The organism is Pseudorhodoferax sp. (assembly GCF_047601025.1).
Taxonomy (GTDB): Bacteria; Pseudomonadota; Gammaproteobacteria; order Burkholderiales; family Burkholderiaceae_C; genus Pseudorhodoferax.
The window spans coordinates 4,716,399-5,172,865 of sequence record NZ_JASGJZ010000001.1 but is presented as its reverse complement, the minus strand read 5'-3'; the positions used below and the strand labels follow the sequence as shown (position 1 = coordinate 5,172,865).

Here is a 456,467-nt window from a genome sequence, read left to right as displayed (position 1 = left end):
CATGAAGAACGAGCCATGCGCCAGATTCACGACGCCCAAGGCGCCCCACAGCAGCGTCAGCCCCGAGGCGACCAGGAAATACAGTGCGCCGTTGGCGATGCCGGCCAGCACCTGCGCGGAAAACAGCTGCCAGTTCATGCGCGCCCCTGCGGCCACGGGCCCGTGTCGAGTGATTCAATGGTCTTCATGCATGCCTCCTTGTCGTGTTCTGGTGATCCGGCTGCCGCTCAGGCGTCGGCCATGCAGGCGGAAACGATGTCGGCGGCGCTGTGCTGTTGCGCGTGCAGCGCCGTCCGGACCAGGCGCTCCAGCGCCTCGGCGCTCAGCGGCAGCTCGTCGCGCATGGCGCGCAGATTGGCCGCCACCTCTTCGCCGCTCCAGTCGAAGGGCTCGCCCTCGGCCTGGGATTCGCGCCGCAGCGTGCGGCCGTCCGCGCAATCGACCTCCAGCACGAAGCCGCGCGTGCGCAGCCCGGCGTCCGGCACCACGCTGCTGCGGTCGATCAGCGGTTGCAGTTCAGGGTCCTGCAGGCGCTGCAGGTCCGCGCCGCGCGCGCCGCGGCGCGTCAGCGCCATCGCCAGGCAGAACTGCGCGCTCATCAGCGTCGCACCCACGCCGGCATAGGGGCCGCGCGAATCGGTGCCCGGATAGGCGGCCTCCACCGGCGGCAGGCGCAGGCGCACCGCGCGGATGTCCTCCTGCCGCAGGTCGTGCTCCCGCGCCAGCGCGATCGCCTGTGTGACGGGCATCTGCAGGATCGCGCAGACCGCGAAGGGCTTGTAGGTCACCTGCAGCGAGCGCCAGTTCTGCCCCAGGTCGCGCCCGGCCTCGGCTGCACCCTCGGCGCCGCCGCAGAACGCCTGGTAGAAGCCCGCCTTGCCTTCCAGCGCATCGGGTGCACCGCGCACGCCGGCCGCGGCCAGGCGGGCCGCCGTCACGCCGTTGCGCGCGGCGAAGCCGATCTGCAGCTGCCATTCCTGCGTGCCGGCCACCCAGGCCTGGCCCGTGCCGCCGGCCAGGTTGGCGGCGATGCCGATGGCGTCGGTCGTGGCGGCCTCGTCCAGGCCCAGCAGGCGCGCCGCCGCCACGGTGGAAGCGAACACGCCGAAGACGCTGGTGGGCCGAAAGCCGCGCGGCGCGTTGCGCATCGCGAAGCCCTGGCTCAGCGCGCCCGCGGCCTCGTAGCCGGCCACCATGGCGGTCAGCAGGTCGCGCCCGGCCATGCCCCGCGACTCGGCCAGCGCCAGCGCGGCCGGCGTCATCACCGAGCCCGCGTGCGTCAGGCCGGGGAAGTAGACGTCGTCCTGCGCGCGCGCATGCATCAGCGCGCCGTTGACCAGCGCGGCGGTGTCCGGCGTGGCCGGCCGGCCGCTGATGAGCAGCCGCGCCGTAGCGCCCGGCCCGCCTTCCTGCAGCGCCTCGGCATAGCGCAGCGGCTCCACGGCCAGCGGGCCGCCGGCGATCGCGACGCCCAGGTTGTGCAGCAGGCTGGCCTTGCACTTGTCCTGCACGGCGGCCGGAATGTCTTCCCAGGTCAGCCGGGAGGTGAAGGCAGCGATCCTTCGCGACAAAGTGGTCATGGAAAATCTCCTTAGTTCAATGCGGCCCGGCTGCCGCCGTCCACGGGCAGCACGGCGCCGTTGACATAGCGGGCAGCGTCGCTGAGCAGGTAGAGGACGGCGCCGGCCACGTCGTCCGGCCGGGCGATGCGGCCCAGCGGCGAGGTGCCGTAGGTCTGGTAGCCCGAGGCCCGGCTGGCGCTCAGCACCTGATCGCGCATGGGGGTGTCCACGGTGCCGGGCGCGACCACGTTGACGGTGATGCCGGAGGGCGCCAGCTCCACGGCGAACACGCTGGCCAGCGCATGCAGCGCCGACTTGGTGGCGCCGTAGAAGCCGCTGCCGGCCTTGGGCATCATGCCGGTGACCGAGCCTACGAACACGATGCGCGCCGGGGCCTCGACGGACGCACCCAGCCGCAGCGCCGGCAGGGCCTCGCGCACGCACAGCCAGGGGCCCTTGACGTTGACCGCCAGCATCAGGTCCAGGTCGCCGGCCGAATGACTGGTCAGCGGCCCCGGCCGGATGGCGCCGGCACTGCAGACGAGCGCGTCGATGCCGCCGGTGGCGCTGCGTATGGCGGCAAATGCCCGCTGCACACCGGCCTCGTCGGTGACGTCGCAACCCAGCGTCCGCAGGTGCCCGCCAGCCCCCAGCTCCTGATCCATCCGGGCGAGCCGTTCTTGCGAAACGTCCAGTGCCCAGACCTGCCACTGCTCGGCCAGCAGCCTCTCGACCGTGCGCCGCCCGATGCCCGATGCGCCGCCGGTGACGACCGCCACTTTCGTCTTTTCCGGATGACTCATGGAAAGTACGGGGCTCGTGTGTCAGCGGCCGCTACGGATGGCACGCACCACTTCTTCGGAGGGGTGTGCCGCCGAGCCGGGAATGACTTCCTGGATCGCCAGCACCGGCTGGCCGAATTCCTTGCTGTGCTCCACCTTGCCTAGATAGGTCGGTACATCGGCCTGGTGGTCGTAGGCGGCGAAACGGTAGCTGCCGCGCGCGGATTCGAACGTCCCGTTCTCGACGGCTTTCATCACGGCATCGGGTTCGACGGTTTTGGCCGTGGTGGCCGCCTGCGCCCAGGTCATCACGCAGTCGTAGGTCATGATGGTCCAGTCCGATGGATAGGAGCCGTTCTTGGCCTTGAAGCCGTCGATGAAGTCCTTGGCCTGCGCGCTCTGCTTACTGAGATAGTTCGCCGGTGCGCGTTGCCAGCCTTCCGTGCCGACCGGTGCGTTGGCGCCCATGGCCTTCAGGGTGTTGAAGTCGTACAGCGCCAGGAACTTGTTGTCGATCTGCTTGAAGAAGCCGATGGAGCTGGCCTGCTTGGAGAAGGTCAGCAGGTCGGATGCGAACAGCACGGAAAACACGTAGTCGGGCTTGGCGGCCAGGATCTTGTTGATCGAGGCCGTGTAGTCGGTGGCGCCGAACTTCGGATATTCCTCGGCCACGATTTCCACCTGCGGGTTCATCTCCTTGAGAGAGTCGCGGAAGCGGGCCACCAGGGTGCGTCCGCCGGCATAGTCCGCGCTCATCACCGCATAGCGCTTGTAGGGCAGCTTGGCGAAATACGCCGCCATGGCGCGCCCTTCCATGAACGAATTGGGCGTGACCGAAATCACGTACGGATGGAAGTCCTTCATCGTGATCTCGTCCGCGGTGGAGACGGACACGCACATCGGCACCTTCTGCTTGGCGGCCACGGCCTTGCTGACGGCCATGGTGCTGCCCGACGACTGGGGCGACATCAGCAGCGCTGCGCCGCCCTGCAGCAGGGCGTTGGCCTGCGAGATCGAGCGCTGCGGGTTGCTGCCGCCGTCCTGGTGCTCGAACGTCAGTGGCCTGCCGAGCACGCCCCCCTTCTTGTTCAACTGCTCGATCGCGTACTGGATGCCCACCAGCGCGTCGCGCCCCACGTCGGCGGCACCGCCGCTCAGATCGAGCGAGCCGACGATGCGTATCGGCTGTCCCTGTGCCAGGGAGCCTGCGGATGCCATGCCCGCCAGGGCCAGCGCGATCATTTGCTTTCTCATGAATGTCTCCTCGATCTCCGGGGCGACCGGTTATCCGATCTGCAGCACGCCGGCAATGGCGAAGCCGCCATCGACCGACAGCGTCTGGCCGGTAATGTGCGCCGCGTCATCGCCGGTGAGCAGGCTGACACCGGCTGCGATTTCCTCGGGCGTGCTGAAGCGCCCCGAAGGAATGTTGCGGCAAAGATCCTGGCGGATCTGGTCGGTGTACAGGCCTGCCGTCAGCGGTGTGTGCACTGGCCCGGGCGCCACCGCGTTTGCGGTGATGCCAAAGGGCGCCAGTTCCACGGCCATCTGCCGCGTGAGGCCGATGACCGCAGCCTTGGATGTGCCGTAGCTGGTACGGCCCGGGCTGGCCTTCAGCCCGGAGGTCGATGCGATGTTGACGATGCGCCCCCAGCGCTGCTCCAGCATCATCCGCGCGGCGTGCTGGCCGCACAGCAAGGGGCCGGTCACGTTGACCGCCAGCGTGTCGTGCCAGTCGTCAAGAGGTGTATCCAGGAACGCAAGGGTGCGTGCGATGCCTGCGTTGTTCACCAGGACATCGCAACGGCCCCACTGCCGGGCGATCGCGGCGAAGGCCGCCGCGACCGAGGCCGGGTTCCGCACATCCAGTTCCTGCGCCGTGGCCAGGGCTCCCTGCTCGCGCAGGTGGCTGGCGGTTTGCGCCGCTGCATGGGTATCGATGTCTGCCACCACCACGGCCATGCCGTCGCGAGCCAGCCGCGCCGCAATGGCGGCGCCGATGCCCACGGCTGCGCCCGTGACGAGCGCGACCCGCTTGCCTGCTGCTTCTGGGGCCATGGTTGACACTCCTTGCGCCGGGTTCACTTGCCGCCGCGGGTGGCGAGCACCATGGCTTCGGTGGGGCGCGCCGCATCACCGGCGATGAAGTCCTGGATCGACAGCACGGCCTGGCCGAACTCCTTGCTCTGTTCCACCTTGCCGAAGTAGGTGGGCACGCTGGCCTGGTGGTCGTAGGCGGCGAAGCGGTAGCTGCCGCGCGCGGAATCGAACTGCCCGGTTTCGATGGCCTTCATCACTGCGGCGGGCTCGACCGACTTGGCTGCGCCGGCCGCCTGCGCCCAGGTCATCACGCAGTCGTAGGCCATGATGGTCCAGTCGGAGGGGTAGCCGCCGTTCTTGGCCTTGTAGCCGTCGATGAACTCCTTGGCCTGCGCACTCTGCTTGACCAGGTAGTTCGCCGGCGCGCGTTGCCAGCCTTCCGTGCCGACCGGCGCGTTGTCGCCCATGGCCTTCAGCGTGTTGAAGTCGTACAGCGCCATGAACTTGTTGTCCATCTGCTTGAAGAAGCCGACCGAATTCGCCTGCTTGGAGAAGGTCAGCAGATCGTTGCCGAACAGGATGGAGAACACGTAGTCGGGCTTGGCGGCCAGGATCTTGTTGATTGAGGCCGTGTAGTCGGTGGCACCGAACTTGGGATATTCCTCGACGACGATCTCCGCCTGCGGATTCATTTCCTTGAGGAACTCGCGGAAGCGGTTCACCCCCGCGCGCCCGCCGGCGTAGTCGGCGCTCAGCAAGGCGTAGCGCTTGTAGGGCAGCTTGGCGAAGCGCGCCGCCATGGCGCGGCCTTCCATGAAGGAGGTGGGCGTGACCGAGAAGATGTAGGGATTGAAGTCCTTCATCGTGATCTCGTCGGCCACGGACTGGGCCACGCAGGTCGGCACCTTCTGCTTGGCCGTCACGGCCTTGCTCACGGCGATGGTGCCGCCCGACGATTGCGGCGAGATCAGCAGTGCCGCGTTGCCTTGCAGCAGGGCATTGGCCTGCGAGATCGAGCGCTGCGGGTTGCTGCCGCCGTCCTGGTGCTCGAACGTCAGCGGCCTGCCGAGCACGCCGCCCTTCTTGTTGAGCTGCTCGATGGCGTACTGCGTGCCGGCCAGGGCGTCGCGTCCCACGTCGGCGGCACCGCCGCTCAGATCGAGCGAGCCGACGATGCGGATGGGTTGCCCCTGGGCCAGGACGGCGGTCGCTGCCGCACCCGCCAGGGCCAGGGTCATCAACTGCTTGTTCATGGGTGTTTCCTTGGAAATTGCATCTGCTGGGAGGATCAGGAGGCGGACATGCCGCCATCGATGGCGATCACCTGGCCCGTCACCGTCCTCGACTCGTCCGTGGCCAGCCACAGCGCCATCGCCGCGACCTCGTCGGGCTCGGTCAGGCCGAGCAACTGGCGCTCGCAGGTCTTGCTGAGCAGGTCGGGCTGCTTGTGCAGCAGCCCTTTGACGCGGTCCGTCAGCGTCACCGCCGGCGCCAGCGTATTGACGCGGATGCGGTGCGGCGCGTACTCCACGGCCATGGAGCGCGTGATGGCCGCGATGCCTCCCTTGGCCGCCGTGTAGGCATCCTTGCCGCGGGTGCCGACCAGCGCGAACACCGAGCAGCTGTTGATCACCGAACCGCCCCCGGTCTGCAGCATGGCCGCGATGCCGTACTTGCAGGTCACCCAGGTGCCGAACAGATCCACCCGCATCGCGCGCCAGAACTCGTCGACCGGGCAGTCGGTGACCTGTGCATCGACCGACGTGGAGCCGCCGGCGTTGTTGTAGAGCACATCGATGCGGCCCCAGTGCGCCACGGCGGCGGCGATCGAGTCCCGCACGCTGTCCTCGCTCGTGACGTCGGTGCGGACGTAGAACGCCTTGCCGCCGTCCGCGACGATGGCGTCGGCGCAGGCGCGGCCGAGTTCCTCGTTGAACTCGGCAATCACCAGCTGCGCTCCTTCGCGGGCGAACAGCCGTGCCGCCGCGCCGCCGATGCCGCCGCCGGCGCCCGTGATATAGGCCGTCTTGCCGGCCAGCCGTCCCGCGGTGCTCATACGCCACCTCCCGCAAGACCCGCGTCCGCCATCAGCGATGCCTCCCCGCGGGCAGGCGCCGCCGCGGTCTTGCCGCGCGCGAGCACGAAGCCTTCGTAGCCTGCCTCGGCCACGTCGTTGCACTTCTTGCGGTAGTTGCCGTGGCCACCGAGGTAGGGCAGGAAGATCTGCGGCTTGCCGGGCACGTTGGCGCCGCGGTACCAGGACTGGGCCTTGTCGTACAGCGTGCGCGACACGACTTCCTGCACGTGCTGCATCCAGGCCTCCTCGGATGCCTTGTCGGCATCGATGCGGTCGATGCCATGGGCACGCAGGTAGACCATGCAGTCGGCGATCCAGTCCACGTGCTGCTCGATGCTCATGGACATGTTCGCCAGCGGGCCGGGGCTGCCGGGGCCGGTGACGGTGAACAGGTTCGGAAAGCCTGCGGTCATCAGCCCCAGGTAGGTTTTGGCGCCTTCGGCCCATTTGTCGTTGAGCTTGCGGCCGCCGATGCCGTGCACGTCGATGTGCGTGAGCGCGCCGGTCAGCGCGTCGTAGCCGGTCGCGAAGATCAGCATGTCGAGCTCGATCAGCCCCTCGGTGGTCTCGATGCCTTCGGGCACGACGCGCACGATGGGGGTGGACTTCAGGTCGACCAGTGACACGTCGTCGCGGTTGTAGACGCTGTAGTAGGTGTCGCTCAGGCAGGGCCGCTTGGTGCCGAATGGAAAGCCATAGGGCAGGAGCTTCTTGGCCGTCTCGGGATCCTTGACGGTCTCGCGGATCTTGTCGCGGATGAATTCCGCGACCAGTTCATTGGCCTCGGTGTTGGACAGGATGTCGCCGAAGCACTGGCGGAAACCCAGCAGCTGGCTGTTGATCCAGGCGTTCTCGAACTTGGCCTTGCGCTCCTCGGGGGTGGCGTCCAGCGCAGAATCGTTCGGCATGGCCGCCGGAATACCGAAGCGTGTGATGCGGCTCAGGGCTCGGCGCTCTGCATAGGTGGCGCGGGCGCGCTGGCGCATCTCGGGCGTCAGCGGATGGTTCTTGCACGGTACGACGAACACCGCCGTGCGCTGGAACACCGTGAGGTGCTTGCACTTGCCGGCCAGCGTATGGATCACCTGCACGCCGGACGAGCCGGTGCCGATCACGCCGATGCGCTTGCCCTCGTACGTGGGCTCCTTGCGCGGCCAGCGGCCGGTGTGGTAGGCCTCGCCCTTGAAGGTCTCGATGCCCGGGATCTCCGGCGGCTTGGGCACCGACAGCCCGCCCGTGGCCGGTACCAGGAAGCGCGTCTTCAGGGTCTTGCCGTCCGACGTGCGCACCAGCCAGACGTTCTCCGCCTCGATGAATTCGGCGGCGTCCACGCGGGTGTTGAACTGGATCTGCTCGCGCAGCCTGAAGCGGTCGGCCACGTGCTCCAGATAGGCCATCAGCTCCTGCGCCGTGGGATAGCGGTGGCTCCACTCCCATTCGTCCTGCAGTTCGGGCGAGAAGGAGTACGAATAGTCCCAGCACTCCAGGTCGACGCGGGCGCCGGGGTAGTGGTTCCAGTACCACGTGCCGCCGATGCCGTCGCCAGCCTCGAAGGCCTGCACCGAAAAGCCCGCGTCGCGCAGGCGCTTGATGGCATACAGCCCGGCGAAGCCGGCGCCGACGACGACCGCGTCGATGACTTTGGGATCTTGACTCATGATGTCTCCTCGAAGTGAAAAGAGAGAGGGAAGGAGGAAGAGCGCGGGCTTCAGGCCCGAGCGGCGAGTTCGCGCAGTTGCGCGCAGACGAAGCGCAGGCCGTCGCGGCTGCCGGGCAGGACGCCCAGCATCATCAGGAAGCCATGCATCTGTCCCGGCGCGCGCCAGTGGTGCACGGGCACGCCGGCCGCCCGCAGGCGATCGGCGTATTCCTCGCCCTCGTCGCGCAGCACGTCATGCTCGGCGGTGAGGACGATGGCCTCGGGCAGGCCGTGCAGATCGGCCTCGCGGCAGGGCGACGCCAGGCTGGACAGCCGCTGCGAGGTCTCGGGCGCGTACAGCGACCAGTAGCGCAGCATCGCGTCGCGGTTGGTCAGCAGCTGGTTGTCCGGGGCCACGTAGGACGGGCGGTCGAATCGGCAATCGGTGACGGGGTAGACCAGCAACTGGCCGGCCAGCGCGGGGCCGCCGTTGTCCCGCGCCAGCAGCGTGACCGCGATCGCGAGGTTGGCGCCGGCGCTGTCGCCGCCGACGAGCAGCGGCAGCTCGGCGCCCAGCAGATCCCGGCGGGCGGTGTGCAGCCAGGCCACGGCCTCGCGGGCATCGTGCACCGGGCCGGGAAACGGATGCTCCGGCGCCTTGCGGTACTCGACCAGTGCCACCGCCACGTCGGCATCCAGGGCGATGGCGCGGCACAGCGCGTCGAACTCCTCCAGGCCGCCGACGACCCAGCCGCCGCCATGGAAATACACCAGCAGGGCCTTGGGCGCCGCACTCGGGACGAAGAGCCTGCAGGGCAGGGCCGCGCCATCCTCGACCGGGATGGCCAGTTCGCGCACTTCGCGCATCTCCGGGCCCTGGGCGAGGATGCCGCGCAGGCCGCTGAACGCCGTGCGCGCTTCCTGCGGCGTCATCAGGTGGCGCGGCTTGGTGGCGTTGGCGGCGATCTTGTCGAGGAACGCACGTGTCTCGGCGTCGAGGCCCATGGGCTTGTCTCCTGCAGTATTGGCTTGTGCTGCTATTAGCCGGCACATGGCATTGCAGGGCCAATGGGGTCGAACGCGCCGTCCCGTACTTTGAAGCAAATGCCGCTTTCACCAGCCAGGGCAGGCGGTACGCGCCCGAAGGCTGCTTCGGTGTACGGGACGGTTGGCCCGGCCCCATTGATGGGATCGCACGGTGGGGCTTGAATGGCAGGAGCCACCGCCTTCAGCGGTGCACCACAGGAGACATTTCAATGCCCCAGGAATTCGACATCGTCATACGCGGCGGACAGGTATTCGACGGGAGTGGCGCCCCGCCGCGAACGGCAGACGTGGCCGTGCACGGCGGCAGAATCGCCCGCATCGGGGAGGTGGCGGAAACGGGCCGCGAGCAGATCGACGCCCGCGGCCAGATCGTGACGCCGGGCTTCATCGACATCCATACCCACTACGACGGCCAGGTGACCTGGGAGCACCGGCTGTTGCCTTCGTCGAACCATGGCGTGACCACGGTGGTCACGGGCAACTGCGGCGTGGGGTTCGCTCCCTGCAAGCCGGACCAGCACGACATCCTGGTGCGTGTCATGGAGGGTGTGGAGGACATCCCGGAGATCGTCATGACCACGGGTATTCCCTGGAACTGGGAGACGTTCCCCGAGTATCTGGATTCGTTGCAGCACCGCCGCTACGACATCGACTTCGCGGCGCACGTGCCGCATAGCGCGATCCGCGTGTACGTGATGGGCGAGCGCGGCGAGCGCCGGGAGCCCGCCACGCCCGAGGAACTGCAGCGCATGACCGATATCGTGCGCGACGCGGTGCGGGCCGGCGCGGTGGGCGTGAGCAGTTCCCTGCATCTCGGCCACCGGACCGTCCAGGGCGATCCGGCCCCCACGGTGGGCGCGGCGCCCGGGGAGCTGCTGGCGTTGGCCCGCGGACTCAAGGAAGCCGGCGCCGGGGTGTTCCAGATCATCACCGACGGCTTCTACGGTGGCTCCGACGCGAAGGCGCAGATGGATCTGCTGCGCCAGCTGGCCCAGACCTCCGGCCGGCCCGTGAGCTACACGCTGGTGCAGAAGGAGCCCTACGAGAAGATGTACGAAGAGCTGCTCGCGCTGATGCGCGACGCCTGCGCGCAGGGGCTGCCGATCAAGGGGCAGGTGTTCCCGCGCCCGGTGGGCCTGCTGTACGGGCTGGAGCTGTCGGTGCATCCCTTCCGCTACCACCCGAGCTACGTCGACATCCACCATCTGCCGCTGCCCGAGCGCGTGGCCGCCATGCGCGATCCGCAGCGGCGCAGCAGAATCCTGTCCGAGCAGCCGCAGCACAGCAATCCGCTGTACATCCGGCTGGTCTCGGAATACGACCGCGCCTTCGAGTTGGGCGACCCGCCGAGCTACGAGCCCGCGCCGGGCATGACGCTGGTCGAGCGCGCGAGGCGGCAGGGCGTCAGCCCGGCCGAACTGGCCTACGACCTGCTGCTGCGCGACGAAGGCCAGGCCCTGCTGCTCAACCCCACCTCCAATTTCGTCGATGGCAACCTCGAGGCCGCGCGGCGGATGATGGTGGACGACAACACCCTGGTCGCCCTGGGCGACGGCGGTGCGCACTACGGGATGATCTGCGACTCCAGCTACCCGACCTCGATGCTGACCTACTGGACGCGTGACCGGGCCGACGGCCGCGTGCCGCTGGAATGGGCGGTGAACCGCCTCACGCACCGCAATGCGCAGGCCGTCGGACTGCACGACCGGGGCCTGCTCGCGGAGGGAATGAAGGCAGACATCAACGTCATCGACTACCGCAACCTGCGCCTGCATCCGCCCCGCCCGGTGTACGACCTGCCCGGCGGCGCGCGGCGGCTCACGCAGGCAGCCGACGGCTACACGGCGATCCTCGTCGACGGCCAGGTGACCTACCGCGGCGGCAAGCCCACCGGAGCCCTGCCGGGCCGGCTGGTGCGCGCGACGCGCCCGGCCGCTGCAGCGGCGCCGTGACCGGCTGCATGCCGCCGCTGCTTTTCGCAGGCTACGCGGCGGCCTGGTCGAGCACGACGGCCTTGGACTCCAGGAAGGCCTCCAGCCCGCCCTCGCCGCCCTCGCGGCCGATGCCGGACTGCTTGAATCCGCCGAAGCCGATGGAGAAGTCGTAGCGCGAGGCGTTGTGGCCCACGGTGCCCGAGCGCAGCTGGCGCGCCACCTGCATGGCACGCTCGGCATCGTGCGTGAACACGGCCGCGTTCAGGCCGTAGATGGTGTCGTTGGCCATGTCGATGGCGTGCTGCTCGCTGTCGGCGGCGATGACCGAGAGCACCGGGCCGAAGAACTCGTTGCGGGCCGCGAAGGAGCGGTTGTCGACATGGGCCAGCACCGTGGGCTCGAAGAAAAAGCCGCGCCCCGGTTGTTGGGGCCTGGCGCCGCCGGTGGCCAACTGCGCGCCGTCGGCCAGGCTCTTGGCCAGCAGCTGCTCCACGGTCTCGCGCTGGCGCGCCGTGGCCAGCGGCCCCATGGTGGTGGCGCCGTCCAGCGGATCGCCCAGCACCATGCCGCGCGCGGCCGCCACCAGCGCCTCCACCATCGCATCGTGCTTGGCGCGCGGCACGATGATGCGCGTCAGGCTGGCGCACACCTGCCCGGTCAGGTAGCTGAAGTACGGCGCGCCCAGCGCCTTGGCGGCCGTCTCGACGTCGTAGTCGTCCAGCACCACGGCCGGCGACTTGCCGCCTAGCTCCAGCGTGCAACGCGCCACGCGCTCGGCCGCCACCGCGCCGATGCGCCGGCCCGCGGCGGTCGAGCCGGTGAAGGTGATCTTGTCCACGCCCGGATTGCGCACCAGCGCCTCGGACACATCGCGGTCGGCCGTCAGCATGTTGACCACGCCCGGCGGCAGCCCCACCTCCTGGCAGATCTGCGCGAACAGATAGCCCGAGCAGGGCGCCTCGGGCGAGTTCTTGATGATCACCGTGCAGCCGGCCAGCAGCGCCGGCGCCACCTTGTAGGCGATCAGGCCGGCCGGCCCGTTCCACGGCACGATGGCCACCGCCACGCCCACCGGCTCCTGCACCCGGTAGCCGCGGTGGCCGGTGACGGAGGTGACCGGCTCGACGAACGGATAGGTCTGCGCCATCGCCGAGTAGCGGCGGAACGCCCCGCTCAGGTACTGGCCCACGCGCGGCTGGGCGATCTTGTAGAGCACGCCAGACTCCACGCTCCAGATGCGGGCGAAATCATCGTTGAGCGCCTCCACGCGCTCGGCGATCCGGTCCATGTAGACGGCGCGCTCGGCCGGCGTCATGCGCGGCCAGGGGCCGTGGTCGAAGGCCTGGCGGGCGGCCTGCACGGCGGCGGCCACGTCGGCCTCGCCGGCCTTGGCCACGTGCGCGACGACTTCCTCGGTGGCGCAGTTGAGCACCGCGAAGCTCTCGCCGGTGGAGGGCGCCACCCACTGGCCGCCGATGAAGAGGGATTCGGCGTGGGGAACGTTCAGGCTCTGGGTTGCAGTCGTCATGGCAGGTCTCCTTGAGGTGGTCGGTTGTCAGGCAGCGATGCTGCGCGGGGCGAGCGCATCGGCGCGGACCATGTCCGCGCCTTTCTCGCCGATCATGATGCACGGTGCGTTGGTGTTGCCGGTGGGAACGGTGGGCATGATGGATGCGTCGACCACGCGCAGGCGCTGTACGCCATGCACGCGCAGCTGCGCATCGACCACCGCCTGGCCGTCGCTGCCCATCTTGCAGGTGCCCACCATGTGCCAGCCCGTGCCGCCGGTGCGCTTGAGGTGGTCGAGCAGCTGCGCATCGCTCGCGCAGGCCGGGCCGGGCTTGACTTCCTCGACCACGCGCGGGCCCAGCGGCGGCGTCTGCACGATCTGGCGCAGCAGGCGTATGCCCGCGACGTGGCGGCGCACGTCGCTTTCCTCGCCGAGGTAGTTGGGGTGGAACAGGGGTGCCTGCAGCGGGTCGCTGCTCGCCAGCTCCATGTGGCCGCGCGATGCGGGCGTGAGCAGCACCACCGAGGCGGACATGCCCGGATAGCCGTCGGCCGCCACCTCGCCCGAGGGCGTGGCCGAGAAGCTCATGGGGTTGAACGAGAGCTGCAGGTCCACTCGCTCGCCCGGCGCGCTGTTTACGTAGGCCGTCACCGGTGCCGCGCCCAGGGCCAGGTAGCCGGTGTGCGTCAGCACGTAGCGTGCACCTTCCAGGTACTTGCGCAGGCCGCTCAGGCGGTGGTTGACCGAGCTGCCCGGCGTGCAGCGCCAGGCGAGCGAGGCGTACCAGTGGTCCTGCAGGTTGCTGCCCACGCCCGGCAGCGCGCGCCGCACGGCGATGCCGTGGCGCTGCAGCTGCGCCGCATCGCCGATGCCCGAGAGCATGAGGATCTGGGGCGAGGCGAGCGCGCCGGCGCTCAAGATCACTTCGCGTGCGGCCCCGATGGCGCGCCGCTGGCCGTCGTGCAGCACCTCCACACCCGTGGCTTCGGCACCTTCGCCTGCGTCCTGGAGCAGGACGCGCATGACGTGGGCACCGGTCAGGATCGTGAGGTTGCCGCGCTGGCGCACCGGTTCGATGAAGGCCGTGTACGCGGAGTGGCGCCGGCCGGCCTTGATGGTGTACTGGCGCCGCCCGACGGCGGGATAGGGCGAGGCATTCAGGTCGTTCGAGTGCGGGACGCCTGCGTTGACGCAGGCGGTGATGAAGTCCTCGGCCGCGGGGTGGACCTCCACCGGGTCGGTCACGCTGAGCGGTCCCTGGTTTCCGTGGAAGGCATTGGCGCCGCGCGCATTGTTCTCCGAGCGCTTGAAGTAGGGCAGCACGTCGTTCCAGCCCCAGCCCGCGTTGCCCTCGCGTGCCCACTGGTCGTAGTCCTCGGGCTGGCCACGCATGTAGATCATGCCGTTGATGGAACTGCTGCCGCCCAGGCCCTTGCCGCGGTCCCACTGCACCTGGCGCCCGCCCAGTGTGGGCACGGGGGCGGTTTTGAAGCGCCAGTTGAAGCGCTGGCTGCCGAACAGCTTGGCCATGCCCGCCGGCGTGCTGACCCAGAAGTCGTCCATGGCGCCGCCGGCCTCGATCAGCAGTACGCGCAGCGAGGGGTCTTCGCTCAGGCGGCTCGCCACCACGCAGCCCGACGAGCCGGCGCCGACGACGATGTAGTCATAGGTTTCCATGTGCACCTCTCCCGGAATGCAGCCGGCGTGCCCGGGCCACGGTAGGAGCCCGGCCCGGGCAGGGGCGGCGGCCGCGGTCACTCACCGCGGGCCTTCCTCACCAGGGCTTCCGAGGCGTGCACGCTGCTGCCAGGGACCACGGTGTGGATGGAAACGATGGGTTGCTTGCGCTCCTGGCTGTACTCTACCTTGCCGAGGAACACCGGCACGTCGGCCTGGTGGTCGTAGGCGCTGAAGGTGAACGAGCCGCGCGGGGATTGGAACGTCCCTTCGCGCAATGCCTGCATGACAGGGTCGGCATCCGTCGTCTTGGCCGCATTGGCCGCGGCGGCCCAGGTCATGACGCAGTCGTAGCCCAGCGTCGACCAGTCCGAGGGCGTGCTGCCGTATCGGGCCTTGAACTGGTCGACATAGCGCCGGGCCTCGGGGCTGCCCTTCATGAAGTAGCTCGCCGGCGCGCGCTGGGTGCCGTCGGTGCCGATGGCCGCGAATTCGCCGAGCGCCTTGAGCGTGTTCTCGTCGTAGAGCGCGCCGAAGTGGTTGTCGATCTGCTTGAAGAAGCCGACGCCGCTGGCCTGCTTCGAGAACGTGATCAGGTCCGCGCCGAAGAGGATGGAGTAGACGTAGTCCGGCTTGGCCGCGAGCAGCTTGTTGATGGACGCGGTGTAGTCCATGGCACCGAACTTCGGATACTCCTCGATGACGATCGAGGCCTGGGGATTCGCCACCTTCAGGAATTCCTTGAACCGCTCCACGTAGTTGCGGCCGCCGGCATAGTCCGCGCTCAGGATCGCGTAGCGCCTGTACGGCTGCTTGCCCAGCAAGGTGGCCAGGGCCTGCGACTCCATGTAGTTGTTCGCGGTCACCGAGAAGATGTAGGGCTGGAAGTCCCGCATCGTGATTTCGTCGGCCGCGGACGCCGCGGCGCAGGTCGGCACCTTCAGCTTGGCCGAGACCGCCTTGCTGACGGCCAGCGTGCTGGACGACGACTGGGGCGTCAGCAGCAACACGGCACCGCCTTGCGCAAGGCCGTTCGCCTGGTTGATGGCGCGCTGCGGGTTGGTGCCGTTGTCCTGGTACTCCAGCACGATCTGCCGGCCCAGCACGCCACCGCTGCGGTTGACCACCTCGACCGCGTACTGCGTGCCGACGAGGACGTCCTTGCCGACTTCGGCAGCTGCGCCGCTGAGGTCGAATGATCCAACGATCTTCAAGGGAGCGGGGGCCTGTGCCTGTGCTTGCGCACTGGCGGCGATCAATCCTCCGAGCACGACGGGAAGGTGAGATTTCATTTCTGTCTCCTGATGCAAGCTGTGTGTGTGGTATTCGCGCGCTGCGACCGCTGTCGCCAGGTTGCCGAACCTCTTCAGTACCGACGGTGTCTTTTCCTCAGGACAGCACCACGGCCATTCTTTCCTGCAGGAGCTGCGCGGTGAGAACCAGCCGCGGCCCCAGTTCACGCTCCATGCGAATGCGCGACATGTACGCGGTGCGTCCCGTGCACGACAGCACCCAGGGGGGGCGCTTCCTGATGTAGATCGGCGTACTGATCGACGAAAGCTCCGGCACCCATTCGCCGGGGGACATGCAGAACCCCAGTTCCCGGATCTGGGAGATCTTCTCCGCGATCCGCCGACGCTGCGCCGGCCATTCACGGCCGACTTTGTGCTCCAAGGCGCCCTGCAGATAGCTGCGCTCCTGTTCGGGCAGGGCGGACAGCAGTGCGGCGCCTGCCAGGGACGCGACGATGCTCATGCGTGTACCGGGCGTCAGATCCAGTGCCAGCATCGCCTGGCTGCCGAGATAGCTGTCGACCACGATCACGTCGAGTTGGTCGCGCGTGCCCAGCGTCACATAGGTGTCGGTGGATTCGGCGAATTTGCGCATTTCCTCGCCGGCCGCACGCCGTATCGCACCATCGGCGGTGGCTGCATAGCCCAGGCCGAGTGCGGCAGCCGCCAGGCGGTACTTGCGCTGCGTTGCGTCGTAGCGCACATAGCCGAGCGTGACGAGCGAATGCAGCAGGCGCGACACGGTCGGCACCGGCAAGCCGGTTTCCAGCGCGATCTGCTTGTTGCTCATCCAGACCTGTTCGGTGCCGAAGCATTCCAGCACGGCCAGGCCCCGCGCAAGAGGCATGACCATGACGTTGCTTTCCACCCGTTGACGCGGCGGTGGCCGCGGCCCGGTCTTGCTGCCCTTGAACTGGTTGGGGTGGCCGCGTGGCCGGACGGCGAACGATGGCTGTGCCATGGCAGTCCTCAGCCTTTGCGGTCGCGGACGAGAGTGCCGTTCTGCTGCTCGACGTACTGCAGGATCGTCGTGAAATCCAGGTCGCCCAGGCCCGCCTCGTAGGCGGCATGCCACTGGTCGCGGGCTTGGGTGATCACCGGCAGGCTGGCCTGCAGCGCCAGCGCCTCCTGCAAGCCCAGCGCCATGTCCTTGTCCAGGATCGTGAGCGAGGCGCCGTAGTCGAACGTGCCGGCCAGGGCGCGTGGCAGGATGGTGCCCGCGGCAAAGCTCTGCGCCGTGCCGGCCTGCAATGCCTGGCACATGACGGTGGGGTTCAGGCCCGCCTTCGCGCCCAGGCTCATACCTTCGCTGGCCACCACGACGTTGGCGCCCATGATGATGTTGTTGACCACCTTCATGATCTGGCCCATGCCGGGCTTGTCGCCGAGCACGAAGACGTTCCTGCCCATCATCTGCAGCAGCGGTCGCACGTCCGCGACCACGGCATCGGGGCCCGAGACCAGCAGGGTCAGCTGGCCCGCCCGGGCGACCGGGGCGCCGCCGGTGACGGGGCTGTCCAGCATCTGGATGCCATGGCCGGCCAGTTGTTCGGCGAGGTCCTCGATGGCCTCGCGTCCGATGGTGGACATCTCGGCATAGACCTGGATGGCGCTGCCGTGTGCCACGCCGTCGTCGCCCAGCGCCACCTGCCGCGAGACCTGCACGTTGGGCAGGCAGGCGAACACCACGCTGGCATGGTCGGCGACCTCCCTGGGCGATGCATGCGTGACCGCGCCCAGGGAGCGGAAGCGCTCCATGACCGATGCCGCCGGGTCATAGACATGCAGGCGCAACGACTGGCCCAGCAACCGCTCGGCAATGGCCGAGCCCATCTGGCCCAGCCCCAGGAAACCCACGTCGGTGTGTTCGTTCATCTCGTGCTCCTTGTTCGTTCAAGCCATGGCTTGCCGGATCCACTGCGCGGTGTCTTCCACGGCGCTTCTGGCCCTGTCGGACAGCGCGGACATGCGGAAGAAGCCATGGATCAGGCCGTTCTGCCGGCGCAGCGTGACGGGCACTCCCGCATCGAGGAGCCGGTGCGCGAAGCGTTCGCCCTCGTCACGCAGGGGATCGAACTCCGCCGTGAGCACCAGCGCGGGAGGCAGGCCGGAGAGATCGGGTGCGCGCAGGGGGGAGGCATGGGGGTGCGAGGCGTCCTCCTCGCGGGGCAGGTACTCCTTCCAGAAGCGGACCATCGCGGCGCGGGTCAGGAAATAGCCGCTCTCGTACTGCAGGTACGAGGGCGTGGGCGGCGTGTGGTAGTCGGTCATGGGATAGACCAGCACCTGGCCGGCCGCCCGGGGGCCGCCTTCGTCGCGCAGCCGCAGCGCCGTCACCGCGGCCAGCGCGCCACCGGCGCTGTCGCCCGCCAGCACCAGTCGCCCAGCGTCCAGGCCCCAGGCCGGGGCCTGCCGGGCCGCCCAGCGCGCGGCCTGCAGGGCATCGTCCGGCGCAGCGGGAAACCGGTGCTCGGGCGCCAGCCGGTACCCGACGGACAGGACGGCCGCCCCCGTCAAGTTGCACAGCCGCCGGCAGGCCGCGTCGTGCGATTCGATGCTGCCGATCACGAAGCCGCCGCCATGGAAGAACACCGTCAGGCCGGTGCGCTCCATGGTCCGCGGGCGATACAGCCGCGCTGGAATGCCGCCCTGCGCGGACGGAATCAGCAGCTCCTGCTCCTCCCCCACGGGCTCGCGCTCGGTGGGTGGCGGGTAGACGTTGCGCAGTTCCTCCAGCGTCATGGTTTCCATCGGAGGCATGGCCTGGAGTGCTTGCAGCACTTGCGCAATCTGCGGATCCAGAGGCATCGGGTTTCCTTTCCGAGGTATGGATGGTTCAGATCGCGGTCTGCCCCGTGACAGGCAGGGCCACGCCGTGGATGGCCCGGGCCAGGTCGGAACAGAGGAACGCGATCACGTCCGCCAGCGCTTCTGGCGTCACCCAGCGCGCCGGATCGGCGTCGGGCATGCCCGCGCGGTTGTCCGGCGTGTCGATGATGCTCGGGAGCACGCAGTTGACGTTGATGTTCTTGTCCAGCAACTCGGCGGACAGGGACTCCGTCAGGCGGATCAGGCTGCTCTTGGACGCGCAATATGCGCCCATGAGCGCCTTGCCGCGCATGGCCGCGCCGGCACCCACCGTCACGATGCGGCCAGCGGATTGCGCGAGCATGTACGGCACCACGGCATGCGCGATGTTGATCAGGCTCGTGGCATTGAGATCCGTCAGGAACTGCCAGTCGGCGAGGGGCGTTTCATGCACCGCGGGCCCCATGCGGAAACCGCCTGCGATATGGCACAGCAGATCCACGCGCCCCCATGGAGCGATGGTCTCCTGGATCGCCGGAAGCAATTGATCCCGGTCCAGAAGATCGGCCTGGCAGGCGACCACGTTGCCGTGCGTGCCTTCCAGTTCCGTGGTCGAGGGCCGCTGCTTGTCGAGCAGTACCAGATGCGCGCCGTGCTGGCCGAGCTTCGCGGCAACGGCGCGGCCGAGCTGGCCGGCCGCGCCGGTGACGATGGCGACTTTGCCGTGCAAGCTCATGCGACGCTCGGATTTCTGACCAGGCGGCCCGGGCGCGCCCCGGTGGAGACGCCGTCCCGGTAGGTGATGCGGCCGCTCACGATGGTGGCCGCATAGCCTTCGGACTTCTGCATGATGCGCCGTCCACCGCCGGGAAGATCGTAGACGGGCTGCGGCCGATGGAGCTGGAGACGGTCGAAGTCGATGACGTTGATGTCCGCCTTCATGCCCTCCGCGATCAGTCCGCGGTCGGTCAGCCCCACCGCCAGCGCGTTGTTCCTGGACAGGCGATTGACGGCCCGCTCCAGCGGCAGCCGCTCGCCCTGGCGATCGCGCACCCAATGCGTCAGCACGGTGGTGGGATAGCTGGCGTCGCAGATCATGCCGTAGTGCGCACCGCCGTCGCCCAGGGCGATCAGGGTGTTGTCGTCCTTCAGCATGGTCTCGATCGCGCCGAAGGTGCCGTCCGCAAAATTGGACTGCGGCGCCATGAGAACGGCATGCCCGTCATTCTCGAGTAGCCAGTCGTAGGCGAGTTCCGCCGTGCTGACGCCTCTCTTCTTCGCGCGGGCCACCAGCAGATCTTCGGCCGACGGCTCGTAGTTGGGCGGGTCGCCCAAGGGGAACGCGTTTTCGTAGTCCGACACGATATTGATGAATGTCGGATTCGAGTGCACGGGTTTCTCCGCCAAGATGGCGGCCCGCACTTCGGGCTTGCGCATCTCGGCCACGCGCTGGGCCAGCGGCAGGTCGTGGATGGCCAGGTAGCTCGGATGGAAGCGGAACGGGTGGAACGACAGCGCGAGGCCGTACAGCAGGCCGGTGGGACGCGGAAATATCTGCGCCTTGATGTCCAGGCCCTGTTCGCGTGCCTGCCGCATCAGTTCCAGCATGTTTTCATGCAGATGCACATCGGTGGCCTTCTGCATCAGGGAATAGCTGACGGGGCGGCCCGAGGTTTGCGCAATGCTGCGCAGCAGGCCGATTTGCGCGTCGGCATTGGAGTCGCCGCAGTAGCCTTGCGTGATCATCTGGAAAACACCGGCGCCCGCTTCGCGCAAGCCCTTGGCCAGGGCCAGCAGCTCCTCGTTGGCGCTGCCGACCGAAGGGGCCAGTTCGCCCGCCACGGTGCGGTGGGCCAGGTGGTGCGAGCTGCTGACGCCCAGGGCTCCGGCCTTGATCGCTTCGCGGACGAGGTCCGTCATCTGGCGCAATTCCTGCTCGGTGGCCGGCTCGCGGTGTTCGCCGCGCTCGCCCATCACGTAGACGCGGATCGCGCTGTGCGGGACTTGCGATGCGAAATCGATGTCGTATTCACGCTTCGACAGCGAATCCAGATACTCGGGGTAGGTCTCCCAATTCCACGGCAGACCTTCGGTCATCACGATTTCAGGAATGTCTTCCACGCCCTCCATGACGCGCACCAGGGCATCGCGCTGTTCCGGCCGGCACGGAGCGAAGCCGACACCGCAGTTCCCGAGGACCACGGTCGTCACCCCATGGTTGGAGGAGGGCTTGAGCGTGTTCTCCCAGGTGACCTGGCCGTCGTAGTGGGTATGGATGTCCACGAACCCCGGGGTGACCAGCTTGCCGGTGGCATCGATCTCCTCCACGCCCTGTTCCGCGACCGTGCCAATCTTGGCGATCTTTCCGTCGGCAATGGCGACGTCGGCCTTTCTCGGCGGCCCGCCGCTGCCGTCGACGACGGTTCCGTTTCTGATGACGATATCAAATGCGTTCGACATGACGTCTCCTTGTGGCGATGTTGATCAAGATGGATGAATGCGCTAGGCGACCGAGCGCTTGGAAGAGATCCCGCCGTCGACGGTGATGATGGTGCCGCTGGTGTAGGCGGACCGGTCCGATGCCAGGTAGACGAACAGGTCGGCCACCTCCTGTACCGTGGCGGCGCGGCCCAGCGGGTAGCGGGCAAGCAGTTCGGAGGAGCGCTCGGCGCTGCCCAGCAGGCGTTCGGCATGGCTTTTGAGCACCTTGGCGATGCGCTCGGTGGCGACCGGCCCGGGGTTCACACCGACCACCCGGATGCCGTCTTCCAGGCTGCGGCCGCCCAAGGCGCAGGTGAAGGCCATCAGCGCCGCATTGCCGGTGCTGCCGGCGATGTAGTTGAAGTCGAAGTTCTGCCCGCCGTTGCCGATGTTGTTCAGGATCACGCCACCGCCTCGCGCTTTCATCAGCGGGTAGAAGGCGCGCGTGAGGTTGATGTAACCGAACACCTTCAGTTCCCAGCCCTGGCGCCAGGCGGCCTCGTCCACATCCCACAGCGTGCCGCCGGGAATGGCGCCGGCGTTGTTCACCAGCACGTCGACCTGGCCGCCGAACTCCACCACCCGCTGCGTGGCGCCGGGCTGCGCCATGTCCACGGCCAGCGTGCGGGCCTCGACACCGTGCGCGGCGCGCAGCTCGCGGGCCAGCGCCTCCAGCTTGTCTGTCGAGCGCGCCACCAGCAGCACATCGCAGCCCTCCTGCGCAAAAGCCTGCGCCAGCCCGGCCCCGATGCCTTGCGACGCGCCGGTGACCAGTACGCGCCGTCCCTTCAGTCCCATGTCCATGTGTCGCTCCTCGGTCGTTTGCCTGCCCGGATGGTCCGCTGCCTTTCGAATTCCATGGGATTGGCGCGCTCCATCTCGAGTGCGGTACTTTCGCAGTGGCCGCGCCAGTTCGCGTTCCGCATCTCCGTCAAGCCTGGGCGCTGCGGGCTTTGGCCAATTCCCAGCGCCTCATGAAGCGATACGCCGCCGCACTGCATTCCTCCCAATGCGACATGATGATTCCGTGTCGGCTGTCCGGGATGACGAGGTGCTCCACCTGCTTGATGAGCGTCGGCAGTTTCTGCGGATTGCGCGCATCGACGAAGGGGCTGCCGCCAATCATGTTCAACACCGGGCAGGTGATATTGGGCATGATCCCTTCGAGATTGACGTGCAATGCCGTCCCGAAGAGCGTCCATATGGCATCGGGGGGAAGGCTGCGGCGCACCGATCGGAGCCATTCGATGAAGTCCGGCTGCTGCCTGCGGAAATCATCGGTGAAGAAGCCCACGAGCGATTCCTCGCACCATGCGTCGAGGCCACCGCTTTGGGAGAGGACATCCCGCCAGCGCGAGACATTGTTGACCCAGTCGCCACGGTAGGGCGCCGAACAAGTCGTCAGCGTCGCGATTCGCTCCTGATGGGTCGCCGCGAGATAGAACCCGAGCATTCCGCCGAACGACGAGCCGACGTAGTGGACGGAATCGAGTCCGAGCATGTCCAGAACACCGAGGACATCCTTGGCTGACTGCTCGATCGTGAACTGGTCCACGCTGGCACCGGAGGAACTGCCATGTGCGCGAAGGTCGATGGCGACGACTGGGCGCGATTGCAGCGCACGAGGCCACCAATGGGCCCATGTGGACAGGTTGTCGCTGATGCCATGCTGGAAAACGACGGGCACGCCGCCTTTCTTCCAGGGTGGCGCGGGATTGATGTACTCGAAACCAATGCCGTCACTGGTATGGGATTTCACGTATTCCATTGGAAAATCCGTTTTCTGAGATCTGAGATGTGCTTCCGGTATGTTCCTGCGCATGCGGCCCAAAACGTGCGCCGGGCGGCACGCACACGGCGAGGCTTTGGGGAGCCGGGCCGCGTCAGGGGTTCATCTGCGCATACGTGGTATGGCCTTTCTGGGGCATCTTCACGCGAAGGATGCTTCCGCTTGCCGATTCCGTGATGTAGAGATGGTGGGGATCCTTGATGCCGAACGCCACGTTGGTGGTCATCAAGCCTTCGGGTGAAACGATGCGCAGCTTGGGCTCGCCTTTGGCATCCGTGAGCCACACGCTGCCGAATGCAGCATGCGCGATGACCAGTCCACCGTCCGCATCCAAGGCAAGCCCGTCGGGCCCCATGCCTCCGCTGGTCTGAACGAAAACGCCCACCTTCAAGGTCGACCCATCTTCCAGGATCGGGACGCGCCAGACGGCGTTCGCCCGCGTCACGGCCAGATACAGAAGATCCTCCGACAGGTTCATCACGAGTCCGTTGGGGCTCGGAATCCCTTCCAGCACGCACTCCAATGCGCCGGACTTGCGGATCCTGTACAGCCGCCCGGTGGGGTCCTGAAGGCCGGTCAGTCCCTGGTCCGTGAAATAGATGTCGCCGTTGGACGCAAAGATGAGGTCGTTCGGCCCTTTGAAGCGCTCCGTCGAACGCCGCGTGACGAACGGCTCGACTTTTCCGGTCTTCGGATCGAAGACCATGATGCCGTTCTTGACGTCGGTCACGAAGATCCGTCCATCCGGATGGGCCGCAAGTCCCGCCGGCTCGCCGTCGTACTGCACGGCCAGATCGAACTCCCCGTTCTGGTCGATCCTGAAGATGCGCCCGCCCGGAACATCGACGCAGTAGAAGTCTCCCTCCCTGGTGAAACAAGGTCCTTCCAGAAAAGCGCCCGTGAACCCCTTGAAATGCGTTTTCGCAAATGTGTCCTGGCCGCCCCGGTTGCGATAGCGATCCGGCAAGCGGGCGAAAACCTCGGCGGTTACCTTGGGTGGAGCATCAAACATTCTGTTGTCCTTTCTATTTCCACATTCATCGCTTGAATGTCATCGGCGATACAAGTCGCAAGAAGGGTCCGGTGGCGTCGATTCGGTTTTTTTGCTCTTCAGAACCATCCGGACGATCCATCTCGAAGTCGGCCATCTCTTCAGTGGGAGCAGGCTGCGAAAGCGTTTGCCAGGTGGTTGAATTCCATGGGTGAAGTCAGACCAGACGCAGCGGCTTTCCTGCCAGGTCTTTCATGGCGGCAATGGGAATCAGCGAAACCAGGCAGCCGCCAACGATCAGATAGGCGGGTACGAGTGCATTGCCCGTCAGTCCGACCAGGTAGGTCGCCAGGAAGGGCGTGCCGCCACCAAACACGATCGAGGCCAGGTTGTGCCCGATCGACAGTCCGCCGGAGCGGTTGCGCGTGGCGAAGATTTCCGCCACGGCGGCACCGCAGAAGCCGGTGAAGCAGCCGTGCATGAAGCCGAAGATCCCCATCGCGATAAAAGCCCCCGTGCCACCGCCCTGGATCATGTGGAACAAAGGTACCGTCGCGACCACGAACCCAAGGGCCGTGATCAGCATGCCGGGCTTGCGCCCGATCTTGTCGGACAGTATCGCCGCAGGCGGGATGACCAGAAAACCGACCAGGATCGCAGTCGCCGCGGCGAAATAGACGGTGCTGGCGTCGTAATGAAGAACCGAACGCAAATAGCTCGGGACGTAGATCAGGATCATGAAATAACCCAGGTGCAGCGGAATTCCCACGCCGGCGACCAGCAGCATGCTGCGCCAGCTGCGCGTGAAGACTTCCTTGACGGGGCTTTCCGCGACTTGGCCTGCCTGGTCGAGCTTCCTGAACTCTTCGGTTTCCTCGATCTGTAGGCGAATGTAGAGCCCGATCAGCCCGATCGGACCGGCAATGAGGAAGGGGACACGCCACACCCATGCATGGAGCGCATCGGTGGAGGTCAATGCGGTGAGCAGCATGGGCGTGGACAATCCCAGGAAGAAGCCGATCATGGCCGAGGCATGGATCCAACTGGCATAGAAGCCCCGCTTCGACATCGGTGCGGACTCGACGATGTAGGTAATGGCTCCGCCAACTTCGCCACCGGCGCAGAAGCCTTGCACCAGGCGCAGCAGCACCAGAAGAATCGGTGCAGCGACACCAAGGGATGCATAGGTCGGCAGCAGGCCGATGCAGAAAGTGGCCGCCGAGATCCCCAGCACCGCGATACTGAGGACATTGCGGCGGCCGATCTTGTCGCCCAGCGGGCCAAGGATCACGGCGCCGAGCGGACGCACGACGAATGCTGCGCCGAAAGTCGCGAATGAGAACAGCAGCGACGTGCCCGGATTGCCACTCGGGAAAAATAAAGTCCCCAGCACGGCCGCCATATAGCCATAGACGGCAAAGTCGTACCACTCCATCAGGTTTCCGATGGAAGACGCGACCAGCGCTCGCGGCGCTTCGCGCTCCGACCGGGAGGCCCTGGATTCCACTGCTCCAATTGCAGTATGCATGTTGTCTGTCTCCTTGTGTCTTTCTGATCATTCAAAGCTTCATGGTCAAAGCATGCTGACCGGTCGGCCTCGATGACTGATGGCCCAGCCAGCCCGCGCTTGCGCTTTGCCTGAACGCGCCGCGTGCGCGAAGTGCTGGCCAGCAATTCAAATCATGGGTACTCTGCAGTGAGCGGTGGCGCGTCTGGCGTCAAGAATGGGGCCATTTTTCTTTTCAGCAGCGCCAGATGCGTACCATGTGGTGCGAATAGAGCGGCAACGGGTTTCCGGTATCCGCCGGCCTCGCTGGAGGAGATCCTATTGCCGTGCGAAGCTCATGCGACGCTCTGACTTCTTCTGACCAATCGGCCCGGACGCGTCCCGGTGGGAACGCCATCCTTGTAGGTGATGCGGCCACTGACGATGGTGGCGACATAACCTTCGGATTTCTGCATGATGCGCCGCCCACCGCCGGGTAGGTCGTAAACAGGCTGCGGCGGATGGAGCTGGAGACGATCGAAATCGATGATATTGATGTCTGCCTTGTAACCCTCGGCGACCAACCCGCGGTCTGAAAGCCCGACGGCCAGTGCGTTGTTCCTGGACAGGCGCTGGATGGCCTGCTCCAGCGGCAGACGTTCTCCCTTGCGGTCGCGCACCCAGTGCGTCAGCACGGTGGTGGGGTAGCTGGAATCGCAGATCATGCCGTAATGTGCGCCGCCGTCGCCGAGCGCGATCAGCGTGTTTTCGTCCATCAGCATTTTCTGGATGGCATTGAAATTACCTTCCATGAAGTTGGACGAGGGGTTCATGATGGCGGCGTTCCCGTCGTCTTCGAGCAGCAGGTCGTACGCCAGCTCCGCTACGCTGACGCCTTTCCTCTTGGCTTGCACGTGCAGCAGATCCTCGGGAGAGGGCTCGTAGTTGGGCGGGTCGCCCAGCAGGAATGCATTGTCGTAACCCGATACGATATTGAGGAAGACCGGGTTCGAATGCACGGGTTTTTCCGAAAGGATGGCGGCACGCACTTCGGGCTTGCGCATTTCGGCCACGCGCTGGGCCAGCGGCAGGTCGTGGATGGCCAGGTAGCTCGGATGGAAGCGGAACGGGTGGAACGACAGCGTGAGCCCGAACAGCAAACCCACGGGGCGCGGAAAGATCTGCGCCTTGATGGGTAATCCCTGCGCCTGCACCTCTTTCGTCAGTTCCAGCATGTCTTCGTGCAGACGAATGTAGGGGGGCTTTTGCACCAGGGAATAGCTGACCGGCCGGCCGGAGGCCTGCGCAATGCTGCGCAGCAGATCCATCTGCGCGCGGGCATCGGAGCCGCCGTAGAAGCCGTCGGTGATCATCTGGAAAACGCCGGCGCCCGCGTCGCGCAGTCCGCGGGCCAGGGACAGCACCTCTTCGCTGGCGCTGCCGACCGAGGGCGCGAGTTCGCCTGCCACCGTACGGTGTCCCAGGTGGTGCGAGCTGCTGACGCCCACGGCGCCGGCTTGTATCGCCTCGCGGACGATTTCCCTCATCTGCCGCAGTTCCTGCTCCGTCGCCGGCTCGCGGTGCTCGCCGCGCTCGCCCATCACGTAGACGCGGATCGCACTGTGCGGGATTTGCGTCGCGAAATCGATGTCGTATTCACGCTGCGACAGCGAGTCCAGATATTCAGGAAAGGTTTCCCAGTTCCATGGCAGACCTTCGGTCATCACGATTTCAGGAACGTCTTCCACGCCCTCCATGACGCGCACCAGGGTGTCGCGCTGCTCCGGCTTGCACGGGGCGAAGCCAACACCGCAGTTCCCGGTGACTACGGTCGTCACGCCATGGTTGGAGGAGGGCTTGAGCGTGTTCTCCCAGGTGACCTGGCCGTCGTAGTGGGTATGGATGTCCACGAATCCCGGGGTGACCAGCTTGCCGGTGGCATCAATCTCCTCCGCGCCCTTTTCCGCGACCATGCCGATCTTGGCGATCTTTCCGTCGGCAATGGCGACGTCGGCCTTTCTCGGCGGCCCGCCGCTGCCGTCGACGAGGGTGCCGTTTCTGATGACGATGTCAAACACGTGGGCCATGGATGTCTCCTTTGGATTGAAAATCAATGATGAATGTCATCCTATTGATTTCTTTACGTGGATCTGGCTTCCGCGATGGAGATGAGGTTCTTCCACTTCAGGAAGTCCTTGGGTGCCGACGCCGCGAGTTGTGCAGCTGTTTCCCGGTATTCCGTTTCGAAGCCCTGGCTCTTGCAGAAGTCCTGGTAGGAGGGTTCGTGCGTGGCGGCGATGAAGCCCTTCTCCATTTTCTCGATGATGCTGGACGGTGTTCCCTTGGGCACCCAGGCAAAGAAGGGTGATTCGATGTCGTAGCCGTCGAATCCCGCTTCGCGAATGGCCGGAATGCGCGGGAAGTGAATGGACCGGTTCTTCCCGGTGACGGCGATGATCTTCAGCTTTCCACCGTGCACCAGGGGCAGCGCGCCTGCCACGCCCAGGAATCCGATGGTCACCACGCCGGTGGACACATCCAGCAGGCCTTGCGAGGCCGACTTGTACGGCACGTGCCGCATTTTGAGGTCGGCCATGGTATTGAGCAGTGCCCCGGCGATATGCGACAGCGTGCCGCTGCCTGCGGAGGAATAGCTCAGGCTGGTATTTCCGTTCCGCGCATCCTTGATGATGTCCTGCACCGTGAAGTAGGGGGAATCCGGGGAGACGACCATCAGCAGCGTGGAGGAGCCGAAACCCGCGACGGGGACGAAATCTTCCTGGGCCTTGTAGGGCATCTTTTCATAGATCCACGGCAGGGCGTAGTGGTTCGCGGTGGTCACCAGGAAGGTGTTGCCGTCCGGCAATGACTTGGCCACGAAGTCCGTGCCGATGATGCCGCCGGCACCGGGCTTGTTGTCCACCACGATGGGGATTTCGAGGCTTTTCTCCAGGGACCTTGCCATGTACCTGGCCATGGTGTCCCCGCCCGTGCCGGCAGAGCCAGGCACGACGAATTTCCTGGCGTTGGGGGCCTGGGCGTGCGCGTAGGGAATGGACGCGCTTCCCAGGCCCGTGAGAATCGTGCTGGCGCCGATGAATTGGCGACGGTTCATGTTTGTCTCCTGGTTGTCCGTGTGAATCAGTGGATGGCTGGGGCTCAATCCCACATCAGTCCGTTGTCCACGTTGAGGGATTGGCCGGTGATGCTGGAAGCGAGGTCGGATGCCAGGAACAGCACGGCATCGGCGATGTCGCGCGGCGTGGCGAAGCGGCCCAGCGCCGTGTCGTCGAGCATGGCCTTGAAGCCGGTGGGGTTGGCGCGCTCCAGTGCGTCGAGCAGCACCGTCCTCGTGGCGCCGGGGCAGACCGAATTGACGCGGATGCCGTGGCGCCCCAGTTCGTTGGCCGCGATGCGCGACATGACGATCGCCGCCGCCTTGGAGGCCGCATAGCTGGCGTTGGAAGTCGCCTTGGCGCCCTTGCCCGCGATCGACGCGATGTTGACGATCGCGCCTCCCTGCATTTCCTTCATGTGCCTGGCGAAGCCCTGCATGCAGAAGAACAGGCCCCGGGTGTTGATGCCCTGGATCCAGTCCCAGTCGGCGGGCGTCAGGTCGAGGATGGGAATCTTGCGGGTCACGCCGGCGTTGTTGACCAGCACGTCGATGCGGCCGTGGGCCGCGATCGCCTGCGCCGTCATGGCGGCGACGGAATCGAGGTCGCCGACGTCGCACCGGATGAAGCTGGCGTCGAGCCCACGGGCGCCGAGCCGGGCCGCCAGCGCTTCGCCCTGATCCGCGTTCACGTCGGTGAGCACGACCTTGGCGCCTGCTTCGGCCAATCGCTCGGCGATGGCGGCTCCGATGCCGGCTGCGGCGCCGGTGACCACCGCGGTCTTGTCGACCAACAACGTCATGCTCTGTCTCCTTGTGCTGCGTTCTACGGGCGCAAGGTTCTGGCCAATGGGGCAGGAGCAACAATGGGGTCGATCTCTCCATCCCGTACTCTGAAACAATCGACGCGCGAACGGCCGTGGGCGGAAGACCCGCCGGCCGGCGGACGGCGCACTGCGGCGCGCAGTCCGCTATGCTTTTTCGTTCAAAGCCAGGGAGCGCTGTCGGTCGTCCTCATCCTGAGACACCAGGGAGCCGAAACGCCATGTCTTCTTCTTCAACTGTCACCACGACGCTGGCGCGCGGACTGCAGGTGCTGCGCGCATTCCGCGCGACCCGCCTGCCGCTGACCAATGCCGAGCTGGTGCGGCGCACCGGCCTGTCGCGCTCCAGCGTGTCGCGCTTCACGAACACGCTGGTCAACCTGGGGTACCTGCGCCGGGCTTCAGGAGGGCCCGAGTTCGAACTGGCCTGGGGCGGTTTTGCCCTGGGCTATGCCTACGCCAAAACCAACCCGGTCACGCAGCTCGCGCATCCGCTCATGCAGCGCCTGGCCGACCGGCTCGACGTCACGGTCGCCCTCGCGGTGCCCGATCGGCTGGACATGCTGTACATCGGGTACTGCAGCAGCCAGCGGATCGCGACGCTGCGGCTGGATGTGGGCTCGCTGCTGCCGATGGGGCGGACTTCCGTCGGCAGGGCCTGGCTGGGAGCATCGCCGCTGCGGCAGCGCAAGCGCTATCTTGTCGAGATTCTCCAGGCCGCAGGACCCGAGGCGGAGGCCCTGAAGCAGCGCATCGAAGCCGCGTTCGACGATCTGCGGGCCACGGGCGTGTGCATGGTCGTCAACGAGTACCAGCGCAACACCTATGGCATTGCGTTGCCGGTTCGCGTCGGACGTTCACGCGTGCTGATGGCCTTGAGCTGTGGCGCCGCCGACCCGGCGCCGGACGTCGCCGCCATTCGCAGCCGCGTCGTGCCCGAGCTCAAGAGCGCGGCCCAGGAACTGAAGGCCTTGCTGCGCCGCGTCGATGCCGAGCCGTGACGCCGGGTCCGGCCGCGGCCGCGCTCACCGTGCGGCGACCGGTGGGAACGCCGCACCGCAGCGGCGCAGCGCCTCGTGCGCCTGGCGTTCCAGCTCGGCGCGATGCGCGGGCGCGGCGACGTCGATCATGCGCTGCACGCGGCGCGACAGCGGCTGGCCGCGCAGGTCGGCCACGCCGTGTTCGGTGACGACCAGGCCGGCGTCGCAGCGCGGCGTGCTCACGGGGCCCGACAGTTGCGCGACGATGCGCGTCGCACCCCTGGCGGTGGCCGGCAAGGCCACGATGGGCAGGCCGCCCTTGCTGCGCGCGGCGCCGCGCAGGAAGTCCACCGAGCCACCCACGCCGCCGACGTACATGCCACCGGCGACTTCGGTATTGACCTGGCCGGTCAGGTCCACCTCGATGGCGCCGTTGATGGCGACCAACTGGTGCAGGCTGGCGAGCACCTCAGGATCGTGGGTGTATTCGGTGCCGCGCAGTTCCAGGGCGGGGTTGTGGTGCGCCCAGCGCCGCAGGCGCTCGGTGCCCATCAGGATGCCGGCCACGTTCACGCCCTCGTCCCGCCCCTTGCGCGTATTGGTCAGCACGCCGGCTTCGGCCAGCGGCACCACGCCGTCGCCCGCCGCTCCGCTGTGCAGGCCCAGGTGGCGCCGGTCGTGCAGCAGTGCCAGCACGGCCTCGGGCACCTTGCCGATGCCCACCTGCAGGGTCGCGCCGTCCTGGATCCGGGCGGCGATGTGGCCGGCGATGGCCTGTTCGGCGGCGCCGGGGTCGGCGCGCTCGGCATCGAGCGGCGGGTGCTCGGCATCGATGAGCAGGTCGAAGTCGCCGGCACCCAGGTGCACGCCGCCATGCGTCCAGGGGATGGCCGGGTTGACCTCGCCGATCACCACGCGCGCCACGTCGAGCACGGCGGGAAGGTATTCCTGGATCAGCCCCAGGCTGTAGCGGCCCTGTGCGTCGGGCGGCGAGACCTGGACCAGCGCCACGTCGGCGGACAAGGTGCCGGCGCGCAGCAGGCCCGGCACCTGCGAGTAGTGGCCGGGGTAGATGTCGAACACGCCCGCGGCCGCCAGCTTGCGGTGCGTGCCGCCGGCGATGCAGCCGCCGAAGTCGAACACGTCGGCCTGTTCGGGCCGCAGCGTGTCCGAGCCGCCGTAGCTGGCGAAGATCCGCAGCCGACCGCCCTGCGCGAGCGCGTGCCGGTGCTGCGCCAGGGCGCGCGTGAGGGTCAGCGGCTCGGCCATGGCCTGGCCCCACCAGAGGGTGTCGCCAGGCCGCAGCAGGGCTTGCAGCCGCGTCGCCAGTTCATGGTCTGTCATCGCTGTCCCGGCCTTGGCGGATCAGCGGCCGTATCCGGCAGCGATCAGCCGGTAGACCACGTCGATGGCTTCCTTGCCGGGCGAGACGGTGAAGTCGCCCGAGATCTCACCGGCCAGGGACACGACGGACGTCATCACGACGCCGGCCGCCTCGAAGCGGCGCAATGCCGCCTCTTCGGAACGGGTGCTCAGCCCGCCGCAGGCATCGACGACGAGGTACACCCGGTAGCCGTTGGCGATGCCGGACAGGGCCAGCCACTGCACCACGATTTCAGTGGCGATGCCGCTGACGATCAGCGTCTTGCGGCCGGTGGCCTCGACGGCCTTGCGGAATTCCTCGTTCTCGAAGGAGTCGGGCCGGGTCCTGCGGATCTGCCGCAGCTTGCTGCGTGCGCCGGTGATCTCCGGGGCGATGGTGGGATTGGTGTCCTCGCCCTTGGGAATGCACAGCGCGATGGTGGGCATGTCGTAGATCTCTGCGAGCTGCGCCAGCGCTCCCGCGGACCGCTTGAGGCTTTGTTCCGGGACCGTGAGCGGCATGTTGGTGATGCCGTTCTGGATGTCGCCGAACACCATGATGGCCTCGTCGGCCCGGAGTTTCGAGGGCATGGGATGCTCCTTGGTTGGATGGATGGCAGGTGGATAGAGAAGTGGGGAAGGCCTGAGCGGGGAGGGGTGCCGGCACCGTCGCGTTCATTTCTTCTTGCGCAGCATGACCTTCGTGGCCAGCTGCATGAACCGGCCCGAGCCGCTGAGCTTCAGCACCGCCTGCTCGCGCGAAGAAGCGAGCAGGCGGTGCAGCGGCGAGGCCTGGCTGCGCTGCTGGCTCTCGTTGCCGAACTCGGGGTTGAGCGGGCATTGCGCGGGCAGATTCAGCATGGTGCGGTGCAGGCAGTGGTTGTCGCGGTTGCAGACCACGATCTCGCCGGCCAGGCCGTCGCGCACCTTGCGCGGCCAGTTCGGGTCGGCCAGCAGCGGCCGGCCCAGGATGACCATGTCGCCATGGCCATCCGCGATGGCCCGGGTGGCCTGGGCGGGATCGTGCAGGCCCTGCAGCAGCACGGGCACCGGCAGGGACTGCTTGAACACCCGCGCCGCGCCGCTGTCGACCATGCCGCCATCGTGGGCCGAGAAGATGCGGTCCAGGCGCTCGGAACAGCCATCGAGCAGCGCCACGTAGTCGGCGCCTGCGTCCACGACCAGCCGGGCGATGCGCGCGAACTCCGCCGGGCTCTGGCCGCCGTCGACCGGCTCGTCGCAGCTGATCCGCAGGCCGATGGGGAAGTCCGGGCCGGCCTGCGCGCGGATGCCGCGCACGAGATCGGTCACGATGCGCGCCCGGTTCTCGGGCGTGCCGCCGTACTCGTCCGTGCGCCAGTTGCTCCACGGCGAAAGAAAGGACGCGAGGAAATAGCTGCCGTGCGCGGGGATCTCCACGCCGTCCCAGCCTGCGCGCTGCGCCCGCAGGGCTGCGGCGATGCAGGACTGGCCGAGTTCGCGGATCTCCTCGGCGCTCGCCTCCTGGGGCTGCGGCAGGCTCAGCCCTCCCGGCACGACCAGCCCCTTGGGCAGCGCATCCTGGGGGATCACGATGTTCCTGGGGCTGGCCGAGATCAGCGGCCGCGGACTCTTGGGCGAGCCCATGCGGCCAAAGGCCGTCGTGAGCTGCGCGATGATCGGCACGCCATGCGCGTGCACGGCATCGGCGACGGCCTTGAGCCGGGGCACGTGCGCCTCGATGTCGAAGCGCAGCATGGGGCTGCCGTATTCGTCGGCGCAGCGCTGGGAGGCGCAGCCGGAGGCGATGATCATGCCGACGCCGCCCTGGGCCCGCGCCGCCAGGAAGGCGATGGTCTGGTCGCTGGCCCGGCCGTCGGCCTCGGGGCACAGCACGGCCATGGGCGCCAGCACCAGGCGGTTCCTGAGCGTGAGGCGGTTGATGGTGATCGGCGCGAACAGCGGGCCGGGGGTGTTTTCGACGTCGTCCATGGCTAAGTCTCGTGGGGCAAGAGGCACGTGCCTGGCTCTGCGGCCATTGGGTCACCTTCCGGCATCCAGTGGCCGGCGTCAATAGCCGACGGTGAAGCGCTTGCGGCTGTGGGCGGGCCGCTCCAGCTCGTCGATCATCGCCAGCGCGAAGTCCTGCACCGAGATCCGGCTTTCTCCGGCTTCGTCGACCAGCAGCTGGTCGGTGCCGAGGCGGAACTTGCCGGTGCGCTCGCCGGGCTCGATCACGGCGCCGGGGCACAGCATGGTCCAATCCAGCACGGTTTCCGTGCGCAGCAGCTTCAGCGCTTCGCGCGGGCCTTCCGCCGGGCCGCGGTACTCCTCGGGGAAGTTGGGGGCGTCGAGCAGTTCCAGGCCGGGCGCCACCTCCAGCGAACCGCCGCCGCCCACGACGAGCAGGCGCTTCACATTGGCGTCGCGTGCCGCCTGGAGGATGGCGCGGAAGCCCTGCATGTAGTGCTCGCCCACGTCGTTGGCACCCTGGCCGCGCAGCGAGACGAGCACGGCGTCGTAGCCGCGCAGCTGCGCAGCCAGGTCCTTGGCGTCGTACACGTCGCACCGTCGCGCGGTCAGCTGGGGATGGGCGGCCAGGCGCTCGGGGTTGCGGACCAGGCCGGTGACGCGGTGGCCGCGCGCCAGGGCTTCGGCCAGCAGGGCGGAACCGATGAAGCCGCTGGCTCCGATGATGGCGATGTTCATGAGAATCTCCTTAGGGATGGACGGGGGAGGTCATGGCGCGGAAGGGCTGCGCCGGACTTCAGCGCGGAGCCGGCCGGCCGCGCAGCAACTGCTGCAGCTGCGCGTTGTGCTGTCCGACGTCTGGGGCGGGTTCCAGAGGCGCAGGGCGCAGGCGGTCGAAGGACAGGGGCATGCCCACCAGGTCGATCTCCTCCTCGCAGGTCTTGCCCAGGATGCCCAGGGCCTTGGTCTGCGCGTGCTCGTACAGCTCTGCCGTGGTCTGCACCGAGGCGCAGGGCAGGCCGAAGCCGTCGAAGTGCTTTTGCCAGTGGGCGCGCGTGTGCTGCTGCATGACCTGGCCGATCAGCGCATCGATCTCCTTGCGGTTCTCCAGGCGCGCCGCATTGGTGGCGAACTTGGGATCGGCGGCCCATTCGGGATGACCCAGGGCCTCGGCCAGGCGGGCGAACAGCCGGTCGTTGGCGGCGCTGATGATGGCGTAGCCGTCGGCCGCCTCGTAGGCGCGGTGCGGCACGATGAAGGCCACGCCCGAGCCGTGGCGTCCGCCGGGCTCGCCGTCGGCGGCGTAGTTGGCGATGCCGATGGACATCCAGGCGATGGCCGTCTCCAGCAGCGAGCTGTTGACGGTGGCGCCGATCTTCCTGCGCTCGCGGCGCAGCAGCGCCGAGACGACGCCGATCACGGCCCACATGCCGGTGCCAAAGTCCACGATGGACACGCCGGCGCGCACGGGGGCCTGGCCGTCCTCGCCGGTGAGCATCATGATGCCGGAGAAGGCCTGCATCAGCGGGTCGTAGCCCGGCAGCTGGTTCAGCGGGCCGACGTGGCCGTAGGCGCCGACCTCGCAGACCACCAGCGCGGGCTTGCGCGCGCGCAGGCTTTCCGGATCGAGCCGGTACTGGCCGCAGCTGCCCGGGCGCAGGTTGTGCAGGAAGACATCGGCGTGGCGCTCGATCAGGTCGTGCAGCGTGGCCAGCTGCACCGGATCCTTGATGTCCAGGCAGATCGAGCGCTTGCCGCGGTTGAGCGCGTGGAAGGCCGCGCCGCTGCCCCTCCACTGGCTGGGGCCCCAGCTGCGCGAGGAGTCGCCGCCGGCGCGCTCGACCTTCCAGACCTCGGCACCCAGGCCGGCGAGCACGTGGCCGGCGAAGGGGGCCGAGGCGCTGTCGCCCAGCTCCACCACCGTGATGCCGGCCAGCGGCAGCGACGAGTGCGGATCGGCATTCTGCATTGAGGTTCTCCTTGCGTTTGATGTCGAAAATGGCCAAAGCGCTTGTGGGACGCGCGCTGGCAGCGATCGTTTCAGGACTTCGACAGGGTGTTCCCGGCACTCATTCGGGCTGGATGTTCAGGCTCTTGAACAAGTCTTGCCACAGCGCCGTCTCTTCCTGGATATCCTTGGTGAAGGACGTGGGCGATGCCGGGGTGACGAAGGACGCGGCGAGCGATGTCTCCACCTGCTTGCGGAAGGCTGCGTCCGCGAAGATGGTTTCCACGTCCTGGTAGATGCGGCCCGTCACCGCGGCCGGCGTTTCCTTGGGCATGAAGACGCCGTGCCACAGCTGGGGCAGGTAGCCGGTGTAGCCCGCGGCTTCCTGCAGGGTCGGAACGTCGGGCAGGGTGGGATAGCGCGTCGCATTGACCGCGCCCAGCGCGACGAGGGCGCCCGTGTCCATGTGGCCCTTGAGCGAGGCCGGGGTGTTCACGACGAACTGCGCATCGCCGCGCAGCACGGCCATGTTCATCGCTGGCACGCTGTTGAAGTTCACGGCCTCGTAGCGGATTCCCAACTGCTTGTTGAGGATGGCGAACGACAGGTTGAAGATCGAGGTCGGCCCGGTGCCGGCCAGGAATACGCCCTTGTCCGTCGTCTTGCTGAGGGCGATGAGTTCGCGCAGCGTCGTGGCTTTCCTGGCGGTTTCCTCGTTGGTGGCGATCAGGAGCTGGTAGTGCAGCACCTTGCGCACGGCGATCAGGTCTGTCAGCGGGTCGAAGCGCAGCCCCTTCTGGGTGTACTTGGGCAGGATGGAGCTTTGCGTGCCCAGCAGCAGCGTGTGGCCATCGGTGGCGCGCACCACGTATTCGGTGCCCACCACGCCGCCCGCGCCGGGTTTGTTCTCGACGATGACGGGCTGCTTCCAGAGCGCCTCCAGCTTGGGCGCCATCATGCGGGCCAGCGTGTCGCCCGTGGAGCCGGGCGCGATGGCCAGCACGATGCGCACCGGCTTGTTCGGCCAGTCCTGCGCGAGGGCGTGGCCCGCCGCGAGCAGGCCGGTCAGGCCCAGTGCCGCGGAGGCGATACCCGCCCGCAGGCACTGGCGGCGGGAGGAGGGCGGAGTGCGAGCGGATGCGTTCATTGATATCTCCTGTTGACGATGTTCATCGAGGCAGCACACCTGCCGCAGCCTGTTTTGCCAGTTCGGAATCGGCCCGGCCCTGGTGCACCAGCATCACGGCGACGGCGCCGACGATGCCCGCCAGCCCGATGGCCATGAAGTTCTGCTCCAGCGGCAGCTGCAGCGACACCAGCCAGCCGATCAGCATCGGCGCCAGCACCGCGCCGATGCGCCCGAAGCCGGCGGCGAAGCCCACGCCGGTCGAGCGGATCGCGGCGGGGTAGAAGTCGCTCGCGTAGGCGATGGCGAGCAGGGTCGTGCCCAGCGTCGATGCGCCGACGACCAGTACGGCGACGAACAGCAGCGCGGTGGCCTTGGTGTAGGCCAGCGCCGTCAGCGACACCGCGCCCAGCACGTAGAAGCCGACCAGCACGTACTTGATGTTGAGCTTGTCGCCGAGCCAGCCGCCCACCGCCGCGCCCAGGATGGAGCCCACGTTGAAGACGATCAGGAAGTTCAGCGCCGAGCCCAGGCTGTAGCCCGCCATGGCCATCAGCTTGGTGAGCCAGGCGTTGAGCGCATAGACCATGAACATGCCGGTGATGAAGGCCAGCCAGATCATCACCGTGCTCCAGCCGCGCCCCTCCCGGAACAGGCTGCCGACCGGTGCATTCTGCTTCCCGCCATCGGCCGGGCCGACGGCGATCTCGGCGCCGTCGCCGATGTGCTGCTGCGGCGCGATGCGGCGCAGGATCGCCAGCAGGTCCTGCCTGCGGCCCTGCCGGGCCAGGAAGGCCATCGACTCGGGCATGCCCTTCAGGATGAAGGGCAGGAGCAGCACTGGCAGGCCCGCCGCGTAGAACACCGACGGCCAGCCGTAGGCCTGGATGAACTGCTTGGCCAGCAGGGCCACCAGGATGCCGCCGATCGAGAAGCCCGCGAACACCATGCTCACCAGGCGCGTGCGCAGCCTGAGCGGGAAGAACTCGCCCATCTGCGCCGCCATGATCGGCATGACGCCGCCGATGCCCAGCCCGGCGACGAAGCGCAGGACGCTGAAGGACACGGGATCGCGTGTCAGCCCCGCCGCCGCGGTGAAGATGCTGAACAGCGCGATGCACATGACCGTCACCTTCGTGCGGCCGACGCGGTCGGCCAGCGTGCCGAGGAAGACCGCGCCGAACATCGAGCCGATCAGGGCCGAGCCGGCCATGATCCCCGCCTTGGCGGGGTCGATCTGCATGTCGTCCATGATGGCGGGCAGTGCCGCACCCACGACGGCGAGGTCGTAGCCGTCGAAGATCACGATCAGCGCGCACCAGAACAGGATCAGGCCGTGGAAGCGGTTGAACTCCGCTTCGTTGGCCACCTTTTCGATGGAGATGGGCTGCATGTTGCTGTCCCCCAGTGCCGAAGCCGTCCGGGACTCAGGGCGCGGCGACGAACCTGCCGTCCTTGACGGTGAGGACGATGGCGCCGTAGGCCGGGATGCGATCCTTGTGGTTCCACAGCCCGGAGCCGACGACGATGGGCACGTCGCGCAACTTGTGGAAGCCCTCGCGCACGGCCTCGCGCGTGGGGTCGGGGCCGGCGGCCTGGAGGGCGGCCAGCCCGACCTGGGCGAGCGAGTAGGCCGATGCGGCCCAGTTGTCCGGCTCCACGCCCCAGCGCGCCTTGAAGCCGGCCTCGAACGCCTTGTTCATCGGGCGGTCCATGCCGGCGACGTAGTCCGACACGGCGATGGCGCCTTCGGCACCCGCGCCCGCCATGCTCAGGAACTTCTGCGTCACCATGGCGATGGTGCCGATGTAGCGCACCTTCTCGGGCATGCCCGCCTGGCGCAGCTGCACGATGATGTTGGCCGCCTGCTCGCCGTAGGTGGAGATGTACACCGCATCCACGTCCAGGGCCTTGAGCTTGGTCGCCAGGGGCAGGAAGTTGGCGTCGCTGCCGACGACGGCCTCTTCGGCCACGACGGTGCCGCCGCCGGCCTTGAAGGGATCGCGGAAGAAGTTCTTGTACTCGATCAGCCCCTCGTTCGTGCGGTCGTACACGAAGGCCACCTTGCGGATGGAGGTCTTCTCCAGCGCGTACCGGGCCGACAGCGGGGCGATGGCCGAGGGCGCCTGCTGGAACTTCATCATCCACGGGCCGGGCTTGAGGACGGCATCGGAGGTGGCGAAGCTCAGGCTGGGCGTCTTCTTGTCGTTGAACACCGGGGCTACGGCCACGCCGTCGGTGGTGGTGGAAGGGCCCAGCACCAGCAGCGCGCGGTCGCGGTCGATGGCCTGGCTGACGAGGTGGATCGCCTGGCCCTTGTCGCTGCCGCTGTCGCGCTCGACGAGGTTGATCTTGCGGCCATGGATGCCGCCCCTGGCGTTGGCCTCCTCGACCGCCAGGCGGATGCCCCTCTGGTAGCCCACACCCGCGAAGGCCACCGGGCCGGTCGAGGACTGGATCGATACCACGGGGAGGTCCTGCGCCTGGGCCAGCGCGGCCGCGCCGGCGGCCAGTGCGCCCGCCGCGAGGACGTGCGCGAAGCTACGAAAGGTCTGCATGTGCTTGTCTCTTGTCTGTGGTCGTTGCATGTGCCGTCACGCGTTGTCAGGCGGCGAGGTTGAGCATCACGGTCTTGAGTTCGGTGAACTCTTCCACCGTCGACCAGCCGCCTTCGCGGCCGATGCCGGAACGCTTGACACCGCCCGCCGGCGAGTTCGGCATCACCGTGTAGCCGTTGATGCCGACCGAGCCGGTGTGCATCTCCCGTGCGACGCGGAAGGCGCGCGACAGGTCGGTGGTGTAGATGCCGCCGGAGAGCCCGTATTCGCTGTCGTTGGCGATGGCGACGGCCTCCTCCTCGGTGTCGAAGGCGATCACACTCAGCACCGGGCCGAAGATCTCCTCGCGGGCGATGCGCATCCGGTTGTCCACGTCGACGAACAGCGTCGGGTTGACCCAGTTGCCGCGGGCCAGGTCGCCGCCCGGGCGGTCGCCGCCGAACACCAGGCGCGCGCCTTGTTCCCTGCCGCTTGCGATGTAGCCGCACACGCGCTCGACCTGGCGCTTGGAAATGATCGGCGCGGACGTCGTCGCCGGGTCGAACGGGTCGCCAAAGCGCACCTCCTTGACCTGCTCCTGCGCGTGGTGCACGAACTCGTCGAGGATGGATCGGTGCACCAGTGCGCGCGTGGGCGTGGAGCAGACCTGGCCGGAGAGGAAGGTCGAGCACAGGCCCATGAGGTTGCGCGCGGCGGTGCGCACGTCGCGCGTGTCGGGGAACACCAGCGCCGCGCTCTTGCCGCCCAGCTCCAGCGACAGGCGCTTCATGTTGCGCCCGCCGGTGGAGTAGATCTTCTCGCCCACCACGGGGCTGCCGGTGAACGAGACCTTGTCCACGCCCGGGTGCGTGGACAGCGCCTCGCCGGTGACCGGCCCGCCGGTGACCAGGTTGAACACGCCGGGCGGCAGGTCGGACTCGGCCAGGATGTCGGCCAGCTTGAGCGCCGCCAGGCTCGCCAGCTCCGAGGGCTTGAGCACCACGGTGTTGCCGCAGGCCAGCGCCGGCGCCACCTTCATCGCGAACGTCATCACCGGGCCGTTCCAGGGCGTGATGGCGGCGACGACGCCCACCGGGTCGCGGAACGTCATGAAGTGCATGTCGTTCGCGTCGGTGTAGTGCGGGAAGGTCTCGCCGGTGATCTTGTCGATCCAGCCGGCATAGTGGTCGAACATGTCGCCGGCGACCTTGGCGGACACGCGGCCGCCGCGGCTGAACGTGATCGGCATGCCGTTGTCCAGCGTTTGCAGGTAGGCGATTTCTTCTTCGGCCGCGTAGATGCGCTCGACCACGGGCTGCAGCAGGCGCTTGCGTTCGCGCGCGCCCATCTTGCGCCAGGGGCCCTTGTCGAAGGCGCGGCGCGCCGCCGCGACGGCGGCGTCGACGCCGCTGACGCCGGCTTCGGCCAGCTGGGTCACGACCTCGTTGGTCGCGGGGTGGATCTGGTCGAAGCGCGATTCGCCGCCGTCGCGCCAAGCGCCGTCGATGAACAGGCGACCCGGCTTGACGCCGAAGCGGTCGCGGATGGGCAGGACACTGAATGACATGGGAGGTCTCCTGGAGGTGGTGTGGTCTTCAGCGGGGCGTGGCGATCGCGTCCGCGAGCTTTTCCGCGGCCATGACGACCGGCAGGTTCAGGTTGGCACGGGGCACGGTGGGAAAGATGGAGGCGTCGACGACGCGCAGCCCTTGGACGCCGTGCACGCGGGCGTCGGGCGCGGTGACGGCCGTGGCATCGGTGGAGGCGCCCATGCGGCAGCTCGACGACGCATGCCAGCCGCCGATGACCGCCTCGCGGATGAAGGCGCGCAGCAGGGCCGGGTCGTCCATCACCGCCCGCAGGTCGTACTTGCCGATCACGTACTTGCGCATGAGCCAGCGCCGCAGCGGGGCCGGGCCGTCCAGCAGCCGCGCCGCCAGCGCGGTGTAGGCGCGGTTGCGCGCGGTCATCGCGCCCACCTGGCGCACCTTCTCGCCCCATACGGCGGGAAAGGGATGGCTGGCCGCGGCGCGCATGTCGGCATGCTCGTGCAGGCTGGCCAGGCGGCGGAAGCCATCCATCAGCCGCTCCATGTCGCGCTCGTCCGACAGCAGGCGGAAGTCCACGCGCGGCGGCACGCGCCAGTCGGCCGATTGCAGCGCGACCGCGCCGGTCTGCGAGAAGGTCTTGTTGACGATGAGCAGCAGCGAGCCGATCTGCGCCCCCACGTCGTGCCAGGCGGTGCGCGTGGCGGCGAAGCAGTTCATGTCGCCCGGCGCGCCGGCGATGCCCGAGGTGTAGCGCCAGCCCATGACGATGTGCCGGCGCGTGCAGTCGTTGACGCGCGCCTCGGGCGCGAGGAAGGACGCCAGAGCGATCATCGGGTGGTCCATCAGGCCCTGGCCCACGCCCGGCACGTCGGCCACGACGGGAATGTCCAGCTTGCGTGCCGCATCGGCCGGGCCGACGCCGGAGCGCAGCAAGATCGCGGGCGAGTGGATGGCCCCGCCCGACAGGATCACCTCGCCGGCGTGAAAGCGCGTCGGCACGCCGTCGGCCAGCGCCTCCACGCCGGTGCAGCGCGTCCCCTCGAACAGCAGGCGGCAGACCTCGGTGCCCGTGCGGATGTCGAGGTTGGGCCGCTGGCGCGTGACCGGGTCGAGGTAGGCCGTCGAGGCGGAGACGCGCCGCTCGTAGGCGTTGTTCATCGTCGTCGGGTAGTAGCCGTCGTCGAAGGCGCCGTTCTGGTCGGGCAGGTAGGGCAGGCCGCTGGCTTCGAGCGCGCGGGCCAGGGCCCGGGCCTGGCCGGGCCACAGGTCGGGGAAGATGCGGCGGATGGGCAGCCGGCCTTCGTTGCCGTGGTACGGGCCGCCGAAGTCCATGTCGCGCTCGAGCTTGCGGAAGTACGGCAGCACCTCCTGCCAGCCCCAGCCGGCGGCGCCGCGCGCGGCCCATTCGTCGTAGTCCAGCGGCGAGCCGCGGTTGGCCAGCTGGCCGTTGATGCTGGAGCCGCCGCCCATCACGCGGGCCTGCTCGTAGGGGCGCAGCCGTGGCGCGGGGCCGGAGGCGTCGGTCGTGACCTTGAGCTGGCGCCAGGTATAGGCCGGGTCGATGTATGCGGCGCCCGGGTAGGAGTCGAGCAGGGCCTCGGGGATCCGGCCGTGCGGCATGTCCGGCCCGGCCTCGAGCACCAGCACGCGGCAATCGGGCAGGGCCGAGAGCCGGTGGGCGAGCACGCTGCCCGCCGAGCCGGCGCCGACGATGATGTAGTCGTACCGCATGGACGCTTGGTTCAGCCCGCCATGTAGCCGCCATCGACGACGAACGAGCCGCCGGTGGCATAGGCCGCCCGGTCCGACAGCAGCCAGACCGCCATCTCCGCGATGTTCTGCGGCTCGGCGAGCGCGTTGAACGGAATGCGCGAGAGGATGGCCGCGCCGCTGCGCGCGAACGCGTCCTTCAGCAGGTCCGTGTTGGTATAGCCGGGACAGACCGCATTCACGCGTACCGCGGGCGCGTACTCGATGGCGGCCGTCTTCGTCAGGCCGATGACGCCGTGCTTGGCGGCGGCGTATCCGGCCGTGCTCCTGAATCCGGTCAGTCCGGCCAGCGAGGCCGTGTTCACGATCGCGCCGGCGCCTTGCGCGGCCATCTGCCTGAGTTCGGCGCGCATGCACAGCCAGACCGCCTTCAGGTTCACGGCGACGACCTGGTCGAACGCTGCCTCGTCCCAGTCCGCGACGCGCCGGCCGCCCTGGCCGGCCTGGCCGCCGCTCAGCCCCGCGTTGTTGAAGGCGCCGTCCAGGCGGCCCCACTGCTCGACGGCCGAGGCCACCAGCGCGTCGGCCGCGGCGGCCTGGGTGAGATCGCCGCCGAAGGCCCGTGCTTCACCGCCCGCCGCGCGGACCTGTGCCACCGTTTCGTTCGCGCCCTGCAGCGACAGGTCGGCGACCAGGACGCGCGCACCTTCCTGCGCGGCCAGCAGGGACGCCGCCCGGCCGATGCCGCCCGCGCCACCCGTGATGGCAATCACTTTCCCGGTCAGCATTCCCATGCTTCTGTCTCCTCGTCGTGAACATCGTTGCCGGCTGGATGCTCCGGGCCTGGCTGCCGCAGTCTAGGTTTGGCCGGGCTGCCGGGCCATTGGCGAATTTCGAAGGGAGCTTTGATGGGCGCCGAAACGCGGAAGGCGCGGTCGGGCGGTGGCCTATGATCGAAGGCCAACGAACCGTGCCATGCCCTTCAACCGTCTGCATCTCATCCGGCGATGTGATCTGTTCACGCTGCGCCTGTTCCTATCGGCGGTGGAAGAGAAGCAGATCAGCCGCGCGGCCGTCCGGGAGCACATCGCCATTTCCACGGCGACCAAGCGCATCCAGGATCTGGAGGAGATCGCGGGCGCCCGGCTGCTGGAGCGCACGTCGAGAGGGGTGGTGCCCAGCCCCGCGGGCGAGGTGCTGGCGCGCTACGTGCGCCAGCTGTTTTCCAGCCTGAACGAACTGCGCGACGAGATCAACGCCTTCACGGACGGCGTGCGCGGCGAGGTCAAGGTGGCGGCGGGGCGCTCGATCATCATTCCCTTCCTGGCGCGGGAACTGGCCGAGTACGCGCGCGACTATCCGCACGTCGAGGTGATCGTGCACGAACTGGAGAGCGCCCAGGCCGTGCAGGCCGTGGTGCAGGGCGAGGCGGACCTGGGGATCTTCGAGAGAACGCCTGAGCTCGACCTGAGCGGTGCGGACGTCGTGCCCTACCGGGAGGATCGCCTGGTCGTTCTCGTGCACCGGGACCATGCCCTGGCCGAGCGGGGCCAGGTCACGATCGAGGAGCTGCTGTCGCAGGAAACCCTCATCGTCTCCGGGCCGATGCTCGAGGAATTCCGCATGCACGTGCGCAGGGTGGGGCAGGAGTTCAAGCCCACGTCCCAGGTCAAGAGCGCCGGCGTGGCGATCAGCCTGGCCCAGGCGGGCTTCGGCGTCACGATCCAGCCCGAGGGCCTGCTGCGCGTCGCCATGTTCGACGAAGTGGCGGTCGTGCAACTGGCCGAGCCATGGGCCGTTCGCTCGGTGTGCGTGGCCACCCTGCGCGGCAGGCCGCCCAGCGCGGCCGCGAGCGCCTTGCTCGACGTCATGCTGGCCACGCCCGGCGCGGCGCAATTGCAGCCGCACATCCGCCAGTCGCTGGGCTGACCAGCCGCGCATGAAAGACCGGCCTGCTTGCCGGCCGGCGCGGAGCCGGGCCGACGGCCGATGGCATGCCGCTGCACGGCCTGCGAACGACGGCCCGTGCGCCGACGGAAGGACTCATCTCGCGGCAATCGGCAGCCGCGCGCGCAGCAGCCAGTGGACCGCGCCCGTCGAGATGGCGAGCGCCAGCAGCGATGCGCGCACGCCAGCCAGGTCCGCCAGGGCCCCGAACACCGCGGCGCCCATGGCGCTGCCGGCCATGACCGCCATCAGGAAGATGGCCATGCCGCGCGCCCGCAGGCGATCCGCCAGCACGAGCTGGGCCCGGACGGTCAGCGTGTTCCCGACGAGCAGCCAGGTGCCGCCGGCCACGAACAGGGCCGGTGCCGTGGACCAGGCGCTGGGGGACACGGCGGCGACGAGGACGGCCCCCGCGAGAACGAAGGGGCCCCTGGTGACCATCACCTGCAGCGGGGTGCGTGCGCGCAGGCCGTGCAGCGCGAACGCGGCAAACACCGCTCCCAGCCCAAGGCAGGCGAACAGCGTCGAGTACAAGGTCGCGTCGGTGGAGCCGAGGAGCTTCGCCAGGGGAGCCAGCAGGCCCATCAGGCCGGCCAGGGCCGTGAACAGCAGCCATACGCGCACCATGGCGGCCCGCAAGGCCTTGTTCCGGTACGCATAGCGCAAGCCGGATCGCATGGCCCGCAGCAGCGGGGTGCGTCGGCGCGGCATGGGCTGGGCGTGCTGCGGGCGCCAGCATGCCAGGACGATGGAGGAGGTGACCCAGAGCGCGGCGGCGAGCGTGAACACGCCGGCGCCGCCCCAGGCGGCCAGCAGCACGCCTGCCATCAGCGGGCCCGCCACGCGCGAGGCGTTCATGGCCACCGCATTGAGGGCCATGGCCTGGGCCAGGTCGGCCGGCGGCACGGCTCTCGGCACCAGCGCCGCGGCGACCGGCCAGCGCATGGCGAAACCCATGCCGCCGCAGAACACCAGCGCCAGCAGGGTGCCGGGGGTGAGCGCCTGGAAGAACGCCGCCGATGCCAGGGTGACGGCGGTCAGCATCATCCAGAACTGGCTCAGCAGCAGTGCGCGCCGCTTGTCCACGAAGTCGGCGAGCGCGCCGGCCGGCAGCGCCAGCAGAAAGGCCGGCAGGGCGGATGCTGTCTGCACCAGCGCGACCAGCGTCTTGCTGGAGGTCAGCGTGGTCATGAGCCAGGCCGCCGCGACGTCGGTCATCCACATGCAGATGCAGCCCAGCAGCCACGCGGACCACAGCATGGCGAAGCCGGAGTGGCGCAATGGGGCCAGCGCCGCGGGCATCGCCGCGCCGGGCGCCTCGGCCATGCGCTACAGCACGGCGCCCGCCGCGCGCATGGCCTGCTGTTCCTGCGCCGAGAAGCCCCAGTCGCCCAGCACGGCGTCGCTGTCCTGGCCGGGATGGGGCGGCGGGTTCTGGATGGCGCCGGGCGTGCGGCTGAAGCGCGGCGCAGGCGCGGGCTGGATCACGCCGTCCACCTCGACGAAGCTGCCGCGCTGCTGGATGTGGGCATGGCGCGGCGCTTCGGCCAGCGACAGCACAGGCACGATGCACGACTGCGTGCCGGCAGCCAGCGCCGCCCATTCGTCGCGCGTGCGGGTCTTGAAGGCCTCGGCGAAGCGCTGCTTCATCAGCGGCCAGCCGGCCTGGTCGTGCTGTTCGGGCAGATCCTGCGCGTTCAGGCCCAGTACGCGCAGGGCTTCCTGGTAGAAGCGCGTTTCGTTGGCGCCGATGCTGACGTGCTTGCCGTCCTTGGTTTCGTAGACGTTGTACCAGGGCGCGCCGGTGTCCAGGCGGTTCGTGCCGCGCTCGTCCTTCCAGTAGCCGGCCGCGTGGAAGCCGTAGATCAGCGTCATCAGCGATGTCGCGCCGTCGACCATGGCCGCGTCCACCACTTGGCCCTGGCCCGAACTGCGGGCTTCGAGCAGCGCGCTGAGCACGCCCAAGGCCAGGTAGAGCGAGCCGCCGCCGAAGTCGCCCACCAGGTTCAGCGGGATCGCGGGCGCCTCGCCCGCGCGGCCCATGGCGTGCAGGGCGCCGGTCAGCGAGATGTAGTTGACATCGTGACCCGGCGCCTGGGCCAGCGGTCCGTCCTGGCCCCAGCCCGTCATGCGGCCGTAGACCAGGCGCGGATTGGCCTTCAGGCAGGCGTCGGGCCCCAGGCCCAGGCGCTCCATCACGCCGGGGCGAAAGCCTTCCATCAGTATGTCGGCCTGTTCCACCATGCGCAGCACTGCGGCCACGGCCTCGGGCTTCTTGAGGTTCATCTGCACGCTGCGGCGGCTGCGGTTGAGCAGGTCGAAGCGTGCGTCGATCGGCGCGCCGCCATCGTGCCCGGCCGGCCGGTCGATGCGCACTATCTCGGCGCCCAGGTCGGCCAGCAGCATGCAGCAGAACGGCGCGGGGCCGATGCTGCCGATTTCGACGATCTTGACGCCCTTCAGCGGGCCTTGTGCCGGGTTCTTCATGAGTGTTCCGTTCTCGAGTGGAGTTGTCGATCGACGCCTGCCGGTCCATCGCTGCTCGCGATGGCGGCAGGCGCATCGTGCGATTGTCCGGATGGCGCGTGGGCCAGCAGGAAATCCGGTACGCGCGTCGCGCGGCGGCTGGCCATGTCCACGGCCACCAGGCACAGCTCGATCAAGGCGATGGGGGCGCCTTCCAGTGTTTCCAGGTAGTGCGCAGTGGCGAAGGACTTGCTCTGGGCATGCATCAGCCATGAGTTCGACCGGAGACCCCTGCCCGCGGGCGCCTGTCCCAGCCAAGTGGCCCGCATCTCCACCACCATGCGTCCCACGCCGCTCTGCGCCGTGAACTGGGGCGAGTAGCTCAGGCTGACATGGTGGTCGTAGCTCGCGTAGCCGAGGTAGCGAAACAGTTCGTCGAACATCAGCGCGCCGGTGTGATCGTAGGCGCCGGGCCTCAGGATTCCGAGATTGGCACGCCGGCCGTCGATCGTGGTGCCTTGGGCCAGTGGCGCGTCATCCAGCAGCCCCCGCGGCAGCGCGTGGGCCAGGGCCTGTTCGTGTACCTGGGGCAGGTGCTGGCTGGCGCAGCCAGGCATGTCCAGCGCCGTGGCCGACAAGGTGCCATCGCTCTCCAGCAGATGCACGACGGCTCCGTTCCACCGCCCGCCCTGGACCGCCACCGAGCGCACGAGCACCGGATCGCCCGAGAGCAGTTCGCGGTGGAAGCGGATGTGCCGCGAACGGATGGTCGCGGTGCCGGGATTGCCTTTGCCGTCGAGCAGGGCGACGGTTTCGGAGGCGTACTGGAACGCGCGCGTGTAGAAGCGGGTATTCCAGTGCCCGTTGTAGTCGCACTCCCAAGTTTCCGCGCGCGTGATGTTGCTGACATAGCCAGCGTCGGTCGGGCCCATGCTGTCCGTCTCCCTGAAAGATCGCGGTTCAGGAACCACCGCGCATCCACGGTGATCCGCAGTTCCCGCGCCGGCTCGCGGTTGCGGGCGATCTCATTGGCCACCTGCCGCGCGAACCATGCCTGTGCAAGCAGGCCGGCCAGGCGTGGGCCGGGCCACGGCTTCCTCGGCGATCAGGCCACGGGCGCCTGGCTTGAAGGCCGGTACCACGGCGGGCCCCACGTTTCCTGCCGGCGGATCACTGGCCGCGCAGCAACTGCTGCAGCTGCGCGTTGTGCTGTCCGACGTCTGGGGCGGGTTCCAGAGGCGCAGGGCGCAGGCGGTCGAAGGACAGGGGCATGCCCACCAGGTCGATCTCCTCCTCGCAGGTCTTGCCCAGGATGCCCAGGGCCTTGGTCTGCGCGTGCTCGTACAGCTCTGCCGTGGTCTGCACCGAGGCGCAGGGCAGGCCGAAGCCGTCGAAGTGCTTTTGCCAGTGGGCGCGCGTGTGCTGCTGCATGACCTGGCCGATCAGCGCATCGATCTCCTTGCGGTTCTCCAGGCGCGCCGCATTGGTGGCGAACTTGGGATCGGCGGCCCATTCGGGATGACCCAGGGCCTCGGCCAGGCGGGCGAACAGCCGGTCGTTGGCGGCGCTGATGATGGCGTAGCCGTCGGCCGCCTCGTAGGCGCGGTGCGGCACGATGAAGGCCACGCCCGAGCCGTGGCGTCCGCCGGGCTCGCCGTCGGCGGCGTAGTTGGCGATGCCGATGGACATCCAGGCGATGGCCGTCTCCAGCAGCGAGCTGTTGACGGTGGCGCCGATCTTCCTGCGCTCGCGGCGCAGCAGCGCCGAGACGACGCCGATCACGGCCCACATGCCGGTGCCAAAGTCCACGATGGACACGCCGGCGCGCACGGGGGCCTGGCCGTCCTCGCCGGTGAGCATCATGATGCCGGAGAAGGCCTGCATCAGCGGGTCGTAGCCCGGCAGCTGGTTCAGCGGGCCGACGTGGCCGTAGGCGCCGACCTCGCAGACCACCAGCGCGGGCTTGCGCGCGCGCAGGCTTTCCGGATCGAGCCGGTACTGGCCGCAGCTGCCCGGGCGCAGGTTGTGCAGGAAGACATCGGCGTGGCGCTCGATCAGGTCGTGCAGCGTGGCCAGCTGCACCGGATCCTTGATGTCCAGGCAGATCGAGCGCTTGCCGCGGTTGAGCGCGTGGAAGGCCGCGCCGCTGCCCCTCCACTGGCTGGGTCCCCAACTGCGCGAGGAGTCGCCGCCGGCGCGCTCGACCTTCCAGACCTCGGCGCCCAGGCCGGCGAGCACGTGGCCGGCGAAGGGGGCCGAGGCGCTGTCGCCCAGCTCCACCACCGTGATGCCGGCCAGCGGCAGATCGGATTGCACATCATCCTGCATCTTCGTCTCCTGAATCCTTGAAAAACAGCTTCTGGAGCCTGTCCCGCAAACGCGGGCGGCCATCATGTTTCGATCACAGAGGGGGAGCTTGCATGGCGCCCCCCGATTCCACGACCTGCTGCGCCTCGTCCGCGCTCAGCCCGTATTCCTTCAGCAACTGCACCGTGTGCTCGCCCAGGCGCGGCGCGGGGTAGCGCTGCTCGGGCTGGCTTTCGCTCCAGGTCTGGGGGATGCCCATCATGCGCAGCAGGCCCTCGCTGGGGTGCTGCTGCAGCTGGAAGAAGTTCACCGCCTGCATGTGCGGATCGCGCAGCAGGGTCTCGGGCGTGTTCATCTCGATGACCGGAATGTCGGCCTCGGTCAGGATGCGCAGCCACTCCGCGGTGGTCTTGGTCTCGAAGGTATCGGCCAGGAACTTGTAGAGATAGCCGATGTTCTCGGTGCGGCCGAAGATCGTGCCGTAGCGCGGGTCGTCGGCCATGTCGGGGCGGCCCACGGCGAGGAAGAAGCGCTGCCAGTGGCGGTCGGTGTAGATGTTCACGCCCAGGTAGCCGTCCTGCGTCTGGTAGGGGCGGCGCTCGGCGCTCATCATGCGCGCGTAGCCCCAGTCGCCGATCGGCGGCTCGAAGGTGTGGCCGTACAAATGGTCGCCCAGCACGAAGTGCGCGAAGGTCTCGAACATCGGCACTTCCACCGACTGGCCGTGGCCGGTCTTCTCGCGGTAGTACAGGGCCATGGCGACGGCGTTGCAGGCGGCCATGCCGACCAGGCGGTCGGCGATGGCCGTGGCCACGTAGGAGGGCGGCCCCGACTTGCGCGCCTGCAGCACCGGCATGCCCACGGCGGCCTGGATCAGGTCGTCGTACGCCGGCCGGGCGGCATAGGGGCCGTTCTGGCCGAAGCCGAACGCGCCGCAGTAGATGATGCGCGGGTTGACGCGCTTCACGTCCTCGTAGGTGAGCCCGAGCTTGGCCATGGCCTGGGGGCGCAGGCTGTGCAGCACCACGTCGGCGCGGGCGAGCATGCGCTGCATCGCCTGCGCGGCCAGGGGCTTCTTCAGGTCCAGCGCCGCGCTGCGCTTGTTGCGGTTCAGGTGCAGGAAGATGACGCTCATGCCCTTGTTGCGGCAGGGGCCGACGCCGCGCGTCGGGTCGCCACCGGGCGCCTCCACCTTGCAGATGTCGGCGCCCATGTCGGCCAGCAGCAGCGACGCATACGGGCCCATGAAGTTCGAGGTCAAGTCGAGGACGCGCACGCCCTCCAGCGGTCCGGCCATGGCTGTCTTATTCCGGCTGGATGTTCAGGGTCTTGAACAGGTCCTGCCAGACCGTCGTTTCGTCGCGGATGTCCTTGGCGAAGGCGGCAGGAGAGGAGGTCGCCACCGAGGCGGTGAGCTTGGTCTCGACTTCCTTGCGGAACGCTTCGTCCTCGAAGATGGCCTGCACGTCGGCGTTGATGCGTCCGACCACGGCCTCGGGCGTGCCCTTGGGCACGAAGAAGCCCGTCCACAGCTGGGGGAGGTAGCCGCTGTAGCCGGTGGCTTCCTTCACCGTGGGCACGTCGGGCAGGCTCGCGTAGCGATGGTTGCTGATGGCCGCCAGCGGCACCATGGCGCCATTGGCGAAGTAGGGCCGGATCGACGCCGGGTTGTTGACGATGAACTGTGCGTCGCCCCGCATCACCGCCAGGTTGGCGTCGTTGACGTTGTTGAAGTTCACCGCCGTATAGCGGGCACCCAACTGCTGGTTCAGGATGGCGTAGGACAGGTTGAAGACGGACGTCGGCCCCAGTCCGGACAGGAAGATTCCCTGGCTGCCCTTCTTGCTGAGCGCGATCAGGTCCTTCAGCGTCTTCGCCTGCTTGGCCGTCTCGGCGTTGGTCGCGATGATGAACTGGTAGTCCAGCACCCTGCGCACCGGCACGATGTCGGTCAGCGGGTCGAAGCGCAGGCCCTTCTGGGTGTACTTGGGCAGGATGGAGCTTTGGGTGGCCAGCAGCAGCGTGTGGCCATCGGTGGCGCGCACCACGTACTCGGTACCCACCACGCCGCCGGCGCCGGGCTTGTTCTCGACGATGACCGGCTGCTTCCAGCGCTGTTCCAGCTTGGGCGCCATCAGCCGCGCCAGCGTATCGCCCGAAGAGCCCGGGCCGATGGCCAGCACGATGCGCACCGGCTTGGACGGCCAATCCTGCGCCTGCGCGCCGCCGGACCAGGCAAGACTGCCCATGGCGCAGGCGGCGAGGGCGGCCGACTGCATCCATGCCCGGCGGCCTAGGTGTTGTTTCATGATCGTCTCCTTGACTGCCTGGACCTGGCTGGCGTCATGCACGCCGGTACATGGTCACCACGCAGGCGCCGCCCAGGCCGATGTTGTGTTGCAGCGCAATGCGTGCGTTCTCGACCTGGCGCTGGCCCGCCGTGCCGCGCAGGTGCCACACCAGCTCGGTGCACTGGGCCAGGCCCGTCGCGCCCAGGGGGTGGCCCTTGGACATCAGCCCGCCCGAAGGGTTGACGACGTACTTGCCGCCGTAGGTGTTGTCGCCGTCGTTGATGAACTTCTCGGCGCCGCCCTCGGGGCACAGGCCCAGGCCCTCGTAGCTGATGACTTCGTTGGGCGTGAAGCAGTCGTGCAGCTCCACCACGTCTACGTCCTCGGGGCCGACGCCGGCCTGTTCATAGACCTGCTTGACCGCGCGGCGCGTCATGTCGGCGCCCACGAGGTTGATGAGGTCGGTCTTGCTGGCCTCGGTATCGGTGGTCATGGCCTGACCGGCGATCTCGATGGCGTTGGTGATGCCGTGCTTCTTGGCGAACGCCTCGCTGCACACGATGGTGGCCGCCGCGCCGCAGGTGGGCGGGCAGGCCATCAGGCGCGTGAGGTAGGGGTACATCTGCGTGGCACCCATGACTTCTTCCACCGTGAGGGGCTTGGTGAACAACGCATAGGGGTTGTTCATCGCGTGGTTGCGCGACTTCACGGCCACCTTGGCGAAGATGTCGGGGTTGGCGCCGTAGCGGTTGATGTAGGCCCAGCCCGCCGAGCCGAACGCCTTGATGGCGCGGGGCGCATCCTGGGGCAGTTCGGGGGCCAGCTTCTGTTGGCACTCGTAGATCCAGCCCACCGGGAGGGTACGGTCGCTCCAGGCGCTGGCCAGCGCGCCGGGCTTCATTTCCTCGAACCCGAAGGCCAGGGCGCATTCGACGACGCCCGCTTCCACGGCCTGGCGCGCCAGGAACAGCGCGGACGAACCCGAGGCGCAGTAGTTGGTCAGGTTGAAGACGGGAATGCCGCTCATGCCCACGTCGTACACCGTGCGCTGGCCGCAGGTGCTGTCGCCATAGACGTAGCCCGCGAACGCCTGCTGCACCTGGTCGTAGCCGATGCCCGCGTCTTCCAGCGCGCCCCGGATGGCCTTGGCCCCCATGACCTCATAGGGTTCGTGCGAGCCCGGCTTGGCGAACTTCACCATGTTGACGCCGATGATTCTGGCTTTGTTGCCCATGTCGGGTCTCCTTCAATGAATCAGGTGGAGGTCGCTTTCGTCGACCTCCAGGACGATGCGCAGGATGGCCTGGCACATGGTCTTGCCGGTGAAGTCGATGCGCAGGCTGCGCGTGGCGCCGCCGCCCAGGGAATTGCGCAGCACGAAGTTCATCGCGTGCAGCGTGCGCACCTCGTAGCGGTCCACGCGGCCCTTGACCATCTCGCCGAAGAACTCCTTGACGCGCTCGGCCGTCAGGTGCTTTTGCAGCAGCGGGTAGAAGCGCGGCTCCTTGGCGATGACGGCGATGTTGCTGATGTCGCCCTTGTCGCCCGAGCGGGCGTACACCAGATCTTTCAATTGCAGCTTGGCCATTTCACAGCTCCCGGATCTCGACGTTCTGCACGACTTCCTCGCGTGCGATCAGCGTGGGCCACAGCGCGAACACTTCGCGCGGGGCGGGCGTGTTCAGCTGGCCGGTGGAGCCGATCGGGCCGGTGCCCATCAGCATCACGCATTCGCGCGCCACCTTGCCGGCCTCGCTGCGGTCGGCGCACTTGGCGGCCACGCGGATGCGCACTTCGTTGATGTCCTCGTCCGGCTCGGGCGAAGCCGACCAGTGGCAGGAGTCGACGCCGATCATGTCGAAGCGCACCTCCTCGGCCTTGAGGTTGACCATCTCGAAGCGCTTCTTGATGATCTCGAACGAGCGGCGCGCCTTGGCCACCGCGTCGGGCCAGGTCACGGAGGACTCGACCTCGCCGATGTAGCCGTCGGTGTAGGCGATGCCCGCCTTGAGCGTGGCCGGCGCGGGCTTGCCCTTGGCGCCCCAGACCTTCACGCGGTCCTTGGCCACCACTTCCATCTCCACGTTGGTGAAGTCGGTGATGACTTCGGGCATCAGGTAGTTGCCGGGGTCGTGCACTTCGTACAGCAGGTGCTCGGTCAGCGTGATCTTGTTGACCAGGCCGCCGGTGCCGTCCACCTTGGTGATGAACAGCTCGCCCTTGTCGTTGACTTCGGCGATGGGGTAGCCGATGTTCCAGGGATCGGGAACTTCCTTCCACAACCCGGAGATGCCGCCGGTACAGGCCGCGCCGCATTCGATCAGGTGGCCGGCGGTGATGCCGACGGCCAGCTTGTCCCACTCGTCCCACTTCCAGCCGAATTCGTAGACCAGGGGCGCCAGGATCGCCGCGTCGTCGGTGGCGCGGTCGGAAATGATGATGTCGCAGCCTTGCTGGAGCGCTTCCACGTAGCCGTAGGCGCCGGAATAGACGTAGGAGCCGACGATGCGGTCGCGCACCCGGCCCAGGTCATCGTCGCCGTTGTCCAGGTTGGTGAACTTGACACCCTTGTCGAGCAGTTCCTCAACCTTCTGCTGGATGTCGTTGGTCGTGACGATGCCGACCTTGAGCTTGGTGATGCCCAGCTCCTTGGCCGATGCCAGGATGGTGTCGGCACAGGCCTGGGGATTGGCGGCGCCCGCGTTGGTCAGGATCTTGATGCCTTTTTCCAGGCAGATCGGCAGCACGCCGCGCACCACGGCGCGGATCGAAGGCACGAAGCCTTGCGCGGGATTCTTCTTCTGCATCTTCTGCAGCAGAGGAATCGTGGGCTCGCCCAGGAAGTCGTAGGCGAGGTACTGCACGTTGCCATGCTTGGCGATCTCGATCGCGGGATCGAGGTTGTCGCCCCAGAACCCGCTTCCAGAGCCTATTCTGACTGTCTTCATGATCTTTCGGTCCTATGGTTGCAGGGGCGTGGACCGCATGGTCCACGCCCCTGTGTCTCGCACCTCGTCAGGCCGGGGTCTTGGGAGCGGGCAGGGTCGAGGCGACCAGCGCATCCAGGTCTTCGCGGCGGCGCAGCATCAGCAGGCTCCATTCGCCTTGCTGCACGACGTCGCCATCCTGGTTCAGCACCTGCATCAGGAACTGGATGACGCCGTACTTGTCGTCCTTGACCTTCTTGCCGATCACGGTGGCGCGGGCGAACACGGTGTCGTCGATCAGCACGGGCTTCAGGAAGCGCATGTTGTCGATGCCGTAGTTGGCCTGGATGCCCAGGCCGAACTGGATCAGGCCGGTGGCGATCGAGTAGGTCAGCGCGCCCTGCACCAGGCGCTTGCCGAAGCGGGTCTTGGAGGCGTAGAGCGTGTTGGAGTGGATCGCGATCCAGTTGCCGGTGAGGGCGCAGTAGTTCACCACGTCGGTCTCGGTGATGGTGCGGCCGCCGGAATTGAAGACCTGGCCGTCTTCCAGTTCGTCGAAGGTCTGGTTGATCTGGTTGTTGATCAAGCTCATGTCTATCTCCTGTTGGTTTCGTTGATGCGGTATCGGCATTCCCCCGCGAACAGCTGTTCGCGGGGGAGCGCGGAGCGGGCGTGCCGGGTTACAGGCGCAGCGACCGGGCGATGATGGTGCGCTGGATCTGCGAGGTGCCGCCGCCGATCGTGCACTGGATGGATTCGCGCAGGTAGCGCTCCATGTCGGCCTCGGGCAGGTTGGCGAAGCCGCCGAGAATCTGCATGCCGTCGAGCGCGCACTGCTTGAGGGTTTCGGAGGCGAACAGCTTGGCCATGGAGGTTTCGGTCGGAGCAGCCTGGCCGTTGTTCTTGGCCACTGCCGCGCGGTAGACCAGCAGGCGAGCCGCATCGACGCGGGTCTGGTCTTCCGCCAGCATGTGCTTGAGCACCTGGAAGTTGAAGATCGGCTGGCCGAACTGGGTGCGCTGGTGCGCGTAGCGGTTGGCGTTGTTCACGGCCTCCTGGGCGTTGCCGGTGTAGGCGGCGGCGACGGCGCAGCGCTCCAGCTCCAGGTGGTTCAGGATGATCTCGTGGCCTTGGCCTTCGACGCCGAGGATCGCATCGCCGGGGATGACCACGTTGTCGAGGAAGATCTCGGTGGTGCCGGTGGCGTGGCGCGACAGCGTGGGCAGCTTGTTGATGACCATGCCCGGGGTGGTGTTCGGGATGAGCATCATGGACAGGCCGCCGTGCTTGTTGTTCATGTCGGTGCGCACCAGCATGGCGATGACGGTGTCCTTGGCATGCGCGCCCGAGCAGAACATCTTCGCGCCGTTGATGACCCAGTCGCCGTTCTCGTTCTTCTTGGCGTGGGTCTTCGTCGCGAACACGTCGGAGCCTGCGTCGGGCTCGGTCATCGACACCGAGAAGCGGATCTTGCCTTCGATGAAGGGCTTGACGTACATCTCCTTCTGCTTGGGCGAGCCGTACTTGGCGATGTTCATCGCGGTGAAGGTGGGCACCAGGATGGCGGCGGCGAAGTCGAAGCCGAACTTGCCCAGGCCTTCGGCCATCAGGATGTAGTCGAAAACGCTGCCGCCCGCGCCGCCTTCTTCTTCGGAGAACAGCAGGCCCAGCCAGCCCTGCTTGGCGATCTTGTCGTAGGCCTCGTAGGGGTAGTCACGGTTCTGGTCGCACTTGCGGATGTATTCGCAGGTGACCTCGTTGTCCATGAACTTGTTGACGCTGTCGAGCCACATCTGCTGCGAGTCGTCGAGGAAATTGGCCATGGTCGGTTGCTCCTGTGGTGTGTTGAAAGTGCCGGATGCACGTGCTGCTAGGCCTGCCTAGCGTAAGAAAAGCGGCTTGTGAAGCCAAGTTGCGAATTTCGAAACTTCGTTTCGAAGCGCCCGAATCGGGGTTCCCCGGCGGGAAAGCCGGATGGCGGTGCGCTCGGCGGTGCGCGCGCCGCGGGCGGCTTCGCGTTGCCGTGCATCGGCCGGGCCCTCAGGCGTTCCCGGCCGGGTCAGCCTTCGATCGATGCATGCGAGTTGCGGTGCAGCGTCAGCCCCCCGTCCACGGGCAGGATCACGCCCGTGACGAATTCCGACATGTCCGAGGCCAGGAACAGCGCGGCATCGGCGATGTAGCGCGGGTTGCCCTCGATGGGCAGCGGTTGCATCAGCGCGAACTTGTTCTCGGCCAGCATGCCGCTGCCCAGTGCGTGCTTGTCCCACAGCGCCGTGCGGAACGCGCCCGGCACGATGGTGTTGACGCGGATGCGGTGCTTGCCCAGCTTCAGTGCCGAGTGCTGGCCCAGCATCAGCACGGCGGATTTCGCGGTGCTGTAGGCCAGCGGGCCCGAGCCGCCCAGGCGTACGCCCGCGCCCGACGACGTCAGGATGATGGAGCCGCCGCCGCGCGCCTTCATCGGTTCCACCGATACCTTGACCGCCAGCATGCTGGCGGTCAGCAGCATGTCCATGGCGGCGTTCCACTGCTCGACCGCCATCTCCTCGATGCCGGCCGGCGTGCCCACCGTGCCCGCGTTGTGGTACATCACGTCCAGCCCGCCGAAGTGCGTCACGGCCGCATTCACCGCCTCGCGCAGGTCGCTTTCCTTGCGCACGTCCGTCTGCACGAAGCGCACCGCGTCGCCCAGCCGCTCTTGCGCGGTGCGGCCGGCCTCGGCATCGATGTCCGCGATCACGACCTTGGCGCCGTGGGCCACGAATTTCTCGGCCGAGACCAGGCCGAAGCCGGCCGCGCCTCCGGTGATGACGGCCACGCGGCCTTGCAGAAGCTGAGTCATGTCGTTCTCCGTTCAGGGGGCAGGGACGAACCGGCCATCTTTGAGCACCAGCACCATGGCGCCGAAATGGGGCCTGCGGTCCGTCTGGTTCCACAGGCCCGAGCCGCCGAGGATGGGCACGTCGCGCAGCGTCGCGTAGGCATCGCGCACCTTCTCGGGCGTCGGATTCGGGCCAGCCGCCTCGATGGCGGCCAGCCCCACTTGGGCGAACGAGTAGCCGATGGTGGCCCAGCTGTCCGCTTCCACGCCGTAGCGGGCCTTGTAGGCGGCGGCGAACGCCTGGTTCAGCGGCCGGTCGATGCCGGGCAGGTGGTCGGCCACCGCGATCGAGCCCTCGGCGGCCTTGCCCGTCATCTCCACGAACTTGAGGGATGCCATGGCGTTGGAGCCGATGAACTGCATCTTGCCGGACAGCCCGGACTGGTGCAGCTGCAGCAGCACATTGGCGGTCTGCTCCGTGAGCGCCGAGATGTAGACCGCGTCCGCGTCCATGGACTTGATCTTGGTCGCCAGCGGCTGGAAGTTGGAGTCGGTGCCGACGATGGCTTCCTCGCCCACCACCGTGCCGCCGCCGGCCTTGAAGGCATCGCGGAACGCGCTCTTCTGCTCGATCAGCGCTTCGTTGGTCCGGTCGAAGACGAGGACCACCTTCCTGGCCGGGGTTTTCTCCAGCACGTACTTGGCCACCTGCGGCGTGGTGGCGACCGCGGGCTGCTGGAACATCAGGCTCCAGGGGCCGAACTTGAGCACCGCGTCCGAGGTGGCGAAGCTCAGGACCGGCACGCGCCTGTCGTTGAAGATCGGCGCCACGGCCACGCTCTCGGCGGTGGTGGACGGGCCGAAGGCGAGCACCGCCCGATCGCGGCTGATGGCCTGGTTGGCGAGGTTGATGGCCTGGCCCTTGTCGGTGGCGGTGTCATGCTCGATCAGCCGGATCTTCTGCCCGTTCACGCCGCCCTTGCGGTTGAACTCCTCCACCGCCAGCCGGATGGAGTTCTGGTAGTTGGCGCCGGCAAACGCCGCCGCGCCCGTCATGGCCTGGAACGACGTCACCGGAATGTCCTGCGCCTGGGCTGCGGCGGCCAGCCAGGCCAGGGCGGCCGCGCCGGCCAGCTTCGAAGGGATGGAATGCAAGGTTCGTCTCCTCGGGTCGCCGTCGGGCTTCATGGGGCGACGGCGAACTTGCCGTCCTTGACGACCAGCACCGTGGCGCCGAAGTGGGGCTTGCGGTCCGTCTGGTTCCACAGGCCCGAGCCGCCCAGGATCGGCACGTCGCGCAGGCGCATGAAGGCGTCGCGCACCTTCTCGCGGGTCGGGTTCGGGCCGGCCTCCTTCAGGCTGGCCAGGCCCACCAGGGCGAGGGAATAGCCCACGGCCGCCCAGCTGTCGGGCTCGCCGCCGTACCGGGCCCGGTAGGCGGTTTCGAACGCCTTGTTGAGCGGGCGGTCCATGCCGATCACGTGGTCGGACACCGCCATCGCTCCTTCCGCGGCCTTGCCTGCGACGGCCAGGAACTTCGGCGAGACCATGGCCACGGCACCGATGAAGCGCACCGCATCGGGCAGGCCCGCCTGGCGCAGCTGCAGGATGATGTTGGCCGATTGCTCGGGATAGGTGGCCAGGTAGATGGCATCGATGTCCATGGCCTTGAGCTTGGTGGCCAGCGGCAGGAAGTTGGAATCGGCGGTGACCACTGCCTCCTCGGCCACCACGGTCCCGCCCCCGGCCTTGAACGGATCGCGGAAGTTGTTTTTGGAGTCGATCCACGCCTCGTTCGTGCGGTCGAAGACGAAGGCCACCTTGCGGATCGGCGTCTTCTCCAGCGTGTACTGCGCGACCAGGGCGCTGACCACGCCGGGCGACTGCTGGAACTTCATGCTCCAGGTGCCGGCCTTGAGTACGGCGTCCGAGGTGCCGAAGTGCAGGTCGGGCGTGCGCTTCTCGTTGAAGACCGGCGCCACCGCGAGGGAATCGGCGGTGGAGGTGGGGCCGAGCACGAGCAGCGCGCGGTCCCGGTCGATGGCCTGGTTGGCGAGGTTGATGGCCTGGCTCTTGTCGCTGCCGTTGTCGCGCTCGATGAGCTTGATCTTGGCGCCGTGGATGCCGCCCTTGGCGTTGGCCTCGTCGATGGCCATGCGGATGGAGTTCTGGAAGAACACCCCGCCATAGGCCAGCGCGCCCGTGGAGGCCTGGATCGACACCACGGTGAGCTCGTCCTGCGCATGGGCCGCCGTGGCGGAGAGGGCGGCCAGCGCGATGGCGCAAACCAGTTTCCCGAATGGATGGGGCATCGATGTCTCCTGCAGTGGGCTACGTGTGGGGCCGCGGCTCAGCGCGCGACATAGCCGCCGTCGACGGGCAGGGCGACGCCCGTCACGTACGAGGCGTCGTCCGACAGCAGCCACAGGGCCGCATGGGCGATTTCGTGGGGCTGGGCCAGGCGCCCCAGCGGCACGGCGGCCACGATGCGCGCCTGGTTGGCGGCCTGGCCGGCTTCGTCGACGTTGCGGCCCATGAACGCGGGCAGCATCGGCGTGTCGACGGGGCCGGGGCAGACGGCGTTGACGCGGATGCCGTCGGCCGCGAACCGCTGGGCCAGCGATTGCGTGAAGCCGACCAGGCCGAATTTCAGCGCCGAGTACACGGGGCTGAAGGTCGAGCCCACCAGCCCGGCCACCGACGAGGTGAACAGCATCGCGCCGCCGCCCGCCGTGCGCATGTGCGGGGCGGCCTCGCCCGCGCAGACCAGGGCCGAGGTCAGGTTCAGTGCCACGGCGGCGTCGAAATCCTGGATGTCGATGCCTTCGACGGCGACCGGGCCGGGGGAGCCCGCATGCGCCCACAGCACGTCGACGCCTTCCATCCAGGCGGCGGCCTCGGCCATGACGCGCCGGCATTCCCCGGGCTTGGACAGGTCGGCCACGAAGCCCTTGGCGCGGCCGCCGGCCCCGGTCACCTCGCCGACGACGGCGGCGGTGCGCTCGGCACTGATGTCCACCACGGCGACCGTGGCGCCTTGCTGCGCGAACAGCATGCAGCCCGCGCGGCCCATGCCTGACGCGCCGGCGGTCACGATGGCGCGCTTGCCCTGCATCCGCATGCCGGAAGTCATGTCCTGTCTCCGTTCTTGATTTCTGGAAGAGGCCGCACGTTAGGAATAGGCCGCTGGGCGGTCAATTGACGATGCGTGAACCGTCGATTCGACGTCGTCGAATCCGTGCGCAGCGGTTTCCCGGGCGTGAAGGTGCGCTTCGAGAATATCGAATTGAATTGGTCATTCGTTCTGGGTAGGCTGCGCCGTTCGCTTGGAGAACACTTTCGCCGCATACACGAAGGAGACTTTCACATGGCAAATCCGTCGTCTGATCTGGAAAAAAGGATGCAGCAGATCCTGGACAAGGAAGAGATCCGTGAACTGATGTCGAAGTACTGCCACGGCATCGACAAGAAGGACGAAGCGCTTTTCATGAGCATCTGGGCCGAGGATGGCAACTACGAGTTGCCTCGCGGCAATGGAACCGGCACGGAAGGCATTCGCCAGCTGGTGCAGAAGGTCTGGCGCGAAGTGCCGAAATGCCATCACCACATCACCAATCCGCTGATCGAGGTGAATGGCGACGGGGCAACGGCCAAAACCGACGTCACGTATTTCCGGGAAACCGCCGATGGCGTGCACTGCCTGCTTTCGGGCATGTACAGCTTCGAGTTCGCGAAGGTGAATGGCGCGTGGAAAACCAGGCATTTGAAGTTCTCCAGCTTCGTCAACGCCAGCCCGATCTTCAAGGAAAATCTCAAAGGCTGAGGTAGGTATTCAAGACCGCTTCGGTCCCAAAGCGCGCATGCAGCGAATGCATGCGCCTTTTCCTATCGGCGGGTGGGCGGTCCGGCCGAAGCGATGCACGCGGGCGCAGGTCAAGGGCCCACCTGATCGAGCAGCCTGCAAGGTGCGGCCTCGACCTGGCGGGCCGTCCGCCATCGGCTATTGGGCCGGCGCGCCCGCGTAGACGATGAACTCGAGGAGATTGCCGTCAGGGTCGCGGATGTAGATGCTGGTGCCATCGCCTCGCGCGCCCACGCGCTTCACCGGCCCTTCCTCGATGTGTGCGTTGGCGGACTTCAACGTCTCGATCAGCGCGTCCTGCGTGCCGTTCCAGACGAAGCAGAAATCGCCGCAGGCCGGAACCGCCGTGGGGCCGCGCAGCGTGAACGCGGGGTTTTCCCAGCGCAGGGGCATGTGGAAGTTGATCTTGTTGGCGCCGAAGTGCACGGCGAACGATTCCTCGTCGCGCGCCAGCCAGGCCTCCGGCTCCGGCGTGCGGAAACCGAGTGCGCGGTAGAAGTACATCATTTCGCGCGGGCGCCGGCAGGGGACTGCCACGTGGTCGAATGCTGCGATGGACATGTGAGGATTCCGGATTTCGATGGTCAGGCTGTGGAGAGGTCGAGCGCTGGAGCCTACGCCTGCATGGTCTCCGATACCAGCTGGTAGACCACTTCCACGGCATCGCGGCCGCGCGGCTGCGTCATGTCGCCGGCCAGTTCGCCGGCCAGCGAGACCACCGAGCTCATGACCGCGCCTGCGGCCTCGAACCGGCGGAAGGCCGCCGCCTCGGATCGCTCGCCCAGTCCGGCGCAGGCATCCACCACCACGTAGACGCGGTAGCCATTGGCGATGCCGGACAGCGTCAGCCAGTGCACCACGATCTCGGTCGCGATGCCGCAGACGATGAGCGTGCGCCGGCCGGTGGCGGACAGCGCGTCGCGGATCGCGGTGTTCTCGAAGGAGTCCGGCGTGGTGCGCTGCAGGTGCTGGTAGCGGCTGCGCACCTGCGTGATCTGCGGCACCACTTCGGGCTCGCCGCCGCCGCGCTTGGGAATGGTGAGCGCCAGCGTCGGCAGGTCGAACAGTTCGGCCAGCCTGGCCAGGCCCTGGACGGAGCGCAGCAGGCGCGCCGGCTCGACGGTGAGCGGCAGGTTGACGATGCCGGTCTGCACGTCGGCGAATACCACCACCGCGTCGGACGGCTGCAGCTTGGGGTTGACGACCATGGCGTGGATCTCCTTCATCGATGGCCTTGCGCTGGCCGCCCCTGGGCGGCCAGCATTTCCTCGGGGCCCAGGCCCAGCAGGCCGGACAGCACTTCCTCGTTGTGCTCGCCCAGCCGCGGGCCGGTCCAGCGGATCTGTCCGGGCGTACGGGTGAGCCGGGGCATCACGTTGGGCATGGCGAAGGTTCCGCCGCGCTCGCACGGCGCCTGCACGATCGCCTCGCGGGCCTGGAAATGCGGGTCCTGGAGCATGTCGGGCACGCGGTAGATCGCACCGAACACGATGCCGTGGCGGTCCAGGATCTCCTGCAGCTGGGCCGTCGGGAAGCGCCGCGTCCAGTCGGCGACGATGCCGTCGAGCAGTTCCTGGTGATCGGCCCGCGCGCGGTGGGTGGCGAAGCGCGGGTCGCCGGCCAGCTCTGGCTGGCCCATCGCTTCGCACAGGTGCGGGAACAGCGTGTCCTGGTTGGCCGCGATGATCAGCTCGCCGTCGGCCGTGGGATAGACGTTCGACGGCGCGATGCCCTTGAGCGTGCTGCCCATGCGCTGGCGCACCCGGCCTTCCACGGTGTACTCGGGGACCATCGCCTCGGTGCAGGCGAGCACCGATTCGTAGATGGCCGTGTCGACCACCTGGCCCCGGCCCGAGCGGTGGCGCTCCTGCAGCGCAGCCAGCGCGCCGACGATGGAGTACAGGCCCGCCAGCGAATCGCCGATGCTCAGGCCCAGGCGCGGCGGCGGCCGGTCGGGAAAGCCGACCACGTAGCGCAGCCCGCCCATGGCCTCGCCGGTGGAGGCGTAGGCGGCGCGGCGCGCATACGGCCCGGTCTGGCCGAAGCCGCTGGTGCGCAGCATGATGAGGCCGGGGTTGAGCGCCGACAGCTGCTCATAGCCCAGCCCCCAGGCTTCCAGCGTGCCGGGGCGGAAGTTCTCGATCAGGATGTCGGCCTCTTGCACCAGCCGCTTGAACGCCGCCTGGCCGGCCGCGCAGCGCAGGTCCAGCTCCACGGATTTCTTGTTGCGCGCCACGATGGGCCACCACAGCGCGTCGAACCACTGGCGCATGGGGTCGCCCTTCCCGGGCATCTCGATCTTGATGACCTCGGCCCCGAGGTCGCCCAGCACCTGTCCCGCGTAGGGGCCGGCCAGCAGGATGCCGGCCTCCACCACCTTCAGGCCCGCCAGCGGCGCGGCCGAGGTCTCTGCATGCAGCATCGGGTCCTGCCTTTCTCAATCCGCACGGATGTCGGCGTGCTCCACCACCCGGCGCAGCCGGCGCTCGTCCTGCGCGATGAATTGCCGGAGCTCCTCGCCCTGCATCAGCACGCCCTGGCCGACCTGCGCGTTCAGCTTGGCGACGATGGCCGGGTCGGACTGCGTGGCGCGGAAGGCCGCCGAGAGCCGGTCCACCACGGGCTGCGGGGTGCCCTTGGGCAGGAAGATGCCCATCCAGCCTTCGATGTGGAAGTCGGGCAGCACCTCGGAGATGGCTGGCACGTCGGGCAGCTCGGACACGCGGCGGGGCGTGGAGCCCAGCGCGCGCAGCCGGCCCGCCTTGATGTGCTCCAGGCTCGACGCCTTGTTGTCCAGCATGAAGTCGACGCGGCCGGAAATCAGGTCCACCAGCGCGGGCGCGCTGCCGCGGTAGGGAATGTGGTTGGCCTGCACGCCCGAGAGCATCTTGAACATCTCGCTGCCCACGTGGCTGGAGTTGCCCGTGCCCGTGCTGGCGTAGTTCAGCTTGCCGGGATGGGCCTTGCCGTAGGCGATCAGGTCCTGCAGCGACTGGAACGGCGAGTTCGCCGGCACCACCAGCAAGAAGCCCGCGGTTGCCACCATGGCCACCGGGATCAGCTCGTTCGGGTTGTAGTCGAGCCTGCGGTACACGCCGGAGAACAGGGTGCTGCCCGCGTTCATCAGCACCGTGTAGCCGTCCGGGTGCGACTTGGCGACGAAGGAATTGCCGATCTGGCCGCCGGCACCGGTCTTGTTGTCGATGACGACCGGCTGGCCGAGTTCCTGGGCCAGCCGGGGCTGGATGGTGCGGGCCGCCACGTCGACGGCGCCGCCTGCCAGCGAGGGGACGATCAACATGACCGCCTTGGCGGGGTAGTCCTGGGCCCAGCCGGGCGTGGACAGGATGGCCATGGCGATCGCGCACGTCCATGCGCACAGTTTTCCGAACATGTCGTCTCCTTGCGTAAGTGGTATCTGGAACATCCGTTGATGAGAAATCAAAGCGTTGACGCGCGTGCGTGCCAGGCTCTTGCCAGCGGCTCCCTGAACTGCGGCGCGGCGATGCCGATCAGGGCCGCGGCCCGCTCGTGCACGCTGGCGCGTCGCAGGTCGGCCACGCCGAACTCGGTCACCACCACGTCGACCTCCAGGCGCGACAGCGAAGTCATCGCCTGCGGTCCCAGCGTGGCCACGATGCGCGAGCACGTGCCGGCGCTGTGCGTGGCGTTGAGCGCCACCACGCTCAGGCCGCCGGGGATGGCGCGCGCGGCGCGCGCGAAGTCCGGCGCACCGCCGGCGCCGCTGACCGCCCGGCCGCCCTGGTGCTCCAGGTTGCATTGGCCGAACAGGTCCACTTCCAGCGCCGAGTTCACCGCGACGAAGCGCTGGAGCCGCGCCAGCGTCTGGGGCGCGTGGGTTTCGTCGACGCCGACGATGCGCAGCCCGCGCGCCTGCGGCAGCCAGTCGTACAGCGCCGCGCTGCCGGCCACCAGGGTGGTGCGGTGCGCGGCATCCTCGTCCAGCGCGCCGGCCAGCGCCAGCTCCATCAGGCCATCGGAGATCAGCCCGGAGTGGATGGTGATGCGCCGGTGCCCGCGCAGGCTCCTGGCGATGGCCGTCGGTACCTTGCCCAGGCCGGTCTGCAGCGTGCAGCCATCGTCCAGCAGCCCGGCCACCAGGTGGCCGATGGTTTCGGTGGCCTCGTCGGTGCCGGTGGCATAGCTGGGCAGCGGGCAGGGCGCCTCGCACACCGCCTCGATCCGGTCGGCCTCCACCCAGCTGCCAAAGGGCAGCGGCGCCATCAGCGGGTTGACCAGCGCCACCACCCGCTTGCAGCGGCGCAGCGCCGCGGGCAGGAACTCCACGCTGGGGCCCAGCGACCAGCGTCCGTGTGCATCGGCGGGGGCGACCTGGATCACGCCCAGATCGAAGGTCTGCTCGGCCAGGTGGCGCAGGAAGCCGATGAAGGTGAGCGGCAGCGCCCGGTAGCGGCCCTGGCGCTGGGCCTCGGACAGATCCGGGCGCATCATCGGCCCGGTCAGCACGCAGGACGGGTGCAAGCGGTCGACATCGAAAGGATTGGGGAAGGTCGGTGCCACCGTGGTCGTGATGTGCAGCCCGCGCGAGCGCTCGGGATCGTGCTGCAGCGCCTCGACCCAGGCGCTCGGCGGCGTCAGGCCGCCGGCCACGTAGACGGATTGGCCAGGCTCGACCAGGCCGACCAGGGACTGCAGCGGGCGGATCATGCCGGCCGCCTTGCGCGCACGCGCACTCGGCGCCATTCGATGGGGGGCATCACTTGTCTCCTGAGAATCGATCGGAGCCAAGGGTATGGAGCGGCGCTGCTGCCAACAACCGGGCTACAGGCCATTTGCTCCACAATGTGGAGCATGAAGGCGCCCGAGCCACCGGCCCGCACCGGCACGCAGAGCATCGAGCGCGCGGTGCATCTGTTGCGCGAATTGGCCGCGCGCGGTGCGCGGGGCTGGGGGCTGCGCGGCCTCGCCGGGCACTGCGGGCTGGAGGTCGCCACCGTGCACCGGATGCTGAAGTGCCTGGTCGACACGGGCCTGGTGCAACAGCGGGCGTCCGACCGGCGCTATCTGCTGGGGCCGCTGAACTTCGAGCTGGGCCTCTGCGTGCCCAACCGGATCGGCCTGCCGGAAGCGGCCCGGCAGGCCGTGCGCCAGCTGGCGCGCAAGTTTTCCAGGGTCACCAGTTCGGTGGTGGTGCGCAGCGGCGACGAGTGCATCTGCATCGCGCGGGCCGGCGCGGCATCGTTCGACAGCCAGGCCTCCGCCATCCGGGAAGGGCACAGCGCGCCGCTGTTGTCGCGGCTGAGCGGCATGGCCATCGTGGCGGCACTGCCGCCGCACGAGGCGGAACCCCTCGTCGCGCGCAGCCAGCTGCGGCTGGCGCATTTCGGTGGGGACTTCCTGGCGCACGCGCGCACCATCCTGCAGGACAGCCGCTGCAGGGGCCATGCCTTCAGCGCCGGCGCCGTGCTGTACCGGGTGCATTCGCTGGCAGTGGCGTTCGGGCCGGAAAACGCCCCCATCGGCTCCATCGCCGTGTCCGCCTGGAGCGATGACTACTCGGCCGATGCCCTGCAGGCAGTGCTGCCGCACCTGCAGGCCGCCGCCGTGGTGCTGGCGGCGCATGCGCCCCAGGCGTGAGCCGCGGGCATGCGGGACATGCCTCTGTGCCATGCTGCTCCGCGGCGATGGCGCGATGTCCACATTGCTTCGCGTCGAATCGCCGATTCGAGGATTCCCAATTGATGCTGTATCTCGCATTGCCTATGCTCGTCCCGCCGTGGATTCGGGCGGCGGCTTGCGGCGGACGCGTGCGGCACGCGTGAGCGTCCAGGCGAGACAGGTCGGCATGGGCCGAGGTTCCGGTGCGGACCGCCGGCTTCGCCCAGCCATCCGGGAATGGCAGGCATGCAACGAATGACGCAGTCGAGCAAAGGAGACATTGGCATGAAGAACCATGCATGCGCGCCGGCGCGGCGTTCATGGCTGCGCGCCGCGGGCACCGCGGCCGCCATCGGATGGGGCGTGCTCGCCCTGGCCCCCACGGCCAGCGCGCAGGCCTGGCCCACCAGGCCGGTGCGGATCGTGATCGCGTCGTCCGCAGGCTCCTCGGGCGACCTGCTGGCGCGCATGCTGGCGCCGCGGCTGGAAAGTCTCTGGAAGCAGCCGGTCGTCGTCGAGCCCAAGCCCGGCGCCAGCGGCATCGTGGGCACCGAATACGTCATCAACGTCAACGACGGCCATACGCTGCTGCTGGGCACGCAGACGGCGCTGATGTCCAAGTTCACGCAGAAGAACCTGCGCTTCGATCCGCTGGCCGACCTGCTGCCGGTCGCCAAGGTGATCCACTACCAGATGGTCATCGCGACCAATGCGCCGACGGCCAGGCAGGCCGGCACACTGGCGGCGCTGGTCGCCCTCAGCAAGTCCACGCCGGACGGCCTGTTCTTCGCGGGCAACGGGCCCACCTCCATCTTCAACCTGTCGATGGCGATCATGAACCGCGATCTCGGGCTGCGCATGGCCACGGTGGACTTTCCCAGCGTGAGCGCGATGAACCTCGCGCTGCTGCGCAACGACGCGCAGCTGATGGTGAACACGCCCAGCTCGGTGAAGGGCCAGATCGACAACGGCACGGTGGTGCCGCTGGCGGCGGTCAACCCGGAGCGCTACGCCAACCTGCCGCAGGTGCCCACGCTGAAGGAGGCGACCGGCTACGGCGGCTACCTCCCGCTGCTGTGGGCCGGCTTCTTCGCCCCCCGGGGCACGCCCGCCGCCGTCATCCAGAAGATCGACCAGGACCTGCGCGCCGCGCTCGACGACCAGCTGAAACAGCAGATCGAATCCACGCTCACCGGTAACGTCGTGGCGTCGTCGCCCGCCGTCTTCGCCAGGGAGATCCAGGCCGAGACCGCCGTGTGGCGCGACATCTTCAAGGCCATGGACTTCAAGCCGGAGTGAACGCCGTGAACGGACCGCTCGACGGCCTGCGCGTCCTCGACCTCACCTCCAACTTCATGGGGCCGTACGCCTCGCTGCTGCTGGCCGACATGGGCGCGGACGTGTGCAAGATCGAGGCGCCCGAGGGCGACACCACGCGCAACGTGGGCCCGTCGCGCCATCCCGGCATGGGCGCGATCTTCCTGCACCTGAACCGCAACAAGCGCAGCCTGGTGCTGGACCTGAAGAACCCGGCCGGGCAGGCCGCCATCCGGCGCATGCTGGCGCGGGCCGACGTGCTGCTGTACAGCCTGCGGCCGCAGGCCATGGCCCGGCTCAAGCTGTCGTACGAGCAGGTGCGCGAGGCCAATCCGCGCCTGGTCTACTGCGGCGCCTTCGGCTTCGGCCAGAACGGTCCGTACGCCGCGCGCCCGGCCTACGACAACCTGATCCAGGCCGCCGTGGGCCTGCCGATGACGCAGGCGCGCAAGACCGGCGGCCCGCCGACCTACGTGGGCACGGCCATCGTGGACCGCATGGTCGGCATGGCCACCAGCAACGCGATCCTGGCCGCGCTGCACCTGCGCAGCCACACCGGGCGCGGGCAGGCGGTGGAGGTGCCGATGTTCGAGACCTTCGCGCACTTCGCGATGGGCGACCACCTGTACGGCCACACCTTCGTGCCGCCCATCGGCGGCTGGGGCTACGAGCGCATGACCAGCCCGGAGCGCCAGCCCTACCGCACGGCCGACGGCTACATCAGCGTGGAGGTCTACACCGACCGGCACTGGCAGCGCCTGTTCGAGGCCGTGGGCCGGGCCGAGCTGGCGCAGGACCCGCGCTACGCCGACGTGCACGCGCGCGCACGGCACATGGGCGAGCTGTACGAGTTCCTGAACCGCACCTTCGCCACCCGCGGCTCGGACGACTGGGTGGCGCTGCTGACGCAGGTGGACATCCCGGCGATCCGCATGAACACGCCCGAGACGCTGCTGGACGATGCGCACATGCAGGCGGTGCGCTTCTTCGGCGTGCAGCAGCACCCGAGCGAGGGGGAGATCCGCACCATCGGCATCCCGCAGCAGTGGAGCGAGAGCCCGGCCACGCTGCGCCACCCGGCGCCGCGCCTGGGCGAGCACACGGAGGAACTGCTGCGCGAATACGGCTTCAGCGCGCCGGAGGTCGAGGCGCTGCTGCGCATGGGCGGCGCGCAGCGCGCACCGGCGGCCTGACCGTTCCGTCGCCGCGCGCCGGGGCGAGACCCAGCAGCGGCATGCCGGCGATCTCTTCCGGTCAAGGCCTCATGTTCTCGGCGAGCGTCCTGATGTCCTCGACGTTCTCGAGATCCATGACCAGTTCCCTGAGTCGGTCGACCTTCTGGCGGGGCAGGACCAGCGAGGCGTTGTCTTCGTACTTGCCGACGATCTCGGCGTCGCTTGCCGGATTGTTCTGTGCGCCGCGGTTGGCCAGCATTCGATGCTCGAGCAATCTGCCGCCTTGGAGCTTGATGCGCACCCAGCCAGGGAATGCACCGGGATAGCCCGTATCGTCCGATTCCGTGAACCTGAGCTTGCGGGCCAGCTTCAGGATGCCGGCATCGCCGATGACTTCGTCGCTGAATTCCCGCAGCCCCACCGTGCCCCGGTGGAGCATGGCAGACACCACGTAGGGCAGGCTGAACTTCGCGGTGTAGGCGGTCTTGGGCGCGTAGCGGTCCTCCAGCGGCTTGCACAGCAGTTCTGCCTGCATCGGCGAGATGATGCACTCGATCTCCTCGATCTCATCCAGCGAGAACTTGTTCTTGCCGACGAGCTCCTTGATGCAATCGAGAAAGGCCTGGGTGTGGTGGCAGCAGGGATAGAGCTTGTAGGCGATGTCGTTGACTTCCCATTTCTGTCCGAGGCCGGCCACCGCCTTCGTCAGATCGTAGTTCCCTTCCGGCAGGAAGGATGGGAAGAAGCCATAGCGCCCCTCGAACACGGTGTTGGGGCCGGTGACGCCTTCCTGCGCCAGCAGGGTCGCCACGATGCCGCTGTAGGCGGCCCAGCCCGGCTGGATCTGCTTGAGCGAGGACTTGGCGTTCAGGCATTCGAGGATGCCCGACGCCTGGCTGCCCGCGATGCCCAGCGCGTTGCACTGCACGTCCTCTGGAAGGCGCTGGAGCTTTCCGGCGATCAGGACGGTGCCAAAGATGCCGACCAGCGCCGTCGCATGGTAGCCGCGCATGTGAAAGATGCCAGGCGCGGCCATGCCCAGCCGGGTGGTCGTTTCGTAGCCGGTGGTCACCGCGGTGAGAAAGTCCTTGCCGCTGGCTCCGACGGCCTCGGCCATGGCCAGGCTGCTCGGCACGACGATCGAACTGATGTGGATGACCGACCCCTGGTGGGTGTCGTCGAAATCGGGGCCGTGGGCGGCCGTGGAATTGATCATCGCCGCGGCGGCGGCGGAGAACCTGTCGGCCTGGCCGATGATGCTGGATTCGGGGTTCGTGCCCAGCCGGGCCATGGATCGCTTGACCGCCTGGGTGGTCTCGTCACCCGATGCGGCAAGGCAGATGCCGATGGTATCGAGTACGTGGAACTTGGCATGGGTCAGCGCATCGGCCGGAATGTCGGAGAAGCCGAGCTGCGTCGAGAATCGGATGAGCTTCTGAGAAAGGGTCGGATCGGACATGGCTTGGTTTCCTTGCAGTGAATTCGGTGCGTTCAGAGCCGCACCTGTATGGATTGGCTCTCGGCATGGGCCAGCACCGATCCGGCGCCGGACTCGCGGCCAAACCCCGACTGCCTGAAGCCGCCGAAAGGCATCGCCGGATCGGTCTCGCCGAAGGTATCGACCCAGGTGCGGCCGGCCTTCGTGGCCTTGGCCACCTGGTGGGCGCGCGAGACGGCGCGGGTCCGGACGGCGGCGGCCGGACCGTCGGTGGAGTCGCTGGCCTGGGGGATGGCATCGCCCTCGTCCTTGAATGGGATGAGCGAGGCCACGGGGCCGGGGATTTCGTCGCGGGCGATCGTCATCGGTTGGGCCACGCCCGAGAACACGATGGGGCCGATGAAGAAACCCGGGCCTTCGACCGGCGTGCCGCCGGCCAGCAGCGTGGCGCCGCCTTCGCCGCCTGCGTCCACATGGGACGTGACGCGGTCCAGCGGCGTGCGCGAGATCACCGGGCCGCGCTTGGTGGCCGGCTCGAAGAGGTCGCCGACCTTCGGGTCGGCCGCGATCCGGGTGATGCGCTCGGCCACCTCGCCGTAGATGGCCTCCTGCACGAAGACACGGGCACCGGCCGCGCAGATCCGGCCGGAGTCGCCGGGGTGGCTGAGTGCAGCGGCCATGGTGGCCTGCTTCATGCTCGGATGCGTCAGCTCGACGCCCGGCGGGGCACGGCGTCCTCGCGGATCATGGCCGCGGCCTTCTCGCCGATCATGATGCAGGGGGCGTTGGTGTTGCCCGAGGTGATGGTGGGCATGACGGCGCCGTCGGCCACGCGCAGCCGGGCCACGCCATGCACCTGCAGGCGCGGGTCGACCACCGCCATCGCGTCCTTGCCGATCTTGCAGGTGCCCACCTGGTGCCAGCCGCAGTTGCCGTTGGTCTTGATGTGGTCCAGCAGCGCCTCGTCATCCTGTACCTGCCGGCCGGGCATTTTCTCGTTGACCACGCGCGCGGAAATCGGCGCCTGCGCCATGATCTCGCGCATCTTGCGCAGGCCGACGATGGTGCGGCGGCCATCGTCCGGATCCGACAGGTAGTTGGGCTGGAAGGCCGGGGCCGCCAGGGGATCAGGCGACTTGAGCGTGACGTGGCCGCGCGAGGCGGGGTTGAGCAGCACCACGCCGGCGCTGACGCCGGGGAAATCGTCCACCAGCACGATGCCTTTCTGCGGATGGAAGGTATAGGACACCGGGCGCAGCACCATCTGCAGGTCGGGGTGCGCCAGTTCGGGCGCGCTGCGCACGAACACCGCCGAGGCCGACACCGACAGGCCCAGCAGCCCCTTGCGGGTCAGCAGGTACTTGGCGCCCTCGAAGTACTTCTTCCACCCGGCCAGCGTGCTGTTGTAGGAGCTGCCCGGCGTCACCTCCCAGATCATGGGGCCGAACCAGTGGTCCTGCAGGTTCTGGCCCACCCCCGGCAGGTGCTGGTGCACGGCGATGCCGTGGGACTGGAGCATGGCGCCGTCGCCGACGCCCGAGAGCATCAGCAGGTGCGGCGAGTTCAGCGAGCCGCCCGACAGCACGATCTCGCGGCGGGCGGCGATGATGCGCTTGCGGCCGTCGTGCAGCACCTCCACGCCCGTGGCCTCGCCGTTCTCGATGACGACGCGCAGCACCTGGGTGCGATCCATCACCTTCAGGTTCCGGCGGTGCAGCACCGGCTCGATGAAGGCGTTGTAGCTGGTCTCGCGGCGGCCGTCGCGGATGGTGTGCTGGTGGTAGTCGGCGCCTTCGTAGGGCGGGGCGTTCAGGTCGTCCACGCGCGGGTAGCCCGCCCGGTCGGCCGAGCGCACGTAGTCCTCGATGGTGGGGTGCTTGAGGATGGGATCGCTCACGCGCAGCATCCCGTCGCCGTTGTGGAACGCGCTGGCGCCGCGCGTGTTGCTCTCGGACTTCAGGAAGTACGGCAGCACGCCCTCCCAGCCCCAGCCGTCGGCGCCGAGCTGTTCCCAGCCGTCGAAGTCCAGCGGGTGGCCACGCACGTAGACCATGCCGTTGACCGCGCTGGTGCCGCCCATGGTCTTGCCGCGCGGCCAGAAGATGGAACGGTCCTTGGCGCCGGGCACGGGCTCGGTGAAGTAGCTCCAGTTGTAGGCCGGCTCGCGGAACATCTGGCCCATGCCGGCCGGCGCGCGGATCCAGAAGTAGTCGGCCGAGCCGCCCGCCTCGATCAGCAAGACCTGGTTGTCGGGGTCTTCCGACAGCCGGCTGGCCACCGGGCAGCCGGCAGAGCCGGCGCCGATCACGATGTAGTCATAGCTCTCCATGGCGGCTCCGCGTCACTTGCCCTTGCGCGACTGCAGCACCACCTCGTCGGACGGGCGCGCCACGCTGCCGGGCACCACTTCCTGGATGTCCATCACGGGCTGGTCGTATTCCTTGCTCATCACCACCGGGCCCAGCGTGATGGGGGCCTCGCCCATGTGGTCGAGCTTGCCGAAGCGGAACTTGCCGCGCGTGGTGCTGAACTCCTGGGTCTTGATCTGGTTCATCACCGCGTCGGCGTCCGTGGACTTGGCCTTCTCGACGGCCGCGGCCCACGCCATGATGCAGTCGTAGGTCATCGTGGCGTCGTCGCTCGGATACTGGTTGTAGCGGGCCTTGAACCGATCGATGAATTCACGGCCCTCGGGCGAACGCGGCAGGTAGTTGAACGGCGCGCGCGCATAGCCGATGGTGCCCAGGACCGCCTCGTCGCCCAGCAGCTTGAGCGTGTTGGTGTCATACATCATGGCGAACTGGTTGTCGATCTGCTTGAAGAAATCGATCGCCTTGCCCTGCTTGCTGACGGTGATGATGTCGCTGCCGTAGATGATGGAGAACACGAAGTCGGGCTTGGCCGCCAGGATCTTGTTCAGCGCGGCCGTGAAATCCTGGGAGCCCGCCTTCACGTACTCCTCGACCACGAGCTGCGACTGCGGGTTGAGTTCCTTGTTGAACTCCTTGAACGCATCGATGCCCATGTGGCCGCCCACGGTGTCCACGGCGATGACGCCCACGCGCTTGAACTTCTGCTTGGCGGCATAGCCGGCCACGGCGCGGTACATCATGTACTGGCTGGGCGCGGTCGAGAAGACGTAGGGCTGGAACTGCTTCATCGTGAGGTCGTCGCCCGCCGCCGCGCCCACGCACATGGGCACCTTCTGCTTGGCCGAGACGGCGCTGCTCACGGCCAGCGCGGCACCGGTGGAGTTGGGGGCGACCAGCAGCACGCCGCCGTTGCGCACGATCTGCAGGGACTGGCTGACGGCGCGCTGCGGGTTGGTCCCGTTGTCCTGCGCGTCCAGCAGCACTTGGCGGCCCAGCACGCCGCCGCGCTTGTTCAGCACCTCGGTCGCATACTCGGCGCCGCGGTGCGACATCTGGCCGAGGCTGGCATTGGAGCCGCTCATCTCGAACGAGCTGCCGATCCTGATGGGTTCGCCCGACTGGGCGGATGCACCGGCCCACGACAGGGCCAGTACGGAAGCGAGCAGAGTGCGTTTCATGCTTGTTGTCTCCTGGGTTGAAAAAGAGCGGGCGGTTCAGATGGCGGCCGCGGGTGCGTCGAAGCCTTCGCGCTCCAGCGGCGCGATGTGGCCCTTGTCGATGGCGTACCAGCGCTGGCAGACGAGGTCGGTGAACTTCATGTTCTGCTCGGCCAGCACGATGCCCACCCCGGTGCCGCGCAGCGCCTTGATGGCCTCGGCCACGCGCAGCACCACGATGGGGGCGAGGCCCTCGCTCGGCTCGTCCATCAGCAGCAGGCGCGGGCGCAGCATCAGCGCGCGGCCGATGGCTACCATCTGCCGCTGGCCGCCCGACAGCTTGCCGGCGTAGCGGCCCAGCAGGGGCACCAGCTCGGGGAACAGTTCCAGCACCTGGCGCATCTGCTCCTGCTGCGGGCCCTCGGCGCCGATGGCCAGGTTCTCCTGCACCGTCAGGGAGCGGAACAGCCGGCCGCCGCTGGGGCAGATGGCCAGGCCCGCGGGCACGCGCTGGTGGGCGGGCAGGGCGGAAATGGAGCGGCCCTGCAGCACGATGCTGCCCGACACGTGGGGAATCAGGCCCGCGATGGCCGCGATGAAGGTGGTCTTGCCCGCGCCGTTGCGCCCGACCAGGCCGACCACTTCGCCAGGCTGCACGGTCAGATGGCCGTCGCGGATCACCCGCACCTGGCCGTAGCCTGCATCGAGCCCGGACACCTGCAGCAAGGCTTCAGAGTTCTTCGCCAAAGTAGGCCTCCTTCACGCGTTCGTCGCGCCGCACCTGCTCGGGCGTGCCATCCATCAGAAGCTTGCCGTTCACCAGCACGATCACGCGCGTGGCGAACGAGAACACGATGTGGGTGTCGTGCTCGACGAAGACGATGGGAATGCGCTCGCGCTGCGCGATGGTGCGGATGTGCGCCAGGCACTCGGCCGATTCGGCGCGGCCCATGCCTGCCGTGGGCTCGTCGAGCAGCAGGATCTTGGGGCTGGTGGACAGTGCCACGGCCAGCTCCAGCGAGCGCTGGTCGCCGTGGCCCAGGGTGCCGGCCAGCATGCCGCGCTTGGCCGCCAGGCCCACGCGCTCCAGCAGCTCGGCCGCCTCGGACTGCATCGTGGCGGCGGCGCTGCGCCACATGTTCCAGGCGCGCCCGCGCGCCATCATCAGCCCGAGCTGCACGTTCTGCTGCACGGTGTAGCTCGGAAAGACGCTGCTGACCTGGAAGGAGCGGCCCAGCCCCCGCCTGACGCGGTGCCACGGCGGCTGACGCGTCACCGTTTCGCCGAACAGGCGCACGTCGCCGGTGTCGGGCCGCTTGCGGCCCGTCAGCAGGTCGAACAGCGTGCTCTTGCCCGCGCCGTTGGGGCCGATGATGGCCAGCGATTCGCTCGCGTGCACGGCAAAGGAGACGTCGCTCACCGCGGTGAAGTCGCCGAAGGACTTGCTGAGGCTGGTGGCCTGCAGCACAGGTGCTGCCGTGCTCATGCTCCGGTCCCTTCCTGCGCGCCGGCGGTGCCGGTGTCGTGGTGCCGGCGCCAGGGCGCCAGCTGCGCGATGCGCGGCCCGATGCCTTCGCGGAACAGCAACGCGCACAGAATCACCAGCACGCCCACCATCAGGTCGGAGTGCGGCGAGAAGGACTGCACCCAGGCGCGCGACGCCTCCAGGACGATGGCGCCCACGACCGGCCCCAGGAAGCTGCGGCGGCCGCCGAGCGCCACCATCATCAGCAGCATCATGCTGGTCATCCAGGCCGTCAGCTGCGGCTCCACCGCGCCTTCGGTCCCGGCCCAGACCACGCCGAGCAGCGTGGTCAGAAAGCCCGCGATCACCATCGCCGTGATTTCGTACAGCTTGGGGTTCGCCCCGGTGGAGGCCACGCGGTCGGCGTTGTCCCGCACCGCGCCCAGCATGGCGCCGAACGGCGAGGCCAGCAGCCGCAGCAGCACCACGGCGACCAGCAGCATCGCGGCGACGGCCACGTAGTGCTGCACGACGTCGCTGTCCAGCCACTCGGGGATCGGGATGCCGACCAGGCCCTCGTCGCCGCCGGTCAGCCGGTAGTTGCGCGACACCAGCACGAAGGCCACCTGGCCGATGGCCATGGTCAGCAGGCCGAAGAACAGGTGCCGGGCGCGCAGCGAGATCACGGCGATCAGCAGGCCCAGCGGCAGCGAGATGGCGAGCGCCAGGCCCGCGGCCTGCCAGAAGCCGATGTCGAACTTCATCACGCCGATGGCCACCACGTAGGCGCCCAGGCCGAAGAACACCCCCATGCCCATGGAGATCAGGCCGGTGGCGCCCACCAGCAGGTTCAGTGCCATGGCGCCACCGGCCAGCAGCACGATGCGCGTGGCTTCCGGCAGCAGCGCCGGCGATACCACCAGGGGCAGCAGGCACATGGCGACGCCGAAGAGGGCGATGCCCAGCAGCCGGGAGAGGGAGAACAGTTCCATGGCCTCAGTCCCTTCCGGCGATGGTCTTGAACCCCGTGGGGCGGGCCAGCAGGACCAGCACCATGACCATGAAGATCACGATCTCGCCGCCGCGGTCGATGAACATCGTCGACACCGTCTCCGCCACGCCGATGAGCATGGCGGCGGCCAGCGCGCCCCAGACCGCGCCCAGGCCCCCGACCACGATGATGGCGAAGGCGATGACGACGATGCTCACGTCCATCTGCAGGTTGATGGCCCCGCGCGGCGCGGCGATCACGCCGGCGATGCCCGCCAGCAGCGCCGCGATGCCCATCACCCGGGTGCGCAGGCGGCGCACGTCCACGCCCACGGCCTCCAGCATCTTCGGATCGTCCACGGCAGCGCGGATCAGGCGCCCGGTGCGGCTTTTGCCGAGGATCACCCAGAGGTAGAGCGCCACCAGGGCGGCCGTCAGCACGACCGCGAGCTGGTAGCTCGGCAGGCGCAGGGGGCCAAGCGCGATGGCCCCGGACAGCAGGGGCGGCGGAGACACCGATTGCGGCTCCACGCCGAACGCCATGCGCGACAGGTTGTTGATGACCAGCACGAGGCCGAAGCTGATCAGCAGCTGCCCCCACACGCCGGCCACGTAGATGGGGCGGAACAGCGTCATCTCCAGCGCCATCGCCCCCAGGGCCACCGCGATGGGCACCACGATCAGGGCGATCGCCAATCCCGTGGTGGTTCCCCATTGCTGGATGCACAGGGCGGCGCCGAAGGCAGCCACCATGAAGAGCGAGCCATGGGCCAGGTTGACGACCCCGAGGGCCCCCCACAGCAAGGTGAGGCCGGAGGCCACCAGAAAATACAGGGCGCCGTTGGCGATGCCTGCCAGCACCTGCGCCCCTAGCAATTGCCAATCCATCTCGTCTCCTTGCGTTGCACTTGGCCGCGGCCTCTGGGTGCCGCTTGTTGGATGGTCCGGGGCCGCAGCGCCTTCGCTGAAGGCGCTGGCAGCGACCGCTCTGGCGGCCGGGAACTCAGGGGTGCGCGGCTTGCGCCAGGCTGCTGGCCAGCGCTCTGGCGCCCTGGGCGTCGTCCCAGATGCACGCCTGCAGCCGCGCGCCGATCTGCGCGCCCGTGCCTCCGGCCAATCCATCGCCCTTGGCCAGGACCTGCTCCTTGGTCAGCGGCTTGCGCGGCGTGCCCCGGCTGTCCACCACCATCGCGTAGCGCTCGCTGCCGTCCGTCAGGCGCAGGCGTACGCCGGTGGCGAAATGGTTGGGGTAGTACTTGCGCGCCAGCTCCTCGCTCAGCTCGAACCGCACCTTGCGCGCCACGCTGCGGATCGCGGGGTCCTCCAGGAACTCGTTGCCGTAGGCGTCGTAGCGCTGCGGGCCGTAGGCCAGCGTGGCCCCCACGATGTAGGGACAGGCGTATTGCGCCGCCATGCTGCCCTTCGGGTCCTGCAGCATGTGCTGGTCGGCGATGAGCTGCGGGCCGCTGACGGTGATGGACGCGATGCTGTCCGTCGGCGTGCTGAAGTCCTGCGTGACCTCGCGCAGCGCGTCGATGGTCGAATGGAACAGCCTGCAGCATGAATAGGGCTTGAAGCTGATGTTGTGGATCTGCAGCTTCTCCGCGGGCTCGACGTGGCGCAGCGGCCCGCCGAACAGCGCGGCGAGCCCGTACGTGCCTTCCACCGAGCGCCGCGGCGACGTGACCGACGGCATGCGCGCGAACTCGGCGGCCAGCACGCCGTTGCGCGCACCGAAGCCGGCATGCACGCGCTTGACCTCGCCGCCGCCGGCCTCGTCGGAAAACTGCATGGCGCCGCAGGCTTGCGAGAGGGCATGGCCCCAGGCCGAGACCAGCATGTCGGCCGTGACGGCTTCGCCGCTGCGGTAGGCGTGCAGGCAGATGCATGCCGTCGCGGCGCCGAAGGAGCCGAACACCGATGTCGGATGGAAACCCCGGTGCACGGTTTCCATGCCGCCCGCCGAGGCGCCCAGCAAGGCCATGGCCTCGTAGCCGGCGGTCAGCGCGCGCACCAGATCGGCCTGCGGGGCATCCATGTCGGCGGCCAGGGCGAGCGTGGCGGGGATGATGGCCGAGCCCGGGTGGCTCAGGGTTTCGTCGTGCGTGTCGTCCAGCTCGAAGCTGTGCGCGGCCGTGCCGTGCACCAGGGCCGCGACCGAGGGCTCGGCGGTCCAGGCGCCGGCCAGCACCGGGCTGGCGCCGGTGCCGGCGAAGCGCTTCGTCCACTGCGCGAGTTCGCGCGTCCAGGGGCGCGAGGCACCCCACAGCGAGACGATGCAGTTGTCCAGCAGCAGCGTGCGCACCGCCTCGGTGTCGGCGGCGGTGCGCGGCGCATTGGCCACCTGGGCGATGTAGTCCGCCAGTTCGGCAGTCATCGGGGCGCTGGTGGCGTCCTGGATGACGGCACCCCCAAGCTTGGAAAGCGTGCTCATGGTCGTTGTCCGTTGCGTTCGTTGACCAGCCGTGCTGGTGGGAAATTGCCGGCGCGCGTGCATGCGCGCGCTGCTGGCAGCGATCTTTTCCGGATCAGCTCTTGGTGAGTTGCACCAGGCGCCGCCAGTGGGCCGCCTCGTCCGCGGCGCGTGCCTTGGCCTGCGCCGCGTTCTGGAAGTCCACCTCCAGATACTGGGCGGCGCAGAAGGCCTTGAACTCCGGTGACTGCGTGATGGAGGCCAGCGCCTCCGACAGCTTGTTGCCGATGGCGGCCGGCGTGCCGCGTGGTCCCATGGTCCAGATCGGCGAGACCAGGTCGTAGCCCTGGATGCCGGCCGACTCGTTCATGGTGGGCGCGTCGGGCAGGTGCATCGAGCGCTTGGCCGAGGTGATGGCCAGCAGGCGCAGCCGGCCGCCTTTGACCAGCGGCAGGGCCGCGGCGCCCGAGAAGGCCACGTCGACCTGGCCGTTGCCGGTTTCGACCATGGCCTGCGATCCGTTTTTATAGGGGGCGTGCACCATTTCGATGCCGGCGATGGCGTCCAGCAGCGCGCCGCCCATGTGCGACGGCGTGCCTTGCCCCGCCGAGGCGTAGGTGACCGAGCGCGGTTTGCGCTTGGAGGCGGCGACCACGTCGGCCACGCTCTTGAAGGGCGAGTCCGGCGCGGTGACCATGAACAGCGGCGAACTGGCCAGGCGCGCGATGGGCTCGAAGTCGGCCACCGGGTCGTAGGGCGTCTTGTCGATCAGCGGCGTGGTGTAGTGGGCCGAGAAAGTGCACAGCAGCGTGTAGCCGTCGGGAGCCGACTTGGCGACGTAGTCCGTGCCCACGGCGCCCCCGGCACCGGGCTTGTTCTCGACGATGCTCGCGTTGTTCCAGAGCTTGCCCAGTGCCATGGAGACTTGGCGGGCGACCAGATCCGTGCCTGCGCCGGCCGCGACCGGAACGATGAAGCGGACAGGCCGTTCCGGCCAGGCCGACTGGGCCCATGAGGGCCTGGCCAGCAACGCGCTGGCGGCAGGCAAGCTGGCGAGAAGGGTACGGCGAGAAAGCATGGATGTTTCCTGGGTCGTGTTCGAAGTCCGGTCTCAGCGCTTGGAGCCCAAGGCCTTCTTCCAGAAGCGTTCCGTGGAGGCCACTTCGTCGCGGGCTTCTTCCAATGTGGTCGGTGCGGGCTGCAGCGACATGTTGTTCAGCTTTTCGAGCACGGCCGGATCGGCCAGCACCTTGCGCAGCGCGGTGTTGAACTCCTGCGCCATCTCCTTGGGCAGGTCCTTCGGGGCGAAGAAACCCAGGAAGGTGTGGAACTCCACTCCCTCGACGCCCAGTTCCTTGAACGTTGGCACGTCGGGCAGCATCTGCGAGCGCTGGGTGCCGGAGACGGCGATCACGTGCGCCTTGCCGGAGCGGTGCACCGCCATGGCTTCGGGCATGCCCGTGATGCCGGCGGCGATCTGGCCCGCCATCACGTTCTGGATGACCTGGCTCGAGCTGTTGTAGGGCACGGGCACCATCCGCACGCCCCAGTGGCGGGCCAGCGCCTCGCCGATGACGGTGGGCGCGCCGTCGACGAAAGGCACGCCATACGAACGCGCCGGCTCCTCCTGCTTGACCGCCGCGGCGTAGCCGGCGAAGTCCTGGTAGCTGGCGCGGGCAGGGATGCTCAACGTCCACACCGAGCGCGCCGCCTGGCCCAGTGCGGTGAAGTCCTTTTCGGCATCGTATTTGGCGCTGGGCATCGTCAGCGGCACGGTGATCATCGAGTGATCGACCGTGAACAGCAGCGTGGCGCCGTTCGGCGCCGCGGTCTGCACGAACTGGGTGCCGATCTGCCCGCTGGCGCCGGCCTTGTTCTCGACGAAGGCGGGTTGTCCCAGTTCCTGCGCCAGGCCCTGGGCGAGCAGCCGGGCGAGCACGTCGGTGCCGCCTCCCGCCGCGTAGGGCACGATGATCTTGATCGGAGCCTTGAAGGTCTGTGCTGCTGCGAACAGGGGCGTCAGGCCGCACAGGACGAAGACGGCCGCCGCCACGGCCGTGGAATGGGTGCGCATGCTCTTGTCTCCTGGACGGTTGCTTGTGCCCGCATGGTCTTGCAGGCACAAGAGTTTTCCAACTGGAGAATTCCGAAGCCGCGATTCGCCGCGGTCGAAGCGGTGCGCAGGTGTCGGGGGCGCCGTGCTACGGCGCTTTGTCGGCGGCCTCGTCCTGTGGCTGGTTCGCCAGCTGCACCAGCAGCGCTCGGGGAGCCGGGCCCAGGCTGCGTGCACGCGGCGTCGCGATCTGGACGACGCGGCGGGCCGGGGCATCGGTGATGTGGACGGCCACCACGCCGTCGAACTGCGCCAGGCTGACCTCGCATTCTGGCTGCACCGTCACGCCCAGCCGGGCCTGGGCCAGGCTCATCGCCGCGCCCGTGCTGCGCACGCTGTACTTGGGCTTGTACTCGAGGCCCAGCTTGCGCGCCCGGTTGGAGAATGCGGCCTCCATCGCGTGGACCACGATCAGGTCCTCGGACAGCAGTTCCTTGAAGCACACGCTCGTGCGCGCGGACAGCGGGTGCGATTGGGGCACGACGGCCACCAGCAGGTCCGTGCGGTAGGGCGCGACGTGGACGCCGCCGAGATCGAGGTCCGGCGCCACGGCGAACACGCCGATGTCGGCATCGCCTTGGGCGACCGCCTGCACGATGCCGGCGTTCTCCAGTTCGCGCACCACCAGCTCGACCTGCGGGAAGTCGCGCGCAAAGTTGCCCAGTTCCCGCGCCAGGAAGGGCACGAAGATCGAGCGCGCCGAGGCGACGACCACTTCGCCCCGCAGCCCGTCGCTGAAGGCGGCGATCTCCGCGCGCATGGTGTCCAGGTCCGCGAACAGCTTGCGGACGTAGCGCGCGACCACCTCGCCCGCCGCCGTGGCCACCACGCCCTTGGGGGTGCGTTCGAGCAGCTGGATGCCTGCGATCTCCTCGAAATCCTGGATGCGCTTGGTCGCGGTGGAGGCGGCGATGTTCTCGCGCAGCGCGGCGCGTCCGATCTGCTGCTCCTCCACGGCCGAGAGGTACAGGCGCAGCGTGAACAGATCCACCTGGCGGATCAGGTGCAGGCGGTTGAAAGTCATGGCGCGGGGAGCATAGCGCCGTTGGGCGCGCCATCCCATGCTGGGTTTCCTCAGGCTGAAGCGCCGCTTCGGAAATTCCCACTTGGATCGGTGCCCGGCTCCACCTATGCTGGTCGCTTGATTCATGGCTGCCGCCCGATGCGGCGGCAGCCCGACGAACGGGAGCGGCGCGGCATGGGCAAGGCATCGACCAACGTCACCCTGCACAAGGCAAGGTGGCCGATCGGCGCCACGGTCAGCCTGGCTGGCGGCCCGACGATCCACTGAACAACCGAGTCCCGCGCCATGCCGCCCACCATCCCGCCAACGACCGCAGCCGGCCACGTGACGGTGCACCGCCACGGCGCCGTGGGCGTGCTCGAGCTGTCGCGCCCCGACAAGTTCAATGCCATGAGCCGCACGGCATTCGAGGCCATGCGCGCCGCCGTCGACGACTTCGAGCAGCCCGGCTCCGGCGTGCGCGCCATCCTCGTGCGCGCCCAGGGCAAGCACTTCTGCACCGGCGGCGACCTGGAGGAAGCCCGGGCCATGATGCAGGACTCCGCGCTGCTGGACGATTTCCTGCGCTTCGTCAACGGTACCTTGCAGCGGCTGGAGGACTGTCCGCTGCCGGTGGTCGTGGCCTGCCATGGCCTGGTCCTGGCGGGCGGCCTGGAGATCGCGCTGTGCGGCGACGTGGTGTTCGCTTCCAGCGATGCCCGCTTCGGCGACCAGCACGTGCAGTACGGCCTGGTGCCCGCCTGGGGCGCATCGCAGCGCCTGCCGCGCCTGGTCGGGCTCAGCCGCAGCCTGGACCTGATGTATTCCGGCCGCTGGATCGACGCCGCGACGGCGCAGCAGTGGGGCATCGTCAGCTATGTGGCGGCGCCCGAGGCCTTGCACGACGAGGCCATGCGCTATTGCGAACGGCTGGCTGCGCGCAGCCGCCCTGGGCTGGCCGCCATGAAGCGCCTGGCCCGGCTGGCGCTGCAGCACGACCTGGCCACCGGACTGCGCCACGAGCGCGAGACCGTGGTCGACGCCATGCGCGGCCCCGATCCGGCCGAGGGCATCGCGGCGTTCGAGGCCCGCAGGGAGCCCCGGTTCCAGGGCCGCTGAGGGGGCTTGATCCGCAGGGCCCGGGGCAGGCTCGGCCGGGCGGGAAAATCGGCTCCAGAGCCTGCGACGCGACGGTTCGGACAACCCACTTGGAAAGCAACACGATGATGGAACACCCTGCAGGCGATGCCCGGGAAGATGCCGCGCCCGGCGGCGAGATCACGCGCGAGGAGCTGCACTGGCGGCGCATCGACTTCCGGGGCTACCGGCGCAGCGACGGGCTGCTGGAGGTCGAGGCCCGGCTGACCGACCGCAAGACGCACGACTTCGCGCCGCCGAGCGGCGGCCGGTATGTCGTGGCCGGGGACACCATCCACGACCACGGCCTGCGCGTGGTGTTCGGCGAGGACATGGTGATCCGCGAGATGGGTACCGCCATCCGCGCCTATCCCTACCGCGAATGTCCGGGCGGGGGCGAGGTCCTGCAGTCGCTGGTGGGCTTGCGCATCGGCCCCGGCTGGACCTCGGAGCTGCGCAAGCGCCTGCCCTCCGGCGACACCTGCACGCACCTGAAGGAAATGATGATCCCGCTGGCGAGCGCGGCCTTCCAGACGGTGTATTCGGTTCGCAAGGGCCACGTGGAAGACCACGACGCGAGCGGCCGCCCGCGCAAGATCGACAGCTGCTACGCCTATGGCGCCGCGCGCGAGCTGGTGGCGGTGCAGTGGCCCGACTTTCACCGGCCGCCCGTGGCGCGCGACGGCCAGGAAGACGCATGAGCGGAAAGAAGAGGCAGGGCCGCTGATGGATCTCCGGGTCGTGGAACGAGGGGGCCACCGGGGCCGCGCTTCCGCTGCCCGCCGGGCGTGATCCAGCGCCTGCCCGTGCGCCTGGCGCGGCACATGCGCGAGGTGCGGGGCGACCGGGGCTTCTCCGTGGCTGAATTGGAGGCCGCGCAGGCCGCTGGCGCGGCGCCCCGTTGCCGCGTGGTGCGGCCGGCGAAGGCGAGGCGGGTGAGGGGCCCTACAGCAGGCTGTCGTGCCCGGCCAGCTGTGTCTGCAGCTGTGCCGCCGTCTGCTTGAGCGCCGGTGCGATGCGCGCGCGCTCAGCTTCGAGGTCCATGTCCACGTCCGCCTTGCCGCAGCTCAGGCTCATCAATCCGCCCTGCCGGCCCGCGCGGATCGGCAGCGCCACGCCGTACGTGCCGCGCTGGTAGCCGCTGCGCACCATGCAGGTGCCGGTGGCGGACAGCTCTGCGAACGATGCGCGGATGGACCGCTCCAGCGCCTCGGCGTGTTCGCCGGCCCGCTGCAGGTGCTGGTCCAGCAGGTCGTGCTGCGTGTCGGCCGGCAATCCCCACAGATAGGCCCGGCCGATCGCCGTGGTCGCCATCGGCAGGGTCGAGCCCACGCCCAGGCGCAGCGTGGCCACCTGGCGGCTGACGCGGTAGGCGACGTAGAGCATGTTCAGCCCGTCCGGGATGGCCAGCGCGACGGAGACGTCCAGCGTGTCCGCCAGCGCCTGCATCAGCGGCTCGGCGGCCTGCAGCATCTGGTTGGTCGACAGATACGCCTGGCCGATGCCCAGGGCGCCGGCCGACAGCTCGAATTCGCGCCGGCCTGGGACCTGGCGCAGGAAGCCGACCTGTATCAGCGTGCTGGTCAGGCGCGAGACGGTGGCCTTGGGCAGGCCGGTGCGGCGCACCAGCTCGGCGTTGGACAGCGGCGTGCGGTCGGCGCGGAAGGCGCGCAGCACCTCCAGCCCGCGTTCCACCGTCATCAGCGTGGAACCGCCGGCCGTGCTCATGGCCGATCTTGTGTGCACTGGATTTCCTGGGCCATGCGCACCAGCGCCGGCCCCAGTTCGCGCACGCTGCGGGTGCGGCCGGTCAGCGTGGCCGGGCCCATGCAGCTGACGGCCAGCGGCGCGCGGCCCGGCAGGTGGATCGGCGCCGCGACCATGGTCATCGGCTGGCCGGTTTCGCCCAGCGCCACGCAGAAGCCGCCTTCGCGCACCTGGCCGATGGCTTCGCTGGAGCGGCGGCGCAGCATGCGCGGCTCACGGTTCCACTCGCACGGTGGATGGCGTTCGGCGCTGCGCAGCAGGTAGTCGCGCTCGGTGTCGGGCAGGCTGGCCAGCAGTGCCCAGCCGGCGGCCGTGGAGGCCAGGCTCAGCCGGGTGCCGACGCCCAGCTGCAGCGCCGCCGGCAGCGCGCTGGTGCGGCGGGCGTCGATGACCACGAGGTCCAGCCGGTCGCGCGAGCTCAGGTTCACATGCACCTGGTGGCGCTCGGCGAACTGGTGCATCTGCTCGCCGGCCGCGCGGTGGATCGCGGTGTCGGCCGCCGCCCGGTAGCCGAGCGTCAGCGTGGCCGGCGTGAGGCAGAACTGGCGCGTGTCGGCACTCGTGCGCAGGTAGCCCAGCGCCACCAGCGTGCGTGCCATGCGCGTGACGGTGGAGGCGGGCAGGCCGGTGCGATGCGCCAGTTCGCCGTTGCCGAGCCAGCGGTCCGCGGGCGTGAACGCCGCCAGCACCGACAGCGCGCGGGCGAACGGCGTGACGATGGGCCGGCGCGCACCTTCGGCGGATACGGCGTCGGCATCCGGACGGAGCGAATGCGGATGCAGCATGGCGAGTCTCCTGAATTGGTATTTCAAACTAACATTCATTAGAATACCAACGGTTGTCGCAGTCGATTAGGGTTTCTATTGATGGCTACCTGCTCAGATATTCCCAGCGCGTTTGGGCGGCAGATTCTGCCGGGTACGCCGCGTCCCATGCACATCTGGTCGGGTCGCCATGGCAATCGCCTGTGCGGGGACAGCTGGGGCGATCCGTCGGCGCCGCCCGTCGTGCTGCTGCATGGCGGTGGGCAGACGCGGCATTCCTGGCGGCGCACGGCTCGCAGCCTGGCGCAGGCGGGCTTCCACGCGGTGGCCTTCGACGCGCGGGGCCATGGCGATTCGGACTGGGTGGACGACGGCGACTATGGCGAGGCCGCAATGTCCGAGGACCTGGCCTGCGTGGTGCGCGCCCTGGGCGGTGCGCGCCCGGTGCTGATCGGCGCCTCGATGGGCGGCATCACCAGCCTGGCGGCGGTGGGCGGCGGCGTGGTGGATGCGGCCGCGCTGATCCTGGCGGACGTGGCCCATACGACCGCGGTCGATGGCTTCGAGCGCGTGCGAGCCTTCATGACGCGCCATGCGCAGGGCTTCGCCTCGCTGGAGGAGGCGGCCGCGGCCATCGGCGACTACCGCGGTGGCCGGCGGCCCCAGGGCGATCTTGCCGGGCTGGCGAAGAATCTGCGGCAGGCCGGCGACGGCCGCCTGTACTGGCATTGGGACCCGCGCTTTCTCGATGGCCGGGGCGAGGACATGGCGGCGCGCCGCTTGCGCCTGGCGCAGTGTGCGCGGCAGGTCGCGGTGCCCACGCTGCTGGTGCGCGGCGCGCATTCCGACGTGGTCACGCCCGAGGCCGTGCGCGAATTCATGGCGCTGTGTCCGCATGCCAGCCACATCGATGTGGCCGGGGCGGGCCACATGCTCACGGGCGATGACAACGACGCCTTCGGGCAGGTCGCGATCGGCTTCATCCGCCGGGAGGCCTAGCGGCGGGCCATCGGGCATCGCATGGATGGTGCGGTGGCGACGGTGAGCGAGCTCCGCGGAGCCTGCTCGGTGGCGAGGATCCGCGGGCGGGCCTGCCGGCTGCGCGACCGGTAGCGGCTGGTGGCGAGCGCGGCGGCGCCTGCCGCTGGATCCGCGGCCGCTCGGGAGGCGACGACCGTCCGCCGGAACGCCAGCCGTCTTCCGGCGAGGCGCCGGGCCCCATCGGATAGCGCCCGGGGCTCTGCACTTCTCAAAGCGCCTGGGCCGTGTTCTTCACGGCGCCGGGGATCAGCGTGTCCTCGCCGCGGGCGCGCCATTGGGCCAGGTCGCGCTTGCGCAAGGAGGCGACGGCGCCTTCCGACAGCTGGCAGGCGTCCTCGTCCAGCATCAGGCGCACCGGCGCGGTGTCGCTGTCCACCATGTCGATGACCATCTGCATGTCCTTGGCCGGGTCGCCCATCTGCTGGCCGTTCTGCGTGGCGTCGCACGCGTCCATGCCCGCGCGTCCAGCGGCGCGTAGTCGGCGACGCGGCCCTCGGCCTTCTGGCGGCGCTGCCCGCGAAGCCAATGTGCTGTCAGCCCGCCAGTGCCTGCGCCAGCCAGCCGCGGCACCAGGCGATCGCGGTGGCCTCGGGCTCCTCGTCGCTGCTGGCGTCCAGCGTCAGCACCTCGCCGATGCGGCGCGCGCCCAGGTCCTGCAGCGCGGCGTCGAATTTCAGGCCGCCTTCGGCGAAGGTGGCGGCGTGGGCGGCGGCGTCGCCCAGCGCGATCAGGCCGTAGCGCACGCCGCCCAGGTAGCGCGGCTCGCCCAGCAGCGAGGCGTACAGCGCCTGCGCGTTGCCGGGTACGTCGCCGGCGCCGGTGGTGGAGGTGCAGACCAGGAACAGCGCGTCTTGCGTGAACACGCCGATGTCCAGCCCGTCCATCGGCACGACGTCGATGCCGGGCACGAGGTCGCCGCAGTCCAGCGCGATGGCCTGGGCCACCAGCATGGCGGTGCCGGTCTCGGTGCCGACGAGGATCTTCAGTTGCATCGGGCGAGCATAGCGCCGCCGGATCAGCCCGCGCGCACCGTGCGGTGCAGCGCGCGGATCAGGTCGGACTGCGTGATCACGCCGACCACGCGGCGCTCCCCGTCCAGCACCGGGATGTGGTGGTGGCCGGCGTCGGAGAACAGCGGCAGCAGCTCGCTGATGAAGCGGTCGGCGCTGGCGATGCGCACCTCGCGCGTCATGATCTCGCCCACGGTCTCGGGCCGCTTGCCGCGGCCGGTGACGCGCAGCAGCCGGCGCAGCCGCTTGCCCAGGCCCTCGACGGTCGGGAAGTCGGCCTGCTTCATGAAGTCGGCCACGGTCACGATGCCGACGATGTGCTGTGACTTGTCGACCACCGGCAATGCCTTGATCCGGCGCTCGCGCATCAGCTGCCAGGCCTCGGCCAGCGGGCAGCCGAACGGCACGGTCAGCGGCGGCGCGGACATGATGTCGCGGCAGCGCAGCTCGCCGAACTTGCGCTCGTAGGCGGCCGCCTCGGCGAACTGCAGCAGTTGCTCCAGGTCGTGGCGGCTGATGTCCAGCACCTGGTCGTAGTGGGCCAGCGCGGCGTCCAGGTCGGCCGCGGTGAAGCGCGCCGGCGCCTGCGGCTCCGGCCGGGCCGGGTGCAGGGGCACGGCCTGCGGGTAGGCGCGGCCGGTCAGGCGGTTGTAAGCGATGCCCGCGAGCACGATGACCAGCGTGTCCAGCAGCACCGGCGAGAAGGCGAAGCCCGGCTGGGCGCCCGTCAGCACGGCCAGCAGCGCCGATGCGCCGCCGGGCGGGTGCAGGCAGCGCAGCGCGAACATGCAGGCGATCGCCAGCCCCACGGCCAGCGGCGCGGCCAGCGCGGGGTCGCCGACCAGGCGCAGGCACAGCGCGCCGACCAGCGCCGACACGGTGTTGCCCGCCAGCGCCGGCCACGGCTGCGCCAGCGGGCTGGCCGGCACCGCGAACACCAGCACGGCCGTCGCGCCCATCGGCGCGACCAGGCCGGCCGCCGGCAGGCCCGGCGCCAGCAGGTGCGCCATCAGTGCCGCGACGACGATGCCGACCGCGCTGCCCAGCGCGGCGCGGGCGATCTCGCGCCGGCTGACGCGGCTGCCCGCGCCCAGGCCGGCCCGGGCGAAGCGGCGGACGTGGGCCTCCAGGCGCGTGCGCAGGCCGGCGCTCGAGCCGTCCGTCATGCCAGCGTGGCGCCGTGCGCGGCCAGCAGTTCGCGCAGCAGCGAGCGGTGGCAGCGCGCCTCGTCCTCGCAGTAGCAGCCGACCGACAGGTCGGTGCCATGCGACAGCGCGGCCAGCAGCGCCAGGGCGTGGCGGGCCTGCGGCGCCTTCATCTCGCGCAGGTACTGGCGGCGGAACGCCGCCCAGTCGGCGGCGCGGCCCGAGGCCTGGGCATGGTGGGCCAGGTCCATGGCCTCGGTGCTGGGCGCGAGCGTGGGGTACCAGCAGTCGTACCAGTCCTGCCGGGCGTACTCGGACTTGGGCACGCCGCGCGGCGGCCGGCGCACGGTGCCGATGCGCAGCCCCTCGCCGGGCGCGCGCGGGGAGCCGAGGCGGACGATGCGGATGCTCATGGGACGGGTCTCCTGCTGGCGCGGCGTGGGCGATGGTGCATGGTTAGAATGCCGCGCTTCGGAGCGTAGCGCAGTCTGGTAGCGCATCTGGTTTGGGACCAGAGGGTCGAAGGTTCGAATCCTTTCGCTCCGACCATCTTCGGATCCGCCGGCCGCCCGCGGCGCGCGGCACCTTCCCGGCGGCTCAACCCTCGTCGCGCCGCCAGGCCAGCAGCCCCAGCCCTGCCAGTGCCTGCGGCAAGGCCATCAGCCCGTACAGCAGCGACACCGCCACCGCGGCCGGCGCGGCCACGCCGAAGGGCGACAGGCTCAGCGCCGCCGCCGCCTCGCGCGTGCCCCAGCCGCCGAAGCTCACCGGCAGCGCCGCCATCAGGAAGGTCGGGGCGGCGGCGATGGCATAGGCCCAGAACGCCAGGTCCACGCCCAGTGCCCGGCCCGCGCAGGCCAGCGCGCCGACCGACAGCGCCTGCACCAGCGTTGACTGCAGCAGCTGCCGCATGAATTCGGCGCCGGCGCCGGGCCGCTGCGCCAGGGCGGCGAGGCGGCCCCGGCGCGGCAGCTGCCGCGCTCCCGCCAGCAGGGCCGCCGGCGCCGCCAGCAGCAGGATGGCCACCGCGCCTGGCACGGCCGCGCCGAACGGCGGCAGGCCCCAGCGCGCGGCGGCGGCCTGCGCGCCGCCATGCCAGGCCCAGGCGGCCGCGCCCGCGGCCAGCACCCACAGCATCCACAGGCCGCTGAGCCGGTCCAGCAGCACCGACAGGCCGGCGGCCAGCGTGTCCATGCCGCCGCGGCGCAGCGCCACGGCGCGGAACACGTCGCCGCCGACCACGGCGCCGGGCAGCAGCACGCCCAGCGCCATGGCCTGGAAGTACAGGCGCAGCGCGCGCGCCAGCGCCAGGCCGTGGCCGAGCCAGCGCACCAGCGAGCGCCAGCGCCAGGCCGAGGCGACGTTGGACAGGACGGAGCAGGCCAGCGCCGCCGCCAGCCAGCCGGGCTGTGCCCGGTGCAGCTGGCGCAGCACGTCCTCCAGGTCGGCGAACCACAGCACCGCCAGCAGCAGCAGCGGTGCCAGGGCGATGCGCAGCCAGGTCATGGGGGCATGGTGTCGCGCAGCGGCCGGGCGGGGCGGGTCATGGTTCCCGCAGGTGGTACTGGTGGCCGCTGCCGCGCTCGTAGTAGATGCGCATCATGACCTCGCCGATCAGCCCCGCCACCACCAGCTGCAGGCCGACCAGCACCAGCATCACGCCGGCCATCAGCAGCGGCCGCCCGCCGACGGCCTCGCCCGTCAGCTTGAGCGCGAACAGGTAGGCCAGGATGGCGGCGCCTGGCGCGGCCAGCCACAGCCCCAGGCCGCCGAAGGCATGCAGCGGCCGCTGCCGGTAGCGCAAGAAGAACAGCACCAGCACCAGGTCGAGCACCACGCGGAAGGTGCGGTCGATGCCGTACTTGGACCGGCCCTTGGCGCGCGCATGGTGGCGCACCGGCACCTCGGCGATGCGCGCGCCCGCGTCGTGCGCCAGCAGCGGCAGAAAGCGGTGCAGCTCGCCGTACAGCCGGATGCGGTCGACGATGGGCCGGCGGTAGGCCTTGAGCGCGCAGCCGTAGTCGTGCAGCCTGAGCCCGGTGGTGTGCGAGATCAGCCGGTTGGCCAGCATGGAGGGCAGGCGGCGCGACAGCGCCTTGTCCTGGCGCTGCTGGCGCCAGCCGGACAGCGCGTCCAGCTCGGGTTCGGCGTCCAGCCGGTCCAGCAGCGCGGGGATGTCCAGCGGGTCGTTCTGCAGGTCGGCGTCCAGCGTCACCACGTAGCGGCCGCGCACGCGATCGAAGCCGGCCTGCAGCGCGCAGGACTGGCCGTAGTTGCGCGCCAGGCAGACCGGGCGCAGCCACGGCCGCTGCTGCGCCAGCGCGCGCAGCAGCGCCGGTGAGCCATCGCGCGAGCCGTCGTCCACGGCGATCAGCTCGAAGCTGCGCCCGCTGGCCAACATGGCCTGCGCCACGCGCTCGACCAGGTCTGGCAGGCTCTCGGCCTCGTTGAACATGGGCACGACGATAGACACCTCCGGCGGCGGTGCGGGCGGTGGGGGCAGGCGCGTGGGGTCAGGTTGCAGCATGGCGGACATGGCGGGCGCCGCATTCTGGAGCGCCGCCGCGCCCGGACGGGCCATCGCCGTCGGCGGTGCGGCCTCTTCAGAAAATCTTAAGAATTCGGTGCCACCGTCGCGCGCGATCCGTGACCGAGCCTTCCATGTCCGCCCATCCGCCCGCGCTCGCGCGCCCCCCGCTCGCCGCCGCGCCGGCCGTGCCCGACTGGTGCTGGCTGCTGGCGTACTTCGCGGCCCATGTGCTGGGCCGCACGCTGGTCTCGCCGGCGCTGGAACTCGACGAGGCCGAGCAGGCCCTGTGGACGCAGCAGCTGCAATGGGGCTATGGCGCCCAGCCGCCGCTGTACACCTGGCTGCAATGGGGCGTGTTCCAGGTGCTCGGCGTGTCGGTGTTCTCGCTGGCGCTGCTGAAGAACGCGCTGCTGGCATCGGCCTATGTCAGCGTGTGGCTGGCCGGCCGCATGCTGATGCCGGGCGCGCTGGCGGCCATGGCCGCCGCCAGCATGCTGCTGCTGCCGCAGATCGGCTGGGAGGCGTCGCGCGATCTCACGCATTCGGTGCTGCTGACCACCTCGTCGGCGGCCACGCTGGCGGTGGTGCTGGCGCTGCTGCGCCGGCCGCGGCCCGCGCTGTACCTGCTGGCGGGCGTGCTCGTGGGGCTGGGCGCGATGTCCAAGTACAGCTATGCGGCCTTCCTGGCCGTACTGCTGCTGGCCCTGCTGGCCGGGCGCGACACGCGCGCCGTGCTGCTCGACCGCTGGGCGTTCGCCGCTGCGGCGGTGGCGGGCCTGCTGGTGCTGCCGCACGCCTGGTGGCTGCTGCAGCATTGGTCGCTGGCCACCGGCAGCACGGCCGACAAGCTCGCCGGGGCCGTGCCGATGGGTCGCCTGGAAGGGCTGTGGCGCGGCGTCTGGACGCTGGTGCTGGCCCTGCTGGCGTTCGGCGGGCCCTGGGCCCTGGTGATGGCGCTGCTGTTCGGCCGCGGTGCGGTGCGGGCCTGGTCGCGCTGGTGGCGGCCGGCCGCGGCCGACGGCGCAGGCTGGAACGTGCAGGCGCTGTGGCGGCGCTACTTCCTGGCGCTGGGCCTGCTGTGCCTGGCCCTGGTGGTGTTCGGCGGGGTCACGCGCTTCAAGGACCGCTGGATGATGCCGTTCCTGTTCCTGCTGCCGCTGGCCTTCTTCAGCTGCGCGCCCGAACTGGCGCGGCACCCCGGCCTGGCGCGGCTGCGCCGCTGGCTGGCGGTGCTGGCCGTGGCGGTGCTGGTACTGCTGACGGCGCGCGTGCCCTGGCATGCGCTGCGCGAGCGGCCCGACGAGCTGAACCAGCCCGTGCGCGAACTGGCGCAGGCGTTGCGGGCGCGCGGCTATGCGGGCGCCGGCACCATCTTGGCGTCGGACCGCACGCTGGCCGGCGCGCTGCGGCTGCAGTTCCCGAAGGCGCGCATCGAAGTGGGCGACGCCCGCACGGGGCTGCCGTCGGCGCGCCCGCTGGTCGTGGTCGAGCAGTTGGAGGGCTTGTCGGCGCCGGCGCACGATGTCGCATTGCCCTACCGCTACGCGACCCGCACGGCCGCGCCTGCGCGCTACCGTTACGAGTTGCATCCCTGACACGCAACGCTTCCCAGTCTGCGCGCTTCGCCGACCCCCCTCGAAGGGTGCCGCCTGCGGTCCGGCAAAGCCGGACCAGCGTCGTCCGTTGGCATGGCCTGCTCCGCGGGCTTTCGAACTGCCGCTTGCAGCCCGGCTTCATGCGCCGCGGGTGGCGCACAGCGCTATGGACAACCGAGATGCTGAATTCGAGGGAAAGCTCGAGTCGCCGTGGAGCATCGGCGCATGAGGTAGCCGGTGGCCGGCTATGGCTGTGGAACGGCGACAGCTTGGCGCGCCAAAAGCTTCCACTGCGTGCCCCGCTTTTGCCAGACCTGCAGCGCCAGGAGATTCACCTTGATGGGCTTGCCGTCGACCAGAGCGTCCGCCGCCATCCGGTGCCGAACGATCGCCGCGTCGCGCACGATCTTGATCGTCTGGTCGGAAAACGTCAGGGAGGTGAATTTCACCGATCCGCTGATGAGGTCGCTTATCAAGCTGGCTTTCGTGTCGACCTTGGCTCCCGAGTGGCCGTAGCTCAGTTCATCCACGAGGAGATTCGACAGCCCAGCCTGGGTCGGCTGAATATTGGCCCGCCGGAATTGCTCCACGGCGTCGGTGACGGCAGCGACATCCGACTCAGATGCCACCGTTGGCGCGCTATGGCAACCCGCGAGCGCCCAAACCACGAAAGCGGCGCTCAACCATTTCTTCATCATTTCTGTCTCCTTGTCGTGCTTCCAGTATTCGGTTCCGAGGCCGCCATCCTTCACAGCCCGCTTGCGGGGGCACTCTTCATGGCGTCTCCCTTGGGGCCGGCGACTCGCCATCGATGAGCTCAGGTAGGCGGCGTGTCGAAAATGACTTACGAGTCATGAATCATTATGTTAGATGTTTTGGATGGAGATGGGCGCTAGGTGTTTTCCCAGGTGATGCGTCCTGGGATGGCGGGCGAGCGCAAGCGGCGGCGCGGGTTTCTGGGTGGGACGGAGCGCGTGGTGCCGTGGGGCGAGCCGGTGTCGCTGGTGTCGCCGTCTCCGCCTGAAGGCAACGTGGGCGTACGCGGGTTGCGCACGACCCGCCCCATCGAGAGCTCAACAGCTCGGCGGTCGGCTGCTGTCGCCGCAGCGTCGAGCGCTGGAGCGGTGGCCAGGCGGTCCTGCGCTGGAGGCGAGTGTGCTCAGCGACGCTGCCGCTCGCGTGCGCAAGCTGCTCGGCGACAGCCAGTGCGCAGCCTGCTCAAAGCCCTGGGTGCCCGCCGCGCCGACACCGAACCGGCGCCACCTTGAAGGCCGCGCGGCCTGTCCGTCCAGGAGCCGTCACTGCTCGCCGTTCAACAGCGAGCGGGACATCTGCTCGAAGATCTCCCTGAACATCGGCACGAGGCGCTTGTTGCCGTACTCGCTGAGATGGTCGTCATCGTGGTACAGCGGGCGGTCGTCGATGCTGCCGTAGCAGAAGTGCTCGTCGCACAGGTAGCGGGTCGGGTCCAGCGGAACGACACCGCATTGCGCCTGCGCCGTGTCGATGGCGGCGTTCACCCAGGCGTAGTCCTCGCGGTACTGTTCCAGCGGGATGGCGACCTCCCCATGCGCGACACCCCAGGCCATGCGCCGCGCCAGCGTGCGCGGCACGTCGGTGGAGTATTCGGGAATCGGCCGGAGCAGGTAGACGCGCCGGTGTTCGGCCACGGTGCAGGCGGCGTCGACGATCTGGCGGCCGATGGCCGCCTGGCGCTGCTGCTGTGCCTGCGGACCGCGCAGCAGCGACAACAGGCTGGGGCTGGCGTGCGCGGCGTCCTCGCCGTCCAGTTCGGCATAGCGGTTCACCAGGATCACCGGCACGGACGGCGGGACCTGCTCCAGCTGCGCCAGGGCCCAGGCCTTGAACGCATCGCAGTGGTAGCCCTGCGGCATGGCGGCTGTGGGCGCGGTGTCCGTCTCCAGCCCAGGGATGAAGGCGCAGCCGCTGTATGTCCATTGGACGACGCCGTCGTGCGGCGTCGGCAGCGCCTGTGCTGCCGCGGTCATGAGCGCATCGCCGTGGCTGTCGCCGAGGACGATGGCCCTCCAGCGCGGGCCGCCGTAGACGCAGGAGGGCGACACGACGCCGCGCGCGGGATGGCATTCGGTGCGCCGCGGATTGGCATTGTCCGATTCCGCCGCGACGGCGCGCAATTGCGGCGGAAAGCGGTCCGGGACGCCATCCGCCTGCCGGACCAGGACCGCTGCGGCGCAGGCGACCGCGGAGCCGGCGGCGAAGGCGAGCAGCGACTTGGACGGGCGCCTGCCCATCCGGATGTCGCGGCCCGGCGTCTCGATCCAGCGGTAGGAGGCATCGGCCAGCGCCAGCACGATCCCGAGCCCGAGGAGGACCGCCCAGGGGGTGGACAGCAGGTCCCAGTAGAACAGCGCGACGACGACCGGCCAGTGCCACAAGTAGAGCGAATACGAGCGGGTGCCGAGCCACTGCGCGAGCGCATGGCCCGTCCAGGCCGAGCGGCGCTGGGCCGTCAGCACCAGCATGGTCCCGGCGACCGGCAGCAGGGCGCGCCAGCCGGGCCAGGGCGTCGTCACGTCGAAGCCCAGCAGGGACCCGAGGATCATCGCCATGCCCAGCGTTTCGAGCCGCTTGCGCCAGGCGGCGCTGTCCGGCGTCCGCAGGAAAACGCACAGCCCGCCGCCGACCAGTTCCCAGGCGCGCGCATGCAGCAGGTAGAACGCGCGCGAGGGTGCGGCCTGCGTGTCCCAGACCGACAGGCCCAGGGAGGCCACGAAGACCAGCAGCAGCGCAGTCCACTGCGCGCGGCGTCCCGGCCAAAGCCGCCAGATCACCACCATCGCCAGCGGAAGCAGCAGATAGAACTGCCATTCGACGGCCAGCGACCAGGTGTGCAGCAGCCATTTCTCGTGCGATGCCGTGTCGAAGTAGCCGGCTTCTCCCCAGTACTTGAAGTTGGACAGGAAGGTCACGCTGGCGATCACGTGCGTGGCCAGCGTGCGGTAGTCCTGTGGCAGCAGCACGAACCACCCCGCCGCCAGCAGCACGGCGCACAGGGCCATCAGCGCGGGCAGGATGCGCCGTGCACGGGCGGCATAGAAGTCCGCCAGCGCGAAGCGCGCGCTCTCCAGGCCGCGCAGCGCGATGCCCGTCATCAGGAAGCCGGAGAGCACGAAGAACACGTCGACGCCGGCGAACCCGCCCGCGAACCCGGGCACCTGGAAGTGGTACAGCACCACGCCGATGACGGCCCACGCCCTCAGGCCGTTGATGTCGGCGCGGAAACTGGACCCGGGGGATGGCGGCATGGCGTTGGCAGGCAAGGGGAGCAGAAGGGAGAGGAAGTGTAGGCCGCGCGCACGGCGGCCCGGCCGCTGCGCCGGACCGCATAAGGTTCTGACGATTGGTTCGTTCCCTCCGCGTCCGGGCCTGCCCACAATCCGCGCGGTCCACGCAGTGCCCCGGCCGGCACTGCCCCACGCAGGAGTCTTCCGATGGCCCATGCCGCGCCCGTTTCTTCCGATGTTCCGCCGATCCCGGCCACGCCGCTGGCCTGGGCGGCCAGAGTGCTGCGCGTGACCGCCGGCGCCTGGCAACTGGGACCGCGATCGCCGCGGGCGCTGGCGCGCCGCGCGCCGGTGGGCTACGTGCCGCGCCGCGCACGGCGCCGCGCCGCGGCGCTGGCGCATTCCTGGTGAGGCCGCGCATGGACATCCAGGCCATCCACCGGGTGCAGCTGCCGTTCCCGCCCGCGCTGCGGCAGCAGGTCGCGCGCTTCTACGGCGAACTGCTGGGCCTGACGTCGATGCCGCCACCGGCCGGCGCGGTGCTGCGCTACGCCGCGCGCGGCCAGCGCGTCGACCTGGTCGCCACCGAGGCCGCGCCGCCGCCCCCGGCCGGCCTGACGCAGCTGTCGTTCGAGGTGCAGGGCCTGCCGCAGCTGCGCCGGCGCCTGCTCGCCGCCGCGCTGCAGATCGAGGAACATCAGGCCCTGCCGGGCTACCTGCGCTTTTTCGTGCACGATCCGGCCGGCAACCGGCTCGAATTCGTCGAGCCGGACGTGGACTGAAACCTCCGGAGACTCTGCAGATGAGCGACAACGACTGGAAATTCGAGACCCTCTCGGTGCACGCCGGCTACCGGCCCGACCCGACCACGCGCGCCGTGGCGCCGCCGATCTACCAGACCGTGGCCTACGCGTTCGACAGCGCGCAGCACGGCGCGGACCTGTTCGACCTGAAGGTGCCGGGCAACATCTACACCCGCATCATGAATCCCACCAACGATGTGCTGGAGCAGCGCATCGCCGCGCTGGAGGGGGGCATTGCCGCGCTGGCGCTGGCCTCGGGCCAGATGGCCGTGACCTACGCCATCCTGACGATCGCCGAGGCCGGCGACAACATCGTCAGCAGCACCGCGCTGTATGGCGGCACCTACAACCTGTTCGCGCACACGCTGCCGCAGTACGGCATCACCACGCGCTTCGCCGACCACCGCGACCCGGCCAGCTTCGAGCAGTTGATCGACGAGCGCACCAAGGCCGTGTTCGTCGAGTCGCTCGGCAACCCGGCCGGCAACGTGACCGACATCGCGGCCATCGCCGCCGTGGCGCACCGCCACGGCGTGCCGCTGATCGTGGACAACACCGTGCCCTCGCCGTACCTGTTGCGGCCGATCGAGCACGGCGCCGACATCGTGGTGCAGTCGCTGACCAAGTACCTGGGCGGCCACGGCACCAGCCTGGGCGGCGCCATCGTCGATTCCGGCAAGTTCCCCTGGGCTCAGCACAAGCAGCGCTTCCGGCGCCTGAACGAGCCCGACGTGAGCTACCACGGCGTGGTCTACACCGAGGCGCTGGGCCCGGCCGCCTACATCGGCCGCGCGCGCGTGGTGCCGCTGCGCAACACCGGCGGCGCGATCTCGCCGTTCAACGCCTTCCTGATCCTGCAGGGCATCGAGACGCTGGCGCTGCGCATGGACCGCATCTGCGCCAACACGCTGGCGCTGGCCCGGTACCTGCGGCAGCACCCCAAGGTGCGCTGGGTCAACTACGCCGGGCTGGAAGACCACCCGGACCACGCGCTGGCGCGCAAGTACATGGGCGGCCGCGCCTCGGGCCTGTTCACCTTCGGGGTGCAGGGCGGCGAGGGCGGTGGCCGCGAGGCCGGCGCGCGCTTCCTCGACGCGCTCCAGCTGTTCACGCGGCTGGTCAACATCGGCGATGTGCGCTCGCTGGCCACGCACCCGGCCTCCACCACGCACCGCCAGCTCTCGCCCGCGGAACTGGCCAAGGCCGGCGTGGGCGAGGACACGGTGCGCCTGTCCATCGGCATCGAGCACGTGGACGACCTGAAGGCCGACCTGGACCAGGCGCTGGCGGCGGTCTGAACCCGGCTGGCGGCAAGGCCGCACGCGGCTCCCGGGATGGGGGGCGGCGTGCGGCCTTTTTGCTGGGCGGCTCCAGCGCCCCTTATGCCGCCCGGTTCTTTGGAAACCAGAAAACATTCGTTGGGCCGGCGCGCGGCGCGGCCTACATTGCCTGCACCGTTCATTCCGCAGCCATTCCAAGGAGATCGCCGATGTCGTTCGAAGTTGCCGAAGCCGTCCTGCCTGCCGTGCTGCAGGAAGCCCGGGCGCGTGCCGCCGCGCAGGGCCTGCCGTATGCCGGCGGCGTCGCGCCGCGCCAGGCCTGGGAGCTGCTGCGCACCGGGCAGGCGCTGCTGGTGGACGTGCGCTCGGCCGAGGAGCTGAAGTTCGTCGGCCATGTGCCCGGCAGCCTGCACGTGGCCTGGGCCACCGGCACCGCGCTGACGCGCAACCCGCGCTTCGTGCGCGAACTCGAGGCCCGGCTGGCCCGGGACGGCGGCAAGGACGCCACGGTGCTGCTGCTGTGCCGCAGCGGCAAGCGCTCGGCGCTGGCGGCCGAGGCCGCGGCCAGGGCCGGCTTCGGCAACGTCTACAACGTGCTCGAAGGCTTCGAGGGCGAGATCGACGCCCACGGCCAGCGCGGCCACGGCGACGGCTGGCGCTTCCATGGCCTGCCCTGGGTGCAGGACTGACCCGCCCCTGCAGCGAAGGACACGCCTTGGCACAGTTCGACATCACGGGGATCGTGCGCGCGCTCGGCGGCGTGCGCGACGAATGGCGCTCGGCGCAGAAGCGCTCGCGCGAGCCGGGCGGGCGCGAGTTCCCCTCGCGCGAGGCGCTGGCGCAGATCGTCGAGGGCCTGAAGGGCGCGCTGTTCCCGATGCGCCTGGGCCCGCCGGACCTGCGCGTGGAGAGCGAGGACTACTACGTCGCGCACCAGCTCGACACCGCGCTGCACGCGCTGCTGGGCCAGGCCCGGCTGGAGCTGCAGTACGGCCACCGCCATGCGCCGCTGCCGGCCGAGCAGGTCGAGCGCCAAGCGCGCGAGGCCGTGCAGGCCTTCGCCGAGGCGCTGCCCGGCACGCGCCGGCTGCTGGACAGCGACGTGCTGGCGGCCTACCACGGCGACCCGGCCGCCGGCAGCGTGGACGAGGTGCTGCTGTGCTACCCCGGCGTGCTGTCGATGATCCACCACCGGCTGGCGCACGCGCTGTACCGGCTGGGGCTGCCGCTGTCGGCGCGCATCATCGCGGAGCTGGCGCACGGCCAGACCGGCATCGACATCCACCCCGGCGCGCGCATCGGCGCGGGCTTCTTCATCGACCACGGCACCGGCGTCGTGATCGGCGAGACGGCCGAGATCGGCGAGCGCGTGCGCATCTACCAGGCCGTCACGCTGGGCGCCAAGCGCTTTCCGGCCGACGCGGACGGCACGCTGAAGAAGGGGCTGCCGCGCCATCCCGTCGTCGAGGACGACGTGGTGATCTACGCCGGCGCCACCATCCTGGGCCGCGTGACCATCGGCGCCGGCGCCGTGGTCGGCGGCAACGTCTGGATCACCGACGACGTGCCGCGCGGCGCCAGCGTCACGCAGGCCAGCCTGCACGCGGCGCTGCCGCCGCGCTGACCGCAGGAGGGCAGGCATGAGTCCGCTGGTCGAGCACTTCGGCATCGCCGTGCGCCAGCTGCGCGAGCAGCGCGGCTGGTCGCAGGAGCACCTGGCCGCGCTGTCGGACCTGAACCGCAGCTATGTCGGCGAGGTCGAGCGCGGGCGCGTGATCGCGTCCATCGTCACCGTGCACAAGCTGGCCCGCGCGCTGCAGGTGGACGCGGCCGCGCTGCTGGCCCGCGGCGAGCAGGTGGCCTCGCAGCGGCGCCTGCGCCTGGAAGCCTTGGCGGCTATAGGCGGTTGAAGGCCGCGGCGGCCGGCTCGACACTGCCGGCGCTTTGTCTCACGAGGGAGTTCGAATGACTGCAACCGTCGGCGGCACCACCGCCCTGGGCGATGCTGGCGCACGCCAGCTAGCCAACGCCACCAAGACCGTTCCGCAACTGGCGACGATCACGCCGCGCTGGCTCACGCACCTGCTGCAGTGGGTGCCGGTGGAGGCCGGCATCTACCGCCTCAACAAGGTCAGGAACCCCGAGGCGATCAAGGTCACCTGCACCGCCAAGGAGAGCGAGAACCAGCTGCCGCGCACCTACGTGGACTACGAGGAGCACCCGCGCGAGTACTTCCTGAACGCCGTCAGCACCGTGCTGGACGTGCACACCCGCATCTCCGACCTCTACAGCAGCCCGCACGACCAGATCAAGGAGCAGCTGCGCCTGACGATCGAGACGATCAAGGAGAACCAGGAGAGCGAGCTGATCAACAACCCGGACTACGGCCTGCTGGCCCAGGTGACGGACGAGCAGCGCATCTTCCCGCTGTCGGGCCCGCCGACGCCGGACGACCTGGACGAGCTGCTGACCAAGGTCTGGAAGGAGCCGGCCTTCTTCCTCGCGCACCCGCTGGCCATCGCCGCCTTCGGCCGCGAGGCCACGCGCCGCGGCACGCCGCCGCCCACGGTGAGCCTGTTCGGCTCGCAGTTCATCACCTGGCGCGGCATTCCGCTGATCCCGTCGGACAAGGTGCCGGTGGCCGACGGCAGGAGCAAGATCCTGCTGCTGCGCGTGGGCGACAAGCGCCAGGGCGTGGTCGGCCTGTTCCAGCCCGGGCTGCCGGGCGAGCAGGGGCCGGGCCTGTCGGTGCGCTTCATGGGCATCAACAACCACGCCATCGCGTCCTACCTGATCTCGCTGTACTGCTCGCTGGCGGTGCTGGTTCCCGACGCGCTGGCCGTGCTGGACGACGTGGAGATCAACCGCTACCACGACTATGCGGCGCTGGACACCTACAAATGAGAAGCCGTGAACGCATCCCCCACGTCCACGCGAAGGCCCTCGATGAGGGGTCGCCTGCATCGCCAGCGCCATGCCCGGGGCTTCGCCCTCTGGGCCGGGGCGCACCGGCCCGCGTGCGGGCGTTGCAGTCCTTGCCCTGGCACCTGCCAGGGCGGTGGCCTGCGCCTGGGGCCCGGCGCACCCGGTCGTGGGCGCGACCGATCCGTTCACGGCGTTTGAGCAGCAGCGCGCCATGACGACTGCCGTCCTGCCCTCCGGCCCGCAGGCGCCGATCGATCCCGCGACGCTGGCGCGCATGGCGTCGGCGCTGTTCGCGGCGCTGCCGGACGCGGCACCCCGTCCCACGGGCCTGGGCCTGCCCGGCGGCACGCCCCCCCCGTCCACGCTGCCCGGTGTCGGGCAGGCCGAGCCGCTCGCCGACGTCCAGGCGCCGGTCAACATCGCGCCGCCGGGCTCGCCGCTGGCCAGCCCGGCCGGCTTCGGCCCCTCGGTGCCGGGCACGCCGATCCCGCAGGGCACGCTGCCGGGCGCCAACCTGCTGCCGGCATCGCCCACGCCCACCGCCTCGCTGGCGCACCGCGCGCCGGCGCTGCTGCCGCACGCGCAGGCCGGCAACGGCGTGCCCGACGCGGTACTCGGCCCGCTGCCGGCCTACGAGCCGCGTTTCGGCAGTGCCGTGCTGGGCGTGCCCGGGGCTGGCGGCGCCAGCGCCCAGCAGGCCGCCGCGCACCCGGCCACGGGCGCCGCGCCGTACTACTTCCTCGACCCGGCGCACGGCCAGCCCTCGGCCGGCGGTGCCGACCCGGCCCGCGCCGCCGACCCGGTCCGCGTCACCGACCCGGCCCGCGTCACCGACCCGGCCCGCGTCACCGATCCGCTGGACGCGCTGGCCGGCCAGCCGTTCGCGGCCGCCGCCACGCCGCCGCGCGCCGCCGGCGTGCCGAATGGCCCCGGCTCGCCCACGGCCACACCCCCGGCCGAGCCGAAGTTCTACTTCGTCGACGCCGTGGTGCTGCCCAGCGGCCAGGTGACGCCGGCCAAACCCGCGCCGCACGGCGCGGCCACGCCGCTGGCCGAGGCCGGCCGCCACCCGGCCTTCGACGTGCACGCGGTGCGGCGCGACTTCCCGATCCTGGCCGAGCGGGTGAACGGCCGGCCGCTGGCCTGGCTCGACAACGCCGCCACCACGCACAAGCCGCGGTCGGTGATCGAGCGGATCGCGTACTTCTACGCGCACGAGAACTCCAACATCCACCGTGCCGCGCACGAGCTGGCGGCGCGCGCCACCGACGCCTACGAGGGCGCGCGCGAGCGCGTCCGGGCCTTCCTGAACGCACCCGACGTGAACGAGGTGATCTTCATGCGCGGCACCACCGAAGCCATCAACCTGGTGGCCCAGAGCTGGGGCGGGCAGCACGTGGGCGAGGGCGACGAGATCGTGGTGAGCCACCTGGAGCACCACGCCAACATCGTGCCCTGGCAGCAGCTGGCCCGGGCCAAGGGCGCGCGGCTGCGCGTGATCCCGGTCGACGACGCGGGCCAGGTGCTGCTGGACGAGTACCGCAAGCTGCTGAACGACCGTACGAAGATCGTGGCCGTCACCCAGGTGTCGAACGCGCTCGGCACGGTCGTGCCGGTCAGGCAGATCGTGGAGCTGGCGCACCGCGCCGGCGCGAGGGCGCTGGTCGACGGCGCGCAGTCGGTCTCGCACATGCGCGTGGACGTGCAGGACATCGGCGCCGACTTCTTCGTGTTCTCCGGCCACAAGGTGTTCGGCCCGACCGGCATCGGCGCGCTGTGGGGCCGGCGCGAGGTGCTGGAGGACATGCCGCCGTGGCAGGGCGGCGGCAACATGATCGCCGACGTGACCTTCGAGAAGACCGTGTTCCAGCCGATCCCGAACACCTTCGAGGCCGGCACCGGCAACATCGCCGACGCCGTCGGCCTGGGCGCGGCGATCGACTACGTGAACCGCATCGGCCTGGACAACATCGCACGCTACGAGCACGAGCTGCTGGTCTACGGCATGGACTGCCTGCGCCGCATCCCCGGCGTGCGGCTGATCGGCACCGCGCCGAACAAGGCCAGCGTGATGTCCTTCGTGCTGGTCGGCCACGGCACCGACGAGGTCGGCCAGGCGCTGAACGCGGAGGGCATCGCCGTGCGCACCGGCCACCACTGCGCCCAGCCCATCCTGCGCCGCTTCGGCGTGGAGACGACCGTGCGCCCCTCGCTGGCGTTCTACAACACCTTCGAGGAGATCGACCGGCTGGCGGCCGTGGTGCGGCGGCTGGCGGGGCAGCGGCGGGTGGGGTAGGGCGGGGTTCACGCCGCGGCGCCTGGCGCCGCAACGGCGTTCAGTGGCGCGGTTCAGTCCGTACTGGTGGGCCGCTGGCCGGCTGGCGGCCGCGCCTCGCCAAGGCCTCGCGCAGCAGGCATTCGACCTGCGCGTTGACGCTGCGCAGTTCCTGCGCGGCCAGGCGTTCGACCTGTTCCCAGACGGCGGGGTCGATCCGCAGCGCGAAGGCCTTCTTGCCGGGGCTCGCCATCGGGACGGGCGCGGGCTGCGCTTCAGGTGTAGAGCGTGCCCGCGTTGACCACCGGCTGGGCGTCATTGTCCGAGCACAGCACGACCAGCAGGTTGGACACCATGGCGGCCTTGCGCTCGTCGTCCAGCGTGATCAGGTTGCGCTCGGACAAGCCGTTGAGCGCGGCCTCGACCATGCCAACCGCGCCGGCCACGATCTGGTGCCGCGCGCTCACGATGGCCGTGGCCTGTTGGCGGCGCAGCATTACCTGGGCGATCTCAGGCGCGTAGGCCAGGTGGGTCAACTTGGCGTCGATGACTTCCACGCCGGCATTGGCGAAGCGGCGGTTCAGGTCATCCCGCAGCGCATCGGCCACGACATCCAGGCCGGCGCGCAGCGTGGTCTCGTCGGCTGCGAGGTCCTCGCCGTTGTCGTAGGCGTACTGCGTGGCCAGGTGGCGGATGGCCGCCTCGGCCTGGATGCTCACGAACTTGTTGTAGTCGTCGATCTCGAAGACCGCGCGTGCGGTGTCGCGCACGCGCCAGACCACGGCAGCGCCGATCTCGACCGGATTGCCGCGCTTGTCGTTGACCTTGAGCGGCGCGGTGTTCAGATTGCGCGCGCGCAGCGAGATCTTGGGGCCGGTCTGCAGGGGATTGGTCCAGCGCAGGCCGTCCATTCGGTCGGTTCCGACGTAGCGGCCGAACAGCGTGAGCACCTTGGCCTCGTTCGGCTGCAGCATGTACAGGCCGGCCAGCAGCACCGCCGCGCCGATCAGCAGCGCCAGAGCCAGCGGTGTCGCAATGCGGTAAGGGGCCAGCGTGTCCCGCCGCATGAACAACAGCACCGCGGCAGCGACCAGCGCTGCAGCGATCGCCGCCATGCGGTAGCCGCTTTGCGAGCGGTAGCGCGATTCGTTGAGCACAGCGCGGGGTGGGGTGTCGGCCGAGGCAGTCATCGGTGTCTCCGGTCAAAAGTGATATCACTCTAGTATCCGACCGATGCGGCGTCAACCGAGGGCAGCCGGGAAAAAATTCCGCCACCGCTGAGAATGGCGGCCGTTCCACCTCCACCTCGGGGCTGCGCGCCGGATCGCGGAGCCCGTCTTGCCATGACACCGGGCCAACATTTCATCCATGCATGCCTCGCGCTGGTGCTGGCCATGCGGCTGGCCTCGGGCTGGGGCGTGCTGCCGGCCACGCTGTCGCTGTGGGTCGTGCTGTTGCTGCTGGCCGGGCTGGTCGATGCCCTGTTCCAGCGGCGGTTCGGGCCGCCACAGGTGCCGGCGGTCGACGTCCATCCCCCCACGGCGGCTCCCGCCCCGGTGTTCCGGCTGGAACCTCTGCCGCGCCTGCCGCCACGTGCCGATGCCGTGCGCCACACCGCGCCGGCGGGGCGCGAATGGCGCCGGCATGCCGCCGACATCGACGTGTACTGCAACGAGCGCTATCCGGCAGGTACGGGCTTCTGCGCCATCTACGAGCTGTTCCTGCGCGAAGGCGACGCGCTGCTGCTGCGCTTTCACCCCGATGCGCAGGCCGGGCGCGCGCATGCGCACTGGCGCTGCGACCTGTGGCGGCAGGAAGAGGAGGGAAGGCGCGCGGAGGAGTCGAAACAGATCGACGTCGGCAGCGGGGCCGAGGCCCGCATCCGGATCGAGCGGACCGGCGTGTACGCGCTGGGCGTCGGCCAGGGCATCGATCCGAGCACCTCCGAGGGCCGCATCGGCGTCTGGGTGGCGGTGCCCTCGGCGGATGCGCTCTCGCCGTCCCTGAAGCCGGCGACCATTTCCGGTTGCCGCTACGCGCGCACGGCGGACGGGGACCTGGTGGTGCGGATCGAACACGAGTGCGCCTGGCAGACGCATGCCCGCCTGCCGCAGCGCGAAATCCACCGCGTGCCGCAGGGCGCGCTCCTGCTGTTCGCCAACACCACCGACGCCTGGGACGCATCCGGCATCGCCGACCCGGCCAGCGACTGGCAGAGTTCGTTCCGGCACCTGCATCGCTGGTATTTCCAGCTGAGCCGTGGCGACGTGCTGGTGCTGGAACGGGCCTGGCAGGCCGGCCTGTTCGGCCAGAGATTGCCCGACGAGGACGGCTTTGTCGGCTTCACCAACCGAGACCTGCATCTGTACAAGTTCGTGCGCGGGCCGCATCTGTCGTACCGCGACAGCAGCACCGACGGCCGCCAGGTGATCACCTGTGATGCCGATGGCTTCTACTGCCTGGAACTGGCGCTGCATGGGCCGCCGCCGTGGCGCGGCCGGCCGTCGACGGATTTCGTCGACCTGCGCCTGTGGGGTGCCTTCCTGCAGCGCCCGCAGGCACTGCGCGACTTCGACCTGCGCGAGGGCCGTGTCGAGGACCGGTACCGGATGCTGATGCCGGTGCCGCGAGGGCTGGCTTAGGCGGCCGCCCTCGGCGAGCCTCGGCGTGTGGTGGTAGGTCGGCCTGCTTGCGGAGTGTGTGTTCCGCTCGCGGCGTCCCGGACGCTGTGAACGGGTCGATCACGCCCGCGACGCGGTGTGCCGGGCCGCGGGGCGAGGCCCCGGGTACGGCGATGGCGGTGCGCGTGGACGCCCACACCACGGGCCTTCTCGCGTGGGCGTGCGGGATGCGCGTTTGCGGCTGGTCAGTCGTCCAGCAGCGACAGGTCGCGCACCGCGCCCTTGTCGGCCGACATCACCAGCTTGGCGTAGGCCTTCAGCGCCGCGGACACCTTGCGTGCGCGCGGCCTGGCGGGCTTCCAGCCCTTGGCGTCCTGCGCTTCGCGGCGGCGCGCCAGTTCCTCGTCGGAGACCAGCACGTCGATCGTGCGGTTCGGGATGTCGATGCGGATGCGGTCGCCGTCGCGGACCAGGCCGATCGCGCCGCCGGCCGCCGCCTCGGGCGAGCAGTGGCCGATCGACAGGCCCGAGGTGCCGCCGGAGAAGCGGCCGTCGGTCAGCAGCGCGCAGGCCTTGCCCAGGCCCCTGGACTTGATGTAGCTCGTGGGGTAGAGCATCTCCTGCATGCCGGGGCCGCCCTTGGGGCCCTCGTAGCGCACCACCACCACGTCGCCGGCCTTCACCTGGTCGGCCAGGATGTGCTCGACCGCCTCGTCCTGGCTCTCGACCACGTGGGCCGGGCCCTCGAACACGAGGATGGATTCGTCCACGCCGGCCGTCTTGACCACGCAGCCGTCGCGCGCGATGTTGCCGGTCAGTACCGCCAGGCCGCCTTCCTGGCTGAAGGCGTGCTCGTGGGAGCGGATGCAGCCCTCGGCGCGGTCCGTGTCCAGGCTGGGCCAGCGCGTGTCCTGGCTGAACGCCACCTGGGTCGGGATGCCGGCCGGGCCGGCGCGGTAGAAGGTGCGGACGGCCTCGTCCTGCGTGCGCGTGATGTCCCACTGCTCCAGCGCCTCGCCCAGCGTGGGCGCGTGCACCGTGGGCACGTCGACGTGCAGCTTGCCGGCGCGCTGCAGCTCGCCCAGGATGGCCATGATGCCGCCGGCGCGGTGCACGTCCTCGATGTGGTACTTGTTGGTGTTGGGCGCGACCTTGCACAGCTGCGGCACGCTGCGCGAGAGGCGGTCGATGTCGGCCATCGTGAAGTCGACCTCGGCCTCCCGCGCGATCGCCAGCAGGTGCAGGATGGTGTTGGTCGAGCCGCCCATCGCGATGTCCAGCGTCATCGCGTTCTCGAACGCCTTGGCGCCGACCGAGCGCGGCAGCACGCGCGCGTCGTCCTGCTCGTAGTACTGGCGCGCCAGCTCGACAATGCGGCGGCCGGCGCGCTTGAACAGCTGCTCGCGGTCGGCGTGCGTGGCCACCACGGTGCCGTTGCCCGGCAGCGCCAGGCCCAGCGCCTCGGCCAGGCAATTCATGGAGTTGGCGGTGAACATGCCCGAGCACGAGCCGCAGGTCGGGCAGGCCGAGCGCTCGACCTCGGCCACCTCGGCGTCGCTGACCTTGCTGTCCGCGGCCATGACCATGGCGTCGATCAGGTCCAGCTTCCTGATCTGCACGGTCTGCGTGCCGGGCACGGCCAGGCGCACCTTGCCGGCTTCCATGGGCCCGCCGGAGACGAAGATCACCGGGATGTTCAGCCGCATCGCGGCCATCAGCATGCCGGGCGTGATCTTGTCGCAGTTGCTGATGCAGACCATGGCGTCGGCACAGTGCGCGTTGACCATGTACTCGACCGAGTCCGCGATGATGTCGCGGCTGGGCAGCGAGTACAGCATGCCGTCGTGGCCCATGGCGATGCCGTCGTCCACGGCGATGGTGTTGAACTCCTTGGCGACGCCGCCGGCGGCCTCGATCTCGCGCGCGACGAGCTGGCCCAGGTCCTTCAGGTGCACGTGGCCGGGCACGAACTGGGTGAACGAGTTGACCACCGCGACGATGGGCTTGGAGAAGTCGTCGTCCTTCATGCCGGTGGCGCGCCACAGCGAGCGTGCACCGGCCATGTTGCGGCCGGCGGTGGAGGTCTTGGAACGGTATGCGGGCATCGTGGTTGCTGGAAACGTGAAGCGAAAGGAGAAGCCGGCGGCCGGATCGTCCGTCGGCGGGCCCTGCGCCGGCCTGTACGGCGGCGCGGCCGGGCGGCGCGCGGCAAAGCCGGCCATTATCCTCCGGCCGCACCGGCGCGGCAGGCCCGCTGGCTAGAATCGCGGGTTGCACGCGCGCGCCGCGCCGCTGCGCGCCCCCGATTTCTTCATCCCTCGAAAAAGGACGTTCCAGCATGTACCAGGAAGACAACGACGACACCACGCGCGTGGGTCTGTGGATCACCTTCGGCGTCGTGGCCCTGGTGATCATCAGCACGGTCAGCGCCGTCGTGGTGCGCCAGCTGCGCGGCATCGAGGCCGTGCCGCCTGCGGCAGCCGCCCAGACCGTCCTGCTCGTCGAGGAAGAGGTCGTGCTGATCGAAGCCCCGCTGGTCGGCGACCTGGTCGGCACGCTGTACTTCGGCACGGCCGAGTCCGCGCTGCCGCCCGGGGCCGCTGCCGAGCTGGACAAGGTGGTCCAGGCCCTGGCGGCCGCACCCGGCCGCAAGGTCGTGCTGTCGGGCTTCCACGACGAGACTGGCGACCCCGCCAAGAATGCCGAGCTGGCCAAGCAGCGCGCGCTGTCGGTGCGCGCCGCCCTGGTCAAGGCCGGTGTCGACCGGTCGCGCATCATGCTGCGCAAGCCCGAGATCACGACGGGCAGCGGCAGCGACCAGGAAGCGCGCCGCGTGGAGATGCGGCTGGTGGATTGAGGGGAGCGCCTGCGGCCGCTGCCCCGGGCCGCGGGCGTCGCTCAGTCCGAGATCTTGTCCTTCAGCTTGTCGCCGCCGCGGCGGATCGCGTCGCCGGTCTTCTCCATGCCGGTGCCGATGGCGTGGCCGGCGCGCCGGGCGCCGTGCTTGATGGCCTCGCCGGTGCGGTGCGCACCGCGCTTGACGGCTGCGCCGGCATCGTGCGCACCTTCCTTGATGCTCTCCTCGGCGCGGGCCGCCGGGCCCGGTTGCGGATTGCGCGGGTCCGTGCCGCGGTAGTTCCGCAAGGCTTCTTCCATGCGCTGCTCGCGCGGCGGCGTGTCGGTGTAGTCGTAGGCCTGCGCGGGCAGGACGGCGGCCAGCCCGGCGGCCGTGGCGAGCAGGGCGAGAAAGCGATGGTGCATGGTGGGCTCCTTGGGCTCCTGATGGTCGGATGGCCGCCAGCCTACGCCCGGTGTCCGCCCCATGCTGCCGGACGCCGGCGCGAGTTCGCGTGCGCCGCCGCTGACGCGCTGGCGGCGGGCGGCCGCGGACCGGCGCGTGTCCAGCCGCGCGGCTAAGATCGCCGGCCCGCTGCCTGCCATGTCCGACTCCCTCGCGTCCTTTCCCCAGGTGTCCGTCGCGCCCATGCTCGACTGGACCGACCGCCATTGCCGCTACCTCCACCGGCTGCTGTCGCGCCGCGCGCGCCTGTACACCGAGATGGTGACCACCGGCGCGCTGCTGCACGGCGACGTGGCGCGCCACCTGCGCATGGACGCGGCCGAGCACCCGGTGGCGCTGCAGCTCGGCGGCAGCGAGCCGGCGGAGCTGGCGCAGTGCGCGCGGCTGGGCGAGCAGTGGGGCTACGACGAGATCAACCTGAACTGCGGCTGTCCGTCCGAGCGCGTGCAGCGCGGCGCCTTCGGCGCCTGCCTGATGGCCGAGCCGCAGCTGGTCGCCGACTGCGTGAAGGCCATGGTCGATGCCGTGCGCGTGCCGGTCACGGTCAAGCACCGCATCGGCGTCGACCGCCACGAGGACTACGGCTTCGTGCGCGACTTCGTCGGCACCGTGGCGCAGGCCGGCTGCGGGACCTTCATCGTCCACGCCCGCAACGCCTGGCTCAAGGGCCTGTCGCCCAAGCAGAACCGCGAGGTCCCGCCGCTGCGCTACGCGCTCGTGCACCGGCTCAAGCGGGACTTCCCGGCGCTGCGCATCGTGATCAACGGCGGGCTCACCACCAGCGCGCAGGTCGGCGAGCAGCTGGCGCTGCTGGACGGCGCCATGCTCGGCCGCGAGGCGTACCACAACCCCTGGTGGCTGGCCGAGTGGGACGGCCGCTTCTTCGGCCTGCCGGAGCAGCCCGGGCGCACGCGCGAGGCGGTGGAAGACGCCATGGTGCGCTACATGGAACGCGAGGCGCGCGCGCACGGCACGGGCTGGTACGCGATCGCGCGCCACATGCTGGGCCTGCGCCACGGCCTGCCGGGCGCGCGGCGCTGGCGCCAGGTCTGGAGCGACCACCGCCTCAAGGCGCTGGCGCCGGCCGAGGTCCGCGCCCTGGCGCATGCCGGCGCCGCCGCCGCGCCGGCGGCCTGAAGCCGCTAGCATCCGTCGCTCGCCCGCGCCGGGCGCCGGCCTTCGCGCGGCCGGTGGGCCCGCGCGGATCCGCCTCGACGACCAGCCAACGGAACGACATGACCAGACCGCGCATCCTGCAGATGGGCAAGCTGCTGCCCTCCCTCGAACAAGCCCTCGCCGCCGCGTACGACGTGCACCTGCTGGCCGGCGAAGCCGATCCCCGGGCCTTCCTCGCGCGCGAAGGCGCCAGCTTCGCCGGCGTCGTGACCAATGCCGCGCTGGGCGTGGACGCGGCCACGATCGCCGCGCTGCCCGGGCTGCAGGTCATCTCCAGCTTTGGCGTCGGCTTCGACAAGGTGGACGTGGCCGCGGCCCGGGCGCGGGGCATCCCGGTCGGCTACACGCCCGACGTGCTGAACGACTGCGTGGCCGACACCGCGTTCGGCCTGGTGATCGACGTGGCGCGCCGCTTCAGCGCGGCGGATCGCTTCCTGCGCCGCGGCAGCTGGCTCCAGGGGCCGTTTCCGCTGGCCACGCGCGTCAGCGGCAAGCGCCTGGGCATCCTGGGCATGGGCCGCATCGGCAGCGTGATCGCGCGCCGCGCCAGCGGCTTCGACATGCAGGTGCGCTACCACAACCGGCGGCCGGTCGAGGGCTCGCCCTACGGCTACGAGCCCACGCTGGAGAGCCTGGCGCGCTGGGCCGACTTCCTGGTCGTGGCCGCGGCCGGCGGCGCCGGCACGCAGCACCTGGTCTCGCGCGAGATCCTGGCCGCGCTGGGCCCGCAGGGCTTCCTCGTCAACATCGCGCGCGGCAGCGTGGTCGACGAGCAGGCGCTGGCCGAGGCCCTGGAGAGCGGGACCATCGCCGGCGCCGGGCTGGACGTCTACGCGGACGAGCCGCGCGTGCCGGCCCGCCTGATCGCCTGCGACAACGCCGTGCTGCTGCCGCACCTGGCCAGCGGCACGCACGAGACGCGCCGCGCCATGGCCGACCTGGTGCTGGAGAACCTGCGCAGCTTCTTCGCCACCGGGAAGGTCGCCGTCGCGGTTCCCTGAAAGGCCCGCTACGCTCCGGGGACCACCATCCCCAGGAGACCTCCATGACTTCCACCCCGCGCCGGCTGGCGCTCGCCGCCGTGGCCGCCCTGGCCCTGGCCGGCTGCGGCAGCCAGCCCCGCAGCGCCACCGGCGCGCCGTTGACCAAGCCCGACCTGGACCGCATCGCCGCGCGCCAGCACGGGCCGGTGCCGCCCGGTTTCGCCGACTTCCTCGACGGCGTCGCGCGCGACGAGCCGGCCGTCGCGCCGTTGGCCGCGCGCTACCGCGCCCAGGCGCCGCTGGACGGCGCCGGGCTGGACCAGGCCGCCCGCCTGCTCGGCCTGCACAACCGCCTGCTGAACCAGGCCGCCGTCATCGACGCGACGGCGCGCATGGTCGCGCTGCCGACCGTGCGCGGCACGCTGCCGCCGCACGAGGACCCGCAGATCCTCGCCTTCGGCCAGCTGGTCGCGGGCATGGCCGCGGACTTCGGCCTGCAGTACCGCAACGTGGACAACCGCATCTTCGAAGTCCGGCTGCCCGGCAGCGGCGCGGACGAGTTCGGCATCCTGACGCACGCCGACGTGGTGCCCGTGGTGGCTTCCGAGTGGGTGCTGGACGACGGCACCCGGCTGGACCCGTTCCGGCTCACGCGCGTGGGCGGCCTGCTGTACGGCCGCGGCAGCATCGACGACAAGGGCTCGATCGCCACCGTGCTGTACGCGATGAAGGCCGTCAGGGAGAGCGGGCTGCCGCTACAGCGCACGATCCGGCTGATGATCGAGACCACCGAGGAGACCGGCGGCGACGCCATGCGCTACTACGCCGAGCGCCATGCGCTGCCGGCCTACAACGTGGTGCTGGACAGCCGCTACCCGGCCGTCGTCGCCGAGAAGGGCACCGGTGCGCTGCGCGCCGGCTTCGCGCTGGCGCCGCGCGGGCCAGTGCCGGCCGGCGGCGCGACGATCACCGCGCTCACGGCCTCGGCCTCGGCCAACGCGATCGCGCAGACGGCCGTGGCCCGGCTGCGCGCCGACGACCCGGCCGCGCTGGCGGCGCGCCTGTCGGCGGCCGGCGCCGGCTTCGTGCGCCGCCACGAAGCCCAGGGCGGCAGGTTCGCGATCGACGTCGCGCGGCAGGCCGATGGCGTGGAGGTGAAGGTCACCGGCAGCTCCGCCCACGGCTCGCGGCCCGAGGAAGGCGTGAACCCGCTGCCGCGGCTGGCGCTGTTCCTGCAGCAAAGCGGCGTCGCGCTGGCCGACAACGGCTACGCGCAGGCCACGCGCTACATCGCCGACCTGTTCGGGCTGGACTACCTGGGCCATGCCATGGGCCTGGCCTGGCGCGACGACTTCATGGGCCCGCTGACCATGTCGCCCACGCTGGTGCGCGAGAACGCCGGCCGCGTCGAGGTCACGGCCAACGTGCGCATGCCGCGCGGCCGCACGCCCGAGGCGCTGGCCGCCGCGACGCAGGCCAAGGTGCGCGCCTGGGGTGCAGCCACCGGCATCCCGGTGGAGGTGGCGCACACCCAGGGCAACTGGATGGCGCGCGACCCGTCGGGCGCCTGGCTGGCCACGCTGTTGAACATCTTCGGCGACACCACGGGCCTGCCGGCCGCGCCGGTGTCCACGGCCGGCAGCACCACGGCCAAGCAGATGCCCAATGCGATCAACTTCGGCCCGGCCATGCCCGGCAAGAAGTACACGGCGCACAACGCCAAGGAGTACAAGGAGATCGACGATCTGGACGCCGACATGCAGATGTTCACCGAGATGCTGGTGCGCATCGGCAACCTGCCGCGGATGCAGTAGGCCGCCTCAGGCACCGGCTTCGAACACCGCGACGGCGGCGGCCAGGTCTTCCAGCGCGGTGCCGACGGCCTTGAACACCGTGCGCTCGGCCATGTCGCGGCGGCCCGCGGCCCGGCCGGCGACGAGGTCGGCCAGCGTGCCGCGCAGGTCGCCGGGGCGCAGCACGCCGCGCGCCAGCGGGCCCAGCAGGTCGCCGCTCTTCTGCAGGGCTTCCTCGGTGTCCACGTACAGCGCCGCGCCGGCGAAGCAGGCGTCGTCGGCCTCGCGCATCCCGGGCGCGAAGCTGCCGATCAGGTCCAGGTGGCTGCCCGGCGCCAGCCAGGCGCCCTCGACCACCGGCGCCGTCGCCAGCGTGGCGCAGCTGACGATGTCGGCCTGCGCGCAGGCGCGGGGCAGGTCGTCCGCGGCGGCCGCGGCGAAGCCCTCGCGCGCGAGCTGCGCGGCCAGCGCCGCGGCCTGGTCGGCGCGGCGCGCCCAGACTGTCACCTGCCGGATCGGCCGCACCGCCGCCATCGCCGCCGGCAGCAGCCGCGCCAGCCGGCCGGCGCCGACCACCAGCAGGTGGCCGGCCTGCGGGCGCGCGAGCCAGGACGCCGCCAGCGCCGAGGCCGCGGCGGTGCGGCGGGCGGTGATCGCGTCGCCGTCGATCAGCGCCAGCGGCACGCCGGTGGCCGCGTCGTGCAGCAGGTAGCTCGCATGCAGGCCCGGCAGCCCGCGGGCGGCGTTGCCGGGCGCGATGTTGATGAGCTTCACGCCGTAGTGCCGTTCGGTCCAGGCCGGCATGATCAGCGAGGCGAAGGCCGGCAGCTGGTGGGTGTGGCGCGGCGGCACGCTGCACGGCGCGGCGAAGGCGGCGCGCAGCGTCTCGACCAGGCGGGGAAAGGGCAGGGCGGCATGCACGGCCGCGGCGTCGAGGATGCGCACGGTGCCTTCAGCCTTCCGCGAGGTAGTGCTTCATCTCCACCGCTTCGCCCGGCAGCACGAAGGCGCGCACGCGCGCCTCCAGCTCGTGGTCGGCCAGCGTGTGCCGCGCCCGCTGGTGCAGGTAGTCGGCCCAGGAGGAGACGATGAAGCGCTCGACGAAGCGCGAGGGGTCGGCCAGGTCGCGGTAGACGCGCCAGAAGGTCGCGCCGTCGCGCCGCCGGTGCGCGCGCAGCAGGCTGGCGGCGTCGAGGAAGGCGGCGGTGTCCTCCGGCCGGATGCGGTAGCCGATCTCGATGGCGACGGGGCCGGCCTCGGGCGCCGGCTCCTGGGACACGTACAGCTCGTCCCAGGGCGTGGTCTGCGTGACCTCCTGCGCGTCGCCCATGCGCAGCGGGAAGGGCCGGCCCAGCAGCAGCCCGCCGGCCATGCACACGGCCGAGACGACCAGCGTGGACGTCAGCCCGGCCAGGTCGCCCATCGCCCCCCAGAACGCCGAGCCCAGCGCGAACGAGCCGAGCGCGCACAGCGTGTGCATGGCCAGCGCGCGGGCGCGCACCCACGGCGGCACGCTGGTCTGCGTGGCCGTGTTGAAGGTGGACATCACCGCCATCCAGGCCCCGCCGCCGGCCACCAGCGCCAGGTACACCACCAGCGGCCAGGGCGCGAACGCGGCGACCAGGCTGACCAGCGCATAGACCACGCAGCCCACCGCCACCAGCCGCTCCAGCCCGGCGCGCTGGCGCAGCCGGCCGATCACCAGGCCGACCAGCACCGCGCCGGCGCCCAGGCAGCCCATCAGCAGGCCGTAGCCGGCCGCGCCCAGGCCCAGCTTCTGCTGGCCGATCACCGGCAGCAGCGCCCACAGGGCGGAGCCGGCGCCGCTGTAGGCCACGGTGCGCACCAGCTGCGCCAGCACCGTCTGCGAATGCCAGGCGAAGCGCAGTGCCGCCACCATGCCGCCCCACAGCCGCTCGGCCGGCAGCCGCGAGCGCGGATGCGGCGCCGGCGGATAGCGCCGGATCGCCAGCGCCATCACCACCACGCTGACCACGGCCAGCACGAAGTTCCAGGCCCCGCCCAGGGCCGTGAACACCAGGCCCGCCAGGGCCGGGCCGACGGCGCGCGCCGCGTTGTAGGCGATGGACACGCAGGTGATGGCCTGCGGCAGTTCCTCGCGCGTGACCGAGTCGCCGACCGTGGAGTTCCAGGCCGGCGACAGCAGCGCCGTGCAGCAGCCGGCCACGAAGATCATGAACAGCAGCATGCCCGGGCCGCCGATGCCGGCCAGCAGCAGCACCGCCATCAGCGTGCCGGCGACCGCCTGCACCGCCAGCGAGGCCAGGATCAGCCGCCGCCGGTCCGCGATGTCGGCCAGCACGCCCGCCGGCAGCGAGAGCAGGAACATCGGCAGGAACACCGCCGTCTGCACCAGCGCGGCGAGGAAGGACGAGCCGGTCAGCTCCACCATCATCCAGGCCGCCGCCATGGTCTGCATGGCGTTGCCGACGAAGTAGATGCCGCCGCTGCTCCACAGCGCGCGGAACTGCCGGTAGCGCAGCGTGGCCCAGATCGAAGGGTTGTGGGGCAGGGGCGTGGCGCTCATGGCGCGCAATTGTCCATGTTGGGGCGCGCCCCTGCCCGGGGCCATCGCTTCAGTGCTGCGCCGCGGGCGCCAGGCCGGCGCGCGGCGGGCGCGTCGCGCGCAGGCCCATCCACTGCGCCTCGGCCAGCAGTACCACGGTCACGGCCTGGGCGGCCACCCAGGCCGTGCCCAGCGCCGTGACGGCGAACAGGCCGCTGGCCAGCAGCGCGACGCAGGCCGCGGCCCAGCCGAAGTTGCCGATGGCTACCAGGCCGATCAGCGTGCGGGGCGGCGTGGCGCGGCGGGCCATGGCGGCGGCGGCCGCGGCGTAGGCCAGCAGGAACAGGCCGGTGGCCAGCAGCAGGCCGCCGGGCAGGCCGGTCAGCCGGGCCAGCGCGTCGGTGAAGCCGAGCTGCAATGCGCCCGTGGCGGCGCAGGAGGCGGCGTCGACCCCCATCACGCGGGACAGGAAGCGGGGCGAGGCGAAGAGCGAGGACATCATGGCGGAACTCCTTGGATTGCACGCCCCGGGACCATCCCGTGGCGTTGGAGCGCATGGTTTGCGCGCCGGCGCCGCAAAGCCATGACCTCGCAGGTCATGGGCGCGCGGCGGGTGCCGCGCCAGAATCGGCGCCATGCCCAGCCCGTCCCATGCTCCGCGCCAGCCCGGCGCCCGCGATCCCTTCGGACTGCACCTGCGCCACTGGCGCCAGCGCCGGCGCATGAGCCAGCTGGACCTCGCGAACGAGGCCGAGATCTCCGCGCGGCACCTGAGCTGCGTGGAGACCGGCCGTGCCGCGCCCAGCCGCGAGATGGTGCTGCGCCTGGCCGAGCGGCTGGCGGTGCCGCTGCGCGAGCGCAATGCGCTGCTGGTGGCGGCCGGTTTCGCGCCGATGTACCGGCAGCGCGCGCTGGACGATCCGGCGCTGGCGGCCGCGCGGCGGGCGGTGGACCTCGTGCTCCAGGGCCACGCGCCCTATCCCGCGCTGGCGGTGGACCGGCACTGGCACCTGGTGGCGGCCAACGCCATCGTGCCGCTGCTGCTGGCCGGCGCCGCGCCCGAGCTGCTGCAGCCGCCCGTCAACGTGCTGCGGCTGTCGCTGCACCCGCGGGGCCTGGCGAGCCGCATCGCCAACCTCGCGCAGTGGCGCGGGCACCTGCTGGAGCGGCTGCAGCAGCAGGTCGCGGCCACGGGCGACGCGGTGCTGCAGGCCTTGCACGACGAGCTGATGGCCTATCCGGTGGGCGACGCCGGCCAGGCGGCCACGATGGGCGGCGGCGAGCTGGCGAGCGTGGTCGTGCCGTTCCAGCTGCGCACCGATGCGGGCGTGCTGAGCTTCATCAGCACGACGACCATCTTCGGCACGCCGGTGGACGTGACCTTGCAGGAGCTGGCGGTGGAGTCGTTCTTCCCGGCCGATGCGGCGACGGCCCAGGCGCTCGCGGCGCTGGCGCCCTGATCAGTCCAGGCTGGCCAGGTGCGCCTGCGCCGCGGCGCCGAGGGCGGCGTCGAAGGTGGCCAGCGGCGCCTTGATCTCCGCGGCCAGCCAGAGGTAGGCGGCGTCATGGGCGCTGAGCCGGTAGCGCAGCGCCAGTTCCAGCACGGGCCCGGGCTGCACGTCGTACGGCGCGATGCCCAGTTCCGCGAACGCGGCCAGGCCGTCGCGGGCGATCCCGGGCATGCCCCGCCCGTGCTTCTCGAGGGCCACGCTGGTGATTTCCGCGGCCAGCAGGTGGGGCGCGTGCAGTGTCCTGCCCTCCAGGGTGTCGCCGGCCTGCCCTCCCATGCCTCCTGGAACAGCAGGCCCGTCAGCATGCTGCAGTCGACCACCAGGGGCGGCTGCACCAGGTAGTGCGCCGGCGGCGGTTCGGCGACGTAGGGGGCCGGCGGCGGCGCGGTCACCTTCGGGCACGTCCTTGACGCAAAGGTCGGGCATTCCGGCTCCAGAATGGATGTGGTTCCATCCTGGAACCGGTGGGCCGGGCGTCAACTGCCGCCCGTGCCGACCCGGATCGGGGATCAGTATTCCCAGAACACGCGCTGCAGCTCGGCCGCGCTGAGCGGCTTGGTCAGCGCGACCATGGCCAGGATGCGGGCCTTCTGCGGGTTCAGGTCGTGCGCGACCACCCAGTCGTACTTGTCGTCGGGCTGCTCGGCGTTGCGCAGCACGAAGCCGCCGGTGTTCACGCGCGAGCTGCGGATCACCTGCACGCCGCCCTCGCGCAGCTTCTGCAGCGCCGGCACCACGCGGTTGGCCACCGAGCCGTTGCCGGTGCCGGCGTGGACGATGGCCTTGGCGCCCTTGCCGATGGCCTCGACGCTGGATGCCGGCACGTTGCCGTAGCCGTAGGCGATGTCGACCTGCGGCAGCGCCGTGATCTGGTCGATGTCGAACTCCGACTGCATGGTGTGGCGCTTGACCGGCGCGCGGAACCAGTAGTTGCGGCCTTCGACGATCATGCCCAGCGGGCCCCACTGGCTCTTGAAGGCCTCGGTCTTGATGTTGATGGCCTTGGCCACGTCGCGGCCGGTGTGGATCTCGTCGTTCATCGTGACCAGCACGCCCTTGCCCTTGGCATCCTGGCTGGCGGCCACGTTCACCGCGTCGTACAGGTTCAGCGCACCGTCGGCCGACAGGGCCGTGCCCGGGCGCATGGAGCCGACCACCACGATGGGCTTGTCGGTGTGCACCGTCAGGTGCAGGAAGTAGGCCGTCTCCTCCAGCGTGTCGGTGCCGTGGGTGACGACGATGCCGTCCACGTCGCCCTGCTTGGCCAGGGCCGACACGCGCTTGCCGAGCGTCAGCAGGTCCTCGTTCGTGAAGCTCTCCGAGGCGATCTGCAGCACCTGCTCGCCCTTGACGCTGGCGACCTTGGACAGCTCGGGCAGGCCGGCGATCAGCTTGTCCACCGGCACCTTGGCGGCGGCGTAGGTGGCGCTGTTGGCGGCCGAGGCGCCGGCGCCGGCGATCGTGCCGCCGGTGGCGAGGATGACGACGTTGGGCAGCGTCTGGGCCTGGGCGAGCACGCTGGCGGCCAGCAGGGCGGCGCCGGCGGCGAACGCGCGGAAGCGGGGGGAGAGGTACATGGGCAAGACTCCAGGGATTGGGGGAATCGCCCCCGGCGCCGTGCTGGTGCGTCGCACCGGCCGGCGGCCGGAAGGCGGCAGCCACGATACAGGAACCGTGCCGGCCTGTGGACGGATGGCGCGCCGGCCCGGCCAGAACTGTTCATTCGCCCCAAGCCAGCGCCGATGAGCCCGGCAAGACCAGATTGGACGTAGCGGACTAGGTCGCCCGGTGCTCGACGATCGCCCGCAGCACGGCGATGGCCAATTGGCGGTCGCGCAGCGACAAGGCCGCGAGGTCGTGGCGCAGCTCTTCCCATTCGTCTTCGATGCGCGGACTGGCGGTGCCTAACAGAGAGACGATGGTCACGTCGAGAGCTTCCGCGAGCGCTAGCAGGCGAATCAGCGAAGGCAGGGCTGCGCCTCGCTCGAAGCGGCTGATCGTCTCCGGATCGGTGTCGAGTTCTTCGGCAAGCTGCCCCTGCGTCAGCTGCCGCGCCAGACGGGCCTTGCGCAACGCTGCGCCGAGGCGCACGCGCAAATCATTCTCGGCGTCTTTGAACAAGCGGTTCGAGGAGGTGGCAGACATCGGCCGGAAGTGTTGACATTCAACGGCTTCTGCAGAATGATGTAAAAAGTTGACTAACTACAAATAATGTTGACTATGGTGTGAATCTGCCAATCGAATGCGCGGCTTTGATGGTGTGCGCGGCCAAAGGCAACTCAGGTGGCTGCAAGAGGAGTCAAGGCGCATCTCTTGGGCCGTGGATGACCACTGTCGGCGTGCCCGAGGTTTCTCCCATCAGTGGCAGGAGGAAGAAATGCTAAGAAGAACGGTACTGGCCGGCTCCTTGCTCGCAGGTGCGGCTTTGTTCTCGGTGGCCGCCTCGGCCGAGGAACTGAAGAACCAGATTGCCTCTGAAGTGAAGACTGGCACGACGAGGCCGGATGGACGCAGACGGTCCAAGGATTCGGATTGGACGGTTTGGAAAGTCCCGGAGAGCTACGTCATCAACAAGGACAAGACCACAGTTCAAGTCGTTTCCGCATACGGGTCGGAGCACAGTTACCAGATCGAGTACGGCGACGATGTGGAAATCATTCCCGATACCGGCATCAAACAGCCAACGACTATCCGCGTGAAGACGCATGCACGAAGCGCCAAAGGCCCCTATGGGGGCGCTGGGTCGATGAAGATTCTCGTGGACGTCTACTACGTCAAATACAAGTAGCCGTGGCACGGCGCGTGCGACCGACTTGGTCTCTGCGCTGACGGTCGCCCAGGCTGGCATGCAAATAAATGTTGTGCGGGCTACCGGCTCCGGCCGTGCCGGACGGGGCCGGCGCCCTACATCGACGCTTCGAGCATCGCGCGGTAGTCCTCGCGCGTGGCCAGGCGCGGGTTGGTCTGGTGGCAATGGTCGGCCAGGGCACCGTCGATGATGCGGTCGAACAGCGCGGGGGTCACGCCGACCTCGGCCAGGCCCTTGGGCAGGCCCAGCCGCGCGTTCATGTCGCGGATCGCCTCGCCGATGTCGCCGGGCTGGTCCAGGTGCATGGCGCGGGCCATGCGCTGCAGCCGCTGCTCGCGTTGCACCGAGTCGGCGCCGGCGTTGAAGGCCACGACGGCCGGCAGGAACAGCGCGTTCAGCGTGCCGTGGTGCAGCCGCGGGTCCACGCCGCCCAGGCTGTGCGACAGGCTGTGCACGCAGCCCAGGCCCTTCTGGAAGGCCATCGCGCCCTGCATCGAGGCGCTCATCATGTGCAGCCGCGCATCGCGGTCGCCGCCGTCCGCGGTGGCGCGCTCGATGTGGGCCCAGGCGCGCTCCAGCCCGTCCAGCGCGATGCCGTCGGCCGGCGGGTTGAAGGCGGCGGACATGAAGGTCTCCATGCAGTGCGCGATCGCGTCCATGCCGGTGGCGGCGGTCAGCCGCGGCGGCAGGCCGAGCGTCAGCTCGGGGTCGCAGATCGCGGCCTTGGGCAGCAGCGACCAGCTGTGGAAGCCGAGCTTGCGGCCGTCGTCCACGATGACGATGGCGCCGCGCGCCACCTCGCTGCCGGTGCCGCTGGTGGTGGGCACGGCGATCAGCGGCGCCACCGCGCCGGTGATGCGCGGCGAGCCGCCCTCGATGGTGGCGTAGCGCGCGAGCGGCCCCTCGTGCGTGGCGGCGATGGCCACGCCCTTGGCGCAGTCGATCGAGGAGCCGCCGCCGACGGCGACCAGGCCATCGCAGCCGCCCTCGCGGTACAGCGCCGCGGCCGCGCGCACCGCGGCCTCGGTCGGGTTCGGCGGGGTGGCGTCGAACACCTGCGCCGGCAGGCCGCCGAGTGCGTCCAGCGCCCGCTGCAGGATGCCGGCCGCGCGCACGCCGGCGTCGGTCACGACCAGCGGACGGGCGATGCCGATGCGCCGGCATTCGTCGGCCAGCAGGCCGATGGCGCCGAAGTCGAACTGGATCTGGGTCAGGTACTGGATCAGGGCCATGGGGGCGTTGGACGGGCGGATGGAACGGCCGGCCAATCTAGCAGAAGGCGGTGGCCAGAAGCGGTGAGGGCATCGATCGCGCCGACGGCGGGGTGTGCCGGGCCGCAGGCGTACGCGCAGGCCGCCGTCCTGGCTCGTGTGGTGCCGGGGCAAGGACTGCAACGCTCGCACGGGAGCCGTTCCCCGGCCCGAAGGGCGGGGCCCCGGGCATGGGCGTTGGCGACGCGCGTGAACGCTCGTCGAAAGCCTCGCGTGGCCGTGGGGGATGCGTTCGCGGCTTCTCAGGCGACGCGCTGGAACCACAGCAGCGACAGCAGCGCCGCGCCGGCGAGCAGCAGCAGGGCGGCCAGCGCCAGCGGGGCCGACAGCTCGGTCTCGCGCACCTGCACCCGCATGCGCGCGCCCATCTGCTCGTAGACCTGCACCAGGCTTTCGGCGCTGGCGGCGCGGAAGTATTCGCCGTGCGTCAGCGCCGTCACCTCGCGCAGCGTGTCTTCGTCCGGCTGCAGCAGGGCGGACCAGTTGTCCTCCCCGCCGGCGTCCGGCTGCCGGGTGCCCAGGCCCACCGCGTGGATGCGCACGCCGTGCCGCGCCGCCAGGCCGGCGGCATCGAGCGGGTGCACGCCGAAGTTGCTGCGGCCGTCGGTCAGCAGGACGATGGTCGCCTGGCTGTCCGTGTGCGGCTGCGGCGCCGCCGCCGTGGCGGCTGCGGCGGGGCGTGCGGTCGCGGGCCGGGCCGCCAGCGGCGTGTCCAGTGCGTCGCCCACGTCGATCGAGGCGCCGGGCAGCAGCTCGGCCAGCGCCACCGCGATGCCGCTGCCCACGGCCGTGCCGCGTTCCAGCTGCAGCCGGTCGATGGCGGCCAGCAGGTCCTCGCGGCTGTAGGTCGGCGGCTGCACCACCTCGGCGCTGGCGGAAAAGCCGACCACGCCCACGCGCACGCCGGCGGGCAGCCGGCGCACGAAGGCCTTGGCCGCCTCGCGCGCGGCGTCCAGCCGGCTGGGCTGGATGTCGTCGGCCTGCATGCTGAGCGAGACGTCCACCGCCAGCATCACGGTGGCCTGCTCGGTCGGCAGCGGCAGCGCCGCCTGCGGGCGCGCCGCCGCCAGCAGCAGCACCGCCAGCGCCGCCAGCAGCAGCGCCGGCGGCACGTGCCGCCGCCAGGCCGGATGGCGCGGCGCGGCCTGGCGCACCAGGGCCAGGCTGGCGTAGCGCAGTACCGGCTGGCGGCGCCGGCGCAGCAGCCACAGGTAGGCCAGCATCAGCAGCGGAATGGCCCACAGCAGCCACAACAGCTGCGGCCAGAGGAAATGCGGTGGCGTCGTCATGGCGGACTCCCTAGGGATTACCCGTAGAGCCAAGCAAAAATCCTGCCGAACGGCCCGAACGGCCCGCCGCCCGGTCACGCCGTTTCGCCCGGCATCCCATGGGCCGCCCGCGCGGCCGGCGCTACGATGCGTGCGCCAAAACCACCGGGAGACACCTGTGCGCCAATCCCTCACCCTTTCCGCCGCCGTGCTGGCCTGCTGCATGGCGGCAGGCGCCGCCGGCGCGGCCTGCCTGAGCGACGCCGAGGTCGCGGCGCTGGCCGACGCCATCGCCGCGAAAACGCCCGCCGCCACGCCCGAAGGCCTGGACGATGCCGACGCCGCCTGTACCCGCGCCAAGCTGAACCGGCGGCTGGCGGCGCACCACGGCGCCGTGGCCGGCTACAAGGCGGGCCTGACCAACCCGGCGGTGCAGAAGCGCTTCGGCACCGACAAGCCGGTCTGGGGCGTGCTGTACGCCGACATGCTGCTGGACAGCGGCGCCACGGTCGACCCGGCCTTCGGCGCCCGCCCGCTGTACGAGGCCGACCTGCTGGTGCGCGTGAAGAGCACGGCCGTCAACCGCGCCCGGACGCCGGCCGAGGTGCTGGCCGCCATCGACCAGATCATCCCGTTCATCGAGCTGCCCGACCTGGCCGTGCAGGCCCCGCCCAAGCTGAACGGCGCCGGCGTGGCGGCGATCAACGTCGGCGCGCGGCTGGGCGTGAAGGGCCAGCCGATCGCGGTGCCGGCCGACGCGGCGGCGCAGGCCGCGCTGCTGGACGCCCTGCGCGACATGACGGTGCGGCTGACCGCCCAGGACGGCGCGGAGCTCGCGCGCGGCAAGGGCGCGGACATCCTGGAGCATCCGCTGAATGCCGTGGTCTGGCTGGCCGGTGCGCTGGCGGCCGAGGGCCTGGCGCTGCAGCCGGGGCAGGTGGTCAGCCTGGGCTCGTTCTCGCCGCTGTTGCCGCCCAAGCCGGGTCTGGCTGTCACGCTGCACTACGACGGCCTGCCGGGCGCGCAGCCGGTGGTGCTGCGGTTCGCGGAGAAGTAGCGGGCGACGCCGATGCGCCGCGGCGCGCGATGCGCCACGCCCTGCAGTGCAGGGTGCTGACCTGGGCGGCTGCGTTCGCACGGGCAGGCAGCCGGCCAAGGCGTGGGGCAGCACCAGGGCTGTGCGGCCGTGTGGCCGGAGAGCCCGAGACAACGCGCAGGGTTTTCACAGCCTTCCGTGCCGGTGCGGCGGCTGCCGGCCGGAATCTGCCTGCCCGGTCGCGCGGCGCGCCACGCGTACAGTCGGAGGACATGCATCACGAGCTGACGACGTTCCGGCTGCTCCTTCGGCAATGGGTCGATGGCGATCTGGCGCCGTTTCGCGCGATGAGCGCCGACGCCGAGGTGATGCGCTACTTCCCTTCGACCTTGAGTCCGCAGGAGAGCGACGCCATGGCGGAACGATGCCGAGCGCTCATCGCGGAGCGCGGCTGGGGCTTCTGGGCGGCGGAGAAGGCCAGTACGGGCCAGTTCATCGGATTCATTGGTCTGCATGTTCCCGCCGCCAGGTTGCCCTGTTCGCCGTGCGTCGAAGTCGGCTGGCGGTTGGCGAAGGACCACTGGGGCCAAGGCCTGGCGACGGAAGGCGCCCGAGCCTGCCTCGGGTTCGCGTTTGCGGAACTGAAGCTCGCTGAAGTCGTGGCGTTCACATCAGTCGACAACCACCGTTCCGAGGCCGTCATGCGGCGCTTGGGAATGACGCGGGACGCCGCCACGTTTCGCCATCCCGCTCTCCCTGGGAATCACCGACTGTCCGAGCACTGCTTGTACAGGGTTCGCGCGGGACGCGCGAGCCAGGTTTGAAGCGCGTCCGCCCGGGGCGTGGCGGACGCTGGCCTTCGCCCGGGCCCCACAGCGCCAGCATGCCGATGGTGGAGCCCGCGGCGTGGCGGCGGTGCCGGCCGGCGTCGCAATGCCGGTCGCGGGCGGTCTGCGCGGGGCCGATGATCCGCGGTGCGCGGAGCAGCCGTCGCCCGGCCGGCGTCAGCCGGCGCGCAGCCGCCGCTCCAGCCACAGGCTGTAGCGCGACAGGCCGAAGCACATGCACCAGTAGAGCAGGGCGATGAACAGGTAGCCCTCCAGGTAGAACGGCCGCCAGGCCGGGTCGCCGCCCAGCGCCAGGCCGAGCGCGCCGGTCAGTTCGAACAGGCCGACCACGGTGACCAGCGAGGTGTCCTTCAGCGTGCCGACGACGTTGTTGGTCAGCGCCGGCACCACCATGCGCAGCGCCTGCGGCAGCACGATGTCGCGCTGCACCGCCCAGCGCCCGAAGCCCAGCGCCATGGCCGCCTCGACCTGCCCGCGCGGCACCGCCTGCAGGCCGCCGCGGATGATCTCCGCCAGGTAGGCCGCGACGAACAGCGCCAGTCCGGCCAGCACGCGCAGCAGCACGTCCGGCTTCCAGCCGGCCGGCCACAGCAGCGGCACCAGGTAGGAGGCCATGAACAGCACCGAGATCAGCGGCACGCCGCGCACCAGCTCCACGTAGCCGGCCGCCAATGCGCGCGCCACCGGCGACGACGAGCGGCGCGCCAGCGCCAGCAGCAGCGCCAGCGGGAAGGCCAGCGCCAGCCCGACCACCGCCAGCGCGATGGTCAGCGGCAGCCCGCCCCACTGGCCGGTGGGCACGAGGGCCAGGCCGGCCACGCCGCCGCGCATCAGCAGCACGCAGGCCGCCAGCGCCGCGGCCCACAGCGGCGCCAGCCACCAGCGCCAGCAGCGCGGCCAGGCGCTGGCCAGCGCGGCCGACGACAGCAGCGCGACCGCGACCGCCGGCCGCCACTGCTCGGCATACGGGTAGCGGCCGAACAGCAGCGGCCGCCATTTCTCGGCGACGACGCCCCAGCAGGCGCCGCCGATGGCGGCGCGGCAGGCCTCGGCATCCGGGCGGAACACGGCGCGCAGCAGCGCCCAGTCCAGCGCGTGCCACAGCGCCCAGCCCAGCCCGCCGAGCAGCGCCAGCGACAGCGCCGCGCGCAGCGGCGTGCCGAACAGCTCCGCGCGCCAGCCGCCCGCCGTCACCGCCAGCCCCGCAGCGCGACGCGCGCGTTGTAGACATTCATCGCGGCCGAGATCGCCAGCGACAGCAGCAGGTACACCGCCATGACGATGGCGATGCACTCGAAGGCCTTGCCGGTCGCGTTCAGCGAGGTGTTGGCGACCGAGACCAGCTCGGGGTAGCCCACCGCCACCGCCAGCGAGGAATTCTTGGTCAGGCTCAGCAGCTGGTTGGTCAGCGCCGGCACGATCACGCGCAGCGCCTGCGGCAGTACCACGAGCCGCAGCTGCTGCCCGCCGGTGAGGCCCAGCGCCTGCGCCGCCAGCTTCTGGCCCGCCGGCACCGACTGCACGCCGGCGCGCACGATCTCGGCCACGAAGGCCGCGCTGTACAGCCCCAGGCCGAACACGATGGCCAGGTACTCCGGGCTCAGCGCGGCACCGCCGGCGACGCCGAAGGCGGTCGTCTCGGGCCATTCCAGCCGCGCCGGCCACGCGCCGCCTTCCCACACCGGCCACGGCAGCGACAGCCCGTTCTTGCTGAGCCAGCAGCCGGGCAGCAGCTCGACCGGGGCGCTGGAGTCCGGCAGCAGGTGCGTCAGCGCGAAGTACAGCATCAGCAGCTGCACCAGCAGCGGCACGTTGCGCAGCGCCTCCACGTAGGCGGTGCACACGGCGCGCACCAGCAGGTGCGGCGCCAGCCGGCCGATGCCCAGCAGCGTGCCCAGGCCCACGGCCAGCAGCGCGGCCGGCACGGCGGCGCGCACGGTGTTGAGCACGCCCATGGCGAAGGCGCGCGCGTAGGACTGGCCGGAGTCGAAATCCAGCCAGCCCTCGGAGATGCCGAAGCCCGCCGGCTGCGCCAGGAAGCCGAACTGCGCCTGCAGCCAGCCCCACAGCGGCGACAGCGGCGCCGCACCGCGCAGCAGCCACAGCGCGGCGCCGGCCAGCGCGAGCGCCAGCAGCACCCACAGCGCGGCCGGCACGGCCGACCGGGGCTCCCTCATGCCGGCACCCGCCGTGCGATGGGACACGTGTTCCCGGTGGCCAAGGTCTACAGGCCGCGGCAGCCGGGGCCGCGGAGCAGGCCCGGCGAGGGCACCCGCGGAACCGGCTCCGCCGGACGGCAGGCGTGCCTTGCAGGCCGCAGCGGCCCCTGAGGGGGCGCCTCGTCGGGCCGTCCAGGCCTGCGCAGGCAGGCGTGGAGCCGCGGCCCTCCGCCCCCTGGAGGGGGGTGGCGCAGCGCGCGGCGCGCAGACCGGGGGTGCTTCATTTCACCGGCAGGGCGTAGAGCAGGCCGCCCTTGTTCCACAGGTTGTTGGCGCCGCGCGGCAGCTTCAGCGTCGACTTGGCGCCGACGTTGCGCTCGAACATCTCGCCGTAGTTGCCCACGGCCTTGATCGCGCGGTAGGACCAGTCCTTGTCCAGCCCCAGCAGCTTGCCCAGGTCGTCGCCGGTGCCGAGCAGGCGCTGCTGGGCCGGGTCCTTGCTGTCGGCCCGGAGCGGGTCGACGTTGGCCTGGGTGATGCCCAGTTCCTCGGCCTCGATCAGCGCGTTGGGCACCCACTTGGCGATGGCGAACCACTCGTCGTCGCCGCGCTTGACGGCCGGCGCCAGCGGTTCCTTGGAGATCAGCTCGGGCAGGATGACGTAGTCGTCGGGGTTCGGCGCCTCCTTGTTGCGCAGGCCGGCGAGCGCCGAGGTGTCGGTGGTGAAGGCCTGGCAGCGGCCGGAGAAGAAGGCCTTGAACGAGGCCTCGAAGCTCTCGAACACCACGGTCTTGACCGGCACGCCCTGGGCCTTGGACCACTCGGCCACGTTGCGCTCGTTGGTGGTGCCGGCCTGGGTGCAGACGGTCGCGCCCTTGAGCTGCTTCGCGCTCGTGACCTTGAGCTTCTTGGGCACCAGGAAGCCCTGGCCGTCGTAGTAGTTGATGGTGGTGAACGACAGGCCCAGCGAGGCGTCGCGCGTCAGGTTCCAGGTGGTGTTGCGCGCCAGGATGTCGACCTCGCCGGCCTGCAGCGCGGCGAAGCGCTGCTGCGCGTTCAGCGGCACGAACTCGACCTTCGCCGCGTCGCCCAGCACGGCGGCGGCGATGGCGCGGCAGCTGTCCACGTCCAGGCCGGACCAGTGGCCCTGGGTGTCGGGCGCGGAGAAGCCGGCCACGCCGTTGGTCACGCCGCACTTGACGCTGCCGCGCTGCTTCACCGCGTCCAGGGTCTTGCCGGCGTGGGCCGGGGCCGCGGCCAGGCCGGCCGCCAGGAGCAGGGCGCTGGCGGCCAGCGCCAGGGGAGGGTTCTTGCGCATGTGGATTCCTCGTCGGATGGAACAGGCCGGCGACGATGCCGGCCGCAGGCGCGGCAGTCTACGCGGCCTGTCCGTCCGATGCTGCAGGAGCCTCCTGCGCGCGCGGCGCCGCCGGCGTGGGCGGCCGCCGCGTCCGGGCGCCCGGCGGGCGCCGCAAGACCGTCAGCCCAGGCGGGGTTGCTTGGGGGCGGCCGTCAGGTAGCCGACGGCGGAACTGGCCTTGTCGTTGTAGCGCGCGTCGATGATGGCGTCGACCTCGGCCTTCAGCGCCGGGTCCAGCGCGGGGAAGCGGTTCCACTCGTCGCCGGCATGCTGGAAGTTGCTCATGATGTAGGTCCAGCCGTTGATCTCGTCGACGGCGTGCAGGCCGGTGGATTCGGCGCCCGCCGGGCACGACAGGATGCGCTCAAGCTTCTTCGTGTCGACGTTGTAGGCCCACAGGAAGTTGTTCAGGTGGTTGCCGCTGTCCTCGCCGATGAACAGCGTGCGCAGCTTCTCGGAGAACTTGAGGTTGTCGGGGCTGGCGATGTTGTCCGGGTCGGCGGTGTTGCCCAGGCCGTCGGCGCTGATGTCCCGGCCCCTGAGCAGCAGGCGCGACTGCGTCGGCACCCATTCGCTGTCGATCGCGCCGCCGTCGCTGTCCTTCTGGCCGGCGCCCAGGTCGTGGGCCACCACGCCGCCGGCGACGATCTTCGGGAACGTCACGTTGTTCGCCTCCACGTAGCCGGACGCGCCGGCGACCATGGAGTCCTGGATGTTGGCGAGCGCGGAGTAGGCGACCTTGTCCTTCGCGTTGACGGTCGTGCCTTCCATCTTGGTGAAGGCCATGCTGCCGCCCTTGAGCGCGGCGTAGCGGTGCGTCTCCAGGAACGCCGCGGCCTTCTCCTGGCCGGCCTTCACGCGCACCCAGGCCGCCGTCTTGTTCAGGGTGATCTTCGTGTAGCTGGCGTCGCCCGGATCGGTCTTGGTCGAGTCCATGATGTCCGTCGGCCTGATCTTCGCGACGTTCACCAGGTCGTCGATCTCCTGGCTGGTGGCGTGGCCCAGCCGGATCCACTGGATCCGCGCGGTCGAGGTGTCGGTCAGCCGGTCGACGTACTTGGCCACGTACAGCGCGCCGGCGGACAGGTCGTTCTTGCGGTCGGCCACGAACATGAACAGGCCGCCGTTGGTGTAGTCGTCGCCCATCAGCGCGGTGCGGCCGTCGGGCATCACCTGGATCAGCTCGTGCGAGATGCGGCCCAGGCAGTAGTGCTTCCTGATGCTGCCGGTGCCGTCGGCGTTCACCGTCACTTCCGGCAGGTGGCCGTAGTTGTAGGGGTTGGCCGTCGCTTCGTCGCCGAACATGCTCTTGCTGAAGGCCTTCAGCGTGGCCAGCGACTGGCCGCCCAGGCCCTGGTCGAAGGCGTCGGGCTCGTACTCCTCGCTCGACAGGTGCGTGCCCCAGGGCGACAGGCTGGCGCCGCAGGTGATCCACAGGCCGTGGACCCGGGAGGTATCGACGTTGTGGTACTTGATCAGCGACAGGTGGCCCGTCTCGGGATCCTGGTCCAGCGTCAGCACGGCGATCGGCGAGGGCAGCGTGCCGTAGGTGCTGGCGCCCGACTGGTCCGCCGTGTTGTATTCGAACTGCACCACGGCGAACACCGGCTTGCCCTTCACGCCGTCGACCTTGGCGTTGGGGACCGTCAGCAGCGAGCTGCCGTCCGGGCTGTCGGAGAAGAACTGGCGCTCCTTGCCCGGGACGCTGCGGTCGATGATGGGGTTGTTGGCGCTGTCGTAGTAGCCGCCGGCGATGACCGTGCCGCCGCGGCCGTCGGGCACCGCCTGGCCGGTCAGGAAGAAGGGCTGGTAGGCCAGCTGGTAGGTCTGGCTGCTGCCGTCGTCGAAGTTGACCTGGAGGCTGGAGCCGACCGTGGTGGTGGCCAGCGCCTCGGGATGGGCGGCGCCGGGCGCGGCCATGCCGATGAACGCGGCGGACACGAACGCCGGTTCGGCGTCGTCGCCACCGCCGCAGGCGGTCAGCGTGGAGGCGGCGAGCAGGCCGCCCGTACCGAGCGGCAGCATGGGAGCGCCGGCGATCATCTTGAGAAGGCGGCGGCGGGACGTGGTGGGCGAATTCGACATCGTGCGGGGAGGGCCTCGCGGGGCCTGCTGGTTGTTGCGGATCACGGACCGCTGCCGCACGGCTGCGGCAGGGCCCCGCGGCGATCCTAGGAAGCGCGCGTGACGGTTTCGTGTCGAAAGAGCCGTTCCCCGCTCCGTGGGGAACGCGCCAAGCGGTCGCGGCCGTTGGCAAGGTATGGCGATTCATCCCCACGGCCGTGGGGAACGTGACCCCGTGCCGGTTCTGGGCTACACGACCGTCGGTTCATCCCCGCGCCTGTGGGGAACGTGCCGTTGGAACGCTACGCCGAGCTGGTCCAGGCCGGTTCATCCCCACGCCTGTGGGGAATGCCCGCGACGTGATCGCGGCCGACTACGCCTACGTCGGTTCATTCCCACACTCGTGGGGAACGCCCATGTCCAGCCGTCTTCCCTGACTTCATCACCGGTTCATCCCCACGCCCGTGAGGGCGCCGTGCGCGCTCTCATCCCGCAAGCTATTCCGACGTCCCTCCGGGTCCGATGTCCCTCCGGGCCCGATGTTCGTCTCTCCGCGTCAGTGGTTGTCCCGCGGCACGCCGAAGGTCGCGTGGATCTTCTGGTACTTCACGGCCGGCTTGAGCACCATGCCGTTGGACAGTTCGTCGACCACGCCGCGCTGGATCTCCTGCCAGGGCGTCTGGCTCGGCGGGTAGCGGTAGCCGCCCTGGGCTTCCAGTTCGCGGCGGCGCTGCGCCAGCTCCTCGTCGGCGACCAGCATGTCGGCGCGCCGCTTCTTCAGGTCGATGCGCACGCGGTCGCCGGTGCGCAGCAGCGCCAGGTTGCCGCCGGTGGCGGCCTCGGGCGAGGCGTTCAGGATCGACGGCGAGCCCGAGGTGCCGGACTGGCGCCCGTCGCCGATGCAGGGCAGCGCCGTCACGCCTTGCTTGAGCAGGTAGTCCGGCGCGCGCATGTTCACGACCTCGGCCGCGCCCGGGTAGCCGACCGGGCCGACGCCGCGCATGAACAGCACGCTGTGCGCGGTGATGCCGAGGGCGGGGTCGTCGATGCGCGCGTGGTAGTCCTCCGGCCCGTCGAAGACCACGGCCGAGCCTTCGAAGGCCATCGGGTCGGCCGGGTTCTCCAGGTAGCGCTGGCGGAACTCGTCGCTGATCACGCTGGTCTTCATGATCGCCGAGTCGAACAGGTTGCCCTTGAAGTTCAGGAAGCCGGCGTTCTTCTTCAGCGGCTTGGCGTAGGGCAGGATCACGTCGCGGTCGCTGCTGAACCGGCCCTCGCAGTTCTCGACGATGGTCTTGCCGTTGACCGTCAGCGCCGGCTGGATCTTGCCCTTGGCGACCAGCTCGGCCACCACGGCCGGCAGGCCGCCGGCGCGGTAGTAGTCCTCGCCCAGGTAGGTGCCGGCCGGCTGCAGGTTCACCAGCAGCGGCACCTTGTAGCCCAGTTTTTCCCAGTCGTCGTTGTCCAGCGGCACGCCGATGTGCCGGGCGATCGCGTTCAAGTGGATGGGTGCGTTGGTCGAGCCGCCGATCGCCGAGTTGATGACGATGGCGTTCTCGAAGGCGGCGCGCGTCAGGATGTCCGAGGGCTTGAGGTCCTCGCGCACCATCTCGACGATGCGCCGGCCGGTCAGGTAGGCCATCTCCTGCCGGTCGCGGTAGGGCGCGGGGATGGCTGCGCTGCCCGGCAGCATCATGCCCAGGGCCTCGGCCAGCGCGTTCATCGTCGAGGCCGTGCCCATGGTGTTGCAGTGGCCGGTGGATGGCGCCGAGGAGGCCACGAGCTTGAGGAATTCCGGGTAGCCGATCTTGCCGGCCGCCATCAGCTCGCGCGCCTTCCAGACGATGGTGCCCGAGCCGGTGCGCTCGCCCTGGAACCAGCCGTTCAGCATGGGGCCGGCGTTCAGCGCGATGGCCGGGATGTCCACCGTGGCGGCGGCCATCAGCTGGGCCGGCGTGGTCTTGTCGCAGCCGGTGGTCAGCACCACGCCGTCGATCGGGTAGCCGTACAGGATCTCGACCAGCGACAGGTACTGCAGGTTGCGGTCCAGCGAGGCCGTGGGGCGCTTGCAGGTCTCCTGGATCGGGTGCAGCGGGAACTCGAAGGCGATGCCGCCGGCGTCGCGGATGCCTTCCTTGATGCGCTCGGCCAGCACCAGGTGGTGCCGGTTGCAGGGCGCGACGTCCGAGCCCGACTGGGCGATGCCGACCATGGGCCGGCCCGACTGCAGTTCGTCGAACGACAGGCCGAAGTTCATGACGCGTTCCAGGTACAGCGCGGTCATGTCGGCATTGGCCGGGTTGTCGAACCATTCCTGCGAGCGCAGGCGCCGCGGCGCCTGGCTCTTCTTGCTGCTGCGTTTCTTCATCGTGTCGTTGCCTTGCTTGTGCTTGCTCATTGGATGCCCTTCAGCGCCTGGGCCGCGTTCGGCGCGGCCCGGCAGTCGGCGATGTACTCGCGGATGATGTCCGCGAACTGCCGGCACGGCGCCAGGCCCAGCCGCGCGGCGCGCGCGGCCGTGGCGCCGGACGGCCAGTTGGCCACGATGCCGGCGATGCGCTCGTCGCGTTCGAAGCGCACCAGCGCGCGGACCTGGCTGCCGGCCACCTCCTCCAGCGCGTCCAGCATGTCGGCCACGCGCACGTTCAGCGCCGGCAGGTTCAGCGCCAGCCGGCCGCCGAGCTGCTCGCGCGTGGCCTCGTAGACGCGGATCAGCCCGTCCACGGTCTGCGACGGCGAGGACATCGGGTGCGACACGCCGGCGTCCACCGGGCAGGCCGACACGATGCCGGCCAGCGGCTCGCGGATGATGCCGCTGAAGAAGCCGGAGGCCGCGCCGTTCGGCCGGCCCGGTCGCACCGTGACCGTCATCAGCCGGGCCGAGCGGCCGTCCAGGAAGCCCTTGCGCGTGTAGTCGGCGATCAGGTATTCGCACATCAGCTTGTGCGTGCCGTAGGAGGTCTGCGGCGCCGGCAGCGTGTCGTCGGCCACGATGCCGGGCCAGGCGAACGCGGGGTCGGGGCCGAACACGGCGACCGAGCTGGAGAACACCAGCCTGGGCACCGGGCCGCCGGCGGCCGTGCGGGCGCGCAGCGCATCCAGCAGCGCGCGCGTGCTGTCCAGGTTGGAGCGCAGGCCCAGTTCGAAGTCCAGCTCGCATTCGCCCGAGACGGCCGAGGCCAGGTGGAACACGCCGTCGAAGTCCTCGCCCTGCAGCGCCGGCGCCTGCGACAGCAGCGTGCCGGTGCGGGCCTCCACGCGCGTGTCGGCCAGCAGGTCGGCCGGCGGCGGGGTGATGTCGGTCAGCACCAGGCGGTCGATCGTGCGGCCGGCCAGCTGGCCGCGCGCGAGCAGCGTGCGCGCCAGCCGCGCGCCGACGAAGCCGCCGCCGCCGGTGATCAGGAGTTTCATGGGGGTCTTTCCTTGTGACATGGGGAAATGGTTCAGGTCCTGCGCCGCCGTCCGGCCATCACGCCGCCCTCGACGAGCCGCTGCTCGGCGCGCTGGATGTGGTCCAGCGCGCAGCGCCGCGCGGCGGCCGGGTCGCGCGCGGCAATGGCTTGCACGATCGCGCGGTGCTCCAGCTGCACGGCCTGCATGAAGTCGGCGCGCCGCGCCTCGTTGCCGCGCGTGACGCGCATGCCCTCGCGCAGGTACTGGGACAGGAAGCCCAGCAGCAGCTGGAACTGCGGGTTGCCGGTGGCCTCGCCGACCAGGCGGTGGAAGGCCAGGTCCTCGTCCACGCCGTCACGGCCCTCGGCCACGGCCTGGTCGATGGCCTTGAGCTGGCGGCGCAGCGCGGCGACCTGGCTGCGCGTGGCGCGCTGCGCCGCCAGTGCGGCGATCTCGCCTTCGAGCACGCGCCGCACCTCGACCACGTGGACCACCGCGTCCACCGAGCCCGGCACCTGCGGATCGAATGCCAGCGGCTGGTGCGCCGGCGTCGGCGCGACGAACACGCCCGAGCCCTGGCGCGACACCACCAGCGCCAGCGACTTGAGCTGGTGCACCGCCTCGCGCACCACGGTGCGCGACACGCCGTGCACCCGGGCCAGTTGCTGCTCGGTCGGCAGCCGCGCGCCGGGTGGCAGCGCGCCGCCGCCGATCTGCCGCGCCAGCCGCTGCGCCAGCCGGTCCGACAGGCGATCGGCCTCGTGCCGCAGGGGGTCGGCCGCGGGCAGGTCGGTGGCGGCGAGGCGGGGCGTCACGGTCGGGCTGCGCAGGGAGATGCGCTGTACTGTAATCGGGTCATCATACAAATTTGCGGGTTTGCCAGTACCGGATTTCCCTGATGCAAAGCCGCCGCCGGCATGCCGATACTGGGTGCGTTCACGAGTGCCACTGTCGGCACGGCATCCCAACCTCGAACCAATATCCCCGCGCATGGCGAGTGTCACGATCCAGGGCGTCAAGAAGAACTTCGGCGAAGTGCCCATCCTGCACGGCGTGGACATCGCCATCGAGGACGGCTCGTTCACCGTGCTGGTTGGCCCTTCGGGCTGCGGCAAGTCCACGCTGCTGCGCATGATCGCCGGCCTGGAGCGGATCGACGGCGGCGACATCCGCATCGGCGACCGCCGCGTGAACGACCTGCCGCCCAAGGAACGGGACATCGCCATGGTGTTCCAGAACTACGCGCTGTACCCGCACATGACGGTGCGCGACAACATGGCCTTCTCGCTGACGCTGGCCAAGGCCGGCAAGGCCGCGATCGACGCCAAGGTGCGGCGTGCCGCCGAGATCCTGGCCCTGGTGCCGCTGCTGGACCGCTACCCGCGCCAGCTGTCCGGCGGCCAGCGCCAGCGCGTGGCCATGGGCCGCGCCATCGTGCGCGACCCGCAGGTGTTCCTGTTCGACGAGCCGCTGTCCAACCTCGACGCCAAGCTGCGCGTGGCCATGCGCAGCGAGATCAAGGAACTGCACCAGCGGCTCCGGACGACCTCGATCTACGTCACGCACGACCAGATCGAGGCCATGACCATGGGCGACCAGATCGTCGTGATGCGCGACGGCCGCGTCGAGCAGGCCGGCCGGCCGCTGGAGCTGTACGACTGCCCGGCCAACCAGTTCGTGGCCGGCTTCATCGGCTCGCCGGCGATGAACTTCCTGCCCGGCACGCTGCGCCGCTCGGGCCTCGCGGCCGAGGTGGAATTGCGCGACGGCACGCGGCTGCCGGCCCCGATGGGCAGCGGCGGGCAGGACGGCCAGGACGTGGTCTACGGCACCCGGCCCGAGCACCTGACGCTGGGAGACCGTGGCATCCCGGCCGAGGTCGCGGTGCTGGAGCCCACGGGCATGGACACCTTCGTCGCCTGCCGGCACGAGGGCGCGGAGCTGTCGGCCGTGTTCCGCGAGCGGCACGACTTCGCGCCCGGCACGCTGATCCATCTGCAGCCCGACATCGCGCGCGCGCACCTGTTCGACGCGGGCACGGGCCGGCGGCTCGCCGCCTGAGCGCTTTTCATCGACCCTTAGCGAAGGAGACTGGCATGAACGAGTTCCAAGGACGCAGGCGGAGCATCCTCAAAGGCGGCGCCGGCGCGGTGGCCGTGGCATCCATCGGCACCGGCAGCGCGCTGTTCACGCCCGGCGTGCTCGCGCAGAGCCTGAAGTTCACGCCCGAGAAGGGAGCCAAGCTGCGCGTGCTGCGCTGGAGCCGCTTCGTGCAGGGCGACATCGATGCCTACATGGCCAACGTCAAGAAGTTCACCGAGACCACCGGCGTGGAAGTGCGCGTGGACAGCGAGAACTGGGAGGACGTGCGCCCCAAGGCCGCCGTGGCCGCCAACACCGGCGCCGGGCCGGACATCATCCTCTCGACCAACGACGACGCCAACCTGTACCCGGACAAGCTGCTGGACGTGACCGACCTGGCCGAATACCTCGGCAAGAAGTACGGCGGCTGGTACCCGGCCGCGGAGACCTTCATGCGCCCGGACGGCAAGCGCTGGCTGGGCCTGGCGCTGGGTGCGTCGGGCTCGCTGATCGTTTACCGCGAGAGCATGGTCAAGGCCGCCGGCTTCGACACCTTTCCCACGACCACGGACGGCTTCCTGAAGCTGCTCCAGGCGCTCAAGGCCAAGGGCACGCCGGGCGGCATGGCGCTGGGCAACGCGACCGGCGACAGCACCTGGACCAACTGGCTGGTCTGGGCCTTCGGCGGCAAGCTGGTGGACAAGAGCAACAAGGTCGTGATCGACAGCCCCGAAACCATCAAGGCGCTGGAGTACGGCAAGGAGCTGTACGCGACCTTCATCCCGGGCACGCTGTCCTGGCTGGACCCGAACAACAACAAGGCCTTCCTGGACGGGCAGATCAGCGTGACCAACAACGGCATCTCGGTCTACTACGCGGCCAAGAACTCGCCCGACCCCAAGCTCAAGGAGATGGCGGCCGACATCCAGCACGCGGTGTTCCCGGTGGGGCCGGTCGGCGTGCCGACGGAGTCGCACCTGTTCTTCAACCAGATGATCATGAAGTACACCAAGTTCCCGAACGCCGCCAAGGAGTTCCTGCGCTTCATGATGGAGAAGGAACAGTTCGACCCCTGGCTGCAGGGCGGCGGCGGCTACGTGGCGCAGCCGCTGCGTGCCTACGAGGCCAACCCGATCTGGACCTCGGACCCGAAGAACACGCCGTACCGCGATTCGGTCAAGAACCTGCGGCCGGCCGGCTACGAGGGCACGCTGGGCTACGCGTCGGCCGGCGTGGCGGCGGACTTCATCATTCCGAACATGGTGGCCGAGGCCGCCAGCGGTGCCAGGACGCCCAAGGAAGCCGCCGAACGCGCGCAGAAGCGCGCCGAACGCTACTACAAGGTGTGATCCGGACATGCTCGCCCGCCTGCAGAACAGCCGCAACGCGCTCGGCCTGCTGTTCATGCTGCCGGCGGCGGTGCTGCTGCTGCTGTTCCTGACCTATCCGCTCGGCCTCGGCACCTGGCTCGGCTTCACCGACACCAAGGTGGGCCGGCCGGGCCAGTGGGTGGGGCTGGAGAACTACGCCTACCTGTGGAACGACTCGGTGACGCGGCTGGCGCTGTTCAACACGCTGGTCTACACCGTCGTCGCCAGCATCTTCAAGTTCGTGCTCGGGCTGTGGCTGGCGCTGCTGCTGAACAAGAACATCCGCTTCAAGACCTTCTGCCGCGCGGTGATCCTGCTGCCGTACATCGTGCCCACGGTGCTGTCGGCCATCGCGTTCTGGTGGATCTACGACTCGCAGTTCTCCATCATCAGCTGGGCGCTGGTCAAGCTCGGCCTGATCGACCACTACATCGACTTCCTCGGCGATCCGTGGAACGCGCGCATCGCCGTGATCATCGCCAACATCTGGCGCGGCGTGCCCTTCGTGGCGATCACGCTGCTGGCCGGGCTGCAGACCATCTCGCCCTCGTACTACGAGGCCTCGGCCATCGACGGCGCCACGCGCTGGCAGCAGTTCCGCCACGTTACGCTGCCGCTCCTGACGCCCATCATCGCGGTGGTGATGACCTTCTCGGTGCTGTTCACGTTCACCGACTTCCAGCTGATCTACGTGATCACCCGCGGCGGGCCGCTGAATGCCACGCACCTGATGGCCACGCTGTCGTTCCAGCGCGCGATCTCCGGCGGTGCGCTGGGCGAGGGCGCGGCCATCGCGATCGCGATGGTGCCGTTCCTGCTGGCCTGCGTGCTGTTCAGCTTCTTCGGCCTGCAGCGCCGGGCCTGGCAACAGGGAGGCAAGGACTGATGGCCCAACCGGACGTCGACACCGTCGGCATGTCGTACCTGGACTCGGTGCCGCGCAAGCTGGCCACGGTCTACCTGCCGCTCGCCGTGTTCCTGATCGTGCTGCTGTTCCCGTTCTACTGGATGGTCATCACCGCGGTCAAGCCGGACGCCGAGCTGCTTTCGCGCGAGGGCAATCCGTTCTGGGTCGTGGCGCCCACGCTGGGGCATTTCCGCAAGCTGCTGTTCGAGACCACCTACCCGCAGTGGCTGTGGAACACGGTGCTGGTGTCGGTGGTGTCCACCTTCCTGTCGCTGGCGGCCTCGGTGTTCGCGGCCTACGCGATCGAGCGGCTGCGCTTCAAGGGCTCGCGCCACGTCGGGCTGGGCATCTTCCTGGCCTACATGGTGCCGCCGTCCATCCTGTTCATCCCGCTGGCCAGCGTGGTGTTCAAGCTCGGCCTGTTCGACACGCGGCTGGCGCTGATCCTGACCTACCCGACCTTCCTGATCCCGTTCTGCACCTGGCTGCTGATGGGCTATTTCCGCTCGATCCCGATGGAGCTGGAGGAGTGCGCGCTGATCGACGGCGCCACGCGCTGGCAGATCCTCGTCAAGGTGGTGCTGCCGCTGGCCGTGCCGGGGCTGATCTCGGCCGGCATCTTCGCGTTCACGCTGTCGTGGAACGAGTTCATCTACGCGCTGACCTTCGTCTCCTCCTCCGAGGTCAAGACCGTGCCCGTCGGCGTGGTGACCGAACTGGTGCAGGGCGACGTGTACCAGTGGGGGCCGCTGATGGCCGGCGCCCTGCTGGGCTCGCTGCCGGTGGCCTTCATCTACTCGTTCTTCGTCGAGTACTACGTGTCCGGCATGACCGGTTCGGTCAAGGAATAGGCCGCGCTGGGCCGACCCTGCGGCGACCCTGTGGCTTCGCCGCAGCCACGGCAGCCCCGCACCGAGCGGCGACGCAACCTGGCGCGATCAATGCGGCGATCGTCGGTACGGCCCAGCCTTCGTTCGCAGCGCCGCACGAACGGGTCGCCCGCAGCGATGTGCGCCATACGGTCCAGTCGCTCAGGCTGTGGTGTACCCCGAGGAGATCGCGCGCTGTGCCTGGGCAAGGTCCGTCTGCCCTGCGGGCGCATCGAGGCGCTGGCCATCCTTCGGGCCCACGCGGGTGATGCGCTCGACCAATGCCTTGCCGATGGGATTGCGCCATTGGTCCTGCGGAGCGGTAGGCTTCGTCATCGTTTCGCGCGTGGCGATGTTCTCGGGCACGGTTTTCAGGTCGTGCAAGAGTTCCGGTCTCCCGTAATACGTACCACAGCACCGATCTCGGCCCAGCGGATGCGGCGCGGGATGTGCGCGGGCTCGACGCCACGAATCTTCAGAAAATCCAGGAATTGGTCACTGGGAAGTGGCGAGAGCCAGACGCGCATAGCTCGGCTGCCAACGTCCTGCCCGACCAGTGCCATTGATGCCTTGCGGATCCTGCCAAAGCAGGATCTGTCGACCATTGGGGTCGATCGTGCATCTGGCGGTGTAGGCCTCGGTACTGCGGAAGTACAGGCACGAGGTACTGCCGTTGCTCTGCTTGGCGACGGCATACCAACCGGGCGTGAAACTCGACATAAGGATGATTCCTGCAGTCAGTCGACCATGTCAATACGGAAAGCTGGCCGGCTTCTCCGGTGCCTTCGGACCGGGATAATTCGGGTGAGCGGCACTCGTGTTACTGATCACCAATCGTACTTCACCCTGTGGCAGGAAGTGAACATTCAGGACCGAGCCGGGTTCGTCGTACCGATCAATAGGGACGACCTTCTCATGCCACTTTTCAATGGTATCGTCGCCCGTGGCGTTCGGGTCGGAACTCGACGTCGTCCATCGAACCTGCGCAGTCAGTCCGGGACGCCACTGTTTCGGGTAAGCGATGCAGCAGACAAAGCTGCCACCGCCGCCATAGGCGCGTGAATTACCGCCCCCTTGACCATCCACGTAGAACTGATGGATGTAGTCTGGCGTATGGTTGTACGGGCTGATAGTGGCCACCATCTGATCGGGCTTGGTCTTTCCGTCCCCGGAGGAATTGGAACAGGCGACGAGCGGCAGGACTGCAAATGCAGCCATCACCAGCCAGAATTTGGATTTGGATTTCATGGTCGTGCTCAACGGGGCGGAATTTCGTGTCGGGACTGCAACCGATCCCACAGTGCGTCACTCCACCCCTTCATTGCCTTCACCAAGGTGGTTTCGCCGCGTTCGATATCGTGCCACGTTGCTTGAAGCTCGGGGGTCCGGTCAAAATCCGGCCCACAGGAAAGGGCGAGGATCGCGAACTGCAAACGATCGTTCGGCGACGTGACGCCGCGCGCATCAGCCCGGTCGAGCACGGCATCGAGGTGATCCCTGAACGGGCCGAAGCCGTCGGCGGGAACAAGTTCCGGCGTGCTTTCGTTCAGCAAGCCGAACAGCGTATCGGGTTCGCTGGCGCGCAGCAGCGCGGAAAACTGTATTTTGTCGAGTTCCAGATGGGGCGCCATGTCGGCGTGCTCGGCCATGTCGACGTGACTTTCCCTTGACCAGAATCGGGCGCTGGCGTGGTGGTCGAACCAGGCCCATGCATTGACTGCATGCGACACCCGGGTCCGTTGCGCGGGGGTCAGATTCGACAGCAATTCGGGCAACACGCGTGTGTCCGCGAATCGGCAGTGCGCCAGCATGTCGCCGTCGATCAGCACTCGCGACAGATACGCGCCCAGCGCCAGAAGATCGGCTTGCGGAGCTGCGGTTTGCACGAGGCTCAGCGCAGATGCCCGTGCATCGAGTGCGAGAAGGCGCATCAAACCCTGAGCGGCCCGATCCTCGTCTGTTGGCAACGCAATCCATAGCGGCGCATGCTCGCCGTACACCTCGAGCGGGCTGCCCTGAAGCGCATTGATTGCAGACCAACCCAACGACACCAGAATCGATCTCAGCCGTTTGCCGTCGAGCAGTGCTGGATCGACGAGGGCCCAGAGTGGGCGTTCGTCAGGCTCGCGCAAGCCTTTCTGCATTTCACGCAGTGCCTCGGGTGAAGCCGCGTCTCTGGCGAAATCCATGACAGCCGACTATTGCAGCGCGGCAAACGGCGCACCCGCCTTGGCGGCCTTGAGAAGGCAAGGCACGCACACGCTCGAAGGCATTAAGGGGAGGCCGTATAAAAGCCGCTCCGGTCCCTCAAACGATTTCTGGCTGGCATGGACGGTGATCGTGCCCGGGCACTCGACGGTGATGTTGCCGCCCTCGAGGGTGACGGACGCGCCACCGGCGGTGGAGATCACGATCCGCTTGGCCGCAGCCCAGTCGATGTGGGTGGACTGCGACTGGATGGTCACGTCCTGCTTGGCCGCCACCTGCATCCGGTCGGCCTGGGCCTGCAACTCTACATCCCCCCGTCCAGCGATGAGGGTGATGCCGGTGCCTGTCGCCTGCTCGCCGGGCTGGATCGCCCCGGCCAGGATGCCGATGGCCTGCCCGGTGTGGATGCGGCTGGCGCCGGCGCTGGCGAGGTGCGTGTCCTGCCCGCTGGCGATGACGATGCCTTCGCCGGCGCTCCACTGCAGGTCCTGCCCGGCCACGGTGGCCAGGCCGGCCTTGGCGGCCACCTCCACGACGGGTTGCGTGAAGTGCGGCAGCTTGCCTTGCTCTGTGGATGTGCTATCGGCTGCCGCGTCAGCCCGGGCGGCATCGAAGCCTGTCTCGTCCACCATCCCCTTGAGCACGGTGTGCAGCGCCTGGGCCGGCGGCTCGCGTTCGCTCAGGGTGCTGGCCTCGGCCTGCCGGCTGCCGATGGCCTGCGCCAGCTTGACCGTCTGGTGAATGCCCGCAGCCTGGCTGAAGGTCCGTGCCAGCGTAGCCAGTTGCCCCTGCAACGCCATGCCGGCCACGTTGTCCCCGGCCGGCTCCTGGGCGTGCGTGCCGTAGCTGCTCAGCAGCACGCCCTGGCCGGCGCGGATGGCGCCGTAGGCGTCGGTGCGCAATTCGAAGCCCAGGCCGCGCAAGCTGCCGCGGTGGTTGTCGGCCTGGTGGATGAGGTGCCCCAGGTTGAGCTGGGTGGCGTGCTGGGAGGTCGCCAGCTGGGTGCGCAGCTGGGCATCGGTGTCGTCGAAGACGAGCTGGTTGAAGCCTGACCCAGCGAACTCCTGAGTCTTGGTGCCGGACAGGGCGGCGGCGTTGGCCTGTCCGGCGGCCTGGAGGCTGGCGTGGCCGGCGCCGTGCCAGGCCGGGCCGTGGCCGCCGGGGCCGGCACCGATCAGGTTGCCCTGGGCGCCGGGGCGGTGGTCGCCCGAGGCGGCCAGTGCACTGGCATCGTCCTGGGCCGCCTGGCCGCCGGGCGTGGGAGCAAGCCCTGCCTCACCACGGCCGTTGTACAGCGCACCGACCACCAGGGGCCGCTCGACATTGCCGTCGACAAAATCCACCAGCACCTCCTGGCCGATGCGGGGGATGAACTGCGCGCCCATGCCGGCGCCGGCCCAGCGCTGCAGCACGCGCACCCAGGTGCTGGCCGCGCTGGTGCCGGGGCCCTGGGGCAGGGTTTGGAAGTCGAAGCGGATGCGCACGCGGCCCAGGCGGTCCATGTGGATCTCCTCGGGCCCGCTGGCGCGCTCCTGGCCGTCGGGGCCGACGACGGTGGCGGTGAGCAGGCCCGGGGCGCTGGGCACGGGGTGGCGGCGCGCGCCGGTGCCGTCGAGCAGCTGGGGACGCCAGGGCACGCTGGCGCGGATGGCCGTGAAGGCGTTGCCGTAGCCGGTGGCGGCGGCCTGCGCGCGCAGCTCGGCGTCCAGCGGGGGAGCGGCGTCCAGCGGCGGCGCGGTGTCCAGGGCGCCTGGCGCCTGCAGCGCTGGCGCGCCCAGCGCCTGGGCGATGGCGTCGCTCAGGTCCTTGGGCAGGTTGTTGATGCCGGCGTGGGTGACGGCGGTGAGCAGGAAGCGGCGGTGCTCGGAATCAGGTTGATCGGACAGGCCGGGCAGGGCGTCCAGTTCGCTGCCGGTGAGGCGGAACCACTGGCCGGCGGTGAAGCTGCGCACGGTGGCGCGGCCCAGCCAGGTCTTGTGGCGGGCCTCGTGGGCCTGCTGCATCAGGCGGGCGGCGCGTTCGGCGTCGGCGGTGTCGGCAAAGGCCTCGGCGCCGGCGTCGTCGAAGTCCTCCAGCGCCGGGGCGCCGGGGCCGGCGAAGGCGGCGGCGGTGGGCACGCTGGCGGCCACGGCGCGCTTGGCCTGGTGGTCCCAGGCCAGCACGGTGGTGGTGGCCACGGGCAACTGGCGCCGCCCGCCGAAGGCCTGCACCGCGTCCTGCATCTGCTGCGCGCCGCTGGCGTGGAAGCGCACGCCGGCGCCGTCCGTGCCACCCTGGGCGCTCACCGCGTCCTCGGGGCAGGCGGCGCGGGCGGGGCTGTCGGCCAGCAGCACCAGGGTGTGGTCCAGCGGGGCGTCGTCCTGGCGCTGCAGCCGCATGGCGATGCCCTCGCGCGCGAGCAGGCGCTGCACGAACGCCAGGTCGCTCTCGCGGTACTGCACGGTGTAGCTGCGCACGCCGGCATGGGCGCTGGCCTGCATGTGCGCGGCCACGCAGGGCGCGCCGCCGGTGGAGGTGAAGCACGGCCCCGACAGCAAAGGCTCAAACCGTGACGACAAAGCAGCATCAACGCGCGACGGGTCGTCCGGTCTTGGGATCGAGACCCTTGGCGCGGGCCATCTCGGCGATGCGCTCTGCGGACGGCAACGGCGGAGGAACGTTGGCCTCGTACTCCTGCAGCCACTGGAACTTGCCATCCCAGGCCGGCAGCGGCGCCGGGGGCAGCGGAACGATCTTGTCGATCTCGGGCACCGTGGCGTGGAGGTAGTCGTAGCCGTCCAGAAAGCTTGAGATCTGGCGATACCTACGTTCCCGTTCAGCGTCAATGGGTTGACCGAGCCCAAAATCGGGGTTGGCGTGATCTCTAACTGAAAAGGCGTTGGCGAGCGAGTACGCAGAGACGGATCGGCCCGCCGCTGCCGCGATCTGGTAATACCGCATGGCGTTGGCATATTGGCGCTCGGCCTGCAAGTAAATCGCGTGCCGTCCTGCAGCTTCGGCATGTCCCTGGTCCGCGGCGCAGCGCCGCATCATTAGGCCGATGTCGGTAATTGGACGTCCATTCTTTAGCACATCGATCAACAAGTTGCCCACTAGGAACTGCCCTTCCGGGCTTCCAAGATCGGCTGACTTGCGGTAGTACTTCAGCGCCAGTTCCGGATCGGCCTTGACACCGTAGCCGCGCTCCAAGTACCAGCCCATGGCGTAATAGCCCGAAGGAATGCCGCGCTCGATGAGCGATTCGGTCAGGTCGATCACCTCCTTGCGCCGGTCCGTGCTGACGGCTTTGCCGGACTGGATGAGCTGGCGCAACTCGATGTTGGCCTTGTCGTGGCCATAAGCGTTGGCAATGCGCACCAGCCGCTCGATCTTGAGGAACACCTCGTCCTTGGGCTGCAACCTATTGCCTTTGACCAGCCATCGTGCGTGCTTGTAGAGCTGGTCGGCCTCGGGGTCGCGCGGTGGAATGCGCTCGCTTTCGTGGGTGCACGTAAAAGCCAATTGCGCCTTGATGGTGGAAGGGATGTCCTTGACGTCGTCTATGTGAGGGTTCTTGGCCTGGCAGCCGGCCAGGGCGGCACCCAGCAGGCACAGCAGCGCCAGTCGAGTCGCTGAGAACTGCACGTTCAGCCCTTGTCGCCGTTCTCGGGTTGGGCGCGTCATTGGTGGACATGAAGCACGGTCCGACAGCAAAGGCTCAAACCGTGACGACAAAGCAGCATCAACGCGCGACGGGTCGTCCGGTCTTGGGATCGAGACCCTTGGCGCGGGCCATCTCGGCAATGCGCTCCTCGGACGGCAATGGTGGAGGAACGTTGGCCTCGTACTCCTGCAGCCACTGGAACTTGCCGTCCCAGGCCGGTAGCGGCGCTGGGGGCAGCGGAACGATCTTGTCGATCTCGGGCACCGTGGCGTGGAGGTAGTCGTAGCGGTGCAAGAACTTCCTGATCGCAGTGTATCGCTGCTCACGTTCTGCATCGATGGCTTGTCCAAGCCCGAAATCAGGGTTGGCGTGATTCCGGACCGAAAATGCGTCGGCGAGTGAAGACGCTGATGTGGAGTCACCGGATGCTGTCGAGATTTGGTAATAGCGCATAGCATCGGCATATTGGCGTTCTGCCTGGAGATGGATGGCGTACCGCCCTGCAGCTTCGGCATGCCCCTGGTCTGCGGCACAACGCCACATGGCCATGCCGATGTCGGCAATTTGCCGCCCATGCTCCAGGTCACCCAGCTTGTCCCCCACCAGGAACTGCCCTTCCGGGCTGCCGAGATCGGCCGACTTGCGGTAGTACTTCAGTGCCAGTTCCGGATCGGCCTTGACACCGTAGCCGCGCTCCAAGTACCAACCCATGGCGTAGTAGCCCGACGGAATGCCGCGCTCGATGAGCGATTCGGTCAGGTCGATTACCTCCTTGCGTCGATCGGAGCTGAGGGCCTTGCCGGATTGGATGAGTTGGCGCAACTCGATGTTGGCCTTGTCGTGGCCATAGGCACTGGCAATGCGCACCAGCCGCTCGATCTTGAGAAACACCTCGTCCTTGGACTGCAACCTATTGCCTTTGACCAGCCATCGTGCGTGCTTGTAGAGCTGGTCGGCCTCGGGGTCGCGCGGCGGAATGCGCTCGCTCTCGTGGGTGCACGTAAAAGCCAATTGCGCCTTGATGGTGGAAGGGATGTCCTTGACGTCATTCATGTGGGAATCCTTGGCTTGGCAGCCAGCCAGGGTGAAGCCCAGCAGGCATGACAGCGTCAGCCGAATCGTGGCGTGCAACATGTCAATCCTTGTTGTTGATCTCCGGGCTGGTGCGTAGAAACTCGCAGAGTTGGGCTAGCGGCAGGGAAGGACGCATAAGTCATCCGATTACCCAGAACTTGAGCCCTCCTCTCGTAATCTCTTGATTTGTTGAAGACGATGGATCGGTGGGGAGGCGAGATGAGTTGGGCGACAGAGGAGTTTGCGGATCTTGACCTGGGGGATGGGAGGCTGAACCGACGGCTGGTCCGGATGGCCGAGAATTTTGCCCGACAGCCCTCGCGGAGCATCCCGAGCGCCAGCGGGGGCTGGGCCGAATCGAAGGCGGCGTACCGGCTGTTCGCGTCGGACAAGGTTGGCTGGCGCGACATCCTGCAGCCGCACTGGGCCAGCAGCCAGCGGCGCATGAGCGAGCAGCCGGTGGTGCTGTGCCTGCAGGACACGACGGAGCTGGATTTCAACGGCCAGAACATCGTGGGCCTGGGGCGGCCGAGCTACGAGGCGCCGCGCGGGATGTACGTTCTCCGACCTACGCGGTGACGCCGCAGCGCGAGCCGCTGGGGGTGATCGACGCGTGGATGTGGGCACGCCGGCCGGTGGGGGACGACCCGGCGCCGGTGGAGAGCACGCGCTGGATCGAAGGCTACGAACGCGTGGCGGAGTGGGCCAAGGAGTTGCCGCGAACGCGGCTGGTGTATGTGGCCGACCGCGAGGCGGACATCGAGGCGCTGATGCAGCGCGCGCACGAACTGCAGCATCCGGCGGACTGGCTGATCGGCTGCCAGCATGACCGCCAGCTTGCGGGCCAGGACAAGCAGGCGCAGGGCCAGACCAAGCGGTGGGAGACGGCCACGGCGGCTCAGGCGCTGGGAACGATCCAGTTCACGCAACCCTCGCGACTGGTACCGGGCCCGCTGAGAGATCGAGCCGCTGTTCAACAGCGTCAAGAACGCCTGCCGGGTCGAGGCGCTGCAGTTGAGCACGATGGCCCGGCTGGAGAAGGCCATCGCGTTGTACCTGGTGGTGGCCTGGCGCATCGCACGGCTGATGCGCCTGGGGTGAACCTGCCCGGACCTGCCGGCCAAGCTGTTCTTCGAGCCCGACGAGTGCAAGGCCGCCTGCATCGTGCTGGACAACAAGCCGCCGCACGCGGCGCCCCGGCTCCATCAGGCGATCCGCCTGATCGCCACGCTGGGCGGCTTTCTTGGCCGCAAGAGCGACGGCCGGCCCGGCGTCAAGACCATGTGGATCGGCCTGCAACGCGTCGCAGGCGCAGACGCGTCAGCCAAAAAATCACTGGCGAAATCGGGCCCAAGGATCGACCACGGGCGCAGCCGGGTCGATGGCCTGCGGGCGCGGACGCAGCGACCTGGCCAGCGTCATCGCCAAATTGAAGGCCTCCTTCAACGGCGGAGGCTCCTTGCCGTGGAACGCCTTGTCGTCGGCCAGCTTGCCGATGCCCTCGGCCCTGACCACGATGCGCGGCTCGGTGACCGAACCCTTCTTGCCGGCCGTCTCGATGATCACCTCGTAGACGGTGTAGTTGTTGATCGAGCCCGGATAGGTGATGGCCATGGCGCGCGCCTCCTGGCCATTGGCAAGCTTCAGGTACTGCACGTCCCAGTGGTCGCTGATGCCGGTGGCACCGGCAAACGAGCAGCCGAACAGGTCACGGCTGGCCGTGCCCTGCTGCGCGCGGCAGCGCTTCTTGCTCTCACGGGCCATCTCCTCGGCCGCATCCCATGGCGTGATGGCCTGGCGGATGTCCTCGGTCGGGATCAGCGCGGTCTCCGTATGCGGCATGCGCGTCTTGATGTCCACGTGCAGCACGAGGTTGGCATAACGAGGGTCGACGAAGCTCACGCTCACGCGGCTGTCACGCTCGGTACCGCCGGCCGGGTCGGCAAAGAAACCATGCGGCGTGCAGATGCCCGGGCAGCCCGGCATCTGGCCGGGCTGCCGGATGCTGTAGCGCGGCACCAGCTTGGCCAACACCTCGCGCGCCAAGGGCTCCTGCGAAGGCGGCGGTGAACCTGAATCGGCCCGCTCGCCGTCCGCTGGCATCGTGGCGCGCTCCTGGGATTTGTCCTTCCAGTAGAAGCGGCCGCGCTGGTCTTCTGGAACGTGAATTCCTATCTGAAAGCGGCCAGGGCCAGCCCAGTTCGTAAACGAGTCCGTCTCTGGAGCAATTGGGCGAATCTGTTTGAATTCTTCGTTACCAGAAGTTGTGTAGTTGAACAGGCTCTGTGTGAGGAGCCCCGACATTCGGATGAACTTCGAAATAGGCTGACGGAAAGAGGGATCGTTGTCCATCCCCACCAGCGGATCACTCTCGCTGAACGCCACTGGCCCAATAGCGACGAACCCCTTGGATCTTCTGGATTGCCTAAGAGACTCTGCCGTATAGTTGAAAAACTTTGGATACGCTCCAAGAAGAAAGTATGACGCCCCAAGCTCGATAGGATCTGGAACATCTATCAGCCAGCGGCCAATACACTCGGCTTGCCAGCCATTTGGTTTAATGTAATTGAAATCATCAACCTTGATCTCGTCGCTCTTGGCGCTGCATCCGCCAATTGTCATCGACGCCATAAAAACACCTGGTATCAGGAACTGCTTTAGCTTCAAATCAATCATCAATTCACCTGTTCACACGAAACCATGCTGTTGACTCGCCGTGAGATTGCCTAGGTCGGTTGGCGACACCCCCCGGTCGGTTAGCAGGATCATGTTCATATTGGGGTGATTATTTTCCTCTTTTGTCCATGCAACAGGCAATGCGCATATATATCCCTTAAGCCCCTGCGGGGCCTTGCCCAAAAAAGCACGCTGCCAGAATTTTTCTCTGAATGGCATTTTGTCGGCATAAGGATGCAATTCCTTATTGACGTCGAAGTGACTGTTGCCTGAAGTTTTTTTGCCGTGAGGCCATACAGGCCAAATGGATGTACCCTCCCCAGGGTCAGCACTCGGCGTCCACGGAAAGGCCTGAGAATAGAGATTGGAATTGGCCGCAGCCACGGCTTGGATTGCCTTCTAGGTGGCCGGGTCGGCTGGTTTGTCGAGAAAACTCGTCAACTGATTGGCCGGCTTAACGAGATCGGTTCCACCACGAAGCCCGAAGTGCTTCGCCCACAATTCTTTCCGTAGGTTATGGGCAAAGGTGCGAACCACCAATTGGTTCTTGCCGTCGATCGGCGCTCGGCGTGTTTCAAGGTCGGTAATGCACAAGGCCAATTCTGAATCGCGGCCGCTATTTAGGCTGCGGTCGTTGATATTAGCGCTGCCGACAATCAAAGTGGTGTCGTCGACAATGAGCAACTTGGTGTGGACATAGATTTGTTCCGTACAGACGGCTCCATCGACCGTTTGGCAGCTTCGCAGATTTAATGGCGTTAAGTAGCTCTGCACTGCTTCGATAGAAATATCTCGTTCCGCTCTGGAAGTCAGATCGAGAATCGAAATATTTTCTGCACCGCGCCTTCTGGCATTCAGCCACTCTTCTTCTGATAAGGGATTTTTGCAATTTTTTCGAGCATACAAAGCGAGCCGAACTCGGTTAACCAGGCTCTCCCGAGCAAAAGCAAGGCTCTGCATTGTCCAATGAATCTGCCCGACGATAGCGATGTCGGCCAAACTGCCTTCGGGATGTACGGGCAGTACAAGATAAGCATGAAATGGCTGATCCCATCGAATGGCATCTTCGATGCGGTCGGCGATGGCTCGGGCAACATGGTTACGTGGTGATTGACCGGCATGAGCGGCTCCTACTTGCGTCACGGCGGCCTGTATGCGGTTGCTGGGCAATGACTGCAGGTAGCGCATCGGGCCGGACTCGAGTCTTCGGTTGGCCGAGTTAATGGATGGGTCGCCAAATCCACTCTGAAAAAATTGATTCTCGATGTAGATAAACCGCTCAGCATTCAAGATCGCCGAGACCATGGCATCATGAATTTCGCGCTGTGGTCCTTTGGGCACCGACAGGCCTGGGGTGCCCTTGGTCTCGTCCGACTGTAATTGCACAGGCGCGCTGCGCAGGACATCCACCTTCATCCCACGGCGGTCTCAAATCCGAAATGCAACACCCGGCCCATGAGGTAGGGTGTGAAGATGAGGAGAAGATTCCAGCAGTTGCAGCCTGAAGAGCGGGTGATGCTGCAGACGCTGAGGGCGCAAGGCCAGAGCCTGCGATGCATCGGACGGACGCTGGGGCGCAGCGCAGGCAGCCTGAGCCGAGAGTTGCGACGTAATCAGCAGGCCGGCGGCTATGCCTGGAAGACGGCACAGCAGACGTGCGCCGCACGCCGACAAGCCGCCAGACCTGCCGCCAAGCTCGATCCGCACGGGCGGCTGTGGCCGCTGGTGGCCCACATGCTGAGCTGGTATTGGTCGCCCCAGCAGATCGCGCGGACACTCAAGCGCATGTGGCCCCAAGACACCGAACTGCACGTCTGCCACGAGACGATCTACAACGCCATCTACGCGCATCCCAAGGGCGAGTTGCGCAAGGCCTTGCTGGCATGCCTGCGCCAAGGCCGCAGCACAGGCCGGCCGCGCTCTGCGGGCCAGGACCGGCGTGGCCGGATTGCCGAGATGGTCAGCATCCACGTGCGCCCGCCCGAGGTCGATGATCGGCTCATGCCTGGTCACTGGGAGGGCGACCTGATCGAGGGTGCTGGCAACAAGTCCTGTGTGGGCGTGCTGGTGGAGCGCACGACGCGCCTGGTGCTGCTGGCGCACATGCCGGATGCGACGGCCGAATCGGCGCTGGCCGGCTTCACCGCCAAGTTGCACCAGATCGCCGCGCCGCTGCGCAAGGCGCTGACCTACGACCAAGGTCGCCAGATGGCGCGCCATCGCGAACTGGCCCGCAACACCAACATGCGCGTGTACTTCTGCGATCCGCACAGCCCCTGGCAACGCGCCAGCTGCGAGAACACCAACGGACTGCTGCGCCAGTTCCTGCCCAAGGGCACGGATCTGTCGGTCTACTGCCAGGGCGAACTGGACTGCATTGCCGACCTGCTGAACAACCGGCCGCGCGCCACGCTGGACTGGCGCAGCCCCATCCAGGCCATGCGCGACCTCGTGCAAGGCATCGCCGAACACCGCGACGCGACAATCCATTGATCGATCAACAAATGCTCGGTGTTGCATTTCGGATTTGAGACCGCCCTTCCCAATTGATGGGCGAACCTACGAGTTGATTAACGGTGATCACTTAGTGCCTCACAGTGGTCCAGGCTTTCATAATTTGAGTCGAGGCGAATTTGATGCAATTGGAGTTTTTAACAAGTTTGGCGATACGCCACAAGCTCGAGAGATTGCCGCGCGGGTAGCCGGCTCCGAGGCCGAGAGAGCGTTGAAAATTTGGAGGCTAGGTCAATGATTTGGCAGGATCTTTTAATATCTCGTCGACTTACTGACGAACGCATTGCAGAGTCGCTTGCGATAGCGCTGGGAAAGCGTTTAGGGTCGGTGGTGGTTTCCCGCGCAATTGAGGAAATTTCGGATCAGGAGGTATTTTGCTTGCGATCGGATGTCGGTGATGGCTCGTTTGGGACCGTATTATCTATTTATGCCAAGGCACCTCCTGAGCAACCCGAGCGGGTGATACAGAAGTTCGCGGAGCAGCTTGGTGAATCGGTCCTTGTCTCCAATGATGAGGCAGTAGATCCATATGCAATGCGCTTGTTCGAGCCTAGGACAGATCCGCGGTCTATTCGACTAGTGGAGATGGATTTTGATGAGGGTCGTTACAAGATTTCTCAAGAGGCGATCTCGCAAACTTATAATGGACCGCCAGTGACCGTGACACAAAGAGTAATCGCTCCCGGCTTGTGTCCTGTGACTGGCTACTGGATCACACCCGCATGGCCGGGTGGCCGCCGCAGATTTGAAAGTGGGGAGTTGATGCCGGAGTTCCGTAGTGATTACGGCGCCACCATCTGGCAGTGGGACGACCGCCAGGGCGACTGGCCCAACTGACGCTGGGCGGCGTCAAGACGGCTGTGCCACCGCCGCGCTGCTGCCGCCGCTGCTTCGCCGCAGCATCCGCCTGGCGGCCGACCACGAGCCGCGACCACCTGGTGAGCATTCCGATCTGCCGACTGCGACGCAACGCGGCGGGTGCGTTCGAGCTGGACGAGCGTTTCGTAGCGCCGAGCCTGTCGGTGCAAGTGGCACCCGCGCCGGGGGAGTGTGTGGCAGCTGCTGGACGTGCTGCGGGCCAAGGTGGCGGCGCTAGACGCCATGCACCGGGAGTCGTCGGCACGTCATCGAGTTCGGCTCGGAAGACATCGCGTCGTTCTGGCTGCTGCGCACGGCGAGCGCGTCGCTGGGCCGTTGGGACTACAAGGCGCTGGCGGGTACGTCGGCCGAGACGGCCAGCGCACTGGAGCTGGGCGAGATCCCCGTTCTGGATGTCTACGACGGCACCGGCGCCTACCGCTACGAGAACGCCGAGCATGCCGAGCGCGCTGCGGCGCTGGCCCTGTCCGCTCTGGAGCTGGACTTCAAGCGCTTCGAGGGCCAGGGCAGCGCCCGCCACCTGATGCCGGGTACCGAGTTCACCCTGGTGGACCATCCGCTGTACGGGCCGAACACCAGCGCATGGAACTACGCCGGCGCCCTCATTGCGTCGCGCCAGCGGCCCGACAACGCCTTCGTCGTGCTGGCCGTGGAGCACCACGCCAGCAACAACCTGGGCGGCCAGCTCGGTGGCGGCATCGCGCTTCTGGGTGGCGCCAGCACGCCGCTGGAGGCGGGCACCTACAAATGCCACTTCCACTGCGCCCGGCGGCAGCCGCCCTGGTGCCGGCCTTCGTGCGCAAGCCCACCGCGCCGGGCCTGCAGACCGCGCTGGTGGTGGGCGTGGCCGGCGAGCCGATCACCACCGAGCGCGATCTGCGGGTGAAGCTGCAGTTTCCGTGGCAGCGCGGCGTGGCGCCCGTGGCGGGTGGGTTGTCGGCCCCGGGGGCCGGTGGACTGGCGCACGAGTCGGGCCCCGACACGCAAGGCAACGCCCCGGGCGACGAACGCAGCGGCACCTGGGTGCGGGTGGCAGTGCCCAGCGCCGGGGCCAACTGGGGCAGCGCCTTCGTACCGAGGGTGGGCACCGAAGTGGCGGTGCAGTTCATCGAAGGCGACATCGACCGCCCGCTGATCGTGGGCCAGCTGTACAACGGCGCCGACACCCCACCCTTTGCGGCAGGCGAAGACTCGGGCGTGAACCACCCCGGAGTGATCAGCGGCCTGCACAGCCACGCGCTGGACGGTGCCGGCTACAACCAATGGGTGCTGGACGACGCCACGGGCCAACTGCGCATGCGGCTGGCCAGCAGCCACGCCGGCGCGCAGCTGAACCTGGGCCACCTGATCCAGCAGCCGCCCGACACGGCGCAGCGCGGCGCATGGCGCGGGGCGGGCTTCGAAGCCAACACGCAGGGCTGGGCCAGCGTGCGCGCAGGCCACGGCCTGCTGGTCTCGACCACGGCGCGCGCGGGCAGCTACGGCAGCGCGCAATCCACGCAGATGGACGCGGCCGAAGCCGTGGCGCAGCTGAAGGCCGCGCGCGAGCTGGGCCAGCGGCTGGGCGAGGTGGCGGCCCAGGGCGGGGCGCAGCCCTTGACCAGCCACGACGCCAACCAGGCCACCGAACAATTCATCCACGCCATCGACCCGAAGGCCGAGGGCAAGCACGCCGGCGCGGTCAACGGCCAGCCGGCCCAGCAGGCCGGCGCCGACGGCCGCGCGCTGCAGGAAGGCGAGGCCGGTGCGGTGGCCGCCTTCGCCTGGCCGCAGGTGCTGCTGGAGACCCCCAGCACGGCAGCGCTGGCCAGCGAGGCAGGCATCACGGCCTTCGCCGGACAGGACACCAGCCTCGTCGCCCAGGGCGACCTGCACCAGGCCGCCGGCCACACCTACGCGCAGGTCTCCGGCCGCACCAGCAGCCTGTACACCCACCAGGGTGGGGTGAAGGCCTACGCCGCCAACGGGCCGGTGAGCCTGCGCGCGCACACCGAGGCACTGCAGATCTGGGCCGACCAGGACGTGACCGTCATCAGCGTCAACGACGAGATCCGCATCAGCGTGCGCAGCACGATCGAGCTCACCGGCGGGCAGAGCGCGATGGTGCTGGAGGGGGGGCAACATCACCTTCAGCTGCCCGGGCACCTTCGCGGTCAAGGGTGCGACTCATACCTTCCTGGATGGGGGGAGCAGGGCGGCTGAGTTGCCAGTGTTGCCCACCGGCTTGCAGCAGAGCACCAACTGGATTGCCGTCAATCACCGTGATCCCGAAGGTGAGCCGATGGCGGGCCAGCGATACAAAATATTCTTTGAAGGCGGTGCTGTTATTTCTGGAGCGCTGGATGCTGCGGGGCATGCCCGTCATGAGAATGTGCCGGATAAAGCGGTTCGTGTGGAGTACGAGCCGCGAAAACCCGAAAAGGACAAGCCTTGGGACCCGCTGGAAGAGCTGCTGAGCGAAGTGCAGGCGCATCTGTCTTGAGGGGAGCGAGATGGATGAACTGAAGAACGCGCTCGCTTGGTTCAGGGCTGCGCCTGGAAATATTTACAAGTCAGGTACGGAGAACCTGCAGGTGATGGCGCAGTGGATCTGGGAGGTGATCCAGGGCGACTTCAACAACGAGCAGACGACGGCGCAGGTGGTGACCGGTACCGTGATTTCCATGATCCCGCTCGTCGATCAGATTTGCGACGTTCGCGATCTGGTCGCCAATTGCAAGAAAATCAACGAAGACAGCAGCAACAAATGGGTATGGGTCGCACTGGTGCTAACACTCATCGGCCTGTTTCCCACGCTGGACAGTCTGGCCAAAGGTTGTTTGAAAATTCTGTTCGCATATGGGCGCAAGGGCGTATTCCGGGCCGGCTCGCGTGCCTTGGACAGCAGCATGTGGCAAGCAACTCGCCCTTTTGTGGAAGCAGGCATTGTCAAGCTCAATGAGTTCCTGGCTCGGCCAGCCGTGCGTCGCACGATTGCCGCGCTGAAGTGGGAAAACGTCTATCTTGAGCTGTCAAAAAAAGTGCGCGCATTGTCTTCCGAACTCAACATATCTTCGCTTTTGCGCGCCATGGACGAGGTCATTGCCATCCTGCGCAAACTCATTGATCTGGTTCAGCGATTCGGCACTGCAGCCATGTCTACCCGTGCAGGCCAATTGCTGCAAATGGTTACCACTGTTCGGAACAAGGCCGATCAAGGCTTGCGCCAAGCACTCGCTCCTATGCAAGACTGGCTCAATCGCCTGGCCCAGCGCCTTGAAGTCGAGCATCGGCTGAGTTACCAGGGCAGTACCAATGCCGTAAATCCGCACAATTTCAGCAGACCTTCTCTTGATGCCGAGATTCAGGCCATGTCAGAGAGTAAGCCTGAGTTGGTGGATGCCATAGAAGAAGCGATGAACCCCCAGATCAGGAAATCGCCAAGTGTCCCAGCTAGACACTCTGACATAAGCGATGCGGCACCCAGGCCACTCAAGTCAGCGTTTGATACATTTCACAACGTCCGCCCAGACATCCTCCCTCCAGGAACGAAAATTTATCGCGTTCTTGACCCCAGTTCCAATGACAGCAGCATCTGCTGGATGACCGCGCAAGAATTCAATCAATTGCGCAGCAAATCGGACTGGTGCCGCCGATTCGCAGTTTGGGGGAACTGGAACAGCAATGGTGAATTCGTCACCTACACCGTGCCAGCCGGCTCTGGGCTTCCTGTCTGGAGAGGCAAGACCGCCTCTCAACAATTGCGCGACAGCACAGGGCAAATCGTACGGGCAGACAAGAAGGGCAATAGCTTCTGGCTTGAAGGCGGGGCAGAAAAATTGGTCATCGACCCCAAACACCTGGACAAGAAACACCTCGGCCCCCGCCAATTCACCGGCTGGGGTTACGACGAGTTTGGCGAGGAGGCAGGCTTGATCGGCGTGCCCATCCTGCAACACAACTGGAGAGACTGAGACCGCCATGCCCACCCCCCTGATTCCGCAGGAAATCTACCTGCTTGAACGCTACACCTCGCTGGACTACTTCGGCCAGATGCGCGATGCTTGGGAGACGATGGTCAAGGTAGGCGACGACGCACTCAATGCCTTCATGCGCCAACTGCCGCCCGATTACCGCAGCCGCCCTCTGAACCGGCAACCCGACATCGTCTGGGGCGAACGTGTGCTGCCCAACCTGCGCTGGACGCTCACGGGATTGAATAATGGATTCATCCAGCTCTCTCATGGTGAGTGGGATGCGCTGCAATTCTCTGGGAACGTCATGACGGCTCGGGCGGGCATGTCTCGTGATTACGATAATGAATGGATGCCCGAGCCGTTCAAGACCATATTTGATGAGCAAGAAATTATTGCGGGTGTTTATGCTAGAAATATTAGCATCACCGTACAAAGAAATTGGCTCATCGGCGATCTGACTGATCTTTATACGGAAAGAGATCGTGGCCCATTGTGTCAGCCACAGACGTGGCCTGCATATCAGATAAATACCAATGTCCGGATACACACAGGCGCACAAATTCAGCAAAACGGAATTTATCTTCCCGACACTGAAAGCGGTTGCCCCCAAGCCTTGGTGAAAGGATATAAAGCGCCACAAGCTAGTATCGGACAGGACCCTATTACTACTCAGCGCCAAGGCAGGGCACCGGCCACTTGGACATTGGTTGAGCGCATCGCCAACGAAGGCGGCGGCGTTCCAGGGCAAGAAATGGGCAGCGCCTCTGCAATGGCGCGCCTGCGCTGTGAAGGCGGTCAGCCCTGTCCCCAGGCTGGTTGGTGGCTCACGCCTGCTAAGGCGGGCAGCCGGCGCTTTTTCAACGCGGGTGAGTTGATGCCGGTCATCCAGGGCAGCGATTACGGCGCCACCTTCTGGCAATGGGATGTGGATCAGAGCGCATCGAAAATTTGAGTTGAACTACGATGAATCTGGCGAGTAAGCAACCTGATTGACGAGTCCATCCGGTAAAGCGGTTGGAGAGACTGAGAGCTGACGACGTTGGAGGCATCCGATTACCCACAACTTGAGCGATCTCTCGTAATCTCTTGATTTGTTGAAGACGATGGATCGATGGCGAGGCGAGATGAGCTGGGCGACAGAGGAGTTTGGGGATTTGGACCTGGGGGATGCGAGGCTGAACCGGAGGCTGGTGCAGATGGCCGAGAGCTTCGCGCGGCAGCCCTCGCAGAGCATCCCGAGCGCCAGCGGGGGCTGGTCGGAATCGAAGGCGGCATACCGCTTGTGCGGATCGGACAAGGTTGACTGGCGCGACATCCTGCAGCCGCACTGGAGCAGCAGCCACCGGCGCATGAGCGAGCAGCCGGTGGTGCTGTGCCTGCAGGACACGACGGAGCTGGATTTCAATGGCCAGAACATCGTGGGCCTGGGGCGGCTGAGCTACGAGGCGCAGCGCGGGATGTACGTACATCCGACCTACGCGGTGACGCCGGACCGAGAGCCGCTGGGGGTGATTGACGTGTGGACGTGGGCGCGCCGGCCGGTGGGGACGACTCGGCGCCGGTGGAGAGCACGCGCTGGATCGAAGGCTACGAGCGCGTGGCGGAGTTGGCCGAAGAGTTGTCCGGAACGCGGCTGGTGTGCGTGGCCGATCGCGAAGGCGACATCAGGAAGTTGATGCAGCGCGCGCACGACCTGGGTCATCCGGCCGACTGGCTGATCCGCTCCCAGCACGATCGCAAGCTCGCGAGCGACGGCAAGGTGCTGGGCCAGGCCAAGCTGTGGGAGACGGTCACGGCCGGCCCGGCGCTGGGGACGATCCAGTTCACGCAGCCCTCGCGGCATGGCCAGAAGGCGCGTCAGGTACGCCAGACGATCCACGCGCAGCGGGTGAGCTTGAGCGACGGCTTGCAGCTCACCTGCATCGTGGCGCGCGAGATCGATGCGCCGGCCGGCGTCAAGCCGGTGCAGTAGCGGCTGCTGAGCAATCGCGACGCAGTGGACTTCACTTCGGCCGTGCAACTGATCGACTGGTACCGGGCCCGCTGGGAGATCGAGCTGCTGTTCAACATCGTCAAGAACGCCTGCCGGGTCGAGGGGCTGCAGTTGAGCACGATGGCTCGGCTGGAGAAGGCCATCGCGTTGTACTTGGTGGTGGCTTGGCGCATCGCACGGCTGATGCGCCTGGGGCGCAGTTGTCCGGATCTGCCGGCCGAGCTGTTCTTCGAGCCCGACGAGTGGCAGGCTGCCTACATCCTGCTGAAGAAAAAGCCGCCGCATGAGGCGCCCCGGCTCAATCAGGCGATCCGCCTGATCGCCACGCTGGGCGGCTTTCTCGGGCGCAAGAGCGACGGCGAGCCCGGCATCAAGACCCTATGGATCGGCCTGCAGCGCGTCGCCGACTTCGCCGTCGGCATGCACTACGCTCGTCTCGCCGGAGTGCTCTGATTTGTGGGTAATCGGATGCGCTCAGCGTCCCGACCTCGATTCCGACGTTTCACTAAACCTTGCTGGTCGCTCCTGCCCATCCATAACTCAGCATGACGATCAGCAGCGACGCATAGAGCCCGAATCCCAGTACCGTCATCACCCAGTGGCGCAGCTTGATGCGTTTGTATACCTCAGCCACCGGGTGTTCGGCATTGGCGCCGCTGTATGAATACTCGATCTTGTAGGGGTTGGGCTGCGAATCGTCCCAGCGGTTGACCGCCTCAAGCGCGGGTGGCAGCTGGATCTTGGGTGCGGTCTTCTCAATCCATAAGGTGGCCCACATGAAGGGATAAAGGAAGGTTCCTGCAATGGGCATGAAGATGCTGGCGAAAGTGCTGCGAAAGGAACCATCGGGGTTCATGCCGATCTGCATGCTTTCGATCTGGCAACGTACGGCCCATGTCTTGCTGTCGAACTCGAAGGGCGGAATGTAGGCCGCCGGCACACGCTCGGGCGGCTCGTTCATGTAGCGGCGCATGTACTCCCAGGCGGCAACCGCTGGCTGCATGGTGGCGACTGAGGTGTAAGCGCCGAAGCTGCGCAGGATTCTGTTGGTGCCCTTTTCCAGTTGCATCAGCACCAGCACGTACATCGTGGAGCGGCCGGCCGAGCTGTAGACGTGGACTTGGCGGATGGCTGGGGTGATGCTGGCCCAGTCCCAGACAAGCCATTCGGCTTTACGGCCAGGAGCCTTTTGGTATTGCATCACCTGTTGTAGGTTTCGATTGAAAAAAGTGGGCGGAGGAAGAGGGCGCTTGATGCATAAATAGCAAGTTATCAGAGATCCCGGCCCAAGAAGAATTAGTCCAGAAGTCACCGTCAGATAGACAAAAAATGGCACCCCATCTGGCTGCGGTTCAAATAGTACGTTAGGCGTCAACCATGCCCACCCGAGTAACCACGACAGGCCTACGAACAAAAGCGGCCCAAACAAGAAGCCCCTGGCTGCCACGTCTGGGTTCCAGTAAGCCAGGTACGTCGGATTGATCCGATAGACCAACGACCCCACCCGGGCGCCAAAGTCCCAGTGCCTCGATGTCGGCGGCGGCAACTCGACCCACGGCCCCTTGTTAGGCGTGTAGGTTTCATGAAGCACTGCGAATGCTCCAATCGTTGATGGTTTGCACAATCCCTGGCATGCTCTCTTGGTCGGGCCGATAGATCACTGTCATGCGCACATCCTTGATGAACGTCCGACGGTCTTTCTCGTCCGCCAGTCCCACCCACTCGAAGAAATCACCCAAGCCTTCGGCAATTCCTCCGGGCTGTGCGGTGGCGAAGTGGCCCTTCACGCGCATCGTACGCAGCTTGGCATCCAGTTCGGCTTTCGGATCCTCAGAAGTTCCGAACACGCGCGGCTCATAGTGCAGGGTCTGCGGCATGGCTTTGCCGGCTTGGTAGCGAAAGAAGGCAATGCGTGTCATGGTCGTGCCATCAGGTGTGCCTTCGAACGTCACTTCGAGCGTGCTGCCATCCACCCAGCGCGGCAGTCGTATCTCGTAGAAACTGATCATGCCGTTGTTGTTGCGGTCACGTACGCCAGAAATGCGGCCAGTTGCCGCGAACACGATACGCTGAAATTCGGTCAACTCTTCGATCAAACTGGAAAATGGTTTGGCCGCCGACTTGGTTCTCTTGTCGTAGTAAAGGTTTCCTTCCTTGCTGCGGTGGGCGCCGTTACCAAAGGTTCCGTTATCCAGCCAGTATTCCAGCGGCAGTAGGTTATCGTCGTCGGTACTGTAGGCGTTGACGAGGCTGTAGATCGACAGTCCCAGGAAGATGATGGTGGCCACTGCCCAGCCGATGATAGGAACTGTCAAAGCTGACGTGCCAGCGCCTATTGCTGTTGCCACGAGTCCGCCACCAACGATGGTAGTTACGCCTCCGGCAAAAAGAAAGACACCTGCGGACATCGTCCAGTAGGCGTTGTCTCTGTCAGTACCAGATTTACTCAGCCCTTTGCCGAATAACCATGCTCCTTCGATGATGTTTGCCCCGCCCGCGATCCTAGCAATCAGTCGTGTCCTCAGCGCTGTCTTTGCCGCCGCTTCCCCAGCCCCCAGTGCTACCACGGCAGTGTAGACCTCCATCCCTGCCGCAATCGCCGACATTACCGCAGTCGTCAACCCGACCCCGGCCTCGGCCTTGTCCATCGCCCCAGGCTTGGTGACCAAATCATTGGCCGCATTGCCCAGAGACACCACCTGCAAGAACACCGCAAAGCTGCTGAATACCACGTTGCTTTGGTTTGCCCGCTTTTCCAGCAGGTTTGCCAGCCACACGTTCTGCGCCGGCACCGTGCTGGGCACGGTGAGGTCAACATTCCTCAGCTGTAGCTTGCGCAGGTCAGAATCTCTGAGTTTGGCGCCGCCTTGCAACTTGGCAATAGCCCAGGCGCCCACCGACTTGACTTCGTTCTTGTCGCCGGGCAGATCCAGCAGTACAGCGCCTTCCACGCCCTGGCTCAATGCCAGTCCCTTGCCTCCGAGATTGCCCTTTTGCGCCATGTAGCTTCGGTCCACCGCGCCCGGGCGCACGCTTACCGGCGCGTATCCGGCAATGTGTGCATCGCCGGCGGCCACGCTTTGAATCATCTGCACGATCGCGTTGTAGCGACCCGTCACCACCACCGGTTGCGCAGCGATGTCGGCTCGCGTGATCAGCGCCACTGTCATGCTCCGCACCAGTTTCCGGAAGGCCTTGGGATCCTTCTCTCGCAGGTGCAGGAGCACGCCTGTCACCCCCTCGATCAAATCGGCTGTGGCCAGGTTGGCCGCCCGCTTGAGTCGGATGGTGGCGTGGATCTGGGCGATTTCCTTGGCTGACTCGAAGGCGATGTCGCGCGCCAGCGTGGCCATGGCCTTGGGAACGTCTGCGTACTCCTTGTTCCATTGCTTGTTGGCATCGAAGTAGGCCTGCAAGTCGGGGTGCAGCGCGGCCATGGCGCGATAGAACCAGTTGTTTTCGTCGGCGGCCTGCATGTCCACCAAGACGGGGTACCACACACGCTCCTTCTCTAGCTTGGTCCCGCCCGCGCCGCGGACGCTGTCGGCCACCATCTGCCCATGGTCGAGGGCGGAGGTGTCGTCCGTGGCGTCGAAGTCCCAGCGCTGCACATCTTTCCAGCGCGTCGACTCCTTCACCGCCACGTAGTCGGCGCTGAGCAGGTCCACGAGCTTGAGGTTGGCATTGAAGTCCTTGGAATCTTGCAGCGCCGTCTGCAGTTCTGCCTGCTTGACGTGTTTCATGAAGCGGTCAGGCCCGTAGTTGCGGTCGTACCAGGGCCCGGGGTTCTCCTCTGCGCTCTTGCGTACGGCCTCCACCGCCTCGGCGACGATGCGCGCGCGGGCGCGTTTGCCGTCCCGGTCGAACAGGCCCGTGGATTGCGCCACCTTCAAGGCCGTCTCATCGCGCGAGGCACCCAACTCGATGACGTTGTTCACCGGATCGTTGAGCACGATGAGGCAACCGGTCTTCCCTGGCGTGTGACGTGAGATGTGCGCCATCTTCTGGGCCAGCGCTGCGGCCTGGCCGGCACGGTTGCGCAGAGGAGTGACTTGGGTCTTGTTGATGGCAGTTTGCGTGGCAACGCTGGTGAAATCGGCGACGTAACTGGGCAGAGTCGTTGCGCCAGCAGCAGCGCCGTGAGGAACGGTCTTGCCGGCGCCGAGGTCGTTTTTGGCCGCGGCGGTGACATTCACGGGTGTCATGCGGGCTGTGCGTCGGCCATCCTTGTCGTTTCGATAGTCGTCCAGCACCTGCTGAGTCCAGCGGTAGCGGCTGTAGGCCAACCAGATCGTGGGGTGCTTTTCGGGATCGATCGCGATCAATTGCGCCGGAATGTTGTCGCCGGCGCGCACGCATTCCTGTTTCATCGGCTTCACATCTGTGGGTGAAGCGGGCTGCGCGCCGGTCGGCACCATTTTCAGCATGCCGTCGGCATCGACGACATAGGCGTCCCACGATTTGTCGCTTTCCTTGAAGACGTAGAGGTAGCCTGCCGGTAGCGTACGCAGCACGTACCAATGCTGGTTCAAATCTTCAGCCCGAAAACGCGAATCCAAAGCTGTGAGTTCGATGTTCTTGCCGCGCAGCTCGATGGGCAGGAGGGTTGGAACAACGGGCAAGATTGCCAGACCTTGCTTGACGCAGTCCTTGCAGCCATTTTCCGGCCTCGTGTCTGTGCCCTGCGCAGCGGCTTTTGCAATGGCGACAACTGGACTTGGTTTTGACAATGTGCTGCTCATGACGCGGCTCGCTTTGCTTCGCTATGCTCGGGTATTGCGTGGAGGGCATTCAGCCAACCGGTATCGGCGCGCAACCGATCCCAGAAATTGTCGTCGAAAGGCGCCAGGGCGCTCTGCAACGACAACCCGGCCGAAGCTGCCCGCTGCAAGGCAGCCCTTATCTGCGGGTGCTGGTCGAATTGCAGATGCCCCGTCAGGCCACAGGCCGCAAAGACCAATACGTCCTGTTCGCTGTCAAATCCCAGTTGAATGCTGCGCATCACGAGTTCGTCGGTCTGGCAGGCAAGGCTGTGCGTTGGCTGCAATCCCCAGTCCCAACTTAGCGCCAGTACCTTGTTCACTGGACCAACCCGCTCCAGCCGTTGCCAGGTTTGATCCTTTATCGCCAGCGGGTTCGTGATGTGAGCGGCCGATGTGGATGGAGGCACATCGCCGCTGGCAGGCAGTGCTGCAAGTTGGCGCATGGGGTCGAAGTACATCCACTGGCCCAGAGCTGCATGCAAGCTTGCCCAATGCGTGGCTGGCAAGCATCGTGGCAGGTGCCATATCACGCGCGGATCCCAAAACCGAAGAAAATGACTCCGACCATCCGGCTTGCGGATGCGCGCCGCCTGCGTCAGTGCACGAGCGCGCTGCGTTGGGTGTGCGTCGTGAACGATGAAGCCACACACTGTACGGCCCGTAAATTCTGGCGACTCCGAATCGAACGCTTCTGCCGTGGCAATCTGGATGGCCGCCGCGACCACACGCTCGGCGTCGGGCTCCGACCTGAGATGAATCAGAAACGGCTGCCGCTCAGGGAGGAAATCTTCGTGAATGGGCGACAATCTGTGTTGATGCGCTACGCCAGCGCCAGCGGCATCTGCCAAGGTTCTGGCCAGTAGCTCGTCATGCTGTGTGGGGTCGCGCAAAGTCGGATCTATAAAGATCGACAGCGGGGAGCCACCTGCCGCGCGCCGCACAGACAACAATGCACGATCGGCTGCCTCGGGCACCATTCGTTCAAACTGCCGCACCGGAACGGGCAGCAGACTCCATAGCCTTGGCGCACCCCTTCAACGCCACCGGTTTCTTCAAGCTGAGGCTGCTGGAAGCCCCGCCGGCGCTGGCGAGTTCCTTGGTTGCGGCCTTGAACTCGACCTTGCCAGGCGCCTTGAGGGTGATGTTGCCGCCCTCCAGATGGATGGCGGCCCCTGCGGCGGTGAGCAGCACGTGCTGCGGCGCGGCGATACGCACCATGCCAGTGGTACTGGCGACGTCGATGGCCTTGTCGGCGGTCAGGCGTGTGGCGCCGGTCTGGCTCTGGGAGTTGACGCTGCCGCTGGCGGCGTGCAGGGCGATGCCGGTCTCGGTGTTGGGCTTCTGCGGGTTGGCGGCCTTGCCGTAGGTGAAGAGGACGATGCCGTCCTTGGCGGCGAGGCTGTGGTGGGCCTGTGCGACGTGCTGGATGTCCTGGGCGGCGGCCAGGGCGGTGGAGGCGCCGGAGGAGGCGACGTGGGCGGCCGGGGTGTGCAGGGCGATGCCAGCGGGCGCGGCGATCACGAGGTCGGGCCGGCCCCAGGCGCTGACGGTGCCGGCGCCGCCGCCGATGGTGGCCGTCCCGTCGCCACCGTCCTGCGTCTCACCGCGTTGCTCCGTCCCGGCCAGGCTGTCGTCGCTGGCCCACAGGCCGTGCTCCACGGGCAGCTGCCGGGCCTTGTCCTCCTTCTTCGCGCCCACCACGTCGGGCTCGGCGCCGAGCTTGGCGTTGTGCTTGTGGGCGGTCTCGGCCAGGGCATGGAGCAACTCGCGGCCCTGGTCGAGCTGGGCGCGGGGCTCGCGCGGGTCGATGTGGCGGGCGCTGTCGGGGCGCCGGTGGGCGCTGATCAGGATGCCCTGGCCGGCGCGCACGGCGCCCCAGGCCTGGGTGGCCAGGTCGAAGCCGTGGCCGCGGGGCTGCAGGCGGCGGTTGTCCACCTGGTGCAGCAGGTGGCCCAGCTGCAGCCGGGTCTGGGCGCTGCTGGAGGCCAGCTCGATGCGGCCGGCGCCGGGCGAGTCGTCGAAGACGAGCTGGTTGTAGCCGCCGCTGCCGTGGCTGCTGGCGGCAAGCTCCTGGGTCTTGATGCCGGCGAGCACGGCCGGGTGCTGGTGGGCCTGCAGGCGGCCCTCGGCCCGGGCGCCGGGGAACCAGGCGGGGGCGTCGCCCACGGCCCCGGCCGCACCCGCACCGGCCTGGTTGCCCTGGGCATCGGGCAGGCCGCTGCCGTTGTAGACGCTGCCGACCACGACGGGCCGGTCGATGTCACCGCCGAGGAAGCCGACCAGCACCTCCTGGCCGACGCGGGGGATGAAGTTCTGGCCCCAGTTGGCGCCGGCCACCGATTCGGCCACGCGCACCCAGGTGCCGCTGTGGTCGTTGGCCGGGGCGTTGTCGTCGCCGGAGGGGGCTGGCAGGCGGTGGCTGCCGCTGGCGCCGCGCTGCCAGTGGAACTGCAGCTGGATGCGGTGGTCGCGGTCGGTGTGCACGGGCCCGCCGGAGCCCACGACCAGGGCGGTCTGCACGCCGTGGACGGTGGGGCGGGGGCACAGGCGCACGTCGGGCAGGCCGTGGGCGTCCAGCGCGGCCAGGCGCACCGGCAGCGCCAGGCGCTGCAGCTGCAGGTGGGTTTGGTAGACGGGCTCGTCGCCGGCATTGGCCGGGGCGGTGGACACATTGGCGCCGGCGCGGTCCAGCGCGATCGCGCCCAGCAGCGCGTGCACCTGGGCCTTGAGGTCGGCGCGCAGGTTTCAGGTCAGAGCCACACCAGCCATGCCAGCCAGATCCACACCGCGACGGCCGAGGCGATCCATATCCCGGCAATGAGCTTCTCGTGCGGCAGCATCGGCATGTCATTGGGTTCCGAGCCCGCCGGCGGTCGCATCGGCCCACCCGGGGCCGCCATCTCTTCATAGGCCTGTGGCCACTTCGGTACCCGCGTCGTGAACTTCACCGCCAGGCCCTGCGTCAGCTGCCACGGCCACAGGAAGAACGCCACCGGCGCCACGATCACCACACCAAAGACCATCCACCCCAGGCTGCGCTCCTCCTTGGGGCGGCTCGGATAGTCGCGCATGAAGCCGCCGATGAGCCCCATGATGTCGAAGAAATTGCGCCAGCCCCTTGGCCGGAAAACCAGGTGTCGTTTGACCGCAGGCAACACCTGCGGGCCGTGCTCCATGAACAGCCGGCAATATTCATAAGCGGCCAGCGGCGACTCGCGATCGAGCACGGCAGAGCCAATCTGCGCGATGCGCGGCAAATTGCCCTCGAAACGGACCTCGCCATCGGCGTCCTCGTCGACCAGCAGCACCGAGCGGAACCGGTTGACCTGGTACGGCGGCATGCCCACGCTCTGCGCCACCGGCTTGATGGCGTCCCAATCCAGAACGATCGGCCCCTGCTTGCGCGACGCCCAGACGTAGACCTTGCGGCTGGCCCTGTCAAAGCGCAGCGGGGCATCTGTGTAGCCGAACAGGTCGTTGATCAGGATCATCGCCAAGAAAAAACCACCTGCCGCAAGGAGAATCAGCATTACTGGGCCAAAAATAAAAGTGGCAATTCCTGCGTCAGCTGTCAATAACGGGATTCCGGCAATGAAAAATATGGCGTAAAATATAGAAATAACAGTCCCGGTTCCGAAGGCGGCCACCAGCCAGATCATTCCCTTGAGGTTTGATAAACCTTGTCCAATCTCCAAGGTCGTGCCATTGCTGCGATAAACCAGATCATCACCATTCGGTCGCTGACCTGTGCTGCGTCCAACCGACCCTAGGTATTGCCATGCCCGCGCGCGCTTGTCCAGTGACCCATAGGCGCTGAATACTCGCCGTTTTTTTTTGGACTGCGCCATTACTTGCTGTCTGTTAATGTGCGCTGATCCAATGTCTTGGGCAGGACAAATCCTGGCATGCTCCGTTGATCAGGCCAGTATTGGATGTCAATCTGTGCTTTCTGATATTGGTTATCGTCGATCTTCATACGGCCTCCATAACTGCGTCCACCGGTTTCGATTCGTGGTGGTGTTGTCCAAAGAAAGCTCGGATTCTGAACGATCTGGCTGGGATTGGATGGTGCTGAACTGATCACTGCCATGTGCGGATCCGTGACGCTTTTTCCTAGCATGCGTGGACGAATCGTCTCGTGGAATACTTCTTTCCGGCCGGCGCTGCCAATAAGTGTAACTTTGCAGTCAATCACACTATCTGCTCCTGCGCCCGGTAAACTTATATTAAATTTAAAACCGTCGTAAGCACTGTAAAAGTTGGCGCTGCCTGACGCCCGTGCGATTAAGCCGGAGTGGCTGATCCATTCCACTTCAATGCTCATGGCGTACATCACATCGTTAATGCCATCCATCTCGTCCTTGACCGATAATTTCTTGCTGCCTGTGCCATAGCTGCTGCCAAGTAGCCAAGTCTCCAATGGTGTATCCGTGTCCTTGATGGCTTGCCATAAAATCACCATGCCTGCACCAAGGAATAATATTGAAGCGGCGATCCATCCCCAAACTGGAATAACTGCAGCGGCAGAGCCCGCGCCTGCCAGAAAGGAGAGCGCTCCAGTGAGTGCTCCAGCGGCATTAGCTATCGCCAATGATCCTGCAACTGCGGCGATGCCTGAAAGAGCGAAAGCGACCGATGATCCAAAATAGTTTGTGGCTGCATCTCCATCCCCTTTTTTGATTCTTTGTACTCCCTTTATGAACAATTGGATGGCTTCAGCAAACGCAGATGCTCCCGCCAAGGCTCCACCTAGAAAGGCCACTTGCGCTATCCGCGTTGCTGCAAATCTTCCGGCCATTTTTTCCATGGCGCCTGCCGCGATCTCAACGGTCACTCCGGTAACACCAAGAATTCCAGAAGCGATGCCGAAATATGCATCGGTCTTATCACTAACTTTGGAATCTACCGCGTCTTTGGCACTGTTGGCCAGATTCATCGATTGCAATAGAAAGCCAGCCCATGCAAACCCGCCCGGTAAGGACTTAGAGAAGCTCACCAGTGCTTTGAAGGGATTGGCCGTTGGAGGAGGGAGCGTTGAAAACTTGGCTGAGATCGGAAATGCCGGTATGTCTTTTGCTAACTCTTCCGGCAGCCACAACTCCATCACTCGTACGCGCTCTGTGGTGGTCTGGGTTGCGGCAAAGGCGTAAGCATCAACGCCGTTGGTGCCGACCACATAGACTTTGCGACTGCTCTGTACTTCGAGATCTAACAATCGTTTTGCGCCGGCCTGTGGTGGACCAAAGGCCGCTTCGGCCAGCATCAAAGTTATTTGTTGCTGGTTTGCGGCGAGAAAAGCAGGGGCCACCGTGACCTGAGTGCGGGCGGTTACTATCGCCAGTACACGCCAACCAACTACGCGATACAGACTGGGATTGGCGAGCCGCACACGCGTTACTTGGCTGGCCATTGCCGTGCCGATGACGGCCATGGCCTCGTTCTCTGTGCGTTTCGCTAAATCATCCGCGAATCGAGTTTTAATTTCACGCAGATTCTTGGCGACATCTGTGAATTTGTCAATTTTCCCGACGTCAGGCAGCTCTTTGCCAAGAAGGTAGTCGGCCAGGCTGGGATTGAGGGCCGTGGCGGCACCCCACAACGTGGACGTTTTGTCACGCGGATCTTCTTGGAACCACGCATCCCACAATTGCTCTTCGGCAGCAGTCCTGACCGCGCCGTGCAGGCACGCTGCGGTGGCCATCTGTCGATCTTTGGCCGATTGGTCGTCTTGTGGGTCGAAGTCGTGCCACCAGGCAGACAGCATGGCTGGCGCATTGACGACCGCTACATCGTCCGACATGGTGTTGATCTTCTGCTTCCAGGGCTCGACTTTTTTGTCGTACGCCAGGCGATCAGCGGTGATCTGCTCCGCTTGATATTTTGGTTTGTAGCGCTTGTTCCATTCACCAGTCTGACCATTTTCGGTGAAAGATTTCTCAAAGCCCAATATGACTTCGCCGATGAAGCGCTTGCGCTGATTCTGCGCCAGATAGACTGCGAGCTTGCCGGTTTCGGCATTGCGCATGGCATTAATTTGCTGCGCCGTGCCGAGGTTGTCGTCAAGCAGGATGATGGCGCCTGTTTTGGTTTGAGTCTCTTTCGATATTTCGGCCATCTTTGCGGCAAGCGCCGCTCCCTGTCCGCCGCGTGCGGCCAGAGGTGTAGTGATCCGGTTATTAATCAGGCCGCGTGTCGTGCTGCTAACATAATCGGCCACCCAGTTTATGGCTTGCGCAGACATCGCCGTGCCGAATGCTACTTTGCTGCCCTTGCCGAGTGAGCCCGCAGCTGCGGCCATGACGTCGAGCTTGGTCATCCGCTTATCGCGACATCCATCCTTGTTTGTGGCATAGGCGCGAAGCACGGCAGGGGTCCACCGATAGCGGCTGAATGCCATCCAAACGGCAGCGTGTTTGGTGGGATCAATGGCAATGACTTGCGCAGGGATGTTGTCGCCATGGCGCTTGCATATTTCGCTCATGGGCGCTTGACTGGCGGCATTCGCGGGTAGCTCGCCAACAGGCATACGACGAAACAATCCGTCGCGATCTACAAGGTAAGCATCCCAACTCAGGTCGGGCCTCAAAACGTAGAGGAAGCCGGCAGGCAGAGATCTCATCGCATACCAATGAGCTTTCAGGTCATTGGCATTGAGGCCGCCGTCCAGTGCTCCAAATTCGGCATTGGCACCACGCAGATCATTTGGCAGCGGTAAGGGAATGACCGGAAGAATTGCTAAACCGCTCTTCACACAATCAGCGCAGCCGCCTCTAGCGGAGCCTGTAGGCGTCGTGCTGCTGGCGGCTTTTTGTATGGCAGTCTTGACGCTTGGCCTTTGCGCAGTCGTGCTCATGGTGCGACCTTTTTCCTTGTTCGCATTTCGTTGTTGTGCTGTGCAGGTTGTGCCCAGCGACCGTTACTCACTTCGGCCCAGAATGTGTCATCAAAATCCGCCAGTACTGTGCCGATAGATTTATTTTCTCGCGCCGCAGCCTGGAGAGCTGCGGCGACTAATGGATGTTCGTCGAACCGATCATGCGAGGTCAGTCCCGCAACCGCAAAAACAATACCGTCTCCGTCTGCGGCCAATCCCCAAGTTTGGGCTGCCCTCGTTAGAAGTTTCTCGATGCGTTGCGCCTGGGTTGGTGTTGGGTCAATTCCAAAATCCTCTCCTATCGTCAGAACTTGATTGGTTGGGCCGATCAGGGATAGGCGGTCCCATATTTGATTCTGAATCTGTAGGGGGGTTCTCAAGGGTTCAATTTCTTTTTTCGAATCTGGCGTGAAGAGTTGAAGTTGTCGTTGCGGACCTATGGTCAGCCAAGAGCCAATGTTGTTCGAAATCTCCTCCCAGAGTGAGGCGGGAAGGATTCTGGGTAGGTGCCAAATAACTCGTGGATCCCAATAGCGTAGATACCAAGGCTGCTGTTCTTGTGGTTTGATGCGTGCCAGTTGAGCTAGGCGTCGTGCTGTTTGGAATGGGTTATCATCACCAACAATCACACCGCATACGCTACGTGCGCCAGGACTTTCTTGACGGAGACTGAGCGACTCTTCGATTGCGAAACGCAATGCCTCATTTACGATCCGCTCTGCAGAACTTTCGTTCGGCAAGTGCAAAATATACGGCTGACGCTCCGGATCGAAGTCATTGTGAATAAATGGCAGGCGAATTATATTTTTTTTGACCCACGCTTGTGCTGAAGCATCCAGATCTACGGAGTCGCACAGCAGAACAATTGGATCGACAAGCGTTGGATCGATGAATAGGCTCAGTGGCTCTTCGCGAGCATGGCGTCGCAATGTCGCGATGGCCGGCTGAATTAGCGCCTCTACGAGATTCATGAAAGGCTTCGCCTTTTCAAATGGCTGCTCCGGTACGGGCAGCTGCCTGTAAGCTCTTGGCACATCCCTTTAGAGCGCTGGGCTTCTTGAGTTGAAGCTCAGCGGAAGCCCCGCCGGCGCTGGCGAGTTCCTTGGCGGAGGCTTTGAACTCGACCTTGCCGGGCGCCTTGAGGGTGATGTTGGGTCCATCGAGGTGGATGGCGGCCCCTGCGGCGGTGAGCAGCACGTGCTGCGGCGCGGCGATGCGCACAATGCCAGTGGTACTGGCGACGTCGATGGCCTTGTCGGCGGTCAGCTTTGTCGCGGCGGTCTGGCTCTGGGTGTTCACGCTGCCGCTGGCGGCGTGCAGGGCGATGCCGGTCTCGGTGTTGGGCTTTTGCGGGTTGGCGGCCTTGCCGTAGGTGAAGAGGACGATGCCGTCCTTGGCGGCGAGGCTGTGGTGGGCCTGTGCGACGTGCTGGATGTCCTGGGCGGCGGCCAGGGCGGTGGTGGCACCGGAGGAGGCGATGTGGGCGGCCGGGGTGTGCAGGGCGATGCCGGCGGGGGCGGCGATGACGAGGTCGGGGCGGCCCCAGGCGTTGACGGTGCCGGCGCCGCCGCCGATGGTGGCGGCTGGGTCGTTCTCGCCATCGTCCTGCGCGCCGCGCTGCTCGGTGCCGGCCAGGCTGTCGTCGCTGGCCCACAGGCCTTGCTCCACGGGCAGCTGGCGGGCCTTGTCGTCCTTCTTCGCGCCCACCACGTCGGGCTCGGTGGCGAGCTTGGCGTTGTGCTTGTGGGCCGTCTCGGCCAGGGCGTGGAGCAACTCGCGGCCCTGGTCGAGCTGGGCGCGGGGCTCGCGCGGGTCGATGTGGCGGGCGCTGTCGGGGCGCCGGTGGGCGCTGATCAGGATGCCCTGGCCGGCGCGCACGGCGCCCCAGGCCTGGGTGGCCAGGTCGAAGCCGTGGCCGCGGGGCTGCAGGCGGCGGTTGTCCACCTGGTGCAGCAGGTGGCCCAGCTGCAGCCGGGTCTGGGCGCTGCTGGAGGCCAGCTCGATGCGGCCGGCACCGGGCGAGTCGTCGAAGACGAGCTGGTTGAAGCCGCCGCTGCCGTGGCTGCTGGCGCAGAGCTCCTGGGACTTGATGCCGGAGAGCACGGCGGGGTGCTGGTGGGCCTGCAGGCGGCCCTCGGCCCGGGCGCCTGGGAACCAGGCCGGGGCATCACCCACGGCGCCCGCAGCACCGGCGCCGGCCTGGTTGCCCTGGGCATCGGCCAGGCCGCTGCCGTTGTAGACGCTGCCGAGGACGACGGGGCGGTCGATGTCACCGCCGAGGAAGCCGACCAGCACCTCCTGGCCGACGCGGGGGATGAAGTTCTGGCCCCAGTTGGCGCCGGCGACGGATTCGGCCACGCGCACCCAGGTGCCGCTGTGGTCGTTGGCCGGGGCGTTGTCGTCGCCGGAGGGGGCTGGCAGGCGGTGGCTGCCGCTGGCGCCGCGCTGCCAGTGGAACTGCAGCTGGATGCGGTGGTCGCGGTCGGTGTGCACGGGCCCACCGGAGCCGACGACCAGGGCGGTCTGCACACCGTGGACGGTGGGGCGGGGGCACAGGCGCACGTCGGGCAGGCCGTGGGCGTCCAGCGCGGCCAGGCGCACGGGCAGCGCCAGGCGCTGCAGCTGCAGGTGGGTTTGGTAGAGGGGTTCGTCACCGGCGTTGGCCGGGGCGGTGGACACGCTGGCACCGGCACGGTCCAGCGCGATCGCGCCCAGCAGCGCGTGCACCCGGGCCTTGAGGTCGGCGCTGAGGTTGCTGCGCGCGACGTGGCGGGCCGAGAGGATGACGAAGCGGTCGCGCGCGGGGTCCAGGCCGTCGTGCAGCGGGTGGTCGATGAGGGTGAAGGTGGCGCCCGGGGCGGCGTCGCGCAGGGTGCCGCTGGCCTGCAGGCGCTCGCGGTGCGCGTCCAGCGCCTGCATCTGGCGCAGCGCCAGGCGCTCGCCCTGGGCGGTGTCCTCGTAGGCGTACTGGCCCGGCACGTCCACCAGCGCCAGGTGCTCCAGGCCGGCGGGCACGCCCTGGCCGGTCTGCTGCACCGGGCGCAGGTCCAGGCTGCGGTAGTCGGCGCTGGCCTGCTCCAGCCGGGCGGTGGCCACGCGCGCCTTGCGGGCCAGGCGCACCAGGCTGTCGCTGGCCTGGCCGGCTGCGGCCTGGGTGTAGCGCACGGCGCCCAGGTCGTGCTCGAAGGCGCCGTTGTGGTCGGCGATCACCAGCGTGTGGGCGCCCAGGTGCTCGTCGGCCAGGTCGCCGTGGTGCTCCCACCAGCAGAACAGGCCCTCCTCGCGCAGCAGCCGCTGCACGAAGGCCAGGTCGCTCTCCTGGTACTGGATGCACAGGCTGCGGCGCGGGTAGGCGGCCGGGTCCAGCAGCTGCCAGCGCCAGGCCGGCACCAGCCGGCCCTGGGCCGAATAGTCGGCGAACACCTCTTCGATGATGTCCACCACCGTCTGGTCCTGGAACACCCAGGCGTCGCGGCGGTGGGCCAGCATGGCCAGCCAGGGCTGCACCTGCAGCCGGTAGCGCGCCAGGCCGCCGTCGCTGCCCAGCAGCGCGGCCTGGGTGACGTGGCCGTGCCAGTGGCGCAGGCTGCCGTCGGCGCGCGCCAATTCCAGCAGCACCGGCTGGCCCAGCAGGCGCTTGAGCTCCAGGTGGGTGTCGGCCGCCAGCGCGTGCACCGTGGCCTGCAGGCCGGCCGGCGGCGCCTCGGCATCGGCATCGCCGTCGGCCATCGGGCCGATGCATTCGTGCAGCGCCAGCCGCTCGGCCAGCAGCACGTCGGGGCCCAGCGGCGTGTGCAGCCGCAGCAGCCGCGTGCCTTGCACCGGCGCGCCCGACAGCGCGGCCAGGAGGGTGTCGTACAGGCTCATCCGGTCACGCCGTCAGACCGCCGTGCTGTCCGGCAGGCGCTCGATGCGCACGATGCGCAGGCGCGGCATCTGCTCGAACTGCAGCCACCAGGTCTGGCGGCCGGCCGCCACCTGGAAGCCCAGCCGCGGCGAGCCGCGGTACGGCCCCGCCAGCGCCTGCACGCGCCAGGCGTGGCGCGACATGGCGCGCAGCACGTGGCTGGCGTCGACGCGCACGCGGGCGTCGGCCTCTTCCAGCAGCTGCACCAGCCGCTGCGGGCCGGCGCTAGGGTCGATGTGCAGCGCCAGCAGGCGCGGCGCCAGCCGGGCCCAGCTGTCTTGCCGGCAGGCGGCGGCCAGGCTGGCGTGTTGGGGGTTGCTCATGGGGTGCGCTCCGTCGTTCGCAGGTTGTGTCAGGCCACCGTGTAGCGGAAGTCGCCATTCTTGGCCGCCGTGACCTTGATGCGCTGCACCGCCGCGCCCTCGGCCATGCGGGCCAGCACGGCTTCGGCGATTTCAGGCAGCAGCGTGCCGTTGAGGATATGGTCCACGTTGCGCGCGCCGGTGTCCACCTCGGTGCAGCGGGCCAGCACGGCCTCGACCAGCCTGGTGTCGTAGTCGAAGGCGGCGCGGTGGTTGGCCTGCACGCGCGCGGCGATGCGGTCGAGCTTCAGGCGGATGATGCGTTCCAGCACCTCGTCGCTGATGGCGTAGAAGGGCACCACCTTCATCCGGCCCAGGAAGGCGGGCTTGAAGACCTTGTACAGCGCGGGGCGCACCGCCTCCAGCAGGGCGTCGGGCGGGGGCATTTCATCGGGCGTCTTGTTCAGGCAGGCCTGCATGATCTGGCCCGAGCCGATGTTGCTGGTGAGGATGATGATGCAGTTGCGGAAGTCGATCTCGCGGCCTTCGGCGTCGTCCATCAGGCCTTTGTCGAACACCTGGTAGAACAGCTCCAGCACGTCGGGGTGGGCTTTTTCCACCTCGTCGAGCAGCACCACGCTGTACGGGTTGCGGCGCACCGCCTCGGTCAGCACGCCGCCTTCGCCATAGCCCACGTAGCCGGGCGGCGAGCCTTTCAGGCCGGAGACGGTGTGCGCCTCCTGGTACTCGCTCATGTTGATGGTGACGAGCTTTTTCTCGCCGCCGTACAGCACGTCGGCCAGCGCCAGCGCGGTCTCGGTCTTGCCCACGCCGCTGGGGCCGACGAACAGGAACGCGCCCTTGGGCTTGTTCGGGTCTTCGAGCTGGGCGCGCGAGGTGCGCACGCGTTGCGCCACCGCCTCGATGGCATGCGACTGGCCGAGCACGCGCTCTTCCAGCAGCGGCTTGAGCTGGAGCACGGTGCGGATCTCGTCCTTGACCATCTTGCCCAGCGGGATGCCGGTCCAGGCGGCCACGATCTCGGCCACCACGTGGCCGTCCACCTGCATCGGCACCAGCGGTGATTCGCCCTGCAATTGGGCCAGCTCGTCGAGCTTGGCCGTCAGCAGGGCCTGCTCGGGCGAGGGCGCCGGGGCCTTGGTGGCGGCGGTCTTGCGGGCGGGCTTTTTCTTCGCTTCGGGGGGCGGTGCCGCGGGCGTTTCCGGGGTCTCGGGCGCGGCCGTGGCCGGCTGCGCTTCGAGCTGTGTGCGCAGCTGCTGGATCTCGCCCACCAGCGCCTTCTCGGCGGCATAACGGCTGTTCAGGGCGGCCAGCGCGGTCTCGTCGGCCTGGCGCTCGGCGCGCAGCTCGGCCAGCGCGTCGGCATGCGGCCGGCCGGCGGCGGCTTCGCGCTCCAGCGCGGCGATCTCGGCGCTGCGGCGCTCCAGCCGCTTGACCAGGTCCTCGATCGCCGCCGGCACCGCGGCCTGGCCCAGGGCCACCTTGGCGCAGGCGGTGTCGAGCACGCTGATGCCCTTGTCGGGCAGCTGGCGGCCGCTGATGTAGCGCGCCGACAGGCGCACGGCCTCGGTGATGGCTTCATCGAAGATGCGCACGTTGAAGTGCTTTTCCATCAGCGGCGCCATGCCGCGCAGCATCGCGCTGGCCAGGGCTTCGCTCGGCTCTTCCACCTTCACCACCTGGAAGCGGCGGGCCAGGGCCGCGTCCTTCTCGAAATATTTCTTGTACTCGCTCCAGGTGGTGGCGGCCACGGTGCGCAGTTCGCCGCGCGCCAGCGCGGGCTTGAGCAGGTTGGCGGCGTCGTTCTGGCCGGCCTGGCCGCCGGCGCCGATCATGGTGTGGGCCTCGTCGATGAACAGGATGATCGGGTGCGGGCTTTTCTTCACCTCGTCGATCACGTTCTTCAGCCGGTTCTCGAACTCGCCCTTCACGCTGGCGCCGGCCTGCAGCAGGCCCATGTCCAGCACGTGCAGCGCCACGCCCTGCAGCGGCGGCGGCACGTCGCCGGCGGCGATGCGCAGCGCCAGGCCTTCGACCACGGCGGTCTTGCCCACGCCGGCCTCGCCGGTGAGGATGGGGTTGTTCTGGCGCCGGCGCATCAGGATGTCGATGGCCTGGCGGATCTCGGTGTCGCGGCCGATCACCGGGTCGAGCTTGCCGTCGCGGGCGCGCTGGGTGAGGTTGGTGGTGTACTGGTCGAGCGCCGGCGTCTTGCCGGGCGCGCCGGGCTGCGGGGCATCGGCACCGGGCGCGTCGTCGCCGGCCGGTGCATCGGCGCTGCGCAGCGCATCGGCGGCCTCCTGGCTGCGGGCAGTCAGCTCGGGCAGCCGGTGCTTCAGCTCGTCGAGCTTGAACTTGGTGAACAGCTTGCTGCCGCGGTAGGCCAGCTGGCTGAGCGAAGGCTCGGTCAGCAGCGCCAGCAGCAGGTGGGCGCTGCGCACGCGGGTGAGGTGCGATTCGAGCGAGGCGATCAGCCAGGCGTGTTCCAGCAGCGTGGGCAGGTGCGGGCTGAACACCGGGGTGCGGGCGTTGCCGTTCTTGAAGCGGCCGATCTCGGTTTCCAGGTCGCGCTGCAGCGCCTCGACCGGGATTTCGAAACGCCGGCACAGCAGCACGAAATCGCTTTGCGGCTGTTCCAGCAGGGCCAGGAACAGGTGCTCCAGGTCCACCTCGTAGTGGCCGTGCGCCATGCACAGGCTGGCGGCGCGCTCGGCGGCGCGGCGCGTGGTGTCGTTGAGCTTGGAGATCAGGGTCTTGAGGTGGGTGGCCATGGGCGAGGGCGCCGCGTACGGTAGTGGATAGGGGGGCGATTTTGGGGGGCGGTGCCGGCGGGTCAGGCCAGCGCGAGCAGGTCGTAGCCGGCGTCGCTGCGGTCGTGCGGGCTGGCGCCGGTGAGGAGGAAGCTGTCCCAGCCCAGGCGCGGCGCGGCCGCGCCCAGGCCGATGCCGCGCACGTCCTCGGCACGCAGCACGAGGCGCACCTCGTACTCCAGCGTCACGCCGGTGAGCAGCGCCAGCAGCTCCTTCAGCGCGATGGCGGCCGGCCCGCCGGGCAGGAAGCGGTTGAAGCGCTCGCGCGGCAGCGGGCCGAAGGTCAGGCGCAGCCGCAGGTCGCGCTGCCAGACGCGCTCGCCGACGACCGCGTCGCGGCCGAGTTGCATGTTGTCCAGGCCCAGGTGCGAGCGGTTGGCCTCGGGCAGGGTGAACCAGCGGCCGATGAAGCTGTCCACCCGCACCGGCGTGCTGAAGTAGTGCTGCAGCAGCCGCTGCAGCGCCGAGACCGACACCGGCCGGTGCTGCAGCGTGGCGGCGTAGAACGCCACCGTGTCGTCGGCGATGCCGCCCTCGCGCGCGCGCAGGCGGTCGCGCAGGCCGGCGTGGCCCAGGCCGGCCACCGCCAGCATCAGCGGCAGCGCGCGGTTGCGCCGGTCGGTCTCGAACTGCACCGCCAGCCGGTGCTTGCGCCAGGCCTGGTAGAACAGCGCCGTCGCGCGGTGCAGGAAGATGTCGTAGAACGCGCGCGGCGCCTCGCGCTCGGGCCCGCGCCACCGGGCCTCGCGCTCGGCCACCAGCTCGGTGTAGTGGGTGGGCAGCGCGCCGCCGGCGCCCAGCAGGTTGAAGAAGGCGGGGGTGAGCTCCACCCGCGCCACCGACCGGGGGGCGAGCGGGGCATCGGGGCTGGCCGGGGCGGGCGCGCCGGCGCCGTCCGCGTCGTCGGGCGCCTTGGGCTCGATCTTCAGCGCGGCGATCTCGCTGGGCGGGAAGGCCAGCGACAGCGGGTTGCGGAACGCCAGCCGCCGGGCCAGCACGTCGGCGTCGCCGGGCGGCAGCCCGTTCTGCAGCCAGCGCTCGAGCAGGCGCACGGCCTGGAAGAAGCCGAAGCGGTGGGGGTTGTCGAGCAGCCGCTCGATGGCGCTGGGCGTCTTCACAGCAGCGGTGCGGCGCCGCTGCGGCGCGGGCAGACGATCAGGGCCTCCTGCGTGCGGGCCGACAGCACCGTCAGCTGCACGAAGCTGTTGGCATGCACGTACAGGCCGTAGAAGTGGTCCAGCACCTGGGCGAACAGGCGCAGGCCGATGCCGGCGAAATGCTGCTCGTCCACCGACAGCCGCACCTCCAGGCCGCGCACGAAGGCCGGGAAGGGCTCGCCCGGCAGGTAGGCCGAGGCGGGCCGGTAGTCGATGCCGGTCACGGCGTCCAGGATGCGGCGGTTGATCGGGCTGCGCGGCAGGTCGTACAGGCGCAGCAGCTCCTTCAGCGCGTCTTGGCCGCCGCCGCTGAGCGACAGGTGGTTGACCGACAGGTGCGAGACCAGCCGCCACAGCGCGCCGCGTCCGCGCTCGAAGCGGTGGCTGGGGGTGGGGCGGCGCAGCAGGCGGATCTCGCGCGCCAGGCTGCCGCCTTGCAGGAACAGGTCGCCGCCGGCCGTGCCCACCTGCAGCATGTTGGGCAGGTCGCGGTTGGTGGCCATCACCTCCAGCGACAGCGTGTCGGTCTGCGGTGCGGCGGGGTCGAAATCGATGTCGATGATCGACAGCTCGGTCTCGTAGCCGGGGCTGGTCTCGGCCATCGTGTCGTCGCGGTGCGCGTGCCAGTAGTGGCCGCTGCCGGCTTCGCCCTCGGCCAGCAGTTCGTCGTGCTGCAGCGAGTAGAACGGCTTGAACTCGTGGATCTGCTCGCCGTGTGGCGTCTGGCGCACGCGGTAGACCTTCTCGATCGAGTAGACCTCGAAGCCGAAGGCGCGCCGCGCATCGGGCAGCACCGGGTAGGACGACGCGGTGTGGGTGATGCGGATCGGGTCGGCGCGCTGCGGGAACAGGTTGACCACCGGCGTGCAACTGGTCAGCAGGTTGCGCTCGGACATCGTCTCCAGCAGGCGCGCCTCGTCGGAATCGGCGCGCACGCCGCTCATCGCGAAATGCAGCGTCACGCTGCGCGCCTCGCTGTCGAGCACGCTGCGCGGCAAGGGCAGGTCGACGAAGTTGAATTTTTCCGGGAAGGCGAAGTACTCGGTCAGCAGCCGGTAGGCCGGGTGCGAGCGGGCGTCGAAGTCGATCAGCGCCTCGTCCTCGGCGAAGCCGACCTCGCGCGGCAGCGCCTCGGCCGGGGCGGCGGCCCAGGGGCCGTGCGGCGCCGTCTGCACCAGCACGCCGCAGACGCGGCCGAACAGTGCCTCGCGCAGCGCGGCGACCTGCGAGGCCTCGCCGTCGATGTACAGCCGCACGGCCGGCGTGCCCAGCGAGGCCCAGGTGGCCTGCGGCGAGGTCAGCTCCAGCCGCACCGACAGCAGCGTCGTCGCGGTGCGCGGCACCGGCGTGCCGTCGGGCGCCTGCAGCGTGCCGCGGAACGACGCGGCCGCCACGCGCAGCGGCTGCAGGGCCACCGCATAGGCGGTGCGGAACTTGCACGCCACGCCGCGCACCGGGCGGCTGCCCAGCACGGTGCCGCGCGGCACCTGGGCGCCCTGGCTGAGCTGCGCCGCGCTGCCGCCCAAGTCGAAGCGCGCGATCGAGCACGACGGGAACGGCCGCAGGTAGTGCGGGTACAGGACGTCGAGAAAAGTCTCGGTGAACAGCGGAAAGTCGTCGTCCAGCCGCTTGTGCACCCGCGCGGCCAGCAGCGCGAAGGATTCGATCAGGCGCTCGACGTGGGGGTCCTCGCCCACGTCGCCCGACAGCATCAGCCGGCCGGCGATCTTGGGGTAGCGCAGGGCGAAGTCGCCCGCATGCCGGCGCAGAAAGGCGAGCTCGCGCTCGTAGTGGGGCAGCAGTTCGTCCATCGGCGCGGGGGGGGCTGGGGCGGTCAGGCGGCCGTGCCGGCGCCGAAGCGCGCCTGCATGACCGAGAAGCGCGACACCGACGGCTGCAGTACGGCGTCGAAGCTCACGGCCTCCTTCGTCGGGTGCACGACCAGCAGCGCGCGGATGGTGAAGCTGAGGGAGTTGGTGGACTGGCCGGCCTGCTCGTCGTGGAAGCGCACCTGCACCTGCGTCAGGCGTGGCTCGTGCGTCTCGATGGCAGTGGCCAGGCTGCGCCCGACGTAGCGCTGCTCTTCCGAATTGCTGAGCACGCGGCCGACGAAGTCGCGCACGCCGAAGGTCAGCACCGAATCGCGCGCATGGGGCATGCCCGGCATGCGCTCGAAGTCCATCGGCGCGCGGGTGTTCAGCAGGGTCTCGATGTCGCGTGCCACCGCGTCGCGCAGCTGCGCCACGGACTGCGTCATCACCAGGCCGATGGGCGCGTCTTCGGCCAGCAGGCGGTCAAGCACGCTGCGGCGGATGCGCAGGTTCGAAGCCACCGTCTTCCTCCCACAATGAAACGCGGGGCGCCAACCGCCCCGCGTGGTCATGATCAGCTGGCGAAAGCGATCAGTTGGGTGCTTCGAACACCGGCTTGTTGGTCGCCAGGCTCCACATCGCCGGCGAACCCTTCTGGATCTTGCCGTCCATCGTCTGTTGGACGTATTCCCACTGCACGGCGGCGTACTTCAGGCTGAAGGTCTCGGTGGGCAGGCCTTCACCCACCACTTCGGGCGTGACCGAGGCCACGATCACCTTCTTCAGCTTGATGGTCAGGTACTGCACCCGGCCCTGCGTGCCGTTGGCGCGCATGAAGTGGATTTCCACATCGTCGTACAGCGTACCGGCCGAGCAGGCTTCCCACAGCTGGGGGCTGATCAGGTCCAGGTCCTTGGTGAAGACCATTTCGCCGTGCTCGCAGCGCTCGGCGGTGTGGCCGCCGGCATTGGAGGCCGTGGCCGACTTCGGCTGGCGGATCAGGTGGGTCCAGCTGGAAACCTCGAACCAGGGCTTCTTGTGCTCCTGGTCGCGCGATTCGCCCTCGATCTTCTTGCCATTCAGCGGGTTGCCGAACTTGATGTAGATATCTTTCATCTTTACTTACCCTTGGATATACACGGCCACACGAAAAAGTCACTTCTTGCCCGCAGGCATTTCAGCGACGAGACGCAGCGAGACGGACAGTTCGTCCAGCTGGAAGTGCGGTCGCACGAATGCCACCGCACGGTACACGCCGGGTCGCCCCGGCACTTCTTCGACCTCGACCTCCGCCTGGCGCAGCGGGCGCTGGGCGCGCATTTCCTGCGAGGCGTCGTCGGCATCGACCACGTACTGCATCAGCCAGTTGTGCAGGTGGCGCTCGACGTCGAGGGTGGTGGCGAAGCTGCCGATCTTGTCGCGCATCATCGCCTTCATGTAGTGGGCGATGCGGCACACGGCGAACATGTACTGCAGCTGCGCCGACAGCGCCGCATTGGCGTTGGCCGCATCGGTGTCGTACTTCTTGGGCTTTTGCGCAGACTGCGCGCCGAAGAAGGCGGCGTAGTCGGTGTTCTTGCAATGCACCAGCGGAATGAAGCCCAGGTCGGACAGTTCTTTCTCGCGGCGGTCGGTGATGGCGATCTCGGTCGGGCACTTCAGCGCCACTTCACCATCGTCGGTCTTGAAGGTGTGGGTGGGCAGGTCCTCGACCAAGCCACCACCTTCCACCCCGCGGATGGCGGCGCACCAGCCGTGGTTCTCGAACGCCGCGGTCAACCGCGCGCCGAAGGCGTAGGCGGTGTTCACCCACAGGTAGCGGCGGTGGTCGGCACCGTCCACCTCTTCCACGAAGTTGAAGCCCTCGGTGGTGGTGCCGTCCTTGGGGTTGTAGGGCAGGCGGCCCAGGAAGCGCGGCAGCGTCAGGCCCACGTAGCGCGAATCCTCGGCTTCGCGGAAGGACTTCCACTTGGCGTAGTCGACCGTATCGAACACCTTGGCCAGGTCGCGCGGACGGCCCAGTTCGGTGTAGGTCTCCAGGCCGAACAATTCGGGCGAGGCGGCCGAGATGAAGGGGGCGTGCGCCGCCGCCGCGACATGCGACATCTGCTCGAGGAAATACATGTCCTCGGCCTGGCGGGTGAACTCGAAGTCGCCGATCAGCACGCCGAAGGGCGCGCCGCCGAAGGTGCCGAATTCGTCCTCGTACACCTTCTTGAACAGCGAGCTCTGGTCGAAATCGATCGCGGTCTGGAAGTCGCGGACCAGTTCCTTCTTGGTGCAGTTGAAGATCTGGATCTTCTGCATCGTGCCGGTCGAGGTGTGCTTGCACAGGTAGTGCAGGCCGCGCCAGCTCGACTCCAGCTTCTGGAAGTCGGGGTGGTGCATCACCTCGGACAGCTGCTCGGAGATCAGGCGGTCGATCTCGGCGACGCGTGCATCGAGCGTGGCCGCCAGGTTGTCGGAGACGACGACGGTGCCCTGCATCACCTCGCGCACCAGCTCGGCGATGATGTCGCGCGCACGGCTGTGCTCGCTGTCGGAGCGGGCGACCTTGCTCTGGCTGACGATCTGGTCGAGCAGGCTGGCGTCGGCGGCAGCGGCCTGCGGGGCGGCTTGTGTAGCGGCGGTCTGGGTCATGGTCTCACTCGTCCGATTTCTGGGCTTCGTCGCCGAGCTGCTTCAGCTTCTCGGTGTTGCCGAGCACTTCGCCCAGGATGTCTTCCAGCTTGTCGTTGCCGGCCAGCTTGTTGCGCAGGTCGGAGAGCTTGGTGCGCGCCTCCACCAGCTTGCGCAGCGGTTCCACCTGCTGCGCCACGGCTTCGGGCCGGAAGTCGTCGAAGCGCTTGAAGTTCAGGTTGACCGCGAATTCGCCGCCGTCGGGATCGAGCTTGTTCTTCACCCGGTATGCGGCCTTGGGCGCCATGCCTTCCATCACGTCGTCGAAGTTGTCGAGGTCGATGTTGACGAACTTGCGTTCCTTCAGCTTGGGCAGCGGGTGGTCGGGGTCCGCCTTGCCGGTGAAGTCGCCCACCACGCCGGTGACGAAGGGGATTTCCTTCTGCTCGGTCGCGTCGCCGACCTGCACGTCATAGCTGAGCTGCACCCGGGGGGGGCGGATTTTCTCGAGCCGCTTCTGGACGCTGTCTTTCTTGGCCATGGTTTTCCCTTGGTTCGTTGGGTTGATCGAGGAGGAGGCGGCGGCGGCCGCCGCGGCTCACTTCAGCGTGTCGAACGGATTCGCCGGCTTTGCCGCTGGAGCCGGTGCGGCGGTGGGCTGGGCCGCTGCCGCGGGCTTGGGCCTGGGCGCAGCGGCCGGCCGCGGACGCGCGGGCGCGTTGGGCCGGCGCGCCGTCGGCGCGGCATCGGCTGCCGGCGCGGCCGGCACCAGCACCGTTTCGCCCAGTGATTCGCGCAGCGACTTGACGATGTCCTCGGCCTGGCGGCGGGTGTCCCCGCTCAGGTCCTGGCGCTTGCGCATCGAGGCCAGGGCGCTGGCCGACACGCGCAGTCCGCTGACGGCGAGCAGGCTGTTGGCCACCTTGTCGTCGGCGTCGCGCTGCAGCGCTTCCTGGGCGGCGAGGATGGCATTGCCGTAGTCGGCTGCATCGAAATAGCCCTGGGCCAGCTTGAGCCACGGCTCCTTGCTGGTGGGATAGGCCTGGGCCGCCTTGCGGTAGGTGTCGCGTTCGCCGCTGCGGTCACCTTCCTGGCCGGACCGTGCCGCATCGGACATGAACTGCTCCAGCGGCGCGACGCTGGAAACCAGGGGCACCGGCGTCGCGGCGGGCTTGGGTGTGGTGCTGCAGGCTGCAAGCCACAGGGTGGTGCTTGTCAAGGCGCAGACGAGCAAAAGGCGGTGTGAGGCGGCAGGCATTGCAGTACGTGAACGCTCGCGATGGTGCGAAAGGCAAAACCAGCCGATCATACCAAGTTGGATGTGTACTCTTGTGTACAATTCCCGCATCGGCATCCTTCTCGCATCGATTCCTTCGCATTCCGTGCAGACCCCCGACTCTGGGGAAACGGATGTCGGCAAACGCTCCAGCATGCGCGAATGCCCTGGGGCGACCGGGTACGATTGCGGGCTTTTCCGCGGCTGCCATGCCGCTCCTCGTTCGAAATTTCATGATGGATCGTTCGCGCATGCGCCTTCGCTGCGCCATCGCAGTGCTTGCCGCGTGCGCCGGCCTGGCGGGCTGCTCCGGCACCCTCATGGCCGGGGCGATCGGCGCGACGATGGAACTGGCGGGCCTGAAGAAGCCCGACCTGCCCGCCGCCGACGTGACGGCCGCCATGGCGGCGGTGCCGAAGCCCAAAAAGGTCTCGCTGCGCATCCATGCCGGCAGCCAGCTCAACACCGACCCGCAGGGCCGCTCGCTGTCGCTGGTGGTCAGGCTCTACAAGCTGAAGAGCGCCAACGCCTTCCTGGCCGCGCCCTACAAGGCCTTCGGCTCGACCGAGGGCGAGCGCGCGGCGTTCGGCAACGACTTGGTGGACGTGCGCGAGCTGGTGCTGTCGCCGGGCCAGAAGCACGAGGTGGTGGAGACCCTGCCGCTGGAGGCCACCCACCTGGCCGTGGCGGCGCTGTTCCGTGCGCCGGCCGAGGGCCGCTGGCGCTTCGCCTTCGAGGCCAAGGATGCGGAGAAGACCGGCATCACGGTCGGTCTCCACGGCTGCGCGATGAGCGTGGCCGCGGGCACGCCCGAGGGCGCGCAGCCCGAGATGCTGCGCCTGGCGGGGGTGAGCTGCCTGTCGCCGTCCGACCCGCGTTGAATCCAAGATATAGAGAGCGACCGTGATTCCATCTTCCAAGGTTTTGTGGGGCGAGGGCCTGTTCCTGCGCCCGCAGCATTTCCAGCGCCAGGACGCCTACCACGAATGGCGCCTGGCCGAGGCCATGCGCGCGCTGCACCCGTACGCCTGGGGCGTGCGCCGGCTGGCGGTGGACGCCAGCGGCCTGGCCGGCGGCGTGCTGCGGCTGGACGAGCTGTCGCTGGTGTTCCCCGACGGCGAGCAGTTCAGCGCCCCGGCCGAGGATGCGCTGCCACCGCCGGTCAACCTGGCGGCGCTGCCGGCGCAGGCGGTGGAAGTGGTCTTCCACGCGGCGATCGCGCCGATGCGCCAGCAGGCCGGCAACGTGGCGCTGGACGACGCGGCCGATGCCGGCGCCGTGCACTATCGCCGCCAGTCCGCGGAGATGGTGGACCTGTTCACCCAGGCCGCGCAGGCCGAGGTGTCGCTGCTGCAGCGCAGCGTGCGCCTGCTGGCCGACCACGAGCCGCGCGACCACCTGGTCAGCGTGCCGGTGTGCCGCGTGCGCCGCAATGCGGCCGGCGCGTTCGACCTCGACCCGCGGTTCGTCGCCCCCAGCCTGTCGGTGCAGGCGGCGCCGGCGCTGGCGGCCATGCTGCGCCGGTTGCTGGACATGCTGCAGGCCAAGGTGGCGGCGCTGTACGGCTTCCACCGCGAGCCGTCCAAGCACGTGATCGAGTTCCGCTCGGGCGACACCGCCTCGTTCTGGCTGCTGCACGTGGCCAGCACCGCCTGCGCGGCACTGCTGCACCTGCGGCAGCACCCGGGCTTCCACCCGGAGCGGCTGTACGAACGCATGATGGAGCTGGCCGGCGCGTTGATGACCTTCTCCAAGACGCACACGCTGTCCGACCTGCCCGCTTACGACCACGAGCGTCCCGAGGTGCCGTTCGCGCGGCTGGAAGCCATCGTCCGCGAACTGCTGGAGACCGTGATCTCCACCCGCTACTTCGCCATCGCGCTCGCGGAGACCAAGCCGTCGTTCCACATCGGCCGGCTCGACAGCGAGCAGATCACGCCGGCCACGTCGTTCGTCCTCGGCGTCAGCGCGGCGATGCCGGCGGCCGAGCTGGTGGACGCGGTGCCGCTGCGCTTCAAGGTCGGCGCGCCCGACGACGTGGACAAGCTGGTGCTGTCGGCCATGGGCGGCGTGCGGCTGGTGCACGTGCCGCAGACGCCGGCGGCGATCCCCGTGCGCCCGGGCGCCTACTACTTCGCCTTCGAAGGCCGCGGCCCGCTGTACGAACGCATGCTGCAGGCGCAGGCGGTGACCATCTACACGCCGGCGGGCATGCCGGATCTCCAGCTCGAGCTGTTCGCGCTGAACCAGTAATCCGCTCCGACCACGAATCCCTCGCCCATGACCGCTCCCTCGCTGCTGGCTTCCGCCCGGCCCGGCCCTTCGACGCGCATGGCGGCGCGGCCCGACGCCAAGACGCTGCTGGACCTGATGTACGACGGCTTCTACATGCTGTTCCTGCTGCGCAATGGCTACAACGCGCTGGATGCCGACGGCTTTCGCGCGCGGCTGGGCGAGTTCCTGGGCGCGGTGGAGCGCGGCTCGCGCAAGCTGGACATCCCGGCCGAGGACCTGTACCTGGCCAAGTACGCCTTCTGCGCCCTGGTGGACGAGCGCGTGCTGATGTCGCAGTCGGCCATCCGCGGCAACTGGGAACGCAAGCCGCTGCAGCTGGAGATGTTCGGCGAGCAGCTGGCGGGCGAGCACTTCTTCGACAAGCTGGAGCAGGTGCGCCAGCAGGGCGCGGCCAAGCTGCAGGTGCTGGAGGTGTTCCACATGTGCCTGCTGATGGGCTTCCAGGGCAAGTACCTGATCGAAGGCACCGAGAAGCTGGGCTACCTGACGGCGCGGCTGGGCGACGAGATCGCGCAGCTCAAGGGCCGGCGCACCGAGTTCGCGCCGCACGCGCTGCCGCCGGACCGGGCCAGCCACCGGCTCAGGAACGAGGTGCCGCTGTGGGTGGTGGGCGCCTTGTTCCTGCTGGCCGGGCTGCTGGCCTTCCTGGGCCTGCGCGCCTTCCTGGACCGCCAGACCGGGAGCGACCTGGCCGGCTACCACCACGTCATCACGCTGCCGGCGCAGGCCGCGCACGTGACCATCACCTTGCCATGACATCGGCCGGCGCCGGCAGCAGGCCGGCCGCCCGCCGGGAGGGACCATGACATGCCACCAAGCACGGCCGTCGGATCGACGATGCCCACGCTGACCTCCGGCCCGCTGGCCGATCTGTCATCGCGGCTGGACTTCGCCCGGCTGCTGGACCAGCACGACCGGATGCTGCTGCTGGACACGGCGCTGCCGCGGCTGGCGCTGGTGGCCGAGCGGCTGGTGCTGCGCGAGGCGGTGAGCCAGCCCTACGAGCTGGTGGTGGACGCACTGTCGCCGAGCCGTCATTTCGAGCTGAAGGCACTGGTGGGCGAGCAGATGTCGGTGCGGCGGCTGCAGCCGGACGGCAGCTACGCACCGTGGCACGGCTACGTGGCCGAGGCGGCGCAGCTGGGCGCGGACGGCGGGCTGGCGCGCTACCGGCTGGTGATGCGGCCGTGGCTGTGGCTGCTGGGGCTGCGGCGCGACAGCTTCGTCTACCAGGACAAGACGGCGCTGGAGATCGTGGAGGAGGTATTCGCCGACTACCCGCAGGCGCAGTACGCGCTGCAGGTGAGCGAGCCGCTGCGCCGGCGCAGCCTGTGCGTGCAGTACCGCGAGAGCGACCTGGCGTTCGTGCAGCGGCTGCTGGCCGAGGAAGGGCTGAGCTACCACTTCCGCCACCTGGAAGGCGAGCAGGCGCGCCAGGCCGACGAAGCGGGGCAGGCGCGGCACCGGCTGGTGATCACCGACCGGCAGGCCGAGCGGGACGACCTGGGCGAGCTGCGCTTCGCCGTGCAGCACGCCAGCGCCAACCTGCGCGGCCAGCGCGACGCGGTGACCGCGTTCATGGCCCAGCGCAGCGTGGTGGCCAGCGCCGTGACGCTGGCCAGCTGGGACTACAAGGCCCTGTCGGGCACGGCGGGCCAGGCGGCCAGCGCGCTGGCGCTGGGCGAGATCCCGGCGCTGGAGGTCTACGACGGAACAGGCGCCTACCGCTACGCCGACGCCGAGCATGCCGAGCGCGCCGCGGCACTGGCACTGGCGGCGCTGGAGCTGCAGGCCAAGCGCTTCGAAGGCCAGGGCAGTGCCCGGCACCTGAGGGCCGGCGCCGAGTTCACGCTGGTGGACCACCCGCTGTACGGGCCGAACACCAGCGCGCCGGACTACGCGGGCGCACGGACCGCCTCACGCCAGCGCCCGGACAACGCCTTCGTGGTGCTGGCGGTGGAGCACCACGCCAGCAACAACCTGGGCGGACAGCTGGGCGGCGGCATCGCGAGGCTGGACGAGGGGCCGACGACGCTGGAGGCCGGCACGTACAAATGCCACTTCCACTGCGCGCCGGCGGCCGCGGCGCTGGTGCCGGCGCGGGTGCGCAAGCCCACGGCGCCGGGGCTGCAGACCGCGCTGGTGGTGGGCGTGGCCAACGAGCCCGTCACCACCGAGCGCGACCTGCGGGTGAAGGTGCAGTTCGCATGGCAGCGCGGCCAGGCGCCGCTGGCCGGCGGCCTGGCCCACGCCAGCACGACCGACGCACAAGGCAACGCCCCGGGCGACGAACGCAGCGGCACCTGGGTGCGGGTGGCAGTGCCCAGCGCCGGCGCCAACTGGGGCAGCGCCTTCGTGCCGAGGGTGGGCACGGAAGTGGCGGTGCAGTTCATCGAAGGCGACATCGACCGCCCGGCGATCGTGGGCCAGCTGTACAACGGCGCGGACCCCCCGCCGTTCGCGGCCGGCGCAGACGCCGGCGTGAACCACCCCGGAGTGATCAGCGGCCTGCACAGCCACGCGCTGGACGGTGCCGGCTACAACCAATGGGTGCTGGACGACGCCACGGGCCAACTGCGCATGCGGCTGGCCAGCAGCCACGCCGGCGCGCAGCTGAACCTGGGCCACCTGATCCAGCAGCCGGCCAACTCGGCGCAGCGCGGCGCGTGGCGCGGAGCGGGCTTCGAAGCCAACACGCAAGGCTGGGCCAGCGTGCGCGCAGGCCACGGCCTGCTGGTCTCGACCACGGCGCGCGCGGGCAGCTACGGCAGCGCGCAGTCCACGCAGATGGACGCGGCCGAAGCCGTGGCGCAGCTGAAGGCCGCGCGCGAGCTGGGCCAGCGGCTGGGCGAGGTCGCCACACAAGGCGGGGCGCAGCCGCTGAGCAGCCACGACCCAGGCCAGGCCACCGAACAATTCATCCAGGCCATCGACCCGAAGGCCGACGGCAAGCACGCCGGAATGGTCAACGGCCAGCTGGCCCAGCAGGCCGGCGCCGACGGCCGCACGCTGCAGGAAGGCGAGGCCGGGGCGGTGGCCGCCTTCGCCCGGCCCCAGGTGCTGCTGGAGACGCCCAGCACCGCAGCCCTGGCCAGCGAGGCAGGCATCACGGCCTTCGCCGGACAGGACACCAGCCTCGTCGCCCAGGGCGACCTGCACCAGGCCGCCGGCCACACCTACGCGCAGGTCTCGGGCCGCACCAGCAGCCTGTACACCCACCAGGGCGGGGTGAAGGCCTACGCGGCCAACGGGCCAGTCTCCTTGCGCGCGCACACCGACGCGCTGCAGATCTGGGCCGACCAGGAGGTGACCGTCATCAGCGTCAACGACGAGATCCGCATCAGCGCGCGCAGCACGATCGAGCTCACCGGCGGGCAGAGCGCGATGGTGCTGGAGGGGGGCAACATCACCTTCACCTGTCCGGGCACGTTTGCGGTCAAGGGCGCGACTCATGCCTTCCTGGATGGGGGGAGCAACGCGGCTGAGTTTCCCAATCTGCCCGGCCCCGAAAAGCTCAAGCATTGGCTCGAACTCAATTACCGCGACGTTGCTGCACTGCCGATGGTCGGCGCACCTTACACGGTACGTTTCGCCGACGGTACTGTGTTGAAGGGCGCGCTGGACGCTAAGGGCCATGCCCGTATCGATGGCGTGCCATACGAGACCTATACGGTGGAGTATGGAGAGTCACAGTTGCCGGCCGAGCCGAGATTCAAACGTGATCCCAATCCGTTCTTTGGCGCCGGGATACCCGCTTCTCAGGCCGAGGCGCAGGCGAGGCTGCAAGCATTCCTGGAGCAGGAAGAGGCCTATCTTCAGGATAATTTCTTCCCGGACGAGATCGCTGCCATGCAAGGCCCTGGCACGCAGGCTGATACCGAGGCCTATACGGCAGACTATTTGATGGCCAGTGAAACATCCATTCTTGCGGAACAGACTGATTACTGGCAGGATCATCCTGAAGGCAAGGAGACCTCGTCGTGAGTGCACAGACTGCTGCCTTGCGCGGGGCGGCCAAGCAGGCTGACGATGGCATCGGCGATTGGCTCATGGGCATGGTGTCGGGACAAGGCAGTTCCCCGTCACAAGTCATCATCTCCGGGATATTGAGCGTCGTACCAGGCCTGGGGCAGGCCATGGATTTGCGTGACATCGTGTTCGGCGTCATCGTCATTTCCAAAAGCCCCGCCAGTCCGATGGCTTGGCTGGACATCAGCATAACGCTGATCGGCTGCATCCCGGTCATGGGTGACGCGCTCAAAACATCGTTCCGCCTCTTGAAAAGCGGTCAGTCGTTGCCTCGGATACTGGATGCTGCCTCGCCGGCACTGCGTGGCAACCTGGACCAATGGTTCAGGCAGATCAACTGGGGGAGCATCGCCAGCAGCGTCAAGTCGAGTTTCGACGACGTGATCAAGGCCTTCATCAATGGATTGGACAGTTGGCTGGTCAAAACTGTGGCCGGGCGCAAGGAGGTTGATTTCCTCATCGCGCAGTTGAAGGACATGCGCCGCAGGGCGCCCAAGATGCTCGACGAGGCCATCGCCGAGCTTCAGGCTCTCTGGAAGAAGGCGCTGGGTGACGGTGTGCCCAAGAGCACGGCCAACGTGGGCGGACCACGGCCGGGGGCAGCATTGCCGGCGCCGGCATCCACGAGGACGGCGTCCCAGTCAGGCGTGGCACAGCCTCAGCGCAAAGCAGATGCCACCAAGCGGGATAAGAGCCACACCGCAGAGAATACGCCCGACAAGGCGGCCACCGATGAGCGCCGCGCCAGCAGGAGCAAGGGCCGCCAGAACATGGCGGTGCTGGCCGAGCACCTGACGGACTACTGGTGCGCGCGTACCCGGAGGAACCTGAAGAAGGCCAACAATGGCGGGCGACTGTGGGAAGAGTGGGACCGCGAAGGGCGCCGGGGTATCGATCACGTCTGGGTCCAGGCTGGCAATCCTGCGCGCCCGGGTGTGGTGGCGGATACCAAGTCCAGCCTGTTTGGCGCGTTCAAGTTCCTGGCGGCTTTGCCGCCCGACATTCGGGCCCAGCTCAACGCACTTGGTGATGCGGAAGCAGCAAACCCGATTCCAAACACCGACCCTGCTAAGCCGAACATCTTCCATAGCGAAGGGCGTGATTCGGTCAGCCCGGGAAGAGTTCGCGTGGATGGCAGTGGCGAAAATGTGGAAGAACTGAAGAAGGGGCTTGGCAAGCCGAATCCTGAAACGGGGTTGAAGACGCAGATGAGTCATGCTTGGATCGTGGGAACCTTGGCCAGGGAATCGCTCACGATTTCGGGGCGGGAGCTATTGAATAAGGCAAATCGTTGGTTCTGGGTAGATCGGATGCGTAACCCGCTCGCACCTCCGCCATACTCTCGGTGGATCGTGATGGTGACAGGAAGGCAAAAGCACCGCCATGAGAAGAGTCAAGGTCATAGGCATGAAATTCAGCAACCAATCATCATTTTGCCCGATGGTGTGCTAGCGGAATAGAAATATGCATGGATTTAGTGCGGCGAAACTGGATAAGGAATTCCTCTCTGATCGGAGGGATGTATCGGTTTCCTATGACGTTTATCGCGATCAGATCGACCTATTCGTGGAGGCGTTTGATGTTCACGATGAATTACCTATCGAGCAACGTATTGTGGTGGGTGAGCTTGGAAGATCACTTGCCGGGCTTTCGGGCGCACTTGGCGCCCAATCGTCGAATACAATTTCATATCTTCACCTTCAATATTCCGCGGGTGCGTCACCTAGTGAAATGCGTGACTGGTATCCAAGTGCTTTGGCATTCTGGGAAGAATACGCGCACTACCATGAAGCTTTTCACCAAACCCCTGAGTCAAGTTATGTCATTGCCCACATGACGCTTGGTGACTCTGGCTATTGGGATGCGATACGCATGACCAGCTTCGCAATCTTGCTTGGGCATGTCGATACTCTGGTTCGTCTGTGTGCCATCTGGGACTATGGCGACCAACCTCGGGACGGCCTTCTCGAACGTTTGATCGCCCCTTTCGTCCCGGGCCGAGCACCGCCCCCCGACACTTGCACCCGCCACCTGCCGTACTTCAAGCTTCTCAAGGTATTCGACGCCTCGCCGGAGAAGCGCCCGGCACTCATGTCGAAGTACATGGACGAGTGGTACACCGCCAGCCGCCGAGAGCCCTACTACGGATCACAGAAGAAGGGCCGCGAGCACAGCTATTTGGGTTTGTGGAGCTTTGAAGCTGCTGCAGTGACCTATGTGCTGCAGATCGACGACAGCAGTTATCGCGACAAGGATTTCTATCCGCGTGATCTGGTGGATTACGCGCGAAGCCTGCCGCTGCCGCCGGAGTTGGGCGGTGCGCCAACGCAGCCGCCGCTGTCTGACATGGCTTTTCTGCGTTGTCAGGCAGGGCAGGCGTGTCCGCGCGAAGGTTGGTGGTCTACGCCTGCCAAGGCGGACAGTCGGCGTCATTTCCTGGCGGGAGAAACGATGCCGTCGGTGGGCGGTGACTATGGCGTCACCATTTGGCAGTGGGACGAGCGGCAGTCGGACTGACCTGGCGCTGATCAAGCAAGGCCATCGACGCGCCGATGACGTCGCTGAGAAGCGGCCCGTTGGGCGAACTGACGACGAAGCTGGACTTCGCCCGGCTGCTGGACCAGCACGACCGGATGCTGCTGCTGGACACGGCGCTGCCGCGGCTGGCGCTGGTGGCCGAGCGGCTGGTGCTGCGCGAGGCGGTGAGCCAGCCCTACGAGCTGGTGGTGGACGCACTGTCGCCGAGCCGTCATTTCGAGCTGAAGGCACTGGTGGGCGAGCAGATGTCGGTGCGGCGGCTGCAGCCGGACGGCAGCTACGCACCGTGGCACGGCTACGTGGCCGAGGCGGCGCAGCTGGGCGCGGACGGCGGGCTGGCGCGCTACCGGCTGGTGATGCGGCCGTGGCTGTGGCTGCTGGGGCTGCGGCGCGACAGCTTCGTCTACCAGGACAAGACGGCGCTGGAGATCGTGGAGGAGGTATTCGCCGACTACCCGCAGGCGCAGTACGCGCTGCAGGTGAGCGAGCCGCTGCGCCGGCGCAGCCTGTGCGTGCAGTACCGCGAGAGCGACCTGGCGTTCGTGCAGCGGCTGCTGGCCGAGGAAGGGCTGAGCTACCACTTCCGCCACCTGGAAGGCGAGCAGGCGCGCCAGGCCGACGAAGCGGGGCAGGCGCGGCACCGGCTGGTGATCACCGACCGGCAGGCCGAGCGGGACGACCTGGGCGAGCTGCGCTTCGCCGTGCAGCACGCCAGCGCCAACCTGCGCGGCCAGCGCGACGCGGTGACCGCGTTCATGGCCCAGCGCAGCGTGGTGGCCAGCGCCGTGACGCTGGCCAGCTGGGACTACAAGGCCCTGTCGGGCACGGCGGGCCAGGCGGCCAGCGCGCTGGCGCTGGGCGAGATCCCGGCGCTGGAGGTCTACGACGGAACAGGCGCCTACCGCTACGCCGACGCCGAGCATGCCGAGCGCGCCGCGGCACTGGCACTGGCGGCGCTGGAGCTGCAGGCCAAGCGCTTCGAAGGCCAGGGCAGTGCCCGGCACCTGAGGGCCGGCGCCGAGTTCACGCTGGTGGACCACCCGCTGTACGGGCCGAACACCAGCGCGCCGGACTACGCGGGCGCACGGACCGCCTCACGCCAGCGCCCGGACAACGCCTTCGTGGTGCTGGCGGTGGAGCACCACGCCAGCAACAACCTGGGCGGACAGCTGGGCGGCGGCATCGCGAGGCTGGACGAGGGGCCGACGACGCTGGAGGCCGGCACGTACAAATGCCACTTCCACTGCGCGCCGGCGGCCGCGGCGCTGGTGCCGGCGCGGGTGCGCAAGCCCACGGCGCCGGGGCTGCAGACCGCGCTGGTGGTGGGCGTGGCCAACGAGCCCGTCACCACCGAGCGCGACCTGCGGGTGAAGGTGCAGTTCGCATGGCAGCGCGGCCAGGCGCCGCTGGCCGGCGGCCTGGCCCACGCCAGCACGACCGACGCACAAGGCAACGCCCCGGGCGACGAACGCAGCGGCACCTGGGTGCGGGTGGCAGTGCCCAGCGCCGGCGCCAACTGGGGCAGCGCCTTCGTGCCGAGGGTGGGCACGGAAGTGGCGGTGCAGTTCATCGAAGGCGACATCGACCGCCCGGCGATCGTGGGCCAGCTGTACAACGGCGCGGACCCCCCGCCGTTCGCGGCCGGCGCAGACGCCGGCGTGAACCACCCCGGAGTGATCAGCGGCCTGCACAGCCACGCGCTGGACGGTGCCGGCTACAACCAATGGGTGCTGGACGACGCCACGGGCCAACTGCGCATGCGGCTGGCCAGCAGCCACGCCGGCGCGCAGCTGAACCTGGGCCACCTGATCCAGCAGCCGGCCAACTCGGCGCAGCGCGGCGCGTGGCGCGGAGCGGGCTTCGAAGCCAACACGCAAGGCTGGGCCAGCGTGCGCGCAGGCCACGGCCTGCTGGTCTCGACCACGGCGCGCGCGGGCAGCTACGGCAGCGCGCAGTCCACGCAGATGGACGCGGCCGAAGCCGTGGCGCAGCTGAAGGCCGCGCGCGAGCTGGGCCAGCGGCTGGGTGAGGTGGCGGCCCAGGGCGGGGCGCAGCCCTTGACCAGCCACGACGCCAACCAGGCCACCGAGAAGTTCATCCACGCCATCGACCCGAAGGCCGAGGGCAAGCACGCCGGCGCGGTCAACGGCCAGCCGGCCCAGCAGGCCGGGGCCGACGGCCGCACACTACAGGAAGGCGAGGCCGGTGCGGTGGCCGCCTTCGCCTGGCCGCAGGTGCTGCTGGAGACCCCCAGCACGGCAGCGCTGGCCAGCGAGGCAGGCATCACGGCCTTCGCCGGACAGGACACCAGCCTCGTCGCCCAGGGCGACCTGCACCAGGCCGCCGGCCACACCTACGCGCAGGTCTCGGGCCGCACCAGCAGCCTGTACACCCACCAGGGCGGGGTGAAGGCCTACGCGGCCAACGGGCCGGTGAGCCTGCGCGCGCACACCGACGCGCTGCAGATCTGGGCCGACCAGGACGTGACCGTCATCAGCGTCAACGACGAGATCCGCATCAGCGCGCGCAGCACGATCGAGGTCATCGGCGGGCAGAGCGCGATGGTGCTGGAGGGGGGCAACATCACCTTCAGCTGCCCGGGCACGTTTGCGGTCAAGAGTGCCACCCATGCGTTCCTGGACGGCGGGAGCAGGGCGGCTGAGTTGCCAGTGTTGCCCACCGGCTTGCAGCAGAGCACCAACTGGATTGCCATCAACCACCGCGATCCCGAAGGTGAGCCGATGGCGGGCCAGCGATACAAGATCTTCTTTGAAGGTGGTGCCGTCATTTCCGGGGCGCTGGATGCTGCGGGGCATGCTCGTCATGAGAATGTGCCGGACAAAGCGATGCGCGTGGAATACGAACCGCGCAAACCCGAGAAAGACAAGCCCTGGGATCCGCTGGCCAAGCTGCTGAGCGAAGTGCAGGCGCATCTGTCTTGAGGGAGGCGAGATGGATGAGCTGAAGAACGCGCTCGCCTGGTTCAGGGCTGCGCCTGGAAATATTTACAAGTCAGGTACGGAGAACCTGCAGGTGATCGCGCAGTGGATCTGGGAGGTGATCCAGGGCGACTTCAACGACGAGCAGACGACGGCGCAGGCGGTGACCGGTACCGTGATTTCCATGATCCCGCTCGTCGATCAGATTTGCGACGTGCGCGACGTGGTAGCCAACTGCCGCAAGATCAACGACGACAGCACCAACAAGTGGGCATGGGTGGCACTGGTGCTGACGCTCATCGGTCTGTTCCCCACACTGGGTAGCCTGGCCAAGGGATGCTTGAAGATTATGTTTGCATATGGACGCAAGGGCGTGTCTCAGGCTGGCTCGCATGCCCTGAACAGCGGCATGTGGCAAGCAACCCGCCCCTTCGTGGAGGCAGGCATTGTCAAGCTCAATGAGTTTCTGGCCCGGCCAACCGTGCGCCGCACGATCTCTGCACTCAAGTGGGACAACGTCTATCTTGAGTTGTCCAAGAAAGTACGCGCATTGTCCTCCTCGCTCAACGTATCTGAGCTTTTGCGTGTGATGGACGAGGTCATTGCTATCTTGCGCAAACTCATCGACCTAATTCAGCGCTACGGCAATGCCGCCATGTCCACCCGCGCCGGCCAGTTGCTGCAAATGGTTATCGACGTTCGTAACAAGTCCAATCAAGGTTTACGCCAGGCGCTCGCCCCTGTGCAGGATTGGCTCAACCGCCTGGCCCAGCGCCTTGAAGTCGAGCATCGTCTGGGTTATCGGGTCAGCACCAATGCCGTAAATCCGCACAATTTCAGCAGGCCTTCGCTTGATACTGAAATTCAAAATATGGCCAAGAGGAAACCTGAATGGGTGGATGCGGTAAAAAAAGGAAAATACCCCCAAATTGAAGATATGCCGGATATTCCTCCTGGTCACTCCGATATCGGTGTTGCCGCACCAAGGCCACTCAAGTCGGCATTTAGTACATTTCATGACATCCGCCCAGACACGCTCCCTCCGGGAACGAAAATCTATCGCGTTCTTGACCCCGGTTCCAATGACAACAGCATCTGCTGGATGACCGCGCAAGAATTCAAAGAACTGCGCAGCAAAGCCGACTGGCGTCGCCAATTTGCAGTCTGGGGCAACTGGAACAGCAATGGTGAATTCGTCACCTACACCGTGCCAGCCGGCCCTGGGCTGCCCGTCTGGCGGGGAAAAACCGCTTCTCAGCAACTGAGAGACAGCACGGGTCGAACTGTTCAGGCAGACAAGAACGGAAACAGTTTCTGGCTTGAAGGAGGGGGCGAGCAATTGGTCATCGACCCCAAGCATCTCGACCGGAAGAACATCGGTCCCCGTGAATTCACCGGCTGGGGCTACGACGAGTTTGGCAAAGAAGCGGGCTTGATCGGCGTACCCATCCTGCAACACAACTGGAGAGATTGAGGCCGTCATGCCCACCCCTCTGATTCCGCAGGAAATCTACCTGCTCGAACGCTATACCTCGCTGGGCTACTTCGGTGAGATGCGCGATGCCTGGGAAATGATGGTCAAAGCCGGCGACGACGCGCTCGACGCCTTTATGCACCAACTGCCGGCCGATTACCGTAGCCTTCCTCTGCACCAGCAGCCTGATATCGTCTGGGGCGAACGCGTTCTCCCGAACCTGCGCTGGACGCTTGCTGGGTTGAATAACGGCTTCATTCAGCTATCACATGGTGAATGGGATGCACTGCAATTATCCGGGAACGTCAAGACGGCCCAGGCGGGCATGTGGCGTGACTACGATATTGATTGGATGCCCGAGCCGTTCAAGACCATATTTGATGAGCAGGAACGTATTGCGGGAATTTATGCCAGCAACATAAGTTTTTCAGTACTGAGCGGCTGGCTGGTGGGCTCACTCTCCCAGCGTTATAAAGAGTTGACTCGTGGCCCACTTGACGCCCCTACAACATGGCCGATTTATAAAATTAATCCCAACGTTCGGGTTCGTACCGGCGATTTGGTGCCACGAAACGGAATTTATTTGCCAGACGTTGACGACAGTTGCCCGCAGGCCCTGGTTCAAGGCTACGAGGCCACAGAAGCCAATATTGGGCGCGATCCCGTCACCACGCAGCGCCAGGGAGAAGCACCGGCTACCTGGACGTTGGTTGAACGCATCGCCGACGAAGGCGGCGGCGTCCCAGGGCAAGAAATGGGTAGCGCCTCGGCAATGGCGGGCCTGCGCTGCGAAGGTGGTCAACCCTGTCCCCAGGCTGGCTGGTGGCTCACGCCTGCCAAGGTGGGTAGCCGGCGATTTTTCAACGCGGGTGAGTTGATGCCGGTCATCCAGGGCAGCGATTACGGCGCCACCTTCTGGCAATGGGATGTGGATCAGAGCGCATCGAAGATTTGAACTACGATGAATCTGGCGAGTAAGCAACCTGATTGACGAGTCCATCCGGCAGAACGGTTGGAGAGACTGAGAGCCGACCCCACTGGAGGCGAACACCTACAAATGCCAGGTGGGCATTGCCAACGAACCCGTCACCACCGAGCGCGACCTGCGGGTGAAGGTGCAGTTCGCATGGCAGCGCGGCCAGGCGCCGCTGGCCGGGGGCCTGGCCCACGCCAGCACGACCGACGCACAAGGCAACGCCCCGGGCGACGAACGCAGCGGCACCTGGGTGCGGGTGGCAGTGCCCAGCGCCGGGGCCAACTGGGGCAGCGCCTTCGTGCCGAGGGTGGGCACGGAGGTGGCGGTGCAGTTCATCGAAGGCGACATCGACCGCCCGGCGATCGTGGGCCAGCTGTACAACGGCGCCGACCCCCCGCCGTTCGCGGCCGGCGCAGACGCCGGCGTGAACCACCCCGGAGTGATCAGCGGCCTGCACAGCCACGCGCTGGACGGTGCCGGCTACAACCAATGGGTGCTGGACGACGCCACGGGCCAACTGCGCATGCGGCTGGCCAGCAGCCACGCCGGCGCGCAGCTGAACCTGGGCCACCTGATCCAGCAGCCGGCCAACTCGGCGCAGCGCGGCGCGTGGCGCGGAGCGGGCTTCGAAGCCAACACGCAGGGCTGGGCCAGCGTGCGCGCGGCCAACGGCCTGCTGGTCTCGACCACGGCGCGCGCGGGCAGCTACGGCAGCGCGCAATCGACACAGATGGACGCGGCCGAAGCCACGGCGCAACTGAAGGCCGCGCGCGAACTGGGCCAACGGCTGGGCGAGGTCGCCACACAAGGCGGGGCGCTGCCGCTGAGCAGCCACGACCCAGGCCAGGCCACCGAACAATTCATCCAGGCCATCGACCCGAAGGCCGAGGGCAAGCACGCCGGAATGGTCAACGGCCAGCCGGCCCAGCAGGCCGGCGCCGACGGCCGCACGCTGCAAGAAGGCGAAGCCGGAGCAGTAGAAGCCTTCGCCCGGCCGCAGGTGCTGCTGGAGACCCCCAGCACGGCAGCCCTGGCCAGCGAAGCGGGCATCACGGCCTTCGCCGGACAGGACACCAGCCTCGTCGCCCAGGGCGACCTGCACCAGGCCGCCGGCCACACCTACGCGCAGGTCTCGGGCCGCACCAGCAGCCTGTACACCCACCAGGGCGGGGTGAAGGCCTACGCCGCCAACGGACCGGTGAGCCTGCGCGCGCACACCGACGCGCTGCAGATCTGGGCCGACCAGGACGTGAGCGTCATCAGCGTCGACGACGAGATCCGCATCAGCGCCAGCAGCACGATCGAGGTCCCCGGTGGGCAGAGCGCGATGGTGCGAACAAGGCACTATCCTTCAGCCATTGATGCCAAGTGGCCCAAACTTGAAGATCCGCGAGATCGGATGATCTGGCTTGGCTAGGCTACCGAAAAGTTTCATCGATTGATGCAACAGCAAAATGCATACATGGAAGGCGCGATCCAGAAGATGGCTGCCTGGGTTGTATTGAGCGATTGATAATCGTCCATTCGATATGGTCAATATCGCCGCGTTGGTCATCGCTGCTGCGTTGCTTGCAATCTCGGCCTGCAGTGAGAAAAATCCTGCCACCAATCAGCCGGCCATAGAAGCCAGGGGCCCTGCATTGTCAGCGCCAGTATCGATCCATCTCGGTGAGATGGGGCCGATTTTTGCAAAACGTTATCCAGGCATGGTGCGCGTTCAGCATCAGCCTGCGGGGTTGGATTTTTACGAGATCATCTGGAATTCGAAGAATTTTGGTGAGGTCCGAATCAATCACGCGAAACACTCATTTATCATCGAGCATGTTCTTGCGTTGCTTTCCTCCCAGGATTTAGGGGAATTCAAAGGGGAGGGGTTGGATGGTTTTTCAATCGAAGCTGGTATCAGTTCGTCTGAATTGATATCTCACGATGAAGCTCGATTGGTGATTCATAAGATATTGGGGCGCATACTTGATGCGGGATGGCGCCCCACAACCCCACGTAGCCGTCCGAGACTCAGCGGTCAAGACAGAATCGACTATATGCTGAACAATTCATCGTCTATCGGGCTTGACGCGACACATCTTCCAACTTTCGAGGAATGGATGAAAATAGAGAATCGTACGTCGTGGGGATTTTATGCGGATGGGGTCTTCATGGATGTCACGTTTACGCGTGCGCCCACTCTGACAGATCCGACTAAGCCTGGAGCTTATATTTTGACCTACGACCTGGAGACTGCAAATGAATATTTTCGAGGTTTTTCCGGTCCAGATAACAGGAGTCGCTGGAAAGAAGTGTTGGCGCAAGAACTCGCCAAAGTGGCGGCTATCCGTGCACAGAGGGAGGCTGAATTGCGTATCAAGGGCATCAGGATCGACGATAGCTATCAGGATCCGCCGGCTCCGGAATTTGATTAGAGCGGAGTGATCTCAATGCTTTGTAAGTGACCTTGCATTCGTGTAGCGTCCGCTGGCCAAGGAAGGGCAGACCTGCCACTTCCGCCACCTGGAAAGCGGGGAAGCGGGCCAGGCGTGGCACAGGCTGGTGATCGCCGACCGTCGGGCCGAGCGCGACGACCTGGGGGGGGCTTTGCCATGCTCCGGCAAGCAGGCCTCTATATGTTTTTAATCCCGAGGTTCAGGTCGAGGTGGGCGAAAAGGTGCCGTGCAATGGTGTCTATCTGCCGTCCGTTGAAAACGGTTGCGCTCAATATTTGATTGAGGGATAAAAGGCTCGGCCGATCCGCGTGCCCAATCGCTTCACCTCTTCTGTCGATTCTGGCGAAACCCGAGTGGCGACGAATTGGACCCTGGTCGAGCGTGTCGCCGATTCCGGTGGTGGGCATCCCGGCGACGCGGCCCCTGATCGAGCGGGTATCCGCCTGCGCTGCGAAGCGGGGCAGCCCTGTCCGCGGGCCGGTGGGTGGTCCGCGCCCGCGCACCTGGACAGCCGGCGTTTCTTGGCGCAAGGCGAGGCAATGCCTTCGGTCGGCGGCGACTGCTGCGTCGCCATCTGGCAACGCGACGAGCGGCAAAGCTAGACCACGTGGACGCCGAAGGTCTCGTCACGCATCGCGGCATTCATCGTCGACAATATGGCATTTGCCATGCCGGTACCGCTGTTAGGGTGCACATGCGTGTCTTTCGAAAAGGCGATTGATGGACCCGGCGGCCCCTCCGCATGCGCGATGGGGAGCCATGGTCGTTGGCTGCCAGAAGTACTTGCATGAGAAGGAGCGAGGCCATCTGCACATGATCCAAAGCCACGACCACGCCGCCAGACTCCGTGATGGAAGAGTCATCCTATGCATTGGCCGCATTCCATGAGCGAGGCCCAATTCATCCGCCGGCGGCGGGACCCGTTGTATTCGTACGCTGGGTTGATGGCGCTCCTCTGCGAATTGGCGGAGTCCGCGGAAATCGTGACCGAAGAGAACATCGCGCGGCGTCTGGCCGATGCTGGCGATGCGCAGGCCAACGTCGCCGCAGTTCGGTCGGCAACGGAGCAGCGCGCATGGGAAGGTGTCGAGGCACTGCATGGCTGCTACACGGCCGGCGTCGAAGTCGACACGTTGGCCGCTTTCTTTCCGGACGTCCTCCAATGGTGGGAGACCTTTGCCAGGTACGACCGGATGTTTGACGAGAGCTCGGGGGCGGATGGCCGTAGGGTGCCTCACCTCGATCTGCATGGCAGGGATTTCTGGCGGGCGGTTCGCCTGACGAGTTTCGGGATTCTTCTAGGCCATTTCAATCTTCTGTCCCGGGTCGCGACCCTGTGGGACGATGGGAATGAAGAGATGGACGGGTTGCTCGAGCGCCTCATCGCTCCGTTCGTTCCCGGACGTGCGCCGCCTCCGGACACCTGCACTCGCCATCGGCCGTATGTCCAGCTCCTCGAGGTCTTCGATGCATTGCCCGACGAGCGCCCGGCGCTCATGTCGAAGTACATGGACGAGTGGTACGCCGCCAGCTGCTGCGAGCCTTACTACGGATCGCAGAAGAAGGGCCGCGAGCACAGCTACCTGGGCCTGTGGAGCTTCGAGGCGGCCGCGGTGACCTATGTGCTGCAGATCGACGACAGCAGCTATCGCGACAAGGATTTCTATCCGCGCGATCTGGTCGACTACGCGCGCAGCCGGCTGCGCCTGCGCTGAGGACGTGTTTGCGCTCTGGTTTTTGACGGAGTGGCCAGCTTCCGGGTGAAGGAAAAGGAGGCTGTACGCCAGCGACGTCAGCCGAGAAAAGCTCGAGTGCATCGAGCCGCTGCCGAGCGGTGTGCGCGAGAGCGCACCAAGCCTCGGGGGGTGGAGCTCTACGAGGTGTTCTGCGCGATGCCGTACCTGCTGCGCGCGGGCTGCCAGTGGCGGTTTCTGCCCAGCGAGTTTCCGAAGCGGACGACGGTTACCGGTACTGGCGCGAGTGGAGCGAGCCCAGCCAGCACGGCGTCAGCATGTCGGAGTGGGCTTCAGAAATCCGGTTGGCGCGGCCCGGCTGCTGCGCAGCAGCGCCGTTCTCGCACCGCGCCAGCCATGCCACCGCAGCGCCGCGCGGGCGCAAGGCCTCGTGCCACTTCGCCATCGGCATGGTTGGCGGGCGCCGGCTGGCGCGACGATGGCCGTCGGTCGCTGGTCCGCCACTGGCGCCAGCCGCTCCGGCGGCGGGCTGCCCGACAGCAGGTCCGCCTGCCAGGCGTGGCGGCGTCATCGTGGTGTGGAGGAGGGCGAGGCGCCGGCCGCCCTCGTCGCCGGGGCCACTACCGTGCCATGTAGCGCTGGGCGGCCTGCCAGCCCAGCTCGGCCAGCGGCCCTGCCTTGCGGCCGGTTTCCAACGCATCCTCGGCAGCGGCGTTGCCGTCGGCTGCGCGCTGGGCGATGCCGTGCAGGATGGCCGCCATGCGGAACAGGTTGTGGGCGATGTAGTAGTCCCAGTGGCCTGCTGCGTCGCGGCCGGTAGCGGCGCCGTACCAGGCGATGTATTCGGCTTCCTGGGGAATGCCCAGCGCCGCCAGATCCAGTCCACCGATGCCGCGCCACAGGCTCGGCGGTGTGCGCCAGGCCATGCACTGGTAGGCCAGGTCGGCCAGCGGGTCGCCGAGGGTGGAGAGCTCCCAGTCCAGCACGCCGATCACACGCGGTTCGGTGGGGTGGAAGACGAGGTTGTCGAGCCGGTAGTCGCCGTGCACCAGCGTGGTCTCCTCGCCTTCGGGCAGGTGCTCGGGCAGCCAGTCCATGAGGCGGTGCATGGCGTCGTTCATCGGCACGGTGGATGCGCGGCACTGGCGCGACCAGCGCGCGATCTGGCGGCCCACGTAGTTGCCGACCTTGCCGTAGTCGGCCAGGCCCACGGCGGCGTAGTCCACCTGGTGCAGCGCGGCGATCACGCGGCTCATCTCGCGGTAGATGGCGCGGCGCTCGGCGGGCTGCATGCCGGGCAGCGACTGGTCCATGAGCACGCGGCCCTGGAGGAACTCCATCACGTAGAACGGCGTGCCGAGCAGCGCGTCGCTCTCGCAGTAGTGGAGCATGCGCGGCACGGGGACGCCGGTGTCCGCCAGCGCCTTCATCACCCGGTATTCGCGGTCGATGGCGTGTGCGGAGGCGACGAGCGTGCCCGGCGGCTTCTTGCGCAGCACGTAGTCGCGCCCTGCGCCCGCCGTGACGCGGTAGGTGGGGTTGGACTGGCCGCCCGCGAGCACGCGCACCTCCAGCGGCGCGCTGCCCGCCAGGCCCTGGCCGCGCAGGTAGTCGCCCAGGGCCTCGACCGGCAGGGGACGGGCGGGAACGCTCATAGCGAGCCCACCAGGTGGCCGCCATCGACGGCCAGCGTGGCGCCCGTCATGGCCGTGCCCGCGTCGGAGGACAGCAGCAGCAGCGGGCCGTCCAGGTCGGACGGCGCGCTGAAGCGGCGGCTCGGGATGCGCGCGCGCAGCTTCTCGCCCGCGGGACTGGTGAGGAAGTCGCGGTTCAGGTCGGTCACCACGTAGCCGGGCAGCAGCGCGTTCACGCGGATGCCGTGGCGCGCCAGCTCCAGCGCCATGGCCCTGGTGGCCTGGATCACGCCGGCCTTGGAGATGGCATAGGTCGCCACGCCGCCCGCCACGCGCTCGCCGAGGATCGACGCCACGTTGACGATCGCGCCGCCCTTGCCCGCGGCCACCATGCGGCGGGCGGCCTCGGTGGCCACGAGCCAGCCGCCCTTGAGGTTGGTGCCGAGCACATGGTCGTAATCTTCCTCGGTCTGTTCCAGCAGCGGGCGCGTCACCGTCACGCCCGCGTTGTTGACCACCACGTCGGGCACGCCCCACGCGCCCACCGCGTCGAGGCAGGCGCGCACGCTGGTGCTGTCGGTCACGTCGAGCGCGAAGGCGCGCGCTTCTCCGCCCTGGGCCGCGATGGACTCCACCACGCCCTGCAGCTTGTCGGCGCGGCGCGCGGCCACGGCCACGCGCGCACCGGCGGCGGCCAGTACCTGGGCGAAGTGCGTGCCCAGGCCGCTGGACGCGCCGGTCACCAGGACCAGCTTGCCCCGCAGGCTGAAGCGATCCATCGCACCGCTCATGCCGTTCCCCCGTCGCGCAGCAGTTCGGCTTCGGCCTTCTCGGCCATGTGGGCGAGCTTGCGCGCCATGCTCCAGCGGTGCACCTCGCTCGGGCCGTCGTAGATACGGAAGGCGCGCATGTCGGTGAAGATGCGCATCACCGGCGTCTCGCCCGTCACGCCCTGGCCGCCCAGCATCTGCACGCTGCGGTCCACCACGCGCCACTCGGCCTCGGAGCACACGACCTTGGCGCGGCTCGACTCGAAGCTGCACGTCTCGCCCTGGTCCAGCAGCCACGCCGTGTGCCAGATGTGCAGGCGCGCGGTGTGCAGGTCCATGTCGTTGTCGGCCAGCATGAAGCCCACGCCCTCGTGCTCCACCAGCGGCTTGCCGAAGGCGTGGCGCTTGCGCACGTAGTTCAATGCCGTGTCGTGCGCGCGGCGCGCCTGGCCCAGCCAGCGCATGCAGTGCGTCAGGCGCGCGGGCGCCAGGCGCACCTGGGCGTAGCGGAAGCCCTTGCCGACCTCGCCCAGCACGTCGGCAGCCGGCACGCGCAGGTTCTCGAAGCGCAGCACGCCGTGGCCGCCGGTGAAGCAGCCGTCCATGGCGTCCATGCTGCGCTCCAGCACGATGCCGGGGCGGTCCATGTCGGTCAGGAACATGGTGGCCGAGCCGTCCTCCATGCGCGCCATGACGATGCCGTAGTCCGCCCCGTCGGCGCCGGTGATGAACCACTTGCGGCCGTTGATCAGGTAGTCGTCGCCATCGCGCACGGCGGTGGTCCGCAGCATCGACGGGTCGGCTCCCGCGCCGGGCGCGGGCTCGGTCATCGCGAAGCACGAGCGCAGTTCGCCCGCTACCTGCGGGCGCAGCCAGCGCTCCTTCTGCGCGGGCGTGGCCACCACCTCCATCAGGTGGATGTTGCCCTCGTCGGGCGCGTGGACGTTGAGCGCCGTGGGCCCCAGGCGCGAATAGCCCGCCTCCTCGAACACCACCGCCTTCTCCATGTGCGTGAGGCCCAGCCCGCCCATCTCGCGCGAGGCATGGGGCGTGAGCAGGCCGGCCGCCCTGGCGCGCGCCACCAGCTCGCGGCGCAGCGGCTCGCCGGGGCCGTGGTGCGACTGGCGCTCGTCGTGTTCCAGTGGAATCACCTGTTCGGCGATGAAGCGCCGGGTCTTGTCGCGCAGCGCGCGCAGCTCGGGGGAGAGGGAGAAATCCATGCAGCACCTCATGCAACGGGGCAGCCAGACCATCTGGCGCGCTGCCGATGATATTGTCAGACAATATTGAAAACAACCTTTTCCGCGCTGTGCTAATGTCAGCGCCTGTCCTCCGGCTCATCCCCATGCCTGCCACCGCACCGCCCGAATCCGCTGCCGACGTGCCGGAGACTGCCGCCAGCACGGTGTTCCACGGCATCGTGCAGGGGCTGGCGCAACAGCGCTTCGTGCCGGGCCAGCGGCTGGTGGAGGTGGACCTGGCCGCGCAGTTCGGCGTCAGCCGCGCCTCCGTGCGCGAGGCGCTGCAGCGCCTGGCTGCCGAGGGGCTGGTGGACCTGTTCCGCAACAAGGGCGCGGCCGTGCGCACCCTGTCGGCGCAGGAAACCATGGAAGTGCTCGACGTGGCCGAACGCATGACCGGCCTGCTCGCGCGCAGCGCGGCGCGCGCCATCGCCGCGGGAGCCCCCCGCGCGCCGATCGAGGACGCGCTGACCCGGCTGCACGAAGCCGACCGCAGCCAGGACCAGGACGTCTTCGCCAGCGCTCGGCGCGGCCTGTACCGCGCGTTGCTGGCCACCAGCGGCAGCCGCGAGCTGCGCCGCCTGCTGCCCTCCATCCACATGCCCATCGTCTACGCCCAGCACCGGCCGGCCACGCTGCAGCAGGTGCGCATGCGCGACTACCAGGCCATCTGCGATGCCGTGCTGCGCGGCGACGCGCAGGCGGCCGATGAGGCGGGCATGGCGCATGTGCAGAATGTGCGCGCGGCCATCGTTCACCAGCTGGCCTGGCGCGTTGGCGCCGCCGATCCATGATCGGCGCCCGCCGCCTGCTCTCCACCCCTTCCGGAGAGAGCCTTTCGCCTCCAGGGCCAGGCCTCTCGGAGGAGGCCGCCCGCGCACTGCCGATGCTCCTCGACACGCAGGCCGAATGCGCTAGCGGCATGCCGGCCTGCGCGTTCCCGCGGGCTTGGCGGCCGGCCGGGTGGTGTTGCCGGGCACTTCGTCCGTCGCGCCTGCCCGGCGATGACCCCGCAGGAAGGGCTGCTTCGTCAATGCCACATGAATTTCCTCCGCCACGTGGGGCGGCAGCGGGTCGCAGCGTCGCTGGCCAGCGCGCGGTCGGCGAGGGTGTCGATGATGGCGCGCGTGGCCCATGCGCTTTTCTTGTTTGCGTTATGCATAATGCATTAATGGACATGAGCGATCGGAAGGCGGCGAATATGGCACAAGAAGGAAATGCCGGGGCCGGACGGGCGCGGACGCCCGGGCGTCCGGCAGGCACGGCGGCATGGCCGCGGCATGCGCAGCCCCATGCCAGGAGTTGCCGGGCGCCGGGCCGGGATGGCTCCGTCCGGGCATGAAGGTCGGCATCATCGGGGCAGGGCGCATGGCGTTCGCGCTGGCGGCTCCGCTCGTGCGGCAGGGGCATGCGGTCATGGTCAGCAACTCCCGCGGACCGGCATCGGTCCTCGCGCGCGCGGCGGCGGCGAACTGCCATGCCGGCTCCGCCGAGGAGGCCGCGGATTTCGGCGATGTCGTGGCGCTGGCGATCCCGTTGCACGCCCTCGCGGCCGTGCCGGTGCAGCCGCTGGCCGGCAAGGTCGTGCTCGACCTGATCAACTACTACCCCGGTCGGGACGGCGTCCGCCCCGACCTGGAAGCAGGCGCCACCACGACCAGCGAGCTGGTCGCGCGGCACCTTCCGGCTTCCCGGGTGGTGAAGGTCTTCAACGCGATCCTGGCCGACGACCTGGCGTGCCACGGCGCCGCGCCGCTGGCGCCGGGCCGGCGGGCGCTGCCGATGGCGGGCGACGACGCGGCGGCGAAGCAGGTGGCGGCCAGGCTGGTGGAGGACTGCGGCTTCGACGTCGTGGATGCCGGCCCGCTGGCGGAGGGCTGGCGCTTCGAGCGCGCGCGCCCCGTCTACTGCGTCGCGCGGGACCGCGCAGCCCTGGCGGACCAGCTGGCTGCCACGCGGCGCGATTCGATGGTGGCGGAGGGCTCGTGGCGCAGGGGCGGCTCCGCGGCGCCGCGATGAGGCGCTGCCTGGGCCGCGGCAGCCGGTCCGCCGCCTACGGCGCGCGCCCCGCCGTGGTGCCGCCGTCGACCATGTAGACGCCGCCGGTGCAGAAGCTGGATTCGTCGCTGGCGAGAAACAGCATCAGGCGCGCCACCTCGTCGGCCGTGCCCTGGCGGCCGAGCGGGATCAGCCGTGTCTTGGTGTCCAGCTTGTTGGTCGGCGCGCCGGACACCTGCTCCAGCGCGCGGACCATGGGCGTGTCCACCGTGGCCGGGTTCACGCTGTTGACCCGGATGCCATGGGCCGCGCCTTCCATCGCCGCAGCCCGCATCATGCCCAGCACCGCATGCTTGGAGGTCACGTAGGCCGACATGTTCGGCACGGCCCGCACCGCGCTGGTGGAGGCCGTGACCACGATGCTGCCGCCGCTGGCGGCCATCGCGCGCATGGCATGCTTCAGGCACAGCCAGGTGCCGCGCACGTTGACCGCGAGCACCTGGTCGAAGGTCTGCGTGTCGTACTCGACCAGCGGCTTGAGCTCGCCGGCGATGCCCGCGTTGAGGACGGCGACGTCCAGCTTGCCGAAGCGGCGCAGCGTCGCCTCGACGGCTTCGGCCACCGAGGCTTCGTCCGAAATGTCGGCCGGGTGGCAGGCCGCGTCCGCGCCGAGGGGGCGCGCCGTCGCTTCCAGCGGCCCGGCCAGGCGGTCCACCAGCATCACCTGCGCACCTTCCTGCACGAACAGCCGCGCCGCCTCCGCGCCGATGCCGCGCGCGGCGCCGGTGATCAGGGCGACCTTGCCTTGCAATCTCGACATGGGGTGTCTCCGCGGAAGTGGTGGGCCGTTCAGAGGTAGCGCGCCGTCAGGCCGCCGTCGACCACGATGGTTTCGCCGGTCACGTAGCTGGCCAGGTCCGAAAGCAGGAACAGCGTCACGCCGGCGACTTCGTCCGCCGTGCCCACGCGCCGCAGCGCGGCACGCTCGCAGACCGGCGCCCGGAACGCGGGGTCCGTTTGCAGCGGCGTCTCGATCACGCCCGGCGCGACGGCGTTGACGCGGATGCCCAGGGCCCCCAGGTCCAGCGCCAGCGCGCGGGTCAGGTTGATCACGGCCGCCTTGGAGGCCGCGTAGGCGACGCGGTTCTGCTTGGCCGCCAGCCCGGCGATGGAGGCCATCGTGACGATGGCGCCGCTGCGGCGCTCGGCGAGCTGCCGGGCCGCGGCGCGGCAGAAGTACATCACGCCATGCAGGTTCACGTCCATCACGCGGTGCCATTGCGCATCCGTGATGTCCAGCACGTGGGCGGCGCCGCCCCGCCCGGCGTTGGCGACCGCATGGGTGATGGGGCCGTGGTCCGCCTTGATCTGCGCGAGACAGGCTTCGACGGCGTGCGCGTCAGCGACGTCGAGCAGGTAGCCGTAGCGCGACGGATCGGCCCGGTCGGCGCCGAAGACTTCGCGCACTGCCGCATCGAGCTTGCGGGCGTCGACGTCCAGCAGCAGCGGCGTCGCGCCTTCGGCGCGCAGGCGCTTGCAGATCGCCAGGCCGATGCCCGAGGCCGCGCCGGTGACGGGTACGACAGCGGATGACAGATGCAGGCTGGTCATGGTGTGCGGTGGGGGAGATGCGCAGGCGGGGAGACGGCGCGGTGGTTGACTTGCCGTCGATTGATGGTGCATTATGCATTATGTCGAGTGAAGCACAAGTCGAGATCGAGAACGGATGGCTGCGCGGCCGGCGCGCCGGCGGTGCCACCAGTTTTCGCGGCATTCCCTACGCGGCGGACACGGGCGGCGCCAACCGCTTCCGGGCGCCGCAGCCGGTGGCGAACTGGGCGGGCGTGCGCGATGCGTCCGCCGAGGGCGAGCGCTGTCCCCAGACCGAGGAGAGCATCGTGCGGCTGCCGGCGTTCGCGTGGTATGGCCAGGGCGCTCCCTTCGGCGAGAACTGCTGCGTGCTCAACGTGTTCACGCCGGGCCTGCAGCCCGGTGCGCGGCGCCCCGTCATCTGCTACCTGCACGGCGGCGGCTATGCCAGCGGAGGCGGCGGCGGCCCGGCGCTGGACGGGTCCACGCTGGCGGTCGCGGGCGACGTCGTGGTGGTGACGATCAACCACCGGCTGAACCTGTTCGGCTACACGCAGCTGGCGCACCTGGAGCCGGAGCTGTTCGCCGACGCCGCCCATGCCGGCCACCTGGACCTGGTGGCGGCGCTGCAGTGGGTGCACCGCAACATCGCCGCGTTCGGCGGCGATCCGGGCAACGTGACGCTCGCCGGGCAGTCGGGCGGCGGCAACAAGATCATGGTCCTGCTGACCATGCCGGCGGCGCGCGGCCTGTTCCGCCGCGCGATCAACATGAGCGGCGTTTCGGGGCTGCAGGTCCCCGGTCCGCAGGCCACGGAGCCCTATGTCGATGCGCTGCTGCGGACGCTGGGCATCGCCAGGGGCCAGGGGCGCAGGCTGCAGGAGCTGCCGGCCGCCACGCTGATGCAGGCGCGCCAGGCCGCCATGCGCGCCGTGCGCGGCGACGGCGCCCAGCCCTTCGTCGACGGCCGGCACGTGTGCGCCAGCCCGTTCACGCCCGAGGGCCTGGCGCTGCACGCGGAGGTGCCGCTGATGATCGGCGTCACCGACACCGAGGCGACCTTGTTCCTGGGCGCCGATCCGCGCAACTTCCACGTCGACGGCGCGCAGCTCGAGGCCCGGGTGCGTGCGCAGTTCGGGCTGGACGCGCAGGGCGCGCAGGCGCTGGTGGCGGCGTACCGGCAGGACGGCCCGCAGCGCAGCGCGGCCGACATCCTGGCCTACCTGAGCAGCGACCTGCTGGCGCGTGCGCCGCTGCTGCGCGCGGCCGCGGCCAAGGCGGACGCCGGGCGGGCGCCGGTCTACCACTACCACTTCGACTGGCAGGTGCCGGTGGAGGGTGGCGTCTGGCGTTCGCCGCACACCGTCGACATCCCGTTCGCGTTCGGCACCGTGGACCGGGCCCGGGCGATGACGGGCGACGGGCCCGGCCCGGGCCGCGTCGCCGCCAACCTGATGGCGGCCTTCGCGGCGTTCGCCCGCAACGGCGATCCGAACAACCCGCGCATGCCGCCGTGGAAGCCCTACGACACGGCGACGCGGGCCACCATGGTGGTGGACGAGGCGTGCCGGCTGGTGCACGACTTCCATGGGCACGACCGCCTGGCCAGCGCGGCGCTGCCATGCGCCGACCCCGCGGCCGTGCGGCGCGGGCCGCTGTTCCGGCCCATGGCGTAGCGCCCCGTCCAGCCTGCCCGGCAGACTTGCGGCAATCTCAAGACATTATGCATAATGTATAAAATGGAGACGATATAGGAACCGCACCGATGACCGACGAAACTTCCTCTCCCGACGGCGCCGCGGCGCAGCCGGGCCGCGGCCAAGCCATGCGGGTCATGGAGGGCATCCGGGTGCTGGACCTGGGCCGCTACATCGCCGGGCCGTTCTGCGCGGCGCTGCTGGGCGACTACGGCGCCGAGGTCATCCGCGTCGACCGCGTGGGCGGCAGCGAGGACCGGCAGATCCTGCCGGTGTCGGAACACGGCGCAGGCGCCCAGTTCCTGCAGGTCAACCGCAACAAGCGCTCCATCAGCCTGGAGATCGACCGGCCGGAAGGCCGCGAGGTGCTGCACGCGCTGGTGCGGCGGTCGGACGTGGTCATCGCCAACATGCCGCCGCGCGCGCTCGAGAGCCTGGGGCTGGACTACGAGACCCTGCGCGCCATCAAGCCCGACGTCATCCTCACCGCGTCCTCCGCCTTCGGCACCGCGCCCGCGGTGCGCGACCGCGTCGCCTTCGACGGGGTCGGCCAGGCGATCAGCGGCGCGGTGCACCTGTCGGGCCTGCCGGACCATCCGATGAAGGCGATGGTGCCGGTGGTCGACTTCGCCACCGCGCTGTCGTGCGCGCTGGGCACGGTGATGGCGCTGTACGAGCGCAAGGCCAGCGGCATGGGGCAGGAGGTCGGCGCCTCGCTGCTGCAGACGGCGCTGACCTTCTCCAGCGCCAGCCTGATCGAGGAGGCCGCGCTGCACGTGGACCGCCAGGCGAGCATGAACCGCGCCGCGCAGTACGCGCCGTCGGACATCTTCCGCGCCAGGGACGGCTGGTTCATCGCCCAGGTCATCGGCCCGGCCATGTTCAAGCGCTGGGCGCGCATGGTCGGCCAGCCCGAACTGGTGGACGACCCGCGCCTACAGGACGACCTGCAGCGCGGCCGGCACGGCGAGTACCTGAGCGGTGTGATGAGCGAATGGTGCGCCGGCCTGACCCGCGCCGAGGCCTTGGCGCAGCTGGAGGAGGCGCGCATTCCCGCCGGCGCCGTCAACTCGCCGCGCGAGGTGCTGCAGGACGACGCCATACGCGCGGCCGAGCCGTTCGAGCCGATGGCCTATCCCGGCGTGCCGGAGCCGGTGCCCATCGTCAAGGCGCCGGTGTTCCTGTCGCGCACGCCGTCCAGCATCCGGCGCCGCGCGCCGCTGGCCGGCGAGCACACCGACGAGATCCTGGCGGAGATCGGCTATTCGCCGGCCATGGTCGCCCAGCTGCATGCGGGCGGCATCGTCGGGCGCCCGTGACGGCCAGGCCGCCGGCCCGGCACCGCATTCTTCAGAACCATCCCCAAGGAGCCATCCGATGAGCAGCCAGCGCACGTTCGAAACCATCCTGTACCGCGAAGAGGGCCCGGTCGGGATCCTGACCCTGAACCGCCCGCACGACGGCAACATGTTCACGCCCACCACCTGCCGCGAGGTGCGCGACTGCATCGAGGACATGCGCCGCGAGACCCGCACCCGGGTGCTGGTCATCACCGGCGCGGGCGACAAGTTCTTCTGCATCGGTGGGCGCAAGGAAGGCCTGGAGGACACGCGCCTGTACCCCGGCGCGCCGCCGACGCTGGAGATGTACGACGCCATCGAGCGGCTGCAAAAGCCGGTGATCGCCTCGGTCAACGGCTACGCCGTGGGCGGCGGCCACGTGCTGCACGTGGTGTGCGACCTGACCATCGCCAAGGAGAGTGCTGTCTTCCGCCAGGTCGGCCCCATGATGGGCAGCTTCGACGCCGGCTACGGCACCTGGTACCTGGAGGACCTGGTCGGCAAGAAGAAGGCCAAGGAGATCTGGTTCCTGAACGAGAAGCTGACCGCCCGGCAGGCGCTGGAGCTGGGCCTGGTCAACAAGGTGGTGCCCGACGCGGAACTGGAACAGGCCACGATGGAGATGGCGCTGGCCATCGCCGAGCGCGGCGCCTATGCGCTGGCCGGTGTCAAGGCCGCCTTCGGCGCGCGCCACCAGGGCGTGGGCGGGCTGGCGCGGCTCTCGCACGACCTGCTGCTGCCGCAGTACTACGCCTCGGAGGAGTCGCACGAACTCGCCGACGCGTTCGCCGGCCGCCGCAAGCCGGACGCGTCCAAGTTCGGGCATTGAGGCAGGCGGCCGGGGCGGCCGGCCTGCGTCATCACGCCGGATCCAGCGGGCCGCCCGGCCGCGCGCCGACGTAGATCCTGGCCGTATCGCCCGATGCGAGCCGGGCCGTCGCACGGCGGCCGTCCGCCGTGTCGTCGGCATCGGCCTGGGCGAGTTCGGCCGCCGTGAGCAGGAAGACCGTGCCGAGGACCGTGTCCGCCGGCCAGCCGGCCTGTACCGGCATCGGGTGCTGGGCCAGGTCGCTGGTGGCCGCCACGACCGGTCGCCGATGTCGACGGCAGGCTGCTCGCACTTGGCGGCGAGGCCTGCATCTGCTGGTCGCCACCACGACCGGTCGCGGATCTCGACCCGGTCGAGCCGGTAGCCCACCAGGGCGTCGGGGCGATCCGCCAGCCGGCGGCCGAAGGTGGCCAACTGGACCTGGCCTCGCTGCAGCGCACCGCGGGAGAGCAGCGGCTCGGAGGCTCAGGGCTCAGGCGTGGGCGGCCCCGGGGGCGCCTGCCGCCTTGCTGGCCAGCGGCTCGCCGGGCGTCCAGGCGGACCGGACCGCGTCCAGCGGGACGGCCTTGCGCCGGGGCGGGGCGGCCACGACGCTGCCCAGGCTGATGAACCCGGCCAGGTACTCCGCCGGCCCGAGGCCCAGTTCCGCGCAGAGCGCGGGATCGAAGCAGCGCTCGCCGCTGAGCACGATGGCGCCGAACCCGAGCTGCTGCGCGGCGTTCAGGAAATTGCCCAGCGCGGCGCCCGCCGCCAGCGACTGCTCCCGCTCGGGAACGCGCATGCGCGCCTTGGGCGAGACGATGAAGGCCAGCAGCGCCGGGCTGCGCGTGGCGTGCTCGCGGGCCCGCCGCACGTCCTCCCGCGAGGCCAGTGGGTCGCGGCGCAGCTTTTCCTGCGCGAAGAGATCCGCCAGCCGGTCCCGCCGGTCCGCGGGAAAGACGAGGAAGCGCCAGGGATGCAGGCCGCCGTGGTCGGGTGCGCACAGCGCGGCCTCCACCATCAGGTCGATGTCGCCCGCGTCCGGCCCCGGCGGGCCCAGGCGTTTCGGCGAGACCGACCGGCGCGCCAGCAACGGGGCCACGGCCGCCTTCTTCTTCGGCGCCGCGAAGCAGCGCTCCAGCGTGGCCACGGCGTCCACGAATTCCCGCGCCCACGCGACGACCTGTTCTCCTTCCGGCGTGAAGCCCTGGAAGGGCGTGCCGGGCCGCACCAGCGCGCGGCCGTAGGCCTGCCCGGCGGCCTGCACGGCCTCCATCAGGCCGTCGGGCGACATCCGGCAGGCCTGTGCGGCCCGGGCCCAGTCCTGCTCGCGGTGCAGGGCCAGCAGGCGGGGCAGGTGATCCTGTTCCATCAGGCCCCGCCTTCCTGCCGGTCGGCCGGCGCGGGGCAGGCCGCGGCGGCGTCGGCCGGAGCGGGGCGATGGGCTGGCCGATGGGCCGGGCGGCACGGTGCGTCGCTGTTCGTCATGCTTTGGAGAATACAACGGATGGCCTCCGCGGAGGCGGATGCCCGCGCGTCAGCGCAGCGGCTTCACCAGCACCGGCTCGCGGCGGTAGCGCTCGGGAAACAGCCGTTCGAGGTTCGCGACCTTGGGCAGGTCGTTGATGGCGATGTAGGGGTTGCGCGGGTTTTCCGTCATGTAGTCCTGGTGGTACGTCTCGGCCGGGAAGAAGCTGGGCTTGTCCTCCAGCCGCGTCGCGATCGGCCGGGCGAACCGCTTGGCCGCGTCGAGCTGGGCGACGTAGGCCTTGGCCACCTGCAGCTGCTCCGGGCTGGTCGCGAAGATGGCCGAGCGGTACTGCGGGCCGACGTCCGGCCCCTGGCGGTCGCGCTGTGTCGGATCGTGCACGACGGAGAAGAAGATCCGCAGCAGCGTGCCGTAGCTGATCTGCGCCGGGTCGTAGGTGACCTCCACCGATTCCGCGTGCCCCGTGCGGCCGCTGCTGACCAGCTCGTAGGCCGCCGTCGGCGCCGTGCCGCCGCTGTAGCCCGAGACGGCGCGCTGCACGCCCTTGACGTGCTGGTACACGCCCTGCACGCCCCAGAAGCAGCCGCCGGCGAAGATCGCCTTCTGCAGGCCCCGGCCGGCCGGGGCCGGGTCCAGCGCGGGCGGCGGGATCTCGACGGCCTCCTCGGCGGAGCGGGCCGTCCGCAGCCACAGCAGGCCGGCGCCCAGCAGCACGGCGCCGCCGGCCAGGTGGCGCAGCATGCCGCGGCGGTGGAGCGGGATCGGGGCGGAAATGTCGGTGGGCATGGCGCAGTCCTGTCGTGGTGGGCGTGGAGGGGAGGTCGGTTCAGCCGAAGGTGAAGGCGTAGGCCGAGACGGCCGGGTCCAGGAACTCGATGCTGAAGGTGCGCGGGGCGATGTCGCCGTGCTGGCGGATCAGCTGGTAGAGGCGCTGGCCGGTGACCGTGCCGCTGCCGTCCGCGGCGACGTCCATGCCGTGCGCCGAGCCCGGCGGCCGGCCGTCGATGCGCACGCGGAAGCGCACCGGCCGGCCGTCCGGCCCGGGCCCCAGCACCAGGTGCAAGTCGCGCGCCTGGAAGCGGTAGACGATGCGCCCGCCGGCACCGTCCAGCGTGGCGTGCTCGGGGCCGACGCGCCAGCGGCCGTCCAGCCCCCAGTCGTTCAGCGCCGGCTGCCGGGGCGCCGCGTAGGCCACGGCCCGGTCGCGCACGGTCTGCGGCGTGGACGCGAAGTTCTCGCTGCGCGCGTAGCCGACGTAGGTCTCGGGCGAGCGCACGGCGTCCATGTCGGCCGCCTGCTGCACGCCCCGGGCCTCGACCTCGATCAGGCCCGGCGCCACCCGGGCCGCGCCGGCTTCCTGCAGCAACTGCTGGATCACGCGTTCGGACTCGGCGTAGCCGCCCTCGCCGAAATGGCGGTGGCGCAGCCGCCCCTGGGCATCGATGAAGTAGTGCGCCGGCCAGTACTGGTTGCCGAACGCGCGCCAGATGGCGTACTGGTTGTCCACGGCCACCGGGTAGTCGATGCCCAGGTCCTTGACCGCCTTGGCGACGTTGCCGATGTCGCGCTCGAAGGCGAACTCCGGCGTGTGCACGCCGACCACCACCAGCCCCTGGTCGCGGTACTTCTGCGCCCAGGCCTGCACATAGGGCAGGGCGCGCAGGCAGTTGATGCAGGAATAGGTCCAGAAGTCGACCAGCACCACCTTGCCGCGCAGCTGCCCGGCCGCGAGCGGCGCCGAATTGAACCACTGCGTGGCGCCGTCCAGGGGCGGCGCCAGGCCTGCGTCGGGCAGGCGCTGCGCGGCCGCGGGGCCGGCCATGCGCATGGCGTCGCCGGCGGCCATCATCGCCGGGCCGGTGTCCGCCGCGGCGGCCATGGCGGGGCCTTGCATCATCATCATGGACGGCCCGCCGGCCATGGCCACGGGTTCCTTCCGTTCGCCGGCGAGCCGGTCCACGAGCCGCTGCTCGATGCCGCTGGTGGAGGCGAGCGACAGCCGCGCGAGCACGCCCGTGTCCAGGCCCAGCGCGATCGCGGCCACGGCCGCCAGCATGGCACCGCCCAGCCCGCGCCGCAGCCATTCGCCCGCGCCCAGCCCGCGCTTGAGCGCGGCGAACACCCTGCCGCCGAGCAGCAGCGCCGCGGCCATGGAGGTCGCCGCCCCGGCGGCATAGGCCAGCAGCATCAGCGTGGAGGCGGCGCTGGCACCCTGCAGCGCCGCGCCGGCCAGGATCAGCCCGAGGATCGGCCCCGCGCAGGGCGCCCACAGCAGCCCGGTGGCGACGCCCAGCAGGAACGAGGCACCGGGGCGCGCCGGCCCTCCATCCGGCCGGGCCCGCTGCGACAGCCGCGCGCCGGCCGCCACCAGGGGCCGCGCCAGCCGCTCGGCCAGGCCGGGCCACAGCATCGCCAGTGCGAACAGCGCCATCAGCCCCAGCGCCAGCCAGCGCCCGGCCTGGTTGGCGGCGACCACCCAGCCGCCGCCCACGGCCGCCAGCGAGGCCACGAGCGCGAAGCTCAGCGCCATGCCCGCGAGCAGCGGCAGGCCGCTCCGCGCGAACGGCTGGCCGGCGCGCGAGAACACGAAGGGCAGCACCGGCAGGATGCAGGGGCTGACGATGGTCAGCACCCCGCCCAGGTAGGCCAGCAGGATCAGCAGCATCGGAGGGCGCTCGTGGGGTGGTCAGGCGGCCTGCGGCTGGAAGCTCAGCGACAGCCCGTTCATGCAGTAGCGCAGCCCGGTCGGCGGCGGCCCGTCGTCGAACACGTGGCCGAGGTGGCCGCCGCAGCGCCGGCAGTGCACCTCGGTGCGCACCATGCCGTAGGAACGGTCGCTGCGCGTGCCGACGGCCTTGTCCAGCGGCTGCCAGAAGCTCGGCCAGCCGGTGCCGCTGTCGAACTTGGTCTTGGAGGAGAACAGCGGCAGGGCGCAGCCGGCGCAGGCGAAGATGCCGGCGCGGTGCTCCTTGTCCAGCGGGCTGCTGCCGGGGCGCTCCGTGCCTTCCTGCCGCAGCACGGCGAACTGCTGCGGCGTGAGCCGCGCGCGCCATTCGGCCTCGGTGTAGTGGACCTCGAACACCTCGCCGGCGCCGGCGGCGGGCGCCCGGCGGGGAACGAGGCCGGCGGCCAGGGCCGCCAGCGCGGCGGTTCCGGTGGACAGCAGGTGGCGGCGGGTGGTCATGGCGGGTCCTCCGAGGGGATTGGATGCGGGAAGCGATGCCGGCAAGCTTAGGGAGATCGGTTCCCGCAGTCCTCACGGAGAGTTCAAAGATTCGTGACAACTCCCGGCCCGGGGACTGCGCACAATGCGCAGCGGGCAGTCCGGGCGCGGCATCCGTCGATGGCGCGGCGGCATGCGCCGCCACCTCCTGCATGACCTCCACCCGCCGCATCCTGCTCGTCGAGGACGACGCCCACATCGCCGACCTGCTCGCGCTGCACCTGCGCGACGAGGGCCTGGAGGTGGTGCACTGCGCGCGCGGCGACGAGGGGCTGCGGCAGCTGGAGCGCGGCGGCTGGGACGCGCTGGTGCTCGACCTGATGCTGCCGGGCGTGGACGGGCTGGAGATCTGCCGCCGCGCGCGCGGCATGGCGCGCTACACGCCGATCATCATCATCAGCGCGCGCGCCAGCGAGGTGCACCGCATCCTGGGCCTGGAGCTCGGCGCCGACGACTACCTGGCCAAGCCGTTCTCGGTGCTGGAACTGGTGGCGCGGGTCAAGGCCCTGCTGCGCCGCGTCGACGCGCTGGCGCAGAACGCCCGGCTGGACGCGGGCAGCCTGTCGGCCGGCGCGCTGGCCATCGACCCGCTGGCGCGCGAGGCGCGGCTGGAAGGCGCCCGGCTGGAGCTGACGCCGCGCGAATTCGACCTGCTGTATTTCTTCGCGCGCCATCCGGGCCAGGTGTTCTCGCGCATGGACCTGCTCAACGCCGTCTGGGGCTACCGGCACGAGGGCTACGAGCACACGGTCAACACCCACATCAACCGGCTGCGCGCCAAGGTCGAGGCCGATTCGGCCAACCCGCGGCGCATCCTCACCGTGTGGGGGCGCGGCTACAAGTTCGCCGAGCCCGGGGACGGCGGCGGCGCATGAACCTCACGCTGACGCAGCGCCTGTCGCTGGTCTTCGCGCTGCTGCTGCTGGTGTGCAGCGGCACCTCGGCCTGGCTGCAGCTGCGCTCCAACCGCATGCACGAGCAGGAAGTGGTGCAGGGCCTGTCGCGCGACCTGGCCGAGAGCATCGCACGCGACGCCCAGCTCACCGACGCCCAGGGCCTGATGCCCGATGCGGTGCGCGGCCTGTTCAGCCAGCTGATGGTCGTCAACCCCAGCGTGGAGGTCTACCTGCTCGAACCCGACGGCCGCATCGCCGGGCACGCCGCGCCCGAGGGCCGGCTGCGCCGCGACCGCGTGGACCTGGCGCCGGTGCGCCGCTTCCTGGCCGGCGGCATGCTGCCGATCCTGGGCGACGACCCGCGCAGCGCCGACGGCCGCAAGGTCTTCAGCGCGGCGCCGCTGCGGGTGAACGGCCGCGACGTCGGCTTCATCTACGTGGTGCTGCTGGGCGAGGCGCACGACCTGCTGGCGGCGCGCAGCTCGGCCCATGCGGTGCTGAAGACTGCGCTGTGGTCGATCGGCCTGGTGGCGCTGCTGTGCCTGGCGGCCGGCCTGGTCGCGTTCGCGCTGATCACCCGGCCGCTGCGCCGCCTGACCGAGGCCGTGGGGCGCTTCGACATGCACGGCGAGCCGCCGGACCTGCCGGCCCGTGCACCAGGCCTTGCGCCGGTTCCTGCGCCAGACCTCGTGCCGGCCGCGCCCGGCAGGCACCGCCGCGACGAGATCGCGGTGCTGGACACGGCCTTCCGCCAGATGGCGGCGCGCATGGGCGAGCAGTGGCAGGCCCTGACGCGCCAGGACCAGGAGCGGCGCGAGCTGATCGCCAACGTCTCGCACGACCTGCGCACGCCGCTGGCGTCGGTACAGGGCTACCTGGAGACGCTGCTGCTCAAGGACGCCGGGCTGGACGCGCCGGAACGCCGGCGCTACCTGGGCATCGCGCTCGACCAATGCCGCCGGGTGGGAGCGCTGGCGCAAAGCCTGTTCGAACTGGCGCGCCTGGAATCCGGCTTCGTGCAGCCGGAGCCCGAGCCGTTCGCGATGACCGACCTGGTGCAGGACGTGTTCCAGAAGTTTGAGCTGCGCGCCGAAGCGCGGCGCATCGCCATGGCGGCGGTGTTCCCGCCGCAACTGCCGCCGGCGCACGCGGACCTGGGCATGATCGAGCGCGTGCTGGGCAACCTGCTGGACAACGCCCTGCGCCACACGCCCGAGGGCGGGCGCATCGAGGTGCGGATCGCGCCGGCCGGCGACGCGCTGGAGGTGACGGTCAGCGACACCGGTCCGGGTATTGCGGGGGAACTGCGCGCGGGGCTGTTCCAGCGGCCGTTTACCGCCGGCAGCACGCGCCCCGGCGGCGGCTTCGGCCTGCGCATCGTGCATCGGATGCTGGCCTTGCATGGCCGGCGCATCACGCTGCGGGATACGCCGGGGGCGGGGGCTAGCTTCAGTTTTTCGGTGGCGGTGGCAGTGGCGGGAGAGCATCCGGCGGCGGTACGGTAGGTGTCGGTCGCAGTGGGCCGGGAGCAGCGATTTGACTCGGACATAACCGTCATGATTGACAGCGGTGGGCGACGCAGACCGCTCTGACGACGGCTGCCGGCCATAAGCGGACGACTGGCACCCTCCCGAGTTTGCTCTCGGCAGTAGTCACCGTCGGACACCAGGTCAAGCCCAACCCTCATTGGAAGCACTAGGGGCGTGGCTTAAAGCGAAAAGCCTTGCGTTCGACGGCCTAGTCCGCGTTGCCGCTACACGACTGCTTGTAATCTATCACGAACATTACTCCTTTTGCTTTTGGCGATCCTTCTGAAGTACAAGGAATTCGTAATAGAACAGAACTTTAATGAGGTGATGGAGATTATGCATCTCTCGAAACAACACCAAGATCATCCTCATGAAATCTAGAAAGTAGATTGTCTCTCCGATTGTTTGAGCAATGCCGCCCCCGTTCGGGTAATAGGTGATTAGTTGTGTGACTTCATCATAGTGAACGTTGTTGTGCGCAATGGAATTTCGAATGCCCGCGTCGATTGCGTCTTTGTCAATGTTGTAGAAGCAATCGTCTAGATACTTGAATTTTTCCGAGAGGGTCTTACCCGCAAACTTCTCCAGCGAACTCAGCGATCCACCATCGACCTTTTTGAATGCGTCACTGTTTCCGCGTTTAATTATATTATTGATGCCCGCAAGGAGAATAAGCTGGCGCGCAAATACTTCAATGATGTCCTTGTACAGATCCTTGTATGACTGGAAATCCTTTGTGGAAATTCGCGCTGCAGTTTTTGCTTTCTCATAGTTGCCTTTGAGATCCAGAAAGAATGCAGGCCTTAGGGCCATTTCTGCGCAGTAGATCTCGGGATAAATCTTCAGGCAATCTCTTTGAAGATTGGCTAAAAATCCTGATTTGATGAGTGAGTCGACGAACTTGCCTAGTGCAGGTCTAGGTAGGTTGATGCTCAAGTCGCTAAACCCGTCAACAACCTCTCTCACTTCGCCGAAGTTCACAAACGGCAAGAATACGAAGCTGATAAATTGATAAAGCGCAGCGTTTACATCTTCCGGTTTTAATGAGGTGTCCTGATCCATTTTAAGAAAATCGCTGACGCGCTTCTTAAAAAGTTGTTTGTTCTTGCCGCCATAGAGGCGGATGATGGTTTTAATTTCATCGAATCTGTCGTGAAAATGATTGAGTTGATTGAGTTGATTGAGTCTTTCTACATGGAAGCTCAGTTTAAGGTGTGATGCAGCTGGATCGCTGTCGTCGTGCAGATCCTGCACGGCCATTAGATAAGGTGTGTGTCCAGGAACATACTCTCCAAATCGAACAGGGAAATCCAGATGCAAATCGACGAATGGATTTAAACCTTCAAACATCCTGGTCGGCTGGTTTCCTGACGGACGGCACGATTCAAACGCAAATTTAGATTGTGGTGCGTTCGAAACATCGAGAGTGATTTTCATCAGCGATCCGCAGTGTGGACAGGCAAAGCTCAACGGCTGAATTTGCCGATTTGAATACCCGATGCGGCAGTCTGTGTCCTGCTCACAGACGTTGCACGTCATGGTCATGTTCGTATTCATTTCAGAGTTCCTTCATGCAGTGACCGAAAATGGATATTGCCTACACGCCCTAATGTAGCGGTTCGTGTCTTTCGACCTTCGCGAAGGTGAAGGTGTGGGTTCTCCGGACGTCTGCAGTGGGTCGTTATGAGACGGTCGCCTACCGGCCAAGAGTGGCTGGTTTTTACATCGAAAGCTGAATGCGTATTTGCTCAAGTGCCGCATCAACTTTATCGTTCCATCCTTCTGATAAGTTCAGCACGAGACTCAGCTCAAAGCTTCCTTCTACGGGATTGGCGTCAAGCGTTTCTGCAAAGAATGCAGGTAGCTTTGCAGCCTCCTCAATAATTCGTCCCGCAGTTCCTATTAGTAAGTCTTGAAGCTCTTCAAATATCTCATCCAAAAATGCGAATCTTATGGACTCTTCCCAATTTAGAGCACTTTGGCACATTTCGCTGTATAGGCGGGCTGTTGCGACTATTGCGGTGTCTTTTCCGGGAATTCCCGGAGCGCCCCAAGCAATAGCAAATTCCTTATTGGTGAGTTCGCTGAAAGAGTGCGCAATAGTTCTTATCTCTTTCAGCTTTATGCCAATCCAAGGGAAGAAATCTTCTTTGGTTACTCTGGTGCTAGGAAGTGTGTAAAGCTCTCTTTTTAAGGCATTCCAGCGATGTAGCACGGACTCCATCTCAAATCTTAGAACTTCAGCTGTTAGGCGATACTCCCAAAGGTCACCCTTCTCGAGAATCAAACGCTCGGATAGGTAGCTAAGGCGACCAAATTCTTCGAGATGGCGATCTTCAAACTTCTTTCTGATCAGCGCGGAGGTTTTTCCGACCCTCTCCGCAATAACTTGCTCATGGGCACGTTGCCATTCAAACAAAAGACCCGAAGGATATTTCGCGGGATCATCATCAATCAATTTGTGGCAGTTCCCACATAGCCAAATTGCATTGGTGATTGAGCTTCGGTCAACTGAAGTCATCGTTGGCTCGTAACGAGCAGAGCCTGGATTAGCTCCGTAGATATGGGCAGCTTCGCCTACATTGACTGAATCATGTGGGTCGTCAGATGGCCCACTGGTAAGGGCGCCGCAGTCTGGATTGGCGCACTGACTGGCTGATCGTCTCGCAAGGGTTGCAATGACAGTTTGTTTGAACTTATCTTCAGTTGCCATGCCGATGAGGGTTTTATGAAATAAGATTGCAATATTTTTGCAATTTAATATTTTTGCCATTTGTTGAGTTTATTCAACAAATTACGGAGGCTGTGACAGCTAAGGTGAAAAGTCACGACGTCTCCCCCTATTGAGCATCATTTGTATTCGGAGCCTGAACTCAATGACCGCTTTGGGTCGTTTGCAGCCAGTCGCGCCTAGTTTCTGGAACGAAACCGACTTCCGCCACCACTACTCAGCCAGCGCTTCACGTCAGCCGCTATTCAGCCTTCTCCGCCCCTTATCCTGGCTCCTTCTCAATCACCCGCTTGACCTGAATCACCCGCCCCCTCCACACGCCCCCCGGCGGCAAGGCGCGAATTGCGGCTTTCTGCTCCGGGCTCAGGCGGTCCTCGCCGTCGATGTAGTGCGCGCTCACGCGGATCCGGCGCACGCCGGTGTCGTCCGGGTCGGGCGAGACAAGGCTGATCTCGTAGGTCGTCGTCATCGGTCCATTCTCGTGGACGCGGAACGGGCGGCCCGCCGCTTCACACCCAGCCGAAGGCCCCCAGCACCGCTCCGGCGCCCAGCAGCCACAGCAGGTGCAGCCGCGTGCGCCAGACCACCACCGTGGCCGCGGCCGTCAGCAGCCACAGCCGCCAGTCGCGCGCCGGGTCGTCGTGCGCGCTGGCCAGCACCCAGCCAGTGGCGACGAGCAGGCCCACGACGATCGGCGCCATGCCCTGCTTGAAGGCGCGCACGCTGCGCCGGTGCCGGTTGCGGTGGCCCCATTGCGCGCTGAGGTAGGTGACCGTGGAACTGGGCAGCAGCACGCCGACCAGGGTGGCGGCCAAGCCCAGCGCGGCCGTGCCGTAGCCGCCGGCGTTCAGCCCCACGTTCCAGCCCATCAGCGCGACGAACAGCACGTTGGGGCCGGGCGCGGCCTGCGCGATGGCGATGGAGGCGCTGAACTGCGGGTCGGTCAGCCAGTGCTGCTGGTCGACCAGGAAGCGGTGCATGTCCGGCGCCGTGGTGATGGCGCCGCCGACGGCCAGCAGCGACAGCATCGCGAAATGCAGGAACAGCGCCAGCCAGTCGGCCGTGCCGAGCGCGATCCGCAGGCCCTCGGTCATGGCGCGAGGCGGCGCCAGGCCAGCACGCAGCCCACGGCGCCCAGGCCGAACAGCACGGCGGCCAGTGGCCAGCGCAGCAGCGCGATGCCGGCGAAGCACAGCGCGCCGAGCGCGAGGGCGAGGTTGCGCCCCAGCACGTTGCCGGCCAGCACCGGGACCAGCTTGATGCCGGTGGCCGCGATCAGCCCGGCCGCCACGGCGCCCATGCCGCGCAGCGCGCCGGCCATGTGTGGGTTGCCGGCGAAGCGGGTGTAGAGCAGCGCCAGGGCCAGCACCACCAGCAGCGGCGCGGCCAGCATGCCGGCCAGCGCCGCCAGCGCGCCGGGCAGGCCGAAGTGGCGCGCGCCCAGCATCAGCGACAGGTTGACCACGTTGGGGCCCGGCATGATCTGCGCGACCGCCCATTCCTCGATGAATTCGTCGCGGCTCATCCAGCGCTTCTTCTCGACCAGTTCGCGCTGCACCACCGCCAGCACGCCGCCGAAGCCCTGCAGCGCGAGCCAGGTGAAGGACAGGAACAGGTCGGTCTTCGAGCGCGGCTGCGCCAGGGCGCCCGGTGGCGCGGGCGCGGGCGCGGGGGAGGGGGCGGGCATGCCGCGGATTATCGGGGCGCGTCGCCGGCCGACGCCGCCGGCGCGCCGGCCACGACGACGGTGCGCGCCGGCAGCGCCAGGGCCACGCCGAGCGCCGCGAACTCGCGCATCAGCCCGAGGTTGATGGCCTGCTGGTTGTCCATGTACTGCAGGTAGTCGGGCGTCTGCATGACGTAGACGACCACGTAGTTCAGCGCGCCGTCGCCGAAGCCGGTGAAGTGCGCGCGGTCGAACTTCAGCTGCGGCTGGGCCTCGACCACGCGCCGCACCACGGCCGGGATGGCCGCGGCCTGCTCCGGCGTGGTGGCGTGGCTGACGGCGAAGCCGAATTCGATGCGCCGCGTCTGCATGCGCTTGAAGTTGCGCAGCGCGCCCTTGAGCAGCTCGGTGTTGGACATCACGATCTGCTCGCCGCCGGCGCTGCGCAGCCGCGTGGTCTTCATGCCCACGTGCTCCACGGTGCCGCCGACGCCGCCCACGGTGATGGAGTCGCCGACCTCGAAGGGCTTGTCCAGCGCGATGGCGATCGAGGCGAACAGGTCGCCGAGGATGTTCTGCGCGGCCAGCGCGATGGCGATGCCGCCGATGCCCAGGCTGGCCACGAAGGCGGTGATGTTGAAGCCCAGGTTGGACAGCACGGCCAGCGCGACCACGGCCCACAGCGCGGTGTTCAGCGCCCAGCCGATCAGCGTGCGCGACACCGTGGCCTGCGGCGAGCTGCCGGGCGCGGCGTGGCGCAGCAGCTGGCGCTGCATCAGCACGTCGATCAGCTTGGCGCCCCACAGCGCCAGCTGCAGCGCGACCGTCACGTACCACAGCTGGGCGACGCGGTCGGCCCAGCGCGCCGGCAGGTCGAGCATGGACAGGCCGATCAGCACCGCGGCCACGGCCAGCAGCGGGCCGCTGGTGCGGTCCAGCACCTGCGCCAGCACCGGCCGGACCTCGGCCAGGCCGCGGCCGGGGCGGTCGGCCGCGGCGCTGCCGCCGATGCGGCCGCGGGCCAGCCGCAGCGCGGTGCGCATGACGAGGTAGGCGGCGAGCGCCGCGACGGCGGCGACGCTCCAGCGCGCCAGGGGCACGCCGAGCAGCAGCGTGGTGGTGAACCAGTCGGGAAATTGCATCGGCGGTTTATAGCCGCCGCGGGGCGCGCCGGGCGATCGGCCCGGGCAGGAGGCGCCTGTAGGACCGCGCCGCGCCCCGGTTCAGGGCGGCGGCAGGCGCGTGGCGCCGCGTGCGTAGGCCGAGCCGCCGCCCAGCAGCAGCGCCAGCACCCAGAACGCCGGCACCATGCCGGCCGCCGAGCCCAGGCCGCCGAACAGGATCGGCAGGAACACCTGGCTGGCGTTCATGATGGTGCTGCGCACGCCCAGCGCCTCGCCCGAGCGGCCCGGCGGCGCCACCGCGTGCACCAGGCTCATGACCATGGGCTGGGTGCAGCCCAGGCTCAGCCCGTTGACGAAGGCCAGCGCCAGCAGCAGCGGCACCGCGGTCGTCAGCGGGAACAGCAGGTAGACCGCGGCGGTGACGGCCAGCGACAGCACCAGCGTCTGCCATTCGTCCAGCCGCTTCTGCAGGAACGGCATGGCCAGCCGCACCACGAAGGTGGCGACGCCGAAGCAGCCCATGATCGCGCCGATGGTGGAGGCCGACAGGCCGATGCGCGCGCCCTGCACCGGCACCATGAAGATGAACATGTCCCAGGCCATGGACAGCAGCCCGCTGGTGACGAACACCGCGCGCATGCGCGGCGCGCGCAGCAGGTCCAGCACCCGGCCGCGCGCCGCCGTGCCGGCCGCCGCGGGGCGTGGCGCCGAGCGGATGCGCAGGGCCGCCAGCACGGCCAGCGCCGCCACCGCGAACAGCGCCAGCAGCCCGAAGGTGCTGCGGTGGCCCAGCAGGTCGATGGCCAGCCCGGCGACGACCGGCCCCAGCACGGTGGACAGCGAGAACGCCAGCGCCAGCAGAGTGAACGCGCGCACCCGCGTCTCGGGCGTGACGGCATGGCCGACCTCGTTGTAGACCGTCATGTGCAGCAGCATGAAGCCGCTGCCCAGCAGCATGCTGGCCAGGCACAGCAGCGGCACCGACGGCCACAGCGCCGGCAGCACCGCGCCCAGGACCGTGAGGACGATGGCGATGCGGGCCGGCCGCTGCAGGCCGACGCGGTCGATCCAGCGGCCCAGGCGCACCGACAGCAGCATCGGCAGCACCGACAGCAGGCTGACCTGCAGGCCCACGACCACGGTCGGCGCGTGCAGCGCGATGGCGTACAGCGACAGCGCCACGCGGCCGCCGGTGAAGGCCAGGTGCGTGAGCACCAGCACGGCCATCATCGGCAGTAACTGCCGCGCCAGCGGCGGGGCGGTGCCAGGGGTGTCCACGGCGGCTCAGCCGGCAGCCGGCGGCGCCGCCGCGCGGGGAGGGCGGCGGCAGGCGCGCTGCAGGAGGGCCTGCGGGGCGCCGGGGGAATGCGCAGGGGCTGCTGGCGGGACGGATCGCATGCGGCCGTTGTAGCACAGCCCCCCGTGGCATGCCGGCGCGGCCCGGCCGACCTAGAATCGGCCCCTTCCCGCCCCGCAGCCGGCCGTCCCGCCCCGAGGACGCCGCCCCCCGATGAACGCCCCCCTCGACGTCTCCTTCTTCGCGCGCGCCGCCAAGCCGCTGACCAGCTACCGCAAGTACTGGGCGGCGCGGTTCGGCACGGCGAAGTTCCTGCCGACCTCGCGCGAGGAGATGGCGGCGCTGGGCTGGGACAGCTGCGACGTGATCATCGTCACCGGCGACGCCTACGTGGACCACCCCAGCTTCGGCATGGCCGTGATCGGCCGGCTGCTGGAGGCCCAGGGCTTCCGCGTGGGCATCATCGCCCAGCCGGACTGGACCGGCGCCGAGCCGTTCCGCGCGCTGGGCCGGCCCAACCTGTTCTGGGGCGTGACCGCCGGGAACATGGATTCGATGATCAACCGCTACACGGCCGACCGCCGGATCCGCAGCGACGACGCCTACACGCCCGGCGACGTGGCCGGCAAGCGGCCGGACCGGGCGGCCATCGTCTACAGCCAGCGCTGCCGCGAGGCCTACCCGGAGGTGCCGATCATCCTGGGCGGCATCGAGGGCAGCCTGCGCCGCATCGCCCACTACGACTACTGGAGCGACAAGGTGCGCCGCTCCATCGTGGCCGACGCCAAGTGCGACCTGCTGCTGTACGGCAACGCCGAGCGGGCGCTGGTGGAGGTGGCGCACCGCCTGGCCGCGGGCCAGCCGGTGCAGGGCATCACCGACGTGCGCGGCACGGCCTTCGTGCGGCGCCAGGGCGACGACAGCGCCGCGGGCTGGTTCGAGATCGACTCCACGAGCGTGGACGAGCCCGGCCGCGTGGACGCGCACGTGAACCCGTACCGCCTGGTCTCCGAGCAGGCCCGCGACCAGGGCGCCAGCTGCGCGCGCGAGGACGAGGCCCGGGCCGCCGCGGCCGGCCAGGCCACTGCGGCCGCCGCCGGCGGCGGCACGCCGATCCGCTTCGTCGCCAACCCGCGCGTGGCGCTGAAGCCGCCCCCGCGCGACCGCAGCGTGATCCGCCTGCCCGGCTACGAGCAGGTGCGCGCCGACCCGGTGCTGTACGCCCACGCCAACCGCGTGCTGCACCTGGAGACCAACCCCGGCAACGCCCGCGCGCTGGTGCAGGCGCACGGCGAGGGCGCGACCGCGCGCGACGTGTGGATCAATCCGCCGCCGATCCCGCTGACCACGGCCGAGATGGACTATGTGTTCGGCCTGCCGTACGCGCGCAGCCCGCACCCGCGCTACGCCGACGAGCACGGCCGCCACGACGGCGCCACGAAGATCCCGGCCTGGGAGATGATCCGCTTCAGCGTGAACATCATGCGCGGCTGCTTCGGCGGCTGCACCTTCTGCTCGATCACCGAGCACGAGGGCCGCATCATCCAGAGCCGGTCGGAAGAATCCATCATCCGCGAGATCGAGGAGATCCGCGACGGGGTCGAGGGCTTCACCGGCACCATCTCCGACCTGGGCGGCCCCACGGCCAACATGTACCGCCTCGGCTGCAAGTCGCCCGAGATCGAGGCGGCCTGCCGCAAGCCCAGCTGCGTGTACCCCGGCATCTGCCAGAACCTGCACACCGACCACGGGCCGCTGGTCAAAATCTACCGCCGCGCGCGCGCACTCAGGGGCATCCGCAAGATCCTGATCGGCTCGGGCCTGCGCTACGACCTGGCGGTGCAGAGCCCCGAGTACGTGAAGGAGCTGGTGCAGCACCACGTCGGCGGCTACCTCAAGATCGCGCCCGAGCACACCGAGGCCGGCCCGCTGTCCAAGATGATGAAGCCCGGCATCGGCAGCTACGACCGCTTCAAGCAGATGTTCGAGAAGTTCTCGGCCGAGGCCGGGAAGAAGCAGTACCTGATCCCGTACTTCATCGCCGCCCACCCGGGCACCAGCGACGAGGACATGATGAACCTCGCGCTGTGGCTCAAGCGGAACGGTTTTCGCGCCGACCAGGTGCAGACCTTCTATCCGAGCCCGATGGCCACGGCCACGGCGATGTACCACTCGGGCCGCAACCCGCTCACCCGGGTGCGCCGCCAGATGCGCGACGAGGCCGGCGAGCGCGTGGACATCGTGCGCGGCGAGAAGCGCCGCCGCCTGCACAAGGCGTTCCTGCGCTACCACGACCCGAACAACTGGCCGCTGCTGCGCGAGGCGCTCAAGAGCATGGGCCGCGCCGACCTGATCGGCAACGGCAAGCAGCACCTGATCCCCACCTTCCAGCCCGCCACCGACGGCGGCTACCAGAGCGCGCGGCGCAAGAACAGCACGCCCGCGCCCGCAGCGGCGAAGAAGGGCCGCATCCTGACCCAGCACACCGGCCTGCCGCCGCGCGCAGGCACGGGCGCCAAGCCCGGCGCCCGCCAGCGCTGAACAGCCCCGCATCGACGCTGCGCGCGGCCGGGTCACCGGCCGCAGCGCCGCTTCCGTACGCCTGCCAACTCCACGGGAAGTAGCTTTTCCAGCAGCTACTCTTTCCCGGGTGTTGTATTGGAGGAACAGGAGAGATCGGAGATCCGTTCGGTTCCGGCAGTAGTACTTGACCGTACTACTCCTGGAAACCTACAGTCTGGAACCGCGAGTGGTTCTCATTCAGTCTGGCGTCTTCATCGGGGCGCCACGGGGCCCGCCGCATCCCGTGGCGGGCGCGGCAGCGCCGCGTCGCCGCCATGGGGTCCGACCCATTCCTTTGCCCGACCTATGCAGTCCTTGTCTTCCGCTGCGCCGCACGGCGCGGCCGTCCCGTCCCGTCCGCATTCCACGTCCCTGGCCGCGCAGCTGCTGCTGGCCGCCGGGAGCCTGGCGCTGCCGATGCACGCCGCCCAGGCGCAGGCCGCGCCCGAGGCGAAACCCGCCCAGGGCGAGGCCACCACGCTGCCCACCGTGCGCGTCACCGGCTCGCGCGTCGAGACCAATACCCTGCAATCCAGCAGCGGCGTGGCGCGCATCCAGGGACCGGTGCAGGACATTCCGCAGGTCGTCAACGTGGTGCCGCAGGAAGTGCTGCAACAGCAGCAGGTAACGACGCTGGAGCAGGCGCTGCGCAACGTGCCGGGCATCACGGTGACCATCGGCGAGGCCCGCGGCGGCGCCAACGGCGACCAGTTCCGCATCCGCGGCGCTTCGGGTCGCAACGATGCCTACCTGGACGGGCTGCGCGACTTCGGCGTCTACGTGCGCGACACCTTCAACACCGAGCAGGTCGAGGTGCTCAAGGGCCCGTCGTCCGAGAACTTCGGCATGGGCTCCACCGGCGGCGCGATCAACAGCGAGACCAAGCGCGCCCACCTGGGCAACGACGGCAGCGTCGAGGCGATGCTGGGCAACGGCCCGATGAACCGGCAGACCCTGGACGTCAACCGCCAGCTGAACGAGACCACCGCGCTGCGCATCAACGCCATGCGGCAGGACCAGAAGATCGTCGACCGAGACGGCGTCGAATCCGACCGCTGGGGCCTGGCCGCGTCGCTGGGCCTGGGCCTGGGCACGGCCACGAACTGGCACCTGAACTACATGCACCAGTCCAACGACCGCACGCCGGACTTCGGCCAGCCGATGATCGGCCGCACCGCCAGGGACGTGCGCCGGCCCATCCAGGATTTCGGCGTGAGCCGCTCCATCTACTACGGCAAGGACAACGACCAGGACCGCACCGATGCGGACATCCTGACCTCGATCTTCAAGCACCGGCTGAGCGAGAAGACCACCCTCAGCAACGAGACCCGGCTGGGCTACTACGAGCGCCGGTTCGGCGTGATGACGCCGGTGTGCAGCCAGGCCGCGTGCATGACGCCCTTCTTCACCCAGGGCGACGGGCCGGTGGCCAACGGCGGCGATCCGCACTATACCCAGCGCTCCTGGGGCGTGCAGAACGTGACGACCCTGGCCACCGCGTTCGAGACCGGCGGCCTCCAGCACGACGCGCGGCTGGGCGTGGACATCGCCCGCCAGAAGGACCACCGGCAGGCCTACGCGCTGATGAAGCCGGACATGTCGGGCACGACGTCCGCGCTGAACAAGGGCACGCTGCGCCATCCGAACCACGCTTCCGACAGCTTCATCGTCGCCATCAACCCCAACGGCAACGACAACGTGCGCGATGCCAGCCTGACCGACATCGCGTTCTTCGCCAGCGACCACGTGCATTTCACGCCGCAGTGGTCGCTGCTGGGGTCGCTGCGCTGGGACTACTACAAGCAGTCCTCCCGGATTTCGACGCTGAGGAACGGCGCGGTGTCGGGCGACGTGAACACGATCTCGCGCTTCATCAGCCCGCGCCTGAGCCTGATGTGGGAGCCCAGCCAGCAGCAGACCTACTACCTGTCCTACGGCTGGGCTTCGTCGCCGCCCTGGGCCGGCTCGATCTCGGGGGACTACGACCCGCTGGGCGCCGGCAACACCGGCGCCTCGGGCAACGCGCTGCGCAGCCTCGATCCCGAGAAGACCAGGACGCTGGAGCTGGGTGGCAAGCTCAGCCTGCTGGACGAGCGGCTCGGCCTGTCCGGCGCCATCTTCCGCACCGAGAAGAACAACACCTACTACGACGACGGCTCGGGCGGCCTGGTGTCCACCGGCAACAAGGAGCGTTACACCGGGCTGGAGCTGGGCGTCGCCGGGCAGATCACGCGCGAGTGGAGCGCGAACCTGAACTACACCTACCTGCGCAGCAAGATCACCGATGCCGCGGGCGCCAGCGCGGGCAACATCGGCAACCCGGTGCAGGGCGTGCCGCGCCATGCTGTGTCGCTGTGGACGAGCTACGACCTGACGCCGGTGCTGGCCGCGGGCCTGCCCGGCCGCCTGACGATCGGCGGCGGCCTGACCTACCGCGGCAGCATGTACGCCCGCGACGACAAGATGGCCGCGGTGCCGCACAACCTGTCGTACGACGCCATGGTGGCCTACGAGTACAAGAACCTGCGCTTCGCGCTCAACGGCTACAACCTGGCCAACCGCGTGAACTACGATGCCTTCTTCGCCGGCCCCAACGCGGACTCGGCCCGCCTGATCCCGGCGGCGGGGCGCACCTTCGTCCTGAGCGCCCGGGTGGCGTTCTGACGCCCGCGGGCGGCGGCCGGCCCGGGCGGGCCGCCGCCCGGTTTCCCTGGATTTCCGCAGACCGACCATGATCGTCCAGATACCGCAGGTGCTGACCCGCGAGGAGGTGGCCCACTGCCGCCAGGTACTCGAGGCCTCGGCCTGGGTCGACGGCAAGGGCTCCGCCGGCGAGCAGGCCCGCGAGGTCAAGCGCAACCTGCAGGTCGCCATGGACTCGCCCGAGTTCGAGCAGCTGGGCGAGCTGATCCTGCGCGCGCTCGGGCGCAGCCCGCTGTTCAACTCGCTGGCGATCCCGCTGCGCGTGCGCCCGCCGATGTTCAACCGCTACGACACGGGCATGCACTACGGCGCGCACGTGGACGGCGCCATCCACGGCGTGCCGGGCGCGCCGCGCATGCGGGGCGACCTGTCGTCCACGCTGTTCCTCACCGACCCGGCCGAGTACGACGGCGGCGAGCTGGTCATGCACCAGCTGCACCAGACCCAGGCCTTCAAGCTGGACGCGGGCGACCTGCTGGTCTATCCGACCAACTGCGTGCACAGCGTCAACCCGGTCACGCGCGGCTCGCGCTGGGCGGCGTTCTTCTGGACGCAGTCGGTCGTCCGGTCGCACGAGCAGCGCGCCATCCTGCACGAGCTGGACATGGCCATCGTGCAGATCCGCGCGCTGCTGCCGGACACGCATCCGGCGGTGCTGTCGCTCACGAACACCTACCACAACCTCCTGCGGTCGGCGTCCGAGCTGTAGGGGAGAGAGGGCGAGGCCGGCCGCGCCGCCGGTCAGCCCTGGCGGCGGGTGACCTTGACCGCCACGTCCATGCCGGCGTAGGCGTCCGGCTCGCCGAACCAGCTGCCGGCGATTGGCGGCGCCAGCGCCGGGTCGCGCGCCACGCCCACGCGCAGCAGGTGGCCGCTGCCCATCAGGTCGTTGGTCGGGTCGAAGGCGACCCAGCCGGCGCCCGGCAGGTAGGCCTGCAGCCAGGCGTGCGTGGCACCGGCGCCGACGATGCTGTCCCCGCTCTGCTGGCCCGGGGCGTCCAGCGCCGGGTCGTACAGGTAGCCGGAGACGAAGCGCGTGGCGATGCCCAGGCGGCGCACGGCCTCCATCATCAGCAGCGCGTAGTCGCGGCAGCTGCCGCCGCCGGCGGCCAGCGTCTGCAGCGGCGTCTGCGTGCCTTCCTCGTCGCGCGACTGGTAGGTGAACTGCGTGTGGATGTGCGCGCTCATGCGCCGGAGCGTCTCGCGCGTGCTGTTGGGCGCGTCGCTGTGCAGGAACTGGTGCGCCCAGCGCAGCAGCACGCCCTCCGGGTCCTCGTGGTGCGGGCGCAGGTAGTGCTCCAGGTCCAGCCGGTCCTGCAGGGAGTAGGCGAAGGGCAGGAACTCGGCCGGCGGGTCCAGCGCCAGCAGGTCGCCGGTGGAGGGCACGTGCTCGACCGTGAACGCGCAGACGATGGTCAGCTCGTCCGCCTCGCCCTCGGGCTGCACCAGGGCCAAGGAGTTGGAGTGCGGGTCCTGGATCAGCCGCACCGTGGCCTGCGGGCTGACCTGCAGGTCCGTGGCCAGCACGCGCAGGTCGTGGCTGTCGCGCGGGCGGAACATCACCCGGTGCAGGCCGAAGCGCACCGGCTGGTGGTAGCGGTAGGTGGTGGTGTGGAGGATGTCGTACTGCGTGGCCATGGCCGACGATCGTGGGCCGCCGCGCGCCGTCCTCAACCGCCCTTGTGCGAGCGCTTGCCGGGGTTCTTCTTGCTGCGCGTGGCCACGCCGCGCTCGCGGCTGATGCGCTGGCCGCCGCCTGCGCGGCGCACCGTCAGGCCGCCGGCGGGCGCGGGTGCGGGAGTGGCCTTGCGGTCGGCTTCGGTGACGATTTTGTTGCCCATGTCTGCTCCTGATCGGACGGTGGAAGAAAACCCGCGATGATCGCACATCGGCCGCGGCGGCGATTTCCTAGACGGCCAGGCCGGGACCTGCCGTCGCCGCGGCGGACCGAACCGCAGGTGGACCTCACTTGAAGACCTTCAACGTTTCGTCGGATGCTGGTGCTGGTGCTGGTGCTGGTGCTGGTGCTGGTGCTGGTGCTGGTGCTGGTGGCGGTGGCGGTGGCGGTGGCTTGGGCGATGCCGCCGGCGGCTTGGGCGGCGGCGGAGCGGGCGGTGGTGATGCAGGCGGTGGCGGGGCCGGTGGTGGTGGTGCAGGCGGCGGTGGTGCGGCCGGGTGCGGCGGTGGCGGGTGGCGGTCGACCACCTGCAGCCGCACGGACTTGGACGGGCCGAGGCAGGGCAGGCCGGGCCATTCGCCGTGGACGTAGAGCGCGCCGGAAGCCTCGATGGTGTAGTGGCCGGCCGCGCCGTAGCGCTTGGTCAGCACGAACGGATTGCGGTCGAGGCGGCGTTCCACGGCCTCGCCGTCGCCGAAGGCGACGTGCAGGTTGCAGCCGACGGTGGACCCCGTGACCAGGAGCTGCACCTCGATGCGCACGGGCTCGTTGACGACCGCCCGCTCGGGGGCGGCCAGGCCCGCCAGGAACTGCGCCTGGGCCAGCTGCGATGCCAGTTCCAGGGCGGCGAAGACGGCCAGACGTTTCATGGGTTCCTCGGTGGTAGTTGGGCCAACGTGCCGGCTTCGGCGTTCGCCAGGGCCCGCAGCTCGGGCCGGATCCTGGTGTTCCGGGCATCGCGCAGGTAGGCCAGCGCGGCCGCCCGGTCCTGCGCGCAGTACAGCGACAGCCGCAGCGCGGCCGTGGCAGCCCTGGTGTTGCCTTCGCCGGCCAGCGATTCGGCCAGGTAGATCCAGGCGCCGGCATCGTCCGGCTTGAGCTTGAGCGCGTTCTGCGCGGCCTGCGGCGCGCGTTCGCCGCCCGACGACCGCAGCAGGGCGTAGCTGAGGCGCGACCACGCCTGCCAATCGTCGGGCTGCAACCGGGTCGCCTGCTCCAGCGCCGCGACGGCCTCTGCGTAGCGGCCCTGCGCGATCGCCCGCTCGCCGCGCGCGACCAGCGGCTGCTGCGCCGCCGGGGCGGGCGTGCCGGGGCGCAGGGCGCGCAGCAGGCGGCCCACGCGCGGCCAGTCCCGCGCGTCCGCGGCGGCCATCAGCTGGTTGAGCCGCTCGGCCTGCGCGGCGGGTGTAGGCGGTGGGGGCGGTGCTGGTGGCGTGACAGGCGCAGGCGCGGGTGCCGGTGCCGGTCCAGGGGCAGGCGCGGGTGCGGGTGCGGGTGCGGGTGCCGGTCCAGGTGCAGGTGCAGGTGCAGGTGCAGGTGCAGGTGCAGGTGCAGGTGCAGGTGCAGGTGCGGTGGCCGGCGGCTGCGGGTTCGGATTCGGAACTGGATCGGGCCCGGGATGGCGCAGCAACACCGCCGATGCGGCGGCGGCCAGGGCGACGGCGGCGGCCGTCCACACGGCGATGCGCTTGATCGGTGGCTGCGATGGCGATGGCGATGGCGTCGACGGCCGGAGCGCCTGCGCCAGCGCATCGGCCGTCTGCGGGCGCTGCTCCGCCTTCAGGCGCACGGCCTGGGCGACGGCGTCCCGCAGCGGCCTGGGCACTTCCACGCCGCTCCAGTCGAGCGGGCGGTCGTCCGAATAGCGTTCCAGCGCGCCCTGCATGGTCCGGCCGGTCAGCATCTTGTAGAGCGTGGCGCCGCAGGCGTACACGTCGGTCCAGGGGCCGACCTTGCCGGCGTCGGCCAGGTACTGTTCGGGTGCCGCGTAGCCATGGGCGAAGAAGACATCCGTGCTCTTGTCGCCCTCGGCCGTCAGCTGCTTGGCGCCGCCGAAGTCCAGCAGCATGGTGCGGCCCTGCTGGGTGATGTAGATGTTGTCGGGCTTGAGGTCGCGGTGCACCACGTTCGCGGCGTGCACCGTCCGGAGCGCGTCCAGCACGAAGGCCATGAGCTGCAGGGCCCGGGACGGCTCCAGCGGACCGTCCCGCTCGATCCACTGCTTCAGCGTGATGCCGTCGAGGAACTCCATCGCCAGGTAGGCGGTGCCATGCGCCTGGATCACGTCGTGCACGCGCACGATGTTGGGGTGGTTGAAGCGGGCCAGCATCTGCCCTTCGCCGAAGAAGCGCTTCAGGCCGCGCGGGAAGATCTCGTCCGCATCGGCGGAGTTGCCGCCGACGGTGATGCGGTCGGTGCCGCGCGAGACCAGCCCCGCAGGGAAGAACTCCTTGAGCGCCACGCGGCGTGCCAGGTGCACGTCCTGCGCCAGATAGGTGATGCCGAAGCCGCCGGCGCCCAGCACCCGGCCGATCCGGTACTTGCCGCCCACCAGCGTGCCGACCGGCAGCGCGCGGCGGTCGCGGCTGCGCTCGGTCTGCTCGGCGCCGCACACCGTGCAGCGGCCGTCGACGACGGCGTCCGAGAAGCAGCTCAGGCAGGGCGGATGCGCTTTGTCGCTCACTGTGGACTACCTTCGCCCGTCCGGGCTGCGGTGCGAGCACCTTGGGGCGGCCGGGCGGTGCTCATGGCCGGGCCTCCGCCTGCCGGATGTCCAGCCGCACGCCGCCGCCGTGCGGCGGGCCCAGCATGAAGCTGCCGTGCCAGCCGTTGGCCGTGGCGATGACGAGCCAGCTGGCGCCGCCGCCGGGCGCCGGCTGGCGGATGTAGGTGTGGTTCAGCGAACCCAGGTCCTGTACCGTGAAGCGGCCGTCCGCCCCGACCGAGACCGCGGCGTGCCGGCCCGACAGCAAGGGGTTGGCCAGCACCACGTTGGACTTGCCGGTGCGGCCGATGGTGAGGCTCTCGTTCGGCTTGAGCACGTGCACGAAGGGCTGTGCGCCGGCGGTGTGCAGCGTGATCTCGACGCCGTGGGTCGTGACGCCGTGGGTCTCGACGCTTGGGGTCTTGACGCTTTGGGTCTCGACGCCTTGGGGCACGCCCGTGGGCGGGTCGGGCGCCTCGGGCGGGAGCGTGGGATGGACCGTCGGCGGGGCCGTGATCTCCGGGCCACGGCCCTGGCGTTGCCGCCACCAGGCCCAGAACGCCAGGCTGGCCAGCAGCGCCAGCCCGGCCCAGCCGGTGATGTAGTTGCCGAAGTCGCGCCCGCCGGCCAGCCCGTGGCCGACGATGGCGAGCGCCGGCAGCAGCGCCAGCCAGTGCCCCGGGCGCGCCGGGCGGACGGGCTGCGTCTGCGTGTCCGGTAGCGGTGGAGCGGGCGCCGTGGGCGGCTCCGGCGGCTCCGGCGGCAGCATGGCCGCCATCGCCGCGGCGTCCCGCACGCGGTCGCCGGGCATCAGCGCCAGCGCCGCCTCGACGGCAGCCGCCAGCGCGGGATCGATGTCGGGGCGCACCGTGCGCAGCGGGGGCAGCAGCTCTTGCGGGCGGGCCTTGCTGCGTGCCACGGCATTGGGTGGCGGCGTGCCGGCCAGGCAGAAGTACAGCGTGGCGGCGAGCGAATACAGATCGGTCCACGGCCCCTGGTTGGGCGCCATGTACGCCTGCTCGATCGGCGCGTAGGCGGGCGTGAACATGCTCATGTGCGAGCGCGACTGCGTGGACTCGAAGTGGTCGCGCGCCGCGCCGAAGTCGATCAGCACCGGCTTGCGCTTGTTCCGCGTGATGATCACGTTGGAGGGCTTGATGTCACGGTGCACGAAGTTCCTGCCGTGGATCTCCTGCAGGGCGGCCAGCAGCTGGCGCGCGATGCGGGCCACCTCGTCGCCCGGCAGGCGGCCGCCGCGCGACGCGCAGTACGCGCCCAGGTCCTCGCCCTCCACGAACGGCATCACGTAGTAGGCCGTGTTGTTCTCCTCGAACTTGTCCGTCACCCGCACGATGTGGGGGCTCTTGAACTGCTGGATCAGCCGCGCCTCCCAGCGAAAGCGCGCCAGCCACTTGCGGTGGTCGCGCTCGAAGTCCGGCTCCACCCGCAGCGCCGCCTGGCCCGGCGGCCGCGTGACCTGGCCGCTGTGCAGCAGCAGGCACTCCTTGACGACCACGACGGCGTGCTGCTGCGTGTCCAGCGCGCGGTACACCACGCCGAAGCCGCCCGGCTGGCCCAGCGGTGCGCCGATGCGGTAGCGGCCCTGCCGCAGCGCGTGCCGGTACGGCAGGTAGCGCGCATCGCGCGTGCGGGCGTCTTCCTCGGCCCGGCGGCACGCCGGACAGCTGCCGGTGTCCGGTTTGTCGTCGAAGCAGAAGGGGCAGAGCATGCGGCGGCCTGGTCATGGCGCGGTCGTGGGGCCGAGTTCCCCCGGCGGCACGCTAGCGGCCTTGGATGGCGTGGCCTCGGCCGGCGCGGGCGGCGCTGGAGGGACGGGTGGCGCGCCGGGCTCCGGTGCCGGCGGTGGCGGCGGCGGCGGCCTCGTCGCGGCGGTGTCGGCCGGCGGCGGTACCGGGGCGCTGCTGGCTGCTGTCGGTGGGGCCGGCGGAACCGGCGCTACCGGGCCGGCGGCCGGCGAAGTTTTTTTTTCCGCGGGCTTCTTGTTGCCGGCGGCCTTGGCCGGCGCCTTCGGCGCAGCGGCTTCCGCGGCCTTGGCGCGGGGTTTCGCCTCGATCTGCCTGAGCGTGTTCTGCTCGGCGGCCGTCAGCGCGAGTCCCGCGTCCTGCAGCGCACGGCGCAAGTCGGCGACGGCCCGTTCCACCCGCTCCTGCGGCCCTGGATCGGCCGCGGCACTCGCCGGGCGCAAGGCTGCCGGCGCCAGGGGCGCTGCCGCCGGGACCGGCGCAGGCATGGGCGTCGGCTCCGGTGCGGGCGGGAGCGCCGGCCCCGGTGCCGCCGGCATGGGCGGCGCGGAGGGCGCGGGCATGCCTGGCGCACCGGCCGGGGCGGCGGCATCGCCGGCCGTCTCCACGCCGGCCGGCTCGACGCGGTACAGCAGCACGCCAGCGGTGACGAGGGCGGCCGCCGCGCAGGCCAGGCCGGCCCACTTGGCGGCGGAGCGGCCCGGCGCGGCCGGCGGCTCGGGCCGCGCCGGGGCATGGCCGGGCTTGAGCCCGGCGATCCGCACCACGATGGCGGTGCTGTTGTCCTGGTGCGGCTTGCCGGCCGCCAGCACCCGTTGCAGCATGTCTTGCGCGATCAGCCGGGCATCGGCGCCGGCGCAGGCATCGCGGATGCCCTCGGCGCCGATGCTGCCGTGCACGCCGTCCGAGCAGGCGACCACCACGTCGCCGACCTCCAGCGTGCGGCTGCCGTCGTGGTGGCGCCAGTGGTCGGTCCCCATGAAGCTGGTCAGCGCGTTGCGCTGCGGGTTGGCCTGGATGTCGGCCTCGCTCCAGGCGCCTTGCTGGACGCCGCTGCGCATGTCCTCGGCCAGCGTGAAGTCGCGCGTGAGCTGCTCGATCTGGCCGGCGCGGCACAGGTAGATGCGCGAGTCGCCGGCCGAGCACCAGTGCAGCCGCCTTTCGTCGATCGCGAAGGCGGCCACCGTCGCGCCCATGTTGTCCTGCGCGTTGGCGTTGCGGGCCGCCAGCCGCACCGCCTCGTGGCCGCTGGTGGCCGCCTCGGCCAGCGCCTCGGCGGTGCCCAGGCGGGCGGCGAGGGCGGCGTCGAAGGCCTGCTTCAGCGCCAGGATGCCATTGCGGCTGGCGATGTCGCCGCGGACGTGTCCGCCCATGCCGTCGGCCACGGCGCCCAGCCAGGGCGCACCCTCGCGGGCCGGCGGGTCGGTATAGAAGAAGTCCTCCTGGTAGTCCCGCTGCCCGCGGTCGGTGAACGGGTGGACGTCGAGCTGGAAGGCGGTGGTCGGCATGGTCGGCTCGGCGCCTCAGGCGGCCAGGTAGACCCGCAGCTCGGTGCGGCCGATGCGGATCACGTCGCGGTCCTGCACCGGCTCCGGCCGGACCAGCCGCGTGCCGTTGAGGTAGGTGCCGTTGGACGAGCCCAAGTCCCGCAGCATCAGGGTGCCGCGCTGCAGGTACAGCGCCGCATGGCGGGCGGACGCCTCGGCGTCGCCGCCGGTCGCCACGTCGCTGGCGCCGGCGCGGCCCAGCAGCAGCTCCTTCTGGCCCACGTGCACCTGCCGGCGGCCCTGGCCGTCGATGTCCAGGGTGATGGTCCGGCGCTCCCCGCCATCCGGTTCCGGGGCGATGATGACCACGTCGTCCTGGCCTTCGCCGGTGTCCGGCGCCACGCCGGGGGCCGGTTCCGGCGGCGGCGCCACCGCCGTGCGCCGGCGCATCAGCCAGGCGGCCGCGGCCACCGCGGCCGCCAGCACCAGCCAGTGCCACGGCGCCAGGGCCGCCAGCCGGACCCGCAGGCGCGGCAGCCATCCATCGCCGCGCGCGGGCCGGGGCGTGGACGCCGACGCCGACGCCGTCGGGGCGGCCGGCTCCACCGGCGCTGCGGCCAGGCGCACGCTGCGCATGTCCTGCAGCGTGACGTCGCTGTACTGCACGCCCAGCTGCAGCATCCGCGCCACGCCGTCGCGCGGGCAGGCCTTGCAATCCAGCGTCACCAGCTGCGCCTGCTGGGCTTCGTCGAGCAGGCCCTGCAGGCTGCGGCCCAGGTCGGCCGCGGTCGACTGCACCAGGTCGCCGCCGCTGGCGCGCGCGATCTGGGCCAGCGCCTTGATGTCCTCGCGCTGCTGCGGCGGCACGCGCGCGGGCACCAGCACGAGGGCGAACACCGGCGCGCCGCCTTCCGCGGCCTTGTGCAGCGCCTCCTCGCGGCCGAAGCCCTTGCGGCTGTCGTCCTGGCCGTCGGTCAGCAGCAGCACCGCACGGCGCAGCGGCAGCGCAGCGGCCGCGCGCGCCGCCAGCTCCTGCGCGGCCAGCATGCCTTCGTACAGGGCGGTCTCGGCTGCGTCGGCGCCCAGGCCGGCCAGTTCCGCGTCCCCGAGTCCGGCGGCCGGCCCGAAGCCGCGCAGCGTGCGCACGTCGGCACCGATGGCCAGCAGCGCGACCTGGCTGCGCGGCGGCAGCTGCGGCAGCACGCCGAGCACGCTGCTGCGGAACGCCTGCACGCCGGCCGTGCCCAGGGACTTGGACACGTCCATGGCCACGACCAGCGACAGGCCCTGCGCGCGGTCCCAGGCGCCGGCCGATTTCACCGGCAGCCCGACCTCGCCCAGCGCGGCGGTGATCCGCGGTGCCGCGCCGCCGGCCGGCGCGGCCGGCACGCTGCTGCCGCTCAGGAACACCGCCAGATCGGGCGCGCGGTCGGTCACCTGGCTGATCTGCAGCGGGGCGGCGGCCCACGCGGGCAGGGCGGCCAGCGTGGCCAGCAGGTGCAGGGCAGCGCGGCGCATGCCCCGCAGGCAGGATGCCGGCGTGGTCATCTCGTCGCCCGCGTCATCTGCATGTCGTCGCCGTCGCCGTCGCGCTGCGAAGGCGCGGGCGCGGGCGACGCTGAGCCTGGCTGCACCGGCCGGCTGGTGTCCCAGCGGAAGCGCTCGCCGCAGAACGGCACGAAGATCAGCCGCGTCGTGCCGATTTCCAGGACGTCGTAGGGCTTGAGCACCACGGACTGCAGCACCACCTCGTCGTTGACGTAGGCGCCGCTGCGGCCCTTGCCGGCGATCAGGTGGAAGCAGGTCTTCTTGATGTCGAAGAAGATGCGCGCATGCTCCTCGCGCGCGATCGTGTCGTCGCCGGCGATGCAGATCTGGTTGCCGGTGTCGCGCCCGATCGTGTTGTAGCCGGAGCGGATGCGGTAGTCCCGCCCCTGGTTGGGCCCTTCGTGGCAGACCAGCCAGCCCACCACCGGGTCGATGCCGCCGCCCTTGCTCCACACCGCCACCGTGATCTCCGGGTCGACCTGGCGCTGCGGCCGCTCCGCGCCGGGCGCCTGGTCGCCCGCATGCATGCGCGTGCGGCCGCTGCCGTCGCCGTCGGCGCCTTCCTCGTACTTGCGCGTGGCCTGCACGGGCCCGATGCCGCAGTGCGGGCAGCTCGCGTTCTGGCTCTTGTCGTAGAAATGGCCTTCGTCGCATTGGATCATCTGGGTCATGCCGGGACTCCTCAAGGGGGATGGGATGGACGGGTTCGCGCGTGGCGCCGGGTCAGCGCGCGGAAGGTGCATGCACGGCGAAGCGGCAGCCGCGCCCGAACAGCTGGAACTGCTGGCCGTCGCGCAGGCGCCGCGGCGTGTGCGGGTCGAGGCGCTGGCCGTCGACGAAGGTGCCGTTGGTCGAGCCCAGGTCGCGCAGCTCGAAGCCCGTGCCGGCGTCGAAGCGCAGCGCGCAGTGGCGCGCACTGATGCCGTCCTGCGCCGCGTCGAACACCACGTTGCAGGTTTTGGCGTCGCGCCCGAACACCAGTTCTCCCTGCACCGCGAAGCGCTTGCCGGCGTACGGTCCGGCCAGGCCTTCGACGCAGGCCACTGCGCCGGGATCCTTGCCGGTCCCTTGCCCGCCTGGCGCCGCGCCGCCGGACGGCCCGCCGCGGCCGAACGGCAGCGGCCGGCGCGCCAGCAGCAGGCCCAGCGTGGCCAGCAGCAGCACGCCGACCGCCCCGAGCGCGCCGGCCGTGACCGGCTCGCGGTGCAGCCAGGCCCAGAACCAGTTGCGCCGCTCCAGCGTCTGGCGGTACTCGATGCCGTGGTCCTGCAGCACCGGCAGCAGCTCGTCGATCTCCTGCGACCATGCCACGCCGTCCATCAGCGGCACGCGCTCGGTGCCGACCTTGCCGGCATCGCTGATCACCGCGGTGCGGATCAGCGACTTCTCGGTGTTGATGCCGATGACCTCGCCGTACACGTTGAACAGCGGGCCGCCGGAGCTGCCGGGGCCGATCGAGGCCGTGATCTGGTACAGGCCGACCACGCCGGCGCTGGCGCGCGGGTCGCCGTCGGGCCGGCGGATCAGCGTGCGCGAGATGTGGCCTTGCGTGACCGTGGGCCGCGCCACCGCCTCGATCGCCGCCACGCCGTCCGCCGCGCTCGGGTAGCCGACCGCCACCACCGGGTCGCCCATGGCGACCGTGGTCTTGCGCGCGAACGCGACGCCGCGGCCGCCGGTGCCTTCGGCCAGTTCCAGCAGGGCGGCGTCCAGGTGCTGGCGCGAGACCGAGGCACGGCTGTTCCAGGCGACCTGGGCCTTGATCTGCAGGGGATCGCCGCCGTCGCGCGGCGACAGCACCAGGATGTCGCTGCAGTCGGACACCACGTGCGCATTGGTGAGCACGTGCCGCGCCTGCTTGCCGACCACGAAGCCCGAGCCGGCACCGATGCCTTCGCTGGTCTTGCAGAACACGCGCACCGTGCTGCCGACCATGGCCTGGGCATCGATGTCGGCCCGCGCCGGCGCGGCGGCGGTGCCGCAGCACAGCAACGGGGCGAGCAGGCGGATCAGGCAACGGCAAGCGGGCATGGCGCACTCTCCTGTCCGGTTCCGCCAGCGCCTTCCGATGCGGCCGGCGGCACCGATGGAATCACGGTAGCAGAGGGCTGCCGCGCTGCCATCAACACATCTGAGGATGCCGGCGGGGGCCATGGGCTGCGCTTTTCAGGGCACCAGTTCCGTCATCTGGCCCGGCGCCAGCACGCGGATCGTGCCGCCCCACACGCACTGCAGCGTGGAGGTGCTGTTGAGCACCGGCACGCCGCCTTCCAGCACGGTGGCCGTGCCGGGCACCCAGGGCGCGGGCGTCACCGGCATGCAGGGCATGGGCGTGAGCACGCCCAGCGCCGCCGCCGTGGCGGCGGCGACCGCAGGGTTGGACGGCGTGGTGCAGGCGCCGAACGGCATCACGTTGACGAGCGGCTGGTGGTCCATGACGGTGGCCGCCGGCTGGCTGCGGGTCAGCATGCGGCGCAGCGGCAGCACGGCGAGCGTGCCGGGGGCCAGGCCGAAGCTGCAGCCCAGCGTGGCGCCGTTGCAGACGTGGTGGGGCATGGCGGAACTCGGTCAACGGCCGGTGGACCAGTGCGCTTGCGCGCGCTCGGCAGTGGTCATCTCTCTGATCGTCTTCCAACTGCCGTCCGGCAGCAGGTAGCGGTGCTGGTCGCCCGTGACATGAATGTTCCTGTCACCCTGCCAGCCGAACCTGTCGCTCGGCGTGTTGACCTGAACCGTCGGGCCCTGGGTGGGGTGCCTGGGGTTGGCCGAGTGGTAGCGCAATTCCACGTTGCTCGGTCCAATCGGGTCGCTGGCGGTGTTCAGTACCGGCGAACCATCGGCGTGGTGCAGGGCGGTCTGTGGCACGGCATCGGCCGTCACGCCGGTACCGGGTGGAATCAGGCTCTCGACGGGTGCCCTCGGGCCCAAGGGCACGTCCGCGCCATTCGCGATACGAACCTCTCCGACATCGCTGAAGTAGTGGTTGACGCTGTAGTTGATGCCGTTGGGATTCGGGTTGATGCGTTCGACGATGTCCTGCAGGCCGCTGCCAGTCACCGGGTTCTGGCCCGGTAGTTCGAACAGCGTCGACGATCGGGCTTCTGTTCCGATGCCGTTGACGAAGGCGTCGATCTCGGCGTCGGTCAGGGCGGCGAGATCGCCCGTCGGCGTACCGATATGCTGCTGGCGCATGCCCGTCAGTTCTGGCGCGCCGGTGCTGGGCGCCAGCATCTCCGGGGCGCGACCGACCGGTGGCTTCGGGAAACCTCCGGGCGGTGGCTCCGGAATCTCAGGCAGCTTCGGTGGCTTGGGAAACTTCGGCTTGGTGAGGAAGTCCGGCGGGAATTCCGTCGGCTGCAAGCCGGGCGGCAGTTCGGTCGGTGCGAAAGGATTCGGCGCGTCCGGCAGGAGGGAAGGCTTGATACCCCTGGACGCTTCCGCTAGTTCGGCGGCTTTGGCCGCATCGGCGACGCCGGCGGCTTTTGCGGCATCGGCGGCTCCTGCTGCTCGGGCGACATCCGCCACCTCGCCGGCCTTGGCTACGCTGCCGGCCTTGGCCGCCGCGCCAGCCTCGCCGGTACCGATGAACAGCGAGCCGATGTCGAACACGCCGCGGCCCAATGCCTCCATCGGCCGGCCTTCGGCGATGGCTTTCTGGTAGGGCTGCCACAGCGTGCTGGCGACATTGCCCCAATAGGCGCCGTCGTGAGAAGGATTGAAAGTCTGGTCGGCGATGGTGCCTAGCCCCTTGTCACTGAAGGCCAGGTCGTAGGCGCCGTGCAGCAGCTTCTGCGGCATGCCCAGTCCCGGGATGTGCTCGCTCATGGTCCACAGGCCGCTGACGGTGTCCACAGGATTGGCGACGGCGCCCAGCACGCCTCCCAGCATGGTGCCGGCACCCTTAGCAATGCCACTTTCGAAGTCCACGTACTGGTTGACCGCGGACTCGCCAGCGCCGGCGATCTGCTCCAGCACCGGAATCCCCTCGGCGTGGCCGGCGGCCCAGCGCGTGCCCTCCTTGGCCTTGCCGCCCAGCCAGTCGATGCCGTGGTCCAGTAGCTGCTCGCCCTGCTTGACGTAGCCGGCAGCTTGCTTCATCTCGGCGTATTTGCCGCTGGCGTAGCCGGTCACGCCGGCGACGGCCTCGTCGGCGAGGCCGCTCGCACCGTTCCAGACACCGTGGACCAGGTTGGAGGTTCCAGCGACGGCATCGTGGGCCAGGCCGCCTGCGCCCTCCCAGGCGTCGCTGGCCAGGTCGGTGGCGCCGTGCCAGGCCTCGGAGGCCATGGTGCCGGCATTGCCGACCAGTGTGCGTGCGCCGTCGAGCAGCGTGGCTGCGGCGTCCGGGTCCATCTTGACGACCGAACGGGCGCTGTCGGCCAGACCGGACAGGCGGCCGAACCAGCTGTCGTCGTCCTCGCTGCGTTGCACTGCGGCCGCACCGCCGGCGTTGACCACGGCCGTGCTGGCATCGACGAGCGGCACGGCTTCGGCCCCCTGCATGTCCATCACCGCGTCGGCCACGCGGTCGGCTTCGCGCTCGAAGGCGTCCCCTGGATCGCTCAGTGCGATGCCATCGCCCACCGGCGTGGCGGAGACAGGTCCCTCGGCCTGCTGCAGCACATGCGTGATCTCGTGTGCCAGCAGCCGCAGGCCGCTGTCGGAATGCGGATCGTAGGCGCCCGCGCGGAAGTACAGGTCGCTGCCGTGCGTGAATGAGCGCGCCTGGACCGCGGCCGCCATCGCGTCGGCCTGGCTGTCGGTGTGCACATGGACGGCGCCCAGGTCGGCCTGCAGCCGCGCTTCGAGAAAGGCGCGCGCCGATGCGGCCAGGGGGCTACCGGCGCCGCGGCGCTGCGCGAGCAGGCTGCCGAAGGCCTGGCCGTCGGTCAGTCCTTGCACGGCGCGGTTGCCGACACTACGCTGCAGTGCCGCCACTGGATGAGCGGCGTGCGCCGCACCAGCTGTAGTCGGCGTGCGCTGCGCTGCGGTGGGTGTCGGTACGCGCGAATGCGAGGCCAAAGATCGCTGAGCCATGTCACAGGTCCTCCGTCGATGCGATGCGCGGGTGCAGGCCCACGTCGATCACCTTGTCCAGTACCAGCGGCGCGGGCACGGCGTCTTCGGGCACGGCCACCGTGACCGTGTAGTGCAGGGCAACCTTGGGCGTGCCGCCCAGCGCCTGCCAGAACTCGCCCAGGCTTTGCAGCCGCCCGGGTTGCAGCGAGCTGACCGGCAGCGGCAGTTCCTGCCCGGCCAGTTCGCCTTCCAGCAGTGCTGCCGGAATCGCGCGGTGGCGCAGCAACGTGCGCATCACGGCGCCGAGCAGCCGGTGCTCGTCCTCCGAGGGATCGGCCACGCTTTCGCTGGGCCAGGCTGTCACCAGGTATGAAAAGTCGACCCGCACCGGCGGCGGTACCAACCGTGCCCGGCCGTCGGGGCCGCGCTGCGTCAGCACCTCGTTGCTGCGCAACTCCAGGTTCTCGCGCACGTCGTACAGGAACAGGTCGATCGCCGGCAGCGTCACGGACTGCGGTGGAAACTGGTCGTCGGGTGCAGCGAAGCTGACGCGCACCTGGTCGGCCCATTCTTTCGGCAGGCTGGTGCGCAACAGCCGCGCGATGCTGCGGTCCAGGTCGTTGATCATCGGGTGGCTCCTGCGAAGGCCTTGTCGTCGATCAGCTTGCCCATCTTCTGGAACTCGCGCTGCGCGGCCCGCAGCACGTGCTCGGGCCGCACTTGGCCGCCGTCGTCGGCGGCCAGGAAGGCTGCGCCCAGCGCCACGTTGCGGATGTTCCCGCCGGTCAGCTCGAAGCGCCGGCCCAGGTCGTCGGCGTCGATGCCTGCCGCGCAGGGCGTCTCGCGCGGCCAGATGCCGGCCCAGATGCTGCGCCGGTCGGCCGGCGTCGGGAACGGGAAGTCCACCGTGAAATGCAGGCGGCGCACGAAGGCCTCGTCCATGTTCTTGCGGAAGTTGGTGGCCAGGATGGCCACGCCCTCGTAGGCCTCGATGCGCTGCAGCAGGTAGCCGACCTCGACGTTGGCGTAGCGGTCGTGCGAGTCGCGCACCTCGCTGCGCTTGCCGAACAGCGCGTCGGCCTCGTCGAAGAACAGGATCGCGTTGGAGGCCTCGGCCTCGTCGAAGATCGCCGCGAGGTTCTTCTCGGTCTCGCCGATGTACTTGCTGATGACCGAGGCCAGGTCGATCTTGAACAGGTCCAGGCCGAGTTCGCCGGCGATGATGTCGGCGGCCATGGTCTTGCCCGTGCCCGAGGGCCCGGCGAACAGCACCGCGAGCCCCTTGCCCATGGCCAGCTTGCGGTCGAAGCCCCAGGCGCCGTAGACCAGGCCGCGGTACTTCACGTGGTTGCAGATGTCGCGCAGCAGGGCCAGCCGGTCGGGCGGCAGCACGATGTCGTTCCATCCGTGGTGCGGCGTGATCTTGCGCGCCACCAGGCCCAGCTGCTGGTTCGAATGCAGGCGGCATGCCTCGTGCAGGTGGGCCAGCGTGTCGCCGCCGTCGGCCTGCAGGCGTTCCAGACCGCTGGAGGCGGCGTCGCGGATCTGCTCGGCGCCGAAGCGGAACTTGGCCGCCAGCGCGGTGCTGGCCTGTTCGGCGGCGGGTTCGGGCAGCGCGTCCAGCGCGCTGCGCCACAGCAGCCGGCGCTGCGCCGCGTCGGGCAGCGGCAGGCGCACGCAGGCGTAGGCCAGGCCGCGGGTGTCGCCGGCGGGTTGCCAGCGCTGCGCGCCCGCCAGGATCGCCAGGCCGCCATGGCCGTGCAGCCAGCGCGTCACGGTGGCCAGCGGCGCGGCCTGCGGCGGCGGCAGCAGGCGGTCGAACCCGTGCAGGCAGGGCACGGCGCCTTGCAGCAGCGCCTCGCGCGCGACCAGCGGCCAGCGCTCGGGCAGGCGTTCGCCGAGCCGTGCCAGGTCGATGCCGAGCAGCGGCCGGCCGAGCATGTGGCACAGCGCGGCGGCCGCGTCCTGCAGGCCGGCGCCGCAAGGGCCGAGCAGTTGCACGACCAGCGCCGGCTGCCGTCGCGCGCGGGCGGCCAGCGCCTGCAGCGCGCTGCGTTGTTCCTCGCCCAGCACCAGGCCGTCCAGGCCGGCGTCGGGCTGCCGCAGGGCGACGCTGTCCGCCAGTTCCTCGGCCGGCGTGTCGTCGCCCAGCAGGAAGGCGGCCACGCGCTCGGGCAGCTGCAGCGCGCGTGCGCGCAACGGCGCCTGCGGCTGGCCCGGATCGTCCAGCAGGTCCACGAGCCGGTGCCGCAGCAGCGGCGCCTGCGGCGCGAACAGGCCGCGCAGGCGCAGCTGGTCGTGCAGCGTGTCGCCGAGCAGTGCCAGCGCCAGGCCGACGCTCGGCCGCTTCTTGGTCACGTCGTCCTGCAGGTAGGCGCACAGGCGCTCGTAGCGCGGCTCGATGGCGCAGGCCAGGCACAGCAGCAGCACCTGGGCCGCGTCGTCGCCGAGCCCGCAGGCGCGGCACAGCCGGGGCAGGCGCAGGTCGACGCCGCGCCGCAGGCTGGCCTGCACGCGCTGCGCGATGCACGCGCGCAGCGCGGCCACGGGGCCCTCGAGCGCCGGCGGCGTGCGCACCCAGCCGGGCATGCCGGTGGGCTGGCGCAGCAGCGCGTCCACGTCGGCCTCGCTGATCCACAGGCCGCGCAGCTGCGCGTCCTCGGCGAAGGCCGCGCGCGACGCGCCGACCATCGCGCGCAGCCTCAGGTCCAGGCATTCCAGTTCGGCGAGCAGGTGCTCGTGTGAGTTGGCGAAATCGGTCAAGCGGATGCTCCCGCGGCGTCGGCCGTGCGAGGCAGTCTAGGACTGCCGTCCCGAAACGGCATCCGTCGTTTTGATGACGTCGCGCGCCCGCATGCGTTGACACCCGCCCGCGACGGCGAAACGCTGCCGGCATCGCAGGAGGGTCGCCGCATGCAGGCCGAACATGTCGAACGCATCCGCCGCCAGGTGTCGCTGTGCGGCCAGGTCGCCTGGCCCGGCGGCGCGCCGGCGCAGGGCGCGCGCGTCACGCTGTCGCGGTCGCGTGGCGGCGCGCCGGCCGTGTGCAAGAAGCGCGCCGACGACATCCTCAATGCTGTTGATGCCAGCTGCGGCGCCGTCGTGTGTACTACGAGCACGACGTGGGGCGGCTTCCACTTCGTCGACGTACCGCCGGGGACCTGGCAACTGTGCGTCGACGCCTGGCGCCGCGGTCCGCATGGGGAAACCGAAGGTCCGTTCCGGGCCGAACGAGAGGTCGACGTGAAGGCTGCAGCAACCGACATCGCGCAACCAACGGTCCCGCTGGTCGTCGACGTCGTGCTCGCGCCTGCAGCGCAGGCCGCCACCGCAACGCCCGACAAGGGTTGAAAGGGTATTCGACATGGCTACTTCCTATCTTTCGCCGGGCGTCTACATCGAAGAGGTGCCGTCCCAGATCAAGAGCATCGCCGGGGTCGGCACCAACACCGTGGGCTTCATCGGCATCGTGGAGGACGAGGTGCAGGTGCCCGAGTACCTCGACGACGACGAGTACCAGCGCCAGGTGCTGGCGGCGTTCGACAAGCTCTACGGTTCGGACGACGACTACTCGGACGCGAAGATCAAGGCCCGGGTGGACGAAGCGGCCAAGGCGAAGGAGGCGGCGGCCAAGGCCGCCGGCGACGCGGAGAAGGCGGCCAAGGCGGCCAGCGACGAGGCCGCGAAGGCGGAGAAGCGCAAGGCCGTCGCCGCGCCCGACGGCAGCACCGACGCGGCGGACGTGGCCAACGCGCTGGCCGCCGCGCAGGCCGCGGCGGCCGCCGCCCAGGCCGACCTGGCGCAGGCGAAGGAGAAGGCGCAGCGCGCGTCCGAGGCGGCGCAGGCGCTCGAGGAACTGAGCAGCAAGCCCGAGGCCGAGCGGGTGCGTGGCGTGCGCGCGCTCAAGCGCGACCAGGCGCGCGCGATGGTCGCGCGCTACACGCTCAAGCCCTTCCAGGTCGAGGTGCCGCCCGGCCAGGCCAAGCTGTGCACCAACTTCTCGGAATACCAGTCGCGCTTCGGCGGCTGGTCGGCCTACGACTCCTCGCAGCTGGCGCTGGGCAGCCAGGGCGTGGTGCTGAGCGGCCACCAGGTCCTGAGCCATGCGGTGTTCGGCTTCTTCAACAACGGCGGCGGCCGCGCCTTCGTGGTGCGCGTGCGCAAGGACTCGCTGCAGGACGACCTGAACCTGGCGTTGGCGACGCTGGAGTCCGTGGAGTCGATCGCGCTGGTGGCCTTCCCCGGCATGTCGTCCGACAAGAGCATCGCCGCGGCCCTGGTCGCCCATTGCGAGCTGACCAAGTACCGCTTCGCGATCCTGGACGCGCCGCAGCACCCGGTCGACGCGCAGCGCCGGCTCGACCCGGAGCTGCTGAACTACGACAGCGGGCAATCGCAGCTGCCGGCGCGCAGCAAGCACGCCGCGCTGTACTTCCCCTACATCGAGGTGGTCGACCCCGCGCTGCAGCTGCAGCAGGCCGGCATCGACAGCGTGCCCGACAAGTACAAGGGCCTGGTCCACGTGCCTCCGTCCGGCGCGATCGCCGGCGTCTACGCGCGCACCGACGTGCAGCGCGGCGTGTTCAAGGCGCCCGCCAACGCCAGCGTGCTGGGTGCGCGCAACGTGCAGTACTACATCAGCCGCGCCATGCAGGAAGGGCTGAACCCGCAGGGCGTGAACTGCATCCGCACGCTGAACGGCGACATCACGGTCTGGGGCGCGCGCACGCTGGGCGGCGACGAGAACAACGAATGGCGCTACGTGAGCGTGCGCCGCACCTTCCTGTTCCTGGCCAAGTCCATCGACGCGGGCACGCAGTGGGTCGTGTTCGAGCCCAACACGCCGGCCCTGTGGGGCGCCGTGCGGCGCAACGTGACGGGTTTCCTGACGACGGTGTGGCGCGACGGCGCGCTGTTCGGCACCACGCCGGAGGAAGCCTTCTACGTCAAGTGCGACGCCGAGAACAACCCGCTGGACAGCCGCGAGATCGGGCGCCTGGTGATCGAGGTCGGCGTGGCCATCGTGCGGCCGGCCGAGTTCGTGATCTTCCGCATCACCCAGGGCACGGCGCGCAACGCTTGAGAAGGCGTGAACGAACCGCCCGCACCTTCCGAGTTCCCGGCCATGTTCACCAGCACCGCCGCCACGCCGTTGCCCGCGCAGCGCCGCCTGCCGGGTGTGGCGCTGGCCTTCAGCCAGCGCGCGGCCACGCGGCCGCCGCCGTCCGGCGTGCCGCTGTTCGTCGGGTTCGCGGCGCCGCCGGCGGACGCGCCGTTCGCGGTGGCGCCGGCGGATGCGCCGTTCGCGGTCGACCGCTGGGAGCGCTACGCGCTGGCGTCGCCGCGGCCGGCGCCCGGCTACCTGGACCATGCGGTGCGCGGCTTCTTCGAGAACGGCGGGGCGGCCTGCTGGATCGCGCAGCTGCCGTTGCCCCAGCCGCTGCCGGAAGGCGCCGGCGCGGCGGCGCTGCGCGACCGGCTGCTGGCCGCGTTCCGCCCCGCCGGGCCGCTGGAGGACCTGGACCAGCCCGACCTGGTCTGCGTGCCGGACGCCGTGTGGGGGCCGCTGGGGCAGGACGCCGAGGCCGTGCGCGCGGTACAGGGCGCGGTACTGGCCTACTGCAACCGGCTGAACGACCGCTTCGCTTTGTTCGACTGCCTGCCGCGCGCCGCCGGGCGCGCGTCGGCCCGCCAGCGCACCGAAGGCATGTCGGCCACGGCCGCGGAAGTCGCCAACGGCGCGCTGTACTGGCCGTGGCTCGCGGTGCCGCCGCTGCGCGGTGCGCAGGGCGCCGCCACCGTGCCGCCGTGCGGCCATGTCGCCGGCGTGCTGGCGCGCCTGGATGCGGCCACCGGCCGGCACAAGGCGCCGGCCAACGAACGGCTGCAGGGCGTGCTGGACCTGGACGACGACGGCGAGCCGGGCGATGCCGCCGAAGCCGCGCTGGCCGCGCTGCACCAGGACGGCGTGAACTGCCTGCGCGTGCTGCCGGGCCGCGGCGTGCGCATCTGCGGCGCGCGCACGCTCAGCAGCCGGCCGCCCTGGCGCCACATCGGCGCGCGGCGCGTGGTGCTGGGGCTGGCGCGCTGGGCCCAGCTGGGCCTGCGCGACCTGGTCATGGAGCCGCACCGGCCGGCGCTGTGGGCGCGCATCCGCCAGCGCGTGGAGAGCCACTGCCTGGCACGCTGGCGCGAAGGCGCGCTCAGCGGCGATACGCCGGCCGAGGCCTTCTACGTGCAGTGCGACGCCGAGACCAATCCCGAGCACTCGCGCGAGCTGGGGCGCGTGGTCTGCGCGATCGGCCTGGCGGTCGCCGCGCCGGCCGAATTCATCGAGGTGCAGCTGGTCCAGTCGGTGGACGGCGCGCTGCTGCGCGGCTGACCGCCGCATCCGTTCCATTCACAAGGAGAAAGTGCCATGGCCAACAGGAAAGATCCCTACCAGAGCTACCGCTTCCGGGTCGAGCTCGACGGCATCCAGCGCGGCGGCTTCCGCGAGGTGGCCGGCCTGGACGTGACCAACGACGCCGTGCCCTACCGCGAGGGCAACGAGCCGGCGCGCATGCGCCAGCTGCCGGGCATGACCAAGTACGCCAACATCACGCTCAAGGGCGGCATCACCGACGACGACTCGCTGATCAAGTGGAAGCAGCAGACGGTGGACGGCAAGACCGAGCGCAAGAACGGCTCCATCATCCTGTGCGACGACGCCGGCGAGGAGAAGCTGCGCTGGAATTTCCATGAGGCCTGGATCGTCAAGTGGTCCGGCCCGAGCTTCAACGCCAGCGCCAACGAGGTCGCGATCGAGTCCATCGAACTGGCCCACGAGGGCGTGGTGAAGGCATGAGCCGCGCCCGGCCGCCCGAAGCGGCTCGCGCCGCAGCCCGTACGGGCGAAGGCAGTCCCGTGCGCCGCGCCCGGTCGCCCGAAGAGGCTCGCGCCGCAGCCCGTATGGGCGAAGGCAGTCCCGTACGCCGCGCCCGGCCGCCCGAAGCGGCTCGCGCCGCAGCCCGTACGGGCGAAGGCAGTACCGTGCGCCGCGCCCGGCCGCCCGAAGAGGCTCGTTCCCTCCCGGAGAGGCCGGGCCGCAGGCCCGACGGAGCACCGGCGAGCACCGCCGGGCCGTCCCGAGGTACGCGCTCCGCCATGCGCAGCGGGGAGGGCCGTCCATGACGTTCCAGACCGAGTTCGCCTTCACGCTGCCGCGCGGCTACCTGGACGCGCAGCACGAGCTGCACCGCGAGGGCACGATGCGCCTGGCCACCGCCAGCGACGAGATCCTGCCGCTGAAGGACCCGCGCGTGCAGGCCAACCCGGGCTACCTGGCGGTGATCCTGCTGTCGCGCGTGGTCACGCGGCTCGGCACGCTGGAGCCGCTGAACCCCAAGATCATCGAAGGCCTGTTCGCCGCCGACTTCGCGTTCCTGGAGAGCCTGTACCGCCGCATCAATGCGCAGGGCCACAACCGCATCGGCGTGACCTGCCCCGAGTGTTCGGCCCGCTTCGAGACGGAGGTGGCCGACGCGGGGGAGCTCTCGGCTACCCCTTGACCCAGCTGTACGAGGAGGTGGCCTATGTCGCATACCACTTTCACTGGCCCCATGCGCAGCTCATGGACCTCGACCACCTCGAGCGCCGCCAGTGGGTCCGCCAGATCGCCGAGCTCAACCGCCGCGCCAACGCGGCGGCCGACGACGCGCCGTCCGCGATGCGCTGAGCGCTGTGAACGAACCGCCCACACCCACGCGAGGCCGCCGATGACCATCACCTGTTCGCATCTTCATCGCCGCACCCCGGGCCTCGCCCCGCGGGCCGGGGGATGCCGGGCCGCAGGCGGGCGTCGCAGCCCGTGCCCCGGCACCCGCCAGGGCGATCGCCTGCGCCAGCGGCCCGGCGCTCCCCGCCGTGGGCGCGATCGGTTCGTTCACAGCTGCTGAGCCATGCCCGCGCGCCGCCAGGATCCTTACGACGGTTTCCGCTTCGTGGTGGAGATCGACCAGCTCGTCGTCGCCGGCTTCTCCGAGGTGTCGGGGCTGGGCCAGGAGAGCCAGGTCGAGTGCTTCCGCGAGGGCGGCTACAACGCCGGCGAGCGCGAACTGCCCGGCGCCGCCAAGGCGGCCGCGCGCCTGGTGCTCAAGCGCGGGCAGGACGATTCGCGCGAGCTGTCGGACTGGTTCCGCGCGGTGGTGGCCGGCCGCGTGCAGCGCCGCGACGTGTCGGTGCTGCTGGTCGACGCGGAGCAGCGCGAGCTGCGCCGCTGGAAGTTCCTGCGCGCCTGCCCGGTGAAGTGGGCGGGGTCCGACCTGCGCGCCCGCGATGCGGAGCCGGCCGTGGAGTCGGTCGAGTTCGTGCATGAAGGGTTGGCGCCATGAGCTTCGTCCGGCCATCCGAAGCCGTGTGGGACGGTGCGCAGGCGTTGGGCCGGCAGACCTGGGCGCGGCACCGTCTGGCCGGGATCGGCGCGGCCGGCGACACGGCCGACGGGCCGCTCCAGCGCGGGCTGGCGCCGGCCGGGCACCACACCGGCTTCGTGGCCGCCCTGCTGGGCCGGGCGCGGCCGGCCGGCGAGGCCGGCGCGCAGGCGCCGTTGCGGCGCCGGCCCGCGCCGCCTGGCCGCCAGCGGCCCGTCGCCGCGCCGGCGCGCCCGGCCGGTCCGCCCGGTGGATCGCAGGATGCGGCCGTGTCGCCGCAGGCCACGGCGCCGGTTCCGAGCATGCCCGCGCCGGCGTCACCCGCCCGGCCGATGGTCCGCGCGCCGCTCGCTGCCGCGGCGGTCCTCCCGCGTGGACCTGCGCAGGGCGCTCCCGGGCCGGCACGGGGGCCGCAGGCGCTGGCGCCGACTGCCGTGGCGCGGGCCGCCGCGGCGACGGTGGGCGGGGCTGCGGGCGGGGCCGGGCCGATGGCCGGCGCGCCGGTCGTGGCGGCACCGTCCCACCTGGCGGCTGCCGTGGAGGCGCCGGCGCCGTGGGCGCGGCCGGCGGCCGTGTCAGCACGGGGGGCGGAGGCGCCGCGCGCCGATGCGCGGGCTGGTGGTGACGGGCGCACGCCGGCGCCTGCGGCGAGCATGCTGTCAGCGTCAGCGTCAGCGTCAGCGTCAGCGTCAGCGTCAGCGTCAGCGTCAGCGTCAGCGTCAGCGTCAGCGTCAGCGTCAGCACCTGCACATCCGCATCCGCATCCGCTGGGCGGCCTGTCCGCGACGGTGCAGGCCGCGCGGGTGCACCGCGCGCCGCTGGGCCGCGGCGTGGACGCGACGCCGGCACCGCTGCGTGGCTTGCAGGCGCGCGCACCCGTGTCAGGGCGCGCCGGACCGGCGCGGCCGCCGGATGGGCGGGGCGTGCCGCCTCCGGTGCGGCGCCAGGCGCAATGGAAAGCGGAAGTGCGTCGCGCGGGTGCGCCGCTGCCGGCTGCCCTGCCATCGACAGGCCAGCCCGGCGGCGTGCCGCCGGCGCATGCAGAAGCGGTTGCCGCACCGGCCATGCCGGCGGTGCGTGCCGTGCGCCCGGTGGCGTTCTCCACTGGGGTGCCCATCGCCACCGCAGCTGCCAGAACGGCTGCGGCCTCCGCCCCGGCCCTGGCCATCCAGCGCGCCGCGCCGGCCTCCGTTGGCGGTGCCGCGGCGATGCCGGTCCGTGCGGCGGTGCCGGCGGCGGGTGGCACGGCCCGGGCCGGTTCGCACGGGGCTGGCATGGCTGGCGAGCGCGTCACCACGGCAGCGCCGGCGACCACGCCGATGCGGCCACCGGCGCTGCAGCCTGCGGCTGGCATGCCCACCGCGGGGCAGGCAGGCAGCCGCCAGCCCCTGGCGCCGGTCGCGCGTGCCGCGGCCCGGCCCCAGCCGCCGCTGGCCGGCCATCCGCCGATCCACCGCAGGGCCGAGGCCGTGGAGCGGGGTGGCGCTGCGGCGTCGCCCGCGGACCGCGTGCCGGTGCGCATGGCGCCGCCGGCGGCCGCCGCCGCCGCGGCGCAGCCCCATCCGACGGCCCGGGTCACGGATGCGGTGCGGCCGGCGGCATCGGTTGCCGGTGGCCCGGTGTCCGTGGCGATGCCGTCGCGCCAGGCCAGGGCGGTGTCCGGCCCGGGCGCCGCGGCATCGCCCGCCGACGTGCCGCCGCGGGCCGGGCAGGGCACGCCGGGCGGCGCCGAGGCGGCGCCGATGGTCTCCACCGGGCGCCCGGCACCCGTCCGCGCGGGCGAGCCGCTGGGCGTGATCGCCAGCCCGTCCACGGCCGCGTCGCGGTCCACGGGCCCCGCGACGCCGTCCTTGCCGCAGGCGCTGGCGCGCCCGGCATTGCCGGCACTGGCGCGGGGCCGTGGCGAGCTCGTGCCCCGCGGGACGACCGTGCGCCGGTCCGCGTCCAGCGAAGCTGCCGTGCCCGCCGTGCCCGCCGTGCCCGCCGTGCCCGCCGTGCCCGCCGTCGCGGCGGCGGGCGCCGAGCCGGTCCGCGCCGGCGAAGGGCTGGGGCCGGTCGTGCGCGCGCCCATGCGCACGGGGTCCGCCATGCCGATGGCCGGAACCGGCCCGTCGGCGCAGGGGGCGCCGGTATTCCGCGCGGCCCTGGCGCCGGCGCGCGGCCTGGCGCCTGGCCATGCCGCCAGCCACGGCGACCCGGTGGCGCCCGCTGCCGGGCCGATGGCCATGCCGCCGCGGACCGCGGGAATGCATGCACCGCTGGCCGGCTCCCCGCTGGCCGGGTTGCACCGTCCATTGGCGGCCTGGCGCGCGGCAGCACCGGCCGCGGCGCCAGCGTCCGTGGCCTCGGCTCCGGCGCTCGCCGCGGCACCGCGGCAGCTCGTGCAGCGCCAGCCCCAGCCGGCGGCCGCTGCCGTGGTGGCACGCCTGGCCGACTCTTCGCCGGCGGAGCCGTCCATGCTGCTGCAGCCGCCGCGCATCACCGAGGCCGCGCCTGCGGCCGCGCCGGCGCCCCAGGCGGCGGCGCCGGACCTGGAGGCGCTGGTCGAGCGCGCCTGCAGCCGCCTGTTCGAACAGATGGCGCTCGCGCAGCAGCGCCGCGGGGTGTCGCCATGGCTTTGAGCAAGCTCACCATCCAGGTCGAGCGCACCGGCGCGAACCTGCAGTTCGACGACAGCCGGCAGATCGTCGCGGCCTTCAACCCGGGCAACCTGAAGTTCACGCGCTCGGCCAACTGGAAGAGCCAGGGCGCGGCCCTGCGCGACGTGCCCGAACTGCAGTTCACCGGCGCCGAGCCGCGCACGCTGCGCATCGAGCTGCTGTTCGACACCTACGACACCGACGAGCCGGCCGGCAGCAAGCGCAAGGTCACGGAGCTGACCGACCCGATGCTGCGGCTGACCACGGTGGAGTCGCATGGCGACAAGCACCGCCCGCCGGTGTGCCGCCTGCGCTGGGGCGCGGCCGGCGTGTTCTTCCAGGGCGTGCTGGAACAGCTGGAGCAGGACTTCGTGCTGTTCATGGAGGACGGCACGCCGGTGCGCGCCAAGCTGTCCTGCACCTTCAAGGAATGGCGCACGAACTACGAGGACCTGAACCGCCAGCGCACCGAATCGTCCGACGTGGCCAAGGTCTGGACCGTGCGCCGCGGCGAGACGCTGGCGGCCATCGCCGCCGAGGAATACCTGGACCCGAAGTGCTGGCGCGTGGTCGCGCAGGCCAACGACATCGACGATCCGCTGCGGCTGCAGCCCGGCCGCATGCTGGTGCTGCCGGCCTTGCCGGCGCCGGGAGACGCGCGATGAACGCCCGCGATACGCGCTACGACACGCTGGCCCCCGCGTTCAGGCTGCGCGTGAACGGCGCCGAACTGCCGCAGGAGGCGGTGGCCGACGTGATCGCGGTCGAGGTGCTGGACGACGTGGAGGCGGCCGGCATGTGCAGCCTGCGCCTCAAGGGCTGGGACGGCGTCGCGATGCGGGTCAAGTGGATGGACGACGCGCTCTTCGCCGAAGGCAACCCGGTCGAGGTGGCGCTGGGCTACCGCGACCGCATGCAGCCGCTGTTCGACGGCGAGATCGTCGGCCTGGAGCCGGACTTCCCGCAGGGCGAGCCGCCGACCCTGACGGTGCGCTGCTTCGACCTGCGGCACCGGCTGATGCGCGAGCGCCGCACCCATTCCTACCTGGACCTGCAGGACAGCGACGTGGTGCGCGAGATCGCCGAGGCCGCCGGCCTGCGCGTGCGCGCCGAGAGCAGCGGCGTGCGCCACCCCTACCTGCTGCAGCACAACCAGACCGACTTCGCGTTCATCGCCGCGCGCGCGGCGCGCATCGGCTGGGAATTCCTGGCCGAAGGCCGGACCCTGGTGTTCCGGCCGCGCGCCTACGACGCGGCGCCGGCCGTCACGCTGCGCCGCGAGGTCGAGCTGCTGCAGTTCCGGCCGCGCCTGTCCACGCTGGGCCAGGCGCCGCGCCGGAGCGTGCGCGGCTGGTCGCCCGCGGACAAGCAGGCCGTGCTGGCCGACGCCCGGGTCGGGGACGAAGGCGGCCTGATGGGCGGCGCGGCCTCGGGCGGCGCGACCGTGGAGCGCGCCTTCGCGCGCGGCGGCAGCAGCGTGGTGGAACAGCCGGTGCACGGCGCCGAGGACGCCGGGCAGCTGGCGCGCCAGGGCTTCCGCGAGATGGCGCTGGACTACATCCGCGCCGACGGCACCTGCATCGGCGAGCCGCAGCTGCGCGCCGGCATCGTGGCGCGCATCGAGGGCCTGGGCCAGCGCTTCAGCGGCGACTACTACCTGCACGCCGTCGAGCACCGCTTCAGCCCGCGCACCGGGTACCAGACGCGCTTCCAGGCGCGCCGCAACGCCAGCTGAGGACAGGGGGCCGCCATGCACGCCGCGCAGATGCTCCAGGGCCTGGTCGCCACGGCCGCCGCGGCCGACGGGCGCATCCACGGCGTCGTCGTCGGCATCGTCACCAACAACCGCGACCCCGAGGGCATGCACCGCGTGAAGCTGCGCTTTCCCTGGCTGAACGACGAGGACGAGAGCCACTGGGCCCGCGTGGCCGCGCCCATGGCCGGCGGCGGCCGCGGCTGGTACACGCTGCCCGAGGTCGACGACGAGGTGCTGGTGGCCTTCGAGCACGGCAGCATCGACCGGCCCTGCGTGGTCGGCGCGCTGTGGAACGGCAAGGACCGGCCGCCCGAGGACAACGGCGACGGCCGCAACGACCGGCGCTCGTTCACCTCGCGCAGCGGCCACGTGCTGCGCTTTTGCGACGCCGACGGCCGCGAGTCCGTGGAGATCGTCGACAAGAGCGGCGGCAACCGCATCGTCATCGACACCGCCGGCCGCAGCATCCGCATCGAGGCCGACGGCGACATCGACATCCGCTCGGCCACCGGCCGCGTGCGGATCAGCGGCGTGGGCATCGAGCTCGACTCGCAGGCCGGGGTGCGCGTGCAGGCCCAGAGCACGGTGGACATCCAGGCCACCGGGCCGGCCTCGCTGTCCGGCGCGCTGGTCAAGATCAACTGAAGAAGACGGCCATGGACTCCCTTCCCGCTCCCTTCCTCGGCGTCGGCTGGGCCTTTCCGGTGGCGCGCGCTCCGGCCGGCGAGGATGGCGCCGGCGCGCTGGCCCTGGCGCATTACGAAGACAGCGTGCGCCAGGGCATGCTGCTGGTGCTGTCCACGGCGCCGGGCGAGCGGCTGATGCGGCCGGACTTCGGCTGCGCCATCCACGAGCTGCTGTTCGCGCCCAACGACGCCACCACGCGCGGCATGGCCGAATCGGCCGTGGCCGAGGCGCTGCGCCGCTGGGAGCCGCGCATCGAGCTGCTGCGCGTGGCCGCCGTGTCGCGCGGCGATCCCAAGGACGTGCTGGAGATCAGCGTGGACTACCGCGTCGCCCGCACCGATTCGCGCTTCAACCTGGTGTTCCCCTTCTACCTGGGACGGCCGCTGCGATGAACCTGCCCGCCATGCCCCGGCTCGAGACGCGCGCGAGCGGCGACGTGGCCGCCGCGCTGCGGCGCGAACTCGGCTGGCCGCGGCAGGACGCGCTGGCCGAGGCCCTGGTGGCGGTGTTCGCGCACTATGCCGAGCTGCTGGGCGGCGCGCTGAACACGGCGCCGCAGCGCCACCTGGACGCCTTCGTGGACCTGCTGCAGCCCGAACGCTTCGCGGCCGAGCCGGCGTGGACCGTGCTGGCGTTCGAGCCGGTGCCGCGGCCGGCCGGCCGGCCCGGTGCGGCGCCCGCGCTGGTGGTGCCGGCCGGCACGCGCGTGGCCGGCCAGCCCGCGCCCGGCAGCTCGGAGCCGCCGCTGTTCGAGACCGTGGCGCCGCTGGCGCTGCAGGCGGCCCGGGTGGTGCGCGCCTACGCGGTGGACGACACCGGCGGCCGCTGGGCCGACGCGACGGCCATCGCGCAGCCGCAGGGCGCGGCCGCGCCGGCGCCGGCGCTGGCGGTGCCGCGCGCGCTGCGCTTTCCGCTGCCGTCCGCGGCGCTGGTGGCAGCTCCCGCCACGCTGGTGCTGCAGCTGGACTTCGACGGCGAGGCGCACGCCCCGGCCGAATTGGACTGGTGCCTGCAGGGGCCGCAGGGCGCCTGCGTGCCGCTGGTGCCGGCCGACGACGGCACGCAGGGCCTGTCGCGCAGCGGCGCGGTGCTGCTGCAGGGCCTGGCGCCCGCTGCGGCGGCGCCCGGGCCGCATTGGCTGGTGTGCAGCGTGGGGCCGGGTGCGCCGCTGCGCGTGCCGCGGCAGGCGCGCTGGGCGCTGCGGCGCGTGCAGGCGGCCGCGCCGCTGGAGGCGGCGTTCTTCGGCGCGCTGCCGCTGGATGCCAGCTGCGACTTCTTCCCGCTGGGCGAACGCCCGCGCTTCGGCGACGCCGTGCTGCTGTGCGCCGCGCCTTTCGCCTGGCCGGGGGCGCAGGTCGACCTGGCGGTGCGGCTGACCAACGGCAGCGACGCCGAGGGCACCCCGCCGATCCCCCGCGTGGGCGACCAGCATGCGCCCAGGCTGCAGTGGGACGCTTGGACCGCCGCCGGCTGGACGCCGCTGCAGGCGCAGGACGGCACGCAGGGCTTCACGCGCAGCGGGCGCGTCCGGCTGACGCTGCTGGCCGACGTGCGGCCCATGGACTGGCAGGGTGCTCCCGGTGGCTTCCTGCGCGCGCGGCTGGCCGGCGGCGACTACCTGGTCGAGCCCGGGCCGGGCGCGGCGGCGCCGGCCAACGGCTTCGCCGCCTGGCAACAGCAGCAGCCCCAGCACCGTCCTCCCGCCATCGCGCGGCTGGACGTGGCGGCGCAGGTGCAGGCGCCGGCCCAGGCCCTGGACGGCATCGAGGTCGAGCAGGGCCTGCAGCGCGGGGCGCCGGCGGCGCGGCACGATGCCTGGCCGGGCCTGTACCTGGGCCTGCGCCGCGACGCCGCCGAGGCCGGCACGGACCTGCAATGCGTGCTGCAGGGCGACGGCGGCGTGCCGCCCGCGCTGCCGCGCTGCCAATACCGCGGGCCGGACGGCTGGCGCGACGCGGCGGTGCGGGCCGTGCCCTGCCCGCAGCCGGACGCGCTGGGCTGCGTGCTGGCGCTGGGGGCGGACTGGTCGCCCTGGCCGGCCTCCACGGTCGATCCCGGGCTGCTGTGGCTGCGGCTGTACCAGGCGGGCGAGGCGTCCGATGCCCCGCCGCGGCTGGCGCGGGTGCTGCTGAACGCCGTCGGCGCGCTGCAGCAGGCCACGGTGGAGGACGAGCTGCTGGGCTCCAGCAGCGGCGCGCCGCTGCAGCAGTTCACGCTGGCGCGCGGCCAGGTGCTGGGCGAGCCGGAGCTGGAGGTGGGCGAGGACGGCCTGCCGGCGGCCGAGCGCCAGGCCCTGGTCGATGCGCAGGGCGTGCAGGCCCTGCGCGTGCAGGCCGCCACCGGCCGGCTGCCGGAACGCTGCTGGGTGCGCTGGCAGCGGGTGGACGACTTCTCCGCTTCCGGCCCGCTGTCGCGCCACTACCTGCTGGACCGGCACGCCGGCCGCGTGCAGTTCGGCGACGGCCGCCGCGGCCGCGTGCCGCCGCCGGGGCCGAACAACCTGCGCATGCGCCGCTACCGCAGCGGCGGCGGCGCCGCCGGCAACGCGCCGGCGCAGACGGTCACGCAGCTGCGCTCGACGCTGCCCTACGTGGCCGCAGTGCGCCAGCCCGACGCCGCGCGCGGCGGGCAGGACGCCGAGACGCCGGCCACCGCCCGCGCCGCCGCCACGGCCTGGCTGCGCCACCGCGGCCGCGCCGTCGGCCCGGACGACTATGCCGACCTGGCCTGCCGCGCCGAGCCCGGCATCGCGCGCGCGCTGTGCCTGCCGGCGTGCGACCTGGCCAGCGATCCGCTCGGCGAGCGGCCCGCGCCGGGCCGCGTCAGCCTGGCCGTGCTGCCGCGCGACGCCACGGCGCCGCAGCCGCAGCCGGAGCCCGCGCTGCTGCAGCGCATCCGCGCCTTCCTGCAGGCGCGCTGCCCGGCCGGCGTCCGCCTGCAGCTCGTGGGGCCGCGCTACCTGGCGCTGGACCTGGAGCTGGAGGTCGCGCCGCTGCCGGGCGCCGACCCCGCGGCGCTGGCCGACGCCTGCGCCCGGCGCCTGCGCGACTACCTGCACCCGGTGGCGGGCGGGCCGGCGGGGGAGGGCTGGCCGTTCGGCCGCCGGCCCCATCCGTCGGAACTGCGCGCCGCGTTGCGCGGCCTGCCCGGGCTGGGGGAGGTGCGCCAGCTGCGCCAGCGCCCGGCCCGGGGCGGCGCCCCGCAGGCGCCGCATGCGCTGGTCTGCGCGGGCGACTGCGCGGTCCGCACGGTGGATGTCCCGGCCTGACATGGACCGCGCCATGCAATCGCCGCCCGATCCGGATTTCGACGGCCTGGTCGCCCAGGGCCTGCGCCTGCTGTCGGTGCATGCGCCGCAGTGGACCAACCACAACGCCTCGGACCCGGGCATCACGCTGCTGGAACTGCTGGCGTACTTCAGCGACGCGCTGCTGTACCGGCTGGGCCGCGTGGGCACGGCCAGCCGCGTCGAGTTCCTGCGCCTGCTGCGCGGCCGGCCCGGGCCGGACGAGTTCAGCGCCGCCGCGCCCGATGCCGCCGCCGTGCGCGCGGCGCTCGCCCAGGTGCTGGAGCAGCTGGCCTGGCAGGACAGCGCGGTCACCCCGCAGGACCACGAGCGCCTGGCGCGGCGCGCGCTGGACGCACTGCCCGGCGGCGCCCAGGCGCGTGCGCGCTGCCTGCCGGACACCGACCTGGAGCGGCTGCCGCGCGCGCATGGCGCCTTCGCGGCCGGCGAGGACGCGGGCCACGTGAGCATGGTCGTGGCGGCGCCCGCCGGCAGCACGCCGGCGCAGCGCGCCGCCTTGCTGGCGGGCGTGCGCGCGGCGCTGGAGCCGCACCGCCTGCTGGCCTGCCGGCTGCACGTGGTGGCGCCGGTGGCGATCCATGTCGCGCTGCGGGTCTGGGTCACGCCGGCGGCCGGCAGCGCCCGCCCGGCGCTGGCCGGGCGCATCGCCGCCACGCTGGATGGCTGGGAGCCCGAGGCCTCGGAGACGGCCGACGGCACGCTGTCGCTGGCGGGCATCGCCGACCAGGTCGCCGCGCTGGACGGCGTGCAGGGCGTGGACCAGCTGGTGCTGACCGCCGCCAGCCTGGAGCCGGACGATCTGCGCGAGGACGCCGCTGCGCTGGGCCTGCAGCCGGGCTTGCGCGCGCGCCTGGGCCGCGACGCCTGGCTCGGCCTGCGCCCGCCGCTGCAGGCGGACCGGCTGCTGCGCGACGGCGACGGCCGGCTGGCGGCGCTCGCCCTGCGGCCCTGGGAGGTCGCGCGCCTGGTGGTGCGGCCGGCCGACGTGGCCTGGACCGGCACCGGCCACGGCCATGGAAGGGGCGCCGGGTGAGCACCGCGGCGCCCCCCGTCGCCGGCCGCCTGCTGGCCGGCCTGCCCGCGGTGTACCGCGCGGCGGACGCGGACCAGGGCCGCGGCGAGCTGCAGCGCCTGCTGGCCGCGTTCGAGCGGGTGCTGCTCGGCGCGCCCGGTGCTCCCGTCGCGCAGGGGTTCGAGCAGCGCATCGACGCGCTGGCCAGCCTGTGGGGCGGCGCGGCGCCGGACTGCGGCTTCGACCCCGCCACGCGCGATGCCTTCGCGCCGTGGATCGCCGCGCACTGGGTCGCGTTCGCGCCGTTCGCGCATTTCGACGCGGCGCGGCTGCGCCGCATCGCGGCCGGCATCGTGCCGCTGTACGCCCGGCGCGGCACGCCCGGCTACCTGGTCGCGCTGCTGCACCTGTGCTTCGACGAGCTGGACCACGTCGCGCTGCAGGAAGACCTGGGCGGTGGCCTGCGCGTGGGCCAGGCCCGTCTCGGCCGCACCACGCAGCTGGGCCGGGCCCGGCCGTTCGTCTTCGGCCTGGCGCTGCGGTTGCGTGCGCGCCCGCAGGGCTGGCCCGCGGGAGAGCTGCAGGCGCTGCGCGAGGCCCTGCAGGCCGTCATCGACTTCGCCAAGCCGGCCCATACGAGCTGCGAGCTCACGCTCGATCCGCCGGCTGGAGACTGAAAGGACCCCCACCATGCGCAAGACCCTCAAGATCGACAGCCGGCCGGCCTATTTCGACGGGCAGCTCCTGCAGGCCGAGGACTTCATCGCCGAGCAGCGCTACCACCGCCAGGCGCGGCACCGGCACAACCTGCTGATGCACGACTGGGGCCTGGTCCGCGGCCTGGAGCTGCGCCGCAGCGGCGACACGCAGCTCACGGTCGAGCCGGGCTGCGCGGTGGACGCGCGCGGCCGCGAGATCGAGATCCGCCAGCCGGTGGTGCTGGACCTGGCGGACCTGCCGGCGCAGACGCGGCTGCGCGTGACGCTGGCCGTGCGCGACGATGCCGCCGGCGAGCGCGAGCACGCCAACCGCATCGACAGCCGCGCCGTGGTCGGCGTCAGCGACGAGCCGGCCGAGGACGGCGCGCTGGTGCTGGGCGGACTGCAGCTGGACGCGGCCGGCAGGATCGATCCCGCCAGCCTGGACGAGTCCGGCGTGCGCCGCGCCCGCTCGCGGTTGCTGCCGGGGTCGGTCAACGTCGCCGCGCTCGACGACAGCCTGCGGCGCGGCTGGATGGCCTTGCCGTTCCGCGGCGTGGCGCTGGAGCGCGAGGCCGACAGCACCCAGGAGCTGCCGCCGCCGTTCCGCCTGGGCGTGACCGAGGCGCGTTCGTTCAGCAAGCTGCCCAGTGGCGAGAAGAACACCAGGGGCGCCGGTGGCGCGATGGGCATCGTGGTGCCGTTCGGCGCGCGGCGGCTGCTGCAGTTCCGCATCGCCGGCGTCGACAACGCCGCTGGCCTGGACGTGGCGCTGATCCGCGGCGGCTTCGATCCCGCCACCGGCACCCACCAGCGCAAGGAACTGCTCAGGCAGACGATTCAGGGCGCCCCCTACAACCAGCTGTTCGCGATCGAGGACGGCGTGATCGATCCGGCCTACCAGACGCTGTCGATCCGGCTGCACGGCCACGGCGAGATCTCGGTCTCGCTGATGGCCTTCGAGTTCTCGTACTGAACGCGCTTCCGGCGCGGCGGGGCGAGGAAGGCCGCCCGTGCGGTGCCTCCCGCGCGCGGGGGCGTCGGGCACGGCCAGCGTGATAACGATTCGCATCTAGGCATCTAGAATCGACTGGATCACCATTTCGAAGAGGCCATGCCTTGAAACAACACGCCATCGCCTGGATGCTGGCCGCCGCCTGCGGCGCTGCCGCCGTGCCGGCCTTCGCACAGACACCCGCGGCAGCGCCCGCGGCGGCACAGCCGCCCGTCGCGCAGGCCGAGGTCGCGCGCGTCGTGCGCCACCATGCCGCGCTGGTCAGCGCAAGCTACGAGGACACGCTGGCCGAGGCGCTGGTCATGCAGGCCGCGATCCGGGCGTTCCTGAACAAGCCCTCGCAGGACAGCCTGGACGCCGCGCGCAAGGCCTGGCTGGCCGCGCGCGAGTTCTACGGCCAGACCGAGGCCTTCCGCTTCTACGGCGGCCCGATCGACGACGACAACGGCCCCGAGGGCCGCCTCAATTCCTGGCCGATGGACGAGTCCTACGTCGACGGCGTGGTCGATGCGCCGCAGGCCGGCATCGTCAACAACCGCAAGCTGCCGATCACGAAGAAGCAGCTGTCGGCCTTGAACGAGCGCGACGGCGAGGAGAACATCGCCAGCGGCTGGCACGCGATCGAGTTCCTGCTGTGGGGCCAGGACCTGTCGGACACCGGCCCCGGCGCGCGCCCCTACACCGACTTCGTCGACGGCGGCAAGCCCAACGCCGACCGCCGCCGCCAGTACCTGCGCGTGGTGACCGAGCTGCTGGTCGACGACCTGCGCTTCCTGGCCCGCGCCTGGGCGCCGGACCAGCCGAAGAACTACCGCGCGCGCTTCGAGCGCGGCGGCATGGAGTCGGTGCGCAAGATGCTGGTGGGCCTGGGCTCGCTGTCGCGCGGCGAACTGGCCGGCGAGCGGCTGGAGGTCGCGCTGGCCAGCCAGGACCAGGAGGACGAGCACTCCTGCTTCTCCGACAACACGCACCGCGACGCCGTGGCCAACGCCACCGGCATCCAGAACGTCTGGCTGGGCCGCTACAAGCGCCGCGACGGCCGCGTGCTGGTGGGGCCGGGCCTGCGCGACCTGGTGTCCGCGCGCGACGCCGCGCTGGCCGAGCGCACGACGCGGCAGATCGCTGCCTCGGTCGAGGCGGCCGAGGCCATTCCCGCGCCGTTCGACCAGTCCATCAAGGTCGGCAACCCCGGCCGCGCCAAGATCCAGCAGACCATCGACAGCCTGACGCAGCAGTCCAAGGACATCGTCGAGGCCGCCGGGGCGATCGGCATCACGCAGCTGACGCTGGTCCAGCCCTGATGGCCCCGCCGCGTGCCGCGCGCGCCGCGTGGGCGGCGTCCGCGCTGCTGCTGGGCGGCGCGCTGGCGCTGCACGCCGGCGCCGGGGAGCCGGACGACGATGGCGTCGCCGTCGGTGGCGCGACCACGGTCTACGCCACCGGCCGCAACGCCTTCTCGTTCCCGGCCGCGAACCTGGACGACCCGGAGCGCACGCGCTTCGCGATCGGCAACTCCTTCTTCCGGCGCAACTGGGTGCAGGCGCCGGCCTCGACCAAGGCGCGCGACGGCCTGGGCCCGCACTTCATCGCGCGCTCGTGCGGTGGCTGCCACACGCAGGACGGCCGCGGCCAGCCGCCGGACTTCCGCCGCGGCCTGGCCGACCAGCCCGTGGGCCTGCTGCTGCGGCTGTCCGTGCCGGGGCAGGACGAGCATGGCGGCCCGTTGCCCGAGCCGGTCTACGGTGACCAGTTCCTGAACTTCGCGGTGCAGGGCGTCCAGCCCGAAGGCCGCATCACGATCCGCTACGAGGACGTGCCGGGCCGCTTCGCCGACGGCACGCGCTACACGCTGCGCCGGCCGGTGTACGGCTTCGCCGGCCTGAACTACGGCCCGATGGCGCGGGGCACCATGGTCGGCCCGCGGCTGGCGCCGCAGGTGATCGGCATGGGGCTGCTGGAAGCCATCGCCGAGGACGACATCCTGGCCAACGTGCGCACGCAGGCCGAGGCGGGCGGCCCGATCCGCGGCCAGGCCAACCGCGTCTGGGACGCGCCTTCGCAGCAGATGCGCATCGGCCGCTTCGGCTGGAAGGCCAACGTCGCCACGGTGGCGCACCAGACCGCCGCCGCCTTCCACGGCGACATGGGCATCACCTCCAGCCTGTTCCCCGACGAGAACTGCACGCCGACGCAGAAGGACTGCCTGGCCGCGCCGCGCGGCGCCCAGGGCCGGGCGCCCGAGATCGACGACAGGACGCTGCACGACGTGACCTTCTACACCGCCACGCTGGCGCCGCCGGCGCGCCGCGGCGCGCGCGACCCGCAGGTGCTGCGGGGCCAGGCGCTGTTCGCGCAGGCGCAGTGCGTGCTGTGCCACCGGCCCAGCTACCGCACGGCCGAGGGTCCGTTCCCGCGGCTGACGAGCCCGGCGCTGGCCGGCCAGACCATCCATCCCTACACCGACCTGCTGCTGCACGACATGGGCGAGGGCCTGGCCGACGGCCGGCCCGACTTCCTGGCCAGCGGGCGCCAGTGGCGCACGCCGCCGCTGTGGGGCATCGGCCTGATCCGCGACGTCAACGGCCACACCCGGCTGCTGCACGACGGCCGGGCCGACGGCGTGCTGGAGGCCGTGCTATGGCACGGCGGCGAAGCCGAGGCCAGCCGCGACGCGGTGCTGAAGTTCACGGCCGAGGAGCGTGCCGCCCTGGTCAAGTTCGTGGAGTCCCTGTGATGGCGATCGATGCGGCGCGCAGGCGCCTGATGATGCTGGCCGGCCTGGCGTGCGCCGCGGCGCCGGCTCTGGCCCAGCGCGTGCCGGCCAACGTGGCGTTGCCGTTCTACGGCCCGCCGGCCTTCATGCAGGGCGCCTGGCGCCGCTGGTACGCGCCGCGCGCGCGCGATTTCGCGCAGCGCGCGCAGGCGCTGGCCGAGGCGCTGTCCGCCCAGTGCCGCGCCGGCGACGCGGCCGCGCTGCAGGCCGCGCGCGCCGCCTGGGGCGAGGCCATGCTGGCGTTCGCGCGGCTGTCGGCGGTCTCGGTCGGGCCGCTGCTGCAGCGCCGCTCGGTGCGCCAGATCGACTTCATGCCGAGGCGGCCCGAACTGGTGCGCCGCGCCATCGCCGCCGCGCCGGCCGACCTGGCGGCGCTGGAGCGCGTCGGCACGCCGGCCAAGGGCCTGCCGGCGCTGGAATGGCTGCTGTGGAGCCAGCCGCCTTCCGGCGCGCCTACCGCGGGGGCGGGCGCGCCGGCCTGCCGCTACGCGGAACTCCTGGGCGCCCACCTTCTGGCCGAGGCCCGGGCGCTGGAGCAGGCCTTCGCCGCGCTGGCCGCCGCGTCGCCCGATCCCGACGACGAGGATGCCGCGCAGGCCGCGGCCGTCGCCATGTCCGAGCTGGTGAACCAGTGGATCGGCGGCGTGGAGCGGCTGCGCTGGCCCTTCATGGACAAGCCGCTCAAGAGCGCGCCCAAGGGCAAGCCGCCGGCCTATCCGCGTGCCGCCAGCGGCCTCACGGCGCAGGCCTGGGCCGCGCACTGGGAGGCGCTGCGCACGCTGGCCGTCGCCACGGACGACGCGATCCCGCAGCCTGGCGCCGACCTGGTGGCGCTGGAGACCTACATGCGCGGCCGCGGCCTGAACCCGCTGGCCGACCGCTGGGCCGCCGCCGTCGGCGCGGCCGGCACCGCCGTCGCCGCGGCCCGCCCGGAGGCGGCCGCCAGCGTGCAGGCCGCGGCCCGGGCCGTCGGCGGCCTCAAGCAGCTGGCCGAGGCCGAGCTGGCGCCGGCGCTGGACATCCGGATCGGGTTCTCCGATGCCGACGGGGATTGAGCCGGTGCTGCCGCGCCGCGCCTGGCTGGCGCTCGGCCTGGCCGCGCTGGCCCGGCCGGGCTGGGCCGCGCCCGCGGCGCGGCTGCTGGCCGCCTGGCAGTGCGAACCTGTCGGCACGCTCGAGGCCGCCCGCTACCAGATCGGCCTGCTGGCCATGCGGCCCGGCGCGCTGGCCGTCGCCCAGGCGCTGGAGGTGCCCACCCGCGCGCACGGCCTGCTGGCCGAGCGCGGCAGCACGGTGCTGGCCGTGGCGCGCCGCCCCGGCGACTGGCTGCTGCGCTGGACGCCCGGCGACGACGAGCCGCAGACTGCCTGGATCGAGCCCGACCGCGCCTTCAACGGCCACGTGATCGCCAGCCGTGACGGCCGGCGCCTCTACACCACCGAGACCGACCTGGAGACCGGCGCTGGCCTGGTCGGCGTGCGCGACGCCGCCACGCTGGAGAAGCAGGCCGAATGGCCGACCCACGGCATGGACCCGCACGAGCTGCTGCTGGCCGCCGACGGCAGCCTCGTCGTGGCCAACGGCGGCATCCCCACGCTGCCCGAGACCGGCCGGCTGAAGATCGGGCTGGAGCGCATGGACGCCTCGCTCGTGCGCCTGGACACGCGGGACGGGACGCTGCAGGGCCAGTGGCGCCTGGCCGACCAGCGCCTGAGCCTGCGCCACATCGCCTGGGGGCCGCGCGGCCTGCTGGGCATCGCGCTGCAGGCCGAGCATGCCGACGCCGCCGCGCGCCAGGCGGCGCCGCTGCTGGCGCTGTTCGACGGCCGCACGCTGCGCACGGCCGACGCGCCGCGGCCGCTGGCCGGCTACGGTGGCGACATCGCCTGGACCGGCGCCGGCTTCGCCGTCAGCTGCCCGCGCGTGGACGGCTTCGCCCGCTACGGCGCGGACGGCCGCTGGCAGGGCTTCACGCCGCTGGCCGAGGCCTGCGCGCTGGCCGGCGGCGACGGCGGGCTGTGGGCCGGCGGCCAGGGCGGCGCGCTGCATGGCGCGGACAGCCTGGCGGTGCGCGGCCTGCGGCTGGACAACCACTGGCTGCGACTGGGCTGAAGCGCCCCGGCGCGGGCGGGACTCAGCGCGGCAGCAGGTGCAGCGGCAGGTCCTGCGCGCGCGCCAGCGCGTCCAGCTGCCGGCGCGTGCGCGTGGCCAGGAAGGCGGCGACGGCCTGGCGCGTGGCCGGCGCCAGCATGCCGGCGCGCGAGGCGTCGGCCACGCCGGCCGCGGCGCACAGCGCGCGTGCGAAATGCGGTTCCAGCGTGGCCAGGGCCACGCGGCCGTCCTTGCAGGGGTAGACGCGGTAGCCGGCGTGCGCGCCGCCGACCAGGCCCTCCGGCGTCGTCAGCCCCCAGCCGCGCGGCAGCGCCATGAAGCCGGCCGCATCCGTCAGCGCGACCTCCAGGAACACCCCGCGGCCCTTGGCCGCGCGCAGCAGTTGGGCCTGCAGCACGGCCTCGCTGGCGGCCAGCGCGCCGCCCATGTCGGCGTACAGGGAGGGCGGCAGCGCCAGGCCGTCCACCAGGCCGTGCTCGGCCTGGTAGGTCAGGTCGTGGCCCGGCTCCTCGGCGCGCGCGCCGGGCGCGCCGACGATGGCCACCTGCGACAGCTGCGGATGGGCCTTGTGCAGCGCGCGCCAGGACAGGCCCAGCCGCGCCAGCGCCGAAGGGCGGAACGAGGTGAGCAGCACGTCGGCGCGCGCCAGTGCGCGCTGCAGCATGCGCTGGCCGGCGTCGCTCTTGAGGTCGGCCTGCCGCACGCGCACGCCCTCGTGCAGCTGCGCGTAGGCGGCCGGCGAGTACGCGGCCATCGGATCGCCGGCGGGCGGCTCCAGCTTGGTGCAGCGCGCACCCATGGCGCGGCAGCGCATCAGCGCGGCCGGGCCAGGCAGGTTCAGCGCCAGGCTCAGGATGCGCACGCCGGCCAGGGGGCGGGGCGTGCGGGCGGGAGCGGTCATGCGTGGTGGTGCAGGGTTGGGTGGGGGCCGCAATCTACCGCAGCCTGCAGCCCGGATGCCTGATGCCTGATGCCTGATGCCTGATGCCTGATGCCTGGTGCCTGGTGCCTGGTGCCTGGTGCCTGGTGCCTGGTGCCTGGTGCCCGGTGCCCGGCCCGGGCGTTGTGCTGGCGCCACGGCGCTGTCCCAGGTTGACGGAATGGTATCTGTAGAGATGCGTATCATTCGCAACTATTGAAGTGGCCGCATCCCTGCGGCAGGCTGACCCGGAGCCCGTACCCCGCGCGGGCCCTGTCCTTTCCAATCGCCCACTGGTCTCGCGCTGCGGCCGCCGTGCCGAGTGCGGCCGTGGGCCCGGCGCCTGGCCACTTCCCGATCCATCGTCCATCCGGAGGAATCCATGTCCTGTTCATCGTCCGAAATCCCCCGCGCCGGCCGCCAGCGGCGGCATGCCCGACGCGGCGCGCGGGCCGGCAACGGGCCGGGTCGCACGTTCCACGCGATGCCGGCCGCCGGCTTCTGATGCAGGTGCGCCGATGAAACCGCTGCCCCTGCGCTACCGGCTGACCGTGCTGTCGCGCACCGCCGCCGCCGTCGCCGGCGGCTACGCGCTGGCCGCGGCCACCGCCGCCGGACTGGGCCTTGGCCTGGCACGGCTCGGCATGGCCCGGGCCGACGCCACGCTGGCCGCCACCATGCTGGCCTTCGTCGCCGCGGCCGTGGCCGCGATGTGGGCCTTCGGCTGCGCCACGGCGCGGCGCGCCTGGCTGGGCATCGCCGCGCCGGCGCTGCTGCTGGGCGCGCTGGCCTGGGCGCTGCGGGGGGCCACGCCATGAGGCCCGACGGCAAGCCCGAGGGCCTGCGCCAGTCCATGAGCTGGCTGCACACCTGGAGCGGCCTGCTGCTGGGCTGGCTGCTGTACGCGGTGTTCTTCACCGGCACGCTGAGCTACTTCGTCGACGAGGTCGACGAATGGATGCGGCCCGAGCTGCACCGCTCGGTGCCGGGGCCGGCCGTCGCCACGGCCGAGCGCGCGCTCGACGCGATGCAGCAGCTCGCGCCCGGCGCCGCCAGCTGGACGCTGAACCTGCCCGGCCCGCGCCAGACCGCCGTGCAGGCCAGCTGGCGCATGCCCGGCGCCGCCGCCGGCCGCGGCGGCACGCAGCGCGCCCAGCTCGACGCCGCCACCGGCGAGAAGATCGAGGTGCGCGAGACGCGCGGCGGCAACTTCCTGTACCGCTTCCACTTCGAGCTGTACGCGATGCCGCGCGTGTGGGGCCGCTGGATCGTCGGCACCGCCACGATGTTCATGTTCGTGGCCATCCTCTCCGGCGTGGTCACGCACAAGAAGATCTTCAGCGAGTTCTTCACCTTCCGGCCGAAGAAGGGCCAGCGCTCCTGGCTGGACGCGCACAACGCCACCGCCGTGCTGGCGCTGCCGTTCCACGTGATGATCACCTTCAGCGGCCTGCTGCTGCTGATGTTCATGCTGATGCCCTGGGGCATCGACGCCGTCTACCAGGGCGACACCCGCACCTTCTTCGCCGAGCGCCGCGGCGGCGCCATGGGGCCGGGCGAGGGCGGCGGGCGCCGCGCCGAGGCGCCGCCCGGGGCCGCGCCGCTGGCGCCGATCGCGCCGATGTTGCAGCTGGCGCAGGCGCGCTGGCCCGAGCACGGCGTGGGCAGCATCACGGTGCAGAACCCCGGCACCACGCGCGCCACGGTCGAGCTGCGCCAGGGCGGCAGCGACAGCCTGTCCGGCCGCGGCGGCAGCGAGCGGCTGCTGTTCGACGGCGCGACCGGCGAGGCCCGCAGCCTGCCGCCGCCGCGCCCGCCGTCCGCGGCCGGCACGCTCTACGACTGGTTCACCGGGCCGCACCTGGCGCATTTCGCCGGGCCGGCGACGCGCTGGCTGCTGTTCCTGTCCGGCGTGCTGGGCACGGTCATGGCCGGCTCGGGCATGGTGCTGTGGGTGGTCAAGCGGCTGCCGGAGCGGCGCAAGCTGGGCCGCACGCCGCGCGGCCACCGGCTCGTGGAGATCCTGAACGTGGCCGCACTGGCCGGCCTGTCGGTGGCCGTGGCGGCCTACTTCTGGGCCAACCGGCTGCTCCCGGCCGGGCTGCAGGGGCGGGCCGACACGGAGATCCAGGTGTTTTTCGCCGCCTGGGGGCTGTGCCTGCTGCACGCGCTGCTGCGCCCGCACCGGCGCGCCTGGGCCGAGCTGATGGGGCTGGCGGCGCTGGCCTTCGCGGCGCTGCCGCTGCTGAACGCGGCCACCGGCGGCGCGCCGCTGCCGGTGGCGATCGCGCGCGGGCAATGGAGCATCGCCGGCTTCGACCTGGTGGTGCTGTTCCTGGCCGCGGTGCACGGCTTCATCGCCTGGAAGCTGCGCGGTACCGCGCCCGTCGCGGCTCCCGCGCGCCGCCCGGCCGGCGGCGGCCGTCCGGCGCAGCCCGTGCCGCAGGCGCAGGAGCAGAGCCCATGACCGCCTGGATCGCCTGGGCCTTCGGCCTGCCCGGCTTCGCCGCGCTGAGCCTGGCCATGGAGCGCCACCAGCTGCAGGTGTTCGACCGCCCGCTCGGCCGCGGTGCGGCCTGGGCCGCGCGGCTGGCCGGCATCGCGCTGCTGCTGGTCGCGCTGGCCTGGTGCGCCACGGCCTGGCACGGCGCCGTCGCCGCCGTCGCCTGGCTCGGCGTGCTCAGCTTCGCGGCGCTGCCCGTGGGCCTGCTGCTGACCTACCGGCCGCGCCGGCTGCCGCTGCTGGCGGCCGTGGTGCTGGCCGCCGGCGTGCTGGCGGCGCTGTTTCTCACGCCGTAGGCGCCGGCGAGGGGGCCCCCGTCAGGCGGCGGCCGACGCCGGCGCCAGGGCCGCCAGCAGGCTGCGGTCGCCGTCCGCGTCGCGGATGCGGCTGGGCAGGCCCATGCGCTCCAGCAGCGCCAGCCAGGGCCGCACCGGCAGCTCCTCGATGTTGTGCATGCGGCCGGTGTCCCAGGTGCCGTCGGCGATCAGCCGCGCGGTGGCGGCGGCCGGCACGCCGGCGGTGTAGGCGATGGCCTGGCTGCCGACCTCGCGGTAGCAGGCCGCGTGGTCGCAGACGTTGTAGAGCAGCGCCTCGTGCGGCCGGCCGTCGCGCGTGCCGCGCACCAGGTCGCCGATGCAGGTCAGGCCCTGGTAGGTCGGCGCCAGCGAGGCCGGGTCGGGCAGCACGGCCTTGACCACCTTCAGCGGCACGACCTCCAGGCCCTCGGCCGTGCGCACCGGCCGCTCCGAGAGCAGGCCCAGGGTGTTCAGCACCGTGAACACGTTGATGTAGTGGTCCGAGAAGCCCATCCAGAAGCGGATGTCGGGCACGCCCAGGTGCTGCGACAGCGAATGCAGCTCGTCGTGGCCGGTCAGGTAGGTGGCCTGGCGGCCGACGCCGGGCAGGTCCCATTCGCGGCGCTTCTCGAACATGCGGTTCGCCGTCCAGCGGCCCTGCTGCCAGGACCAGACGGTGCCGGTGAACTCGCGGAAGTTGATCTCCGGGTCGAAGTTGGTCGCGAACCAGCGGCCGTGCGAGCCGGCGTTGGTGTCGATGATGTCGATCGCGTCCACCTGGTCGAACAGCTCGTCCACGGCCAGCCGCGCGTAGGCGTTGACCACGCCCGGGTCGAAGCCGGCGCCCAGCACCGCCGTCACGCCGGCGGCGGCGCATTCGGCGCGGTGTTTCCACTCGTGGTTGGCGTACCAGGGCGGGGTCTCGCAGATGCGGTCCGGGTCCTCGTGGATCGCGGTGTCGATGTAGGCCGCGCCGGTGGCGATGCAGGCCGACAGCACGGCCATGTTCAGGAACGACGAGCCGGCCTGGACCACGATCTGCGCGCCGGTGCGGCGGATCAGCGCGGCCGTGGCCTGCACGTCCAGCGCGTCGACCGCATGCGCCTGCAGGACGCCCGGCTGCTGCAGGCTGCCCTTGGCATGGACCGATGCCACGATGGCCTGGCACTTGGCCAGCGTGCGCGAGGCGACGTGGATGTCGCCCAGTTGCGCGTTGTGCCGGGCGCACTTGTGGGCCGCCACGTGGGCGACGCCGCCGGCGCCGATGATCAGGACGTTGCGTTTCATGGCCGGGTGATCCTCAGGAAAGGCTGTCGACGTAGTCCTGGTAGCCGAACGCGCGTACCAGGCGGATGCCGCCGTCCAGCTCGCGGACGGCGATGGCGGGCATGCGCACGCCGTTGAACCAGTTCTTCTTGACCATGGTGTAGCCGCCGGCGTCGCGCAGCGAGAGGCGCGCGCCGGGCGCCAGCGGCTGCTCGAAGCGGAACTCGCCGAACACGTCGCCGGCCAGGCAGGTGTTGCCGCACACCAGGTAGCGGTGCGGGCCGGCATCGGGCTGCACGCTGGCCTGCAGGCCGTAGACCAGCAGGTCGGGCATGTGCGCCTCGGTGGCGGCGTCGACGATGGCCAGCGGCTTGCCGTTGTGCAGCACGTCCAGCACCGTCACCTCCAGCGTGGTGCTCTGGGTCACGACGGCCTCGCCGGGCTCCAGGTAGACCTGCACGCCGTGCCGGTCGGCGAAGCGGCGCAGCCGCGCGCAGAAGGCGTCGAGCGGGTAGTCCGGCGCGGTGAAGTGGATGCCGCCGCCCAGGCTGATCCAGCGCGCCTGCGACAGCAGCTCGCCGTAGCGCGCCTCGAGTTCGCCCAGCAGCGCGTCGAAGCGCGCGAAGTCGCGGTTGTCGCAGTTGTTGTGGACCATGAAGCCGTCCGCGCCCAGCGCCAGCGCCTCGGCCAGCCGGCGCGGGTCGGATTCGCCGAGCCGGCTGAACGGCCGCGCCGGGTCGGCCAGGTCGTAGCCCGAGGCGCTGACGCCGGGGTTGAGCCGCAGCCCGCGTGGGATGCCGGCCGCGCGGCCGCCCAGGCGCTGCAGCTGCGACAGCGAGTTGAAGACGATCCGGTCGGCGTGGGCCACGGCCTCGTCGATCTCGTGCCCGGCCCAGGCCACGCTGTAGGCGTGGGTCTCGCCGCCAAACTTCTCGCGGCCGAGCCGGACCTCGTGCAGCGAGGAGGAGGTGGTGCCGTCCAGGTGCTCGCGCATCAGGTCGAACACGCTCCAGGCGGCGAAGCATTTCAGCGCCAGCAGCACCTTGGCGCCGGACTGCGCACGTACGTGCGAGACCGTCCGCAGGTTGCGCAGCAGGGCGTGCTTGTCGATCAGGTAGTAGGGGGTCTGCAGCATGGCGGGGCGAAACGGGAAAGCGGCCGCGCCGGCGTGTACGGCCCTGCGCCGGGGCAGGGGCCGTGCACGCCGGCGGCGTGGGGAGGCAGCGCGTTCAGCGCGGCGTCGGCGGATAGGAAGACGCGGCCGGCAAGGCACGCAGGTGCCTGGCCCGAGGGTGGTGGTCCGGCGCGCCGGTGGCGCGCGCGGCGGTGAAGTCTTCCGTTTGGGTGGTGTTCAGCGAGCCTGGAACGATCCCCAATTGGAAGAGGGCGTCTGTCGACATGGCGTCCTCCCCAACCAGCAGATGCAGCGCTGCACCCGTGCAGCGCTGGCGAACAAAGCTGCGGATTCCATCACATCCCGGCATAACCGCATGGCACAGGGGGGTGTTGCCATGCCTTGTCCGCCTGGGGCGGGCCGTGTCCGCCTGGGGCGGGTCAGTCGTCCGCGCAGCGGTAGCTGGCGGCCAGCGCGGGGTCGCCGCCCTGGTAGCGCGGGTACTGCGGATAGCGGCACATGGGTTTGGACGCGATGGTCGCGAACGGCGCCAGCGCCTGCTGGTTCGTCAGCGTGTAGTGCGCGGCCGGACGGATGCCTTTCTCGACCCAGTCCTCCAGCACGGCCAGCAGGTCCACGCGGCCGGGAATGCCGTGCGCCGGTGCGTTCGCCGTGCCCGCGGCCACGCCGCCGGAGGTGTGCGGCAGGCCGGTGGCGGCATAGGCCACGAAGAACTCCTCGACCGCGGCCGCGCCCATGCGTGCGGCCACCGCGTCCCGGTAGTTCAGGCCGGTCCAGGGGCTTTGCGCGGTGTCGGACAGGTCCTCGCGCAGGATCAGCCGGCCGCCGCGCGCGCGGAAGGCCGACAGGTCGGTGTCGGTCGCGTCCATCCACTGCGAGACCTGCAGCACGCGCTCGCGCCAGGCGGCCGGGTCGTAGGCCAGCGGGTCGAAGGCGGCGTCCTGCGCGATGAAGTAGCGCACGTAGCCGTTGCCGTAGCGGTAGACCTGGTTGATGCCGTCGGCGGCGGGGCCGGCGGTCGGCGGCGCGGTGCCGACCAGCCAGTTCGACCAGTTGCCGGCCAGGCCCTCGCCGCCGAAGCCGAAGCCCGCGTAGGCCTGCATGCCGTTGGCCACCGGGAACGCGAACCGGTAGCCCGCGTGCGCGGACTGGATCACCGCGAGCTGCGCGGCGGACAGGCAGCCCGGGCCCTCGTCGCCGCCCGAGGGGCAGGCCTTGGCGGCGAGCGCGGCCTCGGCCAGCGGCTTGCAGGCGCGGTACTGGCTGACCACGCCGTCGGCGATGCCGTCCAGTGCGTCGCAGGCCGCGGCCACGGTGTCGTGCACCAGCTGGGTCTTGCCGCCCAGCCAGGCGCCCGGCGCGCTCTGGCGGATGCCGCCGATCCAGTTGCCGAAGGTCTGCAGGCCGGTCCAGTTCATCACCGGGTCGATCGAGACGATGCCGTCGTAGTCGCCGGGGTAGCGCTGCGCCATCACCATGCCCTCGCGCCCGCCTTCGGAGCCGCCCATGTAGTAGCTCTTCATCGGCTTGTGCCGGTAGTAGCGCTCGCCCAGCGCGACGGCCACGTCGTGCGTCTTCTTGTAGGCCGCGTAGGCGAAGTTGACCAGCGCCTCCCGGTTCAGCGCGAACGCGAAGATCTCCACGCCGGCCTGGTTCTGGTGGCCCGAGTCGGTGCCGGCCGTCATGTAGCCGCGCGTGATCGGGCGCGGCACGTCCGGCGGCGCCGCGCGGCTGAAGTCCAGGCCGTTGACCAGCGTGCCGTTGTAGCCGGCGCCGCCGAACTGCAGCTTCTTGCCGTTCCAGCTGGTGGGCAGGTTGACCTGGCTGTTGATCACCGGCGCGGCCGGGTCCGCCGGGCGGATCTGGACCAGCAGCTCGCAGTATTCCGGCGTGCCGAGCACGGTGGCCGTGCCGCCGGCGTTCGGCGCGTCGGCCACGGCGGCCTTCAGCGTGGCGGACGTGACGACGGCGCCGCCCGTGGGCTCGCCGATCCTCGCGGCCTCCACGCCCTGGCCGGCCAGGGCGGCGCAGGCGCGGGCGGCGTCGGCGACCACCAGCGGCGTGGCGAAGCTGTCGCCGTCGTCGCTGCCGCTGCAGGCGGCGAGCAGAGCGCTGGCGGCCAGCGCGATCAGGGTCTTGGGTGCGGGCGATGGGGTCATCATGTCTCCTTGGTCATGGTGGGATGGCAGTCCGGGCGGGCGGCGGGGCTTCAGCGTGGCGGCGGGCCTCCTTTCGTGGCGTTGCGGGCCGGTGCGGAACGGGCGGCGCTCACCACTCGGCCGGCAGGCCGACGTAGTTTTCCGCCAGCGCGGTCGAGGCCGCGCGCGACTGGACCAGGTAGTCCAGCTCGGCCTCCTGGATCTTCTGGCCGAAGCCGGCGTTCTCCGGGAAGCGGTGCATCAGCGAGGTGAACCACCAGGAGAAGCGCTCGGCCTTCCAGACGCGGCGCAGGCAGGTCTCCGAGTAGTGGTCGATGCCGGCGCTGGACTTCTCGCCGTAGTGCTCGCGCAGCGCCTGCCACAGGTAGCCCACGTCCGAGGCCGCCAGGTTCAGGCCCTTGGCACCGGTGGGCGGCACGATGTGGGCCGCGTCGCCGGCCAGGAACAGCCGGCCGAAGCGCATCGGCTCGGCCACGAAGCTGCGCAGCGGCGCGATGCTCTTTTCCAGCGAGGGGCCGGTGACCAGGCGCTCGGCGGCCTCCGGGTCCAGGCGGCGGCGCAGCTCGTCCCAGAAGGCCTCGTCGCTCCAGCGCTCTACCTGCTCGTCCAGGCTGCACTGCACGTAGTAGCGGCTGCGCTGCGTGCTGCGCATGCTGCACAGCGCGAAGCCGCGTTCGGTGTTGGCGTAGATCAGCTCGTGGGAGACCGGCGGCACGTCGGCCAGGATGCCGAGCCAGCCGAACGGGTAGACCTTCTCGTACTCGGTGACGGCGCCGGCGGGGACGCTCTTGCGGCTGACGCCGTGGTAGCCGTCGCAGCCGGCGATGAAGTCGCACGCGAGCGTGCGGGTCTGGCCGTCCTGGGTGTAGGTGACCGAGGGCCGGTCGCCGTCGAAGCCGTGCAGCGCCACGTCCCCGGCCTCGTAGACGGTGACGAGGCCGGCGGCGGCGCGCGCCTCCATCAGGTCGCGCGTGACCTCGGTCTGGCCGTACACCGTCACGCGCTTGCCGCCCGACAGGCCGTGCAGGTCGATGCGGTGGCGCCGGCCCTTGAACAGCAGCTCGATGCCGTCGTGCGGCAGGCCCTCGGCCAGCGCGCGCCGGTCCACGCCCGCGGCCTTCAGCAGGTCCATCGTGATCTGCTCCAGCACGCCGGCGCGGATGCGGCCGAGCACGTAGTCGCCGCTCTGGCGCTCCAGGATGACGTTGTCGATGCCGGCCTGGTGCAGCAGCTGGCCGAGCAGCAGCCCCGACGGGCCGGCGCCGATGATGGCGACTTGAGTGCGCATGGAATGTCTCCGCAGGTGTTGGAACACCCGCCAGCGTAGGGCCGGCGGGCGCCGGCCGCATCGGCGGGAGGCGCGCGCTGTGCGATCATCGGCCGGCTTGCGCGATCATCGCGCAATAGCTGGATTGCGGAGCGCTTGCATGACCATCGCCAAAGCGGACCTGATCGAAGGCATGGCCAAGGGCATGGCCGTGCTGGAGAGCTTCGACACCGAGCGCCAGCGGCTGAACGCCACGCTGGCCGCGCAGCGCGCCGGCATCACGCGCGCGGCGGCGCGGCGCCACCTGCTGACGCTGGAGCACCTGGGCTACCTGGAATCCGACGGCGGCTACTTCTGGCTCGCGCCCAAGGTGCTGCGCTTCTCCGGCAGCTACCTGGCCTCGGCGCGGCTGCCGCGCGCGATCCAGCCGACGCTGAACCGGCTGGCCGCGCAGACCGGCGAGTCGTTCTCGGCCGTGGTGCGCGACGGCGACGAGGTCGTCATCGTCGCGCGCAGCGGCACGCTGCGCATGCTGGCCTACGGCCTGCACCTGGGCGCGCGGCTGCCGCTGCACGCCACCTCCACCGGCCGCGTGCTGTTGGCCGCCGAGCCGCGCGCGGCCTTCGCCGCCTGGATGAAGGGCCGCGAGCTGGTACGCCTGACCCGGCACACGGTGACCGAGCCGCGGCGCTTCCGCCAGTGCATCGACGCGGTGCGCCGGCAGGACTACTGCGTCGCCATCGAGGAGCACGAGCTGGGCGTGCACGCGCTGGCCGTGCCGCTGCGCGACATGCAGGGCCGCACCGTGGCGGCGCTGAACGTGGTGGCCTCGCCGGCCCGCACCGGCCGCGAGGCCATGGAGCGCGAGCTGCTGCCGGCCATGCTGGAGGCGGCGCGCGAGCTGCGCGGCCTGCTGTAGCCGGCGGCCTACTTCGCGGCCATCGCCATGTAGTCCACCGTCAGGTGCGCCAGCGTGCGCACGCCGATCAGCAGGCTGGCCTCGTCCATGAAGAACAGCGGCGAGTGGTTGGCCGGGGCCTTGGCCGCGTCCTGGCCCGGCGGCGTGGCGCCGAGGAACACGAACAGGCCCGGCACCGCCTGCGCGAAGAACGAGAAGTCCTCGCCGGCGGTGCTCTTGGGCATGACGTGCGTGCGCACGCCGGGCACGCGGGCCAGGCTCGGGACCATCCTGGCGGTCAGCGCCGGATCGTTCACCGTGGCGGCGTAGCCGTCGGGCTCGAAGTGCACGTGGGCCGAGCCGCCGCCGCTCTGCGCGATCAGCCCGGCGGTCTCGCCCATGCGCTTCATGATGAAGGTGCGCATGCCCTCGTCGTAGGTGCGCAGCGTGCCGCTCATCTTCACCTCCTCGGGGATGATGTTGTAGCGGGTGCCGCCCTGGATCGTGCCCACGCTGAGCACCGAGGGCTCCTGCGTCACGTTGACCTGGCGGCTCTCGATGGTCTGCAGGCCCAGCACGATCTGCGAGGCCAGCACGATCGGGTCGATGCCGGACCAGGGCTGCGAGCCGTGCGTCTGCCGGCCCTTGACGTCGATCTTGAACGCGTCCGAGCCGGCCGTGATCGGGCCGGCCCGGTAGCCGATCGCGCCGGTGTTGGTGGCGGCCCACAGGTGCAGCCCGAACACCACCTCGGGCTTGGGCGCGTCGAAGGCGCCTTCGGCCAGCATGCGGCGCGAGCCGCCGATTTCGCCGTTCGGCAGCTTTTCCTCGGCCGGCTGCAGCAGCAGCTTGACGGTGCCCGGCAGCTGGTCCTTCATCGAGGCCAGCACCTCGGCCACGCCCATCAGGATGGCGACGTGGCCGTCGTGGCCGCAGGCGTGCATCACGTCGACCTCCTTGCCGTCCCAGGTGGCGCGCACCTTGGACGCGAACGGCAGGTCGACCTGTTCCTTGACGGGCAGGGCGTCCATGTCGGCGCGCAGCGCCACCACCGGGCCCGGCCGGCCGCCCTGGAGCGTGGCGACCACGCCGGTCACGGCCACGCCCTCGCGCACCTCGTAGCCGAGCTGCTTCAGGTGCGCGGCGACCAGTGCGGCGGTGCGCCGCTCCTGGTTGCCCAGTTCGGGGTGCTGGTGGACGTCGCGCCGCCAGCCGATGACCTTCTGCTCGATGGCCTGGGACCGCTGCGCGATCAGCGGGTACAGCGCCTGCGCGGCGGCCGGGGCGGGCACCGGTGCGGGCTGGTCCTGGGCGGCGGCGCACAGGGACAGGGCGGCGAGCGCGGCCGGGAGCAGGCGGCGCACGGGGGATGGCAGGCGGGGGATCATGGGCGGTGCGTATACGAGTTGGAAGAGAAGCAAGCTTAGGTGCTGACCTGTGCCCGTGTCCAATGGAATCGCCGGCCGCTCAGCGCCCGGCGCGCGTGCCGGCGGAGGCGGCGGTCAGCTGGCGCAGCTCTTCGAGCAGCCGGGTGGCGGGGCCTGGCAGCAGCCCCGCCCGCCGGCGGAAGGCGGTCAGGGTTCTGCGGTCCGACGCGCCTGGAATGTCCAGCGCATCGACGATCCCGGCCTTGCGCTCGGCGTCGTACATCGGCTCGGGCATCCAGCCCAGAAAGCCGGAGCGGCCGATCAGGCTCTTCAGCACCGTGACGGACCGCGTCTCGACGACCACGTCGGGGGGCGGCAGCCGGTGCCGGGCGAATACCCGCTTCATGTGCTCGTACGGGCCGGTGCCCTTGGGAAAGACGGCCCATCGCTCGGCCAGCGTGTCCTTCAGCGCCAGCCCGGGCTTGCCGCGCAGCGGATGCCTTTTGCCGGCCACGACATGGCTGGTGTCTTCCCAGCGGCAATCGCCGATGGCTTCGATCTCGTCGCTGTCGCTCGTCGCCACTCCGAGCGCGAGGTCGATCTCGCGTGCGACCAATGCGTCGGCCAGGCGGTCCCACACCCCTTCGACCACGTGGACGCGCAGGTTCGGCCACTTCTTGCAGACGCTCCCCAATGCCAGCGGCAACACGTGGCACGCAATGCTGCCGACCGCTCCGACCCGGATCGTTCCCTTGGCCAGTCCCAGCATGGCCTTGATTTCCTCTTCGGCGTGATCGGCTTCGCGCTGCAGCAAGGTGGCGTGCGGCAGCAGCGCGCGCCCGATGTCGGTGAGCTGCATGCCCTTGGTGTGGCGCTCGAACAGGGGCGCGCCGACATGCTCCTCGAGCCGCCTGATCGTGCGGCTGAGCGCCGGCTGCGTCACGTTGAGTGCTTCGGCCGCTCTGCCCAGGCTGCCGGAGGCTGCGACGACGTTGAAGGCGCCCAGCTGGTGCAAGTCGAAAGCCATGCCAAAGAGTAATGACTTTGTCTTGAAAAAGCAATTTCCAAGCAAGTCCAGCGACTCGACACTGCGCCCCTCGAGACAGACGAACCCCTGCCATCGCGCATCGCCAAGGACGAAGAAATGACCGCATCCGCACTGCTCACCACGCGCCCGACGGCCGCCGCCTCCCATCCCATCACGGTCCGCGATGCCGTCGTCGACCTCATGCGGCGCTTCGGCATGACCTCGGTGTTCGCCAATCCCGGCTCCACCGAACTGCCGATGTTCCGGGACTTCCCCAGCGACTTCCGCTACGTGCTGGGCCTGCAGGAGGCCACGGTCGTCGGCATGGCCGACGGCTTCGCGCAGGCCACGCGCAACGCCGCGTTCGTCAACCTGCATTCCGCTGCGGGCGTCGGCAACGCCATGGGCAACATCTTCACCGCGCACAAGAACCGCACGCCGCTGGTCATCACGGCCGGGCAGCAGGCGCGCTCCATCCTGCCGTTCGATCCTTTCCTGTCGTCGGCGCAGGCGACCGAACTGCCCAAGCCCTACGTCAAGTGGAGCATCGAGCCGGCGCGCGCGCAGGATGTCCCGCTGGCCATCGCGCGGGCCTACTACGTGGCCATGATGCCGCCGCGCGGCCCGGTCCTGGTGTCGGTGCCGGTCGACGACTGGGACCAGCCTGCCGAACTGGTGGCGACGCGGGTGGTCAGCAGCGAGGTGCGGCCGCAGCCTTCGGTGCTCGGGCGGATCGGTGACGCGCTCGACGCCAGCGCGCGGCCGGCCATCGTCGTCGGCGCGGCCGTGGACCGCGACGGCGCCTGGGACGACGTCGTCGCGCTCGCGGAGGCACACAACGCCCGCGTCTGGGCCGCGCCGATGTCGGGGCGCTGCAGCTTCCCCGAGGACCACCGCCTGTTCGCCGGCTTCCTGCCGGCGATGCGCGAGAGGATCGTCGACCTGCTGGCCGGCCACGATCTGATCCTCGTCATCGGCGCCCCGGCCTTTGCCTACCACGTGGAAGGCGCGGGCCCGCACATCCCGCAGGGATCGACGCTGTGCCAGCTGACGGAAGACCCCGACACCGCGGCCTGGACCGCCGTCGGCACCACGGCCGTGGGCAGCATCCGCCTCGGCGTGCAGGACCTGCGGGCGCGCCCGGCGCCGCAGCCGCGCCCGGCGCCCGCGCTGCGGGCCCCTGCGCCGCGGGCGGAGCCGTCGGCATGCATGTCCGTCGCCTACGTGCTGCAGACGCTGGCCGAACTGCGCCAGCCCGGCGACATCGTGGTGGAGGAGGCGCCCAGCGCGCGGCCCGTCATGCAGCAGTACCTGCCCATGACGCGCACGCAATCCTTCTACACCATGGACAGCGGCGGCCTGGGCTACGGCATGCCGGCTGCCGTCGGCGTGGCGCTGGCACAGCCGGGCCGGCGCATCATCGGCGTGATCGGCGACGGCTCCAGCATGTATTCGATCCAGGCCCTGTGGAGCGCGGCCCAGCACGAGCTGCCGATCACCTTCGTGATCCTGAACAACCGGCGCTACGCCGCGCTGCAGGATTTCGCGCCGGCGTTCGGGTTCGCCGCCACCGACGTGGTGCAGGGCACGGAACTGCCGGACCTCGATTTCGCCGCGCTGGCCGCGGGCATGGGCTGCCAGGGGCAGCGCGTGACCGACGCCGGCGCGCTGCGCGACGTGCTGGCCCAGGCGCTGGCCAGCGGCCGGCCGAACCTGGTCGACGTGCGCGTCGCCTGAACCAGCCCCGCGCCGGCCCGGGGGAACGTTTCCCCGGGCCCTTCATTCCCACCACCTGGAGACAAACCGATGCAGATTTCCATGCTGATCGACGGCGCGCAGGCGCAGGCCCGCAACGGTGCCACCTTCGAGCGCCGCAATCCCCTGGACGGCAGCGTCGCGACCGTTGCACCTGCGGCGACGCCGGAGGATGCCGTGGCGGCCGTCGAGGCGGCGGCCGCCGCGTTCGAATCCTGGTCGCGAACCGGCCCGGGCGAGCGCCGCGCACTGCTGATGAAGGCGTCGCAGGCCCTGGAGGCCAAGGCCGACGCCTTGGCTGCCGCGGTCGCCGCGGAGACCGGCGCGTCCGCCATCTGGGCCGGGTTCAACGTGCACCTGGCCGCCGGCATGCTGCTGGAAGCCGCCTCGCTGACGACGCAGATCGGCGGGCAGGTCATTCCATCGGACGTGCCGGGCAGCCTGGCCATGGCGGTGCGCCAGCCGGCCGGCGTGGTCCTCGGCATCGCGCCCTGGAATGCGCCGGTCATCCTGGCGGTGCGCGCCATCGCCACGCCGCTGGCCTGCGGCAACACCGTGGTCCTCAAGGGCAGCGAGATCTGCCCGGCGACGCATGGCCTGATCATCGAGGCGCTGCAGGAGGCCGGCCTGCCCAAAGGCGTCGTCAACTTCGTCACGAACGCGCCGGCCGATGCCGCTGCCGTGGTCGAGGCCATGGTGGCCCACCCCGCGGTGCGCCGCGTCAACTTCACCGGTTCCACGCATGTCGGCAAGCTCATCGCGGCGACCTGCGCCAGGTACCTCAAGCCGGTGGTGCTGGAACTCGGCGGCAAGGCGCCGCTCGTCGTGCTGGACGATGCCGACGTGGACGCGGCGGTGGACGCCGCGGTCTTCGGCGCGTTCGCCAACTCGGGCCAGATCTGCATGTCGACCGAACGCATCATCGTCGACGCGCGCATCGCCGACGTCTTCGTCGACAAACTCGCCAGGCGTGCCGCCGGCCTGCCGCTGGGCGATCCGCGCAAGGGACCGGTCGTGCTGGGGTCGGTGGTCGACATGGGCACGGTCGCGCGCTGCAACGCCCTGATCGACGACGCCGTGGCCAAGGGCGGCCGGCTCGTCATCGGCGGCAAGGCCACCGACACGCTGATGCCCGCGACGCTGATCGACCACGTGACGCCGGACATGCGCATCTTCCACGAGGAGGCCTTCGGCCCGGTGAAGGGCATCGTCCGCGTCGACGGCCCCGAGGAAGCCGTCGCCTGCGCCAACGACAACGCCTATGGCCTGTCGGCCGCCGTGTTCGGCCGCGACGTGGCGCGCGCCATGCGGGTGGCCGGGCGCATCGAGTCGGGCATCTGCCACGTCAACGGCCCCACGGTGCACGACGAAGCGCAGATGCCCTTCGGCGGCGTCAAGGGCAGCGGCATCGGGCGCTTCGGCGGCCAGGCCGGCATCGATGCCTTCACCGAACTGCGCTGGCTGACGGTGCAGACCTCGCCGCGCCACTACCCCTTCTGAACCGGCCCGCCGCCCGGGTCCGCCAGCCGCCGTGCGCCTGGCGCGGGCCGGTGCGCCCTCTCGATTCGCATGGAGACAGACATGAACACCATTTCCCTTCGCCGCATCGGCGCCCGGCCGGCCGGGCGCCGCGCCATGCTCGCCGTGGTCGCCGCCACGGCTCTCGGCCTGCCCGCGGGCGTCCTCGCCCAGGCCTGGCCCGCCAAGCCGATCAAGATCGTCGTGAACTTTCCCCCGGGCGGCGCGGCCGACCAGATCGCCAGGTCGCTGGCGCAGCCGCTGCAGGAGGCGCTCGGCCAGCCCGTGGTGGTGGAGAACAGGAGCGGCGCCGGCGGCAACATCGGCGGCGAGGCGGTGGCCAGGGCCGCGCCCGATGGCTACACCCTGCTGATGAGTTCGGGCGGCATGGTGTCGGTCAACCCGCACATCTATCCGAAGATGTCGTTCGACCCGGGCAAGGATCTGGTGCCGGTGGCCGCCGCCGCCCGCGTGCTCGTCTTCCTCGTGACGTCGCCCGCCTTCCCGGCCAAGGACGCCAAGGAGTTCCTGGCGCAGTTGCGGGCCAGGCCGGGCAAGCTGTCGTTCGGTTCGCCGGGCAACGGCAGCTCGCCGCACCTGGCGGCCGAGATGATGAAGTCGCAGGCCAAGGTGTTCGCGACGCACGTGCCGTACCGCGGCGCGGCGCCGGCGCTGACGGACCTGCTGGCCGGCCAGGTGGATTTCCTGTTCGATCCGGGCGTGGCCATCCCGCACATCAAGGCCGGCAGGCTCAAGCTGCTGGCCGTCGGCAGCCCGAAGCGCTCGCCGCTGTTTCCCGACGTGCCGACGCTCGACGAGGTCGGCCTGAAGGGCTTCGATGCGGACACCATCTTCGGCCTGTACGCACCGGCCGGCACGCCGGCCGCAATCGTCGACCGCCTCAACCGCGAGATCAACACGGCGCTGTCCCAGCCCGGGCCGCGCGAGCGCATCGTCGCGCTCGGCGGCGAGCCGACGCCGATGACGCCGGCCCAGTTCCACGACAAGGCCATGGAGGATGCCGAGCGCTTCGGCAAGCTCATCCGCGAGCGCCGGATCGTCGGCGACTGAGGCGCACGCCCATCCATTCATCATCGACGGAGAGTGCAATGAAAGTCGCAGTCGTCGGCGCCGGCGCCATGGGCTCCCTGTTCGGCGGGTTGCTGGCCGAGCAGGGACACGCGGTCACGCTGATCGATGTGAACGCGGCGCACCTGGATGCCATCCGGGCGCAAGGCCTGCGGTTGCAGACCGGATCGGGCGACCGGTACGTCACGGCGCTCGGCGCCTGCCGCCCCCCGGAGGCACGGGAGCCGCCGGACCTGCTGGTCGTGTTCACCAAGACCCTGCATACCGCCGGCGCGCTGTCGGGCGTCGCGCACCTGCTGGGGCCCGGCACGCAGGTGCTGTCCCTGCAGAACGGCCTGGGCAACGTCGAGGCCATCCGGCAGCACGTCGCGCTGGACCGCATCCTGATCGGCGTGACGACCTGGCCGGCTGACCTGGCCGGTCCCGGCCATGTCCGGTCCCACGGCCAGGGCATCGTCCGGCTGATGTCCGCCGACGGGCAGTTGCGGCCGAAGCAGGCCGAGGCCGTGCGGGCGCTGCAGGAGGCCGGGCTCTGCTGTACGGCCGATACCGCGGTGTGGTCGGCCATCTGGGAGAAGGTGGCCTTCAACGCCGCCTTGAACGGCATCTGCGCGGTCAGCGGCTGCACGGTGGACCAGCTGGGCGGGGTCGCCGATGGCCAGGCCCTGGCCTTCGCCGTGGCCGACGAGGTGATGTCCGTGGCCCATGCGCAGGGCATCGAAGCGAATGCCGAGGCCTGCAAGGCGCGCATCGCCGATGCCATCGCGCACCACGTGGGCCACAAGCCGTCGATGCTGCAGGACGTGCTGGCGGGACGCAAGACCGAGGTCGAGGCCATCCACGGCGCGGTGGTCGCGGCCGCGGCCGTCCATGGCGTGCCGGTCCCCCACACCCGCACGCTGCTGCAACTCGTGCGCCTGGTGGAGGCGCGCGCCGGCACCGCCGCGGCCTGAGGCGCCACGCGCCACGTTTCTTTGAACGACCTGGAGATGACCATGCGAAATCGACGTTTCATCCTGACCGCCTGCGCCATGCTGGCCGGCACGTGCCTGGGCCCGGCATCGGCCGAGAACTACCCGTCCAAGCCGATCCGCTGGGTCGTGGCGTACGCGGCCGGCGGCGGTTCGGACGCCCTGGCGCGCGCGGTCGGCACGCAGTTGTCGACGCAGCTCGGGCAGCCGGTGCTGGTCGACAACCGGCCCGGCGGCGCGACCGCCATCGCCGCCGAGAACGTGGCCAAGTCGCCCGGCGACGGCTACACCGTGTTCACGGCCGACAACGGCACGCTGATCTTCAACACCGCCTTGTTCACGAAGCTCCCCTACGACCCGAAGAAGGACTTCGTCCCGGTCGGGCTGATGGCGCGCTTTCCGCTGCTGCTCGCGGTGAATCCCGGTGCCGGCTACGCGGATGTCAAGGCGCTCATCGAGGCCGCGAAGGCCAGCCCCGGCAAGCTCAGCTACGCGACGCCCGGCATCGGCGGCCCGCACCACCTGGCCATGGAGATGCTGAAGGAGCGCGCCAGGATCGATGTGGTGCACGTCGCCTACCGCGGCGCGGCCCCGGCCATCCAGGATGTCGTCGGAGGGCAACTGCCGCTGATGGTGGTGGACACGGCGGCCGGCATGCAGATGATCAAGGCCGGCAAGCTGAAGGCGCTGGCCACGTTCTCGAAGACGCGGCTGGGCGCCATGCCGGACGTGCCGACGCTGATGGAGCTCGGCTACACCGACATCGAGGCCTTCGCCTGGCAGGGCCTCGTCGTCCCGTCCTCCACGCCGAAGGACGTCGTCGCCAGGCTCAGCACCGAGCTGCAGAAGGCCATCCGCTCGGCGCCGGTGCAGGCCCAGTTCGACGCCATGGGCCTGGAGCCGACGCCTTCCGACGCCGCCGCCATGCACAGGCTGTGGGCGCAGGACGACCAGTACTGGCCCCGCCTGATCCGCGAGCGCGGCATCTCGCTGGATTGAGGCGGTCCGGGAGGCCGCGTCAGACCGGCGCGCCGGTCTGCGGTGCCGCGGGCCGCGCCGCGTAGCGCCGCGCCACCACCGCGCAGACCATCAGCTGCATCTGGTGGAACAGCATCAGCGGCAGCACGATGGCGCCGGCCACGCTGGCGGGGAACAGCACGTTGGCCATGGGCACGCCGCTGACCAGGCTCTTCTTGGAGCCGCAGAACACGATGGTGATCTCGTCCTCGGTCGAGAAGCCCAGGCGCCGGCAGCTCCACATCAGGAGGCTCATCACCAGGCCCAGCAGCAGCGCGCAGACGATGGCCAGCCCGCCCAGCGCCGGCAGCGGCAGCGCCGACCACAGCCCGCCCAGCACCGCGTGGCTGAAGGCGCCGTAGACCACCAGCAGGATGGAGCCCTGGTCCACCACCTTCAGCAGCGCCGCGTGGCGCTTGACGAAGCCGCCGATGCGCGGCTGCAGCAGGTGCCCGGCCACGAACGGCAGCAGCAGCTGCAGCGCGATGCGGCCGACGGCGGCCAGCGGGTCGTCCAGCGCCGCGCCGCGGGACAGCAGCAGGCCGACCAGCAGCGGCGTCAGCACGATGCCCATCAGCGTGGACGCCGAGGCCGCGCACACGGCCGCCGGCATGTTGCCGCGCGCGATGGCGGTGAACGCGATCGAGGACTGCACCGTGGACGGCAGCGCGCACAGGAACAGCACGCCCACGTACAGCTGCGGCGTGACCAGCGGCTGCAGCAGCGGACGCAGGCCCCAGCCCAGCAGCGGGAACAGCACGAAGGTCGCGCCCACCACCATCAGGTGCGCGCGCCAGTGGGTGATGCCGGCCCACACCGCGGCGCGCGACAGCCGCGCGCCGTGCAGGAAGAACAGCAGGCTCACGGCCACCGTGGTCGCGGCGCCGACCCCTTCGGCCGCCGCGCCGCGCGCCGGCAGCAGGCTGGCCAGCGCCACCGTGGCGAGCAGCAGGAGCATGAAGTTGTCGGGCAGGAAGCGCGGGCGGGCCATGGGAGCGGGCGGGAGTTGCAGAAGGCCCGCATTGGACCCGAGCGCGCCGGCGGCGCGCAATCGCCCGCGCGCATGCCCCTGCGCGGTCCGGCCCGGCCGGCGCCGCGCGCCCGCCCGGCGGCGGGCGCACGCCTAAACTTGCGGCCCCCGTTGCCGCCGCGCCTGCCTTCCCTTCCCGTGTCTCCACCGCCCGCCGACCCGGCCAGCCCGGACGCCCTGGCCGCCTGCGCCCTGGCCGCCTTCGACCAGGTGCTGGCCTGCCGCGCCGACCTGCGCCCGCGCCCCGGCCAGCGCCGGATGGCCGAGTGCGTGGCCGAGACCTTCGCCGGCGCCACGCTCGGCGCCGTGGAGGAGGGCGAGGAACCGGTGCGCGCGATCGCCGTGATCGAGGCCGGCACCGGCGTGGGCAAGTCGCTGGCCTATGCGGCGCCGGCCATCGCGCTGGCGCTGGCGCGCAAGACGCGGGTGCTGATCTCCACCGCCACCGTGGCGCTGCAGGAGCAGTTGGTGCTGAAGGACCTGCCGGCGCTGGCCGCGGCGATGGACGAGCCCTTCCGCTTCGCGCTGGCCAAGGGGCGCGGGCGCTACGTCTGCAAGCTGAAGCTGGCGCGGCTGGCCGGCGAGGGCGATGCGGCCGAGGACGACCTGTTCGCCGACGAGTTGCTGGACGAGTCCGGCCTGCCGCCCGGCTCGGACGCCGAGCGCCAGGCGCGCGCGCAGTTCTACGGCGCGCTGGCCCGCAGCCTGGGCCGCGACTGGGACGGCGACCGCGACAGCCTGCCGCAGCCGCCCGCGCCCGAGGCCTGGTGGCCGGTCGCGGCGGAGGCCAGCTCCTGCACCGGCAAGCACTGCCCGGTGTTCGGCAGCTGCACCTATTTCGAGAAACGGCGCGAACTGGTCGGCGCCCAGGTCATCGTGGTCAACCACGACCTGCTGCTGGCGTCCCTGGGCGGGCGCAACCTGCCGGCGCTGGACAACAGCCTGCTGGTGCTGGACGAGGCGCACCACCTGCCGTCCGTCGCGCTCGACAAGTTCGCCTGCAGCATGGACCTGGGGGCCACGGCCTGGATCGAGACGCTGGGCGCGCGCTGCCGGCGCATCGGCGGCCTGGTGCTGGTGGCCGAGGCGGCCGACGCGCCGCGCCTGGCCACCGAGCTGCAGCAGGGCCTGGCCGCGCTGCAGCAGCTGCTGCTGCAGCTCTACGCGGCCGAGTTCGCGGCCGCGCGCGAAGGCCCCGAAGGCGTGCGCGTGCGGGCCGCCGACGGCCGCCTGCCCGAGGCGCTGGCCGAGCCGCTGGCGCTGGTGCGCGCGGTGGCCGAGGCCTTCCTCGACGCGCTCGCCGGCGTGGCCAAGGCGCTGCGCGCGCAGATCCGCGAGCTGCCGGACGAGGCGCGCCGCCTGTCGGTGCTGTACGCGCAGCTCGGCATGCTGACGCCGCGGCTGGAGCAGGTGCACGCCACCGCGCAGCTGCTGCTGACGGACCCGCCGGACGCATCGCCGCCGGTGGCCAAATGGTTCACGCTGCAGGGCGGCGTGCGCGGGCCGCGCGTGCGCGCCCATGCCAGCCACGTGCTGCCGGGCGGCAGCCTGCGCGCGCAGCTGTGGGGCGGCGTGCGCGCGGCGGTGATGAGCTCGGCCACGCTGCGCGCCGGCGACGCGTTCGACTTCTTCCTGCGCGAGGCCGGGCTGGCCGGCGACGAGGCCGTCCGCACGCTCAGCGTGGCCAGCCCGTTCGACTACGCGGCGCAGGGCCGCTTCGTCGTCGTCGAGACGCGCGCCGACCCCAAGGACGCGGCCCGCTTCACGCCCGAGATGGTTGCGCTGCTGCTGGCCGACCTGGCCGGGGTGCGGCGCGGCGCGCTGGTGCTGTTCACCTCGCGCGAGCAGATGCGCCATGCCGTGGCCGCGCTGCCGCCGGCGCTGCGCGCGCTGGTGCTGGCGCAGGGCGAGCTGCCGCGCACCGTGCTGCTGCAGCGCCACCGCGCGGCCGTGGCGGCCGGCGGGCCGTCCATCGTGTTCGGCCTGCAGTCCTTCGGCGAAGGCATGGACCTGCCGGGCGCGCAGTGCGAGCAGCTGTTCATCGCCAAGCTGCCGTTCGCCTCGCCCGACGACCCGGTCGGCGAGACGCGCGCCGCCTGGCTGCGCGCCAGCGGCCGCGACGCCTTCACCGAACTGGTGCTGCCGGCCACGGCCATGCGGCTGGCGCAGTGGGCCGGCCGCGCCATCCGCACCGAGGACGACCACTGCAGCATCCACTGCTACGACAAGCGGCTGCTGACGACCGCGTTCGGCCGCCGGTTGCTGGCCGCGCTGCCGCCGTTCGCGCGCTGGCGGCGCGACCCCGAGGGGCGGCTGGTGGCGCTGGAATGAGCTTCCTATACTGCCCGGCCATGCACGCCCTGAACCGCCGGCCCTTCCTGCTGCTCGGCTGCAGCGCGCTCGCGCTGGCCGCCTGCGGCCCGCACGACAAGCTGCGCGACGACGATGACGACGAAGCCGCCGCCGCGCCGGCCATCACGGTGCAGCCGGCCTCGGTGCAGAGCGACGGCGCGGCCGTGGAGCTGCGCGTGGTGGCGACCGGCGGCGGCCTGTCCTACCAGTGGTACCGCGACGAGGCGGTGGTCGCCGGCGCGACCGCGGCCCGCCACGCCACGGCCGTGGCCGGCGCCTGGCACGTGGTCGTGCGCAACGCGCTGGGCGAGGTGCGCAGCGCCACGGCCGTGGTGACGGTCTCGCCCGACCCGGTGATCCACGCGCAGCCGCTGGCGGCCAGCGTCACGGCCAGTCAGCTGGCGCTGTTCACGGTCGCGGCCACCGGCGTCGGCCTGTCCTACCAGTGGTACCGCGATGGCCTGGCGCTGCCCCATGCCCGGGGCGCCAGCCTGCGCACCGGCACGGCCGGCGCCTACCACGTGGTCGTGGCCAGCGACCGCGACGGCGCCGCCGCCGTGGCCAGCGCCAGCGCGGCGTTGACCGTGGCCGCCGCGGCCGAGGCGCCGGCCATCGCCACGCCGCCCGCGGCCCAGGCCGTGATCGCCGGCCGCGTGGCCGTGCTCGCGGTGGCGGCCACCGGCACCGACCTGCGCTACGCCTGGTTCCAGGACGGCCGGGCCGTCGCCGGCGCCGACGGCCCGGCCTGCGTGCTGCTGCCGGCCACCACGGCCGACCAGGGCGCCTGGCACGTGGTGGTGCGCAACGGCCTGGGCGAGGTCGCCAGCGCGCCGGTGCCGCTCACGGTGCTGGAGGCCGGGGAGGGCGGCGACGCCGCCGCCGCGGCGTCTGCCGCGAACGAGCTGCTGGCCACGCTGCGCAGCGCGCAGAAGACCGAAGCCGCGGCGCCCGACGCCACCGGCACCGTGCGCTTCGCGGCCACGCTGGCGAACGCGCGCGCCTGGTCGGCGGCCAGCGGCGCGCACCACGGCCTGCGGCTGGACGACACGCTGAGCCTGGCCCAGCGCCGCGCGGCCGAGCGGCTGATCGCCGTGGCGCTCGGCCCCGGCGGCGCGGCGCTGGTGGCGCGGATCCGCCAGGCCGACGCGGTCTACGCGGACCAGTGGCGCGACGCCGCGGCCGGCGCCGACCGCTACAGCCTCGCCCTCTTCGGCACGCCCTCGGCCACGGCGGCCTGGGCGCTGCAGGTCAGCGGCCACCAGCTGCTGGTGAACCGGGCCTACAACACCCCGCAGGCCGGCGCCACGCCGATGGTCCTGGGCGCGCGGCCGCCGCACTGGGCCGTCGCCGCCAGCGGCGCGGCGCGGCTGGACGACGACGCCGGCACCGAGGGCGTGCCGCACGCGCCGCTCGAAGCACAGCGCGCGGCGGTCGCCGCGCTGGTGCAGGCCCTGCGGGCGAGTGCATCGGTCGCCAGCGCGGCGCGGCTGTCCGACAGCTTCGACGCCCTGGTGATGGCGCCCGACGCGGCCGGCGACCCGGCCTACCGCAGCGTGTCCTATCCCGGCGGCAGCAGCGGCCGCGGCGTGGCCCACGGCCGGCTCGACGCGTCGCAGAAGGCGGCGTTCAAGGCCGCCGTGGCGGCCTGGGTGCGCACCCAGCCGGCCGAGCTGGCGCAGGCGCTGCTGGACGCCTACCTGGCCCGCGACGCGCTGGCCGCGACCTACGTGGCCTATGCCGACGGCGCCGGCGGCAGCCCGGACTTCGGCCCCTGGCCGAACGCCGGCGCCCGGCCGTCGCGCGCGGCGGGCTCCTACCTGCGCATCGACGGGCCGCGCGTCTGGATCGAGTTCCTGGTGCGCTCCGAAGGTGCCTCGGCCTCGGCGCGCGTGTACCACGCGAGCGTCTGGCGCGACAAGGTGGCGGACTACGGCGCGCGGTATTGAATCCAGCCCCCGCGTCGCCGCCACGCCCATCCTCCAGGAGTCCATCGCCATGGCCCTCGTTCCCCACTGGACCCTCAAGACCGCCGGCGAGATCGCCCCCGACGAGCGCCTGCCGGCCGGCCAGACCATCGCCATGGGCGTGCAGCACGTCGTCGCCATGTTCGGCTCGACCGCGCTGGCGCCGATCCTGATGGGCTTCGACCCCAACACGGCGATCTTCTTCTCGGGCATCGGCACGCTGATCTTCTTCGTGCTGACCGGCGGGCGGCTGCCGAGCTACCTGGGGTCCAGCTTCGCGTTCATCGGCGTCGTGATCGCGGCCACCGGGTACGCCGGCAGCGGGCCGAACCCGAACATCGGCGTGGCGCTGGGCGGCGTCATCGCCTGCGGGCTCGCGTACTTCGTGATCGGCGTGGTGGTGCAGGCGCTGGGCACCGGCTGGATCGAGCGGCTGATGCCGCCGATCGTGACCGGCACCGTGGTCGCCGCGATCGGGCTGAACCTGGCGCCGGTGGCGGTCAAGAGCCTGGGGGCGACGCCGGTGGAGCTGGCCATCGGCCTGGCGACCACGCTGGCCGTGGGCCTGATCGCGGTGCGCGGGCGCGGCATGGCGGCCCGGCTGCCGATCCTGCTGGGCGCGCTGGCGGGCTATGCGCTGTACTGGATCGCGGCCAACGGCCTGGGCTGGGCCAGGCCGATCGATTTCTCGGGCGTGGCGGCGGCCGCCTGGTTCGGCCTGCCGAAGTTCAGCACGCCGGTGTTCGACGCCACCGCCATGGCGCTGATCGCGCCGGTGGCGGTGATCCTGGTGGCCGAGAACCTGGGCCACGTGAAGGGCCTGGCGGCGATGACGGGCCGCGACTTCGACCCGCTGATGGGCCGCGCCTTCATGGCCGACGGCATCGCCACCATGGTGTCGGGCGCGGGCGGCGGCACCGGCGTCACGACCTATGCCGAAAACATGGGCGTGATGGCGGTCACGCGCATCTATTCCACGCTGGTGTTCGTGGTCGCCGCCGCGGTGGCGCTGCTGCTGGGCTTCTCGCCCAAGTTCGGCGCGCTGATCCTGACGCTGCCGGTGCCGGTGATCGGCGGGCTGGCGCTGGTAGTGTTCGGCCTGATCGCGGCCACCGGCGGGCGCATCTGGGTGCAGAGCCGGGTCGACTTCTCGCGCCCGCGCAACCTGATCACGGCCGGCGTGGCGCTGACGGCCGGCGCCGGTGACCTGACGCTGTCGATCGCCGGCTTCAAGCTGGGCGGCATCGGCACCGCGACCTTCGGCGCGATCGTGCTGTACCACCTGCTGCGGGAGCGGGCCGATGCACGCTGACGCCGCGGCCGTGGGCGCGGTGCGCATCGCCCACGTCGCCCTGTGGACCGACGACCTGGACGCCGCCGCGGCGTTCTGGACGCAGTACTTCGGCGCGTGCGTCGGCGCGCCGTACCACAGCCGGCGCCGGCCGGGCTTCGTCTCGCGCTTCGTGCAGCTGCCCGGCGGCGGCGCCGGCATCGAGCTGATGGCCGGCCCCTGGGTGGCGCCGGCCGCGGGCGGCGAGCAGGCCGGCTGGGACCACATCGCGGTCTCGCTCGGCGATGCGCAGGCGGTGGACCGGCTGGCGGCGCGCTGCGGCACCGATGGCTGCCTGGTCAGCGCACCGCGCACCACGGGCGACGGCTTCTACGAGGCCGTGGTGGCGATGCCGGGCGGCGCACGGGTCGAGATCACATCCTGACCACGCCCCGCACCTGGTTCGCCGCCCGCGGCTGGAAGCCCTTCGCCTTCCAGCGCGCGGTCTGGCAGGCGCTCGCGGCCGGCGAGAGCGGGCTGCTGCACGCGACCACCGGGGCCGGCAAGACCTACGCGGTCTGGCTCGGCGCGCTGAAGGCGTTTGCCGGCCGGGCGCCGGCGCGCGGCGCGGCGGCGCCGCTCGCGGTGCTGTGGATCACGCCGATGCGCGCGCTGGCGGCCGACACGCTGCGCGCGTTGCGCGAGCCGCTGGCCGAGCTGGCGCCGCATTGGACGGCCGGTGCGCGCAGCGGCGACACGGCCTCGGCCGAGCGCAGCGCGCAGGACCGGCGCCTGCCCACGGTGCTGGTGACCACGCCCGAGAGCCTGTCGCTGCTGCTGGCCAGGGCCGATGCGCAGGCGTTGTTCGCGCACCTGCGCCTGGCGGTGGTGGACGAATGGCACGAGCTGCTGGGCAACAAGCGCGGCGTGCAGGTGCAGCTGGCGCTGGCGCGGCTGCGCGGCTGGCGGCCGGAGCTGGCGACCTGGGGCATCTCGGCCACGCTGGGCAACCTGGAGCAGGCGATGCAGGTGCTGCTCGGCCCCGGCCGGGCCGGCCGGCTGGTGCGCGGCGCCGTGCCCAAGCGGCTCGTCATCGACACGCTGCTGCCGCCGCGCGCCGAGCGCTTTCCCTGGGCCGGGCACCTGGGCCTGGCGATGCTGCCGCAGGTGGTGGCCGAGCTGGAGGCGAGCCGCACGGCGCTGGTGTTCACGAACACGCGCTCGCAGGCGGAGATCTGGTACCAGGCGCTGCTGCAGGCGCGGCCGGACTGGGCCGGCGCCATCGCGCTGCACCACGGTTCGCTGGACCGTGCGGTGCGCGAGTGGGTCGAGGCCGGGCTCAAGGCCGGCACGCTGCGCGCGGTGGTCTGCACCTCCAGCCTGGACCTGGGCGTGGACTTCCTGCCGGTCGAGCGCGTGCTGCAGATCGGCTCGCCCCGGGGCGTGGCGCGGCTGCTGCAGCGCGCCGGCCGCTCCGGCCATGCGCCGGGCCGGCCGTCGCGCATCACGCTGGTGCCCACGCACAGCCTGGAGCTGGTCGAGGGCGCGGCGGCGCGCGCGGCCGTGGCGGCCGGGCAGGTCGAGTCGCGCGAGCCGCCGGTGCAGCCGCTGGACGTGCTGGTGCAGCACCTGGTCACGGTCGCGCTGGGCGGCGGCTTCGTGCCGGACGCGCTGTACGCCGAGGTATGCACGACGCACGCCTACGCGCAGCTGGCGCCCGCGCGCTGGCAGTGGTGCCTGGACTTCGTGCGCCAGGGCGGCGCGGCGCTGGCCGCCTACCCGGACTACCGGCGCGCGGTGCCGGACGCGCAGGGCGTGTGGCGCGTGCCCGAGGCGCGGCTGGCGCGGCGGCACCGCGCCAACATCGGCACCATCGTGTCCGATGCCAGCCTCTCGGTGCAGTACGTCGGCGGCGCGCGCATCGGCAGCGTGGAGGAGGGCTTCGCCGCGCGCCTGCGGCCCGGCGATGCCTTCATGTTCGGCGGCCGGCTGCTGGAGCTGGTGCGCATCCACGACATGACCGCCTGGGTGCGCCGCACCGAGGGGCGCCGCGCGGCCGTGCCGCGCTGGAACGGCGGGCGCATGCCGCTGTCCTCGCTGCTGGCCGACGCGGTGGTGGCGCAGCTGGCCGCGGCCGGCGCCGGCCGCCACGACGGCCCGGAGATGCAGGCCGCCCGCCCGCTGCTGGAGCTGCAGCAGCGCTGGTCGGCCCTGCCCACGCCCGGCACGCTGCTGGCCGAGACGCTGAAGTCGCGCGAGGGCTGGCACCTGTTCCTCTATCCGTTCGCGGGCCGGCTGGTGCACCTGGGGCTGGCCAGCCTGCTGGCCTGGCGCGCCGCGCAGCCGGCGCCGCGCACCTTCTCGATCGCGGTCAACGACTACGGGATGGAGCTGCTCAGCGCGACCGAGGTCGACTGGCCGGCGCTGCTGCCCGCGCTGCTGGGCCAGCCCGGCGACGGCCCGGCGCTGCTGGCCGAGGTGCTGGCCAGCCTGAACGCCGGCGAGTTGGCGCAGCGGCGCTTCCGCGAGATCGCGCGCGTGGCCGGCCTGGTCTTCCAGAGCCATCCGGGCGAGCGCCGCAGCAGCCGGCAGCTGCAGGCCTCGTCCGCGCTGTTCTGGGAGGTGTTCCGCCAGTACGACCCGGCCAACCAGCTGCTGCTGCAGGCCGAGCAGGAACTGCTGGCGCAGGAGCTGGAGGTCGGCCGCCTGCAGGCCGCGCTGCAGCGCATGGCCGCGCAGGAACTGGTGCTGCAGGCGCTGGCGCGGCCGACGCCGTTCGCGTTCCCGCTGATGGTGGAGCGCTTTCGCGAGCAGCTGTCGAACGAGCGCGTGGCCGACCGCATCGCGCGCATGCTGGCCCGGCTCGAACGCGCGGCTGGCGGCGCGCCGCAGGACGACGCCGCCGCGCAGCAGGTGCAGGCCGGCCTGCGCTTCGGCCAGCAGACCGACCTGTCGTCCGGCGCCCGGCCGCCGCGCCGCGGCAGGAGGCGCCGCTGATGCCGGGGCTGGCGGTCGAATGGGCCGGCGAGGCGCTGGCGCTGCTGCCCGAGCGCGCGCTGTGGTGGCCGGCGCGGCGCACGCTGCTCGTCGCCGACCTGCACCTGGGCAAGGCGGCGAGCTTCCGCGCCGCCGGCCAGCCGGTGCCGGTCGGCACCACGCAGCGCAACCTGGCGCGGCTGGACGCGCTGATCGCGCGCCACGCGCCGCGGCAGCTGGTGGTGCTGGGCGACTTCCTGCACGCCGCGTCGGCGCGCACGCCGGCGCTGCTGGCGGCGCTGGCGGACTGGCGCGCGCGCCACGCGGCGCTGGCGGTCACGCTGGTGCGCGGCAACCACGACGGCCATGCCGGCGATCCGCCGCCGGGCCTGGACATCGCCACCGTGGACGAGCCGCACCGGCTCGGCCCGTTCGCCTGCTGCCACCATCCGCGGCCGCACGCCATGCCCTCCACGCCCTTCGTGCTGGCCGGCCACCTGCACCCAGCCTGCGTGCTGCACGGCCCGGGCCGCGACCGGCTGCGGCTGCCGTGCTTCGTGGCCGAGGCCGGCCAGGCCGTGCTGCCGGCCTTCGGCGAGTTCACCGGCGGCTGGCGCGTGGAGGCGGCGCCGGGGCGCCGGCGCTATGTGGTCGGCGGCGGGCAGGTCTGGGCGCTGCCGGCGGCCTGAGCCTCGCCCGGCGGCCCGAAGGGGCGTGCACCGCAGCCCGCACGGGCGAAGGTGGCCCAGCGAGCACCACCGGTGCCGTCCCAAGGTGCCCGCACCGCGCCGCGCCCGTCTGGGCGCAGGTCCTCCAGCGAGCGCGCCGGCCGCAGCGCGGCGCGCCTACTTCACCTGCCGCTTGTCCAGCTTGCGCGCCAGCGTGCGCCGGTGCATGCCGAGCCGGCGCGCGGTCTCGGAGATGTTGAAGCCGGTCTCGGCCAGCACCTCGTGGATGCGCTCCCATTCCAGCGTCTTGATGGAGCTGGCGCGGTTGGTCAGCTCCACGTCGGTCGTGCCCAGGGCGCGGCCGAAGGCGGCCTCGATGTCGTCGGTGTTGGAGGGCTTGGCCAGGTAGTGGCAGGCGCCGAGCTTGATCGCCTCCACGGCGGTGGCGATGCTGGCGTAGCCGGTCAGCACCACGATCAGCATGGCGTCGTCGTGCATGTGCAGCGCCTGCACGCAGGCCAGGCCCGAGGCCTCGCCCTGCAGCTTGAGGTCGACCACGGCGTGGCTGGGGTGGAATCCGCGCAGCTGCTCGTGCAGCTGTGCCAGGCCATCGGCCACGCGCACGGCGTAGCCGCGTCGCTCGAACGAGCGTGCCAGCGTACGGGCGAAGGCGGCGTCGTCCTCGAGCAGCAGCAGGCGGCGGGCAGGGGCTTCAATCTCCATGGCCGGCGCCATTCTCCACGAGCGCGATCGCGGCCAGCGGCAGCGCGATGGTCACCTCGGCGCCGCGGCCGGGCAGGTTGCGCGCGGCCACGCTGCCGCCCAGCGTGCGCGCCACGTTGACCACCAGGAACAGGCCGAGGCCGCCGCCGGGCCGGCCCTTGCTGCTCTGGTAGGGCTTGCCGATCTGCTGCAGCATCGGCGGCGCGAAGCCGGGGCCTTCGTCGCGCACGGTCAGCACCAGCGCGCCGCCGTCGCGCGCCACGTCCAGCGCCACCGCCGTGCGGCCGGCGGACTGCGAGGCCTCCAGCGCGTTGTCCAGCACGTTGACGATCATCTGCCGCAGCGCGGAGTCCGAGACCATAGGCAGGTCCGCGCCGAAGCGCTTGCGCACCGCCAGGCCGTCGAAGCCGCGGCGCTGGCGCCAGGCCTCGACCACCTCGTCCAGGAAGGTGTCCACGGTGGTCACGCTCGGCGATTCGCCGCGCGCCTCGCCGGCCGACAGCAGGATGCCGCCCAGGATGGACTTGCAGCGGCGCACCTGGGCCTGCATCTCGGCCACGTCCTGCGCCAGCTCGGGGTCGGAGCTGAAGTGCGGCAGGTGCTGCCAGTCGCCCAGGATCACGTCCAGCGTGGACAGCGGCGTGCCGAGCTCGTGCGCGGCGCCGGAGGCCAGCAGGCCCATGCGCACGATGTGCTCCTCCTCGGCGGCACGCTGGCGCACGGCGGCCAGGCGGCGGTCGCGTTCGCGCAGGTTGCCGACGATGCGCGCGATGAAGGTCACCAGCAGGGCCGCGTTCAGCGCGAAGCTGAGCAGCATGCCCAGCATGTAGGGGCTGGCCAGGCCGCGGTCGTGGTCCGGCGGCAGCGCCGCCAGCGGCGGCGCCCACCACGCCAGGCCGGCGAAGCAAGCGGTGGCGACGGCCACGATGGTCCAGGTGGCCCAGCCGGGCAGCAGCACGGCGCCCAGGATCACCTGCAGCAGGTACAGGAACACGAAGGGGTTGGTGGCGCCGCCGCTCAGGTACAGCTGGGCGGTCAGCGCGGCCACGTCCACCAGCAGCGCCACCAGCAGCTCGGCGCTGGTCACGCGCCGGCGGGTGCGCCAGCGCAGCAGCGACAGCAGGTTGAACGCCACCAGGCCGCCCAGCACGGTGAGCATGGTCTCGACCGGGATCGCGATGCGCAGGCCGTAGTGCACGACCTCGATCGTCAGGATCTGGCCGAACACCGCGATCCAGCGCAGCTGGATCAGCTGGTGCAGGTTCTTCAGGCCGGCGGCGTCGTCCGGGCTGGCGGCGGCCGGCGGCGGCCGGGCCGCCCGGTCAGCCGGCATGCCGCCGCGGGCTGCGCACGAGCGCCACGCCGGCGCCGGCCACCATGGCGGCCAGCACGTACCAGGTGACCGCGTAGACCAGGTGGTTGTCGGAAAAGCGCAGCACCGTCAGGCCGGCGGCGGGCCAGGCCTGCGCCGCGCCGGCGGCCGCCGGCGCGGCCTCGGCGTCGACGAAGTAGGGCGCGACGCGGCTGGCCGGCAGGCCGCGCGCGGCGGCGATGGCGGCCACGTCGCGCGAGTGCCAGCGGCCGGCCGCCGGGTCGTTCTCGCGCAGGAAGCCGCCCCGGGGCTCGCTGATGCGCAGCAGGCCGACCACGACGACCTCGCCGCGCGGCGCGGGCGCGCCGCGCGCATCCGGCGCCCGCGCCGCGGGCGGCACGAAGCCGCGGTTCACCAGCACCAGGCTGCCGTCGGCCTGCCGCAGCGGCGTCAGCACCCAGTAGCCGGCGCCGAGCGCGGTGGCGGCCTGCACCAGCGTCTCGTCTTCGTGCAGGAACTGCCCCTGCAGCCGCAGGCGGCGGTACTCGTAGCCGGCCGGGGCGGCCAGCACGGCCGGCCATTCGGCGGCCGGCGGCGGCGGGCCGGGGGGAGCATGCACGCGGGCCTGCACGCGCGCGATCAGGTCCTTCTTCCAGGACAGGCGCTGCACCTGCCAGGTGCCCAGCGCGGCGAACAGCACGCACAGCAGGGCCGCGGCGGCCGCCAGCAGCGGCAGGCCGCGGCGCCGCGTCATTCCGGCGCGTGCTGGGGGTGCTGCAGCGATGGCGGCTCGGCCGCGTGCGAGGGCATCATGTTGGTGTTCATGTGGAACATGACCCACAGCGTGCCGGCGATGCCGATGGCCACGAACACCACCGTGAAGACGGTGGACAGCAGCGTCCAGCCGCCCTCGATCTTGCCGTTCATGTGCAGGAAGCAGACCATGTGCACCAGGATCTGCACGACCGCGAAGGCGCCCAGCACCAGCACGCCCATGGTGCGGTTCTCGACCATCTTGCCCATGACCAGCCAGAACGGGATGGCCGTCAGGATCACCGACAGCATGAAGCCGATCATGTAGCCGGAGAACGTGCTGTGCGGGCCGTCGTCGTGGTGGTCGTGGCCGTGGTCGTCGTGGTGGCCATGGTGGCCGGCATGCACCTCGTGCGTGGACATCACAGCACTCCCATCAGGTAGACAAAGGTGAAGACGCCGATCCAGACGACGTCCAGGAAGTGCCAGAACATGGACAGGCACATCAGCCGGCGCTTGTTCTCGCGGATCAGGCCGTGCTTGGAGATCTGGATCATCAGCACGACCAGCCAGATCGTGCCGAAGGTCACGTGCAGGCCGTGCGTGCCGACCAGCGTGAAGAAGGCCGACATCGCGGCGCTGCTCTGCGGGCCGGCGCCTTCGTGGATCAGGTGGCGGAACTCGTACAGCTCCACGGCCAGGAACAGCACGCCGAAGACGCCGGTCACGAACAGCCAGCCCAGCGTGCCGCCGACCTTGCCCAGCTGCTTCTGCAGCATCGCGAAGCCGAAGGTGATGGACGACAGCAGCAGGAACGCGGTGTTGATGGCCACCAGCTTGAGGTCGAACAGCTCGGCGCCGCCGGGGCCGCCGGCATAGCTGCGGCCGAGCACGCCCCAGGTGGCGAACAGCGCCGCGAAGATGAGGCAGTCGCTCATCAGGTAGAGCCAGAAGCCCAGCGCGGTGCCGTTCTCCGGATGCGGTTCGTGCGCCAGGTGGTAGGCGCGCACGGGGGTGGGGGCGTGTGCGAGATCAGACATGGCGGGCCAGCAGCTGGGTGCGCGCGTTCTCGGTGGAAATCACGTCGGACGCCGGGATGTAGTAGTCGCGCTTGTAGTTGAAGGTGTGCACGATGGCGGCCAGCACGACCGCCGCGAACGAGCCGGCGGCCAGCGGCCACATGTGCCAGATCAGCGCGAAGCCGCAGATCAGCGACAGCACCGAGATCACCACGCCGGCGCCGGTATTGGCCGGCATGTGGATCGGCTGGAAGCCTTCCAGCGGGCGCCGGTAGCCGTGCTTCTTCATGTCCCACCAGGCGTCGATGTCGTGCACCACGGGCGTGAACGCGAAGTTGTACTGCGGCGGCGGCGAGGAGGTCGCCCATTCCAGCGTGCGGCCGTTCCACGGGTCGCCGGTGTGGTCGCGCAGCTGCTCGCGCTTGAAGTAGCTGACCACCAGGCCGACCACGAAGCTGCCGATGCCGAAGGCGATCAGCACGGCGCCGAACAGCGCGATCTGGAACCAGATCTGCAGCGAGGGGTCCTCGAAGTGGTTCATGCGGCGCGTGACGCCCATCAGGCCCAGCACGTACAGCGGCGTGAAGGCGAACCAGTAGCCGGCCAGCCAGAACCAGAACGCGCACTTGCCCCAGAACTCGTCGAGCTTGTAGCCGAAGGCCTTGGGGAACCAGTAGTTCATGCCGGCGAACATCGCGAACACCACGCCGCCGATGATCACGTTGTGGAAGTGCGCGATCAGGAACAGGCTGTTGTGCAGCACGAAGTCGGCCGGCGGCACGGCCAGCAGCACGCCGGTCATGCCGCCCACCGCGAAGGTGACCATGAAGCCCACGGTCCACAGCATCGGCACGGTGAACTGGATGCGGCCGCGGTACATCGTGAACAGCCAGTTGAAGATCTTCGCGCCGGTCGGGATCGAGATGATCATCGTCGTGATGCCGAAGAAGGCGTTGACGCTGGCCCCCGAGCCCATCGTGAAGAAGTGGTGCAGCCACACCAGGTACGACAGGATCGTGATGCAGACCGTGGCGTAGACCATCGAGGTGTAGCCGAACAGGCGCTTGCCGCAGAAGGTGGCGACGACCTCGGAGAACACGCCGAAGGCCGGCAGCACCAGGATGTAGACCTCGGGGTGGCCCCAGATCCAGATCAGGTTCACGTACAGCATGGCGTTGCCGCCCAGCGTGTTGGTGAAGAAGTTCGTGCCGACGTAGCGGTCCAGCGACATCAGCGCCAGCGCGGCCGTCAGCACCGGGAAGGTGGCCACGATCAGCGCGTTGGTGCACAGCGAGGTCCAGACGAACACCGGCATCTTCATCATGTCCATGCCCGGCGCGCGCATCTTGATGATGGTGACCAGCAGGTTGATGCCCGACAGCGTGGTGCCGACCCCCGCGATCTGCAGCGACCAGATGTAGTAGTCGAGCCCGACCCCGGGGTTCTGGTTGCCCAGGTTGGACAGCGCCAGCCAGCCGGAGGTGGAGAACTCCCCGAGGAACAGCGAGGCCATCACCAGCACGGCGCCGGAGGTGGTCATCCAGAAGCTGAAGTTGTTCAGGAACGGGAAGGCCACGTCGCGCGCGCCGATCTGCAGCGGCACCAGGTAGTTCATCAGCCCGGTGACCAGCGGCATGGCCACGAAGAAGATCATGATCACGCCGTGGGCGGTGAAGATCTGGTCGTAGTGGTGCGGCGGCAGGTAGCCCAGGTTCTCGCCGAAGGCCATGGCCTGCTGCAGCCGCATCATGATCGCGTCGGCGAAGCCGCGCAGCAGCATCACGATGCCCAGCACCATGTACATGATGCCGATCTTCTTGTGGTCGATGCTGCAGAACCAGTCGCGCCACAGCGGGCCCCACAGGCGGAACTTGGTCAGCACGGCGAGCATGACGATGCCGCCCAGGACCACGGCGATGAAGGTCCACAGCACGATCGGCTCGTGCGCCATCGGGATCGAATCCCAGGTGATGCGGCCCAGCAGCCAGTGGGCGGGCGCGGAGGTGTGTTCGGTCATGGCCATGGCTTCAGAATTCCTGCAGGTCCTTGCGCGTTTCGGCGGTGCACATCGCGTCCTCGGACGCGGCGGCCAGCGCCAGGGCGCTGGCATGGGAGCGGTTGCGCGTGGCGTCGCGGGCCATCACCTCGTGCATGCAGGTCTGGCCGTCCTCGACGCACAGGTTCAGCACGCGCCGGTACAGGTCGGCATCGACGCTGGAAAAGCGCATGACGGGCGTGCGCTCGCTGGGCTTGGCCAGCTCCGAGTAGGCCGCGCGCGTCAGCGGCTGGCCCTCGGCCTTGGCCTTGGCCACCCACTGCGCGAACTCCTGGTCCGAGACACCGTGGAACTTGAAACTCATCCCCGAGAAGCCCGTGCCGCTGTAGTGCGAGGAAATGCCGTGGAACACGCCCGGCTTGTTGATCACCGCGTGCAGTTCGGTCTGCATGCCGGGCATGGTGTAGACCATGCCGGCCAGGTCGGGCACGTAGAACGCGTTCATGGTCGTGCTGGAGGTCAGCTTGAAGTGGATCGGGCGGTCCACCGGCGCGGCCAGCTCGTTGACCGTGGCGATGCCCTGCTCGGGCAGCACGAACAGCCATTTCCAGTCCAGCGCCACCACCTGCACCTCCAGCGGCCGGACGTTCTCGGGCACCGGCTTGCCGGCCGCCAGGCGGTCCAGCGGACGGTAGGGGTCGAGCTGGTGCGTGCTGATCCAGGTCAGCGCGCCCAGCGCGATGACGATGACCAGCGGGGCGGCCCAGATCACCAGTTCGAGCTTGGTCGAGTGGTGCCAGTCGGGGTCGTAGTCGGTGTCGGCGCGCCGGCCGTTCTGGCGGTAGCGCCAGGCGAACAGCAGCGTCAGGATGATCACCGGCACGATGATCAGCAGCATCAGCACGGTGGCCATGACCACCAGCCTTCCTTGCTGCGCCGCGACGTCGCCGGCCGGGTTGAGCACCACCAGCTTGCTGCATCCGGCCAGCAGGCTGGCGAGGGTGAGCAGAGCCGGTCCACGGAGTGTTTTGAGAGCACGCATGCTGGACGGGGCGGGTTTGGGGTGTCGAGAAAAGGCAGGCACTCGGGTAAACCCTGTGCAAGACCGCGAAATGTATCGCGGCGCTGCGGAGCCGCCGATAGGACGTTTTGTCCCACGTCAAGCCTGCCGGTACCGATGCTACGGTATATAGTGCCGCCCACGCTACCGCTTCGACGCAGAGAGAACCGCCGATGTCCACGCTCAGCCACGCCGCGCACTATCCCGGGACCCCGCAGCATCCGTCGTCCGTGCATTCACCGGAGGCGGAGCACCACGTCGCGCCGGGCGACATCGCGGTCGGCGTGGTGATCGGCCGGGCGTCCGAGTACTTCGACTTCTTCGTCTACGGCATCGCCTCGGTGCTGGTGTTCCCGACGGTGTTCTTCCCGGGCATGCAGCGGCTGGACGGCACGCTGTGGGCCTTCGCGCTGTTCGCGCTGGCCTTCGTCTCGCGGCCGTTCGGCACCGTGATCGCGATGGCCATCCAGCGCCGCTGGGGCCGGGCGGCCAAGCTGACCTCCGCGCTGTTCCTGCTGGGCAGCTGCACCGCCGGCATCGCTTTCCTGCCCGGCACGGCGACCATCGGCGAGTCCGCGGTCTGGCTGCTGGCCGTGTTCCGCCTGGGGCAGGGGCTGGCGCTCGGCGGCTCCTGGGACGGCCTGCCGTCGCTGCTGGCCATGAACGCGCCGAAGGAGCGCCGCGGCTGGTACGCGATGATGGGCCAGCTCGGCGCGCCGGTCGGCTTCATCCTGGCCAGCGCGCTGTTCGCCTTCCTGTACGCCAACATGTCGTACGCCGACTTCGTGGACTGGGGCTGGCGCTATCCGTTCTTCGTCGCCTTCGCGATCAATGTGGTGGCGCTGTTCGCGCGGCTGCGCCTGGTCGCCGCGCAGGAGTACGAGGAGCTGCTGGACAAGCAGGAGCTGGTGCCCGTGCCGGCCGGCGAGCTGATGCACGAGCAGGGCCGCCACGTGTGGATCGGCGCGTTCGCCGCGCTGGCCAGCTATGCGCTGTTCCACCTGATCACGGTGTTCCCGCTGTCGTGGATACAGCTCTACACCGAGCAGTCGATCCCGGGCTTCCTGGTGATCCAGATCATCGGTGGCTTCCTCTGCGCGGGCGGCATCGTGGCCTCGGGCTGGATCGCCGACCGCTACGGCCGCCGCCAGACGCTGGGCGCGCTGGCGATCCTGATCGCGGTGTTCAGCGGCTTCGCGCCGACGCTGCTGAACGGCGGCACGCTGGGGCAGGACGTGTTCATCCTGCTGGGCGCGACCCTGCTGGGCCTGTCCTACGGCCAGGCCGCGGGCACGGTCACGGCCAACTTCATCCGGCGCTACCGCTACGTCGGCGCGGCGCTGACCTCCGACATCGCCTGGCTGTTCGGCGCGGCCTTCGCGCCGCTGGTGGCGCTGGGCCTGTCGGCGCACTTCGGCCTGGGCTACGTGAGCCTGTACCTGCTGTCCGGCGCGGTCTGCACGCTGGCGGCGCTGGGCCTGAACCGCGCCCTCGAAGCCGAGAGCCGGGCCTGACGCCCGCCTTCCCCTCACAGGACTTTTTCCGGACCGATCCGGACAAAGGGGTGTGCCATGACCTCGATGCGGCTCCTCGTGATCCCCGCCAGCGTGCGCGCCGGCTCGCTGAACGTGCAGCTGGCCCGCCATGCGGAGCAGGCGGCGCGCACCGCCGGCTGGCTCACCCGGCTGCTGGACCTGCGTGCGCTGGACCTGCCGCTCTACGACGCCGACCTGGAGGCTGCGCGGGGCGTGCCGTCCCGCGTGCGCGAACTGCAGGACGCGATCGCCGAGAGTGACGCCCTGCTGGTCGTCACGCCGGAATACAACGGCTTTCCGACACCGCTGTTCCTGAACACCTTCGACTGGCTGTCGCGCCTGCCGGCGGCCGATGGCCGGCCCGCGGGCCTGGCGACCACGGCCGACAAGCCCGTGGGCCTGCTATCGGCATCGCCCGGGTTGCACGGCGGCCTGCGGGCGATGAACTACGTGCGCCAGTACCTGCAGATGGCGTTCGCGATGCTGGTGCTGCCGCAGCAGTTCGCGCTGGGCCGGGCGCACCAGGCCTTCGACGCGCAGGGCGCGCTGGCCGATCCCAAGGCGGCCCAGTCCGTCGCCCGGGTGCTGGACGCGCTGGCGCGCGTGGCCAGCGCGCTGCCGGCGGTGCGCTGAGACGCTGCGAGCGCATCCCTCGCGCCCACGCGGGGCCCTCGATGAGCGTCCACGTGCATCGCCATCGCCGTGCCCGGGGCCTCGCCCTTCGGGCCGAGGGACGTCGAGCCCCGGGCGGGCGTTGCAGTCCTTGCCCCGGCATCAGCCAGGGCGGCGGCCTGCGCCTACGCCCGTGGCCTGGCGCCCCCCGTCGTGGGCGCGATCGATCCATTCACGGCTTCTGAACCGCGTTCAGCCGGCGGCGGCGCGCGCGTCGAGCTCGGTTTGCAGGCCCTGCGGCAGGCGGCCCAGCAGCCAGCGCACGGCCAGCGGCAGCAGCACCACGTCGTCGATCACGCCGAAGAACGGAATCGCGTCGGGCAGCAGGTCGAACGGCGATACCAGGTACAGCACCAGGCCGGCCGTGGCGTACTTCAGCCAGCCCGGCGCGCGCGGATCGCGCAGCGCCCACCAGAGTTTCTTCAGGTCGCCGCGGACCAGGGTCCACAGCAGGGACAGGCGTTTGGCCATCGTCGGTGCTCCTCGGTGCCGGAACCGGGCAGGCTGCCCGTCCGCCCGACATGGGGGCGGCACGGCCGAGTGCAAGAGCGCGTGCCGCCGGATGGCCGGCGGCGGCGGCGGTGCTGGTCCAGAATGCGCCTCACCATGCCCCTGACCGACGAACCGACCGCCGCCACTTCGGCGCCGCGGCCGCCCCGGCCGCTGCCGGCGCCTTGCCGCTGGGCGCTGCTGGCGCTGGCCTGCGTGTCGCTGGCGACCGGCATCGTCGGCATCTTCGTGCCCGGGCTGCCGACCACGGTGTTCGTGCTGATCGCGGCCTGGGCCGCCGCGCGCAGCTCGCCGCGGCTGCACCGCTGGCTGCTGCGGCACCGCGTGTTCGGCCGGCTGATCGCGGACTGGCAGGCCGGCGGCTGCGTCAGCCGGCGCGCCAAGTGGAACGCCAGCGTGGCCATGGCCGTGTGCGCCGGCGTGCTGCTGTGGGCCGGCAGCCGCTGGTGGGTCACCGCGCTGGCCTGCGGCTGCATGGCGGCGGTGCTGGCCTGGCTGTGGCGCCGGCCCGAGCCGGCCGGGCGCTGACGCCCGGTATACTCCGCCGCCTTTTTTCGCCAGGCTGCTCCTCGCAGGAGCTCCCCAGCCGACCGTTCGCCGCTGCTGCCGCGGCGCCACGCCACAACGATGCTTTCGGGGGGAGTTTCCTATGCGCCATCGCCGCGCCACACCTGGTCGCCTGCCTGTTCTTCCCTTGCGCGCCTGCGCGGTCGCCGCCTGTACCGGCCTGCTGGCCGGCCAGGCCGGCGCCGAGGAGGCGGCGGTCACGCTGCCGACGGTGCAGGTCACCGGCAGCCAGTACGACCCGGACGACGTGCGCCCCGAGGGCGTGACCACCGCCACCAAGACCTACCTGCCGCCCAAGGACATCCCGCAGACCATCGACACGCTGGAAGTCAACAAGTACAAGAGCTACGGCATCAACGACCTGTCGATCATGCTGGACGGCGTGCCCGGCGTGAACACCAACTACGACATGCGGGGCGAGGGCGTGATGATCCGCGGCTTCTCGGCCGACAGCGGCGACATCTACCGCGACGGCGTGCGCGAGAGCGGCCAGGTGCGCCGCAGCACGGCCAACGTGGAGCGCATCGAGATCCTGAAGGGGCCGGCCTCGGTGCTGTACGGTCGCAGCAGCGGCGGCGGCATCGTCAACATGGTCAGCAAGCAGGCGCGCTTCGACGTCAAGAGCAGCGTGACGCTGCGCGGCGGCTCCTGGGAGAACTTCGGCGGCACGATCGACATCAACCACGTGGTGAATCCGAACGTGGTGGTGCGGCTGACGGCCGACCGCGAGCAGGCGCACAGCTTCCGCTCGGGTATCCGCAACCGCAACGAGATGGTCTCGCCCAGCATCCTGGTCGACACGCGCAAGGGCCTGCGCTGGACCGCGCAGTACACCTGGGACAACGTCTGGCGCGTGCCCGACCGCGGGCCGTCCTACAGCAGCCTGCCGGCCGGCGTGTCGAGGCGCACCGGCTTCCAGCACCCGGGCGACTACGTGGAGGACCGCCTGCGCGTGCTGCGCTCGGACCTGGCCTACGACTTCAACCCGCAGTGGAGCCTGCGCTGGGTGGCGAGCCACCGCACGGCCAACCAGGACTTCGACCACTACTTCGGCGGCAGCTACAACGCCGGCACCGGCCTGATCCGTCCGAACTACGCCTGGCAGGTGACGAACAACCGCACCACGGCCAACACGCTGGACCTGACCGGCAAGTTCAAGACCGGTGGCGTCGAGCACGACCTGCTGGCGGGGCTGGAGATCAGCGAGGAGCGGCGCCGGCCGCAGGTGTTCGGCACCGTCGCCGCTGCCTTCAGCTACGACCCGTTCAACCCCAACCCGTCGTCCTGGCCCGACCGGCCGGCGCGCGTCGACCCGACCCAGAACAACCTCCACAAGGGCGAGGCCCAGGCCGTGTACGTGCAGGACCTGATCAGCCTCACGCCGCACTGGAAGGTGCTGGCCGGGCTGCGCCACGACCGCTTCAAGTTCCATTCGACCAACTACGTGGACAACATCGCGCGTGGCTACGACGGCAGTTCCACCAGCCCGCGCATCGGCGTGATCTGGCAGCCGGTGCCCGAGCAGAGCCTGTACGCGTCGTACAGCAAGAGCTACTCGCCGTACGGCGGGCGCGGCATCCTGACCGTGAGCGCGGACCCGACCGCCGTCTACGACGATGCGCCGCAGTACTCGCGCCAAGTGGAGGTCGGCCTCAAGAGCGACTGGCTGCCGGGCGGCATGCTGTCGACCCAGGTGGCGGTCTACGAGCTGGAGCACTACAACATCCGCTACCGGCCCGATCCCGACAACGACCCGTACACCTGGGGCGTGCGCGGCACGGAGCGTTCGCGCGGCATCGAGTTCAGCGCCGCGGGCCGCGTGGCGCCGAACTGGTACGTGCGCGGCGGCGTGGCCTTCATGAGTGCCAAGGTCGCGCGGGACCTGCAGACGCCGGCCAACGAGGGCAAGTACCTGACGAACACGGCCAAGCGCAACGGCAACGTGTTCCTGCGCTACGCGCCGCCGGGCCCGTGGTATGGCGAGATCGGCGTGACGCACACCAGCGCGCGCTGGCTGAACGCGGCCAACACCTCGGAACTGCCGGGCTACACGCGCTGGGATGCGATGCTGGGCTGGCGTTCGGCGCCGTGGACCGTGACGGCCGCCGTCTCCAACCTGTTCGACGCCGAATACTGGCGCTCCAGCGCGATGCCCGGCGCGCCGCGCAGCTTCCTGCTCAGCGCGAACTACCAGTTCTGAACCGCCGGCGTTCTCGCACACGCGCCCGGCCCGCGGGCCGGGGCCGCGCTCAATGGATGATGGACACCAGCACGCTGCAGTGCGCGTGCTCGATCAGCGCGCCGGAGATCGCGCCCTGCCACCAGCGCGCGGCCCAGTTCTCCAGGTGCTTGTGGCCGACCACGATCAGGTCGGCACCGGTGTGCTTGGCATGGCGCGTGATCTCGGTCACCGAGTCGCCGCACAGCACCTGGCCGTCGACCTGGTGGCCGTCCGCGCGCAGCCGCTGCAGGCCGGCTTCCAGGATGGACTGGTAGCGCTCGCGCTCGCGGTCCTCGGCGGCCTGGTCGTAGACGCCGACCTCCAGGCCGATCGAGCCCACGTGCAGCGGCATGACGGCGACCAGGGTCAGCTCGGCGCCGCTCAGGTGCGCCAGGTCGCCACCGTCGAGCAGGGCCTTCTGCCCGGCTTCGGAGCCGTCGTAGGCCAACAGGATGCGCTTGTACATGGCATGACTCCCTGGTGAGTGCTGAGGAGGGCGCAGTCTAGGCAAGCTGGCGTGCAGCGTCGAATCGGGGAATGCCCCTGTGCGGCTGTAGGTTTCGTCCTGCATGCGCGTGCGCCGCCGGCCGACGGCCGCAGCGGCCGGGCCGGGACGCCGCCGGCGCCGGCGCGCCCGTAAGGTGCGGGCATGCCGTGCGACGCCGCCGCTCCCGCCGCCCCAGCAGGCCCTGGCCTGTGCACCGCGCCGGCCGGCGCTGCCGAGCCGGGCGGCGAGCGTTCCGCGCTGGCCGCCCGCTACCGCGCCGTGCGCGCGCAGACGCAGGCGCTGGCCGCGCCGCTGTCGGCCGAGGACCAGTGCGTGCAATCCATGCCGGACGCCAGCCCGGCGAAGTGGCATCTGGCGCATACCAGCTGGTTCTTCGAGGCCGTGCTGCTGCAGCCGCTGCAGCCGGGCTACGCGGTCTTCGATCCGCGCTTCTCCTTCCTGTTCAATTCCTACTACGAGGCGCTGGGCCCGCGCCATCCGCGGCCGCAGCGCGGACTGCTGACGCGGCCCTCGGCCGCGCAGGTCGCGGCCTACCGCACGCACGTCGACGCCGCGATGCTGGGCCTGATCGCGCAGGCCGACGGCCCGGCATGGGCGCAGGCCGCGCCGCTGCTGGAGCTGGGCCTGCAGCACGAGCAGCAGCACCAGGAGCTGCTGCTCACCGACGCGCTGCACCTGCTGTCGTGCAACCCGCTGCTGCCGGCCTACGCGCCGGCGCCGGCGGCGCCGCTGCGCCTGGCGCGCGGGCAGCCCGCGCCGCTGCGCTGGCTGGCGCGCCCGGAGAGCGTCGTCGAGATCGGCCACGGCGGCGCCGGCTTCGCGTTCGACAACGAAGGCCCGCGCCACCGCCGCCTGCTGCCGGCCTACGAGATCGCGGACCGGCTGGTCAGCTGCGGCGAGTACCTGCGCTTCATCGAGGAGGGCGGCTACCGCCGCGCCGGGCTGTGGCTGTCCGACGGCTGGGCGCAGGTGCAGGCCCAGGGCTGGCGGGCGCCGCCGTACTGGCTGGCGCCGGGCGACCCGCGCGCGCCGGCGGACGGCTGGCAGGTGTTCGGCCTGGACGGCGTGCAGCCGCTGGACCCGGCCGCGCCGGTCATGCAGCTGAGCTTCTACGAGGCCGCCGCCTATGCCGACTGGGCCGGCGCGCGGCTGCCGACCGAGTTCGAGTGGGAGGCCGCCTGCGGCGCGCCGGGGCTGCGCGACATGGCCGGCCAGGCCTGGCAGTGGACGCGCTCGGCCTACGAGCCCTATCCGGGCTTCCGTCCGCTGCCGGGGCCGGCCGCCGAGTACAACGGCAAGTTCATGGTCGGCCAGCTGGTGCTGCGCGGCGGCAGCCTGGCCACGCCGGCCGGCCATGCGCGGCCGACCTACCGCAATTTCTTTCCGCCGGCCGCGCGCTGGCAGTTCACCGGGCTGCGCCTGGCGCGCGATCCGCAACGCCAGGAGGGCGCACCATGAATCCAGGGCTCGCCATGCAGCCTCGCCTGCGCGTCGTCGGCGCGCCCGACCCGCGGGATGCCTTCCGCGCCGACCTGCACGCCGCGCTGGCCGCGCCGCAGCGCGCGATCTCGCCCAAGTACTTCTACGACGCGCACGGCTCGTCGCTGTTCGACGCGATCTGCGCGCTGCCGGAGTACTACCCCACGCGCACCGAGGTCGCGCTGCTGGCGCGCCACGCCGGCGAGATCGCGCGGCTGGCCGGGCCCGGCGCGGAGTTGGTCGAGTTCGGCGCCGGCTCGCTGCGCAAGGTGCGGCTGCTGCTCGATGCGCTGGAACGGCCGGCGCGCTACCTGCCGATCGACATCTCGGGCGAGCACCTGCAGCAGGCCGCGGCCGCGCTGCGCCGCGAGCACCCGGCCCTGGCGGTGCAGCCCGTGGTGGCCGACTACACCGAGCCGCTGCAGCTGCCGTGGCCGCCGGCCGGCGCCGGCCTGCGGCTGGGCTTCTTCCCGGGATCGACGATCGGCAACTTCGATCCGGCGCAGGCGCTGCGCTTCCTGCGCATGGCCGCGCGGCTGCTGCGCGGCGGCGCGCTGCTGCTGGGCGCCGACCTGGTCAAGGACCCGGCCGTGCTGCACGCGGCCTACAACGACGCGGCCGGCGTGACGGCGGCCTTCAACCTGAACCTGCTGGCGCGCGCGAACCGCGAGCTGGGCGCGGACTTCGACCTGGAGGGCTTCGCCCACGGCGCCTTCTACAACAGCCCGCTGCGCCGCATCGAGATGCACCTGGTCAGCCGCCGCACGCAGCAGGTGGCGCTGGACGGCCGGGCCTATCGCTTCGCGGAAGGCGAGACGCTGCACACCGAGAACTCGTACAAGTTCACCGTGGACGGCCTGCGCGCGCTGGCGCGCGAGGCCGGCTTCTCGCCCGGCCCGGTGTGGACCGACCCGCAGCGGCTGTTCAGCCTGCACTGGCTGTCGGCTCCGGCATGATGCGCGTTCTTCCAAGGAGCCAGCCATGAAAGCAGTCTGGAACGGCAAGGTCATCGCCGAGAGCGACGACCTGGTGCTGGTCGAGGGCAACCAGTATTTCCCGATGTCCTCGCTGAACCGCGACTACGTGACCTTCAGCAACCACAAAACCACCTGTCCCTGGAAGGGGCAGGCCAGCTACTACTCGTTGCTGGTCGACGGCGAGCTGAACCCCGACGCCGCCTGGTACTACGCCGATCCCAAGCCCGAGGCCGCGCAGATCAAGGACCGCGTGGCGTTCTGGAAGGGCGTGAAGATCGAGCCTTGACGAACCGCCGGGCCGGGCGGTGGCACCATTCGGGTCCTCCGGGCCGCGACCGCGGCCCCGTCCGGACCGCCGCATGACCACCACCTCTTTGCTCGCCCCCCCGCTGACCCCGCCCGACCAGTTGGCCGCCACCGTGCGCCGCCAGGGCTTCGCCGTGCTCGACGCCGCCGCCGTCCGCAGCCTGTGCGCCTGCGCGCCGGGCGGGCTGCAGGCGCTGGAACCCTCCTGGGCCGACCTGCCGCCCGACGAGTACCTGAAGGATGGCGGCCGCTACCGCCGCCGCCGCCATGCCAGCCTGGTCGCCGAGGGCGGCGTGCTGCGCGTGGTGCCGCACCGCGCGCACTGGCAGCCGGTCGCCTACAACGCGCTGCACGGCGGCATGGAGCGCTGGTTCGCGCCGATGCTGCCGGCCGACCTCGCGCAGCCGGCCTGGCAGCGCCTGCTGCTGGGGCTGGCGAACGCCTGCAGCGAACTGCGCGGCGGCGCGCCCGCGCCGTGGTACGTCGAGGCGCACCAGTTCCGCATCGACACCACCGACGGCATCGGCCGGCCCACGCCCGAAGGGGCGCACCGCGACGGCGTGGACTTCGTTGCCGTGCTGCTGGTCGCCCGGCACGGCATCAAGGGCGGCGAGACGCGCGTGTTCGAGGCCGACGGCCCGCATGGCCAGCGCTTCACGCTGACCGAGCCCTGGTCGATGCTGTTCCTGGACGACGCGCGCGTGATCCACGAATCCACGCCGATCCAGCCGCTGCGCACAGGCGGCCACCGCGACACGCTGGTGCTGACTTTTCGCGCCAACGGCTTCCAGGACGCCTAGACTGCGGCCTGCGAAGCAAGCACTAGGAGAAAACGCATGTACAAGCAGATTCTGGTTCCCGTCGATGGCTCGCAGACCGCGATGGCGGCGCTGCGCGAGGCCCTGACCATCGCCAAGGCCTTCCAGTCCGACCTGTTCGTGGTCCACGTGATCGATCCGTATCCCTTCCTGGGCGTGGGAGCCGAATACGCGGTCGGCCAGGCCGAGTACCTGTCCGCCGCCACCGAGCAGGCCACCAAGGCCCTGGCCGAGGCGCAGGAGGCCGTCCAGGCTGCCGGCCTCAGCTGCGAGACGGCCGTGGTCGAGGGCCATGCGGCCGAGGACGGCATCATGAACTCGGCCAAGACCAGCGGCGCCGACCTGATCGTGATGGGCTCGCACGGCCGGCGCGGCATCGAGAAGCTGCTGCTGGGCAGCGTCACCCAGCGCGTGCTGCAGGAAGCGCACGTGCCGGTGCTGGTGGTGCGCGGCGGCGCGTCCTGAACCTTCGGGAGTCAGGAAGGGCGGCGGCCCAGAAGGCGTGAACGAACCGCTCGCGGCCACGACGGGGCCCGGCGTGCCCCGGCCCACAGGGCGAGACCCGAAGCGCGTCGGTGGTGCGAGAAGCAGATGGTCATCGGGCTTGGCGTGGGTGTGAGCAGGTCGTCCACACCGTCTTATCCGCCCGCCAGCAGCCGGCGCACCGCCGCCGCGAAGTCGTCGACCACGGCGGCCGGGCGGATGCCGGCATGCCGCTCGTCGCCCGGCGCGTACTTGCCGGTGCGCACCAGCATGCCGGCGATGCCGCAGGCCTGCGCGCCGCCGATGTCGTCGCGCACGTCGTCGCCCACCATCACCGCGGCACTGGCCGGTACGCCGGCCAGCGCCAGCGCGGCGGCGAAGAAGGCCGGCGCCGGCTTGCCGGTGATCTCGGCCGTGACGCCGGTGCTGTACTCCAGCCCGGCGACGAAAGCGCCCATGTCCAGCGACAGCCCGTCCTCCTCGCGGAAGCTGCGGTTGCGCGCCATCGCGACGAAGCGCGCGCCGGCGTGGATCAGCCGGAACGCGGCGTTCAGCTGCGCGTAGTCGAAGTACGGCCCGGCATCGCCCATCACCACGGTGTCCGGCGCCGCGTCGCCGGGTCCGACCTCGGCCGCCAGGTCCGGATGCACCAGCCAATGCGGCCGCCAGCCGCGCGCACGCACCAGCCGCACGGCCGCGGACGGGGCCGTGACCAGTTCGTTCTCCTGCATCGGAAAGCCCAGCGCATTCATCTGCGCGCACAGCACGCGGCGCGGCGTGCGCGTGGTGTTGGTCACGAAGACGGTGCGCAGCCCCGCGGCGCGTGCCCGCGCCAGTGCATCGGCCGCACCGGCCACGGCCCGGCTGCCGACGTGCAGCACGCCGGCCAGGTCGATCAGCAGGGCACGGGGATGGGAGGGGAGGTCCATGCACGCCGCGATGCACGCGGCGTGCCAGGAAGAATCATCGGCCCGCCCGGTGGAGCGTCACCACCGGGCGAGGGCGGGATCACACGCGTTCGAACACCGCCGCGATGCCCTGGCCGCCGCCGATGCACATGGTCACCAGCGCGTAGCGGCCGCCGATGCGCTGCAGCTCGTGCAGCGCCTTGACGGTGATCACGGCACCGGTGGCGCCGATCGGGTGGCCCAGCGAGATGCCGGAGCCATTGGGGTTGACCTTGGCCGGGTCCAGTTCCAGGTCGCGCGTGACGGCGCAGGCCTGGGCCGCGAAGGCCTCGTTGGCCTCGATCACGTCGAGGTCGGAGACCTTCAGGCCGAGCTTCTCCAGCAGCTTGCGGCTGGCCGGCACCGGGCCGATGCCCATGTACTTGGGCTCCACGCCGGCATGGGCGTAGCCGACCAGGCGCGCCAGCGGCGCCAGGCCGCGTGCCTTGGCGGCCGAGGCCTCCATCAGCACCACGGCCGCGGCCGCGTCGTTCAGGCCCGAGGCGTTGCCGGCCGTGACCGTGCCGTTCTCCTTGGTGAACACGGGCTTGAGCTTGGCCATGTCCTCCAGCGTGACGTCGTTGCGGAAGTGCTCGTCGGTGTCGAACACCACGTCGCCCTTGCGGCCCTTGGACACGACCGGGACGATCTGGTCCTTGAAATAGCCGGCGGCCACGGCCTTGGCGGCGCGGCGGTGGCTCTCGACGGCCAGCGCGTCCTGGTCGGCGCGGGTGATGCCCCACTTGGCCGCGATGTTCTCGGCCGTCACGCCCATGTGGATGGTGTGGAACGGGTCGTGCAGCGCGCCGACCATCATGTCCACCAGCTTGGTGTCGCCCATGCGGGCGCCCCAGCGCGCGTTCAGCGAGGCGTAGGGCGCGCGGCTCATGCTCTCGGCGCCGCCGCCGATGGCGATGTCGCAGTCGCCCAGCGCGATCGATTGCGCGGCCGAGACGATGGCCTGCAGGCCCGAGCCGCACAGGCGGTTCACGTTGAAGGCCGGCGTCTGCTCGGCGCAGCCGCCGTCCAGCGCGGCCACGCGCGACAGGTACATGTCGCGCGGCTCGGTGTTGACGACGTGGCCGAACACCACGTGGCCCACGTCCTGGCCCTCGACCTTGGCGCGTGCCAGCGACTCGCGCACGACCAGCGCGCCCAGCTGCGTGGGCGGCACGTCCTTCAGGCTGCCCCCGAAGGTTCCGATGGCGGTGCGCACACCGCTGACGACGACGACTTCACGACCCATGTTGTTGCTCCTCCTGAGTAACGGATGATGGTGGATGCCCGGCCAACGGCCGGACCGCCTGCGATCTTGCCACGCGCGCACCGCCTGCGCCGCCGCCGTGCGGCGATTGAAACAATTCAATGCACACCGTGGACGTGGCGCGGGCGCGCCGGTACCGGCGGCGCGTCGGCAGCCAGGCTCTTGAGGATGCCACAGTCGGCGGCGGCCTGGGCCTCGCGGCACTGGCCGCGCAGCGCGCGCAGCTGGCGCTCCAGCGCGCGCAGTTCGCGGATGCGCTGCGCCACGTGGCCGATGTGGGCGTCCAGCAGCGCGTTGACGCCGGCACAGTCGCCGCCGGGCGCGTCCTGGAACCGCAGCAGCGTGCGGATCTCCTCCAGCGCCATGTCCAGCGCGCGGCAGTGGCGGATGAAGGACAGGCGCTGCACGTGCGCGGCGTCGTAGTCGCGGTAGTTGCCCGCGGTACGCGGCGCGGCCGGCAGCAGGCCGGCGCGCTCGTAGTAGCGGATGGTTTCCACCGGCGTGTCGGTGGCGGTGGCCAGCTGTCCGATCTTCATGCGCTTGACTCTACAGCGGCTTCAGGGTTTCCAATGAATGCAGTTCCCGAGGAAGCACCGCAATGAAGCCCTGTTGCCCGACGCCCGCGGCGCACACCCCTGCGCACGGCCACGCACACCACCACGGTCCCGGCGGCCACGCCGCCGGCCATCCGCACGACCACGGCCACAGCCATGGTCACGACCACGACCACGACCACGACCACGACCATGGTCATGGCCATGACCACGGCGCCGGCCCCGGCCCGCGCCGGCTGGCCGCGGCGCTGGCGCTGGCCGTCCTGGCCGAGCTGCTGCACTTCTTCGTGGCCGACGACGCCGGCTGGATGCCGGGCCTGGGCATGGCGGCCGCGGCGGCGGCGATCTGGCTGTCGGGCGTGGAGACCTACGCCCAGGGCCTGGCCGCGCTGCGCCGCGGCCGGCTGAACATCAACGCGCTGATGAGCGTGGCCGTGACCGGCGCCTTCCTGATCGGCCAGTGGCCCGAGGCCGCGATGGTGATGGCGCTGTACGCGATCGCCGAGGCGATCGAGGCGCGCGCGGCCGACCGTGCGCGCCACGCCATCGCCGGCCTGCTGGCGCTGGCGCCGCAGCAGGCCGAGGTGCTGCAGGACGACGGCCGCTGGCGCGCGCAGCCGGCGGGCGAGATCCCCGTCGGCGCCACGGTGCGCATCCGCCCCGGCGAGCGCGTGCCGCTGGACGGCGTGGTGCTGCAGGGCAGCAGCAGCGTCGACCAGTCGCCGGTGACCGGCGAGAGCCTGCCGGTCGAGAAAGGCGAGGGCGACGCCGTGTTCGCCGGCACCGTCAACGCCGAGGGCGCGCTGCAGCTGCGCGTGACGGCCGCGGCCGGCGACACGCTGCTGGCGCGCATCGTCCACGCGGTGGAGCAGGCGCAGGCCACGCGCGCGCCCACGCAGCGCTTCGTCGACCGCTTCGCCACGGTCTACACGCCGGCCGTGTTCGCGCTGGCGCTGGCCGTCGCGCTGGGCGGGCCGCTGCTGTTCGGCCTGGCCTGGCCGGACGCCGCCTACAAGGCGCTGGTGCTGCTGGTCGTCGCCTGCCCCTGCGCGCTGGTGATCGCCACGCCGGTGACCGTGGTCAGCGCGCTGGCCGCCGCGGCACGGCGCGGCATCCTGGTCAAGGGCGGCAGCCACCTGGAGAACGCGCGGCTGCTGTGCGTCGTCGCGCTGGACAAGACCGGCACCGTCACCGCTGGCCGGCCGGTGCTGGTGCACTGGGAGCCGCTGCGCGAGGGCATGGCGCGCGACGCGCTGGCCGCGCTGGCCGCCGGCCTGGCGGCGCGCTCGGACCACCCGGTCTCGCGCGCGATCGCCCAGGGCCTGGGCGCGCCGGCGGCCGAGGCCGGGGACTTCCGCGCGCTGCCGGGCCGCGGCGTCGAAGGCCGCATCGCCGGCCGCACGCTGGTGCTGGGAAACTCGCGCCTGGCCGAGGAGCGCGGCCAGTGCGATGCCGGCCTGCGCGCGCTGCTGCGCAGCCACGAGGCCCAGGGCCGCACGCTGACGCTGCTGGCCGACGAGGCCGGCGTGCTGGCGCTGTTCGCGGTGGCCGACACGCTCAAGGAAAGCTCGCGCGAGGCTGTCGCCGAGCTGCGCCGCCTGGGCGTGCTGCCGGTCATGCTGACCGGCGACAACCAGGCCACGGCCCGGACCGTGGCGCGCGCCGCCGGCATCGACGAGGTGCAGGCCGAGCTGCTGCCGGCGGACAAGCAGGCCGCCATCCAGGCGCTGCAGCAGCGCCACGGCGCCACCGGCATGGCCGGCGACGGCATCAACGACGCGCCGGCGCTGGCGCGCGCGGAGATCGGCTTCGCGATGGGCGCGGCCGGCACCGGCGTGGCGGTGGAGGCGGCCGACGTGGTCGTCATGAACGACGACCTGCGCCGCATCCCCGAGACCATCCGCCTGTCGCGCCGCACGCACGCGGTGTTGTGGCAGAACATCGTGCTGGCGCTGGGCATCAAGGCCGTCTTCATGGTGCTGGCGCTGGCCGGCGGCGCCACCATGTGGATGGCCGTGTTCGCCGACATGGGCGCCACGCTGCTGGTCGTGGCCAACGGGCTGCGGCTGCTGCGCTGGGGCGCCCGCTGATCAGCCGCCGTCGCGCTGCAGCGCCAGCGCGAACAGCTCGTTGCGGAAGTGGATGCCCAGCCGCGCGAACGCGCGGTTGCGGTAGGTCTTCACCGTCGTCGCCGAGAGTCCCAGGTCGGCCGCGATGCCGTCCTGCGTCATGCCGCGCAGCAGCCGGGTGCAGACGTCCAGCTCGCGCGCGGTCAGCCCGCCGTCCAGCTGCAGCAGCCGCGCGCGCAGGTCCTCGGGCGAGGGCGGCTGCGGCGGGGCCGGCGGGCGCAGCGCCACCTGCTTGCGCGCCAGCGCCAGCAGCGCCGGCGCCAGTTGCTCGAAGTCGCCGATCTGCGCATCGCTCAGCGCGCGCTGGTGCGCGTGGCGGTAGAAGTTGACCGCGAACAGCGCCTGGTCCTCGCCGTGCTGCACGATGGACACGCGCTCGACCATGCCGTGCGCCTCGTACACGCGGGCGCGGTGCTCGTCGGCCACCTCGCCGGCCGTGATGTGGCACAGCTGCACGCGCTGCGCCGCGTCGGGGTCGAAGCGCAGGCTGCGGTCCCCGCGCACCGGGCCGGAGAGGTAGGCGTGCCAGCAGGCGCGCGTGGTGTCCGGGATGTCCAGCGCGGCCGACATGAACAGCCGCGGCGCGCAGCCCGGCCCCACGCGGTAGACCGACCAGGAGGCCGCCGGCAGCACCGGGTGCAATTGGCGCAGCAGCCGGGCGCAGAAGTCGTCCTCGCCCAGGCTGTCGATCAGCGGGGCCATGGCGCCGGCCGGTGCGCCGGCGTGCCGCCAGGCGGCAGGGGTCCATTTGCGCATGGGGTGGTCTCCGGGTTGGTCCGTCGTCCTCTTGGATGACGCGCGGGGCGGTTCTGCAGACGTACGCTCTGGCCCCGATTCTGACTGCTGGACCGCACCATGCCCACCGACCCGCTCGCCGCGCCGACCCTGAGCCCGTTCGCCGACTTCGCCGTGCAGGTGGCCGAGCCCCAGGTGGTCGGCGCCGTGCCGCATGGCACGCGCCGGGTGATCCCGATCCTGGGCGGCACGGTGCGCGGTGAGGGCTGGAGCGGCCGCGTGCTGGCCGGCGGCGCCGATTTCCAGCTGATCGTGCACGCCGGCTACGCCGAGCTGGACGCGCGCTACGTGGTCGAGACGGACGCCGGCGACCTGGTGTTCGTGCAGAACCAGGCCGTGCGCAGCGGCCCGCCGGCGCTGATGCAGCGCCTCGCGCGCGGCGAGCCGGTCGACCCGGCGCAGATCTACTTCCGCTGCCAGCCGCGCTTCGAGACCGCCTCCAGCGCGCTCGGCTGGATCAACGAGCGGCTGTTCGTCGGCGCCGGCGTGCGCCATCCCGACCAGGTCGTCATGCGCTTCTTCGCGCTCGGCTGAATTTCCCCTGACCCCCGGAGACATCCATGCAACCCACCCGCCGCCTGGCCCTCGCCGCCACCCTGGGCGCCTGCGCGCTCGCCCCGTTCGCCGCACCGGCCCAGCAGGCCTATCCGAGCAAGCCGGTGCGCATCATCGTCGGCTTTCCGGCCGGCACCGGCCCGGACATCGTGGCCCGCCTGCTGGCGCAGAAGCTGTCCGAGGGCTGGGGCAACCTGGGCGTGATCGTCGACAACAAGCCCGGCGCCGCCGGCCTGATCGCGGCGTCCGAGGCCGCGCGCGCCGCGCCCGACGGCTACACGCTGATGCTGGGCGAGACCGGCCAGCTCAGCATCGCGCCCAGCAGCTACAACAAGCTGCCCTACGACCCGGCCCGCGACTTCGTGCCGGTGTCGCAGGTCGTCACCGCGGACTTCATCCTGCTGGTCAACCCGCAGAAGGTGCCGGCCAAGGACGCCCGGGAATTCGTGGACTGGACGCGCCAGCACAAGAACCTGTTCATGGCCACCTTCGGCGCCGGCACGCCGGGGCACTTCGGCGCCTTCATGTTCGGCGACGCCATCGGCATCCGGCCCGAGGCGGTGCACTACAAGTCCACCGGCGACGCCATGACCGGCCTCTTCGGCGGCGACGTGCAGGGCGTGTTCGCCAGCGCCGGCCTGGCCGCGCCCAACGTGAAGTCCGGCAAGCTGGTCGCGCTGGCCAGCACCGGCGCCGAGCGCACGCCCATCCTGCCCGAGGTGCCGACCTTCAAGGAGCAGGGCTACGGCAGCCTGGTGTTCAACTCCTGGTTCGGCATCGTCGCACCGGCCAGGACGCCGGCCGACGTCGTGGCCAAGCTGAACGCCGACATCGTGCGCGCGCTGCGCTCGCCGGACGGCCGCAAGAAGCTGGAGGAGGCCGGCTTCAGCGTGACGGGCACCAGCCCGCAGGCGTTCGCCGACATCATCGCCGCCGACACCCGGACCTGGGGCAAGGCGGTGGCTGCCACCGGCTTCAAGGCGGATTGAGGAGGCGCTGATGCACACCCGCACTCCCTGGGCCCCGAGCGCCCTGGTCCTGGCACTGCTCGCCGGCTGCGCCGGCGGCGGCGACGGCGACAACGGCTGGACCGTGCTGGACGCCCAGGCGTCCGCAGCCGCCTGCGCCCGCATCGCCACGCAGTCCGGCCTGGCCAGCGCCCAGCTGGCCACGCGCTACGTGGCCGCCGGCACGCGCCGCCCCGGCACGGCGACGGACGGCGACTACCTGCCCGGCCACTGCGTGGTCACCGGCAGCCTGGACGCGCGCACCGGCGTGGACGGCAAGCCCTACGCCGTCGGCTTCGAACTCTCCCTGCCGGACCAGTGGAACGGCCGCTTCCTGTACCTGGGCGGCGGCGGCAACGACGGCACGCTGCGCGACACCTCGCTGAGCTCGTCGATCTCCATCGGCACCCCCTCGCCGCTGGGCCAGGGCTATGCCGTGGTCTCCACCGACGCCGGCCACCAGGGCACCAGCGCCAGCTTCGGCGCCGACCCGCAGGCCCGCATCGACCACGCCTACAACGCGCACGACAGGACCGCCCGGTCGGCCAAGGCGCTGATCGCCTGGCGCTACGGTGCCCAGCCGCGCTACTCGTACTTCTCGGGCTGCTCCGGCGGCGGGCGCCAGGGCATGATGTTCTCGCAGCGCTTTCCGGACTACTTCGACGGCATCACCGCCGGCGCGCCGGCCATGCGCGTCTCCAGCGGCGCCACGGTCGCGGCGATGTGGAACCATCGCCGGTTCAGCGACATCGCGCCGCGCGGCGGCGACGGCAGGCCGGTGCTGGCGCAGGCCTTCTCGAACGGCGACCTGAACCTGCTGGCCGACGCCGTGCTGGCCGCCTGCGACGCCGGCGACGGCGCGGCCGACGGCCTGGTGCAGAACGCCGCGGCCTGCCGCTTCGACCCGGCCGTGCTGCAGTGCAGCGGCGCCAAGACCGACCGCTGCCTGAGCAGCGCCCAGGTCGGCGCGCTGCAGGACGTGTTCGGCGGGCCGCGGAACTCGGCCGGCCAGCCCCTCTACGCCGGCCAGCCCTGGGACCCGGGCGTGCGCGACGCCGGCTGGCGCGCCTGGACGCTGGGCAGCTCGGCCACCGGCACGCCGGACTCGCGCTACATCACGCTGATGCTGGACGCGTTGCGCAACGAGTTCTTCACGCCGCCGGACCCGGCCTTCGACGCGCTGGCCTTCAACTTCGACACCGACCCGGCGCGCATGCAGGCGTTCTCCGAGGTCTACGACACCTACCGCGACGACCGGCTCGCCGCGTTCAAGGCGCGCGGCGGCAAGCTGCTGTTCATCCACGGCATGGCCGACCCGATCTTCTCGGCACTCGACACGGTGGACTACTACCAGCGCCTGGCCGCCAGCAACGGCGGCATCGCGGCCACGCAATCGTTCGCGCGGACCTTCCTCGTGCCCGGCATGACGCATTGCTCCGGCGGCCCGGCCACCGACACCTACGACTCGCTGCAGGCCATGGTCGACTGGGTCGAGAAGGGCGTGGCGCCCGACGCCATCGCCGCGCGCGCCGCCGCCACCAGCGCCTATTTCCCGAACCGCACGCGCCCGCTGTGCCCGTACCCGGCGTTCGCGCGGTACCGGGGCACGGGCAGCCTCGAGGACGCCGCGAACTTCCGCTGCGCGCCGGACTGATCCGCCGCCGCGGGATGGCGGTTCATGGCGGCAGCACGAGGCGGGCGCTGAGCCCGCCGAGCCGGCTGCGGCCCAGTTCGAGCCGGCCGCCGTAGGTTTCGGCCAGGTCGCGCACGATGGCCAGGCCCAGGCCGCTGCCCTCCACGCTTTCGTCGAAGCGCCGGCCACGGCGCATGGCCGCAGCGATCTGCGCATTGGCCAGTCCGTCGCCATCGTCGTCGATGTGCACCACCAGGCCGTCGGTGTCGGCGCGGGCCTGGATTTCCACGCGGCTGCGGGCCCATTTGCCGGCGTTGTCCAGCAGATTGCCCAGCATCTCCTCCAGGTCGGTTTGCTCGGCGCTGCAATGCAGGGCACGCGGCGCCAGCAGCTGCCAGTGCAGGTCGCGCCCGGCGTGCAGGCGGCGCATCGCCGCCAGCAGGTCTTCCAGGCGTTCGCGAACGTCGATGCGGCGGCGCTCGCCGCCGCCGCTGCCGGCGCGTGCCAGGTAGCGCTCGATCAGGCCGTCCATGGTCGCCACCTGGGCGCGTACGGTCATGGCTGGCACCACCCCGCCGTCGTGGTCGCGCAGCTCGGAGGCCAGCAGCGCCAACGGTTTCTTCAGCGCATGGCTGAGGTCGCCGGCGTGTGCGCGGGCGCGCGCCACCACGCGCGCGTTGCGCTCGAGCACCTGGTCCATGGCGCGCGCCAGCGGGTCGAGGTCAGGGCCGAAATCGCGACCGACGCGCTCGGCCGTACCGTCGTGTACCCGCGCCAGTGCCGCGCGCAGCCGGCGCAACGGCTTCAGGCCGATCTGCACCTGCAGCAGCGTGGTCAGTGTCAGCACCGCCACCAGCACCGCCTGCGTCAGCAGCAGCAGCTGGTCCAGCCGGGCCAGTTCACGGTCGGTTTCGGTCGCCGGGCCGTACAGGTGCAGCCGCAACTCGCGCGCGCCGACGCGTACCGGGCGCTCCAAGCCCACCAGCGGTTCGCCGCGCGGGCCCTGCAGCCGATGCAGCTGCGAACTGCCACCCAGCGACTCGCGTTGCGGCAGATGCAACTGGCCATCCCACAGCGAGCGCGAGTGCAGTTCGCCGTCACCGTCGCCGAGCTGCCAGTACCAGCCCGAGAAAATCTGGTTGAAGGGACTGGTGGAGGGCGGCCGCTCTTCCCATGGGGTGCCGTCCGGCCCTGCGTGCAGGCGTACGGCCAGGCGCTGGGCGCTGTCGTCCAGGCGCTGCTCGACGCTGCGCCACAGCGTGGCGTGGAACTGCAGCCGCAGCGCCCAGCCGCCGACGCCGGTGACGGCCAGCGCGGCGCAGATGCCGATGATGGCCAGCCGCGGCCCGAGGCCCAGGCGTTCAAGCAAGGCCGTCGCCGGCGGACAGCCGGAAGCCCCGGCCGCGCTCGGTATGGATCAGCGGCTGCCCGAGCTTGCGCCGGATGCGGCCGATCAGCACGTCCAGCGTGTTGGAGTCCGGGTCCAGGTCGCGCGCGTAGACGTGCTCGGCAATCTCGCTGCGGCTGACCACGCAGTCCGGCCGATGCATCAGGTAGGCCAGGATGCGCTGCTCCTGCGCGGTGAAGACGAGCCGCTGTCCGCCCAGGCTGAAGTCGCCGGCATGGCTGTCGTAGCGCAGTGGCCCGACCTGCAGTACCGGCGTGCCGTGGCCGCGTGCGCGCCGTATCAGCGCTTGCAGGCGCACCACGGCCTCGTCCATCAGGAAGGGCTTGGTCAGGTAGTCATCGGCGCCCGCGCCGAAGCCGGCCAGCTTGTCGCTCCAGCGCGAGCGGCCCGTCAGGATCAGCACCGGCATGGCCACGCCCTGCTCGCGCCAGTGGCGCAGCACGCCCATGCCGTCCTGGTGCGGCAGGCCCAAGTCGAGCACGGCCGCGTCGTAGCGCTCAGTGCAGCCGGCGAAGGCGGCCTCGCGGCCGTCGCGGGCCAGGTCGGCCACCAGGCCGGCCTGCGCCAGTGCCTCGGCCAGCCGTGCGGCCAGCGCCTGGTCATCCTCGGCGACCAGCACGCGCATCAATCGAGCTCGGCAGCGCGTTGCAGCGCGCCGGTCGCGGCGTCCACGTGCAGCTCCAGCAGGCGGCCGTCCTCGGTGCGCACCTCGACCTCGTAGTAGCGCCGGCCCTGCGCATCGATCTCGATCTCCACTTCGGTGACCTGGCCGGGGTAGCGCGCCAGCACGGTGTCCAGCACTTCGGCCACCGGCCGCAGCTTCTGCGCACCGGCGAAGCGTACGGAGTCCAGATGCAGCACCTTGCCGGTCTGCGCGTCCACGACCATCTCGCGCAGGCGGCCGTCGTCCATGGGCACCCGGATCTCGTAGACCTGTCGGCGGTCGGCCCAGCGCTCCAGTTCGATCTCGACCACCGGCCCGGCCAGGCCTGCGGCCTGCAACTGGCGCAGTACCTCGGCCAGCGGCTTGACGCGCTGGGAGCCAGCGATGGCCAGCGTCACGTCCTTGCCGCTGACGGCATCGAAGTAGACCTCGCGGCTGTAGCCGTCGGCGCCTAGCACACGGAAGCGGTACAGCGGGCCGCCGCCGGCGTCGCGCTCGATCTCCACGTCCACCACGCGGCCGGGGTAGCGCTTCTGCGCCGCCGCCAGGATGGTGGCGAGGGGCTGCAGCCGGCCGGCCTCCACCGCGCGGCGCACGGCTTGCGGATCGGTTCCTTGCAGTGGCCGGCCGGCAGGGTCGGCCTGGACGGCCGGGGCCGGCCACAGCGCAGCGAGGAGCAGGACGGCGGAGATCGTGCGCATGGGGGAGGGCGGAAGTGGGGTGCATGGGCATTGTCGACGCTCCGGCTAAACGCTTCATGAACCGGGTGCGGCCGGGACGCTGACGAATCGACACACTTTCGCGGCTCCGGATACAGCCCCCGGGGCGCTTCGTTCACCGAATGTTTAGGCGCCGTTGCGAAGAATCCGCCGCTGCGATGCACGCCGCGCCACTGCCGCGGCGGCGTGCGTGCCACGCCACGGAGATCCTGTTCCATGCCATTGCCGCCACCTGTCCGCGCCGACGCCCCGCCCCGCATCGCCCTGTACTCGCATGACACCATGGGGCTGGGCCACGTGCGCCGCAACATGCTGCTGGCCCAGGCGCTGAGCGCCGCACCGCTGCAGGCCGAGGTGCTGCTGATCAGCGGCATCCGCGAGGCCGGCGCCTTCGCACTGCCGCCGGGCACGGACTGCGTCACGCTGCCCGCCTACCGCAAGCTGCCCGATGGCCGCTACATGCCGCGCGCGCTGGGTGCGGACCTGCAGCGGCTGGTGGCCCTGCGCGCGGCCACGATCCGCGCCGCGCTGGCTGGTTTCGCGCCGGACCTGGTGATCGTGGACAACGTGCCGCGCGGGGCGATGCGCGAACTCGACACCGTGCTGCCCGCGCTGGACCGCCGCCGCACCCGCGTGGTGCTGGGCCTGCGCGACGTGGTGGACGAGCCGGCCGCAGTGCAGCGCCAGTGGCGGCATGAGCGCAACGTGGAAGCACTGCGGCAGTACTACGACGCGATCTGGGTCTATGGCGACGAGAGCCTGTCCGGCGGCACTGCCGCTTACGGACTGGATGCAGCGCTGCGCCGCAAGCTGGTCCAGGTCGGTTACCTGGACCAGAGCCAGCGACTGGAATGCGGCGCGGCCCGGGCACCTGACGGGCCCTACGTGCTGTGCCTGGTCGGCGGCGGCCAGGACGGGCTGCCGCTGACCGAGACCTTCGTGCAGGCCCGGCTGCCGGACGGCCACCGCGGCATCGTCGTCGCCGGCGCCATGATGCCGGCGGCCGGGCGCGCGCGGCTGCACCGGCTGGCCGCCGCGCGGCCGGGGATGCAGGTCCTGGATTTCGTGGCCGAGCCGCTGGCGCTGATGCGCGGCGCGCGCGCCATCGTGGCCATGGGCGGCTACAACACCACGACCGAGATCCTGTCGCTGGAGCAGCGCGCGCTGATCGTGCCGCGCGTGAGGCCGCGCGAGGAACAGTGGCTTCGCGCCCGCCGCCTGGCCGAGCTGGGCCTGGTGGACTGCCTGCATCCCGATGCGTTGAGTGCTGCACGCCTGTCGGCCTGGCTGTGCGCCGAGGGCCGGCCGCGCCGCGCGCGCGAGGTGCTGGACTTCGGCGGTCTGCAGCGCGTGCGCACGCTGGCGCAGGAGCTGCTGCACGGACTGCGCAAGGAGAGGTGCCTTGCCGCCGCCTGAACCGCTGTACGTGGGCTACGTGCTCAAGCGTTATCCGCGCTTCTCGGAAACCTTTGTCGTCAACGAGATCCTGGCGCATGAGCGCGCCGGCGCGCGCATCGACATCTTTGCGCTCGGCCCGGTCGAGGAGACGCATTTCCAGGATGCCATTGCGCGCGTGCGCGCGCCGGTGACCCGGCTGCCGGACCGCGCTCGCGCGGCCAGCGCCGGCTGGCCCGCGCTGATGCGCGCCCGTGCGCTGCTGCCCGGCCTGTGGCAGGCCCTGCCGCGGGCCGAGGGTGACGATCCGCACGTCGCCTGGCAGGCCGTGCTGCTGGCGCTGCATGCGCGCGAGCGCGGCATCGGCCTGCTGCATGCGCACTTCGGCACTCAGGCCGCTGCCGTGGCGCGGCTGGCCGCGGCCTTCGCCGGCCTGCCGTACACCTTCACCGCGCACGCCAAGGACATCTTCTACGCCTACGAGCAGCCGCAGCGGCTGGACCGCAAGCTGCGCGACGCCGCGGGCGCGATCACCGTGTCGGACTACAACCTGGCCCACCTGCGGCGTTGCTACGGCGACGCCGCCGCGCGCGTGGTGCGGCTGTACAACGGGCTGGACCTCGCGCAGTTCCGCTACCAGGAGCCGGCCGAACGGCCGCCGCATGTGCTGGCGGTCGGGCGGCTGGTGTCCAAGAAGGGTTTCGCGGTGCTGGTCGACGCGCTGGCGCTGCTGCATGCGCGCGGGCTGGCCTTCGACGGCACGCTGATCGGCGACGGCCCGCTGCGCGCCGAGTTGCAGCAGCGCATCGACGCCGCCGGCCTGGCCGGCCGGATCGTGCTGGCCGGCCCGCGTCCGCAGCCCGAGGTGATGGAGGCGCTGCGCGGCGCGGCCGTCCTGGCGGCGCCCTGCGTGGTGGGCGAGGGCGGCGACCAGGACGGCCTGCCGACGGTGCTGGTCGAGGCCATGGCACTGGGCACGCCCTGCATCTCCACGCGCGTCGCCGGCATTCCGGAGCTGGTGCGCGACGGCGAGACCGGCCTGTGCGTGCCGCCCGGCGATCCGGCCGCGCTGGCCGACGCGATCGCGCGGCTGCTGGCCGATGGTGCGCTGGCGCGGCGCTTGTCGGGCAGCGCGCGGCGGCTGGTCGAGCACGCCTACGACGTGGACCGCAACAGCGCCGCGCAGCGCGCGCTATTCCGGCACGCCATCGCCGACCATGCCGCTGCGGCGGGGAAGGCGGCGTGATGCGTGTCGCCTACGTCTGTGCCGACCTCGGCGTGCCGGTGTACGGCCGCAAGGGCGCCTCGGTGCATGTGCAGGAAGTGCTGCGCGCGCTGCAGCGCCGCGGCGCGCGGATCACGTTATTCGCCGCGCGCGTGGACGGCGCGCCGCCGCCGGACCTGCAGGCGGTGGAGCTGGTCGCGCTGCCGCCGGCCGGCAAGTGGCCGGCCGAAGCGCGGGCGCGCACCGCGCTGGACGGCAACGCGGCGCTGGCCGTGCTGCTGCGCCGGCACGGGCCGTTCGACCTGGTCTACGAACGCTATTCGCTGTGGAGCCATGCCGGCATGGCCCATGCGCGTGCGGCGGGCTGCCCCGGGCTGCTGGAGGTCAACGCACCGCTGATCGAGGAGCAGCGCACGCACCGCGAGCTGGCCCTGCCCGAAGAGGCCGAGCGCGTGGCGCGCAGCGTGTTCGCCGACGCCACGGCGCTGGCTGCCGTATCGCCCGGTGTGGCCGCCTACCTGGCGCGCTGGCCGCAGGCGCGCGGCCGCGTGCACGTGGTCGCCAACGGTGTCGACGCCGCGCGCTTTGCGCAGGCCACGCCCGAGCGCGCGGTGCTGCCGCCCGGCCAGGGGCCGGTGGTCGGCTTCGTCGGCACGCTCAAGCCCTGGCACGGCCTGGAACTTCTGGCTGAGGCCTTCGCGCTGCTGGCACGGCAGTCGCACGCGCGGCTGCTGGTGGTCGGCGACGGTCCCGGCCGCGCCGCGCTGACGGGCGACCTGGCGCGGCGCGGCCTGCTGCCGCATGCCGCGCTGACCGGTGCCGTCGATCCGGCGCGCGTGCCGGGCCTGCTGGCGGCCATGGACATCGCCGTGGCGCCGTACCCGGCACTGGACGGCTTCTACTTCTCGCCGCTGAAGATCTACGAATACATGGCTGCCGGCCTGCCGGTGGTGGCCAGCCGCGTCGGCCATCTCGACCAGGTGCTGTCGCACGGGCGCGACGGCTGGCTGGTGCCGCCCGGCGACGCCGCAGCGCTCGCCACCGCGCTGGCCGGGCTGGCCGCCGACGCACCACTGCGCCGGCGCCTGGGCGCGGCGGCGCAGCGGCGCGTGCGTGACGGACACGGCTGGGACCAAGTGGCGGCCCGGCTGCTGGCCATCGCCGGCCTGTGCGCCGCGGGGAGCCGCTGGTGAGCGCGCAGCAGGAGGCGGCGCTGCCGCTGCGCCGGCTGCTCGGCTGGCTGGCGCCGTATCTGCGCGGCCACCGGCCGCTGCTGGCCGGATCCATGGCCGCGCTGGTCGCCGCCACCTTGCTGCGGCTGCTGGAACCCTGGCCGCTGGCGCTGGTGATCGACCACGTGCTGGCCGAGCACCTGCCGGCCGCGGCCGAGGGCCTGGGCGCGCGGCTGGCCGCCATGGATACCGGCACCGTGCTGCTGCTGTGCGCAGTTGGCGTGGTGCTGGTCGCCGCGCTGTCGGCCGGTGCGCGCTACCTGGCCACGCTGGGCTTCGCGCTGGCCGGCAACCGCGTGCTCGGCGCCGTGCGCACCGACCTGTACGTGCACCTGCTGCGGCTGCCGCAGGCCTTCCACCAGGGCACACGCAGCGGCGACCTGACGCTGCGCCTCACCAGCGACGTGGCCATGCTGAAGGAGGCCGGCGTCAGTGCGCTGCTGCCGCTGCTGACCAACTGGCTGGTGATGGCTGGCATGTGGGGCGTGATGCTGGCGCTGGACTGGCGGCTCGCGCTGGCCGCGTGCGTGCCGATGCCGGCGCTGTGGCTCTGGAGCCGGCGCCGCGGCCGCCGCATCTACGAGGCCAGCCGCCAGCAGCGCCGGCGCGAAGGGGCGCTGGCGGCGCAGGCGGCCGAGGCCATGGCGGGGATTCGCACGGTGCAGTCGCTGTCGGCCGAGCCGGCCATGGCGCGGGCCTTCGGCGGCGCGGAGCAGCGCAGCGCGCGGCAGGATCTGCAGTCGCGCCGGCTGTCGGCCGGGCTGGAGCGCGGCGTGGATCTGCTGGTCGCGCTGGGCACGGCGCTGGTGCTGTGGCTGGGCGCGCGCCGCGTGCTGGACGGCGCGCTGTCGCCGGGCGACCTGCTGGTGTTCCTGAGCTACCTGAAAAGCTCGTTCCGGCCGGTGCGCGAATACGCCAAGTACACCAGCCGGCTGTCCAAGGCGCGCGCCGGGGCCGAGCGCATCGCCCAGCTGATGCTGCATCAGCCGGAGGTGCGCGACGCGCCCGGCGCGCTGCCGGCGCCGGCCTTGCGCGGCGCGCTGCGCTTCGAGGGCGTGCACTTCGGCTACGGCGCGGGCGCAATGCCGGTACTGCGCGGGCTGGACCTGCAGCTGCACGTCGGCGAGCGCGTGGCCGTGATTGGCCGCTCGGGCGCCGGCAAGTCCACGCTGGCCAGCCTGCTGCTGCGCCTGTACGACCCGCAGCAGGGCTGCGTGCGCATCGATGGCATGGACATCCGCGGCTTCACGCTGGCCAGCCTGCGCCGGCAGATCGCGCTGGTGCCGCAGGACGCGCTGCTGTTCGCTGCCAGCGTGCGCGAGAACATCGCGCTGGGCGTCGAGCCGGCGCCAGAGCAGGCCGCGGTCGAGGCGGCCGCCCGGCTGGCGCAGGCGCATGAATTCATCGCCGCGCTGCCGCAGGGCTACGACACCCCGTTGGCCGAGCGCGGCGCCACGCTGTCCGGCGGCCAGCGCCAGCGCCTGGCGATCGCACGCGCGGCGCTGCGGCAATGTCCCATCGTGGTGCTCGACGAGCCCACCAACGGGCTGGACCGCGCGCAGGCCCACCGGCTGCGCGAGGCGCTGCTGCGCCTGCTGGAGGGGTGCACCGGGCTGATCGTCACGCACGACCTGGAACTGGCCGCCCGTGCCGATCGCATCGTGCTGCTGGAGCATGGGCGCATCGCCGAGTCCGGCACGCATGCTGCGCTGCTGGCCTGTGGCGGCACCTATGCCGGCTGGTGGCGCCTGCGCGGCGGTGCCGGCCTGCAGGAGCTGGACCATGCCGCTTGAAGCCGATGCGGGCGTGATCGCGCGCGAACGCGCGCTGCCGGGACTGGCGCTGGTGCTGGACGCCGATGCCTTCGCAGACGCGCTGCGCGGCCTGCCCGGCCTGGCCGACGTGCAGCGCGCCGAGCCGCGCTACCTGCGCTACAAGCCCGGCACCAGTTGCGTGGCAGCGTTCGCGGTGCAGCGGCGCGGGGCGCCCGGACTGCTGTTGTCCGCGAAGGCGCTGGCGCCGGCACGCTTCGCCGAAGCTTGGCGGCGCCCACGCTGGCAGGCTGCCGTGCAAGCCGGCGCGCCGGATGCGCCGCGCGCGCTGGCGGCGCAGGCCGTGCTGGTGCTGGAACCGCAGCACGACCGCGGCGTGCCGGCGCTGCGCCAACTGGCCGATCCTCAGCGCGGCGCGGTACTGCTGCGCGGCGTGCTCGGCCAGGGCGCAGAAGCGCCCATCGCTACGCTGCGCTGGAAGCCCGAACGGCGCTGGGTCGGCCTGGCCGGCGCCGAAGGCGCGCCGGTCGCCGTGCTGCGCGCCGGCAGCGGTGCGGCCTTCGGCCGGGCGCTGCTGGGTGCCGCCGTCGGCGCGGCCCACGGCGGCGCACCGCTGCTGGGCGCCGACGGCGCCGCGCAACTGTTCGCCACGGCCTGGCTGCCGGGCCGATCGCTGTGTCCCGAGCACGGCGGCCAGGCCACGCCGCAGCAGCTCGCGCAGGCCGGCGCCGCACTGGCGCGGCTGCATGCCAGCCGCTTCCGGCATCCGGTCGCGCGCACCCGTGCCGACGAACTGCGGGCGCTCGCGCAGCTGTCGGCAGACCTGCAGGCGCTGGACCGATCCCTGGGCGTGCAGGCCGAGCGGCTGCTGCAGCGGCTGCGCCAGGCCTTCGCGGCGCTGCCGCCGGAGCAGCCGGTCCTGGTGCACGGCGACTTCTCGCTCGACCAGGTGGTGGACGGCGGCGGTCCGATGCTGCGCCTGATCGACTGGGATCGTTCGGCCTGCGCCGAGGCGGCGGTCGACCTGGGCAGTGCCTGGGCGCGGCTGGAAGCCCAGGCGCTGGCCGGCGTGCTGCCGGCCGCCGCAGCGTACGCGGGCGCGCAGGCCCTGTGCGAGGGCCATGCGGCCGGCGCCGGCCGCATGGCCGACGGCGTGCGGCCGCACGCCGCGGCCGCACTGTTGCGCTTGGGGGCCGAGCCTTTCCGGCTGCGCCTGCCGGACTGGCCGGCACGCAGTGCGGCGCTGCTGGCGCGGGCCGAGGCGCTGCTCGCGCCGGCACCGGCTGCCGCGCCACGCCAGGCCATCGACCCGGCCATGCCGATGCTGGACGCCGCGCTCGACACCGCGGGTATGCGCGCACCGGTGGCCGATGCGCTGGGCGTACCCGGTGCCGCAGTCGATTCGGCGCAGCTGGTGCGCCACCGGCCCGGCCGGCGCGCGCTGGTCGCCTACCGCGTGGCGCTGCCCGACGGGGCTGCGTGCGAGGTGCTCGGCAAGCTGCGCGCCAAGGGGCTGCACCGCGCAGGCCATGCGGTGCAGCACGCACTGTGGCTGCGCCGTGGCGAACTGGCTGCCTTCAGCGTGCCCGAGCCGCTGGCAGCCTGGCCCGAGCGTGCCATGTGGCTGCAGCGCCGCGCACCCGGGCACCCGGCGACCGAGCGCCTGCTGCCGGGTGCCGACACGGCGCCGGCCGCTGCGATCGGCCGCGCGCTGGCCGCGCTGCAGGCCAGCGGCATCGACAGCGGCCAGCGCTGGTCCAATGCCGACGAACTGGCCATGCTGCGCCAGCGGCTGGCGGAGGCGGCCGCGCGGCTGCCCGCGCTGGCCGCGCGCATCGGCCTGCTGTCCGAAGGCTGCGCTGCGCTGGCTGCGCGGCTGCCCGTGCCGGTCGCGGCCTGCCTGCACCGCGACTTCTACCCCGACCAGGTGCTGCTGGGTGCCGGCCCGCCGGTGCTGCTGGATTTCGACTTGTGCGCGCGTGGTGATGCCGCGCTGGACGCCGGCAATTTCATCGCGCACCTGATCGAGCAGGCGCTGCGCCAGCACGGCGACACGCGGGCGCTGGACGCGCATGCCAGGGCTTTCGCGCAGGCCTACCAGGCCGGCATGCCGCAGGTCGAGCCCCGAGCCGTGGCGCTGCACACCACGCTGTCGCTGGCGCGGCACGTGTTCATCTGCACGCGCATCCCTGCGCGCCAGAGCATGGCCGAGGCCGTGCTGGCGCTGTGCGAGATGCGCCTCGCCGCGGAAGAAGGGATCGCATGAGCGGACGACACCGCTGGCGCTGCCTGGGCGCTGCGCTGGCATGCGCCGCGCTGGCGGCGCACGCGCAGGAGGCGTCGCCGCCCGAGTCGACGTTCGTGCAGTTGCGCCACCACCTGATCGTGGAGGCCAAGGCCGAACGCAATCCCGAGCTGGAGCGCGGCGAGGTCGAACGCAAGACCGAGCTGGAACCGCTGTGGCGCCTGGGCGCCACCGTCGGGCGCGGCGGACCGGTCTGGGGCTTCGTCGAAACCGAGCTGCTGCACCAGATCGAACACCAGACGGGCGACCCGCGCGAGCACCGCACGCTGCTGCGTCTGAACCAGGCCTACCTGGCGACCGACCGGCTGCTGTCCGGCAGCCGTCTGCGTGTCGGCCGCTGGCTGCAGCGTGACGAGCGCGAATGGCTGTTCGACGAGAACTTCGACGGCCTGCACCTGGAGCACGAGGACGGCCGCTGGCAGGCCGAGCTGTTCGGCGCGCGCGTACGCCAGTGGCGGCGCGACCTGCTGGACAGCCGCAGCGGCCGGCGCGGCCGGCCGGCCGACCACCTGGCCGCGATCGTGCGTCACGAGGCTGGCAAGGACTGGACGCTCGGCGCCTATGCGGTGCGCCAGCACCATTTCGAGGGCGGGCACGGCCGTGAACGCCTGCACCTGTACGGCCTGCGCTCGCATGGCACGGCCAGCAAGGGCTGGCGGCATTGGGCCGAGCTGGGCCGCGTGGGCGGCCGGGCCGAGGGGCGCGCGGTTTCGGGCCACGTGCTGGACCTGGGCGCCACCCGCGTGTTCGACCGCGTGGCCTGGAAACCGCGGCTGACCCTCGGCTTCGCCCACGCCAGCGGCGACTATCGCCAAAGTGGCCTGCAGTCCAACGAAGCCACCTACGGCGGCATCGCCAAGTTCAAGATCTACGGCGAGACGCTGGATGCGGACCTGGCCAACCTGCAGATCGCCACCGTCGGACTGGGCCTGCAGCCGGCGCCCGGCTGGAGCCTGGACCTGGTCTACCACCACTACCGCCAGCCGCGCATCGCGCTGCTCGACGGGGCGGCGGTGGAGCCCAAGGGCGACCGGCTCGCCGGCCACCGTCTCGGCGACGGGTTGGACCTGGTGGTGGGCTGGGAGCCCTCGCGCCGCTTCAAGGCCGAGTTCGCGGCCGGGTGGTTCCGCCCGTCGGCCCGGTTGCGCGACGACGACGACCTGGACGACGCGCGCCGCGGTGGCCTGGCCACGAGCGCGCGGGTAGAGCTGGAGTGGCGGTTCTGACGCGGCCTGGCAGGGCGCCGCTCAGCGCCCGTGCCCGGCCAGCAGCACCGCCGCCTGCACGCGCGAGCTCAGGCCGAGCTTGCGCAGGATGTGCTGCACGTGGATCTTGACGGTGGTCTCGGCGATGTCGAGCCGGCGCGCGATCTCCTTGTTGCTGGCGCCGGCCGCGATCTCCTGCAGGATCTCGCGCTCGCGTGGCGACAGCTGGGCCAGCGGATCGGCCGGCACCGGCGCCGGCGCGGCGGTGGCCACTGCCGGTGCCGGCGGGCGCAGCGCCTGGAAGGCGCTGACCAGCTGGTCCGTCATCTCCGGGCTGATGGTGGACTGGCCGCGCAGCGCGCGCTCGATCGCGGCGACCAGCATCTCGCTGTCCACGGTCTTGAGCAGGTAGCCGTGGGCGCCCTGGCGCAGCGCCCGGGCCAGCGTCTCGGCGTCCTCGCTGACGGTCAGCATCAGCACGCGGGCGGCCGGCGCGGCCTGGCGCAGGTTCTGCAGCACGTCCACGCCGCTGACGCCGGGCAGGTGGTGGTCCAGCAGGATCACGTCGGGCTGCAGCTCGGCGGCGCGGCGCAGCGCCTCGCCGGCATCGGCCGCCTCGCCGACCACCTGCAGCGCCGGCTGCGCGGCCAGCAGCGCGGTCAGGCCGCGCCGGAACAGCGTGTGGTCGTCGACGACGAGCAGCCGGGCCGGGGCGGGCATCAGGCGGTGGCCGCGGGTTCCGGCCAGGCGGCCGGCTGCAGCCGCGGCAGGCTCAGCGTGACGCGGGTGCCGGCGCCGGGCGCGGTGGCGATGTCCAGCGTGGCGCCGATGCCGGCCGCGCGCTCGCGCATGATGCGCAGGCCCACGTGGGTCTCGTCCGGCGCCAGCGCGGCGGGGTCCATGCCGCAGCCGTCGTCGCGTACCTCGACCACCCAGCGCGGCGACTGCTGCACCCGCACCCACACGTGGCTGGCGCGCGCGTGCTTGCGCACGTTGGACAGCGCCTCCTGCACCACGTGCAGCACCTGCACCTGCACGTCGGGCGGCAGGGCCAGGCCCTCGCCGTCGATCGACAGCGTCGCCGGCAGGCCGGTCTGGTGCTCGAACTTGTTCAGCGTGGTGCGCAGCGCCGGCGCGATGTCCTCGCCGTTGGTGCGGGTGCGGAAGTGCAGCAGCAGCTCGCGCACGTCGGACAGGCTCTCGCGGATGCCGGCGTCCAGCTCGGCCAGGGTCCGCCGCACGCCCTCGCCGGGCGGCGCCGGCGCGCGGCTCAGCTCGTCGCGCAGCAGGCCGGCCTGGATCTTCAGGAAGGCCAGGCTCTGGGCGATGGAGTCGTGCAGCTCGCGCGCCAGCAGGCCGCGCTCGTCGGCCACGGCGGCCTCGCGCTGCAGCGCGTCGGCGCGCAGCGCCTCCATCGCGCCGGCCAGGTGGCTGGCCAGCGCGTCCAGCAGCGCGCGGTCGTCCTCGGCCAGCGCGGCGTCGGTGCGGTAGAACAGGTCGATCTCGCCGACCATGCGCTCGTGCAGCCGCACCGGCACGCTGACCACGCTGGCGAAGCGGGCGCGCCGGCACTGCACCGGGTCCACCTGGCTGGCGGCCGGCGCGGGGCGCAGCTCCCGCAGCGAGAACACGCGCGTGTGCGCGTCGCCCTGCGGCTGGCCGCAGTAGCACTCGCCGGTGGGCACGCAGTGCTCGGCCTCCACCAGCTCGGGCGGCAGCCGGTCGGCGCCCAGCAGCACGTAGCGGCGGTTGGCCTCGTCGGACCAGCGCACGGCGCAGGCGTCCGCGCGCGCGGCCTGGCGCAGCTGCACGGCGAAGCCCTGGGCCAGGACCTCCAGCGAGCCGGCGCGCGCCGCGAAGGCGGCGGCCTCGTACAGCGCGGCCAGGCGCGCGTGCTCGGCCTCCAGCCGCACGGTCTTCTCCTGCACGCGGCGCTCCAGGCTGGCGTACAGGTCCTGCAGCCGCGCGGCCATCCGGTTGAAGCCCTCGGCCAGGGCCGCGAACTCCTCGCTGCCGTGCGTGTCCAGCCGGGTGGACAGGTCGCCGGCCTCCAGCCGGGCCAGCCCGTGCTGCAGCCGCCCGAGCGGGGTCAGCACCAGCAGCTGGGCCGCGTACAGCAGCGCCAGCGCGGCCGCGATGGCCAGCGCCATCATCGCCAGCTGCGCGGTGTTGAGCAGCGCGGTGGAGCGTGCGAGCTGCCGTTCGATGGCGTCGACGAGGCCGTCGATGGCGGCGACGAAGGCCTCGGCCTGCGCGGCCGGCTGCCCCGCGGCGCCGCTGCCGGCCTGGGCCAGCCACTCGGCGCGCAGGGCTTGCCAGTGCTGGACGACCCTGGCCAGCGCCTGGCGCGAGGCCTGGTCGCGCGGCACGGCCAGCGCGCGCACCGGGTCGCCGTACTGCAGCATCTCCAGGCTGGCGTCGAACTGCACGAGCTGGGACGGCAGCCGCGCGATGTCGCCGGCGGACAGCGTCTGCGCCATGCGCCAGGTCTGCATGCGCATGCGCCCGGCCTCGTTGACGGCGGCGCCGCCGCCCTCCAGCTGCCAGGTGACCCACAGCGTGAGGCCGATGGCGGCCAGCGCCAGGGCCAGCAGCAGGCAGCCGATGGCGCCGATCTTGGCGGCCAGCGGCGTGCGCCGCGCGCCGCGCTCAGGGCGCGCCATCGGCCGCGGGGTAGGGGGCGCCGCGGCGCCGGGCCATGTCCTCGCCCATGGCGCGCTGCTGCTCGGCGCTGAGGCCGGCGCTGGCGGGCGGGAAGGCGTGCACCTCCTCGGCCGCCAGGTGCCGGCGGTACAGCGTGGAGTACAGCGTCCAGCGCTGGCGCGCGGCCGGCAGCTGCTGCGCCTGCAGGCGGCCATCGGCCACCGCCTGCAGGTCGGGGCGCATGCGCGCCCAGTCGTGCTCCATGACCTGGTGGTCGGCGCGCAGCCGCGCGGCCACGCCGGCCAGCCCCAGTTCGCGCAGGCGCGGCAGCACGTGCCGCTCCTCGTCCTGGTGGTGCAGCGGCGCCGCGACGTCGAAGTAGCGCAGGATGTCGGCCGCAGCGCTGCGGGCCTGGGCGTCGCAGCCGTGCGTGGCCAGGTGCTCGCCGAGCCGGTCCAGCACGTCGAGCATGTGTTCCATGCGCGCATGGCAGGCCACCAGCATCTCGAAGGGCTGGTCGAAGCCGGCGGCGGGGCCGGCATGCAGCGGCGACGTGGTGATGTCCATGGCGAGCGTGGAATTTTCCACGCGGCGGCGCGCTGCGGGGAGAGGGCGAACACGGGGCAGATGCGCACGGTTGATCTGGATCAACCCGGGGCTTCCCGCCGCGGCTCCGCATGCGGCACGTACGGGCCGGTGCCGGCGTGGCCGGCTTCGCTGGCCGGCAGGAAGCGGCCGTTCGCCACGTCGAACACGTGCACCTGGCCTTCCTCGATCACGTAGTGCCAGCCGTGCAGCGTGAGCGCGCCAGCCTCCACGCGCTCGCGCACCATCGGGTAGTCCATCAGGCGTTCGAGCTGCAGCACGACGGCGCGCTGCTCGGTGCGGCGCAGCGCCTCGGGGCCGGGCTCGGCCACCGGCAGCGTGGCCTCGCGGCCCAGTTCCAGCCAGGCGGCGAGGTTGCGGGCCGCGGCCGGCACGCCGCCGTACAGCGCCCGGATGCCGCCGCAATGGCTGTGGCCGCAGACGACGATGCGGCGCACCTGCAGGTTCAGCACCGCGAACTCGATCGCGGCGGAGGTGCCGTGGTAGCCCACCCAGCGCGGCGCCGCGCCGAGTGGCGCGCGCCCCGGCGCGGACGCGGCGCCGCAGGGGGCGTCCATGTAGCCGTCGTACGGCGGCACGAACGCGGCGACGTTGCGCACCAGGAACAGCTCGCCGGGCCCGGTGCCGGTCAGCAGGTAGGGCACCAGGCGCGAATCGCTGCAGCCGATGAACAGCGTGGCCGGGTGCTGCCCCTGGTCCACGAGCTGGCGGAAGCGCTGCTCCTGCCGCGGGAAGGCGTGGTCGTGGAAGCGGCGCAGGCGCTGCAGCAGGTCGTCGTCGGGCATGGCCGGGGCCTACTGCACCAGCGGCGTGGCGGCGCCGTCCAGGTCCACGCCGGCCATGCGCGCCTGGCCGGCCAGCAGGCGCAGGTACTGCGACAGCGCGGTGGCGAAGCTGCGCTGGCGCAGCGACTGCGCGACCGCGGCGCGCACCTGCTCGTACGGCGGCACGCGGCCCGGCCGGCGCGCCAGCACCTCCACCACGTGCAGGCCGAAGCGGCTGTGCACCAGCCGCGGCAGCACGCCGACCTCGGCGCGGCCGAACAGCTCGCGCGCGAACTCGGGCGCGCAGTCCTCCTGCGCCAGCCAGCCCAGGTCGCCGCCATGGGCGCCGCTGGGGCAGTTGGAGCTGGCGGCCGCGGCGGCGGCGAAGCGCTCGCCGCCGCCGCGCACGTCGAGCAGGCAGGCCTCGGCCCGGCGGCGCAGCGCGTTCACGTCCAGGCCGGGCGTGACGGCGAACAGCACGTGGCGTGCCTGCACGCGCTCGCCGACCGCGTAGCGCGCCGCATGGGCGGCATGGTGGCGGCGGCAGGCGTCCTCGGACGGCTCGGGCAGCTGCAGTGCGGCGTCCAGCAGGCGCTCGATCGCGGCGCCGGCGGCCTCGCTGATCGCGCCGTCCCGCGGCGGCGGGTCGTCGGCCGGCAGCAGCCCCTGGCCGATGGCGGCCTGGCGCAGCAGCTCGGTGCAGGCGCGCTGGCGCAGTTCGGCGGCGGTCGGCGCCTCGCCGGCGCCGGCCAGTGGCACGCCGTTGACGTGCGGGCGCTCGACGGCGGCCGGCGTCATGCGTGCCTCCCCTGGCCGGCCGGCGGCCGCTGCGGCGTGGGCGGCAGGTTCAGCCGGCGCGAGCGCACCAGCTGGTACGGCCGGAACAGGTAGGCCACCGAGGCCAGCCCGCTCCACACGTGCACCAGCCGGCTGAACGGGAACAGCAAGAAGATCGTCATGCCCAGCACCATGTGGACCTTGAACGGCCAGTCCAGCGCGACCAGGCCGCTGGCGTCCGGCCGGAAGGTCACGATGCCCTGCGCCCAGCCGGCCAGGATCAGCATCGCGCCGGCGTCACTGCGGTGGCTCCAGGAGAACGGCAGCGTCACCAGGCCCAGCACCAGCTGCACCCACAGGATGACCAGGATCGCCAGGTCGGTGCGGTGGCTGGTGAGCCGGATGCGCGGGTCGAACAGGCGCCGGTGCAGCAGCATGCTCAGCCCGATGAAGCAGACCAAGCCGGCCGCGCCGCCGGTGACGATGGCCACCAGCTGCTTCTGCGGCGCGGTGACCAGCCATGCGTACATGAAGTGCGGCGTCAGCAGGCCCACGGTGTGGCCGAACAGCAGGAACAGGATGCCGGCGTGGAACAGGTTGCTGCCCCAGCGCAGCTGGCGCGCGCGCAGCATCTGCGAGGAATCGCTTTTCCAGGTGTACTGGTCGCGGTCGAAGCGGGCCAGGCTGCCCATCAGCCAGACCGCGAGGCAGATGTAGGGGTAGACGTTGAACAGGAAGTCGTGGACGGCGCGTGGCATGGGGGGCTCCTCGGGATCGACGTCAACGGGCGGCGCCTGCGGCCGGCGGCGGGCGGCGGACCAGGTGGACCGGCTGCGGCTGGCCGGGCGCGGCCTGGCCCTGGGTGCTGCAGCCGCCGAAGGCGGCGGGCTCCTGCCAGCTCGCGTCCAGCGGCTCGTCCTCGCCGGCCGGCGTGCCCGCATCCGCGCCCAGCGGCTGGCCGGCCAGGTCGAGCACGGCGGCGATCGCGGCCGCGTAGTCGCTGCCGCGGCGCTGCAGCGCCGTGGCGATGGACTGCAGGATGTGCGCGAACTCGCCGACGAAGGCGCGCGCCTGGCGCACCGGCTGGGTCGAGGCGAACTCCAGCAGCACCGTCAGGTGGTCCGGCAGCTCGCCCGGCGCCAGCAGCAGGCCGGCCTGCTCGTAGGTGCGCACCAGGTCGACCATGGCCGGGCCGCGGTCGCGCGAGTCGCCGTGCACGTGCTCGAACAGGTGCAGCGCGGTGCCGCGGCCGCGGTCGAACAGGTCGACGTAGACGGCCTCGGCGTCCAGGCCGTCGGCCAGCAGCCGGTCCATCAGCGCGTCGAGCTCGGCGCGGCGCACGCGGCCGACCGCGTCCTCCGCGTTCAGCGCGGCATGGATGTCGGGCAGGCGGGCGCGCATGGATGCGTCGGGATAGCGCAGCAGGTGGGCCAGCGCGCGCAGGGTGAAGGTGATGCCGTTGCGCATGCCGGGCCTCACAGGCTTGCCTTGATGGGGATGGTCCGCTTCTTCTCGCTGCCGAACAGGCTGGTCTCGGTCACGCCCTCGCTGCAGCCGTTGCCGAACGAGAAGCCGCAGCCGCCGCGCACGTTGAAGGCGTTCTCGGCGTACTCGCGGTGCGTGGTCGGGATCACGAAGCGGTCCTCGTAGTTGGCGATGGCCATCACGTGGTACATCGCCTCGACCTGCGCGGCCGTCAGGCCGACCTGGCGGATCGCGGCTTCGTTCGGCGCGCCGTCCACGTGCTTGCCGCGCTGCCAGGCGCGCATGGCCAGCATGCGTTCCAGCGCGCGCACCACCGGCCGCGTGTCGCCGGCGGTCAGCAGGTTGGCCAGGTACTTGACCGGGATGCGCAGCTGGCCCACGTCGGGCAGCTCGCCGTTGGTGCCGACGTGGCCGGCGTTCGCGGCGGCGGTGATCGGCGACAGCGGCGGCACGTACCAGACCATGGGCAGCGTGCGGTACTCCGGGTGCAGCGGCAGCGCGACCTGCCAGTCCACCGCCATGCGGTAGACGGGGCTGTTGCGCGCGGCCGCCAGCCAGGCCTCGGGCACGCCGTCGGCGCGGGCCTGGGCGATCACGGCCGGGTTCTCGGGGTCGAGGAAGATGCCGAGCTGGGCCTGGTACAGGTCCTGGTCGCGCGCGACGCTGGCGGCCTGCTCGATGCGGTCGGCGTCGTACAGCAGCACGCCCAGGTAGCGGATGCGGCCCACGCAGGTCTCCGAGCACACGGTGGGCTGCCCGGCCTCGATGCGCGGGTAGCAGAAGATGCACTTCTCGGCCTTGCCGCTCTTCCAGTTGTAGTAGATCTTCTTGTACGGGCAGCCCGACACGCACATGCGCCAGCCGCGGCACTTGTCCTGGTCGATCAGCACGATGCCGTCTTCCTCGCGCTTGTAGATGCTGCCGCTGGGGCAGCTCGCCACGCAGGCCGGGTTCAGGCAGTGCTCGCACAGCCGTGGCAGATACATCATGAAGGTGTTCTCGAACTGGCCGTAGATGTCCTTCTGCACCGCGTCGAAGTTGACGTCCTGGCTGCGCTTGGCGAACTCGCCGCCCAGGATCTCCTCCCAGTTCGGGCCCCACTCGATCTTCTCCATGCGCTGGCCGGTGATCAGGCTGCGCGGGCGCGCGGTCGGCGCCGCCTTCATCTCGCGGGCGGTCTGCAGGTGCTCGTAGTCGAAGGTGAAGGGCTCGTAGTAGTCGTCGATCTCGGGCAGGTTGGGGTTGGCGAAGATCTTCATCAGCAGCTGCCACCGGCCGCCCTGGCGCGGCACGATGGAGCCGTCGGCCTTGCGCGTCCAGCCGCCGTTCCAGCGCTCCTGGTTCTCCCACTCCTTGGGGTAGCCGATGCCGGGCTTGGTCTCCACGTTGTTGAACCAGGCGTATTCCACGCCGGGGCGGTTGGTCCAGACGTTCTTGCAGGTCACGCTGCAGGTGTGGCAGCCGATGCACTTGTCCAGGTTCAGGACCATGCCGATCTGGGCACGTACTTTCATCGCGGGCTCCTTTTTCTAGTGGTCCGTGCCGCTTCGCACCCGTCGTGCGGCGGCACGCGCAGCGAAGTCCCCGGGGCATCCGCGGGGCCGGCGCCGCCGGGCCGCCGGGTGCGCCCCTTCGAGGGGGGATCGGATGGCCGCACGCAGCGCGGCCGTCCGAACGGGGGCGGGCGCACTCACGGGTTCTCGCCCTGCGCCTGGTACGCGGCCGCGAGGTGCTCGCCGCGCGGCGTGTCGAGCCAGTCGACCCTGGCCATCTTGCGCACGACCACGAACTCGTCGCGGTTGGTGCCGATGGTCCCGTAGTAGTTGAAGCCGTAGCTGTACTGCGCGTAGCCGCCGATCATGTGCGTGGGCTTGAGCACGATGCGGGTGACCGAGTTGTGGATGCCGCCGCGCACGCCGGTGATCTCGCTGCCGGGCGTGTTGATGATCTTCTCCTGCGCGTGGTACATCATCACCATGCCGGGCTTGACGCGCTGGCTCACCACGGCGCGCACCGCCACCGCGCCGTTGACGTTGAACATCTCCATCCAGTCGTTGTCCTCGATGCCGGCGCGCCGGGCGTCCTCCTCGCTGATCCAGGCGACCGGGCCGCCGCGGCTCAGCGTCAGCATCGGCAGCGTGTCGGTGTAGGTGCTGTGGATGCCCCACTTCTGGTGCGGCGTGATGAAGTTCAGCTGGATCTCCGGGTGCCCGTTGGGCCGGATGCCCTGCATGCCGCGCGTGGCCTTCAGGTCCACCGGCGGGCGGTAGCTGGAGAAGCCTTCGCCGAAGGCGATCATCCACGGGTGGTCCTGGTAGAACTGCTGGCGGCCGGTGAGGGTGCGCCACGGGATCAGCTCGTGCACGTTGGTGTAGCCGGCGTTGTAGCTGACGGTCTCGCTCTCGATGCCGCTCCAGGTCGGCGAGCTGATGATCTTGCGCGGCTGGGCCTGGATGTCGCGGTAGCGGATCTTCTCGTCCTCGCGGTACAGCGCCAGGTGCTTGTGTTCGCGGCCGGTGGCCTTCTCCAGCGCCTCCCAGGCCTTCACGGCCACGTGGCCGTTGGTCTCGGGCGCCAGCTGCAGGATCACCTCGCAGGCGTCGATGTCGCTGACGATGCGCGGGCGCCCCTGCGTCGCGCCGGGCTCGGCCACCCGGCCGTTGAGCTGGCCGAGCTGCTCGACCTCGGTGCCGGTCTTCCAGGCGATGCCCTTGCCGCCGTTGCCGAGCCGGTCCAGCAGCGGGCCCAGGGCGGTGAAGCGCTTGTACAGGTTGGGGTAGTCGCGCTCGACCACGGTGACCTGCGGCGCGGTCTTGCCGGGCACCAGCGCGCATTCGCCCTTCTTCCACTCGGCCACGCCGTAGGGCTGGGCCAGCTCGGCCGGCGTGTCGTGCATCAGCGGCGTCAGCACGGTGTCGCGCTCCACGCCCAGGTGGCCCACGCAGACCTCGCTGAAGGCCTTGGCGAAGCCCTTGTAGATCTCCCAGTCCGAGCGTGCCTCCCACACCGGGTCCACGGCCGCCGACAGCGGGTGGATGAAGGGATGCATGTCGCTGGTGTTCAGGTCGTTCTTCTCGTACCAGCTGGCGGTGGGCAGCACGATGTCGGAGTACAGGCAGGTCGTGCTCATGCGGAAGTCCAGCGTGACCAGCAGGTCCAGCTTGCCCTGCGGCGCGTCGGCGTGCCACACGACCTCCTCGGGCTTGGCGTCGAACCCGCCGCCGGGCCGCCCCGCGGCGGGTTCTTCCCCGCGGGGGGCATGGGGGCCCACCTGCTCGCCGAGGTCCTTGCCCTGCACGCCGTTGCCGGTGCCCAGCAGGTGCTTGCAGAAGTACTCGTGGCCCTTGCCGCTGGAGCCCAGTAGGTTGCTGCGCCAGACGAACAGGTTGCGCGGCCAGTTCTCGGGGGCGTCCGGGTCCTCGCAGCTCATCTGCAGGCTGCCGTCCTGCAGCGCCCGGGCCACGTAGTCGCGCGGCGCCAGGCCCGCGGCATCGGCCTGCGCGGCCACGTGCAGCGGATTGGTCTTGAGCTGCGGCGCGCTGGGCAGCCAGCCCATGCGCTCGGCGCGCACGTTGTAGTCGATCATGCTGCCGCCGTACTGGCTGCGGTCGGCCAGCGGCGAGACGATCTCGTCGAGCCCCAGCTTCTCGTAGCGCCACTGGTCGGTGTGGGCGTAGAAGAAGCTGGTGGAGTTCTGCTGGCGCGGCGGGCGCGCCCAGTCCAGCGCGAAGGCCAGCGCCGTCCAGCCGGTCTGCGGGCGCAGCTTCTCCTGGCCCACGTAGTGCGACCAGCCGCCGCCGCTCTGGCCGATGCAGCCGCACATCATCAGCAGGTTGATGACGCCGCGGTAGTTCATGTCGCAGTGGTACCAGTGGTTCATCGCCGCGCCGATGATCACCATGGACTTGCCGCGCGTCTTGTCGGCATTGGCGGCGAACTCGCGCGCCACCGTGATGATCTGCTGGCGCGGCACGCCGGTGACCTGCTCGGCCCAAGCCGGCGTGTAGGGCGCGTTCTGGTCGTAGTCCTGCGCGCCGCTGCCCAGGCCGCGGGCGATGCCGTACTGCGCGGCCTGCAGGTCGAACACGGTGGCGACCAGCGCGTCGTGGTAGCGGCCGTCCCGGCCCAGCCGCAGCCGCACCGCCGGCACGCGCGCGCGGTGCACGTCGCCGGACATGCGGTCCCCGGGGCCGCCCTGGGGCGAACCGCTACCCGGCGGGGACGAGGGCGCCTGAGCGCGGCCTGGCACGCCATCGAGCGCATTGGCCGTGAAGTGCGGCGTCTCGATGCCGCCGAAGTACGGGAAGCCCACCTCCACGATCTCGTGCGCCTGCGCGCCGTCTTCCAGCACCGAGAGCTTGAGCCGCACCTCGGCGCCGTGGCGGGCCTCCCGGTTCTCCAGGTTCCACTTGCCGGCGTCGTCGCGGCCCTCGGCGCCCCAGCGAAAGCCGATCGAGCCGTGCGGCAGCACCGCGCGGCCGTCGGTGTCGAAGGCGACGGTCTTCCACTCCGGGTTGTTCTGCTGGCCCAGCCGGCCGTTGAAGTCGTCGGCGCGCAGGTAGCGGTCGGGCGCCAGCACCGTGCTGCCGTCGGCCAGCCGGTGCTCCTTCAGCAGCACCAGCATCGGCAGGTCGGTGTAGCGGCGCGCGTAGTCGTCGAAGTACGCGGAGCGGGTCTTGAAGTAGAACTCGTTGAGCGCCACGTGGCCCATGGCCATGGCCAGCGCGGCGTCCGTGCCCTGCTTTGGGTGCAGCCACAGGTCGGCCAGCTTGGCGACCTCGCTGTAGTCGGGCGTCACGGCCACGGTCTTGGCGCCCTTGTAGCGCACCTCGGTGAAGAAGTGCGCGTCCGGCGTGCGCGTCTGCGGCACGTTGGAGCCCCAGGCGATGATGTAGTGGCTGTTGTACCAGTCGGCCGATTCCGGCACGTCGGTCTGCTCGCCCCAGACCTGGGGGCTGGCCGGCGGCAGGTCGCAGTACCAGTCGTAGAAGCTCATGCACACGCCGCCGAGCAGGCTCAGGTAGCGGCTGCCGGCCGCGTAGCTGACCATGCTCATGGCCGGGATCGGCGAGAAGCCGATGATGCGGTCCGGCCCGTGCCGCTTGATCGTGTAGACGTTGGCCGCGGCGACGAGCTGGTTCACCTCGTCCCAACTGCTGCGCACGAAGCCGCCGATGCCGCGCACGCCCTGGTAGTCGCGCCGCGCGGCCTCGTCCTCGACGATCGACGCCCAGGCGTCGACCGGGCCGCGGCCGGCCTTCAGCGCGGTGCGCCAGCGCTCCAGCAGCCGGCCGCGCACCATCGGGTACTTCACGCGATTGGCGCTGTACAGGTACCAGCTGTAGCTGGCGCCGCGCGCGCAGCCGCGCGGCTCGTGGTTGGGCATGTCCCAGCGCGTGCGCGGGTAGTCGGTCTGCTGGGTCTCCCAGGTGACGATGCCGCCCTTGACGTAGATCTTCCACGAGCACGAGCCCGTGCAGTTCACGCCGTGCGTGCTGCGCACGATCTTGTCGTGCGCCCAGCGCGCGCGGTAGGCGTCCTCCCAGGTGCGGTCCTCGCCGGTGGTGCGGCCGTGGCCGTTGGCGAAGCTCTCCTGCGGCAGGCGGAAATGGGTCAGGCGGTCGAGGAAGTGGCTCATGGGCGTGTTCTCAGCAGGGCATGGCGGCCTGGCGGCGCGCGTAGCACCACCAGGTGACCGCGACGCAGGCGAGGTAGAAGGCGGCGAAGATCCACAGCGCGGCCTCGGGGCCGCCGGTCGCGGCGATCGAGCTGCCGTAGCTCTTGGGGATGAAGAAGCCGCCGTAGGCGCCCAGGGCGCCGGCGAAGCCGACCGCGGCCGCGCCGCGCACGTTGCCTTCCTTCAGCGCGGCGGCGCGGGCGGCCTCGCCCCGGCCGGCGCCGCGCAGGGCGAGCTGGTTGAAGATCACCGGGATCATGCGGAAGGTCGAGCCGTTGCCGATGCCGGTGGTGACGAACAGCACCAGGAACATCAGGAAGAAGCCGGCGAAGCTGCCGGCCCCGGGGCCGGGCGGCAGGGCCAGCGTGCCGGCACCCCGCGGCAGGAAATACAGCACGCCCAGCACCGCCGCCGCCATGACGAGGAAGTTCCACATCGTCACCACGCCGCCGCCGATTCTGTCCGACAGCCAGCCGCCGAACGGCCGCACCACGGCGCCGACCAGCGGGCCGAGCCAGGCGTAGGCGAGCGGGTTGACGTCGGGGAACTGGCTCCGGATCAGCAGCGGGAAACCCGCCGCGAAGCCGATGAAGGAGCCGAAGGTGCCCAGGTACAGCAGGCACATGATCCAGTTGTGCGGCTCCGCGAAGATCGCCGCCTGCGCGGCGACGGAGGCCTTGGCGGCGGCCACGTCGTTCATCGCGAACCAGGCGACGACCGAGACCAGCGCGATCCACGGCACCCAGATGAAGGCGGCGTTCTGCATCCACACCTGCACCTGCGCGCCGTTGCGGGTGACGAGCTGCGGCTCGCCGCCGAAGACGCCGAGCAGGCCCACGGTCACGACGATGGGGCTCAGGAACTGCACCACCGACACCCCGAGGTTGCCCAGGCCGGCGTTCACGCCCAGCGCCGAGCCCTTGCGGTCGTTCGGGAAGAAGTGGCTGATGTTGGCCATGCTGGAGCTGAAGTTGCCGCCGCCCAGCCCGCACAGCAGAGCCAGGACCAGCATCGTGGGGTAGGGCGTGGACGGGTCCTGCACCGCGATGCCGATGCCGACGGCCGGCACCAGCAGGCTGGCCGTGGAGATCGCCGTCCAGCGCCGCCCGCCCACCAGCGGCACCATGAACGAATAGAAGATGCGCAGCGTGGCGCCGGAGAGCGCCGGCGCCGCGGCCAGCCAGAACAGCTGGTTCGTGGAGTAGCTGAAGCCCAGGCCCGGCAGGCTGACGGCGACCACGCTCCAGACCTGCCAGACCGCGAAGGCCAGGAACAGCGCGGGCACCGAGATCCACAGGTTCAGCTTGGCGATGGCCTCGCCTTCCTTTTCCCAGAAGGCCTTGTCCTCCGGCGTCCAGATCTGCAGCGTGCGGCCGCGGCGCGGTGCGGCGGAGGTGGTGGAGGTGTCCATCGGGGGCCTTCGGTCAGGAGGCGGCGGGCGCGGCGCGGCCCATCACGTCGGTGCGGCGCACCTCGGTCCAGTACATCCAGATCAGCGAGACCCAGACCACGCCGTACAGCAGCATGAAGGCGCTGGAGCGGATGCCGGTGACGTCCAGCAGCGCGCCGAACAGGATCGGCAGCACGAAGCCGCCCAGCCCGCCGGCCAGGCCGACGATGCCGCTGATGGCGCCGATGTTGTGCGGGTAGTCGTCGCCCACGTACTTGAACACGCTGGCCTTGCCGAAGGCCCAGGCCACGCCCAGCACCGCCATCAGCGCGGTGAAGGCGTAGACGTTCAGGCCCAGGTGGAAGCTGCGCGGGCCGTCCGCCGTGGCGATGGTGAAGTCGGTCTGCGGGTAGCTCAGCAGGAACAGGCAGATCCAGCTCACCCACAGCACCCACCAGGTGACCTTGTGCGCGCCGTACCGGTCCGACAGCACGCCGCCGACGGCGCGCAGCACGCCGCCGGGCAGCGAGAAGCAGGCGGCCAGCAGCGCGGCCGTCTGGATGCTCAGCCCGTACTCGCCGACGTAGTACTGCACCATCCACAGCGCCAGCGCCACGTAGCCGCCGAACACGATGCTGTAGTACTGGCAGTACTTGAGCACGCGCGGGTCCTTCAGCGCCTTGAGCTGGTCGGTGAAGCGCACGCTGCTGGGCACCAGGTGCCGGGGATCGTGCGCGCTGAACAGCCAGAACAGGACCACGGTGCCGGCCATCACCGCCGCATAGGCCTTGGGCACCAGCGCCCAGCCGCCGGCCACCAGCAGCGCCGGCGCGACGAACTTGTTGACCGCCGAGCCCGAGTTGCCGGCGCCATACACGCCCATCGCCATGCCCTGGCGGTTCTTGGGGAACCAGCGCGCCACGTACGGCGTGCCGACCGAGAACGAGCCGCCGGCCAAGCCCACGAACAGGCCGATCACGAGGAAGTGCCAGTACTGCGTGGCGTAGGCCATCGCCCAGATCGCCGGCACCGTGACGGCCATCAGCACCGCCATCACGATGCGCCCGCCGTAGCGGTCGGTCCAGATGCCCAGCGGCACGCGCACCAGCGAGCCGGTCAGCACCGGCATGGCCGTGAGCAGGCCGAACTCCGTGGCGTTCAGGCCCAGCTCCTGCTTCAGCGGGATGCCGATGACGCCGAACATCATCCAGACCATGAAGCAGACCGTGAAGGCCAGCGTGCTGACGGCCAGCACGCTCCAGGCCTGGCGCGGGATGGGGGCGGGGGCAGGGGCGGCGGGGCTCGGAGGCATGGCGTGCACGGTCGGTCGGGATGCCGGCACTGTGGCGCGGGCGGGGCGCGCGCGGTATCCGCCGGGCGGGCGGCGGAAGGGGTGCGGAAGAACGATGGAGGGCGGGGCGGGGTCGTTCGGATGGAGGATGGCGGCTCGGCTTTGGGCCTTTCAGGGGGTGCTGGAGGGCGAGGTGCGCGCTGCCCGCCGGACCAGCGCATGGTGGCTGGAGACTCGTGCCTTTCTTCGATCGGTGGGCTGAGCGACCTGTCTGCAGCGTCAGCCGCCATTCATGTCCGCCAGCAGAACGACGGCTTAAGGGCGAATCGCCGTACTGCCATCAACTGAAGCCGCGCGGTCATCACGTTGTGCAGAAGCTCCCTGAGCGAGGGCGCGACCTTACCTGCGCCGTCAGAAAATCCTCGCCGCAGGCTCCTGGCTTGTGACGCCCGGAGAAAATCACCAAACATGAACGTCCAACAACTCGAAAACGAACTCTGGGAGGCCGCCGACCAGTTGCGTGCCAATTCAAAGCTGACGGCCGCGGAGTACGCAATGCCGGTACTGGGCCTGATCTTCCTGCGCCATGCGGACAACCGTTTCAAGGCCTACCTGCCCGGCATTCTGGCAAGCATCCCGGCCAAGATGCCGGCGGCCCAGCGTGAAGAACTGATCAGGACCGAGTTCCAAGGCAAGGCCGCCATCTACCTGCCCGAGGCGGCCCGATTCGACGCCATCGCCAGCCTGCCGAAAGGGACCGATGTGGGCGAGGCCATCGAGGCCGCCATGGATGCGATCGAAGCCGAATACACCGTGCTGGAAGGTGCGTTGCCGCGCGGCTACCCCGCCTTCGAACCCGACCTGCTGGCCGACTTGGTGAAGATCTTCGACCGGCCCGCGCTGAAGACCGCCACCGGCGACGTGTTCGGCCGCATCTACGAATATTTCCTGAACAAGTTCGCCATGACCGGCGCGCAGGAGGGTGGCGAGTTTTTCACCCCACCGTCGCTGGTGCGCATGATCGTCAACGTCATCCAGCCCGACCATGGCATCGTGTTCGACCCGGCCTGCGGCTCCGCCGGCATGTTTGTGCAAACCGGCCACTTCATCGAGAAAGTGCGCCGCGCCAGCGCGTTGGAGACCGTCACCTTCCATGGCCAGGAAAAAAGCGACACCAATACCAAGTTGGCGCGCATGAATCTGGTGGTGCACGGGCTGGACGCCAGCAACATCCGCCAGGGCAACACCTTCTACGACCAAGCGGAGCACCTGATTGGCCAGTGCGACTTCGTCATGGCCAACCCGCCGTTCAACGTGGATGGCGTGGACACCAAGAAGGTCAGCAAGCAGTTGGCACCGCAAACGGCGCAAGAGGCAGCCCAGGCCGAGGGCGGCCCCTACCGCCTGCCCTTCGGCTTGCCCGGCACCAACGCCAAGACCGGTGCCATCAGCAACGCCAACAGCCTGTGGATTCAGTATTTCTACAGCTACCTGAACGACACCGGCCGGGCCGGCTTCGTCATGGCGTCCAGCGCATCCGACGCCGGCAATAAAGACCGCGACATCCGCGAGAAGCTGGTCAAGAGCGGCCACGTGGACGTCATGATGTCCATCGGCACCAAGTTCTTCTACACCCGCAGCCTACCGTGCACGCTGTGGTTCTTCGACAAGGGCAAGCCCGACGACCTGCAAGACCAGGTGCTGATGATCGACGCCCGCAACGTCTACCACGTAGTGTCGGCGCGGTCGCACGTGTTCACCGAAGAGCAACTGGCCAACCTGACCGCCATCACCTGGCTCTACCGCGACGAGCATGAAAAGTTCGTCGCCCTGGTGGCCGGCTATCAGCGCCAGGTGGGCGACTGGCTGGCGGAGCTGCCTGGCCGACTGCGCGCCGACAGCCGCACGCTGCGCCGGCTGGCACTTAAGCTGATGCGCTTCGCCCGCGATGCCCGGGTGAACGATGAATTGCTGCCGCCGCTGCCGCCGCTGCCGGCAGCCCCGCCACCCCCGACCGAGCAGCAAGCCGAGTTGACCCAGCAGCGCGCTGAACTGCAAGCCGCGCTGGACGCCTGGAAAGCCGATCTGGCCCAGGCCCTGGCCGACACCAGTGCCGCCGACGCGCTGGCCGCGCTGCTGGCCCAGGCCGCCCAGGCACACACCGCTATCGCCCAGGCCGACCTAGCGACCCACGCTGGCCAGAAAGCGCTGCAGGCCACGCTGGATGTGCTTACCCCCACCCTCAAGGCTGCCGGCAAGACGCTGGAAGCCCGGCACAAGCGCGCCCTAGCGCTGGTGGACGCAGCCGAGAAAACTGTGCGCGCCCGCGCCAGCAAAGCCTGGCACGGCAAGGCCATCCGCGAGGCCCGCCGCGCCCTGCAGCCGGCTGATGCCAAGAAGAACGAAGACCCCACCGTGCGCGACCTGGCACTGGAGGCGCCCAAGCAGGCCGCTTACTTCATTCACCAGGTGCACTGGCTGCACAGCCGCTTTCCCAACGGTTGGTACGACGACGTACCCGGCCTGTGCAAGGCCGTGACGCGCGAGGAGATCGCCGCCAACGACTGGTCACTGACGCCGGGACGTTACGTGGGTGTGGCGGCGGTGCAGGACGATGGCGACGAAGATGCCTTCGCCGAGCAACTGCGTGAAATCCACGAGGAGCTGGCGGAGTTGAACGAGAAGGCTGTGGCGCTGGCGGGGCGGATTGCGGGCAATTTGGAGGGGTTGTTGGGATGAGCTGGCCGAAACTACCGCTTGACCAACTTGGGTACGTCTCTAGAGGCAGGTCCCGCCATCGGCCACGCAACGATCCGTTGCTATATGGTGGTCAGTACCCGTTCATACAGACTGGCGATGTCAAGCACGCCAGTTTTCGCATTTACCAACACTCAGCGACCTATAGCGAGGCCGGCTTGGCTCAGAGCCGACTGTGGCCTAAAGACACGCTTTGCATCACGATCGCAGCCAACATCGCGGATACGGCGCTATTGGCATACGAGGCCTGCTTTCCTGATAGCGTTATCGGCTTCGTCGCTGACAGGGACAAAGCTGACCCCCGTTTTGTGAAGTACTATTTCAACATCATTCAGCGTGAATTGCAGATGGTGTCCCAAGGGGCTACTCAAGACAACTTGAGCCAAGAGAAGCTACTTTCATTCGGAATTGCCTGCCCCCCCGTTGAAGTACAACGTCAAGTGGCTGAGGTGCTCGCGACATACGACGACCTGATCGCCACCAACCAGCGCCGCATTGCCCTACTGGAACAGGCCGCCCGGTTGCTGTACCGTGAGTGGTTCGTGCACCTGCGGTTTCCGGGGCATGAGTCGGTGCCCGTCAAGTTTGGGGAGCCGGAAGGGTGGCGAATGGTGTCAATCGCCGATCAGGCAAGCTATCTGAATCGCGGCATTGCCCCGAAGTACGACGACACAGCGAAGGGCTGGGTCATCAACCAAAAGTGCATTCGCGACGGGCGCATCACGATGGTGCCCGCGCGCCGACAGTCAAAGGATGTGAAGCCTGATCGCTTGGTACGAATGGGGGACGTACTGATCAATTCGACCGGTGCAGGCACCCTGGGTCGCGTTGCTCAAGTGTGGTCACCTATCAAAGATTGCACGGTGGATACCCATGTCACGATAGTCCGGCCCATCGACATTAACTCATCAACCTATTTTGGGCAGGCACTTTTGAACTTAGAGCCGCTCTTTGCGGAGATGGGGAAAGGCGCCACGAACCAGTTGGAGTTGAGTCGGTCTGACATCGGCGACATCAAGATCTGGCAACCGCCGGAACATGTGCGTGTCGAGTTCCACCGTATGGTCGGGCCGATGCTCGAACAAGCGGAGCAACTGAGCATCGCAATCCAGCTCCTGCAGAGGGCCCGTGATCTCCTTTTGCCCAAGCTGATGTCCGGCCAGCTCGACGTGAGCGGGATAGCGCAGCCTGAAGCGGAAGAAGTGGCCGCCTGACGGGCGAGTAACCAAGCACCGAACCACAAAGACCAGGAGGAGCCAATGGGCAAGAGCGAGTATTCCGAAGACGCGCTGATCCAGGCGCCGACCGCCGAGTTCCTGCACAAGGAGCTGGGCTGGGACAGCGTGATGGCGCAGGATGAAGGCCCGCTGGTGGCCGATGGCCTGCTGGGCCGCACCGCCGACACCCAGGTGGTGCTGACGCGCGACGTTTTGGCTGCGCTGCGGCGCCTGAACCCTGACCTGCCCGATACCGCCTACGCCCAGGCACTGGAGGCCGTGGTGCAGAACGACAGCACCAAGACCCCGGTGCAGATGAACCAGGACAAGTACCGGCTGCTGCGCGATGGCGTACTGGTGAGGTTCCGCGACACCACGGGCAAGTCTGCCGGCCAGCTGGTCGAAAAGCGTCTGCGGCTGATCGACTTCGACAAGCCCGAGCGCAACCGCTTTTTGGCAGTGCGCGAACTGTGGGTGCGCGGCCCGCTGCATTTGCGCCGGCCTGACCTGATCGGCTACGTCAATGGCCTGCCGCTGGTGTTCGTCGAGCTCAAGCGCTTCGAGGTGCATGTGGATAGCGCCTACAAGCAGAACTATGCCGACTACCTGGACACCATCCCACACCTGTTCCACTGGAACGCGCTGGTGGTGATCAGCAACGGCCACGACGCGCAATACGGCTCAATCACGGCCACGAAGGACCACTTCTACCGCTGGAAGCGCCTGGACGAGGACGACCCCGAGCCGGGCCCGGCGCAGCCGCTGCTGCCCTTGCTGCTGCAGGGCATGCTGGACCAGCGACGGCTACTGGACATCGTGGAGAACTTCGTGCTGTTCGACGCCACCGAGGACGGTGTGCAGAAGATCGTGGCGCGCAACCACCAGTACCTGGGCGTGAACCGGGTGATCGATCGCCTGACGTCCAAAGATGCGACGGTGAAAGCCGAGGTGGCTGCAGGCCAACTGGGCGTGTTCTGGCACACGCAGGGTTCGGGCAAGTCGTACTCGATGGTGTTCCTGACCGAGAAGGTGCGGCGCAAGCTGTCGGCCAGCTACACCTTCGTGGTGGTGACCGACCGGGCCGAGCTGGACAACCAGATCGCCGGCACCTATACCACCACCGGCCGGGCCAGTGCCAAGGCCGATCAGGCCAAGAGCAGCGACGCGCTGCGGCGCATGCTGCGCGAGCAGAACCGCAGCTATGTGTTCGGCCTGGTGCAGAAGTACCGCGAGCGGGTGACCGAGCCCTATTCCGAGCGCGAGGACATCATCGTGCTGTCCGACGAGGCGCACCGCAGCCAGTACGGGCGCCTGGCGCTGAACATGCGCAAGGGCCTGCCGCGGGCCAAGTTCCTGGGCTTCACCGGCACACCGCTGATCGACGACAGCGAAAAGCAATTGACCCGCCAGGTGTTCGGTGACTATGTGTCGATCTACGACTTCAAACGCGCGGTGGCCGATGGCGCCACGCTGCCGCTGTTCTACGAGAACCGAGGCGAGAAACTGAAGATCATTGACCCCGCCGTCAGCGAGCGCATCGTGCAGCACATCGAGGCGGCCAAGCTCAGCGCCACGGCCGACGACCCGTGGACGGACGAGAAGGAAGACAAGCTGTACCGCGCCTTGGCCAGTGAGTACCCGATCCTGACGGCACCGACCCGGTTGGACAAGGTGGCAGCTGACTTCGTGGACCACTTTCACCAGCGCTGGCGAGTGGTGGCCAAGGGCGGCAGCAAGTCGCTGGTGGTGTGCCTGGACAAGATCACCTGCGTGAAGCTGTACGACCTGATCGCGGAGAAGTGGGCTGCCAAGGCCGACGCGCTGGACGCCCAGGTGGCGCATGAGGAGGCGCTATTCGCCGCCAAGGGAAAGCCCCCGACTGAGTTGCTGAAGACGCGCCGCGCGCATGTGGACTGGATGCGAACCACTGAGATCTGTGTGGTGGTGTCCCAGGAACAGGGCGAGGTGGCCGAGTTCCAGAAGTGGACCAATCACCGCGGCGACAAGCTGGACATCACGCCGCACCGCGAGAGGATGGTCAAGCGCAACCTGGAAGAGGAATTCAAGAAGGCCGAGAACCCCTTCCGCGTGGCCATCGTCTGCGCCATGTGGCTGACCGGCTTCGACGTGAAATGCCTGGCCACGATGTACCTGGACAAGCCCATGCAGGGCCACACGCTGATGCAGGCCATCGCGCGGGTGAACCGGGTGGGCGGGGGCAAGAAGCACGGCCTAGTGATCGACTACAATGGCATGCTCAAGAGCCTGCGCAAGGCCCTGTCCACCTTTGCGCAGGGCGACCGAAAGGGCACAGGCAAGGGTGAGGGCGAAGAGGACACGGTGCGCGACGACACCGTGGCCCTAGCCGAGTACGCTGGCAGCCTGCTGCAGGCGCGCCGCTACCTGGAGGGCCTGGGTGTTGACCTGGACGCGGTGATCGAGGCCAAGGGCTTTACCAAGCAAGGCCTGCTGCTGGATGCCGTCAACGCGCTGGCGATCAACGTCGAGCACCGCAAGACCTATGAGGTTTACGTGGACGACATCCAGTCGCGCTATCGAGCCTTGTTCCCCAATCCGGGCCTGTTCGAACACGACGCTGTGGAAGGCGCCCTGGCAGCCATTTACAACAAGCTGCAAGACGCCCGCACGACCCCCAATATCAGCGCCCTGTTGCAGTCGCTCTACGAGGTAGTGGACACCGCTCTGACCACCGATGACCAGTTGCCGGCGCTTGGGGTCAACAGCCAAGTTCCGCGCTACGACCTGTCGAAGATCGACTTCGCCCGGCTGCGCGCCGAGTTCGAGAAGACGCCACACAAGGCCGTGGCGGTGCTCAATCTGCAGGAGCAACTGGCGCAGCGCCTAGCCGCCATGGTGGCCGTCAACCCGACGCGGGTGGACCTGTACGAGCGCTATCAAAAGATCGTCGCCGAGTACAACCGCGACAAGGACGCCACCGAAGTGCAGAAGGTCATGGACGACCTGTTCGCGCTGAACGACAAGCTCAACGACGAAGAGAAGCGCTACCTGCGCGAAGGGCTGGACAACGACGCCCAATTGGCCGTCTTCGACTTGCTGCAGAAAGACAGCCTGACCAAGGGCGACCGCGACAAGATCAAGAAGGTGGCCAAGGATTTGCTGGATACGCTGATTGGCGGCAAGCTGCGGATCGACCATTGGCGTGAGAAGGCCGCCGCCCAGGCGCAGGTGAAGGCTGAGATCATCAGGCACCTATGGGCCAACCTGCCCGACGGTGCTTACGACGCGGATGAGATCAACATGAAGGCCGGCGCTGTGTTCGCGCACATCTTCACTGCCTCGGGCGGAAGCAGCGCGACGGTTTACCACTGACCCAGCGCCGAGTGTCGGAAGCGGGGGCCTTGCTGCGCCATCGAGCGCCTGGTCTCGGCCACACCGGTCATTTGAGACACAGGTTTCGAGTGGCTGTTCTCAGCCTGAGGACTAAACCGCTCGACACCTGCCCTCAAGTCGTGCCTCACCCACGACCTGTGGCTTGCCGGGCAGGTATCCCACAACCCTAAACAGAAGTGGGCATTCAACCTACACAAGCAGCCCAACCCACCCCAATGGATCATGCCGCACCGCCACCGTCAGCATGGTCCCAAAGCACAGCAGCGACGCCACGTAAGCCACCAGCCGCCAGCCCGGCTTGCGGGCCCGCCGCAGCGCCAGTGTCCCCAGCACGATGTAGGCGACCAGCAGCACGAGCTTGACCTGTAGCCAGGCCTGGTCGAGCGGGGCGAACTGCAGCGCACCCAGCAGCCCCAGCGCGGCCAGCAGCAGCGCGCTGTCCACGGCGATGGCGAGCTTGCGCACCGGCGGCGACAGCGGCATGGCGGCGCCCAGCAGAACACCCAGGCCGCGCGCGGCGAATAGGCTGCCGCTGGCCATGGCCAGCAGCACATGCAGGAACTTGATCAGGGGGTAGTGCTCGGCCAGCATCGTGTACATCCTTCCGCGTGGCGTCGTGGGTTCGGGTTCATCTGCAATTCGCGGAGCCGAAGGGTTCGCCGCAGCCCTGTTCGTCGTCGGTGCGCGGGCCCCGCAGCATGCGCCAGTGTGCAGCAGGCGCAGGGCGAAGGTAGCGCCGGGGCAGGGCGGTGTGTTCCGGCCGAACGGCGGAACTACGCCTCGCCCTTGAGCCCGAGCCGCCGCGCCAGCTTGTGCAGGTTGCTGGGGTCCACGTCGAGCGCGCGGGCGGCCAGGGCCCAGCGCTGGCCGTGGCGCTCCAGCGCCTGGCGAATGGCCTGGCGCTGCGCCTCGTCGACGATGGCGCGCAGGGGCCGGTCCGTCGCCGGCGGGGCCTCGCGCGCCGGCGCGTCGCCGGCGGGTGTCGCCGGGAGGGGCGGGCGTGCCAGCAGTTCCAGGTCCAGCAGCCCGGCGTCCAGCGTGACGATGTCCTCGCGCCGCGCGCCGCGGCTGACGGCCTTGAGGGCGGCGCGGCTGAGCACATGCTCCAGCTCGCGCACGTTGCCGGGCCAGGGGTAGGCGAGCAGCGCGTGCTGGGCCTCCGGTGACAGACGCAGGCTGCGCAAGCCGAGGCGGGCGCGGTTCAGCTCCAGGAAGCGGCCGGCCAGCAGCAGCACGTCCTGCCCGCGCTCGCGCAGCGGCGGGATCGGGATGGGGTAGACCGACAGCCGGTGGTACAGGTCGGCGCGGAAGGCGCCGTCGCGCACCTGCTCCTGCAGGCTGCGGTTGGTGGCGGCGATCACGCGCACGTCGACCTTGCGCGGGCGGTCCGCGCCCAGGCGCTGGATCTCGCCGTTCTGCAGCGTGCGCAGCAGCTTGGCCTGGATGGATAGCGGCAGCTCGCCGACCTCGTCCAGGAACAGCGTGCCGCCCTCGGCCGCCTCGATGCGGCCGGCGCGCTCGCCCACGGCGCCGGAGAACGCGCCCCGGACGTGGCCGAACAGTTCGCTCTCGGCCAGGGATTCGGGCAGCGCGGCGCAGTTCACGTGCACGATGGGCTTGGCCGCGCGGCGCGACAGGCGGTGCAGCCGGTGCGCGAACAGCTCCTTGCCGACGCCGGTCTCGCCCAGCAGCAGCACCGGCAGCTCGGAATCGGCGACCACCTGCAGCTCGTGCAGCAGCCGGGCGATGGCCTCGCTCTGGCCGAGGATCTCGCTGTCCTCGCGCGCGCCGCCGGCGGCCAGCAGCGGCGTGGCGGACTGGCGCACGGCGCGCAGCTCGGCCTCCAGCCGCGTCACGCGCACGGCCGCCTCGGCCAGCGGCAGGAGCTGCTGCAGGTCGCGCCGCGCCTGCGCGCCGAAGGTGCCGACGGCCAGCGCGTCCAGCGTCAGCACGCCCCAGCGCTGGCCTTCCACGTCCAGCGGCGCGCCCATGCAGTCGTGCACGTCCAGCGGTTCGCCGGGGCGCTCGACCACCAGGCCGTCGTAGGGGTCGGGCAGGCCGCTGTCATGGTGGAAGCGCGTGACCTCGCGGCGCTGCAGGATCGCCGCCAGCCGCGGGTGCTCCCTGACCGCGAAGCGCCGGCCCAGGGCGTCGCTGGACAGGCCGTCCACGGCCACCGGGCGCAGATGCTCGCCGTCGGCCTCCAGCCGCAGCAGCGCCACGGCGCCGCAGCCGAAATGCCGGCGCAGCACGCCGACCAGGCGCTGCTGGCGCACCGCCGCCGGCAGGTCCGCGCCGAGGTCGGCCAGCAGCAGCTGGTGCAGGTCGATGAGGGTCATATCTACCCTTAGATGGTTCAAATTACCCTTGCTGGACTGGGTTGAATCTACCATCTAATTCGCAACCCGATGAAAGGAAATGGTTTTTTCCAGGCACGCCGCATGCGAAAGGCCATGCATCCAACGCCACACAAGGAGCAACCGATGGAACTGATGGACCAATCGCTCGGCCAGCTGGCCCGCTGCATCCCGGGCGCCACACGCCTGTTCGACCAGCACCGGCTGGACTTCTGCTGCGCCGGCAACCGCACGCTGCGCACCGCCGCCGACCAGGCCGGCGTGGATGCCGCGCCGCTGGCGGCCGAGCTGCAGGCGCTGCAGCAGCGCGCCGACGCGGCCGAGCAGGACTGGAGCGAGGCCAGCGACATCGCGCTGGTGAACCACATCCTGGCGCGCTACCACGCGGTGCACCGCGAGCAGCTGCCCGAGCTGATCCGCCTGGCGCGCAAGGTCGAGCGGGTGCACGGCGAGCGGCCGGACTGCCCGCACGGCCTGGCCGACCACCTGGAGGCCATGGCGCAGGCGCTGGAGAGCCACATGCGCAAGGAGGAGCAGGTGCTGTTCCCGCTGATCGCGCGCGGCCAGGGCCGCATGGCCGGCATGCCGATCGGCGTGATGCGCGCCGAGCACGACGAGCACGGCGCCGAGCTGCGCCGCCTGGCCGAGCTGACCGACGACATCACGCCGCCGCGCGGCGCCTGCACCACCTGGCGCGCGCTGTACACCGGGCTGGCGACCTTCCGTGCCGACCTGATGCAGCACATCCACACCGAGAACAACATCCTGTTCGAGCGCTTCGCGCCGGCAGTGGTGCATTGAGGGGCGCGCCATGGGGGCTTACCGCAAGCACTGGTTCGCGCTGATCGGCGTGTGCCTTGTGATGTTCTCGCTGCTGGGGTACTTCGGCGCCGAGGTCTACCGCCAGGCGCCGCCGCTGCCGGCCAAGGTGGCCACGGCCGGCGGCACGACGCTGTTCACCGGCGAGCAGATCCTGGACGGCCAGACCGCCTGGCAGTCCGTCGGCGGCATGCAGCTGGGTTCGGTCTGGGGCCACGGCGCTTACCAGGCGCCGGACTGGAGCGCCGACTGGCTGCACCGCGAGCTGACCGCCTGGCTGGAGCAGGGCGCCCAGGAGCGCCACGGCCGGCCCTACGCCGCGCTGGACGCGGCCGAGCAGGGCGCGCTGCGCGCGGCGCTGCAGGCCGAGTACCGCGGCAACCGCGTGGACGACGGCGGCACGCTGGTCGTCAGCGCGCGCCGCGCCCGGGCCATGGCGCAGACGGCGGCCTACTACGACCAGCTGTTCTCCGACGCGCCCGCGCTGCGCAAGAGCCGCGAAAGCTTCGCGATGAAGGAAGACACGCTGCCCAGCGCCGAGCGGCGCCAGGCGCTCGGCCGGTTCTTCTTCTGGACCGCCTGGGCCGCCGCCACCGAGCGGCCCGGCTCGCACGTGACCTACACCAACAACTGGCCGCACGAGCCGCTGGTCGGCAACGTGCCGAGCGGGGAGAACGTGGTCTGGTCGATCGCCAGCGTGGTGATCCTGCTGGCCGGCATCGGCTTCCTGGTGTGGGGCTGGGCCTTCCTGCGCAACCACGAGGAGCCGCTGCCGGCGGCGCCGGCGCGCGACCCGCTGGCCAGCTTCGCGCTGACGCCGTCGCAGCGCGCGCTGGGCAAGTACCTGTTCCTGGTGGTGGCGCTGTTCGTGTTCCAGGTGTTCATCGGCGGTTTCACCGCGCACTACACGCTGGAGGGGCAGGGCTTCTACGGCGTCGACGTGTCGCAGTGGTTCCCGTACGCGCTCACGCGCACCTGGCACATCCAGTCCGCGCTGTTCTGGATCGCCACCGGCTTCCTGGCCGTGGGCCTGTTCCTGGCGCCGGTCATCAACGGCGGCAAGGACCCGAAGTTCCAGAAGCTGGGCGTGGACGTGCTGTTCTGGGCGCTGGTCTTCGTCTGCGTCGGCTCCTTCGTCGGCAACTACCTGGCGATCGCGCAGAAGATGCCGGCCGAGTGGAGCTTCTGGCTCGGCCACCAGGGCTACGAGTACGTGGACCTGGGCCGCCTCTGGCAGATCCTCAAGTGGGTCGGCATCCTGCTGTGGCTGGTGCTGATGCTGCGCGGCGTGCTGCCGGCGCTGTTCGCCCGCAACGGCGAGGACAAGAACCTGCTGGCGCTGCTCACGGCCTCGGTCGGCGCCATCGGCCTGTTCTACGGCGCCGGGCTGTTCTACGGCGAGCGCACCAGCCTGTCGGTGATGGAGTACTGGCGCTGGTGGGTGGTGCACCTGTGGGTGGAGGGCTTCTTCGAGGTGTTCGCCACCACGGCGCTGGCCTTCGTGTTCAGCAGCATGGGCCTGGTCTCGCGCAGCATGGCCACCACCGCCAGCCTGGCCTCGGCCTCGCTGTTCCTGCTGGGCGGCATCCCCGGCACCTTCCACCACCTGTATTTCGCGGGCACCACCACGCCGGTCATGGCCGTGGGCGCCTCGTTCAGCGCGCTGGAAGTGGTGCCGCTGATCGTACTGGGCCACGAGGCCTGGGAGAACTGGCGCCTGAAGGCGCGCGCGCCGTGGATGGCCGACCTGAAGTGGCCGCTGCTCAGCTTCGTCGCGGTGGCGTTCTGGAACATGCTGGGCGCCGGCGTGTTCGGCTTCATGATCAACCCGCCGATCTCGCTGTACTACGTGCAGGGGCTCAACACCACGCCGGTGCACGCGCATGCGGCCCTGTTCGGCGTCTACGGCTTCCTGGCGCTGGGCTTCACGCTGCTGGTGCTGCGCTACATCCGGCCACAGGTCGCGTTCAGCGAGCCGCTGATGAAGACCGCGTTCTGGGGCCTGAACGCCGGCCTGGTGCTGATGATCGCGACCAGCCTGCTGCCGATCGGCTTCATCCAGTTCCACGCCAGCGTGAGCCAGGGACTGTGGTGGGCGCGCAGCGAGGCCTTCATGCAGCAGCCGCTGCTGCAGACCCTGCGCTGGGTGCGCACCTTCGGCGACGTGGTGTTCATCGCCGGCGCGGTCGCGATAGCGCTGCAGGTGGTGCTGGGCCTGGCCGGGCGCGGCGCGCGGGCAGGGGGCCTCGCCGCGCCAGCCAGGGTCCGCGTTTCTTGACGCAGGTCATTGCCAGCGGGCCGGCCGCGGAGCACGATATCCTCGATTGCTTTCGCGGCCGGCCTGCGGCCTTGCCAGCAAACACGTTTCTTCTCAACCCCTGCAAGGACATTCCATGCGATTCGCACCTCTCGTCATCGTCGCCTCCCTGTTCGCCGCCGGTTCGGCCTTCGCCGCCGGCCCCTGCGACCTGGAAATCGAAGGCAACGACGCGATGAAGTTCAACAAGGACAGCCTCAGCGTGCCGGCCAGCTGCAAGAAGATCACGGTGAAGCTGACGCACACCGGCAAGCTGCCCAAGGCCTCGATGGGCCACAACTGGGTGCTGACCAAGACGGCCGACATGCAGCCCGTGGCCAACGACGGCATCCCGGCCGGCCCCGCCGCCGGCTACCTGAAGGCCGGCGACGCGCGCGTGCTGGCCGCCACCAAGCTGATCGGCGGCGGCGAGAGCGACACCGTCAGCTTCGACGGCAGCAAGCTCAAGGCCGGCGAGGCCTACAGCTTCTTCTGCTCCTTCCCGGGCCACGTCGGCCTGATGAAGGGCACGTTCACGGTCACCAAGTAAGCCGTCTCCAGGGCGGTGCGGGCATGGTTAGAATCCGCGTCCGCTGCGGGTGTAGTTCAATGGTAGAACGGCAGCTTCCCAAGCTTCATACGAGGGTTCGATTCCCTTCACCCGCTCCACTTCGACAATCCAGGGAGTGCCACCGAGCGCCAAGGAGTGTCGTAAGCAGTTGTCAGGATTGAGGTTTTTCAGCATGCCTTGATCTACTGCGTACAGCGAAAGCCACCGACAGCCAGATCAAACTGGTACAAAAGTGGCCCAAAACAATGTACGAGGTTCCCCAGGCCGCATTGTTGCTGGAGGAGCCGAGGTTGGACGAATCGGCAGCAAGGTGTGGCACTTCCGCTGCTCCTGGCTGGGCAAGCGCGAGCGCTTCACCTTTGGCGGCGATCCGGCCCTCTCGCTGAAACAGGCCCGCGATCTGCGCGACGAGGCGCGGACGCAGCTTGCCAAAGGCCTCACCCCGCAGTCGGAATGCAAGCGCAAGCGCCACGCCATCGTCCTGGCTGGCGAGCACACCTTCGTGGCTGTGCACGAAAAGTGGTTGCCAGCATCGCGCCGTTCCTGTGTTCAGCAATGGCTTGATCGTGGGGCACAGGGCGGCTTCAGGCCGCAAAGAATAGGAACCTGGGGATGACCGGATTGACGGCCTAGAGAGAACGGCGCCTGCTTCGGCATCCTGCCGATGGCAGCGTTCGAGGGGAGGTCTGACTCGGACGCGGGCTCCCGGGTCAGGCGGACGAGCTTCTGCTTCTCGCGCACTCCTCCGAAAGCGCCGCTCGCGGTCTGACCGTCGAGGAGATCCACCGCGCAATGGCGCTGCCGCCCATCAGCGAGGCATATTCCGCCGCAGGAAAGGAAGAATCCATGCCAGCACTTCTGCCGGAGCTTCTTCCGCGAGAAGATGGCCTGCAAGAACGGTTCCACCTTCAGGCTGGTCAGCCCACTTTCGCCAGGTCTCCAGGGGGTTTGGCTGCGCAGTCTGACCTTCGCTCCACAGTACTTGCACGGGACACTGCAAGCGGCGGCCTGAAGCGATGTCGAGACGGTCGTGCTCAAGGTCGATGTCAGCAGCTGCACGATAGTCCTCCAGCATGGCATGCCGCACCGATGCACGTGCGAAAGCACGGTCGTACTCGGCCAGCGCAAGCGGACTGACGGCATCTGCACTCTTCGTCATCCCCTGCAGAGTCCAGCGCAGGAAGTAAGCAGGATCGGCAGCAAGGAGGCGCTCCGGCAAGTCAAAGGGTTGGGCGAAGAGATACCAGTGATAGGCCTTCAGCCCGAAAGCCATTCCGGCGCGCTCCCACATGTCACTGGTCGGAATGACTGTGAGCGAGCTGAAGCAGCGCACCGCTCCTGGATGATCCAGGGCCATGCGATAACCCACACGACCGCCGCGATCGTGCCCGATGACGGCGAAATTCTCGAAGCCCAGTGACTTCATCAGCGCGAGCGCGTCGAGCGCCATGGCGCGCTTGCTGTACTGAACATGCCGCTCTCCGCCCTTCGGGCCGACACTGTCGCCGTAGCCGCGCAGATCGGGAGCGACAACCGTGAACTCGCGAGCTAGGTCGCTGGCGATGCGGTGCCAGGCGACGTGCGTCTGCGGGTAGCCGTGCAGCAGTAGGACCGGCGGGCCATTGCCGCCCACTTCTGCGTGTACTGTTGAGACCTTCAGTGGAAGATCGACGACGCGGAAATGGGAAAAGAAGGGAGTGTTCACTCGGGTATCGCCTTGAAAAGAAACCCTGCGTCATCACGCAACGGGCACCGCGCTCGGCGGCCATTTTGCTTCGGTGGCCGTCCTCGCGGCATCCGTGTCGTGGATTGCCCTGGCGTCGGCAAGCGCAAAGGCGATCGCGTGCTCGGCCCTGCCGGCAATGCCCCTCCATCGTGGCTGGCCACCGCGTTGCTCAGCTTGCGCCTCTTCAGCAAGCCAGCCGCCGGCAAATCAGGTCAAACACGGCAGCCAATGCACGACAGCCCAAGTAACGCGGCAGCGGCCTCCATTTGCTCGTGCTCGAAGGCCGGCGCGAAATCGTCCAGATCAGCCGCAAGCAGCCCAACCTCTGCGCTCAGTGCCACCCTGCGCCAGTTCGCTACCGCAGCATGCACCTCGCCCAGCACAGCCCGTGCCTGCGCCTTGTCGAGCGCGAAGTAAGGCGCACAGCATCCGCACGTCGGTGATGGGGCCGTCCTGATCGGACAGCCAGGTCTTGGACTCCCGGTCCTTGTCCGGGAACGGGTTGATGTCGAACGCCGGCGGCAGCCGCCACAGGCGCACAGTTCTCACGCCGGCCCTGCTTCATGTACACGAGCGAGCCCAGCGGCAGGCCCGCTTTTCCGAGGCAGGCCTGAACCTGCCGTCGACTTGCCATCACAGGGCTCCCGATGCACCGCCGGACTTGCTGCGCACACGCTTGGGCAAACGCTCGTCCATCAGCGCAAGGCCGATTTCATCGTTGGGCGTGTCCAGCAGGTGCTCCAGCGCCTGGATTTCGCCGAAAACGTGCAGTGCGCGGGCGAAGAAATGAATGGGGATGCGCGGATCACCCTTCTCCATCCGACGCACGGTGGACAAGGAGGCCCCCATGCGCTCGGCCAAAGAGGCTTGGGAGATGCGGCGGCGCCGACGCGCCAGGGAAATGTCGCCACCGAGCTTCCGAATGGCCCGTTCAACGGGCATGGGGGCGGGAAACTCCGGCATAAGCACTCCAATCGGATCACTCAGCGCATTTTAAAGGTCTGAAAGAAACCATTATCCAGGGAAGTTCACCAGCAGCCACGCCGAGCGGGTACGTTTTCCAGCCCATCCATCCCGGTGGGCGGGTGCGTTGCCAGGCGTCCAGGGGCCGTTGCCTTGCACGCCGAAGGCGGTCCGCGTGCACTCCCTACGGGCCGACCTTGCCGGGTAGCGACAGGTCGCCCGACGCGACCTTGAAGACGTTGGCGACGCACAGCAGCGGGGCGTGCACGCTGGCGTTGACGCGCAGGGCGGCCGTCACGCCGTCGAAGGCGCCTGCCTCGATGACGCCGATGTCGTCGAACGGCACGCGCACCTCGACGGTCCCGCCCTTGAACGTCGGCGTCCAGCCCGGGCTGTCGATCAGGAGGGGAAGGCCCGGCCAGGTCTTGGGTACGCGGGGTTTCGTGCCTTCGGGAATGTCCACCACCTTCAGGGCGTCTTTGCCGCAGGCCGCGTCGGGCTGCAGGACAACCCAGTGCGAATGCCAGAGGCCGCCGTCGTTGTCGAGCTTTCCATCGCCGTTCTCGTCGAACAGCGGCGTGTCGTCGAAGTCGGGGTGGGCGGTGACGGCGAACGCCAGGATGCCGGCTTTCGGCGCGAAGCCGACCACCGACGGGTCCAGGCCGGTCGGCCAGACGTACGAGAACACCGAGCTGCCGGCGAGTCTGCCGGACCTGGCGGGACGGCTGGCACCGGCCTTGCCGGACACGGCCATGTGGAAGACGGCGACGTTGCCTTCGGTCGAGATCCGGGTATGGACGATGTCGAAGGGCGCCTTGACGGCCCGGCTGGCCTTGGTGGCGATGCCGCCCCCGTGACCGGTGTCGTGCGCGGCGGCGCCACCGGCCAGGCCCGCCAATGCCGAGGCGACGAGGAAGGAGAACTTCAGCGAGTGCATGGTCTGCCCTTTCGGAGGAGTGGTCGATGCGGGCAGTATGGGTGGGCCAACCGTATGATTTGCGTCAATCGATACGGAAAACATACCAATTGGTTCATATGCAAGAGCCCGCTGCGCATTCTGTCGACCGTCTCTCGGGCATCCTCGAGCGGTTCCGGGTGCGGGCTCGGTTGCATTACGCCGGCGTGCTGTGCGGGCTCAGCCACTTCGACGCCTGCGAGGGCCACGGCTATCTGCATGTGCTGCGCCGCGGCCGGCTGGCGGTGAGCCATCCCGGCGCGCGCGAGGTGCCCGAGTCGATGCACTTCGACGAGCCGGCACTGCTGCTGTATCCGCGCCCCTTCACGCACCGCTTCCACAACCCTCCCGCGGACGGGGCCGATTTCACCTGCGCGCGGCTGGACTTCGACGGCGGCGCGTACAACCCTCTGGCGCGGGCACTGCCCCCGGTGGTCGCGTTGCCGCTGGCCCGGGTGTCGGGCCTGGATCTGGCGCTCGAGCTGCTGTTCTCGGAAACCGATCGCGTGCGCTGCGGCCAGCGGCTGCTGGCCGACCGGATCTTCGAGGTGGTGGTGATCCAGCTCCTGCGCTGGCTGCTGGACCATCCGCGGGAGGCGGGTGTGCGTCCCGGCTTCGTCACGGGCATGTCGGACCCGCGCCTGGCACTTGTGCTGGTGGCCATGCACGACGCTCCCGGCGAGCCGTGGACGCTTGGGCGCATGGCCGAATGCGCCGGTATGTCCCGCACGGTGTTCGCCAATACCTTTCGCGAGGTGGTGGGCCAGACGCCGGCCGACTACCTGGGCGACTGGCGCATGGCGCTCGCCCAGAGCCGGCTGCGCGCGGGCCAGCCGATCAAGCGCCTGGCCGATGAACTCGGCTATGCGAACCCATCGGCGCTTTCGCGCGCATTCGCGGCCAGGGTGGGCATGTCGCCCCGCGACTGGCTGGCGACGACCGCCGCCAGGCCGGACGCATGAGCGCCAGCGCCGCCCTTACTGCGCCTGCGCGCCGGCGGCCAGTTCGATCACCTCGTCGGTGATCGCTTCCTGCCGCAGCAGCCGCGCGCGGCCGCCCAGTTCGCCGAGCTTGCGCTCCACGTTGTCGCGCGCCGCCACCATTGCGCGCATGCGCGCCTCGTTCTCGGCCGCGTGGGACAGCAGCAGCGCCTCGCACAGCTGGGCGAACAGGTACTCCTGCGTGAGTTGTTCCAGCAGCCGCGCGGGCGGCAGCGTGACGAGCGGCGGCAGGGCGCGGTTCGCGGGCGGGAAGCGCGCATAGTCGAAGGGCAGGACCCGGCTGTGCACCACCTGCGCGCCCCCGGCCGGGGATGGCACGCCGTGCACCAGCGTGACCTCCAGCGCCTCGTGCGCCTGCGCATGGTCCAGCAGGCGGCCGACCAGGCGGTCCGCCAGTGCCGGCACCTCATCCACGTGCGCCGCCATCGGTACCAGCGACTGCGGCGCGAGGCCCCGTTCGGCGGCGGCCATCGCGCCGCGGTCGCCCACCAGGATCAGTTCGCTGCGGCCGGCGTCGCGGCGCGCGGCGACGGCGTCCAGCACCCGGGTGTCGAAGCCGCCGGCGAAGCCCTGCTCGGCGCAGAGCGCGATCAGCAGGTGGTGCCGCTGCGACGGTCGCCCGGTGTCGGGCAGGCCGTCCGGCAGCAGCGCCAGCGCCTGCGCGATGCCGGCGCCGACCGTCTGCGCATAGGCGCGCACGCCCTCCAGCCGCGCCTGGGCCTCGCGCAGGCGGGCCGCGGCGATGCCGCGCATCGCGGTGATGACGGCCGACAGCTGCCGGATGCTGCCGATGCGCGCCTCCACGTCGCCCAGGCGCTCAGCCATCCGGCTTGCCCTCCGCACCGGCCGCGCCAGGCGCGGCAGGGTTGTCCGCAGGCCCAGGCCCAGGCCCAGGCCCAGGCCCAGGCCCAGGCCCAGGCCCAGGCGCGGGCGCCGCCACCAGTTCGCCGACCAGCGCCGCGAGGCGGGCGAGCGCCGGGTCGTCGAGCCGCTGGCCGGCTGCGACGCGCGCGGCGATGTCGGCCGCGCCGGCATCCACCGCCGCGCCCACCCGTTGCCGCAGCGGCGCGATGCGCGAGGCCGGCACCGCGTCCAGCGTGCCCGCGGCCAGCGCGGCCAGCAGCGCCACCTGGTCGGCGAAGCGCAGGCGTGCGAAACGCGGCTGCGCCAGCATGGCCCGGATGCGCTCGCCCCGGGTGATGCGCGACTTGACCCGCGCGTCGGAGATGCCGCCGAAGCGGGTGAACATCTCCAGTTCCAGGAACTGCGCGTAGTCCAGCCGGATGCGGCCCGACACCTGGCGCAGCGCCGCCGGCTGGGCCTTGCCGCCGACCCGGCTGACCGACAGCCCGACATCCACGGCCGGGCGCTGGTTGGCCGCGAACAGGCGGCTGTCCAGCACGATCTGGCCGTCGGTGATGGAGATCAGGTTGGTCGGGATGTAGGCCGAGAGGTTGCCGGCGTCGGTCTCGGCGATCGGCAGCGCGGTGAGCGAGCCGCCGCCCCGTTCGTCGGACAGCCGCGCGGCCCGCTCCAGCAGCCGCGCGTGCAGGTAGAAGATGTCGCCGGGAAAGGCCTCGCGCCCCGGCGGCTCATGGGTCAGCAGCGCCAGCTCGCGGTGGGTGGCCGCGTGCTTGCTCAGGTCGTCGACCACCACCAGCGCATGCCCGCCGCGGTCGCGGAAATACTCCGCCATGGTGAAGCCGGCGAAGGGCGCGATCCACTGCAGCCCCGGCGCCGAGGCCGCCGGCGCGACCACGAAGATGCAGCGCTCGGGCGCGCCGTGCGCGCGCACCGCCTCGATCACCCGCTCCACCGCGGTCGCGCGCTGGCCCACCGCGACGTAGACGCAGACCACGTCGGAGTGTTTCTGGTTGATGATCGCCTCGACCGCGAGCGCGGTCTTGCCGGTGGCGCGGTCGCCGATGATCAGCTCGCGCTGGCCGCGGCCGATGGCGAAGAGGGCGTCCACCACCAGCACGCCGGTCTCGACCGGCTCGGCGACCAGCCCGCGCTCGATGATGCCGGGGGCGGGCCGCTCCACCGGCATGCGTTCGGCCGCGGCGACGGGGCTGCCGTCGTCCAGCGGCCGGCCCAGCGGATCGACGACGCGGCCCAGCAGCCCCGGCCCGACCGGCACGCGCACCACCTCGCCGGTGCCCGAGACCCGCGCGCCGGCGGCCACGCCGGCCGCTTCGTCGAGCAGCACCGCGCTGATGGCGTCGCGGTCCAGCGCGAGCGTGAGGCCGGTCTGGCCGCCCTCGAAGCGCAGCAGCTCGTCGAGCCGCACGTCGGGCAGCCCGGCGATGCGCGCGATGCCGTCGGCCACGTGCGCCACGCGCCCGAGCGTCTCGGCGCCGGGCGCGAGCTCGATCGTCGCCAGCCTGCGCCGGCTCTCGTCGAGCCAGCGGGCCTCGTCCTGCGCGTCGTCATGCATGTTCGGTCAGCTCGCGGGCGATGCGGTCCACGTCCGCGCGCAGGTTGTTGTCGACGACGGCGGTCGGCGCCTCCAGCCGCAGGCCGGCGATCAGGGCGGGATCGGTTTGCAGCGTGAAGTCGATGCGGCGCCCGAGCGCGCGCGCCAGCGCGTCGGCGCACTGCGCCTGCTCACCCGCGCCGGGCGCGCCGGCCAGCCGCAGCACCACCGGCTGCCCAGGCGTGCCGAGCGCAGCGCGCGCCGCCTCGGGCAGCGCGGCCAGCGCCTGCTCCAGCCCGGGCAGGAAGCCCGCCACCGGCACCGGGCCGGGCAGCCGCTGCATCAGGCGCGCCGCGATGTCGGTGGCCAGCAGCGAGGCGCGGCGGCCGATCCGCTGGTCCTCCTCGGCGCGCAGGTGCTCGATGGCGGCCTCGGCCTGCGCGCGCAACTGGCGCGCCTCCTCGTTCGCGGCCTCCAGCAGCGCGGCGCGCTGGGCCTCGGCGTCCTGGCGCGCCTGCTCGATCAGCGCGCCGCGCCCGGCGGCGGCGGCATCGCGCTCGGCCGTGGCGGCGGCCTGCGCCTTCTGCCGCTCGGCCTGTGCGTCGTCCAGCAGCCGGTTGGCCGCCTGCTGCCGCTCGGCGACGATGCGCGCCAGCGGGCGGAACAGGAAGCGCCCCAGGAGCCACAGCAGCACCAGCAGGTTGACCGTCTGCAGGCCGAGCGTCCACCAGTCGATGCGCATGGCGGGCCTGGCCTCCTACTTGACGAAGGGGTTGGCGAACAGCACCAGCAGCGCGATCACCAGGCAGTAGATCGCCATGGTCTCGATCATCGCCAGGCCGACGAACAGGGTGCGCGAGATGGTGCCGGCCGACTCCGGCTGGCGCGCGATGGCGTCGAGCGCGGCGGCCACCGCCCGGCCTTCGCCGAGCGCGGGGCCGATGGCGCCGAAGGAGACGGCGATCGCCGCCGCCAGAATGCTGATCTGTTCCGTGGTCATGTCATGCTCCTTGGGGTTTGCCGGGCGCGCCGCCCGGCCGGCCGTCCTGGCCCTCGCTCACCGCGGCGCCGATGAACACGCAGGCGAGGATGGCGAAGATGTAGGCCTGGATCGCGCCGGTCAGCAGATCCAGCGCCATCAGCGGGATCGGCACCAGCAGGCCGGCCAGCGACAGCAGGATGCCGATGATGAACACGCCGCTCATCACGTTGCCGAACAGGCGCACCGTCAGCGACAGGGTGCGCGTGAGCTGCTCGACCAGGTTCAGCGGGATCATCGCCCAGCTCGGCTCGGCGAAGCTGCGCAGGTAGCCGGACAGGCCGTTGGCGCGCACGCCGTGGTAGATCGTGGCGCCCAGCACGATCAGCGCCAGCGCGGCGTCGGTCTCCAGGTGGGCGGTGGGCGGCTCCACGCCGGGCAGGGCGCCCGACCAGTTCGCCGCCAGGATGAAGACCAGGATGGTGCCGACCAGCGCGCGGTAGGGCGCGGGGTCGGCGTGCATCACGTCGGCGATCTGGCTGTCGATGGCGCCGGCCACCAGTTCGGCAGCGGCCTGCACCCGGCCCGGGCGCAGCGCCAGGCGGCGCGTCAGCAGCACCGAGAAGATCGTCAGGACGGCCATGATCGCCCAGGTGGCGACCACCGGCTGCGTGACCGGCACCGGACCGATGTGGAACAGCGGCTCGATCTGCAGCGGCGAGCGCATCATTCCGCCCTCCGGTGCCGCGCCATCACCAGGCCCCGGCCGGCGAGGATGCCGGCGGCGGCGGCCAGCAGCGGCAGCGCGCCGGCCTGCGCCACGGCGAAGAGGAAGCCGCCCGTCAGCGCGAGCCGTGCGAACTGGAGCAGCAGCGCCCGTGCAGCCCTGCCCTGGACGAAGGCATCGGCCGCACGGCCGAGCGTGCGGAAGTGGATGAAGCCCATCACGCAGCCGGTAACAAATGCCACCAGGGCCAGCACGGCAGGCGGCTGAGCGAGTAAGAGTCCGTTCATCGGTTCACAGGTTGCGGTGCATCCATTTCCATGCCGACCAGAAGCCGACGCCGGCGCCCACCAGGAGCAGCGGCGCGGAGAAGAAGATGCCGGTGGAGAAGCGGTGGTCCAGCCAGCGGCCGAGGAACAGCCCGAGCAGCGCCGGCACCACCACCATCCAGCCGAGGATGCCGATCTGGCCCAGCCGCGCGCCGAGCGAGGGCTCGGGGTCCTCGGCCCCGCGGCGCGTGCGCTCGGCCTCGGTGCGCGCGGCCTGTTCCAGCCGGTCCCGGGGGGCTGCGGCGTTCACGGGACTGCCTTCGCCCGTACGGGCTGCGGTGCGCGCCTCTTCGGGCGGCCGGGCGCGGTTCATCCCGGCCCGCCTTCGAACAGCTGCTCGGCGACCGCGGCGCCGTCGCCGCGGCCCGGCACCAGGTAGCGCATCAGCTGCCGCACCGCACGCGCATGGAGCTGCATCTGCGCCACGCGGGCCCGGCGGTCGACGTCGGCCTGCTCGGCATTGGCCGCGGCGACGTCCGACGGCAGCGCCGCCAGCTGGTCGCCGAGCACCGCCTGGCGGCAGGCGATGGCCGCGTGGGTGCCGCCGGCCATCGTGAACACGCCGCCGCGCACCGCGCAGAAGCGCTCCGCGCCGCCCGCCTCGCGCCAGCGCACCACCGAGGGCACCAGCACCGTCAGCAGGTCGGCATGGCCCGGCAGCACGCCGAAGCTGCCGCTCGCGTCGCGGGCGCGCAGGGCGAGCACGCCGTGCGCGTCGACCACCTGCCGCCCGGGGGTGGAGATCGACAGGTGCAGGGTGCGTTCGGGCATCAGCGCGGCTCCAGGGTTCCGGGCCGGTTCACGCGGCGGCGGCCCGGGCCGCCGCCTGCTCCTTGGCGCGCGCCTCGTCGAGCGTGCCGACCATGAAGAGGGAATCCTCGCGCCAGCCGTCGCATTCGCCGTCGAGGATGGCGCGGCAGCCGGCGATGGTGTCGGCCAGCTTGACCGAGGCGCCCGGCGTGCCGGTGAAGGCCTCGGTGACGGTGAAGGGCTGGGTCAGGAAGCGCTGCAGCCGGCGTGCGCGCTCCACCATGCGCCGGTCCTCCGCGCCCAGCTCGTCCATGCCGAGCAGGGCGATCACGTCCTGCAACTCGCGGTAGTGCTCGATGGCGCGGCGCACGTCGATGGCGGTGCGGGCGTGTTCCTCGCCCACGATCAGCGGGTCGAGCAGTACCGAGGACGAGGCGATCGGGTCGATGGCCGGGTACATGCCCTCGGCCGCCATCGCGCGCGACAGCACCACCATCGAGTCGACGTGGGCGGCGATGGTGGTCACGGCCGGGTCGGTGAAGTCGTCGGCCGGCACGTAGACCGCCTGGATCGCCGTGATGGCCGCGCCGCCCACGGAGGCGATGCGCTCCTGCAGCGCGGCGACCTCGCTGGCCAGCGTCGGCTGGTAGCCCACCCGCGAAGGCAGGCGCCCGAGCAGGCCAGAGACCTCGGCCCCGGCCTGCACGAAGCGGAAGATGTTGTCCATCAGCAGCAGCACGTTGCGGTGCTCCTGGTCGCGGAAGTGCTCGGCGATGGTCAGCGCCGTCATCGGCACCCGCCAGCGCGCCCCGGGCGGCTCGTTCATCTGCCCGTAGACCAGCACCGTGCGTTCCAGCACGCCGGAGCCGCGCATGTCCAGCAGCATCTCGTGCCCCTCGCGCGAGCGCTCGCCCACGCCGGCGAAGACCGAGATGCCCTGGTAGCCGGCCACCATGGCGTGGATCAGCTCCATGACCAGCACCGTCTTGCCCACGCCGGCACCGCCGAACATCGCGGCCTTGCCGCCATGGGCGAGGGGCGTCAGCAGGTCGATGGCCTTGATGCCGGTGCGGAACAGCTCGCTGGTACCGCTCTGCGCGGAAAGCGGCGGCGGCGCGCGGTGGATCGGCGCGCGCGGCGTTAGCACGGGCAGCGGGCCGCCGTCGTCACCGGTGTCGCCGGCGACGTCGAGCAGGCGGCCGAGCACGGCGTCGCCCACCGGGGCCGTCAGCGGCCCGCCTTGCGCCCGCGCCGGGTCGCCGCGCCGCAGGCCGGAGGTGGCCTGCATCGCGATGCAGCGCACCGTGGCCTCGTCCAGGTGCGCCTGCACCTCGGCCAGCACCCCCGGTGCGCCGTCGGCACCGATGCGGATGGCTTCCTCCAGCGCCGGCAACTGGCCGGCCGCGAAGGCGACGTCGATCACCGCGCCGCGGGCGGCGACCACCGTGCCGGCGTGGAGCGTGTCGGAAAGGGGCTTGGGGTGCACGGAGGAAGGGCGGCTGGGCCTAGGCTGCGCGCCTGGCGTCCGGATGGGGGGACGCCAGCAGGAAGGAGACGGGAAGACCGGCCACCCGTTCACGATACAGCTTCGCGGGCGCACGTTGGGCGAACGGTGCTGCTCGCGGCACGGATCCTGATGCGGACTTGATCCTGATCAATCGGCGGTGGTGGACCGGGGACATGGGCTTGGTCGGACTCCGGCATCCGGCGGCAGTTCCTGCGGCCTCTCGTCACCCGAGCCTGGAATACGCCGGCGCCGGGAGGCATTCTTCGGCCGGCATGCGGGATGAGCCAGCCGCTCTCGAGGCCCCCCTGGGCGGGTGCAACGGCGTCGCTGCCCGCCGGGCCACGCGGGCGGTCAGACCGGCGTCTTCAGCGGCTGGCCCGCGAAGAACGCGGTCAGGTTCTCCAGTACCAGCGTGACCGAGGCCTGGATCGCCTCCGGCGAGCGGCCGGCGATGTGGGGCGTGATCACGACGTTGGGCAGGTCCAGCAGTTCGGCCGGCGGGGTGGGTTCGCTCTCGTAGACGTCGATGCCGGCCGAGGCGATGCGGCCTTCGCGCAGCGCGGCCGCCAGCGCCGCCGTGTCCACCACGCTGCCGCGCGCGATGTTGACCAGCGTGCCCCGGGGGCCCAGCGCGTCCAGCACCTCGGCGTTCACGAGGTGGCGCGTGGCTGCGCCGCCGGGCGTGGCCACGACCAGCCAGTCGCACCACTGGGTCAGCGCGCGCGGGCTGTCGAAGTACGTGTGCGGCAGCTCCGCCCTGGGCGTGCGGCTGTGGTAGCCGACGGCCATGTCGAAGCCGGCCGCGCGCCGGGCGATCTGGCGGCCGATGTCGCCCATGCCCAGCAGGCCCAGGCGCTTGCCGCCGACGGTGGGCGTGTAGAACTCCAACTGGTCGCGCCACAGGCCCTGGCGCACGCCGCGGTCGAGCTGCACGATGCCGCGCACCGCGGCCAGCAGCAGGCCGAAGGCATGGTCGGCGACGCAGGCGGCGTTGCTGCCGGCCGCGTTGGCCACGGCGATGCCGCGTGCCTTGGCCGCCGCCACGTCCACCAGCTCGTAGCCCACGCCCAGCGTGTGCACCAGCTGCAGCGCCGGCAGCGCGGCGATCTCGGCCGCGGTCAGGCCGATGGTGCCGATGGTCAGCACCGCCCGGATGCGCGCGCCGTGCGTGGCGATGGCCTCGGCGCGGCGCGCCGGGTCGGCGGCCTCGATGACGTCGAAGCGGTCGCGGAACTGCTGCATGTAGCCGGCCTGCAGCGGGCACAGTACGAGCAAGGGGATGGAGGCGGGCATGGGCGATGGACGGAGCGTCGGCGGCGTTCGGGAGAAACGGTGCCGCAGTCTACGCTCAGGCGTACGGTGCCACCGCGCCGAGCACGACCTCCTGCAGCAGCGCGCGCGCCACCTTCTGCGTCTCGGTCGCCGGCCGGCGCGTGGAGCGCACCAGCGTCAGCTGGCTGATCGGCCGCGGCGAGTGCAGCTTGCGCACCACCAGCGTATCGGCATGGTCGAAGTTGGCCAGCGTGTAGGCCGGCAGCACGGCGTGGCCGAAGCCCTCGCGCACCAGGCTCAGGATGCCGTTCAGGCCGTCGACCTCCATCGCGATGCGCAGCTGGCAGCCGATGCGCATGGTCTCGGTCTCCAGCAGCAGGCGGAAGGCGTTGGGCCGGCTCGGCAGGATCAGCGGCAGCGCCGCCACGTCCTTCAGCGCCACGGCGGTGCGCGCCTTGCCGGCCTTCGGGGCGGCGAGGGCGCCCGGCAGCATGCTGCGCTGCGAGATCAGCACCAGCTCCTCCTCGTGCAGCGTGGTCTGCTCCATCTCGGGCGAGCGTTCGGGGTTGTAGAGCAGGGCCATGTCGAGGTTGCCCATGCGCAGTGCGTCGACCATCACGATCGAGAAGCCCTCGCTGAGCGTGAGCTGGGCATGCGGCAGCTTGTCGCGGAAGGCGCGCGTCAGCGGCACCGTGATCAGCCGGGCCAGGCTGGGCGGCAGCCCGATCGACACGCGCCCGGCGCGTGCGCCGCGGGCCGCGCCCAGTTCCTCGCGCGCCACCGCCACCTGGTGCAGGATGCCGCGGCCGTGCTCCAGCAGCAGCTTGCCGGCCTCGGTGGGAACGGCGCCGCGGCCGTTGCGCGTCAGCAGGTTCTGGCGCAGCTCCACCTCCAGCAGGCGGATCTGCCGGGAAAGCGCCGGCTGCGCCACGTCCAGCGCGATGGCCGCGCGCGTGAAGCTGCCCAGCTCGGCCACGTGCACGAAGTACTCCAGCTGCTTCAGGTCCATGTCTGTAGTTTATGGAATATCGAAAACAAAGCTATTCCATTCCTGTCTAGCTGATAGCGTCGTCGCGAACTTGGCGCTGCCTGGGCGAACGCGCAGAATGCGCCCGCAGCACCGCACAACACGAGGAGCACCATGAGGCGCGAGACCCCCCTGATCATCGACGTGCACGGCCACTACACGACCCGGGTTTTCAGCCACCGGGCGTGCTGATCCAGGCCCAGGGCATCCCCGTCGCGGGCCCGTTGCCTTCAGTCGTCGTACCCGCTCCCAGCACGGCGGTCCGAGGCACAAGCTGCACCAGAAACCGAGAGACAATCAATGACGACACTACAGCCAGCCAATGCCGGTCCGGGCCGCCTCAGCGTACAGACGCTGCTGAACGCGCATCCGTTCTCGGGCTTCCAGTGGGTGATCTTCGCCCTGTGCTTCCTGATCGTGCTGATCGACGGTTTCGACACCGCGGCGATCGGCTTCATCGCGCCCTCGCTGATCAGCGAGTGGGGCATCGACAAGTCGCACCTCGGGCCGGTGCTCAGCGCGGCGCTGTTCGGCATCGCCTTCGGGGCGCTGAGCGCCGGGCCGCTGGCCGACCGCCTGGGCCGCAAGAGCGTGCTGACGGTGGCGGTGATCCTGATGGGCGCGGCCTCCATCGTGTCGGCCATGGCCTCGTCGCTGACCGAGCTGTCCATCTGGCGCTTCATCACCGGCCTGGGCCTGGGCGCGGCGATGCCCAACGCGGTGACGCTGATGAACGAGTACTGCCCCGACAGCAAGCGCTCCTTCATCACCAACGCCATGTTCTGCGGCTTTCCCGTGGGCTCGGCCTTCGGCGGCTTCTTCGCCGCGTGGATGATCCCGCACTTCGGCTGGCGCAGCCTGCTGATCCTGGGCGGCGTGGTGCCGCTGGTGCTGGCGGCGCTGATGCTGGTGGCGCTGCCCGAATCGGTGCGCTTCATGGTCGCCCGGCGCTATCCGGCCGAGCGCATCCGCCAGGCGCTGGCGCGCATCACGGGCCAGGCGGTGCAGGCCACGGACTTCGTGCTGGAGGAGGGCGCCGCGGCCGCCGGTGCGGCCAGCGGCCCGCGCGGGCTCCGGCTGGTGTTCTCGGGGCGCTTCATCGTGGGCACGCTCATGCTCTGGACCGCCTACTTCATGGGCCTGGTCATTGTCTACGGCCTGGTCAACTGGATGCCGGTGCTGTTCAAGGAGGCGGGCATCGATTCCAGCCAGGCCGCGATCATCGCCGCGCTGTTCCAGCTCGGCGGCTTCGGCGCCATCTTCTTCGGCCTGCTGATGGACCGCGGCAACGCCAACATCATCATCGCCTGCGGCTATTTCCTCACCTGCCTGGCCGTGATGCTGATCGGCCAGGTGCTGGGCTCGGGCGTGGCGGCGCTGGTCGCGGCGGTGTTCGTGGCCGGCCTGCTGATGAACACCTCGCAGTCGTCCATGCAGGCGCTGGCGGCCGAGTACTATCCGACGGCGGGCCGCGCCAGCGGCGTGGCGTGGATGCTGGGCATCGGCCGCTTCGGCGGCATCGCGGGCTCGTTCCTGGTGGCGGAGCTGGCGCGCCGGCACCTGGAGCTGTCCTCGGTGTTCCTCATCGTCGGCATTCCGGGCCTGATCGCCGCACTGGCGCTGCTGGTCAAGAACAAGGTCGCCGGCCCGTCCCACGGCGCCCGGCCGGGCGGCCACTGAGCCAGGTTTCAGCAAGGTCTTTTTCGCTTCCCCCTTCCCGCACCAACGCACAACCCGAGGAGCAACATGAGCCGCGAGAACCCCCTGATCATCGACGTGCACGGCCACTACACGACGGCGCCCAAGGCGCTGGAGAACTGGCGCAACCAGCAGATCGCCGGCATCAAGGACCCGGCCGCGATGCCGAAGGTCGCCGACCTGAAGATCAGCGACGACGAACTGCGCGAGAGCATCGAGCTGAACCAGCTGGCCAAGATGAAAGAGCGCGGCAGCGACATCACCATCTTCAGCCCGCGCGCGAGCTTCATGGCGCACCACATCGGCGACTTCCAGGTGTCTTCCACCTGGGCCGCGATCTGCAACGAGCTGTGCTACCGCGTCTCGCAGCTGTTCCCCGACAACTTCATCCCCGCCGCGATGCTGCCGCAGAGCCCGGGCGTGGACCCCAGGACCTGCATCCCCGAGCTGGAGAAGTGCGTCAAGGAGTACGGCAACGTCGGCATCAACCTGAACCCCGACCCCTCCGGCGGCCACTGGACCAGCCCGCCGCTGTCGGACCGGCACTGGTACCCGATCTACGAGAAGATGGTCGAGTACGACATCCCGGCCATGATCCACGTCAGCACCTCGTGCAACGCCTGCTTCCACACCACCGGCGCGCACTACCTGAACGCGGACACCACGGCCTTCATGCAGTGCCTGACCTCGGACCTGTTCAAGGACTTCCCGACGCTGAAGTTCCTGATCCCGCACGGCGGCGGCGCCGTGCCCTACCACTGGGGCCGCTTCCGCGGGCTGGCGCAGGAGCTGAAGAAGCCGCTGCTGACCGAGCACCTGATGAACAACATCTACTTCGACACCTGCGTCTACCACCAGCCCGGCATCGACCTGCTGACCAAGGTGATCCCCGCCAAGAACGTGCTGTTCGCCAGCGAGATGATCGGCGCCGTGCGCGGCATCGACCCGGAGACCGGCCACTACTACGACGACACCAAGCGCTACGTGCTGGCCACGCCCAACCTGACCGACGAGGACCGCTACCAGGTGTTCGAAGGCAATGCGCGCCGCGTGTTCACCCGCCTGGACGCGGCCCTGACATCCAAAGGCAAGTAAGGAGATCTGACATGTACGAACTCGGAGTCGTCTACCGCAACATCCAGCGCGCCGACCGTGCCTGCGCCGACGCGCTGGCCGCGCTCGGCTCGGCCACGGTGCACGAGGCCATGGGCCGCGTGGGGCTGCTCAAGCCCTACATGCGCCCGATCTTCCCGGGCGCGCAGGTCTCGGGCACGGCCGTCACGGTGCTGCTGCACCCGGGCGACAACTGGATGATGCACGTCGTGGCCGAGCAGATCCAGCCCGGCGACATCGTCGTGGCCGCGATCACGGCCGAGTGCACCGACGGCTATTTCGGCGACCTGCTGGCCACCAGCTTCAAGGCGCGCGGCGCCCGTGCGCTGGTCATCGACGCCGGCGTGCGCGACGTCAAGACGCTCAAGGAGATGGACTTCCCGGTGTGGAGCAAGGCCATCAGCAGCAAGGGCACGATCAAGGCCACGATCGGATCGGTCAACATCCCGGTGGTCTGCGCCGGCATGCTGGTGACGCCCGGCGACGTGATCGTGGCCGACGACGACGGCGTGGTCTGCGTGCCGCGCGAGAAGGCCGCCGCCACGCTGGAGGCGGCGCGCAAGCGCGAGGCCAACGAGGGCGAGAAGCGCGACAAGCTGGCCTCCGGCGTGCTGGGGCTGGACATGTACAAGATGCGCGAGCCGCTGGCTGCCGCCGGCCTCAAGTACATCGACTGATCTTTTTTTAGAGAGAACGAGGAGACTCCTGATGACGAAGCCCATGCTGCGCCGCGTCGCGGCGCTCGGCATTCCGCTGCTCGTCGCCGGGCTGGCGGCCGTCCCGGCCGCCGCGCAGGACGCCAAGTGGCCCACGCGCACCGTGCGACTGATCACGCCGTACCCGACCGGCGGCGGCCCGGACGCCATCTCGCGCGTGCTGGCCGAGAAGCTCGGGCGCAAGTGGGGCCAGTCGGTGGTGGTGGAGAACCGCCCCGGCGGCAACGGCTTCATCGCGATCGACGCCTTCAAGCGCGGCGCCAAGGACGGGCACGACCTGATCCAGCTCGACAGCGTGCACCTGGTGGCCTATCCCTACCTGTTCAAGAAGCTGCCGTACGACCCGGCCAAGGACTTCGACGTGCAGGCCACGCTGTTCAAGGCCTACATGATGATGGTCGTGCCGGCCACCAGCAAGTACAAGACCGTGGGCGACGTCATCGCCGACGCCAAGGCCAACCCCGGCAAGCTGGACTACGGCTCCTGGTCCGTCGGCAACCCGGTGCACCTGGGGATGGAGGAATTCCAGTTCCTGACCGGCACCAAGATGCAGCACGTGATCTACAAGGAAACCTCGCAGCTCTACACGGCCGTGGCCAATGGCGAGCTGCCGGTGACGATGGGCACGGCCGGTACCACGGCGCCGCTGTACAAGGCCGGCAAGCTGCGCTTCCTGGCCGTGACGGCGCCGCAGCGCCTGGCGGCCTACCCGGACGTTCCCACCAGCGGCGAGGCCGGCGGGCCGAAGGACTTCGAGGTCAGCGGTTGGAACGTGATCGCCGGCCCCAAGGGCCTGCCGCAGGCGGTGCAGGACAAGATCCGCGCCGACATCGCCGAGGCCGTCTCCGGCCAGGACGTGCTGGACCGCTACGCGACCTTCGGCTACGTGCCGCTGTCGCTGGACCGCGCCGGCACCCAGACCTTCGTCGCGGCCGAGGCCAAGCGCCACGAAGCCATCATCAAGCGCGCCAACATCTCTCTGGATTGAAGGACAAGGACATGAGCAAAACCACCACCGGACCCTTCGAGAAAACCGCCGGCTGGCTCGACTGGTACACCGGCCCGAGCAAGCCGAAGTTCCAGTTGCCCGCAGGCGCCGTCGATGCGCACTGCCACGTGTTCGGCCCCGGCGCCGAGTTCCCGTACGCGCCGGAGCGCAAGTACACGCCCTGCGACGCCACCAAGGCCGAGCTGTTCGCGCTGCGCGACCACCTGGGTTTCTCCCGCAACGTGGTCGTGCAGGCCACCTGCCACGGTGCCGACAACCGCGCCATGGTCGATGCCTGCAAGGCTTCCGGCGGCAAGGCGCGCGGCGTGGCGACCGTCCGGCGCAGCGTGACGGACGAGGAACTGCAGGCGCTGCACGACGCCGGCGTGCGCGGCGTGCGCTTCAACTTCGTCAAGCGGCTGGTGGACTTCACGCCCAAGGACGAGCTGATGGAGATCGCCGGCCGCATCAGCAAGCTGGGCTGGCACGTCGTCATCTACTTCGAGGCCGTGGACCTGCCCGAGCTGTGGGACTTCTTCACCGCGCTGCCGACCACGGTGGTGGTGGACCACATGGGCCGCCCCGACGTCAGCAAGCCGGTGGACGGTCCGGAGTTCGCGCTGTTCGAGAAGTTCATGCGCGACAACCCCAACGTCTGGAGCAAGGTCAGCTGCCCCGAGCGCCTGTCCGCCACCGGCCCGAAGGCGCTGGACGGCGAGCGCAACGCCTACCGCGACGTGGTGCCGTTCGCGCGCCGCATCGTCGAGCAGTTCCCCGACCGCGTGCTGTGGGGCACCGACTGGCCGCACCCGAACCTGAAGGACCACATGCCCGACGACGGCCTGCTGGTCGACTTCATCCCGCACATCGCGCCCACGGCCGAGCTGCAGCACAAGCTGCTGGTCGACAACCCGATGCGCCTGTACTGGCCCGAAGAAACGAAAGGCTGACGCCATGTCCCTGGACAAACCCTATCTGGACGTGCCGGGCACGACCATTTTCGATGCCGACCAGTCGCGCAAGGGCTACTGGCTGAACCAGTTCTGCATGAGCCTGATGAAGGCCGAGAACCGCGCCCGCTTCAAGCAGGACGAGGACGCCTATCTGGCCGAATGGCCGATGAGCGAGGAGCAGCGCGCGGCCGTGCGCGCACGCGACCTGAACTGGATGATGCGCACCGGCGGCAACATCTACTTCCTGTCCAAGCTCGGCGCCACCGACGGGCTGTCGTTCCAGCAGATGGCCGGCAGCATGACCGGCATGACCGAGCAGCAGTACCGCGACATGATGATCGGCGGCGGCCGCAGCGCCGAGGGCAACCGCTACCAGGGCGAGGGCGGCGACGCCCAGGGCCCGATGGCGCGTTCGGACGCCTGGAAGGACTGGGAGCTGACGCACCAGGAAGCCCTGGCCGCGCAGATCATGGGCGAGCATGCCGCCCGCCAGACCGGCGCTGCCGGCCAGGTCGCCGCGCACGCGCACATCACGGCCTCGGTCTACAGCTCGCACGTGCCGGCCATCGGCGCGGCCATCGACCTGGGCAAGACCGAGGAGCCGTACTGGAAGCCGCTGTTCGCCGGCTACGAGCCGTCCAAGCAGTGGATGCGCGAGAACCTGCCCGACGTGGTGTTCCTGGTCTACAACGACCATGCGACCAGCTTCGACCTGGGCGTGATCCCGACCTTCGCGATCGGCACCGCGGCCGAGTTCGAGCCGGCCGACGAAGGCTACGGCCCGCGCCCGGTGCCCAAGGTCATCGGCCACCCCGAGCTGGCCAGCCACATCGCGCAGTCGGTGATCCAGCAGGACTTCGACCTCACCATCGTCAACGATCTCAAGGTCGACCACGGCCTGACGGTGCCGATGAACCTGCTGTTCGGCTCGCCCGAGGCCTGGCCGGTCAAGGTGATCCCGTTCCACGTCAACGTGGTGCAGTACCCGGTGCCCTCGGGCGCGCGCTGCTTCGCGCTCGGCCAGGCGATCCGCCGCGCGATCGAGTCCTACGACGCGCCGCTGAAGGTGCAGATCTGGGGCACGGGTGGCATGAGCCACCAGCTGCAGGGTCCGCGCGCCGGCCTGATCAACAAGGAGTGGGACAACAAGTTCCTCGACCGCCTGATCGCCGAGCCGGCCGAACTGGCCAAGGTGCCGCACATCGAGTACGTGCGCGAGGCCGGCAGCGAGGGCATCGAGCTCGTGATGTGGCTGATCGCGCGCGGCGCCATGAGCGACGTGGACGGCGGCCCCGCACCCACGCTGAAGCACCGCTTCTTCCACGTGCCCGCGTCCAATACCGCCGTGGGCCATCTGATCCTGGAGAACAACTGACCATGAGCAAAACCATCAAAGTGGCCCTGGCCGGCGCCGGCGCCTTCGGCATCAAGCACCTGGACGGCATCAAGAACATCGACGGCGTCGAAGTCGTCTCGCTGATCAGCCGCGACCTGGAAAAGACCCGCGAGGTGGCCGCGCAGTACGGCATCGGCCACGTCACGACCGACCTGGACGAGAGCCTGGCGCTGAAGGAAGTCGACGCCGTGATCCTGTGCACGCCGACGCAGATGCACGCCGACCAGACGCTGGCCTGCCTGAAGGCCGGCAAGCACGTGCAGGTGGAGATCCCGCTGTGCGACGTGCTGGCGCAGGGCGAGGAGGTGCTGGCGCTGCAGCAGAAGAGCGGCCTCGTGGCCATGGTCGGCCACACCCGCCGCTTCAACCCCAGCCACCAGTACGTGCACAAGAAGATCGCCGCCGGCGAGTTCAGCATCCAGCAGATGGATGTGCAGACCTACTTCTTCCGCCGCACCAACATGAACGCGCTGGGCCAGCCGCGCAGCTGGACCGACCACCTGCTGTGGCACCACGCCGCGCACACGGTGGACCTGTTCGCCTACCAGGCCGGCAGCCCCATCGTGAAGGCCAATGCCGTGCAGGGCCCGATCCACAAGGACCTGGGCATCGCCATGGACATGAGCATCCAGCTGCAGGCGGCCAACGGCGCGATCTGCACGCTGTCGCTGTCATTCAACAACGACGGTCCGCTCGGCACCTTCTTCCGCTACATCGGCGACACGGCGACCTACATCGCGCGCTACGACGACCTCGTGCAAACGCATGCCAAGGGCCCGGAGACGCCGGTGGACGTGAGCCAGGTGGACGTCAGCATGAACGGCATCGAGCTGCAGGACCGCGAGTTCTTCGCTGCCATCCGCGACGGCCGCGAGCCCAACTCCAGCGTGGCCCAGGTCCTGCCCTGCTACCAGGTGCTGCACCAGCTGGAGCAGCAGCTGAACGGCTGAGCGCGCGGCGCTCGCCGGAAAGGCCGCCCGCGCGGGAACGAGCGGGCGGCCGCGCCCGTTCAGCGCGCCCTGCGGGCGACCGGGGCCCTGGCCGCCGGCTTGCGGGCCACCGGCGCGGTGCGGGCCGCCGGAGCGGCCTTCGCCCGGGCCATGGCACGGGGGCGGGCGCTGCCGGCCGGGCGCATCGGCAGGTACAGCGTCACGGCCTGCCCGGCGCGGAACGATGCGGTGGTCTTCACGTCGTTCCAGTCGGCCACCTGCGCGGCAGTGAGCCGGTAGCGCTGCGCGATGCTGGCCACGCTGTCGCGGCGGCCGGCCTTCACGACCGTCTTGCGCGTGACGATCTCCGGCGCCAGCTGCAGCGACGCGTTGTGGACCATCTGCTCGGGCACGTCGCCCATCTTGCCCGAGCGCGGCACCACCAGCACCGAGCCGGCCTTGATCAGCATGCGCGGCGGGATGTTGTTGACGCTGCGCAGGTCGGCCTCGCCCATGCCCACGCGCTCGGCGGCGGCGGCCACGCTCATCGTAGTGGGCACGGTCCACGCGCTCCAACTCGCGTACTGGCCGTGCGTGCGGGCCTCCAGGTTGCGCTTGAACACGAGCGCGTTGTCCCAGGGCAGCAGGATCTGCGGCGTGGCCGCGGCCAGGATCACCTGCTTGTTCACGGCCGGGTTCAGCTCGCGGAAATCGGCCAGCGACACGTCGGCCAGCTGGGCGGCCAGCGCGACGTCGATGTCGTGCGCCAGGTCGACGCTCTGGAAGTAGGGATGGTTCTCGATGACCGGCAGGTCGGCGCTGAAGCGCTCGGGCTGGGCCACCAGGTTCTTGACCGCCTGCAGCTTGGGCACGTAGTAGCGCGTCTCGTTGGGCATGGACAGGTCGGTGTAGCCGGTCGGCAGCCCGGCGCGCTGGTTGCGCGCGATCGCGCGGCTGACGCTGCCTTCGCCCCAGTTGTAGGCGGCGAGGGCGAGGTGCCAGTCGCCGAACATGTTGTGCAGCTTCTGCAGGTAGTCCAGCGCGGCGCGGGTGGAGGCCAGCACGTCGCGCCGGTCGTCGCGGAAGATGTCCTGGCGCAGCTCGAAGTAGTTGCCCGTGGCCGGCATGAACTGCCACATGCCGGCGGCCTTGGCGGTGGACACGGCCTGCGGGTTGAACGCGCTCTCGATGTAGGGCAGCAGCGCCAGTTCCGTCGGCATGCCGCGCACCTCCAGTTCCTCGACGATGTGGAACAGGTACTTGGACGAGCGCTGGGTCATGCGCAGGATGTAGTCGGGCCGCGCGGCGTACCACTGCTCGCGGTCGCGCACGAGGTCGGTGTCCAGGTCCGGCATCGCGAAGCCGCGGCGGATGCGCTCCCACAGGTCGGCCGGCGGCAGTTGCAGCGTGACCCGGCCGGAGCGCAGCTCGGCCGGCGTGATCGGCGACAGCGGCCCGGTCGGGATGATCGCGTGGCCGGGGCCGGCGGGGATGGGATGGCCCTCGACGCGCAGCGTGGCGCCGGTATCGGGGACGGAGGGGGGGAGGACTTGTCGATGTTGGCGCAGCCCGCCAGCACGAGCAGGACCAGCACGCCGAAGGACTTCAGAACGGTCATTTGAATTCGTTTTTCCACTGCCGCAGCGCGGCCAGCACACCGACGGCATCCTGCGCGCCGGCATCGACGGCCCGCGCCGCCTGGGCGACCGCGGGCTCGCGCACGCGCAGGAAGGGGTTGACGCGCCGCTCCAGCCCGATGCTGGACGGCAGCGTGGGCTGGTGCGCGGCGCGGCGGGCTTCGCACTGTGCGGTGTAGTGGAGCAGATCGGCGCTGCCGGGTTCCACGGCGCGCGCGAATTTCAGGTTGGACAGCGTGTACTCGTGGGCGCAGCACACGCGCGTGCCGGGCGGCAGCGCGGCCAGGCGGTCGAGCGATGCCAGCATCTGCGCCGGCGTGCCCTCGAACAGCCGGCCGCAGCCGGCGGAGAACAGCGTGTCGCCGCAGAACAGCACGGGGCTGCCGTCGACGTCGGCGCACCAGTACGCGATGTGGCCGGCCGTGTGGCCCGGCACGTCGATCACCTCGAACGCCAGGCCCAGCGTCGCCGGGCCCGGCGCCAGGCGGTCGCCGCCGGACAGGCGCACGAGCGGCTCGGGGATGTGCTCGCGCGCCGGGCCGAACACCTGGGCGCCGGTGGCCTCGCGCAGCGCCGCCACGCCGCCGACATGATCGGCATGGTGGTGCGTGACTAAAATCGAGCGCAGTTGCAAACCGCAGCGCTGCAGCGCCTCGAACACCGGGCCGGCGTCGCCGGGATCGACCACCAGCGCGGCTTGCCCGTCGTGCAGCATCCAGACGTAGTTGTCGGCGAAGGCGGGCAACGCTACCAGTTCCATGAGCGGTCAAATTATAGGTTTGCACGATTGGTTCGAGACCCCTCCGGGCCGCTACCTGCTGGCCTGGGAGCAGGCCGCCTTCGACACCGCCGTGGCCGACGTGTTCGGCTACCACGCGCTGCAGATGGGCGTGCCGGAACTTGATGGCCTGCGCGCCTGCCGCATCCAGCGGCAGTGGCTGGCCATGGATGCGCCGCCCGGCCCCAGGGCGCCGCGCCGCGCCGCGCTCGTCAACGACTTCGCGGCCCTGCCGTTCGAGGCCAACAGCCTGGACCTGGTGCTGCTGCCACATGCGCTGGAGCTGAGCCCCGACCCGCACGCCACGCTGCGCGAGGTCGAGCGCGTGCTGATGCCCGAGGGCCAGGCGGTGGTCTGCGGCTTCAACGCCGCGAGCCTGTGGGGCCTGCGCCAGCGCCGCGCGCGCGCGATCCGCAGGTTCGGCCTGGGCCAGCTGTACCTGCCGGCCGAGGGCGACTTCATCGGCTACTGGCGGCTGCGCGACTGGCTGCGGCTGCTGTCCTTCGAGGTCGAGTCCAGCCGCTTCGGCTGCTACCGGCCGGCGGTGCGCAGCGAATCCATGCTGGGCCGCTTCGGCTGGATGGACACGCTGGGCGCGCGCTGCTGGCCGATCCTGGGCGCGGTGTACTTCGTCGTCGCCGTCAAGCGCGTGCGCGGCATGCGGCTGCTGGAGGCCAGCTGGAAGAGCCGGCGGGCGCTGGCCAACGCGCCGGTGCCGGTGGCCAACCGGCACCGGCCGCAGCCCCGGCCGGTGGCCGAACCGGCCTGTACCGCGCCCGTCCCACCTGTCACGAGAAGAGGAATGCGTTGAATCACGTCGAGATCTATACCGACGGCGCCTGCAAGGGCAACCCCGGCCCGGGTGGCTGGGGCGTGGTGCTGAAGTCCGGCACGCTGGAGAAAGAGCTGTACGGCGGCGAGCTGTCCACCACCAACAACCGCATGGAGATGACCGCGGTGATCGAGGCGCTGTCGGCGCTGAAGAAGCCCTGCGAGGTCACGCTGTACCTGGACAGCGAATACGTGCTGAAGGGCATCACCGAGTGGATGAAGGGCTGGAAGGCGCGCGGCTGGCGCACCGCCGCCAAGCAGCCGGTCAAGAACGTGGAACTGTGGCAGCAGCTCGATGCGCTGCTGGCCGCCGGCGGCCACAAGATCGACTGGCGCTGGGTGCGCGGCCATGCCGGCAACCCCGGCAACGAGCGCGCCGACGCGCTGGCCAACAAGGGCGTCGACCAGGCGCTCGGCCGCCGATGAGCCACACCTTCCTCTGGCACGACTACGAGACCTTCGGCGCCGTGCCGCGCCGCGACCGGCCGGCGCAGTTCGCCGCGATCCGCACCGATGCCGACCTGAACGAGATCGGCGAGCCGATGATGTGGTACTGCCGCCCCGCGCCGGACTACCTGCCGGACCCGGTTTCCTGCCTGATCACCGGCATCACGCCGCAGCATTGCCTGCAGCATGGCCTGCCGGAGGCGGAGTTCGCCGCACGCATCGAGCAGGCGTTCGCGCAGCCCGGCACCATCGGCGTGGGCTACAACACCATCCGCTTCGACGACGAGGTCACGCGCTTCCTGTTCTGGCGCAACCTGATCGACCCGTATGCGCGCGAATGGCAGAACGGCTGCGGCCGCTGGGACCTGCTGGACGTGGTGCGCCTCACGCATGCGCTGCGCCCCGATGGTATCGAGTGGCCGCAGCGGCCGGCCGAGGAGGGCGGCGGCACCAGCTTCCGGCTCGAACACCTGAGCGCGGCCAACGGCCTGGCGCACGCGGCCGCGCACGATGCGCTGTCGGACGTGCGCGCCACGATCGCGCTGGCGCGGCTGATCAAGACCCGCCAGCCGCGGCTGTTCGACTTCGCGCTGAGCCTGCACAGGAAGGACCGCGTGGCGGCCGAGCTGCGGTTGCCGACCACGCCGCGCGAGGCGCGGCCGTTCCTGCACGTCTCGGGCATGTTCCCGGTCGAGCGCGGCTGCCTGGCGCTGATGTGGCCGCTGGCCATGCACCCGACCAACCGCAACGAGCTGCTGGCCTGGGACCTGGCGCACGACCCGCGCCAACTCGACGGCCTGTCGGTCGACGAGGCCCGGCTGCGCCTGTACACACGGCGTGACGAGCTGCCCCCCGGCGTCTCGCGGCTGCCGCTCAAGAGCGTGCACCTGAACAAGTCGCCGATGGTGGTCGGCAACCTGAAGACGCTGGCGCCGGCCATGGCCGCGCGCTGGAGCCTGGATCTCGACGCGCAGCTGCGCCATGCCGAGCTGGCCGCTGCATTGCCGGACCTCTCGGCGCTGTGGGACGGCCTGCTGCAGCGCGAGCCGCGGGCGGCGCTGGACGTGGACGAGGACCTGTACGGCGGCTTCCTCGGCCCGGCCGACCGGCGGCGGCTGAACCAGCTGCGCGGACTCGCGCCGCAGGCGCTGGCCGGTGCGCGCAGCAGCTTCGACGATGCGCGGCTGGAGGAACTGGTGTTCCGCTACCGCGCACGCAACTTCCCCGACACGCTGGCCGAAGACGAGGCCGAGCGCTGGCAGCAGCACCGCTTCGACCGGCTGATCGAGGGCGCCGGCGGCGCGCGCAGCGTGGACCAGCTGCTGGAAGAACTCGACCGCTGCGGCCAGGACACGGACGCGCGCGGCACCGCGATCCTCGAAGCCCTGCATGCCTACGCCGAGGACATCGCCGCCGACCTGGCCTGACGCCATGGAGCAGTCCACCCATCCGGCGCTTCGCGCATCGCCGCCTCTCGACAGGGCCGCCAGCGGCCTGGGGCGGCCGGATTCCGCGGACACGGCGCCGCAAGCCGCGCTCGCCGATTTCCTGGCCCGCCACCCGCGGTTGCTGGTGCTGACCGGTGCCGGCTGCAGCACCGAGTCGGGCATCCCGGACTACCGCGACGCCAACGGCGACTGGAAGCGCCCTCAGCCGGTGACCTTCCAGGCGTTCACCGGCGACCCCGCCACGCGCCGGCGCTACTGGGCGCGTAGCCTGCTGGGCTGGGCCACGATGGCGCAGGCGCGCCCCGGCGCGGCGCACCAGGCGCTGGCCCGTCTGGAGGCGGCCGGCCATGTGGAACTGCTGCTGACGCAGAACGTGGACGGGCTGCACCAGGCCGCCGGCAGCCGGCGCGTGGTCGACCTGCATGGCCGCATCGACACGGTGGTGTGCCTGGGCTGCGGCGCGCGTTCGCCGCGGGCCGGGCTGCAGCAGCGCCTGGCCGCGCTGAACCCGGCCTTCGCGCAGCTGAGCGCCGGTGCCGCTCCCGACGGCGATGCCGATCTGGAGCAGGCCGATTTCTCTGCCTTCCAGGTGCCGGACTGTCCGCACTGCGGTGGCTTGCTCAAGCCCGACGTGGTGTTCTTCGGCGAGTCCGTGCCGCGCGAGCGCGTGGCCGCGGCGATGGCCGCCCTGGCGCGCGCCGACGCACTGCTGGTGGCCGGTTCGTCGCTGATGGTGTATTCGGGCTACCGCTTCGCGCTGGCCGCAGCCGAGCAGGGCAGGCCGATCGCGGCCGTGAACCTCGGCCGCACGCGCGCCGATGCGCTGCTGGCGCTGAAGGTGGAGGCCTCCTGCGGCGAAGCGCTGGCGGCGCTGGCGCGCCTCGACGCCTCCACGCTCTGACGGCCTTGGCCGTCCGCGCCGCTGAGAGGCACGGGGCTGCCGGGCGGGCTCAGCCGCCGCGGGCTTCGAGCAGCTTGACCGCGACCTGCAGACAACGGTTGGCCGGCGTGGGCACGCCCAGTGCCTCGCCCTGCCGGACGACGTAGCCGTTGAGATGGTCGATTTCGGTGCGGCGTCCACGCGCCATGTCCTGCGCCATCGACGAGTACTGTTCCGACTGGCTGCCAGTGCGCCGCAGCGCGACCCAGGGATCGCCTTGCACATCGATGCCTGCAGCCTGTGCGACGGCAAGGCATTCGCGGACGACGTCATGCATCAGCTCGTCGACACCGGGCGTGCGCAGCAACGGCCCGAACGGCTGGCGCGCGACAGCGCTGAGGGCGTTGTAGGCGCAGTTGACGATGAGCTTGGCCCATTGGGCGCCGGGCAGGTTGTCCGAGAGTTCGACGTCGATGGCGGCGTGCCACAGAAGGCCGGCCACCTCCCGGGCTTCAGGCCGGTCGGGCAGGACCAGCCGGCCGCCGCCACGGTGCTGCACGTGCCCGGGCGCGGGCAACGCGGTGGCAACGTGGACGACGCACGGCAGCGCCGGCCGGCCGGCCGCGGACGCCAGGCGTGCCGCGTTGTCGATGCCGTTCTGCAGGCTCAACAGCGTGCAGCCGGCGGCGAGGTACGGCGCCACTGCCGCGCCGGCCGACACGGTATCGGTGGACTTGACGCAGAAGAGCACGAGTTGCGCGCCTGTGGCCGCGGACACGGCGATGTCGGCGTCAGGGCATACACGCTCGGCGGACACGGCCGTCTCGATCAGCAGGCCGTCGCGCCGGATCGCCTCGACGTGCGCGGGCCGGCCGATCAGCGTCACCTCGTGGCCGGCACGGGCGAGCAGGCCGCCGAAGTAGCTGCCGACCGCGCCGGCGCCGATCACCGCGATGCGCATGACGGTCCGGTCGTGCCGCTCACGGGGCCCGCCTGGGTATCGGCCCCGGCGCCTATGGCGTCAGGGCTCCTTGATGCCGGCATCCCGGATGATCTTCCCGTACTTGGCCAGTTCGCTCTTGACGAACGCCGTGAATTGCGGCCGCGACTCGGTCGAGGTCATCATGCCGGCCTGCTCGATGCTGGTGCGGACCTCGGGCATCGCGAAAACAGCCACACTCTCGGCATGGACGCGGTCGAGGACGGCGGCCGGTGTGCCTGCGGGCGCGAACAGCCCGACCCAGACCGGGAAATCGTATGCCTCCAGCGTCGGGAATTCGGAAACCGACGGAATGTCCGGCGCGACCGGCAGGCGCTCCTTCGTCGACATGCCCAGCGCCGTGAGCTTGCCGGCCTTGACATGGACCATTGCCGGCGGATATCCGGCGAACATCATCGAGACCTGGTTGCCGAGCACGTCGTTGAGCGCCGGTATGACGCCCTTGTACGGTATGTGGCGCAGCTGGATGTCGGCCGTGCGTGCGAACAATTCCATGGTGAGGTGCTGCACCGACCCATTGCCGCCGGAGGCGTAGGTGATCTGCCCGGGGTTCTTCTTCGCGAGGGCCACCACGTCGGAGACGCTGTGCACCGGCAGCGACGGATGGGCGACGAGCATGAACGGAAAGCGCACGGCCATTGCCACCGGCGCCAGGTCCCGGTCCGGCGAATAGGCCATGCGGTCGTTCATGTGGGGCACGAAGACCGTCTCGGCCATCGCGGCCATGAGCAGCGTGTGTCCATCCGGCTCGGCTTTGGCCACGTAGTTGGCACCGATCATGCCGGATGCGCCGACCCGGTTTTCCACCACGACCGGCTGGCCGATCCGCTTGGTGAGCTCGGTCGCCAGCGTACGCGCCATCTGGTCGGCCACGCCGCCGGCTGGATAGGCGACGACAATGGTGACCGGCTTCTTGGGCCATGCCTGGGCACCGGCCGCGAGCGGTGCGCCGAAGAGGGCGGCCGTGCCGAGCAGCAGCGCGGTGCGCCGGGAAGGGAACTGCATGATGTCTCCTGTGCAGGGAAGCCGCCGATGGCCCGTGTGCGGAAGTCTATTGGCGGGGATGCCGGCGGCGCATTGGGATTTCGACAAGCCGGTATTCGCGGTTGTGAAAGGGGGCACACTGCCGGTGCCTCCAGCAGCGTTCCGGACGCAGAACTTTGCGCGGCATTGCCGACGCATCACCTGGGATTTACATGGCGCCGATAGCCTTGCGACATGCCACGCCGGTCAGGATCTGCGGGAGCCGGAGGCAAACAGAAAGGACTTCCATGTTCAAGCGCCGCATTCTTCTTTCCGCCGCCGCGGCTTCGGTGCTCGGCCTGTCCGGCAGCCTCGCCGCGGCCCAGCCGCGCGGACATGACCGTGACGACCGCGATCGGCCACCCGGCAAGGACCGCGACTTCGGCCGTGGTCCTGGTCCGCACCGCGGGCCGGATCGCTGGGACCCGCCGCAGCGTCACGGCCAGTTCCATCCCGACCGCCGAGACGGCCCGCCGCACCGCTGGCAGCGCGGCGAGCGCCTGCCGCCGGCCTACCGCGCCCGCTACTACGTGGTCGACGACTGGCGCGGCCACCGCCTGCAGCGGCCGCCGCGCGGCTACCACTGGGTCCAGGTCGGCGCCGACTACGTGCTGATCGCCATCGCGACCGGCATCATCGCGCAGGTGATCCTGGCGCGCTGAGCGTCAGGGCCGGGCCGGTGCGGGCGGGATGTCCAGCCCGCGCTGCACCGCCGGCCGCGCGACGAAGGCATCGAGCACGCGCCGCACCTCGCGGAAGTCGTCGAAGCCCACCAGGTCGCCGGCGCCGTAGAAGCCGACCAGGTTGCGCACCCACGGGAACACGGCGATGTCGGCGATGGTGTAGTCGTCGCCCATGATCCAGTCGCGGCCGGCCAGGCGGCCGTCCAGCACTTTCAGCAGGCGGCGCGACTCCGCGGCGTAGCGGTCGCGCGGGCGCTTGTCCTCGATGTCCTTGCCGGCGAACTTGTGGAAGAAGCCGAGCTGGCCGAACATGGGCCCGATGCCGCCCATCTGGAACATCAGCCACTGCAGCGTCTCGTAGCGCGCGCCGGCGCCGGCCGGCATCAGCTGCCCGGTCTTGTCCGCCAGGTAGACCAGGATCGCGCCGGACTCGAACAGCGGCAGCGGCCGGCCTTCCGGCCCGTTGGGGTCGAGGATGGCCGGGATCTTGTTGTTCGGGTTCAGCGACAGGAATTCCGGCGACATCTGGTCGTTGCTGTCGAAGGCCACGCGGTGCGCCTCGTAGGGCAGGCCGGTCTCCTCCAGCGCGATCGAGACCTTCACGCCGTTGGGCGTGGGCAGCGAGTACAGCTGCAGGCGGTCGGGGTGCTGCGCGGGCCACTTGCGCATGATCGGGAAAGCCGTCGGTCGGTTCATCGGATGACCTCGCAGGTTGGCGCCCGCGCGCGGCGCGGGCAGGGAATCATCTGGCAGCGTTCGCGTGGAGCGCGAGCCAGCGGCATTGCAGGATGGCCAGCAGCGCGAGCACGGGCAGCGCGAGTTCCAGGATCTCCTCGAGCGCCAGCATCACGTACAGCGCCGCCTGCGGCAGATGCTCGCGCAGGTGCAGCTGCCCCAGCGTTTCGGGCGTGCGGTCCAGCACCTTGGCGAACACCATGGTGCCGACCAGCACGGCCACGGTCGCGACGGGAGCGCTCCAGCGGGCCGGCGGCCCCAGCCATCGACGGCCATGGCGCACGGCCAGCCACAGGCCGGCGCAGGCGATCGGCAGCAGCACCCCCAGCGCGGCCAGGATCTGGTCGAGGGCGCCGTGCAGGTAGAAGCGCGACTTCAGGATGCTGATGCCGAACATGGCCTTGTGCAGGTCGGCCTCCCGCGCGGCCAGCGCCAGCAGCAGGACGCAGGCCGCGATCGTGTCCCGCCTGGGCATGCCGGGCCAGCGCAGCATCGGCAGGGCCAGCACGGCCGCCAGGTAGGCCCAGATCGTCGCCCGCTCGACCGGGCCGTCTTCCTGCAGCAGCCCCAGCGGCACGCCGTGGCCCACCAGCATGCCGACGACCGCGGCCAGCGCCGCGATGCCGAGCGCCAGGTCGAGCGCGAACCAGGGTTGCATCGGTCGGGGCACGACGGGCGGGGCGTCGCATGTGAGCGCGGGAGGAGGCATCGGACGGCCCGCGCATGGCCGCGCGGGCAGGAGAAGGGGAGGCGCAGTCTAGCAAGCCGGCGCCATGAACGATGTCGCCTCTGCGCGCCCCGGCAGGTGCAGCGCCGCGGTCGCGGCCGGCGTCTGGGCCAGCAGCCGGCCGCGGCGGAAGACCTTCATCCGCGTCGCGCGCAGGCGCAGCGCTTCGATCGGGTCGCGCGCCTGCAGCAGCACGAAGCTGGCGTCGCAGCCCTGCGCCAGGCCGTAGCCGTCCAGCCCCATCACGCGCGCCGCATGCTGCGTGACCGCATCGAAGCAGGCGCGCATGCCGGCCTGGCTGGTCATCTGCGCGACGTGCAGGCCCATGTGCGCGACTTCCAGCATGTCGCCCGAGCCCAGGCTGTACCACGGGTCCATCACGCAGTCGTGGCCGAACGCCACGTTGACGCCGGCCGCCAGCAGCTCCGGCACGCGCGTCATGCCGCGGCGCCTGGGGTAGCTGTCGTGCCGGCCCTGCAGCGTGATGTTGATCAGGGGATTGGCGACGACGTGGACCCGGCTCTGCGCGATCAGCGGCAGCAGCTTGCTGACGTAGTAGTTGTCCATGCTGTGCATGGAGGTGCAGTGCGAACCGGTCACGCGGCCGTGCAGGCCCAGGCGCTGGGTCTCGAACGCCAGCGTCTCGATGTGGCGCGACAGCGGGTCGTCGGATTCGTCGCAGTGCATGTCCACCGGCAGGCCGCGCTCGGCCGCCAGTTCGCACAGCTGGCGTACGCTGGCCGCGCCCTCGGCCATCGTGCGCTCGAAGTGCGGGATGCCGCCGACCACGTCCACGCCCATGTCGAGCGCGCGGCGCAGGTTGTCCAGGCCGCCCGGCGTGCGCAGCACGCCGTCCTGCGGGAAGGCCACCAGCTGCAGGTCCAGGTAGGGCGCGACGCGGCGCCTGACGTCCAGCAGCGCCTCCACCGCCAGCAGGCTCGGGTCGCTGGTGTCCACGTGCGTGCGGATCGCCAGCAGGCCGCGGGCGACGGCCCAGTCGCAGTAGGCCAGGGCCCGCTCGACCAGCGCGTCGGCCGTCAGCAGCGGCTTGAGCTCGCCCCACAGCGCGATGCCTTCGAGCAGCGTGCCGCTCTGGTTCACGCGCGGCAGGCCGTAGCTCAGCGTGGCGTCCATGTGGAAGTGCGGGTCGCAGAAGTGCGGCGCCAGCAGCAGCCCCTGGGCATCGAGTACCTCGTGCGCCGGTGCGCGCAGGCCCTCGGCGACTTCGGCGATCCGTCCGTCCCGTACCGCGACGGACATGCCGGCGCGGCCATCGGGCAGGCTGGCGTTGGTGACGAGGAGGTCGAGCATGGGGCGATCAGTCCGGGACGGCAGGGGTGCCGTTCACGGAGCTTCCGCGGGCCAGGCCGCGCGCAGCCGCGCGGCGTAGTCCTGCAGCAGCGCGGCGGGCGGCTCCTGGCGCGGCCAGGACAGCGCCACGCCGTCGCCGTCGTGGCGCGGCACCACGTGCAGGTGGAAATGGAACACCGTCTGGTCGCCGGCGCTGCCGTTGGCCTGCAGCAGCGTCAGCCCCGGCGGATCGAAGGCGGCGCGCACGGCCAGCGCCACGCGCCGCGCGGTCTGCATGACGGCGCCGGCTTCCTCGGCCGTGATGTCCAGCAGCGTCGTCGCATGGCGCCGCGTCGCCACGAGCACGTGGCCGGGGTTGGCCTGGCCGATGTCCATGAAGGCGAGGGTCAGCGCATCCTCGTGGACCTTGGCCGACGGGATCTCGCCGGCCGCCAGCCGGCAGAAGATGCATTGGCCGGGCGGCGAGTGGTCGATGAACTTGGGCATGCAGCAGCTCCCTGGTGGTGGGTGTCGCGCGGCGCGGTGCGCCTACTTGGTGCCGAAGATGCGGTCGCCGGCGTCGCCCAGGCCGGGCAGGATGTAGCCGTGGTCGTTCAGCTGGCGGTCGATCGCGGCCGTGTAGATCGGCACGTCCGGGTGCGCCGCCTGCATCGCCGCGAGGCCCTCGGGGCAGGTCAGCAGGCAGACGAACTTGATCGACCTGGGATTCATCTCCTTGAGCCGCTCGACCGCCGCGACGGCCGAGTTGCCGGTGGCCAGCATCGGGTCCACCACCACGATGTCGCGCTCGTGCATGTCCTGCGGCATCTTGAAGTAGTACTCCACGGCCACCAGCGTCTTCGGGTCGCGGTACAGGCCGATGTGGCCCACGCGCGCGCCGGGCACCACGTTCAGCATGCCGTCCAGGATGCCGGTGCCGGCCCGCAGGATGGACACGAACACCAGCTTCTTACCGTCGATGACCCGGCCCGTGGTGGTTTCCATCGGCGTCTCGACCTCGATCTCCTGCATCGGGACGTCGCGCAGCACTTCGTAGGCCATCAGCGTGGACAGCTCGTTCAGCAGGCGGCGGAAGCTGTTGGTGCTGGCGTCCTTGCGGCGCATCAGCGTCAGCTTGTGCTGCACCAGGGGGTGGTCGATCAGGTGGACGTTGGACATGTCGGGGTCGTCGTTGGCGGAGGAGGGGGTCAGAACACGGTGCCGTCGCTGGTGACGTCCAGCGGCGGCAGGCCTGCACGCAAGCGCTGGGCCATGCGCCGGCCCGCCGCCCAGGTGCCGCCCTCCAGCACGCAGGCCAGCGGCATCTGCGCGGCGGTGGCGCCGAGCTGGGCGCGCACCAGCGGGGCCAGCTCGTCCAGCAGGGCGACCGTCAGCGCGCGCCATTCGACGACCAGCTCGTCGCCGGGCTGCCAGCTGCGCGCGGCCAGCGCCGGGTCGCGCAGGCGCAGCACGCCGGCGTCCAGCAGCAGGCCGCCGTTGCGGTATTCCGGCAGGCCGGTCAGCGCGTCGAGGCCTTCCACGCGCACGCCGGCCCACTGGAACGGCTCCAGCAGCGAGTAGCTGAGCCACTGGGACAGCTTGTGGAACGGCATCCAGCCGGCCGTGAGGCCCGGGCCGGGCACGGCTTCGTGGCGCCAGCAATCGCCCAGCGGCTCGCTGCCGATGGCGTTCTGCGCGGGCCAGATGCCCGACAGCGACATCAGCAGCTGCGACAGCACGTCGTGCGCGGCCACGGTGGCCGTGGGCGGCACGGTGGTGGGGCCCTGCGGCGCGACCAGTGCGTCGAACAGCCCGCCGGGCCGGCCCTGGGGGCCGAACACCTCGGGCTGGGCGGCCAGCGTCTCGCCCAGGCGCCGCAGCAGCAGCACGCGGCCGTCCAGCCCGACCAGCGGATTGGCCGCGCTGGCCTGGAACGCCCGGGCCAGCCGGTCCGTGGCCAGGCCGCGCAGCCCGGCGGCGTCGGCCTGCAGCGGATGCGCCGGGTCGCTGGAGAACAGCCCGCCCAGGAAGGCGTGGAAGCTGGCCACGCCCAGGCCTTCGGAGCGCGCGAAGCGCTGGCCGCTGGCGGTCTCGAAATAGCTCCAGTCCGCGCCGGCACCGGCGTCCAGCAGCACGCTGACCACGGCGAGGTCGATCTGCGCGCGGGCGCGGGCCGGGGCGTCCAGCGCGGCCAGGCGCTCGTCCAGCACGGCCTTGCGGTCGATGCCGCCGGCCTCGAAGTGGCGCCAGCGGCTGTGGAACGGGATCTGCAGGCCGGGGTAGCGCTCGCGCGTCAGCGCGGCTACCTCGCTCGCCGTGGCCGGCAGCGCGTCGTCCTGCACCGTGAACCAGCGCGAGGCGCCCACGCGCGCGCGCTCCAGCAGATGGCGCGCGCGCTCGCGCACGGCCGTGGTGGTGCGCAGCGCGCGGGCGGCGCCTTCGGCATGGCTGGTGTCCAGCGCGGCGCTGGTGCCCTCAAACATCGAGGCCCCGGCCCTTGGCCTTGCGCAGTTCCTCGGCGTCGGGCACCGCGCCCGGCGTGAAGTAGCCGGCGGCCATCTTGGCGTCCATTTCCACGCGCGCGTCGGCGGGGATCAGCTCGTCGGGGATGTTCACACGCACGCCGACCTCGATGCCCGAGCCGGTGATGGCGTCATACTTCATATTGCTCATCGAGACCAGCCGGTGGATCTTGCGCACGCCCAGCCAGTGCAGCACGTCGGGCATCAGCTCCTGGAAGCGCATGTCCTGCACGCCGGCCACGCATTCGGTGCGCGCGAAGTACTGGTCGGCCGTGTCGCCGCCGACCTGGCGCTTGCGCGCGTTGTAGACCAGGAACTTGGTGACCTCGCCGAGCGCGCGGCCCTCCTTGCGCGAATAGGCCACCAGGCCCACGCCGCCGCGCTGCGCGCCCTGGATGCATTCCTCGATGGCATGCGTGAGGTAGGGCCGGCAGGTGCAGATGTCCGAACCGAACACGTCCGATCCGTTGCACTCGTCGTGCACGCGGGCCGTCAGCTCGACCTGCGGGTCCGCCAGGTCGCGCGGATTGCCGAAGATGTAGACGGTCTGCCCGCCGATCGGCGGCAGGAACACCTCCAGGTCCGAGCGCGTGACCAGTTCGGGGTACATGCCGCCGGTTTCCTCGAACAGCACGCGGCGCAGGTCGGTCTCGCTGCAGCCGAAGCGCTGGGCCACCCCGGGCAGCCACCACACCGGCTCGATGGCGGCCTTGGTGACGACGGCGGCGCCGCTCGACGTGAGGAACCTGCCGTCGGCCTTGAGCCGGCCCTTCTGCAGCGCGTCGATCACCTCCGGCAGGATCACGTGCGCCTTGGTCACGGCGATGGTGGGGCGGATGTCGTAGCCGGCCACAAGCTCGCTGGCGAACACGTCGGCCACCACCGCGCCCCAGGGGTCGAGCGAGACGATCCGGCCCGGCTCGCTCCATTGGGGGTAGGGGCCGATCGCGTCGGTGGGCGCGGTGTTGGTCAGGTCGGCCTTGTGCTCGCGCTTGAGCGCTCCGGCGGCGACGGCGAGCGCGCGGTACACGCTGTAGCTGCCGCTGTGGGTGCCGATCACGTTGCGGTGCGCGCGCCGGGTGGTGGTGCCGACCACCGGTCCGCGCTCGGCCGGGGTGGGGGCGCCCCACTGCAGCGGCAGGGCGCCCAGGCCGCCGCTGTGAGAGGTCAGCCGGATGTGGCGCGGCGAGCTGGCGTTGGCAGCGGCGCTGCCGGCATGGGGGGCGGCGGCGGAGGCCGTCGCGTCGGCGTCTAAAGGCATTGCGGTCCCTCGAAAACTGCAATGTAGCGCCTTCGGCCGGCGCATGGAGGCCGCGGCGCGGCGGCGTGCGGGCGCCACGAACTGGGCGTTCTCCCGGGCGTTCTCCCGGGCGGTCGCACGGTGGGCGACTCCCCTGGGTCGGAAGCTGTGAATGGATCGATCGCGCCTACGATGGGGTCCACCAGGCGACAGGCGACAGGCGACAGGCGACAGGCGACAGGCGACAGGCGACAGGCGACAGGCGACAGGCGACAGGCGACAGGCGACAGGCGACAGGCGACAGGCGACAGCTGCCGCCACGGCAAGGATTGCAACGCCCGCAATGGGAAGCGTGCCCCGGCCTGAACGGCGAGGCCTCGGGCGCGGCGATGGCGATGCACGTGGACGCTTGCCAGGAGCCTCGCGTGGGTGCGCGAGGGATGCGTCCACCGCTTCTCAGCGCTTCTTGCTGCCGAAGATGCCCCCCAGCACGCCGCGCAGGATCTCCCGGCCCACGTTGGTGCCGACGGTGCGCACGGCCGACTTGGCCATGGTCTGGACCAGGCCGTCGCGCTTGCCGCCGCGCGGGCCGGTGCTGCCGAACAGCAGGTCGTTGAGCATGCCGGACATGCCGCCGCCGTCCGCCGGTGCGCCCGCAGCCCCGCCCTTGCCGGCGGGCACGGTGGCCGGCGGCGCATCGGGCGCGCTGTCGGCGCGGCCCTTGAGCTTCTCGTAGGCCGATTCGCGGTCCACGCTTTTCTCGTAGACGCCGGCCACCAGCGAGTTGGCGATCAGCTGCTGGCGCTGCTCGGGGGTGATCGGCCCCAGCTGGCTCGCCGGCGGCAGCACGTAGGCGCGCTCGGTCATGCTGGGGCGGCCCTTGGCGTCGAGCAGGCTGACCAGCGCCTCGCCTACCGCCAGCTCGGTGATGGCGGCCTCGATGTCCAGGCCCGGCTTGGGGCGCATGGTGGTGGCGGTGGCCTTGACCGCCTTCTGGTCGCGCGGCGTGAAGGCGCGCAGCGCGTGCTGCACCCGGTTGCCCAGCTGGGCCAGCACGGTGTCGGGAATGTCCAGCGGATTCTGGGTCACGAAGTACACGCCCACGCCCTTGGAGCGCACCAGCCGCACCACCAGCTCGATGCGCTCGACCAGCGCCTTGGGCGCGTCGTTGAACAGCAGGTGCGCCTCGTCGAAGAAGAAGGCCAGCTTGGGCTGCTCGGGATCGCCGATCTCGGGCAACTGCTCGAACAGCTCCGACAGCATCCACAGCAGGAAGGTGGCGTACAGGCGCGGCGAGTTCATCAGCTTGTCGGCGGCCAGGATGTTCACCACCCCCTTGCCGCCCACGGTCTGCATGAAGTCCTGGATGTTGAGCATCGGCTCGCCGAAGAACCGGTCGCCGCCCTGCGATTCGATCGCCAGCAGCCCGCGCTGGATGGCGCCCACGCTGGCCGCGCTGATGTTGCCGTACTCGGTGGTGAACTGGCCGGCGTTGCTGCCGACGTACTGCAGCATGGCGCGCAGGTCCTTCAGGTCCAGCAGCAGCAGGCCGGTGTCGTCGGCGATCTTGAACACGATGTTCAGCACGCCGGCCTGGGTCTCGTTCAGGTCCAGCATGCGCGCCAGCAGCAGCGGGCCCATGTCGGAGATGGTGGCGCGCACCGGGTGGCCCTGTTCGCCGAAGACGTCCCACAGCGTCACCGGGCAGGCGGCGGGCGCGGGCAGCTCGATGCCACGCTCCTGGAGGGTGGCGGCGAGCTTGCCGCCGAACACGCCCTTCTGGCTGATGCCGGTGAGGTCGCCCTTTACGTCGGCCATGAACACCGGCACGCCGATGGCCGAGAGCTTCTCGGCGAAGGTTTGCAGCGTGACGGTCTTGCCCGTGCCGGTGGCGCCGGTGATCAGGCCGTGGCGGTTGGCCAGGCCCGGCAACAGCTCGCAGAGGGCATCCTTGTTCTTGGCGATCAGCAGCGGCTCTGCCATGGCAATCCGTCCTTTGGTGGAAAAGTAAAATCCGCGCCCGACATTACATCAGACCACTCAAGAGGATCATTCGTGGCCGGACACAGCAAATGGGCGAACATCCAGCACCGCAAGGGCAGGCAGGACGAGAAGCGGGGCAAGATCTGGACCCGGGTGATCCGCGAGATCATGGTCGCCGCGCGCCAGGGCGGCGGTGACCTCAACGCCAACCCGCGCCTGCGCCTGGCGGTGGACAAGGCCAAGGCCGCCAACATGCCGGCCGACACCATCAAGCGCAACATCGACAAGGCCACCGGCAACCTGGAAGGCGTGAGCTACGAGGAAATCCGCTACGAGGGCTACGGCATCGGCGGCGCGGCCATCATCGTGGACACCATGACCGACAACCGCGTGCGCACCGTGGCCGAGGTGCGCCACGCATTCGCCAAGCACGGCGGCAACATGGGCACCGAGGGCTCGGTGGCCTTCCAGTTCCGGCATTGCGGCCAGATCGTGCTGGCGCCCGGCGCCGACGAGGACAAGGTCATGGAGATCGCGCTGGAGGCCGGCGCCGACGACGTGGTGGCCGACGAGGACGGCGCCATCGAGGTGCTGACGGCGCCCGGCGCGTTCGAGGGCGTCAAGAACGCGCTGGAAGCCGCCGGCTTGCAGCCCGAGCTGGCCGAAGTCACGATGCGCGCGGAGAACACGGTCGCGCTGTCCGGCGAGGATGCCGAGAAGATGCTCAAGCTCATCGACGTCCTGGAAGACCTGGACGACGTGCAGAACGTCTACCACAACGCCAGCGTATGAAAGTCCTGGTCATCGGCGGCGGCGGCCGCGAGCATGCGCTGGCCTGGAAGCTGGCCCAGTCCCCGCGCGTCACCCGGGTCTTCGTCGCGCCCGGCAACGGCGGCACGGCGCTGGACGAACGCCTGGTCAACGTGCCCCTCACCGACGTCGCGGCGCTGCGCGAATGGGCGCAGCAGGAGCACGTGGCGCTGACCGTGGTCGGCCCCGAGGGGCCGCTGGCCGCCGGCGTGGTGGACGAGTTCCGCGCCCACGGCCTGCGCATCTTCGGCCCGACCCGGGCCGCCGCGCAGCTGGAGAGCTCCAAGGCCTTCTCCAAGGACTTCATGCAGCGCCACGGCATCCCCACGGCCGAGTACCGCACCTTCGCCGACCCGGCCGAGGCCCATGCCTACGTGGACGCCAAGGGTGCGCCCATCGTCGTCAAGGCCGACGGCCTGGCGGCCGGCAAGGGCGTGGTCGTGGCGATGACGCCCGAGCAGGCGCACGAGGCCATCGACTTCATGCTGGTGGACGACACGCTGGGCGTCGCGCACAACGCCGGCGGCGCGCGCGTGGTGATCGAGGAATACCTGGCCGGCGAGGAGGCCAGCTTCATCGTGCTGTGCGACGGCAAGAACGTCGCCGCGCTGGCCACCAGCCAGGACCACAAGCGCCTGCAGGATGGCGACCAGGGCCCCAATACCGGCGGCATGGGCGCCTATTCGCCGGCGCCGGTGGTCACGGCCGACGTGCATGCGCGCGCGATGCGCGAGATCATCCTGCCGACCATCCGCGGCATGGAGAAGGACGGCATCGCCTACACCGGCTTCCTGTACGCCGGCCTGATGATCGACGCGCAGGGCCGCCCCAAGACGCTGGAGTTCAACTGCCGCCTGGGCGACCCGGAGACGCAGCCGCTGCTGATGCGGCTGAAGTCCGACCTGTTCGAGGTGCTGTGGGCGGCCACCGAGCCCGGCCCGCACGGCCGGCTCGACCAGGTCGCGCTGGAATGGGACCGCCGCGTCGCGCTGGGCGTGGTGCTGGCCGCGCACGGTTACCCGCTCGCGCCGCGCAAGGGCGACGCGGTCACCGGCCTGCCGGCCGCGGCGGACGACGCCGTGGTGTTCCACGCCGGCACCGTGCGCGAGGCCGACGGCAGCGTGCGCACCAGCGGCGGCCGCGTGCTGTGCGTGACGGCGCTGGCCGAGAACGTGCGGCTGGCCCAGCAGCGCGCCTACGAACTGGTACGCAGCATCCGGTTCGACGGCATGCAGTACCGCCGCGACATCGGCCACCGCGCGGCCAAATGAGCGCACCCGACACGACGGCGCAGCAGTTCGCCGCCTGGCTGCGCGGCCTGCAGGACGGAATCACCGGCGCCATCGAGGCCATCGACGGCGGCCGCTTCCGGTCCGACCCCTGGGCCAAGGAAGCACACGAGCCGCTGCAGGGCCAGGGCGTCACACGCATCCTGGAGGACGGCGCCGTGTTCGAGCGCGCCGGCTGCGGCTTCTCGCACGTGCGCGGCCCGCAGCTGCCGCCCTCGGCCACGCAGCACCGGCCGCAGCTGGCGGGCAGCCCGTTCGAGGCCATGGGCGTCTCGCTGGTGTTCCACCCGCGCAATCCCTATGCGCCGACGGTGCACATGAACGTGCGCATGATCGCGGCCGGCCATCCGGGCGAGGCGCCGGTCTGCTGGTTCGGCGGCGGCATGGACCTGACGCCGGTCTACGGCTTCGAGGACGATGCGCGGCACTTCCACCGCGTCTGCCGCGATGCGCTGGCACCGTACGGCGCGGACAAGTACCCGCGCTTCAAGCAGTGGTGCGACGAGTACTTCTTCCTGAAGCACCGGCAGGAGGCGCGCGGCATCGGCGGCGTGTTCTTCGACGACTTCTCCGAACTGGGCCTGCAGGGCAGCATGGCCATGACGCAGGCCGTCGGCGCGGCCTTCCTCGATGCCTACCTGCCGATCCTGGAGCGCCGCAAGGACACGCCCTACGGCGAGCGCGAGCGCGCCTTCCAGCGCTACCGGCGCGGCCGCTACGTGGAGTTCAACCTGGTGTGGGACCGCGGCACGCACTTCGGCCTGCAGTCCGGCGGGCGCACCGAGTCCATCCTGCTGTCGATGCCGCCGCTGGCGGCCTGGGCCTACCGCTACCAGCCCGAACCCGGCTCCGCCGAGGCGCGGCTGGCCGAGCACTTCCTGGTACCGCGCGATTGGACCTGACCGGCCGCGGCGCACAGCGCGTGGGCGTCTACGGCGGCGCCTTCGACCCGCCGCACAACACCCACGTGGACCTGGTGCAGGCCGCCATGGCCCAGTGGCGCCTGGAGCGCCTGCACGTGCTGCCCACCGGCCAGCCCTGGCACCGTCCGGTGCAGCCCACGGCCGCCGCGCACCGGCTGGCCATGGCCGAGCTGGCGTTCGCCGGCCTGCCCGGCGTGTGCGTCGATGCGCGCGAAGTACGGCGCAGCGGCCCGAGCTACACCGTGGACAGCCTGCGCGAGCTGCAGGCCCTGTACCCGGCGGCCCGGCTGCACCTGCTGATCGGCGCGGACCAGGCCCGCGCGCTGACCACCTGGCACGACTGGCAGGCCATCGTGGCCATGGCCACGCTGTGCGTGGCCGCGCGCGTGGACGAGGCCGCGCCCACCGGTACCGCGCCGGCGCTCGACCTGCCGGGCGCGCGGATCGAGCACCTGCACACCCCGCCGGTGGCCACCAGCGCCACCGAGATCCGACAGCGTGTGGCCGAGGGACGGCCGATCGACGAACTGGTTCCCCCGGCCGTTGCACGCTATATTGACCAACACCACCTTTACCGAACCGCTCGATGACCACTGGCACCACCTCGGAATCCACCGCCAAGAAAGACACCCAGAAGCTGCAACGGTCCATCGTCGATGGACTCGAAGACGTCAAGGCGCAGGACATCCAGGTCTTCAACACCGAGCACCTGTCCCCGCTGTTCGAGCGCGTGATCGTCGCCTCCGGCACGTCGAACCGGCAGACCCGCGCGCTGGCCGCCAGCGTGCGCGATGCGGTGCGCGAGGCCGGCTTCGCCAAGCCGCGGGTGGAGGGCGAGGACAACGGCGAATGGATCATCGTGGACTGCGGCCAGGCCGTCGTCCACATCATGCAGCCGGCGATCCGCCAGTACTACCACCTGGAAGAGCTGTGGGGCGACAAGCCCGTGCGGCTGAAGCTGGGCGCGCCCAAGCCGGCTGCCAAGACCCCCGCCAAGGCAGCGCCCGCGGCCGCCGCGAAGAAAGCGGTCGCGCCTACGAAGAAGGCAGCTACACCGGCGAAGAAGGCGGCCGCTCCGGCGAAGAAGGCGCCGGTCCGGGCCGCGGCCACGCCGGCCGCCAAGAAAGCCGCCGCCCCCAGGAGGGCGCCGGCCAAGACGCCTGCCAAGTCGCCGGTCGCGCGGAAGAAAGCCGCTCCCAAGGCCGGGAAGCTGTGAACGCATCCCCCACGCCCGCGCGAGTCCCCCGGTGAGCGCCCACGTGCATCACCAAAGCCGTGCCCGGGGCCTCGCCTTTCGGGCCGGGGCGCGCCTGGCCCCATGCAGGCGTTGCAGTCCTTGCCCTGGCACCCACCAGGGCGGCGGCCTGCGCCCGGCAGGCGCCCCCCGTCGTGGGCGCGATCGGTCCATTCACAGCTTCAGAGCCGCTTGAAGCTCGTCATCGTCGCCGTGGGGCAGCGCATGCCCGACTGGGCGCAGACCGCCTACGACGACTACGCCAAGCGTTTTCCGCCCGAGCTGCGCGTGGAGCTGCGCGCCGTCAAGGCCGAGCCGCGCGGCTCACGCACGCGCGAGCAGATCCTGGCGGCCGAGCGCGCCCGCATCGAGGCCGCCATCGCCGCCGCGGCCGGCCGCGCGCCGCGCGTGGTGGCGCTGGACGAGCGCGGCACCGCGCTGACCACGCAGGCGCTGGCGGCCCGGCTGCAGGGCTGGCAAGGGGAAGGCGGCGACGTGGCGCTGGTGATCGGCGGGCCCGACGGCCTGGAGCCGGCGTTCCGCCAGGCCGCGCACGAGCGCATCCGCCTGTCGGACCTGACGCTGCCGCACGCCATGGTGCGCGTGCTGCTGGTCGAGCAGCTCTACCGCGCTTGGTCGGTCAACGCCGGCCATCCCTACCACCGCGAGTAGTCCGTTCGCCGGGGCGCTGCCGCGACCGGGCCCTGTGCGCGGCCTGTCGAGTTCACGCCAGCGTCACGAGCCGGGCCTAGGCTTGCCCGGCCGTGCAGCGCCCGACTGCCGGGGAGCGCGGCGGCAACGCACCGTCCGCGCGCGATGGAACCCGACCCACCCACAGCCATGACTTCACGACGCAGCTTCCTGCGCAGCAGTGCCACCACCGGCATCGCTGCGGCGACTCTCGCCGCCTTTCCGCCGTCGATCCGGCGCGCGCTGGCGATTCCCGCCCACAACGCCACCGGCACGATCCAGGATGTCGAGCACGTGGTGATCCTGATGCAGGAGAACCGCGCCTTCGACCACTACTTCGGCACGCTGCCCGGCGTGCGCGGCTTCGGCGACCGCTTTCCGATCCCGCTGCCCGACGGGCGCAACGTGTGGCAGCAGCGCCTGGCCGACGGCAGCGTGGTATTGCCTTACCACCTGGACGGCAGCCGGGGCAACGCGCAGCGCGCCGATGGCACGCCGCACGACTGGCACGACAGCCAGCAGGCCTGGGACGACGGCCGCATGGACCAGTGGCCGCGCTACAAGAACCCGATCTCGATGGGCTACTTCAAGGAAAGCGAGATCCCGTTCCAGTTCGCGCTGGCCAACGCCTTCACGCTGTGCGATGCCTACCACTGCGCCATGCACACCGGCACCGACGCGAACCGCTCCTTCTTCCTGACCGGCACCAACGGCGCGGCGCCGACCGGCACGGCGTTCGTGAGCAACGAATGGGACGCGATCGACGGCCTGGCCAGCGGCGTCGACACCGGCTACACGTGGAAGACCTATGCCGAGCGCCTGGAGGAGGCCGGCGTCCGCTGGATCAGCTACCAGAACATGCCGGACGAGTGGGGCGACAACATGCTGGGCGCGTTCCGCCAGTTCCGGCGCGCCAACATCGCCTCGGGCTACCCGGTCTCCAGCGGCGGCTCGCCCGGCCGGCCCTACACCGACACCGGCCAGCCCGTGCCGTACCACGCCTACGACGCCGCGACGGACAACCCGGGCAACCCGCTGTACAAGGGCATCGCCAACACGCTGCCCGGCACCGCGCCCGAGCACTACCTGGACGCCTTCCGCCGCGACATCCGCGAAGGCAGGCTGCCACAGGTTGCCTGGATCAACGCGCCGTCGATCTATTGCGAGCATCCGGGCCCGTCGAGCCCGGTGCAGGGCGCCTGGTTCCTGCAGGAAGTGCTGGACGCGCTGACCGCCGTGCCGGAAGTCTGGAGCAAGACCGTGCTGCTGGTGAACTTCGACGAGAACGACGGCTACTTCGACCACGTGCCGTCGCCGTCGGCGCCCTCGCCGGACGGCCGGGGCGGCTACGCCGGCAAGACCACGCTGGCGCAGGCCGACCTGGCGGCCGAGTACTACACGCATGGCCGGCCGGCCGGCAGCACCCGGCAGCCGGCCCCGGACGGCCGCGTCTACGGCCCGGGCCCGCGCGTGCCGCTGTTCGTGATCTCGCCGTGGAGCCGCGGCGGCTGGGTCGACTCGCAGGTGTTCGACCACACGTCCGTGCTGCGCTTCCTGGAGGCGCGCTTTGGAGTGCCCGAGCCCCACATCAGCCCGTTCCGCCGCGCCGTCTGCGGCGACCTGACCAGTGCGTTCAACTTCGCGACGCCCAACACCGAGGTCCTGCCGGTGCTGCAGGGCCGGCGCGACCGGAACGCCGCCGACGCACTGCGCCGCCAGCAGGAGCAGCTCGGGCAGATCGCGCCGCCGGCGCCGCAGCAACTGCCCGTCCAGCCCGCCGGCACGCGGCCTTCGCGCGCGCTGCCCTACGAGCTCTGGACGGTTTGCGAGGTGCAGCCCGGCGCCACCCTGGCCGCCACGCGCGTGGCGCTGCGCTTCGGCAATACCGGCCGCCAGGCCGCCGTGTTCCACGTCTACGACCGCAACGACCTGGCTGCCGTCCCGCGCCGCTACATGGTCGAGCCGGGCAAGTCGCTGTCGGACACCTGGACGCCGGCGGTGGGCGGCGGCTACGACCTGTGGGTGCTGGGGCCGAACGGCTACCACCGCCACTTCACCGGCAGCGCGCTGCGCGCCGTCGCGGCCGGCCAGCCGCGGCCCGAGCTGCAGGTGCTGTGCGACGGCAACAGCGGCGAGCTGGTGCTGCGCTTCGCCAACGCCGGCGCGGCGCCGTGCACCTTCCTGCTCGCCGCGAACGCCTACCAGACGCTGTCCCGGAGCCATGCACTGGCGCCGCGCAGCGAGCTGAGCGTGCGCCTGCCGGTGGCCGCCAGCGACTGCTGGTACGACTTCACCGCCACGGTCGCCGGCCAGCCCGACTACACGCGGCGCTTCGCCGGCCGCGTCGAGACCGGCCGGCACACCGTCAGCGATCCGGCGCTGGGCCTGGTCCAGGGCTGAAGCCGCCAGGCGGCCGGCGCCGCGCCGGCCTGCGCACCACGTACATCATCGACAGGGAAATCCACATGCACCCCAACCTCCGTTGTCTCCTCGCCGGCGCGGCGCTCGCGCTGTGCGCGCCCTTCGCCCCGGCTGCCGTGTTGTCGTTCGACGACCTCGTCGGCCCCGACGGCTACGACACCGTGCCGGCCGGCTACGGCGGCCTCGACTGGTCCGGCTCCGGCTGGTCGGTCTTCACCGCCGACCAGGCGCCTTTCACCCCGCACTCGGGCGAGGGCCGCGTGACCATGGCCTGGGGCAGCGACGATGCCGCCACCACCATCCGCTTCCTGGCGCCCACGGTGTTCGACGGCGCCTGGTTCGCCGGCTACGAGGAAGCCACCGTACGCTTCGACCTGTACCTCGCAGGCCAGCGGGTCGCCAGCTCGGCCACGTTGGCCTTGTCCGACACGCCGGCCTTCCTGGCCGCGGGCTGGGACGGCGCGATCGACGCGGTCGTCGTGTCCAGCCCATGGCAGGCGTTCTACGTGATGGACGACTTCAGCTTTGCGAGCGCCGCGCACGTGCCCGAGCCGGCCATGCCGGCGCTGGTCCTGGCGGGCCTCGGCCTCGCCTGGCGCTCCACCCGCCGCCGTGCGACCGCCGCCGGTGGCCGCGCCTCTGCCTCTTCCACACGGGACGCATAATGGCCAGGCAGCCCTGCTGCGCCTGGTCGTTCGACACCCACCTTTCCCATCCCGCGAATCGCGCATGCCCGGCTGGATCTACCTCGCCTCGCAGAGCCCGCGCCGGCGCCAGCTGCTGGACCAGCTCGGCGTGCGCCATGAACTGCTGCTGCCGCTGCCCGGCGAGGACGGCGAGGCGCTGGAGGCCGTGCACGGCCGCGAGCCGCCGGCCCGCTACGTGCAGCGGGTCACGGCGCTGAAGCTCGATGCCGCGGTGGCGCGCCGCCAGGCCCGCGGCCTGCCGCAGGCGCCGATCCTGTGCGCCGACACCACGGTCGCGCTGGGCCCGCGGATCCTGGGCAAGCCGGCCGACGCGGCGGACGCCGCGCGCATGCTGGCCGCGCTGTCCGGCCGCACGCACCGCGTGCTGACGGCCATCGCGCTGCAGCACGGCGCGCAGCGGCTGCAGGCGCTGAGCGTCTCGCAGGTGGTCTTCGACCGCCTGGCGCCGGACCGGATCGACGCCTACGCGGCCAGCGGCGAGCCGCTGGGCAAGGCCGGCGCCTATGCGGTGCAGGGCAGGGCGCAGGCCTTCATCCGCCGCCTGAGCGGCAGCTACAGCGGCATCATGGGCCTGCCGATGTTCGAGACGGCGCAACTGCTGCGCCAGGCCGGCGTCGACTGCTGATCCGGCGGGCCGCCATCCGCCTGCGGGCGCCGCGTGCGCGCGAACGATTAGACTCCGGGCCCCCGACCTGCGGCGCGCCGGCTGCCGCGGTCTGCCTTTCCCCCTTTCCGAAGTCCCGTTGTTTCCGCACGAGGTGTTCATGACGCTGATCCGCCGTTCCTTTCTCGCCCTGTCCGCCGCACTGGCTGCCGCCGCCCCCGTGGGCAGCGCACTGGCCCAGCAGCCGCGCGAGATCAAGCTCGGCTATGCGCTGGCGCAGAACTCGCACTACGGCGCCGCGGCCCGCGCCTGGGCCGACTCGGTCGAGCAGTCCACCGGCAAGGCCTTCCAGTTCAAGCACTTCCCGTCCAGCGCGCTGGGCGGCGAGCGCGAGCTGATCGAAGGCCTGACGCTGGGCACGGTGGAAGCCGTGATCGTCTCCAACGGCGCGCTCAGCAACTTCGTGCCGGATGCCGGCGTGATGGACGTGCCCTTCCTGTTCCGCGACACGGCCCATGCCCGCGCCGTGCTGGACGGCAAGTTCGGCGAGGACATGCTGGCCAAGTTCCGCGCGCGCGGCCTGGTCGCGCTGGCCTGGGGCGAGCAAGGCTTCCGGCACCTGACGAACAACAAGCACCCGGTCGTCAAGCCCGAGGACGCCAAGGGCCTGAAGATCCGCGTGACCGAGAACCAGGTCCACATCGCCGCGTTCCGCCAGCTCGGCATCGCGCCCACGCCGATGTCCTGGCCCGAGGTCATCGGCGCGCTGCAGCAGGGCATCATCGACGGCCAGGAGAATCCGATCTCGGTCATCGTTTCGGCCAAGCTGTGGCAGGTGCAGAAGTACATGACGCTGACCGGCCACGTCTACGCGCCGATGGCGCTGATCGTCTCGCCGGCGCTGTGGAGCAGCCTGAACGACGCCCAGAAGAAGGCCTTCACCGACGGCGCGCGCGCCGGCGGCCTGGCCTCGCGCCGGTTCGTCGACGACGTCGAGAAGAGCGGCGTCGAGGAGATCCGCAAGAACGGCGTGCAGGTCGTCACCGAAGTCGACAAGGCCGCCTTCCGCGCCGCGCTGGCACCGGCCTACAAGCAGTTCGCGACCAAGTTCGGCCAGAAGACGCTGGACGACATCGCGGCCGTCAAGTGAGCCGCGCCGAGCGGGCGCTGGTGGCCGGCAACCGCTGGCTGCTGATCCTGATGCTGCTGACGATGGCCTGCATCGTGTTTGCCAACGTGGTGCTGCGCTACACCACCGGCGAATCGCTGGTCTGGGGCGAGGAGATCTCGCGCCAGCTGATGATCTGGGTCACCTTCCTGGGCGCCGGCCTGGTGCTGCGCTTCGGCGGCCACGTGGCGGTGGACAGCCTGCACGCGGCGGTGCGGCCGGCGCTGGCGCGCACGATCCGCGCCGTGATCGTCGCCGGCATCGGCATCTTCTGCCTGGTCATGGCGTACTTTTCCTCGCTGTACGTCTGGGCCACGCGCTTCCAGACCACCGCGGCGACCGAGATCTCGATCGCCTGGATCTACCTGGCGATGCCGATCGGCTTCGTGCTGCTGTTCGCGCACCTGCTGTTCATCGCGCGCCGCTTCATCGCCACCGGCCACTACGTGCAGTCCGACGAACTGGACGCGGACGCCGCCGCCTCGCTGTAAGCCATGAGTCTCACGCTGTTCATCGCGGCCGTCGTGCTGATGGCCCTGGGGTTTCCGATCGCGTTCGCGCTGGCGATCGCGGCGTCGCTGGCGGTGGCCGTGGGCGGCCGCTATCCGCAGCTGATCGTCTTCAAGGAGATGTTCACCGGCATCGACAGCTTCCCGCTGATGGCCGTGCCGTTCTTCATCCTGGCCGCCGAGCTGATGAGCGGCGGCGCGCTGACGCAGGTGCTGCTGCGCTTCGCGGCGCAGTTCGTCGGCCACCTGCGCGGCGGGCTGGGCTATGCCAACGTGCTGTCGCTGACGCTGTTCTCCGGCATCTCCGGCTCGGCGCTGGCCGATGCCGCGGGGCCAGGCTCGATGGCCGTCAAGATGATGGAGAAGGCCGGCTACTCGCGCGCCTACGCGGCCTCGCTGACGGCCAGCACGGCCATCGTCGGGCCCATCATCCCGCCGTCGATCGCGATGATCATTTACGCGATGCAGGACGAGCAGGTCTCCGTCGGCGGCCTGTTCATGGCCGGCTTCGTGCCCGGCGCGCTGATTGCGCTGGCCATGGCCTTCGTGAACTGGCGCGTCTGCATGCGGCGCGGCTACCGCTCGCACGAGGCGCGACCCTCGGCGCGCGAGATGTGGATCAACAGCATCAAGGCCATTCCGGCGCTGCTGCTGATCTTCGTGATCCTGGTGGGCATCCGCTTCGGCATCTTCACGCCGACCGAGGCCTCGGTCGTCGCGGTGTTCTACGCACTCGTCTGCGGCAAGTGGATCTACCGCACGCTGCAATGGAAGGCGATCCCGGCGATCGCCTCGCGCTCGGCGATGCTGACGGCCTCGGTGCTGCTGGTCATGGCCACGTCCTCGGCCTTCGCCTGGGTGCTGACGGTCGAGGGCATCCCGCAGTTGCTGTCGCAGACGGTGATGGAATGGAACCTGCCGCCGATCGCGTTCCTGCTGGTGGTGAACCTGCTGCTGCTGCTGTTCGGCATCTTCATGGAGCCGCTGCCGGGCATCATGATCCTGGTGCCGATCCTGGCGCCGATCTCGGCTTCGCTGGGCATCGACCCGACGCACTTCGCGATGGTCGTGATCGTCAACCTGACGCTGGGGATGATCACGCCGCCGGTGGGCGGGCTGCTGTTCGTGGTCTCGGTCGCCACGCGCGTGCCGATGGCGCAGCTCTCGCGCGAGCTGCCGCCGTTCCTGCTGGCGCACCTGGTGGTGCTGGCGCTGATCACCTTCGTGCCGGCGATCTCGACCTGGCTGCCGCACACGCTGGGCTTCTGATGGCGGCTGCGCGCACGCACGGCGGTCCCGGCGCCGGCGGCGCGGCGCCGCACGACTTCTCGGCCAACGCCAACGGCTGCGGGCCCTGTCCGTCCGCGCTGGCGGCCGTGCGCCAGGCCGACCCGACCCGCTATCCCGACCCGGCCAGCACCGCGCTGCGCGAGGCGCTGGCGGCGCTGCACGGCGTCGCCGCCGCGCGCATCGTCGTCGCCGCCAGCGCCAGCGAATTCATCATGCGGATCACCGCCGCCGCGGCGCGGCCCGGCGGCGCGGTGCTGGTGCCGCCGCATGCCTACGGCGACTACGCCTGGGCCGCCCGGGCGCATGGCCTGGCGGTGCGCCAGGCGCCGGCCGCGGACTGCTGCCTGGCCTGGGCCTGCGATCCCTCGTCGCCGCTGGGGCAGGCGCCGCCGGACCTGCACGCCCAGGCCGACGCGCTGGCGGCGCGCCTGCCGCTGGTGCTGGACTGCGCCTACGCGCCGCTGCGCCTCGCGGGCCGGCCGGCGCTGCCGCCCGGGGCCGGCAGCCGCGTCTGGCAGCTCTGGTCGCCGAACAAGGCGCTGGGCCTGACCGGCGTGCGCGGCGCCTACGCGGTCGCGCCGGCCGATGCCGATCCGGCCTGGCTCGACCGGCTGCAGGCGCTGGCGCCGTCCTGGCCGCTGGGCGCGCACGGCGTGGCCATGCTGCAGGCCTGGGCCGGCCCCGAGGCCCAGGCCTGGGTGCGGGACAGCCTGCCGCAGCTGCGCACCTGGAAGGCGCGCCTGGCCGCGCTGTGCGAGGCGCAGGGCTGGCGGGTGCTGCCCGGCGACGCGCATTTCTTCTGCGCCCGGCTGCCCGGCGGCTGCGACCCGGCCGGCCTGCTGCAGGCGCTGCGGACGCACGGCGTGCAGCTGCGCGACTGCGCCTCCTTCGGCCTGCCGGGCCATGTGCGGCTGGCCGTCCTGGCGCCCGGGCACCAGGATGCGCTGGCGGCCGCGCTGCAGGCCCTCGGGAGCGGTACGATGCGGCGACAACGACAACGAGGAGCCGACGTGCCACCCGTCCACCATCCGCGGGACCGCGCATGATGCCCATGCAGCAGGACATCCTGATCAACTGGTCGCCGCAGGAAACCCGCGTGGCCATCGTCGAACACGGCGCCGTGCAGGAGCTGCACCTGGAGCGCACGCTGGAGCGGGGCCTGGTCGGCAACGTCTACCTGGGCCGCGTCGCCCGCGTGCTGCCCGGCATGCAGTCCACCTTCATCGACATCGGCCTGGAGCGGGCCGCCTTCCTGCACGTGGCCGACCTGGTGCCCGGCGCCGGCGCGGTGCGCGGCGAAGGCGAGCCGGCGCACCCGCGCACGAACGGCCATGGTCATGGCCATGGCCAGGTGCCGATCGAGCGCCAGGTGTTCGAGGGCCAGTCGCTGATGGTGCAGGTCGTCAAGGACCCGATCGGCAGCAAGGGCGCGCGGCTGTCCACGCAGATCAGCATCGCCGGGCGGCTGCTGGTGTTCCTGCCGCAGGACGAGCACGTCGGCGTGTCGCAGAAGATCCCGGCCGCGCAGCGCGACGAGCTGCGGCGCCGGCTGCAGGCCCTGGTCGGCGACGCCGGGGGCGGCTTCATCCTGCGCACCAACGCCGAGGACGCCAGCGACGCCGAGCTGGCCGACGACATCGCCTACCTGCGCAAGGCCTGGGCGCGCATCCGGGTCGCGGCGCAGCAGCAGCCCGCGCCCTCGCTGCTGCACCAGGACCTGGACCTGCTGCAGCGCGTGCTGCGCGACCTGGTGACCGAGGAGACGCTGAGCATCCGCATCGACTCGCGCGAGCAGTTCGACAAGCTCCTCGCCTTCGGCCGCGAGTTCATGCCGGCGGCCGCGCAGAAGCTGCAGCACTACAAGGGCGAGCGGCCGATCTTCGACCTGTTCTCGATCGACGACGAAGTGCGCAAGGCCCTGGGCCGCCGCGTGGACCTGAAGTCCGGCGGCTACCTGATCGTCGACCAGACCGAGGCGCTGACCACGGTGGACGTGAACACCGGCGGCTTCGTCGGCGCGCGCAACTTCGACGACACCATCTTCAAGACCAACCTGGAGGCCGCCGGCGCCATCGCGCGGCAGCTGCGCCTGCGCAACCTGGGCGGCATCATCATCGTCGACTTCATCGACATGGTGCGCGACGAGCACCGCGGCGCCGTGCTGGCCGAACTGCGCAAGCAGCTCGGCCGCGACCGGGTGAAGACCACGGCCGGCGGCTTCTCGCCGCTGGGCCTGGTGGAGATGACGCGCAAGCGCACGCGCGAGTCGCTGGCCCACATGCTGTGCGAGCCCTGCGCCGTGTGCCGCGGCACCGGCGCCGTGAAGACCGCGCGCAGCGTGACCTACGACATCCTGCGCGAGATCCTGCGCGAGGCGCGCCAGTTCAACCCGCGCGAGTTCCGCGTCGTCGCCTCGCCGCGTGTGGTCGAGCTGTTCCTGGACGAGGAAAGCCAGCACCTGGCCGGCCTGTCGGACTTCATCGGCAAGCCGATCTCGCTGCAGGCCGAAAGCGCCATGGGGCCGGAGCAGTACGACATCGTCTTGCTTTGAGGTTCCAGGCCCGCGGCCGGGGCACCGGCGTTCCCATATCCGCGATCGGGCGAGGTCCTTCAGGGTAAGCTGTTGTAATAAAAAGATAATATGGCGCTGCGCCGATCCCGGGGCGCGTTGTCCTTTTTGTGACCTTTCTATTCCTGCCTGCCGTTCCGCGAGCCTGCGCGCGCATCGCGTGCGTGTGGCTGGCCGCGTACCTGTCGCCGTGCGTTGCCGCGCCGGCGGCCGATGCGTCTGCGCCGGTCGTGGAGATTGCGAGCTGGTGGGTGTCCGAGGGCGAGGTCGCGAGCCTGGGCGTGATGCGCAAGTACATCGAGGCGCAGGGCCTGCGCTGGCGCCAGCGCATCGCCGCCGGCAGCGGCACCAGCCGCTACGGCGACGTGCTCAAGGGCTGGGTGGCGCAGGGCCGGCCGCCCATGGCGGCGCAGGTGATCGGCTACGACATCCACGCATGGGCGCGCCAGGGCAAGCTGGCCATCCTGGACGACGTGGCGCGCGAGCAGGAATGGGACGAGGTCGTGCCCTACGGCATCCAGCACCTGTCCAAGTACCAGGGGCACTGGGTGGCCGCGCCGATCAACGCGCATTCGACCAACTGGCTGTGGATCAACCGCGCGCAGTTCGCCCGCCTGGGCCTGGCGCTGCCCGACACCTGGGAGGACTTGGTGGCCCTGCTGGACCGGGCCAGGGCGGCGGGCATCATCCCGCTGGCCATGGGCCGCGAGCCGTGGGAGCACACGCTGCTGTTCGAGTCGGTGGCGGCCGGGGCGGGCGGGGCCGAGTTCTACCGCCGCGCCTTCCTCGAACTCGACCCGGCGGCGCTGGACGGCCCGCTGCCCGAGAAGATCTTCGCGCGCATGTCGGTGCTGCGCGGCTACCTGGACGCGGGCTTTTCCCGGCGCACCTGGGACGAGGCCACCACGCTGGTGCGCCAGGGCCAGGCGCTGATGCAGGTGCAGGGGAGCTGGGTCTCCGGCGAGTTCCGCCTCCACGGCCTCGTTCCCGGCCAGGACTACGAGTGCCAGCGCTTTCCCGACACGCAGGGCCTGTTCCTCTTCAACAGCGACCAGTACATGTTCTTCAAGGACGGGCCGGGCGACGACCGCACGCGCGCGGCCTTCGCCCGCACGCTCATGCGGATCGACCTGCAAACCGACCTGAACCTGGCCACGGGCGCCGCGCCCGCGCGCGTCGACGTGCCGCGCGAGCGCTTCGACCTCTGCGGGCGGCGTGCCATCAGCGACATGCGCAACGCCAACATGCGCCGCACGCTGATGGGCTCGATCGCCATGGGCAATGCCAACCCCGGCCCGGTCAAGCAGGCGATCTACGACGTGGTGAACGACCACCTGATGGGTCGCATCGGCGATGCCGAGGCCGCGCGGCGCCTGCGCCGGGCCATCGCCGCCGCACACGACGGCAAGAATCCATGAAACTCTTCGGCAAGCTCAAACTCACCGGCAAGATCGTGGCGCTGGTGGCCCTGCTCGGGGCGATCGCGGTGGCGACCACCGTGTATTCGATGGCCAGGCTGCGGGCGGTCGACCGGGACTACCGCGCGCTGCTCGACCGGGATGCGCAGGCGTCGGTGCTGGTCGGCGCGGCCCTGCTCGACCTGAGCGATGCCAGCCGCCTGGTCTTTTCCGTGCTGACCGAGCAGGAGGAGGCGAAGATGCGCGCCGCGCAGGTGCAATTGGACCGCCAGCAGCAGGACTTCCGCCGCAAGCTCGACGCCATCCGCCCGCTGCTGCCCACGGCGGGCGCGCAGCTCGACGAGATCGGGCAGCAGGAGCGCCGGCTGTTCTCGCTGGCGGCCTCCATCGTCGATGCGGCGGCGCGCTGGCGCGGCGACCGGGCACTGGACGTCATCCACCAGCAATTCGACCCGGCGCTGCAGGCCCTGCGCCACAACATGGACGCGGTGCGCGACGACACCATCGCGCACTTCCAGGAGTCGTCCGGGCAACTGAGTGCCACCACCCGCGACACGCTGCGCAACACGGCACTGGCCGTGGGCGCGGCGCTGGCGATCGTCATCGGCCTGGCGGTGTGGCTGTCGCTGACGCAGATCGTGCGCCCCATCAACCAGCTGACGCGGGCGATGGGCCGGCTGACCGAGCGCGACTACGGCCATCCCATCGCGCACACCGGGCGCGGCGACGAGGTGGGTGAGATGGCCCGGGCGCTGCAGGTGTTCCGCGACAACATGCGGCGCGCGGATTACCTGGAGGTCGCCAAGGCGCAGGCCGAGCAGGTGGCGCGGGCCAAGTCTGCGTTCCTGGCGACGATGAGCCACGAGATCCGCACGCCGATGAACGCGATCATCGGCCTCACGCAGCTGACGCTGCGCCGCCCGCTGGCCGTCGAGCAGCGCGAGCGGCTGGAGAAGATCCTGCGCGCCAGCCAGCACCTGCTGGGCATCATCAACAACATCCTGGACTTCTCGAAGATCGAGGGCGGGCACCTGCGGCCCGAGGCCATCCCGTTCGCGCCCCGGCAATTGCTGGACGACGTGCGCGAGATGCTGATGGAAAAGGCCGCCGGCAAGGGCCTGGCGCTACGCCTCGAGACCGAGGACCCCATGCCGGTGCTGTTGGGCGATCCGCTGCGCATCAGCCAGATCCTGCTCAACTACGCCAACAACGCGATCAAGTTCAGCGACCACGGCACCGTCACCGTGCGCCTGCGGCTGGCGCGCGAGGACGCGGAGGGCGGGGAGCGGCTCAGCCTCGTCGGCGAGGTGCAGGACGAGGGCATCGGCATGACCGAGGCGCAGGCCGCGGCGCTGTTCCAGCCCTTCCAGCAGGCCGATTCCTCCATCACCCGGCGTTTCGGCGGCACGGGGCTGGGGCTGGCGATCTCGCGCAGCCTGGCGGAGCTGATGGGCGGCGGCGTGGGCGTGCGCAGCCGGCTGGGCGAGGGCAGTACCTTCTGGTTCCGCGTGCGGGTGCTGGAGGCCGGGGACGGCGCCGTGCCCGCCACGCTCCGCCCCACGGACGCCCCGTCGCCCGGCGCGCTGCGCGGGCTGCGCGCCCTGCTGGTGGACGACAACGAACTCAACCGGCTGGTGGCCAGCGAACTGCTGCAGGACGCGGGCATCCAGGTCGACCAGGCCTACGATGGCCGCCACGCGATCGAGCTGCTCGAGCAGGCGAGCGACGGTACCTACGACGTGGTGCTGATGGACATGATGATGCCGGAGCTGGACGGCTGCAGCGCCACGCGCCTGCTGCGGCAGAACCCGCGCTTCGGCCAGTTGCCCATCATCGCCATGACGGCCAACACCAGCCAGGAGGACATCGCCGAATGCATGGCCGCCGGCATGAACACGCTGGTGCCCAAGCCCATCGACGAGCAGGAGCTGTGGCGCGCGCTGACCCGCCACTGCCAGCCCGCGCAGGCCACGGTGCTGGAGGCGCCGCCGCCCCCGGTGCCGGCGCCCACCGCGCCGGAGGGACGGGTGGCGTTCGACCCACGCCCGCTGGAGCGCCTGCAGCGCCTGATGGCGCCCGCACGCTTCGACGCCATGCTGCGCCTGCTCGTCGACGACTGCCGCCGGCATGGCGAGCAGGCCCGCGCCGTCGCCGAGCAGGCCGAGGAACTGCCCGCCGAGCTGCTGCGCAAGCAGGCCCACGACCTCATCGGCACGGCCGGCCATGCGGGCTTCAAGCGCCTGGAGCAGTTGGGCCATGCCCTGCGGCAGGCCGTGCGCGCGGGCGACATGGCCGCCGCGCGCCTGCTGCTGCAGGACATCGGCCGGGCGGCCACGCAAGCGGTGGAAGCCATCGAGCAGCGCTTCGGCGCGGACGGGAGATAGCGCGATGGACGAAACCACAGGCCGCCGGTCGAACGACACACCCGGCGAGGACACCCGGCCCAAGGTGCTGCTGGTGGACGACCAGCCGCTCAACCTGATGTTCGCCGCCGCGGAGATCGAGGACATGTGCCAGCCCATCCTGGCCGGCAGCGGCGAGGAAGCGCTGCGCCTCGCCCGCAGCGAGCAGCCGGGCCTGATTCTGCTGGGCGTGCGCATGCCGGGCATGGACGGCTTCGAGGTTTGCCGCCGCCTCAAGGACGACCCGGAGACGTCCGACATCACCGTCATCTTCCTCACGGCGATGAGCGACAAGACCGACGAGGAACGGGGCCTCAACCTGGGCGCCATCGACTACATCAGCAAGCCGTTCAGCCCGCCGGTGCTGCGCGCGCGCGTGCGCAACCAGCTGCTGAGCCTGCGCCAGCGGCAGCAGCTGGAGCGCATCGCGCAGATCGACGCGCTCACCGGCATCGCCAACCGCCGCAGCTTCGACCACAACCTGCAGGCGGAATGGCACAAGCACCAGCTGGCCGGCCTGCCGCTGGGCCTGCTGCTGATCGACATCGACCACTTCAAGCAGTTCAACGACCATTGCGGCCACCCGGCGGGCGACCAGGTGCTGCAGAGGGTGGCCACGGCCATCGCGCGGCAGATGCAGCGCGAGGGCGACCTGGCCGTGCGCTACGGCGGCGAGGAGTTCGCCTGCATCCTGCCGCGCACGGATGCGCTGGGCGCGCTGCACATCGGCGAACGGCTGCGCGAGGCGGTAAGTACCCTGCGCATCCCGCATCCGGGTTCCCCCACGTCGCCGTGGGTGAGCGTCAGCGTGGGCGCGGCCGGCGGGGTGCCCCAGCCCGGCTCGTCACCCGCCGACCTGGTGGAGACGGCCGACCGCTGCCTGTACCGCGCCAAGCAGTGCGGGCGCAACCGCGTGGTGCTGAGACCGTAGCTGCCGGACCTCGTGCCCTTGGGTGTGCGCTCGCCCAAGGGCGCTGACGCCCGCGCCGAGGCGCCCTGGGTCTCACTGAATCGGCACCGGCCGCGTCAGCAGGTCCACGTAGAACTCGAAGAAGCGCGCGTTGTCGAAGCGCTGGACCACCTTCATCTTCTGCAGCGCAGGGCCAGCGGGCTGGGTCGTGTAGCCGATCGACTGGCCGTTGTTGGCTTGGCCCGGCGCGTTGACCACGTCCACGTACTCCTCGCTGACCTGGGTCGCGAACTTCGGGTCCATCAGGTAGGCGATGGTCAGCGTGTCCCAGACGTTCAGCGTGTAGTTCGGGTCGCCTTCGAAGCCGATGCCGTTGAAGCCCGGGCCCATGACCTCGCGGAACTGCTCGGTCACCGCCGTCTGGCGCGCGCCGTGCGCGATGCGGTTGTAGATCGGCGTGGTCAGCAGCACGGTGTCGGTCACGTCCAGCGGCACCACGACCTGCGGCACCGGCTGGCGCACCACGTACTGCGCGGCCTCGGGGTCGAACCACCAGTTGAACTCGGCCAGCTTGGTGGTGTTGCCGCCCACGTGCACGGCGCCGCCCATGTAGATGATCTGCTTGATCAGCGGCACGATCTCCGGCGCCTTGCGCATCGCCTTGGCGATGTTGGTCAGCGGGCCGATGGCCAGGATCGTGACCTGGCGCGGGTTGGCCTTGACGGCGTCGATGATGAAGTCCACCGCGTGCTGAGCCTGCAGCCGGGTCGAGGTGGCGAAGCCGTCCGACGGCGCGACCAGGTCGGCCTGCGTGGGCGGCGTCTTGCTGACGCTCCAGGCGCCGTAGTAGCCGTCGTTGACGGCGCCGGCCGCCAGTTCCTGCTCGATCGTGGCCCAGTCGTGCGACAGCGCGAAGTTCTCGCCGGCGTAGACGGGGATGCGCTGGCCCACGCCCAACCGCTCCACGGACTTCAGCGCCTCGACCACGCCCTGGTCCAGCCACTTGTTGCCCGAGACCACGGTGATGCCCAGCACCTGCAGCTTGCCTTCGGCCTGCAGCTGCGCGGCCATCACGCCGAGCTGGCCGTCGTCGCTCATGGTGTTGTAGTCGCTGTCGATGATGATCTTCGGCGGGCCGTCGTCGCCGTCGCCACCGCAGCCGCCCAGCATCAGCGCGACGCTGCACAGGAAGGCCCAGAGAAGTCGTTGCATGGTGTGCTCCTTCACTTCGAGTCGCGGGTGACGAGGACGACGTCGGTTTTGATCTCCGCGGGCATGGCGCTCTGCGGGGTCTTGTCGGCCAGGGCCTTGAGCGCCGTCTCGATGCCGAACACCGCCTGCTTGGCGGCGAACTGGTCGGCCGTGGCCAGCACGCGCCCATCCTTGAGCATGGGCTTGATGGCGCTGATGTTGTCGTAGCCCACCACCGCCACCTTGCCGGTCTTGCCCGCGGCCTTGACCGCCGCCACCGCCCCCAGCGCCATCGAGTCGTTGCCGGCCAGCAGCGCCTTGAGGTCCGGGTGCTCGCGCAGCATGCTGGAGGCCACCTGGTTGCCCTTGTCGATCTCCCACTGCCCCGACTGCACGCCCACCACGGTGATGCCGGCGGCCTGCATCGCGTCCTGGTAGCCCAGCGTGCGCTGCTGCGCGTTGAAGGTGGTGGACACGCCTTCGATGATGCCGACCTTGTCGCCGGCCTTCAGCGTCCTGGCCAGCGCCTCGCCCACCAGCTTCGCCCCGGCGCGGTTGTCCGGGCCGACGAAGGGCACGCGCAGGCCCTTTTCCTGCAGCGCCGCCGCGTCCAGCCGGTTGTCGATGTTGACGATCAGCACGCCCTTGTCGGCCGCCGCCTTGATCGCCGGCACCAGCGCCTTGGAGTCCGCCGGCGCGATCACCAGCGCGTCGACCTTCTGCGCCACCATCTGCTCGACGATGCGGATCTGCGCGGCCGCGTCGGTCTCGTCCTTGATGCCGTTGGCCAGCAGCGTGTACTGCTTGGCGTGTTCCTTGTGGTGCGCCTTGGCGCCTTCTTCCATCGTCAGGAAGAACTCGTTGGCCAGCGACTTCATCACCAGCGCCACCTTCGGCGGACTCTGGGCCCACGTGGGCGTGGCCGCCAGCACCCCGGCCAGGGCCAGCGCCCCGGCCACCTTGCGTCGTTCGATGCGCATCTGCCTCTCCTTGGTCTCGTAATGCTCGAACCGGCGAATATAGGCATGGCAAAACGTTTGCGCGCTCTTCCCGGGTCGGGAGTTTCCCGGGGCGAAAAACAACAATTTCGAACACCTGCGCGCCGGGGCATTCGGACAATGTTTCGGCCTTCGTCCAGGCTTCCTCTCCGCCATGACCCATCGCCTGACGCTCCGCATCGCCGCGCTGGCCGGCTGGCTGTCGGCGTTCTGGCTGCCGCCGCTGGCCGCGCAGGCGCAGATGTACTACGACGGCCCGGCCTACCACGCGCCGGTGCCGAACCTGGTCGGGCCGGCCATCGTGGGCCAGTCCATGGGGTCGTACATCGAGCGCGGGAAGACCAAGGCGCCGCCGCGCGGCGAGCCCACGTGGCGGGCCGCCTTGCAGGTGGGCAGCGACCCGGCCGTCTCGTCCCGGGTCAAGGAGGACTTCCGCCGCCAGTTGGTGCAGGCCAATCCAAATCGCCGGGCCGCGATCGAGCGCGCCTTGACGCAGGACTGGCTGCGCGGCTACCGCGACGAGATCGCCCGGCCGAACGGCCTGGACCCGCGCAACCTGGCCGATGCGGTGACGGCGTACACCGTCGCCGCCTGGGCCATCGTGCACCGGCAGGCGACGATCGGCCCGCGGGCCGTCGCCAGCGTGCGCGACAGCATGCGCGCCAGCCTGGCCGTCAACCCTCAGCTGGCCCGGCTGTCGCCCGCGGCGCGCCAGCGCATGGCCGAGGAGCTGATCCTGCACACGGTGCTGATCATGGCCAACCGCACCGAGATCCACCGCACCGGCGACCGCGCGCTGGCCGAGGCCGCCGCGCGCCACTACCGCGAGGCGGCGCGCCAGGGCATGCAGGTCGATCTGGCGACATTGGCACTGACGGAGCGGGGTTTCGAGTCGCGCTGAGGACAGGCTACGCGGTGGCGGGTCCGGCCGCGTGTAGCATGGCTGGACAAGATGAAGAAAACAGCGCCGTCCTTCGTTCGCGCGTTGACGTTCCACGTGGCCGGATTGGTCGTGGCGATGGGCGTCGTGCTGGTGGCAGCCATGGCCTGGCAGGGCGCCATCCGGACCGAGGATGCGGCCCGGCGCGAGATCGAGCACGCGCTCGACCGCTCGGTCGAGCGCCTGGGCGTCCTGATGCGCGCGGCCGAGATGACCGTGGATTCGGCGGTCCGGGCCCTGTCCATGTTCGATCGGGTCGACGGCGCGGTGCTGCGGCCGGTGCTGGAGAGTTCGCTCTCGGCGTTCGAGCAGCGGCCCGAGCTGAGCTACCTGGGCATCGTGCTGCCCGAGTACGGCGAGTACGGCACGCTGGAGCGTACCGGCGCGGGCGACGTCCTGCTGTGGCTGTTCCCGGGCCTGCGCCCGGCGGACCGGTACACGCGCAACTTCATGCTGCAGGACAAGGGCTTCGCCCTGCGCGAGGAGCGCCCGACCGACGGCTACGACGCCCGGGTGCGGCCCTTCTACCAGGACGCGCTGAGCGCGCCGCCCGAAGGCCGCTGGATCGCCTCCTACCGCTGGATCGTGCACTTCGAAGGAGACCTCGGCGAGCCCCTGTGGGGATTCAGCTACGTCAAGAGCCTGCGCGACGGCGGCGGCCGGCTGCTGGGCGTGCTGGACGCCGATTTCGACATTCCGGCGCTGAACCGCTTCCTCGCCGTGGTGTCCGCCGACTACGACGTGCAGCTGCAGGTCGTGGAACTGGGCCGCGAAGCGCGCCTGGTCGGCGATGCCCGCGCCGGCCGCGCGCCGCTGGCGGTTCCGGGCGAACTGGCGGCGCTGGCCGGGCTGCAGGGCACGGCCGGTCCGTTCGTCGGGCTGGCCGATCTGGACGGTGAGCGCCGCTGGGTCGCGGCCCGCCGCATCGAACTCAAGGGCGGCCTGCCGTGGGTGGTCGTCGCCTCGCGCAAGGCGCCGCTGATCGCGGGCCCGTGGCGCGGCCCGCTGTACCAGGTGATGGGTGCGGGCCTGGCCACGGTGCTGGCGCTGATCTGGGCCTCGGTGCGCATGGCGCGCCGCTTCGGGCGGCCCGTGGCCGCGCTGGAGCGCTGCGTGGCGGCGATCGGGCGCTCCTCCGACCAGGCGCAGCCGGCGTTCGCCGCCGCCGTCGGCGAGTTCCGCGAGACGCAGCTGCTGGGCGAGGCCCTGGGCCGCATGGCCAACGACATCCGTGCGCGCGAGCACGAGCTGGCCGCCAAGACCGCCCAGCTGCTGCAGGCCAAGGAACAGGAGATCGGCACGCTCGCGCTGAAGGGCGCGATCTTCGATTCCTCGGCCGCCGCCATCCTGAGCGTGGACGCGTCCCTGTCCGTCATCGAATGGAACGCCGCGGCCGAGGGCATGTTCGGCCTGGACCGCGAGCAGGCGCTCGGGCGCAGCCTGCCGCAGGCCGTGCCGGCGGTCGAGGGGCCGGTCGACTGGGCCGCCAACCTGGCCAGCACGGGGGCGGCCACGCTGCGCCTGCGTGGCGCGCACGGGCCGTTCGACGCGGAAGTGCGGGTCATCGCGCTGCATCAGGGCGGCAGTGCGGTGCGCACCCTGGTGGTGCACGACATCTCCGCGCGCGAGACGGCCGAGCGGCGGCTGCGCCAGGAACGGGACTATGCCGACGCCGTGCTCAACAGCCTGCCCGAAGTCTTCTACCACTGCGACGAACAGGGGCGGCTGCGCCGCTGGAACCGCAACCTGGAACGCATCACCGGCGCCACGCCCGAGGCGTTGCAGGGCATCGACACGCTGTCCTTCTTTCCGCCGGAGCAGAAGGCGCTGGTGGCGGAGCGGATCGCCGAGATCTTCCGGAGCGGCGAGACGCACTTCGAGGCCAGCTACCTGCTGCCGAGCGGGCAGCGCGTGCCCTGCCTGTTCACCGGCATGCGCTTCGAGCACGGCGGCGTGCGGGGCTTCGTCGGCGTCGGCACCGACATCTCCGAGCGCAAGCGGGCCGAGCAGGCCGTGCGGGACAGCCTGGCGCGCTTCGACGCCGTGGCGCGGGCCACGGGCGACGTGGTCTGGAACTGGGACCTGAAGACCGGCGACCTCTGGTGGAACGAGAACTTCCGGACGCTGTTCGGCTACAGCGCGCAGGACATCGAATCCTCGGTCGACTCGTGGAGCAGCCGCATCCACCCGGACGACCACGACCGCGTGGTCGGCGGCCTGCGCGCCACCGTCGACGGCGACCAGGACACCTGGACGGCCGAGTACCGGTTCCGCCGCAAGGACGGCAGCTACGCCGAGCTGTTCGACCGCGGCTACGTGCTGCGCAGCGCTTCGGGCCGCGGCGTGCGCATGGTCGGGGCGATCCAGGACGTCACCGAGCGCAAGCGCGCCGAACGGCGGCTGCGCCACCTGGCCACGCACGACGCGCTGACCGGCCTGCCGAACCGCAGCCTGCTGCGTGACCGCGTGCAGCAGGCGATCGCGCAGGCCGGCCGTACGGGCGGGCGGCTGGCGCTGCTGTTCCTGGACCTGGACCGCTTCAAGCTGATCAACGACGCCTACGGGCATCCGTTCGGCGACGCGGTGCTGCGCGCCGCTGGCGAGCGGGTCCGCGGCGCGGTGCGGCCGGGCGACACCGTGGCGCGGCATGGCGGCGACGCGTTCTTGATCCTGCTGAACGGGCTGGCCGACGCGGCCGAGGCGCAGGACCTGGCGCGCCAGGTCACCGAGTGCCTGCAGCCGCCGCTCGTCGTCCAGGGCCGGGAGATCCACCTGTCGGGCAGCGTGGGGCTGAGCGTGTTCCCGGAGCACGGCGAGGACGCCCAGTCGCTGATCGGCAATGCCGACCTGGCCATGTACCAGGCCAAGGGCCTGGGCCGCAACACCTGCCAGGTGTTCACGCCTGCGCTGGGCGAGGCCGCGCAGCAGCGCGTGGACCTGGAGACCCACCTGCGCGGCGCCGCGGCCGCCGGCCAGCTGCATCTGGTCTACCAGCCCAAGGTGAGCCTGGCCAGCGGCGCGATCATCGGCTGCGAGGCGCTCGTGCGCTGGCAGCATCCCACGCTGGGCGCGGTGTCGCCCGGGCGCTTCATCCCGGTGGCGGAGGAGTCGGGGCTCATCGTGCCGATCAGCGACTGGGTGCTGCGCACGGCCTGCGCGCAGGCCAAGGCCTGGGTGGACGCGGGGCTGGCGCCGACGCCGGTGGCCGTGAACATCTCGGCCCGCCACCTGCTGCAGCAGGACCTCGCGGCCTGGGCGCTGCAGGTGCTGCGCGAGGTCGGCCTGCCCGCCGGGCTGCTGGAGCTGGAGCTGACCGAGAGCCTGATCGCGCAGGACGTCGGGCGCGTGATCAGCACCTTCGGCCAGCTCCGCCAGGCCGGCGTGAGGCTGTCGATCGACGACTTCGGCACGGGCTATTCCAGCCTCAGCTACCTGAAGCACTTCCGGGTGGACACGCTGAAGATCGACCAGTCCTTCGTGCGCAACATGCTCGCGCAGCCCGAGGACGCGACCATCGTGCGCGCGGTGATCGCACTGGCGCACAGCCTGCAGTTCAAGGTGATCGCGGAAGGGGTGGAGACGGCCGAGCACTGCCGGCTGCTGCGCGAGCAGGGCTGCGACCAGATCCAGGGCTACTACATCGGCCGGCCGGTGCCGGCCGCCGAGTTCGAGGCGCTGCTGCGCAAGGGCGGGCCGCTGCTGCAGCCGTAGGCCGGCCGTCGCTCGGGGTCAGGGCGCCAGCCGCTCGCGCACCCAGGCGTCGCCCTCGCGCCGGTAGCGCAGGCGGTCGTGCAGCCGGCTCTTGCGCCCCTGCCAGAACTGCCATTCGGCCGGCACCACGCGGTAGCCGCCCCAGTGCGGCGGGCGCGGCGGCTTGAGCAGGAACTGCGCGCCGTACCTGGCGGCGTTGGCCACCAGCACGGAGCGGCCCGGGATCACCTGGCTCTGCGGGCTGGCCCAGGCGCCGATGCGCGAATCCAGCGGGCGGCTGTCGTAGTAGGCGTCGCTTTCCTCGGCACTGGTCTTCTCGACCACGCCCTCGATGCGCACCACGCGCTCGAGCTCGACCCAGTGGAACTGCAGCGCCGCATACGGGTTGCCGGCCAGCTCGCGGCCCTTGCGGCTGTCGTAGTTGGTGTAGAAGACCAGGCCGCGCGCATCGAAGCCCTTGAGCAGCACGACGCGCGTGGACGGGCGCAGGTCGCTGCCCACGGTGGCCAGCGTCATCGCGCTCGGCTCGGGCACCTGGGCCGCGATGGCTTCGTTGATCCACTGGTCGAACTGCTGCAGCGGGTCGGCGTGCGAGGCGAATTCGTCGAGTTCGGCGCGCTCGTAGCTTTTGCGCAGCGCGGCGATGGAGGTCTGGAGGTCGCTCATGGCCGGCGATTGTGCGCCGCGCGTACCATCGCCGGCGCCATGAACGCCCCTCCCGGTCCCGATGCGCCGCGCCAGCCGGTCGTCCTGGTCCTCGCCTCCGGCCGTGGCGAGCGTTTCCGCGCCTCGGGCGGGCAGGGGCACAAGCTGCGGGCGCCGCTGGCCGGCCGGCCGGTGCTCGAGCGCACGCTGGACGCGGTGCGCGCCAGCGGCCTGGCCTGGCATCTGGAGGACGCCGGCCACCCGGGCATGGGCGATTCGATCGCCGCAGCCGTGCGCGCGACGCCGCGTGCCGGCGGCTGGCTGGTGCTGCCGGGCGACCTGCCGCTGGTGCGGCCCGATTCGCTGCGCCGGGTGGCGGCGGCGCTGGCGCAGGCGGCCGTGGTGCTACCGCTGCACGGCGGCGTGCGCGGGCATCCGGTGGGTTTCGCGGCGCAGTGCCGCGACGCGCTGCTGGCGCTTTCAGGCGACGCCGGCGCCGCGGGCGTGGTGCAGGCGCAGCGGCGGGCCGGCCGTGTGCTGGAACTGGCGCTGGACGATGCCGGCTGCGTGACCGACGTCGACACGCTGGACGACCTGGCGCGCGCCGAGCGCCTGTTTCTCAGCCGGCGAGCCTGAGCAGGCGCTCCAGCGCCCGGTCGTGGATCTGGTGGCGCTTCAGGCCCTCGAAGGTCTCGCGCGCGTAGTCCAGCGTGGTGCCGAAGCGGCCGCACGACTGCGCGAACACGCGCCGGTAGTCCTCGTCGGTCAGCGCGTCGGTGAAGCTCGGGCTGCGGCGCGACAGCGTGAACGCCAGGGCCTTGACCGGTCCTGCGGGCGTCAGGCAGTGCAGCCAGCGCGGGTCGTACACGCCCATCAGCATCTCGCGCGCCCACAGCCGCTCCAGCACGGCGGCGCCGTCGTGCTGCGGGATCCGGAACACCACGCCCCGGCAACTGCCGCCGGACAGCAGCGCGAACACCAGGCCCGGGCATTCGGGGGTGCCGCGGTTCACGCGGCTCCACATCTTCAGCGCGCGGTGCCAGCCGTGCACGCGCGCCAGCCGGTGCTCCACGTGCTCGAACTCGGGGCGCCAGATCAGCGAACCGTAGCCGAACACCCAGTAGTCGTCCTGGCCGCCCCATTCGCGCCGGGTGCGCTCCAGCAGCGGCAGGGGGTCGCGCAGCGGCGCGGCGGAGATGGCGGTCGGTGTCACGACGGGAACTCTAGCAAGGCATGGCGCGGGGCGCCCGGGTTTTCGTAACCCGTTGGTAATCCCCGGGCGCGCGGGAGACGGGCCTTCGCGGTTAGCATCGTCGCGCCCCCCGCCTATTGCGCCTCGCGCGCCTGCACGATGAACACCCACGCCACCGTCACTGCCGTCACCGCGCGCATCCGCGCGCGCAGCGCGCCTGCGCGCAGCGCCTACCTCGAACGCCTGGACGCCATGGCCGCCCGCACGCGCGGCTCCGACCGCATGGGCTGCGCCAACGTGGCGCACGCCTTCGCGGCCATGCCGGACGACGACCGCTTCAAGGTCGTGGCCGAGCGCGCGCCGAACATCGGCATCGTCAACGCCTACAACGACATGCTGTCGGCGCACCAGCCGCTGCAGCGCTACCCCGACGTGGTCAAGGAGGAGGCGCGCCGCTACGGCGCCACGGCCCAGGTGGCCGGCGGCGTGCCGGCCATGTGCGACGGCGTCACGCAGGGCCTGCCGGGCATGGAGCTGTCGCTGTTCAGCCGCGACGTGATCGCCATGGCCACCGCCGTGGCGCTGACGCACGACCTGTTCGACGGCGCGCTGATGCTGGGCGTGTGCGACAAGATCGTGCCGGGCCTGCTGATCGGCGCCCTGCATTTCGGGCACCTGCCCACGGTGTTCGTGCCGGCCGGGCCCATGCCCTCCGGCCTGTCCAACAGCGCCAAGGCCAAGGTGCGCGAACAGGCCGCGCAGGGCTTGGTCGGCCGCAGGGAGCTGCTGGAGGCCGAGTCCGCCGCCTACCACGCCGCCGGCACCTGCACCTTCTACGGCACGGCCAACAGCAACCAGATGCTGCTGGAGGCCATGGGCCTGCACGTGCCGAGCACGGCCTTCGTGGCGCCCGGCGGGCCGCTGCGCGAGGCGCTGACGCGCGAGGCCGCGCGCACGGTGCTGGGCTGGGGGACGGCGCTGGACGGCACGCCCGCCGCGCAGCGCGGCGCCTGCCCGCCGATCGGCCGCATCGTGGACGAGCGCTGCATCGTCAACGCCATGGTCGCGCTGCTGGCCACGGGCGGCTCGACCAACCACCTGATCCACTGGGTCGCGGTCGCGCGCGCGGCCGGCATCGCGATCGACTGGAACGACTTCGAGGCGCTGTCCGAGGTGGTGCCGCTGCTGGCGCGGGTGTACCCCAACGGCAGCGCCGACGTGAACCAGTTCCAGGCCGCCGGCGGCACCGGCTTCGTGATCCGCGAACTGCTGGACGCCGGCCTGATGCACGAGGACGTGCTGACCGTGCGCGCCGGCGGCATCCGCGACTACGCGCACGAGCCGCTGCTGGCGGACGAGGCGCTGGCCTGGCGGCCGTCCGGCCCGAGCCGGGACGAGGCCATCGTGCGGCCCGCCGCCGCGCCGTTCAGCGCCACCGGCGGCCTCAAGCTGCTGCAGGGCCGGCTCGGCCGCAGCGTGATCAAGGTGTCCTCGGTGCCGGACGACCGGCACGTGATCGAGGCGCCGGCGCGCATCTTCGATTCGCAGGAAGACCTGCAGAAGGCGTTCAGCGCCGGCGAGCTGGAGCGCGACCTGGTCTGCGTGGTGCGCTGGCAGGGCCCGCAGGCCAACGGCATGCCCGAGCTGCACAAGCTCACGCCGCCGCTGGCGGTGCTGCAGGGCAGGGGCTTCAAGGTCGCGCTGGTGACCGACGGGCGCATGAGCGGCGCCTCCGGCAAGGTGCCGGCCGCGATCCACCTGACGCCCGAGGCCGCGGCCGGCGGCCCGCTGGCCAGGCTGCGCGACGGCGACGTGGTGCGGCTGGACGCGACGGCCGGCACGCTCGACGTCCAGGTGCCCGACACCGAATGGAATGCCCGCCCGCTGGCCACCATGCCCGAGGCCCTGCGCCAGGTCGCCGGCCACGGGCTGGGCCGGGATTTGTTCGCCGGCATGCGTCGCAATGCCGCCACCGCAGAAGAAGGAGCACCGACATGGCTTTGAATACCCCCCTGACCGCGCAGGACGTGATGCGCGATGCGCCCGTGATCCCGGTCATCGTGCTGCACGACGTGGCGCACGCCGTGCCGATGGCGCGCGCGCTGCTGGCCGGCGGCATCCGCATGCTGGAAGTGACGCTGCGCACGCCGCAGGCCCTGGCCTGCATGGAGGCCATCGCCAAGGCCGTGCCGGAGGCCGTGGTCGGCGCCGGCACGCTGCGCAGCGCGGCCGACGTGCGGGCCGCCGTGCAGGCCGGTGCGCGCTTCGGCGTGAGCCCGGGCTACACGCCCAAGGTCGGCCAGGCCTGCCGCGACGCGGGCCTGCCGCTGCTGCCCGGCGTGGCCACCGGCAGCGAAGTCATGATGGCGCTGGAGGACGGCTTCGACGCGCTGAAGTTCTTCCCGGCCATGCAGGCCGGAGGCACCGGCATGCTCAAGGCCTGGCAGGGGCCGTTCGCCGACGTGAAGTTCTGCCCGACCGGCGGCGTCAGCGCCGCCAATGCGCCGGAACTGCTGGCGCTGGCCAACGTCGCCTGCGTGGGCGGCTCCTGGCTGGTGCCGAACGACGCGCTGGCCAGCGGCGACTGGGGCCGCATCGAGACGTTGGCGCGCGCGGCCAGCCAGCTGCCGCGCGGCTGACGGGGCGCCGGTCAGCGCAGGCCGGTGCCGCTGGCCTGGTCGTTCGGGCGCTGGATGAGTTCGATCTTGTAGCCGTCCGGGTCCGTCACGAAGGCGATCACCGTGGTGCCGCCCTTCACCGGGCCGGCCTCGCGCGTGACCTGGCCACCGGCGGCCTTGATGCGCTCGCAGGCGGCGTAGGCGTCGGGCACGCCCAGGGCGATGTGGCCGTAGGCCGTGCCCAGCTCGTAGCGGTCCACGCCCCAGTTGTAGGTCAGCTCGATCTCGGCATGGTCTGGATTGCTGCCGTAGCCGAGGAAGGCCAGGGAGTACTTGTACTCGGGGTTTTCGGAGGTGCGCAGCAGTTGCATGCCGAGCACCTGGGTGTAGAAGTCGATCGAGCGCTGCAGGTCGCCGACGCGTAGCATCGTGTGGAGGATTCTCATGCGGCGATTGTGCCGCCGCCTCGCTGCCGCCGCTGTCGGCGCGCACGGATCGCGGTCGCGCCGGACGGCCCGCGGTGCCCGACGCGCGGCGGTGCTCGTGCACGTCCGGCCGCCGTGACTGTGCCACGATCGGGTACCTTGAGTACGATGCCGCCTGATTTTCCGTTCGATCACGATCCCACCCTTCCCGACGGCCCCCCGGACCCCGAGTTCGACTGGCTGATCGCCCCCGTGCTGCAGGCCCTGGGCGATCGGGCGGACACGCTGCCGCTGCGCCGCGCGGTGGCGGACAGCGAGCGGCGTTTCCGCGAGATGGCGGGCCGCATGGACCTGCAGGTGCACACGCGCGCGCAGCAGGTCGAGCGCCGCGACGTGCAGGATCGCGCGCGCATCGCCCAGCTGCAGCAGGACTTCGCGGCGCTGGACGTGCCGCTGGAGACGCTGATGGACCTGGCCGTGCGGCGCACCCAGGAGCTGCTGCACGCCGATGGCTGCCTGCTGCAGCTGGCCGAGGACGGCGTGCTGGTGGCCCGGGCCGCCAGCGGCATCGTGGCCGGCCGGGTCGGCCGGCGCTCGAACATGGCGATCAGCCTGGCCGGCAGGACGCTGGCGCAGCGCCGCGTGATGGTCTGCGCCGACACGACCACGGACGACCGGGTGGACCGCGAGCGTGCGCTGGCCGACGGCGTGCGTTCGGTGGTCATCGCGCCGCTGCGCTCGGGCGAGGAGATGATCGGCGTGCTGGAGGCCTGCTACGTCCGGCCGCAGGCCTTCTACGACCCGGACATCGCCAACCTGCGGATCCTCGGGGAGACGCTGGGCGTCACGATCGACCGCCATCGCCTGCACGAGCGGCTGCGCGCCTCGGCCGAGCAGTACCGCATGCTGTTCGACCTCAACCCGCAGCCGATGTTCGTGTCCGACCGGCAGACGCTGCGCATCCTGGCGGCCAACCAGGCGGCCATCCTGCAGTACGGCTACACGCAGGAGGAACTGGTGGGCCGGCGGCTGCCCATGCTACTGGCCGAGGACGAGCCGGTCGGCCGCGAACCCTTTCCCGTGCCCGAGTTCGCGAACGTCCGCATGCGCCATCGCCGCAAGGACGGTAGCGCGCTGGACGTGGAGGTCTCGGGCACCAGCATCGATTTCGACGGGCGCGTGGCGCGCCTGTCGCGCGTGCAGGACATCACCGCGCGCCTGCGGGCCGAGCAGGCGCTGGCCCGCGTGAGCCGGGCGCAGCGCATGCTGTCGGCCTGCAACGAGAGCCTGGTGCGCGCGACCTCGGAGCAGGCCCTGCTGCAGGAGGTGTGCCGCATCACGGTGGAGATCGGCGGCTACGCGATGGCCTGGGCCGGCTTCGCGCGCGACGATGCACGCAAGTCCATCGAGCCGGCCGCCGCGGTCGGCGACAACGGCGGCTACGTCGACAGCTTCCGCATGACCTGGTCGGACGAGGACCCGGACGGCCACCGGCCAGGGGCGCTGACGATCCGCACCGGCGAGCTGATCATCGTGCCCGACATCGAATGCGACCCGCGCTGCAGCGGCTGGGGCGTCCGTGCGCTGGCCCGCGGCTACCGCGGCCTGGTCTGCCTGCCGCTGCGCGACGGCGAGCGCACCTTCGGGCTGTTCTACCTGTACCGCGGCGAGGTGGCCACGCCGAGCGAGGACGAGGTGTCGCTGCTGAAGTCGCTGGCCGACGACCTGGCCTTCGGCATCGTGAACCTGCGCGCCCGCGCCCAGCAACGCTGCACGCAGGAGGCGCAGCGGCGCATCCAAACCGCCATGCTGAAGGTGGCGGCGGCGGTCTCGGCCAGCACCGGCACCGAGTTCTTCGGCCAGCTGGCCCGCAACATGGCCGACGCGCTGGGGGCGCAGGCCGGCTTCATCGCCACGCTGGACCGCGGCACGCTGGTCGCGCGCACGCTGGGCGCTGTGGTGCACGGCCGCGTCCGGCGCAACTTCGACGTGCCGCTGGCCGGCAGCCGGCTGGCGGCGCGGCTGGCCGACGGCTTCTGGGTGATCACGGAGGGGGTGGCGCAGGAGTTCGCGCAGGACCCGCTGCTGGCCGCCATCGGCGCGCAGGCCTACACCGGCCACAGCCTGTTCGACGCGCAAGGCCAGGTCTGCGGGCTGGTGCTGGTGGCCTTCGAGGAGCCGCTGCGGCACCAGGAGTTCCTGGCGTCCACGCTGCGCATCTTCGCCGTGCGCGTGGCGGCCGAGCTGGACCGGCGCCGCGCCGACGAGCGCATCCGCCACCAGGCCTCGCTGCTGGACAAGGCCCGCGACGCGATCGTCGTGGCCGACCTGGAAGGCCGCGTGGAGTACTGGAACCGGAGCGCCGAATCGCTCTACGGCTGGCCGGCCGAGGAGGCCATGGGCCGCCCGGTAGTGCAGCTGCTGGTGGACGACGAGTCCGTCCACGCGCGGGGGCTCGACGCGCTGATGGCCAGCGGCGAATGGAGCGGCGAGGTCGCGCGCCGGCGCAGGCCGGGCAGCGTCGTGCAGGTGGAGGCGCGCTGGACGCTGGTGCGCGACGACGCGGGCACGCCGCTGTCGGTGCTGATGATGGACACCGACATCACCCAGCGCAAGCTGTCCGAGGCCAAGATCCAGAAGCTGGCCTTCTACGACGGCCTGACCAGCCTGCCGAACCGGCAGCTGCTGCAGGACCGGCTGCTCAAGGCCCTGGCCAGTTGTGCGCGCCACGGCACCGGCGGCGCGCTGCTGTGCCTGGACCTGGACAACTTCAAGACGCTGAACGACACGCTGGGCCACGACAAGGGCGACATGCTGCTGCAGCAGGTGGCGCTGCGGCTGGTGGCCTGCGTGCGCGAGGTCGACACCGTGGCCCGGCTGGGCGGCGACGAGTTCGTGATCGTGCTGGAGGAGCTGAGCCCCGTGCCCGAGGAGGTCGCGGTGCAGGCGCGCCGGGTCGGCGAGAAGATCCTGGCCGCGCTGGCCCAGCCCTACCGGCTCGACGGCTACGAGCACCAGAGCACGGCCAGCATGGGCGTGGCCCGCTTCGGCGCCGACACCGAGAGCGCCGGCGAGTTGCTCAAGCAGGCCGACATCACGATGTACCAGGCCAAGGCCGCCGGCCGGCACACGCTGCGCTTCTTCGATCCCGGCCTGCAGGCCGCCGTGACGGCGCGCGCCGCGCTGGAGGGCGACCTGCGCCAGGCGTTCGTGCAGCGCGAGTTCTTCCTGCACTTCCAGCCCCAGGTCGACCGTGCCGGGCGCATCACCGGCGTGGAGGCGCTGGTGCGCTGGCGCCACCCGGTGCGCGGCGTGGTGTCGCCTGCCGAGTTCATCCCGCTGGCCGAGGAGACCGGCATGATTCTGCTGCTGGGCCAGCGCGTGCTGGAGCTGGCCTGCGCCCAGCTGGCGGCCTGGCGCGGGCGGCCCGGGTGGTCGCACCTGACGATGGCGGTGAACGTCAGCGCGCGCCAGCTGCGGCATGCGGATTTCGTGCGCCAGGTGCGCACCGTGCTGGAGCAGGCCGGCGCCGATCCGGCCCGGCTCAAGCTGGAGCTGACCGAGAGCGTGGTGGCCGACGACCTGCAGGCCGTGGCGTCCAAGATGGAGGCGCTGAAGGCGCTGGGCCTGGGCTTCGCGCTGGACGACTTCGGCACCGGCTACTCTTCGCTGAGCTACCTGAAGACGCTGCCGCTGGACCAGCTCAAGATCGACCAGTCCTTCGTGCGCGACGTGCTGACCGATGCCAACGACGCGGCCATCGCGCGCACGGTGATCGCGCTGGCCAAGACCATGGGCCTGGCCGTGATCGCCGAGGGCGTGGAGACGGCCGAGCAGTGCGACTTCCTCGCGCGCGAGGGCTGCGAGGCCTACCAGGGCTACTACTTCGGCAAGCCGATGGCGGCCGACGCGCTCGACCGGCTGCTGCGCGAGCGCCTCGCCGCGGGCTGAACGGCGCTCAGGCGCGCTGCGCGCCGTGCCACGCGGCCGCGAACGCCAGCGCGTCCTGCCGCACGGCCGCGGCGCTCTTGCCGGGCTTGTACAACGCCGAGCCGATGCCGCAGCCGGCTGCGCCGGCGGCGCGCCAGTCGGCCAGGTTGGCGGCCGAGACGCCGCCCACCGGCATCAGCGGCGTGCCCTTGGGCAGCACCGCCAGCAGCGCCCGCACCGCGGCCGGCGAAGCCATCTCGGCCGGGAACAGCTTGAGCCCGTGCGCGCCGGCGGCCAGCGCCGCGAAAGCCTCGGTCGGCGTGAGGATGCCGGGCAGGGCGACCATGTCCAGCGCGACGGCGGCGCGCACGACCTCGGCCTCGAAGTTCGGCGCGACGATCAGCCGGCCGCCGGCCGCATGCACCTCGCGCACCTCGGCCGCGCGCAGCACGGTGCCGGCGCCGACCAGCTTGCCCGGGTGCTGCGCGGACAGCGCGGCGATGCTGTCCAGCGGCTGCGGCGAATTCAGCGGCACTTCCAGCAGCGTGAAGCCGGCCGCGTCCAGCGCCTGGCCGACGGCCGGCGCCTCGGCGGGCGCGAGGCCGCGCAGGATGGCCACCAGCGGCAGGTGCTGCATGGCGGCGGTCAACAGGTCGGAGGCGGACATGGGAGGAGGCTCCTTGGAGTTTCAGAGGGAAGCGGCCAGCGCGTGCAGGCCGGCCCAGGTGGCGGCGGCGCCGCGCCGGGTGCTGGGAACGCCCAGCACCTGCAGCGCCAGTGCGTAGCGCGCGGTCAGCGTCTCGCTGCCGATCAGCACCAGCGGCTGGTCCGGCTGCGGGGCCGCCTGGTGCAGCTCGTCGCCGATGACGAGGCCGGACAGGTAGCTCGGCGCCTGCTGCGGGCCGAGCCGGTCGAACAAGGCCAGCGTGCGCGTGCCGAACGCATGGTGCAGCAGGCCGCCCGGCGCGCGGGCGCGTTCCACGCCGCGCACGAACCAGGCTTCGTCGAACGCGGCCTGCGCATCCAGCGTGCGCGAGAGGATGGAGTGCCCGCTCAGCAGCGCGTAGACCTCGCCGGTCATGAAGCTGCGAAAGCCCGTCACGCGGCCGCCGCGCAGCACGGCCCACTTGCTGTGCGTGCCGGGCAGCACGAACTGGCCGTCGGCGAGTCCCGCCATGCGGGCGGCGCCGAAGATCTGGACTTCCTCGCCGCGCATCACGTCGGGCATGCCGTCGTGCTCGCAGCTCAGGCCGGGCACGATGGCCACCGGCGCCGCGGCGCGGGCCGTGGCCGGCCGCGCCAGGCGGGCCGCCAGTTCGGCGAAGCCGGCCGGGCAGGGGCAGTAGGGCGCCTCGACCCAGCCCTGCCGGCTGCCGGCCATGCCGGAGATCAGGCAGGGCCGGCCATCGGTGCGCCAGTCGCCGAACGCTTCGTCCAGCGCGGCCTCGAAGCCGCCGGCCGGCACGGTCAGGATGCCACGCGCGAAGCCGCGCTCGTCGATCACGCGACCGTCAGCCGCCAGCAGCGCGCCGCGCAGGGAACTGGTGCCCCAGTCGATGGCCAGCAGGTGGGCCGTGGTGGAGGGTGCTTGGGTCATGGGCCGCGGTTATACCGCGCGCGACAATCGCGGCTTTCCCGGAACCATGCCATGACCAGTTTTCGCAAGACTATCCTGTTCACCGATGCCGACGGCCGCGCCCGCTTCAGGGAGGAGGAGGTGCCGCTGGACGAGGGCACGCCGCAGTCCATGCTGTCGGCGCTGCTGCCCAGCGGGGGCTACCAGTTGCGCGAGAGCCCGGTGGGCTTTCGCAGCCAGTTCCACGTGACCACCACGCCGCAGTGGGTGGTGATCCTGTCCGGCCGCATGGAGATCGGCCTGCAGGACGGCAGCTCGCGGGTGTTCGGCCCGGGCGAGCATTTCTATTCCAACGACGTGCTGCCTGCGGGCGCCACGTTCGACGCCGGCGTGCACGGGCACTGGAGCCGCCAGGTCGGCGACGAGCCCCTGCGCACGCTGTTCGTCAGGGCCTGAGATTCACGGCTTCTGAGGCTCAGCGGCCGAAGCCGCCGCCGCCCCGGTGGCCACCGCGGTAGCCGCGGTTGCGGCCGCCGCCACCCATGCTGTCCACGCTGGTGCGCATCGGGTCGGGCTGGCCGCCGCCGCTGCGCTGCGCCGGCTTGGCGCGGCCGCCCAGCGTCGAGGTGCGCAGCGGATCGGGCTGGCCGCCATGCCCGTGGCCATTGCCGCCGGCGCCGTGGCGCGGGCCGTTGTGGCCACTGGCCGGCCGGGCGCTGCCGCCCTGCGGGCGCTGCTGCGGCTGGCCGGAGCGCTGGCCGCCGCCGTTGCCGCCACGTCCGCCGCCGCCGCTACCACCGCCACCGTTGGCGCCCTTGTTCTCGCGGATGCGCTGCATCATCTCGGAGCGCGCGGCCTTGGCCGCGGCCGCCATCACCTCGCGGCTCGGCGGCTTGCCGGCGCCGCCCCACAGCGTCTGGCGGCCCATGGCGATGGGCTCGGCCTTCTCGCCCGGCTCGGGGCCGAAGCCCTCGATCACCTGCACCGGGATGCGCTGCTTGGTGAAGTCCTCGATGTCCTGCATGAAGCCTTCCTCGTCCATGCAGACCAGGTTCACGGCCTCGCCGCTGGCGCCGGCGCGGCCAGTGCGGCCAATGCGGTGCACGTAGTCCTCGCAGACGTTCGGGATCTCGTAGTTCACGACGTGCGGCAGGTCGTCGATGTCGATGCCGCGCGCGGCGATGTCGGTGGCCACCAGCGCGCGGATGTCGCCGCTCTTGAAGCCGGCCAGCGCCTGCGTGCGCGCGCCCTGGCTCTTGTTGCCGTGCAGCGCCATGGCCGTCACACCGTTCTTGTTCAGGAACTCGGCCACGTGGTTGGCACCGAACTTGGTGCGCGTGAACACCAGCACCTGGCTCCAGTCGTGCTGCTGGATGATGTGCAGCAGCGCGGCCTTTTTCTTGCTGCGGCCCACCGGGTGGATCACCTGCGTGATGCGCTGCACCGTGGTGTTGCGCGGCGTGACCTGGATGTGCTGCGGCTCCTTGAGCAGCGTGCCGGCCAGGTCGCGGATCTCGTCGCTGAAGGTGGCCGAGAACAGCAGGCTCTGCTTGTCCCTGGGCAGGAGCGCCAGCACCTTCTTCACGTCGTGGATGAAGCCCATGTCCAGCATGCGGTCGGCTTCGTCCAGCACCAGGATCTGCACCTGCGACAGGTCCATCGCGCCTTGCTGCTGCAGGTCCAGCAGGCGGCCGGGCGTGGCGACCAGCACGTCCACGCCCTTGCGCATGCGGTCGATCTGCGGGTTCATGCCCACGCCGCCGAAGATCACGGTGGAGTCCAGGTCCAGGTACTTGCCGTAGGTCTGCACCGATTCCTCGACCTGGGCGGCGAGCTCGCGCGTCGGCGTCAGCACCAGGGCGCGGACGGCCTTGCCGCCGAACTTGCTGCGCGGGGCCTGGCCCGCGGACAGGCGCTGCAGCATCGGCAGCGTGAAGGCGGCGGTCTTGCCGGTGCCGGTCTGGGCGCCGCCCAGCAGGTCGCGGCCCTCGAGCACGACCGGAATGGCCTGGGCCTGGATCGCGGTGGGGGTTTCGTAGCCTTGCTCGCGCACGGCCTTCAGGATGGCCGGAGCCAGGTTCAGTTCGTCGAATGTCATGAAGTCAGGAGAGCGCCGTTGCCTGGCGCGTGGTTCTTCTTCGGATGTCTGCCTGCCGCGGCGCGCGGGCTGCGGCGCCGGACCAGTCGAGGGCAGATCGGTTGGAGGCGGGAGGCTGGGAAGGAGGCTTCCGGTGTCCCCGGCAGAAGGCCGTTCGCGGGTGACCGTGCCCGGCGAAGGCGCGATTGTCGCACGAGTCGCGTGGCCCGCGCCGCGCGGGGCCTGCTGCGCTAGACTCCCGCCTCGTCGGCATCGCCTCGGCAATGCCACGCGGCTCACGCCGCAGGCCGCTTCTCCGGCCATTGGGCCGTGCTGCTGGCGGCAGGACATTCCTGCAGTACCGCGCTCCGGCGGCGTCCGCCGGGTTTCCGAGCTCAGGTCCATCACCCTTCAATCGCAAGAAAACGCCATGGCCCAGTACGTCTACACCATGAACCGCGTCTCCAAGACCGTGCCGCCCAAGCGGCAGATCTTGAAAGACATATCGCTGTCCTTCTTCCCCGGCGCCAAGATCGGCGTGCTGGGCCTGAACGGCTCGGGCAAGTCCTCGCTGCTGAAGATCATGGCCGGCATCGACAAGGAGATCGAGGGCGAGGCCACGCCCATGCCCGGCCTGTCCATCGGTTACCTGCCGCAGGAGCCGCAGCTCGATCCCGAGCACACCGTGCGCCAGGAGATCGACGAGGCCATGGCCGAGGTCAACGCGGCCAAGCAGCGGCTCGAGGAGGTCTACGCCGCCTACGCCGAGCCCGATGCCGACTTCGACAAGCTCGCGGCCGAGCAGGCCGAGCTGGAGGCGGTGATCGCCGCGGCCGGCACCGAGTCGGAGCACCAGATCGAGATCGCGGCCGACGCGCTGCGCCTGCCGCCCTGGGACGCCAAGGTCGGCCTGCTCTCCGGCGGCGAGAAGCGCCGCGTGGCGCTGTGCAAGCTGCTGCTGTCCAAGCCCGACATGCTGCTGCTGGACGAACCCACCAACCACCTGGACGCCGAGTCCGTCGAGTGGCTGGAAATCTTCCTGCAGCGCTTTCCCGGCACCGTGGTCGCCATCACCCACGACCGCTACTTCCTGGACAACGCGGCCGAGTGGATCCTGGAACTCGACCGCGGCCGCGGCATCCCCTACAAGGGCAACTACAGCGAATGGCTGCTGCAGAAGCAGAACCGCCTGGAGGCCGAGCAGAAGGGCGAGGAGGCCCGCGCCAAGGCGCTGAAGAAGGAACTGGAGTGGGTGCGCCAGAACGCCAAGGGCCGCCAGGCCAAGAGCAAGGCGCGCATCGCCCGCTTCGAGGAACTCTCCGACTACGAATACCAGCGCCGCAACGAGACGCAGGAGATCTTCATCCCGGTCGCCGAACGGCTGGGCACGCAGGTCATCGAGTTCAAGAACGTGACCAAGAGCTTCGGCGACCGCGTGCTGATCGACGACCTGTCGTTCAACATCCCGGCCGGCGCCATCGTCGGCATCATCGGCCCGAACGGCGCCGGCAAGTCCACGCTGTTCAAGCTGATCGCCGGCCGCGAGCAGCCCGACGCGGGCGAGGTCGTCGTCGGCCAGACCGTCAAGATGGCCTTCGTGGACCAGTCGCGCGACGCGCTGGCCAACGACAAGACCGTCTGGGAGGACATCTCCGGCGGGCTGGACATCATCAACGTCGGCAAGTTCCAGATGGCCAGCCGGGCCTACGCGGGCCGCTTCAACTTCAACGGCCAGGACCAGCAGAAGAAGGTCGGCAACCTGTCCGGCGGCGAGCGCGGCCGGCTGCACCTGGCCAAGACGCTGATCCAGGGCGGCAACGTGCTGCTGCTGGACGAACCGTCGAACGACCTGGACGTGGAAACCCTGCGCGCGCTGGAAGACGCGCTGCTGGAATACGCGGGTACCGTGCTGGTCATCAGCCACGACCGCTGGTTCCTGGATCGCATCGCCACGCACATCCTGGCGGCCGAGGGCGACTCGCAGTGGGTCTTCTTCGACGGCAACTACCAGGAGTACGAGGCCGACAAGAAGAAGCGCCTGGGCGAGGAGGGCGCCGCGCCCAAGCGCATGCGCTTCAAGGCGCTGAAGTAGCCGCCTCGCCGTGCGCGAGCACCCGCTTGCGCACGGCGTGGATGTTGCGCCGCAGCGCGTACAGCTCGTCCGTGTGCGACAGCGGCACGGCGACCTTGTCGACCACGCGGTCGAGCGCGTCGAGTTCGTCCAGCAGCGCCTGCGCGGGCCGCTCCGCACGGTCGGCCCGCGCCTCGATCTCACGCAGCCGGCCGTACCAGCGGAACACGCGCCGGCGCACGCGGAAGGTGTACAGCGGCGGCACCACGCGCGACAGCGGCAGCAGCAGCACCAGCAGGCCGCCCAGCACCAGCCACATGCGGTCGACCAGGTTGCTGGCCCAGAACGGCAGGTAGCGCTGCCAGAACGGCGGCGTGCCGTTGATCGCGCGGTCGCCCTCGGCGCTGACCGGCAGCTCGCTGGTGCGCGTGTTCGGGAACTCGCGCGCCCGGTTGAACCAGCCGGCTTCGCCGTGCAGGGTCTGGGCGGCCTGCGCGAACAGCTGGCGCAGGGCCGGGTGCGTGTCTTCGCGCGCCAGCAGCGAGGTCGTGGCCGCGACCATCGCGACGTCGGAGGACGGCAGGTCCGCCGCCAGGTCCACGATGCCGCGCGGCAGCTGCACCGCCGAGAAGAACGGGAAGATGCGGGTGTAGGCGTCGGCGTGCCGCAGGTCCAGCAGGCCGATGCCGGAGGAGCGCAGCAGCTGCTGCACCAGCGGCGATTCTGGCGCCGAGGCCAGCACCACCACGTCCAGCAATCCCGCCCGCAGCGCCTCGGCGGCCGGCGCCGGCGCCAGGTTCGACAGCGCCATCGTGGCCGGGTCGATGCGGTTGGCCTGCAGCATGCGCTGCACGATGTCGGGCACGCCGCTGCCGGGGCTGTCCACGTTCACGCGCAGCCGGCGCAGGCTGGCCAGGCCCTGCGGCGTGCGGCGCAGCGCGTCGTGCCGGTAGAACACCCACAGCGGCTCGTAGAACAGCGCGCCCAGCGACAGCAGGCCGGCCTCGCCGTCGGCCACCGGGTCGGCGCTGCCGCCGCGCACGAAGGCGACGTCGGCCCCGCCGTTGCGCAGCAGCGCCAGGTTGTCCTGCGAGCCCTCGGTCGCGCGCAGCACCACGGTGATGCCGTCGCGCGCCAGGGCTTGCGCATAGCGCTGGCCGAAGGCCGCATAGGCGCTGCCGGCCGGCCCGGTGGCCAGCGTGACGGTGCGCGGCGGCTGCGGCTGCAGGTACCAGTACGCGCCGACCAGGATGGCGACGGCCAGCACCGCCACCGGCCCGGCGCTGGCCAGCATGTCGCGCAGCCCGAGCAGCGCCAGGCGCAGCAGGCGTGGCATGCGGCTCATCCCGGCTGCGCGGCCGCCAGCGAGCGGGCGCTGGGCAGCCGCAGGTCGCCGGCGGCGACCGGCTCGGCCGCCAGCACGGCCTGCACCGTGGCGCGGGCCACGGCTTCGGCGGCCAGTGCGGCCAGCACCACCATGCCGGGGGAGGGCGCGGCCGCCAGGCCGGTCGCCAACGCGAACACCGTGTCGCCGTCCGACATGGTGTGGACCGGGTTGATGCTGCGCGCCAGGCCGTCGTGCCCGGCCTGGGCCAGGCGCTGGGCCTGCGGCTTGGTCAGCGCCGCATCGGTGGCCACCACCGCCAGCGTGGTGTTGGTGCCGGCCAGGATGGGCCGCGGCACCTGTCCGGCCAGCAGGGCACGGCGCGTGTCGAGCAGCGCCGCGCCGTCGGGCGTGCGGGCGCCGGCCAGCACCCGGCCGCTGTCCGGGTCGAGCACGTCGCCCAGCGCGTTGCAGGCCACCAGCGCGCCCACGGTGACGCCATCGACCTGCACGCTGGCCGTGCCGATGCCGCCCTTCATCGCGCGCGCGGCGCCGAACATCTTGCCGACCATGGCGCCGGCCCCGGCGCCCACGTTGCCCTGGGCCGGCGGCGTGCGCGCGGCGGCCTGGCAGGCGGCGTAGCCGGCCGCGGCATCGGGACGGATGCGCGCATCGCCCAGCGGCAGGTCGAACAGCACGGCCGCAGGCACCAGCGGCACGCGGGCGTAGCGCGCGTCCAGGCCGATGCCGCGCTCCTCCAGCCAGCGCATGGCGCCGTCGGCGGCGGCCAGGCCGAAGGCGCTGCCGCCGGCCAGCAGCACGGCGTGCACGCACTCGACCAGGTTGCCCGGCGCCAGCAGGTCGGTCTCGCGCGTGCCGGGCGCGGCGCCGCGCACGTCCACGCCGCCGACGGCGCCGCCGCTGGCGAGCACCACGCTGCAGCCGGTGGGACGGCGCGCGTCCGTGAAATGGCCGACCGCGATGCCGGCGACGTCGGTAATGGCGCCGGCACCGACGGGTGGACGTATCAATTGGTTATTGGTTGTGTGCAAAAGTTTTCCAGAATTAGTGCGCCACTAAAGTCTAATCAGGCCCTCTTCCGCAGCCACTGCCACGCCTTGCCCTCCCTCGGAGCGATGAATTTTCTGCCGGTTTCCTACAACCCGTCGGGCGTGCTGGCGTCGGTGGCGATCGCCGTGTTCGCGTCCTACGTCACGCTGGAACTGGCACGCCGGGTGCGGCAGCGCGAGCGTGGCGCGGCCCTGGCATGGTGGGGCGGTGGATCGCTGGTGATGGGCGTGGGCATCTGGTCCATGCACTTCATCGGCATGCTGGCGTTCTCGCTGCCCATCGCGCTGGGCTACGACGTGGCACGCACGGCCCTCTCGCTCGCCGCGGCGGTCGCCACCGCGGCGGTCGCGCTGGGCATCGCCAGCCTGGGCGGACTGACCTGGCGGCGGGTGGTGGCCGGGGCCCTGGCCATGGGCCTGGGCATCTGCGCCATGCACTACATCGGCATGGCGGCGCTGGAGATGGCGCCGGGCATCGTCTGGCATGCCGGCTGGGTGGCGGCGTCGATCGCCATCGCGGTCGTGGCCTCCGGCGTGGCGCTGTGGCTGTTCTTCTGGCTGCGCCGCTTCCGCGGGCGGCAGCGCTGGCGCTGCCAGGTCGCCGCGGCCAGCCTCATGGGGCTGGCGATCGCAGGCATGCACTACGCCGGCATGGCCGCGGCCGGCTTCCCGGAGGGGTCGGTCTGCCTGAGTGTCGATGCGCTGGGCGGCAGCAGCCTGGAAAGGGCGCTCGGCATGGCGTGCCTGCTGTTGCTGGTGATGACGCTGGTGGCGGCCGTACTGGACAACCGCCGCTCGCGCAGCAAGCGCGTGCGCGTCCTGGCTTCGTCGCTGGAACAGGCCAATGCGCAGTTGCAATCGGTCAACGACGAGCTGCACCGCCGCGCGTTCAGCGATCCGCTGACCGGGCTGCCGAACCGGCTGCTGTTCGAGGACCGCCTGGCGCATGCGCTGTCGCGCCATGGTCGCGAGGTGGACCGCATCAGCCGGCGCAAGACCGAGAAGATCGGCGTCCTGTTCGTGGACCTGGACGGTTTCAAGCCGGTCAACGACTCGTTCGGCCATGCGGCCGGCGACGCCGTGCTGAAGGAGGCCGCCGCGCGGCTGCAGCGCCTGGCCCGCAACAGCGACACGGTGGCGCGCGTGGGCGGCGACGAGTTCCTGATGCTGGTGGAGGATGCCGGCAGCGTGGCCGACTGCATGTCGCTGGCCGGCCGCATCGTGCAGGCGCTGGGCGAGCCGTTCCAGCTGTGCGGCCGGGCGATGCAGATCGCGTGTTCGGTCGGCGTGGTGGTCTACCCAGACCTCGGCCAGCCCGACAAGCTGGTGGCGAACGCCGATGCCGCCATGTACGCGGCCAAGCGCAACGGCGGCAACAGCTGCGCCTTGTTCGCGGCGCACATGGACCACAGCGCGAGCGACCAGCTCAGCCTGCTGAGCGACCTGCGCCAGGCCATCGCCAAGGACCAGCTGCTGCTGCACTACCAGCCCAAGGTCGACGGCCGGCGCGGCCAGATCCACGGCGCGGAGGCGCTGGTGCGCTGGCAGCATCCCGAGCGCGGCATGGTGCCGCCGGACATCTTCATCCCGCTGGCCGAACGCTTCGGCCTGATCAACCAGCTCGGCGGCTGGGTCATCGACGAGGCCTGCCGGCAGATGCAGGCCTGGGCCGACGCCGGCCTGCACATGCGGGTGTCGATCAACCTGTCGGTGCACCAGCTGCGCGACCCGGAACTGGTCCGGCGCATCGAGGCGGCGCTGCGGCGCAATTTCGTCCCGCCGTCGCAGCTGCTGTGCGAGATCACCGAGACGGTGGCCATGGAGGACATGAAGGCCACGCTGCGCACGTTCGAGGACCTGGCGCGCATCGGCGTGTACCTGTCGATCGACGACTTCGGCACCGGCTATTCCAGCCTGAGCTACCTGCGCAAGCTGCCGGCGCGCCAGTTGAAGATCGACCGCAGCTTCGTGCAGGACCTGGAGGAGAGCGCCGATGCGCGTGCCGTGGTCGACGCGGTGATCCGCCTGTCGCACGCGCTGGACCTGCGCGTGGTGGCCGAGGGCGTGGAGACGCACGGCCAGAGCGACATCCTGCTGGAGATGGGGTGCGACGAGCTGCAGGGCTACCACTTCGCGCGGCCGATGCCGGCCGAATCGCTGCAGGCCTGGGCCGAGGGGCGCGACCCCGCGGCCGGGCCGCTGCAGTTCTCGTCCTCGGTGCTCGGCGGGCCGTGAGCCGCCGGGCAGCGCGTGGCGCCGCTCAGCGGTGGCGCGACTTCATCGCGCGCTCGACCTCGCGCTTGCCTTCGCGCTCCTTGATGGTGTCGCGCTTGTCGTGCTCGGCCTTGCCCTTGGCCAGCGCGATCTCGCACTTGACCTTGCCGTTGCTCCAGTGCAGGTTCAGCGGCACCAGCGTGTAGCCCTTCTGCTCGACCTTGCCCATCAGCCGCTTGATCTGCTCCTTGTGCAGCAGCAGCTTCTTGGTGCGCACGGCGTCCGGGTTGACATGCGTGGAGGCGGACCGCAGCGGGTTGATCTGGCAGCCGAGCACGAACAGCTCGCCGTCGCGCACGATCACGTAGCCGTCGGTCAGCTGCACCTTGCCTTCGCGCAGCGCCTTGACTTCCCAGCCTTCCAGCACCATGCCGGCCTCGTACTTCTCCTCGAAGAAGTAGTTGAAGGCGGCTTTCTTGTTCTCGGCGATGCGCGAGGCGCTTGCTTGGGGTTTCTTGGCCATGGCCTGGTGGAGATGGGGACGCGGGCCCGGCGTGCAAGCCTGTCTAGAATCCGGCGAGCCAGCGATTGTCCATGAAAACCGTCCACAAGTCCGTGCTGCTCTGGTACAGCGCCGAACAGATGTTCGAGCTGGTGACCCAGGTCGAGCGCTATCCGCAGTTCCTGCCCTGGTGCGACCACGCCGCGGTGCTGGAGCGGCACGACGACGGCATGACGGCCGAGGTCGGCATCGCATTCGCCGGCCTCCACCAGAGCTTCGTCACGCGCAACACGCACGTGCCCGGGCGCCAGGTGGCGATGCGGCTGGTCAAGGGCCCGTTCTCGCAGCTGCAGGGCGACTGGAGCTTCACGCCCGTGGGCGACGGCAGCCAGCAGGCCTGCCGCGTCGAGCTGATGCTGCGCTACGGCTTTTCCAGCCGCGCGCTGGGTGCGGTCGTCGGGCCGGTGTTCGACCGCATCGCCGGCAGCCTGGTCGACGCCTTCGTGAAGCGCGCCGAGCAGGTGTACGGATGACGCTGCAGCCGGCCGGGCCCGTGGTCACCGTGGCCGTGGCGCTGGGGCCGCGCCAGGTGGTCGAACTCGATCTGCAATTGCCGGCCGGCGCACGGCTGGCCGACGCGCTGCAGGCGGCGCAGGCCGCGCCGGCGCTGGCCGAGGTCGTGCTGGCCGAGATGCCGGCCGGCATCTGGGGCCGCGCGGCCGCGCCCTCGCAGCTGCTGCGCGACGGCGACCGGGTGGAGTGCTATCGCCGGCTGCAGGTCGATCCCAAGGTCGCGCGGCGCGAGCGCTTCGCGCGGCAGGGCGCGCGCGCGGCTGGGCTGTTCGCCAGGCGCCGGCCGGGCGCCAAGCCGGGCTATTGATCCGCAAGGGGTGCGCAGTCGCGCGCGATGACGTCCTGCACGCGCTGCGTCTCGGCCGCGCGCGCGGCATCGTCGAGGAATTCGCGCTCGCCCTGTGCATTGACGCGCGCGATGCGCATGCCCGAATCCAGGTTGGCCTTGCTCTGGCGCGCACGCGCACAGTTTTCGGCGCGGGCCTTGGCCTGGGCTTCCTGCGCGGCCTTCTGCCGGGCGGCCTCGGCCGCTTCGGCTTGCTGGCGGCGCTGCTCCAGCTGGGGGTCCTGGCCGCTCGCGGCCGAGGCTGCGGCAGTCGGCGCGCTCGGCGCCGTCGCCGAAGCTGGCGCCGCCGGGGGGCGCACGCCGCTGGGGCGTCGCAGGATGTCTTGCTCCGGCACCTCGGGCGGAGGCGACCGGTCGCTGAACACCGGCTTGCCATTCGCGTCGCGCCACATCCACTGGCCGGCGGCCGGCACGGGCAGGGCCATCCCGAGTGCCAACGACAGCAACGCAAGCCTGGTCCACATTCCGGGCAGTTTAGCGCTGGCCTTTGGTACGCAGAACGCACGGATACAATCTTTTTTTTGGAGCTTTGACACATGCGCCTCCTCGGAAAAGCGCTCACCTTCGACGATGTGTTGCTGGTGCCGGCGTACTCCCAGGTCCTTCCGAAGGACACCTCCCTCGCGACCCGCTTCTCGCGCAACATCTCGCTGAATCTGCCGCTCGTGTCCGCCGCCATGGACACCGTGACCGAGGCGCGCCTGGCCATCGCCATCGCGCAGGAGGGTGGCATGGGCATCGTGCACAAGAACCTCACGCCGCAGCAGCAGGCCGCCGAGGTGGCGCGCGTGAAGCGCTACGAGTCCGGCGTGCTGCGCGACCCGGTCGTGATCACGCCAGAGCACACGGTGCTGCAGGTCATGCAGCTGTCCGAGGATCTGGGCATTTCCGGCTTCCCGGTCATCGACGGCGGCAAGGTCGTCGGCATCGTGACCGGCCGTGACCTGCGCTTCGAGACCCGCTACGACGTGCCGGTGCGCGACATCATGACGCCGCGCGAGCGCCTGATCACCGTGCAGGACGGCACCACGCCGGCCGAGGCCAAGGCGCTCTTGAACAAGCACAAGCTGGAGCGGCTGCTGGTCGTCAACGACGCCTTCGAGCTCAAGGGCCTGATCACGGTGAAGGACATCACCAAGCAGAACACCTTCCCGAACGCGGCGCGCGACGCCTCCGGCCGGCTGCGCGTGGGTGCGGCCGTGGGCGTGGGCGAGGGCACCGAGGAGCGCGTCGAGGCCTTGGTCCGGGCCGGCGTGGACGCGATCGTCGTGGACACCGCGCACGGGCACAGCAAGGGCGTGATCGACCGCGTGCGCTGGGTCAAGCAGAACTATCCGCAGGTCGACGTGGTCGGCGGCAACATCGCCACCGGCGCCGCGGCGCTGGCGCTGGTGGAGGCGGGCGCCGACGCGGTCAAGGTGGGCATCGGCCCAGGCTCGATCTGCACCACGCGCATCGTCGCCGGCGTCGGCGTGCCGCAGATCATGGCGGTGGACAGCGTGGCCACCGCGTTGAAGGGGTCTGGCGTGCCGCTGATCGCCGACGGCGGCATCCGCTATTCGGGCGACATCGCCAAGGCCATCGCGGCGGGCGCCTACACCGTGATGATGGGCGGCATGTTCGCCGGCACGGAAGAGGCGCCGGGCGAGGTGATCCTGTTCCAGGGCCGCAGCTACAAGAGCTACCGCGGCATGGGCAGCATCGGCGCCATGCAGCAGGGCAGCGCCGACCGCTACTTCCAGGAATCGAGCACCGGCAACCCGAACGCCGACAAGCTGGTGCCCGAGGGCATCGAGGGCCGCGTGCCGTACAAGGGCTCCATGGTCGCCATCGTCTACCAGATGGCCGGCGGCGTGCGCGCGAGCATGGGCTACTGCGGCTGCGCCACGATCGAGGAAATGCGCAACAAGGCGGAGTTCGTGGAGATCACCACGGCCGGCATCCGCGAGAGCCACGTGCACGACGTGCAGATCACCAAGGAAGCCCCGAACTATCGGGCAGAATGACCCGTTCCCTGCAAACCCTCTACAAAGGAGCACGTGATGGGTCTGATGTCTTTCATCAAGGAAGCTGGCGAGAAGCTGTTCGGCAAGAAGCCGGAGGTCGCCGCCGCCGCTGCCGAGCCCGGCAGCCAGGAAAAGGCGGCGGCCGCGAATGACGTGGCCGCCAAGGCGATTGGCGACTACATCCGCGCGCAGAACCTGCCGGCCGATGCGCTGACGATCGCCTTCGATGGCGCCACGCAGGTCGTGACCGTCGGCGGCACCGTGCCGACGCAGGAGGTCAAGGAAAAGATCATCCTGTGCTGCGGCAACGTGGAAGGCGTGGTCGGCGTGGACGACCAGATCCAGACCAGCGCGCCCGCGGACCAGAGCCAGTACCACACGGTGGTGCGCGGCGACACGCTGTCGGCCATCGCCAAGAAGTTCTACGGCGACGCCAACGCCTACCCCAAGATCTTCGAGGCCAACAAGCCGATGCTGACGCACCCGGACAAGATCTACCCCGGCCAGGTGCTGCGCATCCCGCCGAAGGCCTGATTCCGTTTCCAACCCTCTCCGACACGGGCAGCACGCGCTGCCCGTTTTCACTGATGAACCACGACAAGATCCTGATCCTCGACTTCGGCTCCCAGGTCACGCAGCTGATCGCGCGGCGCGTGCGCGAGGCCCATGTCTACAGCGAAGTCCACCCCTGCGACGTCGGCGACGAGTGGGTGCGGGCCTATGCGGCCGACGGCAGGCTCAAGGGCGTGATCCTGTCGGGCAGCCATGCCAGCGTGTACGAGGAGAGCACCGACAAGGCGCCCCAGGCCGTGTTCGAGCTGGGCGTGCCGGTGCTGGGCATCTGCTACGGCATGCAGACCATGGCGCACCAGCTCGGCGGCAAGGTCGAGAGCGGCCACCAGCGCGAGTTCGGCTTCGCGTCCGTGCGCGCGCGCGGCCACACCAGGCTGCTCGACGGCATCCAGGATTTCCAGACGCCAGAAGGCCACGGCATGCTGGACGTCTGGATGAGCCACGGCGACAAGGTCACCGAGCTGCCGCCCGGCTTCAAGCGGATGGCGTCCACCGACAGCTGCCCGATCGCCGGCATGGCCGACGAGGCGCGCCGCTTCTATGCCGTGCAGTTCCACCCCGAGGTCACGCACACCAGGCAGGGCCCGGCGATCCTGGAGCGCTTCGTGCGCGACATCTGCGGCGCGCGGGCCGACTGGATCATGAAGGACCACATCGCCGAGGCCGTGGAGCAGATCCGCGCGCAGGTCGGCGACGAGGAGGTGATCCTGGGCCTGTCCGGCGGCGTGGACTCCAGCGTGGCCGCCGCGCTGATCCATCGCGCCATCGGCGACCAGCTGACCTGCGTGTTCGTGGACCACGGCCTGCTGCGCCTGGACGAAGGCAAGATGGTCATGGAGATGTTCGCGGGCCAGTTGCACGCGCGCGTGATCCACGTCGATGCCAGCGCGCAGTTCCTGGGCCATCTGAACGGCGTCAGCGACCCGGAGCACAAGCGCAAAATCATCGGCCGCGAGTTCGTCGAGGTGTTCAAGGCCGAGGCCGCGAAGCTCAAGGCCGGCGGGCAGGGACACAAGGGCGCGACCTTCCTGGCCCAGGGCACGATCTACCCCGACGTGATCGAGTCCGGCGGCGCCAAGAGCAAGAAGGCCGTCACCATCAAGAGCCACCACAACGTCGGCGGCTTGCCCGAGCAGCTGGGCCTGAAGCTGCTGGAGCCGCTGCGCGACCTGTTCAAGGACGAGGTGCGCGAACTGGGCGTGGCGCTGGGCCTGCCACCCGAGATGGTCTACCGCCACCCCTTCCCCGGCCCGGGTTTGGGCGTGCGCATCCTGGGCGAGGTGAAGAAGGAATACGCCGACCTGCTGCGCCGCGCGGATGCCATCTTCATCGAGGAGTTGCGCAACTTCCGCGACGAGGCCAGCGGCAAGACCTGGTACGACCTGACCAGCCAGGCGTTTGCCGTCTTCCTGCCCGTCAAGAGCGTGGGCGTGATGGGCGACGGCCGCACCTACGACTACGTCGTCGCGCTGCGCGCCGTGCAGACCAGCGACTTCATGACGGCCGATTGGGCCGAACTGCCGTATGCACTGCTCAAGAAGGTGTCCTCGCGGGTGATCAATGAAGTCAGGGGAATCAACCGGGTGACTTACGACGTGAGTTCCAAGCCGCCCGCGACGATCGAGTGGGAATGAAAGTTGAAAAATTCCATTTAAAATCAATAACTTACGAAACGCCAAAGATAATTCATTGGCAACTTATCTCTCGTAAGTTGTTGATTTCAAAGGATTCTTCTCCAGGACCTCTTGCCCATCAGGGGCTGCCAGAAGAAGATTTTGACGGTATGGCTGGCGGTACGAATGAGCTCTTTCCGCTAGGGCTGCACTACACCGAAACTGGATCGCTGCGACGATACCGTCGGTGACGGTAAAAATTGATCTCGGAAGCTAGGTTTCATGCGGGTTCGCAGGCATCTGCACACCTCTTGATTGGTGACGGCGTTTGGCCGTCGCAATCAGGAGAAAAGTCTAGATGCTCACAGACCTCGCCCTTCGGAATTTCAAGCCTCGCGCGACCCTTTACAAGGTCGCTGACCGCGACGGCATGTACGCAGCCATCGCGCCGACGGGGTCCATTTCCTTTCGTTTTGACTACCGCATCAATGGTCGGCGCGAGACGCTGACTATCGGTCGCTACGGTTATGGCGGGATCTCGCTCGCCGCAGCGCGGGAAAAACTCTTGGAGGCCAGGCGGCTGTTGCGTGATGGCGTTTCGCCGGCCCTGCAGAAACAGAGAGAAAAAGCTCGCGGTCCTGCAACCAAGACCTTCGGTGACCATGCCACCCAATGGCTGTACGGAGCCATCATGGCTGAATCGACGCGGGCGGTGCTCAAGAGCGTGTTGAACCGCGACATCCTGCCGAACTTCAGCAGGCGCCTTTTGAGCGAGGTTCGCGCGGAGGATCTGCGCGCGCTGTGCATGCGCGTGAAGGAGCGCGGGGCTCCGGCGACCGCGATTCATGTTCGCGAGGTCGTCAAGCTGATCTATGATTACGCCAACCTGCATGGAGAAAAGGTAGCCAATCCTGCGGACGAGGTCGGTGCAGCGTCCATCGCCAAGTTCGTACCAAAGGATCGGGCGCTGTCTCCCGCTGAAATCCAGTTGATGTACAGGCAGCTTGATCTGGTGGCTGCAGACCCTGCGATCCGGCTTGCCTTGCGTTTGATCTTGCTGACCCTGGTGCGCAAGAGTGAATTGATCGAGGCGACCTGGGACGAGGTGGACTTCAATACAGCTGTATGGACCATCCCGAAGGCGCGAATGAAAGGGAGGAGGGCGCACAACGTGTACTTGTCTTCCCAAGCGCTCGATACCATGATCGCGCTGCGCACGTATGCCGCCGGATCGAGGTATGTGTTGCCTTCTCGCTATGACGCGGATCGATGCATGTCGAAGGGCACACTGAATCGCGTTACAAGCCTTATCGTCGATCGGACGAAAGCAGCAGGGCTTCCGCTGGAACCGTTCACGGTTCATGACCTGAGACGGACCGGGTCTACCTTGCTTAACGAGGCCGGTTTCAATTGCGACTGGATCGAAAAGTGTCTCGCGCACGAAAGCGGACATTCGTCG

The 456,467-nt window shown here is 70.2% G+C and carries 396 protein-coding genes, 2 tRNA genes and 6 pseudogenes (2 of these 404 cut by a window edge); 175 read left to right on the top strand and 229 right to left on the bottom strand.

The window, feature by feature from the left end:
* From QM782_RS23855 to QM782_RS23815, 9 genes are all read right to left on the bottom strand, one after another.
* Positions 1-138, bottom strand: partial view of a branched-chain amino acid ABC transporter permease gene (locus QM782_RS23855; protein ID WP_415205352.1) — the start only. 744 nt of this gene lie to the left of the window's left edge; the window shows 138 of its 882 coding nt (coding positions 1-138); the start codon lies at positions 136-138; the stop codon falls past the left edge of the window.
* A gap of 89 nt (positions 139-227) precedes the next feature.
* Complete coding sequence (locus QM782_RS23850) at positions 228-1,580, bottom strand: MmgE/PrpD family protein (protein WP_415205351.1); 1,353 nt, start codon at positions 1,578-1,580, stop codon at positions 228-230.
* A gap of 11 nt (positions 1,581-1,591) precedes the next feature.
* Entirely contained in the window at positions 1,592-2,365 is a 774-nt protein-coding gene (locus QM782_RS23845; RefSeq protein WP_415205350.1) for an SDR family NAD(P)-dependent oxidoreductase, read from the bottom strand.
* 21 nt (positions 2,366-2,386) lie between these two features.
* Positions 2,387-3,598: an ABC transporter substrate-binding protein gene (locus tag QM782_RS23840; protein WP_415205349.1), complete on the bottom strand. Its 1,212-nt coding sequence runs from the start codon at positions 3,596-3,598 to the stop codon at positions 2,387-2,389.
* 30 nt (positions 3,599-3,628) lie between these two features.
* Entirely contained in the window at positions 3,629-4,402 is a 774-nt protein-coding gene (locus QM782_RS23835; RefSeq protein ID WP_415205348.1) for an SDR family NAD(P)-dependent oxidoreductase, read from the bottom strand.
* 23 nt (positions 4,403-4,425) lie between these two features.
* Positions 4,426-5,637 (bottom strand): ABC transporter substrate-binding protein, encoded by a 1,212-nt coding sequence (locus QM782_RS23830; protein ID WP_415205347.1) that lies wholly within the window; start codon positions 5,635-5,637, stop codon positions 4,426-4,428.
* Between the two features lie 35 nt (positions 5,638-5,672).
* Positions 5,673-6,440 carry an SDR family NAD(P)-dependent oxidoreductase gene (locus QM782_RS23825; protein ID WP_415205346.1) on the bottom strand — a complete coding sequence of 256 codons (768 nt, stop codon included), beginning with the start codon at positions 6,438-6,440 and terminating at the stop codon, positions 5,673-5,675.
* Positions 6,437-8,119, bottom strand: a complete 1,683-nt coding sequence (locus QM782_RS23820; protein ID WP_415205345.1) for a flavin-containing monooxygenase — start codon at positions 8,117-8,119, stop codon at positions 6,437-6,439. Before QM782_RS23820 ends, QM782_RS23825 begins: the two co-directional genes overlap by 4 nt.
* Positions 8,120-8,169: 50 nt before the next feature.
* Positions 8,170-9,105, bottom strand: a complete 936-nt coding sequence (locus QM782_RS23815) for an alpha/beta hydrolase (protein ID WP_415205344.1) — start codon at positions 9,103-9,105, stop codon at positions 8,170-8,172.
* Positions 9,106-9,356: 251 nt separating this feature from the next.
* On the opposite strand from QM782_RS23815, the gene QM782_RS23810 reads away from it, so the two are divergent.
* The gene (locus tag QM782_RS23810; RefSeq protein ID WP_415205343.1) at positions 9,357-11,099 is read left to right on the top strand and encodes an N-acyl-D-amino-acid deacylase family protein; all 1,743 of its coding nucleotides are present in this window, start codon (positions 9,357-9,359) and stop codon (positions 11,097-11,099) included.
* A gap of 31 nt (positions 11,100-11,130) precedes the next feature.
* Here QM782_RS23810 and QM782_RS23805 read toward each other — a convergent pair whose 3' ends face one another.
* From QM782_RS23805 to QM782_RS23735, 15 genes are all read right to left on the bottom strand, one after another.
* Positions 11,131-12,609 (bottom strand): aldehyde dehydrogenase, encoded by a 1,479-nt coding sequence (locus QM782_RS23805; protein WP_415205342.1) that lies wholly within the window; start codon positions 12,607-12,609, stop codon positions 11,131-11,133.
* Positions 12,610-12,636: 27 nt separating this feature from the next.
* Complete coding sequence (locus tag QM782_RS23800; RefSeq protein ID WP_415205341.1) at positions 12,637-14,268, bottom strand: GMC family oxidoreductase; 1,632 nt, start codon at positions 14,266-14,268, stop codon at positions 12,637-12,639.
* 77 nt (positions 14,269-14,345) lie between these two features.
* The gene (locus QM782_RS23795) at positions 14,346-15,560 is read right to left on the bottom strand and encodes an ABC transporter substrate-binding protein (RefSeq protein ID WP_415205340.1); all 1,215 of its coding nucleotides are present in this window, start codon (positions 15,558-15,560) and stop codon (positions 14,346-14,348) included.
* A gap of 97 nt (positions 15,561-15,657) precedes the next feature.
* Positions 15,658-16,521 carry an IclR family transcriptional regulator gene (locus QM782_RS23790; RefSeq protein ID WP_415205339.1) on the bottom strand — a complete coding sequence of 288 codons (864 nt, stop codon included), beginning with the start codon at positions 16,519-16,521 and terminating at the stop codon, positions 15,658-15,660.
* A gap of 8 nt (positions 16,522-16,529) precedes the next feature.
* Positions 16,530-17,435, bottom strand: a complete 906-nt coding sequence (locus tag QM782_RS23785) for an NAD(P)-dependent oxidoreductase (RefSeq protein ID WP_415205338.1) — start codon at positions 17,433-17,435, stop codon at positions 16,530-16,532.
* Between the two features lie 18 nt (positions 17,436-17,453).
* Positions 17,454-18,368 carry an alpha/beta hydrolase gene (locus QM782_RS23780; protein ID WP_415205337.1) on the bottom strand — a complete coding sequence of 305 codons (915 nt, stop codon included), beginning with the start codon at positions 18,366-18,368 and terminating at the stop codon, positions 17,454-17,456.
* 28 nt (positions 18,369-18,396) lie between these two features.
* Positions 18,397-19,104, bottom strand: coding sequence for an SDR family NAD(P)-dependent oxidoreductase (locus tag QM782_RS23775; RefSeq protein WP_415205336.1), 708 nt, complete (start codon positions 19,102-19,104; stop codon positions 18,397-18,399).
* Positions 19,101-20,828 carry an N-acyl-D-amino-acid deacylase family protein gene (locus tag QM782_RS23770; protein ID WP_415205335.1) on the bottom strand — a complete coding sequence of 576 codons (1,728 nt, stop codon included), beginning with the start codon at positions 20,826-20,828 and terminating at the stop codon, positions 19,101-19,103. Before QM782_RS23770 ends, QM782_RS23775 begins: the two co-directional genes overlap by 4 nt.
* A 42-nt stretch (positions 20,829-20,870) precedes the next feature.
* On the bottom strand, positions 20,871-21,653 hold the full coding sequence (locus QM782_RS23765) for an SDR family oxidoreductase (protein ID WP_415205334.1): 783 nt from the start codon (positions 21,651-21,653) through the stop codon (positions 20,871-20,873).
* Between the two features lie 127 nt (positions 21,654-21,780).
* Positions 21,781-22,617: an alpha/beta fold hydrolase gene (locus tag QM782_RS23760; RefSeq protein WP_415205333.1), complete on the bottom strand. Its 837-nt coding sequence runs from the start codon at positions 22,615-22,617 to the stop codon at positions 21,781-21,783.
* A gap of 115 nt (positions 22,618-22,732) precedes the next feature.
* Positions 22,733-23,650, bottom strand: a complete 918-nt coding sequence (locus QM782_RS23755) for an SMP-30/gluconolactonase/LRE family protein (RefSeq protein ID WP_415205332.1) — start codon at positions 23,648-23,650, stop codon at positions 22,733-22,735.
* A 196-nt stretch (positions 23,651-23,846) separates the two neighbouring features.
* Complete coding sequence (locus QM782_RS23750; protein ID WP_415205331.1) at positions 23,847-25,157, bottom strand: MFS transporter; 1,311 nt, start codon at positions 25,155-25,157, stop codon at positions 23,847-23,849.
* A gap of 314 nt (positions 25,158-25,471) precedes the next feature.
* Positions 25,472-27,202 (bottom strand): N-acyl-D-amino-acid deacylase family protein, encoded by a 1,731-nt coding sequence (locus QM782_RS23745; protein WP_415205330.1) that lies wholly within the window; start codon positions 27,200-27,202, stop codon positions 25,472-25,474.
* Positions 27,203-27,255: 53 nt separating this feature from the next.
* Positions 27,256-28,230, bottom strand: coding sequence for a tripartite tricarboxylate transporter substrate binding protein (locus QM782_RS23740; protein ID WP_415205329.1), 975 nt, complete (start codon positions 28,228-28,230; stop codon positions 27,256-27,258).
* Positions 28,231-28,274: 44 nt separating this feature from the next.
* Positions 28,275-29,033 carry an SDR family NAD(P)-dependent oxidoreductase gene (locus tag QM782_RS23735; protein ID WP_415205328.1) on the bottom strand — a complete coding sequence of 253 codons (759 nt, stop codon included), beginning with the start codon at positions 29,031-29,033 and terminating at the stop codon, positions 28,275-28,277.
* A 242-nt stretch (positions 29,034-29,275) separates the two neighbouring features.
* Here QM782_RS23735 and QM782_RS23730 point away from each other — a divergent pair, with 242 nt between their 5' ends.
* Positions 29,276-30,055, top strand: coding sequence for an IclR family transcriptional regulator (locus QM782_RS23730; RefSeq protein WP_415205327.1), 780 nt, complete (start codon positions 29,276-29,278; stop codon positions 30,053-30,055).
* Between the two features lie 24 nt (positions 30,056-30,079).
* Here QM782_RS23730 and QM782_RS23725 read toward each other — a convergent pair whose 3' ends face one another.
* From QM782_RS23725 to QM782_RS23675, 11 genes are all read right to left on the bottom strand, one after another.
* On the bottom strand, positions 30,080-31,378 hold the full coding sequence (locus QM782_RS23725; RefSeq protein WP_415205326.1) for an acetyl-CoA hydrolase/transferase family protein: 1,299 nt from the start codon (positions 31,376-31,378) through the stop codon (positions 30,080-30,082).
* A gap of 21 nt (positions 31,379-31,399) precedes the next feature.
* Positions 31,400-31,987: an isochorismatase family protein gene (locus QM782_RS23720; protein ID WP_415205325.1), complete on the bottom strand. Its 588-nt coding sequence runs from the start codon at positions 31,985-31,987 to the stop codon at positions 31,400-31,402.
* Between the two features lie 84 nt (positions 31,988-32,071).
* Positions 32,072-33,367 carry an NADH:flavin oxidoreductase gene (locus tag QM782_RS23715; protein ID WP_415205324.1) on the bottom strand — a complete coding sequence of 432 codons (1,296 nt, stop codon included), beginning with the start codon at positions 33,365-33,367 and terminating at the stop codon, positions 32,072-32,074.
* Between the two features lie 78 nt (positions 33,368-33,445).
* Positions 33,446-34,084 (bottom strand): NAD(P)-dependent oxidoreductase, encoded by a 639-nt coding sequence (locus tag QM782_RS23710; protein WP_415205323.1) that lies wholly within the window; start codon positions 34,082-34,084, stop codon positions 33,446-33,448.
* 58 nt (positions 34,085-34,142) lie between these two features.
* The gene (locus QM782_RS23705; RefSeq protein ID WP_415205322.1) at positions 34,143-35,315 is read right to left on the bottom strand and encodes a CaiB/BaiF CoA transferase family protein; all 1,173 of its coding nucleotides are present in this window, start codon (positions 35,313-35,315) and stop codon (positions 34,143-34,145) included.
* 100 nt (positions 35,316-35,415) lie between these two features.
* Entirely contained in the window at positions 35,416-36,441 is a 1,026-nt protein-coding gene (locus QM782_RS23700; protein ID WP_415205321.1) for a Bug family tripartite tricarboxylate transporter substrate binding protein, read from the bottom strand.
* Between the two features lie 22 nt (positions 36,442-36,463).
* Entirely contained in the window at positions 36,464-37,813 is a 1,350-nt protein-coding gene (locus QM782_RS23695; RefSeq protein WP_415205320.1) for an MFS transporter, read from the bottom strand.
* Positions 37,814-37,847: 34 nt separating this feature from the next.
* Positions 37,848-38,978: an ABC transporter substrate-binding protein gene (locus QM782_RS23690; RefSeq protein ID WP_415205319.1), complete on the bottom strand. Its 1,131-nt coding sequence runs from the start codon at positions 38,976-38,978 to the stop codon at positions 37,848-37,850.
* A 46-nt stretch (positions 38,979-39,024) separates the two neighbouring features.
* Positions 39,025-40,524: an aldehyde dehydrogenase family protein gene (locus QM782_RS23685; protein WP_415205318.1), complete on the bottom strand. Its 1,500-nt coding sequence runs from the start codon at positions 40,522-40,524 to the stop codon at positions 39,025-39,027.
* Positions 40,525-40,552: 28 nt separating this feature from the next.
* Complete coding sequence (locus QM782_RS23680) at positions 40,553-42,238, bottom strand: GMC family oxidoreductase (protein ID WP_415205317.1); 1,686 nt, start codon at positions 42,236-42,238, stop codon at positions 40,553-40,555.
* 11 nt (positions 42,239-42,249) lie between these two features.
* The gene (locus QM782_RS23675; RefSeq protein WP_415205316.1) at positions 42,250-43,005 is read right to left on the bottom strand and encodes an SDR family oxidoreductase; all 756 of its coding nucleotides are present in this window, start codon (positions 43,003-43,005) and stop codon (positions 42,250-42,252) included.
* A gap of 187 nt (positions 43,006-43,192) precedes the next feature.
* Here QM782_RS23675 and QM782_RS23670 point away from each other — a divergent pair, with 187 nt between their 5' ends.
* A complete protein-coding gene (locus QM782_RS23670) occupies positions 43,193-44,146 on the top strand; it encodes a LysR family transcriptional regulator (protein WP_415205315.1) in 954 nt (317 codons plus the stop codon).
* Between the two features lie 114 nt (positions 44,147-44,260).
* Here QM782_RS23670 and QM782_RS23665 read toward each other — a convergent pair whose 3' ends face one another.
* From QM782_RS23665 to QM782_RS23595, 15 genes are all read right to left on the bottom strand, one after another.
* Positions 44,261-45,490: an MFS transporter gene (locus tag QM782_RS23665; RefSeq protein ID WP_415205314.1), complete on the bottom strand. Its 1,230-nt coding sequence runs from the start codon at positions 45,488-45,490 to the stop codon at positions 44,261-44,263.
* 3 nt (positions 45,491-45,493) lie between these two features.
* Complete coding sequence (locus tag QM782_RS23660) at positions 45,494-46,651, bottom strand: CaiB/BaiF CoA transferase family protein (RefSeq protein WP_415205313.1); 1,158 nt, start codon at positions 46,649-46,651, stop codon at positions 45,494-45,496.
* Complete coding sequence (locus QM782_RS23655; protein WP_415205312.1) at positions 46,648-47,562, bottom strand: thioesterase family protein; 915 nt, start codon at positions 47,560-47,562, stop codon at positions 46,648-46,650. The genes QM782_RS23660 and QM782_RS23655 overlap by 4 nt, the downstream gene beginning before the upstream one ends.
* Positions 47,563-47,800: 238 nt before the next feature.
* Entirely contained in the window at positions 47,801-48,958 is a 1,158-nt protein-coding gene (locus QM782_RS23650; RefSeq protein ID WP_415205311.1) for a CaiB/BaiF CoA transferase family protein, read from the bottom strand.
* Positions 48,959-49,031: 73 nt separating this feature from the next.
* On the bottom strand, positions 49,032-50,234 hold the full coding sequence (locus QM782_RS23645; protein ID WP_415205310.1) for a CaiB/BaiF CoA transferase family protein: 1,203 nt from the start codon (positions 50,232-50,234) through the stop codon (positions 49,032-49,034).
* A gap of 7 nt (positions 50,235-50,241) precedes the next feature.
* Positions 50,242-51,246 carry a Bug family tripartite tricarboxylate transporter substrate binding protein gene (locus tag QM782_RS23640; RefSeq protein ID WP_415205309.1) on the bottom strand — a complete coding sequence of 335 codons (1,005 nt, stop codon included), beginning with the start codon at positions 51,244-51,246 and terminating at the stop codon, positions 50,242-50,244.
* A 34-nt stretch (positions 51,247-51,280) separates the two neighbouring features.
* A complete protein-coding gene (locus tag QM782_RS23635) occupies positions 51,281-52,462 on the bottom strand; it encodes a lipid-transfer protein (RefSeq protein ID WP_415205308.1) in 1,182 nt (393 codons plus the stop codon).
* A gap of 12 nt (positions 52,463-52,474) precedes the next feature.
* Positions 52,475-52,816, bottom strand: coding sequence for a hypothetical protein (locus QM782_RS23630; protein WP_415205307.1), 342 nt, complete (start codon positions 52,814-52,816; stop codon positions 52,475-52,477).
* A 1-nt stretch (position 52,817) separates the two neighbouring features.
* On the bottom strand, positions 52,818-54,176 hold the full coding sequence (locus QM782_RS23625) for an acyclic terpene utilization AtuA family protein (protein ID WP_415205306.1): 1,359 nt from the start codon (positions 54,174-54,176) through the stop codon (positions 52,818-52,820).
* 67 nt (positions 54,177-54,243) lie between these two features.
* A complete protein-coding gene (locus QM782_RS23620; RefSeq protein ID WP_415205305.1) occupies positions 54,244-54,747 on the bottom strand; it encodes a MaoC/PaaZ C-terminal domain-containing protein in 504 nt (167 codons plus the stop codon).
* A gap of 88 nt (positions 54,748-54,835) precedes the next feature.
* Positions 54,836-55,978, bottom strand: a complete 1,143-nt coding sequence (locus tag QM782_RS23615) for an acyl-CoA dehydrogenase family protein (RefSeq protein WP_415205304.1) — start codon at positions 55,976-55,978, stop codon at positions 54,836-54,838.
* Positions 55,979-56,214: 236 nt separating this feature from the next.
* Entirely contained in the window at positions 56,215-57,000 is a 786-nt protein-coding gene (locus QM782_RS23610; RefSeq protein WP_415205303.1) for an SDR family NAD(P)-dependent oxidoreductase, read from the bottom strand.
* Positions 57,001-57,012: 12 nt separating this feature from the next.
* Positions 57,013-58,134 carry an ABC transporter substrate-binding protein gene (locus QM782_RS23605; protein ID WP_415205302.1) on the bottom strand — a complete coding sequence of 374 codons (1,122 nt, stop codon included), beginning with the start codon at positions 58,132-58,134 and terminating at the stop codon, positions 57,013-57,015.
* 29 nt (positions 58,135-58,163) lie between these two features.
* On the bottom strand, positions 58,164-59,291 hold the full coding sequence (locus tag QM782_RS23600) for an ABC transporter substrate-binding protein (RefSeq protein WP_415205301.1): 1,128 nt from the start codon (positions 59,289-59,291) through the stop codon (positions 58,164-58,166).
* Positions 59,292-59,329: 38 nt separating this feature from the next.
* Positions 59,330-60,112, bottom strand: coding sequence for an SDR family NAD(P)-dependent oxidoreductase (locus QM782_RS23595; RefSeq protein ID WP_415205300.1), 783 nt, complete (start codon positions 60,110-60,112; stop codon positions 59,330-59,332).
* Positions 60,113-60,187: 75 nt separating this feature from the next.
* On the opposite strand from QM782_RS23595, the gene QM782_RS23590 reads away from it, so the two are divergent.
* Positions 60,188-60,802: a nuclear transport factor 2 family protein gene (locus QM782_RS23590; RefSeq protein WP_415205299.1), complete on the top strand. Its 615-nt coding sequence runs from the start codon at positions 60,188-60,190 to the stop codon at positions 60,800-60,802.
* Positions 60,803-60,979: 177 nt separating this feature from the next.
* Here QM782_RS23590 and QM782_RS23585 read toward each other — a convergent pair whose 3' ends face one another.
* The 5 genes from QM782_RS23585 to QM782_RS23565 are packed head-to-tail and all read right to left on the bottom strand — an operon-like array spanning position 60,980 to position 65,530.
* Positions 60,980-61,402: a VOC family protein gene (locus tag QM782_RS23585; RefSeq protein WP_415205298.1), complete on the bottom strand. Its 423-nt coding sequence runs from the start codon at positions 61,400-61,402 to the stop codon at positions 60,980-60,982.
* 53 nt (positions 61,403-61,455) lie between these two features.
* On the bottom strand, positions 61,456-62,067 hold the full coding sequence (locus tag QM782_RS23580) for an isochorismatase family protein (RefSeq protein ID WP_415205297.1): 612 nt from the start codon (positions 62,065-62,067) through the stop codon (positions 61,456-61,458).
* On the bottom strand, positions 62,064-63,263 hold the full coding sequence (locus QM782_RS23575; RefSeq protein ID WP_415205296.1) for a CaiB/BaiF CoA transferase family protein: 1,200 nt from the start codon (positions 63,261-63,263) through the stop codon (positions 62,064-62,066). The genes QM782_RS23580 and QM782_RS23575 overlap by 4 nt, the downstream gene beginning before the upstream one ends.
* A gap of 15 nt (positions 63,264-63,278) precedes the next feature.
* Entirely contained in the window at positions 63,279-64,235 is a 957-nt protein-coding gene (locus QM782_RS23570) for a Bug family tripartite tricarboxylate transporter substrate binding protein (protein ID WP_415205295.1), read from the bottom strand.
* A 47-nt stretch (positions 64,236-64,282) separates the two neighbouring features.
* Entirely contained in the window at positions 64,283-65,530 is a 1,248-nt protein-coding gene (locus QM782_RS23565) for an acetyl-CoA hydrolase/transferase family protein (protein WP_415205294.1), read from the bottom strand.
* A gap of 144 nt (positions 65,531-65,674) precedes the next feature.
* Between QM782_RS23565 and QM782_RS23560 the strand changes: the two genes are divergently transcribed.
* The 3 genes from QM782_RS23560 to QM782_RS23550 all read left to right on the top strand — a co-directional run bounded on the left by QM782_RS23560 (position 65,675) and on the right by QM782_RS23550 (position 68,991).
* Positions 65,675-66,460, top strand: coding sequence for an IclR family transcriptional regulator (locus QM782_RS23560; RefSeq protein ID WP_415205293.1), 786 nt, complete (start codon positions 65,675-65,677; stop codon positions 66,458-66,460).
* A 306-nt stretch (positions 66,461-66,766) separates the two neighbouring features.
* Positions 66,767-67,780, top strand: coding sequence for a Bug family tripartite tricarboxylate transporter substrate binding protein (locus tag QM782_RS23555; RefSeq protein ID WP_415205292.1), 1,014 nt, complete (start codon positions 66,767-66,769; stop codon positions 67,778-67,780).
* A 5-nt stretch (positions 67,781-67,785) separates the two neighbouring features.
* Positions 67,786-68,991, top strand: coding sequence for a CaiB/BaiF CoA transferase family protein (locus QM782_RS23550; protein ID WP_415205291.1), 1,206 nt, complete (start codon positions 67,786-67,788; stop codon positions 68,989-68,991).
* 61 nt (positions 68,992-69,052) lie between these two features.
* Here the strand turns inward: QM782_RS23550 and QM782_RS23545 are convergent, their stop codons facing one another.
* The 12 genes from QM782_RS23545 to QM782_RS23490 form a co-directional block, all read right to left on the bottom strand.
* Positions 69,053-70,432: an MmgE/PrpD family protein gene (locus QM782_RS23545; protein ID WP_415205290.1), complete on the bottom strand. Its 1,380-nt coding sequence runs from the start codon at positions 70,430-70,432 to the stop codon at positions 69,053-69,055.
* Between the two features lie 32 nt (positions 70,433-70,464).
* The gene (locus tag QM782_RS23540; RefSeq protein ID WP_415205289.1) at positions 70,465-71,091 is read right to left on the bottom strand and encodes an aldehyde dehydrogenase family protein; all 627 of its coding nucleotides are present in this window, start codon (positions 71,089-71,091) and stop codon (positions 70,465-70,467) included.
* Positions 71,092-71,117: 26 nt separating this feature from the next.
* Positions 71,118-72,740, bottom strand: a complete 1,623-nt coding sequence (locus QM782_RS23535) for a GMC family oxidoreductase (RefSeq protein ID WP_415205288.1) — start codon at positions 72,738-72,740, stop codon at positions 71,118-71,120.
* A gap of 12 nt (positions 72,741-72,752) precedes the next feature.
* Positions 72,753-73,961 (bottom strand): ABC transporter substrate-binding protein, encoded by a 1,209-nt coding sequence (locus QM782_RS23530; protein ID WP_415205287.1) that lies wholly within the window; start codon positions 73,959-73,961, stop codon positions 72,753-72,755.
* 36 nt (positions 73,962-73,997) lie between these two features.
* The gene (locus QM782_RS23525) at positions 73,998-74,687 is read right to left on the bottom strand and encodes an ABC transporter ATP-binding protein (protein WP_415205286.1); all 690 of its coding nucleotides are present in this window, start codon (positions 74,685-74,687) and stop codon (positions 73,998-74,000) included.
* Positions 74,671-75,426 carry an ABC transporter ATP-binding protein gene (locus QM782_RS23520; RefSeq protein WP_415205285.1) on the bottom strand — a complete coding sequence of 252 codons (756 nt, stop codon included), beginning with the start codon at positions 75,424-75,426 and terminating at the stop codon, positions 74,671-74,673. The genes QM782_RS23525 and QM782_RS23520 overlap by 17 nt, the downstream gene beginning before the upstream one ends.
* A complete protein-coding gene (locus QM782_RS23515; protein ID WP_415205284.1) occupies positions 75,423-76,397 on the bottom strand; it encodes a branched-chain amino acid ABC transporter permease in 975 nt (324 codons plus the stop codon). The genes QM782_RS23520 and QM782_RS23515 overlap by 4 nt, the downstream gene beginning before the upstream one ends.
* A 4-nt stretch (positions 76,398-76,401) precedes the next feature.
* Positions 76,402-77,283: a branched-chain amino acid ABC transporter permease gene (locus QM782_RS23510; RefSeq protein ID WP_415205283.1), complete on the bottom strand. Its 882-nt coding sequence runs from the start codon at positions 77,281-77,283 to the stop codon at positions 76,402-76,404.
* Positions 77,284-77,398: 115 nt separating this feature from the next.
* Positions 77,399-78,829, bottom strand: a complete 1,431-nt coding sequence (locus QM782_RS23505) for an MmgE/PrpD family protein (RefSeq protein ID WP_415205282.1) — start codon at positions 78,827-78,829, stop codon at positions 77,399-77,401.
* A gap of 94 nt (positions 78,830-78,923) precedes the next feature.
* Complete coding sequence (locus QM782_RS23500; protein WP_415205281.1) at positions 78,924-79,886, bottom strand: Bug family tripartite tricarboxylate transporter substrate binding protein; 963 nt, start codon at positions 79,884-79,886, stop codon at positions 78,924-78,926.
* 33 nt (positions 79,887-79,919) lie between these two features.
* Positions 79,920-80,882 (bottom strand): Bug family tripartite tricarboxylate transporter substrate binding protein, encoded by a 963-nt coding sequence (locus QM782_RS23495; RefSeq protein WP_415205280.1) that lies wholly within the window; start codon positions 80,880-80,882, stop codon positions 79,920-79,922.
* A gap of 127 nt (positions 80,883-81,009) precedes the next feature.
* A complete protein-coding gene (locus tag QM782_RS23490; RefSeq protein ID WP_415205279.1) occupies positions 81,010-81,945 on the bottom strand; it encodes a LysR family transcriptional regulator in 936 nt (311 codons plus the stop codon).
* A gap of 138 nt (positions 81,946-82,083) precedes the next feature.
* On the opposite strand from QM782_RS23490, the gene QM782_RS23485 reads away from it, so the two are divergent.
* The 3 genes from QM782_RS23485 to QM782_RS23475 all read left to right on the top strand — a co-directional run bounded on the left by QM782_RS23485 (position 82,084) and on the right by QM782_RS23475 (position 83,762).
* Positions 82,084-82,212 (top strand): hypothetical protein, encoded by a 129-nt coding sequence (locus tag QM782_RS23485; RefSeq protein WP_415205278.1) that lies wholly within the window; start codon positions 82,084-82,086, stop codon positions 82,210-82,212.
* Positions 82,213-82,230: 18 nt separating this feature from the next.
* Complete coding sequence (locus QM782_RS23480) at positions 82,231-83,043, top strand: enoyl-CoA hydratase/isomerase family protein (protein ID WP_415205277.1); 813 nt, start codon at positions 82,231-82,233, stop codon at positions 83,041-83,043.
* 107 nt (positions 83,044-83,150) lie between these two features.
* On the top strand, positions 83,151-83,762 hold the full coding sequence (locus tag QM782_RS23475) for a DUF2889 domain-containing protein (RefSeq protein ID WP_415205276.1): 612 nt from the start codon (positions 83,151-83,153) through the stop codon (positions 83,760-83,762).
* A gap of 244 nt (positions 83,763-84,006) precedes the next feature.
* Here QM782_RS23475 and QM782_RS23470 read toward each other — a convergent pair whose 3' ends face one another.
* The gene (locus tag QM782_RS23470; protein WP_415205275.1) at positions 84,007-84,789 is read right to left on the bottom strand and encodes an IclR family transcriptional regulator; all 783 of its coding nucleotides are present in this window, start codon (positions 84,787-84,789) and stop codon (positions 84,007-84,009) included.
* Complete coding sequence (locus QM782_RS23465; RefSeq protein WP_415205274.1) at positions 84,786-85,613, bottom strand: IclR family transcriptional regulator; 828 nt, start codon at positions 85,611-85,613, stop codon at positions 84,786-84,788. The genes QM782_RS23470 and QM782_RS23465 overlap by 4 nt, the downstream gene beginning before the upstream one ends.
* 147 nt (positions 85,614-85,760) lie before the next feature.
* On the opposite strand from QM782_RS23465, the gene QM782_RS23460 reads away from it, so the two are divergent.
* Entirely contained in the window at positions 85,761-86,591 is an 831-nt protein-coding gene (locus tag QM782_RS23460) for an alpha/beta fold hydrolase (RefSeq protein WP_415205273.1), read from the top strand.
* A 250-nt stretch (positions 86,592-86,841) separates the two neighbouring features.
* On the opposite strand, the gene QM782_RS23455 is transcribed toward QM782_RS23460, so the two are convergent.
* The 4 genes from QM782_RS23455 to QM782_RS23440 form a co-directional block, all read right to left on the bottom strand.
* On the bottom strand, positions 86,842-87,087 hold the full coding sequence (locus tag QM782_RS23455; protein WP_415205272.1) for a hypothetical protein: 246 nt from the start codon (positions 87,085-87,087) through the stop codon (positions 86,842-86,844).
* Positions 87,088-87,166: 79 nt separating this feature from the next.
* Positions 87,167-87,625 carry a flavodoxin domain-containing protein gene (locus tag QM782_RS23450; RefSeq protein WP_415205271.1) on the bottom strand — a complete coding sequence of 153 codons (459 nt, stop codon included), beginning with the start codon at positions 87,623-87,625 and terminating at the stop codon, positions 87,167-87,169.
* Between the two features lie 23 nt (positions 87,626-87,648).
* Entirely contained in the window at positions 87,649-88,809 is a 1,161-nt protein-coding gene (locus QM782_RS23445) for an HPP family protein (RefSeq protein ID WP_415205270.1), read from the bottom strand.
* Positions 88,806-89,201: a DUF488 domain-containing protein gene (locus QM782_RS23440; protein WP_415205269.1), complete on the bottom strand. Its 396-nt coding sequence runs from the start codon at positions 89,199-89,201 to the stop codon at positions 88,806-88,808. The genes QM782_RS23445 and QM782_RS23440 overlap by 4 nt, the downstream gene beginning before the upstream one ends.
* A gap of 59 nt (positions 89,202-89,260) precedes the next feature.
* Here QM782_RS23440 and QM782_RS23435 point away from each other — a divergent pair.
* Positions 89,261-89,337: transfer RNA gene (locus QM782_RS23435), tRNA-Pro, on the top strand.
* Positions 89,338-89,385: 48 nt separating this feature from the next.
* Here the strand turns inward: QM782_RS23435 and QM782_RS23430 are convergent.
* Positions 89,386-90,294, bottom strand: a complete 909-nt coding sequence (locus QM782_RS23430; RefSeq protein ID WP_415205268.1) for a lysylphosphatidylglycerol synthase transmembrane domain-containing protein — start codon at positions 90,292-90,294, stop codon at positions 89,386-89,388.
* 37 nt (positions 90,295-90,331) lie between these two features.
* Positions 90,332-91,315: a glycosyltransferase family 2 protein gene (locus QM782_RS23425; RefSeq protein ID WP_415205267.1), complete on the bottom strand. Its 984-nt coding sequence runs from the start codon at positions 91,313-91,315 to the stop codon at positions 90,332-90,334.
* Positions 91,316-91,449: 134 nt separating this feature from the next.
* Here QM782_RS23425 and QM782_RS23420 point away from each other — a divergent pair, with 134 nt between their 5' ends.
* Positions 91,450-92,913, top strand: coding sequence for a glycosyltransferase family 39 protein (locus QM782_RS23420; RefSeq protein WP_415205266.1), 1,464 nt, complete (start codon positions 91,450-91,452; stop codon positions 92,911-92,913).
* A 245-nt stretch (positions 92,914-93,158) separates the two neighbouring features.
* Here the strand turns inward: QM782_RS23420 and QM782_RS23415 are convergent, their stop codons facing one another.
* Both QM782_RS23415 and QM782_RS23410 read right to left on the bottom strand, forming a co-directional pair.
* On the bottom strand, positions 93,159-93,611 hold the full coding sequence (locus tag QM782_RS23415) for a nuclear transport factor 2 family protein (RefSeq protein ID WP_415205265.1): 453 nt from the start codon (positions 93,609-93,611) through the stop codon (positions 93,159-93,161).
* A gap of 600 nt (positions 93,612-94,211) precedes the next feature.
* Positions 94,212-96,200 (bottom strand): acyltransferase family protein, encoded by a 1,989-nt coding sequence (locus QM782_RS23410; RefSeq protein ID WP_415205264.1) that lies wholly within the window; start codon positions 96,198-96,200, stop codon positions 94,212-94,214.
* Positions 96,201-96,386: 186 nt separating this feature from the next.
* Here QM782_RS23410 and QM782_RS23405 point away from each other — a divergent pair, with 186 nt between their 5' ends.
* From QM782_RS23405 to QM782_RS23370, 8 genes are all read left to right on the top strand, one after another.
* Positions 96,387-96,590: a hypothetical protein gene (locus QM782_RS23405; RefSeq protein WP_415205263.1), complete on the top strand. Its 204-nt coding sequence runs from the start codon at positions 96,387-96,389 to the stop codon at positions 96,588-96,590.
* An 8-nt stretch (positions 96,591-96,598) separates the two neighbouring features.
* Positions 96,599-96,961: a VOC family protein gene (locus tag QM782_RS23400; RefSeq protein WP_415205262.1), complete on the top strand. Its 363-nt coding sequence runs from the start codon at positions 96,599-96,601 to the stop codon at positions 96,959-96,961.
* A 20-nt stretch (positions 96,962-96,981) separates the two neighbouring features.
* Positions 96,982-98,280: an O-acetylhomoserine aminocarboxypropyltransferase/cysteine synthase family protein gene (locus tag QM782_RS23395; RefSeq protein WP_415205261.1), complete on the top strand. Its 1,299-nt coding sequence runs from the start codon at positions 96,982-96,984 to the stop codon at positions 98,278-98,280.
* Positions 98,281-98,471: 191 nt separating this feature from the next.
* A complete protein-coding gene (locus QM782_RS23390) occupies positions 98,472-98,951 on the top strand; it encodes a rhodanese-like domain-containing protein (protein ID WP_415205260.1) in 480 nt (159 codons plus the stop codon).
* Between the two features lie 26 nt (positions 98,952-98,977).
* Complete coding sequence (gene epsC, locus QM782_RS23385) at positions 98,978-99,886, top strand: serine O-acetyltransferase EpsC (protein WP_415205259.1); 909 nt, start codon at positions 98,978-98,980, stop codon at positions 99,884-99,886.
* A gap of 16 nt (positions 99,887-99,902) precedes the next feature.
* Positions 99,903-100,172, top strand: a complete 270-nt coding sequence (locus QM782_RS23380; RefSeq protein WP_415205258.1) for a helix-turn-helix domain-containing protein — start codon at positions 99,903-99,905, stop codon at positions 100,170-100,172.
* Between the two features lie 55 nt (positions 100,173-100,227).
* The gene (locus QM782_RS23375) at positions 100,228-101,166 is read left to right on the top strand and encodes a family 2A encapsulin nanocompartment shell protein (RefSeq protein WP_415205257.1); all 939 of its coding nucleotides are present in this window, start codon (positions 100,228-100,230) and stop codon (positions 101,164-101,166) included.
* A gap of 232 nt (positions 101,167-101,398) precedes the next feature.
* On the top strand, positions 101,399-103,483 hold the full coding sequence (locus tag QM782_RS23370; protein ID WP_415205256.1) for a family 2A encapsulin nanocompartment cargo protein cysteine desulfurase: 2,085 nt from the start codon (positions 101,399-101,401) through the stop codon (positions 103,481-103,483).
* Between the two features lie 40 nt (positions 103,484-103,523).
* Here the strand turns inward: QM782_RS23370 and QM782_RS23365 are convergent, their stop codons facing one another.
* Both QM782_RS23365 and QM782_RS23360 read right to left on the bottom strand, forming a co-directional pair.
* Complete coding sequence (locus tag QM782_RS23365) at positions 103,524-103,715, bottom strand: hypothetical protein (RefSeq protein ID WP_415205255.1); 192 nt, start codon at positions 103,713-103,715, stop codon at positions 103,524-103,526.
* A gap of 22 nt (positions 103,716-103,737) precedes the next feature.
* Positions 103,738-104,652: an SPFH domain-containing protein gene (locus QM782_RS23360; RefSeq protein ID WP_415205254.1), complete on the bottom strand. Its 915-nt coding sequence runs from the start codon at positions 104,650-104,652 to the stop codon at positions 103,738-103,740.
* Positions 104,653-104,805: 153 nt separating this feature from the next.
* Here QM782_RS23360 and QM782_RS23355 point away from each other — a divergent pair, with 153 nt between their 5' ends.
* Positions 104,806-106,104, top strand: coding sequence for a hypothetical protein (locus tag QM782_RS23355; RefSeq protein ID WP_415205253.1), 1,299 nt, complete (start codon positions 104,806-104,808; stop codon positions 106,102-106,104).
* Between the two features lie 224 nt (positions 106,105-106,328).
* On the opposite strand, the gene ilvD is transcribed toward QM782_RS23355, so the two are convergent.
* Positions 106,329-108,188, bottom strand: a complete 1,860-nt coding sequence (gene ilvD / locus QM782_RS23350; RefSeq protein ID WP_415205252.1) for a dihydroxy-acid dehydratase — start codon at positions 108,186-108,188, stop codon at positions 106,329-106,331.
* 233 nt (positions 108,189-108,421) lie between these two features.
* Between ilvD and QM782_RS23345 the strand changes: the two genes are divergently transcribed.
* Positions 108,422-108,940 carry an OmpA family protein gene (locus tag QM782_RS23345; RefSeq protein WP_415205251.1) on the top strand — a complete coding sequence of 173 codons (519 nt, stop codon included), beginning with the start codon at positions 108,422-108,424 and terminating at the stop codon, positions 108,938-108,940.
* Positions 108,941-108,981: 41 nt separating this feature from the next.
* Here QM782_RS23345 and QM782_RS23340 read toward each other — a convergent pair whose 3' ends face one another.
* Positions 108,982-109,344 carry a hypothetical protein gene (locus QM782_RS23340; protein ID WP_415205250.1) on the bottom strand — a complete coding sequence of 121 codons (363 nt, stop codon included), beginning with the start codon at positions 109,342-109,344 and terminating at the stop codon, positions 108,982-108,984.
* Positions 109,345-109,522: 178 nt separating this feature from the next.
* Here QM782_RS23340 and dusA point away from each other — a divergent pair, with 178 nt between their 5' ends.
* The 3 genes from dusA to QM782_RS23325 all read left to right on the top strand — a co-directional run bounded on the left by dusA (position 109,523) and on the right by QM782_RS23325 (position 113,357).
* The gene (dusA, locus tag QM782_RS23335) at positions 109,523-110,521 is read left to right on the top strand and encodes a tRNA dihydrouridine(20/20a) synthase DusA (RefSeq protein WP_415205249.1); all 999 of its coding nucleotides are present in this window, start codon (positions 109,523-109,525) and stop codon (positions 110,519-110,521) included.
* Positions 110,522-110,619: 98 nt separating this feature from the next.
* Positions 110,620-111,561 (top strand): 2-hydroxyacid dehydrogenase, encoded by a 942-nt coding sequence (locus QM782_RS23330; protein WP_415205248.1) that lies wholly within the window; start codon positions 110,620-110,622, stop codon positions 111,559-111,561.
* Between the two features lie 44 nt (positions 111,562-111,605).
* A complete protein-coding gene (locus QM782_RS23325; RefSeq protein ID WP_415205247.1) occupies positions 111,606-113,357 on the top strand; it encodes a dipeptidase in 1,752 nt (583 codons plus the stop codon).
* A 6-nt stretch (positions 113,358-113,363) separates the two neighbouring features.
* Here the strand turns inward: QM782_RS23325 and QM782_RS23320 are convergent, their stop codons facing one another.
* Genes QM782_RS23320 through QM782_RS23310 form a run of 3 tightly spaced genes read right to left on the bottom strand, consistent with a single transcriptional unit; the run spans position 113,364 to position 116,365 of the window.
* Entirely contained in the window at positions 113,364-114,281 is a 918-nt protein-coding gene (locus tag QM782_RS23320) for an ornithine cyclodeaminase family protein (RefSeq protein ID WP_415205246.1), read from the bottom strand.
* 7 nt (positions 114,282-114,288) lie between these two features.
* Positions 114,289-115,884, bottom strand: a complete 1,596-nt coding sequence (locus tag QM782_RS23315) for an MFS transporter (protein ID WP_415205245.1) — start codon at positions 115,882-115,884, stop codon at positions 114,289-114,291.
* Between the two features lie 49 nt (positions 115,885-115,933).
* Positions 115,934-116,365 (bottom strand): hypothetical protein, encoded by a 432-nt coding sequence (locus QM782_RS23310; protein WP_415205244.1) that lies wholly within the window; start codon positions 116,363-116,365, stop codon positions 115,934-115,936.
* A 133-nt stretch (positions 116,366-116,498) separates the two neighbouring features.
* Between QM782_RS23310 and QM782_RS23305 the strand changes: the two genes are divergently transcribed.
* On the top strand, positions 116,499-117,323 hold the full coding sequence (locus QM782_RS23305) for a helix-turn-helix domain-containing protein (RefSeq protein WP_415205243.1): 825 nt from the start codon (positions 116,499-116,501) through the stop codon (positions 117,321-117,323).
* Here QM782_RS23305 and QM782_RS23300 read toward each other — a convergent pair whose 3' ends face one another.
* The 3 genes from QM782_RS23300 to QM782_RS23290 all read right to left on the bottom strand — a co-directional run bounded on the left by QM782_RS23300 (position 117,324) and on the right by QM782_RS23290 (position 119,519).
* Positions 117,324-117,650 (bottom strand): type II toxin-antitoxin system VapC family toxin, encoded by a 327-nt coding sequence (locus QM782_RS23300; RefSeq protein WP_415205242.1) that lies wholly within the window; start codon positions 117,648-117,650, stop codon positions 117,324-117,326.
* Between the two features lie 233 nt (positions 117,651-117,883).
* The gene (locus QM782_RS23295; RefSeq protein ID WP_415205241.1) at positions 117,884-118,951 is read right to left on the bottom strand and encodes a type II asparaginase; all 1,068 of its coding nucleotides are present in this window, start codon (positions 118,949-118,951) and stop codon (positions 117,884-117,886) included.
* A 199-nt stretch (positions 118,952-119,150) separates the two neighbouring features.
* Positions 119,151-119,519: a helix-turn-helix domain-containing protein gene (locus QM782_RS23290; protein WP_415205240.1), complete on the bottom strand. Its 369-nt coding sequence runs from the start codon at positions 119,517-119,519 to the stop codon at positions 119,151-119,153.
* Between the two features lie 97 nt (positions 119,520-119,616).
* Here QM782_RS23290 and QM782_RS23285 point away from each other — a divergent pair, with 97 nt between their 5' ends.
* Positions 119,617-120,162: a hypothetical protein gene (locus QM782_RS23285; RefSeq protein WP_415205239.1), complete on the top strand. Its 546-nt coding sequence runs from the start codon at positions 119,617-119,619 to the stop codon at positions 120,160-120,162.
* 116 nt (positions 120,163-120,278) lie between these two features.
* Here QM782_RS23285 and QM782_RS23280 read toward each other — a convergent pair whose 3' ends face one another.
* Positions 120,279-121,415, bottom strand: coding sequence for an iron-containing alcohol dehydrogenase (locus tag QM782_RS23280; protein ID WP_415205238.1), 1,137 nt, complete (start codon positions 121,413-121,415; stop codon positions 120,279-120,281).
* Positions 121,416-121,696: 281 nt separating this feature from the next.
* Positions 121,697-122,743, bottom strand: coding sequence for a VWA domain-containing protein (locus QM782_RS23275; protein WP_415205237.1), 1,047 nt, complete (start codon positions 122,741-122,743; stop codon positions 121,697-121,699).
* A gap of 202 nt (positions 122,744-122,945) precedes the next feature.
* Here QM782_RS23275 and QM782_RS23270 point away from each other — a divergent pair, with 202 nt between their 5' ends.
* A complete protein-coding gene (locus QM782_RS23270; protein ID WP_415205712.1) occupies positions 122,946-123,779 on the top strand; it encodes a 2-keto-4-pentenoate hydratase in 834 nt (277 codons plus the stop codon).
* A 251-nt stretch (positions 123,780-124,030) separates the two neighbouring features.
* Positions 124,031-124,582, top strand: coding sequence for a GNAT family N-acetyltransferase (locus QM782_RS23265; RefSeq protein ID WP_415205236.1), 552 nt, complete (start codon positions 124,031-124,033; stop codon positions 124,580-124,582).
* A 180-nt stretch (positions 124,583-124,762) separates the two neighbouring features.
* On the opposite strand, the gene QM782_RS23260 is transcribed toward QM782_RS23265, so the two are convergent.
* The 7 genes from QM782_RS23260 to QM782_RS23230 form a co-directional block, all read right to left on the bottom strand.
* Positions 124,763-125,800 carry an amino acid ABC transporter permease gene (locus tag QM782_RS23260; protein WP_415205235.1) on the bottom strand — a complete coding sequence of 346 codons (1,038 nt, stop codon included), beginning with the start codon at positions 125,798-125,800 and terminating at the stop codon, positions 124,763-124,765.
* Complete coding sequence (locus QM782_RS23255; protein ID WP_415205234.1) at positions 125,797-126,783, bottom strand: ABC transporter permease subunit; 987 nt, start codon at positions 126,781-126,783, stop codon at positions 125,797-125,799. The genes QM782_RS23260 and QM782_RS23255 overlap by 4 nt, the downstream gene beginning before the upstream one ends.
* A gap of 262 nt (positions 126,784-127,045) precedes the next feature.
* A complete protein-coding gene (locus QM782_RS23250; RefSeq protein ID WP_415205233.1) occupies positions 127,046-128,083 on the bottom strand; it encodes an amino acid ABC transporter substrate-binding protein in 1,038 nt (345 codons plus the stop codon).
* Between the two features lie 162 nt (positions 128,084-128,245).
* A complete protein-coding gene (locus QM782_RS23245; RefSeq protein WP_415205232.1) occupies positions 128,246-130,210 on the bottom strand; it encodes a PhoX family protein in 1,965 nt (654 codons plus the stop codon).
* A 535-nt stretch (positions 130,211-130,745) separates the two neighbouring features.
* Positions 130,746-132,587, bottom strand: coding sequence for an IlvD/Edd family dehydratase (locus QM782_RS23240; protein ID WP_415205231.1), 1,842 nt, complete (start codon positions 132,585-132,587; stop codon positions 130,746-130,748).
* Complete coding sequence (gene denD / locus QM782_RS23235) at positions 132,584-133,600, bottom strand: D-erythronate dehydrogenase (protein ID WP_415205230.1); 1,017 nt, start codon at positions 133,598-133,600, stop codon at positions 132,584-132,586. Before denD ends, QM782_RS23240 begins: the two co-directional genes overlap by 4 nt.
* A gap of 32 nt (positions 133,601-133,632) precedes the next feature.
* Positions 133,633-134,397, bottom strand: coding sequence for a FadR/GntR family transcriptional regulator (locus tag QM782_RS23230; protein WP_415205229.1), 765 nt, complete (start codon positions 134,395-134,397; stop codon positions 133,633-133,635).
* Positions 134,398-134,572: 175 nt separating this feature from the next.
* On the opposite strand from QM782_RS23230, the gene QM782_RS23225 reads away from it, so the two are divergent.
* Genes QM782_RS23225 through QM782_RS23210 form a run of 4 tightly spaced genes read left to right on the top strand, consistent with a single transcriptional unit; the run spans position 134,573 to position 138,792 of the window.
* A complete protein-coding gene (locus tag QM782_RS23225) occupies positions 134,573-135,643 on the top strand; it encodes an ABC transporter ATP-binding protein (RefSeq protein ID WP_415205228.1) in 1,071 nt (356 codons plus the stop codon).
* Positions 135,644-135,678: 35 nt separating this feature from the next.
* Complete coding sequence (locus QM782_RS23220) at positions 135,679-137,013, top strand: ABC transporter substrate-binding protein (RefSeq protein ID WP_415205227.1); 1,335 nt, start codon at positions 135,679-135,681, stop codon at positions 137,011-137,013.
* 7 nt (positions 137,014-137,020) lie between these two features.
* Positions 137,021-137,920 carry a carbohydrate ABC transporter permease gene (locus tag QM782_RS23215; protein WP_415205226.1) on the top strand — a complete coding sequence of 300 codons (900 nt, stop codon included), beginning with the start codon at positions 137,021-137,023 and terminating at the stop codon, positions 137,918-137,920.
* Positions 137,920-138,792, top strand: coding sequence for a carbohydrate ABC transporter permease (locus tag QM782_RS23210; RefSeq protein ID WP_415205225.1), 873 nt, complete (start codon positions 137,920-137,922; stop codon positions 138,790-138,792). The genes QM782_RS23215 and QM782_RS23210 overlap by 1 nt, the downstream gene beginning before the upstream one ends.
* Before the next feature lie 180 nt (positions 138,793-138,972).
* Here QM782_RS23210 and QM782_RS23205 read toward each other — a convergent pair whose 3' ends face one another.
* The 7 genes from QM782_RS23205 to QM782_RS23175 form a co-directional block, all read right to left on the bottom strand.
* A complete protein-coding gene (locus QM782_RS23205) occupies positions 138,973-139,194 on the bottom strand; it encodes a hypothetical protein (protein WP_415205224.1) in 222 nt (73 codons plus the stop codon).
* A gap of 111 nt (positions 139,195-139,305) precedes the next feature.
* Positions 139,306-139,530 (bottom strand): hypothetical protein, encoded by a 225-nt coding sequence (locus QM782_RS23200; protein ID WP_415205223.1) that lies wholly within the window; start codon positions 139,528-139,530, stop codon positions 139,306-139,308.
* A 30-nt stretch (positions 139,531-139,560) separates the two neighbouring features.
* Positions 139,561-140,058 (bottom strand): DUF3304 domain-containing protein, encoded by a 498-nt coding sequence (locus QM782_RS23195; protein ID WP_415205222.1) that lies wholly within the window; start codon positions 140,056-140,058, stop codon positions 139,561-139,563.
* Positions 140,059-140,066: 8 nt separating this feature from the next.
* Positions 140,067-140,999, bottom strand: coding sequence for a DUF4123 domain-containing protein (locus QM782_RS23190; protein ID WP_415205221.1), 933 nt, complete (start codon positions 140,997-140,999; stop codon positions 140,067-140,069).
* Positions 141,000-141,008: 9 nt separating this feature from the next.
* Complete coding sequence (locus QM782_RS23185) at positions 141,009-143,555, bottom strand: type VI secretion system Vgr family protein (protein ID WP_415205220.1); 2,547 nt, start codon at positions 143,553-143,555, stop codon at positions 141,009-141,011.
* A gap of 28 nt (positions 143,556-143,583) precedes the next feature.
* Entirely contained in the window at positions 143,584-144,642 is a 1,059-nt protein-coding gene (locus QM782_RS23180; RefSeq protein WP_415205219.1) for a DUF6396 domain-containing protein, read from the bottom strand.
* Between the two features lie 97 nt (positions 144,643-144,739).
* Positions 144,740-145,795 carry a DUF6396 domain-containing protein gene (locus QM782_RS23175; RefSeq protein WP_415205218.1) on the bottom strand — a complete coding sequence of 352 codons (1,056 nt, stop codon included), beginning with the start codon at positions 145,793-145,795 and terminating at the stop codon, positions 144,740-144,742.
* A 159-nt stretch (positions 145,796-145,954) separates the two neighbouring features.
* Between QM782_RS23175 and QM782_RS23170 the strand changes: the two are divergent.
* A pseudogene (locus QM782_RS23170) lies at positions 145,955-147,049 on the top strand (IS4 family transposase); the annotation flags it as partial.
* 18 nt (positions 147,050-147,067) lie between these two features.
* On the opposite strand, the gene QM782_RS23165 reads toward QM782_RS23170, so the two are convergent.
* Genes QM782_RS23165 through QM782_RS23155 form a run of 3 tightly spaced genes read right to left on the bottom strand, consistent with a single transcriptional unit; the run spans position 147,068 to position 149,827 of the window.
* A complete protein-coding gene (locus QM782_RS23165; RefSeq protein WP_415205720.1) occupies positions 147,068-148,411 on the bottom strand; it encodes a hypothetical protein in 1,344 nt (447 codons plus the stop codon).
* 12 nt (positions 148,412-148,423) lie between these two features.
* On the bottom strand, positions 148,424-148,795 hold the full coding sequence (locus tag QM782_RS23160; protein ID WP_415205217.1) for a hypothetical protein: 372 nt from the start codon (positions 148,793-148,795) through the stop codon (positions 148,424-148,426).
* Positions 148,796-148,810: 15 nt separating this feature from the next.
* Positions 148,811-149,827, bottom strand: a complete 1,017-nt coding sequence (locus QM782_RS23155) for a phospholipase D-like domain-containing protein (RefSeq protein WP_415205216.1) — start codon at positions 149,825-149,827, stop codon at positions 148,811-148,813.
* A 57-nt stretch (positions 149,828-149,884) separates the two neighbouring features.
* Here QM782_RS23155 and QM782_RS23150 point away from each other — a divergent pair, with 57 nt between their 5' ends.
* The 9 genes and pseudogenes from QM782_RS23150 (at position 149,885) to QM782_RS23110 (ending at position 158,206) form a co-directional block, all read left to right on the top strand.
* The gene (locus QM782_RS23150; RefSeq protein WP_415205215.1) at positions 149,885-150,904 is read left to right on the top strand and encodes an IS30 family transposase; all 1,020 of its coding nucleotides are present in this window, start codon (positions 149,885-149,887) and stop codon (positions 150,902-150,904) included.
* 255 nt (positions 150,905-151,159) lie between these two features.
* Positions 151,160-151,762, top strand: a complete 603-nt coding sequence (locus QM782_RS23145) for a hypothetical protein (protein ID WP_415205214.1) — start codon at positions 151,160-151,162, stop codon at positions 151,760-151,762.
* A pseudogene (tssK, locus tag QM782_RS23140) lies at positions 151,729-151,953 on the top strand (type VI secretion system baseplate subunit TssK); the annotation flags it as partial. The gene QM782_RS23145 and the pseudogene tssK (QM782_RS23140), both read left to right, overlap by 34 nt.
* A 98-nt stretch (positions 151,954-152,051) precedes the next feature.
* Positions 152,052-152,465, top strand: a pseudogene (locus QM782_RS23135) (contractile injection system protein, VgrG/Pvc8 family); the annotation flags it as partial.
* Positions 152,466-152,551: 86 nt separating this feature from the next.
* A complete protein-coding gene (locus QM782_RS23130; RefSeq protein WP_415205213.1) occupies positions 152,552-154,006 on the top strand; it encodes a type VI secretion system Vgr family protein in 1,455 nt (484 codons plus the stop codon).
* A gap of 22 nt (positions 154,007-154,028) precedes the next feature.
* Positions 154,029-154,286: a hypothetical protein gene (locus QM782_RS23125; protein WP_415205212.1), complete on the top strand. Its 258-nt coding sequence runs from the start codon at positions 154,029-154,031 to the stop codon at positions 154,284-154,286.
* A gap of 10 nt (positions 154,287-154,296) precedes the next feature.
* Positions 154,297-155,757, top strand: coding sequence for a hypothetical protein (locus tag QM782_RS23120; protein ID WP_415205211.1), 1,461 nt, complete (start codon positions 154,297-154,299; stop codon positions 155,755-155,757).
* A gap of 7 nt (positions 155,758-155,764) precedes the next feature.
* Positions 155,765-156,712: a hypothetical protein gene (locus tag QM782_RS23115; protein ID WP_415205210.1), complete on the top strand. Its 948-nt coding sequence runs from the start codon at positions 155,765-155,767 to the stop codon at positions 156,710-156,712.
* 202 nt (positions 156,713-156,914) lie between these two features.
* Positions 156,915-158,206 (top strand): annotated as a pseudogene (locus QM782_RS23110) (IS4 family transposase).
* 52 nt (positions 158,207-158,258) lie between these two features.
* Here QM782_RS23110 and QM782_RS23105 read toward each other — a convergent pair.
* From QM782_RS23105 to QM782_RS23025, 17 genes are all read right to left on the bottom strand, one after another.
* Positions 158,259-159,065 carry a DUF6708 domain-containing protein gene (locus tag QM782_RS23105; RefSeq protein WP_415205711.1) on the bottom strand — a complete coding sequence of 269 codons (807 nt, stop codon included), beginning with the start codon at positions 159,063-159,065 and terminating at the stop codon, positions 158,259-158,261.
* Between the two features lie 268 nt (positions 159,066-159,333).
* Positions 159,334-162,495, bottom strand: a complete 3,162-nt coding sequence (locus QM782_RS23100; protein WP_415205209.1) for a T6SS effector BTH_I2691 family protein — start codon at positions 162,493-162,495, stop codon at positions 159,334-159,336.
* Positions 162,492-163,406: a DUF4123 domain-containing protein gene (locus QM782_RS23095; RefSeq protein WP_415205208.1), complete on the bottom strand. Its 915-nt coding sequence runs from the start codon at positions 163,404-163,406 to the stop codon at positions 162,492-162,494. The genes QM782_RS23100 and QM782_RS23095 overlap by 4 nt, the downstream gene beginning before the upstream one ends.
* Positions 163,407-163,497: 91 nt before the next feature.
* Entirely contained in the window at positions 163,498-165,234 is a 1,737-nt protein-coding gene (locus QM782_RS23090; RefSeq protein WP_415205207.1) for a type VI secretion system Vgr family protein, read from the bottom strand.
* A 32-nt stretch (positions 165,235-165,266) separates the two neighbouring features.
* Positions 165,267-166,364 carry a DUF6708 domain-containing protein gene (locus QM782_RS23085; RefSeq protein ID WP_415205206.1) on the bottom strand — a complete coding sequence of 366 codons (1,098 nt, stop codon included), beginning with the start codon at positions 166,362-166,364 and terminating at the stop codon, positions 165,267-165,269.
* The gene (locus QM782_RS23080; protein WP_415205205.1) at positions 166,364-169,369 is read right to left on the bottom strand and encodes a T6SS effector BTH_I2691 family protein; all 3,006 of its coding nucleotides are present in this window, start codon (positions 169,367-169,369) and stop codon (positions 166,364-166,366) included. The genes QM782_RS23085 and QM782_RS23080 overlap by 1 nt, the downstream gene beginning before the upstream one ends.
* A complete protein-coding gene (locus QM782_RS23075; RefSeq protein WP_415205204.1) occupies positions 169,366-170,361 on the bottom strand; it encodes a hypothetical protein in 996 nt (331 codons plus the stop codon). Before QM782_RS23075 ends, QM782_RS23080 begins: the two co-directional genes overlap by 4 nt.
* A 16-nt stretch (positions 170,362-170,377) precedes the next feature.
* The gene (locus QM782_RS23070) at positions 170,378-173,257 is read right to left on the bottom strand and encodes a type VI secretion system Vgr family protein (RefSeq protein WP_415205203.1); all 2,880 of its coding nucleotides are present in this window, start codon (positions 173,255-173,257) and stop codon (positions 170,378-170,380) included.
* 12 nt (positions 173,258-173,269) lie between these two features.
* Positions 173,270-173,620, bottom strand: coding sequence for a hypothetical protein (locus QM782_RS23065; RefSeq protein ID WP_415205202.1), 351 nt, complete (start codon positions 173,618-173,620; stop codon positions 173,270-173,272).
* A gap of 29 nt (positions 173,621-173,649) precedes the next feature.
* Positions 173,650-176,391: a type VI secretion system ATPase TssH gene (gene tssH, locus QM782_RS23060; protein ID WP_415205201.1), complete on the bottom strand. Its 2,742-nt coding sequence runs from the start codon at positions 176,389-176,391 to the stop codon at positions 173,650-173,652.
* A 62-nt stretch (positions 176,392-176,453) separates the two neighbouring features.
* Positions 176,454-177,581 carry a type VI secretion system baseplate subunit TssG gene (gene tssG, locus QM782_RS23055; protein ID WP_415205710.1) on the bottom strand — a complete coding sequence of 376 codons (1,128 nt, stop codon included), beginning with the start codon at positions 177,579-177,581 and terminating at the stop codon, positions 176,454-176,456.
* Positions 177,545-179,398, bottom strand: coding sequence for a type VI secretion system baseplate subunit TssF (tssF, locus tag QM782_RS23050; protein ID WP_415205200.1), 1,854 nt, complete (start codon positions 179,396-179,398; stop codon positions 177,545-177,547). Before tssF ends, tssG begins: the two co-directional genes overlap by 37 nt.
* A 23-nt stretch (positions 179,399-179,421) precedes the next feature.
* The gene (tssE, locus tag QM782_RS23045; RefSeq protein ID WP_415205199.1) at positions 179,422-179,919 is read right to left on the bottom strand and encodes a type VI secretion system baseplate subunit TssE; all 498 of its coding nucleotides are present in this window, start codon (positions 179,917-179,919) and stop codon (positions 179,422-179,424) included.
* A gap of 70 nt (positions 179,920-179,989) precedes the next feature.
* On the bottom strand, positions 179,990-180,514 hold the full coding sequence (locus QM782_RS23040; protein WP_415205198.1) for an Hcp family type VI secretion system effector: 525 nt from the start codon (positions 180,512-180,514) through the stop codon (positions 179,990-179,992).
* A 39-nt stretch (positions 180,515-180,553) separates the two neighbouring features.
* Positions 180,554-182,038 carry a type VI secretion system contractile sheath large subunit gene (tssC, locus tag QM782_RS23035; RefSeq protein WP_415205197.1) on the bottom strand — a complete coding sequence of 495 codons (1,485 nt, stop codon included), beginning with the start codon at positions 182,036-182,038 and terminating at the stop codon, positions 180,554-180,556.
* Positions 182,039-182,042: 4 nt separating this feature from the next.
* On the bottom strand, positions 182,043-182,558 hold the full coding sequence (tssB, locus tag QM782_RS23030; protein ID WP_415205196.1) for a type VI secretion system contractile sheath small subunit: 516 nt from the start codon (positions 182,556-182,558) through the stop codon (positions 182,043-182,045).
* A gap of 57 nt (positions 182,559-182,615) precedes the next feature.
* Positions 182,616-183,326: a hypothetical protein gene (locus tag QM782_RS23025; RefSeq protein WP_415205195.1), complete on the bottom strand. Its 711-nt coding sequence runs from the start codon at positions 183,324-183,326 to the stop codon at positions 182,616-182,618.
* Between the two features lie 218 nt (positions 183,327-183,544).
* Here QM782_RS23025 and tssJ point away from each other — a divergent pair, with 218 nt between their 5' ends.
* The 12 genes from tssJ to QM782_RS22965 all read left to right on the top strand — a co-directional run bounded on the left by tssJ (position 183,545) and on the right by QM782_RS22965 (position 201,700).
* Positions 183,545-184,174 carry a type VI secretion system lipoprotein TssJ gene (gene tssJ, locus QM782_RS23020; RefSeq protein ID WP_415205194.1) on the top strand — a complete coding sequence of 210 codons (630 nt, stop codon included), beginning with the start codon at positions 183,545-183,547 and terminating at the stop codon, positions 184,172-184,174.
* Positions 184,175-184,196: 22 nt separating this feature from the next.
* Positions 184,197-185,546 (top strand): type VI secretion system baseplate subunit TssK, encoded by a 1,350-nt coding sequence (gene tssK / locus QM782_RS23015; protein ID WP_415205193.1) that lies wholly within the window; start codon positions 184,197-184,199, stop codon positions 185,544-185,546.
* Positions 185,547-185,573: 27 nt separating this feature from the next.
* Positions 185,574-186,344 (top strand): type IVB secretion system protein IcmH/DotU, encoded by a 771-nt coding sequence (gene icmH / locus QM782_RS23010; RefSeq protein WP_415205192.1) that lies wholly within the window; start codon positions 185,574-185,576, stop codon positions 186,342-186,344.
* A gap of 51 nt (positions 186,345-186,395) precedes the next feature.
* Positions 186,396-189,572, top strand: coding sequence for a type VI secretion system Vgr family protein (locus QM782_RS23005; RefSeq protein ID WP_415205191.1), 3,177 nt, complete (start codon positions 186,396-186,398; stop codon positions 189,570-189,572).
* Positions 189,569-191,077 (top strand): hypothetical protein, encoded by a 1,509-nt coding sequence (locus QM782_RS23000; RefSeq protein WP_415205190.1) that lies wholly within the window; start codon positions 189,569-189,571, stop codon positions 191,075-191,077. Before QM782_RS23005 ends, QM782_RS23000 begins: the two co-directional genes overlap by 4 nt.
* Before the next feature lie 4 nt (positions 191,078-191,081).
* Complete coding sequence (locus QM782_RS22995; RefSeq protein WP_415205189.1) at positions 191,082-192,134, top strand: PoNe immunity protein domain-containing protein; 1,053 nt, start codon at positions 191,082-191,084, stop codon at positions 192,132-192,134.
* A gap of 35 nt (positions 192,135-192,169) precedes the next feature.
* Positions 192,170-195,097: a type VI secretion system Vgr family protein gene (locus QM782_RS22990; protein ID WP_415205188.1), complete on the top strand. Its 2,928-nt coding sequence runs from the start codon at positions 192,170-192,172 to the stop codon at positions 195,095-195,097.
* A 10-nt stretch (positions 195,098-195,107) separates the two neighbouring features.
* Positions 195,108-196,568 carry a hypothetical protein gene (locus tag QM782_RS22985; protein WP_415205187.1) on the top strand — a complete coding sequence of 487 codons (1,461 nt, stop codon included), beginning with the start codon at positions 195,108-195,110 and terminating at the stop codon, positions 196,566-196,568.
* Positions 196,569-196,575: 7 nt separating this feature from the next.
* Positions 196,576-197,523 carry a hypothetical protein gene (locus tag QM782_RS22980; protein ID WP_415205186.1) on the top strand — a complete coding sequence of 316 codons (948 nt, stop codon included), beginning with the start codon at positions 196,576-196,578 and terminating at the stop codon, positions 197,521-197,523.
* Positions 197,524-197,632: 109 nt separating this feature from the next.
* A complete protein-coding gene (locus QM782_RS22975) occupies positions 197,633-198,961 on the top strand; it encodes a type VI secretion system Vgr family protein (protein ID WP_415205185.1) in 1,329 nt (442 codons plus the stop codon).
* Between the two features lie 112 nt (positions 198,962-199,073).
* Positions 199,074-199,964 (top strand): hypothetical protein, encoded by an 891-nt coding sequence (locus QM782_RS22970; RefSeq protein ID WP_415205184.1) that lies wholly within the window; start codon positions 199,074-199,076, stop codon positions 199,962-199,964.
* A gap of 905 nt (positions 199,965-200,869) precedes the next feature.
* A complete protein-coding gene (locus QM782_RS22965) occupies positions 200,870-201,700 on the top strand; it encodes a PoNe immunity protein domain-containing protein (protein WP_415205183.1) in 831 nt (276 codons plus the stop codon).
* 599 nt (positions 201,701-202,299) lie between these two features.
* Here QM782_RS22965 and QM782_RS22960 read toward each other — a convergent pair.
* Genes QM782_RS22960 through QM782_RS22950 form a run of 3 tightly spaced genes read right to left on the bottom strand, consistent with a single transcriptional unit; the run spans position 202,300 to position 205,303 of the window.
* Positions 202,300-203,334 (bottom strand): phosphotransferase, encoded by a 1,035-nt coding sequence (locus QM782_RS22960; protein ID WP_415205182.1) that lies wholly within the window; start codon positions 203,332-203,334, stop codon positions 202,300-202,302.
* Positions 203,331-204,104 (bottom strand): SDR family NAD(P)-dependent oxidoreductase, encoded by a 774-nt coding sequence (locus QM782_RS22955; RefSeq protein ID WP_415205181.1) that lies wholly within the window; start codon positions 204,102-204,104, stop codon positions 203,331-203,333. The genes QM782_RS22960 and QM782_RS22955 overlap by 4 nt, the downstream gene beginning before the upstream one ends.
* Positions 204,101-205,303 carry an acyl-CoA dehydrogenase family protein gene (locus QM782_RS22950; protein ID WP_415205180.1) on the bottom strand — a complete coding sequence of 401 codons (1,203 nt, stop codon included), beginning with the start codon at positions 205,301-205,303 and terminating at the stop codon, positions 204,101-204,103. The genes QM782_RS22955 and QM782_RS22950 overlap by 4 nt, the downstream gene beginning before the upstream one ends.
* Positions 205,304-205,428: 125 nt before the next feature.
* Here QM782_RS22950 and QM782_RS22945 point away from each other — a divergent pair, with 125 nt between their 5' ends.
* Positions 205,429-206,118, top strand: coding sequence for a GntR family transcriptional regulator (locus QM782_RS22945; protein ID WP_415205179.1), 690 nt, complete (start codon positions 205,429-205,431; stop codon positions 206,116-206,118).
* Positions 206,119-206,662: 544 nt separating this feature from the next.
* The gene (locus tag QM782_RS22940; protein ID WP_415205178.1) at positions 206,663-207,343 is read left to right on the top strand and encodes an NADPH-dependent F420 reductase; all 681 of its coding nucleotides are present in this window, start codon (positions 206,663-206,665) and stop codon (positions 207,341-207,343) included.
* A 34-nt stretch (positions 207,344-207,377) separates the two neighbouring features.
* Here QM782_RS22940 and QM782_RS22935 read toward each other — a convergent pair whose 3' ends face one another.
* Positions 207,378-208,142: an SDR family NAD(P)-dependent oxidoreductase gene (locus QM782_RS22935; RefSeq protein ID WP_415205177.1), complete on the bottom strand. Its 765-nt coding sequence runs from the start codon at positions 208,140-208,142 to the stop codon at positions 207,378-207,380.
* A gap of 29 nt (positions 208,143-208,171) precedes the next feature.
* Positions 208,172-208,933 carry an SDR family NAD(P)-dependent oxidoreductase gene (locus QM782_RS22930; RefSeq protein ID WP_415205176.1) on the bottom strand — a complete coding sequence of 254 codons (762 nt, stop codon included), beginning with the start codon at positions 208,931-208,933 and terminating at the stop codon, positions 208,172-208,174.
* Positions 208,934-209,013: 80 nt separating this feature from the next.
* Here QM782_RS22930 and QM782_RS22925 point away from each other — a divergent pair, with 80 nt between their 5' ends.
* The 3 genes from QM782_RS22925 (at position 209,014) to QM782_RS22915 (ending at position 212,778) form a co-directional block, all read left to right on the top strand.
* Complete coding sequence (locus QM782_RS22925; RefSeq protein ID WP_415205175.1) at positions 209,014-210,588, top strand: carboxylesterase/lipase family protein; 1,575 nt, start codon at positions 209,014-209,016, stop codon at positions 210,586-210,588.
* Positions 210,589-210,737: 149 nt separating this feature from the next.
* Positions 210,738-211,928: a CaiB/BaiF CoA transferase family protein gene (locus tag QM782_RS22920; RefSeq protein WP_415205709.1), complete on the top strand. Its 1,191-nt coding sequence runs from the start codon at positions 210,738-210,740 to the stop codon at positions 211,926-211,928.
* A 58-nt stretch (positions 211,929-211,986) separates the two neighbouring features.
* Complete coding sequence (locus tag QM782_RS22915) at positions 211,987-212,778, top strand: enoyl-CoA hydratase-related protein (RefSeq protein ID WP_415205174.1); 792 nt, start codon at positions 211,987-211,989, stop codon at positions 212,776-212,778.
* Between the two features lie 31 nt (positions 212,779-212,809).
* On the opposite strand, the gene QM782_RS22910 is transcribed toward QM782_RS22915, so the two are convergent.
* From QM782_RS22910 to msrB, 5 genes are all read right to left on the bottom strand, one after another.
* Positions 212,810-213,034, bottom strand: a complete 225-nt coding sequence (locus QM782_RS22910) for a hypothetical protein (RefSeq protein WP_415205173.1) — start codon at positions 213,032-213,034, stop codon at positions 212,810-212,812.
* Positions 213,035-213,250: 216 nt separating this feature from the next.
* Positions 213,251-214,129, bottom strand: a complete 879-nt coding sequence (locus QM782_RS22905) for a nitroreductase (protein WP_415205172.1) — start codon at positions 214,127-214,129, stop codon at positions 213,251-213,253.
* A 165-nt stretch (positions 214,130-214,294) separates the two neighbouring features.
* Positions 214,295-215,032, bottom strand: a complete 738-nt coding sequence (gene msrA, locus QM782_RS22900) for a peptide-methionine (S)-S-oxide reductase MsrA (RefSeq protein ID WP_415205171.1) — start codon at positions 215,030-215,032, stop codon at positions 214,295-214,297.
* Positions 215,033-215,072: 40 nt separating this feature from the next.
* The gene (locus QM782_RS22895) at positions 215,073-216,911 is read right to left on the bottom strand and encodes a cytochrome c biogenesis protein DipZ (RefSeq protein WP_415205170.1); all 1,839 of its coding nucleotides are present in this window, start codon (positions 216,909-216,911) and stop codon (positions 215,073-215,075) included.
* Positions 216,912-216,932: 21 nt separating this feature from the next.
* Positions 216,933-217,430: a peptide-methionine (R)-S-oxide reductase MsrB gene (gene msrB, locus QM782_RS22890; RefSeq protein WP_415205169.1), complete on the bottom strand. Its 498-nt coding sequence runs from the start codon at positions 217,428-217,430 to the stop codon at positions 216,933-216,935.
* Between the two features lie 191 nt (positions 217,431-217,621).
* Here msrB and QM782_RS22885 point away from each other — a divergent pair, with 191 nt between their 5' ends.
* Positions 217,622-218,344, top strand: coding sequence for a response regulator transcription factor (locus QM782_RS22885; RefSeq protein WP_415205168.1), 723 nt, complete (start codon positions 217,622-217,624; stop codon positions 218,342-218,344).
* Positions 218,341-219,870, top strand: a complete 1,530-nt coding sequence (locus tag QM782_RS22880) for an ATP-binding protein (RefSeq protein ID WP_415205167.1) — start codon at positions 218,341-218,343, stop codon at positions 219,868-219,870. The genes QM782_RS22885 and QM782_RS22880 overlap by 4 nt, the downstream gene beginning before the upstream one ends.
* Positions 219,871-220,149: 279 nt before the next feature.
* On the opposite strand, the gene QM782_RS22875 is transcribed toward QM782_RS22880, so the two are convergent.
* From QM782_RS22875 to QM782_RS22845, 7 genes are all read right to left on the bottom strand, one after another.
* A complete protein-coding gene (locus QM782_RS22875; protein ID WP_415205166.1) occupies positions 220,150-221,451 on the bottom strand; it encodes a hypothetical protein in 1,302 nt (433 codons plus the stop codon).
* Positions 221,452-221,614: 163 nt separating this feature from the next.
* Entirely contained in the window at positions 221,615-222,667 is a 1,053-nt protein-coding gene (locus QM782_RS22870; RefSeq protein ID WP_415205165.1) for an HNH endonuclease, read from the bottom strand.
* Positions 222,668-222,887: 220 nt separating this feature from the next.
* Positions 222,888-223,094: a hypothetical protein gene (locus QM782_RS22865; RefSeq protein ID WP_415205164.1), complete on the bottom strand. Its 207-nt coding sequence runs from the start codon at positions 223,092-223,094 to the stop codon at positions 222,888-222,890.
* Between the two features lie 40 nt (positions 223,095-223,134).
* Positions 223,135-223,719, bottom strand: coding sequence for a chromate transporter (locus tag QM782_RS22860; protein WP_415205163.1), 585 nt, complete (start codon positions 223,717-223,719; stop codon positions 223,135-223,137).
* Positions 223,716-224,312, bottom strand: coding sequence for a chromate transporter (locus tag QM782_RS22855; protein ID WP_415205162.1), 597 nt, complete (start codon positions 224,310-224,312; stop codon positions 223,716-223,718). Before QM782_RS22855 ends, QM782_RS22860 begins: the two co-directional genes overlap by 4 nt.
* A gap of 8 nt (positions 224,313-224,320) precedes the next feature.
* Positions 224,321-225,433: a mechanosensitive ion channel family protein gene (locus QM782_RS22850; protein ID WP_415205161.1), complete on the bottom strand. Its 1,113-nt coding sequence runs from the start codon at positions 225,431-225,433 to the stop codon at positions 224,321-224,323.
* Between the two features lie 81 nt (positions 225,434-225,514).
* The gene (locus QM782_RS22845; RefSeq protein WP_415205160.1) at positions 225,515-226,693 is read right to left on the bottom strand and encodes an MFS transporter; all 1,179 of its coding nucleotides are present in this window, start codon (positions 226,691-226,693) and stop codon (positions 225,515-225,517) included.
* Positions 226,694-226,925: 232 nt separating this feature from the next.
* On the opposite strand from QM782_RS22845, the gene QM782_RS22840 reads away from it, so the two are divergent.
* The 3 genes from QM782_RS22840 to QM782_RS22830 all read left to right on the top strand — a co-directional run bounded on the left by QM782_RS22840 (position 226,926) and on the right by QM782_RS22830 (position 232,686).
* Entirely contained in the window at positions 226,926-229,253 is a 2,328-nt protein-coding gene (locus tag QM782_RS22840; RefSeq protein ID WP_415205159.1) for a YgiQ family radical SAM protein, read from the top strand.
* A gap of 336 nt (positions 229,254-229,589) precedes the next feature.
* The gene (locus QM782_RS22835) at positions 229,590-231,938 is read left to right on the top strand and encodes a TonB-dependent receptor (protein WP_415205158.1); all 2,349 of its coding nucleotides are present in this window, start codon (positions 229,590-229,592) and stop codon (positions 231,936-231,938) included.
* A gap of 67 nt (positions 231,939-232,005) precedes the next feature.
* Positions 232,006-232,686 carry a Fe2+-dependent dioxygenase gene (locus QM782_RS22830; RefSeq protein ID WP_415205157.1) on the top strand — a complete coding sequence of 227 codons (681 nt, stop codon included), beginning with the start codon at positions 232,006-232,008 and terminating at the stop codon, positions 232,684-232,686.
* Positions 232,687-232,718: 32 nt separating this feature from the next.
* Here the strand turns inward: QM782_RS22830 and QM782_RS22825 are convergent, their stop codons facing one another.
* The 13 genes from QM782_RS22825 to QM782_RS22765 all read right to left on the bottom strand — a co-directional run bounded on the left by QM782_RS22825 (position 232,719) and on the right by QM782_RS22765 (position 248,939).
* A complete protein-coding gene (locus QM782_RS22825) occupies positions 232,719-233,615 on the bottom strand; it encodes a transglutaminase family protein (protein ID WP_415205156.1) in 897 nt (298 codons plus the stop codon).
* A 32-nt stretch (positions 233,616-233,647) separates the two neighbouring features.
* Complete coding sequence (locus tag QM782_RS22820; protein WP_415205155.1) at positions 233,648-233,818, bottom strand: hypothetical protein; 171 nt, start codon at positions 233,816-233,818, stop codon at positions 233,648-233,650.
* A gap of 124 nt (positions 233,819-233,942) precedes the next feature.
* A complete protein-coding gene (locus QM782_RS22815) occupies positions 233,943-234,524 on the bottom strand; it encodes a hypothetical protein (protein WP_415205154.1) in 582 nt (193 codons plus the stop codon).
* Positions 234,521-236,338: a protein kinase domain-containing protein gene (locus tag QM782_RS22810; RefSeq protein WP_415205153.1), complete on the bottom strand. Its 1,818-nt coding sequence runs from the start codon at positions 236,336-236,338 to the stop codon at positions 234,521-234,523. Before QM782_RS22810 ends, QM782_RS22815 begins: the two co-directional genes overlap by 4 nt.
* Before the next feature lie 61 nt (positions 236,339-236,399).
* On the bottom strand, positions 236,400-238,088 hold the full coding sequence (locus QM782_RS22805) for an FHA domain-containing serine/threonine-protein kinase (protein ID WP_415205152.1): 1,689 nt from the start codon (positions 238,086-238,088) through the stop codon (positions 236,400-236,402).
* 12 nt (positions 238,089-238,100) lie between these two features.
* On the bottom strand, positions 238,101-239,630 hold the full coding sequence (locus QM782_RS22800) for a PP2C family protein-serine/threonine phosphatase (RefSeq protein ID WP_415205151.1): 1,530 nt from the start codon (positions 239,628-239,630) through the stop codon (positions 238,101-238,103).
* Between the two features lie 15 nt (positions 239,631-239,645).
* Entirely contained in the window at positions 239,646-241,127 is a 1,482-nt protein-coding gene (locus QM782_RS22795) for an FHA domain-containing protein (RefSeq protein ID WP_415205150.1), read from the bottom strand.
* Positions 241,128-241,153: 26 nt separating this feature from the next.
* A complete protein-coding gene (locus QM782_RS22790; RefSeq protein ID WP_415205149.1) occupies positions 241,154-241,828 on the bottom strand; it encodes an FHA domain-containing protein in 675 nt (224 codons plus the stop codon).
* Positions 241,829-241,880: 52 nt separating this feature from the next.
* Positions 241,881-243,188: a trypsin-like peptidase domain-containing protein gene (locus QM782_RS22785; protein ID WP_415205148.1), complete on the bottom strand. Its 1,308-nt coding sequence runs from the start codon at positions 243,186-243,188 to the stop codon at positions 241,881-241,883.
* 135 nt (positions 243,189-243,323) lie between these two features.
* Positions 243,324-243,713 (bottom strand): DUF4280 domain-containing protein, encoded by a 390-nt coding sequence (locus tag QM782_RS22780; RefSeq protein WP_415205147.1) that lies wholly within the window; start codon positions 243,711-243,713, stop codon positions 243,324-243,326.
* A 12-nt stretch (positions 243,714-243,725) separates the two neighbouring features.
* Positions 243,726-246,194 (bottom strand): DUF4157 domain-containing protein, encoded by a 2,469-nt coding sequence (locus QM782_RS22775; RefSeq protein ID WP_415205146.1) that lies wholly within the window; start codon positions 246,192-246,194, stop codon positions 243,726-243,728.
* A gap of 1 nt (position 246,195) precedes the next feature.
* Positions 246,196-246,804, bottom strand: a complete 609-nt coding sequence (locus tag QM782_RS22770) for a DUF4255 domain-containing protein (protein WP_415205145.1) — start codon at positions 246,802-246,804, stop codon at positions 246,196-246,198.
* Positions 246,801-248,939 carry an ATP-binding protein gene (locus QM782_RS22765; protein ID WP_415205144.1) on the bottom strand — a complete coding sequence of 713 codons (2,139 nt, stop codon included), beginning with the start codon at positions 248,937-248,939 and terminating at the stop codon, positions 246,801-246,803. Before QM782_RS22765 ends, QM782_RS22770 begins: the two co-directional genes overlap by 4 nt.
* A 150-nt stretch (positions 248,940-249,089) precedes the next feature.
* Between QM782_RS22765 and QM782_RS22760 the strand changes: the two genes are divergently transcribed.
* From QM782_RS22760 to QM782_RS22665, 20 genes are all read left to right on the top strand, one after another.
* Positions 249,090-249,527, top strand: a complete 438-nt coding sequence (locus tag QM782_RS22760; protein WP_415205143.1) for a hypothetical protein — start codon at positions 249,090-249,092, stop codon at positions 249,525-249,527.
* Between the two features lie 13 nt (positions 249,528-249,540).
* Positions 249,541-251,259 (top strand): phage tail sheath family protein, encoded by a 1,719-nt coding sequence (locus tag QM782_RS22755; protein ID WP_415205142.1) that lies wholly within the window; start codon positions 249,541-249,543, stop codon positions 251,257-251,259.
* Between the two features lie 6 nt (positions 251,260-251,265).
* On the top strand, positions 251,266-252,558 hold the full coding sequence (locus QM782_RS22750; protein ID WP_415205141.1) for a phage tail sheath family protein: 1,293 nt from the start codon (positions 251,266-251,268) through the stop codon (positions 252,556-252,558).
* Positions 252,559-252,594: 36 nt separating this feature from the next.
* Positions 252,595-253,023 carry a phage tail protein gene (locus QM782_RS22745; protein ID WP_415205140.1) on the top strand — a complete coding sequence of 143 codons (429 nt, stop codon included), beginning with the start codon at positions 252,595-252,597 and terminating at the stop codon, positions 253,021-253,023.
* Between the two features lie 322 nt (positions 253,024-253,345).
* Entirely contained in the window at positions 253,346-253,726 is a 381-nt protein-coding gene (locus QM782_RS22740; protein WP_415205139.1) for a phage tail assembly protein, read from the top strand.
* The gene (locus tag QM782_RS22735) at positions 253,723-253,893 is read left to right on the top strand and encodes a DUF6760 family protein (RefSeq protein ID WP_415205138.1); all 171 of its coding nucleotides are present in this window, start codon (positions 253,723-253,725) and stop codon (positions 253,891-253,893) included. Before QM782_RS22740 ends, QM782_RS22735 begins: the two co-directional genes overlap by 4 nt.
* Before the next feature lie 223 nt (positions 253,894-254,116).
* Entirely contained in the window at positions 254,117-254,548 is a 432-nt protein-coding gene (locus tag QM782_RS22730; RefSeq protein ID WP_415205137.1) for a phage tail protein, read from the top strand.
* Positions 254,545-257,208, top strand: coding sequence for a hypothetical protein (locus QM782_RS22725; RefSeq protein WP_415205136.1), 2,664 nt, complete (start codon positions 254,545-254,547; stop codon positions 257,206-257,208). Before QM782_RS22730 ends, QM782_RS22725 begins: the two co-directional genes overlap by 4 nt.
* On the top strand, positions 257,199-257,891 hold the full coding sequence (locus tag QM782_RS22720) for a CIS tube protein (RefSeq protein WP_415205135.1): 693 nt from the start codon (positions 257,199-257,201) through the stop codon (positions 257,889-257,891). Before QM782_RS22725 ends, QM782_RS22720 begins: the two co-directional genes overlap by 10 nt.
* The gene (locus QM782_RS22715) at positions 257,888-258,961 is read left to right on the top strand and encodes a phage late control D family protein (protein WP_415205134.1); all 1,074 of its coding nucleotides are present in this window, start codon (positions 257,888-257,890) and stop codon (positions 258,959-258,961) included. The genes QM782_RS22720 and QM782_RS22715 overlap by 4 nt, the downstream gene beginning before the upstream one ends.
* Before the next feature lie 15 nt (positions 258,962-258,976).
* On the top strand, positions 258,977-259,627 hold the full coding sequence (locus QM782_RS22710; protein WP_415205133.1) for a phage baseplate assembly protein V: 651 nt from the start codon (positions 258,977-258,979) through the stop codon (positions 259,625-259,627).
* An 11-nt stretch (positions 259,628-259,638) separates the two neighbouring features.
* Positions 259,639-260,061, top strand: coding sequence for a GPW/gp25 family protein (locus QM782_RS22705; RefSeq protein ID WP_415205132.1), 423 nt, complete (start codon positions 259,639-259,641; stop codon positions 260,059-260,061).
* The gene (locus QM782_RS22700; RefSeq protein WP_415205131.1) at positions 260,058-262,937 is read left to right on the top strand and encodes a putative baseplate assembly protein; all 2,880 of its coding nucleotides are present in this window, start codon (positions 260,058-260,060) and stop codon (positions 262,935-262,937) included. Before QM782_RS22705 ends, QM782_RS22700 begins: the two co-directional genes overlap by 4 nt.
* A 13-nt stretch (positions 262,938-262,950) precedes the next feature.
* Complete coding sequence (locus QM782_RS22695; RefSeq protein WP_415205130.1) at positions 262,951-264,009, top strand: hypothetical protein; 1,059 nt, start codon at positions 262,951-262,953, stop codon at positions 264,007-264,009.
* On the top strand, positions 264,006-264,665 hold the full coding sequence (locus QM782_RS22690) for a hypothetical protein (protein ID WP_415205129.1): 660 nt from the start codon (positions 264,006-264,008) through the stop codon (positions 264,663-264,665). The genes QM782_RS22695 and QM782_RS22690 overlap by 4 nt, the downstream gene beginning before the upstream one ends.
* A 13-nt stretch (positions 264,666-264,678) precedes the next feature.
* The gene (locus tag QM782_RS22685; RefSeq protein WP_415205128.1) at positions 264,679-265,662 is read left to right on the top strand and encodes a hypothetical protein; all 984 of its coding nucleotides are present in this window, start codon (positions 264,679-264,681) and stop codon (positions 265,660-265,662) included.
* 167 nt (positions 265,663-265,829) lie between these two features.
* Positions 265,830-267,002 carry an imelysin family protein gene (locus tag QM782_RS22680; protein ID WP_415205708.1) on the top strand — a complete coding sequence of 391 codons (1,173 nt, stop codon included), beginning with the start codon at positions 265,830-265,832 and terminating at the stop codon, positions 267,000-267,002.
* Positions 267,002-268,435, top strand: a complete 1,434-nt coding sequence (locus QM782_RS22675; protein ID WP_415205127.1) for a di-heme oxidoredictase family protein — start codon at positions 267,002-267,004, stop codon at positions 268,433-268,435. Before QM782_RS22680 ends, QM782_RS22675 begins: the two co-directional genes overlap by 1 nt.
* Positions 268,435-269,529, top strand: a complete 1,095-nt coding sequence (locus tag QM782_RS22670; protein ID WP_415205126.1) for an imelysin family protein — start codon at positions 268,435-268,437, stop codon at positions 269,527-269,529. The genes QM782_RS22675 and QM782_RS22670 overlap by 1 nt, the downstream gene beginning before the upstream one ends.
* A complete protein-coding gene (locus QM782_RS22665) occupies positions 269,513-270,586 on the top strand; it encodes a DUF1513 domain-containing protein (RefSeq protein ID WP_415205125.1) in 1,074 nt (357 codons plus the stop codon). The genes QM782_RS22670 and QM782_RS22665 overlap by 17 nt, the downstream gene beginning before the upstream one ends.
* Before the next feature lie 22 nt (positions 270,587-270,608).
* On the opposite strand, the gene QM782_RS22660 is transcribed toward QM782_RS22665, so the two are convergent.
* Entirely contained in the window at positions 270,609-271,487 is an 879-nt protein-coding gene (locus QM782_RS22660; RefSeq protein ID WP_415205124.1) for a CoA transferase, read from the bottom strand.
* Positions 271,488-272,023: 536 nt separating this feature from the next.
* On the opposite strand from QM782_RS22660, the gene QM782_RS22655 reads away from it, so the two are divergent.
* From QM782_RS22655 to QM782_RS22645, 3 genes are read left to right on the top strand one after another with little or no spacing between them, the layout of a single operon-like run.
* Complete coding sequence (locus tag QM782_RS22655; protein WP_415205123.1) at positions 272,024-272,323, top strand: DUF3649 domain-containing protein; 300 nt, start codon at positions 272,024-272,026, stop codon at positions 272,321-272,323.
* Positions 272,320-273,972 carry a PepSY-associated TM helix domain-containing protein gene (locus tag QM782_RS22650; RefSeq protein WP_415205122.1) on the top strand — a complete coding sequence of 551 codons (1,653 nt, stop codon included), beginning with the start codon at positions 272,320-272,322 and terminating at the stop codon, positions 273,970-273,972. The genes QM782_RS22655 and QM782_RS22650 overlap by 4 nt, the downstream gene beginning before the upstream one ends.
* Positions 273,969-274,304, top strand: a complete 336-nt coding sequence (locus QM782_RS22645) for a DUF3325 domain-containing protein (RefSeq protein WP_415205121.1) — start codon at positions 273,969-273,971, stop codon at positions 274,302-274,304. Before QM782_RS22650 ends, QM782_RS22645 begins: the two co-directional genes overlap by 4 nt.
* 21 nt (positions 274,305-274,325) lie before the next feature.
* Here the strand turns inward: QM782_RS22645 and QM782_RS22640 are convergent, their stop codons facing one another.
* From QM782_RS22640 to pobA, 5 genes are all read right to left on the bottom strand, one after another.
* Entirely contained in the window at positions 274,326-275,591 is a 1,266-nt protein-coding gene (locus tag QM782_RS22640; RefSeq protein WP_415205120.1) for a saccharopine dehydrogenase family protein, read from the bottom strand.
* Positions 275,592-275,604: 13 nt separating this feature from the next.
* Positions 275,605-276,705, bottom strand: coding sequence for a carboxynorspermidine decarboxylase (locus QM782_RS22635; RefSeq protein ID WP_415205119.1), 1,101 nt, complete (start codon positions 276,703-276,705; stop codon positions 275,605-275,607).
* A gap of 94 nt (positions 276,706-276,799) precedes the next feature.
* Positions 276,800-276,970, bottom strand: coding sequence for a hypothetical protein (locus QM782_RS22630; RefSeq protein WP_415205118.1), 171 nt, complete (start codon positions 276,968-276,970; stop codon positions 276,800-276,802).
* A 154-nt stretch (positions 276,971-277,124) separates the two neighbouring features.
* Positions 277,125-278,864 (bottom strand): tannase/feruloyl esterase family alpha/beta hydrolase, encoded by a 1,740-nt coding sequence (locus QM782_RS22625; RefSeq protein WP_415205117.1) that lies wholly within the window; start codon positions 278,862-278,864, stop codon positions 277,125-277,127.
* Between the two features lie 109 nt (positions 278,865-278,973).
* On the bottom strand, positions 278,974-280,152 hold the full coding sequence (gene pobA / locus QM782_RS22620; RefSeq protein WP_415205116.1) for a 4-hydroxybenzoate 3-monooxygenase: 1,179 nt from the start codon (positions 280,150-280,152) through the stop codon (positions 278,974-278,976).
* Positions 280,153-280,291: 139 nt separating this feature from the next.
* Here pobA and QM782_RS22615 point away from each other — a divergent pair, with 139 nt between their 5' ends.
* Positions 280,292-281,050, top strand: coding sequence for an IclR family transcriptional regulator C-terminal domain-containing protein (locus QM782_RS22615; RefSeq protein WP_415205115.1), 759 nt, complete (start codon positions 280,292-280,294; stop codon positions 281,048-281,050).
* An 8-nt stretch (positions 281,051-281,058) separates the two neighbouring features.
* On the opposite strand, the gene QM782_RS22610 is transcribed toward QM782_RS22615, so the two are convergent.
* Both QM782_RS22610 and QM782_RS22605 read right to left on the bottom strand, forming a co-directional pair.
* The gene (locus QM782_RS22610; protein WP_415205114.1) at positions 281,059-282,417 is read right to left on the bottom strand and encodes an amidohydrolase; all 1,359 of its coding nucleotides are present in this window, start codon (positions 282,415-282,417) and stop codon (positions 281,059-281,061) included.
* A gap of 79 nt (positions 282,418-282,496) precedes the next feature.
* Positions 282,497-283,423, bottom strand: coding sequence for a LysR family transcriptional regulator (locus tag QM782_RS22605; protein WP_415205113.1), 927 nt, complete (start codon positions 283,421-283,423; stop codon positions 282,497-282,499).
* Positions 283,424-283,540: 117 nt separating this feature from the next.
* On the opposite strand from QM782_RS22605, the gene mdlC reads away from it, so the two are divergent.
* The 5 genes from mdlC (at position 283,541) to QM782_RS22580 (ending at position 289,755) form a co-directional block, all read left to right on the top strand.
* Positions 283,541-285,160, top strand: a complete 1,620-nt coding sequence (mdlC, locus tag QM782_RS22600) for a benzoylformate decarboxylase (protein WP_415205112.1) — start codon at positions 283,541-283,543, stop codon at positions 285,158-285,160.
* Positions 285,161-285,229: 69 nt separating this feature from the next.
* Entirely contained in the window at positions 285,230-286,678 is a 1,449-nt protein-coding gene (locus tag QM782_RS22595; protein ID WP_415205111.1) for an aldehyde dehydrogenase, read from the top strand.
* An 81-nt stretch (positions 286,679-286,759) separates the two neighbouring features.
* Complete coding sequence (locus QM782_RS22590) at positions 286,760-287,767, top strand: Bug family tripartite tricarboxylate transporter substrate binding protein (RefSeq protein WP_415205110.1); 1,008 nt, start codon at positions 286,760-286,762, stop codon at positions 287,765-287,767.
* 38 nt (positions 287,768-287,805) lie between these two features.
* The gene (locus tag QM782_RS22585) at positions 287,806-288,738 is read left to right on the top strand and encodes a ketopantoate reductase family protein (protein WP_415205109.1); all 933 of its coding nucleotides are present in this window, start codon (positions 287,806-287,808) and stop codon (positions 288,736-288,738) included.
* A gap of 42 nt (positions 288,739-288,780) precedes the next feature.
* A complete protein-coding gene (locus QM782_RS22580) occupies positions 288,781-289,755 on the top strand; it encodes a Bug family tripartite tricarboxylate transporter substrate binding protein (RefSeq protein WP_415205108.1) in 975 nt (324 codons plus the stop codon).
* Positions 289,756-289,774: 19 nt separating this feature from the next.
* On the opposite strand, the gene QM782_RS22575 is transcribed toward QM782_RS22580, so the two are convergent.
* Entirely contained in the window at positions 289,775-290,764 is a 990-nt protein-coding gene (locus tag QM782_RS22575) for a bile acid:sodium symporter family protein (protein ID WP_415205107.1), read from the bottom strand.
* 177 nt (positions 290,765-290,941) lie between these two features.
* Between QM782_RS22575 and dinG the strand changes: the two genes are divergently transcribed.
* Genes dinG through pdeM form a run of 6 tightly spaced genes read left to right on the top strand, consistent with a single transcriptional unit; the run spans position 290,942 to position 300,054 of the window.
* Positions 290,942-293,134, top strand: coding sequence for an ATP-dependent DNA helicase DinG (dinG, locus tag QM782_RS22570; RefSeq protein WP_415205106.1), 2,193 nt, complete (start codon positions 290,942-290,944; stop codon positions 293,132-293,134).
* A 20-nt stretch (positions 293,135-293,154) separates the two neighbouring features.
* Positions 293,155-295,101, top strand: coding sequence for a DUF3500 domain-containing protein (locus QM782_RS22565; protein ID WP_415205105.1), 1,947 nt, complete (start codon positions 293,155-293,157; stop codon positions 295,099-295,101).
* A 49-nt stretch (positions 295,102-295,150) separates the two neighbouring features.
* The gene (locus QM782_RS22560; RefSeq protein ID WP_415205104.1) at positions 295,151-296,431 is read left to right on the top strand and encodes a solute carrier family 23 protein; all 1,281 of its coding nucleotides are present in this window, start codon (positions 295,151-295,153) and stop codon (positions 296,429-296,431) included.
* Entirely contained in the window at positions 296,421-296,834 is a 414-nt protein-coding gene (locus QM782_RS22555) for a VOC family protein (protein WP_415205103.1), read from the top strand. Before QM782_RS22560 ends, QM782_RS22555 begins: the two co-directional genes overlap by 11 nt.
* A complete protein-coding gene (locus QM782_RS22550; RefSeq protein WP_415205707.1) occupies positions 296,828-299,386 on the top strand; it encodes a ligase-associated DNA damage response DEXH box helicase in 2,559 nt (852 codons plus the stop codon). Before QM782_RS22555 ends, QM782_RS22550 begins: the two co-directional genes overlap by 7 nt.
* Positions 299,386-300,054: a ligase-associated DNA damage response endonuclease PdeM gene (pdeM, locus tag QM782_RS22545; RefSeq protein WP_415205102.1), complete on the top strand. Its 669-nt coding sequence runs from the start codon at positions 299,386-299,388 to the stop codon at positions 300,052-300,054. The genes QM782_RS22550 and pdeM overlap by 1 nt, the downstream gene beginning before the upstream one ends.
* Positions 300,055-300,210: 156 nt before the next feature.
* On the opposite strand, the gene QM782_RS22540 is transcribed toward pdeM, so the two are convergent.
* Genes QM782_RS22540 through cyoA form a run of 7 tightly spaced genes read right to left on the bottom strand, consistent with a single transcriptional unit; the run spans position 300,211 to position 306,878 of the window.
* On the bottom strand, positions 300,211-300,756 hold the full coding sequence (locus QM782_RS22540) for a response regulator transcription factor (RefSeq protein WP_415205101.1): 546 nt from the start codon (positions 300,754-300,756) through the stop codon (positions 300,211-300,213).
* On the bottom strand, positions 300,746-302,089 hold the full coding sequence (locus QM782_RS22535; RefSeq protein WP_415205100.1) for an ATP-binding protein: 1,344 nt from the start codon (positions 302,087-302,089) through the stop codon (positions 300,746-300,748). Before QM782_RS22535 ends, QM782_RS22540 begins: the two co-directional genes overlap by 11 nt.
* Entirely contained in the window at positions 302,079-302,822 is a 744-nt protein-coding gene (locus tag QM782_RS22530) for an SURF1 family protein (RefSeq protein WP_415205099.1), read from the bottom strand. Before QM782_RS22530 ends, QM782_RS22535 begins: the two co-directional genes overlap by 11 nt.
* A complete protein-coding gene (cyoD, locus tag QM782_RS22525) occupies positions 302,819-303,244 on the bottom strand; it encodes a cytochrome o ubiquinol oxidase subunit IV (RefSeq protein WP_415205098.1) in 426 nt (141 codons plus the stop codon). The genes QM782_RS22530 and cyoD overlap by 4 nt, the downstream gene beginning before the upstream one ends.
* Positions 303,244-303,861, bottom strand: a complete 618-nt coding sequence (cyoC, locus tag QM782_RS22520) for a cytochrome o ubiquinol oxidase subunit III (protein WP_415205097.1) — start codon at positions 303,859-303,861, stop codon at positions 303,244-303,246. The genes cyoD and cyoC overlap by 1 nt, the downstream gene beginning before the upstream one ends.
* Entirely contained in the window at positions 303,854-305,857 is a 2,004-nt protein-coding gene (gene cyoB, locus QM782_RS22515; RefSeq protein WP_415205096.1) for a cytochrome o ubiquinol oxidase subunit I, read from the bottom strand. The genes cyoC and cyoB overlap by 8 nt, the downstream gene beginning before the upstream one ends.
* A 10-nt stretch (positions 305,858-305,867) precedes the next feature.
* On the bottom strand, positions 305,868-306,878 hold the full coding sequence (cyoA, locus tag QM782_RS22510) for a ubiquinol oxidase subunit II (protein WP_415205095.1): 1,011 nt from the start codon (positions 306,876-306,878) through the stop codon (positions 305,868-305,870).
* 191 nt (positions 306,879-307,069) lie between these two features.
* Here cyoA and QM782_RS22505 point away from each other — a divergent pair, with 191 nt between their 5' ends.
* Positions 307,070-308,410, top strand: a complete 1,341-nt coding sequence (locus tag QM782_RS22505; RefSeq protein WP_415205094.1) for an MFS transporter — start codon at positions 307,070-307,072, stop codon at positions 308,408-308,410.
* Between the two features lie 57 nt (positions 308,411-308,467).
* Positions 308,468-309,064: an NADPH-dependent FMN reductase gene (locus QM782_RS22500; protein WP_415205093.1), complete on the top strand. Its 597-nt coding sequence runs from the start codon at positions 308,468-308,470 to the stop codon at positions 309,062-309,064.
* Positions 309,065-309,295: 231 nt separating this feature from the next.
* Here the strand turns inward: QM782_RS22500 and QM782_RS22495 are convergent, their stop codons facing one another.
* Positions 309,296-309,574 carry a YkvA family protein gene (locus tag QM782_RS22495; RefSeq protein ID WP_415205092.1) on the bottom strand — a complete coding sequence of 93 codons (279 nt, stop codon included), beginning with the start codon at positions 309,572-309,574 and terminating at the stop codon, positions 309,296-309,298.
* A 135-nt stretch (positions 309,575-309,709) separates the two neighbouring features.
* On the opposite strand from QM782_RS22495, the gene QM782_RS22490 reads away from it, so the two are divergent.
* Both QM782_RS22490 and QM782_RS22485 read left to right on the top strand, forming a co-directional pair.
* Positions 309,710-310,141 carry a YbaN family protein gene (locus tag QM782_RS22490; protein ID WP_415205091.1) on the top strand — a complete coding sequence of 144 codons (432 nt, stop codon included), beginning with the start codon at positions 309,710-309,712 and terminating at the stop codon, positions 310,139-310,141.
* 121 nt (positions 310,142-310,262) lie between these two features.
* Positions 310,263-312,380, top strand: a complete 2,118-nt coding sequence (locus QM782_RS22485) for a TonB-dependent receptor (protein ID WP_415205090.1) — start codon at positions 310,263-310,265, stop codon at positions 312,378-312,380.
* A gap of 49 nt (positions 312,381-312,429) precedes the next feature.
* Here the strand turns inward: QM782_RS22485 and QM782_RS22480 are convergent, their stop codons facing one another.
* On the bottom strand, positions 312,430-312,867 hold the full coding sequence (locus QM782_RS22480) for a universal stress protein (protein ID WP_415205089.1): 438 nt from the start codon (positions 312,865-312,867) through the stop codon (positions 312,430-312,432).
* Positions 312,868-313,050: 183 nt separating this feature from the next.
* Between QM782_RS22480 and egtB the strand changes: the two genes are divergently transcribed.
* The 5 genes from egtB to QM782_RS22455 all read left to right on the top strand — a co-directional run bounded on the left by egtB (position 313,051) and on the right by QM782_RS22455 (position 316,954).
* Positions 313,051-314,367 carry an ergothioneine biosynthesis protein EgtB gene (gene egtB, locus QM782_RS22475; protein ID WP_415205088.1) on the top strand — a complete coding sequence of 439 codons (1,317 nt, stop codon included), beginning with the start codon at positions 313,051-313,053 and terminating at the stop codon, positions 314,365-314,367.
* Positions 314,368-314,381: 14 nt separating this feature from the next.
* Positions 314,382-315,344, top strand: coding sequence for an L-histidine N(alpha)-methyltransferase (gene egtD / locus QM782_RS22470; RefSeq protein WP_415205706.1), 963 nt, complete (start codon positions 314,382-314,384; stop codon positions 315,342-315,344).
* Between the two features lie 25 nt (positions 315,345-315,369).
* Positions 315,370-315,651: a DUF427 domain-containing protein gene (locus QM782_RS22465; protein WP_415205087.1), complete on the top strand. Its 282-nt coding sequence runs from the start codon at positions 315,370-315,372 to the stop codon at positions 315,649-315,651.
* Positions 315,652-315,724: 73 nt separating this feature from the next.
* Positions 315,725-316,471: a 2OG-Fe dioxygenase family protein gene (locus tag QM782_RS22460; protein WP_415205086.1), complete on the top strand. Its 747-nt coding sequence runs from the start codon at positions 315,725-315,727 to the stop codon at positions 316,469-316,471.
* A 36-nt stretch (positions 316,472-316,507) separates the two neighbouring features.
* The gene (locus QM782_RS22455; RefSeq protein ID WP_415205085.1) at positions 316,508-316,954 is read left to right on the top strand and encodes a universal stress protein; all 447 of its coding nucleotides are present in this window, start codon (positions 316,508-316,510) and stop codon (positions 316,952-316,954) included.
* Positions 316,955-317,127: 173 nt separating this feature from the next.
* On the opposite strand, the gene QM782_RS22450 is transcribed toward QM782_RS22455, so the two are convergent.
* The 3 genes from QM782_RS22450 to cadR all read right to left on the bottom strand — a co-directional run bounded on the left by QM782_RS22450 (position 317,128) and on the right by cadR (position 319,719).
* Positions 317,128-317,901: a TIGR01458 family HAD-type hydrolase gene (locus QM782_RS22450; protein WP_415205084.1), complete on the bottom strand. Its 774-nt coding sequence runs from the start codon at positions 317,899-317,901 to the stop codon at positions 317,128-317,130.
* Positions 317,902-317,980: 79 nt separating this feature from the next.
* Complete coding sequence (gene bktB / locus QM782_RS22445) at positions 317,981-319,165, bottom strand: beta-ketothiolase BktB (protein WP_415205083.1); 1,185 nt, start codon at positions 319,163-319,165, stop codon at positions 317,981-317,983.
* A 116-nt stretch (positions 319,166-319,281) separates the two neighbouring features.
* The gene (gene cadR / locus QM782_RS22440) at positions 319,282-319,719 is read right to left on the bottom strand and encodes a Cd(II)/Pb(II)-responsive transcriptional regulator (RefSeq protein ID WP_415205082.1); all 438 of its coding nucleotides are present in this window, start codon (positions 319,717-319,719) and stop codon (positions 319,282-319,284) included.
* 62 nt (positions 319,720-319,781) lie between these two features.
* Here cadR and QM782_RS22435 point away from each other — a divergent pair, with 62 nt between their 5' ends.
* Positions 319,782-321,827, top strand: coding sequence for a heavy metal translocating P-type ATPase (locus QM782_RS22435; protein ID WP_415205081.1), 2,046 nt, complete (start codon positions 319,782-319,784; stop codon positions 321,825-321,827).
* Here QM782_RS22435 and QM782_RS22430 read toward each other — a convergent pair whose 3' ends face one another.
* Positions 321,828-322,622: a helix-turn-helix transcriptional regulator gene (locus QM782_RS22430; protein ID WP_415205080.1), complete on the bottom strand. Its 795-nt coding sequence runs from the start codon at positions 322,620-322,622 to the stop codon at positions 321,828-321,830.
* Positions 322,623-322,721: 99 nt separating this feature from the next.
* On the opposite strand from QM782_RS22430, the gene QM782_RS22425 reads away from it, so the two are divergent.
* The 3 genes from QM782_RS22425 to QM782_RS22415 are packed head-to-tail and all read left to right on the top strand — an operon-like array spanning position 322,722 to position 325,877.
* Positions 322,722-323,195: a DUF3237 domain-containing protein gene (locus QM782_RS22425; protein ID WP_415205079.1), complete on the top strand. Its 474-nt coding sequence runs from the start codon at positions 322,722-322,724 to the stop codon at positions 323,193-323,195.
* 26 nt (positions 323,196-323,221) lie between these two features.
* Positions 323,222-324,205 (top strand): Bug family tripartite tricarboxylate transporter substrate binding protein, encoded by a 984-nt coding sequence (locus QM782_RS22420; RefSeq protein ID WP_415205078.1) that lies wholly within the window; start codon positions 323,222-323,224, stop codon positions 324,203-324,205.
* Between the two features lie 10 nt (positions 324,206-324,215).
* Positions 324,216-325,877, top strand: a complete 1,662-nt coding sequence (locus QM782_RS22415) for a DUF6351 family protein (protein ID WP_415205077.1) — start codon at positions 324,216-324,218, stop codon at positions 325,875-325,877.
* A 22-nt stretch (positions 325,878-325,899) separates the two neighbouring features.
* Here the strand turns inward: QM782_RS22415 and QM782_RS22410 are convergent, their stop codons facing one another.
* From QM782_RS22410 to QM782_RS22400, 3 genes are read right to left on the bottom strand one after another with little or no spacing between them, the layout of a single operon-like run.
* Positions 325,900-327,225, bottom strand: coding sequence for a sensor histidine kinase (locus QM782_RS22410; protein ID WP_415205076.1), 1,326 nt, complete (start codon positions 327,223-327,225; stop codon positions 325,900-325,902).
* The gene (locus QM782_RS22405; RefSeq protein ID WP_415205075.1) at positions 327,218-327,889 is read right to left on the bottom strand and encodes a response regulator transcription factor; all 672 of its coding nucleotides are present in this window, start codon (positions 327,887-327,889) and stop codon (positions 327,218-327,220) included. The genes QM782_RS22410 and QM782_RS22405 overlap by 8 nt, the downstream gene beginning before the upstream one ends.
* On the bottom strand, positions 327,889-328,629 hold the full coding sequence (locus tag QM782_RS22400; protein ID WP_415205074.1) for a PepSY domain-containing protein: 741 nt from the start codon (positions 328,627-328,629) through the stop codon (positions 327,889-327,891). Before QM782_RS22400 ends, QM782_RS22405 begins: the two co-directional genes overlap by 1 nt.
* A gap of 234 nt (positions 328,630-328,863) precedes the next feature.
* Here QM782_RS22400 and QM782_RS22395 point away from each other — a divergent pair, with 234 nt between their 5' ends.
* Genes QM782_RS22395 through QM782_RS22370 form a run of 6 tightly spaced genes read left to right on the top strand, consistent with a single transcriptional unit; the run spans position 328,864 to position 337,802 of the window.
* A complete protein-coding gene (locus tag QM782_RS22395) occupies positions 328,864-330,063 on the top strand; it encodes a glycosyltransferase family protein (RefSeq protein WP_415205073.1) in 1,200 nt (399 codons plus the stop codon).
* Positions 330,050-331,288 carry a glycosyltransferase gene (locus QM782_RS22390; RefSeq protein ID WP_415205072.1) on the top strand — a complete coding sequence of 413 codons (1,239 nt, stop codon included), beginning with the start codon at positions 330,050-330,052 and terminating at the stop codon, positions 331,286-331,288. Before QM782_RS22395 ends, QM782_RS22390 begins: the two co-directional genes overlap by 14 nt.
* On the top strand, positions 331,288-332,460 hold the full coding sequence (locus QM782_RS22385; RefSeq protein ID WP_415205071.1) for a glycosyltransferase family 4 protein: 1,173 nt from the start codon (positions 331,288-331,290) through the stop codon (positions 332,458-332,460). The genes QM782_RS22390 and QM782_RS22385 overlap by 1 nt, the downstream gene beginning before the upstream one ends.
* A complete protein-coding gene (locus tag QM782_RS22380) occupies positions 332,457-334,292 on the top strand; it encodes an ABC transporter ATP-binding protein (RefSeq protein WP_415205070.1) in 1,836 nt (611 codons plus the stop codon). The genes QM782_RS22385 and QM782_RS22380 overlap by 4 nt, the downstream gene beginning before the upstream one ends.
* On the top strand, positions 334,282-336,537 hold the full coding sequence (locus tag QM782_RS22375; RefSeq protein ID WP_415205069.1) for a hypothetical protein: 2,256 nt from the start codon (positions 334,282-334,284) through the stop codon (positions 336,535-336,537). Before QM782_RS22380 ends, QM782_RS22375 begins: the two co-directional genes overlap by 11 nt.
* Positions 336,534-337,802: an alginate export family protein gene (locus QM782_RS22370; protein ID WP_415205068.1), complete on the top strand. Its 1,269-nt coding sequence runs from the start codon at positions 336,534-336,536 to the stop codon at positions 337,800-337,802. The genes QM782_RS22375 and QM782_RS22370 overlap by 4 nt, the downstream gene beginning before the upstream one ends.
* Before the next feature lie 21 nt (positions 337,803-337,823).
* On the opposite strand, the gene QM782_RS22365 is transcribed toward QM782_RS22370, so the two are convergent.
* The 11 genes from QM782_RS22365 to QM782_RS22315 form a co-directional block, all read right to left on the bottom strand.
* On the bottom strand, positions 337,824-338,501 hold the full coding sequence (locus tag QM782_RS22365; RefSeq protein WP_415205067.1) for a response regulator: 678 nt from the start codon (positions 338,499-338,501) through the stop codon (positions 337,824-337,826).
* Positions 338,501-340,444 (bottom strand): type IV pili methyl-accepting chemotaxis transducer N-terminal domain-containing protein, encoded by a 1,944-nt coding sequence (locus QM782_RS22360; RefSeq protein WP_415205066.1) that lies wholly within the window; start codon positions 340,442-340,444, stop codon positions 338,501-338,503. Before QM782_RS22360 ends, QM782_RS22365 begins: the two co-directional genes overlap by 1 nt.
* Entirely contained in the window at positions 340,431-340,991 is a 561-nt protein-coding gene (locus QM782_RS22355) for a hemerythrin domain-containing protein (protein WP_415205065.1), read from the bottom strand. The genes QM782_RS22360 and QM782_RS22355 overlap by 14 nt, the downstream gene beginning before the upstream one ends.
* 80 nt (positions 340,992-341,071) lie before the next feature.
* A complete protein-coding gene (locus QM782_RS22350) occupies positions 341,072-341,815 on the bottom strand; it encodes a carbonic anhydrase (RefSeq protein ID WP_415205064.1) in 744 nt (247 codons plus the stop codon).
* A gap of 9 nt (positions 341,816-341,824) precedes the next feature.
* Positions 341,825-342,592 carry a peptidylprolyl isomerase gene (locus QM782_RS22345; RefSeq protein ID WP_415205063.1) on the bottom strand — a complete coding sequence of 256 codons (768 nt, stop codon included), beginning with the start codon at positions 342,590-342,592 and terminating at the stop codon, positions 341,825-341,827.
* A complete protein-coding gene (gene narI, locus QM782_RS22340) occupies positions 342,589-343,329 on the bottom strand; it encodes a respiratory nitrate reductase subunit gamma (RefSeq protein ID WP_415205062.1) in 741 nt (246 codons plus the stop codon). Before narI ends, QM782_RS22345 begins: the two co-directional genes overlap by 4 nt.
* Before the next feature lie 22 nt (positions 343,330-343,351).
* Entirely contained in the window at positions 343,352-344,038 is a 687-nt protein-coding gene (gene narJ, locus QM782_RS22335; protein WP_415205061.1) for a nitrate reductase molybdenum cofactor assembly chaperone, read from the bottom strand.
* An 8-nt stretch (positions 344,039-344,046) separates the two neighbouring features.
* On the bottom strand, positions 344,047-345,570 hold the full coding sequence (gene narH, locus QM782_RS22330; RefSeq protein ID WP_415205060.1) for a nitrate reductase subunit beta: 1,524 nt from the start codon (positions 345,568-345,570) through the stop codon (positions 344,047-344,049).
* A 176-nt stretch (positions 345,571-345,746) separates the two neighbouring features.
* The gene (locus tag QM782_RS22325; protein WP_415205059.1) at positions 345,747-349,694 is read right to left on the bottom strand and encodes a nitrate reductase subunit alpha; all 3,948 of its coding nucleotides are present in this window, start codon (positions 349,692-349,694) and stop codon (positions 345,747-345,749) included.
* 10 nt (positions 349,695-349,704) lie between these two features.
* Complete coding sequence (locus QM782_RS22320; protein WP_415205058.1) at positions 349,705-351,144, bottom strand: MFS transporter; 1,440 nt, start codon at positions 351,142-351,144, stop codon at positions 349,705-349,707.
* A gap of 13 nt (positions 351,145-351,157) precedes the next feature.
* Positions 351,158-352,435, bottom strand: a complete 1,278-nt coding sequence (locus QM782_RS22315; RefSeq protein WP_415205057.1) for an MFS transporter — start codon at positions 352,433-352,435, stop codon at positions 351,158-351,160.
* Positions 352,436-352,882: 447 nt separating this feature from the next.
* Here QM782_RS22315 and QM782_RS22310 point away from each other — a divergent pair, with 447 nt between their 5' ends.
* From QM782_RS22310 to QM782_RS22300, 3 genes are read left to right on the top strand one after another with little or no spacing between them, the layout of a single operon-like run.
* Positions 352,883-355,153, top strand: a complete 2,271-nt coding sequence (locus QM782_RS22310; protein WP_415205056.1) for an N-6 DNA methylase — start codon at positions 352,883-352,885, stop codon at positions 355,151-355,153.
* Positions 355,150-356,385: a restriction endonuclease subunit S gene (locus QM782_RS22305; protein WP_415205055.1), complete on the top strand. Its 1,236-nt coding sequence runs from the start codon at positions 355,150-355,152 to the stop codon at positions 356,383-356,385. The genes QM782_RS22310 and QM782_RS22305 overlap by 4 nt, the downstream gene beginning before the upstream one ends.
* Positions 356,386-356,430: 45 nt before the next feature.
* Positions 356,431-359,739, top strand: coding sequence for a type I restriction endonuclease subunit R (locus QM782_RS22300; protein WP_415205054.1), 3,309 nt, complete (start codon positions 356,431-356,433; stop codon positions 359,737-359,739).
* A gap of 210 nt (positions 359,740-359,949) precedes the next feature.
* Here the strand turns inward: QM782_RS22300 and QM782_RS22295 are convergent, their stop codons facing one another.
* Together QM782_RS22295 and norR are read right to left on the bottom strand one after the other, a co-directional pair.
* Positions 359,950-360,351, bottom strand: coding sequence for a SirB2 family protein (locus QM782_RS22295; RefSeq protein WP_415205053.1), 402 nt, complete (start codon positions 360,349-360,351; stop codon positions 359,950-359,952).
* A gap of 182 nt (positions 360,352-360,533) precedes the next feature.
* On the bottom strand, positions 360,534-362,099 hold the full coding sequence (gene norR, locus QM782_RS22290; RefSeq protein WP_415205052.1) for a nitric oxide reductase transcriptional regulator NorR: 1,566 nt from the start codon (positions 362,097-362,099) through the stop codon (positions 360,534-360,536).
* A gap of 144 nt (positions 362,100-362,243) precedes the next feature.
* On the opposite strand from norR, the gene ytfE reads away from it, so the two are divergent.
* The 5 genes from ytfE (at position 362,244) to QM782_RS22265 (ending at position 366,419) form a co-directional block, all read left to right on the top strand.
* A complete protein-coding gene (ytfE, locus tag QM782_RS22285; protein ID WP_415205051.1) occupies positions 362,244-362,918 on the top strand; it encodes an iron-sulfur cluster repair protein YtfE in 675 nt (224 codons plus the stop codon).
* Between the two features lie 10 nt (positions 362,919-362,928).
* On the top strand, positions 362,929-365,214 hold the full coding sequence (locus tag QM782_RS22280; RefSeq protein ID WP_415205050.1) for a nitric-oxide reductase large subunit: 2,286 nt from the start codon (positions 362,929-362,931) through the stop codon (positions 365,212-365,214).
* A gap of 115 nt (positions 365,215-365,329) precedes the next feature.
* Positions 365,330-365,782, top strand: a complete 453-nt coding sequence (gene azu / locus QM782_RS22275) for an azurin (protein WP_415205049.1) — start codon at positions 365,330-365,332, stop codon at positions 365,780-365,782.
* A 45-nt stretch (positions 365,783-365,827) separates the two neighbouring features.
* A tRNA-Gly gene (locus QM782_RS22270) sits at positions 365,828-365,901 on the top strand.
* Between the two features lie 134 nt (positions 365,902-366,035).
* The gene (locus QM782_RS22265) at positions 366,036-366,419 is read left to right on the top strand and encodes an Arm DNA-binding domain-containing protein (RefSeq protein WP_415205048.1); all 384 of its coding nucleotides are present in this window, start codon (positions 366,036-366,038) and stop codon (positions 366,417-366,419) included.
* A 192-nt stretch (positions 366,420-366,611) separates the two neighbouring features.
* Here the strand turns inward: QM782_RS22265 and QM782_RS22260 are convergent, their stop codons facing one another.
* From QM782_RS22260 to QM782_RS22250, 3 genes are all read right to left on the bottom strand, one after another.
* Entirely contained in the window at positions 366,612-367,508 is an 897-nt protein-coding gene (locus QM782_RS22260) for an alpha/beta fold hydrolase (protein ID WP_415205047.1), read from the bottom strand.
* 654 nt (positions 367,509-368,162) lie between these two features.
* Positions 368,163-368,492: a helix-turn-helix domain-containing protein gene (locus QM782_RS22255; RefSeq protein WP_415205046.1), complete on the bottom strand. Its 330-nt coding sequence runs from the start codon at positions 368,490-368,492 to the stop codon at positions 368,163-368,165.
* A 184-nt stretch (positions 368,493-368,676) separates the two neighbouring features.
* The gene (locus QM782_RS22250) at positions 368,677-369,429 is read right to left on the bottom strand and encodes a hypothetical protein (protein ID WP_415205045.1); all 753 of its coding nucleotides are present in this window, start codon (positions 369,427-369,429) and stop codon (positions 368,677-368,679) included.
* Between the two features lie 98 nt (positions 369,430-369,527).
* On the opposite strand from QM782_RS22250, the gene QM782_RS22245 reads away from it, so the two are divergent.
* On the top strand, positions 369,528-370,409 hold the full coding sequence (locus QM782_RS22245; RefSeq protein ID WP_415205044.1) for an AraC family transcriptional regulator: 882 nt from the start codon (positions 369,528-369,530) through the stop codon (positions 370,407-370,409).
* Between the two features lie 15 nt (positions 370,410-370,424).
* Here QM782_RS22245 and QM782_RS22240 read toward each other — a convergent pair whose 3' ends face one another.
* The 11 genes from QM782_RS22240 to QM782_RS22190 all read right to left on the bottom strand — a co-directional run bounded on the left by QM782_RS22240 (position 370,425) and on the right by QM782_RS22190 (position 379,434).
* Positions 370,425-371,273, bottom strand: coding sequence for a F0F1 ATP synthase subunit gamma (locus QM782_RS22240; RefSeq protein WP_415205043.1), 849 nt, complete (start codon positions 371,271-371,273; stop codon positions 370,425-370,427).
* Positions 371,266-372,885: a F0F1 ATP synthase subunit alpha gene (locus tag QM782_RS22235; RefSeq protein WP_415205042.1), complete on the bottom strand. Its 1,620-nt coding sequence runs from the start codon at positions 372,883-372,885 to the stop codon at positions 371,266-371,268. The genes QM782_RS22240 and QM782_RS22235 overlap by 8 nt, the downstream gene beginning before the upstream one ends.
* The gene (locus tag QM782_RS22230; protein WP_415205041.1) at positions 372,878-373,606 is read right to left on the bottom strand and encodes a F0F1 ATP synthase subunit delta; all 729 of its coding nucleotides are present in this window, start codon (positions 373,604-373,606) and stop codon (positions 372,878-372,880) included. The genes QM782_RS22235 and QM782_RS22230 overlap by 8 nt, the downstream gene beginning before the upstream one ends.
* Before the next feature lie 15 nt (positions 373,607-373,621).
* A complete protein-coding gene (locus tag QM782_RS22225; protein ID WP_415205040.1) occupies positions 373,622-373,864 on the bottom strand; it encodes a F0F1 ATP synthase subunit C in 243 nt (80 codons plus the stop codon).
* A gap of 1 nt (position 373,865) precedes the next feature.
* Positions 373,866-374,573 (bottom strand): F0F1 ATP synthase subunit A, encoded by a 708-nt coding sequence (locus QM782_RS22220; protein ID WP_415205039.1) that lies wholly within the window; start codon positions 374,571-374,573, stop codon positions 373,866-373,868.
* A complete protein-coding gene (locus QM782_RS22215) occupies positions 374,570-374,824 on the bottom strand; it encodes an ATP synthase subunit I (RefSeq protein WP_415205038.1) in 255 nt (84 codons plus the stop codon). The genes QM782_RS22220 and QM782_RS22215 overlap by 4 nt, the downstream gene beginning before the upstream one ends.
* A 37-nt stretch (positions 374,825-374,861) precedes the next feature.
* The gene (locus tag QM782_RS22210; RefSeq protein ID WP_415205037.1) at positions 374,862-375,146 is read right to left on the bottom strand and encodes an AtpZ/AtpI family protein; all 285 of its coding nucleotides are present in this window, start codon (positions 375,144-375,146) and stop codon (positions 374,862-374,864) included.
* A 59-nt stretch (positions 375,147-375,205) separates the two neighbouring features.
* Complete coding sequence (locus QM782_RS22205) at positions 375,206-375,667, bottom strand: F0F1 ATP synthase subunit epsilon (protein WP_415205036.1); 462 nt, start codon at positions 375,665-375,667, stop codon at positions 375,206-375,208.
* A gap of 28 nt (positions 375,668-375,695) precedes the next feature.
* Positions 375,696-377,132, bottom strand: coding sequence for a F0F1 ATP synthase subunit beta (gene atpD, locus QM782_RS22200; RefSeq protein ID WP_415205035.1), 1,437 nt, complete (start codon positions 377,130-377,132; stop codon positions 375,696-375,698).
* A gap of 372 nt (positions 377,133-377,504) precedes the next feature.
* Positions 377,505-378,446: a 2-hydroxyacid dehydrogenase gene (locus QM782_RS22195; protein WP_415205034.1), complete on the bottom strand. Its 942-nt coding sequence runs from the start codon at positions 378,444-378,446 to the stop codon at positions 377,505-377,507.
* Positions 378,447-378,501: 55 nt separating this feature from the next.
* A complete protein-coding gene (locus QM782_RS22190; protein ID WP_415205033.1) occupies positions 378,502-379,434 on the bottom strand; it encodes a LysR family transcriptional regulator in 933 nt (310 codons plus the stop codon).
* Positions 379,435-379,752: 318 nt separating this feature from the next.
* Here QM782_RS22190 and QM782_RS22185 point away from each other — a divergent pair, with 318 nt between their 5' ends.
* From QM782_RS22185 to QM782_RS22150, 8 genes and pseudogenes are all read left to right on the top strand, one after another.
* Entirely contained in the window at positions 379,753-381,132 is a 1,380-nt protein-coding gene (locus QM782_RS22185) for an MFS transporter (protein ID WP_415205032.1), read from the top strand.
* Between the two features lie 84 nt (positions 381,133-381,216).
* Positions 381,217-382,245: an amidohydrolase family protein gene (locus QM782_RS22180; RefSeq protein WP_415205705.1), complete on the top strand. Its 1,029-nt coding sequence runs from the start codon at positions 381,217-381,219 to the stop codon at positions 382,243-382,245.
* An 11-nt stretch (positions 382,246-382,256) separates the two neighbouring features.
* Positions 382,257-382,940: a 4-carboxy-4-hydroxy-2-oxoadipate aldolase/oxaloacetate decarboxylase gene (ligK, locus tag QM782_RS22175; RefSeq protein ID WP_415205031.1), complete on the top strand. Its 684-nt coding sequence runs from the start codon at positions 382,257-382,259 to the stop codon at positions 382,938-382,940.
* Between the two features lie 31 nt (positions 382,941-382,971).
* On the top strand, positions 382,972-383,967 hold the full coding sequence (locus QM782_RS22170) for a Bug family tripartite tricarboxylate transporter substrate binding protein (protein WP_415205030.1): 996 nt from the start codon (positions 382,972-382,974) through the stop codon (positions 383,965-383,967).
* 11 nt (positions 383,968-383,978) lie between these two features.
* Positions 383,979-384,917 (top strand): amidohydrolase family protein, encoded by a 939-nt coding sequence (locus QM782_RS22165; RefSeq protein WP_415205029.1) that lies wholly within the window; start codon positions 383,979-383,981, stop codon positions 384,915-384,917.
* A 4-nt stretch (positions 384,918-384,921) separates the two neighbouring features.
* Positions 384,922-385,290, top strand: a pseudogene (gene ligA, locus QM782_RS22160) (protocatechuate 4,5-dioxygenase subunit alpha); the annotation flags it as partial.
* Positions 385,291-385,389: 99 nt separating this feature from the next.
* Entirely contained in the window at positions 385,390-386,295 is a 906-nt protein-coding gene (locus tag QM782_RS22155) for a class III extradiol dioxygenase subunit beta (protein WP_415205704.1), read from the top strand.
* Between the two features lie 2 nt (positions 386,296-386,297).
* The gene (locus QM782_RS22150; protein WP_415205028.1) at positions 386,298-387,266 is read left to right on the top strand and encodes a Gfo/Idh/MocA family oxidoreductase; all 969 of its coding nucleotides are present in this window, start codon (positions 386,298-386,300) and stop codon (positions 387,264-387,266) included.
* A 59-nt stretch (positions 387,267-387,325) separates the two neighbouring features.
* Here QM782_RS22150 and QM782_RS22145 read toward each other — a convergent pair.
* Both QM782_RS22145 and gloB read right to left on the bottom strand, forming a co-directional pair.
* Positions 387,326-388,863, bottom strand: a pseudogene (locus tag QM782_RS22145) (transglycosylase SLT domain-containing protein).
* Positions 388,860-389,642: a hydroxyacylglutathione hydrolase gene (gene gloB, locus QM782_RS22140; RefSeq protein ID WP_415205027.1), complete on the bottom strand. Its 783-nt coding sequence runs from the start codon at positions 389,640-389,642 to the stop codon at positions 388,860-388,862. Before gloB ends, QM782_RS22145 begins: the two are co-directional and overlap by 4 nt.
* Here gloB and QM782_RS22135 point away from each other — a divergent pair.
* Genes QM782_RS22135 through QM782_RS22120 form a run of 4 tightly spaced genes read left to right on the top strand, consistent with a single transcriptional unit; the run spans position 389,641 to position 393,287 of the window.
* Positions 389,641-390,471, top strand: a complete 831-nt coding sequence (locus QM782_RS22135) for a class I SAM-dependent methyltransferase (protein WP_415205026.1) — start codon at positions 389,641-389,643, stop codon at positions 390,469-390,471. The genes gloB and QM782_RS22135 overlap by 2 nt on opposite strands.
* Complete coding sequence (gene rnhA / locus QM782_RS22130) at positions 390,468-390,917, top strand: ribonuclease HI (protein WP_415205025.1); 450 nt, start codon at positions 390,468-390,470, stop codon at positions 390,915-390,917. The genes QM782_RS22135 and rnhA overlap by 4 nt, the downstream gene beginning before the upstream one ends.
* Entirely contained in the window at positions 390,914-392,365 is a 1,452-nt protein-coding gene (gene sbcB / locus QM782_RS22125; RefSeq protein ID WP_415205024.1) for an exodeoxyribonuclease I, read from the top strand. The genes rnhA and sbcB overlap by 4 nt, the downstream gene beginning before the upstream one ends.
* Before the next feature lie 4 nt (positions 392,366-392,369).
* Positions 392,370-393,287 carry an NAD-dependent protein deacetylase gene (locus QM782_RS22120; RefSeq protein ID WP_415205023.1) on the top strand — a complete coding sequence of 306 codons (918 nt, stop codon included), beginning with the start codon at positions 392,370-392,372 and terminating at the stop codon, positions 393,285-393,287.
* A 49-nt stretch (positions 393,288-393,336) separates the two neighbouring features.
* Here QM782_RS22120 and QM782_RS22115 read toward each other — a convergent pair whose 3' ends face one another.
* Together QM782_RS22115 and QM782_RS22110 are read right to left on the bottom strand one after the other, a co-directional pair.
* Positions 393,337-394,227, bottom strand: a complete 891-nt coding sequence (locus tag QM782_RS22115; RefSeq protein ID WP_415205022.1) for a ketopantoate reductase family protein — start codon at positions 394,225-394,227, stop codon at positions 393,337-393,339.
* A 60-nt stretch (positions 394,228-394,287) separates the two neighbouring features.
* Complete coding sequence (locus QM782_RS22110) at positions 394,288-395,271, bottom strand: Bug family tripartite tricarboxylate transporter substrate binding protein (protein ID WP_415205021.1); 984 nt, start codon at positions 395,269-395,271, stop codon at positions 394,288-394,290.
* 266 nt (positions 395,272-395,537) lie between these two features.
* Between QM782_RS22110 and QM782_RS22105 the strand changes: the two genes are divergently transcribed.
* Entirely contained in the window at positions 395,538-395,951 is a 414-nt protein-coding gene (locus tag QM782_RS22105) for an RcnB family protein (RefSeq protein WP_415205020.1), read from the top strand.
* A 3-nt stretch (positions 395,952-395,954) separates the two neighbouring features.
* Here QM782_RS22105 and QM782_RS22100 read toward each other — a convergent pair whose 3' ends face one another.
* The 8 genes from QM782_RS22100 to QM782_RS22065 form a co-directional block, all read right to left on the bottom strand.
* Positions 395,955-396,668, bottom strand: coding sequence for a glutathione S-transferase N-terminal domain-containing protein (locus tag QM782_RS22100; protein WP_415205019.1), 714 nt, complete (start codon positions 396,666-396,668; stop codon positions 395,955-395,957).
* A gap of 46 nt (positions 396,669-396,714) precedes the next feature.
* The gene (locus tag QM782_RS22095) at positions 396,715-397,365 is read right to left on the bottom strand and encodes a hypothetical protein (RefSeq protein WP_415205018.1); all 651 of its coding nucleotides are present in this window, start codon (positions 397,363-397,365) and stop codon (positions 396,715-396,717) included.
* A gap of 99 nt (positions 397,366-397,464) precedes the next feature.
* Complete coding sequence (locus QM782_RS22090) at positions 397,465-398,745, bottom strand: amidohydrolase family protein (protein ID WP_415205017.1); 1,281 nt, start codon at positions 398,743-398,745, stop codon at positions 397,465-397,467.
* A gap of 33 nt (positions 398,746-398,778) precedes the next feature.
* Positions 398,779-399,231 (bottom strand): HIT family protein, encoded by a 453-nt coding sequence (locus QM782_RS22085; protein ID WP_415205016.1) that lies wholly within the window; start codon positions 399,229-399,231, stop codon positions 398,779-398,781.
* Between the two features lie 42 nt (positions 399,232-399,273).
* Entirely contained in the window at positions 399,274-399,903 is a 630-nt protein-coding gene (gene upp, locus QM782_RS22080) for a uracil phosphoribosyltransferase (protein ID WP_415205015.1), read from the bottom strand.
* Between the two features lie 29 nt (positions 399,904-399,932).
* A complete protein-coding gene (locus tag QM782_RS22075; RefSeq protein ID WP_415205014.1) occupies positions 399,933-401,207 on the bottom strand; it encodes a URC4/urg3 family protein in 1,275 nt (424 codons plus the stop codon).
* Positions 401,200-402,507, bottom strand: a complete 1,308-nt coding sequence (locus QM782_RS22070) for a GTP cyclohydrolase II (protein ID WP_415205013.1) — start codon at positions 402,505-402,507, stop codon at positions 401,200-401,202. The genes QM782_RS22075 and QM782_RS22070 overlap by 8 nt, the downstream gene beginning before the upstream one ends.
* Positions 402,508-402,942: 435 nt before the next feature.
* Positions 402,943-404,469 (bottom strand): helicase HerA-like domain-containing protein, encoded by a 1,527-nt coding sequence (locus QM782_RS22065; RefSeq protein WP_415205012.1) that lies wholly within the window; start codon positions 404,467-404,469, stop codon positions 402,943-402,945.
* Positions 404,470-404,541: 72 nt separating this feature from the next.
* Between QM782_RS22065 and QM782_RS22060 the strand changes: the two genes are divergently transcribed.
* The 17 genes from QM782_RS22060 (at position 404,542) to QM782_RS21980 (ending at position 423,434) form a co-directional block, all read left to right on the top strand.
* Entirely contained in the window at positions 404,542-405,261 is a 720-nt protein-coding gene (locus QM782_RS22060; RefSeq protein WP_415205011.1) for a YebC/PmpR family DNA-binding transcriptional regulator, read from the top strand.
* Positions 405,258-406,550, top strand: a complete 1,293-nt coding sequence (purD, locus tag QM782_RS22055) for a phosphoribosylamine--glycine ligase (RefSeq protein WP_415205010.1) — start codon at positions 405,258-405,260, stop codon at positions 406,548-406,550. Before QM782_RS22060 ends, purD begins: the two co-directional genes overlap by 4 nt.
* On the top strand, positions 406,547-407,470 hold the full coding sequence (gene hemF / locus QM782_RS22050; RefSeq protein WP_415205009.1) for an oxygen-dependent coproporphyrinogen oxidase: 924 nt from the start codon (positions 406,547-406,549) through the stop codon (positions 407,468-407,470). The genes purD and hemF overlap by 4 nt, the downstream gene beginning before the upstream one ends.
* Positions 407,461-408,081 carry a nicotinate (nicotinamide) nucleotide adenylyltransferase gene (nadD, locus tag QM782_RS22045; protein ID WP_415205008.1) on the top strand — a complete coding sequence of 207 codons (621 nt, stop codon included), beginning with the start codon at positions 407,461-407,463 and terminating at the stop codon, positions 408,079-408,081. Before hemF ends, nadD begins: the two co-directional genes overlap by 10 nt.
* A complete protein-coding gene (gene rsfS, locus QM782_RS22040) occupies positions 408,078-408,707 on the top strand; it encodes a ribosome silencing factor (protein WP_415205007.1) in 630 nt (209 codons plus the stop codon). The genes nadD and rsfS overlap by 4 nt, the downstream gene beginning before the upstream one ends.
* 210 nt (positions 408,708-408,917) lie before the next feature.
* Entirely contained in the window at positions 408,918-409,397 is a 480-nt protein-coding gene (rlmH, locus tag QM782_RS22035; RefSeq protein WP_415205006.1) for a 23S rRNA (pseudouridine(1915)-N(3))-methyltransferase RlmH, read from the top strand.
* Between the two features lie 168 nt (positions 409,398-409,565).
* On the top strand, positions 409,566-411,815 hold the full coding sequence (locus tag QM782_RS22030; protein ID WP_415205005.1) for a phosphocholine-specific phospholipase C: 2,250 nt from the start codon (positions 409,566-409,568) through the stop codon (positions 411,813-411,815).
* Positions 411,816-411,880: 65 nt separating this feature from the next.
* A complete protein-coding gene (locus QM782_RS22025) occupies positions 411,881-412,501 on the top strand; it encodes an MYXO-CTERM sorting domain-containing protein (protein WP_415205004.1) in 621 nt (206 codons plus the stop codon).
* 64 nt (positions 412,502-412,565) lie between these two features.
* A complete protein-coding gene (locus QM782_RS22020) occupies positions 412,566-413,168 on the top strand; it encodes a Maf family protein (protein WP_415205003.1) in 603 nt (200 codons plus the stop codon).
* Positions 413,169-413,307: 139 nt separating this feature from the next.
* Positions 413,308-414,297: a TRAP transporter substrate-binding protein gene (locus tag QM782_RS22015; protein ID WP_415205002.1), complete on the top strand. Its 990-nt coding sequence runs from the start codon at positions 413,308-413,310 to the stop codon at positions 414,295-414,297.
* A 50-nt stretch (positions 414,298-414,347) separates the two neighbouring features.
* Positions 414,348-414,806 (top strand): TRAP transporter small permease, encoded by a 459-nt coding sequence (locus QM782_RS22010; RefSeq protein ID WP_415205703.1) that lies wholly within the window; start codon positions 414,348-414,350, stop codon positions 414,804-414,806.
* A gap of 3 nt (positions 414,807-414,809) precedes the next feature.
* Entirely contained in the window at positions 414,810-416,093 is a 1,284-nt protein-coding gene (locus QM782_RS22005; protein ID WP_415205001.1) for a TRAP transporter large permease, read from the top strand.
* A complete protein-coding gene (locus tag QM782_RS22000) occupies positions 416,093-417,160 on the top strand; it encodes an aminotransferase class I/II-fold pyridoxal phosphate-dependent enzyme (RefSeq protein ID WP_415205000.1) in 1,068 nt (355 codons plus the stop codon). The genes QM782_RS22005 and QM782_RS22000 overlap by 1 nt, the downstream gene beginning before the upstream one ends.
* On the top strand, positions 417,157-418,665 hold the full coding sequence (gene rng, locus QM782_RS21995) for a ribonuclease G (RefSeq protein ID WP_415204999.1): 1,509 nt from the start codon (positions 417,157-417,159) through the stop codon (positions 418,663-418,665). Before QM782_RS22000 ends, rng begins: the two co-directional genes overlap by 4 nt.
* A 182-nt stretch (positions 418,666-418,847) precedes the next feature.
* Complete coding sequence (locus QM782_RS21990) at positions 418,848-420,101, top strand: ABC transporter substrate-binding protein (RefSeq protein ID WP_415204998.1); 1,254 nt, start codon at positions 418,848-418,850, stop codon at positions 420,099-420,101.
* A complete protein-coding gene (locus tag QM782_RS21985; RefSeq protein WP_415204997.1) occupies positions 420,098-422,485 on the top strand; it encodes a response regulator in 2,388 nt (795 codons plus the stop codon). Before QM782_RS21990 ends, QM782_RS21985 begins: the two co-directional genes overlap by 4 nt.
* Before the next feature lie 4 nt (positions 422,486-422,489).
* Positions 422,490-423,434, top strand: coding sequence for a diguanylate cyclase (locus QM782_RS21980; protein ID WP_415204996.1), 945 nt, complete (start codon positions 422,490-422,492; stop codon positions 423,432-423,434).
* Positions 423,435-423,506: 72 nt separating this feature from the next.
* On the opposite strand, the gene QM782_RS21975 is transcribed toward QM782_RS21980, so the two are convergent.
* Together QM782_RS21975 and QM782_RS21970 are read right to left on the bottom strand one after the other, a co-directional pair.
* Positions 423,507-424,625: a nucleoside hydrolase gene (locus QM782_RS21975; protein WP_415204995.1), complete on the bottom strand. Its 1,119-nt coding sequence runs from the start codon at positions 424,623-424,625 to the stop codon at positions 423,507-423,509.
* 11 nt (positions 424,626-424,636) lie between these two features.
* Positions 424,637-425,584, bottom strand: coding sequence for a sugar ABC transporter substrate-binding protein (locus QM782_RS21970; RefSeq protein WP_415204994.1), 948 nt, complete (start codon positions 425,582-425,584; stop codon positions 424,637-424,639).
* Between the two features lie 172 nt (positions 425,585-425,756).
* Between QM782_RS21970 and QM782_RS21965 the strand changes: the two genes are divergently transcribed.
* Positions 425,757-426,503: a DUF6683 family protein gene (locus QM782_RS21965; RefSeq protein WP_415204993.1), complete on the top strand. Its 747-nt coding sequence runs from the start codon at positions 425,757-425,759 to the stop codon at positions 426,501-426,503.
* A gap of 51 nt (positions 426,504-426,554) precedes the next feature.
* Positions 426,555-430,253: an EAL domain-containing protein gene (locus QM782_RS21960; protein WP_415204992.1), complete on the top strand. Its 3,699-nt coding sequence runs from the start codon at positions 426,555-426,557 to the stop codon at positions 430,251-430,253.
* 18 nt (positions 430,254-430,271) lie between these two features.
* Here QM782_RS21960 and pdxH read toward each other — a convergent pair whose 3' ends face one another.
* A complete protein-coding gene (pdxH, locus tag QM782_RS21955) occupies positions 430,272-430,919 on the bottom strand; it encodes a pyridoxamine 5'-phosphate oxidase (RefSeq protein WP_415204991.1) in 648 nt (215 codons plus the stop codon).
* Between the two features lie 39 nt (positions 430,920-430,958).
* On the opposite strand from pdxH, the gene QM782_RS21950 reads away from it, so the two are divergent.
* Entirely contained in the window at positions 430,959-431,534 is a 576-nt protein-coding gene (locus QM782_RS21950) for a nucleotidyltransferase family protein (RefSeq protein WP_415204990.1), read from the top strand.
* On the opposite strand, the gene QM782_RS21945 is transcribed toward QM782_RS21950, so the two are convergent.
* Positions 431,518-432,111 (bottom strand): gamma-glutamylcyclotransferase, encoded by a 594-nt coding sequence (locus QM782_RS21945; protein ID WP_415204989.1) that lies wholly within the window; start codon positions 432,109-432,111, stop codon positions 431,518-431,520. The genes QM782_RS21950 and QM782_RS21945 overlap by 17 nt on opposite strands.
* 138 nt (positions 432,112-432,249) lie before the next feature.
* Here QM782_RS21945 and edd point away from each other — a divergent pair, with 138 nt between their 5' ends.
* Together edd and eda are read left to right on the top strand one after the other, a co-directional pair.
* On the top strand, positions 432,250-434,094 hold the full coding sequence (edd, locus tag QM782_RS21940) for a phosphogluconate dehydratase (RefSeq protein ID WP_415204988.1): 1,845 nt from the start codon (positions 432,250-432,252) through the stop codon (positions 434,092-434,094).
* Complete coding sequence (eda, locus tag QM782_RS21935; protein WP_415204987.1) at positions 434,085-434,729, top strand: bifunctional 4-hydroxy-2-oxoglutarate aldolase/2-dehydro-3-deoxy-phosphogluconate aldolase; 645 nt, start codon at positions 434,085-434,087, stop codon at positions 434,727-434,729. Before edd ends, eda begins: the two co-directional genes overlap by 10 nt.
* Positions 434,730-434,740: 11 nt before the next feature.
* Here eda and gloA read toward each other — a convergent pair whose 3' ends face one another.
* A complete protein-coding gene (gene gloA, locus QM782_RS21930) occupies positions 434,741-435,154 on the bottom strand; it encodes a lactoylglutathione lyase (protein WP_415204986.1) in 414 nt (137 codons plus the stop codon).
* A 147-nt stretch (positions 435,155-435,301) separates the two neighbouring features.
* On the opposite strand from gloA, the gene QM782_RS21925 reads away from it, so the two are divergent.
* Entirely contained in the window at positions 435,302-439,084 is a 3,783-nt protein-coding gene (locus QM782_RS21925) for an EAL domain-containing protein (protein ID WP_415204985.1), read from the top strand.
* Positions 439,085-439,091: 7 nt separating this feature from the next.
* Here QM782_RS21925 and QM782_RS21920 read toward each other — a convergent pair whose 3' ends face one another.
* The gene (locus QM782_RS21920; protein WP_415204984.1) at positions 439,092-439,730 is read right to left on the bottom strand and encodes a 2-dehydro-3-deoxy-6-phosphogalactonate aldolase; all 639 of its coding nucleotides are present in this window, start codon (positions 439,728-439,730) and stop codon (positions 439,092-439,094) included.
* A gap of 21 nt (positions 439,731-439,751) precedes the next feature.
* Positions 439,752-440,660, bottom strand: coding sequence for a 2-dehydro-3-deoxygalactonokinase (locus QM782_RS21915; protein WP_415204983.1), 909 nt, complete (start codon positions 440,658-440,660; stop codon positions 439,752-439,754).
* 51 nt (positions 440,661-440,711) lie between these two features.
* Between QM782_RS21915 and QM782_RS21910 the strand changes: the two genes are divergently transcribed.
* Positions 440,712-441,095 (top strand): hypothetical protein, encoded by a 384-nt coding sequence (locus QM782_RS21910; protein WP_415204982.1) that lies wholly within the window; start codon positions 440,712-440,714, stop codon positions 441,093-441,095.
* A gap of 19 nt (positions 441,096-441,114) precedes the next feature.
* Here QM782_RS21910 and QM782_RS21905 read toward each other — a convergent pair whose 3' ends face one another.
* A complete protein-coding gene (locus tag QM782_RS21905; protein WP_415204981.1) occupies positions 441,115-442,737 on the bottom strand; it encodes a DEAD/DEAH box helicase in 1,623 nt (540 codons plus the stop codon).
* Positions 442,738-443,146: 409 nt separating this feature from the next.
* Between QM782_RS21905 and ettA the strand changes: the two genes are divergently transcribed.
* Positions 443,147-444,808, top strand: coding sequence for an energy-dependent translational throttle protein EttA (ettA, locus tag QM782_RS21900; RefSeq protein ID WP_415204980.1), 1,662 nt, complete (start codon positions 443,147-443,149; stop codon positions 444,806-444,808).
* Here the strand turns inward: ettA and QM782_RS21895 are convergent.
* Complete coding sequence (locus tag QM782_RS21895) at positions 444,792-446,123, bottom strand: TAXI family TRAP transporter solute-binding subunit (protein ID WP_415204979.1); 1,332 nt, start codon at positions 446,121-446,123, stop codon at positions 444,792-444,794. The genes ettA and QM782_RS21895 overlap by 17 nt on opposite strands.
* Before the next feature lie 5 nt (positions 446,124-446,128).
* On the bottom strand, positions 446,129-447,142 hold the full coding sequence (locus tag QM782_RS21890) for a P1 family peptidase (protein ID WP_415204978.1): 1,014 nt from the start codon (positions 447,140-447,142) through the stop codon (positions 446,129-446,131).
* Between the two features lie 105 nt (positions 447,143-447,247).
* Between QM782_RS21890 and QM782_RS21885 the strand changes: the two genes are divergently transcribed.
* On the top strand, positions 447,248-449,416 hold the full coding sequence (locus QM782_RS21885) for a putative bifunctional diguanylate cyclase/phosphodiesterase (RefSeq protein WP_415204977.1): 2,169 nt from the start codon (positions 447,248-447,250) through the stop codon (positions 449,414-449,416).
* 25 nt (positions 449,417-449,441) lie between these two features.
* On the opposite strand, the gene smpB is transcribed toward QM782_RS21885, so the two are convergent.
* Positions 449,442-449,918, bottom strand: a complete 477-nt coding sequence (gene smpB, locus QM782_RS21880) for an SsrA-binding protein SmpB (RefSeq protein ID WP_415204976.1) — start codon at positions 449,916-449,918, stop codon at positions 449,442-449,444.
* Between the two features lie 71 nt (positions 449,919-449,989).
* Between smpB and QM782_RS21875 the strand changes: the two genes are divergently transcribed.
* The gene (locus QM782_RS21875) at positions 449,990-450,430 is read left to right on the top strand and encodes a type II toxin-antitoxin system RatA family toxin (protein WP_415204975.1); all 441 of its coding nucleotides are present in this window, start codon (positions 449,990-449,992) and stop codon (positions 450,428-450,430) included.
* Positions 450,427-450,777, top strand: coding sequence for an RnfH family protein (locus tag QM782_RS21870; RefSeq protein ID WP_415204974.1), 351 nt, complete (start codon positions 450,427-450,429; stop codon positions 450,775-450,777). Before QM782_RS21875 ends, QM782_RS21870 begins: the two co-directional genes overlap by 4 nt.
* On the opposite strand, the gene QM782_RS21865 is transcribed toward QM782_RS21870, so the two are convergent.
* Positions 450,771-451,352 carry a DUF4124 domain-containing protein gene (locus QM782_RS21865; RefSeq protein ID WP_415204973.1) on the bottom strand — a complete coding sequence of 194 codons (582 nt, stop codon included), beginning with the start codon at positions 451,350-451,352 and terminating at the stop codon, positions 450,771-450,773. The two genes, QM782_RS21870 and QM782_RS21865, sit on opposite strands and share 7 nt — an antisense overlap.
* On the opposite strand from QM782_RS21865, the gene guaB reads away from it, so the two are divergent.
* From guaB to QM782_RS21840, 5 genes are all read left to right on the top strand, one after another.
* Positions 451,353-452,822, top strand: a complete 1,470-nt coding sequence (guaB, locus tag QM782_RS21860; RefSeq protein WP_415204972.1) for an IMP dehydrogenase — start codon at positions 451,353-451,355, stop codon at positions 452,820-452,822.
* 36 nt (positions 452,823-452,858) lie between these two features.
* Entirely contained in the window at positions 452,859-453,356 is a 498-nt protein-coding gene (gene lysM / locus QM782_RS21855; RefSeq protein ID WP_415204971.1) for a peptidoglycan-binding protein LysM, read from the top strand.
* A 53-nt stretch (positions 453,357-453,409) separates the two neighbouring features.
* Entirely contained in the window at positions 453,410-455,029 is a 1,620-nt protein-coding gene (gene guaA, locus QM782_RS21850) for a glutamine-hydrolyzing GMP synthase (RefSeq protein ID WP_415204970.1), read from the top strand.
* Positions 455,026-455,259, top strand: coding sequence for a hypothetical protein (locus QM782_RS21845; protein WP_415204969.1), 234 nt, complete (start codon positions 455,026-455,028; stop codon positions 455,257-455,259). Before guaA ends, QM782_RS21845 begins: the two co-directional genes overlap by 4 nt.
* Before the next feature lie 107 nt (positions 455,260-455,366).
* Positions 455,367-456,467, top strand: the 5' portion of a protein-coding gene (locus QM782_RS21840) for a tyrosine-type recombinase/integrase (protein WP_415204968.1). 189 nt of this gene lie beyond the right edge of the window; only the first 1,101 of its 1,290 coding nucleotides appear in the window; its start codon is at positions 455,367-455,369; its stop codon lies off the right edge, out of view.

Bases quoted from the DNA above. Each gene is read 5' to 3' on its own strand.
- QM782_RS22560 (WP_415205104.1), top strand. From the start codon at position 295,151: ATGGCCCTCGTTCCCCACTGGACCCTCAAGACCGCCGGCGAGATCGCC.
- QM782_RS22605 (WP_415205113.1), bottom strand. From the start codon at position 283,423: ATGGCTTTCGACTTGCACCAGCTGGGCGCCTTCAACGTCGTCGCAGCC.
- QM782_RS23330 (WP_415205248.1), top strand. From the start codon at position 110,620: ATGACCAGACCGCGCATCCTGCAGATGGGCAAGCTGCTGCCCTCCCTC.
- QM782_RS23120 (WP_415205211.1), top strand. From the start codon at position 154,297: ATGGATGAACTGAAGAACGCGCTCGCTTGGTTCAGGGCTGCGCCTGGA.
- QM782_RS23040 (WP_415205198.1), bottom strand. From the start codon at position 180,514: ATGAAAGATATCTACATCAAGTTCGGCAACCCGCTGAATGGCAAGAAG.
- QM782_RS22345 (WP_415205063.1), bottom strand. From the start codon at position 342,592: ATGACGCCGGCCGCCGTCGAGCGCCCGCACGTCAACGGCGTGCCACTG.
- QM782_RS23410 (WP_415205264.1), bottom strand. From the start codon at position 96,200: ATGCCGCCATCCCCCGGGTCCAGTTTCCGCGCCGACATCAACGGCCTG.
- cadR (WP_415205082.1), bottom strand. From the start codon at position 319,719: ATGAAGATCGGACAGCTGGCCACCGCCACCGACACGCCGGTGGAAACC.
- QM782_RS23280 (WP_415205238.1), bottom strand. From the start codon at position 121,415: ATGGCCCTGATCCAGTACCTGACCCAGATCCAGTTCGACTTCGGCGCC.
- QM782_RS22990 (WP_415205188.1), top strand. From the start codon at position 192,170: ATGACGTCGCTGAGAAGCGGCCCGTTGGGCGAACTGACGACGAAGCTG.
- QM782_RS21845 (WP_415204969.1), top strand. From the start codon at position 455,026: ATGAAAGTTGAAAAATTCCATTTAAAATCAATAACTTACGAAACGCCA.
- QM782_RS23610 (WP_415205303.1), bottom strand. From the start codon at position 57,000: ATGACTCAGCTTCTGCAAGGCCGCGTGGCCGTCATCACCGGAGGCGCG.
- QM782_RS23530 (WP_415205287.1), bottom strand. From the start codon at position 73,961: ATGAAACGCACTCTGCTCGCTTCCGTACTGGCCCTGTCGTGGGCCGGT.
- QM782_RS22575 (WP_415205107.1), bottom strand. From the start codon at position 290,764: ATGGCCCGCCCGCGCTTCCTGCCCGACAACTTCATGCTCCTGCTGCTC.
- QM782_RS23665 (WP_415205314.1), bottom strand. From the start codon at position 45,490: ATGGCCGAGGCGCCCGGCGCGGCGATGCCCGCGGCGCTGGCCCCATTG.
- QM782_RS23390 (WP_415205260.1), top strand. From the start codon at position 98,472: ATGTCGTTCGAAGTTGCCGAAGCCGTCCTGCCTGCCGTGCTGCAGGAA.
- QM782_RS23645 (WP_415205310.1), bottom strand. From the start codon at position 50,234: ATGGCCGGACCGCTGGAGGGCGTGCGCGTCCTCGACTTGACCTCGAAC.
- QM782_RS22020 (WP_415205003.1), top strand. From the start codon at position 412,566: ATGCCCGGCTGGATCTACCTCGCCTCGCAGAGCCCGCGCCGGCGCCAG.
- QM782_RS23070 (WP_415205203.1), bottom strand. From the start codon at position 173,257: ATGAGCCTGTACGACACCCTCCTGGCCGCGCTGTCGGGCGCGCCGGTG.
- QM782_RS22970 (WP_415205184.1), top strand. From the start codon at position 199,074: ATGGTCAATATCGCCGCGTTGGTCATCGCTGCTGCGTTGCTTGCAATC.
- QM782_RS22500 (WP_415205093.1), top strand. From the start codon at position 308,468: ATGACCTCGATGCGGCTCCTCGTGATCCCCGCCAGCGTGCGCGCCGGC.
- QM782_RS23165 (WP_415205720.1), bottom strand. From the start codon at position 148,411: ATGATTGATTTGAAGCTAAAGCAGTTCCTGATACCAGGTGTTTTTATG.
- QM782_RS22010 (WP_415205703.1), top strand. From the start codon at position 414,348: ATGCTGCTGACGATGGCCTGCATCGTGTTTGCCAACGTGGTGCTGCGC.
- ligK (WP_415205031.1), top strand. From the start codon at position 382,257: ATGTACGAACTCGGAGTCGTCTACCGCAACATCCAGCGCGCCGACCGT.
- QM782_RS22840 (WP_415205159.1), top strand. From the start codon at position 226,926: ATGAACGCCCCCCTCGACGTCTCCTTCTTCGCGCGCGCCGCCAAGCCG.
- QM782_RS23655 (WP_415205312.1), bottom strand. From the start codon at position 47,562: ATGGGCCCGACCGACGCTGGCTATGTCAGCAACATCACGCGCGCGGAA.
- QM782_RS23450 (WP_415205271.1), bottom strand. From the start codon at position 87,625: ATGCAACTGAAGATCCTCGTCGGCACCGAGACCGGCACCGCCATGCTG.
- QM782_RS23200 (WP_415205223.1), bottom strand. From the start codon at position 139,530: ATGTCGAGTTTCACGCCCGGTTGGTATGCCGTCGCCAAGCAGAGCAAC.
- egtD (WP_415205706.1), top strand. From the start codon at position 314,382: ATGCAGCCTCGCCTGCGCGTCGTCGGCGCGCCCGACCCGCGGGATGCC.
- QM782_RS22075 (WP_415205014.1), bottom strand. From the start codon at position 401,207: ATGTTTGAGGGCACCAGCGCCGCGCTGGACACCAGCCATGCCGAAGGC.
- QM782_RS22665 (WP_415205125.1), top strand. From the start codon at position 269,513: ATGCCGACGGGGATTGAGCCGGTGCTGCCGCGCCGCGCCTGGCTGGCG.
- QM782_RS22995 (WP_415205189.1), top strand. From the start codon at position 191,082: ATGCATGGATTTAGTGCGGCGAAACTGGATAAGGAATTCCTCTCTGAT.
- QM782_RS23615 (WP_415205304.1), bottom strand. From the start codon at position 55,978: ATGGCCAATTTCCTCGACGACTCGCAGCAGATGTGGCTCGACAGCGTC.
- narH (WP_415205060.1), bottom strand. From the start codon at position 345,570: ATGAAAGTACGTGCCCAGATCGGCATGGTCCTGAACCTGGACAAGTGC.
- QM782_RS23295 (WP_415205241.1), bottom strand. From the start codon at position 118,951: ATGTACCTCTCCCCCCGCTTCCGCGCGTTCGCCGCCGGCGCCGCCCTG.
- QM782_RS22760 (WP_415205143.1), top strand. From the start codon at position 249,090: ATGCAGGCCGAACATGTCGAACGCATCCGCCGCCAGGTGTCGCTGTGC.
- icmH (WP_415205192.1), top strand. From the start codon at position 185,574: ATGACCGCTCCCTCGCTGCTGGCTTCCGCCCGGCCCGGCCCTTCGACG.
- QM782_RS23275 (WP_415205237.1), bottom strand. From the start codon at position 122,743: ATGACGACGCCACCGCATTTCCTCTGGCCGCAGCTGTTGTGGCTGCTG.
- QM782_RS23680 (WP_415205317.1), bottom strand. From the start codon at position 42,238: ATGCGGTACGACTACATCATCGTCGGCGCCGGCTCGGCGGGCAGCGTG.
- QM782_RS23220 (WP_415205227.1), top strand. From the start codon at position 135,679: ATGAACGAGTTCCAAGGACGCAGGCGGAGCATCCTCAAAGGCGGCGCC.
- QM782_RS22905 (WP_415205172.1), bottom strand. From the start codon at position 214,129: ATGGAACAGGATCACCTGCCCCGCCTGCTGGCCCTGCACCGCGAGCAG.
- guaA (WP_415204970.1), top strand. From the start codon at position 453,410: ATGAACCACGACAAGATCCTGATCCTCGACTTCGGCTCCCAGGTCACG.
- QM782_RS23210 (WP_415205225.1), top strand. From the start codon at position 137,920: ATGGCCCAACCGGACGTCGACACCGTCGGCATGTCGTACCTGGACTCG.
- pdeM (WP_415205102.1), top strand. From the start codon at position 299,386: ATGCCGGGGCTGGCGGTCGAATGGGCCGGCGAGGCGCTGGCGCTGCTG.
- QM782_RS22945 (WP_415205179.1), top strand. From the start codon at position 205,429: ATGCCTGCCACCGCACCGCCCGAATCCGCTGCCGACGTGCCGGAGACT.
- sbcB (WP_415205024.1), top strand. From the start codon at position 390,914: ATGAGCCACACCTTCCTCTGGCACGACTACGAGACCTTCGGCGCCGTG.
- norR (WP_415205052.1), bottom strand. From the start codon at position 362,099: ATGACCCTCATCGACCTGCACCAGCTGCTGCTGGCCGACCTCGGCGCG.
- QM782_RS23730 (WP_415205327.1), top strand. From the start codon at position 29,276: ATGTCTTCTTCTTCAACTGTCACCACGACGCTGGCGCGCGGACTGCAG.
- QM782_RS23565 (WP_415205294.1), bottom strand. From the start codon at position 65,530: ATGATCCGCCCGCTGCAGTCCCTGGTCGGCCTGGTCGAGCCTGGCCAA.
- QM782_RS22895 (WP_415205170.1), bottom strand. From the start codon at position 216,911: ATGCTGCTGATCCTGCTGGCCTACCTGGGCGGGGTGCTGACCATCGTC.
- QM782_RS23440 (WP_415205269.1), bottom strand. From the start codon at position 89,201: ATGAGCATCCGCATCGTCCGCCTCGGCTCCCCGCGCGCGCCCGGCGAG.
- QM782_RS22780 (WP_415205147.1), bottom strand. From the start codon at position 243,713: ATGCCCCACCACGTCTGCAACGGCGCCACGCTGGGCTGCAGCTTCGGC.
- narJ (WP_415205061.1), bottom strand. From the start codon at position 344,038: ATGCGCAACGGCATCACCTTCACCCTGCGCGCGCTGGCCCACCTGCTG.
- QM782_RS22185 (WP_415205032.1), top strand. From the start codon at position 379,753: ATGACGACACTACAGCCAGCCAATGCCGGTCCGGGCCGCCTCAGCGTA.
- QM782_RS23215 (WP_415205226.1), top strand. From the start codon at position 137,021: ATGCTCGCCCGCCTGCAGAACAGCCGCAACGCGCTCGGCCTGCTGTTC.
- QM782_RS22985 (WP_415205187.1), top strand. From the start codon at position 195,108: ATGGATGAGCTGAAGAACGCGCTCGCCTGGTTCAGGGCTGCGCCTGGA.
- QM782_RS22320 (WP_415205058.1), bottom strand. From the start codon at position 351,144: ATGGACACCTCCACCACCTCCGCCGCACCGCGCCGCGGCCGCACGCTG.
- QM782_RS22565 (WP_415205105.1), top strand. From the start codon at position 293,155: ATGCACGCCCTGAACCGCCGGCCCTTCCTGCTGCTCGGCTGCAGCGCG.
- QM782_RS23675 (WP_415205316.1), bottom strand. From the start codon at position 43,005: ATGCTGACCGGGAAAGTGATTGCCATCACGGGTGGCGCGGGCGGCATC.
- QM782_RS22795 (WP_415205150.1), bottom strand. From the start codon at position 241,127: ATGCGCCGCGCTGCCCTGCACCTGCTGGCCACGCTGGCCGCCCTGCCC.
- QM782_RS21920 (WP_415204984.1), bottom strand. From the start codon at position 439,730: ATGTCCGCCTCCGACCTGTTGACCGCCGCCATGCAGCACCTGCCGCTG.
- QM782_RS22865 (WP_415205164.1), bottom strand. From the start codon at position 223,094: ATGACGACGACCTACGAGATCAGCCTTGTCTCGCCCGACCCGGACGAC.
- QM782_RS22870 (WP_415205165.1), bottom strand. From the start codon at position 222,667: ATGGCAAAAATATTAAATTGCAAAAATATTGCAATCTTATTTCATAAA.
- QM782_RS22980 (WP_415205186.1), top strand. From the start codon at position 196,576: ATGCCCACCCCTCTGATTCCGCAGGAAATCTACCTGCTCGAACGCTAT.
- QM782_RS23225 (WP_415205228.1), top strand. From the start codon at position 134,573: ATGGCGAGTGTCACGATCCAGGGCGTCAAGAAGAACTTCGGCGAAGTG.
- QM782_RS23710 (WP_415205323.1), bottom strand. From the start codon at position 34,084: ATGAACATCGCCATCATCGGAGCCAGCGGCTTCATCGGTTCCGCCCTG.
- QM782_RS23575 (WP_415205296.1), bottom strand. From the start codon at position 63,263: ATGCTGCATGCAGAGACCTCGGCCGCGCCGCTGGCGGGCCTGAAGGTG.
- tssC (WP_415205197.1), bottom strand. From the start codon at position 182,038: ATGACCCAGACCGCCGCTACACAAGCCGCCCCGCAGGCCGCTGCCGCC.
- edd (WP_415204988.1), top strand. From the start codon at position 432,250: ATGAACACCCACGCCACCGTCACTGCCGTCACCGCGCGCATCCGCGCG.
- QM782_RS22655 (WP_415205123.1), top strand. From the start codon at position 272,024: ATGAAACCGCTGCCCCTGCGCTACCGGCTGACCGTGCTGTCGCGCACC.
- QM782_RS21925 (WP_415204985.1), top strand. From the start codon at position 435,302: ATGCCGCCTGATTTTCCGTTCGATCACGATCCCACCCTTCCCGACGGC.
- tssH (WP_415205201.1), bottom strand. From the start codon at position 176,391: ATGGCCACCCACCTCAAGACCCTGATCTCCAAGCTCAACGACACCACG.
- QM782_RS22680 (WP_415205708.1), top strand. From the start codon at position 265,830: ATGCTGGCCGCCGCCTGCGGCGCTGCCGCCGTGCCGGCCTTCGCACAG.
- QM782_RS23425 (WP_415205267.1), bottom strand. From the start codon at position 91,315: ATGCTGCAACCTGACCCCACGCGCCTGCCCCCACCGCCCGCACCGCCG.
- QM782_RS22860 (WP_415205163.1), bottom strand. From the start codon at position 223,719: ATGACCGAGGGCCTGCGGATCGCGCTCGGCACGGCCGACTGGCTGGCG.
- QM782_RS22640 (WP_415205120.1), bottom strand. From the start codon at position 275,591: ATGAAACGCAACGTCCTGATCATCGGCGCCGGCGGCGTCGCCCACGTG.
- QM782_RS23265 (WP_415205236.1), top strand. From the start codon at position 124,031: ATGCATCACGAGCTGACGACGTTCCGGCTGCTCCTTCGGCAATGGGTC.
- cyoC (WP_415205097.1), bottom strand. From the start codon at position 303,861: ATGTCTGATCTCGCACACGCCCCCACCCCCGTGCGCGCCTACCACCTG.
- QM782_RS23690 (WP_415205319.1), bottom strand. From the start codon at position 38,978: ATGCAGACCTTTCGTAGCTTCGCGCACGTCCTCGCGGCGGGCGCACTG.
- QM782_RS23555 (WP_415205292.1), top strand. From the start codon at position 66,767: ATGAAGAACCATGCATGCGCGCCGGCGCGGCGTTCATGGCTGCGCGCC.
- QM782_RS23750 (WP_415205331.1), bottom strand. From the start codon at position 25,157: ATGCATACTGCAATTGGAGCAGTGGAATCCAGGGCCTCCCGGTCGGAG.
- QM782_RS23380 (WP_415205258.1), top strand. From the start codon at position 99,903: ATGAGTCCGCTGGTCGAGCACTTCGGCATCGCCGTGCGCCAGCTGCGC.
- upp (WP_415205015.1), bottom strand. From the start codon at position 399,903: ATGTCCAACGTCCACCTGATCGACCACCCCCTGGTGCAGCACAAGCTG.
- QM782_RS21895 (WP_415204979.1), bottom strand. From the start codon at position 446,123: ATGCCACGCCTGCTGCGCCTGGCGCTGCTCGGGCTGCGCGACATGCTG.
- QM782_RS23460 (WP_415205273.1), top strand. From the start codon at position 85,761: ATGCACATCTGGTCGGGTCGCCATGGCAATCGCCTGTGCGGGGACAGC.
- QM782_RS22950 (WP_415205180.1), bottom strand. From the start codon at position 205,303: ATGGATTTCTCCCTCTCCCCCGAGCTGCGCGCGCTGCGCGACAAGACC.
- QM782_RS22675 (WP_415205127.1), top strand. From the start codon at position 267,002: ATGGCCCCGCCGCGTGCCGCGCGCGCCGCGTGGGCGGCGTCCGCGCTG.
- QM782_RS23740 (WP_415205329.1), bottom strand. From the start codon at position 28,230: ATGAACCGTCGCCAATTCATCGGCGCCAGCACGATTCTCACGGGCCTG.
- QM782_RS23780 (WP_415205337.1), bottom strand. From the start codon at position 18,368: ATGCCTCTGGATCCGCAGATTGCGCAAGTGCTGCAAGCACTCCAGGCC.
- QM782_RS22095 (WP_415205018.1), bottom strand. From the start codon at position 397,365: ATGCAACCCTGGTTCGCGCTCGACCTGGCGCTCGGCATCGCGGCGCTG.
- QM782_RS23455 (WP_415205272.1), bottom strand. From the start codon at position 87,087: ATGGACGCGTGCGACGCCACGCAGAACGGCCAGCAGATGGGCGACCCG.
- QM782_RS23490 (WP_415205279.1), bottom strand. From the start codon at position 81,945: ATGACTTTCAACCGCCTGCACCTGATCCGCCAGGTGGATCTGTTCACG.
- QM782_RS23600 (WP_415205301.1), bottom strand. From the start codon at position 59,291: ATGCCCCATCCATTCGGGAAACTGGTTTGCGCCATCGCGCTGGCCGCC.
- QM782_RS23640 (WP_415205309.1), bottom strand. From the start codon at position 51,246: ATGAAACAACACCTAGGCCGCCGGGCATGGATGCAGTCGGCCGCCCTC.
- QM782_RS21960 (WP_415204992.1), top strand. From the start codon at position 426,555: ATGAAGAAAACAGCGCCGTCCTTCGTTCGCGCGTTGACGTTCCACGTG.
- guaB (WP_415204972.1), top strand. From the start codon at position 451,353: ATGCGCCTCCTCGGAAAAGCGCTCACCTTCGACGATGTGTTGCTGGTG.
- QM782_RS22785 (WP_415205148.1), bottom strand. From the start codon at position 243,188: ATGCCCGCTTGCCGTTGCCTGATCCGCCTGCTCGCCCCGTTGCTGTGC.
- QM782_RS23155 (WP_415205216.1), bottom strand. From the start codon at position 149,827: ATGAAGGTGGATGTCCTGCGCAGCGCGCCTGTGCAATTACAGTCGGAC.
- QM782_RS23850 (WP_415205351.1), bottom strand. From the start codon at position 1,580: ATGACCACTTTGTCGCGAAGGATCGCTGCCTTCACCTCCCGGCTGACC.
- QM782_RS23065 (WP_415205202.1), bottom strand. From the start codon at position 173,620: ATGAGCAACCCCCAACACGCCAGCCTGGCCGCCGCCTGCCGGCAAGAC.
- QM782_RS22940 (WP_415205178.1), top strand. From the start codon at position 206,663: ATGAAGGTCGGCATCATCGGGGCAGGGCGCATGGCGTTCGCGCTGGCG.
- QM782_RS22850 (WP_415205161.1), bottom strand. From the start codon at position 225,433: ATGCAATTTCCCGACTGGTTCACCACCACGCTGCTGCTCGGCGTGCCC.
- QM782_RS23620 (WP_415205305.1), bottom strand. From the start codon at position 54,747: ATGAGCTTGATCAACAACCAGATCAACCAGACCTTCGACGAACTGGAA.
- QM782_RS22355 (WP_415205065.1), bottom strand. From the start codon at position 340,991: ATGGACATCACCACGTCGCCGCTGCATGCCGGCCCCGCCGCCGGCTTC.
- QM782_RS21985 (WP_415204997.1), top strand. From the start codon at position 420,098: ATGAAACTCTTCGGCAAGCTCAAACTCACCGGCAAGATCGTGGCGCTG.
- QM782_RS22400 (WP_415205074.1), bottom strand. From the start codon at position 328,629: ATGCGCACGATCTCCGCCGTCCTGCTCCTCGCTGCGCTGTGGCCGGCC.
- QM782_RS23480 (WP_415205277.1), top strand. From the start codon at position 82,231: ATGCCGCCCACCATCCCGCCAACGACCGCAGCCGGCCACGTGACGGTG.
- QM782_RS22420 (WP_415205078.1), top strand. From the start codon at position 323,222: ATGCAACCCACCCGCCGCCTGGCCCTCGCCGCCACCCTGGGCGCCTGC.
- QM782_RS22925 (WP_415205175.1), top strand. From the start codon at position 209,014: ATGTCGAGTGAAGCACAAGTCGAGATCGAGAACGGATGGCTGCGCGGC.
- QM782_RS22425 (WP_415205079.1), top strand. From the start codon at position 322,722: ATGCCCACCGACCCGCTCGCCGCGCCGACCCTGAGCCCGTTCGCCGAC.
- QM782_RS23545 (WP_415205290.1), bottom strand. From the start codon at position 70,432: ATGTCCGATCCGACCCTTTCTCAGAAGCTCATCCGATTCTCGACGCAG.
- msrB (WP_415205169.1), bottom strand. From the start codon at position 217,430: ATGACCACCCGCCGCCACCTGCTGTCCACCGGAACCGCCGCGCTGGCG.
- QM782_RS23190 (WP_415205221.1), bottom strand. From the start codon at position 140,999: ATGGATTTCGCCAGAGACGCGGCTTCACCCGAGGCACTGCGTGAAATG.
- QM782_RS22915 (WP_415205174.1), top strand. From the start codon at position 211,987: ATGAGCAGCCAGCGCACGTTCGAAACCATCCTGTACCGCGAAGAGGGC.
- QM782_RS22120 (WP_415205023.1), top strand. From the start codon at position 392,370: ATGGAGCAGTCCACCCATCCGGCGCTTCGCGCATCGCCGCCTCTCGAC.
- QM782_RS23755 (WP_415205332.1), bottom strand. From the start codon at position 23,650: ATGTTTGATGCTCCACCCAAGGTAACCGCCGAGGTTTTCGCCCGCTTG.
- QM782_RS22360 (WP_415205066.1), bottom strand. From the start codon at position 340,444: ATGGCGCGCCCTGAGCGCGGCGCGCGGCGCACGCCGCTGGCCGCCAAG.
- QM782_RS22495 (WP_415205092.1), bottom strand. From the start codon at position 309,574: ATGGCCAAACGCCTGTCCCTGCTGTGGACCCTGGTCCGCGGCGACCTG.
- QM782_RS22875 (WP_415205166.1), bottom strand. From the start codon at position 221,451: ATGAATACGAACATGACCATGACGTGCAACGTCTGTGAGCAGGACACA.
- QM782_RS23825 (WP_415205346.1), bottom strand. From the start codon at position 6,440: ATGAGCACCGCGGGACGGCTGGCCGGCAAGACGGCCTATATCACGGGC.
- QM782_RS23760 (WP_415205333.1), bottom strand. From the start codon at position 22,617: ATGGAATACGTGAAATCCCATACCAGTGACGGCATTGGTTTCGAGTAC.
- rng (WP_415204999.1), top strand. From the start codon at position 417,157: ATGATGCCCATGCAGCAGGACATCCTGATCAACTGGTCGCCGCAGGAA.
- QM782_RS22610 (WP_415205114.1), bottom strand. From the start codon at position 282,417: ATGATCCCCCGCCTGCCATCCCCCGTGCGCCGCCTGCTCCCGGCCGCG.
- QM782_RS22555 (WP_415205103.1), top strand. From the start codon at position 296,421: ATGCACGCTGACGCCGCGGCCGTGGGCGCGGTGCGCATCGCCCACGTC.
- QM782_RS22195 (WP_415205034.1), bottom strand. From the start codon at position 378,446: ATGCCCGCCTCCATCCCCTTGCTCGTACTGTGCCCGCTGCAGGCCGGC.
- msrA (WP_415205171.1), bottom strand. From the start codon at position 215,032: ATGCCCACCGACATTTCCGCCCCGATCCCGCTCCACCGCCGCGGCATG.
- QM782_RS22005 (WP_415205001.1), top strand. From the start codon at position 414,810: ATGAGTCTCACGCTGTTCATCGCGGCCGTCGTGCTGATGGCCCTGGGG.
- QM782_RS22790 (WP_415205149.1), bottom strand. From the start codon at position 241,828: ATGACCCAGATGATCCAATGCGACGAAGGCCATTTCTACGACAAGAGC.
- QM782_RS23375 (WP_415205257.1), top strand. From the start codon at position 100,228: ATGACTGCAACCGTCGGCGGCACCACCGCCCTGGGCGATGCTGGCGCA.
- QM782_RS23005 (WP_415205191.1), top strand. From the start codon at position 186,396: ATGCCACCAAGCACGGCCGTCGGATCGACGATGCCCACGCTGACCTCC.
- QM782_RS22395 (WP_415205073.1), top strand. From the start codon at position 328,864: ATGCCATTGCCGCCACCTGTCCGCGCCGACGCCCCGCCCCGCATCGCC.
- QM782_RS23445 (WP_415205270.1), bottom strand. From the start codon at position 88,809: ATGACGGACGGCTCGAGCGCCGGCCTGCGCACGCGCCTGGAGGCCCAC.
- QM782_RS22090 (WP_415205017.1), bottom strand. From the start codon at position 398,745: ATGCTCGACCTCCTCGTCACCAACGCCAGCCTGCCCGATGGCCGCGCC.
- QM782_RS23580 (WP_415205297.1), bottom strand. From the start codon at position 62,067: ATGAAGGAGATCCACGCCATGGTCGTCAACCCCAAGCTGCAGCCGTCC.
- narI (WP_415205062.1), bottom strand. From the start codon at position 343,329: ATGCCACGCGCCGTCCACGACTTCCTGTTCAACGTCTACCCCTACATC.
- QM782_RS23720 (WP_415205325.1), bottom strand. From the start codon at position 31,987: ATGCCCTCGAAACTCCGGGCCGACGAGGCCATCATGGTGTTCGGCGAC.
- ilvD (WP_415205252.1), bottom strand. From the start codon at position 108,188: ATGCCCGCATACCGTTCCAAGACCTCCACCGCCGGCCGCAACATGGCC.
- pobA (WP_415205116.1), bottom strand. From the start codon at position 280,152: ATGCGCACTCAAGTCGCCATCATCGGCGCCGGCCCGTCGGGGCTGCTG.
- QM782_RS22965 (WP_415205183.1), top strand. From the start codon at position 200,870: ATGAGCGAGGCCCAATTCATCCGCCGGCGGCGGGACCCGTTGTATTCG.
- QM782_RS22450 (WP_415205084.1), bottom strand. From the start codon at position 317,901: ATGGACCTCCCCTCCCATCCCCGTGCCCTGCTGATCGACCTGGCCGGC.
- QM782_RS23830 (WP_415205347.1), bottom strand. From the start codon at position 5,637: ATGAACAAGCAGTTGATGACCCTGGCCCTGGCGGGTGCGGCAGCGACC.
- QM782_RS22580 (WP_415205108.1), top strand. From the start codon at position 288,781: ATGCGAAATCGACGTTTCATCCTGACCGCCTGCGCCATGCTGGCCGGC.
- QM782_RS22365 (WP_415205067.1), bottom strand. From the start codon at position 338,501: ATGCCCGCCCCGGCCCGGCTGCTCGTCGTCGACGACCACACGCTGTTC.
- QM782_RS22100 (WP_415205019.1), bottom strand. From the start codon at position 396,668: ATGAACCGACCGACGGCTTTCCCGATCATGCGCAAGTGGCCCGCGCAG.
- QM782_RS23285 (WP_415205239.1), top strand. From the start codon at position 119,617: ATGCGCGGCTTTGATGGTGTGCGCGGCCAAAGGCAACTCAGGTGGCTG.
- QM782_RS23420 (WP_415205266.1), top strand. From the start codon at position 91,450: ATGTCCGCCCATCCGCCCGCGCTCGCGCGCCCCCCGCTCGCCGCCGCG.
- ytfE (WP_415205051.1), top strand. From the start codon at position 362,244: ATGGAACTGATGGACCAATCGCTCGGCCAGCTGGCCCGCTGCATCCCG.
- QM782_RS23145 (WP_415205214.1), top strand. From the start codon at position 151,160: ATGATTTGGCAGGATCTTTTAATATCTCGTCGACTTACTGACGAACGC.
- QM782_RS22955 (WP_415205181.1), bottom strand. From the start codon at position 204,104: ATGAGCGGTGCGATGGATCGCTTCAGCCTGCGGGGCAAGCTGGTCCTG.
- QM782_RS21975 (WP_415204995.1), bottom strand. From the start codon at position 424,625: ATGCAACGACTTCTCTGGGCCTTCCTGTGCAGCGTCGCGCTGATGCTG.
- tssF (WP_415205200.1), bottom strand. From the start codon at position 179,398: ATGGACGAACTGCTGCCCCACTACGAGCGCGAGCTCGCCTTTCTGCGC.
- QM782_RS22250 (WP_415205045.1), bottom strand. From the start codon at position 369,429: ATGCACTCGCTGAAGTTCTCCTTCCTCGTCGCCTCGGCATTGGCGGGC.
- QM782_RS22115 (WP_415205022.1), bottom strand. From the start codon at position 394,227: ATGCGCATCGCGGTGATCGGCGCCGGCGCGGTCGGCAGCTACTTCGGC.
- cyoD (WP_415205098.1), bottom strand. From the start codon at position 303,244: ATGTCCACGCACGAGGTGCATGCCGGCCACCATGGCCACCACGACGAC.
- QM782_RS23700 (WP_415205321.1), bottom strand. From the start codon at position 36,441: ATGAACGCATCCGCTCGCACTCCGCCCTCCTCCCGCCGCCAGTGCCTG.
- QM782_RS23785 (WP_415205338.1), bottom strand. From the start codon at position 17,435: ATGAACGAACACACCGACGTGGGTTTCCTGGGGCTGGGCCAGATGGGC.
- QM782_RS22920 (WP_415205709.1), top strand. From the start codon at position 210,738: ATGCGGGTCATGGAGGGCATCCGGGTGCTGGACCTGGGCCGCTACATC.
- QM782_RS22935 (WP_415205177.1), bottom strand. From the start codon at position 208,142: ATGTCGAGATTGCAAGGCAAGGTCGCCCTGATCACCGGCGCCGCGCGC.
- QM782_RS22645 (WP_415205121.1), top strand. From the start codon at position 273,969: ATGACCGCCTGGATCGCCTGGGCCTTCGGCCTGCCCGGCTTCGCCGCG.
- QM782_RS22660 (WP_415205124.1), bottom strand. From the start codon at position 271,487: ATGACCGCTCCCGCCCGCACGCCCCGCCCCCTGGCCGGCGTGCGCATC.
- QM782_RS22705 (WP_415205132.1), top strand. From the start codon at position 259,639: ATGGACTCCCTTCCCGCTCCCTTCCTCGGCGTCGGCTGGGCCTTTCCG.
- gloB (WP_415205027.1), bottom strand. From the start codon at position 389,642: ATGGAACTGGTAGCGTTGCCCGCCTTCGCCGACAACTACGTCTGGATG.
- dusA (WP_415205249.1), top strand. From the start codon at position 109,523: ATGTCCGACTCCCTCGCGTCCTTTCCCCAGGTGTCCGTCGCGCCCATG.
- QM782_RS23695 (WP_415205320.1), bottom strand. From the start codon at position 37,813: ATGCAGCCCATCTCCATCGAAAAGGTGGCCAACGAAGCGGAGTTCAAC.
- QM782_RS23725 (WP_415205326.1), bottom strand. From the start codon at position 31,378: ATGACAGACCATGAACTGGCGACGCGGCTGCAAGCCCTGCTGCGGCCT.
- QM782_RS23365 (WP_415205255.1), bottom strand. From the start codon at position 103,715: ATGGCGAGCCCCGGCAAGAAGGCCTTCGCGCTGCGGATCGACCCCGCC.
- QM782_RS22315 (WP_415205057.1), bottom strand. From the start codon at position 352,435: ATGCCTCCGAGCCCCGCCGCCCCTGCCCCCGCCCCCATCCCGCGCCAG.
- QM782_RS23325 (WP_415205247.1), top strand. From the start codon at position 111,606: ATGACTTCCACCCCGCGCCGGCTGGCGCTCGCCGCCGTGGCCGCCCTG.
- QM782_RS23100 (WP_415205209.1), bottom strand. From the start codon at position 162,495: ATGAGCAGCACATTGTCAAAACCAAGTCCAGTTGTCGCCATTGCAAAA.
- QM782_RS22015 (WP_415205002.1), top strand. From the start codon at position 413,308: ATGACGCTGATCCGCCGTTCCTTTCTCGCCCTGTCCGCCGCACTGGCT.
- QM782_RS22880 (WP_415205167.1), top strand. From the start codon at position 218,341: ATGAACCTCACGCTGACGCAGCGCCTGTCGCTGGTCTTCGCGCTGCTG.
- QM782_RS22235 (WP_415205042.1), bottom strand. From the start codon at position 372,885: ATGCATGACGACGCGCAGGACGAGGCCCGCTGGCTCGACGAGAGCCGG.
- QM782_RS23745 (WP_415205330.1), bottom strand. From the start codon at position 27,202: ATGGCCCACGTGTTTGACATCGTCATCAGAAACGGCACCCTCGTCGAC.
- QM782_RS23345 (WP_415205251.1), top strand. From the start codon at position 108,422: ATGTACCAGGAAGACAACGACGACACCACGCGCGTGGGTCTGTGGATC.
- QM782_RS21885 (WP_415204977.1), top strand. From the start codon at position 447,248: ATGAATTTTCTGCCGGTTTCCTACAACCCGTCGGGCGTGCTGGCGTCG.
- QM782_RS23560 (WP_415205293.1), top strand. From the start codon at position 65,675: ATGAAGGCGCCCGAGCCACCGGCCCGCACCGGCACGCAGAGCATCGAG.
- QM782_RS23715 (WP_415205324.1), bottom strand. From the start codon at position 33,367: ATGGACGACGTCGAAAACACCCCCGGCCCGCTGTTCGCGCCGATCACC.
- QM782_RS22225 (WP_415205040.1), bottom strand. From the start codon at position 373,864: ATGACCACGGAACAGATCAGCATTCTGGCGGCGGCGATCGCCGTCTCC.
- QM782_RS22775 (WP_415205146.1), bottom strand. From the start codon at position 246,194: ATGGCTCAGCGATCTTTGGCCTCGCATTCGCGCGTACCGACACCCACC.
- QM782_RS22530 (WP_415205099.1), bottom strand. From the start codon at position 302,822: ATGACGCGGCGCCGCGGCCTGCCGCTGCTGGCGGCCGCCGCGGCCCTG.
- QM782_RS22415 (WP_415205077.1), top strand. From the start codon at position 324,216: ATGCACACCCGCACTCCCTGGGCCCCGAGCGCCCTGGTCCTGGCACTG.
- QM782_RS22155 (WP_415205704.1), top strand. From the start codon at position 385,390: ATGGGCGAGCATGCCGCCCGCCAGACCGGCGCTGCCGGCCAGGTCGCC.
- QM782_RS23670 (WP_415205315.1), top strand. From the start codon at position 43,193: ATGCCCTTCAACCGTCTGCATCTCATCCGGCGATGTGATCTGTTCACG.
- QM782_RS23515 (WP_415205284.1), bottom strand. From the start codon at position 76,397: ATGGAACTGTTCTCCCTCTCCCGGCTGCTGGGCATCGCCCTCTTCGGC.
- QM782_RS23085 (WP_415205206.1), bottom strand. From the start codon at position 166,364: ATGGCGCAGTCCAAAAAAAAACGGCGAGTATTCAGCGCCTATGGGTCA.
- QM782_RS22300 (WP_415205054.1), top strand. From the start codon at position 356,431: ATGGGCAAGAGCGAGTATTCCGAAGACGCGCTGATCCAGGCGCCGACC.
- QM782_RS22460 (WP_415205086.1), top strand. From the start codon at position 315,725: ATGACCACCACCTCTTTGCTCGCCCCCCCGCTGACCCCGCCCGACCAG.
- bktB (WP_415205083.1), bottom strand. From the start codon at position 319,165: ATGGGTCGTGAAGTCGTCGTCGTCAGCGGTGTGCGCACCGCCATCGGA.
- QM782_RS23520 (WP_415205285.1), bottom strand. From the start codon at position 75,426: ATGAGCACGGCAGCACCTGTGCTGCAGGCCACCAGCCTCAGCAAGTCC.
- QM782_RS23625 (WP_415205306.1), bottom strand. From the start codon at position 54,176: ATGAAGACAGTCAGAATAGGCTCTGGAAGCGGGTTCTGGGGCGACAAC.
- QM782_RS22435 (WP_415205081.1), top strand. From the start codon at position 319,782: ATGAAGCCCTGTTGCCCGACGCCCGCGGCGCACACCCCTGCGCACGGC.
- QM782_RS22000 (WP_415205000.1), top strand. From the start codon at position 416,093: ATGGCGGCTGCGCGCACGCACGGCGGTCCCGGCGCCGGCGGCGCGGCG.
- QM782_RS23635 (WP_415205308.1), bottom strand. From the start codon at position 52,462: ATGGGCAACAAAGCCAGAATCATCGGCGTCAACATGGTGAAGTTCGCC.
- QM782_RS23840 (WP_415205349.1), bottom strand. From the start codon at position 3,598: ATGAGAAAGCAAATGATCGCGCTGGCCCTGGCGGGCATGGCATCCGCA.
- QM782_RS23300 (WP_415205242.1), bottom strand. From the start codon at position 117,650: ATGGGAGGGCAGGCCGGCGACACCCTGGAGGGCAGGACACTGCACGCG.
- QM782_RS22725 (WP_415205136.1), top strand. From the start codon at position 254,545: ATGAGCTTCGTCCGGCCATCCGAAGCCGTGTGGGACGGTGCGCAGGCG.
- QM782_RS22305 (WP_415205055.1), top strand. From the start codon at position 355,150: ATGAGCTGGCCGAAACTACCGCTTGACCAACTTGGGTACGTCTCTAGA.
- hemF (WP_415205009.1), top strand. From the start codon at position 406,547: ATGAGCGCACCCGACACGACGGCGCAGCAGTTCGCCGCCTGGCTGCGC.
- QM782_RS23080 (WP_415205205.1), bottom strand. From the start codon at position 169,369: ATGAGCACGACTGCGCAAAGGCCAAGCGTCAAGACTGCCATACAAAAA.
- QM782_RS21965 (WP_415204993.1), top strand. From the start codon at position 425,757: ATGACCCATCGCCTGACGCTCCGCATCGCCGCGCTGGCCGGCTGGCTG.
- QM782_RS23395 (WP_415205261.1), top strand. From the start codon at position 96,982: ATGAGCGACAACGACTGGAAATTCGAGACCCTCTCGGTGCACGCCGGC.
- QM782_RS22295 (WP_415205053.1), bottom strand. From the start codon at position 360,351: ATGCTGGCCGAGCACTACCCCCTGATCAAGTTCCTGCATGTGCTGCTG.
- QM782_RS22630 (WP_415205118.1), bottom strand. From the start codon at position 276,970: ATGTCGACAGACGCCCTCTTCCAATTGGGGATCGTTCCAGGCTCGCTG.
- QM782_RS23270 (WP_415205712.1), top strand. From the start codon at position 122,946: ATGGCGGCAGGCGCCGCCGGCGCGGCCTGCCTGAGCGACGCCGAGGTC.
- QM782_RS22700 (WP_415205131.1), top strand. From the start codon at position 260,058: ATGAACCTGCCCGCCATGCCCCGGCTCGAGACGCGCGCGAGCGGCGAC.
- QM782_RS23415 (WP_415205265.1), bottom strand. From the start codon at position 93,611: ATGATGAAGAAATGGTTGAGCGCCGCTTTCGTGGTTTGGGCGCTCGCG.
- QM782_RS23775 (WP_415205336.1), bottom strand. From the start codon at position 19,104: ATGAGCTTGCACGGCAAAGTCGCCATCGTCACCGGCGCGGCCGGCCAG.
- QM782_RS23650 (WP_415205311.1), bottom strand. From the start codon at position 48,958: ATGCAGGATGATGTGCAATCCGATCTGCCGCTGGCCGGCATCACGGTG.
- QM782_RS23150 (WP_415205215.1), top strand. From the start codon at position 149,885: ATGAGGAGAAGATTCCAGCAGTTGCAGCCTGAAGAGCGGGTGATGCTG.
- QM782_RS22815 (WP_415205154.1), bottom strand. From the start codon at position 234,524: ATGAAACGTCTGGCCGTCTTCGCCGCCCTGGAACTGGCATCGCAGCTG.
- QM782_RS22740 (WP_415205139.1), top strand. From the start codon at position 253,346: ATGACGTTCCAGACCGAGTTCGCCTTCACGCTGCCGCGCGGCTACCTG.
- QM782_RS22385 (WP_415205071.1), top strand. From the start codon at position 331,288: ATGCGTGTCGCCTACGTCTGTGCCGACCTCGGCGTGCCGGTGTACGGC.
- QM782_RS23535 (WP_415205288.1), bottom strand. From the start codon at position 72,740: ATGGAGAGCTATGACTACATCGTGATCGGCGCCGGCTCTGCCGGCTGC.
- QM782_RS23790 (WP_415205339.1), bottom strand. From the start codon at position 16,521: ATGGCACAGCCATCGTTCGCCGTCCGGCCACGCGGCCACCCCAACCAG.
- QM782_RS22135 (WP_415205026.1), top strand. From the start codon at position 389,641: ATGAGCGGTCAAATTATAGGTTTGCACGATTGGTTCGAGACCCCTCCG.
- QM782_RS22165 (WP_415205029.1), top strand. From the start codon at position 383,979: ATGAGCAAAACCACCACCGGACCCTTCGAGAAAACCGCCGGCTGGCTC.
- QM782_RS22245 (WP_415205044.1), top strand. From the start codon at position 369,528: ATGCAAGAGCCCGCTGCGCATTCTGTCGACCGTCTCTCGGGCATCCTC.
- QM782_RS22825 (WP_415205156.1), bottom strand. From the start codon at position 233,615: ATGGCCACGCAGTACGACATCCTCCACACCACCACCTACCGCTACCAC.
- QM782_RS23595 (WP_415205300.1), bottom strand. From the start codon at position 60,112: ATGACTTCCGGCATGCGGATGCAGGGCAAGCGCGCCATCGTGACCGCC.
- QM782_RS21915 (WP_415204983.1), bottom strand. From the start codon at position 440,660: ATGACCCAAGCACCCTCCACCACGGCCCACCTGCTGGCCATCGACTGG.
- QM782_RS22755 (WP_415205142.1), top strand. From the start codon at position 249,541: ATGGCTACTTCCTATCTTTCGCCGGGCGTCTACATCGAAGAGGTGCCG.
- QM782_RS22695 (WP_415205130.1), top strand. From the start codon at position 262,951: ATGCAATCGCCGCCCGATCCGGATTTCGACGGCCTGGTCGCCCAGGGC.
- QM782_RS23630 (WP_415205307.1), bottom strand. From the start codon at position 52,816: ATGGCCAAGCTGCAATTGAAAGATCTGGTGTACGCCCGCTCGGGCGAC.
- QM782_RS21910 (WP_415204982.1), top strand. From the start codon at position 440,712: ATGACCAGTTTTCGCAAGACTATCCTGTTCACCGATGCCGACGGCCGC.
- QM782_RS23685 (WP_415205318.1), bottom strand. From the start codon at position 40,524: ATGTCATTCAGTGTCCTGCCCATCCGCGACCGCTTCGGCGTCAAGCCG.
- QM782_RS22720 (WP_415205135.1), top strand. From the start codon at position 257,199: ATGGCTTTGAGCAAGCTCACCATCCAGGTCGAGCGCACCGGCGCGAAC.
- smpB (WP_415204976.1), bottom strand. From the start codon at position 449,918: ATGGCCAAGAAACCCCAAGCAAGCGCCTCGCGCATCGCCGAGAACAAG.
- QM782_RS23795 (WP_415205340.1), bottom strand. From the start codon at position 15,560: ATGAAATCTCACCTTCCCGTCGTGCTCGGAGGATTGATCGCCGCCAGT.
- azu (WP_415205049.1), top strand. From the start codon at position 365,330: ATGCGATTCGCACCTCTCGTCATCGTCGCCTCCCTGTTCGCCGCCGGT.
- QM782_RS22025 (WP_415205004.1), top strand. From the start codon at position 411,881: ATGCACCCCAACCTCCGTTGTCTCCTCGCCGGCGCGGCGCTCGCGCTG.
- QM782_RS23705 (WP_415205322.1), bottom strand. From the start codon at position 35,315: ATGCAGAATGCCGATCCGCACTCGTCGCTGCCGCTGGCCGGCATCACG.
- QM782_RS21905 (WP_415204981.1), bottom strand. From the start codon at position 442,737: ATGACATTCGACGAACTGAACCTGGCTCCGGCCATCCTGAAGGCCGTG.
- QM782_RS22480 (WP_415205089.1), bottom strand. From the start codon at position 312,867: ATGTACAAGCGCATCCTGTTGGCCTACGACGGCTCCGAAGCCGGGCAG.
- QM782_RS23175 (WP_415205218.1), bottom strand. From the start codon at position 145,795: ATGTTGCACGCCACGATTCGGCTGACGCTGTCATGCCTGCTGGGCTTC.
- QM782_RS23500 (WP_415205281.1), bottom strand. From the start codon at position 79,886: ATGCTTTCTCGCCGTACCCTTCTCGCCAGCTTGCCTGCCGCCAGCGCG.
- QM782_RS22230 (WP_415205041.1), bottom strand. From the start codon at position 373,606: ATGCGCATCGACTGGTGGACGCTCGGCCTGCAGACGGTCAACCTGCTG.
- rsfS (WP_415205007.1), top strand. From the start codon at position 408,078: ATGACCACTGGCACCACCTCGGAATCCACCGCCAAGAAAGACACCCAG.
- QM782_RS23240 (WP_415205231.1), bottom strand. From the start codon at position 132,587: ATGAGCAAGCACAAGCAAGGCAACGACACGATGAAGAAACGCAGCAGC.
- QM782_RS21970 (WP_415204994.1), bottom strand. From the start codon at position 425,584: ATGCGCATCGAACGACGCAAGGTGGCCGGGGCGCTGGCCCTGGCCGGG.
- QM782_RS23815 (WP_415205344.1), bottom strand. From the start codon at position 9,105: ATGGGCCTCGACGCCGAGACACGTGCGTTCCTCGACAAGATCGCCGCC.
- QM782_RS22930 (WP_415205176.1), bottom strand. From the start codon at position 208,933: ATGACCAGCCTGCATCTGTCATCCGCTGTCGTACCCGTCACCGGCGCG.
- QM782_RS22540 (WP_415205101.1), bottom strand. From the start codon at position 300,756: ATGGAGATTGAAGCCCCTGCCCGCCGCCTGCTGCTGCTCGAGGACGAC.
- QM782_RS22730 (WP_415205137.1), top strand. From the start codon at position 254,117: ATGCCCGCGCGCCGCCAGGATCCTTACGACGGTTTCCGCTTCGTGGTG.
- QM782_RS23495 (WP_415205280.1), bottom strand. From the start codon at position 80,882: ATGCGCACCCATTCCACGGCCGTGGCGGCGGCCGTCTTCGTCCTGTGC.
- QM782_RS22800 (WP_415205151.1), bottom strand. From the start codon at position 239,630: ATGCCGACCACCGCCTTCCAGCTCGACGTCCACCCGTTCACCGACCGC.
- tssJ (WP_415205194.1), top strand. From the start codon at position 183,545: ATGCGCCTTCGCTGCGCCATCGCAGTGCTTGCCGCGTGCGCCGGCCTG.
- QM782_RS22650 (WP_415205122.1), top strand. From the start codon at position 272,320: ATGAGGCCCGACGGCAAGCCCGAGGGCCTGCGCCAGTCCATGAGCTGG.
- QM782_RS22625 (WP_415205117.1), bottom strand. From the start codon at position 278,864: ATGACCCCATCGCCCGCACCCAAGACCCTGATCGCGCTGGCCGCCAGC.
- QM782_RS22855 (WP_415205162.1), bottom strand. From the start codon at position 224,312: ATGCCCGCCCCCTCCCCCGCGCCCGCGCCCGCGCCACCGGGCGCCCTG.
- QM782_RS23510 (WP_415205283.1), bottom strand. From the start codon at position 77,283: ATGGATTGGCAATTGCTAGGGGCGCAGGTGCTGGCAGGCATCGCCAAC.
- QM782_RS22485 (WP_415205090.1), top strand. From the start codon at position 310,263: ATGCGCCATCGCCGCGCCACACCTGGTCGCCTGCCTGTTCTTCCCTTG.
- QM782_RS23405 (WP_415205263.1), top strand. From the start codon at position 96,387: ATGGCCCATGCCGCGCCCGTTTCTTCCGATGTTCCGCCGATCCCGGCC.
- QM782_RS21875 (WP_415204975.1), top strand. From the start codon at position 449,990: ATGAAAACCGTCCACAAGTCCGTGCTGCTCTGGTACAGCGCCGAACAG.
- QM782_RS23250 (WP_415205233.1), bottom strand. From the start codon at position 128,083: ATGCGCAAGAACCCTCCCCTGGCGCTGGCCGCCAGCGCCCTGCTCCTG.
- QM782_RS22190 (WP_415205033.1), bottom strand. From the start codon at position 379,434: ATGGACCTGAAGCAGCTGGAGTACTTCGTGCACGTGGCCGAGCTGGGC.
- QM782_RS23735 (WP_415205328.1), bottom strand. From the start codon at position 29,033: ATGACGTTGTTGGTCGACAAGACCGCGGTGGTCACCGGCGCCGCAGCC.
- QM782_RS23370 (WP_415205256.1), top strand. From the start codon at position 101,399: ATGACGACTGCCGTCCTGCCCTCCGGCCCGCAGGCGCCGATCGATCCC.
- QM782_RS23540 (WP_415205289.1), bottom strand. From the start codon at position 71,091: ATGGCCGCTGCACTCAGCCACCCCGGCGACTCCGGCCGGATCTGCGCG.
- QM782_RS22205 (WP_415205036.1), bottom strand. From the start codon at position 375,667: ATGCCCGAACGCACCCTGCACCTGTCGATCTCCACCCCCGGGCGGCAG.
- QM782_RS23475 (WP_415205276.1), top strand. From the start codon at position 83,151: ATGGAACACCCTGCAGGCGATGCCCGGGAAGATGCCGCGCCCGGCGGC.
- QM782_RS22710 (WP_415205133.1), top strand. From the start codon at position 258,977: ATGCACGCCGCGCAGATGCTCCAGGGCCTGGTCGCCACGGCCGCCGCG.
- QM782_RS22685 (WP_415205128.1), top strand. From the start codon at position 264,679: ATGCGCAAGACCCTCAAGATCGACAGCCGGCCGGCCTATTTCGACGGG.
- QM782_RS23255 (WP_415205234.1), bottom strand. From the start codon at position 126,783: ATGAGGGAGCCCCGGTCGGCCGTGCCGGCCGCGCTGTGGGTGCTGCTG.
- eda (WP_415204987.1), top strand. From the start codon at position 434,085: ATGGCTTTGAATACCCCCCTGACCGCGCAGGACGTGATGCGCGATGCG.
- QM782_RS23075 (WP_415205204.1), bottom strand. From the start codon at position 170,361: ATGAATCTCGTAGAGGCGCTAATTCAGCCGGCCATCGCGACATTGCGA.
- QM782_RS22110 (WP_415205021.1), bottom strand. From the start codon at position 395,271: ATGCAGTTCCCTTCCCGGCGCACCGCGCTGCTGCTCGGCACGGCCGCC.
- QM782_RS22085 (WP_415205016.1), bottom strand. From the start codon at position 399,231: ATGCCCAAGTTCATCGACCACTCGCCGCCCGGCCAATGCATCTTCTGC.
- QM782_RS22240 (WP_415205043.1), bottom strand. From the start codon at position 371,273: ATGGCTGAGCGCCTGGGCGACGTGGAGGCGCGCATCGGCAGCATCCGG.
- mdlC (WP_415205112.1), top strand. From the start codon at position 283,541: ATGACCGCATCCGCACTGCTCACCACGCGCCCGACGGCCGCCGCCTCC.
- QM782_RS23465 (WP_415205274.1), bottom strand. From the start codon at position 85,613: ATGCTGCATCCGCATTCGCTCCGTCCGGATGCCGACGCCGTATCCGCC.
- QM782_RS23585 (WP_415205298.1), bottom strand. From the start codon at position 61,402: ATGTCCATCGCAGCATTCGACCACGTGGCAGTCCCCTGCCGGCGCCCG.
- QM782_RS22715 (WP_415205134.1), top strand. From the start codon at position 257,888: ATGAACGCCCGCGATACGCGCTACGACACGCTGGCCCCCGCGTTCAGG.
- QM782_RS22805 (WP_415205152.1), bottom strand. From the start codon at position 238,088: ATGCTCTGCCCCTTCTGCTTCGACGACAAACCGGACACCGGCAGCTGT.
- QM782_RS23340 (WP_415205250.1), bottom strand. From the start codon at position 109,344: ATGCACCATCGCTTTCTCGCCCTGCTCGCCACGGCCGCCGGGCTGGCC.
- QM782_RS23430 (WP_415205268.1), bottom strand. From the start codon at position 90,294: ATGACCTGGCTGCGCATCGCCCTGGCACCGCTGCTGCTGCTGGCGGTG.
- denD (WP_415205230.1), bottom strand. From the start codon at position 133,600: ATGAAACTCCTGATCACCGGCGGCGGCGGCTTCGTCGGCGCGCGGCTG.
- QM782_RS22505 (WP_415205094.1), top strand. From the start codon at position 307,070: ATGTCCACGCTCAGCCACGCCGCGCACTATCCCGGGACCCCGCAGCAT.
- QM782_RS22350 (WP_415205064.1), bottom strand. From the start codon at position 341,815: ATGCCCGACGACGACCTGCTGCAGCGCCTGCGCCGCTTCCACGACCAC.
- QM782_RS23660 (WP_415205313.1), bottom strand. From the start codon at position 46,651: ATGAAGAACCCGGCACAAGGCCCGCTGAAGGGCGTCAAGATCGTCGAA.
- cyoB (WP_415205096.1), bottom strand. From the start codon at position 305,857: ATGACCGAACACACCTCCGCGCCCGCCCACTGGCTGCTGGGCCGCATC.
- QM782_RS23505 (WP_415205282.1), bottom strand. From the start codon at position 78,829: ATGAGCACGCTTTCCAAGCTTGGGGGTGCCGTCATCCAGGACGCCACC.
- QM782_RS23115 (WP_415205210.1), top strand. From the start codon at position 155,765: ATGCCCACCCCCCTGATTCCGCAGGAAATCTACCTGCTTGAACGCTAC.
- QM782_RS23470 (WP_415205275.1), bottom strand. From the start codon at position 84,789: ATGAGCACGGCCGGCGGTTCCACGCTGATGACGGTGGAACGCGGGCTG.
- QM782_RS23025 (WP_415205195.1), bottom strand. From the start codon at position 183,326: ATGATCGGCTGGTTTTGCCTTTCGCACCATCGCGAGCGTTCACGTACT.
- QM782_RS22170 (WP_415205030.1), top strand. From the start codon at position 382,972: ATGACGAAGCCCATGCTGCGCCGCGTCGCGGCGCTCGGCATTCCGCTG.
- QM782_RS22370 (WP_415205068.1), top strand. From the start codon at position 336,534: ATGAGCGGACGACACCGCTGGCGCTGCCTGGGCGCTGCGCTGGCATGC.
- QM782_RS22375 (WP_415205069.1), top strand. From the start codon at position 334,282: ATGCCGCTTGAAGCCGATGCGGGCGTGATCGCGCGCGAACGCGCGCTG.
- purD (WP_415205010.1), top strand. From the start codon at position 405,258: ATGAAAGTCCTGGTCATCGGCGGCGGCGGCCGCGAGCATGCGCTGGCC.
- QM782_RS22455 (WP_415205085.1), top strand. From the start codon at position 316,508: ATGTACAAGCAGATTCTGGTTCCCGTCGATGGCTCGCAGACCGCGATG.
- QM782_RS22030 (WP_415205005.1), top strand. From the start codon at position 409,566: ATGACTTCACGACGCAGCTTCCTGCGCAGCAGTGCCACCACCGGCATC.
- QM782_RS23360 (WP_415205254.1), bottom strand. From the start codon at position 104,652: ATGACTGCCTCGGCCGACACCCCACCCCGCGCTGTGCTCAACGAATCG.
- QM782_RS22150 (WP_415205028.1), top strand. From the start codon at position 386,298: ATGAGCAAAACCATCAAAGTGGCCCTGGCCGGCGCCGGCGCCTTCGGC.
- QM782_RS23810 (WP_415205343.1), top strand. From the start codon at position 9,357: ATGCCCCAGGAATTCGACATCGTCATACGCGGCGGACAGGTATTCGAC.
- QM782_RS23845 (WP_415205350.1), bottom strand. From the start codon at position 2,365: ATGAGTCATCCGGAAAAGACGAAAGTGGCGGTCGTCACCGGCGGCGCA.
- QM782_RS22105 (WP_415205020.1), top strand. From the start codon at position 395,538: ATGTTCAAGCGCCGCATTCTTCTTTCCGCCGCCGCGGCTTCGGTGCTC.
- QM782_RS23305 (WP_415205243.1), top strand. From the start codon at position 116,499: ATGCCCAGCCCGTCCCATGCTCCGCGCCAGCCCGGCGCCCGCGATCCC.
- QM782_RS23570 (WP_415205295.1), bottom strand. From the start codon at position 64,235: ATGTTCGGAAAACTGTGCGCATGGACGTGCGCGATCGCCATGGCCATC.
- QM782_RS22595 (WP_415205111.1), top strand. From the start codon at position 285,230: ATGCAGATTTCCATGCTGATCGACGGCGCGCAGGCGCAGGCCCGCAAC.
- QM782_RS23835 (WP_415205348.1), bottom strand. From the start codon at position 4,402: ATGGCCCCAGAAGCAGCAGGCAAGCGGGTCGCGCTCGTCACGGGCGCA.
- QM782_RS23805 (WP_415205342.1), bottom strand. From the start codon at position 12,609: ATGACGACTGCAACCCAGAGCCTGAACGTTCCCCACGCCGAATCCCTC.
- QM782_RS22280 (WP_415205050.1), top strand. From the start codon at position 362,929: ATGGGGGCTTACCGCAAGCACTGGTTCGCGCTGATCGGCGTGTGCCTT.
- QM782_RS22745 (WP_415205140.1), top strand. From the start codon at position 252,595: ATGGCCAACAGGAAAGATCCCTACCAGAGCTACCGCTTCCGGGTCGAG.
- QM782_RS22830 (WP_415205157.1), top strand. From the start codon at position 232,006: ATGATCGTCCAGATACCGCAGGTGCTGACCCGCGAGGAGGTGGCCCAC.
- QM782_RS23355 (WP_415205253.1), top strand. From the start codon at position 104,806: ATGACACCGGGCCAACATTTCATCCATGCATGCCTCGCGCTGGTGCTG.
- QM782_RS22590 (WP_415205110.1), top strand. From the start codon at position 286,760: ATGAACACCATTTCCCTTCGCCGCATCGGCGCCCGGCCGGCCGGGCGC.
- egtB (WP_415205088.1), top strand. From the start codon at position 313,051: ATGCCGTGCGACGCCGCCGCTCCCGCCGCCCCAGCAGGCCCTGGCCTG.
- QM782_RS23130 (WP_415205213.1), top strand. From the start codon at position 152,552: ATGCCACTTCCACTGCGCCCGGCGGCAGCCGCCCTGGTGCCGGCCTTC.
- QM782_RS23290 (WP_415205240.1), bottom strand. From the start codon at position 119,519: ATGTCTGCCACCTCCTCGAACCGCTTGTTCAAAGACGCCGAGAATGAT.
- gloA (WP_415204986.1), bottom strand. From the start codon at position 435,154: ATGAGAATCCTCCACACGATGCTACGCGTCGGCGACCTGCAGCGCTCG.
- QM782_RS22615 (WP_415205115.1), top strand. From the start codon at position 280,292: ATGACCATCGCCAAAGCGGACCTGATCGAAGGCATGGCCAAGGGCATG.
- QM782_RS23315 (WP_415205245.1), bottom strand. From the start codon at position 115,884: ATGAGCGCCACGCCCCTGCCCCACAACCCTTCGATCTGGGCCACGCTG.
- QM782_RS23195 (WP_415205222.1), bottom strand. From the start codon at position 140,058: ATGAAATCCAAATCCAAATTCTGGCTGGTGATGGCTGCATTTGCAGTC.
- QM782_RS22325 (WP_415205059.1), bottom strand. From the start codon at position 349,694: ATGAGCCACTTCCTCGACCGCCTGACCCATTTCCGCCTGCCGCAGGAG.
- QM782_RS22490 (WP_415205091.1), top strand. From the start codon at position 309,710: ATGCCCCTGACCGACGAACCGACCGCCGCCACTTCGGCGCCGCGGCCG.
- QM782_RS22535 (WP_415205100.1), bottom strand. From the start codon at position 302,089: ATGCCGGCTGACCGGGCGGCCCGGCCGCCGCCGGCCGCCGCCAGCCCG.
- QM782_RS23770 (WP_415205335.1), bottom strand. From the start codon at position 20,828: ATGTCGAACGCATTTGATATCGTCATCAGAAACGGAACCGTCGTCGAC.
- QM782_RS23485 (WP_415205278.1), top strand. From the start codon at position 82,084: ATGCGGCGGCAGCCCGACGAACGGGAGCGGCGCGGCATGGGCAAGGCA.
- QM782_RS22585 (WP_415205109.1), top strand. From the start codon at position 287,806: ATGAAAGTCGCAGTCGTCGGCGCCGGCGCCATGGGCTCCCTGTTCGGC.
- QM782_RS22670 (WP_415205126.1), top strand. From the start codon at position 268,435: ATGGCGATCGATGCGGCGCGCAGGCGCCTGATGATGCTGGCCGGCCTG.
- QM782_RS22635 (WP_415205119.1), bottom strand. From the start codon at position 276,705: ATGCTGCAGACCCCCTACTACCTGATCGACAAGCACGCCCTGCTGCGC.
- QM782_RS22770 (WP_415205145.1), bottom strand. From the start codon at position 246,804: ATGATCAACGACCTGGACCGCAGCATCGCGCGGCTGTTGCGCACCAGC.
- QM782_RS23820 (WP_415205345.1), bottom strand. From the start codon at position 8,119: ATGAGTCAAGATCCCAAAGTCATCGACGCGGTCGTCGTCGGCGCCGGC.
- QM782_RS22820 (WP_415205155.1), bottom strand. From the start codon at position 233,818: ATGGGCAACAAAATCGTCACCGAAGCCGACCGCAAGGCCACTCCCGCA.
- QM782_RS22070 (WP_415205013.1), bottom strand. From the start codon at position 402,507: ATGCCTTTAGACGCCGACGCGACGGCCTCCGCCGCCGCCCCCCATGCC.
- QM782_RS23765 (WP_415205334.1), bottom strand. From the start codon at position 21,653: ATGGACATGGGACTGAAGGGACGGCGCGTACTGGTCACCGGCGCGTCG.
- QM782_RS23310 (WP_415205244.1), bottom strand. From the start codon at position 116,365: ATGATGTCCTCGCTCTTCGCCTCGCCCCGCTTCCTGTCCCGCGTGATG.
- lysM (WP_415204971.1), top strand. From the start codon at position 452,859: ATGGGTCTGATGTCTTTCATCAAGGAAGCTGGCGAGAAGCTGTTCGGC.
- QM782_RS22220 (WP_415205039.1), bottom strand. From the start codon at position 374,573: ATGATGCGCTCGCCGCTGCAGATCGAGCCGCTGTTCCACATCGGTCCG.
- tssB (WP_415205196.1), bottom strand. From the start codon at position 182,558: ATGGCCAAGAAAGACAGCGTCCAGAAGCGGCTCGAGAAAATCCGCCCC.
- pdxH (WP_415204991.1), bottom strand. From the start codon at position 430,919: ATGAGCGACCTCCAGACCTCCATCGCCGCGCTGCGCAAAAGCTACGAG.
- QM782_RS22465 (WP_415205087.1), top strand. From the start codon at position 315,370: ATGAAAGCAGTCTGGAACGGCAAGGTCATCGCCGAGAGCGACGACCTG.
- QM782_RS22310 (WP_415205056.1), top strand. From the start codon at position 352,883: ATGAACGTCCAACAACTCGAAAACGAACTCTGGGAGGCCGCCGACCAG.
- QM782_RS23245 (WP_415205232.1), bottom strand. From the start codon at position 130,210: ATGTCGAATTCGCCCACCACGTCCCGCCGCCGCCTTCTCAAGATGATC.
- QM782_RS23800 (WP_415205341.1), bottom strand. From the start codon at position 14,268: ATGGAAACCTATGACTACATCGTCGTCGGCGCCGGCTCGTCGGGCTGC.
- QM782_RS22885 (WP_415205168.1), top strand. From the start codon at position 217,622: ATGACCTCCACCCGCCGCATCCTGCTCGTCGAGGACGACGCCCACATC.
- ettA (WP_415204980.1), top strand. From the start codon at position 443,147: ATGGCCCAGTACGTCTACACCATGAACCGCGTCTCCAAGACCGTGCCG.
- QM782_RS22255 (WP_415205046.1), bottom strand. From the start codon at position 368,492: ATGCCGGAGTTTCCCGCCCCCATGCCCGTTGAACGGGCCATTCGGAAG.
- QM782_RS21950 (WP_415204990.1), top strand. From the start codon at position 430,959: ATGAACGCCCCTCCCGGTCCCGATGCGCCGCGCCAGCCGGTCGTCCTG.
- QM782_RS21870 (WP_415204974.1), top strand. From the start codon at position 450,427: ATGACGCTGCAGCCGGCCGGGCCCGTGGTCACCGTGGCCGTGGCGCTG.
- QM782_RS22065 (WP_415205012.1), bottom strand. From the start codon at position 404,469: ATGGCAGAGCCGCTGCTGATCGCCAAGAACAAGGATGCCCTCTGCGAG.
- QM782_RS22405 (WP_415205075.1), bottom strand. From the start codon at position 327,889: ATGCGCGTGCTGGTCGCCGAGGATGACCAGGCGCTGGCCGCACGGCTG.
- QM782_RS23400 (WP_415205262.1), top strand. From the start codon at position 96,599: ATGGACATCCAGGCCATCCACCGGGTGCAGCTGCCGTTCCCGCCCGCG.
- QM782_RS22430 (WP_415205080.1), bottom strand. From the start codon at position 322,622: ATGCGCAAATGGACCCCTGCCGCCTGGCGGCACGCCGGCGCACCGGCC.
- cyoA (WP_415205095.1), bottom strand. From the start codon at position 306,878: ATGCGTGCTCTCAAAACACTCCGTGGACCGGCTCTGCTCACCCTCGCC.
- QM782_RS21980 (WP_415204996.1), top strand. From the start codon at position 422,490: ATGGACGAAACCACAGGCCGCCGGTCGAACGACACACCCGGCGAGGAC.
- QM782_RS22960 (WP_415205182.1), bottom strand. From the start codon at position 203,334: ATGAGCGTTCCCGCCCGTCCCCTGCCGGTCGAGGCCCTGGGCGACTAC.